Raw genomic sequence first — 461373 nt, forward strand, 5'->3', positions numbered from 1 at the left:
GGAATGCCAATAAGATATTGAACCGCTACTTGTGGGAGCTCAATAAAAAACAAGATTTGGTGCTTGCCCAGATTGACGGAGGAAACCTTCACAATGCTATTGCCCGTGAGGCTTACGCTATTGCCGGAGTACCTTACAGCAAGAAGGAAGATGTAATCGTAGAATTGAATACGCTCGTTCCGCAAATAGAGGGCGAACTCAAGGCTGTAGATCCGAATGTGAAAATGACGGTGTCTTCGACAGATACACCCGCTTTTGTTATCGATAAGGAAACAACCGGCAATTTGCTCAATGCGATTTATGCTTGTCCTCATGGCGTATTGGCGATGAGCCATGAAATACCCGATTTGGTAGAAACTTCTACAAATCTGGCTTCTATAAAAATGAAGGAGGGTAATACAATTGTGATAACAACAAGCCAGAGAAGCTCTACCAACTCTTTGAAAGATGATGCGGGTAATATTGTAAATGCAGTATTTACATTGGCTAAAGCTGAGGTTGTGCATTCAGCAGGATATCCGGGATGGAAGCCAAATCCGGACTCTAAAGTATTGGCGGTAGCTAAGAAGGCATACGAAAGCCTGTATGGTAAAGAACCTGAAATAATGGCTATACATGCCGGATTGGAATGTGGTCTGTTCTTGGAGAAATATCCGCATTTGGATATGATTTCATGTGGTCCGACAATTCGTAACGCGCACTCTCCCGAAGAACAGATAGAAATTCCTTCTGTTGCCAAATGGTGGCCTTTCTTATTGGAAGTGTTGAAGAATATTCCGGCTAAATAATCGCGAAAAGCCGGTTTTAAGAATACGAGTATGGGTGTGTGTAAAAAGTGACTTTGATCGTAAAGATTTACTTTTGACACACGCTCATATCTTTTTTTCTCTTTTTTTTTAAGTAGTCAAGTAACAAATCCAGTTGTATATTGTTTTTATTACTTAGTATTAATTAAATCAATTGAATTATGGATAAAATGAAAATAGATATATGGTCGGATATAGCTTGTCCGCATTGCTATATTGGAAAACGTAGACTCGAAAAAGCTTTGGAGCAATTCCCGCATCGTAAGAATGTAGAACTTGTGTGGCACAGCTATGAATTAGATCCTAGCTTACCCAAAAAGGCCGGAACACAATCCATTTACAGCTATTTTGCCAAGAAGTTTGCTATGTCCGAAGATGAGGCTCGCCGTACGCAGGCCAAAGTGGCGCAGATGGCTAAGGGAGTTGGGTTGGACTATGACTTCGATAATCTCGTTGTGGTTAGTACATCCGATGCTTTGAGATTGGTGAAACTGGCAAAGGTGTCTGGTTTGGGAACTGAGGCCGAAGAAGTTTTGTTTGATGCTTATTTTGTCAAAGGTCAGAATATAAGCGACCCTGCTGTGTTGGTACAGTTAGGTACAAGCATCGGTCTGCCAGAATCTGAAATCTTGGCTATGCTCGATAGTGATAAATATCTTTCGGAGATAAAGAAGGATATAGAATACAGCGAGAATGAGCTTGGATTGGAATATATTCCTTTCTATTTGTTTAATAATAAGCAAGTGGTGCAAGGCTCTATCCCTGTGGAAGACTATCTCAAAGTGCTGAATGAGGCTTATGCCGATTGGGAAGGCAGCGGAGTTTCGTCCGAAAAAGGAGAAGTCATAAGTGGGCAATCGTGCTCGATAGACGGAGTATGCAGCTTATAGAGGTCTGATATATAAAAGAGGCTGTCTTATAGTTTTTACTGTTTTTTGTCATATTGGATATCTTGAACATCTTGAATTGGATATCGGGAGAGGAAAGTGAAGATAATGACAAAGAAGCACTGATGAGAAAAACTATAAGACAGCCTCTTTTCTTGTGATACTAAGACTTTTTGTATAATATTGTCATCGGATAATACTAATTGTTTAACGCACAAATTTTTATATCTATAATTATCTAGTAGAAGAGGCTTAGTTGCCGAATGTAAAAGGTGACAGATAAAAACAATAGAAAAAGTGTTACTTTTGTTACTTTTTAACAATCAGTGAAATTAAAGTTGTTGTATAACAGTCGAATACGAAATAATCAAAAAGTAACACCAAACTTAATAACTGTAACAAATGAAATATAGAGTAGTAGAGCTAGCCAAGATTAATATCTTTTCTTCATTTATGAAGTCCATCGGAGCTTCTGTTGTGCTAGTCTTGTTTCTTATGTTATTTAATAGTTGTCAGGAGGGTAATGACTTTTCGGATAGCGAAGAACTCACACTCTCATTCTCTAATGATACAATTCGTTTCGATACCGTTTTTACAACCTTGGGCTCGGCTACAAAACAGTTTAAGATATATAACAGAAACAATAACTCTCTAACCATACAATCCATCGAATTGGTTAACGCTTCAAAAAGCGGTTTCCGTATGAACATCGACGGCGAAAAAGGAACCAAGCTCACCAATGTGGATATACTGAAAAAAGACAGTTTGTACGGATTTATTGAGGTAACGGTAGATCCCACCAATACAAAGAACCCTGTGCTGATAAGGGATTCGATTCGCCTTGTTGTGAACGGCAACATACAATATGTGCAGTTGGAGGCCGTAGGACAAGATGTATATATCTGGAAAGACAAAGTGGTGACAACCGACTCGGTGATAACAGGTGATAAACCACTGCTTATATACAATTCGCTTACCATAAATAAAGGTGTGACTCTGGATGTACAAAAAGGAACAACTTTCTTCTTGCGGAACAATGCCACTGTAGATATATATGGTAGTATTATAACGCAAGGAACGGCGCAAGAACCGATTGTTTTCAGGGGAAGCCGTTTTGATAATATAGACGGAAATATACCATACGATAATACTCCCGGACAATGGAGCGGGATAACTTTCCATGCCGAGAGTTATGGCAATGTCCTCAATAATGTAATTGTAAAAAATGCAGTGCGGGGAGTGACATTTTCGGCGGCAGATACCCAATACAAGAAAGCTGAATTTACAAATACAATTGTACAGAATACATCAGAGTGTGGCTTGTTGGCAATAAACTGTTATATAGATTTTCAGAATTGCTTGTTTGCCAATTCAAAAGGTGCGGCTGTTTCGTTGATCGGCGGGAAATATAGTTTCTTACATTGCACGCTGGCTAATTATTATAGATGGTCGATGCGTCAAAAGGAGTGTCTGGCTGTCGGGAATGTGTATGAGGGAAAGGCTTACGATTTGGATAAATGCGATTTTATCAACACTATTGTATCCGGCTCAGCTTCGGGTGAACTGTTGCTAAGTGGTGTTAATACAGTCGAGTACAACTATAAATTTCAGAACTGCCTGATTAAAGCGACTGAACAAAAGAATGAGCACTTTGTAAATACTGTGTGGAACGCAGATCCATTGTTTGTAAATATAAACAATAATAAGGATTACTCTTATAATTTCGAACTGCAAGCCACATCACCTGCTATCGGTAAGGCAGACAGATCTTACTCGTTGCTACTTCCTTACGATCTAAAAGGACGTTCGAGACTTGCAGATACCGATCCTGATATTGGCTGCTATGAACGGAGTGAGTAAAAGGCTATTGCTCTTGGTTCTTTTGTGTGCCTTCGTCTTCTTTTTGACGGCGCAGGAAAAATTTCGGGTCATGTTCTACAACGTTGAAAACCTGTACGACACAAAAGATAATCCGGCTACAAATGATGATGAATTCACTCCCGGCGGACAGTTGCATTGGACTAATTATCGCTATTGGCAGAAGTTGCATAACATAAGCAAAGTCATATCTTCGGTAGGGGAGGGGTATCCTCCGGCGATAGTGGGGTTGTGCGAAGTGGAGAACGACTCTGTTCTTTATCATCTTACAAAGCGAACTGCACTACAGAAAGATAAATATGAATACCTGATCACTCGGTCGAAAGACCTGAGAGGTTCAAATGTTGCCCTTCTTTATCAACGTGATCAGATAAAGATACTGAGCCGGAAATCATATACGCCCGATTTGGGGGACTCGGTACGCTCTACCAGAGATATATTGCATGTTACGGGTAAGGTGATCAATGGCAGATTGTTAGATGTTTTTGTTTGTCACTTTCCATCACGGCGTGAAGGTATCCGCAAGACCAGACCGCACCGTATAAAGTGCGCCCAACTGTTGAAACATAAAGTAGACAGTGTCTTGCACCTTCGTAAAGGGGCTAACGTTATCATTATGGGAGACTTTAATGACTACCCGAATGATGTAAGTATGTCCGAAGTGCTCGGAGGAAAAAGGATCGAATCCGATATCTCAGCTAAAGGTTTGTATAACCTTCTTTACGACAGGATTGACAAAAAGGGAGCAGGCTCTTACAAGTATAAGGGTAAATGGGGTTTTATTGATCAAATAGTTGTCAATGGAAACCTGTTAGAAAAAGGAGGAAAGGTATTTGTAAAAGATAAAACCGTACACGTTTTTTCGGCTGAATTCTTGTTAGAGGCAGACAATAAAAAGTATGGTGGACAAAAACCGTTCAGGACCTATTCAGGCTTCAAATATCTTGGTGGATACAGTGATCATTTACCTATTTATATGGATCTGCTTATCAGTCCCTGATTTATTTGTCGTCCAAGGCTTGACTTACGTTGCCGAACACTGCGGCAAGCAGTACTCTTACCTGTTTTAGTCCTTCCTCGTCTATTCCGTCGAGTGCAGCTTCCATGGTGGTGTAAACAGCTTTTCCGGCTTTTTCCTTGATCGACTTGCCTAAATCGGTGAGATAGATAAGGTTGGATCGTCGATCGCTAACCGAAGCATTTCGATACACCAGATTTTGTTTTGTAAGATTATCTAGCAGGCGTGTCATACTAGGCTTATCCTTGAATGTTGAATTACATAACGTCTGTTGTGTAACCCCGTCTTCGCGCCACAGAAAAGCAAGGACAGTCCATTGTTCGGGAGTGATATCCAGTCCTTCTTTTTTGAAGTTCCTGTACATCATCCTGTTTATGGCCATCGATACTTTACCGTTAATAATGGGAAATATCAGGTCCAAATCCTGATCTAAGTTCAATGTTTCCTCGGTCTTCATGCATGTTCGTTTTCTGATTTTCATCACAAAAATAAGATAAGAAGTTGGTAAGTACAACAATTTTTGACAGTTTAGCATTTGTTGTTTTGATAAAAAAGCCTATCTTTGCACCTCATTTGTAAAAATGTATGTTTAATTTATAATTAATTAATTTATGAACAATTACGAAACCGTTTTCATTTTAACTCCCGTTTTGTCTGATGTTCAGATGAAGGAAGCGGTAGAAAAATTCAAGACTCTTTTGGTCAATGAAGGGGCCAAAATAGTAAGTGAAGAAAACTGGGGACTTCGCAAATTGGCTTATCCAATTCAGAAGAAATCAACCGGTTTTTATGCGATGTTAGAGTTCGAAGCTGATCCGTCTGTTATCGCTAAACTTGAAATTAACTTCCGTCGCGACGAGCGTGTGATCCGTTTCTTGACTTTCCGTCAAGATAAGTTCTCTCACGAGTACGCATTGAAGAGAAGAAGTTTAAAATCATCTAAAAAAGAAGAAGTAAAGGAGAATTAAGCTATGGCACAACAATCAGAAATCAGATATTTGACTCCGCCTTCAGTTGATGTGAAGAAAAAGAAATATTGCCGTTTCAAAAAGAATGGTATTAAATACATCGACTACAAAGACCCTGAGTTTTTAAAGAAATTCCTTAACGAACAAGGAAAAATTCTTCCTCGTCGTATTACAGGTACATCATTGAAATTCCAACGTCGTGTTGCACAAGCTGTAAAGAGAGCTCGCCATTTGGCTTTGCTTCCTTACGTAACAGACTTAATGAAATAAATAAGGAGGAGTAAGAAATGCAAGTTATATTAAAAGAAGACATCCTTAACTTAGGATATAAAGATGAAGTCGTAACTGTAAAAGACGGTTATGGACGTAACTACCTTATTCCCCAAGGTAAAGCTGTGATAGCATCAGAGTCTGCAAAGAAAGTATTAGCTGAAAACCTAAGACAACGCGCTCATAAACTTGAGAAAATCAAACAAGATGCTCAGGATTTGGCTGCTAAGTTGGAAGGAATTTCACTTACTATTGGTGCAAAAACAAGTTCTACAGGTACTATCTTCGGTTCTGTAACTAATATTCAAATAGCAGAAGCTCTTGAAAAATTAGGCTACAATGTAGATAGAAAAATTATTCTTATCAAAGAAGCTGTGAAAGAAGTAGGTAGCTACAAAGCTATCGCTAAACTTCACAAAGAAGTTTCTGTAGAAATACCTTTCGAAGTAGTTTCTGAATAATTATCGAAATTATATAGCAGGGAGGCGGTTATTAAAAATAATCGCCTCTTTCGTTTTGTGGTATAGCCTTCTCACGGTAGATTTATAATTTCTATCACTATTTTAGACCTGCATTTCTACACTATTTCTTATAACATCAAATTATTACTGTATTTAAGAATATTATATTAATAGGTGTACTATATTATGGTTTCTGTGATATAGAAGAATTCTATATTGTATAATTTGAGTTTAAAGTGTTGATTTATAGTATTAATACATATCTATGAATATTATAATAGCATGTTGTTTATGATGTTATTTATAAAAATTGTAACTTAGCAAGGATTTGAAAATTAACTTTTCAGGCATTTGCTTGTTTAATTATATAAAATAACAAACGATAATATAAGAATAAGATGAAAATTGGATTCGTTGGATTAGGTAAGATGGGCGGCAAAATGGTAGAACGCCTTTTGAATCATGGACATGAAGTCGTAGTTTATAACCTTACTCAGAAAGAAGTTGATGAGGCAGCCTCTAAGGGTGCTATTCCGGCTACAAGCATAAAGGATTTAGTAAATAAACTGGAAGGACGCAAGCTTGTGTGGCTGATGGTTCCGGCAGGAAAACCTGTGGATGAAAACATTGCAGAACTATTGACGCTACTTAGCCCGAATGATATAATCGTAGACGGAGGAAACAGCTACTGGAGAGAAACTGTAGAGAGAGGAAAGAAAGTAAAAGAAAAAGGAGTTCATTACCTCGACTGTGGTACCAGTGGCGGTGTATGGGGATTACAGAATGGCTACTGTCTAATGTATGGCGGAGACAAAGAGGCTTGTGATTTTGCAGAGCCTATATTTAAAAGTTTAGCTCCCGAAAACGGATATATGCGTTGTGGAGAAAGTGGTGCAGGCCATATGGTGAAAATGGTGCATAATGGCATCGAATATGGTATGATGCAGGCTTATGCCGAAGGCTTTGAGATAATGAAGAACTCACCATACGGGGTAGACTTAGAAAAAGTATCGCGTGTGTGGATGGAAGGTTCAGTCGTTCGTTCATGGTTGCTCGAACTGATCGGTAATGCATTGGAAGGTAACGAAAACCTTGAAGGAATCAAGGATTATGTAGCCGATAGTGGTGAAGGTCGCTGGACAGTACAAACAGCAATGGACTTTGATGTTCCTGCTCATGTTATTACAGCTTCGCTTTTCACTCGTTTCGAGTCACGACAAGAAACTTCGTATGCAATGAAACTTCTTGCTGCCATGCGTAATCAGTTTGGTGGTCACGAAATCAAAAAAGACTAAGCCCCGCACTATCTCCGAGGAAATATTGAAAAGAATATAACGAAATGCTAACTTAAAAACTTCCCTTTTGGGGGAGAATGGAGGGGCTAATGAAATCAAAATCAATACAAGACCAAGCTCTGATTATTTTCGGAGCTTCTGGTGATTTAACATACCGAAAGCTGATACCGGCTATATTTGACTTGCATAAACAAAATTCACTACCCAAGAATTTTGCTGTGCTTGGTGTAGCTCGTAGTCAGTTTACAGACGATACCTTCCGCGATAAGATGAAGGATGGTATCAAGCAGTTTGCATTGGCAAAAGATGCTTTGGATGAAGAAATAGAGCAGTTTTGCCAGAAGTTGCATTATCTGTCAATCAATACAGATGACGGGACAGAATATTCTAAATTGAAGGCACGGCTCGAAGCTCTCGATAAGGAAGAGGGTACAGCAGGTAATTATATATTTTACTTGTCAACGCCACCTTCGCTCTATCCGCTTATACCTAAGTTTTTGGCAGAGCAAGGGTTGAATCAGGAGAATGGTAATTTTAGACGGATTATTATCGAAAAGCCTTTTGGTATTGATCTTAAATCTGCTGTGGAGCTGAATGTTTCGCTTCAGGAAAGTTATGATGAAGATCAGATATATCGTATAGACCATTATCTAGGTAAAGAGACTGTGCAAAATATGTTGGTAACACGTTTTGCGAATGGTATTTACGAGCCTCTTTGGAACCGAAACTATATCAGCCATGTGGAAATAACTGCTGCCGAGAGCATCGGCGTAGAAAACAGAGGTGGCTATTACGATCATTCGGGAGCACTCCGTGATATGGTGCAAAACCACTTATTGCAGTTGCTGGCTTTGGTGGCAATGGAACCGCCAATGTCTATAGACTCTGTTTCGATTCGCAACGAGAAATTGAAAGTTTTTCAGGCTCTACGGCCTATGTCGAACGACGACTTGTTTAAGAATGTTATTCGTGGGCAATACACGGCAGCTAACGTTAAAGGAAAATATGCCAAGGGATACCGTGAGGAAAAGGATGTGGATGCCGATTCCCGTACCGAAACCTATGTGGCTATGAAGCTCTTTATAGACAACTGGCGCTGGGGTGGAGTTCCTTTCTATATACGCACAGGTAAACGTTTGCCGACTCGTGTCTCTGAAGTTGTTATTCACTTCAAACCTGCACCTCAGAAATTATTTCCCGAAAGTGCAGATATGAGTAACGACGAAAATCAATTGGTGATACGTATTCAGCCGGATGAAGGTCTTTTGTTGAAAACAAAGATGAAAGTACCCGGAAGTGGCTATCAGGTTAAGAATGTGAATATGGACTTTCATTATTCACAACTACAGGATACTTATTTGCCTGAGGCTTACGAACGTCTTTTGCTTGATTGTATGGTTGGCGATTCTACGCTGTATATCCGTGGCGATGCTTTAGAGGCTACATGGAAATTTGTACAACCGTTGCTCGACTTCTGGGAGAAGAACCCCGATGCACCCTTGCATGGCTATCCTTCCGGCTCGTGGGGACCAAATTGTGCCGATGAGCTGATTGAGGGTAAAAACCTCACATGGAGATATCCTTGTAAGAACCTGTCTGATGATGGAATATATTGTGAATTATGATAAAAGAAGAGATTAACATTTATTCGGATGCGAAAGCCCTGAGTGAGGGTTTTACGGCATTTTTGCAAAAGTTAATGGATGTATATCCGCGTGTAAACCTTGCATTGTCAGGTGGAACTACCCCAAAAGTGATTTTTGACTATTGGGCAGAAAACTGTAAAGATTCGATCGACTGGCAGCGACTGTTTTTCTTTTGGGGTGACGAACGCTGTGTTCCGCCCGAAAATGTTATGAATAATTATGGAATGACAAAGGATCATTTGTTTGACAAAGTTCCCAAAATTCCGAATAATAACATTTTCCGTATTCATGGCGAGAATGAACCTGAAGAAGAGGCTGAATGGTATAGCAAAATTTTGGAAACAAAAGTTATGCAGCGCCGTAATGCTCCTTGCTTCGAAATCGTAATGCTTGGTTTGGGAGACGATGGACATACTGTTTCTATTTTCCCTGATCAGATATCATTGTGGGATAGTAAAGACTTCTGTGTGATAGGTGAGCATCCTGAAAGCAAAATGAAACGAGTAAGCCTTAGCGGACAGGTAGTGAATAATGCACAGTATGTAGTTTTTCTTGCTACCGGAAAGAACAAAGCCGAGAAGGTAAGAGATATCATTAAAAACAGAGAGCAGTTTCTGGATAAATATCCGGCTGCTAAAGTAAATCCGAAGAAAGGATATCTTTATTGGTTCTTAGATGAGGAAGCAGCAAGTTTGTTATAAACGAAGCATCAAAATATAGATAGTAAGAAGTTATCTCGCATAGAGGTAGCTTCTTTTTTTATATGTTAAAGATGGGTGAGATGGCGTATTGAATAGTCTTATGTTTCTTCTTTTGATTTATATCCGGCTATGAATTCATTGTGTCGCAAAATGAGATTACTTTTTCCAGATAATCCCTGTTGTTCGACAATCGTGGAATTTTGTTCTGACCTCCAAGTTTGCCAATATATTTTAGCCATTCGTTAAAAGTACCTTTCGGTAGGTTTCTTACAATCGGCATATTCAGCGATAAGTTGTATGAACGCTTGGCTTCGTAGTCCGAGTTTACCTTTTTTAGTTCGCTGTCTAATAAACGGGTGAAATCTTCGAGGCTGTTGGGTTCTACGGTAAACTCTATCAGCCACTCATGTGCTCCGTTGTTGTTATCCCCGAAGTAAACGGGGGCGGCTGTATATTCGCTTATTTGTGCGCCTGTGATCTTGCATGCTTCTGCCAGGGCTTTTTCGGCATTGTCTATTATCAGTTCTTCGCCGAAAGCATTGATGAAGTTCTTGGTGCGCCCTGTTATATGGAACAGATAGGGAGTAGTGGACGAAAACTCTATTGTATCGCCTATCATATATCTCCAAAGCCCTCCGTTTGTTGAAATAATTATAGCGTAATTCTGTCTGGTTTCTATTTCATCCAGTGTTAATGTTTTGGGATTTTCTTTGTCCCATTCACTCATTGGGACAAATTCGTAGTAAATGCCGCTATCCAACATTAACAGCATTTCTTTAGAATTATCGGAGAACTGTACCCCAAAGAAACCTTCCGATGCATTATACGTTTCCCAATAGTACATATCGGGCTTTTGTATCAGTTTCTTGTATTGCTCTTCGAATGGAGTAAAGCTCACGCCACCATGAAAGAAAACTTCCAGATTAGGCCATATATCAGTGAGGTCGCGCCCGGTATCTCTCTTTATCTTTTTCAATAAGACGAGTAGCCATGAAGGTACGCCCATAAAAGCCCTCACATCGTTTTTTATAGCATAGTCAGTCAGTGCCTGCAACTTGGTCTCCCAATCGGGTAATAAGGAGATGCTTTCGGGTGTGCGGCTAAGCTTTGCCCAGAAATATAAATTCTTTATAAGGATAGCAGAGATGTCTCCTGTGAAGATGCCGTCACCTATGTTGTTTATTTGCTTGCTGCCGCCTAGTACTAGTGTTTTGCCAAAAAAGAATTTAGCATCCTTATTGGCTTGTGCATAGATAGCAAGCATTTGCTCTCCGCACTTGTAATGCCCTTTGGTGAGTGATTCGTGAGTTACGGGTATATATTTACTCTTATCTTCGGTAGTGCCCGATGACATGGCAAACCAACGTACAGGCTTGTTCCAAAGTACATTTTGTTCTTTATTTACAATGATACGATCCAGATAGGGGCGCAAATCTTCGTAGTGGAAGATTGGAACCTGTTTTCTGAAATCGTCTTTGTTTTTTATAGCCGAAAAATTGAACTGCTGCCCAAAGAATGTTTGCTCACCGTTGCGGAGCAGATATTCCAATATCTTCTCTTGCGTTTCGATAGGTTTGTTGATAAAGCTATCAATCTCTTTGTATCGGTAATCCAGATACTTGTGAGCGATTCGGGTAATCATCCGATTTTACTTATTTTTCGGAGCTTTTCTTCGTCTATAATTTTTATTTTGCGACCATCCAGCGTAATGATATGTTCGTCAACAAACGTTGATAGAGTGCGGATGGCATTCGATGTAGTCATATTTGATAAGTTAGCCAAGTCTTCCCTTGAAAGGTAGATGCTTATTGTAGCACCGTCTTCTTCAAGTCCGTAATTCTCGATAAGGAATATCAACGATTCGGCCAAGCGCCCACGGATATGCTTCTGAGTAAGGTTTACAACCCGCTCGTCTGCTATTCCAAGGTCTATAGCCAATTCTTTTATAAAGAAACTGCCTAATTTAGAATTTGAAGCGACTATCTCGTTGATAAGTTTCATTGGTATGAAACAGATGGTCGAGGGTTCGAAAGCCGAAGCAGCCGTGACATAAGGTTGGTTGGCAAAAAAGGCGCGGTATCCAAAATACTGAGTAGGTCTTATCATTCTGATAATTTGGCTACGTCCGCCAACACCGTCTTTGTATATTTTCACTTTCCCTCTACACAGGCACATCAATTCCATTGGAATTTCTTCTTCCCTGTATATCACTTCATTTTTCTTGAAGTCCATAATTCTCGCATTAGCGGCAATTATAGTTTGTTCTTTGTCATTCAACAGATTCCATATTTCAGGAATACTTTCCGACAAGCTAACAGCATTACTATCTGTCATCATTCAAAACTGATAATGTAAAATATGTTATAAGCAAAGTTAATCAAAAAATATTATAAAACATGTTGCAAAACATCTTTTTAACGCATGCCCCTCTTTTTTATATAATTTTTTTGTACTTGAAAGGTCTTTTGTATACTCAAATATCACGTAATGTGTAGAGTAGGTGGCTTGATATTTTTCTTTTGCTTGGATTTATACTTGCGAAAATGTTTCGTCTGCAAAAAGTAACAAAAGTAACAGGTTTCTGATCTTTTTAAGTGTTACTTTTCGCTTTCCGTTGATGATGGCAAATATTTCTAAGATTAGATAATCTGATATTAAAAAAATAACATCTTCAATTTTATAATTTACAGCTAAGCTCTCTCTTGTTTTGTTAAGTTTTTTGCACTGATATACCTAAATAATTCAGAAAGTATGAATTGTGTAAAAGTTAGTTTGTTAATAAACTATCTAATGTTTTAGTATGTTAAACAAATAAAGTTTTTATATTTCACTTTGAATATTACAATAATAAGACTATTTTTGCACCACCAAAAAATAGAGTGGTGTTTTTACTCCATTTGCATTTCGATTGAAATTTGTAACAATAACTAAATAAACTCGTTAAGATGAATGTATCTCTAACAAATGTAGATAGTGTAAACGCTATATTACAAATAAATGTAACGAAAGAGGATTATCAAGAAAAGCTTGATAACGCACTTAAGACATTCCGAAAAAAAGCTAACATACCGGGATTCCGTCCGGGAACTGTACCTATGGGTATGGTGAAAAAAATGTATGGTAAATCGATTTTGGCAGAAGAAGTAAACAAGCTTGTTGGCGAAAATCTATATAAATATATACAAGACAACAAACTAAATGTATTGGGTGAGCCTCTTCCGAACGAAGAAAAGCAACAACCAATAGATTTCTCACTCGAAGGTGACTATGAATTTTATTTCGACGTGGCTCTTGCTCCGGAAATAAAATTATCATTGACAAAGAAAGATAAAGTAAAATATTATGCTATTGAGGTAGATGAAGAGCTTGTTGATAAACAAATCGCTTCGTACAAAGCTAATTATGGCAAATATGAAAAAATAGAAGAAGGTGCAAAAGAAACAGACCTTATCAGAGGTACAATCTCTGAATTGGAAGATGGTAAGGTAAAAGAAGGTGGCATCTTTGTAGAAGCCGGTATTGTAATGCCTTCGTATATGAAAGACGAAGCAGAGCAAGCTAAATTTGTAGGCGCAAAAGCTGGAGATGTGATTGTATTCAATCCGGGTAAAGCTTACAATGGTAACGAAACAGAAATAGCATCTATGCTTCATATCGAAAAGGATGCAGTAGAAACAATAGCTGCTGAGTTTCAGTTTGCTATCACCGAGATCACTCGTTATCAGGAAGCAGAACTTGACCAAGACTTATTCGATAAAGTTTTTGGTGCAGGCAATGTGACTACCGAAGCTGACTTCAAAGCAAAAGTAAAAGAAACTATCGCAGAGCAGTTTGCACCGGATAGTGACTACAAATTCCTGTTGGATGCGAAAGAACTTCTTGAAAAGAAAACAGGAGATTTGCAATTCCCTGATGCATTCCTTAAAAGATGGCTTATTGCTTCGGGCGAAGAAAGAACTGCTGAATCTGTTGACGCAGATTATCCGAAAATCATAGCAGATCTTAAATTCCACTTGATAAAAGAGCAAATAGCAAAAGATAACGATATCAAGATCGAAAACGAAGATATGAAAATCATTGCTATGCAAGCGGCAAGAGCTCAGTTTGCTCAATATGGAATGATGAATCTTCCTGACGAAATGGTTGAGAATTATGCAAATGATATGTTGAAAAACAAAGACAATGCACGCAACCTGCTCGATCGCGCAATGGAAAATAAGATCATCGACGTATTGAAATCAAAACTTGGACTCGAAGAAACTGTAATCTCGCTTGACGAGTTCCGCAAGTTCTTTGAGAAAGAAGAAGCAGCTGAAGCAGAAACTGAAGCGTAAATGAAAAAAAGATAAAAATAACGGACAGGAAGGATAGTGTTTTCTTTCTGTCCGTTTGTCTTTAACATTATAAATAAGGAAAATACATACATTATTATTCCAGCTTTTCAATTTTTTATTTATAACTTTGTTTATAAGAAATGAGGCTGTGCTATTAGCCTCTTTTTTATGCCTGTACGAGTGGCATGATAATTGTTTATAGTAATAATGGTAAAACATTATTTAATAAAAAAAGAAAATGTTATGAACAATGAATTTAGAAAGTATGCAACGAAGCATCTAGGCTTGAATGGGCTAGCTCTTGATAAATATATCGATATAACAAGCAGTTATATATCACCTACTATTATCGAAGAACGTCAGTTGAATGTTGCTCAGATGGATGTGTTCTCTCGTTTGATGATGGATCGTATTATCTTTTTGGGAACTCAGATCGACGACTATACAGCCAATGTGATACAGGCTCAATTGCTATATCTTGATTCTGCCGATTCGGGCAAAGATATATCTATTTATATAAATTCTCCCGGAGGATCGGTGTATGCAGGATATGGAGTTTATGACACTATGCAGTTTATCAACAGCGATGTGTCTACAATCTGTACAGGTATTGCAGCATCTATGGCAGCAGTATTGCTTGTTGCCGGAGAGAAAGGAAAACGATTTGCGTTGAAGCATTCACGTGTTATGATTCACCAACCGCTGGGAGGTGCTCAGGGACAAGCTTCAGATATCGAGATCACCGCCCGTGAGATTGGTAAGGTGAAAAAAGAACTTTATACTATTATTTCAGACCACTCGGGACAACCATTTGACAAAGTGGCACTAGATTCGGACCGTGACTACTGGATGACTTCGGCTGAGGCTAAAGACTATGGAATGGTAGATGATGTTTTGATGAAAAATAAACAATAATTCAAAAATCAGATTCATTTACTCACAAAAGGATAAATGGCAAAAAAAGATACTAACGGCTATTGCAGTTTCTGTGGCAGAAGTGATAAGGATGTAAATATGCTTATCTCCGGTATGTCGGCTGACATCTGCGATAGCTGTGCTGAACAAGCATATCAGATTGTAAAAGAAAGCGTAGAGGCAAAGAAAACATCTTTGGGTATTGATAAAACTCAATTGCCCGACCCAAAGACGATAAAAGAATACCTTGACGGATATATTATCGGTCAGGAGAATGCCAAGCGCTATCTGTCTGTGGCTGTATATAACCATTACAAACGTATACTACAAGGGAAAGAAGATGATATAGAAATAGAAAAGTCGAATATCATTATGGTTGGCCCTACAGGTACAGGAAAAACATTGTTGGCACGTACCATCGCCAAACTACTGCATGTCCCTTTCGCAATCGTAGACGCAACCGTGCTTACCGAAGCCGGATACGTAGGCGAAGATATAGAAAGCATTCTTACCCGATTGTTGCAAGCCTCAGACTATGATGTGGCAGCAGCAGAAAGAGGGATTGTTTTTATCGATGAAATTGATAAAATAGCCCGTAAGAGCGACAATCCATCAATCACCCGTGATGTTAGCGGTGAGGGTGTGCAACAGGGCTTACTTAAATTGCTGGAAGGTTCGATTGTAAACGTTCCGCCTCAAGGAGGACGTAAGCATCCTGACCAAAAGATGATTGCCGTAGATACCAAAAACATATTATTTGTTTGTGGCGGAGCTTTCGACGGTATCGAAAGGAAGATAGCGCAACGATTAAATACAATGGTTGTGGGTTATGCTTCGTCTAAAAGCAACGCGCAGGTAGACCGTAACAATCTGTTGCAATATGTAGCACCTCAGGATTTGAAGTCTTTCGGATTGATCCCTGAGATTATAGGACGTCTGCCTATTTTGACATATCTTGACGCTCTGGATAGGAGTGCTCTTCGCCGGATACTTACCGAGCCGAAAAACTCTATCATTAAGCAGTATGTCAAATTGTTCAAAATGGATGGCGTTGATCTTACCTTCGAAGATGATGTATATGAGTACATTGTAGATAAGGCAGTGGAATATAAATTGGGAGCAAGAGGATTGAGATCCATAGTCGAAACCATTATGATGGATGCTATGTTTAATATCCCTTCCACAAAGCAGGCTCAACTGCATGTTACTAAAGAGTACGCCGTAGAGCAATTGGAGAACTCACAAGTCGTAAAACTAAGAAATTCATTATAAAGTTTGTTTTTTTGACAAAAAATAGCCTATTTTATATTGGAGAATTAAATTTAGGGGTTTATCTTCGTAATAATTAATAGCCTATTTATATGCCGGATATAGAGGATATATTGACGTGTTCATTGAAAAAGCATTTTGGCTTTGACAATTTTAAAGGTAACCAGAAGGCAATAATACAAAACTTGCTGGATGGAAGAGATACCTTTGTGTTGATGCCTACGGGCGGCGGAAAGTCCCTCTGCTATCAACTACCGGCACTCTTGATGGAGGGAACAGCAGTAATTATTTCTCCCCTGATAGCCCTGATGAAAAATCAGGTGGATGCCATGCGAAATTTTAGTGAAGAGGACGGCGTAGCGCACTTCATGAATTCGTCACTAAACAAAGCTGCGATAGAACAAGTAAAAGGTGATATACTTTCGGGAAAGACAAAACTATTATATGTAGCACCCGAATCTCTTACAAAAGAAGAGAATATAGACTTTCTGCGTCAGATAAAAATATCGTTTTATGCTATCGATGAGGCACATTGTATTTCGGAGTGGGGGCACGACTTCCGTCCTGAATACAGACGTATACGTCCCATTGTAAACGAAATAGGCAAGCATCCTATCATTGCACTTACTGCTACGGCAACACCAAAAGTGCAAATGGATATACAGAAGAACCTTGGAATGGTGGAAGCAGATGTGTTTAAATCATCATTCAACAGGGAAAATCTATATTACGAAGTTCGTTCAAAAACGGATAAAGTAGATAAGGATATAATAAAATACATTAAATCGCAAGGCACAAAGTCTGGAATTATATATTGTTTGAGTAGAAAGAAGGTGGAAGAGTTTGCCGAAATATTACAAACAAATAATATCAATGCACTGCCGTACCATGCCGGACTAGACCCAAGTACACGCTCAGCCAATCAGGATGCATTTCTGATGGAAAAAGTGAATGTAATTGTTGCTACCATTGCATTTGGTATGGGGATCGATAAGCCCGATGTGAGATATGTGATTCACTACGATATGCCAAAGAGCCTTGAAGGATACTACCAGGAAACCGGTAGGGCGGGACGCGATGGCGGTGAAGGAAAATGTATAGCGTTTTATTCATTCAAAGACTTACAGAAACTGGAGAAATTTATGCAGGGTAAGCCCGTTGCTGAACAGGAAATAGGAAAACAGCTACTCCTTGAGACCGCAGCATACGCCGAAACTGCATTATGCCGGAAGAAAGTACTTCTTCATTACTTTGGAGAAGAATATAAAGAGAAAAATTGTGGGAACTGTGACAATTGTGTAAATCCTAAAAAACAAGTGGAAGCTAAAGATTTATTATTGACGGCTATTGAAGCTGTAATTGCATTAAAAGAAAAGTTTAAAACTGATTACGTTATCAATATCTTGAGAGGTAAAGAAACCTCAGAGATAGAAACGTACGGGCATCAGGATTTAGATGTATTTGGATCAGGTGATGATACCGATGATGAAACATGGAACGCCGTTATACGTCAGGCATTAATAGCCGGGTATTTCGATAAGGATATCGAAAATTACGGCTTACTGAGAGTAACCAAAAAAGGAAAAGATTTCTTGAAAAAACCGGCATCGTTCAAGATTACCACAGCAGACGAAGAAGACTTGTCTGATGATGAGAACATGGATGATGTAGTGGTGAAAGGCGGCGGCGGCGGATCGGCAGTAGATCCGGTTTTGTTTTCTATCATGAAAGATCTTCGCAAGAAGATGGCAAAACACAACAATGTTCCCCCATACGTGATATTTCAAGACCCCTCTCTGGAGGCTATGGCTACAATCTACCCGATAACAATGGAGGAATTGCAAAATATTCCGGGGGTAGGAGCAGGTAAAGCAAAGAGATACGGGACAGAGTTTCTTGAAATAATAAAGAAGCACGTTGAAGAAAATGAAATAGAACGACCTGAAGATTTACGTGTAAAAACAGTAGCAAACAAATCGAAACTAAAAGTAGCCATCGTACAGGCTATCGACCGCAAAGTAGCATTAGACGACTTGGCCGAATCGAAAGGAATTGATTTTGCCGAATTGCTGAGCGAAGTAGAAGCTATCGTATTCTCAGGAACAAAAATAAATATAGATTATTTCCTCAGAGAGGTTATAGATGAAGACCATCTCGACGATATATTTGAATATTTTCAAGAAGCAGAATCGGAAGATCTGGAAGCTGCGATCAATGAACTTGGCGAGTATTCTGAAGACGAAATACGCCTTGTCAGGATCAAGTTTATCTCCGATATGGCTAACTAAAGAATGAAGAGAAAAGCAATTTTTCCGGGGACATTCGATCCCTTTACAATAGGACATTATTCATTAGTGAAACGATCTCTCGAATTGGTAGATGAGATCGTTATTGCTATTGGAGTGAATGATACCAAGAAAACTTACTTTCCGCTCGATAAGCGCATAGATATGATCCGTTCTTTGTATACAGAGGACAATCGCATAGAGGTAGGTACTTATGATAGCCTTACTGTGGACTATGCCAAAGAAACAGGATCAAATTTCATAATACGTGGAATCCGTTCTGTAAATGATTTTGAATACGAAAAAACGATTGCCGATATGAACAGGAATATATCGGGAATAGAAACAATCGTACTCTTTACAGAACCGGAACTAACACATATAAGTTCTACTATTGTACGCGAACTGTTGCGATTCGGACACGATGTCAGTCAGTTTATACCCAAAGGTATGAGTCTGGACTGAATAGTGATTAGTTAAAAATCAGATTTAATCAGCGTTAACCGCGATTATCCAAAATGTAATTCTAGTATGAAAAGAGTTCTAATGTCGGTTCTCGGTTTTTTTGTCATTGTTTTGGCCGCCTCTGCTCAGTTTAAGATGAGCGAAGGATCTAAGAAAGTAGCTACAACAATTGCCGTTATTGAGAATATGTATGTAGATAAGGTAGACGACGGCAAATTGGCCGAAGATGCAGTGAAAGCTTTGTTAGAAAAACTAGATCCTCACTCTACATATATCAGTGCCGATGAGGTAAAAGATATGAACGAGCCGCTGGAAGGTAATTTCGATGGTATAGGCATCTCTTTCAATATGCTTACAGATACACTGTATGTTATCGAAGCGCTTCCCGGAGGACCATCCGAGAAGGTAGGTCTTAGGGCAGGAGATAAGATATTGTATGTAGATGATACGCTTATCGCCGGAGTTAAAATGTCTACCAAGGACGTTATGTCTCGTCTTAAAGGGCCGAAAGGAACATCTGTAAACCTAAAAGTACAACGCAAGGGAATAGCTGATTTACTAAGCTTTAAGATTATTCGCGACAAAATTCCTATCTATAGTATCGATGCCACTTACATGGTAGATAAAACGACCGGATATATACGTATTATAAGATTTGGAGCAACCACTACCGAAGAATTCAGAAAAGCGCTTCAGAAGCTTAAAGAAAAGGGTATGGAGAATCTTATTCTCGACCTGGAATATAATGGCGGCGGATACATGGCTCCGGCTACTGAAATAGCTGATGATTTTCTGGATGCAGGCAAGTTGGTTGTATATACCGAAGGCTTACGTCAGCCGAGAAGGGATGAAGTTTCCACAGCTAAAGGCGCATTCGAGAAAGGACGTCTTGTAGTACTTATCAATGAAGGTTCTGCTTCGGCTAGTGAAATCTTGTCAGGAGCCGTACAAGATTGGGATAGAGGTGTGATTGTAGGTCGTCGCAGTTTCGGGAAAGGACTTGTTCAACGACAAATACCGCTTCCTGACGAATCGATGATAAGGCTCACTGTTGCCCGTTATTATACTCCTACTGGACGCTCTATACAAAAACCGTATACAAAGGGAGATATTATGTCATACAATCTGGATGTAATAGAACGCTATAATAAAGGCGAGATGATGCATGCTGATAGTATACATTTCCCTGACTCATTGAAATATACAACTTTGCTGAATCATCGTACGGTATATGGCGGAGGAGGTATCATGCCCGACTATTTCGTGCCTGCCGATACAACTTTTGCATCTGAATATTACCGAAAAATTTGGAATAAAGGCATAACGCTGCGCATAGCTTATAATGAAGTGGATAATCACAGGACTGAGATTTTACAAAAATATCCTACAGCTACTGATTTCTACAAGCAATATCAAGTTTCGGACGAGATTATGAATAAGCTTATAGCAGCAGGAAAAGATGAAAAAGTGGACTTCGATGAGGATGGATATGAGAAGTCGAAAGAAACACTCAAGCGTCAGATAAAAGCATATATAGCACGTGATGTATATGATACGGAGACGATGGTGAGGGTATTCAACGAAGATAGCGAAACCTTTAAGAAAGCATACGAGATTATACGGAATGAGAAAATGTATAACGGATTGCTCAAAGGTAAATAAGAAATAAAATAAAAAAGAGCTGTATTCAAAATGCAGCTCTTTTGATTAATAGGAATAAAAGAATATATACAGCCTTATGATAACGATTAATATTGAAGAACGTCATTTGATAGAAGAGATAATTTCGAAAAACACCATATGCTATGTCGGCATGATAGATAAGGGAGGTTTCCCGTATGTTATCCCTATGAATTTCGGTTATCAAGATGATGTTATTTACCTACATTCGGCACAGGAGGGCAAGAGTATCGAATCGCTTCACATAAACCCGAATGTATGTATTACTTTCTGTGGTGAGTCGTCATTAACTTATCAGAATGAAGAGGTAGCATGTAGTTATCGTATGAAAGGAAGTAGTGTTATTTGCAGGGGTAAGGTCGTATTTGAAGAAGATTACGATAATAAAGTGAAGGCTTTGGATATAATGATGAAGAAATACACAACAAGGGCATTTACTTATTCTAAGCCAGCTGTAAATAACGTAAAGATTTGGAAAGTAGAGATCGATTCTATTTCTTCAAAAGTATTTGGTGTTCCTCATCCAAATTCACGAAACTACAAAGATCAGCTCGAATTTTAGATAAGGTGATTCGTTGCCAGATATTTCCACAATGCGGCGGCGTGCATAGATTGTCTGATCTCATCTTTTTTCAATAGCTCTACCAATTCCTCGATAGATAGCAGATGAACCGAAATGTCTTCGGTATCTTCTAAATGCTGTTCCGATATCTTTTCCACATCAGTAGCCAGAAAACAGTAAGTAGTGTTGGTGTGTGTACCGGGATTTGCTGAAGTGGTCATAAATAACTCCCATTTTCCGTTTCCGTAGCCCGTTTCTTCGAGGAGTTCCCTTCTTGCGGAAATTTCTGCGCTAGGGTCTTCCTCTTCGCATACACCTGCACATAGCTCCGGTGAGGTGCATTGCAGTCCGTGCCTGTATTGGCGTACCATCACAAACTGTTTGTTTTTGGTTATTCCTATGGTGCATACCCAGTCGGGATATTCGTATACATAATAATTTTGAATTTGGTTTCCGTTCGGTAATTCTACATGATCTTTGCGTACGGTAAACCAAGGCTCTTGTGAAAGATATTCACTATTTAATACCTTCCACTTTTTATTATCTGTATCGCTCATTTTTTGCTGTTAATACGTTGTTGGAATTTTTATTTCTCCAGAACCACTACGTTCATCAAGATGTTTTTAAGAGGCTTGTCTTTTTCGTTGGTTCTTACTCTTTGTATTTTATCCACAACGTCCATTCCTTCTATTACCTCGCCGAAAACGGTGTATTCATTGTCCAGAAAAGGAGTGCCACCCCTTGTTTTGTAGTATTCCCGCTGCTCGTCTGTATATGATACCTCAGCCTTTCGGGCTTTGGCTTGCTCATCCGCTTGTTTCAGCCAATCAGCACGCATTGCAGATGCAGATATACTATCGCCGCTCTTTAGTAATGCTTTCAGATCATCAAGGTGTGCCGATTGTATTTCCTTATATATCTTTTGTTTAAAACGTTCGAAACGTTGTTTTTCTATCTCTGATAATTTATCGTCGAAGCATAACTCACCAGTAACAATATAAAACTGAGATGCATCAGAGGCTTTTGTTGGATTTTCGGCATCACCCCATCGTGCAGCTGCCAGTACTCCCCGTTTGTGGTATAGCTGAGGAAACTTTATTTCGGCAGGAATGGTGTCACCCAGCGTTTTTTCTTCTTTCAAAGCTGCAGAATCTGCAATATTCCTTGTTTGAGGGTCTCCACCCTGTATCATAAAATCATTGATAACACGGTGAAACGTGAGGTTCTTATAGAATCCTTCTTTTGCTAGTTTCAGAAAATTATCTCTGTGTCCCGGAGTCTCATTATAGAGCTTAACTTTTATATTGCCATAGCTTGTTTGTATAACGACTATGGGTTCTTTTGGTTTATTATTACACATGGTGAATAAAAAGATTAGACAGGCGATACATATATTTCTCATATCATTTTTCTATATGAAGTCACACAAAGGTAATGTTTTTTGAGCACTTATTTTGAAATAATAGAAGCGTCGAATTCATATTTCAGAATCTTTTTACAATAAGGCTCTAAGTAATGAATAATAATAAATTTGTTTAGATGTGTAAAAATAACTAAATGCTGTTATATCAGTACTTTTAAATTATAATAAAAATCAATTCGTAAAGTTTGACTTTTATAATTTCACAAATTATACTAGATTTGCACTAATATAAACGCAGAAATGGTAAAATATAACAGAATCCTCCTAAAACTGAGCGGTGAATCCCTCATGGGAGAACAGCAATATGGCATAGATGTAAACCGACTGAATGAATATGCCACGCAAATAAAGGCTGTAGCCGATATGGGTGTACAGATAAGTATTGTTATTGGAGGAGGAAATATTTTTCGAGGTCTGAGCGGAGCTTCCGAAGGATTCGACAGGGTAAAAGGAGACCAGATGGGTATGTTGGCTACTGTGATAAACAGTTTGGCTCTTAGTTCGGCTCTTACTGCAATAGGTCAGAAGTCGAGAGTACTTACAGCTATCAGGATGGAACCCATAGGAGAAATCTACAGCAAATGGAAAGCAATAGAGGCTATGGAAAATAGTGAAGTTGTTATCCTTTCTTGCGGAACAGGCAATCCGTTTTTTACGACAGATACCGGTTCTTCACTCAGGGGAATAGAAATAGAAGCCGATGTGATGCTCAAAGGTACACGTGTAGACGGAGTTTATACTGCCGATCCAGAAAAAGACCCTACAGCCGTTAAGTTTGATTCCATCTCTTACGATGAGGTTTACAAACGCGGACTGAAGGTTATGGATATGACTGCGACGGTGATGTGTAAGGAGAATAATTTGCCTATCGTTGTCTTCGATATGGATACTCCGGGCAATTTAGAGAAGCTAATTAAAGGTGAAAAAATAGGTACATATGTACATGCATAACAGAGAGAAAGTAGTAGTTGAAGATCAGTTGTATAATCAGGCTGTATATTTGATTAGAAAAAGAGAAAATCCCGAAAAGGTGAAGATCTTTCTAATCGAACGAGGGCTTAACGAAGAAGATGCTTATATCTTACTCGACCAAATTATACATCAGGTAGATAAAGAACATATGAAAACAGCACGAAGAAATATCTTTATGGGCTGTTTGGTTTGTGCTGTAGGTGCGTTTATTACCATTACTGCACATACCTTGCTTACTTCTTTACTTATTTTGGCAGGGATAGGACAACTTATTATTGGTCTTACCCAGTTGCCGAGTAGAGTGTAAGTAGATTTATTTAATCTTAAAATATTGAAAACAAAAAATATATATTTATGGCAGCAGACCTAAAACAAATCGAACAAAAGGCGGAAGCTAAGATGTCGGCCTCTGTAGAGTTTCTGGACGAAACGTTATCTCGTATTCGTGCCGGAAAAGCCAATCCGCATATTCTTGATGGTATAAAACTTGAGTATTACGGATCAATAACCCCGCTAAGTGGTGTGGCGGCTATCAATACACCTGATGCTAGAACTATCATCGTTCAACCATGGGAAAAACAAATGTTGAAAGAGGTAGAAAAAGCCATCCTGAACTCTGATGTAGGTATCACACCCGATAATAACGGTGAGGTGATACGTCTTTCTATTCCTCCGTTGACAGAAGAGCGTCGTAAACTCTTGGTAAAACAAGCGAAACAGGAAGCCGAGGATGCTAAAGTGAGTGTGCGTAACGCTCGTCGTGATGCAATTGATACGATCAAAAAATCAGTGAAAGAAGGCTTGGCGGAAGACGTAGCCAAAGATGGCGAAAACGAAATGCAAAAGCTTCATGATAAGTATATCAAAAAGATAGACGACCTGTTTGCTCTTAAAGAAAAAGAGATTTTAACTGTATAACGAAATATACCGAAAATAGAATATGCCAATATGCTGATCGCTTTACAGTATCGGCACATTGGCACATTTGCATTTTAAAGGATTGATTGATGAATGGTCTTGTAATAAAAAATACGGGTAGTTGGTATTTGGTTCGTACCGATGACGGTAGCGACGTTGAATGTAAGGTAAAAGGAAACTTTCGTCTTAAAGATATACGTAGCACCAATCCCATTGCTGTAGGAGACAGAGTAACCATTGTACCAAACAATGAGGGCACTGCTCTGATAACGGAGATCGAAGACCGTAAGAATTATATTATACGCCGTTCGTCTAATTTATCCAAGCAATCGCACATTTTGGCCGCTAATATCGATCTGTGTTTTTTGATTGTAACCGTAAATCATCCGGCAACCTCTACTGTTTTTATTGACCGCTTTTTGGCTGCAGCCGAAGCGTATCGTGTGCCGGTAAATCTTATTTTTAATAAGACAGATCTATACGCAGAAGAGGAGATAGAATATATGGATGCTTTGATTAGTCTTTATGATTATATTGACTACCCAAGCATCAAGATATCAGCTTTACATAACACAGGATTAGAAATTTTACAAGAGAGGATAAAGGACAAAACTACCTTGTTTTCGGGTCATTCGGGTGTCGGAAAGTCTACACTTATCAACGCGCTCGTACCTGATGTTCACCTAAAGACGGGTGCAATATCCGGTTATCATGGTAAAGGAATGCATACAACCACTTTTTCGGAAATGATAGAATTGCCACAGGGAGGATTTATTATAGATACTCCCGGTATCAAAGGCTTTGGTACTGTGGATATGGAAAAGAATGAAATATTTCACTTCTTTCCAGAGATATTTAAGGCGTCTAAAGATTGTCGTTACAATAACTGCATTCATATAAATGAACCCGGATGTGCAGTGCGTGATGCTGTAGAAAATCACTATATAAGCGAGAGCCGCTACAAGTCATACATGAGCATGATGCAAGAGGATATTGAAGAAAAATATAGGAAATAGATATGAGGTGGAGGTTTGATCTATCGTCATTCTTGATATTTATTGTTCTCTTTTTTGTAGAAGTTCTTATCGCTAAATTTGTAGATGATGCTTTTATTCGTCCTTATGGAGGTGATATCTTAGTTGTTATATTGATCTATTATTTTGTAAAGTCATTTGTCCGGATAAAGCCCTTGTGTTTAGCTTTGGGTGTGCTCTTTTTCGCTTATATGGTAGAGGTCGGGCAATACTTCAAGATGGTAGAAGTACTGGGACTTCAAGATTATAAAGTAATGAGGATTGTTTTAGGGACATCATTTTCCTGGGGCGATATTTTATGCTATACTGTTGGAGCTATTATCTGTTATCTTATCGACAGAAAAGAAAAATAGATATTCGATAATAACACAAATGACATCTTAACAATCATTCATACAAGAGCTTTTTCAAGAAAATATCAGATAGTGGAGGTAAGTCTTTCGAATTATTTGATAAAAAAAGAGCTTGAGTTTAAATTTGTTATAACTTTGAAAAAAATGTATATTATTTGCGTATGGATGTAGCAGCGCAAGCAACAGATCATCTTATCCTTCTTTTCCAGATACTTTATGTGGTTACGGCTTTGGGTACGATGGTTGTGATTATTTCGGAGAATAGGAACCCCTTGAAAACGATTTCTTGGGTGCTTATTCTATTGTTGCTTCCTTTGGTAGGTCTTATCATATACTATTTCTTCGGCGAAGATAATCGTAAGCAGCGTCTGATATCCCATAAGATGTATAAGAAGCTCAATCGTCGGTCTATTGGTAGGCGAGAGTTGTTGGAAACGCTGAATCCACCTGTAGAGTATAAAGGGTTAGTAAACTTATTGAACCGATTGAAAGGTACACCCTTATATGGTGGTAGTAGCGTTACTTTTTATTCTTCAGGACCCGATAAGTTTGAGGCTTTGTTTGAGGAGCTTGAGAAAGCGGAAAAGCATATACATATCCAATACTATATCTTCTTAGATGATGAGATAGGGTGCAAAACCCGAGATATATTGCTTCGTAAAGCAGCGGATGGCGTTGAAGTGCGTCTTATTTATGATGATGTTGGCTCTTGGAAAGCAAAGCGTAGCTTCTTCAAAGATATGCAAGCCGGAGGCGTTGAAGTTCAACCTTTCTTGAAGGTGGCATTCAAATTTTTGACAAGTAGAGTGAATTATCGGAATCACAGAAAAATTGTAGTTATTGATGGTAAAGTTGGTTTTGTTGGTGGAATGAATGTTGCAGATCGATATATCAACGGTGTGGGAAGTGGAATTTGGCGAGACAGTCATGTCAAGATAGATGGAAAAGCTGTGGCAGGATTACAGACATCTTTTCTTATCGACTGGTATTCGTCTCGTAAAGAATTTCTAGCATCAGATACTTATTATCCTATACTTGATAGTCAGGGAGATAATATGATTCAGCTGGTTACAAGTGGCCCGGTAGGACAATTTAAAGATATACACTTAGGTGTTCTGCAAGCCATTTCTAATGCCAAAGAAAGTGTTTATATACAGACCCCTTATTTTATTCCTACCGACTCATTAATGCAGGTTATACAAATGGCGGCGATGCGTGGAGTGGATGTGCGTTTGATGTTGCCTCGCCATTCCGATACTACATTTGTGCATATTGCATCCATGTCTTTCCTGAAAGAAGTTTTGGATGCCAAAGTAAGTGTCTATTTTTTCGAAGCGGGATTTCTTCACTCCAAGCTAATGACGGTAGACAACTCTCTTACTATAACAGGTTCGGCCAATATGGATATGCGTAGTTTCGAACATAATTTCGAAATTGATGCTTTTATATATAGCGAAGAGACTTGCCGCAAAGCCCAAGAGATATTCTTGAAAGATATGGAGAGCTCAACACAGTTGCTTGTGGAAGAATGGGATCAAAGGTCACGGATTGAAAAATTTAAAGAATCTGTCATGCGCTTGTTCTCTCCATTATTATAATAGTAAAGTTGATACAAGATACAATTTATATAACTATATTATACTCAAGAGTATTGTTGAAATACCTGCCGATCGGAAGGATTGGAGTGTATGATAAATAAAATAGTTAAAAAAATGCTTTTTGCAAATTTCAGGATTAGAGACTTATACGTCAAAAAATGAGAGAAAATCAATGTGTAATCTCTAATTTAAGGACTTTTTTATTTGTTTTAGTTAAAAAAAATATATCTTTGTTGCTTGAACTGATTATTCGTATTGGTTAAAAGATACAATAATTAGGTAAGGTTAAGTATAAAATTGATCATTAACATAAATCTTAATAAAGATTTTTTTTATTAAGTAAACTATATGGGTAAAGTAGCACTCATCACAGGCGTTACAGGACAAGATGGAGCTTATTTGTCAGAATACTTGATAAAAAAGGGCTATACAGTACATGGACTAAAAAGAAGATCTTCCATGTTTAACACAGATCGTATAGACCATTTATATCAAGATCCTCATCTTGAAGATAGAAATATGATTCTTCATTATGGTGATATGACAGATAGTATGAATCTGACACGACTAATTGGCGACGTAAAGCCCGATGAAATATATAATCTTGCGGCAATGAGCCATGTTAAGGTTAGTTTTGATATCCCTGAATATACAGCAAATGCAGACGGAATAGGTACTCTTCGTATATTAGAGGCTGTTCGTCTTCTTAATTTGGTAAATAAAACAAGGATATATCAGGCTTCAACATCCGAGCTTTATGGTTTGGTGCAAGAGATACCTCAAAAAGAAACAACCCCATTTTATCCGAGAAGTCCATATGCTGTCGCTAAAATGTATGCATATTGGATTACGGTTAATTATAGACAGGCTTATGGTATGCATGCCAGCAATGGTATCTTGTTTAATCATGAATCTCCATTAAGAGGTGAAACGTTTGTTACAAGAAAGGTGACACGTGCAGTTGCGCGTATAGTCTTAGGGCTTCAAGATAAGGTTTATATGGGAAATCTTTCCAGTAAACGGGATTGGGGACATGCTAAAGATTATATAAAGGCTATGTATCTTATTCTTCAACAAGATACTGCTGACGATTATGTTATCTCTACAGGCGTCACAACTACTATTCGTGACTTTATCAAAATGTCATTTTTAGAGGTCGGAGTAGATGTTGAGTTTAGAGGTGAAGATGAAAAGGAAGAAGGCTATATAGTAGGTGTTGATGAGAATAAATTCTCTAAAATAGTTGGAGCCGAATATTTAGAAGGCTTTATTAAGAGAATAGGACAATCTGTTGTAGGTGTCGATCCTGCTTATTTTCGTCCGACAGAAGTTGATATTCTTATTGGTGACAATACAAAGGCCAGGACTAAATTAGGCTGGGAGCCTACATACGATCTTAAAGCTTTATGTCAGGATATGGTTGTTCATGATGTTGAGCTGATGAAGAAAGAAGAGTACCTCAAAAATGGAGGATATAGAATTTTGAATTACTTTGAATAAAAGTAAGAAAATATAGATGATAGAAAAGAATGCTAAAATATATGTAGCCGGCCATAGAGGCTTGGTTGGTTCTGCAATTCTTAAAAGTCTTGTAAGCAAAGGATACACAAATTTTGTCTTAAGAACGCATCAAGAATTAGATCTTACAGATCAAAAAGCTGTATCCGAATTTTTTACAAAGGAAAAGCCTGAATATGTTTTTTTAGCGGCGGCTAAAGTAGGAGGTATTATTGCCAATAATACATATCGCGGGCAATTCATTTATGAAAATTTGATGATCCAGAACAATGTAATTCATCAATCATATCTGAATAATGTTAAAAAATTAGTGTTTTTAGGTAGTTCTTGTATTTATCCCAAAGAAGCACCTCAGCCAATGACGGAAGATACACTGTTGACAGGCCCTTTGGAATACACAAATGAACCGTATGCAATAGCTAAAATAGCCGGTTTAAAGATGTGTGAAAGCTATAATATACAGTATGGAACGAATTTTATAGCGGTAATGCCAACAAACCTATATGGTTTGAATGATAATTTTAATCTTGAAACATCGCATGTATTGCCAGCAATTCTAAGAAAAGTACATTTGGGGAAATGCTTAGAAAATAATGCTTGGGATATTATAGAGCAGGACTTGAATGTTAGGCCGATAGAGGGAGTATCTGGAACTTCATCTAAAACAGAAATACTAGAAATACTAGCTAAGTATGGTATAAGAAAAGTTGGAGATGTTGTTCAGGTCGAACTTTGGGGGTCAGGAAAACCGATGAGAGAATTCCTGTGGAGTCAGGAAATGGGAGATGCCACTGTTTTTGTGATGGAGTCTGTAAACTTTTTTGACTTAGTTGATGTTATACATGGAAGGGAGATAAAGAACACACACATTAATATTGGAACTGGTATTGAAATATCTATAAAAGATGTTGCAAACCTTGTAAAAGAAATAGTCGAATTCTCCGGAAGTTTGTGGTTTAATACAGATAAGCCAGATGGAACGATGAGAAAATTATCAGATGTATCAAAACTTAATTCTTTGGGCTGGCAACATCAAGTTGAAATAGAAGATGGCTTGAAGTTGATGTATGCTTGGTATACTGAGTATAATATATTAAATTAAAAAAAAAGAGTGTTTAATTATAATTTAAAAGATTGATTATGAAAAAAGTAAGTTTACTTTTAGTTTTAGTTTTTGCGGCTATGGCTATTTCTGCTCAAGATAGCGGATTTAGTACTAAAGCTGGTCGCAATGCAACTTTTGCGCGTAACGGTTTTTGGGATAACTGGTTCGTAGGAATTGGTGGTGGAGCAACAATGTATCTTAATGATAACGCAAGTGATGCTAAATTCACTAACCGCCTTAACCTAGCTCCAACTGTTTTCGTAGGTAAATGGTATAATCCTTATTTCGGAGCACGTTTGAAATTTAATGGTGGTGGTTACCACACATTTAATCAAGGAGCAACAGTTATGAATCACCCTCATTATTTAGGTGCTAACGTTGACCTATTGTTCAATGTTTCTAACTATTTGGGACATTATAACGAAAATCGCTTCTACAGCTTTATACCTTATGTTGGTATAGGATTTGTTCATGGATTTGACGAAGATTGGAAATCTATCAAGAACAACTCTGCTACATGGAATGCCGGTATTATCAACAATTTCCGTCTGTCTAACAGAGCTTCTCTATTCGTAGAAATAGCTGGAAACATGGTTCAAGAGTCTTTCGACCGTATGGGTGGTGGAGATTTCGAATGGGATGGCATGCTATCTGCATTCGTAGGATTTAACTTCAAAATCGGTAAGAGAAATGACTTCTCTGAAGCATTGTTGATGGATCAAGGTCTTCTTGATGATCTAAACGGTCAAATCAACAAACTGCGTCAAGAAAATGAAGCTTTGAAAAACAGAAAAGTTGAAGCTCCAAAATGTCCAGATTGTCCAAAATGTCCAGAAGTTAAACCAGCTGAGGTTAAAAACTTCGTTTCTAACGTAGTATTCTTCCGTCTTGGTAGTGCAGTTATTGACAAAAACCAAGAAGTTAGCATCTACAACACAGCTAAATATCTACAAGATAATCCTAGCAAAAATGTTAAGATTGTAGGTTATGCTGATAAGAAAACAGGTACAGCTTCTATCAACATGAAACTTTCTGAAAAACGTGCTAAGAATGTTGCTAATGCGTTGATCAACAAATACAACATCAACAGCAACCGCGTTAAAGTTGAATGGAAAGGTGACACAGAACAACCATATGCAGAAAATGCATGGAACCGTGTTGCTATCTTCTTTGCTGAATAATTTCGGCTAACGAAAATATAAGAATAGGAAAGAGTGGAGTATATCTCCACTCTTTTTTTTGTTTCGTATTGATGCAATGCACGATAAAAGAACGATTTTAGATAATGATATGCCTAAGATATGCTGGCTGATTTGATATTGCCATATATTCTCTACCCTAGGCAAGTATAGAGCATTTGTTAAACAGAATCGGTGTGCTAAAATGTGTTATTAAAAGATAAAGCCGGAAGCTACCTAATAACTTCCGGCTTTATTTTTTAGAATTAACTTATTCTTATTTTATCAGATCTTCTTTAATACGAGTTTTCTCTTTATTGCTGAATTTATTTCAGAGAAAAAAGATTTGATTTCGTTGTAGCTCGATTTGTCATACTTTCCTGTAAAAATATCTATATTCTGTATATATATAATTTTACGATCTTCCACCTTGCATTGTGTCTTTAACTTCCCAAACGGAGTTTCTATTGAAATATCTTTAGGCAATGATTCAATAGCGTATGTTTCAGGGATATTGAATGTGATAGAATCAGAGTCAGAATATCCATTTTCTATTACGATATCCTGTTTCCGTGTAGAAGATGTAAATATATTATAATTGCCTTTTCTCAAAGGGCATACAGATGCAAATAATCGCGTTCCGGTTTTATTTACAAAGTCTTCAGCTTCGAAATTTGCAGACAATGTACATGATGGTAGCGACGACCTGTCTTCAGAGACTTCAATTTGTGAAATCTTTACTTTTGGCATATTCACATTCGTATTGATGTAGTTCATCTCTTTTTCTCTGTCTTTAGATGTCATCCAATAAAAAAACTTGTCGTACAAATGCAAATGTTCAGTAAACTGCATTTTGCCTTTTGCCATTCCGTTTTCTGATATATCTATATCTAGCTTTGATACTTGATAATTTTGATCGTCTTTATATTCGGGTAAACGGCACATTTTGCCTCCTTCATTCGTTATAATAAGGCTATTATGACCTGCAATTTTATCATGTATATATCCAAAAGGAAGCTTTTGGCTTGTACATTCCAGCCAGATACTGTCGTTCTTGAAAGGTATCAGCAGAATAACATGGTCAAACTGATTAAAGTTAGGAAAATCAGGTAGTATATCCTTCTCTCTCATACTTACTATGCTGTAATTGGAAGGTATATCAACGGCTTTTAGCATGGCCATCATTAAATTGGTTAAGCCCTTACAGTCGCCAAATCCACTTTTACTTACAGATGTTGCATCGATAGGCTGATAGCCTCCTATGCCCAATTGTATACTGACATATCTTGTGTTATTCTGTAGATATTGATAAAGAATGGCCACCTTTTCTCTATCGTTTTTTGCATTTTTTGTGAGATCTTTGATTTTAATCACAAAATCGGCAGGAAGAATATCTTTCCCGGTTAACAAGCTTGATATCCATTTGCCATGATTTTCCCAGTTAGACAAATTGCCACAGGTTGAATCATAGCAGAAATCATTTGGCATTAATAATACTTTTGGGATAATTTCGAGAAATGGAGGAGCATAAGGTTCCCTGTCGATAGCTTTCATGTTTTCGAGTGATAGCGAATATATATGCTTATTACCGACAGTTTCATCTTTAATATTACAAGAATAATTAGAATAATAGCGAAGATTCATTCCTGTTGGGAGTTCAATCTTATAGCTAGCTTGTTTTAGAGATAACACACTTCCATTGATAGGTATGAAAGGAGGGTAGTATAAAATACCGTTTTTCCATTTTTCCTGATAGGTATACTCTATAGTATAAGGGTATGTAGGGTTCTTATATTCATAGAACATAGAGTAGTCGTCGGTACTCAAATGTTCAGATAAGGAGGAAGATATTAAGTCTTTTTTCCCTATCTTTTTGACTACTGTCCCCGACATATTTTTTATTACGCCCGAGAAATCTTTCAACTCTCTGAATTTATCATACGTTTCGTTGAAATAACCATATTCCTCACCCTGTTCATTTAGGATAGTTATTACCTTACTCACTGACAGTGTTGCATTATTCAAATCAGTTTGACTAAATACTGTAGAATAATTATCTACGATGGCGCATGCGTTCTCTCGCAAACTATCAACCTTTTGTATGACAAATTGCCCATAGGCTTGCGTTTGGGATAGAACAAATAAGAGAACACATGCAAATATATATCTGATATTCATATTAAGATAAGCATTTTAAATAGCAGAGGCCTTTTTCAGAACGATCTGCTCACTGTTTTTAGCTACAATTTTGGCATAAAAGTCTTTTAGTGACTCGTACTCTTCTGGCAAGAACGTTAATTTCTTTAATTGGAATTGATAGTGTAGCTTAATTGCATTTGCGGTCTGAGCCAGACGATATGTCAAAACGATATCATTATCATTTAATACTAATTTTGCAGCCTGAGGCAACTCGTCTACTACATACCCTTCAGGTATTTCTATATCTACAACTTGCAGGTAATTTGTCAAATAATCGAATTCTACAGGATATTCTCTTTTCTCTCTTTGAAAAGGATTTTCGGAAATATGTTTTTCCATCATTGGATTGATATATAAGAAATCATCCCCTAAGCTGGCGTCCGCAACCTGTGTATATTCCATCTTTATAGGAGCTGAAGTATCATCTATAGCCGAAACTGAAAAACTGTCGATCTTACAATTTGTCCTCTTTGCTAATGATTCAATGAAGTCTTCCTTGTTTTTGTGATTATAATAGGATACTTTCATATCATAGGCGGCATTACCTTTTCGGGTATCTGTTATGGTTCCTATATATTTGGAATCATTGAATGTGAATTTTGCTGTTTTTAATACAGAGCCATTCGAAACGTTGCTAAGATTAACCCATCTACCGCCACTCTCACTCATTATACGTGCCTGAGGTACCATACACTTTTCAGGCAGTAAGTTCCAATCTCCATACTTAGCAGACGCATCGGTATAATACATAAGTGAATCTATCTTCAGTGCTGTAATTACATAATTAAATGCAGTTATACTAGGGTGGGATATTGGTAATCTTCCGTTTGTTCTGGTGCTTAGTATAACAGGGAATGCGTCGAATCCTCCTGCTTTAAGAGCATTTATGAGTAAGTAGTTTACATCAGCACTGCTGCCTATTCCTTCTTTAAGAGCATCTTTTAGGTTACCCGGAACGATAGCTCTCTTGTCATTCCATTTCACCCGATATTTAACCATATCCTGTATTTCTTTTGCCCGTTTAAAGGTCATCTCTCCTTTAGCTATTTCTTCTTTAAACAGATCAGCCTTTTTCATGTTGCTTCCAAGAGGACTAGAAAGGATATCTTTATCTATAGACTCCCATGAACTAGATTTATTTTCGGTCATGGAGTAGGGCATCTGTATGCTTTTTAGCTCAAAGGATACTTGTGTTATATAATCATTTATAGTCCACAGATATGCTTCTTTCTTCATTGCCGGAATATTGAAGCCTTCGCTTTTCAATGTTTCTGCATTACATCTTACAGTCGTTGCTTGTAAACGTCCGTAGTCGTCTTTATATCTTATATGGAAAGATTCATTGTCCGGCTCTTTGCTAGACTTTAAGTTGGCATATCCTTGATAGTTGATGTTGTATCGGAAGTATTCCGGAATTTTAGCCTCAAAGTTCACATAAGCAATAGGGATAGACTCTTGGAATCGGAAGTCTCTTAAGTTATAATAGTAGTCGGATACGATTGTATATTTATACTCAATCACAGACCCCACCTTTGCTGCAGGCATAGAAAATTTCTTTACTTTCAATGTGTTGTCAATGTCCTCGTCGGTAATGAATTCCTTCGCAAGTTTTGTTTTTGTGATTTTTCCATCTTCAAGATTATATGTTGTGCCCGATAAGCCATTGATTTGCTCTTTCGTTGATCTATTGGTTTCATAGTATGAGATTTCTTGGTTACACCAATCAAGACCTTCTGTCTTCAAGATTTTTATTTTAACTTGTATGGCGTATTCAAACTGAAATCCATACAGTTCGCTAAAGATAAACCTTAAGTCCCCTTTTTTGAGTAGGATAACTGCCGAGGCTGTTGTGTCCTCCGGATATACGGTCATATTCAGTTCGTCCATAGTTGCATTGCCATACTTAGATTGGGAATGACTTTCCTGAACATGAAATAGAAAAATAAAACATAGCATTATAGCTAATAAGTAAGTTGTCTTCATTGTTTGGTTATTGAGATGTTGATAGATCATAAATTATGTAAATGTATGAAATAAAATATTAATTATGTTAAAAAATGGCTATGTCTTATAATATTTTTTTTGTTTATGGAAAACTGTCTGATATTGTCTCTATATCTATCTTTGCGCAGCACTCATCGAAGTAATCTCTCTGTATATAGCGCAATGGGAGTTGTTGCTTTGAATAAATCATTTTCGCAAATGAAAACTTACATATAAAATAGATCTAAAATAGTCTTAAATGTTAAAAATTTATTTCTTAAATTGATGTTATTCTTTTCACAATAATAATGTTTTTCTATAAAGACAATATTGCAAACTGCACTTGACAAAATGCTGCATTTTGGCTTCTGATGCCATTTGTTTATTGACTTATTGATAAAATATATGAGTCATTTTGTTCTTTTTTGAGAAATAAATAGAGTATCTTTGTAATCTGTAAAAACAAAGTGTGTTAAAATTAAGGATATGAATTCAAGTATATATGATTTTATACCTATTCTGATGCAAATCGCGTTTTCTGCGATATTTGTATTTGCTACGGTATTTATTTCTAAGATGTTAGGTCCAAGTCGTAGGAGTGCACGGAAAAATGCAAATTTTGAGTGTGGTCTCGATCCTATAGGCGATGCTCGTTCTCCGTTCCCTGTTAAATATTTCCTTGTTGCGATCTTGTTTGTTCTTTTCGACATCGAGATCGTTTTTATGTACCCATGGGCTGTAAACTTTAAAGAGCTTAGTTGGGAAGGATTTGGCAAGATGGGAATCTTTATCGGAATTATTGTGGTAGGTTTCTTGTACGAAGCCAAACGTAAGGCTTTGGATTGGGAGAGATAAAAATTAAACAAGTATGAGCAATTCTTCTAATATAAATGTAGTACCTGCTCCGGATGGATATAGAGGGCATGGATTTTTTGCTACAAAATTTGACTACGTCATAGGTTTGGCTCGTGCCAATTCTCTATGGCCTTTGCCATTTGCTACATCCTGTTGCGGGATTGAGTTTATGGCTACAATGGCTGCTACGTACGATATGGGACGTTTTGGGGCAGAGCGTAACAGCTTTTCGCCACGTCAGGCAGATATGTTAATGGTAATGGGGACTATTTCTAAAAAGATGGCTCCTATCCTTCGCCATGTATATGAACAAATGGCAGAACCTAAATGGGTGATTGCAGTCGGTGCATGTGCTTCTTCGGGAGGTATCTTCGATACATATTCGGTTTTGCAAGGTATCGATAAGGTGATTCCGGTAGATGTGTATGTTCCCGGATGCCCTCCACGTCCTGAACAGATATTGGATGGCGTAATGCAATTGCAGGAGTTAGTAAAACATGAATCTATTCTTCGTAGAGGCTCGGAAAGATATCAGGAGCTTCTTGAATCATATAAATTTGAATAATGACTCTCGATACTACAGTTATTGAAAATAAGATGAGCGAGAAATTCGGAACGGAAGTGATGAATTTCAGAATGGAACGGGATATTTTTACTTTCGAAGCTGCTCCCGCGGTAATCAAAGAAGTAATCCGTTTTATGAAAGATGATGAAACTCTGCGTTTCAACTTCTTGACAGACTTATGTGGGGTGCATTATCCTGATAATGACAAGAAGGCTCAGTTTGCTGTTGTTTATTTGCTCCACAACTGGATCGACAATGTACGTGTACGTGTGAAAACGTTTCTTGATGGAGACAGACCGTATGTTGAATCTGTAGTGGACGTTTTTGCCGCAGCCAATTGGATGGAACGCGAGACTTATGATTTTTACGGGGTAATTTTCAAAGGACATCCCAATCTTAAGCGTATACTTAATGATGAGGGGATGGTATCGTTTCCGATGCGTAAAGATTATCCTCTCGAGGATGCTGGGCGTACGGATAAGGATGACCGCTTCTTTGGTAGAACTCCCAATAATTATGAACAAACTAAATAGCAAAGTAAGGAAATGTCAGATCAACTAATAAATCCGGAACATCGCTTTGCGAAAATGATAAAAGAACAAGCCTTTGGGGACGATAAAGAGTTGTCCGTTCTTAACTTCGGGCCAACTCACCCTTCTACTCATGGCGTGTTTCAAAATATATTATTGATGGATGGCGAGCGCATTCTGGATGCTGATACCACTATCGGTTATATTCACCGTGCATTTGAGAAGATTGCAGAACACCGCACTTTCTATCAGATTACAACCCTGACTGATCGTCTTAACTATTGTTCTGCCCCTCTGAATAATATGGCATGGTGGATGACTGTAGAGAAGTCACTTGGCGTAGAAGTTCCTAAACGTGCGCAATATATGCGTGTTATCGTTATGGAGCTGGCACGTATTACAGATCACCTGATATGTAACTCTATCTTGGGGGTCGACCTTGGTGCGTATACTCCTTTCTTGTATGTAATGCAATACAGAGAGTTGGCATACGAGATCTATGAAGAAATCTGCGGTGCGCGTTTGACTACAAATATGGGGCGTATCGGTGGATTCGAAAGAGACTGGAGCGAAGCCGCATGGCGTAAGTTAGATGAGTTTATCGAAGGCTTCCCTAAAGCATGGGATCAGCTCGAGAGACTGTTTATCCGCAACCGTATCTTTATGGATCGTATCGTTGGTGTAGGTGCGATATCAGCCGAAAAGGCAATAAACTATGGGTTTACAGGGCCTAACTTGCGTGCTGCCGGTGTCGATTACGACGTGCGTGTAGCGAATCCATATAGTTCATACCAAGATTTTGATTTTAAAGTACCTGTAGGTTCATCCGGCGATACATACGATCGTTGGTGTGTGCGTGCAGCAGAGATAAAAGAAAGCTTGAGCATAATTCGTCAGGCTCGCGATAATATGCCTGATGGAAGCTTCCATGCAGATGTACCTGACTATTACCTTCCTCCAAAAGAAGAGGTGTATACACAGATGGAGCAGCTTATCCAACACTTCAAGATCGTGATGGGTGAAGTTCCTGTTCCTATAGCTGAAGTATATCATGCCGTAGAAGGTGCTAATGGGGAATTGGGTATTTACCTTATTACCGATGGCTCACGAGCTCCTTTCAGGGTTCACTTCCGCAGACCATGCTTTATTTATTATCAGGCGTTCCCTGAAATGATAAAAGGCGGGATGTTTTCGGATGCTGTTGCCACGCTTTCAAGTATTAATGTTATTGCCGGAGAATTAGATGCATAATCATGTCAATGGAAACTAAAGAATATACACAAGTAATAAATATGTCGGAGAGCCTGATGGCCCGTATCAATGAATTGTTGAGCCATTACCCTGCCGATAAAAAGAAATCTGCTTTACTACCCGTGCTTCATGCCGTACAGGATGCTCATGACAATTGGCTGAGCCTCGAACTGATGGATAAAGTAGCCGAGATATTGGAGATTACACCTATCGAAGTTTATGAAGTAGTAACATTTTATTCGATGTTCAATCAAAAACCGGTAGCTAAATATATGTTTGAGTTTTGCCGTACTGCTTGCTGTGGCTTGCGTGGTGGTGAAAACTTAATGGAATATACCTGTCAGAAACTGGGTGTTAAACCCGGCGAAATAACACCTGACGGGATGTTCAGTGTAGTAGGGGTTGAGTGCCTTGGAGCATGTGGCTACGGTCCTATGCTTCAGTTGGGAGACAACTATCATGAAAATCTTAACAAAGAAAAGATTGATACACTGATCGAAGATTGTAAACAAGGAAAAGTAAACCTATATTAATTGCGATGGCTAGAAAAGTATTATTAGAAAAATTAGATATTCCGGGAATAGCGGAATACGAAGTTTATCGCAAGAATGGCGGGTATGCGTCTGTGGAGAAAGCACTGAAAACTATGACCCCCGATGAGGTTGTAGAAGAAGTAAAAACCTCAGGGGTAAGAGGTCGTGGAGGTGCAGGTTTCCCGATGGGCTTGAAGTGGAGCTTTATTGATAAGAAGTCCGGTAAGCCTCGCCACTTGGTTGTAAATGCCGATGAATCGGAACCGGGTACATTCAAAGACCGCTTCTTGATGCATCATATTCCGCATTTGCTAATCGAAGGTGCTATTGTTTCCAGTTATGCATTAGAGGCTAATTTATCATATATCTATATCCGCGGCGAATATATGTGGATATTCAAGATATTGGAAAAAGCAATTAAGGAAGCTTATGCCAATGGTTGGCTGGGCAAAAATATATTGGGTACAGGCTATAATCTCGACTTGTATGTACATTGCGGAGCAGGAGCATATATTTGCGGAGAAGAAACAGCCTTGATAGAATCACTCGAGGGTAAGCGTGGTAATCCGCGTATCAAACCGCCATTCCCTGCTGTTAGCGGGTTGTGGGGTGAGCCTACAGTGGTGAACAATGTGGAGTCTATTTCTACTGTTTCGTGGATTATAAATAATGGCGGTGCTGAATACGCTAAAATTGGTGTAGGTAAATCTACTGGAACCAAGCTTATGTCAGCTTCGGGTCATATTAAGAATCCGGGTGTATATGAAATAGAATTAGGTTTGACTGTCGATGAATTTTTCAATTCAGACGAATATTGCGGTGGTATGCTAGACGACCGTCCGCTAAAGGCTGTAATACCCGGTGGGTGTTCGGTTCCGATCCTACCTCCTCAATATATATTTAAAACAGCAAATGGTGAAGATCGTTTGATCAGTTATGAATCATTGGCTGACGGTGGTTTCGTTACCGGCTCTTCTCTCGGATCGGGTGGTTTCATCGTGTACAATGATACAGCATGTATCGTTCGTAATACATGGAATTTTTCTCGTTTCTTCCATCACGAAAGCTGTGGGCAATGTTCTCCGTGTCGTGAAGGTACAGGATGGATGGATAAAATCCTTCATCGCATCGAAACAGGACAGGGTAGAGAAGAAGATATCGACCTGCTATGGAGTATACAAAGTAAGATTGAAGGCAATACGATTTGTCCTCTTGGTGATGCGGCATCATGGCCGGTTGCAGCAGCAATACGTCATTTCCGCGAAGAGTTCGAATACCATGTACGCTTCCCTGAAAAGATAAAAAATAGAGATCATTTTGTAGACGAGCCTATGGAAAAAGTTCGTCACCTTTTGAAGTAAAGCAATATGAAAATTACAATAGATGGACATGTTTTAGACGTCGAACCTGGAACCACAGTGTTGCAGGCGGCACGTATGATAGGCGGAGCCAGTGTTCCTCCTACAATGTGCTATTACTCTAAGCTGGAAGACTGCGGTGGCAAATGTCGTTGTTGCTTGGTGGAGATAAACAAAGGCAGTGAAAGAGACCCTCGTCCTATGCCTAAGCTTCAGCCGTCATGCGTAACAGCAGTTCAGGACGGTATGGAAGTGAAAAGCGCTACATCCGAAAGGGCTCTGGAGGCACGAAAGGCTGTAACCGAATTTTTGTTGATCAACCATCCTCTCGACTGTCCGGTATGCGATCAGGCGGGAGAGTGCGATTTGCAGAACCTTGCTTATGGTAATAATAATTTCAAGTCGCGTTATATAGAAGAAAAAAGAACATTCGAACCCGAAAATATAGGCCCATACATACAATTGCATATGAATCGTTGTATTCTTTGCTACCGTTGTGTAAAACTGGCTGATCAATTAACTCCTGAACGTGTTCATGGAGTAGTGGGAAGGGGCGATCATGCTCAGATTTCTACATATATAGAACGTGCGATCGATAACGATTTTTCGGGGAATGTGATCGATGTTTGTCCTGTAGGGGCTCTTACTGATAAAACATTCCGATTCAAGTCTCGTGTTTGGTTCAACAAACCATTCAATGCACACCGTCATTGTACAAAATGTTCCGGAAAAGTAACACTATGGATGTTTGGCGACAAAGTTCAGCGTGTGACAGCCCGTAAAGATGAATGGCACGAAGTTGAAGAATTTATCTGTAACGAATGTCGTTTCGAACATAAGAATGTTGAAGACTGGACTATAGAAGGCCCTCGCAAATTTGAGAAGCCATCTGTAATCAATGTAAACAACTATACAGAGCCGATACATAAGGTTAAGATAAATACAGACGAACTTGTATTGGAAGGTCGTAAAGAAGATCAGAAGAAAATAAGCATGCCTGATTCTCCTTATGATGCAGAGGAGTTGGAAGCTATAAAGAAAACAAAAGAATAAATAAAATAATGGAGATTGCACTTATTTTAGAAAAGTTGATCCTTATCGTTCTTGTGTTTGCTGTCACAATGCTTTTTGCATTGTATTCTACTTATGCAGAACGTAAGGTGGCCGGTTTTTTACAAGATCGTCTCGGCCCGAACCGTGCAGGTATCTTTGGTTTGCTACAGCCTCTTTGCGATGGAGCAAAGTTGTTTGCCAAAGAAGACCTCATGCCAAATACGCCGAATAAGATTCTCTTTGTTGTAGGTCCGGCTGTTGCCATGACAGTCTCTTTGCTTGGGGGGGCGTTGATCCCATGGGCAGAGAAGTTTGAAATACCAGGATATGGAGATGTTAAGCCTTACATCGGAGATGTAAATGTGGCTATTCTATATATTGTAGCTGTATTATCTACAAGCGTATATGGTGTTGTAATCGGAGGATGGGCATCAAATAATAAATATTCCCTGATGGGAAGTATCCGTGCCGGAGCACAGATGATTTCGTATGAAATAGCAATGGGGCTTTCTCTTATTGCGCTGATTATGATGACAGGTTCTTTGAGTCTGGTAGAAATCACTCAGCAGCAAAGTGGCTGGCATGGTATGCAATGGAATGTGATTTATCAGCCATTGACCTTTATTATTTTCCTTGTTTGTTCGTTTGCGGAATGTAACCGTACACCGTTCGACCTTGCAGAGTGTGAGTCGGAGTTGGTTAACGGACACCATGTCGAATATTCTTCGTTGGGAATGGGATTCTATATGTTCTCCGAATATGCGAGCATGTTTTTCTCATCTGCATTCATCTCTGTTCTTTTCTTTGGAGGATACAATTATCCGGGAATAGATTGGGTAACAGAAAACTGGGGTATAAATATAGCTAGTGGTTTGGGTGTTTTATCACTTCTAGCTAAAACCTCATTCTTTATTTTCTTCTATATGTGGGTGCGCTGGACAATACCAAGATTCAGATACGACCAACTGATGAAACTGGGATGGAAAATGCTGTTTCCGTTGGCAATAGTAAATATCATCTTGGTAGGAATTTTTGTCCTGATTTTTAAATGAAAATAAGAAATTAGCGATGTCAATAGAAAAAATATCATTATCAGGAAGAAAGACGGAGGTTGTTGATAAAAACATGACCTTCGCAGAAAAGATATACTTTCCTGCTGTGATAAAAGGGCTTATAATTACAATTAAGCACTTTTTCAAGAAGAAGGCGACTGTTCAGTATCCTGAGCAACAACGCGAATTCAGCCCTGTATATCGTGGACAGCATGTATTGATGCGTGACGATCAGGGGCGTGAACGCTGTACGGCATGCGGGCTGTGTGCCTTGTCTTGCCCGGCAGAAGCAATCACGATGGTGGCTGCTGAGCGTAAAAAAGGAGAAGAACATCTGTACCGTGAAGAAAAATATGCTTCGGAATATGAAATAAATATGCTACGCTGTATATTTTGTGGAATATGCGAAGAGGCTTGTCCGAAAGAAGCTATTTTCTTAACCAAGTCTAAGCTCCTGGTGAAGCCGAAATTAGAACGTGAAGACTTTATCTATGGAAAAGATAAACTCGTGATTTCGGTAGAGGATGCCAAAGCTCGCAAATATGATTAAATAGATATACGAGATAAATAATGATATGATTACAATAATTTTTTATATTCTGGCAACCATAACACTCGGTACGGGACTTCTGACGGTATTGTCTAAGAATCCTATCCATAGTGCAGTGTATATGATTATCTGTTTTTTCTCCATATCGGGGCACTTTTTGCTGCTGAATGCTTTGTTTCTATCGGTTATAAATATTGTGGTTTATGCCGGAGCTATCATGGTGTTATTACTGTTTACTTTGATGCTTATGAACCTGAGTGAAAGCCACGAGCCAAAGAAAAAAGTGATCAGTCGTGTGGCGGCTACAATATCGAGCTGCTTGATGGGAATTGTCCTGTTGGCTGCGCTTCTGAAGGCTACGCCTGTGATAGAAACATACAAAACCGAGGGGTTAGACTATCAGTCGGTAAGTATTATTGGTCAGGTGCTGCTTGACGAGTATTTAGTGCCATTTGAATTTGCTGCTATATTGCTTATAACGGCTATGATCGGGGCAGTACTTATTTCTAAAAAAGAGAAAAAAGCTTAAGCTATGCTGAATAATATATTAGAACAAGTAGGAATTGAGAATTACATCTACCTCTGCATACTATTGTTTTGTGTAGGTGCAATTGGAATATTGTATCGTAGGAGTACGATTGTTATGTTGATGTCGGTAGAATTGATGCTGGCTTCTGCCAATATGTTGTTGGCTGTTTTTTCTGTGTATCATCAGGATACCAGCGGACAAGTGTTTGTGATATTCTCATTGGCCGTAGCTGCGGCAGAGGTGGCTGTCGGATTGGCTATTTTGGTTGCCATCTACAGAAACATAGGCACGATAGATATTGATGAATTGAAAAACTTAAAAGGATAAATTTGGATGGAAACAATATTAGTATTAATACTCTTGCTTAGTCCGTTTATCGGTTTCTCAATCAATTTGCTGGTTGGTAAAAAACTAACGGGGCGCACATTACCCGGAATTATTGCTACCACAGCTGTAATTATAAGTTTTGTAATATCTCTATACCTTTTCATCCAAAATCTTTCTACAGGTCAGGTTTTCAATGTCAACCTGTTTCAATGGATTGCTTTAGGGGAGTTTACAACTGATCTGTCTTTCACGCTCGATCAACTGTCGCTAGTATGGTTGTTGTTTGTGACAGGTATCGGTACGCTGATACACATCTATTCGATGGGGTATATGCACGATGATGAAAATATAGACCGTTATTTCTCATATCTGAACCTATTTATCTTCTTTATGACGATACTTGTTTCGGGAAGCAATCTTCTCGTTATGTTTATCGGTTGGGAAGGTGTAGGTTTGTGTTCTTATCTCCTTATTGGCTTTTGGTCGAGAAATCATAAAAACAACGATGCGGCAAAGAAAGCCTTTGTGATGAATCGTATCGGAGACCTAGGTTTCCTTATCGGTATCTTTACATTGGGATATATGTTCAAAACGGTGGACTATGTTTCGCTAAAAGATCTTGTTACCAGTCCCGACCCATTGTTGGGCGTTGCCACATTGGCATTGTTTATAGGGGCTACAGGTAAAAGTGCACAGATACCGTTATATACATGGTTGCCAGATGCGATGGCAGGTCCTACTCCTGTATCGGCACTGATACATGCTGCAACGATGGTTACAGCGGGTATATTTATGGTGACACGATTGAACTTTATATTCGACTTGACTCCCGATATTCAGACTTTGATTGCTATTGTAGGTGCTGTAACTGCATTATTTGCTGCAACGATAGCTCTTACACAAAATGATATAAAGAAAGTACTTGCATACTCTACCGTATCGCAGCTCGGGCTGATGTTCTTGGCTCTTGGGCTGGGTGCTTACCACGTGGCAGTATTTCATGTGATTACACATGCATTCTTTAAGGCTTGCTTATTCCTTGGCTCGGGTTCAGTTATCCATGCTATGGGAGGCGAACAGGATATGCGCAAGATGGGAGGTCTTAAGAATAAGATGAAGACGACGTATTATACGTTCTTGATCTCTACGTTATCGATTGCAGGTATTCCACCTTTGGCAGGTTTCTTCTCTAAAGATGAGATCATGCTGACAGCTTTCGAGCATAATATTTTCTTATGGATTCTAGCAGCGTTAGCATCTTTGCTTACTGCATTCTATATGTTCCGTTTGCTATATCTTACATTCTTCAAAGAGTTTAGAGGTACAGAAGAACAGAAACATCATTTGCACGAATCGCCAAGCAGTATGACTCTGCCGCTAATCGTACTGGCTTTCTTAGCGTTTTTCGGAGGGCTTATCAGTATTCCTTTCGGAGGACTTAGCTGGTTGAACGGTTACCTAGAGCCAATATTACCGGGTATAACAGGCGAACATGCTCCTGTAGATCAGATGGTGATGACAATGGTAATTTCTACTATCATCGCTATCGTAGGTATTGCATTGGCTTACTTTAAGTATATAAAGAAATCAGAAGTTCCTGCTGAGGACGATGATATTTCGGGAGTTGCTAAAGTATCCTATAACAAATTCTACATTGATGAAATATACGATGCATTATTTGTAAAACCTCTTTATGCTTTAGCCGCATTCTTTGAAAGTGTAGTAGAAAGAGCATTAAAAAATATACTGAAAAGCTTTGGAGGCTTGGTCGAGTTATTGACAGTTCCGGCGCGAAGACTACAGAATGGAAGTCTCGGTTTTTATCTGTTTTTCTTTGTATTGGGATTCAGTGCACTAATCATCTGTTTATTTCTTGTATAAAAATTAAAAAGAAACATGAATATCACTATTATATTAATCATATTATTGGTAGGTGCAATTCTTACTTATTTATCAGGAAATAGATTTGCCTCTAAAGTAGCTATGTTGTTCGGTGTTGCCGCAGCTATTTTTTCGGTAGCATTATGTCTTAAATACGGAGCGGCAGGTGCAAATTTCAGCATAGATTGGATTAGTAAGCCTAATATCTCGTTTTCGTTAAAGGCCGACGGCTTGTCGATGGCTATGATATTAATGACTACGATACTGCTGCCTATAATTATACTGGGTACGCAATCGCGCGAATTTAAGAATGAAAAGATGCTGTATAGCTTAGTCATGTTTATGGTTTTTGCTATGGTAGGTGCATTCTTAAGCAGCAACGCTCTTTTGTATTATGTGTTTTGGGAAATGTCTCTTATCCCGATCTATTTTATCATCGTATTATGGGGTAACGGCGAAATCGTCAAAAGACGTAAGGCTGCGATGACATTCTTCCTCTTTACATTTGCCGGATCATTGTTCATGCTTGCCGCTATTATATACATGTATACAAAAACGGGAAGCTTTCAGCTCGAAGCATTCTATAATGCAAGTCTGAGCCAAACAGAACAAATCTGGATATTCCTGGCATTCTTCCTTGCTTATGCTATTAAGATACCGATTTTCCCTTTCCATACTTGGCAGGCAAATGTGTATCAGAAAGCACCGGCAATAGGTACTATGTTGCTAGCAGGTATTATGTCTAAGATGGGAGCATATAGCGTTATTCGTTGGCAGTTGCCCGTAACTCCTTACGCATCAAACGAGTTCAGAACAATAATCGTGATCCTTTGTATTATTGGAGTTGTATACGGAGCTATTATGGCGCTGCGTCAGGATGATTTGAAAAGATTTTTAGCGTATGCTTCATTGTCTCACGTAGGATTTATTGCGGCGGGCTCTTATGCGTTGACATACGATGGACTAGAAGGAGCTGTGATACTTATACTGGCTCATGGTTTTGGTATTGTGGGTATGTTCTATTCCGCAGATGTAATCCAAACACGTATGCATACATTGACTATAAGTAAGATGGGTGGTATTAAAGAACATGCTCCAAAGTTTTCGGTGGCGTTCTTTATAAGCATCCTTTCTTCTATCGGTATACCGCTTACATTTAACTTTATCGGAGAGTTTACAATAATGTTCGGATTGTATCAGGTAAATCTTTGGTACGCCCTTACAATAGGAACAGCATTGTTCCTTGGTGCTCTCTTTATGTTGAGAATGTATCAGCAGGTAATGTTAGGAGAACCATCCGTGAATCCGTTCAGGGATTTGTCGAAGACCGAAACGGTAGTTTTCGCCTTAATAATAGGAGTACTTATATTTTTCGGGGTGTATGTGAAGCCGCTTACAGACTTGGTGTCTACAAGCCTGACAGAGATAGTAATGTATATTAACAGATAAAAATAGCCAGATATATAATGAGTACATTGATAGCCATCTCAGCATTAGGTATAATCTGCCTTTTATTAGAGATATTCAATTTGAGAAAAATCCTTATACCAGTTACACTTATCGGACTGATTGCTGTATTGGGGTTGACTGTTACCGAGTTTTACTTAGGACAATCTTTCCTTGGTACGGATAAGTACAATATGTTGGTATCAACAGGATTTTCGCAAGGATTCTCTATCCTGTTTATTATTCTTGCTGTACTGATTCTTGCGATGAGTCCCAAGTTTTATCAAGACAGAATAGATAAGATTGCCGACTATGTAGCCTTGAAGGTCTTTCTTGTGGCCGGAGCTGTGGCTATGGTCTCTTTCGGAAACTTCATTATGTTTTTCGTGGGACTTGAGGTATTATCTATTGCCGCTTATATTTTGGCAGCCAGCGACCCGAAGAACTTGCGAAGTAACGAAGCCGGTATGAAGTATTTCATTATGGGTGCTTTTGCGTCCAGCTTTATTCTATTTGGTATTGCTCTCATATATGGTGCATTTGGTTCGTTCGATATAGCTACAGTTGCTATTGCATCTACTGCTCAGGCTGGATCTTTACCTATATGGTTTAGTCTTGGTTTTGTGATGTTGACAGTAGGTCTGATGTTTAAAGCTTCTATCGTACCTTTCCACTTTTGGGCGCCAGATGTTTATGAAGGTTCACCTACACTTTCTACCGCTCTGATGAGTACCTTGGTAAAGGTGGCTGCAATAGGGGCATTGTTTAAGGTAGTAACAATATTGTCTGTTGCAGTAACCCCTGTATATCAGATCGTACTGATCGTCTTGTCTATATTGACAATGACAGTCGGAAACGTAACAGCAATGAAGCAGAAAAACATAAAGCGTATGATGGCCTATTCGGGGATATCACATGCCGGATTTATGATGATGACCTTGCTTGCGATAGGCACATCTGCAAATACTGTATTGTATTATGCCGCAGCTTATAGCTTGGCGGGTATTGCTGCATTCGCTGTAATACTTGGTGTTTGCCGAGGAAAAGACAATGAGGATATGACAAACTTTTTTGGTTTGGTGAAACGTCAGCCGGTGTTGACTGCAATATTTATTTGCGCATTGTTGTCATTAAGTGGAATTCCTGTTTTTGCAGGCTTCTTTGCTAAGTTCTTTGTGTTTGATCAGATGTTACAATCAGGCCACTTAGTTCTTGTTATATTCGGTATTATAAATTCGATTATAGCCGTGTTCTATTATCTGGGAGTAGCAAATATAATGATCACCAAAGAAAGCGAGACAGAAGAGCCTCTACGAGTTCCTTTCGAATATAAAGCTGTAGCTGTAATCGCTATATCTTTGAATCTATTACTTGGAATTTTCCCTTCTGTAATTATGGGTCTGAACTTATAATTAGATAGGATATAAAAAATAGAAAAGAGCAGATCTGATGGTCTGCTCTTTTTTGTATTGATATTTTTCTTGGTTATTCCGCTTTTATTCCTTTCGCTATGAACCTTATGATGCAATAAGCAATATAAATAAATACAAGATACATTATCAATTCTGCATGATGCAGATAGATAACAGCGAATGTAGCCATTAGTATACATGCCGTAAGTGATAGACCTTGCCACAAACGGGTAAGAATATCTAATTTTTGTCCCCATACATTCGGACGGAATACCCAGTTGATAGGTACAACGAAGGCATTCAACAATAGTATCGAGTAAGACATGTATTCATACTTCACATCATTGATGATGCAGAGTATTGCTGTTAAACCTATCATCGCTCCATAATATAACTTTCCATAGTTGGTGGTTGCACTTGTGGGCATGTCTGTGGCCATAAATATAGTGCCGAGTAATAAGCCTCCCAAAGAAAACTGTATTGTATATTCGGTCAGGTTAGACACGGTAAGAAGCAATACAGAGAAAGTGGCTAATAAGGCAAATGGGATATGCCATGAGATTCTTTGCCTAATCAACAAGAACAAACCGCCTAGCACTAAAAAGAATATCGAGTATTCGCCTATCGCTCCCGATGCTTTATAAAATAGTTGGTTTATAAAACTGTCGTTGAATATATTGAGCTCATTTATATTCACTGCAGTCTTGTCGTACCAAATAGTGCGTGAAGCCATCACAGCGGGAAAGAACACAGTCATAAACTCTCGTCCGATCAGCGCAGGATTGAATATGTTACGCCCTAAGCCACCCCAGAGTAATTTTCCGAACAGAACGGCCATGCTTCCTCCGAATGCAACAACATAGAGAGGAGTGAAAGGTGCTATTGTGAATGCAAGCAGAATTCCCGAAATAATGGCTGACCCATCAGAAAGAGATTCCGTGCTTTTGGAAAAGATAATGGAGAATAAAAATTCTGTTAATAATGTACTCCCTACTGCCACCAAGATTACCATGACAGGTACAAACCCGAATGCCAGATACGACATGGCTATACATGGAAGCAATGCTAAAATAACATCAGCCATTACACGGCTGGTACTGTCACTTTTTCTGACAAAGGGTGCAAATATTGTTTTATCTGATTGCATTTGCTAGTTCTTTAAGTTTTACTTTTCCTTCTTTTATGCTTTCTATAAGCGGCACATTACTTGGGCAGATGTATTCGCAAGCTGCGCATTCGATGCAACTGCTGATACTGTATTTCTCAAGATTGAAGTATTTCTTCTTTCTATAGTTTTCTTCAAACTTCATTGGCATCAGCCGCATAGGGCATACGTCGACGCAATAACCGCACGAGATACAATTACTCCGTTTTATTTCTTCTTTCTTTAGGAATAGTATTCCCGATGCTCCTTTGGTTACAGGTATCGACAGGTCTTGTATTGCCTTCCCCATCATCGGGCCTCCCTGTACGATTGTATTACCCGAAGTTTCTATTCCTAGCGATTTTGTGATATGTCGTATCGGTGTTCCTATTTTCACTTCGTAATTGCCATAATTGCTAGATCGCTCACCCGAGATTGTTATTATCCGACTGATAACAGGCTTGTGATTTACTACCGCCTGATAAACAGAGTAGATAGTACCGATATTACTCACTATAATTCCCGCTTCGGCTGGTCGCTTCGATCTTGGTAGTTCAATGCCTGTGGCAGACTTTATTAATTGCAGCTCGCCACCTTGAGGGTACTGATCGGGCAATAATATTGCTTTGTAGCCTTTATGTTCTTCTTGTTGCAGATATGGAGCAAATACTTTTAAAAGTTCTCTATTCTGATGCTCTATACCAATGATAACATTGTCGGCATTAAGTATCTTTTTTATGATATCAATTCCTTTAAATAGCTCTTCGGTACGTTCTGCCATCAGTGAATAATCTGACGTAAGATAAGGTTCGCACTCTGCACCGTTTACAATAAAGGTATGGATCTTATGTTCCCCTACGCTATATTTTATAGCTGTCGGAAATTGAGCGCCACCTTGTCCTACTATACCTGCATCCTTAATTCGCTCTATCAACTCTTCGGGGCTACATTGGTTGTAGTCTTTGTGCGAAATGTCGTTTACTTCCTCGTCCTTATAGTCGTTCTGGATAACGATGGTTTTTACAGAAGAGCCATCTGCAAAAGGATAGTCTTTTGTTTCCAAAATCACGCCCGATACCGGCGCATGTACTTTGGTCGCAAACTTATCCTTTACTTCTCCTATCAATTGATATTTCTTGATTTTATCGCCAACATTGACAACAGGAGTAGGAGCACAGCCTAAATATTCTGCGAGGGGAATGTATAGAAATGGAGCGTCTTCAATAGCCTGAATACTCTTCTTCTTGGTTTTCCCTTTCATCGAAAGTATGTGCATTATCATAGCTTTTGTTATTTTAATTTGAAATAACTATCTGAAATCTTGAGTGTATATAATATTATTATCACTATCGAGCATAAAACCTTTTATGTTGTAATGTTCTGATAGTAGATCAATCTTTTTTAAAAAACCTTCTGCCGATTCGTTAAACAGTGCCGTAGAGATCATATCGCCTATCATACAATTGTCGCTGATAATTCCCACCTGCTTGTTTGCCGACGGAAAACCAGTAATAGGATTTAGTATATGCCCATATTCTTTACCATCTATACTTACAAAAGTTTTGGACTGAGATGATGTAGAATATGCCTGATTTGCAATGTTTAACTTGAATAAAACTTCTTCCGTTTGGGGATGCCTCACCATGACTTGCCATCGTGGGTGCGATTCGTTATTTATTGCCATTATCGTACTGCCTCCGGCATTGATTATCGCATCATTTATACCCAATTCAAGCATTCTTTCAGTCAGACGATCTACTGCATAGGCTTTTATGAACGAACCTGTAATGATTTCCTGCCCTTTTTTTATCTTGACTTTTTTCCCGTTTATCTCTATGTGCCTATAATCAATCAGCTTTTTTACATCTTCTATTTCTTTGATTGAGGGTATTTGCCGTTGCTCATCTTTATAGAATCCCCACAGCCTAATAAGTGGCATAACTGTAATGTCATAAGTCCCATTAAAGAAATCTGAGATTGTAATTGCCTGATTTAGTATATATATAGTTTCCTCATCAACGTCTACAAAGCTGCCGCTGTTCTTATTTATCATGTCGAAATAAGAACCTGCTTGATACGAATTATATTTCTTATCCACATGTTCGAGAATCGCAAATAATTCATCAAATATGCTTTCTTCGTAAAAAGCAGATAGCTTGATTTTTATATGCGAATGGAATAAGAATCGGGTCTGGGCTTTGTATAATAATTCCATTTACAGGTTTACTCTGTTCCTGACGACTCTTCGGGTGTTGCTTTTTCTATAACGGTTTGCTTGACTTCCTCTACCTTTTTTTCTTCCGTCTGATTTTCCTTTTTACTCTCTACAGCTGTTGCTGATTTTTTTGTCTGGGGTGTGGTAGAAGCTTTAGGCTTCACATTTTCTGTTTTTTTCTTTTCAGTCGATACTTTAGCCGGAGCAGTTAAACTCTTTACCTCTTCTTTTACGGGCTGCTCTTCGGTTTTGGGTTCGTCAGCAGGGGGTAAGACGATGGGCTGTTCAACTTCTTTTGTATTCTTTTCTTTTTCCTCTTTGGCTTTTTCTTCAGTATTGGCGGCATTTACCTTATAGCCCCAAATCACTAATAGAACTCCAAATAAAAAAAGGCCGGTTTTTTTCAATATCTGAACAATATTATTCATGCCTTTAACTATTTTATAACTTTATACAAAAATAAATTATTAGTCTGATCTGATAAAAAAGATTAACTATTTATAGCATTTATAATATTAAGCACAGAAAAGAGAAAAAATAGTGTATTTTTGTGACGCTGAAATATTAGTACTATTATGAAAAAAGCTGCAATCTTAACAATTTTCTGTGTCTGTTTTTTATCCGAGATATTTGCTATTTCTCATTCAGACGGTGACGTAAATAAATTGATTTTATCATGTTACTCGTTGAAGAATGAAAAGATAGGACATTTAGCTTCCGATATCAGCAACTTTATTTTTCGCAGGAAAAACGGATATCTTTGGCCGGTAACCAAAATTTTATTTTCGAAAGATAAAGGCGTGTTGAAATTGGATATTACAGCTCTCGATAATGAATGGAACAAAATGTATGAGCCGGGAGAAAAGACTTATGGTTATTTCATTATGACGAATCGTATATTTATTATTTCGTCTAAAGAAAACGAACAAGTGGACTTTTCCGAATATTTTGATCCTGTAGAGGATGGTGATCGTACATTCGGTAGCTCAAATTCGAAGAAAATAATAAAAAATCCCAAGTGGGTTTATATAATAGACGAAAGTTGTACTTTCCCTAAACAATTGCGGGCTGCAAATTTAGAAGCGCTTGGCAGATAAATTAACCTGTTTATAATATTTTGTTCTTTTGTTTCGTTCAAGCAAAAGAATTACCAAACTTATTTTATAGTTCTAATAAACTGAGATAACATGAAATTCAAATTGAGTTTAACCTTTTTCCTTTTTTTATTTTTATATCAAACTGCTAATTCCCAGAATCAGCCACTAAAGGCTTATGGAGCGATACCAACGCAAGATCAGGTCAACTGGCAACAAATGGAATACTATATGTTCACCCATTTTGGCCCTAATACTTTTACGGATGTAGAATGGGGGAATGGAAAAGAAGACCCGAAGGTATTTAATCCTACCCATGTGGATTGTCGTCAATGGGCAGCTACAGCGAAGGCCGCAGGCATGAAAGGTATTATTATCACGGCAAAGCACCACGATGGTTTTTGTTTGTGGCCAAGTAAATATAGTACGCATACAGTAAGAGAAAGCCTTTGGAAAGATGGAAAAGGAGACCTTTTGAAAGAGCTTTCTGAAGCTTGCCGCGAATATGGTTTAAAGTTTGGAGTTTATTTGTCTCCTTGGGATCAAAATCATCCTGCTTATGGAACTCCTGAATATAATCAGGTTTTTGCAAATACATTGAACGAAGTGCTATCGGGATACGGAGAAGTATTTGAGCAATGGTTTGATGGTGCAAACGGAGAAGGAAAAGACGGCAAAAAACAAGTCTATGATTGGAACTTATTTCATAATACAGTATATAGAAATCAACCTCAAGCTGTAATATTCAGTGATGTAGGCCCCGGCTGTCGCTGGATGGGTAATGAGCAAGGTGTTGCAGGTAAGACTAACTGGTCTACACTTAATATCAAGGGCTATGAACCGGGACACGGAGCACCGTCTGTAGATATTTTAAATACAGGAGTGCAAGGTGGTGAAGCATGGGTTCCTGCCGAAACGGATGTTTCTATTCGTCCGGGATGGTTTTATAGTCCGTCTACAGACGATAAGGTAAAGTCGGTAGATAAATTGATGGATATATATTATACTTCAGTCGGACGTAATTCTAACTTGTTGTTGAATGTTCCTCCCGATCGCACAGGGCGTATTAATGCGAATGACTCTATTCGTTTGATGGAGTTTCGTAAAGCAAGAGAGGAATCATTTAGTAAAGATTTGATTGAAGGCGCTGAAATAAAAGCAAGTAATGTGAGAGACAACGCTGCCCAATATTCTGTTGCAAACCTGCTTGACGATAACTATAATACGTATTGGGCTACAGACGATAGTGAATTAAATCCGTCTATTGAAATTGATTTGAAACAAGCGAAGACATTTAACCGTTTGGCATTACAAGAATATATCCCATTGGGGCAAAGAGTGGCATCGTTTAGTGTAAAATATTGGGATAACGGAGTTTGGAAAGATTTGACGGATGCTACAACAATAGGCTATAAACGCATTTTACGCTTCCCTGCGATCTCTACTCAAAAACTGAAAATAAGCTTTACTGCTCTTGCTTGTCCGCTAATCAGCAAAGTAAGTTTGTATAATGCTCCCGAATTATTCTCGGCGACAGAAGTAGTAAATAAAGAAAATAATAAGAGCCTTTCTACATCTAAATGGAAATTAGTATCGCCTGTTGCTGATCTGTCAAAAATTACAGATAATGATGATAATACTATCCTTGAAGTAAAGAAAAAGACTCCATTGGTAATCGACTTGGGTGAAGCTGTGTTAATCAAAGGTTTTACTTATATTCCTTTCAATAAAGTACAATCATCAAATATTCTCAGATATAATTTTTATATCAGTTTAGATGGTAAGAATTGGACACAAGTGAAGAAGAATGCTATTTTCAACAATATAGCCAATAACCCGGTAAAACAAGATGTTACTTTGTTTGCAACGAAATCAGAAAAAGCCCGCTATATAAAATTAGAACCGATAGAGACTGTCGACTCAGGAGATAACTATTTTGTGGCAGGAATAAAACTGTTTTGATTATCTTTACGTTTTAGAAAAACAAGCCGGATAATGAGAAGTATATTATATATAATATTTTGCGCACTGTTTTTTGTTAGCTGTTCGAGTGAAGAGGAAGTGGATGGTGTACTACAGGTAACAAATGTAGACTTGTCTAGCCTCGCCGTGTATGCGGGTTCGGCTACAGGTGGAAAGCAAGTGCAATTTAATGAATTGAGAAGAACTGAGTTGGCAAATTATTTCTTTGAAGGTTCGTATAAATATGATTTATATGATAATATAAGGATTCAATTTGACAATGATAAATTGACTTATGTTGATTCTTTAGGACAAAAAAAAATAGTATCCAGCTATGCTTACGAAAAAGATTCTCTATTTATAAATAAACTTGATACGGTAAACAAGACTTGGCATAAAGTATTTGTGGCTCTTGGTAATGCAGATAACTTATATAGGGTTAAAGCTTTGGTGCGTTATCGTAACGAAAGAGGTAATGATACTATACGTTCGTTTAATCAGGCTGTAAGCTTGGAGAAAACGCTCGAAATGAGAGGGCTTTCTTCACTGAGCGAGATGACTGACCCGAAAGATACTCTTGTATGGTGTAATGCAATTTATCAGTTCAAATGATTCCTAAATCTAATTTGACCGTAAGATGATTTTTTCTAAAAAACGATATATACTTTTTATCTTATCTGCAATTTTGTTGATAGCATGCAGCAACGAAAATAAGACGGATAATATACGATATATTAGTTCGTCTATTACAGACTTTAATATCTATAAAGGTACTGTATCGGGTCCTGATACAGTTCTAACAAAGAAATTTGATCCCGCAACCGTCTTTACTCGTCTCTATGAACAATACCCTACTGATACATATATATTGTTCGATGATGATTTTGTTTATGTAAATCAAGGAGATATAGTCAAAGAGCGCAGCCCGTATCGCTTCCAGAATGATACTTTGTTGTATATTACAACAGGAGGCATAGAGCAATACTATGGAAGTGGTAGTAAAAAAAATCTGAGGATAAGACAGCATTATGTAGGATATAAGAGTACAGATAAGAATATTTCACTATTTGAGGGCATACCGACAGAAAAATTCACTTTAGATGATGCTCTTAAAAGTGCCCACAAAACGAGCCTGCCTGTAGGCGATACGATTATGTGGATTACACGAGTATCACACTTTCAATAGGATATAAGTTATAAAAATATGAAAGGCTTGCACACGCAAGCCTTTTTCGTTGAAAGTGTTTTCAATAAAAATACGTACCTTTGCACAAAATTTAGAGTACAATATACAAATATGGGAAATTTAGTAGCTATAGTTGGACGCCCCAACGTGGGTAAGTCAACCCTGTTTAATCGATTGACAGAAAGTCGCCAGGCTATAGTCGATGAAACTTCGGGTACGACCCGTGACCGCCAATACGGAAAAGTAGAGTGGGGTGGTCAGGATTTTTCGCTTGTGGATACAGGCGGATGGGTTGTGAATTCTGAGGATGTTTTTGAAAATGAAATAAATAAGCAAGTAGCCATTGCTATAGAAGAAGCTGATGTAATTCTGTTTATGGTAGATGTAATGAACGGACTTACAGATTTGGATTCGAGCGTTGCAAACATGCTTCGCCGCTCAAAGAAACCAATCCTTCTTGTCTCCAATAAAGCAGATAATTTTAATTTGCACGCTCAGTCGGCAGAGTTCTATGCTCTCGGCTTAGGTGATCCTATTAATATTTCGGCGATCAACGGTTCAGGTACAGGAGATCTTTTGGATGTGATAATAACCAAGTTTACAAAAAAGGGAGAAGAGGAACATCTCGAAGATATACCACGTATTGCCATTGTTGGGCGACCTAATGCAGGGAAGTCATCTTTGGTAAATGCCTTGATGGATGAGGAGCGTAATATTGTAACCAATATCGCAGGCACAACACGTGATTCGATTTATACACGGTTCGATAAGTTTAATCTGGACTTTTATCTTGTAGATACTGCGGGTATCCGTAAGAAAGGAAAGGTTACCGAAGATTTGGAATACTACTCGGTGATTCGTTCCATAAAAGCGATAGAAAATTCAGACGTTTGTGTTCTGATGCTTGATGCTACGCAAGGGATAGAGAGTCAGGATATGAATATATTTTCTCTTATTCAGAAAAACCGTAAAGGGCTTGTCGTTTGTGTAAACAAATGGGATTTGGTAGAGAATAAGGAACTGGTTGTCATAAAGACTTTCGAAAATGCAATTCGGGAACGATTGGCACCTTTCACTGATTTCCCGATCATCTTTGCTTCGGCTATGACCAAACAACGTATTCTGAAAGTGTTAGAAACAGCTAAAGAAGTTTATGGTCGTAGAAAAACTAAGATTCCAACACATAAGCTGAATGAGATATTACTCCCTATTATAGAGCGCACTCCGCCTCCTGCGAATAAAGGAAAATATATCAAGATAAAGTATATTACGCAGTTACCTAATACACATGTTCCTACGTTTGTGTTCTTTTGTAACCTTCCTCAATGGATAAAAGATCCATACAAACGTTTTCTCGAAAATCGTATTCGTGATAATTGGGATTTGTCGGGTACTCCGATCAATATCATTATCAGAGAGAAATAATATTTATGTATGATAGATAAGCTAAATACAAAAAACTTGCAACTACAAAGATTTCTCTTTGTAGTTGTACTTTTTTGTATTGGTGCTACTATTTACTACTTTAACTACTTATTCCCTCTCCATGCCGACGATTGGGCCTATTCATTCAGAGAGGTACTGGTCGATTATGGTTTTCCTTCCAGCAATGAAAAGATAGCCAGCTTTAAAGATATACTCGAATCTCAGTATGCCCATTATTTCAATTGGGGTGGACGGTCGGTTGTTCACTTCATAGCCCAATTTCTTCTGTGGATAGGTACACCCTTCAATGATATATTAAATACATTAGCTTATGTAATTCTAATCTGCTCAATGTACTGTATTTGCAATAAGGGTAAGTCAACCAACGCCTTTTTGCTGATACTGATCAGTGTATCTGTCTGGTTTCTTGTTCCCCGGTTTACCTCTGATGTGTTTTGGATTACAGGAAGTGCTAACTATCTGTGGGGAACCTTACTCATTATACTATTTATATATCCCTATGTGTCTTACTTTTTTGATGAGCGTACGGATGATAAACTTTATAAAACTGTATTATTTTTTTTCGCAGGAATCATAGCCGGATGGACAAATGAATCTACCGCCTCAGTTGCTATATTATTAATTTTTACTTTTTGTATCTATTATAAGAAAAACTTGAAACTTCCTAAATGGGCAGTCACAGGTTTGATTGGATTATGCCTTGGCTTTGCTCTGATGATTCTCGCACCCGGAAATTATGTTCGTGCGGCACTCGTTGCTAAGCAAAATGTGAGAGGAGAGCAGGGATTATCAATATTTGAAACTCTCTGGTCAAACTTATCGGATATGATGTCTATTCGATATTTGCCCTATATGCTTCCTGTTTCGCTACTCTTTTTATTTTTTTTATTTCTCTTTTTCAAGAGCCGAAAAAATATGGAGAAAGACCAATATAAAAAGGTTTTGTTTGCAGCAGTAGTATTCTTTGTTGCAGGTCAACTTTCTTTCTTTATAATGATTGTATCACCTGTTTTCCCTGCTTGGGCTATGTTCGGGCAGATTGTTTTTATAGTTATCGCCATTGGTATCCTGTATGCGAATATAGAAATAAGGCAGACGTTGTTCCAATATGCGAATTTGATAGCGATAATAGCATTAGTTAGTCTATATGGTATAGATTATTATAGAAAATACCCATCAATGAAGTTAATATCGGATGTCTATCAGGCTCGGGAAGCATCTTTGAAGGAGCAGGTGGCTAATGGAATACAAGATATTGTGTTTACCGACAAGGTTGCTGTTCATAGCAAATTTCACTACGAAGACCTGAGCACAAATCCTGATCAATGGTTGAACAATAAATACGCTTTCTACTATGGTGTAAGGTCGGTAAGAGCCGTAAAGGCAGATTGAGGAGAGAAGACCGGATACCTATCGTTGATATTATTTAATCGTTTATTGTATTAGAGGTTATATAAAAAAGAAAAGGTTGTCATCACGACAACCAATCTTTATTGTTAACCTTAAAATCTAATACTATGAAAAACACATAATATAAACGTAGAATATGTGTAAATAGTTTATTTACACTGTATTAAAAATAGTAAAATAGTTAAATAATTAGTTAATTGGAATGTCAAAGCTTCCTGAAGTCGGCTCTTGTAAAGGATTCTCCACAAATTATATTTCTACAATTTTACCTAATCTGATGTAACAAATATATCCTTTTATGTCGGTGTAGCCCATTTTACGGATCTGATCAGCATAATATTTCACTTGACGGATATATTTTTTGTCTTCCTTTTCGCCGAATTTATAGTCAATAATAATAACCTCCTTACCCTTTATCATTACACGGTCGGGACGAACAAATTTGCCTTTGGGCTGTAATATCTGTATCTCGTTCAATACCTTGTATTCACCGCTATACCACGGGGCGACCAGAGGATTGGAAAGATATTCTTCTAGTAGTCCTGTTATCTTGCTCTTATGAGTAGCAGTCACTTCTCCGGCAATGTGATATTCTTCTACAGCTTTCTGTACGTCGTCAATTGTTTTTACCTTACTCACTATTTCGTGCATCAGAGTGCCGTAGTCTCGCTGTCCGGTGTCGGTGAAAAAGTACTTGTTTTTCAGCAATAGTTTTACTCTTTCGTCATAAGGAATGCTTGATAAGCTATCTACACTGATTTCTTCTACCGATCTGTGTGTAACTTTTTTGATTGGTATATAATTTTCACCTATTTCAAAAGTCGCAGTTTCTTCATCTATGTGTTGAGACAAGTCTGTGTAAGCTTGCTTGCCATTCCCTACAGAGCCGCTGTTTATTGTAGCCCATAGCAAAGACGATATATTATTCACTTCTTCCTTTTTCGGCTTGGGAGCATAAGCTATCAGTTCGTTTTTTGCACGAGTGAAAGCCACGTACAAAACATTGATATTGTCGATGAATGCATGAAGCCGCTCATCAAAATATTCGTAAGCAAAAATGGTGTTTTTTAGCTTTTGTGAATATTTTACAGGAACGAGGTGTAGCCTCTCGAATGGTTCTGTCTGTGGATGACACCACAATATTGTAGTTAGTTTATGATCTATCTCCCAGTTGCAGAAGGGAATCAGTACAACATTAAAACCCAGCCCTTTCGACTTGTGTATTGTCATAATCCGTATCGCATCTTGACCATCCGGAGTGAAAATAGTTTTATTTGTACCCGTCTCGTCCCACCATCTGAGAAATGCATCCAGATCGGAAGAATTACGAACTGTGAAATCGAGTACCATATCTAAAAACGATTGTATATATACCTGCTCATCGTTTTCCATAGCTTCACGAAACAGATTGAAGATCTCTTCCGTCATTTCATACAATGGCAGTTCTCGTATATGGTTTAGCCTGTCCTCTACCTGTTGAGGCAGATCGTCTTTTGCCGAGAAGTATTTGAGCAGCGCCTCTTCGGCATTCATTTGCTTGCTGTATTTGAAATATTCGAAAACAGCCAAGGCCTTTAACGATTTATCCAAAGGATTGTGCAAATGCTTTAGTAGGGCAATTATAAGTTTGATGCTCTTTGAGTTGCTTACAAACAGCGCTTCATCGGATATAATATCATAACGATATTTTGAATCCGGGTGTAGCTTTTTATATTCCAACAAGCAATTTGCTACATCTGCTCCCTCTTTTTTTGTGCGTACCAGTATGGCAATATCTTTGAGGCTGTAACCTCTTTCCTGCAACTGTTCTATCTCGATAGGTAATTGCTCCAATACATAATTCTGCCATATATGCTCGTCAGTATCAATAAACTCTACTCTTACTCGCCCTTCGTTTTTTTTATGGCTTTCGGGTATCTCCTGATACAGTTCGTCGTAAGCTTTTGTTATCCGTGTGAGGAATGGCTTGAGCCTTGCATTATCAATATCTTGCAATGATCTGTTAAATGTATCTTGCAGCAATGCCGAACCAATAGAGAATACTGCATTGTTGAAAGAAATAACATTGCGGGAGCTCCGCCAGTTGGTATCCAGCGTATCATGTTCTATGCCCTCGCTTCGGAAATCGATATCGAGTTGTTCATCCAGAAGTTTCCAGTCTGAGTTTCTCCAACGATAAATACTTTGCTTTACATCACCTACTATGTAGTTTTTGTTTCCGCTGCCAAGGCTATCCTTTACCAGAGGAAGAAAGTTTTGCCACTGCATGCCCGATGTGTCTTGAAACTCGTCGATCATGTAATTATTGATTCGTTGACCAACCTTTTCGTATATAAACGGGGATTCATTGCCCTCTATGATACGGTTTAGCAGTTCGGTCGTATCCGAAATTAGCATGATATTATTCTCTGTTCTATATTCTCGTATTTTTTTGTCTACGTCTCCCAGGATTCCTAATGTGAAGAAGTAACGGTTTATTTCGTATGCTGTCTGATATATCAGTGAGTTATCATAGTGGTTTATGATGTCGCATACACAGATGTTGAGTTCAGGGTATACGCTTTCTATTTTATCCCGTGTTGCTGAACCTGTCGTTTTGGTGTACCAGCCACTAAGGTTATCCGCTAACGTGCGGAACGTATCTGTTGGTTCGGCAATCGTTCCGTTAGCCCATTTCAAGAAATTAATAAACGGAGAGCGGGTTCCTCCTTTAAAATCTTCACCTTTGAGCCCGAAGCGAGACATTATGTTCAATGCCTTTTCTCCGATCTGCTGCGATGCTTTTTCAAAATCCCTGATAATGGTAAACAGCATATCTTTGTAGTCGGTCATCAGCTGCTTATTGCTAATGTCTGTTTGCACCTGATTGCTGTATGCTTTGTAGCTTTCTTTAAATATTTCGGACGATAGGGATTGTATATCGTTGCGGATATTCCAGGTTTCTCCGTTTTCTACTTTTTCTTCCGAAAAACGGATTAACCAATCCAACAATAGTTTATTGTCTGTCTGTTCCAGATCGTACAGCATGGAGTCGATAGCTTCGCCGAGTACCTTGTTTGTATCCAGTTCTACATTGTACCCACCACCTAAGCCGATTTCTCGGGTGAAAGCCCGCATTGTTTGTTGGAAGAACTTGTCGATAGTGCTTACCGAAAAAGACGAATAGTCGTGTAGGATACGCACCAGTATATCCCGAGCCTCTTTTCTTACCTGTTCTTCGTTGTATTTATATTCTTTCGAGAGAAAACTTATATGATCCGATTCCTTCCCTGTGGCGATATTTGCCAACTCTTCTATTATACGGCTTTTCATCTCGTCTGTAGCCTTATTGGTAAAGGTTACAGCGAGTATATGCCTGTATGCAAAGGGGGACGAGAAAAGCAAATTAAGATACTTCTCTGTCAGTCGGTGTGTTTTTCCCGAGCCGGCAGAGGCTTTATATACGTATAAGTTTATTTCATCATCAAATGATGCGTGATTTGACATACCCTTCTTTTTGGAGTAGTTCTAATACTTTGTTACGGAGATCTCCCTGTACAATTATCTCGTGGTCTTTTGCCGATCCGCCAACACCACATTTAACCTTTAAGAATTTACCCAATTCTTCCAGATCTTCGCTTGTTCCTACAAATCCTGTGATCAGAGTCACCGCTTTCCCTTTTCGGTTGCGCTTATCGAGCTGGATGCGTAATTGCTGTTTCTCTTTCGGGAGGGTATCTTGCTCCTCTTCCTTGTCTGTATCATATTTGAAGTCCGGATTTGTGGAATACACAACATTCAGACGGTCTTTCCAATCATTCATATCGATGGTATTTGTTCATTACAAAAATACGGATTATTTCAGGTAGATGTATAAAACTACCACTTATTCATGTGTATTTTCTTTTCGTCATACTTATCTTTTACCGAATGGTTTCCCATCGGGTAGCCTATTGGTATTACTACCAGTGGTAGGACTTGTGCTGGCATATTCGTATGCTTTATCACTGTAGCCATTCTGTCCCGATAGGGGTAAGCGGCAGTCCACACGCCGCCGAGCTCCATCGCTTCGGCAGCCAGAAGAATGTTTTCTGTTGCAGCCGAACAATCGAGATACCAGTACGAAGAACGGATGGTATCTCCACAAACAACAATTGCCATTGGCGCTTGAGATAACATTTTGGCTGTAGGCAGTTCTTCTGCCATTTTATCCAATATAGCCCTGTCATTTATAATCACAAATTCCCACGGACGGGTGTCTTTTCCCGATGGTGCAGACATACCGGCCTTTATTAGTGCCTGAACATCTTCATTCGAAACAGGTCTGTCTTTGATAAAACGGCGTACACTTTTTCTGTTATAGATTGCTGATAAGGTGGCCTCTTTTTTTGTTATTTGCTTTTCATCTTTTTGAGAACAACTCATAAAAGTGATACTACAAATAGTTATAAGACCGAAAAGTATATATTTTTTATTCATATTTGGCAGATGTTTTATTGTTGAAGTATTGCAAAGATATAAATTAATTTTTATGGATTTCAGCGAAAAGAAAAGGCTGAGTAAAAGTAATTACTCAGCCTCTTTTATTCATAAAACGGCTTTATACGATGCCTTGAGCCATTACGGCTTTAGCAACTTTCATAAATCCGGCTATGTTAGCACCTTTTACATAGTTTACATATCCGTCTTTTTCTGTACCGTATTTCACGCAATTTTCGTGGATATTCTGCATAATCCATTTCAGCTTCTTATCAACTTCCTCAGCAGACCAGCTTATGCGCTCCGAGTTTTGTGTCATTTCCAATCCGGATACAGAAACACCTCCGGCGTTTGCCGCTTTACCCGGTGCATAGAGTAGTTTCGCTTGTTGGAATACTTCTATAGCCTCAGGTGTAGATGGCATATTAGCTCCTTCCGATATTGCGATAACACCATTTGCTACGAGTTTTTTTGCATCCTCTCCGTTTATTTCATTCTGTGTTGCCGATGGTAATGCGATATCGCCTTTTTCTCCCCAAGGGCGTGCATTCGGAACATACTTGCAACCGTATGTTTCTGCATATTCGCTGATACGGCCTCTGTAAAGCTCTTTCAACTCTTTTACATACTCCAGTTTTTCGGTTGTTATTCCTTCCGGATCGTAGATGTACCCGTTAGAGTCTGATAATGTAACAGGTATTGCTCCCAGCTCTATCAGTTTTTCGCAAGTATATTGCGCTACATTTCCTGAACCTGAAACAAGACATTTTTTACCTTTTATGTCAATGTTTTTTGTTTTCAACATTTCGAGTAGGAAATATACATTTCCGTAACCTGTAGCCTCCGGGCGAATGAGCGAACCTCCGAATGTAAGCCCTTTACCTGTGAATGTTCCTGTAAATTCACGAGCCAATTTGCGGTACATTCCGAAGAAATAACCTACTTCGCGACCACCTACGCCTATATCTCCTGCCGGGACGTCTGTGTCGGGGCCGATGTTGCGCCAAAGTTCGAGCATAAAAGCCTGACAGAAGCGCATGATTTCTGCGGTAGATTTCCCTTTGGGACTAAAGTCTGAACCTCCCTTTGCTCCTCCCATAGGAAGCGTAGTGAGTGAGTTTTTGAACGTTTGCTCAAAAGCAAGGAACTTCAATATAGACGGATTTACAGAGGCGTGTAAGCGTAAGCCGCCTTTGTATGGGCCTATGGCATTGCAATGTTGTATGCGGTATCCCATGTTGGTATGCGTGTTGCCTTTGTCGTCAACCCACGTTACACGGAAAGAAAAGATACGATCAGGAATGCATAGTCTTTCTATTAAGTTTGCCTTCTCAAATTCAGGGTGTTGATTGTAAATCTCCTCAATGGATTCTAATACTTCCTGAACAGCCTGAAGATACTCAGGTTCGTTCGGAAATCTGCGTTTTAAGTCTTGTAATACTAATTCTACCTTCATTATAAAAAATGGATTTTGATTTATGGATGCCACAAATATATGAAAAAAATGTCTATTTGTTAAAAAATATAACATAAACGTGACAGTTTTTCAAAATAGAAGGATTGAGATAAATAAATTTACCTCATATAATACCGTCTCGAATGTTTTTAATATTGTTTTTTTCTTATTTTTGTGATGAATAATAAATAAGAATATAAAACAATGACATACTTGATCACAGGCGGAGCCGGATTTATAGGCTCGAATTTTGTGAAACGCATGTTGGCGACACATCCCGAAGCAAAACTCGTTATATTTGATGCACTTACATACGCCGGAAATCTTGGAACTCTGGCTGAGGAGTTGAAAGACTCCCGCGTAACATTCGTAAAGGGAGATATCTGTGATAAAAATATTACAGAGAAAGTTTTTTCGGATCATCAGATAGACTATGTTGTCAACTTTGCGGCAGAGAGTCATGTTGATAGAAGTATCGAGAATCCTCAATTATTTTTACAAGTGAATATTCTTGGTACTCAGAATTTGTTGGATACAGCAAGAAAGTTTTGGACTATAGGCAAAGATGAAAATAATTATCCGATTTGGCGCGAAGGGGTAAAATTTTTGCAGGTATCTACAGATGAAGTATATGGATCGTTAGGCGAAGAAGGTTACTTTACAGAAGAAACTCCTTTAGACCCGCGTTCTCCTTATAGTGCAGCAAAAACAGGTGGCGACCTGATTGTAAAAGCTTATGGCGAAACCTATAAGATGCCGATTAATATAACTCGCTGTTCGAATAATTACGGACCATTCCATTTCCCTGAAAAGCTTATTCCTCTGATTATACGCAATATTCTGGCAGGACAACAGCTTCCGGTATACGGCGATGGTAGCAATGTGCGTGATTGGCTATACGTGGACGACCATTGCAAGGCTATCGATATTGTTCTGCACAAAGGCCGTTTAGGTGAAGTGTACAATATAGGAGGGCATAACGAACGAAAAAATATCGAGATCGTTAAACTGGTAATAAAAACAATACACGATATTATGGAGAAGGAGCCTAAGTATCGTGACATATTGAAGAAAAAAGACGTGGCTGCTGATGGAAGTATCGATATAAGTTGGATCAACGACAATCTCATCTCTTTTGTGAAAGACCGTCAGGGACATGACCAACGTTATGCTATTGACCCTGCTAAAATATCGAACGAACTGGGATGGTTGCCTGAGACGACCTTCGATAAAGGTATTGTGAAAACAATATATTGGTATCTCGACAATCAAACTTGGGTTGAAGAAGTTACTTCGGGCGACTATATGAAGTATTACGAACAAATGTACGGAAACAGATAAATATATTTCTGATTAATTATTTATGGAGCGCCTAAAATCTATATTGGCAGATAAAGTGCTTGACCTATCCTCAGGAAACGGGGAAGAAGTGAAGACAAAAATAGAAAAGATACAACGCTTTCGTGATTTCGCGAATGCTTTGAAGTCTTTTATGATCAAATATCCGGCTATAGAAGACGAGTTGATATCTATGGTTGAGAGCGGAGACTTTGACACAAAAGTGGCTTCATCACGTGTAGATACAATTATCCGTCTTGCTGATACCGAAAGGGCGCAAGCCGGTAAGTTTACACCTCAGATTGTTGAGCCGACTAGTGCAGAAGATCAATCACTGTTGGATCAAAACGAAGAGTCAGCGGTAGAAGATAGCTATATTAATCCTGATGATATTCCGATGGAGATATACGAGGGTGAAGAAGAAGCGTTGGTTCAGACTGAAGATGTAGACTTTGAGGAAATCGAATCTATTTCGGAAGAAGTTGAAAAAGGTTACGTTCCTTTTGAAGATGTGAAAAGCGAAGAGCATGTAGATATAGACGGAAGTCGTGAAAGCGAAGAGGACGACATCCTCGATATAAGCGAAGAGGAAAAGGCCGCAAAAAGAAAGCAGACAATCCGCAGAGTTTTGCAAATAGTCGGTATTATTCTTGCTGTCATAGCTTTAATATTTATCATCAAATTCATCATGACCCATTGGCAGACAGTTCTCATTGTTCTTGGAATTGTTGTCGCACTGGGTATATTAATTTTCTGGTTGAAGCGAAAGCGTTGATACCGGATTTATGTAGAATCAATAATTCCTGAAATGGACTATTATAGGCAAACCCAATTAAAAGATTACAATTCATTAAAAACAGAAGCTCAAGCAAAGATTTTTTGCAAGCCCACTACAATCGAAGAGCTTCGCAAGTGTTTATCTGATTACCCGGACGAAAAAAAGCTGATAATAGGTGGCGGTTGCAACCTGTTTTTTACCAAAGACTTTGATGGACTGGTGATTTATCCCCATATCAAAGGGCTTCGTGAAATATCAGACGATGATGACGAAGACGATGATGTGTTTCTGGAAGTCAATGCTTCCGAAAACTGGGATGAACTCGTCGCTTATTGTGTTGAACGTGGTTTCGTGGGGCTCGAAAATCTTTCGCTGATTCCCGGTACAGTAGGTGCAGCACCTATACAAAACATAGGGGCTTATGGGGCTGAAGTAAAAGATGTGATACGTGAAGTTGTTGCAATAGATATGGAAACAGGGAAGATTGTTTCGTTTTCGAACGCGGAATGTGAGTTCGGATATCGTGACAGTATCTTCAAAAGGACAAATAAATATTTGATCGTATCCGTTGTTATCCATCTGAAACGTTCTTTCGTTTACACTCCCAAATATGCAGACCTGAATAAAGAACTGGAGGAAATAGAAGAACCTACAGTTGAGGATGTACGCAATGCTGTTATACGTGTCCGTCAAAGAAAATTACCGGATGAAAGGGTATTGCCAAACGCCGGAAGTTTCTTTAAGAATCCGTATATAACAAAAGAGGCTGCGGATAAGATTTTACTGGAATATCCGACTCTGCCTGTTTTTCCGTATAAAGACGGGTTGGTAAAAACATCAGCCGCATTTCTTATCGATAAAGCAGGATATAAAGGAAAAAGATTAGGCGATGTAGGGACATATCCTAATCAGCCGCTTATTATAGTCAATTATGGCACAACCGATGGAAACGACATCGTCAGTTTTATGAAAGAAGTGCAGGGGGCAGTGAACGATAAATTTGGTATCGAGCTTGAACCCGAAGTTAGAATTTATTAAAAAATTATATTAGCTAAAAACATGGCATCATTTATAATAGAGGGAGGTTGTCGCTTGAGTGGAGAAATTATTCCACAAGGAGCAAAGAATGAAGCGTTACAGGTTATTTGTGCGACATTACTTACCGCAGAGGAAGTTATTATAGAAAATATTCCGGATATTCTGGATGTAAACAACCTGATACGTCTATTGAGCGACATGGGTGTCGAAACCAAAAGGGTGGCAGAAGATACCTGGTCATTCAAGGCCGAAAATGTAAATATAGACTATTTGCAAACACCGGAGTTCTTGAAGAGAAGTGCCTCTTTACGTGGCTCGGTGATGATCATAGGTCCTCTTGTAGCTCGTTTTGGCAGGGCTATTCTGCCTAAGCCGGGAGGAGACAAAATCGGTCGTCGTCGTCTCGATACTCACTTTGTCGGGATACAAAAACTAGGCGCTGAGTTTAATTACAACGATGCAGAACAGATATATAATATATCAGCCGAAAAGCTGAAAGGTACATATATGCTTCTCGATGAGGCTTCTGTTACCGGTACAGCCAATATTGTTATGGCTGCGGTATTAGCCGAAGGAGAAACTACAATCTACAATGCAGCCTGCGAACCATATATACAACAACTTTGCCGTTTGCTTACCAAGATGGGGGCCAAGATAGATGGGCAGGGATCTAACCTATTGCGTATCGAAGGTGTAACATCTTTAGGTGCTGCAAAGCATCGTATATTGCCCGATATGATCGAGATCGGTAGTTTTATAGGTATGGCAGCTATCACAGGATCGGAAGTTACAATAAAAGATGTAGCCTACGATGATTTGGGTATCATCCCCGATACATTCAGCCGTTTGGGTATCCAATTGGAGCGCAGAGGAGATGATATATATATCCCTGCACAGAAAGAATATACTATAGATACATTTATCGACGGGTCGATTCTTACTATTGCCGATGCTCCATGGCCGGGGTTGACTCCCGACCTAATCAGTGTGCTTCTTGTTGTGGCTACTCAGGCTAAGGGGAGTGTCTTAATACATCAGAAAATGTTTGAGAGCCGTTTGTTCTTTGTGGATAAACTTATCGATATGGGAGCACAGATAATACTTTGCGATCCGCACCGTGCAACGGTAATCGGTACAGGAAAACGTCCTATGCGTGCCACAACGATGACTTCACCGGACATCCGTGCCGGTATAGCTTTGCTTATTGCCGCTATGTGTGCCGATGGAAAAAGTACGATACACAATATAGAGCAGATAGACCGTGGATATCAGAACATCGACGTGCGTCTTAATCAGCTGGGTGCTAATATTATGAGATTGGACTAGAATTGATATTAACTTTAAATAATTGATACCTAACTAAACAAGTACACATTCTTTTGTTTCTGAAGGATGGGAAGTGTCTTAATTTTTTTTTACACTATGACAGAAAATGAAAAGTATCTCTATGATCATTTCCTTATTAGTATAAAATCAGGATTTGAATCTTTAGAAGATATTATTACAGAGGCTATTGAAGCTGTAGAAGATGAAGGCTGGGAAAGCGAAATCTCTGAAGAGTGGATTCGGGATATTTTTGGCAAGGAGTATGCGAAAAATGAATCTGAAAGTAAAACATGGCAACGCCCTACTGACACGGATAAGCTGCATACCGTTTTCGATAATCTTTGTAAAGAGAAAATTGTAGCGTTGCACAATGCCGGATATACACAATCTGAAGCTATATATGATGTGCAGGATGTATGGCAAGACCTGGAAGATAATGGGGTAAAACCTATTGGATATTGTTATTATCACGGGCAGGATTTGGAACGTGTAATACAAACCGGAGTGCTAAGTATCGGATTCTATGGAGAAAAAGAGAAGAATGACAAGGAAGCTATATTGATAGGTAACAAAATTGTCGCCCAACTCAAGAATCAGGGCTTTACTGTGGAATGGGATGGCTCTGCATCGAAGCGTATCGAAGTTGTCGACTTTAAATGGCAAAATAGATTCACATCCGATGATGAAGTTGCCGAAAAATGGGGATATGATAGAGTCCTCGATTTGATGGAAGAATAAAGAGAAGCGGCTGTAATGAAAAGGGGTTGTCATCCTTTCCATTACAGCCGCTTAATTCTATACTTTTACTTTGCTCTTTCGTATTGAAGAGGCCATTTTAGATCATCTCCCAAGGATTTTGCAGCATGAAGCGCAAAATAAGGGTCTCTTAATAATTCTCTGCCGATAAAAATAAGATCGGCCTCCTCCTTTTGTAAAATCTCCTCTGCCTGATCGGCTTCAGTAATAAGCCCTACAGCTCCTGTAAGTATTCCTGTCCGACTTTTTATTTCTTTGGCAAAAGGTACTTGATAATTTTTTCCTACAGGTATTTTTACGTGCGGTAGATTACCTCCGGATGATACATCGATAACATCTACTCCTTTATCTTTCAATAACGATGCTAATTGTGTAGACTCTTCCGGATTCCAACCATTGTCTACCCAGTCGGTAGCTGATATCCTTACCCATAACGAGTGGTCTTCATCCAATAATGACCGTACAGCATCCACTATTTTAATCAATAACCGGATTCTATTCTCAAATGTACCACCATATTGATCTTTTCTTTTGTTGGTAAGAGGAGATAAGAACTGATGGATAAGGTATCCATGAGCCGCATGTATCTCTATTATCTTATATCCCGCTATTATCGAACGTTGCGCAGCGAGAGCGAAATCATATATGATTTTTTCTATCTCAACCTCTGTTAATTCTGCCGGAGTATTATCTGTCTCATAAAAAGAGATAGGGGAGGGTGCTACAGTCTGCCAACTATTTTCACCTTCTTTTATTTGCTCTCCACCTTTCCATCCCAATTCGCAGCTTGCTTTACGCCCGGCATGAGCTAATTGTATTCCCGGTATAGAGCTGTTTTCTTCGATTGCTGCTACTATTTCCTTGAGTTTTGATATATGCTCGTCTTTCCATATACCCAAATCTCCATACGAAATTCGACCTTCGGGACAAATGGCAGTTGCTTCCTGTATAACAACTGCTACACCGCCTACGGCTCTACTGGCATAATGGACAAAGTGCCAATCGGTAGCGAAACCGTCATGCGCCGAATATTGACACATGGGAGACATGATAATCCTATTTTTGAGAGTAAGATTACGTATGGATAAATTACTAAATAGCTTAGACATATATTATTTGTTTATTATTCCAGTCCTAATGTTTTTATGCTTAGATCTATTTCTCTCGGATCTCCGGTATGCTTTCCTGCTACATCCGAAAGTTTTACGGCTTTCATGAAGTTCGCATCTTTCTTATGTAGTTTTACATCCGTTAGTTTGATAACGATATTCAACGCTTTAGATCCTACATCGTTCGAAAAGAATGTGCCGATACCATACGTGTCGTGTATACGTCCGGCAACATGATCTTTTATTTCCTTAACTGTATCTAGGTTTAGCGAGTCGCTGAATACTAATGTTTTGGAAGTGGCATCTATGCGGTTTTGTTGATAAAAAGAGATCGCCTTGTCTGCAAAAACAAGAGGATCTCCGCTATCGTGGCGTACTCCGTCAAATAGTTTAGCCTGTTTGAGGCTGAACGAGTTGAAAAAAGAATCGGTAGTGTATGTATCTGTCAATGCAATACCCAGACTGCCGTCGTAGACTTCTACCCACGCTTCCAATCCCTTGATATTTGCCGATCGATAACCGAATATTGCGCCATGAAACATAAACCATTCGTGCGGCATTGTACCAATCGGAATCGTATTGTGTTTCATCGCAAAATATACATTGCTCGTCCCTTTGAAGTACTTTCCCGAATGAGCCTGAAGCGCTCCTATAACTTTATCTTCTACGTCGAAAGAAAAACGCCTGCGAGTACCAAATTCAGAATAATCGGCCTCCATTTCTTTCAGGGCTTTTGCTTTTATGATTGCATTTTCTTCTACATTTTGCGGGGTAGCTCCTGTCATCTGGAAATAAAGCTCGGAGATAATTGCCAGCAGCGGAACTTCCCAAAGTACAGTTCTGTACCAATAGCCCTCTATTACCACGCTTAGGTCTCCTCCTTCTTGAGTGATGGTTACTTCCTCAGGTTTATATCTGAATCCTTCAAGAAAGTCTACAAATACAGGATCGAAGAAATAACATTTGGCCTTTATAAATTTTTTCTCTTCGGCGGTTAATTGCAAGTTAGCCATAGATGCTACTTCTTCTTTCATCCGTTCGGCGAATCCTTCAGGAAATTGAGTCTTCCCTCGGTTCGTGAAAGCATATTTGACGTATGCCCACGGATATAGCTTTTGGATAGCTAGCATGACAGAAAATTTGTACAGATCGTTGTCTGTAAAATGTTTTATTATCATAATTCTGTGGTGGTGTTAAATTGTATAATTGACAAATATACCTTTTTATATAACAAATAAAGAACACCGATGTTGTAGAGTTCTGCAACATCGGCTTATTTTTAGTTTTTCTTGTTTCGGTTTTAAAGAAAAGATATGTTATTCCAGCTTGTGGATAACAAGTCCTGACCGTAGTTTAGGTTCAAACCATGTTGTTTTTGGTGGCATGATGTTGCCCGAGTCGGCAATGTCCATCAGTTGCTTCATGGTGACAGGGTATAAGGCCAATGCCAACTTCATCTCACTGCTATCTACACGTTTTTTCAGTTCGTCCAATCCTCTAATTCCTCCTACGAAATCGATACGCTGATCGGAACGCAAATCCTTTATGCCTAAAATTTCGTCCAATATATACTTCGAAGATATCGTCACATCCAAGACGCCTATAGGGTCGTTGTCGTCGTAAGTATCTTCTTTTGCAGTCAGGCTATAGCATTTGCCGTCAAGATAAATCGAGAAATTATGTAAAGCGGTGGGCTTTTCAATGTCAGAACCTTTTTCTTCTACAATAAAATGTGCTTCCAGTTTTTTGAGAAATTCGGAAACACTCAATCCATTCAGATCTTTTACCAAACGGTTGTAGTCTATTATATTGAGTTGGTTGTCAGGAAAGCAAACAGCCATAAAGTAGTTATACTCTTCGTCTCCCCTATGGTGAGGGTTTAGTCTCGCTTTTTCTGCTCCTACCAATGCTGCTGCTGCCGAGCGATGGTGTCCGTCGGCGATATACAGGTAAGGTATAGTTGCAAATATATCCGTTATTTGTTGTATATCCTCTTGATCTTTTATTACCCAGAAATGATGCCCTACACCGTCTGTTGCTTCAAAGTCATATTCGGCCGGAGTAGATATTGTGTTTGTTATTATTTTATCCAAGTCTTTATTATCAGGATAGGCAAAAAATACAGGTTCTATATTCGCATTGTTCACACGTACATGCTTCATGCGGTCTTCTTCCTTATCTCTGCGTGTGAGTTCGTGCTTTTTTATCTTTCCATTCATGTAATCATCTACATGAGAGCATACTACCAACCCATATTGAGTTTTTCCATTCATGGTTTGCGCATATACATAGTAGTACTCTTCAGTATCTTGCTCCAACCAACCCTTTTCCTGAAACTTGTTGAAATTCTGTACTGCACGTTGATATACATCGGGGTGATGTTCGTCGATTGTTTCTTCAAAATCTATCTCCGGCTTTATGATGCGGTAAAGAGATTTTTCGTTTCCTTCTGCTTCGAGTCGAGCTTCCAGAGAGCTTAAAACGTCGTAGGGGCGTGAGGCAATTTGCTCAACAATACTTTTGGGTGGTCTTATTCCTTTAAACGGTTTTATTAGGGCCATGCTGTTTAAATTGAATGGATTATAAGGTTAAAAATCAATTAAGGCAATGCAATCTTATCTTACTTTTTGCTATATGCAAATATATAAAAACAATAGCTAAAAGTATCATAATATGTAAAAAATACAAATACCCTTGATACAAAAAGCATTTTGCTAGATTCTTGAAATTAAAATCAATAAAAGTCATTCTTAATCACAGTATTTCATATATAATTAGTAATTTTGAAGTCCAAAAATTAATATTGAAGAGTTCTTAATTCCCTAATTTAATATATAAAATGAAGAAATATAATTTTAGTGCAGGGCCATCAATCCTTCCCCAACAAACAATGGAGGAGACAGCAAAAGCTATTCTGGATTTTAATGGTTCTTCTTTTTCTTTAATGGAGGTAAGCCACAGGAGCAAGGATTTTCAGGCTGTAATGGACGAAACAGTTGAACTGTTTAAAGAATTATTAGAAATTCCGTCGGGCTACTCGGTGCTTTTCCTTGGAGGAGGTGCAAGTTTGCAATTTTGCATGGTACCTTTTAATTTACTAGAAAGAAAAGCGGCATATTTGAATACGGGGACGTGGGCAAGTAAAGCTCAGAAAGAAGCTAAACTGTTTGGTGAAGTAGTTGAAGTGGCATCATCTAAGGCTGCTAACTATACTTATATCCCAAAAGATTATACAATTCCTACCGATGCGGATTATTTCCACATCACTACCAATAATACGATTTTCGGAACAGAGATACATACCGATCTCGATTCTCCGGTGCCGTTGGTTGCAGATATGTCGTCAGACATTTTCTCTCGTCCGGTAGATATATCAAAATATGCTTTGATATATGGTGGTGCTCAGAAAAATCTGGCTCCATCGGGAGTGACTTTCGTTATCGTAAAAGATGAAATATTAGGAAAGGTAAATCGCCCTATCCCAACAATGTTGGATTATCGTACGCATATCGAAAACGGTTCGATGTTCAATACACCTCCTGTTGTTCCTGTATACGCTGCAATGCAAACATTGAGATGGTTGAAAGCGAATGGAGGTCTTGATGCAATGTATAAACGCAACAAAGAAAAGGCTGCATTACTATATAACGAAATCGATCGCAGCTCCGTGTTTAAAGGTACATGTCAGGTTGAAGACCGTTCGTTGATGAATGTATGTTTTGTGATGACTTCCGAATATGAAGGAAATGAAGCAGCATTCTTAGAATTTGCGAAAGAACGTGGATTGTGTGAACTAAAAGGACACCGCTCTGTTGGTGGTTTCCGTGCATCTATTTACAATGCTATGCCTATCGAAGGTGTTCAGGCATTGGTAGATGCAATGAAAGAATTTGAAAAGAAAATAGCTAAATAATGAAAGTACTTATTGCTACAGACAAACCATTTGCTGCTGAGGCTGTAACTGGAATCAGAGAAGTTGTAGAGAAAGCCGGATTTGAATTGGTTTTGCTCGAAAAGTACACAGAGAAGAAACAATTGCTAGATGCGGTAGCTGATGTTGATGCTGCAATTATTCGTAGCGATATCTTTGATAAGGAAGTATTGGATGCTGCTAAGAATCTAAAGATTGTTGTACGTGCAGGAGCCGGTTATGATAATATTGATTTGGAAGCCGCTACAGCAAACAATATATGTGTGATGAATACTCCGGGTCAGAATGCAAACGCTGTTGCAGAGTTGGTGTTTGGTCTTGCTGTATATGCCATCCGTAATTTCTTTAAAGGTACGTCGGGAACAGAGCTTCTAGGTAAAAAGCTCGGAATCCATGCTTATGGAAATGTAGGACGCAATGTTGCTCGTATAGCCAAAGGCTTTGGTATGGAAGTTTATGCTTTCGATCCGTTCTTGTCTAAAGAAGCTATCGAAAAAGAAGGCGTAAAAGCTGTTGGTTCTGCTGAAGAATTATACACTACATGTCAGTACGTATCTTTGCATATGCCTGCTACAGAAGAAACTGCTAATTCTATCAACTATGCGTTGATTAGCAAAATGCCTAAAAATGCATTGCTGCTTAATACTGCTCGTAAAGAAGTAGTAGATGAAGCTTCGATAGTGAAGGTAATGGAAGAACGTAAAGATTTCAAATATGTAACAGACGTACTTCCCGGCAATCATGCTGAAATGACAGAAAAATTTGCAGGAAGATATTTCTCTACACCTAAAAAATCGGGTGCGCAAACCGAAGAGGCAAATATCAATGCCGGTATTGCTGCAGCCAATCAAATAGTAGACTTCATTAAGAACGGTAATGAACGTTTCAGAGTAAATGGAAAGTAAGATAACACCTATCTAACTATACTTTTTTTGAAAGGGATACTCGCATAGAGTATCCCTTTCTTATTATTTAGATATATTTGTTTTTACTGAATTTATCTTACTTAAGGAATATAAAACATTTACAGTCATATGTCATTGGCTCTGCTTCGCTCTGCCGAACATTTTTTTCTGAGAGTAGCGAAGGAATATTTATTCCCAAGCCTCAATACTTTCAAGAGAACTAGACTGTAATATTCTTTCAGAGAATGAGGACAAGATATTCTTCATGACAATTATTATCAATATCTTTGCTTTCATGCATATCGTCAGCTGTTCCCGAGAATAAGAGACAACGTCATTTTATAGCGGTAACGATCAAGTTAGTGACAAATCAACAATCTAAGTGGATAGTGAAGTGAAAAATTAGAAAGTATAAAAAATATATAACTAATATGGGAACCTGGGGAGTTGCAATATCATCAAATGATACTTATGCAGACATTTACAGTGAGTTTTTTGATTTATACAATGATGGGCTTGAAGTCGCTGAAATATCAGTAAAACTAATCAGAGAAAACCAAGAAATAATTGATGATCTTGAAGAGAGTAATAATTTTTGGTTTGCATTAGCCAAAGCCCAATGGGAATGTAAGCAACTAGAGAAAGATTTGTTTCTCCGAATAAGAAAAATAATAGAATCAGGCAATGATCTTGAAGTCTGGAGGCGGCTTGAGGCTCCTGAAAAAGAGATTAAGAAGCGAAAGGATATTCTTCAAAGATTTCTTTTAAACCTTCAAGAAGAGCGACCTAAAGCGAAAGCAAGGAAAAAGAAAATAATTCGGCAGCCTGCTTTTGAAAAAGGCGATTGTTTGGTTTTCAAACTCGAAAATGGAAATTACGGAGGAGCAGTTGTCTTGGAAGCAGTCCATGATACAGAATATGGGTACAATCTTATTGCAAGTACAAGGATTAATCAAGAAAATAAGCCTACTAAGAATGATTTCGAAAATGCAGAAATATTAATCATCAACTATGCAGAATGGGATAATAAACCGAATATTCATTGGTATTCACCAGTTCGACACAAAAATATTATAGAATTAGTTGAGAAGATAGGCGTCATGGAAATTTGTCATAAATATAGTATAGATCGAGATTTATATGGGCATATGGGCGATTTTGGTATTTGGTTTATTGGAGTTGCAAATCAACAATTTGAATCAGAGAAAACAAAACTGCGTCCGACTAAAAGGCTAACAATAAAAGAAATGACAAAAAGGAAATGGAAAATAAGGTAAAACACGAAGTGCTAGTCACTAATTAACAATCCTTTCTCCCTGTGTTACTTTTTGAATCGTTGACAGTTAATCCCCGCAATACCCACTACAAGCAACCATGAAACGTTAGGTAAAACGTTAAAAAAACAATTTAGATTTGTCTTAGAATTCTTTTTGTGAAAATATATTTCTCATGACCGCGTGTGTAAAGTTCTGCGAAAAGGAATAAAGACTTGATAATTAGCCTGTCATGTTTCCAGTTTGAGGAAGCAATATTCTAAGCAGAAATGAGTTATATTTGTAAACTGTAACAACTTATTGTAATAACCTGAAAAAAGCTTGAAAAGATCTATATCTTACATATTTAGTATCCTTATTCTTTTATTGTCTGCATATTCTTGTAAACAAGTAAAACTGGAAGATGCAGACCGTAAGTTTGCACAAGGTGAATACTTTGTTGCGGCAGATATGTATCGCAAGATATACCGCAGTATCCCTATAAAGAAGAGAGAGTTGAGAGGGGAAGTCGCTTTGCGTATGGCGGAGAGTTACAGGTTGATAAACAACCCTCTACGAGCGAATGCGGCGTATGCGAATGCTGTTAGATATAAGGTGAACGACAGTACTTTGAATCTGCAATATGCGAGATCGTTGCAGAAGGTGGGAGATTATAAGCAAGCTGCTCGTTACTACGCTGATTTCTTAAAGCTTTTCCCTGATAATAAATTTGCTCTTAACGGGCTGGAAGGTACAAAGGTAGCTCCAGAGTGGAAAGCTAATCCGACATTATATACAGTGAAGAGGATGGATTTGTTTAATTCCAATCGAGGAGAGTTTAGTCCGATGTTGCTTCCTCCCGATTACGATCAGTTGTACTTTACATCTAACCGAGAAGGTGTTATAGGAGATACGATAAGCAATATTACAGGATCTAAGCTCAATGATATATTCATGTCTCGTAAAGACGAGAGTGGAAACTGGATGAAACCTGAACACTTGGATTCACCGATAAATACATCATCAGACGAAGGCACAACATCATTTTCGGCTACAGGCTCGGCAATGTATTTTACACAAACAAAACTCGATTCGGTAAATACTTCCTTTCCATCTATATATGTCTCATACCGTTCGTCGGGGTCATGGGGAAAGGGTACGAAAATAGAAATAAACAAGCGTGATACAACCAGTGTTTATGCCCATCCGGCGATAACTCCCTCGGGTGACTATATTTATTTTGTGTCCGACATGCCTGGAGGCTATGGCGGTAAAGATATTTGGCGGGCAAGTATGGTTGGCGATCTGGTCGAATTTGTTGAGAACTTAGGGCCCGATATCAATACGGCAGGAGACGAAATGTTTCCATATATGCGAAACGACTCTACCCTCTATTTTTCTTCGGACGGACATGTAGGGATGGGTGGTCTGGATATATATAAGGCTGAATATAATAAAAAGTCTAAAGGCTGGAAGGTAGAGAATATGAAGTTCCCTATAAACTCTCAGGCAGATGATTTTGGTATAACGTTCGAAGGAAACAAAGAAAGTGGATTCTTTAGCTCCAACCGTGGTGACGGCAAAGGATTTGATCATATATATTCTTTTGCATATCCGGTAATTACAACTGTAGCTGAAGGATATATTGTGGATACAGACGATGAGTTTGTAACCAATGCCACTATACGTGTGGTAGGACGTGATGGAACGAATATGAGGTTTCCCGGAAAGAACGACGGGACTTACAAAATGGACGTAAAGCAAGGGGTAGACTATGTGTTTCTGGCAAGTGCCAAAGACCATCTGAATACACGTATGTCTCTCAAAACTATAACGATGGAGAAGGATTCGACCTATCTGTTAGATTTTATTCTTACCCCGATCAATAAGCCGGTGGTATTGGAAAATATATTCTATGAGTTCGACAAAGCAACCTTGCTTCCCGAATCAAAAAAAGAATTGGACGGTTTAATCGACTTGCTTAATACCAATCCGAATGTGACAATCGAACTTTCGGCTCATGCCGACAGAAAAGGGTCGGACGAATATAATATCAAACTCTCGCAACGCAGGGCTGAATCAGTGGTCAATTACCTGATAGCGGGAGGAATATCTAAAGATCGATTGACGGCTGTGGGCAAAGGCAAAAGTGAGCCCAAGACGGTTACCAAAGCTATCGTAAAGAGGTATGACTTTTTGAAAGAAGGTGATATACTGAATGAGGAGTTTATTGAAGGGCTCACACCAGAGCAACAGGAAATGGCTGATCAGGTAAACCGCCGGACAGAGTTTAAGGTATTAAGTATTACATATAATCTTGAGTAGTATGTTAAGACTGACTTTATTTATAATATCTGCAATAATCTCTTTTACTGCCATAGAGGCACAGGAGTTGAATGCAAAGCTCACTATAAACAGCAGTAAAGTTCCTGCGGCAAACCAAAACCTGTTTTCGGCAATGGAGAGCTCACTCAATCAGTTGTTGAATGATCAGGTATGGACAAATACCTCGTTCAACAGAAATGAGCGTATTGATTGCTCTGTGAATATTTCGATAAGTGAAATGACTTCGGATAATAGTTTTGTTGCAGAAATGCAGGTTACTTCACGCCGTCCTGTATATAATTCGACATATATAACTACTCTGATCAACTATAGAGATACTAAGTTTGAGTTTAATTATACACCGGGGGAATCTCTCGACTTGAGTAATATTACACTTTCTAATAATTTGGTGGCAGTAATATCCTTTTATGCCTATGTTGTGATAGGGCTTGATTTTGATTCCTTTTCCTTAAATGGTGGTGCTCCGTATTTTGCAAGGGCGATGGAAATAGCTAATATGGCTCAATCATTGAACACAAAAGGGTGGGAGCCTTTCTCCGGCAAAAATGACAACAGGTATGATCTTGCTGTAGCTCTTACCGATGAGAGCTCTAAAGCCTTTCATTCTTTCTGGTACAATTATCATCGCAATGGGTTGGACGAAATGGCAGCCAATGCTTCACGTGGAAGAATACGTATTATAGAAGCAATGGCAGACTTGCAGAAATTGTATGATTCACGTCCTTCTTCTCCATTGTTATTAATTATCGGAGAAACCAAACTGGATGAAATAGTCCGTATCTGTTCTCAGGCTACAGCCGAAGAGAAGCAAGCTGTAAAAAAGCAGATAAACCAGATATTTCCTACGAAGGGTTATCTTATAAATAACCTAAAATAAATGTTTTACAAAACTATGCTAAAAATATATATCTTACTATTCTCTTTTATAATTGCTTGCGTATCCGCTTCGGCTAATATGGCCTCTCCGTGGATAGGTGGCAATCCGATGAGTGAAGCTTATTCGAGCAAGGATATAGATATTCTGCATGAGTCTTTACATGTTCGTATTATTGATTTTTATACAGCTAAGTATACGGTAATCTATACGGTTAAACTAGATAGAGTAGGGAAGCAGATTCCTCTTGTGTTTGATACAATGACTGATGTGTCGGAAGGTGATGGCTTTCGTGTATGGGTAGATGATAAAGAAGTTGCGATATCAAAGATACCTTCTTCATACGAAGATAAGGCGGCTCTTTCGTGGATAGATTCTTTGGATAATCATCTCTTGTACTCGCAGGAGAATGTTCCGAATTTGATCGGACTGAAATATTTTGAAGTTGATCTTTCAGAGGGAGAGCATGCTATCAGGGTGGAGTATACAGTGCGTGCGAATGTGTATGTAGGTAATCCTGTCAGAGAGTTTACTTTGAGGTACAATCTTGCGCCGGCTCGTTTTTGGCGTACATTCGGAGGACTGGATATTGAGATAGATATAACAGGACTGGACGGCACATTCGAAACGAATTTGCCTGCTGAAAAAACGAGTCTTACCGATGCTGTAACACACTTGCATTTTTCGGACATACCATCAGATGAATTTGTTATAACTTACACACCTCAAGTAGGATGGTTTGCTAATATCTTTGTGGCAATTGGGCATTGGTTAGTGCTTGCTTTTATTCTAGTACTCGGTGTTGTACATGTTTATCTTACACTGAGATATCGGATCAGGAAGCCGACGAAACGTTTTTCCCCTGTCGTAATAGTTGGAGGTATTTTAGCACCTATTCTTTATTTGTGTTTATATGTGTGGTCATATTCTTTAATAGATGTGGTGATAGGAGAATATGCTTCGGGAAGGCATGGGTATGTATTCCTTATCTTTTTGCTATATCCTGTTGTTATGCCAATCTATTTGCTACTGATTTGGATGATTGATAAGATGAAGAAGGATAAAATAAAAAAGGATGTCTCTATTTAAGAAACATCCTTCTATCTTCAATCTTGTTTTTCTCATTTGCTAGCCATGTACTTGCCTTGCTGATCGTTGATAGTAGTATTTAATATTGTCAAATACTTTCTATACTGTTTTTCAGACAAAACTGATCTTACATTAGCCAAGTTAAAGAATAGCGCTTTTTCTGCTGCTTCTTTATCATTGTCGATCAGTGCGCTTTTTAGTTTTTCAGTAGAATCATAGAAGATAGCTCTCATATATTCTTTCTGATTGGAAGTTGCATTAACATATTCTGCAACAGTTTCGAATGTTGATTTGTTGTTCAATACCCAAAGAACATCATAATCGTTTTGCGCGTAAGAGCTGGCACCTAATCCAAGCACAGCTACAACTAAAATTAATAACCTTTTCATAACCAATTTTTTAAATAAACAATCTTTACTTTAATAACCTAAACCTATAAGACAAAAAAAGACAGAGAGTACCTGTTATTTATCATGGTACTCTCTGTTTAATTATCTTGTATAGTAATAACCTAAAACTCTTTGCAAAGATAAAATGTATTTATTGAAAAGTAAAATATTTTAACACAAAAATGTCATATTAATGTTCAATGTGATATATATAAAACCTATAAGTGTTCTTTTTGATATATAGATATGGCAAACTTAAATAAAAAAGAGGTTGCTTTTGCCAAACAACCTCTCCCTTAAGATATATCAGTTTATTTATTTATCGTCTGTCTCTGGCCGAATACGAGATAGCAGAGGTACTTTTAGCTTTCTTTGTTTTCGGTGTTTTATAATTGCTCTTTTTTGTGTTTTTTGTATTGCCTGTTTGAATTTGATTGATCGAGTCGTTCACTATCCATAGTTCTTTATCAAACTCCTTCAATTCGCCCTCTATTTTGTTTTGAGCCTCTTTTAATGTCTCTGGAGTCGTATATATCTGGTTGAGGAACTTATTTTCCATATTGGTAGTCTTGTATATTTCTCCTTCATACAAGCGCATACGGAAGTAATCGTCAATGGTTTTATTCATTACGTTGTTCTTGTCCGAAGCCATAATAGGCATACGAGCGGCATAAGGGCGTATGTTTTCGTATGGTATCCAAAACTGAGGTTCTTTTAAGCCTTGATTTGTAGATGTTCCGAAGTCTATACCATCAACGTATTGCTGACGAAACAGTACCGGGCAAATAGCCACTATTTTTACGCCTAGCACAGAATTAGACTGATCGAAGTACCAAGCTTCTTTGATATAATATCCCAAAGCTTCGTTGCTGGGAATGCTAAACTCATCATAAGAATAGGTATTACCGTTTTTTTGATAAGGTATCTCTAATCTCTCGAGTACGTCTCCAAAATTGATTTTCAGATTATCCACAAAAAGGTCAGTGCCATTATTCCAATCATAAGCAACAAGGTTTCCATCGCCCATTAGCTTGAAGATCATTGTATAGAAGTTCATTTGATTGCCAATAGGCTGTACCGGATAATACAGGGCAGCATTCTTTCCCTTTGTAAGGTCTAAAAAACGATACACCTCTCTGATCCATGTAGCATTCGATAAATCCTGTGTCTGTGTGTCGTTCATCATTTCTGCACGCACAGACAATTGGGGTACTTTTGGCCCGTTGTTGTTTTGCTGGGTATTACCCTGTTGTTGCTGTTGTCTTTTGGCTATTCTGTCTCGAAGCGATTCGGGTTGTTCTTGTGCATGCAACACAGAGATAAAGCTCAATCCGCAAATAACGACAGCCAATATTTTATATATCTTATTCATTTTCTTTACTTCTTAGATTTTGCAAATCCTACCTGAGTTCTTACACATCTAAATCCGATATACGAGCGTGGCTGATTTTGGAACTCACCTTCGCGCATGTCTCCTCTGATGTTTCTCCCTATATCTTTCCATGATCCACCTTTTACTACTTTCTTCTTTATAGCATATGGGTCTTCTTTGGCAGCATCGTATTTGTATTGAGGATTCATATCATTCATCATTGCTGTACCCGATTCGGTATAAGCCGTAGAAGTCCATTCGGAAACGTTACCGGCTAAATCATATATACCAAAACGATTTGGTACATAAGACGCTACCCGAGCAGGGATAAGGTTTCCGTCTTTCGTATAGTTCCCTTCTCCGGGCTTGAAGTTTGCCATAAAGCAAGCCTTCTCGTCCATCGTACCTTCTTTATCCCACGGATATTTATTTTCGGTCTTACCATTACGTGCGGCAAACTCCCATTCTCCTTCTGTGGGCAATCGGAAGTTTTCGATCGGACGTCCATTTTTAGGTTGTCCCATTTTGTAGAACATGGTTCTCCATTCACAGAAAGCAGTAGCTTGTTCCCAAGTTACACCTACAACCGGATAATCGTTATACCCCGAGTGAGAAAAATACATCCGCATATATGGCTCATTGTAAGCATTGTTGAAATCATTTACCCAAACAGTAGTATCGGGATAAACGTTTACAATCTTGGTATGTACAAAATCGAATAATGAGCTCAAAGGACGAACTATTGTTTGGTTTACAGGACGTCCTTCTTCATTGATATAAGCAGTATCTTTTGATATCATTACTACTTGATTGACATCTATTGCAATATCTGTATTGAGGGTTCGTTCCTGAGGTATCAAACGGTTTCTACGTTTTGCTGCTTCGGTATAATCGAACCATTCATATTTGAAATTCATCTGACGAGGGTCTAATCCTCTAACTCCTGTTATGGGATGTATAAAAGTTACACTGTTTATTGCCAGCTCCTCTTCTTCCAAGGGACGTTTTGGTATCGGTCTCCTCCAATCGAGGTAAGGTTTTACTGGGTCACCGTATCTGTCTTCTGTGATTTTGAATGCTTCGTTTCCTCCGTAGGCAGGGTCGGCCAGTCGTTCACGGATAATTGAATCGCGTACCCAATATACAAATTGGCGATATTTGGAATTGGTGACTTCTGTCTCGTCCATCCAAAAATTATCTACCGAAACTCCTTTCGGATTGGCTTTTATATCCCATAGGGAATCGTTCTCGGCCGGTCCCATTTCTATAGAACCTCTCGATACCAATACCATTCCGTAAGGTGTAGGTTCGGCCCACGACGATCCCTTTTCGCCAACTACTTCACCGCCGATGCTTGATCCTACCGATTTACCACAAGATGTAAACAGGATGAGTGAAGTTATAATTGCAAAACACAAATGTTTCATATTTCTTTTATGATCTGATTCTGTCAGTCAACTTTTTTATTTATTCTACTTGTAAGTTTGTATACTCGTCTTTTTTATAATTATAATATCCTTATACTTTTGCCCGAATGCCTGTCTTTTCGCTTCTCTAACGGCATACTATAGCGTATAAACAATTCATGGCTTCCATGACTGACCTTCGATATCTCTGATGTTGAAAGGTCGTATGAATAGCCTGCATCTATATTTTTTATTTTCACACCAAGCAAAAATACAAAACCGTCCCCTTTTCTCCAAGATATTCCTCCATTGAACATCTTTTTATATTCGGCTTTAGCTGTAACTTCCAATTGATAGGTGACAGCATCAGATTTAAAGAGAGCAGATGGTTGCAATTCTATCAACGGATTTCCCAGCTTTATATTGTATCCTCCTGTCAGATAATAGATACGAGAAATAAAAGAGGTGGTTTGTTCATCTATATCAAACTTGGGCTGCATCAGGTGCGTTATAGAAGCTCCCAAGTAATAAGTAGGAGTGATCCACGATACACCCACACCCATATCAAACTTCTTTTCACCTATAGCTGTGGTTGGGTTTGTAGGGTCTGTTTCTCCTTCAGATCCGTTTCCTGTTCCTTCTTCTCCGCTTGGTATATTCTGTATTCCGGAAGCGTCGAAGTCTATATTCATCATCCCCCCTTGTAAACCTACTCTCAGGTATCTGTTTTTCTTAAACTTAAACCGATAAGCGTATTGCAGCATAGTGGAGGTATTCGTAAATAATCCGAATTTATCAGTTATAACCATCGCACCCACTCCATGCTCCTTGCCCAGAAAGTTCATAGGCATATTCAATGAAACCAACGATGTTACCGGAGCTCTGTCTATACCTGTCCACTGACGGCGATGTAGCAAAGAGCTTTCTATAACATTTCTTTCTCCAACAAACGCAGGATTATAAAAGTTCTTCATATTCCAATATTGGCTGATCTGGGAATCCCACTGACCATATACAACACCCGAACCTAGAGTGAAAAACAGAAAGAATAATGTTATATAGTTAAGTTTCATTCACAAATGTCAGTGATAATGGAGTGCAAAGTAAGTACATTTTATTTTAATTAACGGCCGAAAGCCTTGTAAATTGTGTGTTTAGCTATAATTTGTATTTTAAATGTTCACTTGGTAAAAATTATTTCAATTCCAAAAAGTAACAAAAGTAACAGTTTTTCGGTATGTTTTTATTGTTACTTTATTTTGATCCAAAATAAGAATACCCTACTAATAGATATTTTTTTCATAAAGGTATAAAAAAACAGGCATGGGTTGATTATGCCTGTTTTATATATATCTTAAACGTATTTATTTTGTTTCACTATCCCATATCAAAGCAAGCTTGAAGTTGTAAGTATTGGGTAGAACAGGAGTATCAGGAGAACCATCTGATGTTTGAATATAAAAGGTAACAGAAGGATTAGTTCCGTTTCCATAGAATATGTCGAAACCTATATACTCGGTATACGGAGTAGCTAAGTCTTTATATGCTTGTACGAAAGGTAAGTTTTTTTGTACTTCATAGATACTCCCATCCGGAGCTTCTTCATTTACAAAGACAGTTGCAGCAATTGTGCCAAATTCATACAATCTCTCATCTATCTCTTTTACGCTTATAGTTGCTTCATAGCGATTGTAAACGTCATTCCATCCCCATTGATTTTTTTCTACCTTAAAGTCTCTTGTTTTAACTTCCGAACCTACATAATATTGTTCGGTAATATCGTCTCCACAACCCGTTAATCCGGTAATGCCAAATACTGTCAAAAGAGAGATAACTAAATACTTGTATAGCCTTGTTCTCATATAATAGTTTTTTTATGATTGTTAAAAATACAAATTCTATTTTAATTAAACAATAAAAGCACCCCTTTTGTTAATATCCGCTAATGGATATTATTTTTTTTAACGCATCATCTTCACTTGTTTCAGATAAGTTGATCCAGTGAATTTCTTTATCTCTCTTGAACCATGTGATTTGTTTGCGAGAATAAATGCGTGTGCTTTGTTTTATCTTTTCGATAGCAAAATCAAGAGACCATTCGCCATCCAGATATTTGAACAACTCTTTATATCCGACCGTATTTAATGCATTGAGGTGTCGTTGTGGATAAAAACGTTCGACTTCTTCTAGTAGCCCCGAAGAAATCATTTCATCTACACGATTGTTTATCCTTTCGTACAATTCGGCTCTGTCGCGTGTCAATCCTATTTTTATAATTTCGAATGGACGTTCTTTTTTTGTTTGTGTTCTGAATGATGAATAAGGCTTGCCCGTCATCAGGCAAACTTCCAAAGCGTGAATCACACGCTTATAATTCTTTAGGTCTACTTCATTATAAAAATTAGGGTCTAGTGTTTTCAGTTGTGCCCGTATCGGTTCCAGTCCTTCTCGTTCGTACAATTCATAGACTTCTTTGCGGAGGCTCTCGTCTATTGTGGGTACATCGTCGATGCCATTGCAGAGAGCATCGATATACATCATAGAACCACCAGTGGCTATAAGTACATCGTGCGATTTATGAAGATCTTCTATTATATTCAGGGCATCACGCTCAAATTCGCTGGCACTATAGTAGTCGGTAACATCAAGCATACCAACAAGGTGATGTAGAACACGTTCTTTTTGAGCTGTAGTCGGCGCAGCTGTGCCGACTTCAAGTCCTTTGAAAAATTGTCGGGAATCGGCTGATATGATAGGCGACTGATAGTGCTCAGCCAAGTTGAGACTTAGTGCTGTTTTCCCCACTCCTGTGGGGCCAAGCAGTACTATCAGGCGTTTCATTAATATTCTTCGTCGCTAGGCAACTGAACATCGTCTAATCCGTCAAAGCCTTCGGCATCCAGTTCGTCCATGTCGTATCCTTCGTCGCCATAGAAAGTCTCACCCGTATCCAACGATGTAGAACTTGCTGCAATTGTTTCGAAGTCAACAAACTGAGTAGGAGGGTTTCCTGTAGATTTAGTGCATACGGCTTGTTCGAGGTTTTTTCCTGTAATGATTTCTCGTAGTTCCATAAAGAATGCACGCTCTGTCATATAATCAAATACGTACATCAATTTTTGTCTTTCATCTTCCAGAAAATCGTTCAGGATAGATTCTTCCATTGTATACGAATCTTCGTCCGAACTTGTATCCATTTCCACAAGGGTGATTTCTTGTTCTTTTTCCCAGTCGTCAGAGCAGATAAAGAATGAAGTCATCTCACCGTCTTTATAATCTACCGACTTAATAATTGCCTGATGCAGATCAAGAAAAGTATTATCTGCATCTATTTGAATCTCACGCTTGAAGTCTTCAACTTCATCTGATAAAAGTAAAAAACGGAATATCATTTTAATTTATGCTTATTTATTTCTGCTTCAAAAATAATAATTTTTTACAACATTTCTGCAAAATAAATGCAGGGATAGGAAAGTAGAATTACTTTATAACTTTCATTCATTTTTTATCAAAACTTTCCGCTTGTCCACTATCCTCGGAATTTCGTTTTCATAATGAGTGACATAGATTAGCGACTTGTTTGAATCACAATACCTTTCAAGGATTTCTTTTACTCTTCTTTTATTAATAATATCCAGTCCATGAAGCGGTTCGTCGAGTATAAGGAGATCGGGATTTTTTACGAACACCCGGGCTAACAATATAAGGCGTTGCTCTCCCGAAGACACGTTCAGAAAAGATACATCTTTGAGATGTTCCACTCTGAAAAGCTTCATCCATTCTAGAGCCACGACCTCTTGTTCTGTGTCGCACTTTCTGTATAAACCGATAGTGTCGAAAAAGCCTGATCCAACAACATCGAGACATCTCACATTCTTTAGATAGTAAAGATGCATCTCGGGAGATATGTATCCAATCCGCTTTTTTATATCCCAGATGCTTTCACCTGTGCCCCTTTTACGGTCAAATAACGTTATGTCATTTGCATAGGCTTGCGGATTATCACCGCATATCAAGCTCAATAGGGTTGATTTGCCCGCCCCATTGGCTCCAAGCAGAGCCCATTTTTCACCTCGTTTGATTTCCCAATCCAGATCTTTTAATATTGTTCGTTGTCCGTATCGGATATGAATGTTTTTTAGAATAGCGGCATTCTCATAAGTCTTGGTCTCTTCATCGTTAGATGTTTGCTTAAGTGTCTCAAGTCCTTCGATACCGACAGAGGGGAATAATGAAGTTACAAACTCCTTATCTTCCTCAAAAGCCATGCGAGACATCGGTTGATGTATCTGTTTGTCTTTAATCGGCAGAATATGGGTAACCATATCCGGTATATCGTTAGGGTTGGATAAGATCAATACAATCTGTAGATTATCGAGTTCGGATAAACGGGTGAGCAGGTCATTCAAAACTTTTCGGGATGACGTATCGAGTCCGATAAACGGGTTGTCGAGTATCAAGATGCGAGGTCTCGATAAAAGAGAGCGCACAATCAAAAATTTGCGAAGCTCACCACTCGATAGAAGATTAACCTCTTTATTCATCAGATCTTCTATTCTGAACCACTCTACCAATGTATTCAACCATATTTGATCGGCATTCTGTACCAAATCTTTTGTTAGAGGTACTTCTTGCTCATCTCCCTTATTCCACCGTTGTTGGTAGTAGCTATTCTGTGTATCAATAATGCTATATATATCCCTGAAAGCAACACTTTTTACAACAGATGATACAGATAGATTTGCCCCTGATTCATCAGCACAAATAAGTTCACCCTCTTTAAGTGCATATTTACCCAATAATATATCTACCAAGAGCGTTTTACCTCCGCCATTTGGACCAATAACCGCCCAGTGTCCGTTTTCTTTAATCATCCAGTTTACGGGATGATTAAATCTTAAACTATCAATGCGAGGAGTTGCTCCTTTTATTTCAATTATAATCTTTTTATCCATAAGTAAGAACTAAGTTACAAAGATAATGAAAGTCGTATGTCGGTGCTTGCAGTATTCCGGAATAAAGAATTAATATCAAGCATTTTATTCAAAAAAGAGAGGGAATTTATCTCATTTTTTACATTTCATAAATCTTTTCTTAAAATATTTCCTATAATATAAGAAATATATTAAATTTGTCAATTGATACAAACAAAATAGGTATTTACCTTAACACCAAGTATATCATTATGAAACTAAGACTTCTACTGTCATTTATGCTTTTAGGGCTATTTGTATTTCCCGTAAAAGCTCAAAATGCAACTAACACATCTACGTCGAATGATCCGGCTGTGCAATTAATCAGTGATGATCGTGTAACAATATTGAGGGGAGATACTCCGGGACAAACTGTAGTATTGTCAAATGCTGCTACCAATAGGAGAAAGTATTTTGGTTGTCCGGACAGTATACCATCACTGTGTGCGCCAGTAAAAGATGCTCCTCCGATAGAGGCGGAGACCAGACCTATCAAAAATCCCGACCCGGTTGTAGCACCTGTGAAAAAAGATCCTTTCTTTTTGCCTAACCCTGTCTTTTTCCGTATAAATAAATATGTGATAGATGCATCCGAATGGTCTAAAATTGAGTTGGCTGTGAATTATTTGAACGAGCATCCCGGTTCGACTGTTGTCGTAACAGGATATGCAGATATGAAAACAGGTACTGCTAAAATAAATATGAAGCTATCGGAACAACGTTCTAATGAAGTGGCAAAAGCTTTGGAAACAAAATATGGTATTGCCAAAAATAGAATATCAGTGAACTGGAAAGGTGATGGATTGCAGCCGTTCGAACTCGAAAACGATAAAAACCGTGCTGTGTTATTCTTGATAAATCCGTAGATAAAATATAAAACATGAAAAATAAGCGAAAACTTAGTTTCCGCTTATTTTTTTATATATTGATCCTGAATAAACCTCAATTGTTTTTCCAACATAGAAACCCGGGTCATCTCGTATCCTGCTTTCTGTGCTTCTATTATCGGTCGTGTATAAATATAGTCGATTTCTAAAGGACGATGAGCATCAAAATCAAGTTTCATACTTGGTGAATACGGTCTCATTTGTTGCGTCATAACCAGCATCTCATCGGCATAAGATTCTGGTATGGTAAATCTTCCTTGTCCTACCTGATTAGCACCACGTATCACGTCGAGCATCATCTCTTTCAATAGCTGTGCAGTTGATGGATGATCCATCAGAATATCTGTTTCTGTATTTAAGACAACGGTCATGCCATTATACGGAATGTTCCAAACAAGCTTCATCCACCGTGCTAATTCAAGTTCCAGAATATTTGATTCTATTCCTGCTCGTTTGAAATCGGAGCACACCTTTTTCAACACTTTAGAATTGCGACAAGAGTAAGATCCTAAATTGAGTTTTCCATAATCAAAATGCCCTATATGCCCGCTCCCGATCTTACTAGAGCAGATAAAAGCCAAGCCACCTGCAATTTGTAGTTCAGGAAAAGCTTCTTGTAGATCAGCTTCCAATCCCAATCCATTTTGTATCAATATTACTACTGTGTCTTGATGTAAGAGGGGAGGGAGCAGCTCTTTTAAGAGGTTGTTGTTTGTTGATTTCAATGCAACCAGAACAACATCACACGCAGGCATGTCTTTCGTATTGCTATAAGCCGGAACATCCGATAAGTGAAAGTTTCCGTTAGTAGAATCAATCTGTAGCCCATGATTCTTTACATAGTCATAATTTGAATGAAACAAGAAGTGTACTTCGTGTCCACAGTGAGCTAAGTTTCCGCCATAATATCCGCCTATAGCTCCGGTTCCTATTACTGCATATTTTAGAGACATATATTACTTTTTTATTATAAAGGTATAATTTTATGCTTCTCCATTTACTGCGATGTCGTATAATTTATTCTTTGTTATATTTACTTTAATAGACCAATAATATTCTCCACCGTCATTTACCGTTATCACAGCATCGTTTAGATAAGCTGTATTTATAAAACGGTCATTTTTATATAGAAAGTTAATCCAAACGATTTTGTCTCCATTTTTATTGATATATCCTACATATTGCCTTAAATAACGATTTAGGTTCTTTGTTATAAAGTCTGAATGGGCAGGTTCTTTTCTCTTTATATACACAATGCTGTCTGTCAATATTTTCTCAGTATATCTTACATCATCTAGTGTTGGGGTGTAACGCTCTTTTTGTTCATCAAAATTATGCCAAGTAGATGATTCTTTATCTATTATCCCACCATGAATAATCTTTCTCTCATTCATATAAATTACTTCAAGGTAGTTTTTATCTGCTAGTATTTGATAATCAAATGTTTTATTTTTTATCTCTGTTTGTTGTGTATTCCTATGAGGAGTACCTAAAAAGCCAATAACAATGATATTACATTCTCCCAAAATTCCGTTATAAAATGATATATCGACTATATTGTCTGCAATACAAATAGTGTCAACGAGTTTTTTTGTTTTGGCTATTATGATATCGTTCTTCTGCGAGTTTAGTCCGGTTTTACTTAACCATTGTATGGTAATATCTTCATTGTTTATTTCTTTAATTACGGTGGGACAACTTCTTGTTGATGGTATGCATCCATGGACGCAAGTGATGCTAAATAAGATTAGAAAATATTTTGTCATAATATTAGGCCTTATATCATGCAATATTACAAAAAAAGCGACTACCTCATGGTAGTCGCTTTCCATATATTTATAAAGATTATTAGTCTTTAAATTTAGCTGATAAGAATTCGCGGTTGAGGCGAGCAATATTGCTAATAGAAATGTTCTTAGGACATTCTACTTCACATGCACCTGTATTGGTACAGTTTCCGAATCCTAGTTCGTCCATTTTAGCCACCATTGCTTTAGCACGGCGAGCACCTTCTACACGTCCTTGAGGAAGAAGTGCCAACTGGCTCACTTTCGCCGAAAGGAAAAGCATAGCCGAACCGTTCTTACAAGCAGCAACACAAGCTCCACATCCGATACAAGAAGCTGAATCCATTGCTTCATCAGCATCTACCTTAGGGATAGGAATAGCATTGGCATCAGGTATACCTCCGGTATTTACACTTACATATCCACCAGCCTGAATGATTTTATCGAAAGCATTACGATCTACCATCAAGTCGCGAATAACAGGGAACCCAGCTGAACGCCATGGCTCGATAGTGATAGTTTCGCCATCTTTAAATTTACGCATGTGCAACTGGCAAGTTGTAATGTCTTCATCCGGTCCGTGTGGATGTCCGTTTACGTAAAGACTACACATACCGCAAATACCTTCACGACAGTCGTGGTCAAATACTACCGGCTCTTTTCCTTGGTTTATAAGATTTTCATTCAGAATATCAAGCATCTCAAGAAATGAACTATCTACTGAAATACCATCAAGTGAATATGTCTCAAAAGCCCCTTTTACTTGTGGGCCTCTTTGACGCCAAACTTTTAATGTTATATTTATTAGTTTTTCCATTGTCGTTTATTTTATGCCTTGTAATTACGTTGTTGTCTTACTATAAACTCATAGTCTAGTGGCTCTTTTACAAGCTCAGGAGCTGAATCTTCGCCCTGATATTTCCAACATGCAACATAAGAGTAATTTTCATCGTCGCGCATCGCTTCCCCTTCAGGAGTTTGGTATTCTTCACGGAAGTGACCACCACACGATTCGTTACGATTCAATCCGTCATAAGCCATTAATAAACCGATTTCGATGAAGTCTGCCAAGCGTAGAGCTTTTTCCAACTCAGTATTCAGGTCATTGGCTTCGCCCGGTATAAGAACATTCGACCAGAATTCTTTTTTAACAGCTTTCAGTTCTTCGATTGCTTTCTCAAGAGATTCTTTTGTACGTGCCATACCTACAAAATCCCACATGATAAGACCCAATTGTTTGTGAATAGAGTCAACAGAACGTTTTCCTTTTATAGCCATCAGTTTAGCTATCTTCTCTTTGATTTCATTTTCTACTTCCGCAAATTCAGGAAGGTCTGTGCTGAAACGAGGTACAGTAATCTGATCGGCAAGATAATTCTGAATAGTATATGGTAATACGAAATAACCATCGGCTAGTCCCTGCATCAATGCTGATGCGCCAAGACGGTTTGCTCCGTGGTCTGAGAAGTTAGCTTCTCCCAGTGCAAACAAACCTTTGATAGAAGTCATCAACTCATAATCAACCCAGATACCACCCATTGTATAGTGTATAGCCGGATAAATCATCATTGGTGTTTCGTATGGGTTTTCGTCAACGATTTTGTCATACATCTGGAACAAGTTACCGTATTTAGCTTCAACTACGTTGCGGCCAAGACGTTTGATAGCATCGCTAAAGTCAAGATATACGGCAAGACCTGTAGATCCTACTCCATATCCTGCATCACATCTTTCTTTGGCTGCACGAGATGCAACGTCGCGTGGTACAAGGTTACCGAAAGCCGGATAACGTCTTTCCAAATAATAGTCTCTGTCTTCTTCTGCAATCTGAGTTGGTTTTAATTTACCTGCACGGATTGCTTCGGCATCTTCTTTTTTCTTTGGTACCCATATACGTCCGTCGTTACGAAGAGATTCTGACATCAATGTCAATTTCGACTGGAACTCTCCATGAACAGGAATACATGTTGGGTGAATTTGAGCATAACAAGGATTTGCGAAGTATGCTCCCTTTTTGTATGCTTGGATAGCTGCCGATCCGTTAGAACCCATTGCGTTGGTAGAAAGGAAAAATGCATTTCCGTATCCACCTGTTGCTATTACTACAGCATGTGCCGCAAAACGTTCTAGTTTACCTGTTACAAGGTTACGTGCAATAATACCACGTGCACGGCCATCGATCATAACAACGTCGACCATTTCGTAACGGGTATAAAGCTTCACGCTTCCCTTTTGCACCTGACGGCTCAGAGCCGAGTATGCACCTAATAACAATTGCTGTCCGGTTTGTCCTTTAGCATAAAAAGTACGAGATACCTGAGCTCCACCGAATGAACGGTTGTCAAGTAAGCCGCCGTATTCGCGAGCAAAAGGAACTCCCTGAGCTACGCATTGGTCGATGATGCTATTCGATACTTCTGCAAGACGATACACATTCGCCTCGCGAGCACGGTAGTCACCACCTTTGATTGTATCATAGAATAGACGGTATACAGAGTCGCCGTCGTTTTGATAATTCTTTGCTGCATTTATACCTCCCTGTGCTGCGATAGAGTGTGCACGGCGAGGAGAGTCCTGGATACAGAAGTTCAGTACATTGAAGCCCATCTCACCAAGTGATGCTGCTGCTGAAGCTCCTGCAAGACCTGTACCCACGATAATAACGTCAAGGCGACGTTTGTTAGCAGGGTTCACCAGTTTCTGGTGGTCTTTATAGTTGGTCCACTTGTCTGCTAATGGCCCATCAGGTATTTTTGAATCTTTTTTTGGATCTAGTATAGTACTCATATCTGTTTTTCTTTTAATCAATTAACAAAAATAATCAGTGCCTAAACAAATGGGCAAAAAGTAGCTCTTGCGTAGAAGTAAATAGTTACAAATGCAAACGCAAGACAAATAATAGTAGCAACTACTTGTCCAATTACTTTCCAGCGATTCATCCATACGCGATTGTTCCATCCGATGGTATGAACAGCACTCCAAAATCCGTGAGATAGGTGAAACCATAATGCTACATACCATACCAAATACGCTACAACAACCCATGCTTGGCTGAAATAGTATTTGATAAAAGCAGCTCCATCTTGTGGAGATACTGTAGCATCGCCTAATTCTACATGATGATGTCCCATTAGTTCGGCAAACATCATTTTATACCAGAACTGGCTGAAATGTAGTACTAGGAATCCAATTACGATTACTCCCAAAACAAACATGTTCTGAGATGCCCATTGCACGTTTTTAGGGCGTACATTTACTGCATAACGATCATTACCGCGAGCTTTGCGATTTTGTAGGGTTAAGATAAGTGCATAAATGAAGTGAACTGCAACAAGTCCTCCTAAGACGGCAGTACCTGCCACAGCATACCAGTTAGCACCAAGAAGGGCACAAATGGTGTTGTAGGCCTCTTCCGAAAACACCGCCGTTACATTCATCGCCGCGTGAAACAGCAAGAATAAGACAAGAGCGATACCTGAGATACTCATGATCAACTTCTTGCCAATAGAAGATTTAAGTAACCAACTCATAAATCAAATCTGTTTTTAGTTATTTAGAATAGTTAATTTTAGATGTATTGATCGTTGACTATGATAGAAAAAAAACATGCGTAATCGCTTTTTTCTATTACCCTGCAAAAGTAGGTTAAATAAAGGTATTTTCAAAGTAAAAGCAAGAGCTTTTTAATCAAAAAGCAAAATCTGTAATTACTATATGAACATATCCGATTTCATTTATTGACCTATATTATACGTATTTAAGGTTGATATAGCATAAAGCTATAAATACACTCTGTTCTTATAAATATAGTCTTTTTATAGAAAGAGCCAAAATCTATGAGTTTTATTCTGTATGGCTCTTGTCGGTATGTTTTTAGTATTGATAACATTCTAAAAAAGCGTATAAAAGAATGGCATGGTAGCTTATTGTAGAATAATTTTATTTGCGAATGTCTTGAAAGCCTTATTCACAGATGAACTATTTCTTTCGTAATTTGTTTTATTTATAGTGATAATGACCTGTTTGGAGACTATAGCATAATTTACGAGATGTAATTCTTGTTAAATTTGTTTAAATAATCTGTATTTTTGCATCTTTCTGGCTTTTTATGCATCTAATAAGTAAATAAGCACAAATAATACCAATAATGAAAACTTCCAGGCCTTTTACAATGTCATACGCATTGATTCCTACTGCTTTATTGTTAACATCAGTAGGCATTCTAAATTTTGATTCGGATAAAGTACTTGGATTCGCTTGTTTTGCTGCCTCTCTTATTCTTCTTGTTGTATCTCTGGTACAAATAGTAAAGGATAAAATCAGAGAGTCGAATCAAAAATTTACATAAATAATTGAGCCAACTCGTAAACTTGTTTGGCTGACTTGTCCCACGAATATTTTTTTATTTGTAGTAAACCCTTTTCTTGTAATTCTTTTCGCAGCGGTTCATCAACCAACAATTGTTCTATCTTTTGAGTAATATCTTCTACATTGTAAGGATCTACGTATAATGCCGCATCTTGGCTTACTTCGCGTAAGGCCGGTATATCCGAGTTGATAACCGGACAGCCGTATGTCATCGATTCCAATGGCGGTAAGCCAAATCCTTCGTACAGAGACGGATATACAGATAATAAAGCATTCTGATACATGGTCTGTAATTTCTCATCGGGTATATAGCCCGGAAGATGTACATTTTCCCCGATTAGCTTTTGTAGATCAGGTGTATTGAAAGCTTTGAACGACATACCTATAATATATAGTTTCACCGACTTGTCTTTTATTTTGTCAAAGGCTTCTACGAGTCGTACGAAGTTTTTGCGGGGGTCCATCGATGATACTGCCAGAATATATCTTTCCGCTTCGGGGTTGCGTGTGAAATTCAATATTTCTTCCCTACTGGGCTTATTATGAAACGGTACGTTGCTATGTACTACATGTATCTTTTCGGAATTTATACCCAAAGTATCTACTATTTCTTTCTTCGAAAATTCACTGACGGTAAGTACTGCATGTGCTTTTTTCCCGATGCGAGGCATCATGTAATGGTAGAAACGGTAATAATTTTTTGAGAACCATTCGGGGTAACGCTCGTGCGATACGTCGTGGATGGTCATGATTTGATTGCTATAATTTAGTGGGCCGCAGCCTGTAAAGCTTATCAGCAATGGGCTGCCAATACGCTTCAGATAGCGAGGTAGGGAGATCTGCTCCCAGAGATGTGTATTCAAAGAACCACATTTCACCACCTTGAAATTGAACTTATAATCCGGATGGATTTCATTCGGTACAGCTACATGAAAATCGACACCCATTTCATGAAGTTTGTTACATATCTCGAAAGCATATCGATGTACGCCTGTTGCTTTTTGTGTCAAGTATCTTCCGTTAACTACAAACATATTATGTCAATTTTTGGGTAACCAATCTTTGTTTTGTTCTACAAATATATTTACTAAACTATCCAGTTGGTGTATCTTATTATTAATATTGGATGAGTTAAGTTCATACTCCGGATTATAAATATTTTCGAGTACTTTGTCTGTCAATGCCGGAGAAAAGTGTGTAACGTCCGAATAGTTATTCAGATCGGTAATTTCATTCATGTTGAAAAAGAACATTAATCGGGCATTGTTGTATGCCTTCAGGGACTGTTGCAGGTGATATATGAAATCGATGAACTGGTCGTAATACCCACTTTCTTTGGTATGATACCAGTATAGAGCCGAGTATGGAGACAAAACAATTGTATATTGAATATCTTTATGATCGTCTATAGCCATATTTTCCAGTAATGAAGCAAGTTTGCTGTGCATGCGTTCCTTCATTCCATCCAGTCGCTGTATCGATACTGTTTGTCCACTTAAGTAAAGATTCTTTACATGATCGGCATTATAATAGTTCAAATAACTGTTGTTCCCTATTTGATCTATTTCTGTTTTCATCACATATTCTACGGGTATCTGTTCTTTACTTTTCAGATATAGAGGTAGTATCAGGTCGATGGGTAAGAAGCGTATGCATGCTTCATATCCATATAGATACTGTAGCTTGTTGATAGGCCTGTCTTCGTATAGGAATCGCGGATAACGGACTTCTTCAAAGCCGAGATTGAACTGAGGAATGTCAAAGTTTATAATGAATGATTTTACACTATCTTTTTTGACTAACGAGTATAGATATTTCATCTCTTCGTTGTTCATTCCTCCGCTTGATAACTTAACAGGTTTAACAGAAGGATTATTCTTTTTGAGGATAGATATATCATAATTCTGTACCATCGATGATCCGAGTACAACAGTATTGTAGTCGTAGTTGCGTGCGAGTCCTCCATTTTGCAGCCATGGACTCAGAAAATAGCGTCCATCTTCATTGACTCTGAACTGGAAAAATGGATCAACAATATAAGTAAGACAGCCCACGCCTAACAGCATTACAATAGAGGCTATTGCAAATACGCTAAGACATTTTTTGAATGAGTTTTTATTCTCTATCTTATTCATAGGCTAGAAGTTGAAATAAATAAACGCACCTACTCTCGAGAAATGAATTACCGACACCGTGAACAGCAAGGCGATAACCATCGCATTTTTTACCGTCGGTTTGAATTCATTGTACTTATCTATACTGTTCTTAGGATATAAAAAGACCAATGTAGTTAAAATAGACAGGATAGCCAATACATATATCACAGCCATAGAGTCGGGATATGTTATGCTCGTGTTGTAAGCCATGTGGGCTATTCCACTGAAGCTGAAACTCTCAGGAGCGAACATATTTTTAAGAACGGTCAGTGCTATGTCGAATGTCGGCGAACGGAATAATACCCATGCCGCATTTACAAACATAAATGTGAAGAATATCCGTATGAGGTTGGGTATTTTCTCCAGATGCTTCATGAATAGCCTCTCAAATATGCGTACGACCCCGTGTGCAATACCCCATACGATGAAAGTCCAAGCTGCGCCATGCCAAACACCACTGACAAAAAATACGACAAACAGGTTGAAGCATGTACGGGCAAGACCTTTGCGATTTCCTCCCAATGGATAATATATCAGTACGGCCAGAGATCGACCTAATGTGATGTGCCACCGTTTCCAAAACTCAGTTATACTTACAGACTTGTATGGAGAATAGAAGTTGACCGGAAGGTTGATGTTCATCATCTTAGCCAATCCGATTGCCATATCGGAATATCCGCTAAAGTCGAAATATATCTGAAACGAATAAGACAGGGCGGTCAGCCATGAGGTCGCAAAACCAAGCTTTTCGGGCGATAGGTATGAGTAAAATACAAAATTGTCGAGCGTATCGGCTATTACAGCTTTCTTGAAAAGACCGATAACAAAGATGAAAAGACCGGCTGAAAAGTTTTTTGCATTGAAAAAGCGATTTTTCTCATCCAAATATTGATGCAGCATATCTTTAAGAAACACTATAGGCCCTGCTACTAACTGAGGAAAGAATACGATAAACAATGTATAATCCCAAAAGTTTGGTACTTTTTCTTCACGTTTTAAGACGCTGATAAGAAAAGCTATTTGTTGGAATGTGAAAAAGCTGATGCCGATAGGCAGCATGATATGTTTTATTACAAACTGCGTGTCGAAGGCATAGTTGATGTTTTCCAGAAAGAAATTGGAATATTTATAATAGCCTAACAGCACAACATTGAATATCACACCTATTGTAAATACTATTTTACGTGTAGGAGGCCTCTCTATATTCTGCACGCCGGTTGCAACAGAGTAGTTGACTATCACAGAAGACATAATCAAAGCTATATACCAGAGATGTTCGAATCCTTGAAAAAATATAGCTCCATAAAATATCAGTGATGCTACGATCAAAAATATTTGCTGGAATCTGCGGCTTACATAACGTGCCATCCCGAAGTATAGCAAGAGTACTAGCGGCAGATAAATAAATACAAAACTGTATGTAGAGAATATCATATATTAAGTATTCTGCTGTTCTATATCTTTATAGGTTTTACCACTATACCAACTTCTCTTCACGAATAACTTACTTAATCCGATCCAAAACTTCATTTTAAACCTGTTCCAACTTTTGTTATTACTTTTTGTTTCGGTGAAGTAATCATCGTTGGCAATGATATTAAAATAACGTTTTTTTTGCTCCATTCCTCCCTTCAGGTACTCAATATGATGCGTAACTGTTTTTGATTTGGGAAAGACATAAAAACGTCCCTCTTTGATGTTTGGTATATAGGGGTATTTGTATTTCACATAACTAGGAACATGCACAGGTGTATTTTCCTTTATCCACAGATAACCTGCGTTTGTATCTCTCAAGAAGTTGGATATATGACATTCGGGAAAAAGTTCAAAATCAAAGATTCCCGAATTTTTGATAATATATTGTGTCTTGATAATTGCAAAATCTGTCGCTAAGGCATAGTATTTGTCATACCAGTCGGCACTGGCCCAAACTGCAAAATCAGATTTGTCCAACATGCTTGTATATTTAGAGATAATACGATCACCATACATCCATGTGTCAGCTTCGAGGATAAGGGTGTATTTGCAGTCCGATGGAATATATTTAATACCTTCCATTAGTAATTGCGAATTGCCTCGCCTGTGTCCTGCGTTCTCTTCCAGTATTACGAGCTTGTCAATGAGCGGTAACGAATCGTGAGTGATTTCATAACTATTGTTCTTGCCATTGCTGACAACAATTGTATAATAATCATTTTCCTTCCATGTATCAGATATGATCCGAAGATTATGTTTCAAATCTTCAATCCTGTCATATACACGTATCAGAATTGCTACTTTCATCTAGTTTTATTTAGTATACCAGGTTTCTAATCCCTTTTTTGTAAAAGTGTATGGTTGTATCTGCGCGTCCAATCTTTGTAAAGCTTTAGCTACGGAAAAACGAGTATTTCCCGGACAATAGAAAAACACATATCCTCCACCTCCGGCCCCCGATATTTTGCCTCCTGTGGCTCCTGCGGATATGGCTGTATTGTATAGTTCTTCGAAAAGTGGAGTGGAAATTCCGTCCGCCATGTCTCGTTTGTAAGTCCATCCCCGATGCAAAACATCTCCTATTTCGTCCAAATTATTTTTCAGAATAGCTTCCTTTATTTCATAAGACTGTTTTTTTATCTGATGCATTGCTTCTATTGACCTTTCTTGATGATCTTTAACATTCTTTTGTTGCTTTTCGATGATATCTCCCGAATTTCTACTCGAGTTGGTGTAGCAAAGCAACAAGTTGTTAGATAGCTCATTGATTATTTCGTTGCGGATGCGTAGAGGATTTACAATCACTTTGTCATCTGCATAGAATTCCATAAAGTTAAACCCTCCGAATGCTGCGGCATACTGATCTTGTTTTCCTCCTGCTTGCTTTAGGTCTATCCGTTCTATCTGATATGCAAGATATGCCAGGTCGTAATCGCCCAAAGGCAAAGAGAGCCATTCGGTATATGCACCCAATATAGCAATGGCTAGGGTAGAGGACGTTCCTAGTCCCGAGCCAAAAGGAACTTCGAGAGCACAGGTCAGTGTAAAAGACAAAGGTTTTTTTATAAAGTCTTTGATTACCCTGTTGTATATGCCTTTCATCAAATCGGCTTTATCGTTGGCGATAGGTAGTTCGATCGCAGAATCGAAAATATATTCCTCATTTGTTTGTGGAATACGGAATACAATTTTGTTGTCGGTGCGAGGTTCAATATTTGCGAATGCATACAGGTTTATAGTTGCATTCAATATACATCCTCCATACAAATCCGAGTATGGAGATACATCGGTTCCTCCACCTGCTAATCCTAATCGGAATGGGGCTTTACTTCTTATTATCATGACTTGATATTTTAAAATATCTTGAGCAGACTATCTGCAAACTTATATAGATTTTTGTAATGTGCGTTAATGTTCTCGTATATTTTATGACCTTCGGGATATTTATCACCCACTAGTATTGTGTACATTCCCAGTTTGTTGCCGAATTCAATGTCTGACATGCTATTGCCTACCATAATTGATTTTTCGAACTCTATTTCGGGGAAATCAGCAAGTGCTTTAAAAGCCATTCCCACATTGGGTTTTCTGTTTATAGAGTCAGATGTCAGATCGGTACAATAATATATTCGATCTATATGTCCGCCTGAAGCTTCTATCTGGGATAGCATATAGCTATGTACTTCTTCCAAGTCGGATACGCTCATCTTGCCACGGCCAACTCCACGCTGATTGGTGACAATGAAAATGCGTTCGAATCTAGAAGATAACATTCTGATAGCCTGTAAAGTTTTGTCCGTAAATACAAATTCTGGTATATTCTTGACATAATCGCTGGGGCGTTCTACATTAATAACGCCATCTCTATCAAGAAATAAATACTTGTATTTGTCTAAATTTTGTTTGTCCATCTTAATTTTACAAGTTCTTAAAATCTTGGTTCGCCTTCGCAAAGTCGGAAGAAATTCCTATGTCGATAAAATAACCTTCTTGCACACAGCCGTAGAATGGAATATCGTTGATGTGCTTTTCCATCACATCTTTTTCGAAAGAAAATTTTTCAGGAAGGTTTAATGTCTGAAATAGGTTTTTGTTTATTACGTATACTCCTCCATTGATTAATCCCTTTGCACAATGCTGTTTCTCGTTAAAACGGATGATGCTTTCCTCTTTATCCAAATCTACAGAACCATAACGGTCAAAATCTGTCATAGGTTTCAATGCTAGGGATGTCATCGCTTTCTTTTCTTTATGAAACTCTGCTAACAGAGTAGTGTCTACATCAAAGAATGTATCTCCGTTGAAGATAAAGGCTTTATCTGTTTCCACTTTGTCGAATGCCAACTTGATTGCCCCGCCTGTTCCTAAGGGTGAATCTTCTACAACATAAGATATCTTGAAAGGGTATGATTTGCCGTCGAGCCACTGTAGTACAACTTCCGATTTATAACCCAATGAAAGAATCAGGTGATCGAATTGCTGATTTTTTGCATAGTCGAACAAGTAACTCAAAAATGGTTTTCCGGCTACTTCGGCCATGCATTTCGGTACATCGCTTACTACCGATTGTAAACGGGTGCCCAGCCCTCCGGCTAATATAATACATTCTTTCATTTTGCTGTTTTTGCTATTACTGCTTCTTTATATCTTATTGCTTATACTTCTTTGCTTCATTTTTATTTTGCTCTTCGCATATAGATTAGGCATATATACGTAATATTTATAGAACATGAAATAGAAGAATATGATGTATAATATGAGATTTAAGTCGATAAGTCCTTTTACATTCAGCGCCAAGGTGTATACAAACATCGATATGGCAACCATATTAACACCCCAGTCTTTTGTTAAGCTAAGTTTTATGATATATAGCTGATATACGAAAAATCCCAGAGTTCCTATTATTCCTGAGAAGAATAGAAGTCGGCTATATCCCACATCGGTACCAAAAAATGTGGCTGTCCCTTGCCCTATAATCAGCTCTGAGAATTTTGTCGGTATCAAAAACATCTGAGATAATCCACTTGAAGACTTTGTTTCTAATCGCCCGTGTACAAAGAGGTTTGTAAACAATTCGAAAGCCCAGTCAGTAAAGCTCGAAAAGTAAAACATTGCAAAAGTATATCCGGCTACCATCAGGAATGCCGCAGCTATGACAAATGTCTTCGCTTGTTTCTTCACTGCCCTGTTGTCCCACAGATACAATACAGCAATAAGAGCAAACCCCACCGCCATACCTACAATCGTTGTACGAGCCATAAACAGACCGATATAAAAAATAAATACGTACAATGTAGCCAGTATAATAAACTCTTTGGTAGTAAGTTTCATTCTCATGAACAGATAGGAAAGTAAGATAAGGGCAATACCACTGATTGCTCCCGCTCCAAAGAACCCGATGCCATATCCCAACAGGCGTTGCCCTCCGGCTTCCTCCATGATTTCTTCAGTGTACTCTCCGCCTTCCATCTGTAAAGATATGAGGAATTCTTTAACAGGATCGCTTATATACATCAAAAATGCGCAAAGAGACTGTAATGCGATGGCTCCGATAATGTATAAGAGAACTGTGTTGAGGGTAGGTTTTTTATGTATCTTAAATATAAGTAACATAATAATATATGCTGTAAAGAACCAGGCAATCCTACTCTTTACATAGTCGAAGCTAAATCCTCCGTCATCGGCTCCATTGTACCATACCGAAGTGTAAAAAATCAGAAATAAAGCAAAAGTGGCAACCATCACATATACAACTTCCCGAAATGGAAAACGATGATAGGCATAGATAGCTAGTCCGATCAAACCCGATAGAGAAATGAAAGATGAGCCTCGTACATCCAAAGCCTGTGGATAAATATAATAGAACGTTACCAATAAAGGAACCAACATTGGTAATACCTGTTTCAATTTAGGCATACACTTTATCTAAATACTAGTTTGTAAATAAGGGACTTTTTATATCTGAGTCTAAAAGTACACTTTGTATAAAAAATAGCCAAATCTCTTGATGTATAATTTCTTTCATCGTACAAAGATGAGGCTTTCATCTTCTTTATTACTTTCAGACCTAAACGAGAATTTGCACACAGACGTAACCATGTAAGCGAAAGAAGCTTCACCAGATAATTTTCGTCACAGAAGTCTTTGTCTTTATTCAATTTGAGTAAGGAAACCATAAATGCTTCACACTTGTCAAGATAGTCGAATGACGATTGTAAAGGAACACATTCTGCTACAGAAGTATAGATATTTATAAAGTCGTCATTGGTAGGCAAGTCCAAATGCTTGCAATGTATTTTAAATACCTTCTTCTTATTCTCTGTTTGCAGTTCTTCGTGCAAAGAGGATACCTGTTGCTTATGCACACGATATAGTAACAAAGGCTCACTCAGATTTCCCAACTTTGTTTTGTACATAGCTTCGGACCACAATGCATAGTCTTCGACATGTAAATACTCCGGCTCAAATTTTAATCCCAATTCGGTAAAGACTCTCTTGCGAATCATTACCGCCGGATGGCATATTCCCGACCGAAAAAGCATATATCCTCGCAACTCCCGATCGTGTGTCGGACTGTGGTTCAGATCTTTTTTACTCGGATTTTCTGATCGGAAGGCATAAAACTGTGTACTTACTATATCATGATCGGTATGCTTCTCCAAAAATGCGACTTCCTTTTCGATGCGAGTAGGCAAGGAGATATCGTCAGCATCCATACGTGCTATATAATCACCTTTGCACAGCAAGATACCTTTGTTCAATGTTTGTATTAATTTCAGATTCTTTTCATTGGTGAAAACACTTATCCGAGAATCTTTTTCTGCCATAGCCTGTAATAAGTCTCCTGTTCTGTCAGTAGAACAGTCATTTATGGCTATAACTTCAAGGTTACGGTATGTTTGATTTAGAATCGAATTGATCGATTCTTCCACATACCTTTCTACATTATAGCAGGGTATTAATACAGAGACTAAAGGTTGGCTCATTTTTTATTTGCTACTATTGTGTTAAAGACAGCGCCATAACTGTCTACCATTTTCTCTATCGTAAAATTTGCAAGATATGATTGTCTTGCACACTCAGACATGCTCTTCTGAATGTTTTCGTCAGATAAAATATATTGTATTTTTTCTTCAAAGATAGAGGCTTTATTCTCTACCGCAAAACCATTTTTCCCGTCCAATACTTCTGTAATACCTCCTACAGCAGATGCAACTACCGGAACTTTGAATGCCAGAGCTTCAAGTATCGACATTGGCAACCCCTCGTAGTTGGATGGTAATATAAAAACATCAGCGTATCTTAAATAAGTAAAAGCAGAATGCATTTCACCCAAACAAAATACATTGGGCGGCAGTCCCTCTATTTCCTCTTTATTGCCAATCCACACAAAGGCATATTGAGGCATTTCATGTGCTATATCCAGAAATAAATCGAATTTCTTTTGTTTCGATATTCGCGAAATACACATGATTGTTTTGGGATAATCTTTTTTTATACTCTCTAACTTTTCCGTCAGAGGATCTTGTTCAATTTTGTTTGTCAGATAGTGATCTGCAACGCCATTATATATCCTTCCTACGTTTTTACAGATATTTTCCTTCATCATCATATCCACATCGTATTGGCTCACCCCAATGATGCGGAATGCTTTGTGCTTCAACAATTTTTCGATAACTAAGAATTTCCGAAAAGCAGTCCTTATCGAATCAAATCCATGTACAGTATATACAATTGTTTTACGACCGAAGACTAATCGTCCGATCGCTCCCATCTTGGAAGAGTGCAGATGCACAACATCGGGTTTGTATTTGATACGGTAATAAAATAATTTCAATAAAAGCATTATATCTTTTATTGAAACCTCTTTACAATGATTGTTTAACTTAATGCGGGTAAAATTATCTCCCAAATTACTCCAGGCTTCGCCATTACCTCCATATAGGAGAAAGAGTTCGTGCTCAGAACTGAATTTTTTTACCAGGTCTGCAACTATAGTCTGGGCGCCGCCATATTCAGAAACCGTAATAACCTGGAAGATTTTCATGTAATTATCTTGTAGAATTGTTTGCTCTAACTGTTATCACCATTGATGCAAAGATAACATTTTTTATATCTTTTGTGTTACATATCTCTGTTTTATGACAATAACAAGACTGTATCACGAAGCTAATGCTAATCTTTTCCACTTGTAATATCCCATTATAGAGACAACGAAAAAGATAAAAAATAAACAGCCCGACATAATATCATGTTGAGCAAAGAGTAAGATGCTTGAAATTAAATTTGCAGGAATTACCAACAGCCATTGTTCTACCCACTTTCGGGAGATCATCCACAGTGCTACAATGTTGAGGGAGGTGGTGAGAGAGTCTCCAATCGTGATATATACGTTATTGGCACTAAACGAAATAAGGATGCCATAAATAAATATGGCTATAAGAGCTACTCCGATTATTATAGGCAGGGTGTAACGTTTGGTAGCGTGAGAGATGATCTCATCTCCTGTTTCTGTATCCCTGTTGCGGAATATCCATATCAGCCAGCCATATATAGATGCCCCCAAAAAATAGATGTATATACCCATACTGGCATATAGCTGCGTACTATAGAATATATAGATATAAAAAGCTGCCATGACGATACTTGCAGCCCACATCCATACATTGGCTTTGTATTCTAAGTAAAGGAAAATAAGACCGATAATGGCTCCAACTATGCTGACCCAATTATTTTCTATAAAATATTCTATCATTGTTGTATATAAAATTGTGGGATGTTTTACTGCATCCCACAAAGTAAATCAAAATATATCAAAACCGATATCTTATCTTGCCCATCACGTTAGCTCCCGCTTGAGGAAATAACCCTTTATAAACTTGTTCTGTTCCATCTGCAAACTTATATGTATCCACCCATGCATTTGCATTATACTTTACATTTGTCAGATTGTTGATAAAAAACTGAAAATCAAATTTCCCTACTTTTTTGGCATCTAAGGTGTACGAAGCAGCAAAGTCAGTAACGAAATAATCTGATAAGCGGTTATCAGGGTTTGACGTATTGTCGTAATACATTCTTCCAACGTACTTGTTGATGAAAGAGAAGCTTATATCTTCTTTTTCGAATGGCTTGAACGTAACCGTAAAGCTGCCGACAGTATTTGGTGAAAATGAAATGTCGGTAGATTTGAATGTTTCTGATATCTGCCCCAAGCTATTCCAGTCTGTTTGATTGTCGTAGTAAGGATAGTAAACAGTGTGATTCTTTATCTTGTTACGGCTCAGGGTCAAGTTTCCGGCTAGCTGTAGCCAATAGTTAGGCGTATAAGACAATGCCAGTTCTATTCCTGTACGATAGCTGTCGGGTACATTTTCTTGCAATTTATAACCAACATCGTTCAATTTTCCGGTTTGCACCAACTGGTCTTTATAATTCATGTAATAAAGATTGGTACTGAAAGCTATTGTCGCATTCGCATACTTGTAACCCAGCTCATAGTCATACAACCTTTCGGAAGCGATAGGGATTCCTCCTTCTTTGAGAGATTCTTTTAGGTCGGCACGCAGAGGCTCTCTGTTGGATATACCTAACGATCCGTAAATCTCGTTATAATCCGCAAAGCGATAAGATACTCCCCCTTTTGGGTTAATAAAACTGTAGTAGTTCTTGCTTGACAGATTTGTAAGATCATCATCGATGCCTTTCATGCGATAGTCTACATAGCGTTCTTGCACTTCTGCGAATATCGACAGATTGGTCATTGGTTTGTATTCTGTTTTCAGGAAAACATTCATATCTTGTTTATCCGCATTATTTCTATACCATTCGTAACCAACAGGTATATTCTGGTTGAACTTTACCCAGAGTAATCGCCCATAATGAGTTCCATCATAATAGCTATACATACTCCCTAAGGTGAAATCAAACTTGTCTTTTTCCCATTTCAGATTTACCCCTCCTACATACAAATGATTCATCATCAGTTTGCGACGTATAAGATCTGATTTTTTGTAAGTAGTACCATCTACAGTCTGATTTTCGAGTCCGAATTCTGAAAATTTACGCCCTGTTTTATAATTTTCGTAATACCCATAGCCATGATTATAACTCAAGTTTACATTCAAAGTCAGTGCATTTGTCAGATAACGGGTATAGATCAGCTGTCCGATATTCGAATAGTAGTTATCTGTTTCGTTATCATAATAGCTTGTATTGCCATTGTCGTCTTTATATTCCCCTGCCGGATTGTATCGCCTGTTTATAGCCAGCATGCTCGGATCAATCCCTTCCCATGTAATGCCGGTATGCTGTATTCCGTTCATATAAATCAGCCGTATCAGTTGCCTGTCGGAGTAGTGAGATAGGGCGGCATAGATATTCTTATGGTCTACCTTTCCATTACGGATATACCCGTCACTCTTTACGTAAGAATATCTTGCGTCTAACGACAATCCGCTTTTCATAATGCCTGTACCTGCTGCTCCCGACAATAATAGTGTATTATATTGTCCGTAGGCTGTAGATATGTCGGCATAGGGTTTGGGTTTTCCTCCCAGTGTTTGCATCGAAATACTTGCCCCGAAAGAGGCCGCACCGTTGGTAGATGTTCCTACTCCGCGTTGCACTTGCATACTTTGCAATGAGTTTGACAAATCCGGCAAATTGACCCAGTATACTTCCTGACTTTCAGGATTATTCAGCGGCATCCCATTCAGAGTGATATTAATACGGTTGGCATCAGTTCCACGAATGCGAAACGAAGTGTTCCCTACAGCCGTTCCACCTTCAGTATACGAGACTACAGATGGGAGGGTTTGCATTATAGCCGGAATGTTTTTTGCGGCGTTGTCTCCTTTTAGTTGTTTTTCGGTCAGACTAGAGTATGCTACCGGAGCATCCTGACCTACACGTGTTGCAGACACAACAACTTCATCTAGTTTTACAACTTTCAAACTATCTGCTTTTTGTTGTGCGAAAATTCCCATTCCATTTATCAATATTATGGAAAGAGAGAGAAAGACCTTTTTCATTTAAAATATAAATTTTGCCAGACATACGTAAATATGTCCTGATGTTAAACAAAAAAGGGGTTTGATAAGATAATTTCCCGAATGTTAAAGATATGCGTGTGCGCAATTGCATATTTCTCTATCCCTCCGCCGGCATTACCCGGATCAGGTTTATGGGTGTGATCTCAGCCCGTTATTTTAAGGCACCCCTAAGATTTCGTTGTCAAAGATAGATATTCTATTTTGATATATAACAAGCAGTCACTTATAAAAGTTTTCTATAACTATTATTCCCGATGTTACAAAACCTCATTTTCATAGTCATATATATAAGATAAAATTATTTAACTTTGTCACTAAATTATTTAATTATGAAATACTATATGAACAAGCTTTGCGTAATCTTATTGACTCTCCTCATTTTAGTCGGATTTTCGTCGTGTGAAACGGATGATTATATATCAAGGACAAATCTCAACTGTGAATTCCAATCATATACTAGTAAAACCGGATTTTTCTCAAGTAATGGAGGAGGCAGTTATACTTTCAATGATTTGCCCGGTCTTGGAAATGGCTCTATAATTGGGATGGAATATCAAGGAACCGAATTGGTTATCACCGGAGATTTGCGCTATGGAGATGTTATTCGTGATTTGTATATCGATGTAGAAGGGATGACTCCTTTTCTTTTTTCGCCAAAGATAGATGTATTGAAGGACTATGAGGTAATGGTATTCGATACAGCTAAAGATCCTGAATTTTATGATTTCATGAATAGCGTTATGCGCAGATTCTACAATCAAGGGGGGATAAATGTTATTGTTGATGGATATCTCACAAATAGAGCAGGTATCCCTATTAATGGTACGAAGATAGAGATATATCTTAAAAGTTATCTTGATGTAAGATTGCGGGAATGATAATATCTGTATCCGACTATCTCTCTGAGATACAACAGATAGATAAAACCAATCTATCGCTAAGAAATAAATATATCTGCCTCAAACAGATACTGGAAAGAAGCTGCAAGGAAATCACTAAAGGTGAATCTTTGCAGTTTCCTTCTTTATTTTCTCGGCTGGTCTTCATATCTCAAAAGTATGATTTGCCTAAGCGTATAGAGTGGCGGTTACATACAATCCGTATAAAGAGTTCTTTTCTGCAAAGAGATGAGGATAATCTGGTTACGCCCAAACAATACGCCGATGCTAAACAAAGCATAGAGTTGTTTTATGCATTTTTGCAAGGAGACCATAGCCTCGAAATACCCGAAGGTGCCGAACAAGAGGATAAGAAAACCTTACCGCTGGATAGACTGCGTGTGCAGGTGCTGGATATAGATAAAGAAAACGAGTTGCTGATCTGTCAACCAGAGACTTTACCTCAAGAAACATTAGCAGTAAAATATAATGTGTCTGCAAATGAGGTATTCAATCCTACTATCGATTGCTTGTGGATTGGCGCCCAACTAAATCTGATAGATGTGAGAAAGGATGGACACGGCTGTTACATTCCTTCCGTATTTGTACTTGAGCCTGACTATTTGATCGATGCTTCGGCAATGGCAGAGTGTTTTCAATCGTATGGTAATTCTCACTTGCATTACTTCCGCAGAAAGTTTGAGCCGAATGCGAATTCTCATTATATACTGTTAGGAAATTTGGCAAACTTCTTTCTCGACGAGCTTATCTATGCCGAAAATCCCCGAACTCTGAAGTTTGAAGATGTGTTTCTAAAATCTTTCCGTCAGATGCCCTTCGAATATGCATCATGCCAAGACATAAAGGACAATCTGGATTTTCGCAACTTCATGTCGAGAGCAGAGAGCCAGTTCAACAATATCCGGCGAGTAATAATAAACGATATGCCCGCAAATGGCTTTGATACTACCCTGTGTACATTAGAGCCTTCCTTCTTTTGCGAGAAATACGGTTTTCAAGGGCGGCTCGACCTGTTGCAACTCTCCGATGAGGAGGATGGCGCAGACCGTATCATAGAATTAAAGTCGGGCAAGCCACCTTATCCCCGTGAAGATGTAACAAAAATTGCTTCGAACCACGAAACGCAGACTGCTATCTATCGGCTCATGATACAAAGTGTATTCAACAAGGATGCACGTCATATCTATCCTACGATCTTATATTCGAGTGCCGACAATGCGGGAGAGAATATCCGTTTTGCAGCCAGATACCAACGCTTGGAGAAAGAGATTATCAATACTCGCAATCTGATTGTGGCTACCGAACACGACTTGTATTCGGGTGATGTGCAAACGGTAGAACAAATTTTCAAAGAGCTCTTCAGTTTAGATAATTATGGCATAGTACCTCAGTTTTTCATAGATAAGCTAAAAGAGCTGGAGGACGTTCTTACTAAATCATCTGCATTAGAAAAGACATACGCCTATCGCTATATTAACTTTGTAGCAAGGGAGCTATACTTGCAAAAAACGGGAGATGAGAATTTTGATACAGCAATGAGTGTCTCTGCCCTGTGGAATACAACTTTCTCTGAGCGCAAAGAAGCCTTAGATCTGATTTCTGATCTCGAGATAGAAGATATAGACGATAGTGGTCGGGATATGGTGATCCGATTCAATCGATTAGCCCCTCAAGATTGTGTGAACTTTCGGGTAGGAGAAATCTGTATCTTATATCCGAAGCAAGATGAGGAAGATACGGTACTCACCAACCAAATACTAAAAGGCACAGTTGTAGAAATATCATCTCATGCTGTAACCCTCCGTTTTAGATACAAGCAGCGAAACAGAGCTTTCTTCTCTCGTTACAGGCTTTGGGCGGTAGAGCACGATAAACTCGATCATGGGTACAATGCCATGTACAAAAGCCTGTTTGCCTTTCTATCTGCACCTACCGACAAGAAGGAACTCTTGCTCGGACTTAAAGAGCCGAACTGTATCTCCCATGAGAACCGTCCCGACAAAGAACTGACTCAACAGGAGAGGGGCGAAAGCGTTATAAACAAAGCCTTGTCGGCTGATGATTACTTCCTTATCGTAGGGCCTCCGGGTACAGGCAAGACGTCCATATTTGCACGGCAACTCATCGAGCGTCTTCATGCAAGAGAAGATAGCAATATCCTTGTTCTGGCATATACCAATCGTGCTGTAGATGAGTTATGTGCTGCTATCTGTCAAGCATTTTCAGAAGATGAATCCGTGTGTGACCGATATATCCGTATAGGTTCGGAGCTATCATGCGGAGAGCCATATCGACATCGACTGTTGCAGAATATCTCATATAAAGCTACAAACCGCAAAGACCTATTACAGGCAATCGCCTCAACTCGGATATTTGTAGGAACATTAGCATCTATAATGGGTAAACCGGAACTATTTGACCTGAAACATTTTGATGTGGCAATTATCGATGAGGCTTCACAAATATTGGAATCTCAGATAATAGGACTGCTTCCTCTGTTTGATAAGTTTATTATGATTGGTGATCACAAGCAGCTGTCTACTATTACATTGCAGGATGAATCCAGATCGAAGGTTGGTAGTAGCATCTTAAATGATATTGAGCTTTACGATTGCCGTGAATCTCTTTTCGAACGGCTGTTCCGTATTTGCCAAAAACAAGGATGGACGCATGCCTATGATACACTTACATATCATGGACGTATGCATCAGGATATTGCAACCCTTGTAAATGCTCACTTCTATGACAATATATTAAAGATCGCAACCGAGAGGCAGCAAGCCGAATTGGATTATCCTTCTTTTGATCCGAATGATCCATATCAGACCATGATATCAAACAAGCGGGTTTGCTTTATCCCTGTCAGAGAGATAGATGATGCAAGTGTATCCGATAAAACGAACGATGCCGAAGCCGAAATTGCTGTCTCCTTGTCAATCGCTTTACTGGATATCTACAAGGCTAATAATCTTCTTTTCGACCCTCAAAGAACGCTTGGTATTATCACTCCATACCGAAATCAGATAGCCCTGATAAGGAAAAAGCTCGAAGAAACAGGTATTGCTGAGTTGTCTGATATTATGATTGATACTGTAGAGCGTTATCAAGGTAGCCAGCGTGATGTAATTATACTTTCTTTCTGCTTCAATAAACCTTACCAACTCAAAAACTTTTGTAGTATGAACCGAGAGGGAACAGTAGATCGTAAACTCAATGTTGCGCTTACCCGTGCACGTGAGCAGCTCTTTCTGATTGGTAACGATTATATACTGCACCAACATCCGATATACAGGAAGATACTACAACATATTACATAAATTCTCTATAAAAAGGTGACAGATGTCATTTTTTTAATTTCAGGTATAAGTAGTTGGTGGCTAGTTTTATATGTTGTGTTTTGAATGCAAAAGGTGACAAAAGTGACACTATTTTATTCCTTTTTTATGTGTAACCTTTTATTTATTTCTGCCTTTCGCTAAAGACCGGAATAATGCGGAACAGTATCCGAATACACCTTCTATATAAGATAAATAGAAAGAGATATGATAATAAAAGAAGCTGTTTGAAGAGCAAAATATAGTTTTACTCTTCAAACAGCTTCTTCGCTATTCCTAGATTGCTTTGCTTATATTAGTGCTTTTCTTTCAATGCTTCGAAGATTAAGCCTGCTATCTCTTCTGCCAACTCAGGATTGTCTTTTATCACTTCTTTTGCTGACTCACGTCCTTGTGCCAGTTTGGTTTCATTGTAGCTGTACCACGAACCGCTTTTCTTGATGATACCAAGTTCTGCACCAAGATCTATGATTTCTCCCGAGCGAGAGATACCCTCACCGTACATGATATCGAATTCAGCCTTGCGGAAAGGAGGTGCAACTTTATTCTTTGCTACCTTCACGCGTGTCTGGCTACCCCTTACCTCATCTCCGTCTTTCAATTGTCCGATACGGCGAATATCAAGGCGTACAGATGCATAGTATTTCAGGGCGTTACCTCCGGTAGTTGTTTCGGGTGAACCGAACATAACACCGATCTTGTCGCGCAACTGGTTGATAAATATACAGATGGTGTTTGTTTTATTGATAGCAGCAGTCAGCTTACGCAATGCCTGTGACATCAAACGAGCCTGCAATCCCATTTTTGAATCACCCATCTCGCCTTCTAGCTCTGCTTTAGGGGTCAGTGCGGCAACCGAGTCGATAACAATGATATCGATAGCCGAAGAACGAATCAATTGCTCTGCTATTTCGAGAGCTTGCTCACCGCTGTCGGGCTGTGATATATATAGGTTTTCGATGTCAACTCCAAGTTTTTCGGCATAAAAACGATCGAAGGCATGTTCAGCATCCACAAAGGCTGCTATACCTCCTGCTTTTTGTGCTTCGGCTATAGCATGTATAGCCAGGGTTGTTTTACCTGACGATTCGGGACCGTATATTTCGATCACCCTGCCGCGAGGATATCCGCCTACACCGAGTGCAGCGTTCAGGGCTATAGAACCTGTAGAAACAACAGCTATCTCATCGATTTTATCATCGCCCATTTTCATTATCGAGCCTTTTCCGTAGCTCTTCTCTATCTTGTCCATTGCAGCTTGCAGAGCTTTCAGCTTCTCTGTGTTTGGGGCTGCTTTTTTTTCTTTTTCTTCTGCCATTATTTCTCTTTGATAATTATATGAAACTTTTATTTATTTAGATCTAATATTTGTTGAGCGTGCTCTTTGGTTTTTATTTCCTTCGGAGTTATTATTTGCTCTATAATGCCCGATTCATTTATCAGGAATGTTGTGCGAAATGTGCCCATGTATTTACGTCCGGCAAGTGTTTTCTCACCCCATACACCGAATTGCTCCACAAGCTTTTTGTTTGTATCGGCAATCAGCGGAAAAGGCAATTGTTGCTTTTCTATAAACTTCTGATGCGATTTTTCGTTGTCGACACTAACGCCCAGTATTTGGTAACCGGCTTTTCTGAGTTGCGAAAAGTTATCCCGCAAACTACAAGCCTCAGCTGTACAGCCCGGGGTATTGTCTTTCGGATAGAAATATAATACAAGCTTACTCCCTTGATAGTCGGATGCTTTTACTTCTTTTCCGTCTTGATCGATTCCTAAAATTTCAGGTATTTTATCTCCAACAGTAAGTGCCATATTTATATTGTTTTATTTTTGTATATAGAATGTCTTTTCGTATTCGCTTTTTTTATCTCTAACATTGTTTCTCAGGTCAATAGCTTCGTTCGATATATCTGTAAACTTAGCCGATGCTTTGTTGTACACTATAGCGTCGGTGTTTGCATCATCGCCCAGTGTTCCCAGATGTTCCAGAGCAATAACCTTGTCTTTTACAGCACTGAGGTATGCCAGTACTGCTAGTTGGTAACTCTCTCCTCCTTTGTATATCGGAGTCTCTTTTACGGTCGTCAGGTATTTATCGATTTCCTCCAGAGTTTCTATTCTGTTTTTAGTGAGGTTAGCATTCGCTTTTTTATCCCATACATCTTGCACCAATTTTTCATATCTGGAGTATGCTGCATCGCTGTAATTGACGGCATCCAGTAATAAATAATTGTAATGCGTTTTCGAGTCTCCTTTGTTTGTCTTTTCTACAACACGTTTTGTTACCGTCTGGGCATTTACAATTGTAACTGATCCCAGCATTGCCACTGCAATGAATAAATACTTTTTCATACTAAGGTGTGTTTTGTTTAGTTTGTATATTAAGATTGAAGGATTATTTCACTTCAAACCATTTGTCATTGGCCGGAGGTATATAATCTTCCATTTTTTTCAGCAAACTGCCAATATTACCATCTATCAACAAAAGATCAAGATATTCATTTTTTAGGAAACCATTTTTGATCATTGTTTTCGACATCGTAATAAGCGGATCATAATATCCGTTGGTGTTCAATACTGCTATTGGTTTTTTGTGTAATGCCAATTGAGCCCAAGTAAGCATTTCAAATAATTCGTCTAAGGTTCCGTATCCTCCCGCTAGAGCGATAACTCCATCGCTGATCTCGTTCATTAAGGCTTTGCGTTGGTGCATTGTTTCTACGATATGAATCTCTGTCAGGTTGGTATGCTCCAACTCCTTGCTTTTCAGAAATTCGGGTATAACACCTATTACTTCTCCACCCTCGCTTAGTGCGCCATTGGCTACATATCCCATAAGTCCTACGTGTGCACCTCCATATACAATGCCGTAGCCTTTTTGTGCGATTGTTTTTCCGAGTAGGGTTGCTTGTTCTGCAAAGATTTTATCTGAACCTGAGGCCGAGCCGCAGAATATTGATATATATTTCATTATTAATTTATAAAATTAAAAATCCAAAGAAATGTATGGATACATACATTCGCTAAAGAGTTTCCAGCAAAGATGTTTTGTCAATGCAATGTTTTCGTTTCGCTTATCTTATCATAGCAAAGATAATAATATTATTAGATAAAAAATGATATGTAAACCTGATGTTGAAAACTATTTTATCAGAGAATTAGATCAAAGACTGGCATTACTTTCTGCTTATTTTGTAAGTTTACATTTTCTATTTATAAATAGGCTTCTGTTATTTTATAAAGAATATTACTAATGTGCATTAAATTAAAAATGAGGATGAAATATATATTAATCACAATTATAGCCGTATTGTCTTTTTCGGCTTGTCAGACCTCCCGTCAGGTGGGAGCCGGTATTTATGGTTGGCACAATGTAGCCGTAACCGAAGATATGGAAATCTATACAGACACCCTCAATCTGAAACAAGACGGAGCAGTATCTTACGCCTACGAAAAACGAATATACACGTCTTCCGAAGTTCGTAAGGCCTATGTGGATAAAATAAGAGGCAGGTATGTGGCGATGAAAAAGCCGGAAAAAGCTGAGAAATGGTACGATTTCAGTTATTGTATTTATTATAGTATGTACGATTGTTCAAACAGACGCTTTAGAGTCTTATCTGTAGAAGATTATGACTCGTCAGGTAAACTGATTCAGAAAACAGTCACATCCAAAAATAAACTGAGATGGCTAGAGGTGAATGCCAAAACTGTGGGTGATTACACTTTCTTCTTTGTTTGCGATTACGGAAAGTGATTTAGATGATTGATAATAGGGTTTTACCGAATGTGGTTTAGCGTCAGTTCGATTCTTTCTCTCTGATACGAACCAGCCTCATTATAATCTTATTGGGATCATCCTTATCTAAGATGGTTAGGACATCGTCTTTTAGCACAAACGTTTCTGTCCTCTGTTTTCCCATTCTATCCGTAACGGTAATGAGATTGTTGTTGATAGTATAAAAACCTAAGCATTCTGTTTTGCTGACAAGACCATTCGTTTTTATTTCCAGATACATAGAATCTCGGTCTATCTTCAACTCCGGAGCTACAATGGTATCTCCGTTTACTATAATGGCAGTGTCACGGTTGTGTTCCATTTCTACAGCCCAACGCCCCTCTAATGTAGGTTGAGTGCTGCATGCCATCAAGATAGTTAAGAATGAAAAACAAAAAAGTAAATGTTTCATCAATATACGGCTTTAGAGGGGTTGAAGGTAGGAAAAAATAATCAGAATCTATATAAAATGATTTTGCATTATAAACTTTCTTAATTCAAAAATCAGGCTTTATTCATTGTGTTTAACTATACTAAAAAAGGAATATACAAGTTATTTAAAGTAAACAAATGCATTTAATTGATTGTTATCATTATAAATATCTTATATTTGTTAATAATAGAATTATATAACACATAAATTACAGCACATTATGAAGGGATTTATTTTAGGTTTAGCTGTAGGTGCACTAGGTGTATATGCAGCATTGAAACTATCCGATGAGGAAACAAGAGAAGAATTGCGCACAAAGTTAAACAACGCTACAGATAAAGCAAAATCTGACTTAGACTATGGGTTGGCTGTAGGTAAAAGCAAGGCTTTACGTGTAGGCGTAAAGGCAAGGCAAGAAGTAAGAAAAGGAAAACAAAAAATAAATGAAGTTACCAGCGAAGTGGCAGGAAAACTGGCGAACGAATTGTCGGAAATAGAAGCAAAGGCTAAAGCAAATGCAGCAAAGGCTTAACTCCGTTTGTTTTATAATATAAAGAAAGAGATAATCGTATGGTTATCTCTTTTTTTGTGTAAACAGCTTTATCTGTTTCTGTAACATGGGGAAATATTTCATATATTTATATTTCGAACAAAAATTGCACAATGAAGAAAATTGCTATCACCGGGGCTGCCGGAAACTTAGGAGGGCTCTTAGCTCAGGAACTTCAACACAAAGAAAATGTACACCTGAATTTGCTGATACACAAAAAAGATGTAGCCGAGAATCTGAAAGGTAAGAACAATGTATCTGTGTTTCGGGTCGATTTGGCAAGCCCCAAAACATTGGGAGACGCATTAGCCGGAGTTGATGTGGTTGTACATTTTGCAGGGGTTTTGTTTAAGGCTAATCCCGAAAAGTTTTTGCCAACTACAAACACTCTATACTTTAAAAACTTACTCGATGCAGCTATACAGCAGAAAGTGAAACGTATAATACTGATTAGTTTTCCTCATGTTGAAGGAGAATGTACTCCCAATAATCCCGCAACAGGGCACTTGGATGGAAATCCAGAATCGATGCATGCCCGTACACGTCTTGAAGAAGAAAAGCTCTTGTTCAGCTATGGTGACAAATACGGTATAGAGGCTGTTTCTCTGCGGGTAGGAATGGTCTACGGCAAGGGGATACTAATGATAGATGCTGCACAGTGGTTTGCTCGACATTGGCTTTTGGGCGTGTGGCGGAAACCTACATATATTCATCTTATTTCGAAAGTGGATTTTGCAAATGCCACTATTGCCGCAGCCTTGAAACCTGATATCAAAGGGATATATCACATAGGTGACGAAGGAGTGCAAACCTTACAGCAATTCTTGGATTATATTACTGCTTATAGCGGGAATCGCAAGCCTTGGCGTATGCCTGTATGGATGATAATGGCTGCAGCAAAAGGGTCGGAACTATTTTCATCTTTGTTTGGCACACAGAGCCCTCTCACCGTAGACTTTGTCAAAATAGGAATGGTTTCATACTATGGTGATACCCGTCGTATGAGAAACGAATTATTGCCCGAGCTGAAATTTAAGACTTATCGGGATGGGATAGAACTGTTTTGACGATTGGTTTATCTGATCTCTTTTCCGAAAGGAACAAGAGCTAAATGTATCAGTTTGAAGTGCTGTTTTCCAAACGGAATACCTATTATTGTGATACAGAGAAGAACACCCCAGAACAAGTGTGTAAGGGCAATCCAGAATCCTCCGATTATGATCCATATAATATTCATCACCAGATTGAGGCAGCCCGGAGCAGAGTCTTTCGATTCAACATGGCTCCCGAATGGCCATATTGCAAGTATTCCCAGCTTGAAAGCTTGTAGTCCGAAGGGAATGCCTATGACGGTCAATAACATAAGAAATCCGGAAATGAAGTATTCGATGGCTATCATAAAGCCTCCGCAAATCAACCATATTATATTCCCTATTGTTTTCATACGTAACTTGTGCTTAAAGGTATTTAAATAAGATAAATAAAATCAGTTGAACAAATATAGCAGGATTTTGTAAAAGCAATAAGAATATTCTGACTTTTTATGGAGCGAATGTCTCGTTAATGGAAAATAATTTGTTTTTTTGTGGTAAACATGGAACGAATGTCTGTTAGATTGATAAGCCTTTTAGGTTTTATTTTTGCTTTCCTATTCTTGGTTAGTTGCAAGCCCTACAATAGCGATGAGGTAAATAACCAGATGATACAAGGGAAATGGCAGCTTGTGGCTGTGGAATCGAAAAAGAATGATTCGGCAAGCCTTGACCTGAATCAGCAAGATGTGTATTTATATTTTAATGGAAATAAGTGTACGCAGGAAATTGTCGGACTTGTAAAGTCGGACTATACCTTTATAATACATAATTTTACACTGATGTTGTATAAAGATTCTGTATTCGATAATAAGCTTGATATATACACTTTAACTGTCGACTCTTTAATCTTTAAGCAAGGAGGAGACAGGTCTCTAAAATATAAAAGAACAGGACTGTAAGTTTGCCTGTTCTTCTATAATTTGTGTATGTATGTTGTAGATGCTTTTTAATCTATCCTTCTGAGGAATCTTCTCATTTCGTATATTATATCGGGTCTGGCATCAGTCCTGAACTTGTTGAAGCTAACGAAAGAATCAAACTCTTTATTCGTAGATGAATCTGTTCTTTTTTTCCAGTCTGTAACCCAAAGGAAAGGTGCTGTGGGTACATAATTTCCAAGTGTATCAACTGCATTGTCTACAAAGTAATAGACAATATCGTCAACGATTTTTACGGGATATTTACCTGTGATTCGTACTCCATCATTATCCGGATCACGGAAATCTATATTTACAGATGTCTTTCCACTTCCTTCATCATTGAACGTATATGTGTTTCCTTTCAGCTTAGCCAGTGTTTCTTTCGAATAAGTAGCGTCGTATACCCCATTAGCCAATAGCTGATAATCATATACTTCCCATTTTCCGAGCAGACTGCTATATTTACCCTTAACATCTACTTTCTCCATATTGGGATGTATATTCGGTGCTTTTTCTATATTTCTCATCGATCTGCCGTCTCTGATCTTATAGCCATCTACCGTAAAGTATTTGAATACCGTAAAAGCCTCCTTGTTTTTATAAAATATAGAGATTGTTTCGGTATTTACAAAAGAAGTATCTCTCCCGTTATGTCGTGTAACATTCATGGTGATCAGACCATCTTTTACATCGTAAGTACCTTTATCTATAAGCTCATCCAGTACATTTGAGTTTTCGAATGTGTAAACGCCTTTCGAGTCTATATAGAACTTGTTTATAAATCCGTCATAATCTACTGATCTGAAATTTGGATATGCCGATTCGGACCCATCTTCTTTGACTTTAATTACTTGTTTCTCCGAGTTATATATTTCCCATGTGCCCAATAAATGATCTTTAGTAAGTTCAGATGCGGGAATTGTTTCTATATTGGTGCCGGGCTTATCAGGAGTATCGCTGTTGCAACTGCTTAATCCTATAATAGTACATATTAAGGGAAAAATGCAAAGTAGTTTTTTCGTCATTATCATTTGGAGAACGTTTTGTATAGTTTATGCCTGTTTGCTGTGCAAAGATATAATAATATCTGCAAATGAATGAAATGTATAGCTTTGTTTTTGCTTTATTTAATTGTATTCTATCGTTTTAGCCTCTATGAATAGATTAAATGTATTTTTTTGTAAATTAGTGCATAGATATGTTAATGTGGTTTTGTCGACTCAAATTTTGCCTCTTTAATATGAGCGGATAAGAAAAATCATAATCGGAAACGTATAGTGTCATTATTCCGTTTTTGATGGATCGTATTTGTAACGACAATTTTTTTGGTGTAAGTTTTTTCGTATTGTTGTTTTGTAGAAATTCAAAATAAGTAATATCGATGCTGTTATTCTCAATCAAATACTTTCCTGTAATATTGAAAAGAATGACTCCGTCCATCGATTCACCTAAATGAAAAGTAGAATCATCCTTGAATATGTATATATAAGGATATTCCGTCTCTGAATATTGCCCCGGCTTGTCTGTTTCTTTTACTTCTACCCATCGTCCGGCAATGTCGCTTTTTGTGTAAGAAACATCTTGTCCAAAAAGGTGAAGAAAAGAGATAGAGAGTAAGCAGAATAGGATAACCTTTTTCATACTAGTTAGGTGTTAAGATATGCGGAAGTGAAACCTTATTTCGCAATATCTGTTATTTCGTCCGAACGGTATATGTGAAGCCCTACAGTATTCTGCTGAGCAACTCTATACATGGCTTCAGCTACATCCTTCGCTTTGATCGGACGATATTTCTTTAATTTGCCTGTAAGAAATATGGAGAATATTTTCATGGCAAAACTTAGTACTCTTTCTCCAAAGCGGAATTCTTTCCTGTTACCTTCCAACAACGATGGTCTGAATATGGATATAGACTGGAACGGCAATTTCCTTAGCTCTTCTTCGCACTTGCCTTTTATGCGTAAATAGAAGTTGCTCGATTCCGGATTAGCTCCAATTGCTGATATTATCGAGAATTGCTTTATGCCATTCACAGCAGCTACCTTTGCAAATTGAAGAGGGTAGGTAAGGTCTACTTTTTTGAATGCTTCTTGGCTTTCGGCTTTTTTGATGGTCGTTCCCAAGCAGCAAAACATATCGTTTCCTTCCATATAATCTTTATACGAGTCTACGTCGTCGAAGTCTACGATATGCTGAACCAGTTTGGGGTGCGATATTTTAGTCTCGCGACGTATAAAACATATCGTTTTATCGTAGATGTCACTATTTAATAGTATTCTCATTAGATGTGACCCCGTCAATCCGGTACTTCCTATCAATATTGCGGTTTTTGCCATCTCTTTATCCTTTTGCTTTTCTGTTTTTATTATTCAAGGTCTACTACAGTAATTCCTGTTCCTCCAAATTGTACATGCTCATCCTGAAAATTTCTCACACCTTGAGCCGTACGGAGATAGTCTCGTATCATCTGTCTTAGTGCTCCCGTTCCCGTTCCGTGCAGTATTCGTATTCGAGAAACCCCTACGAGCACTGCATCGTCTACAAAATACATGACAGCTTGCAGTGCCTCTTCGCCACGCATACCTCTCACATCTATATCTTGCTTAAAGTTTAGTTTCTTCTCTCGGAGATCGTCGCTGGCTGTTACGCTGACTGTAGTACTGCGAGTTTCCCGTTTTACTTGATTTTTGCTTATGTATTCAATCGTTTCGATTTTTACGGTCGATTTGATCATGCCAAATGCAACCGTAGCGCTTCCCTTTTGTATATCAAGGACTTGTCCAATTGAAGTTTGTCCTTTGATGCGTACATTGTCTCCAATAGCGATTATTTGTTCTTTAATCTCTTTGGGTTGTTCACTTTTTTTCTTTTTATTTTTTTCTTTCTCTTTTAACTTCTCTATTTTTTTAGCGATTTTATCATCCGAGAAATTTTTTTCATCTTCTAATGACGATTTGAATTCGTTGAGAGTCAATCGGGCTTGCTTCGTCTTTTCCTTCTCGGCCTGCGATTCTCGAATTGTACGTATAGTATTCTCTATTTTGGCATTGGCCTCAGATAGAACCCGTTCTGCATCAGCCTTAGCCTGACGGAGTATCTCTTTCCGTTGTTTTTCGACACTCAGCAGATCTGTTTCGTATGTTGTGGTAATCTCTTCAAGCCGTTTTTCTTTCTGACGGATGCTTTGGCGTTTAGTTTCCCAATATCGTTTATCTCTGACAATATCTTGGAGGTATTTGTCCATATTGATGTAGTCACTGCCTACTATTTCAGAAGCATCGGCAATTACATCTTCCGGCAAACCTATTTTTCGGGCTATTTCTATTGCAAAAGAACTTCCGGGGTTGCCGATAGATAAAGTGAACAGCGGTTGCATCAGGTGGCGATCGTATAGCATTGCCCCATTGATAACACCTTTATGTTCATTTGCATAATGTTTGAGGTTTTGGTAGTGAGTTGTGATTACACCAAAAGACTCTTTTTCATTAAAGCGTTTAAGCAGGGATTCTGCTATTGCGCCGCCGATTTGTGGTTCGGTTCCCCCTCCAAATTCGTCTATAAGTAAGATTGTTTTTTCATCGCAGTTTCTTACAAAAAACTTCATATTGGTTAGATGCGAACTGTATGTACTCAAATCATTTTCTATAGATTGTTCGTCACCTATATCTATAAATATATTGTTGAATATCCCTACTTTCGAATTTTCTGCTAAAGGTATCGGTATTCCGCATTGTACCATATATTGAAGTAGTCCCACTGTCTTTAGACAAACGGATTTACCTCCTGCATTTGGTCCTGAAATAATGAGAATGCGATTGTCTTCCTCAAGTTCTATATCGAGAGGTACAATTTGCTTATTCTGTTTTCTGTGAGAAATAAATAGCAGAGGGTGCTTCGCTCTATACCATCTTATAATCTGCTTGTCTTCTATGCTTGGTTTTATAGCATCCAGATCGATGGCAAATGTAGCTTTGGCTCTTATAAAATCGATTGTAGCCAGAAATTCGTACGACTGCAATATGTCTGCTACCAGCGGACGAAGTATATCGGTGAATGTTACCAGTATTTTTATTATCTCTCTGCGTTCTTCACTTTCCAGCTCTCTTATGCGGTTGTTGGCTTCTACTACTTCGGCAGGTTCTATAAATACAGTTTTGCCCGAAGCTGACTCATCATGTACAATCCCTTTTATCTTCCGCTTAAATGCCGGTGCTACGGGTATTACAAGACGTCCGTCACGCATAGTGGGAGTTACATCTTTTTCTACAAGTCCCTCGTTCTGAGCCGTGCGTAAAATTGCATTAAGGCTTCGAGATATCCCGCTCGAAACATGTGCTATATCTTTTCGTATGCGGCTTAGCTCAGCGGATGCATTATCCTTTATGCGCCCAAACTTATCCAGAATATTATCAATCTTACTTATTAGCTGGGGAAATATGGCAACTTCTCCTGCCAATGCATACAAGTATGGATAAGGGGTATTTTCTTCCTCCTCCTTTTTTAGGAAAAGAACAATGTCTCGTATTGTTTGTAACGATCTTCGTAAATCAAACAAGGCTGCTTCGTCTATCCATGTGCCTTCTACCCGTATGTTGCGTAGAGCATGCCTCACGTCAAGAAAATAATTAGTAGGGAAGTTGTCTTCTTCGTTTATGATGCGCATAAATTCCTCTGTTTGAGACAACGATTCTGATATATGTGTATAATCAGAAGAGAAGGCCAGATTGGTAACCTTTTCTTCCCCCAGTGGACTTAAGCATTTTGCTATGAGCAGTTGGCGGATTTTGTCAAATCCTATTTTATATTCAAAGTTTTCCGGATAAATCACAGCGCTATTATTAAAATAGAGTGCAAATATAGTGAAATAGATTAACTCATTCTGTATTCAAATTTTATAAAATGGGCTTATTCTTTTTGCAGAATATAAAAATTACTTTACTTTTGTGAAAATTAAAAGGGAGAGCTTTATTACAAACTCCTAGAAGGCTGTGGAATAGTACAAATGCCATCTATGTAAATAAAAAAGAGCTATACATAATTTACTGCTAAATATAAAAAGCCAGTTTTTTTAATAAATTTGTTATAGATTAGTAATAAATTATGCTAATAAGAGTTTCCTTTATATTCTGATCTTTAAAATACTTTATACAATATATTCCAATGCAAGAGAGGAGTGACGAAGGATTTATTGGGCATTTATTATCCTGCAATGACTCTTATCTTTAAACTAACAAGTGTTTTTATCTCATTATCTGCTTGTGAAAGTAGGTTTGGGGTTTTGTCATTGATTACGCTCCTCTTGAGCATTGGTTTATCTTTTTCCTTTTTTTATTAATCAGATGATTTTTATTGCGATGTGGCTTGCGGTGATTGTTGCTCTTGCTTGTGTTGGTGAGGCTTGTTTTCTTGTTAGGGAAAGGTCCTTTTTTATACTCATTCTAAATAAAGTCAGTTTTCCTTCTCTTTTTATATAAAAAATGCCCATCTTTGTGTCTCTAATTAAGTGAAAGATTTTTAGTATGCTTTTATCTGATTTGAACACGGGAGAGAAAGGTGTCATTGTACGCGTAAATGGAAGTGGTGCTTTTCGTAAACGTATTCTCGAAATGGGTTTTATAAAAGGAAAAACCATAAAGGTGATATTAAATGCTCCCCTCAAAGACCCTATTAAATATAAAATAATGGATTATGAGGTTTCGCTCCGAAGAAGCGAAGCTGCTCTAATCGAAGTTATATATCCTGATTCACATAAAGTAAGGGATGAGAATCTGTCGCACTCTGCGACGAACGAATCTTTAGGTTATTATTCCACCACGGAAGATGTGGTAACATCTTTGCGAAAACCGAATTCCGATTCGAAAAAAGTAATAAGGGTCGCATTGGTAGGTAATCCTAATGCCGGAAAAACTTCCCTCTTCAATATTGCTTCCGGAGCTCACGAACATGTAGGTAACTATGGTGGGGTAACCGTCGATTCGAAAGAAGGAAAGTTTAAGCATGGAGGCTATACTTTTAAAGTTGTAGACTTGCCCGGAACTTATTCGCTTTCGGCATATACTCCGGAGGAATTGTTTGTAAGACGACATATTGTAGAAGATAAACCCGATGTGGTTATTAATATTGTTGCTGCTTCCAATCTTGAGAGAAACCTGTATTTGACTACCGAGCTTATCGATATGGAGGTGTCTACGGTGATCGCTCTTAATATGTATGACGAACTATTAGAAACGGGTAGCGAATTTGATTATCAGAGCCTGTCTCAGATGATTGGTATTCCTATTGTTCCTACTGTTGCTAAAACGGGAGTAGGTATAGGTGATCTGTTCGATGCGGTGATACGTGTCTATGAAGAGAAAGAACCTATCGTTAGACGTGTACATATATATTATGGTAATGTTGTAGAAAATGCAATAAGCAAACTTAATATACTTCTAGAAAAAGAAAAAGAAATACCGTTAATTTTCCCTCGCCGTTATATTTCAACAAAATTGTTGGAAAAAGATAAAGATGTAGACGCCTATGTTGGCTCATTGTCAAATGCTGTGGATATCTATGCTCTGAGAGATAGTGAGGTTAAATATATAGAAGATACACTAAAAGAAGATACCGAATCCGTGCTGACGAATGCCCGATATGGTTTTGTGGCAGGGGGCCTGAAACAGACACTTAAAGAAAAGCTTTTCGAGTCGGACGTAACCCGGATGATAGATGCGGTGGTTACCAATAAGTATATTGGATTCCCTGTGTTTTTCTTTTTTATGTGGGTGATGTTTGAATGTACATTCCGTTTGGGTGGATATCCTATGGAGTGGATTGAAAACGGGGTGGCCGTACTCGGTAATTTTATCCGTGGAAATATGGTTGACGGTATGCTTAAAGACTTAGTTGTTGATGGTATTATCGGCGGTGTTGGCGGTGTTATCGTCTTTCTTCCCAATATATTGATCCTGTATGCTTTTATTTCCTTTATGGAAGACTCCGGCTATATGGCTCGGGCAGCTTTTATAATGGATAAGGTGATGCATAAAATGGGATTGCACGGAAAATCTTTTATTCCATTGGTTATGGGATTTGGTTGCAATGTGCCTGCGATACTTGCTACAAGAACTATCGAAAGCCGTAATAGTCGGATGATAACTATGTTGGTTAATCCGTTTATGTCTTGTAGTGCACGATTGCCTGTGTATTTGTTGTTTGTAGGAGTTTTCTTTAAGTCGTATGCAAGCTTTGCCTTGTTTGGTTTGTATTTTACCGGGATTCTATTGGCTGTGATTTCTGCCCGCTTATTTAAGCGTTTTCTTTTCCCGAAGGAAGATACACCATTTGTAATGGAATTACCTCCTTACCGTATGCCTACAATTAAGTCGGTGACTATACATATGTGGGATAAATCTCAGCAGTATTTGCGGAAAATGGGAGGTGTTATTTTGGTTGCATCTATTATCATCTGGTTCTTGGGTTATTTTCCACGAGACAAAGAACGGGAGTTGAAATATGATAATATGATAACTCAGGTTGAGCAGCAAGAAGGGCTGGGTGATGAAGAAAAGAGTGCTCAAATCGAAGAAATAGAAGAGGGTAGAAATACAGAACATCAAGAAGAGTCGTATATTGGTCGTGTAGGTAAAGCTATCGAGCCTGTGATGAGGCCTCTCGGTTTTGATTGGAAGATAAGTGTTAGTCTTCTTTCAGGTATGGCGGCCAAAGAGGTTGTGGTGAGTACCTTAGGTGTACTGTATACGGGTAGCTCTGAAGATCAGGAATCGCTGGAAGTTCGTCTTTTAGCAGATAAGCAAGCAGATGGAAGCACAACATTTACTCCATTGGTAGTTGTCAGTTTGCTGCTTTTTGTGCTGATTTACTTTCCATGTGTCGCAACTATTGCTGCTATAAAAGAAGAATCCGGCTCTTGGAAATGGGGTGTTTTTAGTATTGTTTACACAACTTTACTAGCCTGGCTTATTTCTTTTGTAGTGTATCAAGTTGGATGTTTGTTCTGATTTTCTGATGTTTTCTTTCTTTTTTATTCTATTGTTTCTTATTGTTGTAATTATAATATGTAAAGGGCGGCTTTTGTTGCTCTTTTCTTTTTTTTGAAAAAGTTGTGGTTAAATGTTAAAAATCTGCTTTTTCGAAAGAATAAAGCGCGTGTTTTTTTAGTGTTTTTTTGGTGTATAGCTTCTGGATGGTTTCAATATGTAATGTATTTAACATTTGTGCTACTTGTATATGTTTGTAAATCTGTGTTTAATTATGTTTGTTCTTTCAAAATGACAAAATTTGTATAATTTAATCTAAGATTTGTTTTTTCGTGAAAATTGCCTAATTTTGTATATCAAAAAACAAACTGATGCTAAAAAGTCTGATATTGCATCAAAGTGTTAGCATCGGGATGGGGTTTTAATTTAGAAATTAAAGTAGTGTTTGTATGATGAAAAGAGTGATGTTAATTCTATCCTGCTTATTTATAAGCATAGGATTTATTACAGCCCAAACAACTCGTGTTACCGGTATTGTCTTAGATGATATTGGTGAGCCTGTTGTTGGAGCTTCGGTTGTTGTAAAAGGAACAACTATTGGTACGATAACAGATGTTGATGGAGCTTTTTCTATTAATGTTCCTCAAGGAAGAAATACAATGGTATTTTCTTTAGTTGGTATGCAATCAGTTGAGACTAAAATTTCGCAAAATATGCGAATAACTTTACAGAGTAATGAGCAAGCTTTAGATGAGGTTGTAGTTACAGCTTTCGGTGGCGTTGTCAAAAAAAGTTCGATATCTGGTGCTCAAACATCTATCGGAGGAGATAAGATTGCTCAACTTCCAGTGCAAAGTTTTGACCAAGCGCTATCTGGTAAAATGGCAGGGGTTCAAATATCTATGGCTTCAGGTTTATTAGCCGAAGGTACTAGTATTCGCGTGCGTGGAACAAATTCAGTTTCATTATCATCTCAGCCATTAATAGTAATAGATGGGGTTCCTGTTACTGAAACTACTAACTTGAATGTGTTTAATAGTGGTAATGGTACTCGTTTCAATCCATTAGCTACAGTTAATCCGAATGATATTGAATCTATAGAGGTTTTGAAAGATGCTGCCGCTGCCGCTTTGTATGGGTCAAGAGCTGCTAATGGAGTTTTACTTATAACAACAAAGAAAGGGAAAATAGGGAAACCTCAAGTTGCATATGCTGGTTATGTAGGATGGGCTAAAGCCGCAAAAACACCAGATTTATTAAATGTAAACGATTTTATTACTATCCAAAATGAAAAATCTCAAAATCGTTTTGGACAAGGGGTATTATTCGCAAACAAATCTTACTTGAATGACCCTGATGATAAAAGAAAATATGATGAAACCAATTGGTTAGACGTTATTTTCCGTACCGCTTTTCAACAAAATCATCAATTATCAGTGTCGCATGCAACAGAGAAAACAAACTACTATGCTTCTGCTGACTATACATCGCAAGAGGGTATTGTAATTGGAAATAAGTTGGTTAGAGGAGGTGTTCGCGTTAATGCTGAAGCTCAGGCTACAAATTGGCTAAAGGTTGGTATTTCTACTGCTTATTCTAAAACGGCCAATGATGGAGTTTTGTCTGATGGATATTTAGCCGGTGTAACAATTTCAGGCTATAATGCGCCACCCAATGTGCCGGAGAGATTAAATGGAAATTATTATTTGGCAAGTGGGGCTTTAGGTGCTGGAAATAACTTGTATTCGTATAATGGGTCTAATACTTTTGGAAACAGATTTTATCACCCGTCGGCTACAGCAAGTCTAAATAGAAATAAAAATACATCCGAAAGAGTATTGGCTAATGCTTTTATTGAGATTACTCCAATAAAAGAATTGAAAATAACAAGTAAGATTGGTATTGACTATCTGAATAACTTTGAGGATCAATACAGTCACCCTGATTTGATTGGGCTTGGTTGGAAAGGATCTAATAACGGATTAGTTCAAGATAATATAGTTTGGATTACTCAATGGAATTGGCAAACTTATGCAAACTATAATAAAAAATTCGGGTTGCATTCCCTTGGTTTAACAGCTGGATTAGAATATCAAAAGAGAGCATATAAAGATGTGTATGCTGGTGCTGGTAATTTTGTGTTTAGTACATATAACGAAATTCTAGATGGTTTGTTTACTGATCAATATACGGGAGGAACAAAAAACTCTAGAGGTTTCTCTGGATATTTTGGTCGCACGTCGTACAACTACGATGAACGATATTATGTAGAGGGTTCGCTTCGTATGGATTATTATTCAGGTTTTGGGCTTAATAATAGGAAGGGTATATTTCCTGGAGTTTCTACCGCATGGAGATTATCTAAGGAAAGTTTTATGCAAAATTTGGAATCAAAAATATTTGATGACTTAAAACTGAGAGCTAGTTGGGGACTTGTTGGTAATAGTAATGTAGGACCTTATGCTAGCCGTACATTGTACGCTGGTGGTCAGTATGCCGACTTGAATGGAGTAAGTATGTCTCAAGTGGGTAACCGTGATTTGAAATGGGAAACAGTTAAAAAGTGGGATTTTGGTGTGGATGCATTACTCCTTAATCAACGATTAAATGTATCATTTGACTACTGGATTACAAATATCTCCGATATGTTACTTGATGCTCCTGTCCCTCTATATACAGGTATACCCAATGCGTATATTACAACAAATATTGGAGAAATGACCAATAAAGGTATTGAGTTGCAGATAAACACCACAAATATTCAAACTACTGATTTTCGTTGGACTACTGCGTTTAATTTGACTACAGTTAAGAATAATGTCAAAAAACTTACTTCTTCAGGTAATATTGAGGAGTTACCTTATGTCGTAGCTGAAAATTATCCACTAGGATCATATAAATTGTATAAATGGGCTGGTGTTAATCCTGATAATGGAGAGGCTGGATATTATGACAAAGATGGTAATATAAAATGGTATAATCCAGAGAAAAAAGTATGGACAAATACCGAAGGTGAGACTGTTGGTGCTTTAACCGCAGATGACTATTATCTGTCAGATAAAACGGGTTCTCCTACATGGTATGGTAATATTGATAACTCTTTATTTTATAAAGGTTTGGATGTTTCTTTTGGCTTGCAATTTGCTGGTGGAAATTATGTTTATAATGCAACCGCACAGGGTTTGATGACTAATAATCTTAATAATAATATATCAGAGATTCTAGATAGATGGACTACTCCAGGTCAAAAAACAAATGTGCCTAGATTATATCATGCAGATGCAATTTCAATGAGAATGTCAGATCGTTTCCTAGAAAAAGGTGATTTTTTAAGATTGCGAGATCTTACTTTAGGTTATACATTGCCTTCAGATGTTATCAAAAAGTTAGGCGTTACCTCTTTGAGAATTTATGCTAGAGCAACTAATCTTTTTGTTATTACAGATTATAGCGGATCAGATCCGGAGCTAAGTACTAATAGAAACAGTAACTACAAGGTTGGATACGATAATAGATCTGTACCTTATCCACGTACGTTTACATTAGGATTAAATTTGAACTTTTAATCTTTTAAAATTTTGATTATGAGAAATATATATAAAGCAATATCTGTGTTTATATGTGTAGTGGGGTTAAATTCTTGCCAATATGATGCAGTGAATGATAATCCATACTACATGGGTGAGACTCCCGAGCAAATAATGAGCTCTGCGGAGAAAATTGATGCAGCTGCGATTGGTATGTATGATGCGCTGCAGAATGCAGAATTTTTAGGTGGACGTGCTCAGATTTATGTAGATGTCCGTGGATTAGATGTAAATCCCGTATCATATTTTAATGCTCTGTCTACATACGTTATGACATCAACAGATGGATATGCGTCTGATAATTGGGAAGGGGGATATCGTACTATTTATGAAGCGAATGTATTTTTAGAAGGTATAGAGGCTAATAAAAACTTAGTAGATGAAAGTTTATATTTAAAATATACAGGTGAGGCTAGATTTATACGAGCTATATGTTATTTATACCTTCTTAACTTCTACGGGCAACAATATACTACAGCTGGAGACTTAGGTGTTCCATTGATCACTAAAGCATATGATGGAGGTACAGCTTTTACGGAAAGTCTTAATGTAACAAGATCTACTGTTGCAGATTGTTATAAGTTTATAGTTGATGATCTTAAATACGCTGAAACTAATCTCCCAGGTTCATACGATGATTCATATCAAAATGCTTTTAGGGCTACAAAAGCTGCTGCAAGAGCAATATTATCAAGAGCGTATCTTTATCAGAAAGATTGGGATAATGCAATAACTTATGCTAATAAAGTTATAAGTCCTAGTGATGGTGCTTTATCATACGAATTGGTTAAAGATCAAAAGGCTGATGTATTTACGGCTCTTATAACAGGAAGTAAGGAGATTGTCTTTTTTGTCGCTCATAATAAGGGGGATAACCCAAATACGAATAATTCTCTTGGTCAACATTATGGCCAGCTTGGACGTGCAGATATTCAGGTTAATCCTACGTTTGTGAGTTCTTTTGAAGATACGGATACAAGAAAGACTCAATTATTAGCTCTTGATAAAAATGGTGCATGGTGGAATGAAAAATATCGTGGTTTATCATATGATAATGCTCCAATAATACGATATGCGGAGGTGTTATTAAATAAAGCAGAAGCATTAGTTTATAAATCAAAAACAGTAAATGCTGATGCAATTTCTTTAATAAATGAAATAAGAACTCGTTCTAAAGCATCTGAGGTTAAATCTGCAGACTTTGCTTCATGGACTGAATTGAAGGATTTTATCTTAGCTGAGAGAAGAAGAGAGTTGTGCTTTGAAGGGCATGCAAGTTTTGATTTATTCCGTAGTGAAAAAGGAATCCCTGCAGGTCGAGGTTCGGTATCAACACCTGCGATGAGTTATCCGAATGACTTATTTACTTTACCTATTCCAAATTCAGATATTCAAAAGAATAAAAATTTGGTTCAAAATAAAGGGTATTAGGAATATATATTAGAAAACTCCAAGCTCTTGCTTGGAGTTTTTTTATGTCTTTTAACCTCTCTTTAACGTCATCTTTCTTTTATCTTATGTAACTTTGTTTTCAGAAACGGAGGATAAATATATGTTTCAAGAAATTATTGTTGGTATTATAGGCCTATCTGTTGCCTTCCTTGTATTGTTTAAAATTTACGGATTCTTTTTTTCTAAGAATGAGCAAAAAGGTAGCTGCGGATGTTCGGGATGCGGCTGTAGTACGAAGCAAAAACAAGTAAAATATTGAGGTTTTATTTGGAGTGAAGGATAAATATTCATATATTTGATATAAAGATTTAAGTCGTGTTGGTCGATTGGGAAGCTCATCAATTAAAAAATGACCGAGACAAGCTTTTGATTCTAATGGCGGGCCACACCTTCGGGTTGCTTAGCGCGGTGGATTACAAAGGGATCGAAGCACTCAAATCCTGTTTTACGGAGTTTCGGTATATCCACCAATACGACTTTCTATACAAAAGGAGTTACTTTCATTAAGTAGCTCCTTTTTGCGTTATAAAACGTTCTTTATTTTTATTTCATATTTTCTTTATGGTATAATTTCTTTTGTTATTTCTATTAATTGTATATTTGTAACCGAATAATATTGATTGTTGTTATTTATATCAAACAAAAATGGACACTTTAGAGAAACTGACCGCTGAAAAATTACTTAGTATTAGGGCTATTAAACTGCAACCTTCAAACCCTTTTACATGGGCGTCAGGATGGAAATCACCTATTTATTGTGATAATCGTAAGTTGATATCGTATCCTCGCATACGTACTTTTATTAAAACCGAATTATCTCGTCTTATTCTCGAAAATTTTCAGGAGGCTGATGCTATAGCAGGAGTTGCTACAGGAGCTATCGCACCCGGAGTTTTAGTCGCTGATGCATTAGGCTTACCGTTTGTTTATATACGGGCCACACCTAAAGATCACGGATTGGAAAATCTTATAGAGGGTGAGTTGAAACCAGGGAGTAAGGTTGTGGTCGTAGAGGATCTTATATCTACAGGATCGAGTAGTCTTAAAGCAGTAGAGGCGATTCGTCGCGATAGCTCTGAGGTAATTGGAATGGTTGCTAATTTTACATATGGTTTTCCTGTTGCAACAGAAAATTTCAAAAAAGCTGATGTGAAGCTAATTACTCTTACCGATTACGATGCTGTCCTAAAAGAGGCTTTACGCATAGAATATATCGCCGAGTCTGATCTGGATACATTACAGGAATGGAGAAAGTCTCCGGCAGATTGGAAATAATCCATAATATATAATGGCTGAATTTGTAAGTGAAGTAAAAACTATTCCGCATTCTGATGCGGATATATATACAGTGCTTTCCGATTTGAACAATCTGGAACTGGCTAAAGATAAGATACCACAGAATATGGTCAAAGATTTGTCCTTTGATCAGGATTCGTGTACCGTTACTGTTGATCCGGTCGGAAAAATACGTTTTGTTGTGGTTGAACGTGACCCCAATAAAACAATAAAATTTCAGGCAGAGCAATTACCTTTTGATGTCACAATGTGGATACAACTAAAATCCTCAGCTGATGACGAAACTAAGATGAAGCTCACGATTAAAGCTGATTTGAATCCTTTCTTGAAGCCGATGGTTTCTAAACCATTGCAGGCAGGATTAGATAAGGTAGCCGAAAGCCTTTCTGCTTTACCTTATGCTGATATTTTGAATAAAGGAAGAATAGAGGAATAGCCAATGAAACTTTGGGAAAAAAGCGTTCAAGTAAATAAAGATGTAGAGTCTTATACCGTTGGACGAGACAGGGAGTTGGATGTATATCTTGCTCCTTATGATGTTTTAGGCTCTATGGCTCACATCACCATGTTAGAGTCTGTTGGGTTGTTGACAAAAGAAGAACAGGCTGTTTTAATCAAAGAGCTGAAAGGAATATATAAACAGGCAGTTTCCGGCGAATTCGTAATAGAGGATGGCATCGAAGATGTGCATTCTCAGGTAGAACTTATGCTTACCCGTAAGCTGGGAGATATCGGTAAAAAGATCCATAGTGGTCGTTCCCGTAACGATCAGGTACTGATTGATCTGAAACTTTTTACCCGTGATCAGATTCATTCTCTCGTAAATTCGGTTACGAAACTGATCGATGTCCTTTTGCTGCAAAGTGAGAAATACAAAAACATCCTCATGCCCGGCTATACGCACTTGCAGATAGCTATGCCTTCATCTTTTGGACTATGGTTTGGTTCTTATGCCGAAAGTCTTGTAGATGACCTTCAGTTACTCTTGGCTGCATATCGAATATGCAATCGGAATCCACTCGGATCGGCGGCAGGATATGGATCTTCATTTCCCCTCAATCGTCAGATGACAACCGATTTGTTAGGTTTTGACTCCATGAATTATAACGTTGTTTATGCACAGATGGGACGTGGTAAGATGGAGCGTGTAGTCGCTTTTGCCATAGCTAATATTGCTGCAACATTATCTAAATTGTCGTATGATGCATGCTTATACAACAGTCAGAATTTTGGATTTATTAAATTGCCTGACGAGTATACTACAGGATCGAGCATAATGCCTCACAAGAAGAATCCTGATGTATTTGAACTTACACGGGCAAAATGCAATAAGTTGCAAGGCTTGCCGAACAATATAACGTTAATTACCAATAATCTTCCATCCGGATATTTCAGAGATTTACAAATTATAAAAGAGTTATTTATTCCTTCATTTGAAGAAATGAATGATTGTTTGCAGATGGTTGCGCAAATGATGGGTGAAGTGAAGATAAACGAACATATACTGGATGATCCTAAATATCTTTTGATATTCAGTGTCGAAGAAGTTAACAGACTGGTTCTCGAGGGTGTTCCTTTCCGTGATGCTTATAAGCAAGTTGGACTGGAAATCGAAAAAGGGAATTTTAGTCACAATAAAGAAGTACATCATACGCATGAAGGTAGTATTGGTAACCTGTGCAATGATCGTATTGATATACTCAAGCAGCAGGTTGTAGATCAATTCGAATTTGAGAAAGTGATATCTGCTGAGACAAAATTACTTGGAGAGAATTGAATTCTTTACCAAATAAGTTTTAATGCATAGCTTAATATTTATATATGAAAGAATCTGAAATAATCCTGGCGAGCTTGTCAGGAGAGGATAAGCCCGGGGTTACTGCAGCCTTGACTGCGGTTTTAGCAGATCACAATGCCAATATACTTGATATAGGGCAGGCTAATATACATCATTCTCTTTCTTTGGCAATTATGTTTGAAGCAACGAATGCTGGAGACGTTATAAAAGATTTGCTTTTTAAAGCTACAGAATTGGGCGTTGTTATCCGATTCTCACCCATCAGTAAGGACAATTATACCCGCTGGGTGAATCTTCAGGGAACAAAGAATAGATATATAGTTACAGTTCTGGGACGTGTTTTAGACCCTTCTCATATTTCGGCTGTAGCACAGGTGAGTCAGAAACATAAATTAAATATCGAAAAGATAATACGTCTGACAGGTCGTGTTCCATTGGCTGCTTCGGAGCGTCCAAGCCGTTCATGTATTGAATTGTCAATCAGAGGAACTGTAGATGATGTAGATGCCCTGAAGCATGACTTTATGAAACTTGCGGATGATATGGGTATTGATATCGCTTTTCAGGTAGAAAATATGTATCGCCGTATGCGTCGTTTGGTTTGCTTTGATATGGACTCTACATTGATTCAGACCGAAGTTATAGATGAGCTTGCCGAACGTGCAGGAGTGGGAGATGAAGTGAAAGCTATTACCGAAGCCGCTATGCGAGGAGAAATAGATTTTAGTGAAAGCTTTAAGAAACGTGTTAGTTTGTTGAAAGGTTTGGATGAGTCTGTGATGCAGGATATTGCAGAGAATTTGCCTGTAACGGAAGGGATGACACGCCTTATCCGCATATTGAAGAAGAGCGGATGCAAGCTGGCTATATTATCCGGCGGATTTACTTATTTCGGAAATTACTTGAAAGACAAGTATGGTTTCGACTATGTTTATGCAAATGAATTGGAGATTGAAGACGGTAAATTGACTGGCAATTATGTAGGCGATATAGTGGATGGTAAGCGTAAAGCCGAGTTACTTCGCTTGTTGGCACAAGTAGAAAAGGTTGATATTCGTCAGACTGTAGCAGTAGGAGATGGGGCCAATGACCTTCCTATGCTGAATATTGCAGGACTAGGTATTGCTTTTCATGCTAAACCAAAAGTGAAAGCAAATGCGAAACAATCTTTATCCAATGTAGGTCTCGATGGTATTTTATATTTCTTGGGTTATAGAGATTCTATGCTCGAAGGAGAAAAGTAAACGAATACAAAATATAAATTTAAATAGGCTGTCTTGTAAGGGATGGCCTATTTTTTTTAGTATTAACACGGATGTTCGTGATGTTTTATCTTTATTTGATAAATATGTAATATCCAATTGGTAGAAGTCTGAAAATATATGGAACGTAATTTTTTGCACAGAAAAGATATATAGGAACTTTCTTTCCGTATCAAGTATAACTTTTAGATATTTTGGGATTATAATAATATCTGAAAGGAGTTATACCCAATAACCGCGCTATTCAAAATCCACTTTCACAAGCGGAAATTTAAATCTGTAAGGTCGGTAATAAATAAGGAGACTTACTCGGATATTGGGGGTTACAAATGCCCAGAACACCCTAAATAACTCCTTCCTGATATTCTATCATTTTCCTATCTCTATAAACAGGAAAATATATATTTATGCCACATTATTGGCAAAATTTTACTATTGTGTGTTAGCTACACATCTGTAGCCAATACAAATATAGGCAAATATTTGATATTAACGATAGTAGTTATGTTAAAAATACACGAAGGTGTTAATGAAATGGAAAAATGATAGGCTTATCGTGTTTGTTTCTATTTTTTAAGGTTGTTGTTGATGTAAAAAAGCGATAATTCAGAATGAATTATCGCTTTTAGATATATGTTAATTATTTGTACATCTTGTTTCGTAATGATTTTATATCCTCCGAAGTGATATAATCATCATAATCCATGATCTTGTCGATAATTCCGTTCGGTGTCAATTCTATTACACGATTACAGACAGTTTGTATAAATTCGTGGTCGTGCGACGCCATCAATACATTCCCTTTAAACTGAATGAGTGTATTATTGAAAGCCTGTATCGATTCCAAATCTAAATGGTTGGTAGGTGAGTCGAGAACAAGGCAGTTTGCGCTCTTTAACATCATGCGTGCTATCATACAGCGCATTTTTTCGCCCCCTGAGAGTACTTTTGTGTTTTTTAGTACTTCTTCACCCGAAAATAGCATTCTGCCCAAAAATCCTTTTATATAGATCTCACTTGTATCATCAGAGAATTGTGATAGCCAGTCGATCAGATTCAGATCTTCTTTAAAATAATCACTATTATCCAATGGTAGATAAGCGTTGGTAATAGTTTGTCCCCAGCTGAATGTTCCAGCATCAGGCTTAGCGTACTCATTTATTATCTCAAAGAAAGCAGTCATCGCACGCGGATCTTTCGAAAGGAAGATAACCTTGTCGTCTTTTTCTATATTGAAGCTGACATTGTTGAATAATACTTTCCCTTCTATCGATTTGCTCAGCCCGTTTACCTCCAATATCTTATTTCCGGGCTCACGATCAGGTGTGAAGATGATTCCCGGATACTTGCGAGACGATGGCTTAATTTCTTCAATATTAAGCTTCTCGAGCATCTTCTTACGGCTGGTGGTTTGTTTCGATTTTGCAACATTGGCACTGAATCGACGAATAAATTCTTCCAGTTCTTTTTTCTTTTCTTCAGCTTTTTTATTCTGTTGCTGTTGCTGACGCAAAGCTAATTGGCTCGATTCGTACCAGAAGCTATAGTTACCCGCAAACATAGTTACTTTACCAAAGTCTATATCTACAGTATGTGTACACACAGAGTCTAAGAAGTGACGGTCGTGCGATACAATCAATATTGTATTCTCTGCATTTGCTAGATAGTTTTCCAACCACATTACAGTTTCAATATCAAGGTCGTTGGTCGGCTCATCGAGAAGCAGGTTGTCAGGGTTACCAAACAAGGCACGTGCTAACAAAATACGTACTTTTTGCTTACCGCTCATATCGCCCATCATCTGATAGTGCAAATCCTCGGTTACGCCAAGTCCGCTAAGTAGCATGGCTGCGTCATTCTCTGCATTCCATCCCTCAAGTTCGGCAAATCGTTCTTCAAGCTCCGATGCTCTGATACCATCTGCATCCGAAAAATCTTCTTTGGCATACAGAGTATCTTTTTCTTGCATAATACTCCATAGCGTACTGTGCCCTTGCAGAACGGTGTTCATTACCGTTTGATCATCAAACGCAAAGTGATCTTGAGACAATACAGAGAGACGCTCACCCGGTCCTAAAGAAAATGTTCCGGTTGTAGCATCTTTTTCGCCACTAAGTATTTTGAGAAGTGTAGATTTCCCTGCGCCATTAGCGCCGATTATACCATAGCAATTGCCACTTGTAAATTTAAGATTCACGTCTTGGAAAAGTACTCTTTTTCCAAACTGAATCCCTAGATTAGAAACTGTTATCATTATTATTATTCAATTACAGATTATATACGATATAGGATAATATCTCATTACCCAAATGCGGGCACAAAGGTACAAATTATTGGCTGATAATCAAAGCATACCAACCTTTAGGAATAAAATTATATTATAATTTAGACTAAAGACAGTCTCACTCTTCGTTTACAAAGAAATAGCTTTTACTGCTTGTTTCTTATTTATTATATTCTCACAAAGTTCTGATTGTTACAGAATGTCTTATTTCAGGAACGATTTGAAAAATACGTCTTTGTATTCCATCCCAAGCTTCGATTGTGATTTTATTATCCGATTTGTTATTGATGTATTTTTCGAAGCCATACAGATAAGAAAATTGCGTAAAATAATCGGGTTTTGTAAATTCTTTCGCAATGTCATTATAGTATCCTGCACTCCAGAACATACAGTCGGAAAAGCCTTCCGAGTTGGTAAAGCGAGTGGTTTGATCTCTGAATACCATTGTATCATCTATGAAATAACGATATCCGGCAGACAGGACATCTTTGTTGCGTTCAAACTTTCTGTTGTTTACCTTTTCTATAATGTAGCCCGGACGTATACCGGCAATATAAGCAGGGGAATTAAAATCTACATCTTTGATATGTCCCAGATCATCTGCATCATAATAAATCCCTGTATAATTATATTTGTTTGTTTCTACAATATAATTAGCTTCTCTCTTGTTTTGAGTATACGGAAACTGTTTGAGCATCAAAGGTGTATGAAGCTTCACGTAGTCTTCGAGCGAATACTGAGCAGAAAGATAATCTTTGATATTACAATCCCATATTTGAGTTAGCTTCGAATTATCTATGTATTTACGATCATAGAAGCTAAAGCCATATTCCACTACGTATTGAGCCGAAGAGCCTACTTTAGGATCATTGGAATCAAATATAGGTAGAAGTACCAGTTGATTTTTGTCGCAGTCGTATCTCAACGACATAGGGTTATAATTCGGGTTGTTCAACCCGGTGTATCTGTTGTTGGGCGAGTAGCTGTAATATGCCTGTACTACTATATCCGGATCTGAAGTATCTCTAACCAGACCTTTCGACTGTAATTCTTTTTCTAATAAGGTTGTAATTTGCTTGTCTATAGCCGGCACATTCTTTCCCGCATCATAAAAGTCGTACGTGTGATAATCTGTGAAATCTACATCAGAGTTTGTCTGTACATGTAGCGGTAGCGTAAATATCTGATGATTGGTGTTTTCAAGGCTATAAAAAGAGTATACTTCAGATAATTGTTTTTCGCTTACTGAATTGGTCGCAATACATTTACGCATAAGCGGGTACTCCTTAAAGTAAGTATTCATATTGCGAATTGTAAATTTTACTTCGGGATCATATTTGTTGTCAAACAGCCAGTTTGCGATGGTCTGATTGTCTCTCAGATATGTGGCCTGCCCATTGATCTCCATTATTATATCATCGATTTTTATTCCTGATTTTTCGGCAGGAGAGTTGGGCTCTACTCCCGTAATAACCAATTCTCCATAACCCCAGTTTTGGTTTCTGCTAACTTCGAATGTTATGCCGTAATAGCAGTTTTTTTCATAGTCTTGGGCTTTTGCGTAAAAGGGAGTTATTAATAAAAGAAGAATAATATAAAGTACTTTGTTCATTTTGGGACCAGATTGAAAAATTAGAGCACAAAGATAGAACTAATAGATTAAATGCATGTTATCTCTTGCCGAAAAAAGATAATTCTAAAATTTTCTCTATGCGGGCTAAACTTGTTTTTTGTTATTTTGCCAATTTATCTATAATGGCAAGCATTTGATTGTAATTTTTGTCTATCGATTCTAATAATTTGTATTGTGCACGGGTACGTACTAAATTATGCGTGTCATATTTAACCTTATAATAATTGTCTCCGTCTATGTAATCCATCAGGAAGCGAAGCACTTGTTCGAATGTGATATATTTCGCTGAAAATGCAAGGTTCTCTATTTCGGCTGGAGTAAGAAATACTTTTGTCTCGGATAGGTAGCCTTTGGTGTAACCTTCAAAAATATCCATTTTGAGGTACACATTGTCGAGATTTTCATCATCTTCTTTACCTGCATTTGCATAAGAACGAATAGCGTCACCATAATCATTGAGGCAGATGCTGTTAAGTACTGTATCGAGATCGATTGCACAGAGTACATTTTCTTGTTTATCGAACAAGATATTGCTTATTTTAGTGTCGTTGTGAGTCACACGCATCGGTAGTTCCCCTGTCTCTGCTTTTGTCCAGAAGTCCAACATCTCTTTTCTACGGTTCTCTATCCAACCTATTTCCTGCTGTACCTGCGATTTTCTGCCTACGGGATCTTTAGCCAACACATCATCCCACTGGTTGAAACGTATGCGCATATTATGAAATCCGGGTAGTATATCTGCCAGAGGTTCTTTCATATCAGCCAGCATAGCCTGAAATTTTCCGATGCCTTTCCCTCCCTGTGCTGCCAGCTCAGGCGAATCGGCAAATTGATATGTTATCGTATCTTCTATAAATAAGCAGGCTGCCCAATATTCATTTTCTTCGTCTTTGTAATATAACTTCCCTTCGGTTGTGGGAGTAACGGTAAGTGCTTCACGAAGCGGATCTCCACCTTGTTCTTTTATCTTATGCTTTAGGTGTGTGGTTACCTTATGGATATTTTCCATCATGGATGGAATGTCTTTGAATATGTTTTTATTCTTGCGTTGAAGAATATAATTGGGGCTGTTTCCTTCTGTTTCTACAAAGAAAGTATCGTTGATAAGTCCCTCTCCCATAGGGCGAATTTCTTTTACTGTTCCGTCAAAAGCAAATTTGTAGCCCAAATTTATTAGTGTTTCTTTCATAATGGTAAATGATATAAATAAGGTTGCGCGATTTATCTGTGATACAAAAATAACGAAATCTTCCTAATTCTAAGCTTGCATTGTTTAGAGAAGAATGTAGAAGGACTACAAAAAGTAAAAATCTATAAATAGACTCTAAATAAATACGTAACTTTATACCGCGAAAAAATTATATAATAAATTAAAGGAAATAAATCATGTTTTCAGGAATAGTAGAAGAAGCAGCAACAGTAGTATCGTTACGTAAAGAAGCCGAAAACCTGCACCTTACAATGAAATGTTCATTCACTCACGAATTGAAGATAGACCAGAGTGTGGCGCATAACGGTGTTTGTCTTACAGTGGTAAATCTGGAGGGAGATACATATACAGTGACAGCTATAAAGGAAACATTGGAGCGCTCAAATCTTGGCTTGCTGAAAGTCGGAGATAAAGTAAATCTAGAACGCAGTATGCTGATGAACGGACGTCTCGATGGCCATATTGTACAGGGACATGTAGACCAGACAGCAAAATGTATTGAAATACGTGAAGCAGACGGTAGCTGGTACTTTAAGTTCGAATATGAATTTGACCGGGAAATGGCAAAAAAAGGATATCTTACTGTTGATAAAGGTTCTGTTACTGTTAACGGTGTCAGTCTTACCGTGGTTGATCCTACAAATAATACATTTGAGGTTGCTATTATTCCATATACATACGAGCATACGAACTTCCATCAATTTAAAGTAGGTAGTGTGGTTAATCTCGAATTTGATATTATAGGTAAATACATCAGCCGCATCACTCAACTTTGACCTTATGAAAAAGTACATTACTCTTTCATTCTTTTTATTTTTCTCTGTTTCAATATTGTCTCAAGAAGGGTCAAAGATTTTGCTAGAGAAGAAGTTATCTGAAATGTATAATGCAGATCAGGGTATACGCAAAAGTTTAATAAATATTGATACTCAGTATGCTGGAAGTGATTATTTAAAGGAACGAAAAGATAGTGTACTAACTATAATGAAAAAGGTTGATAAAGAGAATCAACTATTTGTATCCCATTTACTCGATTCGATTGGATGGCCTTCTGACTTGTCTTTTCAGGGTAATATGGCAATATTTCTGGTTATACAGCATTCCGATAGTGCCTATATGAATAAATATGCATATATAGTTGAAGAAGGATATATAAAAGGAAGCATTGTTCCTGACCTCTACGCTATATTTAAAGATCGTATATTGGTGTATGCTAATAAAGCTCAGATTTATGGTTCACAAATCATCAACGGTTATGTATGGCCTATTGAAGACGTGGAAAATGTAGATGATAGAAGGAAGAAAATGAATTTGTCATCTATGGATGAATATTTGAAATCTTTTGGTAGTAATGCTATTACTTGGGATAAGAAAATGACAGTGGAACGTATGCATATAAAAATAATAGGAGACTAAGGTTTATGGATTTCTACGAACTGGTGAAGCATCGCCAAAGTACACGAGCTTTTGATACTACACGTGCAGTAGATAGAGAAATTATAGCCCGCATACTTGATGCCGGACGTTTAGCTCCTTCGGCATGCAATGCGCAGCCGTGGCATTTTATTGTAGTCGACGAACCCGAATTGAAGAACAAGGTGGCCGATGCTGCTTCAGCTCGTCTGTTGGGGATAAATCATTTTACGAAGCAAGCTCCTGTTCATATCGTAGTAGTTGAAGAAAAAGTAAATTTGAGTTCGGGAATTGGTGGTATTGTAAAAGACAAGCATTTTGCATTTCTGGATATCGGTATAGCTACCGCACATATTTGCCTTGCAGCAGAAGCTGAAGGATTGGGAAGTTGTATATTGGGTTGGTTTGCCGAATCGAAAATGAAGAAATTACTCAATATCCCAGACAATAAGAGAGTGGTACTTGACATTATTATCGGTTATCCGGCTCAACCTTTACGAGACAAAAAACGGAAGACTACTGAAGAGGTGATTTCATATAACACATACAAATAGAGTTATTTCACATTTCCTATGGAGAAGAAATATTGGTTTTTTCTTATCATCTTTACCCTGGTAGCAGTTTGGTCGGGGTATCAGCCCTATGAGGCCGGATTATGGTTTTTGGAAGCCGGGATATGCCTTGCGGCAGTCGTTATATTGATGACTACTTTCAAGCGATTTCGCTTTACGGATATGACCTATATTTTTATTCTCATCCATCTTATCATTTTGTTTGTGGGAGCTCATTATTCTTATGCCCGCGTACCGCTGTTCGATTGTGTAAAAGAGGTTTTTGATCAGGACAGGAATAATTACGATAAGGTCGGGCATTTTGCACAAGGCTTTATTCCTGCTATGGTTGCTCGTGAGCTGCTCATACGTTTGGATGTGGTTCGGAAGAAAGGCTGGATTCCATTCTTTGTTACTTGCATTTGTCTAGCAATTAGTGCCTTTTACGAACTGATAGAGTGGTGGACTGCGGTTTTGTCGGGAGACGGAGCAGAAGATTTTCTGGGTACACAAGGGTATGTATGGGATACCCAGTCGGATATGTTTTGTGCTATGATCGGGGCTATTTGTATGCTGATATTCTTTTCAAGATTACAGGATAGGCAAATAAATAAAATGGCTCGTCCTGATTATTCAGAAAAAAATAATTAATCAATATTTTTTAGATATACATCTAACTTGCAATTAAAATAATGAGATTGACACCAAAACAAGAGGGGAACATTATAATGTTCATTGTGATTTGCGTATTTGCAATCAATATCCCTGTCAACAAATATGTATATTCTCATGGATACCTATCTTCGTTTGGCATGACGCTTATGCGTATGTTATTTGGAGCACTTGCTTTTTGGTTTACTTCTTTATTCACTCCAAAAGAAAAGATAGAGAAAAAAGATATGTTGATTCTATTTGTCGGTGGACTTTTTGGTATGGTACTCAATCAGGGGCTTTTTGCTTATGGTCTTAGCCGTACGTCTACTATCGATGCTTCTATAATAACTACAGCAGGACCCTTGTTTGCTATGATTATAGCAGCCATTGTACTAAAAGAACCCGTAACGGCAAAGAAAGTAGGAGGTGTGGTTGTCGGTGCCGCCGGTGCTATATTTTTGGTATATACGAGTCATTTGGGACATCCCGGACAGGAAGCGGATATGATCGGAAACTTGTCGGTGGCGAGTGCTTCTTTTTCGTATGCCTTTTACTTGGTTATAACACGTCCGTTGTCAACTAAATATTCGCCTATCACATTGATGAAATGGATGTTTCTTTACTCAGCGATTGTCTTGTCTCCAATTTTTTATAAAGAAATAACAGAGGCTCCGTTATTTAGTCAAAAGGATATATTACCCTATCTCCTTGTCGGGTTTACACTCGTGGGTGCTACATTTTTCACTTATATGATGATTCCATTGGCTCAACGGCGAATAAGGCCGACCACGATAGCGATGTATAATAATTTACAACCTCTCATCGCCTCCTTTATCGCAATATCGGTGGGAATGGATAAATTTACAATAGATAAACTGATTGCTGGTATCCTTATTTTTATGGGCGTGTATCTGGTAACAGCAAGTAAATCGAAAGCGGATATAGACAAAGTAACTCAAAATATTAATTAAAATATTAGTATGGATTTGGATATATTTAAGAAAACTGGTAAAGTAAAAATAACATGTTTATTGTTGATAGTATTAGGGGTAGTTGTGAGACTATTCTTTTTTGACTATATATACTGTGACTATAAATTCTTTTTGAATGAGTGGGTCGAATATATCAGGAATAATGGATATGCTTATTCACTAAAGGATTCTTTTTATAACTATACGCCGAGTTATATTTACATACTTATATTACTTGCTAAAATTGATGTTTACTCACTTTATAGCATAAAGGTAGTTTCATTACTATTCGATTTTTTAGCTGCTTATTTTATTTCAGCTTTGGTTTATCTGGTAAGTAAAAATAATACGGCCAGATGGATATCGTTTACCCTTGCCACTTTGTTGCCTACAGTTATACTAAATGGAGCACTTTGGTCTCAGTGCGACTCTATTTATTCTTCTTTTGCAATAGGAAGTGTATTCTTCCTGTTGAAACGAAAAAATATTATGTCAATGATATTTCTTGGGATAGCATTCGCCTTTAAGGCTCAGGCTAGTGTCCTTTTGCCATTTTTCTTTATCTATATGATAAGAGGAGGAATTAAATGGTATTACTTCTTTATTATTCCCACTGTGTATGTCTTTTCTTTATTGCCGGCATGGATTATGGGGCGTCCATTAGCGGATTTGATATTAGTATACCAGATGCAATCTAATTTTGATAATGCATTAGTCTCATTTTTTCCGAATATTTATATATGGATAGAGTACTTCATCCCAGCGGATAAGATATATGGCATGCTTTTTACTGCAATATTTGTTTTATCAATGGGTTTTATACTTATGCAGAAAAAATACATATTCACACTGGAATCATGGGTAAAGCTTATCTTCTTAAGTTGCATCATTTGCCCTTTTGTCCTACCTGGAATGCGTGAACGTTATATGTATCTCGGAGATTTAATAGCTGTTGCATATATATGTCTTTACCCGAGAAAAGCATACTTGGCTGTAGGGATACTTTTCGTTTCATTTTATTCTTATATAAGAACGCTTAATTATTTTGGCGTATTTCTTGGAGATAATAATGTTAATCCTTTGAAGGTATTATCTTTTTTTAATCTTATTCCATGGAAAGCTGTATCTCTCTTATATTTAGGTATAATAATGCTGGTTGTGACGGATTTTGTGAAATCGTTGAGAACCAATGTGGTCGAAAAAGAATTCTAGTTGAAAATAAAGAGTAAATTTGTAGATTAATATTATTTGAATGTGATGAAGAAAGTAAGAATCATATTGCTATTTATACTTTTGCCATTGGCCTGTTCTGCTCAATTTTTAGGAGTAGGTGTTCAGTATGCCGATGCCAAAGGAAAAGGAAATGACTTCCAGTTTGCAGCCAACGCCTCTTATCCGGTATGGCATAAAAAGAATCCTTTCAATTCTTTTATATCCAGTGGTATCGATTACACGGGAGGGAGCTCACCTGTTGCAGGACTAAACCTGAAACCTATACAGCTTACTAGTTTTATCAGCGAATCGTTATTCAATAAAAATAAGGTAACAGTTCTTGTGGGATGCGATGCAGGTTATTTGTTTAACTTCAGGCATGGTAAAGATGGAATTGTAATCACTCCGAATGTATATATAGATTATAAATTCTTTTTTGCAAAAGCGGGGTATGACTTTAATGTAACAGGAAACGAACAGCAGTTCTTTGTCCGTGCCGGATTTTGTTTTGGTATGGGTTCTATCAAGTCCTTTGTGAAAACCGAAATATGGTAATATTCGGATAATAATCATATTTTTAGTATCTGTAAATATAGTATAATGAGGAAAGTCTTTTTTGTCTTTTTTATGCTGATGCCTATCATGGCGTTCGCTCAATATCTAGGTGTTGGCGCTCAGTTTGCTCAAAAAGATAGATTGCAGCTTTCAGTAAATAGCTACATTCCTCAGTTTGTATTGAATGATAAATCCGCACCCTTCATATTCGGAATAGGCGGAGGTACAGATTATATTTCTCCTGCTTCGTCATCGGTTTCAGGTTTAAATATAAAGCCTGCTTCATTCTTTGTTATTACAAACAATTATTCTCCATTTACAGCCGCCGTTAAGTTTGATGCGGGTTATAATTTTGGCTTCGGACGTGGTAATGGCATCGTCTTATCGCCTAACCTGTATTTTGACGCTTACATGTGCTATGTTTCGGCAGGTTATGACTACAATACGTTTAATGGCAGAGGTCAATTCTATGTTCGCATTGGAGCCGGGCTGACTTTGGGGCTCTTGAAGTCTCTGGTTAATAGGTGATATATGAGAATCTCATCGCTTAATATCTTATAATAGATAACTCTAAACTTACAACTATTTTTACTAATTTTGCAGATTATTTTATCTCGCATTAATTATCCTTTCAAAGAATGAAAATTGCAGCGTTGGTATCGGGAGGCGTAGATAGCTCTGTGGTTGTACATCAACTTAAAGAACAAGGCTACGATCCTACGATATTTTATATACGAATAGGTATGGAGGACGAACAAGGTTATATTGATTGTCCTGCAGAAGAAGATATAGAAATTACAACATATATTGCTAAAAAATATGGTTGTAAAATGGAAGTGGTATCATTACATGAAGAGTATTGGGAGAATGTAGTGAGCTATACAATAGATGCGGTGAAGCGTGGTCTTACACCCAACCCCGACATGATGTGTAACAAGCTGATCAAATTTGGATGTTTCGAACAAAAATGGGGACACGAGTTTGACAAGATAGCGACAGGTCACTATGCTACAACTACAGAAATAAATAGCAAGACGTGGCTGTCGACAGCTAAGGATCATGTTAAAGATCAGACCTATTTTCTTGGACAAATAGATTACCTACAGGTTTCTAAGCTCATGTTTCCAATAGGTAACTTGCTTAAAAGCGAAGTCAGGGCTATTGCTGCACAGGCAGGACTGCCATCGGCTCAACGTAAGGATAGCCAAGGTATTTGTTTTTTGGGTAAGATCAATTATAATGATTTTATTCGCCGATATCTGGGTGAGCGCAAAGGTAAGATCGTAGAGCTGGAAACAGGTAAAATACTGGGTAAGCATGATGGGTATTGGTATCATACCATAGGGCAACGCAAAGGCTTAGGGCTGAGTGGCGGACCTTGGTTTGTAATCAAGAAAGATACCAAACGAAATATCGTGTATGTTTCTAACGGATACGACCCGGAAACCCAATATGGGAAAGTGGTAAATCTGGCCGGATTTTCTTTTATCACCGAAGATATTTGGGGCGACTTTGAAGGCTCTAAAGATATAACATTCAAGATACGTCATACCCCTGAATTTACCAGGGGTAGGATTGAAAAAATAGGGGACTTATACCGTATATATTCTGATGATAAAGTGCAAGGTATTGCTTCCGGACAGTTTGGTGTGGTGTACGACAGCGACTCTAAACTGTGTATTGGTAGCGGTATGATTGCAAATGATGAAGATTAAATATTTTTTCATATAGTGGCAACGTAGGTTTTATTAGTAAAACTGCCACCTTACACAATTCACAACATAATTCTTTCTACCATGTTCTTTTTTGCTGATTTGACAAACATAGAGGTTGTCGATATAATTGAAGTATTGGGTACAATAGCATTTGCCATCAGTGGTATCCGTTTGGCTTCGGCGAAGCGTTTCGATTGGTTTGGCGCTATTGTCATTGGCTTTGTGACCGCTACCGGAGGAGGAACTCTTCGTGATCTTCTTCTCGATGTTCCCGTATTTTGGATGCAGGCGAGCCGTTATATATGGTGTACGCTTTTTGCTTTTATCATAGTTCTTGGTTTTCGTAAATATCTGGTTCATCTCAATAATACGATATTTTGGTTCGACTGTATCGGTCTCGGGCTATTTGTTGTAGTAGGATACGAGAAGGCTTTGGCGCTCGGTTATCCGATATGGGTATGTGTATCTATGGCTACCATAACCGGTATCGTAGGGGGGATAATACGAGATATTCTTATCAATGAAGTTCCTATCGTATTTACTCAGGAGTTATATGCCGTTGCCTGTATTTTAGGTGGAATATTGTTTAGTGTTCTTTATTATTTCGATATCCAACTGTTAGTGATAGAAGTTTCCACAGCCGTATTTGTAGTGGTGATTCGATTTTTTGCTACCAGATATCATATCAAATTGCCGATACTAAAAGGAGAGGATTAGGTAAGGGATAATTTTTTATACCGCGGTTATACACTTCAGAAATGATATCCATATAGTTTTGGGATGAATATTCTTCATTCAGTAAAATTTAGGAGGTTTGTTCGATAATTTTTATACTTTTGCATAGCAAAAAACAAGATAATAACGATTATATAAATATTTATGGGAAGAGCGTTTGAATACCGCAAAGCGACAAAGCTGAAACGCTGGGGGAATATGGCCCGCGTATTTACTAAGTTGGGAAGACAAATTACTATAGCTGTGAAAGAAGGCGGTCCCGAACCGGATACCAATCCTCGTCTTCGTGTATTGGTACAGCAGGCAAAAAAAGAAAATATGCCTAAAGAGAACGTAGAACGTGCCATCAAAAAAGCTACATCGAAAGATGAGGCTGATTATAAAGAGGTGGTATATGAAGGATACGGACCTTTTGGTATTGCTATAGTAGTAGAAACTGCGACAGACAACCCTACCCGTACGGTGGCTAATGTGCGTAGCTACTTCAATAAGCATAACGGATCTCTTGGTACATCAGGTAGTCTTGAGTTTTTGTTCGACCATAAATGCGTATTTAAGATTGCACCCAAAGAAGGTGTTTCGCTAGAAGACCTAGAGCTCGAATTGATCGATTATGGTGTGGATGAATTAGAACACGATGAAGACGATATTATCCTTTATGGTGAATTCAAATCTTACTCCGAAATTCAAAAATATCTTGAAGAAAACGGCTATGAAATCCATAGTGCCGAATTTGAACGCATTCCGAACGATCTGAAAGAACTAACAAAAGAGCAACAGGAGCAAATCCAGAAGTTGTTGGATAAATTTGAGGACGATGATGATGTTCAGAATGTTTTCCACAATATGAAAGAAGACTTCGAAGAATAAGAAAAAATATATTAAAATAAAAAAAGCTGTAAAATCTTAATTTTACAGCTTTTTTTATTTTAGTAAGGCTTACTATAAAAGTCAAGCACCGAATGGGTATAAATACAATAGTCTATAGGGAACTTTCGTTGGAAAATAGTAGGATTTTTAGCTCCTATTGGTACAAGCATTATATCCGATTTGCCATTTATTTTGATTTTATCCTCTTTAGGTATATTTTCTCTATTATCAAACTTGTGCGAAAAGTAGTATAAATAGGGATATATCCATGCTGTATATTGATCAGGATTGAGTTCTTTATCGTCGGATAGTATTTGTATATCTTTTTTATCTGTTATAGCCTTTTGTAATTCTACAGCATTCAATGGTATATCGTTTAAGCAGAAGATAGCGTCCCATTGAGGATCTACCATTACCCATTTGTCGAAGTCGTTCAAAAAAACTTCCATTACTACATGTCCTGCGCCGGATGGGGTTGTTTCCACGTCTTTTCTCTTTAGTGCTAATGTGCGGGATGGCAGCCCTATGGCGTTCAGACAAGCGGTTGTTACTATCCCGTATTCTACACAACGAAACTGTTGACCTTTCTTTACTTCCTCCAGAATATATAATGCGTCATTTTTTTCGGGAGTATTGTATCCATTGTGTTTCCAAAGCTTATGCACCCATGACGATATATTTCGTACTTTCTCCAAGTCTGTTTTTCCTTTGGCTGCAATGCTATCTATTGGATACTCTTTTTTCAATCGTTCCAAATATGGGTTATTCATTCCACTTTCATAGATGAATTTGAGGTCATTATTTTGTTCTACTGTATCAAAAGTTATCTCATTTGTTTCAATACCGTTTTGAATAATGATAACCAAAGGCTTCATTCCGGCTTTTTCTATATTAAATGTGAACTTGCTATTTTCAGGAATACGTGTTTTTATACTGTCAGTATCTGTATAAAGAGAGAAATCAAGAGGATTAATGTTGATCGGAACTTTGATCGTATCGCTTCTCTGATCCGAAAATGGCATTGATTCATTTGATATTGATCCATTTACAATGAACTTTACTGTTTCAGAATTAGCTTTTATGGTTGTACTACTGTTTGATTGGGCATATAAACAATATGATGCCATGATCATATAACAAATAAATAATGCAATTCTTTTCATAATTTTATTAATTGTGTTTCATATATGACGAAGATGGAATGTAAATAGTTACAAATTATATCAGATATTTTCGTTTAAATTGTTTTTTGCCGAGGTGCGGATATATATTATAACTGTCGCTATCTGTTTCATTTCTCTTTCTCTCAATATATCCGTTTTTCATTTATTGGTTATGATGAATATATAGATTTGTTTGTAGTGACAAAAAGGTGTTCCAAATTTATTTTAATGGGAGAATTTAATTTTTACTTTTCTATCTTTGCATACTATCATTTTAAATTTAAAAATAAATTATGTCATTATATTTGAGTATAATATTACTAATTGTAGTCCTCAATTTTGTATGGACACAATATCTTGCTTACCGTAACAGGAAGCGTATGAGTCCCGAAATTCCTTCTCAGTTGGAGGGGATTTATGATGATGAAGAATATGCAAAGCAACAGGCTTACCAAAAGGAAAATAGTCGTTTTGGGTTATATGGCAGTCTTTTTTCTTTTTCAGTACTTCTCTTAGTACTGGTCTTCGGACTTTTTGGCTGGTTGGATGAATTCCTAAGGCAATTTATTAGTAATGAAATATTATTGACACTTTCTTTCTTTGGAGTGATCTATCTGATCAATGAGATTTTGAGTCTTCCATTCGATTATTATAATACGTTTGTCATCGAAGAACGGTTTGGATTCAATAAGTCTACCAAAACTATTTTCTGGCTCGATCAACTAAAGGGACTTTTGTTAGCAGTTGTTTTGGGAGGAACTATTCTGGCTCTTATTACATGGCTGTATACTGCAATCGGCGAATTGGCGTGGCTCTATGCCTGGGGTGCTATTACTGTGGTCTCTTTGTTTATGACCTTATTTTATTCCAATATAATTGTGCCATTATTTAATAAGCAAACGCCTTTAGGGGAAGGTGAGTTGCGTGATGCAATTGAGGCTTTTGCTCAAAAAGCAGGATTTGCAATTAACAATATCTATGTAATGGATGCTTCTAAGCGTTCGACCAAGGCCAATGCTTACTTTACAGGATTTGGAGCAAAGAAACGTATTGTTTTGTTTGACACGTTAATAAATGATTTAGATAAAGACGAAATTGTAGCTGTACTAGCCCATGAAATAGGGCATTACAAGAAGAAACATACACTGCAAGGTATGTTTATTTCTATTTGTTATACAGGAATCTTGTTGTTTTTACTGTCATTGCTTCTCGACAATAAAGATATTGCAATAGCTTTGGGTGGTCAATCAGCATCGTTTCATCTAGGTCTTATAGCTTTTTCTATTTTCTTTACTCCGGTTTCTTTTGTTATTAATGTGCTTTCGAGTATTCATAGCCGTAAAAATGAGTATCAAGCAGATGGTTATGCAGCCGGATTTGGGTTGGCTGATTCACTTATTAGTGGGCTAAAGAAATTGTCGGTCAAATCATTAAGCAATCTGAATCCCGATTCATTATATGTGTTTTTTAATTATTCGCATCCTACATTATTGCAGCGTATAAAAGCAATGAAAAAATAAGAATCTCATTTAAACCTTTATTATCGGCTTAGATCTTATAATTATACACAATGTTGTATTTAATATAATACACTATGAAACGCATATATATAATTCTTGTTTCTGCTCTTATAAGTATGAGCCTTTATTCTCAACCGGGTAGAGATAGAGACGTAAGGAAAGATTACCCGATGGATCAATACCAAAGAAATATCAGCAGGGATATTTTTGGCTATTTACAATACGAAAATAGTAGGGGAGAAAGAGCTTCGCTAAAAAAGGACGTTTTCGACAACTGGATATATAGTGACAATAGAAATAACGAAGTAAAATACTCTAAAGAATATTGGAATTCTATACTTCAAGATTTTCATCAAAATGATAAAAGGATCTTTCTATGGTTGATAGAAATGTATGCTGATCAGTCAAATTATAAAGAAGAGTACAAAGTCGATATTTTTGGTTATCAGCAATACGAAAACAACAAAGGACAGAGAGCCTCTCTCAAAAAGGATGTTTTTGACGCATGGGTATACAGCGATAGTAGGAATAATGAAATAAAATATTCGAAAGAATATCGCGAAGATATGCTTCGTTACTCTTATTACGATGATATGGACGCTTTTTTTCGGTTCAAAGATATGTGCGGAAACCTGTCAAATTACAAAGAAGAATACAAAATAGATATTTTCGGTTATCAGCAATATCAAAACAATCAGGGAGAAAAAGCATCATTGAAGAAAGATATTTTCGACAGAATGGTTTATGAAGATAATAAAGGAACGAAAATAGAACTTGATGAAAGAGACTGGTCTAGATTATTGAGAAAATATCATTCGGATAAAGAAGTGTTTATGATGTTTATCCAGCGTTATTTGTTCGATAACTGATTGTCCTCTTTCATTTGTGAACATTCTGTAAATTATCTAATCTGTGGTATTTCATTTCTGAAGTATTTGTTGCCGAAATAAGCTTTTATAGTACATTTGCATCTGTCAAATTGAAAATAAAAGTTTGTAAAATTTCAGATAGAAATGAAAGCAGCAATAGTTACAATTGGTGATGAAATTCTCATAGGTCAGATTGTGGATACAAATTCTGCATGGATGGCTCAGAATCTTACACTAGCCGGATTTGAGGTAGAAGAGATGCAGTCGATAGGCGACGATGCTCAGCAAATAAAAGATACGATAAGCGATGTTTTTCAGCGTGTAGATGTCGTATTGATGACAGGAGGTCTTGGACCTACGAAAGATGATATAACGAAGAAAACCCTTTGCGAGTATTTTGATACCACATTAGTTTTTGACGATGCTGTACTGGATAATATAAAGAATGTAATATCTAATTTTACATCCCTAAACGAATTGACTCGCAATCAGGCTTATGTACCTAAAAATTGTACCGTGATACAAAACAGGGTAGGTACAGCTCCTATTACATGGTTCGACTATAAAGATAAAGTGCTCGTTTCTATGCCGGGTGTACCTCACGAAATGAGATATGTAATGGAAAACGAGATACTTCCCCGCCTAAAGAACAAGTACGATATCGAGGCATATATTAAAAGAGTATTTATTGTAAAAGGCTATACTGAATCTGCTTTGGCAATGTACATTGCCGACTTCGAAGATAATCTGCCGCAAGGTTTTGGACTGGCATACCTTCCTTCTTTGGGACTGATGAAGCTTCGCTTGTTCGTCAGGGGAGAACATCGTTTGCTGGAGATGGAGGCAGAGGTTAAGAAACTACAAGCATTACTGGGCGATGCTATTATAGCAGAAGAAGATATTACTCCCGAAAAAATACTCGGAGCAAGGCTTTTCGAAAAAGGGCTTACCTTAGGCACTGCTGAAAGTTGTACAGGTGGAAATATTGCACATATGATTACATCTGTTTCGGGTTCTTCCAATTATTTCAAAGGTTCAGTCGTTTCTTATGCAAATGAGGAAAAAGTAAATGTATTGCATGTTTCTCAAGAAAATATAGATAAATATACAGCTGTAAGTGAAATTGTCGCTGCACAGATGGCAAAGGGTGCACAAAATCTCTTGAATGTAGATTGTGTAATAGCTACTACCGGAATAGCCGGACCCGATGGCGGTACAGAAGAGAATCCTGTGGGTACGGTATGGGTATGTACTGTATACAAAAATAAAAGCATTACAAAAAGGTATCAGTTTGGGAAATATCGAGAATCCAATATTATACGAGCGTCCAATAATGGAATGTTGCAACTGCTCGAAATGATAGATAACGATACATATTAAATTGCACTTCTTTATATATTAATAAGGAAAGAGAAAAAACATTGCCTCTCCAAACATCACGTCTGTAGAGGCAATTTGTAAACACAATCAATATTAAGTTAATCTTAATATTATATTATTGTGGAGACCTTATTTTTTCGATCCTGACATGATACCTGCGTCCGTATCATCATTATTCAATCGTTTGTTGCCTGCTTTGTACTGGCGTCCGAAGTTGAAGTTTATTGTAAAATTTATTACAAATATCTGTTTCAGATTATCGGTATACACCAACGATTTGTTTGGTGTCAGAGCCGAATAATTGCGGCTGCCTTGCGAATAACTTTTTGCAAATGGATTAAACATTCCTCCGGTAAGACTCCATTTTACTTTTTCCAGGCCTAATAGACGGCTTTCGTCTGAATATCCTACCGATACAATATGAAGGCGTTCTCCTCTTTCCATTGTTTCGCCCCAAAAGTTATTCCAGCGTGTATATACATCTCCTGATAAAGACCATTTTTTATAATTGAATGTAGCAGAACCTCGCACCCGCCACGAGCTATACGTATGAGTAAATTCTTCCCCATAGCTTATATATCGGTTGAATCCGGGTGTAACGGATAGTGTGAGATATTCGCCAAAGGGTTTTAATTCGAATGTTGCCTCCGTATTTAATCTATGGAATCCTTTCTGATTGATATTTGTACGAACGAATTTGCCTTCTTCAAAAGTTACTTGTTCCATGATTGGCTTATGATCGTAACTATATCTCATAAAGAATTCTGCCCCGAATATTCCTTTGTTATATCCGCCCGTTAGTGTATGGGTATAATACCATACTGTCTGGAGGTTAGGATTACCCTTTCGGATTTGTAATGAGTCAATATCTTGTTCTACATTGTTCAAGTCCGACAATGAAGGCGAATATCCTGATATGTATCCATTGTATCTGATATATGCATTGTCGTTAATATTATAAGATACACGAACATTTGGGCGGAAGATATATTTTTCGTTATGGTTTTCTCCTTGACTATTATAGTTACGCATTACGCCCAACCCTAACGAATAATTAAACTTATTCTTTTTAAATTGGAACTCTGCATAGCCGTATGTTTCAGCAAAGTTGAGTCCTACATTGGCAGCAACATTTCCTTCGTAACTATTGTTCGTATAACTTTGGGTATGTTTCAGTCCGGCTGATATCTTTCCTGCTTTCAGTGTTTTCTCATATATACCTTCCGCTATTAAGGAGTATTTATCTCCAAGTACTGATGAATATATATCTGTATTCAGTATACTGTTTCTACGTTCCTGATACGAACGTGTAGATTTAGAGTCGATATATGTGCCTACTAAATTGAATATCAAAAGCTGATCGTTCTTTAGGTTTCGTTGGTAATACAAGTCTAACGAAGGAGCATAACTTCTCCATGTCGAATGATCGGAGATTGACAGAGGGTTATTGTTATCGGAAGAGTAGATCATACTGTTTCTGTCTGAAAACTGATTCGGTGTTTTCTGATAATTATTTCTTAATGTTGCGTTAAACATGTATTTGTCCGCTTCATTCAAACTATAATTCAGAGCAACGTTCAGCCTGTCGTCTTTAAATGTTGTTGGTTGCCCTTCTTCTGTGCGAGTCAATGTTTTGTCGGGAAATACAAATGTCTCCTCATTTTCGCGTGTCCATTCTATATTTCTGCGCGACCAATATGCATTAACCCCAAACTCAGACTTCTTATGATTTACTTTAGCCGAAAGAAAATTCTCGCCCCAGCCCAATCCTCCAAATGGGACATTAGCCAGATTCGCCGATACATTTCCTCCCGAATCTCTGCGACGTGTGATATAATCGATAACAGCACCTACATTCCCGTAGCGCATTCCCGGATCGTCATGATATTCGATACGTATTATATCTTCGGGCTGAATAGCTGTAATCTCTGCGATAGTTACTTCTACTCCATTGATGCGAAGCTGTACGGCATCACCACCCGGCAAGCTAATTGTATTATTCAAAGGGTTTATAATAATACGTGATAACTGAAGATTACGTAGTAATGTAATACCGCTATTCGATGCTTTTATCTGTGCATCGGATGGGATAATTACTTTCCTGTCGGGTTTTTGTATAACTGCATTTGCTGTTACTGTTACATCTTTGAGTGCTATATCAGAGGATTTCAACGGTACATTTCCCAGATCTGTGTTTTCAACTGCATTCTTAACAGGAATATACCTTTTCCCATATCCTACAAATGTGGCTGATAATATATAGTCACCTGTGGGGATGTTATTAAACGCAAATAGACCTTTTGTATCTGATGATGCGCCTGCTACAAAACTTGAGTCTTGTTTCAGCAGTGCTATGTTTGCAAATTCTATAATGTCATGAGTATCTGTATCAACTACGGTTCCTGATATATTAATCTGACCTAACAGTGTTGATGAGACGATTATAAATAGTGCGGCTAGTATTATTAATCTTTGTTTCATATTCCTTACATATTGATTTGTTGTATCGAGCTCGTTACTTTTATGACGTAGTTGCCTCGGAAAAGGTTACATGTAAAAATGGATTTTTCTATATATTCTTATCTGAAGATTAAAAAATACGAATGGATTTGTGTTTTAATATTCTGTTTATATGTGTATTATGCTTTGTGTGAAAATATTTTCCTTTGATAGCTAAAGAGCAAGAATGTTTTTTGAAAATTATTTAATGTATCTTTGCTTCTTTAGAAAAAGTGATGACAGAAGCATATTCTACCGATTGTAAAAAGACATTTTCGAAACAAGAGAAGCTTTGTAGTACGAAGGCTATTGAGAACATTTTTGCAAATGGAGATTCTTTTGTGGCTTATCCTCTACGAGTTGTTTATTTATTCACTGATGAGGATAATAAGGAGAATCAGTATGCTTCGGTGATGATAAGTGTGGCTAAGAAAAAGTTTAAACGAGCGGTAAAGCGCAATAGGGTAAAACGTCTGATAAGGGAAGCTTACAGGTTAAATAAATCATCATTGTCGGAACTGTTACAAACTCATAACAAGTGTTTGGATATTGCTTTCTTGTATTTAAAGACAGAATTACCTACGTATGCTGAGATAGAGAAGGCAATGCAAAAGGCTCAACTCTTATTATCCGATAAGATTAGGAAAATAGAACAAACCGAATGAAGAAGCTATTATCCTGGATATTGTTGTTGCCTGTATATTTCTACAAATACAGTATCTCGCCTATGCTACCCCCCTCGTGTCGTTATACACCTACATGTTCGGAATACGCAATTCAGGCAATAAAAAAATACGGACCATTCAAAGGTTTTTGGTTGGCGACAAAGCGTATTGCTCGCTGCAATCCTTGGGGTGGACATGGGTATGATCCAGTTCCTTAAAATAAAAAGAACCCCCTTCGATTTGTCGAGAGAGTTCTTCTTTACTCAAGTGTTATTAAATGTCAAAATTAAATATTGATAGCTTTCTCAGTTTTTATTTTCTGTATTTCCTTTTCAGCTTTCATCTTAGCTTTTAGTTTAGTCTTTTCAGCTTTCTCCTTGGCTTTTGCTATAGCCTTATCTGCTTTTTTCTGAGCATCCTCAGCTCCTTTTTTCGAATCTTTTTCCATTCTTTTTTTAGCGTCGTCTGCGGCTTTTTTAGTATCAGAATCTATTTGCTTTTTTGCCTTTTCTATTTCCTGCTCCATTTTTTTATCTGCATCGGCAGCATCTTTTGCGGCTTTGGTTCTTATACTTTCTATTTTAGCTGCGGTTCTTTCGCTGATAACGATTTTTTCTTGAGCTTTGATAGTTGTGACGGTTGTCATTGCTGTTAATATAAACAGACTGACTATTAATTTTTTCATAATTGTAAGTAATTAAATGTAGTTTACGATTGGTTCAATTAATTAGTTTGTTCTAAATGTTTTCAATATTGTGTAGGATAAATATAATGAAAAAAATACAAATTGAAATTTTTTATGTTTTTATTTAATATTCTGTATGTTGCATTATGTTGTGTTATATTTTTTGCATAAATATATTTGTTTTTTCGGAAACAATGTTTTCTTTTGAGAAAAATATGAATATTATAACATTAAAATACAATGAAAGACTCAATATTGAGAGAGGTCACTCCTCTATCGCAAAGGGACTGTTTCATGATTTTTTCGCGTATAAAACAGCATTTTACATTTCCTATTCATGTCCATGCCGAGTTTGAGCTGAATTTTATAGAAAATGGAGCGGGAGCAAGACGGGTAGTCGGCGATAGTATAGAGGAGATTGACGATTTAGAACTAACCTTAATCACCGGGTCTAGCCTTGAACATGGTTGGCTGGATCATAAATGTCAGTCGAAAGAGATAAAGGAAATAACAATTCAGTTTCATGGCGACCTTCTGAATGAACAGCTTTTGCAGAAAAATCAATTCAGGTCGGTAAAAGAGATGTTTGAGAAAGCCATTTATGGGGTTACCTTTTCGAAGGAGACCATAAAGCAAATAAAAGACAGGCTATATTCTCTTGCTTCGGAACATGAGGGAGCTCATTCTGTTTTAAATCTGTTTGGTATCCTATCCGATTTGTCTTTATCGCCTATGCGCGAATTATCCAGCCGATCGTTTAATGAACATACGCAAAATTATGATAGCAGGCGGATAGAACGTGCTTACAATCATATGTTGGAAAATTATAGTAAAGAAGTCCGGCTTTCCGATGTTGCAAATCTGGTCGGGATGACCGAAGTTGCTTTCAGCCGTTTTATAAAACAGCGTACAGGTCGTAATTTTATCGATTCGTTAAATGACATACGCTTAGGGCATGCTACGCGTATGCTGGTTGATACTACTCATAGTGTTGCTGAGATTAGCATTGTGTGCGGGTTTAACAATCTGTCGAACTTTAATCGTATATTCAAAAAGAAAAAAGGATGTACTCCACGCGAATTTAGAGAAAATTATAAAGAGTCTAAGTTTTTTGTGTGATAATACTTTTTTGTCAATTTATGATATTTTTTTGATTTTGACTTAATGTTTTTTCTATATGTGTCAGCTGAAAAATATTATTATTATCCTTTGTGAATAATCCTTATTTATATAATATGTATCTTATAATTAGATGCTAAAGTAGATTCTGTGCTTGCTAGCGAAAGAGTCTACTTTTTGTTTTTGATAATAAAGTATTACTATGTGATAATATAGTATTTGTTATATTTTATTATCATAAATACATTTGTATTACGCTAAGAAGCAATATGAGAATAAAGCAAATCTAACCGTGTAAAAATATTACTAATCATTATCGAAGCCTTAAATTATGAGAAAAATCCTTTTTTTATTGCTCCTGATATGTATGGTTCCATGTGCTATGTATGCGCAGAACTATCAAATTTCAGGGAAGGTAACAGATGCTAAAGACGGCTCACCGATGCCGGGTGTGACAGTTCAAACACAGACCAAAGTCGGTGTGATGACTGACTTTGACGGAAATTATACTATAAAAGCGAATAAGGGCGATGTCCTTACATATTCTTTTATAGGTATGACGCCCCAATCAGTAAAAGTAGAATCAGATAAACCTATTAATGTTGCCCTTCAGGAAGACAATGTGGCTTTGGAAGAAGTCGTTGTTGTTGGGTATGGTACAATGAAGAAAAGTGACCTGACGGGTTCTGTTAGTAGCTTATCGGCAGACAGGCTTAAAGAGTCCGTTATCACAAACCTCGACCAGGCGCTCCAAGGGCGTGTGGCCGGAGTACAGGTTGCTTCCAACTCGGGAGCACCGGGAGCAGCTACCTCGATACGTATTCGTGGTGCTTCTTCTATTAATTTGACAAATGAACCTCTGTATGTGATTGACGGAGTGCCAATGAGTGGTGCCGGTTCATCTACAGTCGGTTTTTCTTGGTCGGGAGGTTCTAACGGTCAAAACGTAGTAAACCCATTATCAGCTATTGCTCCAAGCGATATCCTATCTATAGATGTATTGAAGGATGCGTCCGCAGCCGCAATTTATGGTTCTGCCGGAGCTAACGGGGTTGTGATCGTTACAACTAAAAGAGGAAACAAAGGGCGTACAAATATTACGTACGATGGAAGTATTTCTCTTCAATCTCCTATCGATAAATTGGATATGATGAACCTACGCCAGTATGGAACTTACCAACAACAGCTTTACAATGAAGGTTTCTTGCCGAATGTTGATCAGGCTTACCTTGATCCTTCTTTGTTGGGCAAAGGTACAAACTGGCAAGATGCCGTAATGGATAATGCATGGATGCAAAACCATAGCCTTTCCCTAAATGGAGGAACAGATAAAACTCAATATCTGGCATCTATAAGTTATACAAATCAAGACGGTATATTACTAAATTCAGATTTTGAGCGATTTACCGGTAGGGTGAACGTTGATAATGAATTTAATAAATATATAAAGGTCGGAGCATCTCTTTCCTATTCACGGACAGATGAATCTATTATCAATAACGATGGTATAAATGGTGTGGTAATGCAAGCTGCATTAATGTCGCCGGCAGTTCCTGTTTATGACTTTGATGGAAATTATGCAGGACCTGAGACCGTAAATGGGTCTTCGATATACAACCCTGTGGCATTGACCAAAGATCAGATCAATACATTGCGCCGCGAGAGGGTTATAGCTAATATTTATGGGCAGTTTACTCTCAATCAATATCTTAATTTTCGTTCAGAAGTCGGTATTGATGGCTCCAATAGTACAAATAAGGGATTCAAGCCAAGTTATGAATATGGTCAGTTGAAGAATACCAATGTAATGATTATGCAAAACGAAGCGCATAGCTTATATTGGAACTGGATGAACTATGCTACATACAATCAGACTTTTGATAAACACAGCATTAACTTAATGGCCGGAACAGAAGCTTCTAAATCATCATGGGAAAGCCTGCAATTACAAAAAGATCAATTGTCTTCAAATGATATTCATGTGATTGGTTCTGATGGTAAGTTTGTGGCAAGTAATGGTACAAAAGATTCTTCAGCAAAAGTTTCTGTTTTTGGACGTGCGAATTATAATTTTGACAATCGTTACTTATTAACCGCAACTTTAAGGGCGGATGGATCTTCTAGATTTGGCGTAAACCGTCGTTGGGGATATTTTCCATCATTTGCTGCAGCATGGCGCATATCTAGTGAAAAATTTATGGAGGAAACACAAAACTGGTTGTCGAATCTGAAATTGAGGTTGGGGTATGGTATGAATGGGAATGATGGATTACCTACATATCGTTATGGATCTACTATGCAAGCTTTTCAAACCGTGTTTGGTACAGCTTATCGTATGTCAAATAATGCTAACCCTGACCTGAAATGGGAAGCTTCGGTACAATATAATGGAGGTATTGATTTGGGATTATTTAATAATCGAGTTAATCTTACTGTAGATACATATTATAAGACTACAAAAGATCTCTTACTTCAACCTTCCGTTTCGCCGGTTCTTGGAGGTTTAGGATGGACTGATATTCAGACTCCATGGATGAATATTGGAAAAGTGGAAAACCGAGGACTTGATATATCATTGAATACACATAATATAGCGGGTAAAGATTTTAATTGGACTTCAGCCTTATCATTCTCTTTAAACCGCAATAAAGTAAAAGAGCTGGATGACTTGGGTACCCCTTCTTATGGAAGATTAGATTGGTATGCTGCATTTCAAAGTGTATCGATGATTTCGGTAGGACAACCTATCGGTGTATTTTATGGATACAAAACCGACGGACTTTATAAAGATGCGGAAGATTTGAGAAATTCTGCGAAGCCCGAAGGTGTAGAGATTCATCGCACTACCGGAGCTTGGGTTGGTGATGTTAAGTTTAAAGATATCAGTGGACCGAATGGTGTTCCTGATGGCATCATTAACGAATATGACCAAACGGTTATTGGAGATCCTAATCCGGACTTTACTTTTGGTTTTTCTAATACGTTTAACTACAAAGATTGGGAACTAGGCATTGGCCTCACCGGATCGGTAGGAGCTGATATCTTGAACTATGTACGTGTAAAAACAGAAGGTGTGATGTCTCAGTGGGACAATCAGTCGACCACAGTACTCAATCGTGCACAATTGGGATACGTTAATGGAAATAAATATGATGTGGCAAATGTAGATAATAGCTATATAATCAATCCGAATGCAACATTACCTCGTTGGAGCGGCAATGATATCAATGGTAACAACCGTATGAGTGATCGTTGGATCGAAGATGGAAGCTATTTGCGCATTCAGAATATATCATTAGCATATAACCTGCCAAAGATTTGGTTGAAGAAGACAGGCATATCTAATTGTAAACTCTATTTCAACGTTCAGAATGTGTATACGTTTACAGGTTATTCAGGTTTAGATCCTGAAATTGGTTCTTACAACCAGCAGGCAGGTCTTTCTAACGTGGATATGGGACGTTATCCATCACCTCGTGTATTTACTTTAGGTGCAAATGTTACTTTCTAATTTTAAAGATAAAAACATGAAGAATATTAAAAATATAATCAAATCAATTTGTCTTTCATCCATTATCCTGGGTGCTACATCTTGTAATGATTTCTTGACTATAGTTCCTGAGTCAGAGCAGGTGCTGGAGACATATTACACATCAGAGTCTGCCGTTAATGCCAACTCTGCCTCTCTGTATGCTGCGTTTGTCTGGCAAGACTTTGGAATGAATTTTATGTGGATGGCAGGAGATGAGCTTGCCGGAGACCTTTATTACACTTACGATCAGGAAGGTCAATTCTATTATATGACTTTCCAGAATGGAAATTCCTTCCTTACTCAGGGCTGGAATGGACTTTACCGTGTAGTTTCGTATTGTAATAATATTATCAATGGGATGCCTGCCGCAGCAAGATCTAATGGAGTTTCAGAAACGGTAATAAATCGTGCTCTTGGCGAGGCTCGTTGTATTCGTGCTATTGCTTATTATTGGTTAACAGAGTACTGGCAAGATGTTCCGATTATAACAAATAATAATATCTCCGGAGGTCTGGTGATCCGCCATAAGCAAGCAAGTGTTTACGAATTTATCCGTCAGGATCTCGAATTCGCTAAAGACAATCTTCCTTCAACTCCATTTCAGACCGGTAGATGCTCAAAATATACAGCTATAGGTATGTTGGCAAAGCTTCATCTAACGATGGCTTCTCACCTTTCTGATGCATCATCATCCGATAATTTTGCCAAAGCTAAATCTTACGCAGCTGAGGTAATTAATGATAGTGGGCTGAAATTATATTCAGACCTTTCTACAATGTTTTATCCAAAAGGAAACAACTCTTCAGAGTCTTTGTTTGCTATACAATGTACAAACGATGGTTATGGATACGGTAACGGACGCAATGTCTCTTTGTCTCGTAATGCACTGATTACTTTAGGTTCATCTTGGGGAGCAGGTAAGGGGCCGACTCTTAGTTTGCAAGAAGCTTTTGATTCGAATGATGCCCGCCGTTATTATACATACATGCGCAATGGTGATAGCTATCCAAATTTGGGTGGCGGTGGATATACTTATCATAATTTTTCGCAAGATGAGTCTACCGAAACATCAAATGGTATGTTGGCACATGTAAGGAAATACGTAATCGGAGCTAATTCCGATTGTGACGGAGTTGCGGGAACATCCAATCAGGACGCAGGTAATAATATTTATTTACTCCGTTTGGCAGATGTATATCTGTGTTATGTTGAGGCATGTATCGGCTCGGGTACATCTACTACTGACGCTTTGGCATTGACCGTATATGATAAGGTACGTGAACGTGCCGGATTTTCTACAAAAGCCACTTCTATAACTTACGATCAGTTGATCAAAGAACGTCGTGTCGAATTTGCTCTTGAAGGTGTCAACTTCCTTGACATTAAACGCATGAGCTATAGGGATATGAATAAGGCTCTTTCTTATTTGAATGGAATGAAGCGTGAGCGTCAATATATTTCTAATGGTAGTTATACATGGCAAGAACGTAATGCCAGCAATGCACATCACGGAGGGTTTACTCCTCTCGATCCGAGCGATGATTCTTCGGGTAAAGGTTCTATATTCTATCTTGATAAAAATGTAGGAACTATAACTATTACAGAAAAAAATCTTGTATTGCCTGTTCCTGCGGAAACAGTAACAAAGACACCAAGTATAACTCAGGAACCGGTTGATTATGCATTTTAACTTTTAAGTAAGACTAGATTATGAAAAAATATATTTTAAATATAGCTATTGTATTACTTGCTCTTGTCTCATTCAATTCGTGCTCGGATGATGACGATAAAGGCGGCTCGGGAGGAGGTACTCCGGTCGTTAGATACATACGCCCATGCGACGCAACTATTTCTGATTCTTTATTGACAAGCGGATATTTGGGTACTCAGATTGCCATTATTGGGGAAAACTTGTCGAAAGTTAATAAGGTTTATTTTAATGATCAGAAAGCCAAGTTAAACCCGAATTTTGTGACGGACAATACTATTATTGTTAATATACCTTCAGGTATTCCTGGAGAGAAGCAAGATTTGATTAAGTTATATACAAATAATGACTCTTGCTATTATACTTTCGAAACAAAAGTTCCTGCACCTGCACCTAAATCCATGACATGTGAATATGTTGATGATGGTAATGTTGCTTATATTCATGGTCTTTATTTTATTCATGAAGACGCTAACCCTTTGACTGTAACTTTTGAAGGAGGATTCCAAGGTGAAGTTGTGAGCCATGATTTAGATAATATAGCAGTAAAAGTTCCTGTAGGTGCTAAGCCCGGACCTATAAAAGTTACATCTGTATATGGTACAACTGAAAGTCCATTCTATTTTAGAGATAATAGAAATATCATTCTAGATTTTGATACAAAGTTTGCTGATGGTGGATATCATCATGGATGGCATGCCGGCTCAGGATATAGTACTGACGGTGGATTAACCGGTTGTGGGCAGTATCTGATATTTACAGGAGAAATGGATGATGACAAATGGGATGATAGCAAATTTGGTTATGAACGCTGGACATATCGTACTACCGATCCTGATTTCTTTGATGCAGGTGCCCTTGATAAATATGTTTTAAAATTTGAGGTAAATATACCTGATGTATGGTCTGCTGCTGCTCTTCAAATTATTTTTACAGGAGCTTCAGATGTTTGGATGAATTGGCAGGAAGGTGGTCCTACCGGTGGTAACCCTAATAATGCTTATTTGTCAAATAGTAATTATCCTCGGGCATTGTGGATTCCATGGGCAGATACAGGCACTTATGTAAGTAATGGTTGGGTTACGGTAACCATACCAATGACAGATTTTAAATATAGCAAAGATGGTACTAACCTGAATAAGGTAAATGCTGCAGGACATTACTCCGGTATTACATTATTTGTTAATGGAGGAGGAGTAACAGGTACACCTTGTAACCCTACATTCCATATTGATAATGTACGTGTTGTTAAAGCTCAATGATAATTGCTAAAATTATAAGAATATGATATTGAATAATATATATGGTAAAGTCGTTTTAGTAATGCTGGTAATTTTTGCAGTTACATTCTCGGCATGTTCTAACGATGATGATAATGGTTCGGGTGCTGTGGTTCTTGAAGCTTTTGGCCCAAGTCCGGCTCTACGTGGTAGCGAGCTTACCTTTATAGGGAAAAACCTTGATAAAGTAACAAGTGTAATTCTTCCCGAAGGTATTGAGGTTACTGATATAGAAGTGGTAAGTAAAGAAAAAATAAAGATTACCATTCCTCAGGATGCTAAAGAAGGCTATGTTAAACTTGTTGTTTCAGGTTTAGAAATAACTACCAAAACGTTGCTTAAATATACAGAGCCTATATCTATTACCAAGTTTGCACCATCACCTGTCAAGGCAGGTCAGACATTGACAATAGAAGGTGATTATCTGAATTTGATTCAGAAAGTAGTCTTTTCTGATAATGTGGAAGTATCTTATAAAGATTTTTTGACATGGGAGCGTAAAAAGATTGAAGTCGTTGTTCCTCGCGAAGCACAGACCGGTATTATTATTTTGGCTGACACAGCTGCTATTCCCGTAGAATTGAAATCAGAAACAGAATTGCAAGTAGTTCTCCCTTCTGTAGAAAAGGTATTGGATCTTACAAATAAAAAACCCGGAGATGTAGTTTCTACAATAGGTCAGAATCTTGATCTGGTAGAGTCAGTACAGCTTCCTGATGGAGCGCCTGTGGCTCATGCAATAAAAGATGACGTATTGGCATTTACTCTGCCTGAAGGTATCACCGATGGCGCTATTGTAATGGTTGCTTACTCGGGCGTGCATGTAGCTATAGCTAATATAGGTGTCGCTGTGCCAACGGATTTGGTGGCTACTCCTGCTACAGGCATAAAGGATGGTAGTGTCATTTCGATCAAAGGGGTTAATATGGATTTGGTTACTACAGCATTATTCCCAGGAGTATCAGAGGCTGTAACACCTACATCGAAGAGTGCAACGGAAATAAAAGTAACTACTCCAACTAATGCCAAAACAGGAGATCTTATTCTAAATACCGCTAGTGGAAAAACTGTATCAGTAAAAATTACTACGTTAAAACCTGAGATATTGTCATACAATCCATCTTCTGTCGCTGCCGGTAATGAATTTACAATAAAAGGTAAGAATCTAGATCTTGTTACATCTGTAACATTCGGAGGAAACAAAGTTGTTGAAGTTACTCCAACATCTTCTACTGACTTGGTGGTAAAAGCCCCGGTAGATGCAGAGACTGGAGAACTGACATTAACAATGAAAAATGGAGAGACTGTAAAGAGCTCCGTTTTGACAGTGACTAAACCAGACTTCTGTTATATAGCTGTTCTTCCGGGTTCAGATGAGGAAATCAAGTCAGGTACTATTTTGAAAGTAGATGTTCAGAATGCTGATAAACTGACCAATGTGCAGGTAAACGGAAATAATACACAGTATATTTTGCAAGGTTCTACTCTTAGTATACTTGTTCCAAGTAATGCTAATGGAAATACAGCATTTAAGCTGATCTCATCTAACGGAGAAGTGACTTATACGATACGTATTATCTCTTCGGGGATAGTAGAAACTGTGATAATGAATGAAACACGTGACCTTGGATCTTGGGCGGGTGAAGGAGCTGGAGGCGCATTCCGTCTGTATAAGGAATCTTTTGATGGAATAAAAGCCGGAGCAATACTTAAATTCTATTTTACAGTTACCGGATATGGACAATTGCAGATTAATAATGCAAACTGGGCAACGTGGGATACACCTGTATTTACTGATACAAGTTTAACATATTATGAGATGGAATTAACTCAACCATTCCTTGACAATATATTAGGAGCTAACGATGGTTGGTCAACTACAGCAATTGTTATTCAAGGGGAGCATCTTGTAATCTCTAAGGTTTCTATTATAACTGGTCGGTAATATTATAAAATAAAGGCTTGCCTAATCTGAATTTATATTAGGCAGGCTTTTTACAAAAATATGTATTATGAAAAAAATAGCACAAAATATTTTTTATATCTTACTGGGGGTTATCCTAATGACTGCCTGTACCGATGTTGATGATCCGGTTATCGGCGATCCGGGTGTTCCCCAATTAGCAAGCAGTACACCTGTTGATGGAACAACAGATTTGCCTGAAGGTGACATAACTATTGTTCTGAATTATGATCAGAATATATTCTGTCCCAAAGCCGGACAGGAAAAGATTACTATAGAGGGAGCTACTATAACGGATGTTTCATTTAAGTTAAGTCAGATAACGATTAAAGCTACCGGATTGGAAAAAGGTAAGACTTACAAACTAGTTGTACCTGCAGGTGTTGTACTTGGACCGACTTATATAGAAGTGCCTGAAACATCTATCAGCTTTACAACGAAGGCCGATCCTGTTATAACAGCTACGCTTTGTAATCCGAATGCTACAGCTCAGGCAAAGAAGGTGTATCAGTTTTTGGTGGAAAGCTATAAACAAAAAGTTATCTCCGGTACGATGGCTAATGTAAATTGGAATGTAGAAGAAGCAGAAGCCGTTCATACTCTTACCGGAAAATACCCGGCATTAAATACTTTCGATTATGTGCATCTGCCATATTCTCCTAGCAACTGGATTGACTATAGCGATATTTCGCCTGTAAAAAACTGGTGGGATGCAGGTGGATTGGTTTCTATTATGTGGCATTGGAATGTTCCTGTATCGGCTAGGTTATGGAATGGTAATGTAGCTATGCCTTCCGATTGGTCGGGCAATGTACAGCTTACTGATGCGTCAGCTCTTGAGGGATTTGCATCAGCGAAGGTTAACGATATTATCCGTGTTGCAATCAAAGACGTGGCATCAGGGGCTCAAGGCTCACTAAAAGGTAGTGACTGGGGACAGATTGCCGATGGTTACGAATATTTTTCTATCAGTGGCGATTATTATGAGATGAAAATAACAGATGCTATCCTAACTAAATTAAAGTCTTCGGGTCTTATCATAAGCGGACATGATTACACTGTAACAGCTGTTTATCTGATACCTGCCGATTCAAATGGAGATTATGCTTTTTACAAAGCTGATACATACTTCGATGCAGCCAAGGCTACAGTTGAAGGAACACGTGAAAATGAAGTCTTTAAGGCCGATCTTGCAAAGGTAGCTACTTCATTGAAACAATTACAATCGGAAGGAATTGCTGTTATCTGGCGTCCGTTCCACGAAGCTGCCGGCGGCTGGTTCTGGTGGGGTAAAGATGCTGATTCTTGCAAAAAGCTCTGGATTGCTATGTTCGACTATTTCAAATCGCAGGGTGTAAACAACCTGATCTGGGTGTGGACAAGCGAGTCTGACGATAGTAGCTGGTATCCGGGCGATGAGTATGTAGATATCATTGGTCGTGATTTATATAGTAAGAATACAAGCGATTGTGTATCTATATACCAATCGGAGTTTGCTCGCTATGGGCATAAGGTGATTGCCCTTTCCGAATGTGGAACAGTTGGTCTTCTATCCGAACAGTGGAGTGCTGGTGCACGTTGGGCGTGGTTTATGCCATGGTATGGAAAAGCTGATAGTGGTAGTAAACATGCTACTGACGAATGGTGGAAAGATGCAATGAAGCAAACTTATGTGATTACTCGTGACCAGGTTCCGAGCATGAAATAATATAAAGAATGAATATTAACTCTCTCCTTGTTTTAGGGCAAGGAGAGTTTTTTTACAAAATATAGAGAGTTATGATTAAGAATTTTTACAAGGCTTACATTCTACTGTTTTTCCTGTTTGTCGGATGTAGCGGAGACAATGCAGATCAAATAATTGCTCAGACTTTTGTAGAGCAGCATGGTCAACTTTCAGTAAAAGGTACTTCATTGGTAGATAAGGACGGCAAGAAAATAGCTCTCAAGGGGGTAAGCTTTGGGTGGCATAATTGGTGGCCACGCTTTTATAATGAGTCTACTGTAGCATGGCTCAAATCGGATTGGAATTGTAATATGGTACGTGCAGCAATCGGGGTTGAACCCGAAGGAGCATACATAACCAACCCTCAAAAAGCGAACGAATGCCTCGATAATGTTGTTGATGCGGCCATAGAAAATGGAATGTATGTTATTATAGACTGGCATAGTCATGGCATAAAGACACGGGAAGCCAAGGAGTTTTTTACAAGGGCTGCCAATAAATACAAAGGCTACCCGAATATAATATACGAAATATTCAATGAGCCGGTAGAAGATTCTTGGGAAACAGTAAAAGCATACTCGGAAGAAATAATTAAAACGATTCGAGCGATAGATACTAAGAACGTAATATTGGTAGGTACACCTCATTGGGATCAGGATATACATTTGGCTGCAGATAATCCAATCGAAGGATATGATAACATCATGTATACACTACACTTCTATGCTGCAACACACAAGCAATATTTACGTGATAGGGCTGATTATGCCATCGGAAAAGGACTTCCTATTTTTGTGTCGGAGTGTGCAGGAATGGAAGCATCGGGTGATGGTACCATAAACAAAACAGAATGGAATAATTGGTTGAACTGGATGAAACAACATCAGATAAGTTGGGTTGCGTGGTCTATCGCAGATAAAAACGAAACATGTTCGATGATTAAAGATTCTACATCTCCTGCTACCGGCTGGAAAGATGCCGATTTGAAAGAATGGGGTAAAATAGTAAAGGCCGCACTACAGTAAAAAGAACAGTGAGTTGTAATTATAGATTAAAAAAGTATTATTCTTTGTATGGATGTCGGTATTCTCCATACTGTCTCTTGAATATTCTTATTTATATGTCTAATAAGCCAATAATGTTTAGTTTGTAGACGCTGTAAAATGCCCAAAAAAGTATTATAATTGATTAAAAAAGTATTTGTAATAAGATGCCGACAATTATAAATTTGTACTATCTATCATTAAATAGAATCATAGCTAAAAGACCATGAAAAAATATACGATATATCTCTTATCCGTAATCACTTTCTTTCTTATTTTATCCTGCAAACAAGCGGTAAAAGAAAATTTCGACCCGACCGTTTCCGAATCATTTTCTGCCGATTGGAAATTTCATGCCGGAGAAGGTGTCGATAGTCTTTGGATGAATGTAGACTACAATGATACTGCATGGCAAGAAGTGTTGTCGTCTAAATCCTTAAAAGATCAAAACATCAAATTGGATAACGGCTTTGGTTGGTATCGTAAAAGAATACAAATGTCGGATGTCTTAGTCAATGCCATAAAGAATAAAGGTGGAATTATGCTTCATCTCGGACGTTTGGCTGCTACCGATGAGGTTTACTTTAATGGTAAGCTTGTAGGTAAAACGGGTCAATTTCCGCAAGACTATAGAGGCTACTTTGACAATGAACGAAACTATTTTGTTCCCGAAGAAGATATTAATCTTACAGGAGAAAATCTGATTGCGATTAAGTTTCATGATGGTTGGAATGTCGGTGGCTTCCTCCAAGGGGCTGCTCTATCGATCTCTACCGCTGAAACAAAAGATAAATTAGCCTTAAATGTTCAGGTGGCGGACTCCGACTATATATTTATGGCTCCTAGTCCTGTTCAGATAAAAGTAAATATCGATAATAAGAACAAATGGGCAGTACAAGGACGATTGTTGGTAACGCTCACAACAGACGATTATCAACCGCTAAAGGCTGACTCTATGAATATAGAAATAGATGGAAAAGCTTCAATATCCAAATCCTTTAGCTTTGATAATCCAAATCCCGGTTTTTATAGATATACCGTTCAGTTCAGACGCAACGACACAATAGCCTGTGAGAAAAAGTTTAATGTCGGCTTTGAACCCGAAAAGATTAACTCGCCTCTCGATGCAAAAGATGATTTTAAAGCATTTTGGGATAACAACTTGAAAGAGCTTGCAAAAGTTGCACCGGATTATAAATTGACACTCGTTCCCGAGTATTCGAAAATAGATTACGATGTCTATTTGGTTGAAATGGGTTCTTTTGGTAATGAGCTGATAAGAGGATATTATGCTAAGCCTAAAAGAGAAGGTAAGCATCCCGTAATTGTAGAATATATGGGATATGGCTCACAACCTTATCCACCAAATCAGTGGTGGGATGGATTTGCATACTTTGTTTTATCGATCAGGGGGCAAGCATTGAATCAACCAACAAATCGTTTTGGAACATGGATTACATACGGGCTCGATAATAAAGATAATTATTATTATCGTGGGGCATTCTTGGATGTAGTCAGGGCACTTGATTTTGTTTGCAGCCGACCAGAGATAGACTCCGAAAAGATTGCTGTAAGAGGTGGTAGCCAAGGTGGAGCACTTTCATTTGTGGCTGCGGCTCTCGACAAACGCGTAAAAGTAGCAGCACCCAGTATTCCTTTCTTATCCGATTATCCTGATTATTTCAAAATAGCCCCTTGGCCTAAAAGCGATTTTGATAATTATATGACAACACATCCCGAGGCTAAATGGGAAGACGTTTATTCACTTCTTACTTATTTTGATATCAAGAATCTGGCTCAGTGGATTGAATGTCCTCTTATTATGGGGATTGGAGTTCAGGATAACGTTTGTCCGCCTCACATAAATTTTGCGGCTTATAATCAGGTAAAATCCGAAAAACGCTGGATGGCATTCCCTGAGTTTGCCCACAGTGTTGGCAAAGAGTATAATGATGCTTCGAAAGCGTTTATCAAAGAAAAATTAAACATAAAATAATAATGAAGAAACTAATTCTTTTTACGATCACAGTTCTAAGTCTTTTTTCTTGTAACAGTAAGAAAAGTACAACCATGTCGGAATCTGCTTTTGTAAAACAAAAAGATGGTCACTTTGTAATAGGCGACAATCCGTATTATTTTATTGGTACAAACTACTGGTATGGCGCAATATTAGGCTCTACAGGAGAAGGAGGAAACCGTGAACGCTTGTTGAAAGAACTCGACTTCATGAAAGAAAATGGCATCAATAACTTACGTGTACTGGTGGGGGCAGATGGTGTTGCCGGACAAGCAGTAAAAGTGAGGCCAACGTTGCAAACAGCACCCGGGGTATACAACGATACTATTTTCGATGGACTAGACTTCTTCATGGCAGAGCTGGGCAAACGCAATATGCATGCTGTTCTCTATCTCAATAATAGCTGGGAATGGAGTGGCGGCTATGGTCAGTATCTCGAATGGGCAGGAAAAGGAAATGTTCCTGAAAAAGGAGTTTATGATTGGCCTGTATTTGTTAAGCATGTGGCACAATATGCCGACTGCGACAGTTGCCATACAATGTTTTTAAATCATGTAAAGCATGTTGTTTCTCGTACAAATAAATATACAGGAAAAAAATATACCGAAGATACAGCCCTTATGTCGTGGCAGGTGGGAAACGAGCCGCGTGTGTTTAGTGACGAAGGTAAACCTGCATTTAAGAAATGGCTCAAAGAAACAACAGCATTGATACGTTCGCTAGACTCTAATCATCTCATATCAATCGGAAACGAAGGACTTATGGGTTCGGAAGGAGATATGAATCTTTATGAAGAGATACATGCAGATCCGAATGTCGATTATCTGACAATACATATTTGGCCTAAAAACTGGAGTTGGATCGATATAACCAAGATTAAAGAATCGGTAGATAAGGCAATTGAGAGAACAGATAAATATATCTCTGAACATCTGGCTATCGCAAAAAAACTGAATAAACCGATGACAATCGAAGAATTTGGCTTTCCTCGCGACAATCATAAATATACACGGGATGATCCTGTTACAGCCCGTGATAGATACTATGCCAATATCTTTGAACACATAGTAACAGCGTCTAAGGATAAAGGAAATATTGCAGGTTGTAATTTCTGGGCATGGGGTGGATTAGGACGTCCGGCTCATGAATTTTGGAAACCGTGGGATGACTATGTAGGAGATCCGGCGCAAGAAGAGCAAGGTTTGAACTCTGTGTTTGATACAGATTCAACAATTAAATTAATAAAAGAATATGCAGATAAGTTAAATACTAAATAGAAGCTAAAACACAAAGAGTAAAGTAATTCTAATAAAACTTAATCAGGTTGAACCCCTTAAAAATCAAGTGATGAGCAACATTTTCAATACACGTCTTAACGCTGTTACAGCAGAATATGAGAATTTAGTTACATTAAAAAATGAACCAATATTACCGGGAAATGGTATTTTCGAACGATATAAAAATCCTGTATTAACAGCCGGTCATGCTCCTGTCTTCTGGCGTTATGACCTCAATCCCCAGACCAACCCTTATTTTATGGAACGTTTTGGAATAAACGGAACATTCAATGCAGGAGCAATCAAGTGGAATGGGAAATATATAATGGCTGTACGTGTCGAAGGCAATGATCGTAAATCGTTCTTTGCAATAGCCGAAAGTCCAAATGGTATAGATAATTTCCGCTTTTGGGATTATCCTATTGCTATGCCTGAAACTGACAACCCTGATACAAATGTTTACGATATGCGCCTTACTGCTCACCAAGATGGATGGGTTTATGGTGTGTTCTGCTCCGAAAGGAAAGACCCGAAAGCGCCAGCCGGAGATTTGTCTTCAGCTGTAGCTGCAGCAGGTATTGCACGTACAAAAGATCTGATCAATTGGGAGCGTCTGCCTGATCTGAAAACAAAGAGTCAGCAACGGAATGTTGTTTTACATCCCGAATTTGTAAACGGAAAATATGCACTTTATACACGCCCTCAAGACGGATTTATCGATGCCGGTAGTGGTGGCGGAATCGGTTGGGCACTGATAGATGATATTACCAATGCAGAGGTGAAAGAAGAAAAGATAATCAATTTCCGTTATTATCATACTATCAAGGAATTGAAAAATGGAGAAGGTCCGCATCCTATAAAAACATCAAAAGGCTGGTTACACCTTGCACATGGAGTGCGTGCCTGTGCTGCGGGATTAAGATATGTATTGTATCTTTACATGACCGACTTGGAGCAGCCCGATAAGTTGATAGCAGAACCTGCAGGACACTTAATGGCTCCGATGGATGAAGAAAGGGTAGGAGACGTGTCTAATGTATTATTTACGAATGGTTGGATAGCGGACGACGATGGTACGGTATATCTGTATTATGCTTCATGCGACACACGTATGCATGTGGCAGTATCTTCTGTAGATCGCTTAGTTGATTACTGTTTCAATACAGCGCCTGATGGTTATCGTTCGGCTACATCGGTACAGACATTGTCGGCTTTGATTAAGAAAAATCTAGAATTAAAATAATAATACTAAATGTTTCGAGGGTATTTTTCACTATCTCTTTGCCATGCCGGATGTAATGGAGAACTTCCGGTTTGTTCGTCGTGACAAAGAGGATAACACTCTGATAGAGTGATCTTACTTTTGAAACAACCTATTATCCACCATGAAAACAACAACAGTTACTTTAAAAGAGAAAATCGGCTACGGATTTGGAGATATGGCCTCTTCCATGTTTTGGAAGATATTCGGCATGTACTCCTTGTTCTTTTACACAGATGTTTTTGGTATAACAGCAGCAGCGGCAGGAACTATGTTTCTGGTTGCTCGCCTGTGGGATTCGGTATTTGACTTATTCGTTGGTATAGCTGCCGACCGTACTAAGACCCGTTGGGGAAGATATCGCCCATATTTACTTTGGTTTGCTGTGCCATTCTCCGTAATGGGAGTGATAACATTCTTTGTTCCCGATTTCGGATCAACAGGGAAACTCGTTTATGCTTATATCACTTATTCCCTGATGATGATTGTATACTCCCTGATAAATGTGCCTTACGCTTCATTATTAGGTGTGATGTCATCCAATCCGCAAGAACGGAATATTCTTTCTTCGTACCGTATGTCGTTTGCTTTTATTGGTAGCTTTATAACCTTTATGTTGTTGCAGCCATTGGTTGATATGTTTGCTAGTCTCGAGGGCAAAGCGGCTGTAGATGTTACGAAAGCGGTAACCGAAACATCGGTAAGTACATCTCCTATTGGTTGGACGTTAGCCGTAGCTTCTATTGGGGTGTTATGTACTATTCTGTTCATTTTTTGTTTCAGATGGACACGAGAACGTGTAGAGCCTGTTAATGAAGATGAAAATACTTCTGTAAAGCAGGATTTGAAAAATCTGTTTCATAATGCACCTTGGTGGATATTGGTAGGCACAGGGCTTGCTGCTTTGTTGTTTAATGCTGTTCGCGATGGTGTAGCCATTTACTATTTTAGAGACTACGTACAGTTTGCATATAAAATGCCGGTTACAGGTTGGGATATGACTACTATTTACTTCCTTGTTGGTCAGGCTGCCAACCTTGTAGGCGTTATTCTAGCCCCTGTTTTATCATCCAAATACGGAAAGAAAAGAACATATATGTTGGCTATGGCGGGAGCCGCAGCGTTAAGTGTAGTCTTCTATTTTATACCTAATGAGTTAGGCTGGATATTATTGCTACAAACATTAATCTCTCTTTGTGCAGGTTATGTTCTACCTCTTCTTTGGAGTATGTTTGCCGATATTGTAGATTATCAGGAACTGAAAACGAACCGTCGTGCTTCGGGGCTTATTTTTTCATCGTCTTCCATGTCCCAAAAATTAGGATGGGCTTTAGGTGCAGCTCTTACCGGATGGATTTTATCCATATTCAAATATAATCCGCATATCGCTCAGCAAAGTATGGATACTATTTTTGGAGAGCGACTGATGATAAGTATCCTTCCTGCTATTTGTTGTATTATTGCTTTCCTTGGAATGATGGCTTATCCCCTTTCTGAAAAGAAAGTAAAAGAAATAACTGCCGAGCTGGATGCTAAACGTGCCCAAAAAGATTGATTTATGAACGGTTTCAAAAACGAACTGGAGAATAATATATTGGCTTTCTGGATCGACAAGATGCAGGATACAAAGCATGGAGGTTTCTACGGACAGATAGATGGTAATAACATATTGCACCCTGAAGCAAATAAGGGTGCTATACTAAATACCCGTATCCTGTGGACTTTCTCTTCTGCATACCGCATATTGAGGAAGAAGGAATACCTCGATATGGCTCAACGGGCTTTCGATTATATTACTGCATATTTTCTTGATAGGGAATACGGAGGAGTATATTGGGAACTCGATTATAAAGGAAATCCTGTAAGTACAAAAAAACAAACCTATGTGCAAGGGTTTATGCTATACGGTTTCTCGGAGTTTTATCGTGCAACAGGAAACAAGCAGGCTCTTGAATTGGCAAAAGAATTCTTCTATCTGATAGAGAAATGTCATGATGATAAATTGGGCGGCTATCTCGAAGCCTATACTCAGGATTGGAAGCCTATCGAAGATATGCGCCTGAGTGATAAGGATGCCAATGAAAAGAAAACAATGAATACACATCTGCACGTTTTGGAACCATATACCAATCTGTGCCGGGTGTGGGATAATGAGCAGCTTAAAGCAGCTCAGAAAAGATTGATTGGTATTTTCACCGAGCGTATATTGAATAAGAAGACAAACCATCTGAATCTCTTTTTCGACGAAGAGTGGAATGTGAAGTCTACAGCCATATCCTACGGACACGATATCGAAGCCTCATGGTTGTTGTTCGAAGCAGCTGATGTATTGGGCGATAGAGGCTTACTCTCCGAAATCAAAAATATATCATTGGAAATAGCGGATGCAGCATCCGAAGGTTTGCAGGCCGAAGGCAGTATGATATACGAAAAGGATGGGAATCACATAGATGGCGATCGTCATTGGTGGGTACAGGCAGAATCTGTAGTAGGATATATGTATGCGTACAAAAACTCTAAAGACATAGCATATAAAGAAAAAGCTGCACGGATATGGAATTATATCCGCAATCAGATCGTCGACCAAGACAATGGCGAATGGTATTGGAGCCGAAAAGAAGACGGAACAATCAATCAAAAAGATGATAAAGCCGGCTTCTGGAAATGCCCGTATCATAATGGGCGTATGTGTATGGAGATGATAGAACATTTCGATTTAAAATAATGCTTAAAATTAAAATATGAAGTTTGGATATTTTGACGATCAGCGTCGGGAATATGTAATTACAAATCCTCAGACGCCATGGCCATGGATCAACTATCTGGGTAATGAAGATTTCTTCTCTTTGATATCAAATACAGCCGGAGGTTACTCTTTTTATAAAGATGCTAAGTTTCGCCGTATTACTCGTTATCGTTACAACAATGTCCCTATGGATAATGGCGGACGCTATTTTTATATCAACGATGGAGGAACTGTTTGGTCGCCGGGGTGGAAGCCTTGCAAGACCCAACTCGATAGATATGAATGCCGCCACGGAATGAGTTATACGACCATTACCGGGGAGAAAAACGGAATAGAAGCAGAAGTACTTTTGTTTGTGCCCCTGAAGACATGGGCGGAAGTTCAGAAGGTGAAGTTGACAAACAAGTCGACAGAAACGAAACGATTCAAACTGTTTTCCTTTGCCGAGTGGTGCTTATGGAATGCTGCTACCGACATGGAAAACTTTCAGCGTAATTTCTCTACAGGAGAAGTAGAAATAGAAGACTCTGTCATTTATCATAAAACAGAATACAAAGAGCGAAGAAACCATTATGCTTACTATAGCGTAAATGCTCCGATACAAGGGTTTGATACCGACAGAGAATCATTTATAGGTTTGTATAATGAGTTTCGTGATCCGCAAGCGGTGATGGCGGGAAAGCCTGTCAATTCTGTGGCTCACGGTTGGTCGCCTATAGCGTCGCATTACCTTGAAATAGAATTAAAACCGGGCGAAACGAAAGAACTGATATTCGTATTGGGCTATGTAGAATACGAAAACCGCGAGGATAAATGGGAATCGAAAGGTGTTATCAATAAGAGCAAAGCAAAGGAGACTATTGCCAAGTTCGATACGGTTGCAAAAGTACAGGCTGCATTTGATGAATTAAAAGCCTATTGGGATAATTTGTTAAGCAGCTATGTGCTAAAGAGCAGTGAAGAAAAATTAGACCGCATGGTCAATATTTGGAACCAATATCAATGTATGGTTACGTTTAATTTTTCTCGTTCCGCATCTTTTTTCGAATCGGGAATCGGGCGAGGCATGGGGTTCCGCGACTCCAATCAGGACTTGGTTGGTTTCGTTCATCAAATTCCCGCACGTGCCCGTCAGCGTATCATCGATATTGCGTCTACACAGTTTAGTGATGGCGGTTGTTATCACCAGTATCAGCCGCTTACCAAGCGAGGGAACAATGATATCGGCGGTGGTTTTAACGACGATCCGATGTGGCTCATTTTCGGAACAGTCGCCTATCTGAAAGAGACGGGAGACTTCTCCATATTAGACGAGGCTGTTCCTTTCGACAATCAGGCGGGAACAGAGAAATCACTGTTTCACCACTTGACTGTTTCATTCAATCACGTGATCGAAAACTTGGGACCTCACTTACTTCCTCTTATCGGGCGTGCCGACTGGAACGATTGTTTGAATCTAAATTGTTTTTCCTGGGATCCGAATGAATCATTCCAGACGACTGAAAACAAAACGGAAGGATCGAAAGCCGAATCATTAATGATCGCCGGACTGTTTATTGTTTGTGGTCAGGACTATGTAACGCTTTGCCGCCAGATAGGAAATAATCAGGAAGCTGACCGTGCACAGGGTTATATCTACTCTATGATCGAAGCCGTTAAGAAACATGGATGGGATGGCGATTGGTATCTTCGTGCCTATGATTATTACGGAAAGAAAATCGGTAGTAATGAAAATAAGGAAGGAAAGATATTTATCGAGTCGCAAGGTTGGTGTGCGATGGCAAAAGTTGGACTGGAAGAAGGCATGGTAGAGAAATCGCTGGATTCTGTCAAAAAATATCTGGATACACCTAATGGTATTGTGTTGAATAATCCGGCGTTTACAGAATATGTAGTCGAATACGGAGAGATTTCGTCTTACCCTGCTGGCTATAAAGAAAATGCAGGTATTTTCTGTCACAATAATCCCTGGATCATGATTGCCGAAACCATCTTGGGACGAGGCGACTATGCATGGGAATATTACCGCAAGATATGCCCTTCTTATACCGAAGAAATATCAGAATTGCATAAAGTAGAGCCTTATGTGTATTCTCAGATGATTGCCGGGAAAGATGCATTCAAGCCGGGTGAAGCTAAGAACTCTTGGTTAACCGGTACGGCAGCATGGAATTATTATGCGATCACGCAATTTATTCTGGGTATCAAGCCGGATTATAATGGATTGGAAATAAATCCTTGTATTCCTTCCGATTGGAAAGGGTTTGAGGTGACACGCAAATTCAGAGATGCAACTTATCTCATCGATATTAAAAATACAGGAGTGAATCGAGGAGTAAAAAGTATAATAGTTAACGGAAAGGTTTTGTCAGGAAACATTATTCCGCTACAGCCTGCCGGTTCGGTGAATAAAATAGAGGTAGTATTAGGTTAATTTTTAGTTTGAATTATAAACTCTTTGTTTCGGAGATCGTGTTTTTTGAGGTATATTTGACATATATTGTCTTATTGAGAACAGAAAATACCTTACCGCTAGAGTAGAAATTGTTTACTGTGAAGTTCAGGATGACAATGTATACGAATAGTTTATTTGTAGAACTTAAATATTTTATATGAGAAAATTAGCAGTATTAGTAGTTGTATTGGGTATCGCCTGCGGCATGTATGCGCAAAAGGGTGATGCAGAGAAAAGAGCAGCCGAGATGGTGTCGAAAATGACATTGGCAGAGAAAATAGGGCAGATGTCTCAGATAACAGTTGATCTGGTTTGTAAAGGTCAGGACACTCCTCCTACCAGCACATTGGAGATAGATGCAGACAAAGTGCGCGAAGCTGTTGTTAAATACCATGTAGGATCTATTCTTAACGCTCCCGGTACACGTGCGCGTACGCCTCAGTGGTGGACTAAAGCTGTAGAGCAGATTCAGGAAGTAGCAACGAAGGAAACCCGTATGAAAATTCCTGTTATATATGGTCTCGACCAGATACACGGAGCTACTTATACGGCAGGTTCTACCATGTTCCCTCAGGAAATAGGTATTGCCGCTACATGGAATCCGGCACATGCCCGTAAGATGGGTGAAATTACAGCTTACGAAACACGTGCAAGTAATGTGCCTTGGAACTTCTCGCCTGTACTGGACTTAGGACTCGATCCACGTTTCCCTCGCCAGTACGAAGGATTTGGAGAAGACCCTTATATCGGTTCGGTTTTCGGATACGAATTGGTGAAAGGATATGAAGGCGATGATAATAATATAGCAAACCCAACAAAGGTGGCTTCATGTATCAAGCACTTTATAGGCTATTCGGCTCCAATTAGTGGAAAAGACCGTACGCCTGCTTATATTCCCGAGAATGTATTACTCGAATATCATGTTCCTGCTTTTAAGGCGGCTATCGATGCCGGTGCACATACTATAATGATCAACTCGGGTATTATAAACAATGTACCTGTACATGCCAGCTATGAGCTGATGACTAAATTGCTGCGTCAGGATTTAGGCTTTCAGGGTATGATTGTTACAGACTGGGAGGATATAAACAAGTTGTATAACCGTGACAAAATGGTTCCTTCTATCAAAGAAGCAATCAAAGCCGGTATTAACGCAGGAATCGACATGTCGATGATTCCTTACAACTATAAAGAATTTTGTGATTTGTTGACAGAGCTTGTCAATGAAGGTCAAGTACCGATGTCACGCATCGATGACGCTGCAACAAGAGTATTGACTGTGAAAATAAAGCTTGGATTGTTTGAAACACCGAATACCTATGCGAAAGATTATCCGGAGTTTAACTCTAAGGCATTCCAACAAGCTTCTTACAATGCAGCAGCAGATGGTATCACATTGCTGAAAAACAACAACAATGTATTGCCATTGAGTAAAGGAGCGAAGATTCTGGTGACAGGTCCTAATGCTGTTAGCAAACGTGCATTGAACGGAGGATGGACATTCTCTTGGCAAGGTGAAAAAATAGACGAGTTTGGTGACTTGTATCATAATATTCTTGATGCGGTACAACAAAAATTCGGTAACGCAAATGTTTCTTATGTTCCGGGTGTGAGCTACACAAAAGAAACAAAATGGGATACAGAGCATAAAGACCGTTTCGATGAGGCTATTGCTGCCGCTAAGAATGTAGACTATATAATATTGTGTTTGGGTGAAAATTCATATTGCGAGAAACCGGGAGATTTGAACGATTTATACCTGAATGACTTACAAACAGAGCTGGCTCAGGAAATGCTGAAAATTGGCAAGAAAGTGATCTTGGTATTGAGCGAAGGACGACCTCGTTTGATCTCTAAGTTCTCATCCAAAGTAGATGGTATAGTACAGACATATTTACCGGGAATTTACGGAGCCGATGCATTGGCCGATATTTTGGCGGGAGATGTAAACCCTTCAGGTAAATTGCCTTATACATATCCGGCATATCCGAATTCATTAGTGCCGTATTTCCATAAATATTCTGATGAGCAAGTAAATACCGATGCTGCATACAATTACGAAGGAGACTATAATTTCGAATATCCGTTCGGGTATGGCTTGAGTTACACAACTTTCGCATATTCAAATATAAAGTTAGATAAGTCTCAATTACCTCTTAATTCGAACGAAGAAGTAACTGTATCTGTAGATGTGAAAAATACAGGTAGCCGTGATGGTAAAGAGGTTGTACAACTTTATACAAGCGACTTGGTGGCATCACTGGTTCCCGACGTGAAAAGATTGCGCCGTTTTGAGAAGGTCGCTTTAAAAGCAGGTGAAACAAAAACTGTAACATTTAAGTTGAAGCTAAACGATCTTTCTTTTATTAATCTCGAAAATAAACGTGTGGTAGAGCCCGGAGATTTTGAATTTCAGGTAGGTTCTTCCTCTAATGATATAAAAGGCAAGGTATTGTTTACTATAAAATGATTGTTTTTCAATATAGGTTGGTTTTTTTAGGTGAGAGATTCCATACTTACCCAGAGTATAGAGTATGGAATTAAATTAAGTATTATTATTTCAACAGTTTTCCGGCCAGCCCGGGAGACTGTTGATTATTAACCTTTACCGTGATGATGAGGTATATCTTCTTTTTCCTATTCGTTTTTATCATTGTTCCCGTGAAAGCTTCTGATACATTGGTTGACAGGCAAGCTACAGAGCGAACAAAAAATTTATATCAGAATTTGAAAGATATACAGAAGAGCGGTAAGGTTCTTTTCGGACATCAGGAAGCTACCAGCTATGGACGTACTTGGGTTGGAGATAAAAATAGAAGTGATGTCAAAGATGTTACAGGTAGTCATCCTGCCGTTATAGGCCTCGATTTTGCCAATGTGACTACCTCCGATTCAGAGCGGTTTGAGAAGGCTAAACATGAGCTCATTACTTCCGTTGTTGATACTTACAACAGGGGAGGTGTTTCCACCTTTGCTTGGCATGCTAGTAATCCCGCTAACGATGGTAGTTTTTATTGGGAGAAAGATCCTATAAAAGTTGTTCCGGACATTCTTCCCGGAGGGAAATTACACGATAAATATAAAAAATACTTACAATCTATTGCTGATGTTGCTTCAGCATTTAAAGATAAAGAGGGAGTGCTTATCCCTGTTATATTTCGTCCGTTTCATGAATATGATGGCGATTGGTTTTGGTGGGGAAAGGGACATTGTACCAAAGATGAATTTATTGCTTTATGGCGGTTTACGATCGACTATTTGCGAAACGATCTAGGAGTACACAACTTCATATATGCATTCTCTCCCGATTGCAAGTTTACAACACAAGAGGAATTCTTAGAATACTATCCGGGTGATGAATATGTGGATATGCTTGGTATGGACAACTATTGGGACTTTCGCCCCGATGGAGGAAACAACCCTCAGCTTGCGGCGCAGAAGCTTAAAATAGTGTCCGATATAGCCGAAAGCAAAGGTAAACTGGCCGCCTTCACCGAGACAGGATTGGAGGGGATACCCCAGTCGGATTGGTTTACAGCAACATTACTGCCTGTCTTGCAAAAGGTAAAGGTTTGCTATGTGCTTGTATGGCGCAATGCCAGTGATATGGCGCATCATTATTATGCACCTACTGTGGGACATCCTGCCGCTAACGATTTTAAGGCGTTCTCTCAGTCTGAAACTATATTGATGGAGAATGATGTGACTGATATATATAATTGAGACAGTTAATCATCTATTAATGATGAGAACCAGAAATGCTATATATTGGACAAAAAAGTGACACGAATAAAATAGCTTAAATCTGTTACTTTTACATACACTTCGCTCCTCTGACCATTAGTTGTTACTTTTTAACAAACTGAAAAATGAATATATAATGAAGAAAACATTTTTATTACTAATGTCTGTAGCTATGGTACTCGTATCATGTAAGCAAAAAGAAACGATAGCAGATATGAAATTGCCTATTGATAAAAATGCCACAAAAGAAACTGTGGAGCTGTACAACCGATTATTCAAATCATTAGATAAGGGTATAATGGTTGGACATCAGGATGCTTTGGCGTATGGTCATGGCTGGTATAAAGAAGCCGGGCGGTCGGACGTGAAAGATGTGACGGGCGATTATCCTGCAGTGATAGGGTGGGAGTTAGGACATGTTGAAATCGGGGCTCAATTTAATCTTGATTCTGTCTACTTTTCGGATATGAAGTACTATATCAAAGAAACCTACGATAGAGGTGGCATAACAACAGCCAGTTGGCATGGAGACAATATTGTAACAGGAAATACCGCTTGGGACTGTGCTCAAGACTCGGTGGTAAGAACGATACTGCCTAATGGCTCTAATCATGCAAAGTACCTCACATGGCTCGATCGTGTTGCAGATTTCTTTCTCGACTTGAAGGATGATAAAGGCACCCTGATTCCCGTTGTGTTCCGTATGTATCATGAACATACAGGAGCATGGTTCTGGTGGGGCAGTAAACAGTGTACGCCCGAGGAGTATAAACAATTGTGGATTATGACTGTAGAGTATCTGCGTGATAAGAAAAACGTACACAATCTTCTTTATGCCTATTCTCCATCAGAAACAAAAAATGAAGCCGAGTATCTTGAGCGTTATCCCGGTGATGAATATGTTGATATAGTGGGTTATGACTGCTATGTGCCGGGTAAAGACAGCGAAGCTGTAGCAAAATACAAAGAAGCGATGGATCTCAATCTTAAGATTGTAACCGGCTATGCAGCTAAGTCTGGTAAAATACCGACTATCGGAGAAACGGGAATGGAATCTATACCGGATTCTATGTATTTTACACAAGCTGTATATCCTGTTATAAACCAATATAAAATAGCATGGGTGTTATTCTGGCGCAATGCATGGGAGAGCGATAAGCCGGAACATTTTTATGCACCATTCAAAGGACATTCGTCTGCAGATGATTTCAGAGAATTTGTGGCTAAACCCAATATTCTGATGAATGCAGATGTAAAATAAAGACTTTCTTATGTATTAATATACTGAAGGATAGAACTCGGGTTCTATCCTTCTTCTTTGTTATATCAAACTGTTTAGGGGCGATAGAGCAGCCAAATTTCTGATGCTTTTTGGAAGCCTTAAAATGTAGCTTTGGTATTTCAATTCTCCCTTAAATGAGCTACCGGATGATAGAACTGAATAGTATAAAAAGGCTAAAGTCCTTTTCATTATTAACATATAAACTGCCAATCCTAAGTTTTTTTAGGCTCGAAAACTTTACCAACCAAACAAAAAGGATTACTTTTGTGGTGCATTTTTAATAAGGATAACTGTTTGAATTTAAGCACCTATAAATAATATTTATGTAAATATAGATAGGCCATTTATAATCTTTTAAGAATCAATAAAATATAACCTATATATTAAACAATTTTATTAATCATGGCTAATCAGAAAGAAAAGCTTTTCTCAAATTTTCCGCCGATATCTACTGAAGAGTGGATGGCAAAAATCGTAGCAGACCTGAAAGGGGCTGATTTTGAGAAAAAACTTGTTTGGAAAACAAACGAAGGGTTCAATGTAAACCCTTTTTACAGAAGTGAGGACCTTGAAGGCCTTAATACGGCTGTATCACTTCCGGGTGAATTTCCTTACGTGCGTGGTACCAAGAAAGATAACGACTGGTATACTCGTCAGGATATTGACGTCCGCGATTTCAAGGCAGCAAACGCAAAAGCTCTTGACGTACTTTACAAAGGTATCACATCTCTAGGATTTCATATCGAAGGAGATGACGTGAACGCCGACAACATCAAGACATTGTTGAAAGACATTCATCCTGAAGCTGTAGAGCTTAACTTTAGTACATGTCATCGCAAATCTTTGGAATTAACTAAGATCTTAGTTGAATACATCAAAGAATCGGGTGCAGATGTGATGAAGTGCTTTGGTTCTGTAAACTACGACCCTTTCAAACCTCTATTGAAAAAGGGACGTAATGCAGACGGATGGGTAGAGAAAGCGGCAGAGATCGTTAAAGCTGCGGCTCCGCTACCTCGTTTCAGAGTGTTGGCTGTTAATGCCTATGCATTGAGTGACGGTGGTGCTTACATCTATCAGGAACTTGGATATGCATTGGCTAACGGTAATCAGTTGATGTCTGCCCTTGTTGAAGGAGGACTAGACCCTACATTGGTTGCTAAGAAGATCAAATTTAACTTTGGTATTGGCGGTAACTATTTTATGGAAATCGCTAAGTTCCGTGCAGCACGCTGGTTATGGGCAGAAATAGTAGAAGCTTACAAACCTATCTGTGCTAACGAATGTCCAAACAAATCTCCTGAAGGAATTTGTCATTGTGCTGCAAAAATATATGTTCATGCACAAACATCTACTTTCAACAAGACTGTTTACGATGCCCACGTGAACTTGCTTCGTACACAAACAGAATCAATGTCGGCTACTATTGCCGGAATTAATTCGTTGACAGTACGTCCTTTCGACGAAACATATAAAACTCCGGATGACTTCTCTGAACGTATTGCACGTAACCAACAACTATTGTTGAAAGAAGAATGTCATTTCGATAAGATAACTGACCCTTCAGCGGGTTCATATTATATCGAGAACCTTACTAAATCTATAGCTGAACAAGCTTGGAAATTGTTCCTCGAAGTAGACGAAAAAGGATTTTATGAAGCATTGAAAGCGGCAACAGTACAAACTGCCGTTAAGACTTCAGCTGATACCCGTTTCAAAGCATTGGCTACTCGCCGTGAAGTATTATTAGGTACTAATCAATATCCTAACTTTACAGAGAAGGCTGAAAGCAAAATTGTAAAAGAAGGTTGTAATTGCGGATGTTCTTCCGAAAAAGGAGAATATATGCCGTTACCTACCAGCCGCTTAGGTACAGCATTCGAAACACTTCGCCTGGCTACAGAGAAACATGGTGCTCCTACAGTATTTATGCTAACAATTGGTAATCTGGGTATGCGTCTTGCACGTGCACAGTTCTCAAGTAACTTCTTTGCTTGTGCCGGATACAAGATTATCGACAATTTAGGTTTCGAAACAGTTGAAGCAGGAATCAAAGCTGCTCGTGAGAAAAAAGCAGATGTTATTGTACTTTGTTCTAGTGACGATGAGTACGCAACATACGCTCCTGAAGCTCATAAGTTGATCGAAGGCAAAGAACATTTTGTTGTTGCCGGAGCTCCTGCATGCATGGAAGATTTGAAAGCACAAGGTATAGAACACTTCATTAATGTGAAGAGCAATGTCCTTGAGACTCTAAAAATGTTCAATGCTAAACTGGGCATCGAATAATATTTTATAATTCGGATAAAAATGGAAACAAAAAAACCAACACTAAAAAACTGGGTGATTGCTACGCGACCATGGTCGTTTCCGGTATCATCTCTTCCTGCTCTTATTGCAATGATGTATACAATACACGTATACCCCGAAAGCTCTGCTAACTGGATATTGGGTGTAATTGCAATCATTGGCGCAGTTGTTTTTCAGGCAGGTGGTAACCTGATCAGTGATTATTACGACTATAAATATGGTGTAGACAGAGAAGGCAAGGTAGGAACAGATATTCTTACCAGCAAGCTGTTTACTCCTAAACAGGTGTTTATTTACGGATGGGCATTTATTGCTTTAGGGATAACACTTGGATTATTTTTGGTTTCGCAAGCAGGTATAGACTTGGTGTGGGTTGGTTTATTTGGTACTATAGGCGCTGTATTTTATTATCGTTTCAAGTTCAAAGCATTGGGAGACCTTCTTATCTTTCTGGTTTATGGACCCTCTATTATGCTGGGGACAGGATATGTAATGCTTGGGCACTTCGACTGGTTGTTGCTTTTTGTTTCTTTCCCTATGGCGTTTATTACTGTCAACGTGTTGCATGCAAATAATACACGTGACATCAGAAGCGACCGTTATGCGGAAATCAAAACATACGCAATGCTGATCGGGATGAAGGCTTCTGTAATACATTATTATCTGTTGACGATATTGGCTTATTTGTCTATTATCGTAATGGTGGTTCTTAATATTTTGCCGATAACGGCTCTTATCACTCTGATAACAGTACCGGTAGCATATAAGAACTGTAAGGCCATGTCGCAGATAACAGAAGATGATGTTACTCCTATTAATGAATTGGACAAAGGAACTGCTCAACTACAATTGATGTTTAGTGCATCATTGTCGTTAGCCCTAATTTTAGCTATCCTGATATGAAAAAACTTGCAGGTGCAATCCTGGTAGCAATAGTCTTTTGGTTTGTAATGTTTTCGCAATGGACAAGCCCGCATATCAATTTCTGGTATGTTATGCTTGCTGCCGCAGGAACACTTACAGCTTTGAGCTTTCTGTTTAGAAAAGACTGGAAAGCCGAGTTCTCATTCAATATAAAAGATGTTGCTTTGGGTGTTGGCTCTGCAATCGTATTATGGGGAGTTTTCTATTTAGGTAATGCAATCTCCGGAATGCTTTTCGATTTTGCTCATCCGCAAGTAAGCGATGTGTATGCCATGAAAGACGGGCAAAGCAAATTGTTTCTTGCATTGGCTCTATTGTTTTGGATAGGTCCTGCCGAAGAAATCTTTTGGCGTGGATATGTTCAACGTTCATTGAGCGAAAGCAAACTCGGAAGTATGAAAGCATATATTATAACAACACTTATCTATGCCTTTGTGCATATATGGGCGTTCAATTTTATGCTTTTTATGGCTGCCTTTATATGTGGGGCTTTTTGGGGATTCATATATATGAAAAACAGAAACTTGCTGACAGTACTTATATCCCATGCTATTTGGGATGTGGCTGTTTTCATTTTATTTCCTATATCGTAAATAATCAAATAAAAAATAAATATGAAACCTAATTTCAAAAACATTGATATCAACAGTTCGGGTTTTGTTGCTACAGACGCTACAAAATGGGCTGCTGATAATGGTATAGAAGCTGACTGGATGACACCCGAACTCATTCCGGTTAAGTCTGTTTATACAAAAGAAGATTTGGAAGGGATGGAGCATCTTAACTATGCTTCAGGTATTCCTCCATTCTTGCGTGGACCATACTCGGGTATGTACGCTATGCGTCCTTGGACAATCCGTCAGTACGCAGGGTTCTCTACTGCTGCTGAGTCGAATGCATTCTATCGTCGTAACTTGGCTTCGGGTCAAAAAGGTCTTTCTGTTGCGTTTGACCTTGCCACACACCGTGGATACGATGCCGACCATCCTCGTGTAGTGGGTGACGTTGGTAAAGCCGGGGTGTCTATTTGCTCGGTAGAAGATATGAAAGTTTTGTTTGAAGGTATTCCATTGAATCAAATGTCAGTATCTATGACAATGAACGGTGCGGTACTTCCTGTTCTTGCATTCTATATCAATGCAGGATTGGAGCAAGGTGCTAAGCTGGAAGAAATGGCTGGTACTATACAAAATGATATCCTTAAAGAATTTATGGTGCGTAATACATATATCTACCCACCGGAATTCTCAATGAAAATTATCGCTGACATCTTCGAATATACATCTCAGAAGATGCCTAAGTTCAACTCAATATCTATCTCGGGTTATCACATGCAGGAAGCGGGAGCTACTGCCGATATCGAATTAGCATATACGCTTGCCGATGGTATGGAATACCTTAAAGCAGGTATCGATGCAGGTATCGACGTAGATGCGTTTGCTCCTCGTTTGTCATTCTTCTGGGCTATTGGTATGAACCACTTTATGGAGATTGCCAAAATGCGTGCCGGACGTCTTTTGTGGGCTAAGATTGTGAAGAGCTTTGGTGCTAAAAATCCGAAGTCTCTCGCATTGCGTACTCACTCTCAGACATCAGGATGGTCGTTGACAGAGCAAGACCCTTTCAATAACGTTGGACGTACTTGTATTGAGGCTATGGCTTCTGCTTTGGGACACACTCAGTCTTTGCACACAAATGCATTGGATGAGGCTATCGCATTACCTACCGACTTCTCTGCTCGTATTGCACGTAATACTCAGATATACATTCAGGAAGAAACTCAAATATGTAAAGAGATCGATCCTTGGGCTGGTTCTTATTATGTGGAAACACTAACAAACGAACTTGTACATAAGGCTTGGGATTTGATCCAGGAAGTTCAAAAACTGGGTGGTATGGCTAAGGCTATCGAAACAGGTCTTCCTAAGATGCGTATCGAAGAAGCTGCTGCTCGTACTCAGGCTAGAATCGACTCAGGTCAACAAGCAATTATTGGTATCAACAAGTATCGTCTCGAAAAAGAAGATCCTATTGATATTCTTGATGTTGACAATACCGAAGTGCGTCGTCAACAGATCGAACGTTTGAACGACTTGAAGTCTAAACGTGACAACGAGGCTGTGAAGAAAGCATTAGCTGCTATCACAGAATGTGTGAAAACGAAGAAAGGTAACCTGTTGGAGCTTGCAGTTGAAGCTGCGCGCTTGCGTGCTACTTTAGGAGAAATCTCCGATGCTTGCGAAGAGATTGTTGGACGTTATAAAGCAGTAATCAGAACTATATCAGGCGTGTATTCATCAGAAAGTAAAAAAGACCCAACGTTCCATGAAGCGAAAACACTTGTGGAAGAATTTGCAAAGAAAGAAGGTCGTCAACCACGTATCATGATTGCCAAGATGGGTCAGGATGGACACGACCGTGGTGCAAAAGTTGTAGCTACAGGTTATGCTGACTGCGGATTCGACGTAGATATGGGACCATTGTTCCAAACTCCGGAAGAAGCTGCCCGTCAGGCTGTAGAAAACGACGTAAATGTACTAGGTGTTTCGTCTCTTGCTGCCGGTCACAAAACTCTTGTGCCTCAGGTAATAGACGAGCTTAAGAAACTTGGTAGAGAAGATATCATCGTTATTGCAGGAGGTGTAATCCCTGCTCAAGACTATGATTTCTTGTATAAATCGGGTGTGGCTGCTATTTTTGGTCCTGGTACATCAGTAACCAAAGCGGCTGTACAGATTCTACATATTTTGTTAGCTGAGTAATTTGGTTTAAAATCAAACCGTAATTATATGAAAGAGCTGCCCGAATAAGGCAGCTCTTTTTTTTGTATCATGTTTCATTCTATTTATCTCATAATAGAGGGTGACTTGAAAGTAACAAGAGTAAAATAGTGTAATAGTCGTCACTTTTTATTGTTTGGTTTTAGTCTCTATAGAAAATAGCGATCTTTTATAGAAGTGATGTATAATGTACATTATATTGCGTTTTGCAGTATATTGATGGTGTGGATAGCTGGAGTGAGCATAAAGAAAATATGATTGTAGAATAGAAATGGCTAGGATTTATAAATAATTTTTATAAATTTGTCTTTCTGTTATGTGTTAATTTGATTCTTTTTATACTTATTTGGTATCTAAAGAATGGATTAATATGTTTTGTTTGTGATTATTTTTGTTGAAAAATGAGATTTGCTATACTTTTATTTATATTTTGTTCGAGTGTAAATTTAATGGCTCAGAATGCTTTAGGTGATAATGGCGAAAGATATAAGATTGCTTATGATTATTTGTTATCAGACTCTAAGACTTCAGAGCGTAACTATATAGTTTCGGATACACTTATGTTTATGGAAAGAAGCCCATTTTGGAAATATTTCCAGAAGAATGGCGAGTCTTCGTTAGACTGCATAACTCGTATTGATAGCATTGATAACACAAATAGATTTACAAAAGAATACTCTTGCGAATTGGTTAAGCTCTTTGGTTCTGCTGAGGAAACACCAAACTTATACTTTTCTAAAATCTCCGACAATGTTTTGTTTGCCGAATATTTTTATCGCTTCGGATTGAATAAGGATTTGACTCAGGCTCCTCCTAAATACAATGGTAGCTATCGCTATCTCTTTATCTTTGGTTCAGATAATAGTATTGCCGATGTTCTAAAACAGGTGGTTGCCTATAAATAAGATATACTTTGCTTTAAGGATCAAAGCTTTTCTATTCCGTTCGGTGTTTTTATTATTTTGTTTGCCTTTACGTTACGGCGTATTTCTTTATTTCTCTCTATTAGTTCCTTATTTTTGTATGGGCGAGAATGATCCAGGTGTACGCAAATGGCTGAATATCTGATTTGTTTAGAACGTATTCCCATGTTAACCAGTCGTTCCCCAAACTCCCTGTCCAATCCACCATATTGCATAGACTCGTTAAAACCATTGATAGCCAGCATGTCTTCTTTCCATCCTGATGAGTTGCAGCCATTCCATGAGGCTTTTGCGGGTGTGATGAAATTCATAAATGAAGCAAAGGTTTTTGACTTTAAGAGTTTAGTATTCTTGAAAGAACTCTTCAAGCCGTGTTGTCTTAGCCATTTAATATCGAATGCGTTTTCGGAGATGATATCTTCATAAGTAATAGCTTTGCTGGTCTCCATCGGTAATTTAGGATATCCGCCTGATAAGAAATATCCTTTTTCGGCATATCTTAAATGAGTCTCAATAAAATCCTTTCGAGGGATACAGTCGTGGTCTGTAAATATAAGGTATTCTGATTCTGAAGCTACTATGGCATCGTTTAGTATTTTGCACTTTCTGAAACCTTCATCTGTGTGCCAGATGTGCTTTATGTTCGGGAAATATTTATTCCTGAATTTATCTATTAATTCTCTGGTGTCTTCACCCGAGCCATCATCTGCAAGGATTAATTCGAATGTATTGTGAGTCTGTAGAGTATATCCCCATAAGGTTTTTTCTAACCATTCGGGATTATTGTAAGTTGATATGACAATCCCTATACTTTGAGGTTTTATATTTCTCATCTTATAATATATAGCCTGTAGATTTTAGTATGACCTTTTTGTGAGACAAAATTACAGTAAAAAAGTATATATCAACTATGATGTAGTAACTAAATGAAATGAGCTTTAAATAAGCCTCCTTGAATACTCAAGGAGGCTGCGCCTGCAGTTTGCTAAATTGTCTGTGTTAATGTCAGGCGTCTGCATATACATAAATTACTTTCGTGTATATTCCTACTCCAAAAAACATTTAGCTTTTTGACTTATTCCAATTTTATCTATACTATAGACATAAAATTGCATATCTTTTTTAAGAGGGAATTATAGTTTTTCTTATTTACTGTGAATAACAAATCTTTTCTTGGTAGGAAAATAGAGAGTTATGCAGTTTTAATAAATTTATGTAAAAGTTTCCCTTATGTTTTAATCTTCAATACCTCGTGTAATTAATAACAAAAGTAACTTTTATTTTTATATTATCAAGTGATTTGATATAAAAAAGAGAAAAATTATACTTGTTTTTAATCATTCTATATTGTGCTATGATTGGTAGTTAGGTGTAGTCTGTGTGTAATTTATATAGGCTAATGTAATTTTTGATTGTAAAATAAAATAGTATGGGAAGGTATTCAATTTGGTTAAAAGCGTTATATTGTTAATAACTAATTAGTATCATGTTTTTTAGTTTTATTTAAAAAAATTATTTTTGCCATCGGAAGATTTTAAATAAAAAATAATAGACGATGACTAAAACACTTCTAATATTTAAAGAGGGAATAGCAAAATCGCAAAAAGTAAGAGAGAGACTTGTGAAAAATATTGATAGGCAAACTGATACAGAGATTACACTGAACTTATCGGATTTGGATTTTGATTTCAATAAAAAAGAGGTGAAAATTTCGCACTATATTAAAGATACAGAATATCCGGATGTCGTTCTTAAATTTAATGATTTTATATCATTAGTTCAGAGCTAATTGAATATCTCTAATATAAGAGGTTAAGATCTTTGGTGTAAAGAACACTTTTAAAAGACTTTCCTCCTTTCCTTTTTATATTATAAGAATTATGTTTAATCATATCAGATATGGTTAGGCATTTTTATTGTCGTTTTTGATTAATCCATTGAAGGTGATTATCGTTAAAAATGATACCCTTATATTCAGGATTCTCTCAAAAAGTTGTAAAAGGTGAAATGATCTCTTATATTTGTATTATAAGAAGTAAAATACTATAAAAAACTGTTATTTTTTAAGGTGATCAGATTTATTATAAATGGCTTATAATAAAGTCTAGTCGATTAAGATAAGAGCTTTTACATTTTCTAGGGATTTTAGATTATCTACTCTGAGATGATTCGTGAAGTAAAAATAGATTCATTTGATGATATCTGTTCATCATTTAGTATTTGGATTATCAAGTATTGTTCGCAGAATTATACTTTTCCATTGTATATGGTTTGGTATAGTGATACGGATGTAGAGGGGCGTCATGCCTTCATGCTTGATAAATCAGGATGTATTTTTGCTGTTACTGATTTAGTGAAGATAAAAGAGACACTACTGAAGAATATAGATAAAATTCAACAACCAAACAATTTGATGAATTGGTTAGCTTGCTTTGGAAATATCATACCCGAGTATGTCGAATCTTATAATGTAGGACAAATAGAAAATAATATACGGGGGAATGATTTCTACGATGAGTCAATAACCCAATTTATAGGCTTTATTAATTTATTTGGAGATTTTGTATACCAGTCGAAAGATAATCTTCTCTATGAAAGAGACTTGAATAATAAGTATATAAGTATGGTATACAAATACTACGATCAATATATTCAATCATCAAATTATATGATCAAAGATCAATATAATCAAAAGGATAAACCTCGATTGGAGATAAATCATCTGGAGTTACTGCATGCTTTTATCAAGATTAGGTATGTTATCGAAGAAAATATTTCAGTCGCCTATTTACAAAACACTGTTCAGCCCTATAATGTCTGATCGAAAGATGAACGACATCCTAAAATCCGCATAACTTTAAGTTGTAATATAAAAATAGATTATAAACTTCTGTTTTCTTTCTATTTAAGTGTTTGTTTGTTAAGGTGTTTTAAAATGTTTATATTCTGAAAATACACAAGGAAATATAGTTAATTAACAAAATAAATTGAACTTTATTCTACTACTTATGGTTATATAACATGTAGTTTTGTAAAGTTTGTGTTAAGGCATGAGAAAGTCCTACGACGTGATGTTGTGGGCTTTTTTTATTTGTACATGTGTGATCGACTCGTATTAATAATGTACAATAATAAGGGATAATCGCTGACTATTTTTTATCTTTATCAACACGAACTAATGTAAATAATAAAAAGGAAGGGTCGTTATTGAAAATGGAATTACGGACAGTAAATGTAACACGCTATATAACTCCTTTACGCGAAGGAGGTTCTTTGCCTGCACTGGCAGAAGGTGACGATGGATTCAAATATGTTGTCAAATTCAGAGGGGCCGGGCATGGTACAAAAATGCTAGTTAGTGAGTTGGTTGGTAGTCTTATTGCTCAAACACTGGGCTTTCGTGTTCCGGAAATAGTCTTTATTAATCTGGATGAGGCTTTTGGACGTACCGAGGGTGATGAAGAGATACAAGACCTCTTGCAGGCTAGTCGTGGTTTAAATATGGGACTGCATTTTTTGTCAGGAGCGTTAACTTTCGATCCCGTAGCTGTGCAGATTGATCGTAAAACAGCCTCTCAGATAGTATGGATGGATGCCCTGTTGACAAATGTAGATCGCACAACCAAAAATACCAATATGCTGATGTGGCACAAAGAACTATGGCTTATCGATCATGGAGCGTCGCTTTATTTTCACCACTCGTGGGTAAACTGGGAGAAGTATGCGCTAAGCCCTTTTACTCAGGTTAAAGATCATGTATTGCTGCCTTATGCTTCAGAGTTGGAGGAGGTTGATAAGGCTTTTAAAGGGATTCTTGTACCGGAGAAAATAGAAGAGATTGTTGCTTTGCTGCCGGATGATTGGTTGCATTGGGGTGAGGAAGGTGAAACTCCCGCAGATATACGTCGGGTATATGTAAACTTCCTGAAGGAGAGATTGGCACATTCAGAAATATTTATAAAAGAAGCACAACATGCCAGGGAAACACTTCTATGAATATGCTGTTATTCGTGTTGTGCCAAGGGTAGAACGCGAAGAGTTTATCAATGTTGGGCTTATTATGTACTGCAAAAGGGCTAAATATATAAAGGCTCGTTATGTGTTAGATGAGCAGAAGTTATGTTTGTTTTCGTCTGAGTTAGATTTAGAATCATTATATATCAATTTAGACGTGTTTGATAAAATATGCTCCGGAACAAAAGCAGGAGGTAAAATTGCATCTTACGAAATATCGGATCGGTACCGTTGGCTTACTGCGGTTCGTAGCACTTCTATACAAACATCTACTTCTCGTTCGGGATTCTCAGACGATTTGGATGATACTTTCGAGAGGTTATACAACGAATTAGTTCTGTGATTGATAAAAGAGTCAGTCCATTTTCTATTCGAATTTATAAAAAACTACATCACCTTTATAGCAATAGAGATGAGGCGATCTGAACAGATGCTATACTGTTGTGTTTAATAATATATATCCAGTCTGAAAAAAGGATAAGATTATATAAAAAGGTTTTGTTTGGTTATATTTGAGGATTGTATTATATTTATGATTAAGTAGTATACAATACTAGAAAATAAAGAAAAACCAATCCTTCTTGTTTACAAAAGAGTAATATATTTATTCTGTAATATACCATTGTAACCTAAAATACGAGTTTATAATACGATGAAAATATCTACATTGTCTATACTTTCAATGTCTCTTTTAATATACACTGCAATGTTGTTCGGCTGTAAGGGAGGGCAGGAAAGCGAAAGAATACAGTTGTTTATTCAATCTGCGGATATCGGTGATTGTAAGCTCAAGGGTTCGATGTCTTATGATTCTCTGAAAGGTGTCTATACGTTAAAGGGAGCAGGAGCTAATATGTGGGGCGGACTAGATGCTTTTCATTTTGCATGGCTTGAGAAAGATGGAGACTTTGTTTTACGGGCAAACATTATGTTCGAAGGGGACGGAGTAAATACTCATCGCAAGATTGGCATACAAGTTCGTGAGACGTTAGATGCCGATTCTCGCTATGCCGATATTGCCGTTCATGGAGATGGGCTTACTTCCTTGCAATACAGGATGGTTAAAGGTGGCGTTACTGAAGAGCTTGTTTCAGCCAATAGAGCTCCTAGTCAAATAGAATTTGAGCGGAAAGGAAATCTTTTTAGGATGAAGACCGGAACAAGTTTAACTCCTCAAATAGCCGATAATGAGATAGAAATACAACTGCCTGCTAAATGTTACATCGGGATATTTATCTGTTCGCATGAAGAAAATATTTTAGAAACAGCATACTTCTCAAATGTTGTATTAGAATAATCCTTTAGCCCCGTTTATTCGTTTACAATATCGCTCAGAAATTCGCCTAACGGATGCATTATCTTATATATTTTAGCGGCGTATTCTGCAAAATCTTCACTCAATAATTGTTCTTTAGATATGGGTTTGTATACATAGAAGCGTTTGAGCTTTAGATATTCTGCTGCAGGATGGTTTTTGTCAAATCCATTTGGAACACGTTGAAGTGTATCCTCGTCACGATATAGATCTCCTATTTCTTGTTTAAAGTTTTTATCGTTCAATATATCACTGAATGTGTCAAAATCTTCATAGATACCACGTCTTATTTTCTTTAGTTGCGTACCATCAAGCATATAATATCCTAAAGAAAGGAATAGTTCGTCAGGATCGATATGCATATAATAGCCCGATGCCTGATCTGCTGTGCGAGCGCGAAAGATAGCACCAAAATGAGTTTTGTATGGTGATTTGTCTTGTGAGAAGCGAACATCTCTATAGATACGGAAAAGACATTTCTTTGGATCGATATGTCCAATTTCAGGATCGAATGTTGCTATTTTTAATGCCATTTCGCCTACCAATAATTCAACATCCTTGCGGGCACGTTCGTACCACGATTTATTTTCAGTAAACCATTCACGATTGTTATTCTTTTTTAATTCCAGAAGGAATTTTAGCGTATCTTCTTTTAGCATAATTTTACTCTTTTGAAGTATAGACATGATGTTCTATCGAAAACGATATTCTAAGTTTTATATCAGATATATCTTTAACTAGCTTATCAGTATAAAGATATTCTAATTTTCAACAAGAGCTTCTCTTTTTAATTGTAAATTTTATATATTTGAAGAAATATACAACACAAACTGAACCAAAACACATACTTAAAATGAAAAAAATAGGAATATCATTTTTCTTACTCACCTTGTTTTGTGCCCATAGCGCACTTTATAGTCAAAATAGTGTACAAGTAGAGATATACCCTCGTCAGAAAGTGATTCTTAGCTACGAAAAATTCGATATGAATGCTTTTCGAAATCAGGTAGCGCAATCAGGTAGCCTTGATTATGTTTATACCGAAGCGGACGGTACGCAAAAACGTATATCGAACCTCCGTAAAGGGCTACCTATAGAGGTGTATGAAGTGCCGCCCTTGCCTGCCGTATATCGTATATTCAAAGAGTTTTATCCCAGTGGAAATTTAAAACGAAAAGGAATATATTTGCCTCATCAGTTTCCTATCGGTAAATGGCTTGAATGTGATGAGCAGGGAAACTGTAGTGTCATCAATTATGATCTATACAGAGGGGCTTTTGGTTATAACAGTTTGCTTAAAACTCTAGAAGATAAAGGCTACATAAATACTCTGGGTGGAGGTGATAACTGGTCTTTTATTGTGTGGTACAATGATAATTCGCATCAGTGGGGAGTTAAGCTGCAAAAAGGTTCTAAGTATAGAATGCTTCAGATTGATGCTAATTCCGGAGATATTCAGAGTGAGGCAGAGCATGAAGTGAGGCCGACCAACACATCAGTTTATGGTGATTATAATGCTTTTGGCGATTATTAATGTAAGGTTATAAAGAAATAAGGAAGGTACTTGAGATCTCAAATACCTTCCTTATTTTATTCCAAACGATGCTTGTTGTTAACTGTTGAAGTGATATAGGAATATAACAGTTTCTTCCAATGCACTTTTAGGAGAATCTTTTATCTCCAATACAACTTTTATCTCAGCTTTGGCAATACCCCTTAAGTTAACTAATGAGTCTAATTTTACTCTTAGGCGAACTTCGTTACCTGCTACTACGGGTTGATTGAATTTTAGTTTTTCAATGCCATAGTTGATAAGCATTTTTATATTATTTACTTCTATGATTTGATCCCATAGATAAGGCAATATCGAAACCATCAGATAACCATGCGCGATAGTGCTTTTAAAAGGGCTTTCTACTTTAGCTCTTTCTACATCTACGTGAATCCATTGGTAGTCTAGTGTAGCTTCTGCGAACAGGTTGATACGTTCTTGTGTAATTTTAAGGTAATCAGAAACACCAAGTTCTTTACCTACATATTGTTCAAAGTCTTGATACGAATTAATGATAACTTTACTCATAAGAATAGTTTATTAACAAACAGTCTATAAAATTATTGATATTAACCGAGATCACCAAATAAATATGGCTTTGGATTAAAAACATGATAATATTTTACTCATATATTCCATCCTAGTAAATAATTTAGTTTAGTTACAAAATTCTTATTTTATAAAGAGTGATATTAAAAAATAATAAGAATAAATATGTAGATTTGCATAACTATGCATTCTGTATAGTGTGTTGATCCAGGTAGTTTGTGTCCAATAAACATTCTAGTATTAAATAAATATATATGCGGGTTTTTATTACAGGAGGTACAGGGTTAATCGGTACGTTATTAGTCAAGGCCTTATTAGTGCAAAATCATAAGATCACGGTTTTGAGCAGAGATGTAGTCAAAGCAAAACAAAAGCTGGGATCAGATGTCGAATATTGTCAATCATTAGATGGACTAGATTCGTTAGATGGTTATGATGTGATTATAAACTTGGCGGGAGAATCTATTGCCGGTAAACGATGGACAGCAAAGCAAAAGGAGCGTATGTGTGATAGTCGCTGGGATACAACCCGTCGTTTAACCGAACTGATCAAATTGAGCAACACTCCTCCTTCTATATTTATTTCAGGATCTGCTGTTGGTTATTACGGACTTCAGGATGACGATGCAATAAATGAAAATTCGGAACCCGGAGAAGGGTTTACTCATTTGCTATGCAAGAAATGGGAGGCTTTGGCAATGGCTGCAGACAACAGACATACGCGCGTATGTATCCTGCGAACAGGTATCGTTTTATCTAAAGACGGGGGAATGTTGCCCAAGCTAGTCCTTCCTTTTAAGTTGGGGCTTGGTGCTGTAATAGCATCCGGAAGCCAGTATATATCATGGATTCATATTCAGGATATGGTTAACGGTATATTGTTCTTGATAGACACTCCCGAAGCAAGAGGAGCTTTTAATTTTACTTCTCCTAATCCGATTACCAATAGACGTTTTGCAAAAGTGCTGTCACGAACTTTATTTCGTCCATGTTTATTTAAAATACCATCATTTGTGATAAAAATGATGATGGGTGAAAGTGCAACATTGCTTATAGATGGGCAACGTGCTATTCCTCAACATTTATTGGATAAACATTACCGTTTTGTCTTCGAACATATTGATGAGGCTTTGGCTGATATATTAGTCAAGAAAATATAACTCGTCAATTGAAGGTAAAAGCAGAGTTGAATACAATTGATCGATAGTTCTTTTTTATCTTTTATAATAATGCCCTTGAATAATGAAACTAACAAAGATTTTTCTGTTTACTATTCTCTTTTCTCTTGCTTTACCATTTTTTGCTCAAAAAGACAAGCCTTTGCGACTTGGAGTAGTGGGTCTGTCTCATGGACATCTATGGGAAGTGTTGTCACGTCTAGATAGAGGTGATTTTCAGGTTGTGGGAGTTGCCGAAAAAAATACGCAGCTATGGAATAATAAAATGTTACGTGCTAAAGTTGATGAAAAGCTTTTCTTTCAGAATTTGGACGAAATGCTTGACAAGACAAAACCGGAAGCCGTAATAGTCTATGAGCCTATATATGATCACCTTCGGGTGGTAGAAGCGTGTGCCCCTAGAGGTATCCATGTGATGGTAGAAAAGCCTCTAGCCACTACTGTACAGCAGGCTAAGCGAATGGCTGAACTAGCACAGAAATATCATATTATGGTTCTTACCAACTATGAAACTACATGGTATCCATCCAATCATAAGGCATATGATATGATCTGTAAAAATGGAGCTGTAGGTAAGATGTCCCGAATAAATGTATATGATGGACATTCCGGGCCTGTAGAGATTGGGTGTGGTCCTGAGTTTTTGGAATGGTTGACTGATCCTATGAAAAATGGGGGAGGAGCTGTTGTAGATTTTGGATGCTATGGCGCAAATCTGAGCACATGGCTTATGGGCGGGAAAAAGCCTGTGAGTGTGTCAGCCGTACTGCAACATCAGAAGCCCGATGTGTACCCAAAAGTGGACGATGATGCTACTATAGTTCTCGAATATCCGGGGGTAACTACCATTATTATGGCTTCGTGGAACTGGCCCTTTGGCCGAAAAGATATGCATATTTATGGAAATAAAGGAGCCCTATATCAGGATAATGCAAAGGATATGCGTTTCTTTTCAGGAAATAAAGAGGCTAAAATGGTTGCAGATGCTTTGCCCGAACCTTACAATGATTCTTTCTATTACCTAAAAGCTGCTGTACGAGGAGATATAGAAGTAAAATCAACAGACTTGTCTTCTTTAGAAAATAACCTGATTGTTGTTGAAATATTGGAGGCAGCTATAAAGAGTAATGCTACGGGTAAGGCCGTTAAGCTTCAGTAAATACGAATTAAATATCATCTGACCTGTTTGGGCTTGTGGCTTGATCGGTTTTGTTAAAATAGAAAGGGACGGATATCAATAAAGTATCTGTCCCTTTAATTATTCTATGTCTCTTCTCTTATTCTGCTTTTCTTATTCTTATCTGAATTGCATTTTCTATAGCCGTTTCGCTGACGAAAATTAGATAACCACCACCACCAGCTCCACTTAACTTCCAGCCTAAAGCGGATGATTTATATTTGTTTAAAACTTCGAGAATATCGTTCGATACCATGTGCGGATACATCACGATTTGAGCTTCGAAGCTTTCTCTAATGGCTTCTCCTAGTTTTTTTATATCTTTTTCTTTTAGTGACTCCCATGCATTCTCAGCAGCATTGCTTAACCTTTTTGCATTCTCAAGTGTAATATTAGTGTTTGATAGGACATCATAATCGTGGTGACGTGGATATAATGGTACAAGCCACAAATGTTTTTCTAGCCACAACAATATCTCATCATCCAATACCTTCTCTATACGCGATGGCCAGAAATCTCCGTCATAATATAGCTTGTTGAGTCCGGGCAGAACGATTCCCAATGAATCCTGTGAGCCACTTACATATTTTGTTCCCGGAGGATTCTCGAAGCAGAATAAGGTTTTAGCGAGTTTTTCTTTATCTCCCGTTGGGATATCTACCTGCCAGAGCTCTATTGCTTTTTTGCGTGAGCTGGTTGACATACCACTCCTGTCGTTGAAGTCATAATCGGGCTCAATAGATATTGTAAGTACAGCCCCCGGATACAGACTGCTTACATTTGGCTGATCAAGCCACCCTCCTGCCAGATCTATCCTATAAGGGATTCTGCATTCTTCTCGCAAAGCCGTTGTAGAGCGAGTTGGTAATCCGGCGTGGGGAATTCGTTTGCTTACGATGTATTCTATATGAAGGTCTTTGCATAGCTGTTCTTTTAAGGCGCTGTGTCCGTCACTGTTAACAAAGAAGATGTCGGGTTTCAGTTCTTTCAGATCTTCAATAAAGTCAAGTATGCCACTTTCTTTATTGATCCAGGCATCTTTTACAAACCGAAGAGACTTTATCATATATAGGCGTTCCTGCTCACTGTTTATGGTTTTTCGGGCTTTTAGTTCATTTACTGTTTTGTCAGAACCTATCCCCACATATAAATCTCCGTAACCGGCAGCTTCTTCAAAAAATGCAACATGGCCGCTATGGAGCATATCGTAGCACCCACTTACAAAAACTTTTTTCATATTTTATATTTTCATGTTCGAATTATAGTATGTAAATATATATCTTTTTCACTAATTATTGATCCTTCTAGGATAGGTGACTATGTCTTTTTTTAACAAATTTCCTCAATAAAGTTTGTTTCATTACTATAATACATTAAATTTGCAGAAGACAAACTGATATTAGCTATTAATGACCTTATATAGAACTTGATTTTCTCTTATAAAAAAACAAAAAATATGTTTTGTATTTTGTCTTTTTTGCAATATTAGTTGCTTTATATAGGCTTTTTATATTCATTATATATTTGCAGCATTATCTTTAATATAAATTTAACGTATAATGCCTGTTTTGAAAAAAAAGCCCAGAGATTGAAAAAAAAAGAGCTGTAAAGCTTTAATATATAATTATGTGTTGCCGGACGTTAGTGTAAGAATAAGAGAATATTTCTCTGTTTTTTACTGAACTGTTATTTTATAAAATATTTTTCAAAAGTTGTATCTTTTAAACATTATGACTTCTATAGTTGTTTTTAGGGTATGCGTTTGTTTATATTTTATTTTGTAGAGGTAGAACATAAACACCGAAGAAATGGGATTATTTGATTTTCTGCGAAAAAAGAAAGAAATAGCACAAATAACGGATAATGATCGACAGCAATTTACTGATGACATGTCTGCAAATGCAAACCTATTAGTCAAACAGTTTAAGGATGATGCTAAGCTTGATTTTACTATCGAAAGTTTGCGTGAAGTTGACCTTATAATAAAGGATAGCATTGTGTTTTATAAAAAGGCTGACTCAGAGACTAAAAGGAAGATGATAATAAAAATTGGAGCCTACGTATTTGAAGTGGCAAGAAAAAAATTTGGAGGACAATACTATTGGTATAATCGTTTAGATCAACCTATATTAGTTACAGGTCAACCCGAATTTGAAATGTCATTCTTAGCGTATGAGAAAGTCAGGGGGTGTTTCGAAAACGGAAAACAGAATGAAATTTCACCTGTTTTTGAAGATTATGCAGTAGGGATAGCAAATAAATCTACCCTGATGATTGTATAGAAAGTCCGATTCCTTAAAATTTAACTATTAACCCACATTTTATAATAACTCATGAAAAGATATTCACCATATATAAAAAAGTATATCAGGGAGATAACTGAAGCCGGATATACTGTCAACGATAGTGGGAGTCATATATCAAAATGCATTGGTTGCTACGAAATATTAATTACAGATCTCACTGTTAAAAGCTTATTTACAAAGATAAAAAAGGTTCTTGTTTGGATAAAGAACAAGGAAACAAGAGTCATAGAGATAGAGAAGCTATATAAGCATGAGCTTCTGCCACTTCCTTTCCATAAAATAGATAGTTTTGTTCAAAATGCGATCGCTGATCTTGGAGTAGAGGATACAGATGTTCGGGCGGTGAAAGAACAGAAGGTAGTTCGTGATCTGGATTTGAATATTCCTATCCCTAAGATTAATGTCAGGGAAATTTCTGTTCGAGATATAAGAGTCTGAGTATAATTTATAAAACATCCTAATTTAGGATGTTTTTTTTATTTGTAAGGACTTTATATTTCCTTCTATATATTCTAATCAATATTCTCTCTTTATACTTAAATTTACACTCGAAAAATAATAAAGAAATAAAATGAAGTATAGTTTCGCGAATGATTACTCTGAAGGATGCCACCCTTCTGTGTTAAATGCTCTTGTAGAAAGCAATCTCGTACAACAATCCGGGTATGGAGATGATGAATATACGCAGCGTGCAACTAAGATGATTGCAGAATTAACACACAAACCGAATGTCGGAGTACATTTGATAGCTGGCGGAACTTTGGCAAATTTAGTCGTTTTATCTTCTATTCTGCGCCCTTTTGAGTCTGTTGTGGCTCCTACAACCGGACATATTTATGTAAATGAAACTGGAGCAATAGAGGCAACCGGGCATAAAGTAGAAGCTGCTCCAACTGTCGATGGAAAGTTGCGTCCACAGGATATCAAACCGTTCTTGAATAAGCTTCGCGGACATCATGTTGTTCGTACAAGAGTTGTTTATATCTCTAATTCTACCGAATTGGGCACTATATATACAAAGCAAGAGTTATCTGACCTTTATTCTTTCTGCAAAGAAAATGATTTGATTTTGTTTATGGATGGCGCTCGTTTGCCTATGGCTTTGGCTGCTGAATCTAATGATATGACTTTAGCTGATATTGCAGCTTTCACTGATGTATTTTATATTGGTGGTACAAAATGTGGAGCTCTGTTAGGAGAGGCAGTTGTTATAACAAACCCTGAGTTGGACAAAGATTTCAAATATCACCTTAAGCAGCGAGGTGCTCTTACTGCAAAGGGTAGGGTGATGGGAGTGCAATTTGATCAACTACTCCAAGGTAACCTGATCTTTGATTTAGCAGCCCACGCAAATAAGATGGCAGCGAAAATGGCAGCTGCATTCAAGGCTTTAGGTTATACTATGCTCATAGACTCTGATACCAATCAAATATTCCCAATATTAACGAATGAAGTGATAAGTCGTCTGCAAAAAGATTATTCCTTTCTTATATGGAGTGTTGTTGATGATAATCATTCTGCAATGAGATTTATTACTTCCTGGGCTACTCCTGAGTCTATTGTAGATGAGTTTATCGAAGATCTGAAGAAGTTATAAACAACAATTTCTAATACTTAAATTCATACTGGTACGTTGAAGTGTTTCCGCACTTATCCGTTGCTGTGAATACTAATTTTTGCATTTGTCCCTTTTTCAGTCTCGAAGAATCGAACTTATAAGAATAGATCGGAGATTTTACATCGTTTTCGAACAATACGAATGCGCCGTTGATTGTGCCTTTGTATGAAGCTATACCGCTGAGGTTGTCCGATAATTTGATTCTTATTGTAGCATGTCTTACCCATCTTTCGGGTTGAATGGGTGTGATTGTAGGGGCTTTGGTGTCGGCATCAATGGTGTATGTGTTTCCAAGTTCTCTTATTCGTCCAGTGATTTTTCCTTCTTTATATGTTCCTCCTATCCAGACTTCATTATTCCCCTTGAGGCGTACAATGCCATATTGAGATTTATTGGATAGGGTGTCTTTCTTTAATTTTATTGTAATGTTGCAATAATCTTGCAAAGGAACATGTGTGTCATTGACTTTGTATAAGTCAGCAAGATGTTTCGCTGAAGGAATTTTTTTTAGCATAAAACACAGGTCATCATACAGGTATTCTTTAGGAATGCTGATGCTGAATGATTCTGTTGAGTAGTTATTTTCCTCGTTCCATGCCATTCGTTGCGAGCAAGTTCTCTTCTGAGGGATTGTTTGCTCCCTCCCTTTTACGCTGAATGAATAGTTTGTTTGATTCCCATACATATCTTCAAGTTCGTAACGGAGATTGTATACTCGCTCTTCTTTTATATCAATATGCCCATTGTTTACTGATTTGTAAAAAGGAAGTTTATTGCCCGGTTCAATGTAAGATTTTTGATAGAAAATTCTCCTTCGGCTCCAATAATCGAAGTCTGTCATACTATTAATCATCCGGGTTTGCTTAAAATCGACATGAGATAAATTAGAAGAAAATATTTCTTTGTCGTCACAAAAAAGTCTGACTTTTTTTACGCCATATATATTTGAAGTACCATCCATTCTGTCATTCGCATAAACTCCAAATCCAATTTTCCCCCATACTTCTGCTGTGTCTTTTAATGTGGTGTAAGCTCCATTCTTTAGCATGGAAATATTTCTGTGGTAAGGATGACGGCTAAAATCTACTGCACCTTTTTCATTTATAGGATATATAGCTATTCCTTTTATTTTAGGCGCTTGTGTGTCTGTTATAGCATCTTTGTAATACTCCAAAGGCTCGATAGCTATTTGATTTGTAGTGTTTCTTATTTCAAAGTGTACGTGTGGTCCTCCTGACGATCCTGTATTTCCGCTATAGGCAACAAGCTCACCTTTTTTTACCGGTATCTCTTCTTTTCCTAATGTAATGTCTATATGGAAGCTTTCACGCTCATATTGTTTGTCTTTTATGTATTTTGATATTTTAGGTGCAAACTTATTGAGGTGTCCGTATACGCTTGTTTGTCCGGTGGAAGGGTAGTCTATATAGAGTGCAAGTCCATAGCCCGATGCCGAAACAGAAATACGCGATACATACCCGTCCTCCATAGCATACACAGGTTTGTTTACGACTCTTTCGGTTTTTAGATCAATGCCGGAATGAAAATGGTTCGGTCTGAGTTCTCCGAAGTTAGCACTGAGGATTAGCGGTATATCAAGTGGAGACCTGTAGGTGTTTTGCGCTACAGAGCTAAATGCATATATAAGGGATAAAAATATTAAAATTTTCTTCATGTGTTTTGTATAAATTCATTACAAAAATAGGAGAATATAGAAACCTTCACAAGTTTTTGTTTGTTAATGGATATTCTTCACTATTTCTTGATCAAATAATATTATTGACTATCAGGAGTCTATCGTTTTGTGTGAAATATTTTAGAAAAAAATAGCCGCAAATATTTGCACATAACCAAAAATGCCTTACCTTTGCATCCGCAATCAAGGGAGAATGATACTGCAAAACAGAGAAGCTCCACAGGATGGCCCATTCGTCTATCGGTTAGGACGCAAGATTTTCATTCTTGAAAGAGGGGTTCGACTCCCCTATGGGCTACTTAATAAGAAATAAAATAACAATATAAGGATTAGTCGATATGGCAAATCATAAATCAGCAGAAAAAAGAATCAGACAAGCAGAAACAAGACGCTTGAGAAACAGATATGTAGCTAGAACAACTCGTAATGCAGTTCGTAAATTCCGTTTACTGACTGATAAAGAAGAGGCTCAAAAGCAATATCCTTCAGTTTGCTCTATGCTTGACAGACTGGCTAAGAAAAATGTGATTCACAAGAATAAAGCAGGAAACTTGAAGTCAAAATTAGCTGCTCACGTTCATTCTCTGTAAATAATACTAATATTCTATTATAGATAGAGGCTAGGCTTTTAATAAGTTTAGCCTTTATTAATTTATAAAAACTTCTATACGTTGGATATAGAAGTTTTTCTTATTTGTGACATAATGTCTTGTTTATTCCTTTTCTTTGTTTTGATACTATATTTTGATTATTAAATATTTACTTTGTTTTTGTTCGGTTTTTATATTTGTTTTTGTGACATAATTGCAGTATGGCCTACTTTTTGCATTTATATTTATAGATGAAATTAGATTCTGTAATAACAGATAAAAATTAATTTAATAAAGGAGGATACAGCAATGAAAAATCAATTAATTAGAAAGTTTGACAGAAGTGGCAGCTTTTTCCCTACATTCTTTAGCAATTATTTGAATGATGATTTATTCAGCTTTGTTGAAGGAAATCTTCCGGCAACAAATATTACTGAAAATGACAAATCATTCAATATTGAATTGTCTATACCTGGATTTAAAAAAGAGGATGTAAGGATAGAGATAGAAAAGGGAGTTCTTAAAATTTCGGCGCAGAGTGAAACACAGAGCGAAGAAAAGGATGAAAACGAAAAAGTTTTACGTCAAGAGTTCAGAGCCTCTTCATTCTCACGTAGTTTTGCAATACCTGAGAACGTTGATGCAGAAAGTATTGAAGCTTCACAAAAAGACGGAGTTTTGCAAATCACTTTACCGAAGTTGAATAAGGCACTAGAAGATAAGGTGAAAAAGATCGAAATTAGATAACTTCGTTTTATCGAAGGGTTTTAATGAAAGAGGTTGCCAAACTTGGCAACCTCTTTTTGTTTTATCTTCTTATTTTCTTTACTTCTTCAACTTTTCTTTTAATATATTCGGTATTTCTGAAGGTTCTTTAGCTACTTGGACACCCGCAGCCTCTAATGCTGCAATTTTCTCGGCAGCAGTGCCCGATCCACTCGATATAATAGCTCCCGCATGTCCCATTTGTTTTCCCGGAGGAGCCGATTGCCCGGCAATAAAGCCAACTACGGGTTTTGTTACATGCTTCTTTATATACTCTGCGGCTTGTTCTTCTGCGTTCCCGCCAATCTCTCCAATCATAACAATGGCATCTGTATCCGGATCGTTTTGAAGCATCTCCAGTAACTCTCGGAAGTATAATCCTACAACAGGGTCTCCTCCCATTCCTATTGCTGAAGATTGTCCCATACCATTTGCAGTTAAATGATATACAACTTCATAGGTTAGGGTTCCACTACGGCTGATAACACCGATATTTCCTTTCTTAAATATTTGTCCGGGTAATATTCCCACCAAGCTTTTTTCAGGAGACATTAGCCCGGGACAATTAGGACCAATAAGCATAGCTCCTTTCATTTGTACAAAACGGTGTGCTTTGACTACATCTAATGTGGGAACACCTTCCGATATGCAGATAATTAGTGCGATGCCTGCATCAGCCGCCTCCATAATAGCATCAGCGGCGAAGCGTGCCGGAACGAATATAATAGATGTATTTGCTTGTGTTGATTTTACAGCATCGGCGACAGTATTGAATACAGGAACGCCAAGGATATCGGTTCCGCCTTTTCCCGGAGTAGTTCCGCCTACAACTTTAGTTCCGTATTCTAACATCTTTTTTGTATGGAAACTACCGTCTCTCCCGGTAATTCCTTGTACGATCAATCGTGTTGATTCATTTATAAGTATACTCATAGTTTTCTTTTTTAGCTTTGATCATTACTTAATATCAGCAATCAGCTTATTCTTTGGAGGCTGCCACTGCCATTCGGGTGGCTTCGCCCATTGTTTCTGCAACCTTAAATCGAGTTCCGATCAACATGTCTCTTCCCTCTTTTTCATTTGTGCCTGTAAGGCGTACAATCACAGGAATATCTGTTTTTAGTTGCTCAAAGGCAGAAAGTAAACCCGACGCAACATCGTCACAGCGAGTTATACCACCAAATATATTAATCAACACAACTTTTACTTTTGGATCTTTCAATAACAGAGTCATAGCATCTATTACCTTGTTGGGGTTGGAGCTTCCCCCAATATCAAGAAAGTTTACAGGTGCACCGCCATATAGTTTTATCATATCCATTGTAGCCATCGCCAGTCCGGCTCCGTTTACCATGCAACCGATCTCTCCATCGAGTCTTACAAAGCTGAATCCTTTCTCTTTGGCTGCAGTTTCTACTTTCTCGTCTTCCGTAGGTTCAAAAAGGCTTAGTATTTCCGGCTGACGGTATAAGGCGTTATCGTCGAATGTCATTTTTGCATCCACAGCCAGTAGTTTTCCATCTTTGGTGGTAACCAGCGGATTAATTTCAGCTAATGATGCATCTTTATCTATGAATAATCTATATAGCTTCTGTAATATAGAAGCCATTTGATTTACTTGATTTAGGTCTTGAAATAAGACAAAGGCAAATTTGCGGGCAAGATAGTCGGGCAGCCCAACCAACGGGTCTATCGCAAATTTATAAATTTTCTCAGGCGTCTTCTCTGCTACTTCTTCAATGTCTACTCCACCTTCGGCACACATCATTAGTATAACGGATTTTGTATTCCGGTCTATTATAAAACTCATATAATATTCCGACGCTATATCTACTGCCTCAGTTACGATGACTTTTGTGACGGGATAACCTTTAATGGTTAGTCCAAGAATATTCTTTGCGTGATCTTTGGCTTCTTCTTTGCTTTTTGCGAGTTTTACTCCTCCGGCTTTGCCCCGACCTCCGGTTAATACTTGTGCTTTTATTACTACGCATTCCTTGTCCAACTCTTCGTATGCAACTGCTGCCTCTCCAGGCTCATAGCATAGTATTTGTTCTTTAACAGGGATACCGTAGGATGAGAATAAATCTTTAGCTTGGTATTCGTGTATCTTCATTGGTATAATTTTTTAGTGTTCACTACTACAAACTACAAAATCTAAAATTAGCAGGAAGTTTTGATAAATGATATATGTTTTCTACTTTTTATAGAGGTATGAACTATAGAAAATATTTATAAGTATTTGTTTTTCTAGCATTAAGAACCGAATATAGGCTTTTATTGAAGAACAATTGTTATAATAAGATAAGGACATATTCTGTCTTCCAAAATATGTCCTTATCTTATATTGATGCTGACTCAGGATGTGATCTGATAGTTTTATTAATAGTCTTTGAGTAACTCTTGCAGCCTTTTTCTGGCAAAAAAGATACGACTCTTTATTGTGCCTAATGGTAGATTCATCTTTTTGGCTATTTCTTCATATTTATAGCCCGATAGATGCATTGTAAAAGGGACCCGATGTTCTTCATTAAATGTATTCAATACCTTATATATTTCTATATATGAATAAGCATCTTCAGGAGAATCCGATGCTGAATTCTGAGCGAGATTTATCCAATATAAATTTTCAGTTTGATCAACGATAGTCTGGTTGCGAAGGGCTTGGCGATAATTGTTCACAAAGATGTTGTGCATAATCGTGAAGACCCATCCTTTAAAGTTGATATTATCGTAATATTTATCAAAGCTGCTCAATACTTTAAGGGTTGCTTCCTGAGTAAGGTCCTTTGCATCTTCTTTATCCGATGTTAATCTAAAAGCAAAGCTTAGCATGTTGCTTTGTAGACTTATCAAGCTCTTTTCCAATGCTTGTTTTTTAGCTTCCATAATTTTATTCTTTTAATTATGAGGAGCTATTATAGTGCGTAAGTAACAACTTTGTGGTTGGTATAACAAAGATATGAATATTATTGAAACAATTGCACTTGCAACTAATATTGTTAGGCTTATTTATTTTATATTATTTTAGGTCGTCTATATATCGTTGTTTTCGAGTTTGTTATTCGTTGCAAAGAGCTTATCTATTATCTATAGATTTATTCTATTTAGTTAGTGAAGATTTACTTGTGATAAGTGTATAATATTTCTTATATTTTTCAAGAATAATAGATAAATATATTGTTAATTAATTAGAAATCATGAACTTTTTCATTCTGCACGTCGTTATAAGAATGTGTAGTTTGTAAAGTTTGTGTTAAGGTACAGGAAGTCTGCGATGTGATTTTGCGGGCTTCTTTTTTTGCGTTTCCTTCGTTAAAGGAAGTCGATAATATCTTTGCTATTCATACTTTCGATACCCCATCTCGCAGCAGCTTTGTCTCCGGCAAGTCCATGTGTGTATACTCCTAGTATTGCAGCATGAGCACTACTATATCCCTTTGCTAATAATCCTGTAATATATCCTGTCAGCACGTCTCCACTACCTCCTTTGGCCATGCCGCTATTTCCTGTAGAATTAAAATAGCAGTTGCCATCGGGTAGGCATATCATCGTGTGTGCTCCTTTCACGATAATTATCGACTTTATGTTGGCTGCATAGCGTCTCACAAGGTTTATCTTTTCTTCCTCATCGTGCCATTCTCCAACCAAACGCTTGAGCTCTCCCGGGTGAGGCGTGAGAATACTGTTTTCGGGGATTCGCTGCTTTATATGGTAATTGTTTGCTAATATATTCAGTGCATCAGCATCTATGACAAAGGGTTGTTTGTATGAAGCGGCCAGTAGTTCTTTGAATGCCTCGCCTGTCTGGTGTTCCTGTCCAAGTCCGCAGCCGATGCCTATTGCCGAATATTTAGATAAATCTTTGGGTACAGAAGAGAAGTAATCTTCATCATCGAGGCTGAGCATTGCCGACGGATAGTTTGCCTGTATTGCAAAGCTCTCACTGTAAGGTATGTGAGTGGTAACTAATCCGCATCCCGAGCGTAGGGCTGCACCTGTCGCTAAGGTGGCTGCACCAGCCATTCCTTTCGATCCGCAAATAAGCAATGCGTGGCCATAAGTACCTTTGTGGCCGAATTTTCCTCGTTTGAGCCTTATGCCTTGTATATAGTCCTCTGTAATATAGTGGTATAGCGATGGGGTATGCTCAATATATTCTCTGCTAAGCTCAATTGGAAGGGTAATTATTTCTCCGCAATACTCTCCGGCTTCAGGCAAAAGCATAGCAAGTTTGGGAAACTCTAGGGTAAGGGTAATATCCGCTTTTATAACCGTCTGATCCGTATTGCCGAATTCGCTCATCATACCCGATGGAAGATCGATAGAAATAACCTGATTGGATAATGAGTTAACTTTTTTGATAATAGATAATAAAGGGTCTTTCAAAGTACCTTTTACACCTGTTCCTAAAAGTGAATCTATAAGGATATGTTTATTGGAAATTCTATTTATATCTGTAACCCTTTCAATATAAGAAGGGAGCCGTTCTAAATTAATTCCGCATTCACTCGTCAGTTGCTCTTTCTCGAACGGAAGATATACCGAACAGTCATAACCTGCATGAAACAAGATACGGGCAACAGCTAGTCCATCGCCGCCGTTATTTCCTTTTCCTATGAGGAATAAGAGGGGAGAGGCTTTACTTATATTGTTGCATATCCATTCAGCAATAGCATTAGAGGCTCTTTCCATCAGGTCGATAGAACTTATCGGTTCATGTTCGATCGTATATCTATCCGTTTCTTTTATCTGAGTGCCTGTTAATATTTTCATGGTCGTTCTATTTAATAATAGACTATCTTATCTTCTGCCGAGTCTGTATATTTCTTCAATAAGGCCTGCATATATTCAGCAGCCTCTTTCAAACCATTTGTTCCGCTATATCCGTTTATCAAAGCCAAGAAATTAGTTGTTTCTACGCTTAGTTTTGTTCTTTCGTGGTCGCTTGTTGGTGTGCCTATGCCACCTAGGGAGTCACGATATACAGGTAACCCTTCTATATTTAATATCCCTTTTCCGATACCTTCGTAAGGTTCGTTTTCTTTGCCTATTCCCAATGTTAAGCTGTCTCCTTGTATTTTATCTGCATCGAATCCACCTATCGAGTAGCCGGTCTTTATCGAAACAAGGTTGATGAGGTCAACCAATGTATCTATCTGGTATAATGGTAAATCGCGCAATATACGACGGCATAAGGCTTCCGCAGACGGACGATAGCGATTGGGGTCTTTGCCGAACTTCTTATATGCCTCTCGGGTGGCTGCAATAGCCGGATTCTTTTTTATATCTTCTATCTCATGATTTGCCTTATATTCTTCCGATAATATGTTGATCTCATCCCACAACTCCTTATTGTATGGAGTGTTTTTTACCTTCGCAAAAATAGCAGCTCCGTGAAAGTCGGGCCAAAGGTTCTTGATCTCTTCCGATATGTTTATTCTTATCATGATACAAAGTTATTTTAGAGTAAAAGGTGACAAAAGTAACAAAAGTAACAGGTGTTTGTATGTTTCTGATCTGTCACCTTTTTCGTTCCACGTATATATAATAGATAAATTGATACACTCAAAGATACACTTTTTCACAGATAAAAGTTCTACCTTTACCACTCGTAAATTATAGTTCATTTTTCATGTCTCATTCTCAAAAAGCCTCAAAGCAGCTTCACCCTGTCATGTTTGCAGGGACGGGCAGCGATGTGGGTAAAAGTATAATCACTGCGGCGTTTTGCCGTATCTTTCTACAGGATGGTTATCGTCCTGCACCTTTCAAAGCGCAAAATATGGCGTTGAATTCCTATGCTACACCCGAAGGGCTGGAGATAGGGCGTGCACAAGCTGTACAGGCCGAAGCTGCCGGCGTACCTTGCCATACGGATATGAATCCTTTGCTGTTGAAGCCGACTACTGACAAGGTTTGTCAAGTTGTGCTTAATGGAAAGCCGGTAGGTAATCAACACGCTTATGAATACTTTAGAGTAGAAGGCAGAGAGCAACTCCGCAAAGAGGTAAATGATGCATTCGACCGTTTGGCACAGCGATACAATCCTGTGGTGATGGAAGGTGCAGGCAGTATTTCGGAGATAAACCTGCGGGCTGTCGATTTGGTAAATATGCCGATGGCTATACATGCCAAAGCCGATGTAATATTGGTGGCGGATATAGATCGGGGTGGTGTTTTCGCTTCTGTCTATGGTTCTATTATGTTGCTCACCGAAGAGGAAAGAAAGCATGTAAAAGGCATCCTTATCAATAAGTTCAGGGGAGATATCCGCTTGTTCGAATCGGGTGTTAAAATGATAGAAGACCTTTGCCAAATACCGGTAATCGGTGTTGTGCCATACTATAAGGATATTTATATAGAAGAGGAAGACTCTGTGATGCTGCAAACAAAGAATCTTCAGGCCACACATGGGAAGGTGAATGTTGCAGTCGTATTGTTAAGGCACTTATCTAATTTTACTGACTTTAATGTATTGGAGCGCGACCCGCGTGTACATCTTTATTATACCAATAATACAGATGAAATAGAAAAGGCAGACATCGTACTCATACCCGGCAGTAAGAGTACTCTTTCCGACTTATACGAGATCCGTCGCAACGGTGTAGCCCAAAGTATTGTAAAAGCCCATAAAAACGGAGCGACAGTAGTCGGTATCTGTGGCGGCTATCAGATAATGGGGCAGGAGGTTTGCGATCCCAATCACGTGGAAAGTAATATAGAACGCTTACCCGGACTAGGTCTACTGCCTATAACAACACAGATGGAAGGCGAAAAAGTAACCCGTCAGGTGAAGTTCTCTTTCTTGAATACCCAATCTGTATGTGAAGGTTACGAAATCCATATGGGAGCAACGACTCCGGTAGAGAATGCAAAAAAAGCTTCTTTAAATAAACTCGAAGATGGCAGAGAAGACGGATATTTTGTAAGTGAGAAATGTTTTGGCACATATATACATGGTATTTTGGACAATGGGGTAGTTATAGATTATCTTTTATCTCCTTATGCCGATAAATTATCCGATACGCCTTTCGATTTCAAGGCGTTTAAAGAAGAACAATACAATAAGTTGGCAGACCATGTTCGTAAGCATGTGGATATGGATTTGGTTTATAAAATAATGACAGATAACAACGGTTTATCATGATCAATGGGCACGGAGACGATATATATAACTACGGGAAGAAGATCGTAAGTAATTTCAGTTCTAATATATATACCCGGCAAGACTTGTCTGTATTGGATGACTATTTGTGTTCTTGTATAACGTCGATACACTCGTATCCCGAGCCGGATGCAATCTCTCTTTCAAGACTGATCGCAGATCAAAACCAAGTAGCTACAAATAATATCTGCATAACAAATGGTGCTACTGAAGCCATTTATATGATAGCTCAGGCTTTTAGAGGAAAACACTCTGCTGTTATTCACCCTACCTTTAGCGAATACGGAGACGCCTGTTTGGTAAATGACCATATTGTCAGTATGGTAAAATCTATAGATGATGTCCCGGAGCAATCAGATGTCGTTTGGCTTTGTAACCCTAACAATCCTACAGGAACGGTTACAGATAAAGAGACGTTGAAAGAATATATCATATCTCATCCTGAGAAATATATTGTTATAGATCAGTCTTATGAATATTTTACAACCAAATCGCTATTTTCTGTATCGGAAGCAATGCAATACAACAATGTGATATTATTACATTCTATGACAAAGCGTTATGCTATTCCCGGACTTCGGTTGGGATATATAACAGCCTGTTCAGAAACATTGGCATTGCTTTCTAAATATTGTATGCCTTGGTCTGTAAACGGATTGGCGATAGAGGCGGGTAAATTCCTATTGGAGAATGGTGCTGATATAATAAAGATTGAAGAATATATTGCAGAAGCAAAACGCTTCCATAAGGCATTATCACAGATAGAAACACTAGAGGTGTATGATACCGATACACATTTTTTCTTATGTCGATTGACTGATAGAAAAGCTTCGGAACTAAAAGAATATTTGATTCAAAAACATGGCATACTAATCCGTGATGCTTCTAATTTTTATGGCTTGGATGAACATTATTTCCGTGTTGCAACACAGTCGCCCGAAGAAAACAATGCGTTTGTAAAAGCGATCAAAGAATGGATATAAAACTCTTGTATACTCTTTTGCCTTTACTGATAGGGTGGACTGCCGACAAATTGTTTGGCGACCCCCGCTGGTTACCGCATCCAGTGGTGGCTATGGGTAATATTATAGGATGGGGCGAAAAGCGACTCAACAAAGGAAATAAACGAATGATGAAAGGAGCTTTATTTTCTATTATTCTGATTTTATTGAGTTTCCTTGTTATTTTCTTTATTATTAAAGGATTGGATTACCTGAGTCCATATTTATCTATACTTTTTTCCTCTGTCGTGGTTTTCTTTTGTCTTGCAGGTAAGACTTTGATAGATGAGGTCAGAAATGTTTTTGTGGCTGTCGACTCTTCGGTTGAAGAAGGACGAAAACAGGTTGCCCGTATCGTCGGACGTGATACTTCTGCTTTATCGCCACAGCAGATACGAACGGCTGCGTTAGAAACATTATCAGAAAATCTTAGTGACGGAGTTATCGCTCCATTATTCTGGTTTATACTTCTGGGTGTACCCGGGATGTTTGCCTATAAGATGGTCAATACGCTAGACTCTATGATTGGATATAAGAGCGATCGGTATAAGCAATTTGGGTGTTGGGCTGCACGGATAGATGATGTTGCAAATTATATTCCTGCACGTTTGACATCTTTACTGATGATAGTCGTAAGTGGAAAAATCTCATTACTATCTTTTGTCCGAAAGTTTGGCTCTCAGCATGCAAGTCCCAACTCCGGCTATCCGGAGGCAGCTTTAGCAGGTATTCTTAATTGTCGCTTTGGTGGATCGAATGTTTATTTCGGACAACTTTTCGAAAAGCCTTATATCGGATATAATGATAAAGAACTGACTTACACAGACCTTAAAATTGCTGTTCGGGTCAATATCCGTACGGAAATATTAATGGTATTTGCGGTATGTGTCGATCTGTTTTTACTGTCGTACTTTTAAATAATTGACCTTTCATCTAAAATATGTTGTTTAGCATAACGATATTATTTATCCGGTCGTAATCAATTGTTTATATTTTATTCTTTAAATATGTGTGCGCACACATATTGTTTGCTAATCTTAAAAGATTAATTTTGCAATCAAGTAATATGTATACAGACATACAGTTTCTATCGAAATATGAATATACGAATTATAGATATAGCCCGCATGGCTAGTGTTTCCACCGGTACGGTCGACAGGGTACTGCACAATAGGGGAAGAGTATCAGAAGAGAAAAGAGCCAAAGTAGAAAAGGTTCTGAAAGAAATAAACTACGAGCCGAATATGGTCGCCCGTTTTCTGGCATCAAAGAAGAGTTACAAGTTTGCTATTCTTGCGCCCACTTATTCTTCCGGCGATTATTGGCAGCTGGTTTGTGAAGGCATCGATAAAGCTACAGATGAATTGAAGAAATTCAATATAAGCACAGAATACTTTCTCTTCAATCAATATGATCGCTTTTCCTTCGTCAATGCTGTTAATTCATTTAAAGAGAAAGAGTTTGACGGCGTGTTAATTGCTACTCTGTTTGGTGACTATGTTATCAAGTTGTCAAAAGAAATGGACGCTAAAGGCATGCCATACATTTATATAGATTCGGGTATATCGGGACAAAAAGACCTATCTTACTTTGGTGGCGATTCATTCGGTACAGGTGTTATTGCTGCTAAACTTTTATTGAACGAGGTAGGAACGGCTGCTGATATCATAATAGCCCATATACGTTTCAGATATAAGGAGATATCTGTACAAATGAAAACCCGTGAAAACGGATTTATGGAATATCTCGAGAATAACAACTTTAGGGGGAATATTCATCATATTGAAATCAATCCCGATGATTATACAAAGACTCTTCTTGAGGTCAAAGATATTATCAATAATAGTCAGGGTTTAGTTGGAGGGATCGTTCTTAATTCACGAATATATGAACTGGTCACCCTCTTGGAAAAGCTTGATGCCAATCAGCAAAATAAGATTAGGTTAGTCGGACATGACGCCATAGAACGAAACATAAAAGGATTGAGGGAAGGGCGTATATCTTTCATCCTTTCGCAGCGTCCCGAGCTGCAAGGATATGATGCTCTGAAAGCAATGGGAAACTATTTCTTATTCAAGCAAGTTCCCGAAAAAGTAAACTATATGCCGATAGATATACTCATAAAAGAAAACGTTGACTATTACAATAATTATAAACTATGAAAAAAAACATATTCAATATCCAAGATAAAGTTGTAGCCATTACGGGAGGCTATGGTATATTAGGCGCACAGATGGCAGAATACTTAGCAGAGCAGGGTGCTAAAGTTGTTATTCTCGGGCGCTCTAAAGAAAAGGGTGAAGCTCTTGCTGAGAAAATAAGACTATCGGGCAATGAGGCGACCTTTTTCGTTTCGGATGTCCTGAACAAAGCCAACCTTGAAGAAAATAGAGAAGCGATAGTGCGCAAGTATGGCAAAATCGATGTGCTGATAAATGCAGCCGGAGGGAATATGCCTGGTGCTACTATTCCACCTGATAAAACAATCTTTGATATCGATGTTAGTGCATTTCGAGATGTAATAGATCTCAATCTCTTTGGTTCGGTATTACCTACTTTGGTTTTTGCAAAGGCGATGGTAGACAATGGTAAAGGGAATATAATCAATATTGCTTCCGAGTCTTCGTTTCGCCCGTTAACCCGTGTAATGGGCTATGGTGTGGCAAAAGCTGCTGTAGCCAATTTTACAAAGTATATGGCCGGAGAGCTGTCTATCAAATTCGGAGATAATTTTCGGGTGAATGCTATTGCTCCGGGCTTCTTCATTACCGAGCAAAACCGTTCGCTATTGCTTAATACTGATGGTTCGTATACCGACCGGGCAAAGTCTATTATAGCACATACACCATTTCGTCGATTTGGAGAATCAGATGAACTGTTAGGCTCTATTCATTATTTGGTAAGCGATGCGTCGGGTTTTGTAAATGGTTCTATTCTAGTTGTAGACGGAGGATTCGATTCATTTACTATTTGATACATCCTGAATGTAAAAAAAAATAATATATGATACTTAGCGAACAAACATGGAGATGGTACGGACCAAATGACCCGGTATCATTGTCGGATATAAAGCAAGCAGGGGCAACAGGTATTGTGACTGCACTGCATCATATCAAGAATGGTGAAGTATGGACAGTGGAAGAAATTCAAAAGCGCAAAGATATAATTGAAAGTACTGGCCTCAAGTGGTCTGTCGTGGAAAGCATCCCTGTGCATGAACATATAAAAACGCGAGAAGGGGACTACCTAAAGTACATTGATAACTATAAAGAAAGTATTCGTAATCTAGCCAAATGCGGCATTACGACTGTGACATACAATTTTATGCCTGTATTGGATTGGACACGTACCGACTTGGCTTATACAATGCCCGACGGTTCGAAGGCGTTACGCTTCGAGCGTGCGGCTTTTATGGCATTCGAATTGTTCATACTCAAACGTCCCGGTGCAGAGCAAGAATACTCATCGGAAGATATTGCTAAAGCGAAAAAACGCTTCGAAGAAATGACGCAGGAGGATAAAAACCTATTAGTTCGTAATATGATTGCCGGACTACCGGGTGCAGAAGAAAGCTTTACCCTTGAAGAGTTTCAAGCGCAGCTCGACCGTTATAGAGATATAGATGCAGAAACGCTAAGGAAAAACCTTATAGACTTTGTAAAAGAGATTGCGCCCGTTGCCGATGAGGCAGGTGTGAAGCTGGCTATCCATCCCGATGATCCGCCTTATCCGATTTTAGGATTACCTCGTATTCTGAGCACGGAATCAGACTTTAATAAATTGGTTGAAGCTGTACCTAACAAGTCGAACGGACTATGCTTTTGCACGGGTTCATTCGGAGTACGAGCCGATAACGACTTGCCTAACATGATCAAACGACTCGGCGACAGAGTCAACTTCGTGCATTTGCGTTCTACTCAGCGTGATGCGGAGGGTAACTTTTATGAGGCAAATCATCTCGAAGGCGATGTGGACATGTATGGCGTTATGAAAGGATTCTTGGAAATACAACAGCAACGTAATATATCTATTCCTTTCCGTCCCGATCACGGGCATCAGATGATTGACGATCTGAACAAGAAAACCAATCCAGGGTATTCCTGTATTGGTCGCCTCAGAGGTTTGGCTGAACTTCGGGGCTTGGAATTGGGAATAGCTAAGACGCTATATCAATAATTATTATAGCTTGTCATTCTGAATGTATCGAACATTCTCTATCGGATATGAGATACTTGACTTCATTCAGAATGACAAGTCCTATCTACTTATAAGTAGTAATATTCTTTACTCCTACAATCTTCTTCTCTTTTATAGAAGTGCAAAATAGGCTTTTTATATCTTCTGCTGTGTATTCATTTGTAGGAGCAAAGTCGGTAGAACTCATATAATCGATTATAGCCTGCCCAAACTGTTTTCCTTCGGGTTTGTCGCTAATAGCTTTCAGATCGCACATACAAACAAGCAATTTTCCTTTACCAACCTGCATTTCGAATATCAATCCAAGTTTGTGGTTACGCTCGATATTGTCAATTACCTGTACCAACGGTTTGTAGTCCTTAGGGGTTCTGTCGAGAATAAGAGGTCTTGAGTTTTTTGATATAATCCACCATTGCCAGTTGCTATGTGTTTCGGTCGGAAACTCCTTGAATAGCGGGTGTGAAGGGTCTGTCAATATAGAGAGTGTTCCCGGAGACACATCCCTTTTCAACCATTCCGAAATATTCTTGAACATGGCGTAATTCCAATAGTCGGGAGTAAATAATCCACCAACAGAAAGCTTTTCTACTTCTTTGTGATCGGGAATATATAATACTTTATTTCCCTGTTGTAGCAAGTCTAAAGCTTGTTTCAGGCTCGAAGTTTCTTTTATATCCGATTTTACAGATACTTCCTTGTCGGGATATACCCATATATCGTATTTATTTACATGAGGGCCTGTTTGTAATGTCAATACGAGTTGAGTTGCCGTATTTATATCTTGAAGAGGTACTTTTATTTTTCCTACTTCGCCTAAATGACCTTGAGAAATATTGATAGGAAATTCTCCTCTGGCTACATTTACATTGCTATGCGCTTTGCTTAGCGTCCATGACAAATTCTTTTTCGAGAGAGCTTCCTTCGAATAGTTGCTTAGTTTTATCTCCGCTGTAAATATCTCGCTATTGCTCCAGCAGTATTTAGACATAATGGAAAGTGGAACTATTTCGTCACAAAAACCGTCGAATTCTTCTGCCGCCATTCCGCCCTTATTATCCATAAAAGCATCCAGTATACCGACATAGGCACTTCCTTGCCCCGGATAATCCTGCAAATCCAGTAATTGGAAACCTCCAAACCCCGGTGTGCGAAGGCACATTTCTATATCAGCCTTGTAGCAGAGGGCAGCAAAACGTGCCGTAGCCTTATGGAAGGCATCAGCCTGATCTTCAAGTCCATTTTCCTGAAGTCGTTTGCGGAATATTTCCATATTGTAAGGATACAGTACTCCGGTATATTTTTTTATCTCGTTATAATCCGGATATACTTGAAATTGACCGTTTTCGTGGCTTATAATCGGTACAGTACAGTTTTCTACAGCTTTTGAGAAAGTGATGGCGGTAGAAGGGTATGTAGCGTTCATATACCCTCCGTCTTTGGCATCGGCAAAAGAGAATGTCGCACGTGTATGAGTTGAGTAATCGTCGGAACCTACCTGTCCGCCAACACGACACGTGACAAAGAAATCTTCACCTTGTTGTTGTCCGGCAGTACCCAGCATATTATTTGCACCAAAAGCATAAAGATGACGTTGGTCGGAAGTGCGGAACTTTGTTACAATGTTACGCATGAGTTCTACATCACCTCCAAGCTCATTGCCTAAAGCCATCATAACGAACGAAGGATTGTTACCATAAGTGGTAAGGATATGCTCACCTTCGTTAATCAAGAATTTGTTGAGGTCGGTGTTTGTCGTGTCCATTGCTCCCCAGTATGGCAGTTCCGCCTGCATGTATATGCCTTCTTCGTTTGCCGCATCAAAAGCTGCTTGCGGAGGTGTCCACGAGTGAAATCTGTAATGGTTTATCCCATATTCTTTGGCGATGCGCATTTGTCTTTTCCATTCTTCTTTATTCATCGGCGGGTAGCCGGTGAGAGGAAATACGCAGGCATCGTGTTTGCCCCGTAGAAATGTTTTTAGAGAATTAATTTCAAACTGTGTTCCTTTTGCTGAAAAGTCTCTGAGACCAAAGTCGATAGTATAACTGTCTTTTATATTCTGACTTTCTATTGCGAAATTAACCTTGTATAGGGCAGGATCAAATTCACTCCACAAAACGTGTTTGTTGCCCACGTTGATATCAAACTTATATGTTTCCAACCCCTCTTTTAGGTCTATGTTGATAACTTGCTCGGGTATAGCAATATTTTGTGCTGTATTCCATAGGTATCCCTGAACCGATATTTCGGCTTTTCCACTTACTGACGATTTGATTTGTGCTACAACTGGTATCGTCTTAGAAGAAACATTTGGATAAACCTGAAGGTCGCTAATGAGAATGCCATCATTGGCTTCGAGTCCGAATTTTCCGATTATGCCATTCCAGTTTGTTTGTGTCGCATCGGTCCAAGCATGCGAGCCATGTATTCCTTGTGGTACAGAAGCAGGGCTGTTGTCTATTACGATAGTCACGGTGTGCTTTCCTGCGGCTAATTTTCCGAGATTGTATATCTGAGGTGATAATATCAGCGAGCTTGTTCCTATGCTGTCTTTGTCTATCCACACCGTAGAGGGTTTTGTTCGCTCCATGATCAGTCGCCATTCTTTCTGAGCTGAACCTGCCGGTATTTCAAGCTCTTTGGTATATTTCATCTTTCCTACATAAGGATTCAACCGGGTAAGCTGCCCTGTGCTAAGGGTATCGCTATTGCGGAGTGCGAGACGGCTTTCATCTACAGTTCCGGGCAGATTTATTTCGCCAAGGTCGCAGTGCCATTTTCCCGAAAGAGAGATAAATTCCCGTTGGTTGAATACTACCTTCTTTTCGGTACATGAGGTTGCCAGTAAGAGACAGATAAAAATTGAAACGATGCAAATGTTTAATCGCATAAGGTTGACGTTAACGAATTAAATTACAGACAAAGATAAACTAAAAAGTGAGATAGAGAATGTATTGTTAAACAGGAATTAATTGTTAAAAAGTAACAAAGGTAACAGCTCTTTTCCTATTTTATTGCTGTTACTTTTCTCCACCCTTTCCATTCTTTTGTCTACTCATCCTATTAGATAAATTATATGAAAAAGCCTAAAAAATGGGATAGATTCATCTCTACTTGTTGTATCTTTGTTTGACTTTATATGGGAGTTAATCTTGTCGTGTTGACTTCTTTAATATCTTTCAGAATGACAGAAGGAAATTCTTTAATATATAATATAATACATACCATAAAAAATGAAAATATATACCCGAGGAGGAGATAAAGGTAAAACCGGAATCTTTGGAGGAAAACGTGTGAGTAAAGATCATCCACGAATTGAAGCCAATGGTACAATCGATGAGCTGAACTCTGTAATAGGTGTTGTTCGGGCTCACTTATCTTCAGATCATGAGTGGCAGCCTATTCTGTTCAAGATACAAACAGAGATAATGGTTGTGATGTCTCAGGTGGCTACACCATCGGATATAAGAGCTACAAACCAAAATGTTCTGGATGAAAATCTGGATAAATTTTGCGAGGAATGTATGGATAAAATGACAGATGAAATGGGACCCAGCGAAACTTTCGTTTTGCCCGGAGGGACAGTTGTTTCAGCAAACTTGCAATTGGCTCGTGCTGTGGCTCGTCGTGCCGAACGTCGCTTGTGGACTCTAAACAAGCAGGATGAAGTTCCCGCAGCTGTTATGCGATTTATTAATCGTTTGTCCGACTTGTTCTTCACAATGGCTCGTTACGAAATGTATAAAGCAGGTGATGTAGAAGAACGCTGGAAAGATTTTTTGTATAAGAGAAAATAAATGGCTAAGCAAATAACCCTTATAACAGGGGGGCAACGTTCAGGTAAAAGCAGCTATGCACAAAAGTTAGCATTGTCTTTGTCTCCTAATCCTGTATATCTGGCAACTTCGCGAATATGGGATGACGAACATCGCCTGCGGATAGAAAGACATAAAGCCGAACGGGCAGATAATTGGATAAATGTAGAAGAAGAGAAATTCTTGAGTGAGCATTCCTTTGACAATAAAGTAGTGCTTATAGATTGCGTTACGCTATGGGCTACGAATTTTTTCTTCGACCTGAATTCGGATGTTGAAGCTGCCCTTACTGCTCTGAAATCTGAATTCAGAAAGCTTGTTGCTCAAGATGCCGTGTTTATTTTTGTTACAAACGAAATAGGCATGGGCGAAATGTCTCAAAACGACTTGCAACGTAAATTTGCCGATTTGCAAGGCTGGCTCAATCAATATCTTGCCGAAAACGCTGATGAGGTTTATCTGATGGTCTCGGGTATTCCCCTGAAAGTGAAGTGATCATAAATTTTGTCGTTATTGTTTTTAATAACATAACATTCTGTCGAATACGACGAATCTTTGAAAACAAGATGTTTTGAGCCAACAGCATAGCAACGAAAAGCGACTGTAAAATTAAAATCTAAAAGAAACTAAATATACAATGCAACAATTTAACATCGAAAAACCGGAAGACGAAGTACGCTCTTACTTACAAGAAAAAATTGATAACCTCACAAAGCCTAAAGGTTCTTTGGGTAAACTCGAAGAGTTGGCTATGCAAATCGGTTGGATACAACAATCTTTGAATCCGAAGTTGACAAATCCTTGTCACATCGTATTTGCAGGAGATCACGGTATTGCAGCAGAAGGTGTGAGCCCATCGCCGCAAGAGGTAACCTATCAGATGATAGCAAATTTTTGGAATGGAGGAGCAGGAATCAACTTTTTGGCACGTCAGCACGGATTCAATCTAAAGGTTGTTGATGCCGGTGTTAATTTCGACTTTAAGCCCGAAGATCCGATTATCCACAAGAAGATTCGAAAAAGCACACGCAACTATCTGCATGAAGCTGCTATGACAAAAGAGGAAATGGAACAAGCCATACAATCGGGAGCTGAATGCGTACAAGCTTGCTTTGATGAGGGTTGTAACGTGATTAGCTTTGGTGAAATGGGGATTACAAATACCTCTTCATCTTCGCTATGGATGACATACCTCACAGGTATCCCTTTGGATCAGTGTATTGGTGCAGGCTGTGATCATACAGGCAATATTATCAACCATAAGTATAAGGTGCTGAAGCAATCGATGGATAATTACAAAGGCGATGCTTCTGTCGAAGATATTATGCGCTATTTCGGTGGTTATGAAATGGTGATGACTGTAGGTGCTATGCTCAAGGCTGCCGAACTGAAAATGATAATTCTTATCGATGGCTTTATTATGACAAACTGTATGTTGGTGGCATCAAAGTTGAATAAGAATGTTCTGCACTATGCTGTCTTCGGACATCAGGGAGATGAGGCCGGACATAAGCTTGTGTTGGAGTATCTGAATGCAAAACCTATTCTTAGTTTAGGACTTAGGCTGGGAGAGGGAACAGGTGCTATTTGCGCATATCCTATCGTCGATTCGGCCGTGCGTATGATAAATGAGATGAATTCATTTAAAGAAATCCAAGTAACGAAGTATTTTTAAAATAGCAACTTGCCTTTCCGAAGGCAACCTCTATAACTGATGAAACAAATAGCAGCAGCACTTGTCTTTTTTACACGCTTACCTTTTTGGCGTATAAAAGCATTTAATGTCCCTGCCGAATATTTTAAGCAAGTGATAAACTACTGGGCTGTAGTAGGCTGGCTTACTGCCGGTATTATGGCGGGAGTGCTGTGGGGTGCTGCTCAGATCTTACCTTATTCCATTGCCATAATTGTGGCTCTTCTTAGCCGCCTGCTCATTACAGGAGCATTGCATGAAGACGGCTTTGCCGATTTCTTCGATGGCTTTGGAGGAGGTACTACCCGCGAACGCATATTGGAGATAATGAAAGATTCGCATATCGGTACTTATGGAGTAATCAGCTTGATATTTTACTTCTTATTCTTTTATTTCTTTTTAGAAAATCTAGGTCTGCATTTGGCTTGTACTGTAATCTTGGTGGGCGATCCGTTATGCAAGCTTATCAGTTCACAAATTACCTTATTCCTTCCTTATGCCCGAAATGCGGAAACGAGTAAATCGAAAACAGTATATAAGAAAATGTCTTTGCGCACCGCTCTTATTTCGGCTTTGTTTGGTTTGCTGCCTTTCGTATTATTATTAAATATTCACTTTTGGGCGGCTATAATATTTCCTATCTTTGTTTTCCTTGGATTGATTTTACTCATGAAAAGAAAGGCACAAGGGTATACCGGAGATTGTTGCGGTGCAATGTTTCTATTATGTGAGTTGTCTTTCTTTCTCGGGATAAGTATTATCCTGAAATTATGCTAGGGAGAATTATTATCTATACGTAAGTTTAAATATGAAAATATATATAGTACGCCACACGGCCGTGGGAGTTAATGGAGTTTGTTACGGACAAACGGATGTGCCGCTAAAAGATACCTTTGAAAGCGAAGCTGAGGTGGTGAAGCAGAAGTTGCAAGATTTGCAGTTTGATGCTGTTTTTTCAAGCCCGCTAAGCAGAGCAAAGCGTCTTGCTGAATATTGTGGTTTTACCGATATTCAATTGTACGACCGCCTGAAAGAATTGCACTTTGGTGATTGGGAGATGAAAGAATGGGATCGCATTGATATGGAAGAATGGGACAAGGACTGGATAAGGACACCCACACCCAATGGTGAGTCTTTCGATCAGATGTATGCACGCGTTGCATCTTTCATCGACGAACTGGTAAAGAAAGATTATTCTTCTGTTGTTGTTTTTGCTCATGGTGGAGTTATCAACTGTTTTAGAGTTTACTTTGGACAAACAGACTTGCAAGGAGCTTTCGACAAGTTGGCAGAATACGGTGAGGTGCTCGAATTTGAATCGAATTGATTAATATTTATCTATATATACGTTCAGAGTCTTGTTTAATGACAAGGCTCTTTTTTTTGCTAAATTGTTTTGTGTTATTCAAAATTATATCTATTTTTATGATATCATTTTAATATCATAATAAATATGGAAACACTCGAGAAAGATTTTAAAGGCACTAAGATTTCAGGCTTCCTAGCCTTATTTATCATTATTGTAGTATTGGCTGCCAGTATATGGTCTTTTAGCCTAGGCTATATTCCTTTAGTGTTTATAGCTGTATTTTTTATTTTCCTATCTTCCCTGGCCATTCTAGGATTTATGATTGTAGAGCCTAACGAAGCCAGAGTCATGGTTTTCTTTGGTAAATATAAAGGGACTATTACCGATAACGGTTTTCTTTGGGTAAATCCTTTTTATAATAAAAAGAAAGTGACACTCAGAGCACGTAATCTCGATGTGCCACCTATAAAGGTGAACGATAAAGTCGGTAATCCTATTATGATCGGCTCTGTGCTGGTTTGGAAAGTAAAAGATACGTATAAGGCGATGTTTGACATAGACACATCTTCTATTACGGGAATTACTGCCGGTTCGGTGAATAACTATATTCAATTTTCGAACAGAATGCAGGCTTACGAGAACTTTGTAAAAATACAAAGCGATGCAGCTTTACGTCAGGTAGCCGGCATGTATGCATACGACAATAATGAAAGCAAAGACGGTGATGTAACATTGCGCTCTGACAATGGTGAAATCAGCGAGAAGCTCGAAGAGGAACTGAATAGTCGTTTGGCGATTGCGGGTATAGAAGTAATAGAAGCACGCATCAATTATCTGGCATATGCCGCCGAGATTGCGAGTGTAATGCTCCGTCGTCAGCAGGCTGATGCGATTATTGCTGCTCGCGAAAAGATAGTGGAAGGTGCCGTCAGTATGGTTCAATTGGCACTAGATAAACTCTTGAAAGAAGGAATTGTAGAATTGGATGAAGAACGCAAGGCTGCAATGGTTAGCAATCTGCTTGTCGTGTTATGTGCAGACGAAGCAGCACAGCCGATTGTAAATGCGGGAACGCTTCATCAATAAATATTTAATTGTGACTAAGAAAGAAAAGGAATCAGCAGTTAAAAGTTTCGTCTTGCGAGTCGATCCCGAGATGATGGAAGCAATAGAAAAATGGGCTGCCGATGAGTTTCGTAGTACTAACGGACAAATTCAATATATACTTGATCAGGCACTGCGAAAGGCAGGACGAATAAAAAAGAAGAAAGAAACACGCATAGACAATAATCATGAATAAGAAAGAGAATGCCGGATATTTATTACCCGGCATTCTTTGTTTTTTTTAACATATTGAAGAAAGTCTTGCGAATACTGTTCTGGAGAGGTTTGTGGAGTTAAATGTCTCTTATTCTGATAGAAAAGATGACCTACTTTCGTTTTATTCCGAAAAATTAGTTTTTATTTGTTTAGATATTGGTAGACATTGTCTATCTTTGCACTGTTTTTACAAAAACTATACAATATACAGATCATTATTATTTAATGATATACGAAAGCAAACTTATGAAAACAAACATTACTACACGTGTTGCCAAGACAGCATGTTTTTCTATTCCGTTTCTGATAATAATATCATTCATCATGTTCTCATGCAAATCATCCGAGTCGGTTCGTGATATAAGAGCTTCCCGAGGAGAGGATGTTGCAGGACGAGGTTTTTCTTACTCCAAAGATAAGCCCAAAGAAGCAATGGTGAAGCCATTATTTATGCAGCAATTGAGAAGAGCAACAATAGAACTTCCATTTCAGAAGGGGTTGGATGTAAGAGGCACAAGGACTGTTTCTGAAGAAGTAACATTTACCAATGCTGAAAATATAACAGAGTCTGTTGACCGAGAAGGTAAAAAAGCAACCAGCCTTAACGAGGTGCAACAACTATCAGAAGTTGTGGTTACGGCTAAATCTCGATTTACGCCTGAGCGCAATGGACGAGTAAAAGTAGATTTTTTAGTAAGAGTGCCTAAAGAACTTCTGTCTGAAAATTTCAGGATGACGTTGTCTCCTAAACTGTTCCACAACGACTCTATTATACCTCTCAAAGAGGTGGTGCTTAAAGGTGAAGCATTTCTCGCCAAGCAAAAGCAGGATTATGCCGAATATGATAACTATATGAAGTCTATTGTAGGAAATGATAAATATGACGACGTATTCTTCGATAGAGCCGGAACAGATAAAGATATCAGAAATCGCCAGAACTTGTATTATGAAGAATACTACCGGGAGTGGAGTAAGCAGATGGAATATGAGAAATGGAAGACAGAGAAAAGTAAGTTTGATGCAGCCGAGCTAGCTAAGCTCAAAGGGTATCGTCAACGCTTTTATAATGAATATGTGCGTAAGGCACGTGAGCAGGTGATCCGCGATATGGCTAATGGTAAAGATACCGTGGGCTTGTTTGCTCAATACATGAAGAAGTTCAATAAGAATGCAAAAGCTCTTGTGTTGGATGATAAGAACTTTGAGGTAAGCTATATGAAGATGCCGGCAAAATTTCGTGAAGCGTACGAAGAAGGGCGTTCGTTGGATGATATAATAAACAATGTACTTACCGAAAGTGACTCTATCGAAATAGCTCAAAACAGATATCTGTTTGAGGCTATTGCCGAAAATGAAATGAAGAAAGAGCGTAAAGGAGAGGTGGCAAAAGAAATGATACCATTTCCTTACGAAGAAGGTGTTCGTTTGGATACAATTATAGATACGGGTCGTGATTTTGTATACCTATATAAGCAAGATCATCCGGTAACAGTGGGACTTAAAAAACTTAGCCTGACAATGAATGGGCGTGTAGATGCTGTGGATAGAAGCCGTTATATGATGGCACCTGGCGATACTATTTCGTATTTTATATCGTCATTGTCGCAGTTGGTAGATACATCACTGATCTATAAAAGAACAAAACTGTATAGGGATGCATACAATCGTTTGACTACCTACGTGAAGTTTCAGCCCGGACAATCTGCTTTTGGTATCAATTATAAGGATAATAAAGCCCAAATAAATAATGTGTTAAATACATACCGTGCATTTACTGAAGATGGTAAGTTTGTTGTCGACAGTATTGTTCTTAGAGTAACTACGGCGCTGGATGGATCATACGACAAAAACTATAAATTAACCGAAAAACGAGCCGATGCGATTAAAGAATACTTTGTTAAGTCGCTGTCCGGCGAAGTGAATGATGTCAACAATGTTATTAAGGTCGAGTTTGGAGGAGAAGACTGGAATACCTTGGCAAACCAGATTCAGCAGCGAAATGATATAATGAATAAAACACAGATTCTTGCACTTCTCGAAGGGGCTATAGATCCTGATGATACAGAAGCCAAGATAAAGAAAGATTTTGCGGACGACTATAAGGTGATTCGAGATTCTATCTATCCGTTGCTCAATAAAGCTACGTTCGAGTTTAATATGCATCGTCCGGGTATGACCGAAGAAACTGCGCTGGATGTTCAGGAAAGACCAAACTATGAAAAAGGATTGAAACTACTGCAAGACAGGGAGTATTGGAAGGCTTTGGAAATTTTGTCCGATTATCCCGATTACAATACGGCATTGTGCTTGATATGTATGGGGTATAATGCCAAGGCTAAAGAAGTATTGGATGGTTTGCCTGAAACAGGAAATACTGAATATTTGAGAACCATACTGTCGATTCGTTCAAATAAGGATAATGAGGCAATCGATCACTTGATGCGTGCCTGCGAGTTAGACCCATCGAAAGTTTATCGTGCACCTCTCGATCCTGAAATTGCCGATCTGATAAGTAAATATAGCTTACAGCGGCGGATAGAGGGCTTATCCACACCGATAGAAGATATTGAAGTAGCGGATGCGAATTAATATAAAGTAAGAAACCCCGATTATAAATTAAACTATAATCGGGGTTTCTTATTAAAAAGATAGAATTTCGATAGTACTGAAAGACATTATTATTAAATTTGTCTCAGTTGATAAAAATACGGTGTGTATTATTGTAAGATGTATACAAATCGTTTTTTTTATTCAACTTTTAATCTAAATATAATATATGGATTACAGAAATCTAACCCCGGAAGAAATAACAAGACTCGAGAGTCAGGGTTGCTTAGCCGATAACTGGAACAATATTTCGGTACATAAAAATTTCAAACCGGACTATGTTAAACATACCAATTTTTCGGGCAAAGTTAAGTTAGGTGTCTTTGAGGATGAATTCACATTGCCGGGAGGGCTGAAAAAGCATTCAGGTCTGAAGCATACTTGCCTCCATAATTGTGAATTGGGTGACAATGTGCTTATCGAAAATGTACAGAATTATATAGCTAACTATCGTATTGGCAGTAATGTGCGCATACAAAACATACATCATCTCTATGTAGAAGGACAATCATCGTTTGGAAATGGAATAGAGGTTTCGGTATTAAACGAAACGGGCGGGCGCGAGGTTATGATCTATGATAAACTGAGTGCTCATTTTGCCTATATTCTTTCTTTCTATCGTCATCGACCTGTATTGATAAAAAAACTTCAGGGTATGGTCGCTGATTATGCCAAAGAACGCACCTCTGATTTTGGATACATAGGCGATAATGTGACGATTGTAAATGCAGGAGCAATAAAAAATGTACACATCGGAGACTATGCCACAATAGAAGGAGCACGACATCTTGAGAACGGAAGTATTAACAGTAACCAGTACGATCCTGTTCATATCGGGTATAGCGTAATGGCGAATGACTTTATTGTTTGTTCGGGTTCACGAGTTGAAGACGGGACGATGCTTACACGCTGCTTTGTAGGGCAATCATGCCAATTGGGACATACCTATTCGGCGAGCGATTCATTATTCTTTAGTAATTGTCAGGGTGAGAATGGTGAAGCCTGTGCTTTATTTGCCGGGCCTTATACGGTGACTCATCACAAGTCTACGCTCTTGATTGCCGGAATGTTTTCTTTTATGAATGCAGGTTCTGGATCTAACCAGAGTAATCACATGTACAAGCTCGGGCCTATCCATCAGGGCATTGTAGAGCGTGGAGGAAAAACAACCAGTAATTCGTATATCCTATGGCCTTCACGCATCGGAGCTTTTTCTCTTATTATGGGACGCCACTATTATAATGCAGATACCTCCAATATGCCGTTCTCTTATCTGATAGAGGATAAAGATGAGTCGGTATTGGTTCCCGGTATTAACTTGCGAAGTGTAGGTACGATTCGTGATGCACAGAAATTTCCGAAAAGAGATAGACGAAAAGATCCTGAAAAACTAGATCAGATAAATTTCAACCTGCTGAGTCCCTATACAATACAGAAAATGTTTAAGGCGATCGAAATATTGGAAGGGCTGAAAGAGACCTGTGGCGAAACATCGGGATCGTACACATATCAGAGTTGCCGTATCAAAGGTACTTCTCTGAAGAGAGGATTGAAATTGTACAATATGGCTATTAATAAGTTTCTTGGGAACTCTATTATTTCACGCTTATCGAAGTGTTCATACACTAGCAATGAGGAAATCAGGGAATGTTTGAAACCTGACACCGAAGTGGGACTGAATGAATGGAGTGATGTGGGAGGTATGCTTGTTCCTCGTTCTGAGATAGATAAGCTTATAGACGATATAGAATCAGATAATATAAAACATGTGAGTGAGATGAATGCTATTTTTGAGCAACTGCATAAAAACTATTACTCACTGGAATGGACTTGGGCATGGGATAAGATACAGCAATATTATAACCTGTCGTTGGATACAGTTACCGCTCAGGATATTATTGATATTGTTAGTCAATGGAAAGAAGCTGTTGTAGAGCTGGATAGAATGATTTATGAGGATGCTAAGAAAGAATTTTCTTTATCTTCTCATACAGGTTTTGGTGTGGATGGAGATAAGCATCAGCAAAAAATAGACTTTGAACAAGTGCGTGGTATTTTTGAAGAAAATCCTTTTGTGGAGACCGTTTTGAAGCATATCGAATCGAAGACCAAATTAGGCAACGAGACTATAAGTAAATTGGAAAAGGTAGTTGGTTAAAATAATTGACATATACATACTAAAAAAGGCTATTCATTCGAATAGCCTTTTTTAGTTAAACTTGTAATTAAATTACAATTATTTCTTTGGTTGTGTACGCTTAGCGTAACGGTTCATAAACTTATCAACACGTCCTGCTGTATCTACAAGTTTTTGTTTTCCTGTATAGAACGGGTGAGAAGAACTTGTGATTTCAAGCTTCACCAATGGATAAGTAACACCATCTATGTCGATAGTTTCTTTAGCATTGATAGTTGAACGTGAAATAAATACCTCATCGTTTGACATATCCTTGAAAGCAACCGGACGATAGTTTGCTGGATGAATATCTTTCTTCATTTTATAGTAGTTTAAATTGTTTCTTCTTTTTCAGCCGACAAAGATAGCTTTTTAATCTTATTAAAGCAAAATATTTCTTTTGAATTTTGTATTGAAAAAATGCCGTAAACTAATAATTTTTGCCTTCTTTTGTTCTAGTAAACATTTTTCAGGTTCATCTTTTACATAAAATAGAGTATTATGCGTAAATATATTTTATTTTCAGCTTTCGCTGTTCTTTCCCTTATTTCTTGCAAACAAAAAACAAATGTGGATAATTCAAATATTGATCCGTCGGATACAACAAATATGAGTGCAGAAACGATCTCAGACGAAACAAGTTTGTACTTGCTGGTGGGTACATATACAACAGGCGAGAGCGAAGGTATTTATGTTTATCAATTTGATACCGTTTCAGGTTTTTCCAAATATAAAAGTGTGGTTAAGGTGACCAATCCATCATACCTTACTATCAATAAAGAAGGTACGCATGTTTATTCTGTCTCCGAAACAGGAGACGCAAAAGCTGCGGCCAATGCTTTCGTTTTCGATAAGAAAGATGGCACTCTAAAACTTCTAAATTCGCAATTGACAGGTGGAGCAGACCCTTGTTATATAGAGCTCGACAAAACCGGCAAGCATGTTGTTACCGCTAATTATTCGGGTGGTAGTATTACAGCCTTTGATATTAACGGTGACGGAACGCTGACTACTGCTTCTCAATTGATTCGTTTTACAGGAAAAGGAACAGATGCAGAGCGTCAGAAAGCTCCTCACCTACATTGTGTACGCTATTCTCCTGATGGAAAATTTCTATTCGCTGATGACTTGGGAACAGATAAAATACATAAATTCGGGATAAATGAAAGTAATGAGGGGAATTATCTCAAAGTAGGAACACCTGCTGCTTTTGATGTAGCAGCCGAATCGGGACCAAGACATCTTGATTTTCATCCGAATGGAAAATATGCATACCTTATTAATGAACTATCGGGCGCTGTTATCGCATTCAACTACGATGCTAACGCCGGTAATCTGACTCAAATTCAAACAATCCAAGCTGATACACTTGGCGCAAAGGGTAGTGCTGATATTCATGTGTCGCCTGACGGCAAATTCCTTTATGCATCCAACCGCCTGAAAGGCGATGGTATCGCAATATTTTCTATAAATCAGGCAGATGGTAAGTTAACCAAAGTTGGCTATCAGGAAACAGGAGTGCATCCACGTAATTTCGTGATTACTCCGAATGGTAAATTCTTATTGGTGGCAAGTCGTGATAATGATGTCATCCAAATATTCCTTATAGATAGAGTTACAGGCCTTTTGGAAAATACATATAAGGATATAGAACTGGATATGCCTGTTTGCCTGAAATTTACTTCTTTCAAGTAAGGTAAGGCTAAAAATATTACTTATCTTTTTATTATTCAGAAGAGAGGAGATGACCGTCTCTTCTCTTTGCTATTTCCAACGATAACGATTAACAGGAATTCGTTTTGATATTTCGTGTCTTATTTTTCTCTACCTTTGCACCTTCAAAAAATAAAATACAGATTCGATGTTAATTGTTGACAGCTTAAAAGTTGAGTTAGGGGATAGAGTATTGTTCGATAATATAAGCTATATCATTAATGATAAAGATAAAATTGCGCTTGTAGGTAAGAATGGGGCAGGGAAGAGTACTATGCTCAAAATTCTGGCAGGTGTCAATACGCACTTCAGAGGGACAATAACCGGGCCTGATGGCGTTACCGTTGGGTATCTTCCTCAGGTAATGAAAATTACCGATGAGCGTACAGTCCGTGAAGAAGCATCTTTAGCATTCTCTTATATCTTCGATCTGCAAGCAAAGATTGAGGATATGAATAAGCAGTTGGAAACACGTACCGACTACGAATCAGATGATTATGCCAAACTGATAGATGACTTTACTCATGCCCACGAACGCTTGGCGATGGTCGAAGATGTCAACTTTGAAGGTGAAGTAGAAAAAGCATTACTCGGTCTGGGTTTTAAGCGTGCCGATCTCGATCGTCCTACCAACGAGTTTAGTGGAGGATGGCGTATGCGTATCGAGCTTGCTAAACTCTTGTTGAGTAATCCCGATGTGATGTTGCTCGATGAGCCTACAAATCACCTTGATATAGAATCTATTGGTTGGCTCGAAGACTTTATAAATACTCAGGCAAAAGCTGTGGTTCTTATTTCCCACGACCGTGCTTTTATCGATGCGGTAACTACACGTACGATTGAGTTAACCATGGGGCGTATTTACGACTATAAGGTAAACTATTCTAAATATGTAGAGCTCAGACAGGAACGTCGCCAACAACAGATACATGCATGGGAGGCTCAACAAAAACAGATAGCCGAGATAGAAGAATTTATAGAACGCTTTAGAGCGCAAGCGGCTAAAGCGGTACTTGTTCAAAGCCGTATCCGTCAATTGGAAAAGATGGAGCGTGTGGAGATAGATGAAGAAGACAAATCGCAAATCCGTATTCGCTTCCAGCCGGCTACACGTTCGGGCAATTATCCGTTGACGGTAGATATGGTAACGAAAAAATATGATGACTATCTGGTTTTTGAAAATGCCAATCTGATGATAGAGCGTGGCGAGAAAATTGCTTTGGCAGGAAAGAACGGAGAAGGAAAATCTACATTTGTAAAATGCGTGATGGGCGAAACATCATACGATGGCAGTATACTTTTAGGACATAATGTACAAGTTGGTTACTTTGCACAGAACCAGGCTGATTTGTTAGATGAAGATCTCACAGTCTTTGAAACTATTGATCGGGTTGCCGAGGGCGATATACGTACTCAAATTCGTAATATTCTGGGAGCTTTTATGTTTAACAGGGACGATTCGGAGAAGAAAGTAAAAGTACTTTCGGGAGGGGAGAGAACACGCTTAGCTATGATAAAGCTGTTGCTTGAGCCTGTAAATCTGCTTATTCTCGATGAGCCTACAAACCACTTGGACTTGAAGACTAAAGAGGTTCTGAAGAATGCCTTGCTAGACTATGATGGAACAGTTATCCTTGTTTCCCACGACCGTGATTTCTTGGATGGGCTGGTGACAAAAGTCTATGAATTTTCGGATAAAAAAGTGCGTGAGCATATCGGAGGAATCAAAGAGTTCTTGGCTAAGAAGAGAGCCTTATCTTCCTAAAAGATTGGCTTCAATATATGTTTTAGTTATCTTTGATTCCTTATTAAAAATCTTAACATAATTAGAAATGAAAAAATTATTATTATCATTACTCACAGTAAGTCTTATTTTAACTTCTTGTGGAGGCACATCTCCTGTTAAATTTAACGATACGATTGTAGAGGCGAATGAGACGATTTCTCATGTAAGCGATTCGTATACAGAGACTCTTTCTGCGGCTATTGCTTCCGGATCTTATGAAAGTATTGCTGCTGCAACAGATAGTGCATTGGTGAAGATAGACGCTGAACTGGATATTGTGAAAGCCTTAGAAGCTCCAAAAGGTGCAGAGGAATTTAAAAATGCTGCTTTGAAAACATACCAAGATCTAAGAGCAATCGTAGAGGCCGGAAGGAAATTTACCACTTTAACAGAAGAATCTTCGGACGAAGAGTTCGATAAAATTTCGGACGAATATGATGCTAAAATGGATGCTTATAATGCGAGTTTTGAGCAGTTAGCAAATACCCAAAAAGCATACGCAAAGGAAGCCGGGTACGAATTGAAATAAGTGTCAAACTAAATACAAAAGCACCTCTGATAAAATAAGTAGATTTATTAAAGAGATTGAGAGGATTAGAAAAATAAAATCAATCCATAATATTGAAAAATTCTTAGGAGAAACAAGAGGATAATAAATGATTTTTTTAAGTTTGTAGAATAAACCTTAAATTCTATAAACTATGGGTATAGGATATTCAAGAAATCCTTTTGGTAGAAAAAAGAGTTCTAGTAAAGCCGCTAATAGTCTATTTAAACTAGGAATTGGCATAATATCTGGTATTTCAAAAGCTCATAAAGCAGCGCAAAAAGAAGCTGAAAAGAGAAAAAAAGCAGAAGAAAGAGAAACTTTAGCTTTGGCTAGAAAATTACTTAGAGAAGATGCGAAGTTTCAAAGAGAAAATGAGATATTTTTGAGAAAAATAGAAAAACAAAAGATAATAGACGAAAAAAGGGAAAAAGACTCTTGGTATATTATGAATGGATATATTAAAAAGCAAATAACATTCTTTACAAAATATATTGCTTTATCAATAATAGATAATGACTTGAAAAAAGAGATTGAAGCTAAGTTGAAATCAGGTGAAAAATATATACACGTGCATCAGACAACCCTTGATGATTTAAAGACAAAATATAAAGAAAAGACTAAAAATACTTAGTTTTTATATTAACTTGAACATAATATCCTTATTTTTTAATCTTTTGCCATTAAGTAGATTTATAAAAGATATTCGTCATTTTTTATAATAGAGGTGCTTTTTTTTATAATGGATTATCTGTTATCTGTATCTTTAGGATTTGCTTGGTAGGTTTGTCTATCTTAAATCGATCGTCGGAACGTTCGCCGACAATCCACACAATATCATTTTCTGAGCAAAGTAGCCAGGCTTCTTCTTTTTCGAATAAACTAAACTTCTGATCGGTGAAATAATCGCTCACCTTTTTCTTGCCCTTCATTCCGAATGGGATAAACCAATCGCCTTGATGCCACCTTCTGAGTGTTAGCGGGAATTTTATTTTATCTTTATCCAGATAGAGAATGTTTTTATTTTTCTCTATTACAAAACCATTATCTACTTGGATCGTTTCGATAGATAGCTGTAATGGATAGTTCATCAAGCAATCTTCTTCCCTTATGAGAAAGCTGTCTACTGAGAGCTTCTCTCTTTTCTTTATTATAAAGTATTCCCTATCCTTAATCAGCTTGTGGGTGTCGGAGTAAAATATCTTCCCGGACTGACTTATTATCGATTCGAAAATTTGTCTTACTGTTGCTGTATTAAAATTGTAAGGAGCAAGCAACTCATAGAGTATCGCTTCCGACTCTAAATATTTAATCAGCGTTCGGATGTTGATGCTATCGTCACTCAACACATCTGTCTTTACCTGTTGGATATAAAAATTATATATATTCTCCACCTGCGATAAATGCTCGCCTGTACGGATAATGGAATCTTTTACCGATGGATTGATAGTCTCCAGTAATGGGATAATATTTAGCCTTATCTTATTACGTGTATACAAGTCCTCATTGTTGGTGCTATCATCTACATATTTCAGTCCCCTGTCTTTCAGATACTCTAAGATGTCTTTTCTGCTGAGGCATAGAAGAGGGCGAATGATGTTATTGTTTTGGGCAGCTATTCCGGTCAACCCTCTAATTCCCGTTCCTCTTATCAGATTTAGCAGTATGGTTTCTACCGAATCGTCACGATGATGTGCGACCGCAATCTTATCAGCCAGATGGATTGTTCTTATTTGTTCAAACCAATTATATCGCAACTCTCTTGCTGCCATTTCTATCGAGATAGAATGAATCTCGGCATAGGCTTCTGTATCAAAATCTACCCTTTCATATTTAAGGTTGTACTTTTGGCATAATTCTTCTACAAAAAAAGCATCACGATTAGATTCTTCTCCCCGAAGATGAAAGTTGCAATGTGCCACCACACACTTATATTTCAACGTGTGCAGGATATCCAGTAGAGCGACAGAGTCGGCTCCACCGCTAACCCCTACAATAACCTTGCTACCGTCTTCTAACAGTTGGTTCTCGTCTATATATTGTTCGACCTGTACTATATTCATAATTAAGTACAAAAGTAATATATCTTTATTTTAATTGTTTGTCGGTAATATTTTAAGATAGGAAAAATAGTGCTTTTCTACTTTTTTTGATAGCAGCTGTATATTCAGCATGTCCGAAGCTTCGGATATGTCTTTTATTGTGCCATCATTGTATAAAATATCGATGCTGTCGTCTACTTCATTATACATATTCGTGTAGATAACATCTGATGAACAGAAATAGGACGCTTCATTTTCTGTAATATTAAATTCACTCATATATCGCTCTATATACTTCTGTATATAGGAGACCGGAAGCTCTTCATTCGTTATTTCTATCTTAAACAATTTTCTGTTTACAAGGCAATCACTCAATTTTGATAATACAACATCATCATGATCAGCCCATACCTTGAGTGCGCTCCAAATGTCATTATCATCTAACTTAACAAAGTGAAGCAGTACTTCGTCCATCTTCTTTTCGAAATAAGCTTTATCTATGTTTTTTTGTAAAAAATATTGCAAAGCAGGAGATGCAAATAAGTTAACTCCATTGTTTGTTAATTCTTTAGCCCGTATGAGAACTTTTATCAACATCTTTTCGGCGGCAACAGCCGTCTTGTGAAGATAAACCTGCCAATACATCAACCGACGCGAGGTCAGAAAGTTTTCGATAGAGTAAATGCCTTTGGCTTCTACTACCAGTTTGTCGTTTTTTACATCAAGCATTTTTATGATACGAGCCGAACCGATATTTCCTTCTGTCACACCCGTAAAAAAGCTATCACGGCGAAGATAGTCGAGGCGATCAACATCGAGCTGCCCGCTAACTAACTGGTGCAGGAATTTTTTTGGATACTCATTCTTGAATATTGATATACATGTGCTTAATTCCCCTTTTAGTTCTTTGTTTAGGTAATTCATAAGGGCCAAAGAAAAATCTTCGTGATGAATACCATTTGTCAGCGTATGTTCCAAAGCATGAGAGAAGGGCCCATGACCCACATCGTGTAGCAATATGCATGCTAATGCTCCATTAGCCTCCTCGTCTGTTATTTCATGCCCCTTTATTCGTAAAACCTTTATTGCCTCATCCATCAGGTACATAGCCCCTATGGAATGGTGTAGTCGTGTGTGTTGTGCTCCGGGATATACAAAAAAAGCTAATCCCATTTGCCTGATACGGTTTAACCGTTGGAGGAGGGGATGCTGAATCAGTTTATATAAAAACAGGCTCGGTATCGTAATAAAACCAAAAACAGGGTCGTTGATTATCTTTTTCTTTATGGCCATGTATATTATGAGATTATATGTATTTATTGATATTTAAACAAAGATACATCATATTTTATAAATATGTTTTTTAATATGTAGCTGTGATAAAAATAAAATTAAACGAAGTTAATATTTAGACTAATAAGTTGTATATGTATATTTTGTGTTTTATATTTGTCTCTTGAGAATGTATTAAGAAAGCAAAATTGAAGATAAAACTAAAAACAAAACTAAAAAAACTACAGCTTAAGATTCAGTATATGCTGGGATTGATAAAGACAGACGGAAATGCAGTTATAAAAGACTATCTCGAAAAAAAACATTGATTCTTTTTTGTGTCAAAATGTTTATTAATTTTGACACAAAAAAATAAAGATGGAAATTCTAGAAACGTTCTTTTTGCCTAGTGCGTGGATTGCACTTCTGACTTTATCCTTTCTGGAAATTGTACTTGGTATAGACAATATTGTATTTTTGTCTATAGTATCAGCTAAGCTTCCTGCCAAAGAGCAGCCCAAAGCCCGTACTGTGGGTCTTATTTTGGCTATGCTTTTTCGTATTGCCTTGCTCTTTTGTATATCGTGGCTGATGAAGCTCACCAAGCCTATTATTAGTTTTGATACACAATGGCTCGATGGGTCTATATCGGGGCAGAGCATCATTATATTAGTAGGAGGGCTTTTCCTATTATACAAAAGTGTGACTGAAATACATCATAAACTAGAAGGCGAAAGTGATTCGGTTACAACCGGGTCAAAAACCAGTTTTTGGGGAGTTATTGCCCAGATCGTGGCACTTGATATTGTTTTTTCTTTTGATAGTGTACTTACTGCTGTTGGACTTGTAAGCTTCAGCGAGTTTGGCTATGTGGGTGCTATGACCATAATGGTAACGGCTGTCGTTTTGGCTGTAATGGTAATGCTGTTATTCTCCGGACCGGTAAGTCGTTTTGTAAATGATCATCCCACTATTCAGATGTTGGGACTTTCGTTTCTGATATTGATAGGGGTTATGCTAATAGTAGAAGCAGCACATTTATCTAGCCTATCTATATTTGGAACAGTGGTGGGTGAAATACCTAAAGGATATATTTATTTTGCCATTGCATTCTCTTTGTTGGTAGAGTTTCTGAATATGAAGCTTCGCAAAAAATCAAAGCCTGTAAAGCTTATTGATTCTGAAATTGTAGAAAAAGAAAAATAATTGAATGTCCTTATATGACAAGAGGCTGCCTCACTTTTGATGAGGCAGCCTCTTGTTTATTTTTGCAGGAACTTTTTACTTTGTAACGGCAGTAAATACAACTACACGGTTCCACTGATCTGTAGGGAATAGTTGTTCTTTATCTCCGCTGGCTTTGGTTGTTATTCTGCTTCTTGAGATACCATACTCTTCTACAAGCACGTTGGCTACAGCCTCAGCACGTTGTTCAGAAAGTCTTTGGTTTATAGCAGCAGTACCTGTGCTCTTGTCGGCATATCCTGTTACTATAACATTTACCTGTGGATTATCCTTCAGATAACGGGCTGCATTGTAAATGTTGATATCTTGATTCTTTTCAAGTTTTGCACTACCAATATGGAATACAACAACAGCATTCATCAATACTTCTGTTTGTTCCTTGATCTCTTTCGTTTTTTCTATTACAATCTGAGGTTCAGGTTTAACGGCCAGCTCTTGTTTTAATCTGCTGATTTCCGAATCTTTGCTTCCTATCTGTCCTCTTAGTTCGTTGATCTTATCGTTCATCGACCTGATTGCAGCAGGGTCTGCTTCATCAACCATCTTAAACCCGCCTTTGGTGAAGTTGTAAGTAAGACCTATAAGAGCGCTTACAATACCATCATATTTTTTGTCGGCTACCACACCATTGAAGTTATCGGGATATAGGTTGCCTATTACCTCAAGGTTAAGGCTTACAGCTTCGCTTATACGGAAGTCTCCTTGAAATCCGACGCGTGGTATAATGCTGTTCGTTCTACCTATGCTTCCCAGTCCTTCGATATTATCTTTTCCAAAGCCATGAGCATAACCGATACCGGCAATACCAATCAGGTTAAAACCTCTCTCCGGGCTATAAGGCATGAATAGATTTGTTAAATTAAGCAAACCATCAACGCTTGTTTGTATGTAGTCCACTTTGTAAGTTCCAGTTTTCGCTTGTTTATTTAACGTATATTCATGATAGTTTTTGGATTGCCATCCACCTACTTGTAGACGCGCTCCGGCTACAGGTGAGAAATATTTTCCTGCCGATATAGCTACATGAGGAGTTATGAGATCTCCAAACTTAGCTTTGCTATGGAATTCGCTTACGGTATAAGATCCTCCGACCTGACCTTGTATAAACCAATGATCCCAAAAAGAAGTTGGGGCATAAGCCTTCTCTTGTGCAAAACTATAGCTTCCTGCTATAATGACGGAAACAATTAATAAAATAATCTTTTTCATTTTTTTGTGTTTTAATTCCAGTCTGTAGTGTAAAAATAGAGCTGGATTGTTTTGAATCATTATGTTATGTAAGTGTTTTTTTACATCGAACCTAAAAAAACTAGCACCAAAGCTAATATAAATATATTGTTGATGCAATAAAAATGATAAAATAAGTAAAAGTAGCGAAGGATGCAATTTATGACTTTTTGGTTATTTATTTTCGAGAATCATTTTTTTTTGATAATTTTAGACATCGAAAAAAACTCATTTTTGTACGTTCTATTAACAAGAACGAATATTTTTATATCAAATTATACTGAATTTTTATTGCAGAAAATAAAATTATATGGCTCACCTTCCTGATTTTATAAGTGATCTGGCAATTATATTAATAACTGCCGGAATAGTTACTATTATATTCAAATGGCTAAAACAACCTGTCGTATTGGGGTACATTGTTGCAGGATTTTTGGCAAGTCTTCACTTCAAAAAATTCATAGAGAAACTCGTTATAGATATATCGGGAGCATCGGATGAAAGTGTAAGATCTATATTCAAAACCCTACCTGAAATATCCGATATGGGTAATGTCGGCATCTGGGCAGAGATCGGCGTAATTTTTCTACTCTTCGCTTTAGGTCTCGAATTTAGTTTCAAAAAACTGATGGACGTTGGGGGTAAAGCTTCTATTGCCACTCTTATCAACTTGGGTTCTATGATAATAATTGGCTATCTCGCGGGGCAGCTATTCATCGTAAATCTCATAGATGATTGGACCCGGATGGATAGCATTTATCTGGGCTGTATGCTCTCTATGTCGTCTACTACTATTATCATCAAGGCCTTTAATGATATGGGGCTGCAAAAGAAAAAGTTTGCAGGAATCGTCTTCGGGATGCTTATTGTTGAGGATATTGCAGCCATCATAATGATGGTTTTGCTTACAACATTTGCGTCGAGCCAGCATATAGAAAGCGGTGAATTGGCAAACAGTGTGGTAAAACTGTTCTTCTTTATGCTTATTTGGTTTATTGTAGGTATTTATATGATACCCACAATACTCAAAAAACTGAAAAAGTATTTGAATGATGAGACCTTGTTAATTGTGGCAATCGGGCTTTGCCTTGGTATGGTTCTTTTTGCTTCTATTGTTGGCTTTTCCGCCGCTTTAGGTGCTTTTATAATGGGATCTATATTGGCAGAGACAATCGAGTCTAAACATATCGAGCACCTCATGGAGCCTTTGAAGAATCTGTTTGGCGCTGTCTTCTTCGTATCTGTGGGTATGATGATCGATCCGGCTATTATTGCCGAATATGGCGTGCTGGTGATAATTCTTACTTTGGTTGTGCTTATCGGACGGATTATTTTTGCAACATTAGGTGTCATGGCTTCGGGTGAGAGCCTGAAAGTGGCGATGCAATCGGGATTCAGTCTCGCACAGATAGGGGAGTTCTCCTTTATCATAGCTACTTTGGGTGTTAGTCTTGGTGTTATTACAGATACACTGTATCCGATCATAGTAGCAGTGTCGGTAATTACAACGTTCACTACTCCGTACTGTATTAAGCTGTCCGATACGGCATACGGCTGGTTGGAAAAGAGGGTTCCCGATAAATTCGCCAAGATTAAAGATGGATATGGCGCATCGGGATACGATACGGTGAATAAGCAAAATGACTGGAAGAAATTACTGAAGAGCATACTCACTTTAGTCGCTGTATATTTCACTATATCTTTGGCTATCTTGTTGGTGTTCCAAAATTTTATCACACCATATATTGTAGAGTACGTTCCCGGAAGTATCTGGGGACAGATTTTAGCAGCGATTATTACACTCACTCTGATGGCTCCATTCTTACGTGCCATTATGATGAAGAAAAATCGCTCCGAAGAGTTCAAAAATCTGTGGAAGGATAACCGACTCAACAGAGGGGCATTGGTTTCGTTGATTGTCTTCCGTATTATTATTTGTATTGTATTAGTGCTAATGGTATTGATTCCTTTATTCCCAAGGCTTACAGTATTGATGGTTATTATTTCATTGGTCGTTGTAACGTTGATTATATTCTCTCAAGGGTTCAAGGCTCAGTCCCGTAGGATCGAGGCACGATTTCTTGAAAATCTAAACCTGAAACAAAAACTAAAAGAGAAAAATGCAGCGATTCTACCAACCGTAGCGAATGACCTGCGTTCGAAGAATATACATATCGCTGAATTTGAAATATCCCAGTCGTTTTCCAATATCGGAAAAACCTTGCGGGAATTAGACTTTAGACAAAAAACAGGTGTAAATATTGTAACCATCGTAAGAGGATGCAATAAGATTAATATACCTGATGGGAACACACGTATATATCCATTTGATAAATTAGTTGTTTCGGGCTCCGATGAGGAAATGCAAAAGCTGTCTCAATACTTGGAGGAAAAGACCGAGCAGGATTTGCTCATGGAGGAAGAAGCCGAATATCATATATGCTTATCCCAATATCTTGTAGAACCCGGATCTCCTCTTATTGATAAATCTATTGTAGATGCCGGTATCCGCGAAAAAACAGAATGTATGGTGATCGGTATCGATAGAGGAGATGAGTCTATTATCAATTTCACTTCCGGCTTTGTGTTCCAAGAAGGCGACGTAATATGGTTGGCGGGTGAGAAAAATAAACTAAATTCGTTTGAGGAAAATATAAAAGCATCATCGATTGCATCCTAAAACTACTATTATATTATTAACCTATAAGTGTAGGTATGATAGAAATACCCGAATCGGCAACGATAAGTTCACAAGCTGAAACCATCCTGACAGGAAAACGAATAGCAAAAGTTATTCAGGCAACCAGCCCGCACAAATTTACATGGTACAATGGCAACCCAGCTTTGTATCGTAATATACTTGTTGGGCGAGAAGTAGAATCAGCAAGAGGGCATGGAGCCTTTGTTGATATTATCTGCGACAAGGATACTTATATTTCGATAAGTGACGGTACAAACCTGAAATATTATACGGCAACCGAGAAGTATCCGGAGAAACATCAGCTCTTGATATTGTTCGAGGATATGGCATGTCTTGCTTTTACAGTATCTATGTATGGAGCCATATATGCCTATAAGGGACAGTTGCAAAATGTATATCATGCCGGAAGTCTGAACAGTATTTCCCCATTGAGCGACGCTTTTGATGAGGCGTATTTTGATTCAATCTTTGCCGGTGTACAAAAAGATATGTCGGTAAAGGCCTTGCTTGGTACTCAACAGCGGATTCCCGGTTTGGGTAATGGTGTTTTACAAGATATCTTTTTCAAAGCCGGAATACATCCCAAACGGAGAATATCTACAATGTCTGATCTCGAAAGAGGAGATCTGTTCCATTCATTGAAGGTTACTTTGCGCAATATGACCGATAAAGGAGGCCGTGATACTGAAAAGGATTTTTATGGTAATTGGGGTAAATATAGAACCCTTTTATCCAAGAAAACATACAAAGAGCCATGCACCATCTGTGGAAGCGATATTGTAAAGGAGGCATATCTGGGTGGCACAATCTACTTTTGTCCGAGTTGTCAGAAAGAGTGAAAACGGTCTGCCTTGTTCTCTAATTGTATTAAAAATACCTTCTTATAATATTTAAATAGATTTAAGATGTCTTGAATCAGTGAGAAAATCCCTTAAATAATTCTTATCTTTGCATCCGAAAATTTTCAGGCATCATGAATCAAAAATATCCATCAGCTTTATTAGAAAATGCAGTAAATGAATTCGCAAAGCTTCCCGGCATAGGGCGTAAAACGGCTTTGAGGTTGATTTTGCATCTGTTGAGACAGGACAATGCTATGGTGGAAGGTTTCGCTCAGGCATTGGTTTCTTTGAAGCATGAAGTAAAGTATTGCAATGTTTGTCATAATATATGTGATGACGATATTTGCCCTATCTGTTTGGATAAGTCTCGTGATGCAGCTACCATCTGTGTTGTAGAGAATATAAAAGAGGTCATGGCTATTGAGAATACAATGCAATTCAAAGGCTTGTATCATGTGTTGGGAGGTATTATATCGCCGATAGATGGAATAGGCCCTTCCGATCTGGAGATAGACAGCCTGGTGGCACGTGTAGCCAAGGGTGATGTGAAAGAAATTATTTTGGCATTAAGTACTACGATGGAAGGCGATACCACCAACTTCTATATCTATAAAAAATTATCATCTTTCGATATAAAGGTTTCTATGATTGCACGGGGGATTTCTATCGGAGATGAAATAGAATATGCCGATGAAGTAACATTGGGACGCTCTATCCTGAACAGGACATTGTTTAATGAGTCATATAAATTGTAAAAATCATAATGGAGAATAAAGAACGAAAGCTATATAAAACATTAATGTTGTTATTCTGGGCGAACATTCTTTTGCTGTTGACTGTTTTAACATTTATATTATTCTCTAAAGGTTTAACTTTTGGTACCGCTACAAATACGAATGTTGTGTTTGAACAATATACAATTCTAATATCGTTGGCCAGTATTCCAATCGCATTGAAACTATTCCATACTCAGTATCGGAGGATCGTAGAGCTGGAGCACAAGAAGTTTCTCGAGAAGTACCTTCCTGCCTATATTCTGCGTATGTTTGTACTAGATGCGGCGGCTATATTGAACATAGCAGGACTGTATCTGTTTAATTCAAAGAACTCTGTGTATATGACAATTATAATTATATTTGCATTGTTTTTTTGTTATCCTAACCGAAAGACCTTAAAAGAAGCTAACGATACTACATCAGAAATAAAAGATTAAATAAAATGGTTATTGCAGTAGACTTTGACGGAACAATCGTCGAACATGAGTATCCCAAAATCGGACGTCCCATTCCTTTTGCAATCGAAACACTTTTGCAGTTGCAGCAAGATGGACATATCCTTATTCTTTGGACAGTGCGAGACGGCAGCCTGTTGCAGGAAGCAGTAGATTATTGTAAAAATAAAGGGTTGCATTTTTATGCAGCTAACAAGAATTACCCCGAGGAGGATTCGTTAACAGCGTCTCGGAAATTAACAGCAGATTTGTTTATTGACGACCGCAATTTGGGAGGACTTCCTGATTGGGGGGTGATATATCATGCGATTAAAGCGATGGAAAGAGGAGAAGTTTCCTTCGAAAATATAATGATGTCTTCGGGAGAAAGCCAAAGAGCGAGGAGAAGAAAGAAGAATTTCTTTATACGCTTGGGTGAAATGTTTGAGAGAGGAAGTTATTAACTACTAAGTCTTTTACAAAATGCTATTGAAAAACAAAGATATCGTTTTGCGAGCCGTAGAACCCGAAGATTTAGAAATCTTATATCGTTGGGAGAATTCTACAGTCTTGTGGTATCATGGCAATACTTTGGCTCCGTATTCTAAGTTGGTGCTGAGGCAGTACATCAATGATTCGTTAGAGATGGATATATATCAAAGCAAACAATTGCGCCTGATGATAGACCTCGTAGAAGAGAAAGTCACTATCGGAACCATTGATCTTTACGATATCGATGCCCACAACCGCAGAGCCGGTATTGGCATCCTCATTGATGATGACTATCGCAGAAGAGGCTTTGCCAAACAAGCTTTGGAATTGATGAGCAACTATGCTTTCGACTTTTTGTACCTTCACCAAATATATGCATATATAGCCCAAAGCAATACCAATAGTATCAGCTTGTTTGAGAAAGCAGGGTATCAATCTGTCGGAATATTGAAAGACTGGTTGCAAAGAGGTGAAGAGTTTGAAGATGTTTACCTTTCTCAGTTGCTTAACGATAAATAAATTATGGAAGAAGATATAAAGAAAGCTTTTGAAGTGCTTGTGTCCGGTGGATTGATTTTGTATCCTACCGATACGATATGGGGAATAGGCTGTGATGCTACCAACGAGGAAGCTGTACATCGTGTATATGAACTGAAGCGAAGGGTTGACAGTAAAGCCCTTATTACTCTGCTCGATAATCCTATCAAGCTCGATTATTATATCGATGAAGTTCCTTCTTTAGCGTGGGATCTGATAGAGCTATCCGAAAAACCATTGACCATAATTTATGATGGAGCACGAAATGTTGCGCCTAATTTGATGGCAGAAGACGGTAGTCTCGCTATCCGTGTCACAAAAGAAAAATTTTCTCAAGAGTTGTGTAAGCGTTTTCGGAAAGCCTTGGTTTCTACATCTGCTAATATCAGCGGGGAGCCTGCTCCGGCTAACTTTGATGATATAAGTGAAGAGATAAAGCTAGGTGTAGATTATATTGTAAAATACAGGCAGGAGGATACAAGTAAATCGAAAGCATCGAGTATCATAAAATTGGGTAAAACCGGAGAAGTGAAAATAATCAGAGAGTAGGAGAGGGCATGATTGTTAGTGAAGACATAATCTTTGAAGGTAAATCTTATGTAGAAGGATTACATAAAAAGTCCTTTGATAATTGTACTTTTTCGAAATGCGATTTCTCGGACTCGAAGCTGATCGCTTGTACTTTTACGGACTGTTCTTTTATGGATTGTAACTTGTCGATGGCGGATCTCAATCAGTCTACTCTGAATAATATCCATTTTAAGAATTGTAAAATGCTTGGTGTGAAATTTAATCATTGCCACGATTTTATTTTTCATGTCGACTTTGAAAATTGCATACTCGATTATGCCTCTTTCGAAAAGCGAAAAATGAGTAAGACTCGTTTTAAGGATACTTCATTAAAGGGAGTCGACTTTGGAGGAGCTGACCTCAAACAATCAAAATTTTTGGAAGCAGATTTAGAAGAAGCAATCTTTTATAATACCAATATTCAAGAAGTGGATTTTACCACTGCGTATAATTACTCAATAGATCTGAGTCAGAATCAGATCAAAAAAGCACGTTTTTCTAAAGATGGATTGGCGGGGTTGCTAAACCAATTTGATATTATTATCGACTAGCTACAAGTCTTTATTCATCACATAGTCTTCCATCAGGAATCCGTTGCCGATGTCAATATTTTCACTTGTGAAAAAATCGAAGCCCATTCGTTTGTAGAAATCAATCGCTTTGTTATATCGGTTTACATTCAGCGAAAGAAGCGTATTGTTATTCTTCAGGGCTAGTTTACTCACCGCATCTATAAACAAGCGGCCTACACCTTTACCTTGAATAGAAGGCAGTACATATATTTTGTGTATTTTGGTTATTGGCGTACCTTTGTAGTTCAGCTCGTATGATAAATAGCCTAAATATTCACCATCTTCCTCGGCTAATAGATAGTGATGATTTAACTCATTCATCTGCTTTTCCAACGAACTCGTACTATACATCATATCCATCATGTAGCTTATCTGCTCTTGCGAAAGAATGTTGCTAAATGTAGCGGGCCAAATAACATTTGATAGTACCTGGATATTATAAATATGGTCTGTAGTAGCTTCTACTATTTGCATTTATATATCAATAAGGTTTTAGTTCTCTAATGAGAAAGATCTACTGCCTATTCTATTGCCATCAGCAAAAATATCTACACGGTATGTTCCCGGCATCAGATATTCTTCTACATTCCAGTACATAGTAACACCCACTTCTTCGCCTCCGTATTCTATAACCCGCTTTATGGAGTAATTGATGTTTCCATTCTCATAAGCGAATGTATTCGCTCTGCTTTTGGTCAATACATCATCATCGGGTTTCATGATGCGTGCATATATAGTACGTTCACCCGGCTCGGCAGTAATATTCTTTGTTATTGTAAAATTGATTATCAGCTGCTCTACTTTATTTATTTTCTTTTGAACTTTTCCCTTGCTGTTTGTAGCTTGCACGCTTATATTTGTTGCATCCAGCTTGGCCGCTTTGGTGACTTTTTCGGTCAAGTCTTGCTTTTGCTGAGTTACCTGATTCAGTGTTTTCGATGTTTCCTGATACTTATTTGTTATCTCCTGCTTTTCTTGTCTTAGCTGAGCATTTGCCCTGTTTAAAGAGTCGATCTGTGCGATGTACGACTTTAATATTTGGCGCAGAGTTGCCAGCTCTTTGTTTAAGCGGGAAATCTCAGCTTTATTTTCAGCTTTCACAGTCTTCAACTCTTCAAGTAACCGTTGAACTTTAGTTTGTTCATTTGTTAGCTTTTGTAGAAGTGAGTCATTTTTTATATTCAATTTAAACCCTTCGTATTGCATCGACAGGCTCTCGTACTCGTCTTCCAGCTGCTGTTTGTTCAGAACACTTTCCTGTTGCAGTTCGTCAATTTGAGTCTTCTGGTTGAATATAAAGTAACTAGCTATGCCTATCCCCAGAATAAGCAGGGCTATTATTCCAATTAATATTTTCGAATTACTCTTTTTTTCTGTATCCATGATGATGTTAAAAATCTGCGACTACAAATATAACGGATTTATACAGATTGAACAAAAGGCATTTAAAAACCTTTCGCTTTTTTTAATAAAATAGGGGTATTTTTGACGAGCAAAATCTTCTTTATTTCAGAATAAGCATGTACATTTGTTAGGCTTTTAGGCGAGATTGTTTAGTATCTGTTTCAGTCTTGTTGCAATATGAAAGAATCAAATTATTAATTAATATATTAAATCAAATTATTATGTCTAAAGTAACAGTAGTAGGTGCCGGAAATGTAGGTGCTACATGTGCAAACGTTCTAGCGTTTAATGAAGTGGCTGATGAAGTAGTGATGCTTGATGTAAAAGAAGGTGTATCGGAAGGTAAAGCTATCGATATGAACCAGACTGTACAGTTGTTGGGATTTGATACACGTGTAAAAGGCGTGACTAACGATTATGCAGCAACAGCTAACTCTGATGTAGTTGTTATTACTTCGGGTATTCCTCGCAAACCGGGTATGACTCGTGAAGAACTAATCGGGGTAAATGCCGGTATTGTGAAGAGTGTAGCAGAAAATATCCTTAAATACTCACCGAATGCTGTTCTTGTTATCATATCCAACCCAATGGATACAATGACATATCTTGCTTCTAAAGTGACAGGTCTTCCTAAATACCGTGTTGTAGGTATGGGTGGTGCATTAGATAGCTCACGTTTCAAATATTACTTAAGCGAAGCATTGGGATGCAATCCGAATGAAGTAGAAGGTATGGTAATAGGTGGACACGGAGATACTACAATGATCCCTGTAACTCGTTTAGCTACATACAAAGGTATTCCTGTAACTGACCTTTTGTCTAAAGAAGCATTGGATAAAGTTGTTGCCGATACGATGGTTGGTGGTGCTACTCTTACCGGATTGCTTGGTACATCGGCATGGTATGCACCGGGTGCTGCCGGAGCTTATGTGGTAGAAGCTATCCTTCACGATCAGAAAAAGGTAGTTACTTGTTGTGTGTCTCTTGAAGGAGAATACGGACAAAATGATATTTGTATTGGTGTGCCTGTAGTTTTAGGTAAAAACGGATGGGAAAAAGTTATCGACCTTAAACTTACAGCAGACGAAAAAGAAAAATTTGAAGCATCAGCAGCAGCTGTTCACAAAACAAATGCTGTTCTGAAAGAAATAAACGCTATCTAACGCTTATTTGCAAAGTTTGACTAAAAGAGGAGGGATGCTTCATGTATGTGAAGTGTCCCTTTATTATTATATTGTAGGGGTATCTTTCTTTGCTAAATTTATCTGATATAATAAGCGCTTTTGTTTGTTAAATTATGGCAGAAAAAGTGACATTAAGATATGTATTGTTAAGTGTTACTTTTGTTACTTTTCGTATACTAGAAATTGTGTGTTGCTTTTTATAGATACTTGCGCTGAAGTATTATTAACAGGGATAGGTAATGTTACTTTTTTTAAATGTTAATTAACTATTCGCTGGCTGATATGCAATAAACGATGGTTATATTTGTAAAATCAACTTAAAATACCATAATCATTAAACTTTAAACCTGTAAAAACTAATGAAAAAACTTACGCCAATCATTTTATTTATGGTGACAATTTTAATGCTTTCATGCGGAGGAAGTGAATCTACAGTTCTCAAGCCATACAATGAAGGTATAAATATTACGCCGTTGCCACTCGAATTGACGCAAAAAGAAGATACTTTTAAGCTTGGAAAAAGTGTTGTGTTTGTAGCAGACAACGCAGATGTGGAAAAAGTAGCTGCTTATTTTGCTGCAAAAATCAAGGCATCTACAGGATACAACTTGAGTATAGAAAAAACTAGACCTGCAACAGATTATATTAATTTGTCTATTGTCGCAGATCTTTCGGTTAACGAAGAAGGTTACTTACTCGACGTTACCGAAAAGGGAATAGATATCCAGGCTAAAACACCACACGGGTTGTTTTATGCGATGCAGACTGTAATGCAGTTGCTTCCTGCCGAAATAGAAAGTCCTACGCTTGTGAAAAATATTGCATGGAAAGTACCCGGAGTAGCAATAAAAGATGAGCCTCGATTCAAGTATAGAGGAATGCATCTCGATGTTTGCCGCCACTTTGTTGATGTAGACTTTATTAAGAAGCAATTGGATGTGTTGGCGATGTTCAAGATCAATACATTTCACTGGCATCTGACAGAAGATCAAGGCTGGCGCATCGAAATAAAGAAATACCCTAAGCTTACAGAGATAGGAGCAAAGAGAACAGAGGGTGAAGGAAACGAATATGGCCCTTATTTCTATACACAAGATCAAGTGAAAGAGGTTGTGGCATACGCTAAAGAGCGCTTTATAGAAGTTATACCCGAAATAGAATTGCCCGGACATGGTGTAGCTGCAATTGCTGCATATCCCGAGTTGTCTTGTACCGGAAAGCCAATCGATGTACGTTGTTTCTGGGGTGTGGCAAACGATGTGTATTGCGCCGGAAACGATTCTGTATTCCAGTTCTTGGAAAATGTGATAGAAGAAGTGATTCCTTTGTTCGAAAGCGAATACTTCCATATTGGTGGAGACGAGTGTCCGAAAGACAGATGGAAAGTATGTCCTAAGTGTCAGGCTCGTATAAAAGAACTTGGTTTGAAGGCGGATAAGACTCACTCTGCTGAAGAGAAACTGCAAAGCTACTTTGTACAACGCATCGAAAAGTTCTTGTTGAAACACAATAAGAAGATGATCGGTTGGGACGAGATACTTGAAGGTGGACTTGCTCCAACAGCTACTGTAATGAGTTGGCGAGGAGAAGAAGGCGGTATTGCTTCTGCAAATATGGGGCATGATGTGATAATGACACCGGGGGCATGGATTTATCTGGATAAATACCAAGGTGATTCTAAAAACCTTCCGGTAACGATAGGCGGCTTTTTGAATTTGGAGAAAGTATATGGATATGAGCCTGTTCCGGGAAAGATAGCCGAAGATAAGAAACATCATATCTTAGGAGCGCAGGCCAATGTGTGGACTGAATATAAGTATAATGGCAATGGTATGGAATATGATATTTATCCGCGTATTATTGCATTGGCTGAACTTAATTGGACTCCGAAAGATAAGAAAAACTATAAAGATTTTGAGCGTCGTATCGATAATCAACGCGTGCGCCTTGATATGCATAATGTCAATTATTATATACCGCTACCTGAGCAAAAGGGTGCACCGTCATGTAACTTTGTAGCATTCACAGATCAGGTTACACTCGAATTTAAAACAACAGAACCTGTAAAAATGGTATATACTACCGATGGCAGCGAGCCCGCATTGACGTCGCAGGTTTATGACAAGCCGTTGACATTTACTGAAAATACAACATTTAAAATACGTTCGGTACTTTTGTCTGATAAGATGAGTGATGTGCGTACTATCACTATCGAAAAGCAATCGTATGCACCGGCTGTAGAGAAGGAAAAGGATGCTAAGCCCGGACTTAAAGCGGAATACTACAAAGGATATACAAGAACAGTGGCAGAATTGGAAGGCAAGGCTGCTGCCGAAACCGAGTATGTACTCGCTCCGCAGAAGTCTAAGCATAGAATACCGAATTATACAGAACCGTATGCCGACGACTATTATTCTACAGTTCTTACCGGATACATGAATATCCCAGAAGATGGTGTTTACTACTTCAGTACAGACTATGAATTGTGGATTGATGGCAAATTATTGATATCTAATGAAAAAGATAACAACGGAACTGCTCGTAGATTTTCACGTAGCGATAAGTCGGTTGCATTGGCCAAAGGTGCGCATGCATTTAAGCTGATTAGACTAGGCGCTATATTTGGAGGATGGCCTACCCAGTGGGAAGATATCTATGTAGGTATCCGTAAGGCAGATCAATCGGAATTTAGTTACATGGATGAGACTTATTTTAAGTAATACACAATAGAGTAACTAGATATATAATGTAAGAGATGTGCCGGTGCTTTCATGTGCCGGCACTTTTTTATGCATATCGTCAGCTCCTATTTGCTAAAAAGATTATATTTGTATGTACCTTACTGATATTGGAGTCTTGTGGGCTAAGTGCTCGGAATAAAATAGGTAATGTTAGAAGAATAGAATAGTACATAAATGACGCAAAAAGAATACAAGAATTTATTCGATGAAGATGATGCTGTAGGGTGGCTGGAGATAGATAAGGTAGTGGAAGGTATCTATGGAGATCAAAAACCTCGGCATTATGCTCCTCCTGTACATTACATGGTGGGCGGGGAAGACCCGTTAGATGGTGTGAGTATATACGATTCGCAAAAAGATATGTTTCATCGCCATTTAGTAAGCTATGGCATGTCAGAACTTTATTATAACGAAGAGGCTGCCGGAGGTGAATTTAGTAAATGGGGATTTGAATTTACATTTCGCCTCAAACCTTTTGCCGAAGATGGTGACGACTCTACTTGGGTGGTCAACCTCATGAATAATCTTGCCCGCTATGTAATAAAGAGCGGTAAGTGGTTTGAAGAATATCATGTTATTCCGGCGAATGGCCCTATTCGTTTGAACTCTACAGCCGAAATAAATATTGTCGGAGTTGCTTTTGTTTCCGATCCTGAATTGGGAAAGATACAAACTCCGCACGGAGAAGTGTCATTCTTGCAAATGGTAGGACTTACTGCAAATGAAATGAATCGGATTACATCGGCAAGCTCGGCTTATGATGAGGTGAAGAAAGTCTTAGCCGAAATGAAGACGACAAATCCTCTGATGGTAACCGACTTGCTTCGGAGATAGATTATAGCGTAGTATCTGAAAGCTTTCTGTCTTGTAAGTGTGTTTACAAAAGGTTTTCCATAATTAATCTTAATAGTACACTAAAAGTGCAAGATAACTGTTCCCGGAGTAAGAGGGAATCACTTTTTTTGGTAATTTTGTATCTCTAAAAAGGAAGCGATATTAAACGGTTTAAGCAAATATTTCTCACTGTATTAGGTATAATAGTTGGACTCGTAACCCTGCTATTTGGACTGTTGAATATGCCTGCTGTGCAGGAATATGCTAAAGGCATTATTGTAGATGAGTTAAAAGCAAAAATCGGAACTGAACTAGGTATCGGTAAATTGCATTTTCAGCCATTCAATACTGTTCAGTTAGACAGTGTTTACTTGTATGATCAGTCTCAGGAGAAAGTGCTGTTGGCCGATAAGATATCAGCCAGTGTCGATCTCATCTCTTTGATGCAAAATAAAATAGTGGTGACCTCTGCATGGCTTTCCGACTTCGAGGTTCACCTTTCTAAAGAGTCTGATGATTCGCCTCTGAATATACAGTATATTATCGATGCTTTTAAACCAAAGGATGATAAGCCCAAATCGAAAATAGAAGTCAAGCTGAATGCTGTAAATATTACGAACGGTCAATTCTATTACGATGTAAAAGATAAGCCTTTAGTTGTTCATCACTTTGACAAAAACCACATAGCTGTATCCGACTTGAATGCAAAGTTGGCGATGAAATCTCTAACTTCGGATTCGTTGAACATTCAAGTCAAAAAGTTTGCACTTAAGGAGAAAAGCGGATTGGATATATCTGATCTTACCTTTCGTATAATTACTCAAGGAAAGAAAGTTTCTATAAGAAATTTTGAGCTCGACCTGCCTTCATCCTCGTTAGAGCTAAGTCGTTGTGAAATAGATCTGACTCCTACCAGTGATACCGCTAAGATAATGGACTACGCCAGTATCGATTGCGTTGTTGCTACTTCTTATATATTACCGAAGGATGTTTCTGCATTAGTACCTATTTTGAAGGACTTTGATGATAAGATTATTATAAGCGGGCAAGTCAAGGGTAAGATTGATGATCTCACTGTATCGGGATTATCTTTAGATTATGGGAAAAAGATGCATTTGATTGCGAATGCAGAAATCAGAGATATGAGAGACCCATTGAAGACATATGTACTAGGTAGTGTTGATGAATTATCGTTAACCCATACTGAATTGTCGAGTATTATTGACAACTTCTCATCAAAAAAGGGGCAACTGCCTGCTCAATTGAAAAAACTTGGGGCAATCTCTTTCAGAGGGGATATTTCGGGCTATCTCGATCAACTTGTCGCTTTTGGTAGTGTAGAAACTGATTTGGGAGTGGTTAAAACAGATGTGCTTTTCGGAGTTAATAATCCGAAGCCAGGCATCGAAACATACGTAAAAGGTAAAGTATATACTACCGATTTCAGTTTGGGAACATTCTTGGATAATAAAGATCTCAATAAGGCTTCTTTAAGCTTAACAGTGGATCTTGAAAAACCCAAAAATGGTAAGCTGAGAGGTAAAGCGGAAGGGATTATTCCAAACTTCGATTATAAAGAATATTCATATAAAAATATAAAGCTTGATGCCGGATATGATGGCTTGCGCATCGATGGTAAGTTAGCGATTGACGACCCGAACGGAAAGCTTGATATAGCGGGTTTGTTTGATCTTACAGATAAGAATATGCCCGAACTCGTTTTCAAGGCAAAGGCGACAGACATCCAATTAGATAAATTGCATTTGGTAAAGAATATGCCTTATTCTTATTTATCGTTTAATATAGATGCCGACTTTGTGGGTAAGGATATAGATAATGCGCAAGGGTATATACGTATCGATTCGGTAGACTTTCTTCGAGAAAATCAAGTTTTCAAGATGGATGAGTTTCTTGTTAAGTCTACAATAGATTCTTTGGGGCATACACTAAGCATAAAATCTGATATCCTTAACGGACATGTTAATGGTGACTACTCTTTCTCTACGATGGCAAATAGTATTTTAGAAACACTACATCCATATTTGCCTGCATTGATAAAAGTAAATGGAAAGAAGGTAGAGAAAAGCGTAGTTAATAATAATTTCACATTCGATTTTGCTATCAATAATACGGAGACACTCAGTTCTGTATTCAAACTACCTGTTACGGTCATAAATCAGGCTAAAATCGTAGGACGGTACGATAATCATTTGGATAAATTTAAAGTGGAAGTTTTCACTCCGGCGATCAAAGCTGCCGGAATGAACATAAAATCAGGGTATATCCTTGCCGAAAATGAGAATTCAGACAATGTTGTCAACACTCGCATAGATGCCTCTATAATTGGGAAAAAAGAAGTGACAAATGAAATTTCTGTAAAATCTACATTAGCCAACAACAAGATAAATACCAATATTTCTCTTCTTAATGATGGTATGCAGAAGGCTAAAGGTGATTTTTCTATTTCCACGTTATTTACCAAAGAAGACAGAAGGCCTTTGATGATTGATATTGAAACACTACCAAGCGAGCTAATGCTGAACAATACGACTTGGAAGATGGAAAAATCTCATATTAAAATACAGGATGGGCATTATGCTGTTAATAATTTTTCGGTATATACAAGTGACAAAAGTCAAGAGATAAAGATAAACGGCAGTTACTCGCCAAGCAGTTCTTCGGATATATTGAAGGTAGAGCTGAAGAAGATCAACTTAGAATATGTATTCCAGACATTAGCAATTGATGTGCTGAGGTTTGGTGGAGCGGCTACAGGTAGTTTGTTTATGTCCAGCATCGAGAACAAGCCATATCTGAATACACGTTTAGATATCACTGATTTTAAGTTTAATGGAACAGAGCTTGGGCGGTTAAATATATTCAGTGAGCTGGATGACGAAACCAACAAAATAATGTTGGATGGGATGATTGTCAGCAAAGAGAATAAGAAAACAAAGGTAGACGGAGAAATAGATCCGATACATCAGGGGCTTTCTATAAATTTTGATGCGGATAGTCTCGATATCAGTTTCCTGAATAGGTATGCAGAGGCTGTTTTTCAGAATATAAGCGGTAGAGGTACAGGTAAAGTCCATTTGTTCGGAGACTTTTCGGATGTTACCGTTGAGGGCAAGGCTTACATTAAGGACGGGAATATAGGGATTAACTTTCTGAATACAAATTATAAGTTTTCGGATACAATCTACATGAAAAAAGATCTTATCTACTTTACCAACATCACTCTCATCGATGAATACAATAATAAATCTTTAGCCAGCGGGAAGGTGGCTCACGACTACTTTAAGGATTTCATGTATTTAGTCGATCTCTCAGCCGATCATTTCCTTGTATATAATGCCACCCAAAAACAAAATCCAATCTTTTATGGAAAGGTATTCGGTAGCGGGAAAGGGACTATTGGTGGTGACGAACGAGCCGTAGATATAGATATTAGCATGAGAACGGAGGACAAGACACTCGTCCGTATGAATTTTATGGAGAATATCATAAATGAATATTCGTTTATCAATTATAAGTCGAAGCAGAAGGCCGACTCTATAACCACTCCAAATATAGCGGAGGTCGCTCCGCCAATACAAGCCAGCTCCGGCATGGAAATAAATATGAATTTTTATATTGATGCCACTCCTAACGCTACAGTAGAAATTCTTATGGATCCTGTGGGCGGTGATGTAATTAGCGGAACAGGTAGTGGTGCGATGCAATTTCAATGGAGTTCAAAATCTGCGCCCCGCTTGTTTGGAACATATACGATAAATAGAGGAAGTTATAATTTTACTTTCCAACGATTGATGGAAAGGCGGTTTACAATAGAGGATGGAAGTACAGTACAATTCAAGGGTGACCCGTTCGAAGCTATTTTGGATGTAACGGCTATCTATAAACTGACAGCTAGTTTAAGAGATCTTGATCAAACTTTAATAGAAACAACCGGGCAGACCACTATTCCGGTAAACTGTGTTCTGGATCTCACAGGGCCGTTGAGACAACCTACCGTGGGGCTTGATATACAATTCCCTGCTGCCGATCCAGAAGTGGCACGGCAGGTGAAGAGTCTTATAAATACTCCTGATATGATCAACTGGCAAGTTGCATATTTGCTGCTCTTGTCTAAGTTTGATAGCCCTAAAGGATCAAATACCCCTTACGAAACTTCAGACTTTGCGGCCGTGGCTTCGGCTACACTGTCGAATCAGTTGACCAAAATTGTCAGCCAGATAGATAGTAGATGGGAGCTCGGAACGAATATACGTTATAGTGATAAAGATTTCACAAGTACAGAAGTAGAACTCATATTGTCTAGTCGTTTGATGAATGACCGGCTATTGATAAATGGTAACTTTGGATATCGCAATGATGTAAATATCAATAACGGCAAAGAAGCCATGATTAGTGATGTTGATATCGAATATTTGCTCAATAATGCCGGAACATGGCGCGTAAAAGCATACAACCACTATAACGAGAAATTCTATTATACCGGAAAAACATCGCAGTCTCAAGGGGTAGGTCTTATATATAAGAAAGACTTTGATAACCTCAGAGACCTGTTTGGATTCCCTACATTAAAGACAAAGTCTGTTCGAGATACGGTTACTCCTATATTACCTGACTCCACAAAAAGAGGTAGTTCGTTGAGCCGATTTATCAGAATGAAAAAATAATGCTAAGTCCTTCACTAATAGATTTTATAAAAGAGCATGAGTGTGATGATATTCATGAGCTTGCTTTATCTGCAAAGCGATATCCAGATATAGATATCCAATTGGCAGTACAGCAGATTTCAGGGCGAAAGATTGCAAAAGAGAAAGTTCCTTCGTGGTATCATATCGATTTCATTTTATATCCGAAGCATATCTCAATGGAACAATGCTCTTCGGAGCAGACCGCCCGATATAAGGCGGGTTTGGTGGAAGGAAATTCTATGATAGACCTTACAGGAGGTTTTGGTGTCGATTTCTCTTTCATAGCTGCAAAATTTAAAGAGGCTATTTATATAGAGCAGCAGGAAGAGCTGGCTGAAGTTGCAAAATATAACTTAGATGTTTTGGGTCTCAAAAATGTTCGAGTAGAAAGTACCGATGGAATAGCATATCTTGAAAAATTACCGCCTGTTGATCTCATATATATCGATCCGGCAAGACGTAGTAGTGAAGGGCGAAAGATATTCCGTATAGAAGATTGTACCCCTAATATAATTGAAATAGAAGATTTATTGGACGCAAAGGGCGAGAGGATAATGATAAAACTATCACCGATGCTTGATATTTCATTAGCTCTAAAGTCTTTGAGGAACGTATCTGATATTTATATTGTAAGCGTAGCAAACGAGTGCAAGGAATTACTTTTTATAAAAGACAGGAATAAGAAAGATCAGCATATTCATTGTGTGAATATACAAAAGGATAAGACTGATATACTGTCATTTCGTAAAGAGGACGAAGATTTAGCTCATGTTAATTATGCTTCATCTGTTGGACAATACCTATACGAGCCCAATGCTTCAATATTGAAAGCGGGGATGTACAAATCCGTAGCGGATATTTACAAATTAGAGAAGTTGAACCCAAGCAGCCATTTATATACGTCTACTGATCTGATCTCTGAATTTCAGGGGCGCAAGTTTGTTGTTGAAACGGTATGCTCTTTCAATAAGAAAGATATAAAACAGCACTTATCTGCTATAAAACAAGCGAATATAACTACACGCAATTTTCCTGTTTCTGTTCAAGAGATCAGAAAAAAGACAAGAATAAGTGAAGGTGGAGATATTTATATATTCGCCACCACACTATCTGATGAGAAAAAAGTCCTTATTATTTGCCGTAAGGTTTGAATATTACAGGCAATTTTCGGCATGATAAGAAGATCGTACGAGTGGACCGCTTTCTACATAAGAAAATCCTTTCTCCAAAGCAATACTCTTTAATCTCTTAAACTCGTCCGGGTGAATATACTCTACTACAGGCAAATGCTTTTTGCTTGGTTGAAGATATTGTCCGATAGTAAGTACAGAGCAGTTTGCCTCCAAAAGATCGTCCATCAGCTGATAGATTTCTTCTCTTGTTTCTCCAAGTCCGACCATCATACCCGATTTTGCCTTTAATCCGTTTTCTGCAATCCGTTTCAATACAGACAGGCTTACATCGTATTTAGCTGCACTTCTCACTTGTGGTGTCAGGCTTCGTACTGTTTCCATGTTATGAGAGATAACATTCGGTGCGGCTTTGCAAACCATATCAATCAACTCGATATTACCTCGGAAATCGGGGATCAGAACCTCCAGAGTTGTATTCGGATTTACTTCCTTCACCTTCGTGATTGTTTCTACCCAGTGCATAGCACCCTGATCTGGCAGATCGTCCCGGTCTACGGATGTGATAACGGCATGTTTCAGATTCATCAATCGGATGGATTCTGCTACATTTTGAGGCTCTTTTGGATTCAATGCCAGAGGCTTTCCGGTTTTTGTGTTACAAAACTTACATGACCTGGTACATATATCGCCCCCGATCATGAACGTGGCCGTTCCTCGTCCCCAACATTCTCCCATATTAGGACATCTTCCGCTCGAGCAAATTGTATGTAGGTTATGTGATTCTACTATATGTTTGGTTTGTGAAAAATTATTATTTCCCCCAAGTTTTATTTTTAACCAATCTGGTTTTTTTACGTGTTCCATTGAATACTTTTCTATTATTGAATAACAAAGATAGGAGATAGATAATAAAACATTAATTTTAAAAGGTTAAAATAAAAACTAGATTATAAGAAATGTAAAAATCCTGACTTGTTTCTAGCAAATCAGGATTTTCTTACAAGCACTTCCTTAATATAATGATACCAGCTCTAAAGGTTTACCGTTTATTTTTGTTCGCTCTATGGTTGCCAGATTGCCATCCGAATCATATTTATATGTTATCAGATCAGAAATGTCAGTCCATTTTTCTTTTCGGATGTCCCATTTCGTGTAATAAACGTTATCTATCTGGTCATTGGTGTTATACTCGAATTGGTATAGTGATAGGGCTACCCATCCAAGGGTTTTGTTCCATTCATAAGATGTGCGTTTTGTTCTGTATCCATTGCAATCATATTCATATACAATTTTGGAGGTAATCTCATTATTCTTATATATTAAAGATTCTCTCTCCTGCGGTTGTCTTTCTTTTAATGTTACCTCAACTTTCTTCTGTGCATATATTCCGATAGATAGAAATGAGATGATTGTTAATGTGATTAGTTTTATTGTTCTCATAATTGTACGCTTTATAGTAAAACATTTTATTTTACTACTATAAAGTCAATTACTGTGCCATTATTTATAATGTGCAGTATACTAGATTCTTATGTTGATTTATGTAAGCCTTGTTGTGTTCATAAACGGACATCATGTATGTTTATAAATAGAAAATCCTGTACTCAATAGTTGAGCACAGGATTTTCTATAATATTGTAGTACTTAATCTATCGAGATCAAGCTTTCTTTTCTTTAGTCCATTTCACGTTGCGCATATCGCCGGTTTCGATGAAAGCTTCGTGGAAAGCAAAACCGTCATATAAGTCAACAGGAGTTTGTCCTTGTTCGCTGCGAGCAAGATATTCTCTTAGCAATGGACGGTATTCCGGATGAACACAGTTTTCGATAATCGCTTCTGCTCTTTCTTTAGGGCATTTACCGCGAAGGTCTGCAATACCATATTCACTGATAATGATTTTTACAGAGTGCTCACTATGATCCTGATGCGATACCATAGGAACAAATGCACTGATTTTTCCATCTTTAGCTACTGATGGAGTTACAAATACAGATACATAAGCACTACGGGTAAAGTCTCCCGAACCACCGATACCATTCATCATTTTAGAGCCTGTAACGTGAGTAGAGTTGATATTACCATATATATCAGCTTCCAGAGCTGTATTGATAGCGATAATACCTAAGCGACGCACGATACCCGGATTGTTAGAAAACTCAGAAGGACGAAGCACAAGTCTTTCTTTGAAGAATTCCAGATTCTTGTATATCTTTTCGATAACAGGGTTACTTACTGTTAACGAACATCCACTTGCAAATTTTACACGTCCGCTTTCCATCAAGCTGATTACTGCATCTTGAATAACCTCTGTGTAAACTTCAAAATCAGGTATTTCTTTGCTTTGACCCATTGCAGCCAATACTGCATTTGCAATATTACCTACACCCGACTGAACAGGAAGGAATGTTTTAGGCATACGGCCTTCAGCCATTTCTTTAACAAAAAAGTTAGCAACGTTTTCTCCGATTTTTGCTGTTATTTCGTCTACAGGGCTAAAGCCACCACCTTCGTTCGGTGTATTTGTTTCTACAACGATTATTTTGCTAGGATCTACTTTTACGCAATCGGTACCCATACGGTCTTTTACAGAATATACCCCGATCTCTCTACGGTGTGGAGGGTTTGGCAACTCTGCAATATCGTGTATACCACGCATTTCTTTCGGATGCCATCTGTTAAGCTCTACAATTACAGTTTTAGCAAGGCGAGCTACAGTAGGAGTGATTCCTACACCGCATGTTGGTACTATTTCACCGTCTTCGGTAATGTCACACGCTTCGATAATAGCAAAATCCACTTGTCCAAAAAAGCCATAACGTATTTCCTGAGCAAGCTGAGAAAGGTGCATATCAAAATATTTAACTTCCCCGCTGTTGATAGCATTTCGCATATCTTTACTAGACTGGTACGGTGTACGGAATTTAACTGCATGAGCACGAGCCAGAGACCCGTCGATAGAATCGCCTGTAGATGCTCCGGTAAACATTCCTATCTTGAATGGATTCCCTTTTGCATGTTCTGCTTCAGCTCTTTTAGCTAACGCTACTGGTACTACCTTAGGACATCCTGCGGCAGTAAATCCGCTAAATCCTACATTGTCATTGTGTTTGATAAGTGCGGCTGCCTCATCAGCAGTCATAAATTTTAAAGCCATGTCTTTTCTAAAAGTATGATTAAATAAATTGTATAAAGTTGATTTTTAACACCTTCTCTTTGGCGCTGCAAAAGTACAAAATTATTAACTGAACAACTAGAGATTAACATTAAAAATTGAAAGATAGCGGTTTATTCCTACTTTTTCTTGTATATGAGTTTTACAGACACCGGAAAATGATCTGAAGGCAAACGTATATCGCATCCATCGAAGGAATATTCCTTCGGGAAATCACCCGTTTTGATGTTGTTTTCACCATCTCTTGGGGTACGATATGTATCGGTTAATACGCCATAGCGTTCTACAGACATGCTTGGGCTTACAAAGATATGATCGATACGGCTACTTGTTAGCAAGTCGGGCTTGAAAGCATTGAATGTTCCGTTCAGTGCATATCTCACTGCTGCACGGTCGTACGAGTCGGTAAGGATTCCCGATGTGCTTAGCAATGTATAGCTTTTGTGTGTTTGATCTACATTGAAGTCGCCGGTTAAAATTACAGGATCATTGCCGCACATTTCTTTTATCTTAGTCAGCACCAGCTTAGCACTTTCTTCACGGGCTATTACTCCTACATGATCCATATGTAGGTTGAAGAACCAGAACTTAAGCTTGCCTTTTGTTTCTTTCAGTTGTACCCATGTACAAATACGTGGAAGTGCAGCATCCCAGCCTTTGTTTGGCTCATCCGTTTTTTCTGCCATCCAGAAATGTCCTGATTTTAATACTTTGTATTTATCTTTTTTGAAAAAGATGGGAGCATATTCACCTTCGGTTTTCCCGTCGTCTCTACCTACACCTACATAGCTGTATTGTGGCAATGCATCGAGCAAATCTATCAGCTGATTGTGTTTTACTTCTTGTGAACCCCAGATGTCGAAATCGTTATAAGCTACAAGATTGGCAATAACAGGACATCGGGTTGCCCATCCGTTTCCTTTGTTGGCATCACCTTGATTGTCATTTCGGATATTATACGTGGCTACATTAAGAGTTTGGGCAAAAATAAAAGAGCATAAGCAAAGGAGTATAACCCCTAAAAGTGTTTTTTTCATATTTTGGACATTTATAGATTGTTTGAGTACAAATTTAACCCATAAAAAGGAAATAACCCGCCGAAGCAGGTTATTTTATATACTATATATCGTAAAAGATATTAAGTTGGGGAAATACAATTTATTGTTGCTGATGCTAGAAACGGGTATCGCCTTTTTATTACACTTCTTTCTCCAATTCTATCAACAAATCACTTTTGCTAGTGGTATCGCCTTTCTTTACCAATACTTTTTTTATGATACCTTTGGTGCTTGCTAAGATTGCATTTTGCATCTTCATGGCCTCCAGTATCAAAAGAGTGTCGCCAACCTTTACCGTATCGCCAGCTTTCACCAATACATCGAGTATCTTACCCGGCATAGGTGCTTTTAGTCGTATCGTAGTAGATTCGCTTAGTAAGTTGGCCAATAGCTTTTTACGCTCCAACGAAAAAGGAGATTCAATCGAAAATACATAACTGACACCATTCACCAGCAATTCATATTCATTCTGGTGTTGAGCTATTACTTCCACAGGATAGGTAAGCCCATTCACTGTCATTACAGTAAAGCCATCAGGCGTGGTTTCTATTCTGAAGTCCAGCTCTTTAGAGTTGTGTGTATATTTCCCATTTTCATCGATAAGGAAATCAAAGGCTTTGTTCGAATTCTTATCTAAAGCTATGATTGGTTTATGTTGTTTATTTTTCATAATCGAAGTATTACATATTATTAATCCTGTTTCTCATAGCCCAAGGGTCTGTTTCTTCTTTCTTTTCTGCAAGTGCCTGGTTTTGTTTCTTAAACTGATTGGCAGAGAATAGTGCTGCAAACAGGTCTTCATCTTTCTCACGATATACGAGTGAGTCTAATTGCTTTTCGATAAAAGATGTATTATAATCACCTTTTTGGAATGTTTTGTTATGCAATACAGCTTTGTCGAACGGTATTGTTGTCTTTATACCCTTTATATGGAATCTATTGAGAGCCTTGATTGTTCTTGCAATGGCGGTATCCCGATCCTTTCCGTGAATAATCAATTTGGCAATCATAGAGTCGAAGAAAGGAGTGACTTCAGAGCCCACTACTACACCTTTATCTATTCTGGTATTGCTTCCTTTTGGCAGACTCATTGCTTTGATGATGCCTGTACAAGGTGAGAAATTAGCTTGCACATCTTCTGCGTTGATACGGCATTCGATAGCCCATCCGTTTAGTTTTACATCGTCTTGCGTAATCGGTAGTTTTTCTCCGTTGGCAATTCGTATTTGCAGTTCAATAAGGTCTAATCCTGTTATCATTTCGGTTACAGGGTGTTCTACTTGCACACGGGTATTCATCTCCATGAAGTAAAAGTTTTTGTCCTTATCCAGCAAAAATTCGACTGTTCCCAAACTTATATATTTAGCCTCTCTTGCAAGTGAAACAGCAGCATCGGTCATCTTTTTCCGCAGCTCATCGTCCAGAGCCGGAGAAGGGGCTTCTTCGAGCAACTTTTGATGTTTGCGTTGTACCGAACATTCTCTTTCTCCCAGGTGGATAATATTACCGTGGGTGTCGGCTACTATTTGTATTTCAATATGTTTCGGATTCTCCAAATACTTTTCTATAAATACAGAAGGGTTGCTGAATGCAGCCAGTGCTTCGGATGAAGCGGACAGATACATTTGTTTGAGGTCTGATTGTTTGCGTACAATGCGCATCCCTCGTCCTCCACCTCCGGCAGAAGCTTTTATGATTACAGGGAAACCAATCGATTTTGAAATTTCGATAGCCTCGTCCAGTGTGCTGACACTGCCGTTGCTACCCCCTAGCATGGGTACATTGCCTTTAGCTGCGATATTCTTTGCAGTGATCTTGTCACCCATATTCTGTATGATACGTGGCGAAGGTCCTATGAAAATAATTCCTTCCTCTGTACAGCGGGTCGCAAACTCTGCATTTTCGGATAGATATCCGTATCCGGGATGGATAGCGTCTATTTTGTTTCTTTTAGCTAATAGCACAAGGCATTCTATATCTAAAAATTCAGGTGTTTCGTTTATCTCCCTATCCGGAAAATTGACGATACGGTCTACCTGAGTCAGATAATATGCATCAGGTTCTTTTACTGTGCGTATACCTACAGATTCTATGCCCATTTTCTTGGCGGTCTGCGCTATTCGGATAGCGATCTCTCCACGGTTGGCAATAAGAATTGATTTTATCTTATTTTTATTTTTCATCAGATACAATTTTAAGTATTACAAAGGTAGGTTACCATGCTTACGCTTAGGACGTAACTCAATTTTGCGTTCAAGGGCTTTAAGGCTCGAAGCAATTTTCTGTTTGGTTACAGCAGGGTCTATCACTTCATCTATATATCCTTTTTCGTCTGCTATATACGGATTTGTAACCTCTTCTCGATATTTGTCGGTAAGTTCTTTTTTCAGTAGAGCCGGATCTTCCGCTTCGTTCAATTCCTTACGGAAGAGAATGGCAATAGCCCCGTCGGGTCCCATCACTGCAATTTCGGCAGTAGGCCATGCAAAACTAAAGTCGCCTCCGATCCCTTTGCTGTTCATCACGATATATGCCCCACCATATGCTTTTCGAAGGATAATTGTTATTTTAGGTACATTGGCAAATGTATAAGCATACAAAAGCTTTGCTCCGTGACGGATAATGCCTTCATGTTCCTGATCGGTTCCCGGAAGGAATCCCGGAACATCCACCAGCGTTACTATTGGTATATTGAAAGCATCGCAAATATTGATGAAACGTGCTCCTTTTACCGAAGAGTGTGTATCAAGTGTCCCTGCCATTACTTTGGGCTGATTGGCTACTATTCCCACAACACGGCCATCGATACGGGCAAAAGCTGTGAATATATTCGCCGCATGGTTTTCCGATATTTCCAAAAAGTCTCCATTGTCTACGATCAATCTCACTACTTCTTTTACATCGTAAGGCTTGTCAGGATCTTCGGGTACGATATTTCGGAGTTGCTCATCATCCCGTGTTGCCGTTTCTGCCGGTTCGGTGAGCGGAGGATTCTCCATATTATTTGATGGGAGGTAGGATAGTAGTTTCTTAACACCTAATATTGTATTTTCGTCGTCGCTATATACAAAGTCCGCTACTCCCGATTTTGAAGCATGTACAGATGCTCCACCCAAATCTTCGGTGGATACTGTTTCGTTGAGTACTTCTTTCACCACGTTAGGGCCGGTAACAAACATATAGCTTGTGTCGGCAGTCATGAATATAAAATCGGTGAGGGCAGGGGAGTATACTGCGCCTCCGGCAGCAGGTCCCATTATTACTGATATTTGAGGTATAACGCCAGAGGAAAGCACATTTCTTTTGAATATACTTGCATATCCATCCAAGCTGCTGATACCTTCCTGTATACGCGCGCCTCCCGAGTCGATAAGTCCCACCATTGGCGAACCAGTTTTGAGAGCCATGTCCTGTATTTTGGCTATTTTAGCGGCATGGGTTGCTCCAAGAGAGCCTCCAAGTACATTAAAGTCTTGGGAATATGCATACACCAAACGTCCGTTAACTTTTCCGAATCCTGTAATCACTCCGTCTCCAAAAGCTTTTACTGTTTTTCCGAATGAGGATGTAGCAGGAGGGGCGTAAGCATCTGTTTCTTCAAATGTATCTTCGTCGAATAGAAGAAGAATGCGTTCGCGTGCAGTTAGTTTGCCTCGCTGATGCTGTTTTTGGTAATATGTGTCGTCATATTGTTTCTTCAAGAGCTCTTGACGAGCAATGAACTGTTCGTATGATTTCTTCATTTTTATGTATTTATTAAGATACTTTTGGTTGGAATAATAAACTCTTAATTCTGTAGAAAATAATGGTATTGTTCATTATTTATTTTGTTTCCTTCGTATTTCATGTTAGTTCAAAACAGTAAATATAATAGAAATATTTTATTTGAATGTTCAACTGCATAAAAATTATCAATTACAGAACCTCTCTTGAGCTGTGGAGGATTGAGTATCTATTGGATACAATGTGAATAGAGTTGTTCTTTATATGTATCTTATTATTAGTTTCTTATATTCTTTTTGAATAATATCTATCAAATTCGAACTCTATTTAAAATATGGTTTGCTTTCATAGATTTTTAAATGTTTTTTCCTTGACTATTCCTTTCTATAAGTGTTTGATGTTTAAACTACTTTGCTCTAAATTATTTAAGTTGTTGTCCGTTCCTTCTATAATTCTGGCTGATATACATAGGTGAAGTTGTACAGAATTTCTTTACTTTTGCAGTGACATTTTATTATTAATTAACTAAACAAAATGAATCAAAAACAAGTAAACAAACAGCAGGCTTATCGCTTTAAAAGATTTTTGCGGAAAGCCTACAGTGCATTCAACAGTATGCACAGGCTTGTTAACATTGGAGTTGTGACAGGGTGTGCACTTACATGTCTTCATGTATCGCTCGCTTCTGCACAAACTACAAGTAACGAGCAACAACAAAAAGTGATGGAGAAAGAGCTCGATGAAGTGATGGTGACGGCATCGCGGGTAGAGATGCCGATCAACCAAACTGCGAAGCTGGTAACAGTAATCACTAAAGAGCAAATAGAGCAGGCGCCCGTCCGGAGTATTCAAGACTTGTTAGTTTACGCCGCTAACATAGATGTGATTCAACGAGGCGGACATGGTGTACAAGCCGATATCTCGATCAGAGGTGGCACATTCGATCAAAACGCAGTACTTCTCAACGGAGTAAATCTCTCCAATCCCCACACAGGACACTACAGTTTCGACATTCCAATCAATCTCTCAGACATCGAACGTATCGAAATCATTCACGGCCCATCAGCCCTAATATATGGAGCCAGTGCATTTTCGGGGGGAATCAATATTATTACAAAGAAAAGTGCAGATTATAAAGCTTATGCCAGTGTAGAGTCGGGCATGCACAAACTGCGAGGCATGGAAGTCCGTGGTGTGGCAAAAGCCGGCATAACAACAAGTAGTTTGTCGGTAGGCTATAACTCTTCTGCGGGTTATATAGCCAATAGCGACTATGATCTGTATAATGTGTTGTGGCAAACACGTTTCAGACTTAACGAATCTAAAATTGATTTACAATTGGGTTATAACGATAAAAAATATGGAGCTAATACTTTCTATTCTGCAAAGTATCCCAATCAGTATGAGCGTACAAGCACATATATGGGGTCTCTGAAAGGAGAGTTTGGTTCTAAATTCAAAATAATTCCCATTGTATATTGGGACAGGCATCACGATCAGTTTGATCTGATCAAGGATACGGACAAGGGGCGCAACTATCACCGGAATGACACCTATGGAGCGAATCTTATCTTTAGCTATGAATCCCGATTGGGGATTACCAGCTTGGGCGGTGAGTTGCGAAAAGAAGATATAATGAGTTCGGTATTAGGCAAACCGATGGTAGAACCTCACCGGAAATATAAAATGTATGATGACCGTACCAATACGAGTGTGGCATTCGAGCATACTTTAAGTATCGAAAAAGTTGTGCTTTCTGCAGGTGTTTTGATGAATCATAACACATTGTTGAGTGGTAAATATAGATTTTACCCCTCGGTGAGCGCTACATATCGCCCTGTAGAAGACTTTAATATATCGTCATCGTGGAGTAAATCGACACGGATGCCTACTTTTACAGATCTTTATTATACAACAGAAACCCACAACGGAAACAGCGGATTGAAACCTGAGAAGTCAGAGTCTCTCGATCTTAACTTCAAATACAATAAATCGTTTTTCTCTGCATATCTGACAGGCTTTCTTCTCTGGGGACGAGATATGATAGACTGGGTGAAGGTGAATGCAACTGACACAAAATGGGCATCGTGGAATCTTACGAAAGTAGATACAAAAGGTGTTGAAATGGGAGTGAAGTTCGGATTGGCAGATGTGTTCCCTGTATTAGGAGAGCAGTCTTCCGTATCTCTTGACTATGCACGTATGCATCAGACCAGCGATGCGCAAAATATGATATCATTGTATAGTTTGAATTACTTGCGCGATAAGTTTACGGCACAGTTTCATCATCAAATTTATAAAGGGCTTTCCGCAGGTTGGTATTTCCGTTTTCAAAAACGGATGGGATTTTATGAAAAGTATGAAAATCTGGTGAAGGTTGGTAATGAGCATTATCCGGCATTCTCTACACTCGACCTAAAGTTTAACTACAAGTATAATGATCTACAGTTGAATTTGAGTATGAATAATTTGTACAATACTCATTATTTTGACAGAGGTAATATTCCTCAACCGGGTTTTTGGTTGATGGGTGGTATTAGTTATACTTTTAGATAGAATTAAATAGGATTGTCTGTTGTCATAAACACAGTGTTTTGTTATATTGAACAGAGTGAAACATCTCTTATGGCAACAGACAGTTCGTTTTACATACCTCAATAATATGAAAACAATTGTTCTTATTTTATTCCTATTGCTTCCATTTCATATTTCAGCCGATAACTTCAAGCTGCAAGCAGGAGACCTTATTTTTCAAGAGTCTTGTTCGGGAGATATGGGTAAAGCAATAAAGGAAGTGACATCGAGCATCGATCAATATCATTTTACTCATGTGGGTATGGTCTATATAGATGAAAATGACAGCATCTATGTAATCGAAGCCACTCATCCCAGAGTTGCTGTTACTCCGTTGCATGAGTATCTCTATCCCGAAAATAATAAAGGCTGCTATCCAGTATCTGTTGTGGGGAGGTTAAAGACAGAATATCAATATTGTATACCCCGGGCAATACAAGAAGGATTTACGCTGGTAGGGAAAGAATATGACGATGGCTTTGTGATGAATAACGATAAATATTATTGTTCCGAATTTATTTATGAGATATTATTAAGAGCAAATAACGGGACTGCGATTTTTCCTCTTAATATTATGACATTCAAATCTCCCGGTTCGGATGTAATAACAGAGGGTTGGAAAGAGTATTTCAATAAACTGAATCTTCCTGTACCTGAAGGAGAGCTTGGTATAAATCCCGGAGCAATGTCACAATCGGATGTAATAGATATTGTTCATTATTATTAAAAAATAGGCTGCTTTACAAAGCAGCCTATTTTCATCTATTTTAGTTTGATATTTATCTCAACTGTGCACCTAACTCGCTTTCTAAAGATTTTTGTATCTTTTGCATGATGCCATCAATCTGTTTGTCGTTTAGTGTTTTTTCATCGTCCTGAATAACGAAGTTTACTGCATAAGACTTTTTGCCTTCGGGTAAATTTTTGCCCTCGTATACGTCAAACAAAGAAACGTTCTTCAACAACTTACGTTCGGCTTTGTATGCTATCTTCTCTATCTGATCGAAAAGGATATTCTTATCTAATAACAGGGCAAGGTCACGTTTTACAGCTGGGAATTTTGATATCTCCGTGTATGTAATGCTGTGTTTCTTGATCTCTTTCATCAGGCTGTCCCAATTCAGTTCGGCATAGAACACTTCTGCATTGATGTCTTGCGATTTCAGCAGTTTCTTGTTAACTATACCCAGTACGCCAAGCGATTTACCTTTCCCCTTGGCTTGTATGTCTAAAGCTGCTGTAAATATTTCGTTCGATGTCTGTACGTATTCATACCTGTTGGTTGCAATACCCAAACGGGCTAATATATTTTCAACATAGGCTTTTAGTTGATATACAGATGTCTTTTCATCGCCTGATGCCCAGCTATTGCTTATGTTATTTCCACTAAGCCACATGCCAAGATGAAACTCTTCGTTATATTCTTTTAAAGTTTCACCCTCCACTTTTTTAGAAGCATCATAGAAATAGCAGTTCCCGAACTCATAGAATTTAATGTCAGGATTCTGATGATTACGGTTGTATGCAATGCTCTCCAAACCTCCGTAAATCAACGTTTGACGCATCACATTAAGGTCGTTGCTGAGCGGATTGATAACCCGTACGCTGTTAGCTACAGGGTATAATTGTGAATCTGAATAATAAGCTTCTTTTGTTAGCGAGTTATTCATTATTTCTTTAAAGCCGCTACCTGTCAATTGCTCGGAGATCAGGTTTTGTAAGTCATAACTTTTATCCGTAGGTGTTTCGTACGAAAGGTTTGACTTCAGGCTGTCGCCTATTTCTATGTTGTTATATCCGTAGACACGTAATATATCTTCGATCACATCTACATCACGCAATACATCTACTCTATAGGTAGGGACAGACAGGCTAAGCGTGTCTTCTGTTTCTTTCTCTATTGTAATCTCTAAACTTTCGAGGATAGATTTTACAGTTTCTTTTTCGATAACTTTTCCTATCAGGCTATTTACTTTATCGTATGAAAGCTCTACTGTAGGATTTGCTACAGGATTAGGATATATATCTTGTATCGGTCCTACTATCTTACCACCCGCAAGTTCCTGTATCAACAACGCAGCACGTTTCAATACATAAATCGTATCGTTCGGATCACAGCCACGTTCGAAGTGGAATGAAGCATCGGTATTTAGTCCATGACGACGTGCCGATTTGCGTATCCATGTAGGGTTGAAGTATGCACATTCGAGGAAAACATCGGTAGTATTTTCTGTAACTCCCGAATCTAATCCGCCAAATACTCCACCGATACACATGCCTTCTTTGTCGTTGCATATCATCAGGTCTCTCTCGCTAAGTGTACGTTCTACTTCATCTAGTGTGACGAACTTAGTTCCTTCCGGTAAGGTTTTTACAATTACTGTTCCTCCCGAGATATGAGCTACATCGAATGCGTGTAATGGATGTCCCAGTTCTTGCAATACATAGTTGGTAACATCTACTACATTATTGATTGGGCGCAAGCCTACAGAAGTAAGCCTGTTCTTAAGCCACTCAGGACTTTCGGCAACTTTTACGTCTTTTATTGTTACGCCTGCATAACGTGGGCAGGCTTCCGTATTTTCTACTTTTACAGGTACACCGCCGTTTGGTTCATCCAGTTGAAAGCTTTCAACTGATGGACTTTTCAGTGACCCTTTTAGTTTGTTTTGTTTCAGATATGCAGCCAGATCACGGGCAACTCCAAAGTGTGAAGCACCGTCTATACGGTTTGGCGTAATATCCACTTCGAGAATATATTCGCTCTGTATGTTGTAATATTCTTTTGCCGGAGTACCTACCTTAGCATCGGCAGGCAATACGATGATTCCCACATGGCTTGTGCCTATTCCTATCTCGTCTTCGGCGCATATCATACCAAGCGACTCCACACCTCTGATTTTAGATCTCTTTATCGTAAAAGACTCATCGCCCGAATATAGTTTTGTTCCTACCAAGGCAACCACCACTTTTTGTCCTGCGGCAACATTTGCCGCTCCGCAAACTATTTGCAGTGGCTCACTTTGCCCAACGTTTACCGTTGTAATGTGCAGGTGGTCTGAGTCTGGATGATCTACACAAGTGAGTACTTCACCTATCACTAAGCCTTCGAGACCTCCTTTTACTGTTTCTACTTCTTCTACACCGCCGGTTTCGAGACCGAGAGATGTCAGGGCATCGGCAGTTTCCTGAGGGGATAAATCGAAGTCAAGATAATCTTTTAACCAGTTGTACGAGATGTTCATATATTAATGTTTTTATTTTTTCGAAAAAGTCCGTCAAAAATACAAAATTTATTTCATTCGGTTGTTAATATAATCTATCGAATCATTTATTTGAGAAGTGGGTTATATCCTGTTTCACGCATTTATTCCTTTATGCGTGATACCAAACAAAGTAATTAAGATTGAATGGATTTTCAAACTTTCTTAATAAATATCAAATAAATGTATTTTGCATTTGTAATATCTTTACCTTCGCTTGACGAATATTAATAAAATATATGGAAATCGCAATCATAGTTCTTTTGATATTATTGAATGGTGTTTTTTCAATGTCCGAAATTGCTGTTATCTCAGCACGTAAATCAAGTCTCAAAACGGAAGCAAAACGAGGCAGTAAATCTGCTCAGACTGCAATAAAATTGTCCGAAAATCCCGATCGTTTTTTATCTACTGTTCAGGTGGGAATTACACTCATCGGTATCCTCACGGGGCTCTATTCGGGTGATGTTTTGGCGGGCGATGTATCGGCATTATTTATCAATCTGGGGCTTTCTACAAACTATGCATATCCGCTTGCTCGGTTTGGGATTGTTATAATAGTTACTTATTTCACAATTGTTCTTGGTGAATTGGTGCCAAAACGTATTGGGATGAGTTCAGCAGAGAAAGTCGCTAAAGCTATAGCTCGCCCGATGCATTATTTGTCTGTCATTGTATCTCCTTTTGTATGGCTGTTATCCAAAAGCTCGGCATTAATATTTCGCATGCTGGGTATTTCTCTGTCCGAGTCTAAAGTTACAGAAGAAGAAATTAAGTCAATGGTAATTGAAGGAGCAGAAGACGGTGAAGTGCAGGATGTGGAAAAAGAAATCGTAGAGCGTGTCTTTAATCTGGGCGATAGGGATTTGGAATCTATTATGACCAATCGGGGAGATATCGTATGGATAGATACGGATATGACAAATGACGAGATCGTGACGCTTATACATAAATACCCCTTTGATAAATATCCTGTAGGAACCAAAGATTTGGATCATGTGCTGGGAGTCGTTTATCTGAAAGATATGTTTGGTAAGATAGAATCTCCAGACTTTGATGTAAAAACTGTTGTACGCCCCGTTCAGTTCTTTTCTGAAAGTATGGAAGTGTACAGTGCACTGGCTGACATGAAGGCTAATCATATATCGTATGCTCTTGTTTGCGACGAATTTGGTGCGGTGAGGGGAATTGTTACACTAAAAGATATTCTGGAAGCATTGGTCGGTACTTTGTTAGATCCGCAGGAAGAGCCGGCGATCGTACAGCGTCAGGATGGAAGTTGCCTCATAGATGGGCAATGCTCATTCTACGATTTTCTTGTTTATTTCAGAATGGGAGATATGTATAACAAATACGACTACAATACAGTAAGTGGCCTGATACTGGATAAGCTGGGGCATATACCGAAGACCGGAGAGATTCTGAAATGGAAAGGTTTTATAATCGAAATTGTAGATATGGATGGTGTTCGTATAGATAAAATACTAGTTAAAAAAAATTAATATATATAATGCTTATACATACGCTATTTAAGTAAAGTAGGAAAGTAATCGAAAATAAACCATAATTTTGTCTTCGCTTAGGCAAAAGTATTATATGGTACTTGTAATTAATTAAGGTTGTTAACGGAGAACAGATATGAAAAAATTAAAGAATGTACTTTTTTACATTATATCGATAGGGTCATTCTCTCTCATATTACTAATTATACTTCAACTTGGTAAAAATAATCTGGAGGTAGGACGTACCATCTCAGAGCAAACAACAGGAGAAACCGCATGGGGCGAATTTGGTAAAAGCTTACTGCATAATATAAGTGTTCCTTTCGCCCTCTTAATGTTGCAGATAATTGTAATAATGCTGGTGGTGAAAATTTTTGGCTGGATCTGTAAAAAGATTGGTCAAACCTCGGTCATTGGCGAAATAGCGGCAGGGATCGTATTAGGTCCATCTTTATTAGGCTTATATTTTCCTGAGATTTCCCAATTTCTGTTTCCTGTATCTTCGCTTGTGAATATCAACCTACTGAGTCAGGTAGGGCTTATACTCTTTATGTTTATTGTGGGTATGGAGTTGAATCTGAATGTGTTGAAGAACAGGGCTCACAGTGCCGTAATCATAAGTCATGCTAGTATAGTTTTCCCATTCACATTGGGCGCATTACTGGCATATTTTATATATGAAGACTTTACCCATGCGCATTCCGGGTTTGTTTCGTTTGCACTCTTCATGGGAATTGCGATGAGTATAACAGCTTTTCCCGTTTTGGCACGTATTGTACACGAGAAGGGAATTAATAAGTCGCCGGTAGGGCCAATGGTTATTACCTGTGCAGCCATAGACGATATCACAGCTTGGTGTTTGCTTGCCGCAGTGATAGCGATAGCCAAAGCCGGAACTTTCACCAGTTCTCTATATGTGATCTTAATGGCTGTGGTATATGTACTTATTATGTTTAAGGTTGTTCGCCCCATCTTAAAAAATATTGCAGATAACCACCATTCGAAAGGGATGTCTAAAACCATAATGGGTGGCTTTATATTGATATTGTTCTTATCGGCATATACTACCGAGGCTATCGGTATTCACGCCTTGTTTGGGGCTTTCCTTACAGGCGTTATAATGCCATCGAATATCCGTTTGCGTAATCTTCTGACCGAAAGGATAGAATATGTAACACTGATAATCCTGTTGCCTCTATTCTTTGTTTTCACAGGGTTGAGAACCGAAATTGGTTTATTAAATACCGGACATCTGTGGCTAGTGTGTTTTATTGTGATTGCGGTTGCCGTAACCGGTAAATTTTTGGGTAGCGCCTTGGCCGCTCGCTTTGTGGGACAAAACTGGAAAGATAGTTTGGTGATAGGCGCATTGATGAATACCAGAGGTTTGATGGAGCTCGTTGTCTTAAACATCGGTCTCGACTTAGGAATATTAACGCCCGAACTATTTGCCATGATGGTGATTATGGCATTAGTTACCACGTTTATGACATCGCCTAGTTTAAATATTTTGGATAAGATATTTAAACGAAATGAAAATTATTCTGAAATATCGGCACAGAAGAAATTTAAAGTATTGGTGCCTTTTTCAAGCCCTCAGACAGGGCGTAAGCTGTTGCTTTTGGCAAGCTGTTTGATAAAGAGAAAACAGTCACAGTCTGATCTGACATTGTTGCACTTGACTGAAGGAAGCCCGATGCATCAATACAATATAGATGAGGAAGAAGATCGTATTTTTGAGCCCGTGAAGGAGGAGGCTCACTCTTTGCAACAGGATGTAAACACAATGTTTGAGGTTACAAACAACTTTCAGAACAGCATTATAAAAATAGCCAACAAAGGAGAATACGACTTCCTTTTGATTGGGAATAAAGGATATACATATTCCGACAGGTTTCTAGGGCGTTTCTCCAATGCTCTGAGTTATGTTCCCGATTATATTTTTTCTATAGTACAGAACAAGATCAGAAAAAAAGGAACGTTCAACGCACCTTTCGATGAACGTACCCGCTCTATTATTTCAAAGACCAATATGCCGGTTGGCATATTTATTGATAGAGGATTAATAACTATCCGTAATATTTTTGTTCCTATATTGGATGAGGATGATATTTTTATGGGTGACTTTATGGAAAGGCTGGCCGAAAACTCATACGTGAGAATAACATTATGGGATCGTGTAGGATTGGCCGAGAACTCGATAGAATTTGTAAAGTCTGTAAAGGCGATAAAAGCTGTAAACCCATACCTATTTCAGCTGTGGAACAACAATATACCCGTAGATAGTGATATATTGATGAAACAAGATTTGATCTTGATTAGTCTCAATAGTTGGAAAGAACTGGATGTGAAAAAACCTAACTTGCTTCGTGATGCTCCTTCTACATTGATAATGACTAATTGAGCATAACCCATACATAGTATTAAAGAATGAACAGTCGCGATATAATAGCTCTTAAAAAAGAAATACTTCAAAACCTGTCAAAAAGACAGTTGAAAGATGTGTTTGAGTCACTGACAAAGTTGGTCGTAAACCTTCAGGATTGGAAAGTGTCTGAAACATTGAGCGAATTGGAGACAAACTACAAATATATGCTTCATTACCTATTTGAAGGTGTTGAAGATACCGAACGGGATAATGTGTATCGTAACCTCCTAAGGTCTCTATATGAGCTGACAGACGATGTTGCCGATGAACTGTTAAATATAGAGTCGACCAATATATTTTATGAAAAGTATCGGATAAACAGATTAAAGACGAATACGCTGCCTGATTATTTGAAGCAGTTGAAGGATATTTCCGATTCTATGTCTATTGTCGATTTACTTGAGGCGGGAGAAGAAAAGAACCAGCGAAAACTTGATTTGGCGGTAAGGCGTGAACGTATAGCTTCCGATTTATTCTCCAAAGTATATGTCTCTCCCCGAGCCGAAGAAAGCGACTATAATGATTATATCTCTTTTCTCGAAAACGAGGTGATGCCTGTAAGAGAAAAGAGCCTGCTTTTGTCCGCTCTGTCTCTAAGCTTGTTTCATCGTTTCGACTATAGAAAAGTGCAGGTGTTGATGTACACATCTTTTTCCGACAATATGCAACTGCGGGTCAGGGCTATTGTAGGTCTTGTGATTCTCATGCAAATGTACGATGTGCGTTGGTCATTGTATCCTGAGCTGCAAAGCCAATTGGATATTATGTCCGAAAATCAGGAATTCCGCAGGGCTGTTCGCCGTGTTGTGATTCAGCTGATTCGTTCGCGCGAGACCGAGCAGATCAGTAAGAAGATCAGGGAGGAGATTCTGCCTGAGATGATGAAATTTAATAATTTGGCGGGTCGCAAACTGAATATGGAAGAGCTGATGGGCGGTGATACAGATTTCTCGGAAAAAAATCCTGAATGGCAAAAGGAACTTGAAGAGTCGGGGCTTGGTAAAAAGCTGCAAGAATATTCTAATTTGCAAATGGAGGGTGCCGATGTGTTTCATTCCACTTTTTCGGGATTAAAGCACTTTTCTTTCTTTTCCGAAATAAGCAATTGGTTCATGCCTTTCGATCCTTCATACTCTGAACTTATGAGCCTGTTTCCCGAAGATAGCGGAAGTAATTTGTTGAAGACCGCCGTTCTCGATTCGGGGCATATGTGCAACTCCGATAAGTATTCTTTCTGTTTGAGCCTGTTACAGATATCTCCTGCGCAACGGGATATGATGATGGGGCGGATGGGTGCCGAATCGGAAGAGATAAAGCAGCTGCAAAAAGAGGCACAAGCAATGAATCCGACTATCGATGATGAGGTTACTTCAAATCAATATATTCAAGACTTGTATCGTTTCTTTAAATTACATCCATATCGCAACAACTTCTTTGATGTCTTCAAGCTGAGTTTGAATTTCTATGACAAGAAATCCATAGCTCCATTGATATCCGATGAAGAAAGTATGAGGAAGATTGCTCAATATTGCTTCGACAAAAACAATTTCAGTGAGGCTTTGGATGTTTTCAATCGCCTGATTGATATTGATAGTCAGAATGATGATATTTGGCAAAAAATAGGGTATTGCAAGCAAATGCTCAACAACCAGGATGGTGCTTTGGCTGCTTACTTGCAGGCAGATGTGCTGAGACCCGATAATTCGTGGATCATAAGACGTATAGCACAGATATACCGAACATTGAAGAAGCCGGATATGTCATTATACTACTATCAGAAGGCAGCAAAACTGAATCCTGATAATGTAAACACCGAACTGAATATAGGACATTGCTATCTGGAGATGAACGATTATGAGCAGGCCTTGAATACGTATTTTAAGGTAGAACTATTAGACTCCAAGGGCACAAAAGCGCAGCGTCCTATTGCGTGGACTGCATTCCTGTTGAGGAAATACGAGTTAGCTCAAAAATATTACAATCAAATTTTAGAAAGAAAACCTACGATACATGATTTCTTAAATGCCGGGCATGTAGACCTTTGTGCCGGTAATATGAAAGAAGCTATCGAGCATTATAAGCAAGCTGTATACAAAGAGAATGACTTCGAGTTGTTTGCAATGTTGTTCGAAGCAGATAGAGAAAGCCTTATGAATCATGGCGTAGAGGCAAAAATATTTCCATTCTTATTTGATCAGATCAAATACGGAGTCGGATAAATAGAAGGTGTTTTTGAATAAAATACATTGTTTAATCGTCATCTATAAAAGCCATATAGCTTAACGTACATTAATTACGATTCTTCTGTAAGCGGTTAAAGTAGGAGTTCCATTGTCAGTTAACTCGAGTATAACATGTATCGTCTTGCCCGACGCATCGGAAGGTATGGCTACTTTGCAGGAGTATGCGTTAGTATTTTCTATATTCACTGAACCTTTGTATGTACTAGGCTCGCTATATACGAACCATTTATAATCTAATCGATCGCCATCGGGATCTGTCGATTCCGAGGCATCAAAAATCAGAGAATCTCCTGCTTTTGCATTTCTATAGATACATTTCAGTGAGTTATCTCCTTCTATCGTTGCTTTAGGGTGATGATTTACCTCAGAATAGTTGCTTGTCGTTGTCCACAGCATACGGGCTGCAAAATTATTCCAGATGTGTTCTTTCCATTTATTTATAGCTCCGATACCCTCTTTGCTGCTTCCATACATATAATAGGGATCGTATTGGGTTTCGTCTTTTCCACTTTTCTCAATGAAATCCATACCGCGTATCCCCATCTGCTTTTCTTTATAGAAACGTCCTCCCCAACCGCCATAGTCGATTTCTTCGGGTACATTCAATCCATTGGCGTACACATAAAAGAAAGAAGGAGAATCACCCTCAGGTGCCCAAATACGATTAGGATAATGACTTCCTAACGGTTTGCGGCTTTGAATGTTTTCCCTGATCCAATTGTCAGAAGGTCCCCAACCGTATACTTGCTTATTGCGGATGTATATAATATTTGGAAATTTTTTGGCTATCCATGCACCTGCATCATCTTGCCCCAGTATATCGTAAATCCGTATTTTATCGGCAAAGGCTTTGAACTCTTTTTTACTCCGTGTATGCTCCACTTTCCATAAAGCTTGTGCTATCGTGTTCATTCCACCCCAGGCGGCAAGCCATACGGGGCGATTGTCATCTCTTTTGTCAACGGCTTTGATAATGAGTTCTGACCCCGGCGAATCTTTCCCATCACCCACGCCGGCCATGTTGGAATATTCTTGTCCTCTTTTTATAATTGATAGAAGGTAATCTATCTCCGGATAGCCTTCCGCATGTATCTTTAAACGGGGTAAAACTTCACCGAAAGATTCGACAAGCTGCTTTATATAAGCGGTTTTATCCGGATCGTCTACCCATACCTGAGAACTGATCAGTCCTTCTATATTGATCATATTGGAGCATACCAACAAATGGATCAGGGATTGGACGTCATCCGGATCGGTACCCCCAAGGTCTGTAGTAACAATTAATCTATGCTTATCGCCAGGATGAATCTGGGCTAAACAATATTCGCCTAATAGAAACAATGCTAAAGAGAAAAAGATTATTCTATTCATGGTATTTGGAGAAAATAATTTTAAACTGTAAATTTAATTTCTAGCTTTGGGTTGCACAAATTGATTTTTGTTTAAAACATGTCATATCCCGAGAAATTAAATACGTTTAATCAAAATAGAGAGAACTTTACTCCTTATGGTTTAACGTGTGAATTATGGACTCCCAGTTTGATGCCAAAACCAGACAGGCATAATGAAATAGAACTAAATTACTTCCCCTCAGGGAATATAACATATCTATTTCAAGACCGTAAAGTAATTGTCCCCTCCAAAAGGTTGGTGCTGTTTTGGGGACTTATTCCTCATCAAATCATAGGTTACGAAGGAGATAAACCCTACTATGTTTGTACAATACCTCTGACACAGTTTTTATTATGGAAATTTCCGCCGTCTTTCATAGATGAGATATTTAAAGGGAAAGTCTTTATTGAGACAAGAAGCCATTTCTCTATTCATGATGAGTTTATGATAAAGAACTGGTTAAGTGACATAAAGGAAAGCAATGGTGTTGAACTTATTTCTTTAGAAATGCATGCACGTTTACTCAGAATGTCAAATAATGTTAGTTCGCATGAGAAGAAATCTTCAAATTTTATACCTGGGCTAAGTTTAATAGAGCGAATCGTTGTTTATATTTCTCAGAATTATTCTCAACCTCTTAATGTGTCGGAAATAGGAAAGGCTGTCGGACTGCATCCGGATTATGCTAATTCTATCTTTAAGAAGGCATTCGGTTGTACGTTGTATGAATATGTGATTCAAGAACGAATTGCCCATGCTCAAAGGAAACTTGTGTTGTCAGATCTAAGTATCACCGAAATTGCATTTGATTGTGGATTCAATTCGATTAGCCGCTTTAATGCAGCATTCTTAAAACTAACAGCATATAGACCGGTCGAATATAGGAAAAGGTACTCTAAGCTAAATATTTAATATAAATTATGCTCTAAGTCTTTTGCTTTATAAAACGGCTGGCTTAAGACTATCGTCTCTCTGTTATGTTGAGAGAAGAGATAAACTTAAGCCAGCTGCTTTTTTCTTTATAATATAATTAGTTTGTTAGAGTAGTTTTCCGCTTAAGAACATCGCTGCAATAGAGAAATAGATAATCAGTCCGGTAACATCTACCAGTGTTGCTACAAACGGAGCCGATGCAGTAGCGGGGTCTAATCCTATTTTTTTTAGCAGGAGGGGGATCATCGATCCGGAGAAAGTTCCCCACAAAACAATGAATATGAGCGAAACAGATACACTCAAAGCAACCCATACCCAATATTCACCATAGTCGTATAAGCCCAGTTCTTGCCATATAAATATTCGGGTAAAACCTATTACACCGAGGATAGAGCCCAAAAGCAGACCTGATAAAATCTCTTTTCTCATCACATACCACCAGTTCTTGAGCTTTAATTCGCCCAGAGCCAATGCACGGATAATAAGACTGGCAGCCTGCGAGCCCGAGTTACCCCCGCTTGAAATGATTAGTGGAACAAACAAGGCCAATACTACGGCTTTCTCTATCTCTTCGTCGAAGTGCCCCATTGCTGATGCTGTGAGCATCTCTCCTAAAAAGAGGACAACTAGCCATCCGGCACGTTTTCTGACCATTTCAGTCAGTGATGTTTTGGTATATGAGAGGTCGAGACCTTCTGTACCCCCAAACTTTTGGAAGTCTTCTGTGCTCTCTTCTTCTGCCACATCCATTACGTCGTCGATGGTAACAATGCCCAGCAGTGTGCCGTTGGTATCCGTTACGGGTAAAGCTACACGGTCGTGGTCGGAGAATATTTTTACGGCAACTTCCTGGTCGTCGTATGCGTTAAGCGAGATTAAACGATTGTCGCTAAGCTCGCCGATGGTCTGGTTAGCAGAAGCCAAAATTATTTCCTTGATGCGGATATCGGCGATAAGCTTCCAATTATCATCTACGATGTATATTACATTCAGTGTTTCGGAGTCTCGCCCGAACTTGCGGATATGGTTTATAGCCTGTTCTACTGTGTAGTATGGTCTTACTGCAACATATTCGGGTGTCATCAGACGTCCGATACTATCTTTTGGGAAGCCCAGTAGTTTGGTGGTGATTTCTCTTTCTTCGTCAGATAGTATCTGCATCAGACGCTGGCTCACTTCACCCGGTAGTTCTTCAAAGAAAGCCGTACGGTCGTCCGGATCAAGATCATTAAGAAGAGATGTTACTACATTGATGTTAACAGCCAATCCTTCGATTATATCTTCTTTTTCGTCGTGAGAAAGGCGTTTGAAAGTATCCTTTGCCAATTCTTGTGGCAACAGGCGGAATAAAATGATCTGATCAGACTTTGGTATGTCGGCAATGATTTCTGCTATCTGAACAGAATCGAGGTTGTTAAGTTCTTGTTTTACGATTTTCCAGCTTTTGTCTTCAATAAGCTGTTGGAGGCGGATTATTATTTCACTCATGATGCAATCTCCTTACTTTATCTCTGTAAGGAAATCACAATAAGACCCTTTACAGAGAGGTTAATACTTTAGTTTTGTTTCTGTAACTCGGATACGGGTCTTCGTCCATGATTCTTAATTTTTAGTGAATACTAGCCCAAATGAGTAGGGGGCGTTAAAACCGCTGCAAAAGTAATACTTTCTTCGAGAACCGCCAAAAAGAACTTTTCTTAAATGGATGCAATACGTAGTGATTAGGTTTTATTATACTTTATTATGTTTTTAGTATTCACCTATTTAGTTTTGTGTGAATAATCAATAGGTTAAAGAATATGATTAGCGGGTGTATAGCAAAAGACTATATTTCTTATATCTTCTTGCCCCCTCAAAGCAAAAAATTGTTATTTTTGTTATTCGCATTTTTGTTTAGATCAATATAAAACTAAAATAAAGAAGAAAGCATGGAAAACAGTGAATTGCTGGCACAGGTAACAGCTAAAGCAAAAACATGGTTGTCGGAAAAATACGATGCCGATACACGAAAAGAAGTTCAGGCATTGTTGGATCAAGAAGATAAAACGGAGCTTATAGAATCTTTTTACAAAGATCTTGAATTTGGAACAGGAGGTCTTCGCGGAATTATGGGTGTGGGTACCAACCGCGTGAATATATATACAATCGGAGGTGCAACACAAGGGCTGGCTAATTATCTATTGAAGGAGTTTTCTTCATTAAAAGAAATAAAAGTAGTGATCGGCCACGATTGTCGTAACAATAGCCGTTTGTATGCTGAAATTTCGGCAGATATTTTTGCTGCAAACGGAATCAAGGCATATCTGTTCGAAGACTTACGACCTACTCCCGAAATTTCGTATGCTATCCGCAAGCTAGGCTGTCAGAGTGGTATAATGATTACAGCTTCTCACAACCCGAAAGTATATAACGGCTATAAGGTATACTGGGAAGACGGTGCTCAGGTTATCCCTCCGCATGATAAGAGCATTATCGCTGAGGTGAACAGAGTGAAAGTGGATCAGATCAAATTTAAAGGCGGTGATAAAAAGCTGATCGAAATACTCGGCAAGGATATGGACAATGCCTATATACAGGACTTGAAAACATTGCTTCTTTCTCCCGATTCGATCAAGCGTCATGCAAATATCGGTATTGTTTATACGCCTCTGCATGGCACAGGATTTACAATTATCCCTAAAGCACTAAAAGAATGCGGGTTTACCAATATTATCAACGTACCTGAGCAGGATGTGTTGAGTGGCGATTTCCCTACAGTGATATCTCCAAACCCTGAAGATCCTGCCGCTATGGCATTGGCTGTGAAAAAAGCAGAAGAAACAAATGCCGAGTTGGTATTTGCTACCGACCCTGATGCTGACCGTTTTGGTGCAGGTATCCGTAACGATAAAGGAGAATTTATCTTGCTCAACGGTAACCAAACAATGCTTATCCTTATCTACTATATAATCACACGCCGTAAGGAATTGGGATTGCTCTCAAAGAAAGACTATACAGTGCGTACAATCGTTACCAGTGCATTGACTCAGGTTGTATCTGAGAAGAATGGCGTGGAGATGTTTGAGTGCTACACCGGCTTTAAATGGATAGCTGCTGTAATGCGTGAACTGGAAGGCAAGCGTAATTATATAGGTGGGGGCGAAGAAAGTTACGGATTCTTGGCCGAAGACTTTGTGCGTGATAAGGATTCTGTTTCTGCTGCCATCTTGTTTGGTGAAATCGCCGCATGGGCAAAAGACAACGGAAAAACATTGTACGAAATGCTTCAGGACATCTATGTGGAATATGGCTTCTCTAAAGAGAAAGGTATTTCGGTAACGAAAGAAGGTAGGAGCGGTGCTGAAGAAATAGAAGCGATGATGAAGAATTTCAGAGAAAATCCGATCAAAGAAATAGCCGGCTCGAAAGTGATATTGATCAAAGACTTTGTGACATTGAAGGCACAAGATTTTAGCATCAATGAAGAATATACTCTCGAGATGCCTACGACTTCGAACGTACTTCAATACTTTACACAGGATAAAACGAAAGTATCAATCCGTCCTTCGGGAACAGAACCGAAGATAAAGTTCTACATTGAAGTGCAGGACAAGCTGAAATCACGTGAAGAATACGATGCCGTGAATGCTGCTACTGAAAAGAAAATAGAACAAGTATGTAAAGATTTGGGTATATAAGAATTGCCCGAAGAATGAATATAAAGCACCTCTAAGTCTATAAATCAGACTTAGAGGTGCTTTTTCGTATATGCGTATGTAGGGACAGTGGCTTGTGGTTGCCCGGATATAAATGGGCAGGAACAAGCCATTGCTCCTACTTCCAAAACACAATTTATTATACTGGATAAAACGAACGATCTCGTATGAAAAATTTCAACATAGAATAGCAAGACCCCTGTTTTCCTTTCAAAATGACCCTTTATCATTTTTGTCCAATTTTATCTATTATAGTAATCAATCATAATTATTGTCTTGTAGTCTTTTATTATGGTGAGGCAACGAAGTATCCCGAATCTTTAAAGACTCGGGATGATAAAAAAGATGATAAAAAATTTATTCCTAGCACTTAATTTATAATAGATATGGCAAAGTACACAGAGCAATTGGTAGAAAGGATAATTTCTTTTATCGAAGAAGATACATATAGTATTTCGGAAATATGTAATGCATTGAATATAAATCGAAAAACATTCTATGAATGGCGGAAAACAAAACCTGAGTTTAACGAGGCTGTTGAAAGAGCGATGGAATGTCGAGATGACAAACTCTTAATGGTGGCACGCAATTCGCTGAAGAAGAAGCTGGAAGGCTACACCCTCACCGAAACCCGTACTGTGTATGTACCCGATAAGAGCAATCCTGAAAAGTTAGTGTTAAAATCCCGGACTGTCAGGCAAAAGGAATATGCTCCGGATACCCATGCTATAAAACTGGTATTGTTACAAAATGAAGCCAAAGAAGAGAAAGAAGCAGAGTATAAGCAAGAACCTGCTTTAACAATTGTGGTGCGCGATCCTACCACAGCAGAGAGTCTAAATCTTTTGCGTGAAAATCTTAGAAATAGTCATTCGGTAGAACAAAAGAAAAAGGAGGAAGCGGTTGTAGACGATCAGCCAATGAAACAGGCAGATAAACCCTTAGCAATAAAGGAAGCTGATACGGAGGTAGAGACTCAGCCAAAGAAAAATTCAAAAGACGTTACCATTCCCAAATTGGACACAGGGCCGTTGCCTCCCGGATACCGTTACAGAGGGTGACGACTGAAAAAGGAGGATATGTGTTACTTTTGTTACTTTTTATAGAAATAGTTGGAGGAATAAGACAAAGCGAGGTGAAAATATAGATTATCTCAATCGATAGAGTCGTCGAACTCCCGTTCCATATCCATCAACTCTTTTTTTATTTGTTCCAGTTTTTGGATAACCTGAATTTTGCGGGCTTCTTCATCTTTTTTCTGTCTTAAGGTCTGGCGTGCACCTTCGAGGGTAAGACCTTTTTCTCTTACTAAATGATAAACGATGGCAATGTTTTCGATGTCGGCTTTTGTGTACTGGCGTGTACCACCTTCCGTTTTCCTTGGTCTGATGATGTCAAACTCACCTTCCCAAAAACGGAGCAGCGATTCGTTCACTTTAAAGTGCGAAGCAACTTCTCTCAGGGAGTAGTACAGGCGGTTACTATTTTCGAAATCGATTTTCATAGCAGCATCAATCCATTACCTGTCCGTGGTTAGCGGCAATTTGTAACATCTTATCATACTCAGCAGGAGAGAGATCCATAAAGTAGTATTTGGCCGGATTGTCGGGCTGACCTTTTACATGTACCTCGTAGTGTAAGTGCGGGCCTGTCGATTTTCCGGTGTTGCCCACTTCTCCGATCAGCTCGCCACGGGTAACCTTTTGTCCCGGGCGTACTTTGTATTCGTTGAGGTGAGCATATAACGTTTCATAGCCATAACCATGACTGATCATAATACATTTACCATATCCCTGCTTCCAGCCTACCTCTATTATTGTACCATCGCCGGTAGCATACACGGGTGTTCCTATATTTGCGGCAAAGTCCATTCCTGCATGAAAGCGGGCTGTACCATAAATAGGGTCGATGCGTGTGCCGTATCCCGAGGCTACTTGTTTCAGGTATCTGTCGGGTACAGGTTGTATGCTTGGTATATGTTTCAGACGATCTTTTTGGCTTTTGGCAAGGCTGAGCACTTCATCAAACGAGTTAGACTGTATATAGATTTGCTTTTCGATGAAGTCCATCTTCTTTGTAGTTTGTATAATCAAATCGGGGCTTTTCAACTCCATCAGGTAATCGTACCTTCCGATACCTCCGACTCCCGAACTTCGGATAGAGGAGGGGATAGGGTCTGCATGGAATATTGCCCTGTAGAGATTGTCGTCTCGTTGCTGTATATCTCCGATCACGTTTATGACTTCGTCCATCCGCTTAGACAAGACTTCGTACTGCGCACGGATCAGTTCATCCTCTTTTTTCTGGGCTTTATCCCAAGGCGTATCGAAGAAATAGGTAACTGCTATCAGACCAACTATACCAACTACAATACCCGATATCAGGTGACGGAAAACCACAATTATCCTATCTTTGCGGCTAGGATAAATTCTGTCATATGTGAGTGTTTGCGGATTGTATCTATAATATACTTTTCGCTTCATTTTATGGTTCCTGTCATTTTTATTTTCGCGAGTTCGACAAAAGTAAAGTTTTTGCGCTATTTTTGCAAATTGATTATAATAAAGAAACAGAAATTAATGTGGCAACATGAAAATGTGAAAATTAGCAAACAGTTAGGAGTGTATCCGATGTCTGCTAATTTGCTAATTTACTAATTTTAAAAATATGATGACTTCTAAAGAAATTCGTGAATCGTTTAAATCCTTCTTTGCATCTAAAGAGCACAAAATTGTACCATCGGCACCGATGGTGATCAAGGGTGACCCTACACTGATGTTTACTAATGCGGGTATGAACCAGTTTAAAGATGTTATTCTGGGTAATGCGCCAATTAAGTATGCACGTGTAGCCGATTCTCAAAAATGCCTTCGAGTAAGTGGGAAGCATAACGATTTGGAAGAGGTAGGGCACGATACTTACCATCACACGATGTTCGAAATGCTTGGAAACTGGTCTTTTGGAGACTATTTCAAAAAAGAGGCGATCGAATGGGCGTGGGAATATCTGACAGAAGTTTTGGCATTAGATAAAAACCGTCTCTATGTTACTGTTTTCGAAGGCAGCCCTTCCGAAGGCTTGTCTCGTGACGATGAAGCAGCAGCCTATTGGGAAAAGTATTTACCTGTAGACCGGATTATCAATGGCAACAAGAAAGATAACTTTTGGGAGATGGGTGACACAGGTCCTTGTGGCCCCTGCTCCGAAATACATATAGATTTGCGTTCTGATGGAGAACGTGCAAAAGTTGACGGCCTGACTTTGGTGAATCAGAGTGACCCTCAGGTTGTAGAAATCTGGAACCTCGTGTTTATGCAATACAACCGTAAAGCCGACAAGTCGCTTGATCCACTTCCTGCTAAAGTGATCGACACAGGGATGGGATTCGAACGTTTGTGTATGGCTGTTCAAGGGAAGACATCGAACTATGATACAGATGTATTCCAGACTATAATAAAGGCTCTTGGGGCTTTGGCTAACACTACATACGGTGACGATACGAAGAAAGACATTGCGATGCGTGTGATAGCCGATCACGTGCGTACTATCGCATTTTCTATAACAGACGGACAGTTGCCATCGAATGCAAAAGCGGGATATGTGATTCGCCGTATTCTTCGCCGTGCCGTTCGTTATGGATATACGTTCCTTGATCAGCACAAGTCGTTTATGTATAAGCTGCTTCCTGCATTGATAGAAACAATGGGAGATGCTTATCCTGAGCTTATCCAACAGCAGACGCTGATTGAAAAAGTAATGAAGGAAGAAGAAGAGTCTTTCTTGCGTACATTAGAGACGGGTATAAAGCTACTCGACAAGCAAATCGCTGATACAAAAGCAAAAGGATTGACAGTCCTAAGCGGTATTGAAGCCTTTACCTTATATGATACATACGGATTTCCTCTCGACCTTACAGAGCTGATTCTGAAAGAGAATGGTATGTCTGTAGATGAAGCCGGCTTCAAGGCAGAGATGCAAAAACAAAAAGACCGTGCCCGCAATGCTGCAGCAGTAGAAACAGAAGACTGGGTAACATTGAAGGATGGTGATACAGAGTTTGTAGGTTATGACTTCACTGAATGTGAAACCGAAATATTACGTTACCGTAAGGTAAAACAAAAGAATAGCGAGTTCTATCAGATTGTACTGAGCCGCACTCCATTCTATGCAGAAATGGGAGGACAGGTAGGTGATAGTGGTTGGTTGGCAACTGATGACGAAACAATGGAAATATCGGATACTAAGCGAGAAAATAATCTGGCAGTACATTTGTCTAATAAGCTTCCTCAAGATCTGACAGCTACATTTATAGCCCGTATCAATCTGAAGAACCGTACTGCAACAGAGTGCAACCATACTGCAACGCACTTGTTGCACGAAGGACTGCGTGAAATACTGGGTAGTCACGTAGAACAAAAGGGGTCGTATGTATCTCCGTCTGTTCTTCGCTTCGACTTCTCTCATTTCCAAAAGTTGACAGACAAGGAGATTCGTGAAGTAGAACGTTATGTGACATCTAAGATCAGAGAGAACATCATCCGTGAGGAAATGCGTCATGTACCTATTGCCGAAGCGAAAGAAATGGGTGCAATGGCTCTATTTGGCGAAAAGTATGGTGAAGATGTGCGTGTAATACGCTTTGGCGATTCAGTAGAACTTTGTGGAGGTACTCATATATCTTCTACAGGACGTATCGGTTCGTTCCGTATTATCAACGAGAGCTCGATTGCTGCCGGTATCCGCCGTATAGAAGCAATTACGGCTGAGGCTTGCGAAGACTACTTTTATGCTCAACAAGATATATTGACAGAGGTGAAATCCCTGTTTAACAATACTCCAAATCTGACTCAGGCTCTTCGTAAATTCTTTGAGGAAAATGCCGAAATGAAAAAGACCGTTGAAGAGTATGTTAAGGAAAAGACCGTTCAGATTAAAGATGCTCTGATAAAGAAAAAGCAGGTTATAAATGGTATTGACTTCTATGTATTGAATGGCCCATTTCCGGGTGAAGTTGTAAAGGATATCGCTTTCCAGATAAAAGGTCAATTCGCAGAAAATACAGCTTTTGTAGGAGCTACCGAATACGAAGGAAAACCATTACTTACTGTGATGCTAAGCGACGACCTAGTAAAGGATCACGGATTGAATGCATCCCAACTGGTGCGTGATGCCGCTAAGCATATTCAAGGTGGAGGTGGAGGTCAACCTCACTTTGCTACAGCCGGTGGTAAAAATACCGAAGGTTTGACAAAGGCTTTGAACGAAATAATGGAAAAGATAAAATAAGGAGATATCCTTTATTCTAATATAGAAAGAGCCGAAAGTTAAATTTTGGCTCTTTTTGTTTCTATTTATCTAAAATCTTATATCTTCGTGGAAATCCTAATACCATAAATGAATATGAGAAAAGCAATGTTAATTGTATCTGCTGCACTTTTCCTTGTGCTGGTACTGGTTTACATATGTACACGTTAAGTTTGTATAGTTGAAAGCTTATTTTTTATCTCTTGGTAACCATTCTTTGGGACTTGACTATATCTGTATTCATATATAGATAGTATATATACTTTTGTGTATAATGAAAAAGATTAGATCCGGATATTGATAATTGAAGACTTGCACAAAAGCGATGATAGGATATAAAACAATAAAATGCTTATTTTTGTGTTTTATATATGATTAATCAGCTGTTGGTTTATACGTGTCACAAAATAATCTAGTACGTACACTATACATAGGATTTGGTGTATTGTTTATCCTCCTTATCACATCGTCATGTTCTAATAAGAAGAACACCGCCTTGACACGTTTTTACCATTCGGTGAATACACGTTATAATATACACTACAATGCTGATATAGCTTACAAAGAAGCGCTCGAAGCAAAAGAGAAGGGGAGGGAAGACAATCTTTCGCAATTGGTCTATATTTTCCCGAAAAGTACGGACTCACTTGGTGCATCATCGGGGAATTTTACAACCACGATAGACAAAACAACTAAAGCAATCAAGCTGCATTCGATAACTGCAAAGCCCAAGCGTGATCCCGATAGGCGAAACGATGCCGAATATCAGGCGTGGCTTCGTCAAAAAGAATATACTCCGTTTATGGATCAGGTATGGTTGTTGCTGGCGAAAGCTGAATTTCAGGACGGGAACTATTTGCAGGCTGTCAGTACGTTCCTGTATATAACCAAGATATACAGTACCAATCCCGAGATTGTAGCTGAGTGTCAGTTGTGGATAGCACGTGCATATACTGAAATGGGATGGATGTATGAAGCCGGAGATATCTTACATAAAATAGAGATAGCAGGAGGAGCCCCCGAAAAGCATAAAGGTTTTTATGCATTGGTGAAAGCCAATTATCTGGTTTGTAATAATGAGTATGATGCTGCCATACCTCAATTGGAGATAGCCATAAAGAGCGAAAAGAATAAGCATCAAAAGACCCGCATGAAATATCTTTTGGGGCAGCTTTATGCTCAGCTGGGAGACAAAGCCAAAGCAGATAAGGCTTTTGCGTCTATTAAGGGTATGAGTACACCTTATAAGTATACATTCAATGCACAACTCAGACAAATAGAGCTGGATGGCTCTCCGGCAAAGACAAAGGCATTATCCATACTGTCGGGCATGTCTAAGAAATCACGTAACAAAGAATATCTCGATCAGATATATACTACTCTGGGAGATATATATCTTGAGAAATCAGATACCTTGAAGGCTGTTGAAAGCTATAAAAAGGGAGCGAAAGAGAGTACCCGTAATGGATACGATAAGGCAATGGCTCAGATAAAACTCGGAGACCTATATTTTCTTAAGCGCAAATTTGTCTTGGCTCAACCTTGTTACTCAGAAGCTTTGCCTCAATTGAATAAATCTCATCACGATTATCCAAAAGTAGCTTTAAGGTCGAGTGTACTAGATGAACTGGTTGTACATGTTAAAGTAGTAGAAGAACAAGATAGTTTGCAATATATAGCTCAACTTCCTGAAGAGGAACGTCTTCACATTATTAAAGATAAGATAGAGCAGCTGAAAAAAGAAGAAGCAAAGAGACAAAAAGAAGAGGATACCCAAAGGCGGATCGAAGAACGGCAGGAGCGCATATCGTCGTGGGATGATATAAATGAACAACTGTTTGACCAATCTAACAAGACGCCAGTAGCCCCCCCTGTTATTACACAGCAAGGTGCAGCTACATTCTATTTCTATAACGAACAAGCAGTAAATCAGGGTAAGATAGCATTTCAACAACAATGGGGAAATCGTAAGCTGGAAGATGATTGGCGCAGACGTAATAAGCGATCTCCAGGGATTTTTGATGAGGTAGATGCCGCGCAAGAAACCGATTCTCTGAATACAGAAGTGCATCGGATAAAGGAGCTTCAAGCTCAGAATGAAGAACTCAACAAACCAAAGAATTCCGTTGATGACGTATACTCCGTTGAGTATTATTTGCAACAATTACCTCTGACTCCCGAAGCTATTACAGAATCAAATGTCCTTATCGAGGATGCCTTGTATAAGATGGGGCTGATATATAAAGATAAGTTGCAAGATATGGATTTGGCTATCGATGCCTTTAATACAAATATACACCGCTTCCCTAATACGCCTAACCTGGAAGAAATTTACTATCAACTGTTCCTTATTTATATGCGTTTGGGAGATAATAATATGATGGCTACATACCGATCTAAACTGATGAATGAGTTTGCATCGGGTAAGTACGCCGGGCCTGTTTCTCAACCCGACTATGAATGGAATTTCCGAAACATGGCTAGCTTGCAGGATTCGCTCTACAACGAAGCCTATAAAGCATATCAACACGCAGATGTGGAAACTGTAAGGCGCAATTATACAGCAATGAATACCAAGTATCCGTTTACTGACCTGATGCCTAATTTTACTTTACTGAATGCATTGACTTATGCTCAAGAACGTGATGCGGGCAATCTGGAAGCGAACTTGACGGATTTAGTGAAGAAATATCCGAAGTCTGATATTACTCCTTTGGCAGGCGAAATACTTGAACGCCTGAAAAGCGGGAAAATATTACTCTCGGATGGTTCTCCCGTTACCGGATTTGACTGGAGTAAGGCTTATCAGGGTGCTGATTCTTTACTTGCTTCTAAAGGGAAAACGTTGCAATACTTCGACACGTTGGATGTGCCTTATGTGTTGATGCTGATGTTTAAACCAAAGACGATAGACCGAAACGAATTACTCTATCAGGTGGCCGACTATAACTTTACCAATTATGTTATTCAGACATTCGACCTGAGCTTCGATACAGATCCTCCGTATGAGGTATTGCAGATGAAAGGATTTAATTCTTTTGCTGCGATAAGGTCATATCTATCGAAAGCATATAGCAAAGAAGGGTTGATACAGCATCTCGATACGGCAATTCTTGTAGTGCCGATATCAACGGATAATTATATTAATGTGCTTCCTCGTCTTGGCTTAGAGCAATATATGGCATACTTTAGAGAGCATTATGCAGAACAATACCCTCAGTTGATAGCTTCATGGAGTGGTGAGAAGCATATAGAATCTGCTCAGCCTGTAGAAATTGCAGAAGCTGTTGAGGCTAAAGAGGAGAGTAAGGCTAAAGAACTTGAAGAACTAGCAAAAGAACCAGTTATTATACCTCAAAGACCTGTCGTGTCTGAAAAGCCTGTACAAAAACAACCTGAAACGAAAGTAAATGATAAACAGATAACAGGGGATGACTTGTTGTCGAAAGATCAATTACAAAAAGCCGGAGAAATAAATAACGTTATAGATGATATATCTAATGTTGTCAGCAATCCTGTTGATGGTATTAAGAGTTTGTTTGACCGATACAAGAATAGGGAAAAACTGACAAAAGAAGAAAAGCAAGAACTCAAGGAAGATGAGAAATTGCGTAAAGAACACGAAAAACAACAAAAAGCAATAGAAAGAATTCGCTTAGATTCTATCAACAAAGTAGAGAAAGCCCGAACAGACTCGATAGCGAATGTAGAAAAAGCACTCGAGGATTCTATTAAGACTGCGAATAAGCAGGTTGAGGAACAAAAACGACTGGAAGAGAAGCAAAAAGAAGATGCAGCCAAAGTTGCTGTGAAGGCTCGTGAAGATGCCCGTAAACAGAAAGAGGCAGACCGTAAGCAAAAGGAACGTGAACAGAAAGAACGCTTGCGTCAGCGCGAAAAAGAACGTAAGGAAAAAGAGAAGGCTAAAGAACAGGAACGCAAACAAAAAGAGCGTGAAGCGGAAGAAAGAAGAAAGCAGCGTTTGAAAGAAAAAAGATGAAAAATGAGCTTTTGGCGTCAAAAACTAAAAAAGGTGTGCTCTGATAGTTGAAATAACAAAAAAAAATCATTAATTTGCCTTATGAATTACTAGAGGCTATGCCTTTCATCCTAAAAACTAACTATATGAACGAGAACCTAAATCCTGAATTGCCAGAAAATAATCTACCAGAGGAAGTTACAAACCAATCTGTTGAAGAGGAAGCGAAAGAGCAATCGGAAACATCTACAGAGACTTCGGTGGCAAAGCAAGTATCTTTGACCAAAGATGAGATAATTGAAAAATTAAAAAACTTGACTGCACAAACTGAAATTCCTTCGAGAGCTGAAGTAGAGTCGCTTAAGCAAGCTTTTTATAAGTTGCGTTCTGCTGCTATAGAAGAGCAAAAGGCCGAATTTATTGAAGCCGGAAACGATGCCGAAGCATTTGTTCCTGCACCTGATCCGAGTGAGGATGTGCTGAAAACTTTCTTGAGTGAATTAAAAGAAAAACGTGCAAGCCAGGCAGCAGCCGAAGAAAATCTTAAAGAAGAAAATTATAATAAAAAACTTCAGATAATAGAGTCAATTAAGAACTTGACCGAAAGTTCTGATGACTTCAATAAGCTGTATAAAGAGTTTAAAGACTTGCAGCAGGGATGGAATGATGTAACCTCGGTTCCTCAGTCGAAAGAGAAAGAATTGTGGAAATCTTATCAAATATATACAGAGAAGTTTTATGATCTGATAAAGATCAACAATGAATTTCGTGATTATGATTTCAAGAAGAATCTTGAACTCAAAAATGCGATTTGCGAATCGGTAGAAAAACTGATAGATGATACTGATTCGGTTTCAGCTTTTCATCAGTTACAGAATTTCCATCAGCAATGGCGCGAGATAGGCCCTGTTGCCAGAGAACTGAGAGAAGAAATCTGGACTCGATTTAAGAATGCTTCTACAGCTATAAATAAAAAATATCAGACTCATTTCGAGTCACTGAAAGGTAGGGAAGAAGAAAATCTGGTTGAAAAGACTGCAATTTGTGAAGCCTTGAAAAACATAGATTATTCTACTTTGACTTCTTTCAAAGAATGGGATGAAAAGAGCAAGGAAGTGATAGAGCTTCAAGCTAAGTGGAAGACAATCGGTTTTGTTCCTAAAAAAGTAAATAATCAGATATTTGAAGAGTTCCGTTCGTTGTGCGATGCATTCTTCGAAAAGAAGAGCGAATTCTTTAAGGGAGTGAGAGGTGAAATGGACGAAAATCTGGACAAGAAACGTGCATTGACAGAACAAGCAAAAGCCCTAAAAGATAGTACAGACTGGAAGTCTACAACAGATAAGTTGATTGCTATACAGAAAGAGTGGAAGACTATAGGGCCTGTGCCTCGCAAATATTCGGATGCTATATGGAAAGAATTTGTAACGGCTTGTGATTATTTCTTTGAACAAAAGAAGAAAAATGAGTCTTCTCAGAAAAGCGAAGAATTGGATAACCTGGCTGCTAAAAAAGAAATAATAGAGAAGATCAAAAATGTTGATCAGTCTTTGGATCCATCTGAACTTATCGCTAAGGTGCGTGAGTTAGCAGACGAATGGCATAAAATCGGTTTTGTTCCATTCAAAGAAAAGGATAAAATTTATAAAGAATTCCATCAGGCTGTTGATGCTCATTATGATCGTCTGAAAGTGGATAAGACAGAACGCCGTTTCGAATCTTTCAAATCGAATATAAAAGACATCTCAAAACAGGATAATCCTAAGAGAGCTTTGTACAGAGAGCGTGATCATTTGATGCATCAGTACAATAAAGTAAAATCAGATCTTCAGACTTATGAAAACAACATGAACTTCCTGTCTATTTCATCTAAAGGGGCAAGCGGACTGTTGAAGGATGTAAATAATAAGATTGAAAAGCTGAAAGAAGAAATGGAGTTGCTTGTTAAGAAAATAGAGGCTCTTGATGAGAACCTGAATGAATTGGAAAAGTAGAATTTATTGAAAATACATATAGAAGAAAGGTTGTCTAATATGGACAACCTTTTTTGTTTTGACAGTGTTCACAATATGTTCGAATGTATTGCTCGAAGTTTTACAATTAATGAAAAAATAACTCTATACAATCAGACTTCATCGATATTGAATGAAATATTAGCAAAGAAATTCTAAAGCATATATATTCTGTGTAAAATATAATTTTTATTTGTACCTCTTCCTTTTTAAATTCCGAAACAAAAAAAATTACTGTAAAGTTTATCACTATATATAATTAACTTGTTAGGATGGCCTATTTGATAATGGGGAAATAAACAGGTCTGAATTCGGAAAAACACCCTATCAACTCATTATAATTTGTTGCCAAGACCCAACCTGTATTCTTAAAATGCAAAAAAATACTTCTTTCTACCATAAACTTATCCGAAAATACTAATTCATTGTTTTTGAAAAAAAATATTCTACTATTAAAATCCGTTGTTTCTGCAATATTATTATTTATTCTCTCAAATACAAAATTGTTTTTGACTCTCTCTATCGTTTTGTTATTTCGACACTCCAATATTGTCCATTTTTTAATATTATCAGGTAAAAAAGTAACATCTTGAACGCTAGTATAAATAATAATTTTATTCTTCCCTAGAGTAAAATCTATTTTATCAATAGGATTATAGAGACTGTCAGCCAAAAATTTATATTGAACATAAGGTTTATGAATAATAATTGGCTTAAAGCACAGATAAACATAGCCTATACAAACCAAGCAGCAAAGAATCAATACAAGAATGCTTTTCTTCATAGCAAAATTTATTTTTTACAATTTCCATTAATTATAATCATTTCACCTTTACTTGGTTGCAAAAGTCTTTATTCTTTTACTGCACTAACCGAACGGATTGCTGGCAATCAGAACCAGATATAGTTGATTTTTTATTCAAAACGCCTAAGAATCATCTAGCTTAAAGAAATTTAAAATCAATCAATTAATTTATGTTGTTTATTTGTATTAAATCTTACTTTGTCCAAAACCAAATAAGCAAGACCAAAGCAATTAAGGTTATTAAAAATAAGTTTAGCAGCTTATGTAGATCATTATCTTGTCTCATCTTTCATTTAGCTATAGCGAATACACTATACAGCAAGAATCTCTTTTTACCTAAAAAATTAATAAGTATAATTTTCAGTAATTGCCATCCGGTTTCGTATACATTAGATAATAATTTCAGGAATTTCCAGATAGTGTGAGTTCACATAAATTCATTCAATAAAAATCCTGTACTATAAAACAAAAGATACAAGAATGATCCTTTCACTCCTGTATTTTTTAACTATTCCTTTTTATATAATTATGAGCTTTATTTGTCTTCAATTTGCTCTATGTCGTTGTTCAGGAGGCAAGATACAATAAAAAAATAGGACAGCCAAATCTTAAATAAAATACTTTTTTTAGTTAAATTGATAAAATCTCAGCCTAAAAAAATAAGGATATTCATCACGAATATCCTTATTAAATATTTGGTATGTTTCAGATTGTATTACTCTACACCTCCTCCAAGCGCCCTGTATAAATTAACAGTTGCCTGAAGCTGTTCGAGCTTATCATTTACCTGGCCAAGTTGTGCTTGCAACAGATTTTGCTCTGCGTTTAGCACCTCTGTATAATTTGCCTCTCCGGCTTTCAGCAAAACTTTAGTATCATCCACCGCAGTAAAGAGGGCTTCCACTTGCTTGGCTCTATCTTCGTTTTTACGTAACGATGATTCGTAAGTATACATTATATCAGAAACCTCTTGTCCTGCTTTTAAGACTGTTTGTTCAAATGTTAACAGTGCTTCTTCCTGTTGAGCTTTAGCCACTTTATATTGTCCTCTCAACTGATTTCCTGCAAAAATAGGTTGAGTTAAGCCTCCTACTATATTAGCTAATATATTGGCTGGTTGAAAAAACTGAGACAATGTATTAGAAGCATAACCTATTGTTGACGTACCCAATGTTAATGAAGGATACAAAGATCGCTGAGCAACATTCCTCATTTCAAATGCATATCTGAATCCCATTTCAGCTTGAATTACATCCGGACGCTTCGCCAACATTTGTGCTGGTATGCCATATTGTAAATGAGAAGGAACAGGTTGATCTTTGATCGCAGTTCTATATACCGGACCTGGTTTGCGACCAACAAGAACAGAAAGAGAATTCTCCAATTTTCTTATTTGGCTCTCAAGTGTAGGCACGCTAACTTGCGTATTATACAACAATGCTTCACTCTGTTTAACACCTGCACGGTTGAGCAATCCAGCCTGCATCATATCGGTCATAGTAGCCGTAGATTCTTTAAGCAAACCTATTGTCTCCTTCGTAATCTTTAGTTGCTCGTCTAAAGCCAATAGGGAATAATAAGTAGTTGCGATATTGGCAACCAATGACGTCTGTATCAAGTTACGATAAGCATGAGTACTAACCAAATTAGCGTACTGAGCTCTCGACTTGCTACTAAGTTTTCCCCAAAGATCGGCTTCCCATTGTACGGCAAAACCCAATCCAAACTGAGTGCCGGTTTCATATCCTAATACTCTCTCTTTTCCGTTTTTAATACTTCCTCGTGTGTGCGTCACCTGACCGGCTAAAGCTATAGTTGGGAAATACGCAGATTTAGCAACCACCAGACCTGCTTCAGCTTGTTGGATTCTGGTATAAGCTATTCTCATATCAAAGTTATTAGCCAATCCTTCATCAATAAGAGCCTGAAGGGCAGGATCTGTAAAATATTCCCTCCACGGGATATTTGCAATCGTAGTAGTATCTGTGGGATTTTCTCCCCTAAACATATCTTGCGAGTCTATTTCAGGAGCTTTATAGTTACTTACTATTCCGCAGGAGGTGAATCCCATTGAGAGTATTACTCCCAACAGAACCACACCTTTTATATATTTTCTCTTCATTGTTATTGGTTTTTATTAATAAACTCATCATTAGAGTTAATCATACCCGATTTACTTATCTTATCCTGTATTGTCTGGAATATAATATATAGGGAAGGAATAACCAGTACCCCAAGCATAGTCCCAATAAACATACCCCCTACAGCACTAATACCGATCGATCTGTTACCTATGGCCCCTGCTCCTGATGCAAACATCAGAGGTAATATACCTGCAATGAAAGCAAAGGAAGTCATCAAGATCGGGCGAAGACGTGCTACAGCTCCGTTTACGGCAGCTTCCACAATACTCATACCTTGCTGACGTCGCTGTAATGCATATTCCACAATAAGGATAGCATTCTTTGCCAGCAGCCCGATTAACATAATCATCGATATTTGGACATATATGTTATTTACAATTCCCCGCGAAAGACCGAATATCATCAAGAATATAAATACTCCGGCAAGACCCACCGGCAAAGAGAATAACACGGCCAATGGTATAATGTAACTTTCGTACAAGGCAGACAGCAATAAATAAACGAATATCAAACAAATGCCAAATATTAATATTGTTTGGCTTCCACTACCAGCCTCCTCTCTAGTCATACCTGAATATTCGAAAGTATATCCATCAGGAAAAATAGTTTTATCTTGAGACCATTCTTCCAATAGACGTAATACGTCACCGGTACTCTTTCCATCAATTAGGTTAGGTATAACGGTCAAGTCGATAGATGAATACATATTAAATCGGCTCAATGTTGGAGGAGCAACAATATCTTCTACATGAAGAAATTCTGTAATTGGAGCCATCTCTCCGGATTTTGTCTTCACAAACAAACCACTCAAATCATCCCATTTTCTTCTATATTCAGGAGATGCTTGCAGTACCACCCTAAATTGTTTTCCATACAAGTTGAACGTTGAAGCATATGAACTACCTACATAAGCCTGCAATGATCCCATTACTTCACTAAGAGTAAGACCGGCAGCTTTTATCTTTGGCAAATCGGCCGATATCTCTTTCTGAGGGAAAGCAGGGTTAAAGTTGGTCATGGCCATAAGGACAACATCATTTCTAGCCCGCAGTTTTTGAAGGATATTTTGAGCAACATCATTAAATTTGTTGATATCACCTCCCGTACGGTCTTGCAATTGCATCTCAACCCCTGCTCCCAAACCAAAACCTTGAAGGGTTGGGGTGGCCACAAAGAAGAAAGTAGCGCCCTTTATCTTGCTTGTCTTTTCTTTTAGGATTGCAGACACTTCGTTTGTTGACAATTTACGGTCATTCCAAGGTTCCATTTTCACGACTAGGGTACCGTAAGAACTGTTCATACCAGCCATAAAGTTAACCCCTGTAATGTTTGTAACACTCTTAACACCTTCTATATCATGGGCTATTTTAACAACTTCGCTAACAACAGAATCTGTTCTCTCCAAAGAAGATCCCGGAGGTAATGTTACAAAGGCAAGAACACCACCACTATCCTCATTAGGCACAAAACCTGTAGGTAACAGCTTCATCAATCCGAATAAAACAACTGACGATACGATGATTATAGCTACTGTAATCCAACGATGTCCTTTTCTTCCAAGGAAGTGAAGACTCTTCTTGTACTTTTGAGTCGCACTGTTGAAAGTCATATTAAAGTAATAATAGAAGCGTTGGATGAAACTTTTGCTCTTATGCTCCTCATCATGTGGCTTCAAAAAGAGAGCACACAAAGCAGGACTTAACGTCAATGCATTGATCGCCGAAATAAGAATTGCAATAGAAAGGGTTAACCCGAACTGCTTAAAGAATATACCTGAAGTCCCTCCAATAAAGCTGACCGGAATAAACACCGCCGACATTACAAGTGTAATGGATATAATCGCAGGTGCAATTTCTTTCAAGGCTGTGATCGTAGCTACTTTCGGATCTTTTTCTCCGGCATCGAGCTGCGCATGTACCGCCTCGACGACGACAATGGCATCATCGACCACAATACCGATAGCCAACACGAGAGCAAACAGTGTCAATAGATTTATAGAGAACCCAAACACCTGTAAGAAAAAGAATGTACCGATAATGGCAACAGGAACAGCTATAGCCGGAATAAGAGTAGATCTTATATCCTGCAAGAATACAAACACGACTATAAACACCAATATAAAGGCTTCAATTAACGTATGGATTACTTTCTCTATAGATGCATCCAAAAACTCACTGGAGTCCATTATATAATTGATCTTAACTCCCGAAGGCAATGTTTTTTCTGCATCATTCAGTACAGCCTTAACATTCTTAATAACCTCCTGTGCATTTGATCCTGCAGTCTGGTTGATCATTATAAATACAGACTGATTTTTGTCTGTTTCTGAAACAACGCTATAGCTCAACGAACCCAGCTCAACTTTAGCAATATCCTTCAATCTCAAAATTTGTCCGTCTTGAGAGCGTAGTATGATATTACCAAATTCTTCTTCGGTTTTCAGTTTTCCTGTATATCTCATGGTATATTGGAACGACTGATCACTATTTTGCCCCAATTCACCCGGTGCTGCTTCTATATTTTGATCTACTAATGCTGCTGAGACCTCTTGTATAGAAATCTTATATGCAGCCATTACGTCAGGCTTTAACCAAACACGCATCGAGTAGTCCCTTGCGCCAAACACACTGGCATTACCAACACCATATACACGCTTTATCTGAGGTAAGATATTGATGTTAGCATAATTCTGAAGGAATTGACCATCATAATCAGGGTTATTTGTGCTCAAAGTCAAACCTAATAGTGTACTATTCTGCTGTTTTGATACAATTACCCCTAGCTGAGTCACCTCTTGCGGAAGCAACGGTGTAGCACGTGCAGCTAAATTTTGTACGTTTACAGATGCAATGTCCGGATTAATTCCTTGCTTAAAGAGTATCTTAATGGTAGCCGTACCATTACTGGCTGACGATGTCATATATGTCATCCCTTCCACACCGTTTATCTGTTCTTCGAGGGGAATAACCACACTATTCAATACCACATCCGCATTTGCACCCGGATAGGTAGCCTGAACCTGTACTGTCGGAGGTGCAATATCCGGATATTGTTCTATTGGCAACGTTGCCAACCCAATAATACCTAATACTACAATGATGACAGAAATAACAGTAGAAAGCACAGGTCTTTCTATAAATGTCTTTAACATTATTTCCTTATTTTATTTATTAAATAAATTATCTATTTCTTGACAATAATTCTAGCACTGTCAGACAATGTTGCAATACCGTCTACTACAACTCGGTCGTTAGGCACAAGCCCGTTTGTAACAACGTATCTTTTGCCATCAGGCGTAGCAGCAACATCTATAAGAGTTTGAACAGCTATAGAATCACTAACAACTTTATAGATGAGCAATTTATTTTGTTTGGTCAATGTAGCTGCCTGCGGTACAACAAGAGCCTTTTCAATGTGTTTAGGAATCAAAAGATTTCCGCTGAAACCACTACGCAAAAGACCTTCTGAATTAGTAAATTCAGCTCTTAGGTTTACAGAGCCGGTAGTTACATTCACCTGACCTGATATCGTTTTAATAACTCCTTTTTCCGGATACATTGTTCCATCAGCCATTCTCAGCGATACCTTAGGCAGATTTTTTATCTTTTCAGCCTGATTTTTTCCCGGCAAGTTAGCTAACAAGGAAACAAGATCTTTTTCATTCAATGAGAAATAAGCAAACACACTTCCTATGCTCGAAACTGTAGTTAAAACATTTGAGTTATTAACCAAGCTTCCCTGACGAAAGGCGATGGTTCCAACAACTCCATCAACAGGGCTTGTCACATTTGTCCAGCCTAATGTTGCGTTAGCATTTGCCAAAGTAGCCTCAGCCTGGTTCTTTGTTGCCAGAGCCACATTGTATGCATTTTGATAAGTTGCCAACTGTGTTGTACTAACAATACCTTTGTCTGCCAATGGTTTAATTCTGTCTACATTCAGTTTCGCTGTTTGCAACTGAGCTTCGGCACTGGCAACTGCAGCCTTCGCTGTTGTTACAGCCTGGATAGCTGAAGGCGAGTTAATCTTAAACAATGCTTGCCCTTTTCTTACTACAGACCCCTCGTCTATATAAATAGCATCAATAAATCCATCTATACGCGGTCTGATCTCGATATCTTCCTGGCCTTTGATAGTAACCGGATATACAGACTCCAGCTCTACACTTTCTTCACTTAGCACGGCTGTTTTATATTCTTGCGGTGCCGTATTAGTCTGCGCAAAAGGATTGGCTCCTCCACCACAAGATGATGTTATAACCATTAGAGCCATTGCTCCAAAAACAATCTGTCTTAAATTCATACCTAATCAATATTTAATTACCTGTTGTTACTTTATTAAATCGTTCTATTTCTTGTAAAAGAATCTGTAATTGAGTTTTCAGTGCTTCACAATCAATATTCTCAAATAATAAGCTTTGCCCTTCCCTTACTTTAGCAATAGCTCTTTCGAAGAGTTCCGAGCCTGATTTGGTCACTTCCACAATCCGGGCTCTGGTATCTGTTGCGCTTTCCCTCCTACTTATAAGGCCTTTCTTTTGAAGATTTCTTAATATAGTAGAAGTAGTCATAGGATCAATACCTGTCTCTTGCGACAGAATAATTTGTGTAGCTTCAGTATTTTCTCTCGACATATGATAGATCGCTCCAAGCAACTCCAATTGTGACCCTGTTAGACCAAATTCACCTAACAGGCGGAGCTTCCCTCTCTGCCAATATTTAGAAACTTTCCAAATTAAATAACCTATATCATCATTGGAATCTTCTAACTTATTACAATTTCCCACCATTCAATAGTTTTTATATTTCGGGACAAAAGTAATAAGCACACTTGTTATAAGCGTACAATGCGACCAAATTAATTTACAATATTAACGTTTTTTAAAAAATAAATAACATTCATTTACAAAAAAAATGCCTTTTCGCTATTATAATTTACGAAAAGGCGCTCCCAGTAAGAGAATACAAAATTTACTATTTTACATTTTCCTTGATATATACATCAAAAATATCACTTCCGGAAGATTCTTCAAATATTGTGAGATCAAAATATTTGACAATGCCAATAAAGTGATTTACTATTTCAGATAATATAAGTTCATATTCGGCCCATACGGTGGTATTAGTAAAGGTATATAGTTCTATTGGTAACCCTTGAGGTCCGGGAGGCAATTGTCTTACCAGCAAAGTGAGGTTCTTATCAATCCTCGGATGGTTGCGTAAATAATATATCCCATACTGAAGAAACAAGTCACTATTTGTTATCCGATACATATTTGATAATAAGCCCTCTCGCTTAGGCATCTTCGAAAATTCCTTTTGTTTAGCTGTGATATAGTCTTTTAGCTCATCAATCTCTTTATACTTCTCCAGCTCATCATCGGTTAGAAATCGTATTGTATTATGTTTTATGTTCAGTGCTCTACGAAAACGTCTTCCTCCCGAATCCTGCATTCCTCTCCAGTTTTGGAACGAATCGGAAATCAAGGCATAAGTAGGTACCGTTGTTATTGTTTTATCAAAATTTCTGATTTTAACGGTTGTAAGATTTATCTCTTCTACATTGCCATCTGCACCATATTTGTTCATCGTAATCCAATCACCGATTTGAACCATATTATTTGTTGTAACCTGAATACTCCCGGCAAATCCCTTTATTGAATCTTGGAATAATAACATCAGAATAGCAGAAGCCGCTCCCATCGCAGCAAAAAATGTAGTAGCCGACTTGCCTGTGAGGATAGAGTAGATAACAACGGCTCCAAAAATAAACAATACAATTTGAACAACCTGGAAATAACTTTTCATAGGTTTATTCTGGAAAGCAGGCTTTTCTTGCAAAACACCACCAAATGACCGAACAATTGACATAATAATCCAGATAACCATGAATACCATATATACATCGGTAGCTTTAAGCATCGGGGTAATCATTGTATGGAAATCATAGAATATCACGGGAATCGTTCCTCTCACAAAAGAATAAGGGCCTATCAGTGCAAGATAATGCGGCAACCTGTTTTCTATTGTATAATTAATAAAAGATAGTTTTGTTATATTGACCGCTCTATGAAAAACAAAAAGCAATATCCTCCTTAATAAGTATTGCAAGCACAATACTATTATTACAACTAATGCAAATAACACAATCAGTTTGGTATATATTATCCCTTGTTCGGGAACGCCCAATCCTATCAAAAAGTCTTGTATCCATAGAGCAATAGTTTTGGTTATCGAACCTGCTTCAGTTTGTATCTCCTTTGAATCCATTTCTATCATTTTATTACCTTATTTGTATTAAAATCAATCTTCATACTTCAAAACACATAAATATATGAAATAATTCGACTTCTTCTAAAACTATTTTCTCTTAAATTTTATAAAACCTCATATTTACAACGAATAAAATTGTTGACTACCTTATTATTCCCTCACTTGACACTTTGACTATCCAGTATATCTAAACTGGCTTCCTTGTTTTCCTTACGCCTAAATCTGACAGATCTCGGAATTTACGCAGTAATAGGCCAAACGCCTCATAGAATGACTATTTGCGATAATAAAACACCGGTTCTCATTTAGAATAGTCTTTAGGGAACATTCGCCATTGGCAGCTTGTTTTTACCAAGTAAAAAACATCATTAAATATCTCTTTACATCATGTTTTCGTTTACGCTCTTTCGATAATAAACTTTTTTCAATATATTGTCATTGGTTATCAGTTATGTCGGTTGGATAAATTTCACTCACAACCAATTCAAACGATAGATATGATAAAAAACTTATTTTACAACAATTCATTGAAATTTAAACAGACTCTTAGCAGAAATGCACTACGAAACATTTGAACCAAGCAATGTCCTTAAATCATTAGTTAAATGTTACTGGACGTTGGAAGTTCCTGCCGAAAACAACGCAGAGAAACAACGAATTGTACCCGATGGCTGTTTGGAAATGGCTTTTATTCTCGGAGACGATATTAGACGTTTTACTTCCGAATGTGAATTTATACTCCAACCTCGTGCAATGGTTCTTGGTCAGATCATAGACCCTTTTTACATTCAACCAACAGGCTATGTAAATACTTTTGCGGTTCGTTTCTATCCTTACGGTTTTGCAAATTTTGTAAAAACGTCTATCAAAGATCTTGCAAATAAGGAAACCCCGATCACTGAGCTTTTTGAAGTAACAAAAGCAAACGAGTTGGAACAAAATATCATTCACGCAACCGACACGCAACAAAGAATTAAGATTGTCGAAACTTTTTTATTGAACAAAATCAACGAGAAAGCCACAATCGACAATATTGTAAAATCAACTATTGATACACTTTTCTTAACAAATGGAAATTCATCGATTAGTACAATCCTCAAAGAAAATTTATCCAAGCGCAGACAATTGGAAAGAAACTTTATGAAGCAAATCGGAATCAGCCCCAAACAATTAGGAAAAGTAATCCGGCTACAAACGGCTCTGAAAATGTTACTCAGCCATAAAACGGAAACACTCACTCAAATCGCTTACGAAAACGAATATTACGACCAGGCACACTTTATCAAAGATTTTAAAGAATTTACAGGAACCAATCCTAAGGAGTTTTTAGAAAACAGACAAAATGTGCTGTCATCCCTTTTCTACAAAAAAGGTTAATGCTGTCGCATTTTTACAATTTTGAAGATTAACGGTATTTTATCTTTGCAATTTCTAATCAATCTAATTTATAAAAATAACAAAAGATAAAAAATTATGCGTAATTTAATTTCAATAGTAGAAATTCCAACAACAGACTTCTCAAGAGCAGTTCATTTTTATCAAACGATCTTAGGCATTACGATCGAAGAAGTCGATATGGACGGAACACAAATGGGGGTTTTGCCGAGTGACGGGGAAACCATAAATGTAGTTTTAGTTAAAGGCGCCGATTACAAACCGACAAGTGATGGAGCGGTTCTTTACTTGAATGCAGGAAATGACCTACAACCAATGCTCGAAAAGGTAAGCAAAAATGGGGGGCAAATCATTGTAGAGAAAACCCAAATCAGTCCTGAAATGGGATTTTTTGCACTGTTTATGGATACAGAAGGAAATAAGTTAGGACTTCATTCAGCACAATAAGCAGATGAAATAGGAAATATAAATTAGGGACTAAGAGTCTGTTTAAATTTCAATGAATTGTTATAAAACAATCTGCTTTTCGGATACTTAAAACAATATTTAAAGGTGGTTTCAGAACGATCAAACAACGTCGGGTAATAGAACGAACTTTTGTCTTGAAATACCGACTATAAAATTATTATTGAATAAAGTTTAAACAGACTCTAAACAAATCTTAACCTTTTTTTAGGTCGGAGGCGAAGTACGCAAACTTATAAAAAATCATTAAGTTATCATTAAGAATTCCATTCCGTTTCTGCATTCAATCAATAATCAGATGGTCTTCTACAAATCTTTTCCGAGAGAATAAAGCAAAGACACAGATAAGATTACACAACAAATGTGAATAGAATATATCGCATCACTATTCTTATTAATCTATAAATAAACTATCTTTGCGCCTGAAAATTACTAATCGAAAAACAATATACTTATGAAACCAACCTTGTACGTACTTGCTGCCGGCATGGGAAGCCGTTATGGCGGATTGAAACAACTTGACGGTCTTGGTCCCAATGGCGAAACCATTATGGACTATTCGATCTACGATGCTCTTAGAGCTGGATTTGGAAAGATAGTTTTTGTTATCAGAAAATCATTTGATAAAGAATTTCGTGAAAAGATTATATCCAAATACGAAAAGCATATACCGGTAGAAGTAGTATATCAGGAATTGGACAACCTACCTGAGGGTTTTACACTACATCCCGACAGACAAAAGCCTTGGGGTACAAATCATGCTGTGATGATGGCTAAGGAGGTTATACATGAACCTTTTGCTGTGATCAACGCTGATGACTTCTATGGACGCGAAAGCTATGAAATACTAGCAAAACAATTAATAGCAATGGCCGGAACTGAAAACCATTATTGCATGGTCGGATACCGTTTAAGCAATACTTTGTCGGAAAGTGGGGCTGTCGCTAGAGGTGTTTGCGAAACAGATAACAATCATTTTCTATCGAGCATCGTAGAACGTACCCACATCGAGCGTAAAGACGGTGTAATTCAGTACAAAGATGCAGAAAACTATTGGTTCGAATTACCTGAAAATGCTCCCGTTTCGATGAATATGTGGGGCTTCACTCCCGACTATTTCGAACATTCTGACAAGTACTTTGTTAAGTTCTTAGAAGCAAATGAAGGAAACCACAAAGCCGAGTACTTTATCCCGCTGTTAGTAGATCATTTGATTTTGAACAAAACAGCAGACGTTAAGGTCTTGGACACTCCATCCAAGTGGTTTGGTGTGACATATGCTGAAGATAGAGATGGAGTAGTAGAAAAGCTTCAAAAGTTAGTAGAAAAGGGTGAGTATCCTACTCCTTTATGGAAATAAACCTAAAAGGTTATTTTATACTATTTTGAAATCTTTTATCACTATTTTTTGTTACTTTTGCATAGTAATCTATAGGTGACAACACGAATTAACGAGATTTGTACACCTTGGATAGCAAAAAGGCATGAATTTCAATAAATATACATTATATAATAATAAATTTAACAACAATGGTAAGTTATAAAGACCTAGGATTAGTAAACACTAAAGAGATGTTTGCAAAAGCTGTAAAAGGAGGATATGCTATCCCTGCTTTCAATGTAAACAACATGGAACAATTGCAGGCTATCGTTCAAGCTGCTGCTGAAACAAAATCTCCGGTAATTGTTCAAGCATCAAAAGGTGCTCGTCAATATGCTAACCCTATTTTATTACGTTATATGCTACAGGGTGCTGTAGAATATGCTAAAAGTCTAGGTTGGGAAAAACCACAAATCGTGCTTCACTTAGACCACGGTGATACTTTCGAAACATGTAAAGACTGTATCGATTCAGGATTCTCTTCTGTAATGATCGACGGTTCTCACCTTCCATACGAAGAAAATATTGCTCTAACCAAGAAAGTTGTAGAATATGCACATCAGTTTGGTGTAACAGTTGAAGGCGAACTTGGAGTATTAGCAGGTGTAGAAGACGAAGTTGTTGCAGAACATCATACTTATACAAGACCTGAAGAAGTAGTAGACTTTGCTACAAGAACAGGTTGCGACTCTTTGGCTATCTCTATCGGTACTTCTCACGGAGCAAACAAATTTACTCCTGAACAATGTACAAGAGATGAGAACGGTCATTTAGTTCCACCTCCATTGCGTTTCGATATCCTTGAAGCTATCGAAAAAGAACTTCCTGGATTCCCTATCGTTCTTCACGGAGCATCTTCAGTTCCTCAAGAAGAAGTAGCAACTATCAACAAATATGGTGGTGCACTTAAAGATGCAATCGGTATCCCAGAAGAACAACTTCGTAGAGCTGCAAAATCAGCTGTTTGCAAAATCAATATCGACTCTGACAGCCGTCTTGCTTTGACTGCTGCTGTTCGTGAAGTATTTGCAACTAAACCTGCTGAATTTGACCCACGCAAATATCTTGGACCAGCTCGCGACAATATGAAGAAACTATACAAACACAAAATTGAAGCTGTGTTAGGTAGTGCAGGAAAAGCTGAATAAAAAGACTTTTATATAATCTGAAAAGGGAGTTACTAATTAGTAGCTCCTTTTTTATTTTATGATTTTTTAATCACAAACACCGAATAGTCTAGATAAATAGACGTATATTTATAGCCTATATAATTTTTATATCATGCAACTAACGAAAGCCGAAGAACAAATAATGCAGATCCTTTGGACAATGGAAGAAGGTACTGTTCAGGATATATTAAAAAAGTTTGACGAAAACAAACCTGCACGTACTACCATAGCTACAATACTCAGCATACTCGAAAACAAAAACTTTGTAGAACATCGTAGCGAAGGTCGCTCAAATATCTATAAAGCAATTGTAACAAAAGATGATTATTCTAAAAAGCAATTGTTTGGCTTCGTTAAGAACTATTTCAACGGCTCTTTTTCCTCCATGGTTTCATTCTTTGCTAAAGAAACCAATCTCAGTATAGAAGAGATGGATAAGCTTCTGAAAGAAACACGTGAAACTCTCGAAGAAAAAGATACTAACCCTGAATAACGATGGAAGCTTTTCTTTTATATATTGTCAAATCGGGTATATGCCTAAGCATATTCCTCATCGTATATATTATCTTCCTCCGCTCTACTACGTTCTATCGGTTCAATAGAATATTCTTAGTATCGGGCTTTATAATGTCATTCATAATACCGGCTATCCGTTATACTTACGATGTATTCGTTCCCGCAGTAATGACAGTGGAAAGAACGATATCAGAAACAGCCTATACCGTCAAATCACAATCGCCGGATATATGGACAATTCTCTTTATCGTATATCTCACAGGCTTCTTTATTGTATCAGGCAGAAATGTTATGGCATACAGAAAGCTTCGCTTGCTTGTAAGAAATGGTACACATGCGAAAAAAGACAATATTAATATAATAGAAAGCAATCATATCAAATCGCCATTTTCCGTCTTAAACTATGTATTACTAAATACTCAGAGCCTTTCCAAAACAGAAAAAGAGCTAATTCTACAGCATGAAATCATGCATATCAATCAGAGACATTGGTTAGACCTCCTGTGCAGCGAGTGTATATTGCTTATACAATGGTTCAATCCTTTATCTTGGTTCTATGTACATCTACTAAAGGAAAACCACGAGTTTCTGGCAGATAAAGCAGTCATAGAATCGGGCGTTTCTCCGGCAATATATCAGGCAGTACTTATCAACCAACGATTTCAGGGGCAGGTATTTTCTTTTACCAGTTCATTCAACGATCACAAACCTATCAACCGGCTAAATATGCTACGTAAAGAAAAAAGCTCGCCTTGGAAACGAATCTCTGCCCTTACTATTGTTCCTGTATTCGGAGTATTTATATGGCTTTCGGCTGTGCCCAATTACATCGTACAACCGATAGAAAATACAATGATACCGATAAAGAAAGAGGGAAGCCCTGACAAGCCTGAGATCCTTGTATTAAGAGCTAAGGACAGTATAAAAGTAGAATTGAAAGAAAAAGTCACCTTTACGAATGCCGAAGAGCTGCAACCTCTATATATTATAGATGGGATAAAGTCGCAAGATGGTATAAAAGATCTTAGCCCTGATGAGATAGAAAGCATATCTGTATTAAAAGACAAAACAGCAACAGACCACTTTGGAAACGACGCTAGAGGAGGTGCTATATTAATAACCACAAAGAAAAAGCGCAACACTCATATATCCGACTCCCTTGTTGTAACAAACAATAATTTGGAAAACAAAAAGGGTACTATATCGATTTTGCCATCGACAAAGAAAAGCGAAAAATCAAATAATTTGCCGGATCAACTATTAATACTAATAGATGGAAAAGAATCTTCGAAAAAAGATATGGACTCACTCGACCCAAACAACATAGAATCAGTGGAAGTGCTTAAGAATAAGGACGCTGCTTCGGCGTATGGAAATAAAAATGTTATAAAAATAACATTGAAAAAGTAATATCCCGATAACCAGTCTACTTTTCCATCCACTTGGGATTATGCTTTCCTATCTCACAAAATATCGGACAGTCTTCATCATGAGCTCCCGGTAAATAACCCGTACTCATAAGAAATTCATTTACAATTTCTCCTCCCGTAAACTTAAATGTCTTCTTGAAAAGCTTCACCCACTCTTCCTTTGTTTTGGGGTGATGCAAATCTAACCAGCCTTTGAAAGAGCCGAACTCTTTTTGCAACAATAGAATCACATTCGCATTGTGTATAGCCGCATCTATTTTCAGTCGGTTTCTTATTATACCTGCATCATTGAGCAATCGGGTTCGCTCTTCATCACCATAGCTTGCCACGGTAGTGATATCAAAGTTATTATAAGCATTCCTGAAGCCGGATTGTTTATTTAGTATCGTTTCCCAACTTAGCCCTGCTTGATTGATTTCAAGTACCAAACGCTCGAAAAGCTCATTGTCATCCTCAATAGGAAAACCATAATGGTTATCATGATACGTCCTATGCTGATCTTTTTCTCCGTGGGCAAGCCCTTTTATATAATCACAATAGCTCATTTTATATTTTCTATAGTTTAGAATTATTTATTCGGACTACAAAATAAGGATTTTCTTTATTAATCTGCTGTACTAGTATTAAATATTGAAATTTCGGTTCTCCATATATATATAAGTGACATATCTTCAAAATCACAAATGCCTAATTATATACAAGTTACGGCAAAAAAGTGACAAAAGTAACACTTTTCAGGATGTTTTCTCCTGTTACCTTTTAATGTATCATCATACGCTCTAATGTACGAATCATAATATGTCAAAGACCCTTTATAATAGACAATTTTAGCATTAAAAAATAAAGATGTTATATTTGTAATACAACTTAAGTAATTAGTAAAAAATTAATGTTGTATTGTAAAAAACTCTGTATTACTCTTTTTACTCTGTGGTAAAAAAATAGATGAGAGCGAATGCGACAAGAATTCCTTTTTTAGAATTTAATGCTTAAATAGAGATGATAGAAATAAAACAAATAAAAGAAGTAACACCGGATATAGTCTCAGCCTTCTCCCGACTGATGCCACAGCTTGCTCCACATTTAAAAGCTCCTCAGATGGAGGACTTAAGCCATATCGTTAATGATAAAAACAAATATATTTTTATCGCCTCCAATACTCAGATAGTGGGAACAATCACCTTAGTAATCGTAAAGATACCATCGGGAACAAGAGCCTGGATAGAAGACGTTATTGTAGACCAAGATGCCAGAGGGCAATCTATTGGCGAAAAGATGCTATTGCACGTTATCGACTTTGCTAAAAAGCTGAATGTAGCAAGTATCAATCTCACTTCGAGCCCAAGCCGTATAGCAGCCAACAAGCTGTACCAGAAATTAGGGTTCAATCTCCGTGAAACAAATGTTTACAGAATAGATGTAGATTAAAGCTAGTTGAGTTAAAAGACAACTATCGTTTGTATTAAACGCCTATATCTTTATATATATTTGTTTTTTATACAAGACATTACCTACCAGCCATGCGACAAAAACAAAAATTAATGCAAAAAGCAAGGATCCAAAATAATCGCCAAATACTGGTTGCAACAGATCGTTATATAAATAAGATTTCGGATTAGTCGTTGCCTCATTGCTGCTGAAATGTATTCCGTCTGCAAGAGTTGCCATAACGCCCGCTAGGACATATATAAACAAAGGATTCACCCCAAACGATTCGAAAAATACCGACCACTTCTTATACCCCTTCACATCGATGATCCATATAAGCAGCGATAAGAAGGTAGCACCCAATCCACATGTAGTCAGAACAAATGTCGGAGACCAGATCTTCTTATTTATAGGACAGCCGTAACTCAACAGAAAGCCAGAAAAGGTAAGTATAGCACCTATAATAAACAGGTGAAACATCCTTTGTTGATTATCTTTTGTTTCCATCAGTATTTTTCCACAATAAAAACCGATCAACACATGACACACAGCAGGGATTGTACTTAAAATACCTTCAGGATCGAGCCCGAACTCTGTGTACATATGATTCAGTCCCAGAATACTCTGATCTGTCACTGCAAGGATATTGTACCCTTCCGTGGCAAAACCGTTTCCGAAAAGTAAAAGCAAGAAATAACCGACCAGACCGACTGCAATTATATACGGTATATACTTATGTTTTAGAAATATTGCTATCAGAGATGTTATGCCATACGTAAGCGCTAAGCGTTGCATCACACCGAGAATACGCAGATGTTCAAAATTGGTGACGGATCTGCTCAACCGTTCCCAAAATCCCAGATTATCGGCAGCTAAACCATGGTATGTACCAAATGAAACACCCAGCCATGATAGACCTAAACCGATAAGAAATATAACGAATGTACGTTTCAGTATTTTTCTTAGGGTGGGCACAGAAAACTCAAAGTTGAATTTCCGTAACGAGATAAAGGTAGAAATACCCATAATGAACATGAAAAACGGAAAGATAAGATCTGTGGGAGTTAATCCATTCCACTCGGCATGTCTCAACGGAGCATATATATGCCCCCATGATCCGGGGTTGTTTACAAGTATCATTCCGGCGATGGTGATACCTCTCAAAACATCGAGAGATAAAAGGCGACTGCTAGCTTTTGCTTCCATTATATAGTTATTTCTAATAGTTTAGATCTAAAACAGCACAAATATAATAAACTAACAGAGCATACGAGCAAAAGTCAATTTATTTTATGAAGAGTGCCCGACTTTTCTTTTTTGTATCTTTTTTCCCTTTGGATATAGAGAAAAATCTTTTATCTAGATCCGTGATCAACACTCAGTATGACAAATACATTAAAAATATACCGAAAGAAAGCAATTTTATATACCTTTGGATAGCATTGATTTGGTTTTACTTAAAATCATTCAAAAATTTATTAACCTAAGCCCAATTCCAAATGAGATTTATTGACAAAACACTATTAATTATACTCTTCACTTTCATTGTATGCTCACACAGCAAGGCACAGTCTGCTGCACCTATAGAACTGAAGGTCATGAGTTTTAATATCTGGCACGGAGGAGGCTCTTCCATTGGCGCAACAGGAAAAGTATTTGTAGAAAGCCAAGCCGATATAATCGGCATTCAGGAATCAACACACAAAGGGAAAAATACAGCGGTTCATCTTGCCGATAGTCTGGGTTGGCATTCATACGTTTTCGAAGGACGAACCATCGTGACAAAATATCCGATTGTAGATACCTCGGCAAACAATCACGGAGTAAAAATAAAGATCAATAAAGACCATTTTGTTTGGATGTTCAATGTTCATCTGATGTATTGCCCTTACGAGCCTTACCAACTGAATGGCATAGAGTATTGTGGCGGCCCAATACTCCACTCTGCGGAAGAAGCTATAGCCTCCGCTATCAAATCGAGAGGGAACACCGTAGACTCAAATATTGCCGATATAATAGAAGTTCGGAAAGAGGGTTATCCGATATTTCTCACAGGCGATTTCAACGAGCCCTCTTATCTCGATTGGACGAAAAAAGCTGCTGATGCAGGACTATGCAAAACTGCAGTTGAGTGGCCTTCTACAAAGGCATTTTCAGAAAAGGGTGGCATGAAAGATTCGTATCGAACATTCTATCCCGATGAAGTAAAAAAGCCGGGGCACACGTGGACAACATTACCCGAAACCTCTGCATATAAAGAAGTCCTCGACCGTATCGATTTTGTCCTTTTCTCGGGTAAAAAAATGAAGTTGAAAAATTCTCAGATTGTAGGAGAAGAAAGCCCTCTGAGTGATATCCGGTTTAAAAATTATCCTTCAGATCATAGAGCAGTATTAAGCACTTTTATCCTTAAATAAGCGGAGTAGCTTGCTTGTTTACAGCCCGATACCTTACAGGTGATACACCCATCATCTTTTTAAAAAGGCGAGAATAGTAATAAGGATCATCAAAACCAACCATGATGGATATCTGATTCACTTTCATTGTGCTATTGATCAAGTAGTAACAAGATCGTTGCACCTTAAGTTGATTGAAATACTCCATCGGAGCAATTCCCATATTCCTGTAAAACAAACGATAAAAATAAGAAACAGAATATCCAAAGTGCCTTGCAATATCAGACAACTTTAGTTTATTTCCTATATTTTGATTCATATAGTGCGTTGCCAGATGTATCAGAGAAGTCCCGTATTTATTTTCTGTTTTAGGGTCTCCGGATCTTTTCACGTATAAAATAGAGGCTAGAAAATAAGCCAATCCAGAATTCGCATATTGTAGTGCACTATCATCATAAGAATCGAGTAAAACATTATAAATATCCTCAAACAATTTGAAACGTTCATCAATACGCAGCGTATTTTCCGAATCCAAAGAAATCACCTGCCCATATACTTTTGAGAACAACTCAGATTTATAACCTTTGAAATGTATCCAGTAAATTGACCATGAATTCAACTCATTCGCACCATAACGATGTGCTTTATTTGCGGGCAATATAACAAACTGATTCTCGCCTACAGCCTGCATCTTTCCATCTAGTTCGATCCATCCGCCACCTTTGGTACAATATATAAGAATATTTTCGGGACATCCCTCGGGTCTGTTTATATAATGATATTTTGCATTCGGAAAATACCCTAACGAATGAAAATACAAATCATTCATCATCGGATTCTTACCCATTCTATCGACAATAAAGTATGGTAGTATTATGCTCCATTGTCCCTGAAATCCATGTTTTATTTGCATCATTTCACCCTGTTTTTAGATATCAAATAAAAATAGCAATAATAATCCATCCTTTTAGCAAAAATAGTCTATCTTTTTTATTCTCCGCATTCACTATTTTTGTTTTAATATCATGAAAAATATACTTTTAGACAAAATAAGTAGTGACTTTTTGCAACCTTAATTATCCATGAATTTTCATTTTCCTGTTGATTAATTATAAACAAAATAAATCACAGAATGAAAGTAGCGTAGCAAAATCTTATGATCAAAGAACTTTAAACAACTATTATATGACTTCTCGTAGAAATTTCATTAAAAAATCAGCCATAGCCGCTGCCGGTTTATACATTTTTCCATCAAATGTTATCAGCGGATTGGGACATAAAGCCCCTAGTGACAAACTTAATATAGTGGGTATAGGTGTAGGTGGAAAAGGACATCCTAACCTTGTAGGAATGAATACTGAAAATATAATAGGTCTTTGCGATGTAGACTGGGCTTATTCTAAAAACTGTTTTAATGACTTCCCGAAAGCCAAGCGTTACAAAGATTGGCGCAAAATGTTTGATGAGATAGGTAAAGAGATTGATGGTGTAATGATATCTACCCCCGACCATACACATGCCATCATAGCAGCAACGGTATTAACGATGAACAAACATGTTTACTGTCAAAAGCCATTAACACACTCAATATACGAAAGCCGTCTGCTAACACGTTTGGCTGCCAAACATAAGGTAGCGACTCAAATGGGAAATCAGGGAAATTCGGGCGATGGAGTACGTCAGGTATGCGAATGGATATGGAACGGAGAAATAGGCGAAGTACGCGAAGTGCATGCCTGGACAGACCGCCCGATATGGCCTCAAGGGTTACAGCGTCCTAAAGAAGTAGTAAAAGTACCTTCGACATTAGATTGGGATAACTTTATAGGGCCTGCTCCTTTCCGCCCTTACAACCCCGTGTATACTCCTTGGAATTGGCGTGGCTGGTGGGATTTCGGCACGGGAGCTTTTGGCGATATGGCTTGCCATGTGCTCGACCCTATCTACCAAGCACTAAAGCTCGGTTATCCGACTAAGATACAGGGTAGTTCTTCCCTTATCAATACCGAATCTCCGCCTCAGAGCGAACAGGTAGAATTTACATTCCCTTCACGAGACAATATGCCTAAAGTAGCAATGCCCGAGGTAAAGGTATATTGGTGTGATGGCGGGCTTTTCCCTCATCGCCCTGATTTGCTCCCCGATGGAACCGATCTTATGAGAGATGGGCTTGGTGGCTGTTTATTTGTTGGCTCGAAAGATACGCTGCTAACTGATTGTGGCGGATTCAATCCTCGCTTGCTATCGGGACGTACACCGAATGTTCCTCAAACCCTTCGACGTGTTCCGGGTGCTACAGGATATTCTGACGGATATCATGAGCAGGATTGGATCAGGGCTTGTAAAGAATCTGCAGACAACAGGGTTGAAACATCGAGCAACTTCGCATATGCCGGGCCATTCAACGAAATGGTCTTACTTGGTGTTCTTGCCATACGGTTACAAAGTCTGAATAAAATTTTGAAATGGGATGGAGAGAAAATGAAGTTTACAAATATAGGAGCAAACGAAGAACTAAGAATTGTCTCAAAAGATAGCTTCCGTGTAGAAGACGGGCATCCACACTTTGAAAGAGAGTATATAACATCAAATGCACAAGCCACCGCTGCTGAATACATAAGACATACATATAGGGATGGATGGGCTTTGCCTGCGATGCCTTAAACTCAGACATAAAGAGTATGTAAAGGATGATTTAATTCGATAATATTCATATCTTTGGTATACTTTTATATTCTTTCGTACAAGAATATTATACGCACGAATCGAGAAACGCCCAGATTATAACTACTTATTTTTAATACCAAACAATATGAAAAATTTGAAGCTTTTATTATTACTCATCTCTTTATGTTTTATAGGATGTAAAGATGGGACAAAACAACCCGAATGGAAAATGGGTATTCAGACATATACATTCCACAAATTCACGCTGATGGAAACGCTCGACAAAACAAAAGATCTGGGTATTCACTATGCCGAAGCATTCTTCTCTCAGGCTTTAGGAAAGAATTTTCCTGATACGGCCTATTTGAACTTTGATTTGTCGGAAGAAACAAAAGCACAACTGAAAAAGGAATTTAAAGACCGGAATATTACCTTATATGCCTTCGGTGTAGCATCGTATGATACGAATGAAGAATGGGAGCGATTTTTCAGTTTCTCGAAAGATATGGGAGTACATACCGTAACATGTGAACCAAAATTAGAACAACTTGACTTTGTTGAACAACTTGCACTCAAATACGATATCGAAGTAGCCATACATAACCATCCTGAACCTTCTATCTATGCAAATCCGGATGTACTTGTAAAAGCCCTCGAAGGACGAAATAAGATAATGGGCGTATGTGCTGATATCGGACATTGGAAAAGAACAGGAAACGACCCTATAGAAGCTCTCAAAAAGTTTGATGGACGAATAAAGGTTGTACACATGAAAGACCTCAACGAAGGAATGGAGGATACAACATGGGGAACAGGAGTATTGCAAGTAAAAGAAGTAATCAATGAACTGAAAAGACAAAACTTCAACGGGCTTATTTCTACCGAGTATGAAAGCTTTGGAGATTCTCAAATAGATGATATCAAGAAAAGTCTGGAATACTTTATGCTGAACTCAAAATAGTAGTGGCAACGCAAAAGAAACAGTAAGGGTAAAAATAAGAAAAGAGCTGTATATTTTAATATACAGCTCTTTTCTTATTTTTGTAGTTGTCTCACAAGGATTCGAACCTTGAACGACTGAACCAAAATCAGTTGTGTTACCATTACACCATGAGACAATACCATTTGCTTCAAAAGCAGTGCAAAAGTAGAAGTTTTTTATTAATAAACAAAGCTTTTCGATATGTTTTTGTTGAATTTCTTATAAAGAAAGACTGCTCTTAATAGATTATTGATACAATAGCATCTCTAACCGTTTCATAGCCAATAAAAAAGAGGCTGTAACAAAATTACAGCCTCTTGCTAAAATATTTTGAATATTTTATCTTCCTTGTTCCAGTCTTAATGTAACTGTAGGCTGGTCGCAAACTTCTGATGGTCCGAAGAACTGAATTGGTCCCGGATATACAAACTCTGTTCCAACAGCCCACTCTTCACGATGTGCAGCAAAATATTGGAATGGTGCTCCATCAAGTTTCACTAAAGCTTTCTGGATTACAGGTTTCATTTCGCCATGACGACGCTCCATATTCATCATCATTGTTACAGGTACACCTCCGGCAATCCATTCGCTAGCAGGCGCTGTTGTGTTACGCACAGAAGACATATAACCAGTCTTGCCTGCAGCGATAAGAGCAGCAGCTGTGTATCCTAACGAATAACAATAATCTGAATCGTAGTTTGAAGGAGTTGCACAACGTCCTTCGTAACCGAAGAAGTGTTCCTGAGCAGCAAACTTACCTTTGTATTTACCGGCAACTTTCATTTCAGCTAGTTTATTACCTACCATTTCAGATAATAGCTTCTCTGTTTCGATCAAAGAAACTTGTACGTTTCCGTGAGGGTCACGATCTAAAGTCAACTGACGAGCTACACCGGAAGGTAAGCTTGCGAATATTTTCGCATTTTCGGCAGACAGGTTCTTTTGGATATATGCAAGCTGATCATCTTTAGGAACAGCATTGAATTCACGTTGATGATGTGCCAAGAAATCATTCAATTCTGAAATAAGACCTTTCATGGCAGGAATAAATTCGATAAGACCTTCAGGGATCAAAACTGTTCCGAAGTTATTACCATCTTCTGCACGTTTAGCTACAACATTTGCTATATCTGTAACGATATCATCCAAAGACAATTTTTGAGCTTCCACCTCTTCTGAGATAATACATACGTTTGGTTGTACCTGAAGAGCACATTCCAATGCGATATGAGAAGCAGAACGTCCCATTAGTTTGATAAAGTGCCAGTATTTGCGAGCAGAGTTACAGTCACGTTGTATATTACCGATAACTTCAGCATATACTTTACAAGCTGTGTCGAAACCGAATGATGTTTCTATCATTTCGTTTTTCAAGTCACCGTCAATTGTTTTCGGACAACCGATTACCTGAACACCTGCATTGATTTCTTTATAGTATTCAGCAAGCACACAAGCATTTGTGTTCGAATCGTCACCACCGATAATAACAAGAGCTTTTATATCTAGTTTTTTCAATATTTCAAGACCTTTGTCAAATTGCTCTTTGCTTTCGAGCTTTGTACGACCAGAACCGATAATATCAAAACCTCCTGTATTACGATATTCATCGATAATGTCGGCTGTAAGTTCTTTATAATCGTGATCAACCAAACCGCCCGGACCCATTAGGAATCCGAAAAGACGACTGCTGACATTCATATTTTTTATACCATCAAAAAGACCGGCGATAACGTTATGACCACCAGGAGCTTGTCCTCCAGAAAGTATAACTCCTACATTGATAGCAGGTAAGCTTACCTTTTCTGAAGTTTCTACAAACTTGATAGTCGGCATCCCATATGTATTAGGGAATAACTTTTTCACCTCTTCCTGATCTGCTACGGATTGAGTAGCTGCTCCTTCCTCAACTTTTACAGAGCCATACAATGCTTTTGGCATTTTAGGGTTATAAGCAGCTCTTGCAATTTGTAACGCACTTTTTTTCATTTGTTTTTATTGATTATATATAGTTTAATATTCTCATTTTTAAGGCACGCAAATTTCGTCATTTTTTTTGATATATGAAAGAGATTAATTGTCATCAAGGAGGATTTTTACGAACCTCTTCTTGTATTTTTACTTATTTTAAATTTTTGATATTTTTTGATGACTTTTTATTACTCTTTTCTACCTTAAAAGTCATTCTATTCGCATAGATATAATCCAGAAGCAATACAACTTTCATTTTGAAAGACAAAACAATCTAAAATAAAAACAAATAGAACACATAAATACTATATTAACTATATTTAACTATATATTTGTAACTTTTTGTCACAAAATACGTCTTATATATAAAGAAACAAAAGTATCTTTGTATAACTAAATAAATAAAGCCATGAACCTAAAAAAATTATTATTATTCGCAGTTCTATTTTTATCATTGAGCATATATGCTAATGATCCGGAAACAGTGATGTTCAGCAATATAGAAACAACTGAAACAGGTTGCGTAAAGGAATTCTTGTTATGTGACAAAAACACCAACGCCCCTTTAACCAAGACGGTTTATAACTATGATGCTACCGGACGTATGCAAGAAAAAGCTACCTACGAATGGGATGGAGCAAAAGGATGGATCGGTGTTCAAAAATATGAATATAGCTACGATAAAAACAATCAGCCAACAGCTCCTACCCTATATAAATGGGACAATAAATCTAGCAATTGGTCAAAAAAATAAAACTCTCCAATAGTCGAAAAAGTGGAAGCCTTGCATAAAATGATGCGAGGCTTTTTTCATTACTTTTCATTTGCTACCTTAACGTAAAAAGATAAAAGTATAAACTTTATAAAAATGACAATAAACGATATTCTCTCTTCTGATACATCATCGTATTTCTGAATAAAAAATGACCTTTTAAAAACTTTTTTGCCTGTTCTATGTTTAAATACTAAAATATAACAGGAGAATGTGACGGTAAGAAAATGAGGAAAACCATTGAAGATTGTACAATCCTAAATTATTAGTACAAAGCCCACAAGACTCAATCGAAGTCTTGGTACAGTAAAAAAAGGAGTCGAATAGAGTATTAAAAGAGAGAGATCATAAACATGGTCTCTTTTCGTTCATATTAATAATGAATAAATACATCAATACTCTGAATGATATACTTTTATAATCAACCACTTAAACAAAATTACCAACCCTAATAACAAAACAATATGGCTCTTGACTTTATTCTTATTACAATCGGAACAGTCCTTGTCATCATCGGGATTATCGGGTGTATTTTACCCGCTTTACCTGGAGTTCCGCTAAATTACATCGCAATTGTTCTGTTACAATTTACGTCCAAAATAAATTTCTCCACAGAATTTCTTGTTGCTTGGGGTATAATTATCATAATCGTCCAACTATTAGATTATTACATTCCTATTTGGGGCACGAAAAAACTGGGAGGAGGTTCGTACGGTGTATGGGGAAGTGCTATAGGGATGGTACTAGGTCTTTTCATCTTCCCTCCCTGGGGTTTTATTGTCCTCCCTTTTGTCTGCGCAGTAATAGGAGAGATATTGGACAATAAAGAGTTCAGTGTCGCGCTGAAGGCGGGCTTTGGTGCTTTTATTGGCTTCTTAGCGGGAATCATAATGAAACTAGTTGTTGCAATTATCCTGTCTTTCTTTTTCTTTAGAGAAGTTGTCAGGTACTTTATCAACAACTAGATATAGGATTCAGGCTATAATCATACAGCTCAACAGTCTATACGTTTATCATCCATAATTATTTACGAACCAAATAAACAGAGCCAGTAATATAAGACCCGCCGTAATAGCCAAAGCTATTTTAGCAACACTATATGGTCTGTCGCCTGTTACACGTCCCGTACGTGCATTCACAAAGAAATGATATAGCTTGTTATTATATGTATAAGACGACATATACACAGGCAACAATATCAACTTGAACTTCACATTGCTAAAGGACATCTTTTTAGAATGTACACGTTGCCTATCACCTCCGATATCCTGATAGATTGCATAGTCAATATCCGACTCCATCTTACTTTTGGCTGCCGCATATCCGGTTTGCATATTTATATTATACTTCTCTGTAATAAAGCCACTAAGAAAGCGATTATCTGCCTCTACCATGTTCATCATATCCCAATTGCTGATCTCGGTCATCACTTGTGTTGTGATAATCTTGGATGCAGGAATCATAACATCGTCGAAGAACAAAGATATATGTCCACTAACATCGCTCCAACGTGTGCGTGTCTCGGTACGACGATTTTTACCGACTCCTACCGTGGTAGTATAATCATCTCCTCGTTCGCCCGTATAATCCGTCTCGGTCTGAGCATCGTAAGTCCAACAAGGGATATAAACACCCTGTTGTCTGCGATCGTACAAAGCCCTTAACTTTAATTTATTGGGAGCAAACCATCGTCTGGATATCCAAACAGACATATAGCTCCCGATCTCATTATCAGAAATCTTGAATGGCAACAAGTACGATGGCTGAACAAGGCGTTCCTCGTAGGCATCCGATACAATCAGCGGTGTTGCACAATAAGGACACTCTACAGACTTCATGCTTTCGTCGAAAGTAGATTCTGCACCGCAAGTACGGCAACTGATTACTTTTGTCGCTTTAGTACTTAGAGTCTCTGCTTGCTCTGCATACGTATCAAAATCAAGCTCCTGGACGTCATCAACCTTTTTACTATTGATGGGAGTATCCATCCCGCAGTAATCGCAGTGAAGAAAATCTGTTCCCGGTTTGTATTTAAGAGCAGCGCCACATTGCGGACATTGATATGTGTCGCTGCCATTCAATGTAATTTGAACGTTATCCGCCATATCCTAATCTTGTTTTGGCAGAGGAGGAGGTGTCATTGTCCAAAGGTCTTGCAAGTCCGGCTGATTTCCTGCCGGAACCCAATCTGCCAATCCGCTTTTCCAAACCAAAGTATCACGGGTCAGAGTATTGCTCTTTGAAAGTTCTATTAATGCGGCCTTATCAAAAGGTCCAGCTTGCTGACCGTTCATTGCCACATAGTAAGAAGCAGCACCCGGAAGTGGTGGCGGCACAGCTTGTCCGGAAGCACTCTGATTAGCTGAATGTGTCTGGTTAGCCATCGATTGTACCATCTGATTGGCCATTGCCATACCCGCACCAAGCCCGACTCCCATACCGGCCGTACCCGAAGGGTTTTCGGCAGCCGTTTCCATAGCCTTTGCAGCCTTCATTTTGGTCAGTTTATCCAAATCTATTTTATCAAGACGGCTAAGTTCGAATATCTCTTTCTTCACCTCATCAGGCATAGAGATATTCTCTATCAGGAATTTGGTTACATCCATACCGTATGCACCAAAGTCATCCTTCATATAGCCGAATATAACTTCCGAAAGTTCATTCAGGTTAGCGGCATACGATTCTATCGGCAAGTTTGACTCTGCTGCGGCATCCGAAAAGCGGGTAACAATAATACTCTTCAGTTGTTCTTTTATATTATCGGTAGTAAAGGTCTGATTCGTTCCAACGATCTCCCTAATAAACACAGGGGCATCGGTTATCTTGAATGAGTACATCCCAAATGCTCTTATTTCGACCATCCCAAAACGATTATCGTTTAAAATTATAGCATTCTTAGTTCCCCATTTCTGGTCTATAAAGTTCTTTGTACTCACAAAATAGACTTCTGCCTTGAACGGACTATTAAATCCATACTTCCACCCTTTCAGCGTGGTGAGTATCGGCAGGTTTTGAGTGTTAAGCGTATAAGTGCCGGGAGTAAAAGTATCAGCGATTTCGCCCTCATTTACAAATACGGCTATCTGCCCTTCGCGAACAATCAGTTTCGCATTGTTTTTTATTTCGTTGTTGTACCTTTCAAAACGGTAAACAATAGTATCTTGCGTATTATCTAAAAATTCGATAATATCTATTAATTCATTTCTTAGCTTATCAAAAAGTCCCATACCCGATATTTTTTGAGTTAATATTCTTTCTTCAAAAATATATTATTTTTATCATTAAAAAGCAGTTTTACAGCTTTTTATTTTCTTTTGTCAAAGTTCGTGCTACGACCTCATATTCAGCATCCAAAGCAATTCACCCAACATAAAAAGTAACAAAAGTAACAGGTATCAGCATATTATTTATTGTCACTTTTTCCCTCTGAAGAAATTACTCTTAAAGGTGACAGCTCCTATATTAGACAATTTTTATATATAAAAATCACAAAGGAAAGATTGCTTTAGGGATATAAGCGATAAAAAGAGATTGCTGTCGTGTTTCTTGTCATGCTGAGTTCGAAGAATCGAGGGAGTAAACAGATAGTGAAGTATCTCTTGTTGATCGAGAGCCTTCGTTACACTCCGGATGATATGCGACAGTAAATGTTTTATATTACACTTAATATATTTTCCCACATTACATTCCAGCTAGATTTTTTAATAATAGAAGTGTAACCTTTTTTATATATGCTGTGTCTTATAATTATAAAGAATAAAAAGATAACTAAAAACACACAGAAGATATGATTAATAAAAATACTATAATAAATTACTTTAAAAACATTGAAGGATTAAGGAATATTCCATTTCTTAATCGAAGAGTTTTCATTCTGCTATTACTTTTAAACTCATTAAATCATATAAAAGCTCAATGTCAGAAAGTTACCACTGAGAATATCAGGTTTGAGAGCGAGGGAATAGCTCTGGTCGGCACGATCTACAGACCTCAACATTCGGATGCTGCGGTAGTTTTAGTACATGGTTCGGGGCAGGAGCATAGAATGAATGAATTTGCATCACTTTTAGCACAAAATGGAATTTCGGTATTAACCTACGATAAGCGAGGAGTAGGAGAATCGGGTGGAACTTATATGGGTCCGGAGGTGGGCACGAATAATGTTGACTCCTGCAATCTTACACTATTAGCTAAAGATGCAAATGCTGCCATAAATACACTTCATGAGCGAAACAAGAACATACCAATTGGGTTAGTTGGCTTTAGTCAGGCAGGATGGATCATTCCTATTGTTGCAAGCAATAATTCATCTGTCGATTTCATGGTGCTGTTTAGTGGTCCTATAATTTCAACACTTGAGCAACTACGATTTCAGTTTTTCACAAATGGTGACCCTGATTTTTGGAATTCCCATACCGAAGCTGAGGCTCGTGAAAGTTTGCATCACAATAGTCGCTTTGATGAGCAGTATAAAATAGAATCTTACAAGTTTATCGACACAGACTCTTACGAAACTCTAAGCAGACTTTCAACTCCGGGGCTTTGGCTTTTTGGGGAGAAGGATATACAAATCCCTGCAAGATTATCAATAGAACGTCTAAATACGCTTAAGGTTGAAGGCAAGCCTTACGAGTACTGCCTATTCTCAACATTGGGACATAATCTTACATTCTCGGACTCCGGTGAGCCTGTTCGCATCGCTATTCATTGGATTAAAAACAGAAAGTATTATATAAAAAATAAATAACAGAAACTGCCCTTTATATTTTTGTACTCTTCTTTGAAGCATTAATAATTTAGTCATCTAACTTACCTGCTTCAATACCTTTAATTAAGTCTCCTAGTCCCTCTGGGAAGCTATTGGTCGATGCTCATCTGAAAGCAGAAACTCAAATGTCAGCAGAAACGGAATAGGTCAGGTTGTAGAGAATGATTTATCTAATGGAACATAACAAAGCCTTTTGGATAAGCATTGTGTAAAGTACAGAGTCCCCTATAAAAGACATACAAGACTTCTAATTTAATCCAACTTAAAGGGGGTATCAGAAATCACGAAAAAGAGTTATCATTTTTTATATTCGGATAGGTTCATTCCTATATTCACCTTGGAAACATTTGGAAAAACAGCTTACAGCCTCACTGCCAGTAATAGTGTACATTATCGGAGCGAGTGAGTATTAACGTAAAGATTAATTAACTGGTGCGACCACCAATAATTATAATTTTATTTTTGATAGGCAAATACATCATCAGTCTCCCGCACTTAACATGTTTTTACGGTGCTCCAATCCCCATTCTACCATTGTGTCTAATACTTTTTTGAATGCTATCCCCGATTCGGTAAATTCATACTCTACAGTTACGGGAATAGTATTATAAACAGTCCGTTTAACCATGCCGTTCATTTCCAGATCACGCAATTCTTTCGAAAGCATTCTGGGCGTAATTTTCGGAATTTCTCTTTCAAGTTCCTTGAAGCGTTTCTTCCCAAAAATCAGAGCAGCCATAATCGGTAGTTTCCATTTTCCCATTAACACATTAATAGTGTCGTTTATTGCTAACATGAATGATTGTGGGCATTCTTTAATACTTTCAAAATCCATCATTTCTAGGTTCATAATAGTTTAATAGTCCAATACTATACTTTTGTATACCAATATACTATAGTATACTACTATAAAAAGAATAGCAAATATACACTAATTTTGTCACACCAAAACTATATCGGTAATATTATCGGAATTTATTTCTTGTATAATCTGCTATTAGTGGTTTTAGTGTGTTATCCTTGCGAGGACAAGTAAATCTGAAATGATATTTTATATGAATAATAAAAAGAAATCAAAAAATGAAAGTAGAAATATGGAGCGATGTGGTATGTCCGTTTTGTTATATTGGTAAAACAAAATTTGAAACGGCACTGAATCAATTCTCAGAAAGAAGCAATATAGAAATAGAATGGAAAAGTTATCAGTTAATGCCTGATTTAACCACACAATTAGATAAAAACATCGATCAGATTTTGGCCGAAACAAAAGGTTTTTCCTTGGAGCAGGCCAAGCAGATGAATGCTCAGGCGGCATTCATGGGCAAGCAGGTAGGATTGGAGTACAATTTTGATAAGGCGATAGTTACTAATACTTTCAGGGCACATCAATTTCTTCATTTTGCAAAGGCTCATGGCAAACAAAACGAAGCGGAAGGACTGATATTCAAGTCCTATTTCACCGATGGAAGAAACGTTGATGATATGGCGACGCTGATAGAATTAGGAGAAAGTATCGGTTTGGATACCAATGCGCTAAAAATTGTTTTGGAAAATGAAACATATGCCAATGATGTAGAATCCGAGATTAACGAAGCAAGGCAAATTGGAATTCGTAGCGTACCTTTTTTTGTATTTAACAGAAAATATGCTGTTTCGGGAGCACAAGATCCACAAGTATTTCTTGAAGTTTTGGAAAAATCTTTTGCCGAATGGCATAAGGATAATCCTTCAGTCACGTTGAAGGTAAGCGATGGTGTTGTTTGTGACCCTCAAGGTAAATCTAATTAACGGTCAACAGAGAACATCTTATCAAAAGGAAAATTTGGCGATTTAGCTAAGACTAATGGAACAAAAAGACTGTAATCTAAAAACAAATAAAGTATGAAAGTAGTTGTTATTGGAGCCACCGGATTTGTGGGAAGCCACATTGTCAATGAATTGACAAGTAGAAATATACAAGTAACCGGTATTTCCCGAAATGAAAAAATATCGGACAAGAACAATCTGAAGTATGTCGCAGCCGATGTTAAAAACGTAGAAGCATTGGCTGAAATTTTAAAACAACATAATGTTGTAGTAAGTGCATTTGGTGGTGGTTGGACAAACCCGAACGTCTATGAAGATTTTATCAATGGTTCAAAAGCCATTCAGCAGGCGGTAAAACAATCGGGCGTTAAGCGTTTTATTACCGTTGGTGGGGCAGGAAGTTTGTATCTGTCGGATGGTACTCAGTTAGTAGACACCTTTCCCCAGGACAATCCTTTTCTTCCGGGAGCTAAGGCTGCGCGCGATTATCTTGATATTCTCAAGGAAGAGAAAGAATTAGATTGGGCATTTTTTAGTCCGGCGATAGATATGCACCAAGGTATAACTATCGGTAGACTGGAAAGTACAGATTAGGAACCGATTATCCGGTAATGGATGACGACGGAAAAAACATACTTTCCGGCGAGGACTTGGCTGTAATAATTGCAGACGAAGTAGAAAATCCAAAGCACCATCAAATGCGATTTACTGCGGCATATTAAAGGTAAATATTAATTATTAAACTAACTATTATGATTTTAGTAACAGGAGCAACAGGGCAGCTTGGAGGAGCTGTGGTAGGAAAACTGCTGAAACACCTACCTACCAACGAATTCGCTATTTTTGCAAGAGACGAGGAAAAGGCCCGGCATTTTGCCGACAAGAGCGTAGAGGTGCGTATTGGAGATTTTGACGATCAGGCTTCGCTCGACAAGGCGATGGAGGGTGTCAGCAAAATATTACTGATTCCCACCATTGCTCCTCATCGTTTGGAGCAAAATAAGAGAGTTGTTGATACTGCTGTAAGAAGCGGAGTAAGACATATCGTGTTTGCTGGAATTTCGCACAGAAACATTGAAACATCCGTTGTGGAAGGGCTCGATGCCCATTTCAAAACAGAAGATTATATTCGCGAGAGCGGACTTACTTATACCTTTCTTCGCAACAACCTTTATATGGATACATTGCCGTTTTATGCGGGCGAAAAGGTATTTGAAACCGGATTTTATCTACCGGCAGGGAGTGGAAAAGTGCCTTTTGCCCTCAGACGGGAAATGGGCGAAGCCGCAGCTAATGTATTGATGCAGAACGGGCATGAAAATAAGATTTATGAAATTGCCGGAAGCGAGATGTATTCCTATAAGGATGTTGCGAATGTTCTATCCAAAGTATCAGGCAGAAAGGTAACTTACACTGCGGCAGAAACGGAAGTTTTCACTCAACAGATGAAAGCTGCGGGTGTCGATGATTTCATTGTTTTCGTAGTGGCAGGATTCAACGTAGATATTAAAAACGGACAATTCGAAATTGTTACTCATGATCTTGAAAAGCTCTTGGGCAGAAAACCTGCTGATCTGGAAGAGGGAATCAAAGAAGTATTTGGCTTCTAGAAGGAGATATTAATTTATAGAATTGGTTTATAAACAAATAAAACAGATAAATAAATGAACTTAGCAGAATCATTAAAATGGCGTTACGCCGTTAAGAAATATGCAGACAAGAAGGTCAGCCAAACAGATTTGACAATTATTCTGGAAGCCACTAATCTTTCGGCTTCGTCGGCCGGGTTGCAACCCTACCGTGTTATTGTAGTGGAGAACCCTGAAATCCGCCGGAAATTGGGTGAAGGTACATTTAATCCTCAAATTACCGAAGCATCGCATTTGTTGGTGTTTGCAGCGATAGAAAACCTTTCGGTGTCTCACATTGATGAGTACATGCAGCGTATGGCATATACACGGGGGCTTCCGGTAGAAGCGTTGGAGCAATTCCGAAATATGCTTGTATCCAATGTCACCGGAAAGAATCAGGAAGAAAATGTTATCTGGGCAACTAAGCAAGCCTATATCGGCTTGGGGACAGCCCTCGTTGCTGCTGCTGAACTTAATGTGGACTCTACTCCTATGGAAGGTTTTGATCAGGTCCGATTTGACGAAGTTTTAGGACTTCGTGAAAAGGGGTTGAGAAGTGTGGTTTTACTTGCATTGGGCTACCGTGATGCGCAAAAAGATCCTTATGTCAATGCTGCAAAGGTCCGCTTGCCTCTAAATGTATTCGCTGAATACGTGAAGTAAAAAATGAGCCATTAAGAAATAAATGTAATTTTTTAATGGCTCATTTCACTAATTGATCAAAATAATACCACTGGTTAAGGCTAAACTTCGGTTACAAATTACCGTTGCTGATTTTCTGTTTTAGTAACACCTCTTTAGAAAGCAAAGTTGATGAGTAGGAAAGAACGCATAAGCCGTTAATCATTTGAAGCCAAAATCCTTCACCAAATTTGGGGACATTTGGATAGGTATCCCACCGAAAAAACACTTGTTTTTTAGCTTTAAAAATAGGGTTATTGGGCTTTTAGCGTTTTACTGAAATTGGTAGATTATAGCTTTTTGCATATAAGACCGTTGTTATTCTAGTACTTTCCACACAAACACGGTTCCGTCTTTGCGGTTGGGAAGTGCTCCCGGACGATCGGCTGCATAAGGCTCAGTAGAGTCGGGAGTCAGTCCTATGAAACGATTGGTTTTCAGAGACAACAACATGCATTGGTTATGCAACATGTCCTGCCATTGAAACAAACTGCCCTTCGATTCTTCTTTCATCAACCGTACGTCGCCCGAAATGCCAATGCCCACTACGGTGAGAAAACCGGTTCCATTTAGAGCTTCGAGAGCAACCTGTCCTTTGTCGCGGTCGTGAACTTTAAATTGAACACCCTTGCCTGTTGCTTCGCTCGAATTTTTTCCTTGCGAGTGCATCATTCCGTGAGGGTTGGCCCACACCAATTGGTCGGTGCCCAAATTGGTCAGCGTAATGATCTTTCCCACAGGAATATTCTCCGAACGGTCGGCCAAGGGCTCCACCAGTTTAAAGTCTTCGAAATCGGCATATCCGCCTTCAACACCAGTTGTATTGTAAGCAAATAAAGCATATCGTGAACCCTGGAATGTTTTAGCTTGATAAGGCAAGCGTACCGAATCACCAATATTGATGAACTCTTCTCCGTCGATGCTGTAACTGAATTGGGAAATGTCTTTTTCGTAATCACCTGTAGCCCTTAAATTTATTTTGTCAACAGCTAACTTTTGCTCAATGGTTTTGTCGGTACATTGGTCGTAAAAGCGAAGGATGAAACCATCTTTCGTTTTTAAAATGCCGAGACTGGCATAAGGGATATTCAAATAAGCCAAACCCGCATAATCACCTTGTTTTAAAGCGGATGCATCCAAAACAGCCGTAGCATACGATTCCGGGCCCACAACTCTCTGGGTCAACGTATTACTTGCCCAAAGAAAATCTTTGGCAGGCAGGGTTCGAAGGCGTAACGAGCCTTTTTTCTTGTTTAATTCCCATTTAGTATTAACAGGGTTGTGGTTCCATTGCCACACCGGTTGAAGTTTTGGCCCCGCAAAATCGTCGCTGCGCAGATACGGAGCCGATGGCGTTGTGGTTGCCGCTACATTGGGTTTTATCCATGTACGTGGCGAACGTCCCAGGTTCCCCGGCAACCCAAAGTAAGGCCATTCTTCCTGCCATGTAAACCTGCATTCCATGATTGTTCACATTGGTGAAAATGTAAAACATGCCGTTGTGGTAACGGATACATGGAGCCCAAACACCCTGACCATAAGCTTCTTTTCCATTTCGAAGGTTAAATTCAGGTCCCAACGACAAAGAATCGAGGGCATAACTCATGAAAGTCCAATTTACGAGGTCTTTCGAATGTAAAACAACCAAACCCGGCATACAATGCATGGTAGTACCTGCAAGGTAAAAATCATCGCCTACCCGGATAATGTCTGGGTCGGAAAACTCGTCATAAAACAAGGGATTGGTATAAGTACCGTTTCGGTTGTCGGCAGTCCACGATTGACCAAATGAGTTGAAACTCAACAGACAAATCGTGACAAACAATATTATTTTAGTCAATTTCATTTTTCTATAATGCTCATAATATATTACTTAATACTAGATCGGCTAATCAACCTTAAACACCACCGATGTAGCATAAGGCATTTCTTTCGGGCAGATAACAGTTAAGCCATCTACTTCTTGTTTCCAACTCAATTTGCCTTTATATCCCAGTAGTTGTACTGATTTTACCGTTTTACCGAAATATTCAGCACCAGTTCCGAGTGATTTGATTTTAACTGAAGAACCTGCTGCAGGTACATTCATGCAGAAAGCATACAGTGAACCGTTTTTGCCGACCGTAAAACGAATATCCTGCGCATCGAATTTAAATTCAGCATGTTTACGCTGTAAAGCACCACCAGGTAATATCTTCAATTTGCCATCCACCATTTCTCCTTCACCTGGTATTTTCCACGCATGGCTTCCATAAACACCTTCTCCGTTGCGCTTCATCCAAATACCAAGTTCCTTGAGCATTTTAATACATTCATCTTCTAATGACCCATCGGGACGGATAGGGATAGAAAGTGCGGCATTTCCGTCGCGGGCTATTGCTTCAATAATATATCGTATCATCATACCGGAATTGTAGGTAAAATTGGGAGCATAAAACCAATCGCCTACGGGAGCTTCTCCAATCCAAGGTTGGTCCGTTTTAATAGGAGCAGGAATTCCAAACTCTTCAGTATTTACTGTCCCGTTTGTTTTATGTCGGAATTTTACAATACTAAAAGTATTTACTTCTCCACGACTTTTAAGTGTACGATTATAATAATCAGCCATTACCAAGGGCATAGCATTGGTTTTAATCCCGGTTCCTGTGCCATTTCCGGTAAAAGGCCCTTGGACAGTTCCATCGGTATATATGAAATCAGGGTCATAATGCTCTACCACATCCATCATGCGTAATGCCCATTGCGTGGTGTACCATTTGGCATATTCAATATGATTGGTGAAAATACCTGCCGGTGGTGCTGACCAACCGGATGCTGCTGCTTTGGTTACGCCTTTATATTCACGCAAATCAATTCCGTAAAGCAAACGGGGATCGTAACCTTCCCACCATTTTCCTTCTCCATCGGCAAGGGTAAGATGCCCATCGTAAGGAACGCCTTTTTTGTCCCCCTCGGTATCGCTACCAAAAGCTGTCTGCCACCACCACCAGGTATATTCGTGATGAAAGGTAACACCGAAACGCATTCCATTGGCACGACAAGCCTTGGCCCATTCGCCAATAAAGTCGCGTTTTGGGCCAATATTAACCGAGTTCCAAGGTTGGTAACGCGAGTCCCACATATCATAATTATCGTGATGCACACCTTGAATCATTAAAAAACGAGCACCCGACTCCTGGTATAATTTGGCAAGAGCAGCCGGATTGAGTTTGGTTGGATTCCATGTTTTCAGTACATCTTTGTAACCCACTTCTGAAGGATGTCCAAACCCTTTCAAATGATTATTGTTGGCTAAATGCCCTTGTTTATAAAGATTTCGGGCATACCAGTCGCCACTCTCGCCAGCCGATTGAGGTCCGAAGTGAACCCATATACCAAATTTTGCCTCGCGCAACCATGCAGGTTCACCCGGGTAATTCTTTTCAATGGATTCCCAGTTTGGTTCAAAAGGACCGGGAGTAACAGGTATGTCGAGCTGTATCTCGGAAAAAGTTCTTGAATCGCCCATAGGTACTGTATCAATTCCAAGTGGTTTTTGAACAGCAGGTATCGGAGGTAGTTTATCCGGCAATGTTGATTTAATGTGTATTTTCGATTCTTGGGCATTGACATTAAACGTTAATGCTCCGACTAAAATCATAATTCCAATCTTTGTTCTCATTATTATTTTAATTAAGTTATATAATTACTGTTTTTATCTTGTTAACGAAGGTCCTACATACGTTTTCTTTAATCCGCCCCAATCAATCACCACCCGTTGAATCATCATCCCCGGGTCGCCGCATGTAAGTGAGAGTGTATGGGTTGACAACGATTTTTTTACAGCAAATCCTGCGATAGTAACCACCCCATTTTGTAGTACACGATCTTTCCACGGATCCGAATACTCTTTATGATCGCTTTGTGATAGAAATACAGGTTTTCCATCAACAGAAATACCGTAGCGGCTACTCTTTCCTTTGTGAAGTGCCCAAAATGGTAAGCTGTAAACGTGTACAGTAACAGAATCGAATGTTACACCAGAAAATTCATATTCCACACGAGTGCCATCAAGCTTTTTAGGGTCTGCTGATTGTTCTATTGCTTCACCTAATTGCAATACATACCAATCGTAAACAATACCATCGATCAAACGAATGGTATGTCCGTTTTTACTTTCTCTATTTTTAATTTGTTTCAAGTCTATCTCCGTGTAATTTTCCAGTTGTTTTCTGCTTTGCTCAAGCTCAATATTAGCCGGATCGTAATGTAGAGTTGCAACAGATTTAATGGTTGTAACCGTAAAATCAGATTTATCTGTTTTGACTTGCTTATTTACTATCACTTGTGAAAAGGAAGCCTGGGATGCTTTAAGTGATTCCAAGGTGGTAGCCTGATTCTGATCAAATATGTTACCGGCCAATACAAAAAGTAGAAAAACTAATTTGACGGATTTCATGATACATTAGATCTAAGAAGATTTATCTGCTCAAAAGTAATCTTATAAACAACGAAGTGCTTCTAAAATTTGAGTATTTCATTCTCAGTTTTAGATATAAATGAACGCTATTGAAAATCTTCTTTTGGTTAACAATGTATGGTAAGATTGGCTTTCAATTGATCAAAACTTAAATGATGAATGGTTTATTTGGTTTATATACAATTAATTATGAATATAAGCAAAGTCAGTTTATTCGTCAGTAGTGTGTGTGTATATTGCTATAGTAAATCCTAAAATTCTGTTGGCGATTTTCCGAATTGTTTTTTAAAAACAACCCCAAAGTAACTACTACTGGAGAAACCGCAAAGTTCACTTACTTCTGTGACGGTATATTTCTGGGTCTTGAGTAATTCTACAGCTTGATTTAGACGAACAACTCTGATCATATCAACCGGCGACTGTCCAGTTAATGATTTTAATTTTTTATATAGAAGTGAAGAACTGACATTCAATGCTGAAGCGAATTCGGCTTTCCCAAAATCGGGATTGCTTAAATTTGAATGAATCACTTCCAAAGCCTTCTTTATAAACTGGTCATTATGCTCGTTTGCAAATATTTGTTGCCCATCTTCGGGTTGGGAAATAAATCTTAAGGCTTTATCCTTGACTATCTCACGGTTTTTGATAATCGACTTTATTTTTTGAGATAATATTTTCATATCAAATGGTTTCGTAATGTAATCATCCGCTCCCAGTACGAGTCCGGTTAATTGGTCTGATTTTTCAGAAAGAGCTGTTAGTAGAATTACCGGAATATGGGAAGTTTCAAATGTAGATTTTATTAGTTTGCACAGATCTAACCCATTCATGTCAGGCATCATAATATCTGAGATGATTAAGTCCGGTGTTTCTTTTTGAATCAAGTTCCATCCTTGAAAACCATTTATCGAAATAGAAATCTTATATTCTTCCTGAAAAGAATATCTTAAAAAATCCCGCAGCTCGTCATTATCTTCAACAATCAATATATGAGTCTTCTTTTTATCTTGTGTTTCTATTTTTGTTAAAGTGGCATCTTCCGAGTTGTTTGGTAAATCTAGCTGTTTTTGATCATTGACTTTTTCTGAATTACGTGGAATCACTACCTCAAATAGCGAACCTTCGCCTTCTTTACTATTAAATACAATATTCCCCTTATGCATGGATACATATTTTTTCACTAATAACAACCCGATTCCTGATCCGATTACTTTGGAGTTGATTACATTGTCTCCTCTGTAAAATTCACGAAACAGTTTCTTCTGATCACTTTCTGAAATTCCTAATCCATAATCTTTTACACTTAATTCCCATTGATTATCCCAACAGATTAGCTTGATGTCAATTTTGCTGTCGGCATGAGAATATTTAATGGCATTTACAATAAGATTATCGATAATTCTTTCAACTTTAATTTCATCAACATCCGAGTAATAAATCTCTGCGTTTTTGGTAAAGGTTAGTTCTATATTTCTTTTATCAGATGAAGCTCTATGCATTTGTATTCTTTGAGAAACAAGTTTTACCAAATCCGTTATTGTAAGAAAGAGCTGTTCTTTCTCCTTGTCTGCTTTTTGGAAATCGAGCAGTTGGCTGGTTATTTGCAATAACTTTTCTGACTGGCTCGATGTTATGTGCAAGAAATGGCGAGATTTTTCACTCAATTCCGGTGCTTTGTTAAGTTCGTCAATCGGTGCCGTAATCAGAGTCAGAGCTGTACGTATATCGTGAGCAGTGTTCGCAAAAAAATTAATTTTATCATTAGCGTGTTGTTGCTTCAGATAATTGATATAATATTTGAAAGATATGTATATGATATACGAAATCAGCGAAAAAATGAGTAAATAAAACCACCATGTAGCCCAAAACGGAGGTGACACATGTATGTTGAGTACACGTTCATCCACAATTTTTGTAAATGAATTATCATACATTCTTATTCTGAGTTGAAACTTGCCACTTGGTATATTTGAATAATTTATGACCTGATTCTTGGATGGGATATTCCATTCTTTGTCAATTCCATCCATTTTCCAAGAAATCTTTGACTCACGAGAGTTGATGGCTATTGGAATAATTTCGAGTGTTATTGAGTTTTGGTTGTGTTTCAAGTAAATATTTTCCTTTTTATCAACAAGGACTCCATCTAATAATTGGGGGTATTCTCTTATCGATTTCCCGGAAATGTACATGTCCTGAATATATATTCGTCCATTTGATGGATTTTGATGCAATGTTTTGGGATTGAAGATATAAGCACCTTTATTAGTACCCCATATCAAGTTCCCATTTTTTAGCTTTAAGCATGCGTTTGCATTGAATGATGAACTTGATAATGAGAGAATAGATGAATATGTATAGATTTTATTATCTGATAAATTGAATCTGCAAAGTCCGTTTTCAGTGCCTAACCAGAGATAGCCATTGTCGTAAATAATGCTGTTCACATAGTTAGAAGGAAGTCCTGATTCGGTAGTAATTTCGTGCACAGTTTTTTTCTTGTAGTTATAACAGATTAATCCACTACCATTTGTCCCAATCCATATATTATCCCCGATTATTATAGCATCCTGCCCGAAGTAATCTCCGAAATGAGTAACTTTACCAGTAATTTTATCCATGCAAATCAAACCGTAGGTGCAAAAAATAAGCATTTTAGCCGCAGAGAAATCTAGAAAGAATCTTACAGGCTGGGGGTCAAACATTCGAGTTCGTCCTTCTTTAGACAGATAACACATTACATCTTGTAGTCCCCCAACCCAGATATTGTTATCCCGGTCTCTATGTATATCATAAATGAATTTTCCATTAGGATTCATATTTTCCCTTTGATAATAATGAATTAGCTGCTTGCCACTGTTTCTATCTAAAATATAATATCCTGAAGCGTATGTTCCTGCCCAGATACGCCCCTGGCTATCTTCGCAAAGAGACAAAAAGACTTGAGCCTGTCCCTTTTTGTTCTGAAAATAGGTATCCCATCTATTTTCAGCCACTCTCCACCGGCTTATTCCGTTATTCGTGGCAAACCAAATGTCACCTTTAGAGTCTTCTAATATTTTATTTACATTGTTGTTTATCAAAGAGTTGTTTTCATTGATGTTATGAGTCAGATGAATAATAGACGAAAAGTCTTGTTCGCAAAAAGACAAGCCGCCACTATAGGTTGCAACCCATATCCTTTTTTGATTATCGCAAAAAACATCATGCACTCCATCGCCATTTATTGAAAAAGGATTATTGTCGTCTTCTTTATCTATTTTCAATACTTTACCCCCATCTTCGGATAATCTCCACAAGCCCTGACCATCAATTCCAATCAATAAAGTTGAATCATAATTTTTTTTGATAGCTAAAATTGGTTGATTAGGAAAATCCTCAATATTAGTTCTTGATAATTTGTTGGTTTTCAAATTAAAACAGAATAAACCATTGGAAAATGTTCCAACCCATAAGCGGTTGGCCTCCTTATCGTAAAAGAGAGTTGTGATATGGATATTGCTTTTTACTCGACAAATGGAGACGCATTTCAATGTATTTTTGTTCAAAACGGAAATCCCCCCTGTTGTCGCAATAAATAGCTCTGAGTCGGCTTTTTGTTCGATAAAGTTCACTATGCTTGATTCAAGATTCACTTTTATCAGTTTACTTTTTTTGTAAACATATAAGCCTTTATTGCTTGAAATCCACAAGTTCTTAGTGTCATCGACTATTATTTTGGTCACATCTATAAAGTTGCTTTCCAGTAATTTCCTCAAATCGACGAATGAATTGAAGCAATCAAATAATTGGTCATACAAAAATATTTGCCCATTGTTTGTGTAAGCGAATAACGCAGAATCTGTATAGGCAAGATTCAATGAAATATAGTTTGCTGTTGCATTTGGAAGCTGATAGGTTTTATAATTCCCGTCAGAGAATCTCACAACTCCTGCTTTGGAAGAAGACCAGATAAATCCATTTATATCCTGACACACGGAATAAGTTTCCCGCATAGAGATATTGTATAGACTGTTTATATTATAGAATTTCAGGTCGTTAGAATATGCGTTAAAAGTTATAATGAATATGCCTATAAATAAGATCTTGCTTTTCATCAGACTATATATTAGAATAGGGTTTATGCTAAATAGTTTTGAAAGATCAATACTTTTAGTTGGAACAAAGGTACAAAATTCTTTTGCTGTTATTTAATTTCAGATGTATTGTATCCTTGACAATGCAGACTTGATAGTTTGCCTGTTGCTGTCTTGGACAAATAAATTAATAGCCCAGAAGAAAAAAATAAATTTAGTAACCTTGATTGTTATTATGTTCATAATTAAACATTTAAAATTAGCAATAATACGTCCGAAGCAATGGTTTACTATTGGTTAGTGGATTAGCCATATTCGTATAGATAATAAAAGAGGGACATAGCCCGAATTGGAGAAATACAGGTTGGGTATTAGCAACAAATTAGAATGAATTGATAGTGTGTTTTTTCGAATTCAGACCTGTTTATTCTCCCATTGTCAAATAGTTAATTCTAAACAAGTTAATTGTGTGTAGTGACAAATTTTACAGTAAATCTTTTTGTTTCGGAATTTAAAAAGGAAGAGGTGCAAATAAAATGTTTTCCTTATTCCTTCTGATTTGTTTTCCCAAGATTCTTATTTTATTCACTTTAGGATAATGAATCTCAAAAATGTACCCTAATTATTCTTTTTTAATAATTAACCGTGATTTTTCTAAGTTTTCCCTATATTAAGATTTTATTAATACACTACAAGTTATTTATAATTAAAAAATAATATAAAAATCATCCATCCAAAGATTAAAATAAAGAAAAGCATATATCTAATTTTATGATGTAAAACTCATTTTTTTAATAAAACTCCACTTAAAATATACGTTGCCGAGCATAAGTTTGATTAAAGATAAATCCCTTTAATAATTATTGTAAGAAAATACTCTTCTCCGCTTGCATGACTATAATCAAAAAGTATGGCTATTATAAAAACAAATATGCTAGAAGCAATAAATGATATACTCGTTATAGTTACAGGATTCTTCATATTATCTGTATCTTATTTATAAGGAACGATTTCCCCTTAATAACCTTATATTTTGCAGTAGGAAGATTCTTTATTCCAATAAATACAAATAATAATATGCTGTAAAACATTAAAATTATTTTGGCTAAAAAAGTTATGCACTGTAATTTTAACATTTACTAAAGAAAATACATATAATTAACACATTGATTGATTTATGTATAATGTTAATATTGCTAAACTAATTTTATATCATTATTAATAGTTGAATATTCTTTAGTATCATATCCTATTATATTTATGTTGAAATATATAATAATTCATACAAAAAAGATGAATAATATCCTTACTGATTTATTCATACTTCTAAATGTTCAATATACAAGTATCTATTCATCTCTCCTGTGTAATGAACTTCCACATAAAAATAATTTGTATAGACTATCCCAAGATGATCTCTGCTATAATATAGAAAATGCCGGAATAAAATTCAATAATAAAGAAGGTGATATTCTAGAAATTTATTTATAAATCAAAACTATCGCTAAATTACAGGACGGTAGTATAGTAAATCAGTTACTTACTATGAACAAAATCTGTAATGCAAACCTCAATTTATAAAAATATGAAAAAATTAAGTGGATTAAAATTTTCTCAAAATGTAGAATTAATGAATGAAAATGAGATGAAAATGATTCTAGGAGGTGGTGATCATACACAAGATCCAGAGCAAGAGTGTCCTGCTGGAACGGAACTTTGTACTTGTGACGGTAAAAATTATGTATGCAAAAATCCAATGTATTGTATTTGTTCCTAAGGATTAATCTTTTTTATCTTTAAGATCTAGAGAGTAGTCCGTAATTAATTTATGGACTATTCTATTTAATTCAGCAAAAATATTTCATAAATTATGCCCTTTCAAATTTTCTCTCGTCTCATCGGATTTGTAATATGTAATACGAAGACTAATAATTAAGAATCTCTAATCCGCTATAAGAATAACCCCTCTCAGTATATTATTCTTTCATCCTAATCTCAAACTCAATATACTCCTTTCCTTTTTTACAATCTCGGTTTTGCCGTATTGTTCCAACAAGCATTTCTACAAATACAAAACCCCATTGAAAAACTATTGTTAATCAATGGGGTTGTATAAATATTCGTGTGCGCACGGCGAGACTCGAACTCGCACATCCTTACGGAAACTACCCCCTCAAAGTAGCGTGTCTACCAATTTCACCACGTGCGCATGCTTTAAAACAAAAAAATGCGACCTTTGTCACATTTGAGCGAAAGACGGGATTCGAACCCGCGACCCCGACCTTGGCAAGGTCGTGCTCTACCAACTGAGCTACTTTCGCAATTGAGACTGCAAATATAGAGGCAATTTTTATTTTTTCAAAATTTATAATGTCTTTTTTCATACAAATTATGCACGAATCATATCATACCCCTTTTCTGTGTTCCTTTTATGTTGGAAAGCATCTTCCGATCTCTTTTAAGTAATTAACTTTTACATTATCTTAGCCAAATACGAACCTGAATGAACTAATACAACTATTATGAGCACGCTGAATGGAACCATAAATCAAAAGGCAAAGCAAGACGAAATAGTCATGCAGAAGTTGAGAAAGAAAATAATCATAGAAATAATCAGGCGGCGTGCAGCTAGCCCTCATAAGGAGTATGAATTGACCGAAATGGAAGAATGTGAACTCGTGTGTATGTATATAATGGGACAAACATCGGTGGATATCAATAAGATATCAGAGTATATAAAGAGAAACTACTATACTCAATAAATTGCAAAGTTAACCTCAAATATTTATTTAGATCCTTTTTATGAGGAGGAAAACCTATTTTATTTTCAGAAAATTCTTTAATATACTTTCGCCTACGCTACCACTTTTTTCGGGATGAAACTGCGTTGCATAAAAATTTTCCTTATGCATCGCCGCACTGAAGGGATGTATATAATCGGTTACAGCAGCTGTATGTTCGCTAATAGCCACATAATAACTGTGAACAAAATACACAAATTGGTTTTCTAAAGAGATATCAAATAAGTTACTCTTCACATTGGAAATTGTGTTCCATCCCATGTGAGGTACTTTATCCTCATGTTTTTGCGGTACAAATCGTTTGACCTCTGTGTCGAATATATTGAGGCAGTCTACATTCCCTTCCTCTGAGCGAGAACACATAAGTTGCATTCCCAAGCAGATTCCTAACACAGGCTGCTTTAAGTCAGGAATCAGTTTGTCCAGCCCTGTTTGTTGTAAATGTTGCATCGTAGAACTGGCTTCACCTACACCGGGAAAAATTACTTTATCTGCTTTTCTTATCAGTTCTTTGTCTCCTGTAACAACAGCTTCGATGCCAAGTCGCTTAAAAGCATGTTCTACCGAGAATATATTTCCTGCGTTGTATTTAATAATTACTATATTCATTGGTTATAGTCCTAAATGAAAGTTATACGGTTTTATACTGTATATCCGTATTTATTTTGCTAACAACGAATCTATTAACGATACCATTTCGTTGAACTCCTCCATTTTGAAAAGCCTAGTCAACATCACAATTTTACCATCCTTGTCTATAATAACATTTCTGGTGATGCCCGCTTCCCTTTCTGCATAGGTTGCAAATATATCCGCTTTAGGATCAAGTCCGATAGGGTAGGTTACACCTGTTGCTTTCGCAAATTTTAGAACTGTTTCTGCGGGTTCTTCTCTATCAATTCCAAATAGAGCGAAATTTGGGTTGTTTTTATGTTTCTGCCAGATATCTTTTTCTATATGTGGCATTTCTTTTCGGCATACACCACACCAGCTGGCCGTAAATTGTAGCATGACAACTTTCCCTTTGAGAGATGACAGTTTGATTGTCTTTCCCGATGGTAAGCTCATCTCAAAGTCAGGAGCTATATCACCAACTTTTACTTTATATTGATAGTCAATATTATCTTGTGAGAATATATTTACGGATGTAAATAATACAAATAAAATAATTGAAAGCTTTTTCATATTTCTTGTTCTCTTAATTCTTTATTTAATAGAAATCGTCTAAACCAAAACGAGAATGGAAGGGATGCAATTGCTCCTAAGGCATCAGCCAAAAAATCGTACCAATCTCCGCTTCTTCCGGGAAAATATTTACTTTGAAGTATCTCAATCAGGCCTCCATATATAATAGGAACTAATAGTGCGAAAAGGATAAGCTTTAGTATAATAATTTTACCTCGTTTATCGTAGATATAATTAAAAGAAGCTACTCCGGCCAGCCCAAAATACATCAAAAAATGAACAATCTTATCTGTGGGGATAAAAAGACAAAAATCGATCTCGGGAACATCTTTTGGAGCGATAAGGCAACATAAATAAAATATAATAATGGCAACTATTGCCGGTGGCCATGTATACCTGAATATTTTTCTTAACATAGAGTTCCACGTTTATGGGGGCTAAAGATAGATAAAATATTAATTAATGGAGTCATTGAATACCTTCATTTCGCAATTTTTACAATCAAAAAAAAGTCTCAGCCTTGTATTGTTGTACACCAGATAAAAAGGCTCTTTATACGGATGTTTTTCATTGCCTTCTTTAGGACACCAGCCTAATGACTGTTTGATGCAATGACGGGTAAACATTAAAGGAACATCATTCTGAACTTGCTTCTCAAAAGCAGGCTGTGTTACCGCAGACTGATGCTGAACATAAAACTGCTTACTCTTCTCATTCATCACATTTCCGAGATATGTAATATTGGAAACAGGAAAGGCATGAGAGGTCTGTTTATGAGGGATAATATCTTGACGATATCTAATCTTTCGAACAGATAGTAGCTTGTCTATGAGTTGCCTTCTCCATTCCGATAGAACAGAGGCCGGAATAAACCAACTGTTTTCGAAGTCAAAGATTACATCGTTCACCTTAAATATTGTATTACCTGTTTTACTCAGATTGTTCCGTATACTTTCAGTTTGATCTTTTTGAGCAGGTTGCTTTTCTTGTTCAAAGTTGATAATTGCATGATTATCATCCTCATCTCTAATTTGAAGAGAAAAGCCAAATGTTGTTTCTTTTATTATTATTGATATCTCTATTTTACGGTCGGCAGACTTTTTTGATAATAATTTCTCAAACTCATGGTCATAGTTTCTATACACATAAGTTCCCTTTTTTAGTTCGGGAATAGTTGCCGGATATATGGTATCTCCTTCTACACGGTTTACATTAATACCTTCGAGTTCTTTCTTGTTGTTGAAAAAACAAAGTCCGTCTCCGTTATGCAACTTTTTGGTACTATTTATCTTGATATATTTTGTTGTAACCTCAGTTATTTTGCCAATCGGTTCACCTACAGACTTTGGAGAGTCCAGCGACCACATATTATTTGTGCGTTCGTGCAAGAAATACTTTGTAAAGCCTCTGTTAAAACTCTTCTCAAGATTTGGCTCAAATGTGTAACTTGATTTTCCCGTCGATGATCTTATATATTCCGGGTGCCTTTCTATAATATGATCGAGTTTGGTACGATAATAAGAAACAACATTCTTTACATACGAAATATCTTTGAGTCGCCCCTCTATTTTTAAAGAACTCACTCCGGCTTCAAGCAGCTCTTCCAAGTTCTCCGATAAATTGAGATCTTTCATCGATAGAAAATGCTTCTTTGCCATGATCTCTTCTCCTTCGGCATCACTCAAAGTATAAGGTAGGCGACAATATTGGGCGCATGCTCCTTTATTCGCGCTTCGTCCTGATAAAGCCTGACTGAGGTAACACTGCCCGCTATAGCATACACATAATGCTCCATGTACAAAAACTTCGAGAGGTGTGGTGACTTGTACTGCTATGTCGTGTATTTCGTCTATTGTCAACTCACGGGGTAGTACTATTTGTTGAAAACCAGCTTTTTCTAAAAACTTTACTTTGTCAGCCCCTCGGTTATCCATCTGTGTACTTGCATGTAGGGCAATAGGAGGGAGGTTGAGCATCGTAATGCCCATGTCTTGAATAATCAGAGCATCTACCCGGGCATTATTGTATAGCTGCCATATCAGAGCTTCTGTCTCTCTCAGTTCATTATCATTCAGTATTGTGTTGAGAGCTACATATACCTTCCCATTGTACAAATGTGCATATTCAGCCAGAGCCTTAATGTCATCGAGTGTATTGCTGGCAGCAGCCCGTGCACTGAACTTTGGAGCACCTATATATACTGCATCCGCTCCATGATTGATTGCCTCGATACCACATTCAAGGTTCTTGGCAGGCGCGAGTAATTCTATTTTTCGTACTTTAAGCAAGTGATTGTCTTCTTTTATGTTTCTGAATAAAAAGTAACAAAAGTAACACGTTTTTTATTGTTTTTGAGTGTTACCTTTTTGTTGTTGAAACTTTCTTATATATAGATAAATCTATCAAGAGTATCTGCCTTTTATTTTTCATTCATCAAATCAAGATCTCCCATATTTTTGATTTGAGTTTTATCGTATGGAGTTTCTTGATAAACGAAGTAGTTAAGCCAATTATTAAATAATAAATTTCCATGTCCCGACCAACGCACTACGGGAGGATTTGCCGGATTGTCGTTTTTGTAATAATTACTTGGAATTTTTATTGGTAGTCCTTTCTCTGCATCTCTTACGTACTCGTTATTCAACGTGTAAGGAGCATATTCTGAATGACCTGTCAGATAGAACTCACGTCCTCCACGTGACATAACGATGCCTACTCCCGAATCATCAGACTCGGACAATATTTTAAGTCCGCCACTATTTAGTATCTCATCTCTTCTTACCGTAGTATGGCGACTGTGTGGAATATAGAATTCATCATCAAAACCTCTGAATAGTGGAAACTTTTTGTCATGTACTACATGCTTGAATACCCCGAACATTTTTTCGGGAAGAATATATTTATTTATGCCATAAAAGTGATACATGGCCGCCTGAGCCGCCCAGCAAATATAGAGTGTAGATGTAACATGCGTACGTGCCCAGTCGAATATTGCAGATATCTCGGGCCAGTATGTCACTTCTTTAAATTCGTAGAGTTCTACCGGGGCTCCGGTAATAATCATCCCGTCATAGAAGTCATCTTTTACGTCGCTAAAACTTTTATAAAACATCTGCAAATGTTCTTCCGATGTATTTTTTGATACATGTGTTTCGAGCATCAAGAAGTCAACTTCTACTTGTAACGGATTGTTCGACAATAGTCTGATCAGATCCGTTTCGGTCATAATCTTTATCGGCATGAGATTTAGTATGAGTACTCTCAAGGGACGGATGTCTTGTTCGTCAGCCCTTAATTGACTCATAACAAATATATTCTCTTTTTTCAGAATCTCTATAGCCGGAAGATTATTTGGGATATTTACTGGCATTGTCGCTAAGTATAAGTGATTGATAAAATAAGCTGTTGTTTTGTTATGTTAAACGAAGCAAAACTCCCTTATTGATAGTGATACGAGAAGCTCCGTTATTTTTACATAACAAAAGGATATGCATTTATAATGCAAAGTTACAAAAATAACAGTAATATTTATTTTCTATCAAAATTTAGAGAGTATTTCACTTCTGAGTAATAATATAATAGAAAAAGTGTGTTGGCTTTTGAATTTAGCTACAAAAAAAGCGCTATCTGTAAAAGATAGCGCTTCTTGATATTATATCGTTGTTATTATCAACCTACTTCGATGATTAAGAATTTAGTTAAACTCCAGAATCTCTTATAGTCTGTAATTTTGATAACTATAGTTCCTTTTGCATCTTTGTCTAAAGTATAACTGTCTTTAGGGTGATCTGACAAGAGTTTTGCTTTCTTGTCATAAACAGGAATACTGTGAGTATCACGAATGTCAATTCTTATGAACTTACTCTTCTCGATGCTTTCTTTCAAAATCTTAGGAGAAGCAAGGAATCCGCCCGAAACAATTTTAGCTTCTTTAAGTTCTTTGCTTGTGCCGAACATATAATAAGCAGTATTCAACTCCTTGTCTTGTTCTTTAATCTTAGATGCTTGTTCCGCAGTCTGAGACGATAATGTTTCTACATTTGAAGTTAATGATTGTACATCTGTTTGCAATAAAGCTATTTGCTCGTCACGCGCTGATAATGATTTTTGAAGTTCCGAAATAGTGTTAGCTCTTTCTACTAACTCAGAATTCAAACGTTCGATAGTTGCTTTCAAGCCAGACATTTGTCCCGAATTGCTTTTTAGCCTTTTATTTAATTTGTCGATATCAGTTTTGTTCTTTTTCAATATTTCATTGATCATTTCAAAATTGTCTTTGATACGTGTTTTTGTATCATTAGACATTTCCCCTTTAGACTTGGATTCGATAGATAAGAATTTTTCAGCTTCTCTTATTTGTCTGAAATTTTCTTCTACATCGTTAATCAAAGTATTCATTTCCTCCAATTCGCTATTACTTTTGCTCGTAACTTGAAGAAGAGAGTCGCGTTGAGCCTGTAAAGCTTTATATTCATCCGAATTTTTTACGTTACATGATGCTAATGCTAATAAGCATAGACATCCAACTACTAATTTTTTCATAAACTAATATTTAAGTTGTTAGATTTCTTTTTCTATTATAGTTTAAAAATTTATTCTTCTTTACCTGCAAGCACTATAACAAATTCTCCTCTGGGTTCGTTCATTGTATAGTGTAATATTAAGTCTTTGATGCTACCTCTTAAGACTTCTTCATATCTTTTGGAGATTTCGCGACACGTTGCCACATATCGTTCTTCCCCCATATATTCTGCTAATTGTGTTAACGTTTTTAATACCCTATGCGGAGATTCGTATAATACAATAGTCCTTGTTTCTTCGGCCAATACCTTCAAGCGGGTCATTCTCCCTTTTTTCTGAGGTAAAAAGCCCTCGAAACAGAATCTGTCGCAAGGAATGCCCGATGCTACAAGGGCCGGAACAAAAGCCGTTGCTCCCGGCAAACACTCTATATCAATACCCGCTGCAACACATTCTCTGACAATCAAAAATCCCGGATCAGAAATTCCCGGAGTACCCGCGTCTGAGACCAGTGCCATATCTTCGCCTGTATTTATACGTTCTACGATATGAGCTACAGCCTTGTGTTCATTAAATTTGTGATACGATTGCATTTTGTTTTGTATCTCGAAATGCTTCAACAAAATACCTGTTGTTCGGGTATCCTCAGCCAGTATAAGAGACACTTCTTTTAATAGTCTGACTGCCCTGAAAGTCATATCTTCTAAATTACCTACTGGGGTAGGTATAACATATAATTTACCCATTTCCTTTCCTACTGTATACAATACATATCGATTCACAAAGATAGAAAAAAAATGAACCGCTAATTAAAAAACGTAAATAATGTCATTTTGTTGTATTATCAGCTCTTTTGTCCCCTTATTTCTTTTATGGTTTTATTAATTTGTATAACTCATCCCATTTTTCGTATAGAGCTTTCATCGATGGGAGTACGATGTTTGCACCCGCATCGGCTAATATTTTGTCAGGCATTGGTCCTGTGTTTACAGCGATCGTAAAGATGCCTGCGGCAACCGCTGCTTCTACTCCTCTCGGTGCATTTTCTACAACGATAGCTTCGTTTGGTTTCAGGTGTCCGGCTTTTTCCAGCCCCATCAGATAAGGCTCGGGGTGCGGCTTGCCATGTTTCACATCAAAGGCTGTTACCATTCGTTCTTTCTTAAATAATCCCGGGAAATTGTGTTCCAGTTTATCTATCAGGGTCGGTTGTCCCGATCCTGTAACCACGGCACAGATCAAACCCTCGTCATGTACTTTTTTAACGAAGTCGTAAGCGTATGGAATCAGGCTTCCGTCATTGTATTCCGAAAACAGCTCGGTCTTACGCTTATATATTACATTTACTTCATCGTTGGTAGCTTCTCTTCCTTTTTCCCTTTTCATCAGGTGGTTTATTGTATGGCTACCCACCATTCCTTCGTATAGGTAGAATTCTTCGGGCGTACTTGGTATATCAAATTCGTCCATTGTTTCTTTCCACGATTTGGCATGCCATTTCATCGAGTCGTACAGAACTCCGTCCATATCGAAAAGGACAGCTTTGAGATCAAATTCTGAATAATTATGTTTGCTTAGATATTCGTTAAAAGTGGTGATCATGATTTTATTTAGTAAAATATGTGCAAAGATACGTTTTATCGATTTAATTACCTATAATGTGTAAATGTCATAACAAAATCAAAAAATAAAACTTTTTATTTGTTTTTCTGAAAAAATAAAATAACTTTGTCAGCCAATAAAGTAAATATTGAATATGAATTTACATAGTATTATTATTAGTTCACTCATTCTGCTCTGGAGAAATTTAGAGTGAGCATTGCTATGTAGTATAAACGATAAAGAAAAAACTAGAGCCTTTCTCACTGTAAAGTAGATGAGAAAGGCTTTTTTTATGTAGAATAATCAGGATTTAATTAAAAACAGTTATGGACAAGTTATTTATTTTTGACACCACATTGAGAGACGGAGAGCAAGTTCCGGGTTGCCAGTTGAACACAATCGAGAAAATTGAAGTAGCCAAAGCCCTCGAAATGCTCGGTGTTGATGTAATCGAAGCTGGTTTTCCTGTTTCCAGTCCTGTAGATTTCAACTCGGTGGTTGAAATATCCAAGGCTGTTACTTGGCCTACAATCTGTGCTCTTACACGTGCTGTGGAAAAAGATATAGAAGTAGCTGCCGAAGCCTTAAAGTATGCCAAGAAAAAACGTATACATACAGGTATTGGAACTTCGGAATATCATATTAAGCATAAATTTAATTCGACACAAGACGAAATTATAGAAAGGGCTGCTGCTGCTGTCAAATATGCGAAGCGTTTTGTAGAAGACGTTGAATTTTATGCCGAAGATGCGGGTCGTACCGACAATGCTTATCTTGCACGTGTGGTACAAGCCGTAATTAATGCAGGAGCTACTGTCGTAAACATTCCCGATACTACAGGGTACTGTTTGCCCACGGAGTATGGCGCTAAGATAAAATATCTGATTGATCATGTGGATATGAAGAATGCAATTCTTTCTACACACTGTCATCAAGACTTGGGTATGGCTACGGCAAACTCTATAATGGGTGTCTTAAATGGAGCCCGTCAGGTAGAAGTGACAATAAACGGTATTGGTGAGCGTGCAGGTAATACGTCTTTGGAAGAGGTTGTTATGGCTATTCATAGTCATAAAGAATTGAAAATTGAGACAAATATCAATACGCAGAAGATATATCCAACCAGTCGCTTGGTTTCTAATCTGATGAATATGCCTGTTCAGCCAAACAAGGCTGTGGTAGGGCGTAATGCCTTTGCTCATTCATCGGGTATTCATCAGGATGGAGTTCTGAAACATCTTTCTACTTATGAGATTATCGACCCTAAAGACGTCGGTATTGATGATAACGCCATCGTTTTAACTGCCAGAAGTGGGCGTGCCGCATTGAAAAATAGACTAAATTTGCTTGGCATAGAAGTCGATGATGATACATTAGCAGAATATTATCAACGCTTTCTTGACTTGGCTGATAGGAAGAAAGATATTACCGATGAGGATATCCTGATCTTAGCCGGTAGAGAAACGGATAAAATGCATCGTATCAAGTTGGATTATCTACAGGTGATTTCAGGGCTAGGAATACGCAATGTGGCAAATGTAGGGCTTGATATTGCCGGCGAAAAATTTGAAGCCTCGGCTTCCGGTAATGGGCCAGTAGATGCTGCCATAAAAGCGATTAAGCAAATCATACGACGTCAGATGGTTATTGAAGAATTTTTGATTCAGGCAATAAACAGAGGCAGCGATGATATCGGAAAAGTACATATGCAGGTAGAGCACGAAGGAGTAAACTATTACGGCTTTTCTGCAAATACTGATATTGTAACCGCTTCGGCGGAGGCGTTTATAAATGCAGTAAACAAATTTGTAAAGTAAAAAAGATACAGACAAAGTCAAAATAGATGGAGCCCCAAAAATACCAATATATAGACAGCTTGAGAGGAATAGCGATTCTTTTGGTTGTACTTGTTCATGTTGGTATAGTTTTGGATAATATGATCGATTATTTTCCGAAAGATAGCCTTTTGTTGTCGATAATAGGGAATGGAGCATATGGCGTGCAGCTATTCCTTATTGTAAGTGCATATACATTGACCATGTCGCATTACAATAGACTGGATGAGCCACACAAAAACCGGAATTTCTTTATTCGTCGTTTTTTCAGGATAGCACCTATGTATTATATAGCTATTATTTATTTTACATTGGATAAGTACCTACAATTCAATTTTGTAAATCCTGATTTTTCGGCAATACCAATTCGGTCTATGTTGAGTAACGTTTTCTTTACCAATGCACTTATCCCTGAGCATACCAATAATTATGTGCCTGGAGGATGGTCGGTATCGGTGGAGTTTTTGTTTTACTTTATGCTACCGTTTATATGCAGTAAAATAAAAACAGTAAATGCTGCTCTACTATTGTTTCTGTCTACTTTGACATTAGCGTTGATTATTGATCCTTTCATCAAGACGAATACAATATATCCATATTTCCATGAATATAATTTCTTTGTTCAACTGCCGGTATTCCCATTAGGGATATTAGCTTATTTCTTTTTAAATAGAGAACAACATGAAATAAAACCTTTTACATGGGTGTACCTCTTGGGAATGATGATTGTATTTTGTTATATATCAGTTCCGAAGCATATTATGTTTAGTCTTGTGTTTGTATTATTACTCATTATTCAGGCTAGATATAGCTTCAAGCTATTCTCTAATCGCTTTCTGGCAGAGGTCGGAAAAGTAAGTTTCAGCATGTATCTTTTGCATTTTGCCGTTGTGTATCTTTTTAATAGATTTGGTTTTTACCGAATTATAGAGGTTACTGATTTTACAACATCGCTTCTTAATTTTCTATTGATGTATATTGTTGTTGCGGGGGTGGCTTTTGCTATATCCAGTATAACATATAGGGTAATTGAAGTGCCGGGGCAAAATCTAGGTAAGAGACTAATTAAAAAATTGTCTTTGGATTCTATTTCTCATACTAAAGCAGTAAATGGAAACTAAAAAATATGGATATATTGACAGCCTTCGCGGAATGGCTATATTGATGGTTATTCTGGTTCATATTCCTTTTCAGAAGGGAGTCGTTCCATTATGTCGTAAATTTACTTCTAACGAATACTTCCGTCGACCAAGTATATTGTCTTATTTAGTTCTAATAATTCTTATCTATTGTTATATTGCTATAAATTATGACTTTTTAGATAGATCTGCAACATTTTACTTTATATTAGCATATTTGTATATATTCACATCGGGCTTATATGCTCGGTTTTTACTCATAAATTTATTGAAGTTCCGGGACAAAACTTGGGACGAAAAATTATTCAAAAGTTGAATCAACAAAAATAAACTTGAAAAATGAAAACTCTATTCGACAAAATCTGGGATGCACATGTGGTTTCATCCGTTGAAAATGGCCCCACACAATTGTATATAGATCGCCATTTTTGTCATGAGGTTACAAGTCCTCAGGCATTTAATGGACTTAGGGCGAGGGGGCTGAAAGTCTACCGTCCCGAAAAAACAACGATAACGGCCGACCATAATACGCCGACTATCAATCAGGATCAGCCAGTAAAAGATCCTATATCGAGAAATCAGCTGGATACATTGTCTAAAAATGCACAGGATTTTGGCATTCAGTTGTTTTATCCTTTGGGACATCAAAAAAATGGAGTAGTACACATTATAGGGCCGGAAAACGGATTTACTCAACCCGGAATGACTATTGTGTGCGGAGATAGCCATACTTCTACACATGGTGCTTTTGGTGCTATTGCATTTGGTATTGGTACCAGCGAAGTAGAAATGGTTTTGGCTACGCAGTGTATTCTTCAGACACGTCCGAAGACAATGCGCATCACATTCAACGGCAAATTGGGTGAAGGTGTTTCAGCTAAAGATTTAGCTCTATATATGATCTCTAAGTTGACTACCGGCGGTGCTACCGGTTATTTCGTAGAGTATGCGGGTGAGGCTATTCGCAACATGTCTATGGAAGAGCGTATGACACTCTGTAACCTAAGTATCGAGATGGGTGCTCGTGGAGGATTGGTTGCTCCCGATGAGACTACTTTCTCTTATGTGAAAGGTCGTGAATTTGCACCTAAAGGAGAAGAGTGGGATAAGGCATTAGCATATTGGAAAACATTAAAGACTGACGACGGTGCGAAATTTGATAAAGAGTTGACATTCGATGCCGCAGATATCAAGCCAATGATTACTTACGGAACTAATCCGGGTATGGGTATGGGTATTGATGAATCGATCCCTACATTGGATGAAATAGATGAGGCCGGACGTATTTCTTTCCAGAAGTCTATGGATTATATGGGATTCAAACCCGGAGAAAAGGTAGAAGGCAAATCAATAGATTATGTATTTCTTGGTAGTTGTACCAATGGACGTATCGAAGATTTCCGTGTATTTGCAAACTTTGTAAAAGGGAAGAAAAAGGCTGATAATGTAATCGCTTGGTTAGTTCCGGGAAGTTGGAAAGTAGAACAACAGATCAAAGATGAAGGACTGTATGATATTCTTAAAGAGGCAGGCTTTGAACTTCGCCAACCGGGTTGTTCGGCATGTCTTGCGATGAACGATGATAAGGTGCCTGCAGGTAAATATGCGGTGTCTACATCAAATCGTAACTTTGAAGGGCGTCAGGGTCCGGGTGCTCGTACTATTCTTGCCGGTCCGCTTGTGGCTGCTGCCGCTGCTGTGACAGGAAAGATTACAGATCCTCGTAACTTCTGATTTGTTAGACTAACCGAGGCAAATGATTCCTTATTAAAAGGATTTCTTTACATCGATTAGACTGATAAGCAACAATAAAAATATTCTTTCATTATACATATAAATAACAATGGAAAAATTTCAAACACTTACATCAACATACGTTCCACTTCCTATTGAGAATGTGGATACAGACCAAATTATACCGGCTCGCTTTTTGAAGGCGACAGATAAAGAAGGTTTTGGTGATAATCTTTTTGCCGATTGGCGTTACAATAAAGACGGAAGTCCCAAAGCCGATTTTGTGCTCAACAATCCTACATATAGCGGAGAGATACTTGTTGCCGGAAAGAATTTCGGTAGCGGTTCCAGTCGCGAGCATGCAGCGTGGGCTGTTGCCGGATATGGATTCAAAGCTGTTGTTTCAAGCTTCTTTGCGGATATTTTTAGAAACAATTCACTAAACAATGGAGTACTTCCCGTTGTGGTTACACCTGAGTTTCTTTCCGAAATATTTGCTTGTGTAAATGCTGATCCAAAAGCCACATTGACAATCAATCTGGAAGAACAAACCATAACAAACAATGTTACGGGGAAAACAGAAAGTTTTGAAATCAACCCTTACAAGAAAGAATGTTTATTGAAGGGACTTGATGATATCGACTATCTGTTATCTAAAAAAGAATTGACAGAAAAGTACGAAACGGAACGTCCTTTATAATTTTATAATAATGTAGTAAGCAGCTATCTGCGATTAGATTATGTCTGTCATCATTGTTGAAATGCTAAATGGTTCTGAATAAGAAGAGATATATCCCCAAATGAAAAAAGGTATTTATATATTCATTTTTATTATGGCTTCTGTGAATATTTATTCTCAGAATATCTTAACTCCTGTATCGTTTGAGCAAGTGACTCTTACCGATAATTTCTGGAACAATAGGATGAGGATCCAAAAAGAAGTATTGGTTCCTGTGGCATTCGAACGGACAGAAATTGCCGTAGAAGATCTTCGACGCACAGCGAATTATCTGAAAGGGATCGAAGGACCTTTACCATCTGATAGCAGATTCAGCACTTCCGACTTGTTTAAGGTTATCGAGGGTGCGGCCTATCTCTTAAAGATGGAGCGTGATCCAAAATTAGAAAAGCAGATAGATGATATCGCAGATATTATAGCTCAGGCTCAACAACCCGACGGCTATTTATACCCTCCTCATATTACGGGGTCTTATAAGGCCGCACCATTGTGGGGTGGCGCAGGAATGGGCGATAAGCCTTATTCGTGGGTAGTGCACAGCCATGAGTTGTACAACATGGGGCATCTATACGAGGCTGCGGCTGCATACTATCAGGCTACCGGCAAAAAGAACCTGCTGGATATTGCGACTAAGAGTGCTAAACATATAAATAAGGTCTTCTTTGAAGGGGATTCGAATTACAATGGAGGTAAGCCTGTTAACCAAGCTCCCGGGCATGAAGAAATAGAAATCGCATTGGTGAAGCTTTATCGTGTGACCGGAGATCCGCTATATCTCAATATGGCGAAAAAGTTTATCGACATACGAGGTGTAACTTATGTGCCCGACGGAAAAGGAACCATGTCGCCCGAATATGCACAGCAGCATGCGCCTGTACGTAAGCAGGATAAAGCAGTAGGACATGCCGTGCGTGCGGTTTATCTTTATTCGGGTATGTCTGATGTAGGTACATTGACGGGAGATACAACTCTCCCGCCTGCTTTGGATAAGATCTGGGGCAATATTGTGGACACACGGATGCATATCACAGGTGGGCTGGGGGCTATACATGGCATTGAAGGCTTTGGCCCTGAATATGAATTGCCAAATAAGGAAGCATATAATGAAACGTGCGCCGCTGTAGGCAATGTATTCTTTAACCATCGTATGTTCCTTCTCGAAAAGGATGGGAAATACATGGATGTTGCCGAAGTGTCACTCTTGAACAATGTTCTAGCGGGAGTAAATCTTGAAGGAAACAAGTTTTTCTATGTTAATCCTCTTGCCTCTGATGGTACGGTCGATCGTTCATATTGGTTTGGAACTGCTTGTTGCCCTACAAATTTGGCGAGGCTTATTCCTCAAATTTCGGGTTTGATGTATGCGCATACCGATAATGAAATTTATTGTTCTTTCTACACCGGAAGTAAAGTAGATTTTGCTCTTACATCCGGAAAAGTAGCACTAGAGCAAAAAACGAATTATCCGTTCGATGAAAGTATCCTATTAACTGTAAATCCCGAAAAGAATGATCAGACATTTTCAATAAAAATGCGAATTCCTACGTGGGTCGGTTCTCAGTTTGTCCCTGGTAAATTGTATAGCTATGTTGATAATAATTCGAAAGCGTGGGAACTATATATAAACGATAAGAAGGTCGGAAATTTATCTTTTAAAAAAGGTGAAGTTTCTCTTGACAAAGGTTTTGTTTCTATCTCCAGAAAATGGAAGAAAGGAGATAAAGTAGAGCTTAAACTACCTATGCCTGTTCGTTATTCACATGCTATAAAGGAAGTGAAAGCAGACAATGACAGGGTAGCTATCTCCAGAGGTCCGTTAGTATATTGTGCAGAGGGTATTGATAATACTGAAGATGTGAACAGGTATTATCTGACTAAAGTTTCAACAGATGCTAAGGTACAGAGAGATGATACAGGAATATTGAAGGGGATAGACCTAATAAAAAATGTTTCGGCAGACTATATAGATGTAAAAGGCAATATTCATCAGACTTCACTGAATCTTATTCCATATTATGCATGGAACAATCGAGGAGTTTCGACAATGAATATTTGGTTTGCTGAGAATCAAAAGAAAGTGCGTGAAAGCGTTGCGATTCTTCCTGTAGCGATAAAAGATATAAAAGCGACTTATACAAACGAAGGCGAAAATGTATTCTCTATTGTTAACGGAAAGCATCCGAAGAGTTCTAAGGATACAGAAATAAATAGATGGACTTCTTGGAACAAAAAGGGGGAAAAGCAAAGCATCGATTTCACTTTCGAGAAGCCTACTGATATAAAAGCCTTTTCGGTTTATTGGTATGAAGACAACGGCGGAGTTCGTTTGCCGGATGTTTGGAACCTGGAGTATAAAGATGATAGTGGTTCTTGGAAGCCATTCCCATTATACAGTACCGATTCATATAGTTTGCTCAAAGATCAATTTAATCTTGTGCATTCTGATGGAGATTCTTTTGTTGTAGAAAGTATCAGATTGAATATAACGCCAAAAGCCGACAGTGCGGTTGGTGTCTTGCAAGTGCGGTTTGATATTAAGTAATTAAGAAAATTAAAGATTACCATGATAGAAATAATGGACACAACCCTGAGAGACGGCGAACAAACATCGAGTGTTTCGTTTTCGGCTCAGGAGAAGATGAGTATAGCTCACTTGTTGCTGGTCGATCTCGGCGTAAATCGTATCGAGGTAGCATCGGCTCGTGTTTCGAATGGTGAGTTTGAAACTGTAAAAAAAATCGCTAATTGGGCTAAATCCGCAGGATATATAGATAATATTGAGATATTAGGATTTATTGATAAAGGGGCTTCGCTCAATTGGATAAAAGACACAGGATGTAAAACTATAAACCTGTTGACAAAAGGTTCGTATAAGCATGTGACCGAACAGCTGCGCAAAACACCCGAACAGCATCTTGATGATATTAAGGCTGAGGTGGAATTGGCTCAAAAGTTGGGTATCACAGTCAATGTATATCTCGAAGATTGGTCTAACGGAATCGTGAAATCTGAAGATTACGTCTATTATATGATGGATGGAATGAAGGATTTGCCGATAAAGCGATTTATGCTTCCCGATACCTTAGGGGTATTGAACCCACATAGCGTATGGCGCTGTTGTCGCCGGATGATAAACCGTTATAGAGACCTTCATTTTGACTTTCATGCTCATAACGACTATGATCTTGCTGTGGCGAATACAATGGTGGCAGCAGAAGTGGGAGTGAGAGGCGTGCATCTGACGATGAATGGACTCGGCGAACGAGCAGGAAATGCTTCCCTGGCCAGTGTGATTGCAGTTTTTCACGACCAATTGAAATTAAAAACTTCAATAAAAGAAGAAAATATAAATAGGGTCAGCCGTGTAGTAGAGTCTTACTCGGGACAGGTAATCTCCGCTAATCAGCCAATTGTCGGAGACAATGTTTTCACACAGTGTGCCGGAATACATGCTGATGGTGATAACAAGAATAACTTGTACTATAACGATTTGTTTCCGGAACGTTTTGGTCGTGTTCGTGAATATGCATTAGGTAAATTGTCTGGTAAGTCTAATATCCGAAAGAATATTGAGGCTTTGGGTATTGAACTCGACGAGGATGATATGACTAAAGTGACAAACCGAGTGATAGAATTAGGTGATAAAAAAGAAATTATTACGCAAGACGATCTGCCATATATCATTTCGGATGTGTTGAAAAACAACGAGAAGGAAAGAAAAATCAAGATATTGTCGTTTGCATTTTTATTGACAAAGGGCTTGCGTCCTACAGCTACGGTAAAAGTAGAAATTGAAGGGCAGGAACACGAATGGACTGCACCGGGGGACGGACAGTATCATGCTTTTTCGAAAGCTTTGTATAAGATATACTCACGTTTGGGTAAGCCTACCCCTACGTTAGTGAACTATGCTGTTTATATACCACCCGGCGGGCGTACCGATGCTTTGGTGCAAACGGTAATTACGTGGGAATTTAATGGTAAGACTTTCAAGACAAGAGGTCTTGATGCCGACCAGACAGAAGCAGCGGTAAAGGCTACCGAAAAGATGCTGAATATGATCGAAGATCTGTAAGTGACTTTTCTGCAAATGAAAGAAGAGCCGTTGAATGGGTTGATATAGCAAAAGGTATCGGGATAATGTGTATTGCTATGGGGCATATTGTTTCAATACCAGATGCTTGTTACAAGATAATATATCTGTTTCATATGCCTCTTTTCTTTATTGCTTTTATCGTATCTTTAATAGATTTGAAATTACGCAGGTACTTTTTTAGGAAAATATAAGAATAAACAGATTCAAAAATAATTACAATTTTAAAATATAGATTGATGAAATTAAACATTGCAGTGCTCCCTGGAGACGGAATAGGGCCTGAAATTATAGAACAGGCATTGAGAGTGACAGAAGTAGTTTGTGAAAAATTTGGTCACGAACTTTCTTATGAATATGGTATTGTTGGAGCTTCGGCAATCGATCAGGTCGGTAATCCATATCCTGATGGAACGCACGAATTGTGTATGGCTTCTGATGCTGTGCTGTTTGGTGCAATCGGAGATCCTAAATATGACAACAACCCTTCAGCAAAAGTACGTCCCGAACAAGGACTTTTGGCTATGCGAAAAAAGTTGGGATTGTATGCTAACCTTCGTCCTGTAAGTACGTTTCCTACACTAGTACATAAATCGCCCCTTCGTTCCGATTTGGTAGACGGTGCTGATTTTATGTGTGTGCGTGAATTAACGGGAGGTATGTATTTTGGTCGCCCACAAGGACGTAGCGAAGACGGAGATACTGCTTATGATACTTGCGTATACACTCGTGAAGAAGTAGAGCGTATACTTCATCTTTCATATAAATATGCTCAGATGCGTCGCAAAAAAGTGACGGTGGTGGATAAAGCGAATGTATTGGCTACTTCTCGTCTATGGAGGCAGGTTGCTCAGGAAATTGAAAAACAATATCCTGATGTGGAAACCGAATATATGTTTGTAGACAATGCTGCTATGCAGATTATTCAATGGCCTAAGCGTTTTGATGTACTTGTTACAGAAAACTTGTTTGGAGATATACTTACCGATGAGGCTTCTGTGATTACCGGATCGTTAGGTATGTTGCCATCGGCATCTATTGGTATTCACACATCTGTGTTTGAACCGATACATGGTTCGTATCCTCAGGCAGCAGGCAAAAATATCGCAAATCCATTAGCCACTATTCTTTCGGCAGCAATGATGTTCGAATATGCATTCGAACTGAAAGAAGAAGGTAAACTGATTCGTGATGCTGTTAATGCATCTATGGATGCAGGAGTAGTAACTGAGGATATTGCATCGAAAGAAGGAAAAGCTTATTCTACATCGCAAGTAGGCGACTGGATTGTAAATTATTTGAAGGGATAAATTTTTTTCTATGATATTGTGAAGAGGCTGTTCGTTGCGTACAGCCTCTTTTCGTCTTTATCTCAATAGTGATATGCCTGATAGGTTACTTTCAATGGGCTCTTTCCATTTAATATTTGCATATTGTAGTCTTCTACAAAATATTACTTTCATAAACATTAGGAAAAAAGATGTAAAATATTTATCTTTGCACCGCTTTTATAAGCCCGTACGTGTGATGGGAATAAGGAAGCAATCCTTAATTTGAGTAACACAATTTAAAATTAAAAGATGAAAACGTTTGAATTAAAAGGAGAAGCCAGAACAGATCTTGGCAAAAAAGCGACAAAAGCATTTCGCAAAGAAGACAAAATCCCTGCTGTAATTTATGGTGGAGATCAAACTGAAGCAATTGCTTTTACTGTTACAAACAGCGATGTTCGCAAACTTGTTTATACTCCTGAGATTTTCCTTGTAAACCTAACAATAGGAAAAGACAGCTATAAAGCTATATTGAAAGATGTACAGGTACACCCGGTAACAGATGCTATCTTGCACCTTGACTTCCTTCATGTATTTGAAGGCAAACCAATTGTAATGGACGTTCCTGTTATTTTGGACGGACTTGCAGAAGGTGTAAAAGCAGGGGGTAAACTTTCGCTTGACTTGCGTAAGATTAAAGTAAAAGCTCTTTACGATAAGATCCCTGAGAAAGTACACGTTGACGTAACAAGCCTTGCTCTTGGAAAATCTATCCAGGTAGGTGAACTACACTTCGAAGGACTTGAACTGTTAAATGCTAAAAATGCCGTTGTTTGTCGCGTTCAATTGACTCGTGCTGCAAGAGGTCTTGCTGCTAAAAACGGCTAATAATAGGATATATTGAATGAAATACTTGATTGCCGGCCTCGGTAATATTGGTAGAGAATACGAATATACCCGCCACAATATAGGATTCAGAGTATTGGACGCTTTAGCTAAAGCGTCCAATATTGTTTTTGCTGACAGGCGTTATGGCTTTGTGTCTGAACTAAAGGTCAAAGGACGTACTCTTATTCTGCTAAAGCCATCTACTTTTATGAATCTTAGCGGAAATGCTGTTCGTTATTGGCTAAACCAAGAAAAGATACCGATTGAGAATCTTTTGGTAGTTGTAGATGATCTTGCTTTGCCTTTTGGTTCTTTACGCCTCAAAGGAAAAGGCAGTAGTGCCGGACATAACGGACTGGGTAATATACAATCTGTACTAGGAACACAAGATTATGCCCGCTTACGGTTTGGTATAGGTAACGAATTTTCTCGGGGTGGTCAAGTTGGCTATGTGCTCGATAATTTCAGTGACGAAGAGGAAAAAGAGCTTCCTGTGAAACTGGAGACCTGTGGCGAAATAATCAAAAGCTTTTGTCTGGCAGGTATCAACAATACCATGAACCAATACAATAATAAATAAAACCAAAGAAGTTAGAAACGAATATCTTTTGTATCTAATATATAACTTTGATAAATGATGTGAAGCCGGTCTTGTTTGCGGACATATTGGCAAAATTCTGATTTTATTATGAAAGAACCTAAAAACGAAGTACGTATAGACAAATGGCTGTGGGCTGTTCGTCTTTTCAAAACTCGTTCTATAGCAATAGAAGCATGTAAAAAAGGACGTATCTCGATCAAAGGAGTTACTATAAAACCCTCTCGATCAATTAAGGTAGGTGATGTGATAGAAGTGCGACGTCCTCCGGTTACTTATTCCTTTGAAGTCCTCAACCTTTCCGAAAACAGAATGGGAGCGAAGCTTGTGCCCGAATTTATGAAAGATGTGACTTCACCATCTCAACTTGAAATATTGGAAATGTCTAAGGTGAGTGGCTTTGTCGATAGAGCTAGAGGAACGGGGCGGCCAACAAAAAAAGACCGTCGGGAGTTAGATCAGTTTACAGAGGATTACTCCTTCTTTGATGATTGGGATTTGGAAGATTAAAAGCAGAAATTATTGTTCGAAACTTATTCCTTGCAGAACACACTCTTATGAAATAGTAATTCATTATACCATCAAAAACTTTCTTATTTATATTTGTTCTTATTTATAATTCTATATCTTTGTTACCATAATTGGTGTTATATATTCGAAGTCTTGGATATATAATGAAAAGGGAATCAGGTGTAAATCCTGAACAGTCGCGCTGCTGTAAGCTTCGCTAAACGTTTATACAAATCCTCAAAGCCACTGTTTTTCATAAACGGGAAGGTCGTATAAAACGGAAGTAAGTCAGAAGACCTGCCAAAAAAATAAATTTCATCTTTCGCGAAAAAAGATAGAAAGCTCAAGAGATTTTTCTCTGATTATAGAAAATTGATTTTGGTTGAAGTATTTATACTATGATCTCTTGCAATGTCATATTTCGGTATCTGCAAATGAGGTTGTATATTTTAAATAAACCTTCTCCTGATCTTATTATATATTCAATAACAATAAAAACTTACAACAATGAAAAAGATATGTCAAAGATGTTCGGCCGCTTTCAGCTGTAGAGAAGATCGCGTAGAATTGTGTAGCTGCCGTAGAGTTTCTTTAGTTTCAGGGGTGCGCGATTATATAAAAGATAACTATAGTGACTGCCTTTGTCCTAAGTGTTTAAGCGAAACAAATACTTACTTTTTTGCCTTTGATGTTAATCCTAAATTCATAAAAGACAAAAAATAAAGTATTTATAAGCAACACCAATACAAGGTAATAGCAAAAACTTATTTTTAATTTACAATTTATTATAAATTTAGTCTTTAATTCGTTTAATTGTATAGGTAAGTTTCCTTAAATTTGATGTTGGAAAACAACGCAGTTTGAATGTTTTCAAATCAAGTATTGAAGTTTGCAATCTCCTGTCACAAATGGAGATAGGAGATTGCAAATCGATATCGAACCGGATAGAAATAATAACTATAATAAATAAAATTAAACATGTTACAAGAGTTTACTTTAGGCGAAGGAAAGGCGATTATCAATTTCACTCTTAAGTTTTGCGACACGAGGCAAAAAATATTAAATAGTTACGGTTTTCATCGGGTTATTGAAGCTTTTATACAAAGATTGAAAAAGAATGATGTCATTATTTACGATTATTATATCAAAGAATTCAAGACTGACGAAGAATTTCAAAAAACACTAATAGAAGCATTCAAGCTACTTACAGTATGTAATCCCGATGAGGTGCAAAATGTACATAACAAGTATGCTATCTTCTTCAACGATAAAGATTTATTTATAGAGCTTATAGAGCTTCTCTATGGCTTCTGGCGCAGAATGGAACGTTATACTATAGTGCATAACAATTCCATCAGCAGCGGGTTGCAAAGTGTACGTTTTTTGCATGCCAACGAGTTGTTCAATGAATTGGTACTTTCTATCTACCGCCGCATTCAAGAAACCGTAATGGGGTATCAGCATCTTGTGTATCGCCAGCTTACCGCAGGTGCAAATGCAGGGTTAACTCTTAGTGACATTACTTGGAACTGCCCAATAGAATACAATGGGTTGACTTCTATTCCATTCATTACTTCTGTTATGTTTAAACCTCCGTTTATTTCGTATACAAAAAGAAATACACGCGACGGCATTTTTCAAGAACATACAACAAATCCGGTAGAAAATATTATTCTGAATGAAGATGACTGGTTCTTATTTCCTGCTAAAGTAGGGAATATGCTGACCTTTGTTTATTTCCACAAGGACTATATGGTTCACGGATTTGCCTTGTCCAATCTTTTTGAACTAGCTAAAGCCGGTGAATATATCGGTAAAAAACCCGATATAATATACGTGTTCGGATATCCTGATGGAATAGAAGAGAAACGTACTTTCTACTATAAGGATAAGAAAAATGATATTCTTATCGGTTACGCTAATCATTGCGACGATATCGACTATTTTGGCTATATGAAAAAAATGCTTCTTACACTTCATAACGTGAAGCAAATGGAGCAAGGGCGATTGCCGCTACACGGAGCTATGGTAAACATATTACTCAAGAATGGTACAGAAGCCAATATCGTTATTATAGGAGATAGTGGTGCCGGAAAATCTGAAAGTTTGGAAGCTTTCCGTACGCTTAATGAGAAATATATACGTCATATGCGTATCGTATTTGATGATATGGGTTACCTCAAAAAAGAAGAAGATGGTACGATTAAGGGGTATGGAACCGAAATCGGAGCATTTGTCCGTATCGATGACCTTGATCCTATGTATGCCTTCCAACAGTTAGAGAGAGGTATCTATTCTAATCCTGACAAAATAAATGCTCGCATTACAATTCCTGCTGCAACTTACGATGTTATCTCTAAAGGATATAAAGTAGATTATATCTTGTATGCGAATAACTATACTGAATCTGCTCAGAAGATTGAGTTTTTTGATAATCTCGACGAAGCGATTAAAATATTCGAAGCCGGAGCCCGCAAAGCAAAAGGTACTACGACCGAAAATGGTTTGGTAACATCTTATTTTGCCAATCCTTTTGGCCCTGTACAAGAAAAGGAGCTTGCAGGCAAGCTGATCAAAGAATTCTTTAATGATATGAATAACAATGGTGTAAAAATAGGAGAGATATACACCTCACTTGCTATTGACGGACATACGAAGGATGGACCTCAATTGGCAGCAGAAGAGTTGTTTACAATGATAAATAATGATTAAGTGGAGTGGAGATGAGTTAAGTATTAGCTCGTCTCTTTCTTCGATAAAATTTGCCTGACTACTCAACGCTTACTTAAACTTTTGATAATGTATGGCGTTAAATATTATAACGGAGAAAAATACAACTAATAATTAGAATAAACCTATGAACAATATGCAACAATCCTTGATGCACGACAATATCAAGATGCTTGGCCACTTGCTCGGAAAAACGATCAATGAGGCGAAAGGACAAGATATGGTCGACCTCATAGAAACAATCCGCAGGCTATCTAAAGCATCACACTCGGGTGATATTGAAGCACATAAATCGTTGGTTAAGACATTGCAAAATCTTAGGGATGAGGAGTTCTTGCCTGTAGCACGTTCTTTCAACCAGTTTCTTAACCTTACAAATACGGCAGAACAATATAATAGTATCTCTCCCCACGCACAAGGGGCTGAGAACCCGGTTAATTTTTCTGCAGTATATGAAAAGCTTAAAGCCGCTAACTATAGCGATAGCGATATAATCAAAGCAATAGAAGATATATCTATCGATTTGGTTTTAACAGCTCACCCTACAGAAATAAATAGACGCTCGTTGATCAATAATCTGAATCAAGTAGATCAATGCCTCAAGCTACTGGATCATGATGATTTGATCGAACATCAGAAAGTACAAATATTGCGCAGGCTCAAACAACTGATCGCTCAATATTGGTATACTGATGAAATTCGTCAGAATCGTCCGACCCCCAACGAAGAAGCAAAATGGGGATACGATGTAGTAGAGAATAGCCTTTGGGCTGCTGTACCAGCTTACATTCGTGAACTAGACGAGCAAATAAGAAATACACTCGCATATCGTATTCCGATCGATGCCCGTCCTATACATTTCTCATCATGGATGGGGGGTGACCGTGACGGGAATCCGAATGTGACAGCCAAAGTTACACATGATGTACTACTTGATAGCCGCCGCCGTGCTGCAACTCTTTTCTTATCAGATATAGAAATACTGGTGAAGGAACTGTCAATGGCAACCTGTACGCTCGAATTCAGAAATTACATAGGAAACTATGAAGTACAAGAGCCGTATCGTGAGCTAATGAAAAAGCTGCGTACACAGCTTCGTAATACTATAGCTTATCTTGATGCCCGTATAGCAGGTAAAAATCCTGAACTAACAGAGGATATTCTCTACTATAATGAGCAATTATGGGAACCTTTGCATGAATCTTATAAGTCGTTAGTGGCTTGCAAGATGGATATTATAGCCGATGATAAGCTATTGGATACTATGCGCAGGGTTAAATGTTTTGGGCTTACTCTTGTACAAATAGATGTTCGTCAGGAAAGTACAATTCATACCGAAACTATTTCAGAAATTACCCGTTATTTAGGATTGGGAGATTATGAAACGTGGTCGGAAGATGAGAAGCAAGCTTTTCTCATCAGAGAGCTAAATTCAAAACGTCCTTTGCTTCCAAAAAATTGGGAGCCAAGTCCTCAAACGAAAGAAGTGCTGCAAACATGCAAAGTTATAGCAGAAACTCCTGAAGGGGTAATACCTACCTACATTATATCGATGACACGTACTCCGTCCGATATATTGGCGGTTTATTTGTTGTTGAAAGAAGCTGAGTGTCCTTATATATTACCCGTAACACCATTGTTTGAAACACTGAATGACCTCAATAATGCCAATGGTATTATGCAGCAATTGTTTAATATTAGTTGGTACAGAGGCGTTATCAAGAGCAAACAAATGATAATGATCGGTTACTCTGACTCAGCCAAAGACGCAGGCTCTATTGCTGCCGGATGGGCACAATACAGTGCACAAGAAGCATTGATCAAGAGCTGTCAAGAAGCGGGAGTATGCTTGACCTTATTCCATGGACGTGGAGGTACTGTCGGACGTGGTGGCGGACCTGCCAAAGTCGCTCTTTTCTCTCAGCCTCCGGGCTCATTAAAGGGTGGTTTGCGTGTAACAGAACAGGGCGAAATGATCCGCTTCAAATTAGGTATACCCGATCTGGCTATAAAAACGCTGGCTTTATATACTGATGCAATCTTAGAAGCTAACTTACTTCCGCCACCTGCACCAAAACAGGAGTGGAGAGATCTTATGAACAAGATGTCGGATATTTCTTGTACTATATATCAAGATACTGTACACAGGAATCCTGACTTTATACCGTATTTTTATCAGGCAACCCCTGAGGCCGAGCTTGCTCGTTTGCCATTAGGTTCGCGACCTGCAAAACGTCGTCCCAATGGTGGCGTTGAAAGTTTGCGTGCCATTCCTTGGATATTTGGATGGACACAAAACAGGTTAATGCTTCCGGCATGGCTTGGAGCGGGAGAGGCCCTTCAGCAAGTTATAGATGAAGGGAATGTCGAGATATTAAAAACCATGTACAAAGATTGGCCTTTCTTCGGAACCAGAATTAATATGTTGGAAATGGTATTTGCCAAAGCAGACCCTCGTATATCGGCATATTATGACGAACGGTTAGTGGAAGACAGGTTGCAAGATTTAGGGAAAAGGCTTAGAGCACAGTTAGAGGGCGCAATAAAATCTACATTGAGAATATCTCAGGATGAATACTTGATGGAGAGCCTACCCGATATAGCAGAGAATATTGCAATGCGAAATATATATACCAATCCGTTGAATCTGTTGCAGGTAGAATTGCTTCATCGTTCGAGACAAGATAGTGAGCATTCTCCCGAACTGGAACTGGCACTGATGATCACAATATCGGGTATTGCCGCCGGAATGCGAAACACAGGATGATAACATTGTGATAAAATATATAGATTGTAAAAGCTCATAAAAATCAAAATATTTTTATTCGTAGAAAATGCTTAATCCATGTTTAAAAATTTGATCTTTATGGGTTTTTACTTTAATTTCGTATAGATAAATAATTATATCATGCAATATAAAATAGTGGCTCCAAAGGCCATAAATTCAACAATAGCACTGCCTGCATCTAAAAGCATAAGCAACAGAGCTCTTATTCTGAACGGTCTTAGCTTAAATGCCTCAACCCTGGAAAATCTTTCCGACTGTGATGATACGCAAGTTATGATAGAAGCCTTCCGTTCAGGCAGCAGCCTGATTGATGTAAAGGCTGCCGGCACATCGATGCGTTTTCTTACTGCACTGTTAGCTATAACACCCGGAGAATGGATAATAACAGGTACAGAGCGTATGCAGGAACGCCCTATTAATATTCTTGTAGAAGCCCTGACCTCATTGGGAGCCCGCATATCATATATTGCCAATATTGGATATCCTCCCCTAAAGATAAAGGGTACGGCACTGGATGGTGGTGACATATATTTGTCGGGAGATGTCAGTTCTCAGTTTATATCGGCACTTCTGATGATTGCCCCTACAATGAGTAAAGGGTTGACAATCCATTTAGAAGGAGATATTATATCCATCCCGTATATAAAAATGACATTGGGAATGATGTCTCAGTTTGGCGTAAAAGCACACTGGGAAGATAAAATAATCCGTATCCATCCACAAGAATACAGGCCCACTCATTATGTAGTAGAGTCTGATTGGTCTGCTGCTTCATATTGGTACGAGATGGCTGCGTTAACAGATAGTGCTCATATAGAACTGAAAGGATTGTTCAAAGAAAGTATGCAAGGAGACTCTAAAGTATCCGAGTTGTTTTTGGACTTAGGTGTTAATACCGAATTCACTGAAAACGGTGTTATATTAACTAAGTCGGACAGAATAACAAAGAAGATGTTCCATAATTTTGTGAATGAGCCCGATTTGGCACAAACCTTTGTTGTAACTTGTTGTATGATGAATATTCCTTTTATGTTTACAGGATTACAAAGCCTAAAGATAAAAGAAACAGACCGCATAGAAGCATTAAAAGCTGAAATGAAAAAGCTGGGATATCTTATTTATGACAGTCAAAACAGTATTCTCGAATGGAATGGTGAGAGATGCGAGCCAGAAACAGAAGCTGTTATCCGTACATACGAAGATCATCGCATGGCGATGGCTTTTGCTCCGGCTGCAATAAAGATCGATCATATCAATATGGCACACCCGAATGTAGTTACTAAGTCATATCCAAATTATTGGAATGACCTGAAAACTGTAGGATTTACGATAGAGGAAAAATAATATATCAATCTAAACGATATCCGAATTGGCGAAGTATGTTATCCCTGCTTCGCCAATCTTTTTCTACCTTAACGAATATTTGCAAGAATACTTTTTTATCAAAAAATCGCTCAATATCTTTCCGTGCCATTGTACCGAGTTTCTTCAAGGCTGCACCTTGATGTCCGATAACAATTCCTTTTTGTGTGTCACGCTCTACAATGATAAGAGCTCTTATATTTATTATATCTTTTTCTTCTTTAAACTCTTCAACAACGACTTCTACCGAATATGGAATTTCCTTTTGGTAATAAAGAAGAATTTTCTCACGAATAATCTCTGTTACAAAGAATCGGGCAGGGCGATCGGTTAATGCATCTTTCTCAAAATAGGGTGGTGATTCGGGGATAAGGTCTATAATCCGTTTCTTGACCACATCTGCGTTAAACTTGTTCAATGCCGAAATCGGATATATTTCCGCATTCGGAAGTAGTTCTTTCCACCGCAAGACCAAGGCTTCCAATTCTTTCTGATTTGTTTGATCTATTTTATTAATCAAAAGCAAAACAGGAGCTTCTACGCCTTGTACTTTCTTTAGAAACTCTTCGTTTTTGTCTATTTTTTCGACAACATCAGTCATATATAGTAAGACATCAGCATCACTTAATGCAGATTCCGAGAAGTTAAGCATCGACTCCTGCAACTTGTAATTGGGACGCAAAACACCCGGAGTATCAGAATAAACAATCTGATATTCATCGGTATTCACTATTCCTAAAATACGATGACGAGTGGTCTGAGCTTTAGAAGTAATAATTGATACTTTTTCACCTACCAACAGGTTCATCAACGTCGATTTACCTACATTGGGGTTGCCTACTATATTTACAAATCCTGATTTATGCATTTTTATTTTTTATGTTTTTAGAATACGGCTGTCGAACTTAGCATTTCGGGTGTCATCCATTTACCTTGTGCTTTCATCACTTGCTCTATGACATCACGGGCAACACCATCTCCGCCATTTTTATGCGAAATATATTGGGCTACACTTTTTATCTCAGGCGCAGCATTTGCGGGGGCTACAGCCAACCCTACAGCCTGCATTACCTGATAGTCTGGCAAGTCGTCGCCTGCATATATTATCTCTTCGGCTTTATAGCCTGTTTTTTCCATATAGTCGTTGAGGTCATTTATCTTAACTCTCGATTTGAGGTAAATATGATTAACTCCCAACCTGTTGAAGCGAAGACGGATATTATCTGTATCGGCACCTGTGATAATGGCTACACTATAGCCGGCTTTTACTGCAAGGTTGATAGCATACCCATCTTTTATATTTACCATCCTTACCGGTGACCCATCTGAAGACAAAGGTATTGAATCGGGAGATAAAACACCATCAACATCAAATATAAATGCTTTTATTTTCTTCAAATCGTAATTTATTGTACTCATTATATATCTTTTTTACCAAACCGATGAATACTTTCGCTCATCAGTTTATAAATTTGTTTTATTTTATCATCATCAATCAGCGACAGGTGCTTCTCCATCACATTTTCATCGAAGCGCACAGCCGGACCTGTTTGGGCTTCTTCGGGAGATAAAGAATGTACCTTCGATGCAGTTTCGTCAATCAACGGCAAGGCGATATCGAACGGCAAGTTTATTTTTGCTAGAACTTGTTTCGATAAGGTGTACATATGATTCGTAAAGTTGCAAGCAAATACTCCTGTAAGGTGGAGATACTTTCGTTCTTCTGTTGATAATTCTACTATTTTCGTTGACAACTGAGATGCAATGCTTTTTAGTTGTACCAATGCTTGATCATCCGAAGCCTCCAGAAATATTGGAATGTCCGCCCAGTCAACTTTTCTATCTTTACTAAATGTTTGAAACGGATATACTACTCCATACTGGGAAGTATATCCTTTAAAGACATTTATAGACATGCTACCGGCTGTATGTGCCCATAAGCCATTATTTGACGGAAGGCTAGCAATCAATCCTTCTAAAACAGAATCTTTTACCGAAAATATATATAAGTCAGCATCGCAGACGGCTAATGATATATCTGTAATAGGTGCAGCATCCACTTTCTTGGCTAAAGCGGAGGCAGAAGCTAATGTTCGACTATAGACTTGTACAATATCAAAAGATTTGCTGTACAGCTCTTTTGCAAATTGTGTCGCAACATTGCCTGCTCCTATCAATACTACTTTCATTAGTTCTTCTTTTTGGCGCTTAATACCATTGCCACTCCCGCAACGATCAATAACCCCGGAACAATAAGATTAGAATAATTATGCATCCAACCAAAGAACGTATCAGCATTAAGCAGTACTCCTATACCTAGGAATATCCAACCTAAAACTCTCTTAGGCTGAGTGAATAAGAACACAATCCCTGCTATAAGCAAAAAAGAACCTACTCCTATTAGTCTGTCAGCATAAGGGATTTTACTTAATACGTCTAACTTGTCCAGCATAAATAAAATACCGAAGATAAGTATGGTTATCCCATACGACAAACGGTCGTTTGACTTGCTATTAGTTGCCATAAGTAGCTATTCTATTATTTGATTTATATTAAAGTTTCCGATATGTACTTTCTCCCATTGTAATTTTTCATCGTCGATAGGGGAGCGCTCTTGTGCTTTATTTCCAAATACTATAACAGAAAGAACCTGCAGCTGTATCGGTATATTAAATAAGCTCTTGATATAGTCATTAGAAGCTTCCTCTTCTTCTGTATATCGCTCTCTGATTTGTATCCAACAACTTCCCAATCCCAAATCTTCCGCTTGTAACTGCATCATAATGGAAGCTATAGACGCATCTTCTATCCACACGTCGCTTGTTAATGGATCTGCCATAACTATAATAGCTAAGGCACAACCTTCTATCGGTTTACTTCCCGATTTTTTGCATAGCGACAGCTTTCTTAGCATTTCTTTATCTTCAACTAATAGAAACTGCCAAGGATTTTTACTCTTTGATGAAGGTGACTTTAGCCCAGCTTTGAGAATAGTCTCTACTTGCTGAGGTTTCAATGGTTCATCTGTAAATTTACGAATACTCCGACGATTTGTTACCAAATCTTGAAAATTATTCATAAGTCAATATGATTTATAAATTCTTATTTTATTAATTGGTTCTACTCTCTGGATATATAAATTAACGGCGAGTCAATTCTTCAACTTCCTTTTCAATCTCACTGACAGATTTTACACCTTCGGTACTGCTTTTTCTAAGGAGTATATTCAGTGTTTGCATGATCAGTTTAATGTCTAAAGCATACGAATAGCCGTTGATATACAGCAAGTCGTATTTTAATTTATCCCTTACCGATGTATTATATTTACCTTGTACTTGTGCCAGACCTGTAAGACCTGTTTTAACCCTATGACGCAAGTTATATTCAGGCATCTCGGCACAGAACTGTTCTACAAAGAATGGTCGTTCTGGGCGTGGGCCTACTATGCTCATATCGCCTATGAGTATATTGTAAATCTGAGGTATTTCATCCAATCTGGTAGCACGCAAGAAGTGGCCAAGTTTAGTTATTCTGCAGTCAACATCTTGAGCTAATACAGGACCCGAGGCAGCTTCTGCATTTTCGACCATTGTCCTAAATTTATATATCTTGAAAACTTTGTTGTCTCGCGTTATGCGTTCTTGTGCATAAAATGCCGATCCCCCGCCTATTTTTAAAGCCAAATAGACAAATATGAATGGAATAGATAAAACAATCAGCCCCAAAATTCCTAAAAAGACATCCGTCAGTCGTTTAAAAAGCTCATTACTCTGTCCCAGCCCTAATTCTCTCACATCTAAAACCGGCGAATCATCTATTTGCAGGAAGTTCGCATTAAATTGGAGTATCTCCGAATTTTTAGGCTGATATAATACAGTACGGTTACGTTCTATGCAATATAAAATAATATGCTGTTTTTGTTCTTCGGAAACATCTTCGGTAATGAACGTTATATCACATTCGTTGATATAGTTATATAAATTAAGATGGTCGGGGGAACAAACATGTTTCAAGTTAGACCATATTCCTTTTGCCTCCAATAATTTGTATGCTAGAGGTTGCGACTTCTCATAGCCAATAACGAGTACCGATTTCCCTTTATTCAGGCGAAAGTGCATTCTATTGGCAAAAAAGTGCCAGAACGTGATTGCTGCAATCTGCATGGCATAGGCAGTAAGAAGAATACTTCGGGGGAATGCAAATTCTCTGGCCAAGAAGCTTATAGCCATTGTGCAAAACAGTAGAGAGACTATAACCAGAAATACCGTGTACCCTATACCCAAAAAAGAAAAATCTTTTGGTTTATCTAATTCAAATATATGGCTTAAGATTAGATAGCAAATACCAATATACGGCCAGATAGCAACAAACGAAAACCAGTTTTCGGAGAAGTTGTCAAGGCTATCTTTAAAAATGTAGAAAGACCAAATTATCGAACCATATACGATGGCTAAATCCAACAAAGGTATTAAAATCTTTAATCCCCTGTATCCAAATATTTTTTCCAAAAATCTATTCATTCAACTGAATATAATAATTTTTAAAGGAAAAAATGCTACTTCTTCTTCGATTTTGCTTTTGTTTTAGTAGCAGGTTTCTCTCCGGTTGCCTTCACTATTTTCATTGCTGCGTCAAAATCTAAATCAGCAGGCACTACACCTTTCGGAATTTTATAGTTTGTTTTTTGATACGCAATATATGGACCATATCGGCCATTTAATATTTGTAAATCTGCGTCCTCAGTAAAAGTCTTTATTATCTTCTCAGCGTCTTTTTGGCGTTTATCTTCAATCAAAGAAATCGCACTATCTAAATCAACACTGTAAGGATCATATCCTTTAGGCAAAGATATAAACTTTCCGTTATGTTTTATATACGGGCCAAATCTTCCTGTACCAACGCTAACATCTTTACCTTCAAACTCACCAACCGAACGAGGTAGCTCGAATAATTTCAAAGCTTCTTCTAGTGTAATAGTTGTGATAGATTGTGTTTTTTGTAATCCTGCAAACTGAGGTTTTTCTTCTTCTTCCTGAACACCAATTTGTACCATTGGCCCGAAACGTCCGATCTTTACAGATACCTGACGTCCCGATTTAGGATCAACACCCAGTATACGTTCTCCTACTTTATGATCTGTTTGAGTATTCGTTGCAGATTCTACAATAGGATGAAATACTTTGTAAAATTTATCTATAAGTTTTGTCCAGTTTTCTTCACCTTCGGCGATCTGGTCAAATTCTTTTTCTATATTGGCAGTAAAATTATAGTCTAATATCCCCGGAAAATATTCGATAAGGAAATCATTTACAACCACTCCTGTATCAGTAGGGATAAGCTTCCCCTTGTCTGTACCTGTGATTTCAGTTTTCTGTGTATCCGATATTTTTTCTTTTTTGAGAGCTAAGATATTATACTGACGCTCTGTTCCTTCTATATTCGACTTCTCTACATACTCACGGTTCTGTATCGTAGAGATAGTTGGTGCATAAGTAGACGGACGACCTATACCAAGCTCTTCCAACTTACGAACAAGAGATGCTTCACTATAGCGACTCGGACGTTGTGTAAATCGTTCTGTGGCTGTCGCCTCTTTCATTTGTAGTGCATCCTGAACTTTTACAGGAGGAAGCAGGCTTGTTTCATTATCTATAATTTCTTCATCAGTACCTTCAAGATATACATGCAAGAACCCGTCAAACTTAATAACCTCTCCAACTGCTGAGAATTTCATGTCTTTCTCATTAGAGATACTAACTGTTACAGTGGTTTTCTCCAATTCTGCATCAGCCATTTGAGATGCAATAGTCCTCTTCCATATCAGTTCGTACAGTTTCTTCTCCTGTGCAGTGCCCGATATTGAGTGCTCATTTATATATGTAGGACGGATGGCCTCATGTGCCTCTTGTGCTCCTTTCGATTTTGTTGAGAAATGGCGAACTTTTGAATATTGCTTTCCATATTCAGATTCAATCTCATTTTTTGTAGTGTTAATTGCCAAACTAGATAAATTGACCGAATCGGTACGCATATAAGTAATTTTTCCCGACTCGTATAATTTCTGAGCAACCATCATTGTCAACGAAACAGGGAATCCTAGTTTACGAGATGCTTCCTGTTGCAAGGTTGAAGTAGTAAAGGGAGCCGCCGGAGATTTTTTCATCGGTCTTGTCTCTACATCTTCAACTTTGAAGCTTGCTTCTTTAAGTTTTTCAAGAAGGTTTAGTGCTTCTTGCTTGGTTTTAAGTCGCTTGCTTAGTTCTGTCTTTATTTCGTACTGAGAGCCATTGTCTTCTTTTGTGAAAATGGCAATCACTCGATAAGATGCTTCCGATTTGAATTGTTGTATTTCTCTTTCACGTTCAACAATCAATCTTACAGCTACCGACTGAACACGTCCGGCTGATAGTGCTGGCTTTACTTTGCGCCATAGTACGGGCGACAATTCGAACCCTACAATGCGGTCAAGAACGCGACGTGCTTGTTGCGCATCTACGAGATTGATGTCTATTGTTCGGGGATTTTCTATTGCATTCAGAATTGCATCTTTCGTAATTTCGTGGAAAGCAATTCTTTTTGTTTTATTCTCTTCAAGCTTTAATGTCTTATACAGATGCCATGATATAGCTTCTCCCTCACGGTCTTCATCGGAAGCAAGCCATACAAGGTCTGCTTCTTTCGCCGCTTTTTTCAGTTCATCGACAACTTTCTTTTTGTCGGAAGGTATCTCATATATGGGAGTATAATTGTTCTCCAGGTCTATGCCTAAATCTTTTTTCTTTAGGTCTCTAATATGTCCGTAACTAGACATAACTTTAAAATCTTTCCCTAAAAATTTCTCGATAGTTTTGGCTTTCGCCGGAGACTCAACAATAACTAAATTTTTCTGCATACAATTAAATCAAGGCTTGTGTTATATTCAAGTATACTAAACGTAGTGTACTCGAATAATACATTCTCTTTTGAACGGCAAAAGTAGTGATTTTGTTTTAAATAGCAGAATAAAAATAATCTTAATGCCGTAATTTATTGATTTTTTGTATTGAAAATCAATAAAAAAGAAGTCATGTATAAATTCTTTAAGCTTTTACCCGGAGTTATCTGAACAATTTAATTGAATAAAATAGGTTTTGATTCTATAGAAAAGTCTGAATAGCCGAACTCTTCAAAATTGTATGTGGATAAAATTCTCTTCACTATATTTATGAATGCGGCGTAATCATATATAATAAAGTCGATATACGAAAAGTGAAAGCCTGTAGCACCGCCTATCGTATTAGCAATACCATAGGATACAGTTTCTTCAACGATCTTGTCTTCTATCTCTCCTCTGAAATTTATTATATCTTCGCGAGGCACATTTATATTTTCGAAGAATGCGAAACCAAATATCACTCCGTCCTGCTTCGCTTCATTAAAACGAGCGGTCTTTTTCCCATAGAAATCATTGAGGATGGAAGAGCAAGAGGTGTATCCCGAAAAAATATCTTCTCGCAAAGTCCAATCACTATTTTCTTTTGGTTCTATACGATATCCGGTATATATTTCGGTTGGGTTATCAAATTTAGGCCAACTGTTTTCTTCTATTGTTTTGTTTATAAAAGACCTTAATTCGGTTATTTTTACAGTTGGCTTTTTAGTTTTCTCATTCACAAACGTGATAGAGCCAATATATTCCATTGTATACAGCTCTCCGATAAACTGATCTAAATATATAAAGAGCATAGAGTAACGTTGGTCTTCGTCAATATCCATCAGTTTGGATGAATATATTTCAATATTCACTTTGGGTTTTTCGTTCTCAATTTCGGGATATATTTCAATATCATTTTCTCCGATTTCTATGCTATACATTGTAAGTGTAGAACCAGCTTTAGCATGTGCAGGCTTGGATGAATAGAAATTCCATTTCTCCCACAGTTCTTGTGGAGCATGTTGTAGCCAGTAATGTAATTGTATCAAGCGAGAGCGATTTCCTTCAGGTGTTAATATTAATTCATACTTTCCCTCATTGTTTATACCCATTTCGAAGTAGATTTTATGGAAAGCGATTTGTAATATGCTGTCGACAAAGTTTAGTAGAGTTTCTCCCTCAACTTTATTATTCATCATTTCTCTTATCTGACTTTCTTCTTCCGAAAAAGAATTCCAGAATTTAGCAACTTTATTTTTAAATGAATTTTGCATGTAGTTAATTTTTTATTGTATAGATTTACTATTTTTTAGTAATGTTATTATATTTACGTAAAAATAGACTGTAAATCAAAGATAGATAATAAAACTTATTATCAAATATTCTTGATAACACTTGGTAACACTAAGTAGTAAAACGGAAACACATCATCAGCTTGCTGTTATCTACTTTTGCTAAACGAAACGAATATAAAATAAAACTATGAAGCCATTTTTACTATTACTCTTACTAAGCATAGCTGTTGTAACCAATGCGCAAGGATATATTCTGAAAGGCATAACAATGAATGAGTCGAACCAAACGGTGGAAGCTGTAACATGCATTCTGAGAAATACAAAAGATAGCCTTTGGCTGAGAACCACGATTACAGATACACAAGGTTCGTTTGAATTCAAGGGTATTCCTAATGGAGAGTATACACTCACTCTACAACACATGACATACGAAAAGGAGGAGCACCCTATTAAGATACAGGATACAAACTTAGAAATTCCGCCATACGTCCTTCTTTCGTTAAATAAAGAACTGACTGAGATAGTGGTAAGCGGCGAGCATCCTATCGTAAAATCGGAAGCGGGAAAACTAATTTATGATGCTCCTTTACTAATTAAGAATAAGGTAGTTTCAAATGCATTCGAAGCTTTACAGAATGTGCCGAGCATTACTGGAGTTGGTGACGATCTCAGCCTGATCGGAACATCAGCCTATACGATTCTGATCAATGGGCAACTCACCAGTATGAGTAAAGAGCAAATAATAAGCATGCTCAAATCAATGCCCGCGTCCCGTATATCCAATATTGAAATCATGTATAGTGCACCACCTCAATACAATGTAAGAGGTGCTGCTATAAATATTGTACTCAAAGATCAGAATGCAGACTTACCAACTTTGCAAGGAGAAGGAAGTGCAGAGTATAAGCAAGCACACTATGCGGGATTTGGTGTAAGAGGAAGCTTGTTATATACCAAACCTTCATATAATATTGATTTCTCTATTGGTGCAGATAAGGCTAAGAACTGGTCTACCAGCGATATGTTTGCAATACATCAGTTTGATGGGCATGCATACGATATTTCCCAGAAAAACTATTCTATGCCCAATCCCGAAAGTTTGAATACCCGGCTTGGACTTGGCTTCAATCTGAAAAATGAGGATAAGATAAAAATAGTATATACCGGTAACTTTGACAAATATGATGCAAGCCATACTTCGCAAACAAAATATCTAAAAGATGGTAATCCATATACAAGCATAGATTCGAAAGACGATGTAGTGGGGAATGATTATCTTCATAATCTAAAAGCGGAATATAACTCTCACAAGAAGCTAAATATAGGGGCTGATTATACCTTTTACAACGATCCCTCAACAACCAAATATTATGACTATGAAGATGGTCAGATATTAAAAACTACCTTTAAAACCAAGACAGCGCAGCGTGTAAACAAAATCCTGTTATTTGCAAATCATACAGTGTCAACCAAAAGCGGCTGGGATTTTAATTATGGAGGTAATTTCTCATTCTCCAAAAACAACAATAGTTATGACTATTATAAGAACCCTGATAACACCGTTGTAGATTCAATAAATGATACCAAACAGAAGGAGTATAATGCATCTGTATTTGCCGGATTCTCTAAGCAGTTTGGTGAAAAGCTATCTGCCCAAGCATCAATATCCGGTAACTATTTTCGTGCGGCGATAAACATTATGGGCGAGAAGAAAACATTGTGGAATGATTTCCAACCATTTGTAAATGCAAACCTTAGTTATACTCATAACCAGCAGCTAATGTATCAATTGTCATTTTCTTCAGACATCAACTATCCTCCATATTGGGCATTAAGCACCGATCGTTTTAAGATCAACGCTTATTCATCGGCAGAGGGTAATCCTGAACTTAAATTCTCAAGAGAGTACAGAACACAACTGAATGTGATCTACAAGCAGAAATATGTTCTTGGGGCTTATTATGAGTACACTCCCGATAGATTCATACAATTGCCATACCAGTCTCAGAGTAGTCTGGAGAATATATTCCAAATGGTAAATCTCGATTACGAAAAGCAATTTGGAATATACCTCGTTGTACCTTTTGCAATAGACAGGGTGTGGGATACCAAGGCAACGATCAACCTTTTCAGACAAGAAGAGAAAGACGATGAGTTCTATGATGTTCCTTACAAGAGAAGTATGTATTCCTTTGTAGCACAGCTGCGTAATACATTCAATATATCTTCCAAACCCAATATTAAGCTCGATGTTTCAGGGTTTTATATGAATGGAGCTCTCCAAGGTATATATGATATCAAGCGCATGTGGGATATAACAGCCGGTGCCAAATGGACATTCTTAAACAACAAAGCCGAACTCATGGCACAGGTTCAGGATATATTTAAAAGCAACGGTGCAACAACAAAGATCGATTATATGACACAGTATAGTACGATGAAGCTACATCCCAATGCTCCGGTATTTAAACTATCATTTACTTATCGGTTCGGTAATTACAAAAAGCCGAAAGTAGATGAAGTGGATACTTCCCGATTTGGAAGATAACAACTCTTCATACCAGACACTATTTTTTATATAAATCCTCAGGGAATATACTATTCCTTGGGGATTTATTATAACCCTACACTCTCGCGAAGGAAATCGATGGCATCGAAGATATCCTCTTTGCTTGCCGTTTGATTGATTTCTATCTTACCCACATCCGAAAGGAAAGTAAAGTTTACTGTATCCGATTCATTTTTCTTATCATGCTTCATGTATTCATATAGCCGCTCATAATGGTCGCAATCGAAATAGAAACCATGATAATTGTCTTTGATAAAATAAATGGTCTTGTACATTTTCTCTTTCGGAAAACCACAGAATCGATGAGAAAGATACAATTCGCAAATGATACCCCATGCAACAGCATAGCCGTGTTGAACGGGCTTGTTTAGTTCGTAAGACATACTCTCGAAAGCGTGCCCGATGGTATGTCCCAGATTGAGGGCTTTGCGTATTCCCTTTTCGAAGGGATCAATTTCCACGATGCGCTCTTTGACCCCAACAGAGTCTACAACCAACTGTTTCAACTTCTCATAGTCAATTTCCTCGGTGTCAAACGACATAGTTGCCAGCCACTCTTTATCACTGTCTATCAATCCATGCTTTATCATCTCTGCATAGCCCGACAAGAAATTCTGATGATCGAGGCTCTTGAAGAAGACTGAATCAATCAGCACTGTTTCGGCAGGAGCAAAAGCTCCTATTTCGTTCTTCAATCCGTTGAAGTTTATCCCTGTTTTCCCTCCTACGGCAGCATCAACAGCACCGAGTAGGGTAGTGGGTATATTGATACACTTAATGCCCCGTTTGAAACTCGCCGCAGCAAACCCTCCGATATCTGTTAGCATTCCACCGCCAAGATTGATAAGTAAAGAGTGTCGGGTAGCTCCATTTTCTGAAAGATACTTCCAGATAGAAGACAATGTTTCTATATTCTTGTTGTCGTCTCCTGCCTTTATTATAATCTTCCCTGCTTTTGCAATCTGTGTATTATCTTTAACCAGAGGATAACACAACCTCTCGGTATTTTCGTCCGTTAGCAAAAACAATTTGTCGAAAGACAATCGGCTTAGGATATCAGACAAATCTCTATTCAGGTCTGTAGACTTTATGACTTTCTGCATTTTATTTATTATTAATTTGTTAACAATAAAAAGGTGACAAAAGTAACAGGTTTGTTATCCCTTTTCATTGTTACCTTTTCTTAGCCCCTTTCAGATTCACCTTTATGTAAATCTCTGATTAAAGAGCTATTATTAAAAAAGTGAAAAAAGTGACACTTTTTTATTTATAGTATCTGTGTAACATTTTGTTTTTTATTCTCCTTCGTTATTTTATAATAAGATAAATTTAGTCAAACTAAATTATTTAAAATAAGCTCCTTCTTCTATTTTATACCCTCTCAATACTTCATCTACCTTCATCGCTTTTTTTCCGGCAAACTGGATCTCTTCCACGCTGATAAGGCTATTGCTACATGTAACATGCAGGTATGTTTTATTATCAGTCAGAATAGTTCCCGGAACTACAGTGTTTGCAGAAGGAATAACTTCCGAACGATATATTTTTACCATTTGAGGTTCTTTTCCCTCACTAAGAAGTTCTGTCCATGCCGTAGGGTAAGGAGACATACCTCGAATTAAATTATGTATTTCTGCCGCCGATTTATTCCAGTTGATGCGGCAAGTCTCTTTAAATATTTTGGGCGCATGTCTCAAGTCTTTTTCATCAGAAAAGAACTGCTGCTGATCTACAGCATCTACACTGCCTTCCAAGATCATATCAACTGTTTTTTGTACAAGCCCGGCTCCGACAACCATCAATTCATCGTGAATTTTACCTGCGTTGTCATTCTCTCCTATCTTGATCTTTTCCTGTAGAATTATCTTACCTGTATCTATCTCATGAGTAAGGAAAAAGGTGGTGACACCTGTTTCTTTATCCCCGTTTATTATAGACCAATTGATAGGCGCAGCACCGCGATATTGCGGTAGTAGTGAGCCATGGAGATTGAATGTTCCCAATCGAGGCATATTCCATACCACCTCGGGCAACATACGAAATGCAACTACAATTTGTAGATCGGCTTCCAACGCCTTTAGTTCACTGAGGAAATTTTCATCTTTCAGCTTTTCGGGTTGTAGTAGAGGTAAATTCTGTTCCAACGCATATTTCTTTACAGCAGAATACTGTATTTTGTATCCTCTGCCGCTTGGTTTGTCGGGCATGGTTATCACCCCCACTATATTATATCCGTTTTCAACGAGTTTTTTCAGGCTTTCTACTGCAAAGTCAGGAGTCCCCATGAAAACGATACGCAAATCTTTCTTATCCATTTATTTTTGATTGTTTAATGCAAATTTAAGTATAAAACGCTATTCCTAAAAGTGCAAAAGCGTAAAGATTGATAAATCAAACAATCTCTACGCTTCGTTTATTTTGATATAGATATTATCAGTATTGATTTTTTCTGTTATTCCTATCTATATTAAAAGGATCTTTCTTGAAAAACAATGCCTTAACAAGCCACATAACCAAAAAAGTAATACAAGCTATAGCGATTGTTGCCCCCGAACGCCATATAATGCCCCACTCGATGGGTTTAATTCCCCAGAGCGCCAAAACAGTCAAAGTAGCACCTGTAAGAATAATTACAGCCGACAGAATACCTATAAACAGTCTCATAAATACCTAATTATTTAAGTTTTACTCTAAAAAGCAAAGATATAAAACTCTAGCAGACTTTATGTATTTATAAATATTATTTAGGAAAAAGCAGTGTCATTCTTCCACAAAGTTCTCAGCTAATACCCCTCTGTATACATCCAAAATGTTAGATTTGGAGATAAATCCCAGATATACATCATTCTGGTCTACCACAGGTAAGTTCCAAGCCTTAGTTTCGTCAAAACTCTTCATTATAGATTCCATAGTCATACCTACAACCACAATAGCCGGAGGTGATGTCATGAAGCGTGATACCTTGAAACGGTTGTATAATTCGGGGCGAAACATAATATTTCGGATATTATCCATAAGAACAATACCCAAGAATCTCTTTTGCTCATCTAAAACAGGAAAGACATTGCGAGATGATTGCGATATAACTCTCACCATATCGCCCAGATACATATCAGGATTCACTGTCTGAAAATTAGATTCTATCAGTTTCTCAATATTCATCAGTGTAAGTACGGCTTTATCCTTATGGTGAGTTATAAGCTCCCCTTTCTTTGCCAGACGCATCGAATAGATACTATGTGGCTCAAAAAACTTGATCACGACATAAGAACAGATAGAAACAATCATCAGAGGCAGTAACAGTTCATATCCACCCGTCAGCTCTGCAATCAGGAATGTTCCCGTCAGAGGTGCATGCATTACTCCTGCCATTACACCTGCCATTCCCATTAATGCGAAATTCTCTTCCGGCAATAACGGAGCAAAGCCTGTTAGTCGTGAGTGATTTATAGTAAAAGAGAATACAAATCCGGCAATACAACCCAAGAACAAAGATGGAGCAAATATCCCCCCTGTTCCTCCTGCACCGTTAGTTGCGCTGGTCGCAAATACTTTCATCAGCAGAACACCCGCAAGAAATAAGACGATAGTCCAACGGGTATCTTTAAATTCAAAGAAAACACTATTGTCCAACAGACCGGTGTAGTTCTTTGTTCCACTGATCAATGCCTCTATTGTATCATAACCTTCTCCGTAAAGAGGAGGCATCAAAAATATTAATATACTTAATATGCTTGCACCAAACGCAAACTTTTGCCAGTATGACATCTTGCGAAATATTCCTTCTGTCCACCCCATAGCACGAGTAAAATAGAGAGAAACCAATCCGCAAAAAATACCCAGCAAAATAACATAAGGAATGCGTTCGAGGGTAAAAGGCTCTGTATAGGCATAATTAAACATTGCCGAAGTCCCCATCGTCAGATATGAAATCGTAGCTGCCGTTACAGATGTTACCAACAACGGAAGCACTGTAAACGTTGTCAGGTCGAGCATCAATACTTCCACCACAAAAACCAATCCCGCAATAGGTGCTTTAAAGATACCCGCAATAGCACCCGCAGCACCACATCCGATCAGCAGCATCAGGTATTTCTGTTCTACCTTAAAGAAACGTCCCAGATTAGACCCTATAGCCGATCCTGTAAGTACAATAGGTGCTTCCGCTCCAACCGATCCCCCAAAACCAATTGTAATAGAACTGGCTACAATGGAGGTATATACGTTATGGAGCTTTATAAAGCTTTTACGCTGAGATATAGCATACAATATTTTTGTAACACCATGGCTGATATCATCTCTCACGATGTAGCGAACAAACATTCCGGCAATTAAAATACCTACTATAGGATATATGAGGTACATATAGTTAGCACCCTCTGTGAGGAAAGGAGAAGTAAGAAGATGTTGTATAAAGTGAATTGCACTTTTAAGGATAAAAGCTGCTAATGCTGTAAATATTCCGATCAGGAAACTTACGAACAAGACCATCTGTTTCTCTTTTACATTTTGGGTCTTCCAGACAAGGAATCTGTTATAAAGTTTTTTGCGTGACATTTAATTTTAGGATTGAACTCCAAAAGTATAAAAAAATGGGTACAGAAATAAATTATTTTCACTCTATAGTGTTAAAACTAAAGAGACCAAACCAAAGTGTTGGTTTAGTCTCTTTTATTTTTCAGCTAGTCAGACTAGTTATTATAAAACTTCCACGCCTGTATGAAGGCTGAGTTGTTTATCTTATTTCTTTTTTCCTTGATTAGCAACAGCATCCATCAGTTTTTTGATTTCTTCAGGATCACCAAGGAAATAATCTTTAACGAGGTTCAAATCATTGTCGAATTCAAAAACGTAAGGTACAGCTGTAGGTAGGTTCAAGCTTACGATATCTTCGTCTGAAATTCCTTTCAGATATTTGATGATACCACGTAAGCTGTTTCCATGTGCTGCAACGATAATTTCATCGTGACACATCAATGATGGGTAGATAACTTCTTGCCAGTATGGAAGGATACGATCTACTGTTTCTTTCAATGCTTCTGTTTCAGGGATATATGCTTTAGGTACGTCTGCGTAACGAGGATCTTGAGAAGCTGAACGAGGGTCTGTTGGCTCTAGTGCAGCAGGTGGAACATCGTAGCTACGTCTCCAAACAAGTACTTGCTCGTCACCGTATTTTTCAGCAGTCTCAGCTTTGTTTAAGCCTTGAAGCATACCGTAATGTTTTTCGTTCAAACGCCATGTTTTTTCAACAGGAATCCAATCCAAGTCCATTTGGTCAAGGATATTGTTCAACGTTTTAACAGCTCTTTTCAGATAAGAAGTATAAGCTAATGTAAATTTGAAACCTTCTTCTTTCAATAGTTTTCCGGCTTTTATAGCTTCTTGTACTCCTTGCTCCGACAAGTCAACGTTTGTCCATCCTGTAAAGCGGTTCTCTTTGTTCCAAACGCTTTCTCCGTGGCGAATTAATACTACTTTTTTCATCTTTATTTACTGTTTTAATTATTATTTTCCAACTACGCAAAGTTAGTTAAATTATAGCGGAATAGCAAGTCGATCTTATCGAATAAATACCCATTCCTTATCATCCGAAAGCTGTGGTGCAAAAGTATATCCTTCGGTATCGAAACCCTTTAGGTGCTCTATATCTTTCAGTTGATTTTGTATAATAAAGCGGGTCATCATACCCCGTGCTTTTTTTGCGTAAACTACTATTTGTTTATATCCTTTATCTGTTTGCTGTTTGAAGATAGGAGTTATGATCTTATGTCCTTTAGGCAAAAGCTTTTTATCTACAGCCTTGGCGTATTCTTTCGAAGCCAGATTGATAAGGACATTGTCGTCAGCTTTCATTTGTTTGGCTATGTACTTACTGATGGTGTCGGACCAAAATGCATACAAATCTTTCCCTTTATCGTTCACTATCGGAATTTGCATTTCGAGACGATATGGTTTAATAAGGTCTAGAGGACGGAGTACGCCATACAGCCCTGAAATATGTAGTAAATGTTTTTGAGCAAAATCGATATCTTCCGCAGAAAATGATTGCGCGTCCAGTCCCTTGTATGCTATTCCATTATAGGCAAATGCTGCCTGTTTTTGTGGCGTTTTGCTTAGAGGATATGCGTGGATGTATTGGTATACATCGTGTGCCAGCTGAGGGTTAATACTCATTAGAGACGCTATTTCTCCGGGAGTAATACCTTCCATCGATTTGTACAATCCTTTAGCTTCTTTCGCGTAGAGTGGGGTGGTTGACTCCTTTATTGGAGCCGGCTTTTCAAAATCCTGCAACTTTGCAGGAGACATTATTATAATCATATTTTTATTTCTTTATAAGTTCGTAATAATGTAAATTTATTGTAGGAACAGATATTGCATTGTTAAAACACTTATACCAAGGTTTTTGTTGCTTATCGAGGAAGAAGACTTCTAATCTTCTTTCTTGCATAGTATATATATGCCCGGAAAGTATCTGACCTAGAGAAGGTAAAGTCTGAATCCGGCAGGATGTCTTTGAGGTCGGATGTCCTTCGAATTTTTTCTCGTCCCATGTATTTCAGAAGGCTTTTTCTATACTTGGCAGGTTTGTTTTCCAAGCAGTACTTTTTGTAAAGGTATATTTTCTCTGATATTTTCACCTTCGTTTCTGCGAGGCATTGCTGTGTGATTTGAAACTCACTGATTCCGATATTAACTAATATTTCGGGAGAGATTGCGAATGTATTATCTCTAGCCATAATCACCTGCATGTAGAAATCCATATCTACCAGCCATATTAGATTCGGGTCGAAAAGATAGCCTTTATTCCTAAATATACATACACTCGGAGCACCCAGCCTATTGCCGGTATATATTATTGTAGCATCATTATGAAGTTCTGAGATAAATTCGCTGCTTGCTATATGGGGCTTCGAATTATTATGGTTGTCCAAGTCGCAACTTGCCGAAAAAGCAATGTCGGCACTTGGATTTTCATCTAACAGGCAGACATACTTTTCTAAGCTGTCCGGAGAAGAAAACCAATCATCATGATGAAGTATCTTGATATATTCTCCTTTTGCTTTTTTTATTCCCTCGTTCCAATTCAGCGGAGAGCCTAAAGGTTTTTCGTTTTTGAAATATTTTATTCGCTCGTCCGAATATTCTTCAACCAGTTTTTGTAATGAGTCATCGGGAGAATCATCTGTGATAACGACCTCGTAATCTGTAAAACGCTGCTCTAAAATAGAGTTGAGGCAACGTCTCAGAAAATCAATATGTTTGTAAGCCGGGATACAGATGCTGACTTTCATTTCTTTATCCTTTTATTGGTAACATATTCGATGGCTTCTCTCAATATTCTGGCTTTTGAAAAATATAAAGTTCCTATATACAAAGCTCCTACAAAAGCTATTTGGCATATCATTAATACAACAGGTTGGGATATCGCAAACCTGAGCATATAGCCACATAGTATACAAATAAATGATATTCCGAAATAAGGCAATAAATCTTTTATTAGTTCAACCAGACTGTAATTTATCAGCTTGTTAGACATAATAGAGGATACAATGTATCTGATAATATAGGTTGCTGAGATACCCGCAATGTAATACAGGTAACTGAGCCCTAAAATAAAAGGGATACATATAGAGCTGAAAATCAATATAGCATGCATAATTGTCAGAATAAGAATCAATCCCGATTTACCTTTTATCCTTAATATATCTCCATTTGTAGTTTCAAGGCCTGCAAATATACCGCCAATGCATAGCAGTTGCAGGATGGGAGCTGCTGAAAGCCATTGTTCTCCCAGTATGTACATAAATGATTGTGCTACCAATATTATGCCCATAAACATCGGGAATATGACAAATGCTTTGATCCTGATAAATTTTCTGAATATATATTTCAATCGGTGGTCATCATCGTATATCGACGATAGGATAGGATAGGAGACGCTGTATATCGATCCGTTTAAGACATCGTTAGCCGAATTGTAATTTCTGTAAGCTAGATTGTATAATCCCCCGATACTTAAGGAGTAGAATTTCCCTAGTATGTTTTGGGGTATGTTTACCATTACAGAATTTATAATACTTCCCAAAACCAATTTCGAGCTAAATGCGAACAGATCTTTGAATGACTCTTTACTAAATGATCCCGATGGTTTCCATCTGCTGAATATCCACAGGCAACAAACTTTAAGGAATGTCCAGAGTACAACCTGGGTAGCTAGTGCCCATACTCCAAAGCCAAAGTAGGCAAGCAATAGTGTTACAGAGTATGATGTAAATACAGAGAATGCATTAATCTTGGTGATCAGCTTGTAATTTATTTCTTTTATCAGTTTGGCATTCTGTACTACAGCAAAAGAGTTAAATAGGAAGGATAGGAATAAATACCTTGACAAGTCTGTCAAAATAGGTTTATCGTAATAGTTGCTGATGAGTGGAGCCAGAAAGAATAGGAGCAGATACAAGAATATACCGATAGATATATTCAGATAGAAGACAGTGGTGTAATCTGCTTGTGTAATATTCTTCTTACGAATAATAGCACTCGAGAAGCCACTTTCGTGTAAGATATTTGCTAATCCTACAAATATGGCAAGTACGCCCATCAGTCCGTAGCCTTCTTTATCTATTAGACGCGCAAGTAATATTCCGGCAACAAATACAAACGCATTTTGGAGTAGCTTATCCAATACACTCCAACTCAGTCCGGATACGGTTTTATCTTTTAATGATTTTTCCTTCATAGACTCCTGTCGAGGAACAGTTTATCTTAATACTTTATTTTGAACGCAAAGCTACTAAAAAAAGCCATATCAATTTAATATCGTATGCGTATAAAAACAAAGAGAGCAGTTCTGAAAACTACTCTCTTCTATATATGATTCTTTAGAATCTCCGATTATTCAGCGTTCAAAGTATAACGTTGGAAACCGACAACAGTAAGTTCTTTATCGTGCGCAGCAAGATATTGAGCTATTGTTAGTTTTGGATTCTTAACGAATTCTTGTTGAAGAAGTGTAAATTCTTTGTAGAATTTATTTAATGCACCTTCTGCAATTTTTTCAATCAAGTTTTCTGGTTTGCCAGCTTCGATTGCTTTTTCTCTTGCGATGCTTAGTTCTCTTTGTTTGATTTCCTCAGATACTTCTTCAGGAACAAGAGCTACAGGGTTCATAGCTGCAATTTGCATAGCTATGTCTTTTGCTACTTGCTCGTCAACGTTTGGTTTGTTGAAACCTACGATAGAAGCTAGTTTGTTACCCGGGTGAACATAAGCAACAACTGTAGGAGCTGTAATTTGTTTGTAAACGCTGAACTCCATTTTTTCGCCTGTAACACCCATTCTGTCTGTTACAAGGTCGGTGATAGCACGACCGCTAACTTCAACAGCTTTCAGTGTGTCAATATCAGCCGGTTTGTTTTCTAATGCAGCATCTAGGATAGATTTAGTCATTCCTACAAAATCAGCATTCATTGCAACGAAGTCTGTTTCACAGTTTACTGCCACGATTGCAGCGAAATCGCCTTGAGTAGCAGCAAGTACACAACCTTCCGAAGCATCACGGTCTTCACGTTTTGCAGCAAAAGCTTGTCCTTTTTTGCGAATTATCTCAACAGCTTTGTCGAAATCTCCTTCAGCCTCGTTCAAAGCATTTTTACAATCCATCATACCAGCACCTGTCATTTTGCGTAGATGTTGGATATCAGCCATAGAAATTGCCATATTCTTTCTCCTTTTATTTTGGTTTATAATTATTCTCTATTGATTTAAAGAAAAAAGACCAAATAAATAATCTCTAAGAAGGCTTTCTTAGAGGCTATTTATTTAGTCTTTATACTATTACTCTTCGTCCTCTTTAGCAAACTTGCTGGCTACAGCCGCATTGATTGCTTCTTGGTCTTCTTTAGTTACAGCTTTTTTAGCACCTGCTTTTGCTTTGCGTTCTCTTCTTGGAGCTCCTTCTTCATCTTGAGCTTCAGCAGCAGCGCTATCTGCTTTTTCGATCTTTCTTTCTTCAAGACCTTCTTTGATTCCTTCGCAAAGGCTTCCTAAGATAAGTTCGATAGATTTTGCAGCATCGTCATTAGCAGGGATTACGAAGTCGATATCTTCAGGGCTAGAATTTGTATCTACCATAGCAAATACAGGTATACCAAGACGATTAGCTTCTCTTACAGCAATGTGTTCTTTCATTACGTCTACCACAAATAAAGCAGATGGAAGACGAGTTAAGTCTTGGATAGAACCCAATGTTTTTTCAAGTTTAGCACGTTGACGAGTTACTTGAAGTCTTTCTCTTTTAGACAAAGTATCGAAAGTACCGTCTTTGATCATCTTGTCGATAGTTGACATTTTCTTAATAGCCTTACGGATAGTAGGGAAGTTTGTCAACATACCTCCTGGCCAGCGCTCTACCACGTATGGCATATTCACTGATTGAGCCAAGTCTGTAACAACTTGTTTTGCTTGTTTTTTTGTAGCAACGAACAATATTTTTTTACCTGATTTAGCTATTTGCTTCAATGCAGCAGCAGCCTCTTCAGTCTTAGCTATTGTCTTATAAAGGTCGATAATGTGGATACCGTTGCGCTCCATAAAGATGTAAGGAGCCATAGCCGGATTCCACTTTCTCTTTAAGTGACCGAAGTGTACACCAGCTTCTAATAATTGGTCGAATTCTAATTTTGCCATTTTTAGTTTTTTTGTTTCGTTTACTTTCTTTTTCTGTTAGCGAATTGTCGGGTAGCTCATATTCAGAAGTCCCGGCAATTTAGATACTAAACGTAATTTTAGAGATGAGGCCGACTCATCATTATATATTAACCAACTTATAACTTTTAAGCGGCATATGCCGGCAAAGTGTAATTGGGTAAGATAATATCCAAATTAACGTTTTGAGAATTGAAATCTTTTTCTTGCTTTCGGTTGTCCCGGTTTTTTACGTTCTACAACGCGTGGGTCACGAGTCATAAATCCTTCAGCTCTAAGAGCAGCCTTATCTTCTGGATTGATCTTAACCAATGCACGAGCGATACCTAGGCGTGCAGCTTCTGCCTGTCCTTTGTATCCGCCACCGTTAAGGTTGATCTTTATGTCGTACTTACCATCTACAGCAAGTTTGCTTAGAGGTTGTTTTACAACATATTGAAGAATAGTTGAAGGGAAGTAATTGTCTAGTTCACGTTTGTTGATCACTATTTTTCCGGTTCCTTCGCTTACGAATACGCGAGCTATAGCAGCTTTACGTCTTCCTATTGCATTTACTACTTCCATTAATAATTATTTAAGAGCGTTAATATCTATTGTTTTTGGTTGTTGAGCATCATGTTTGTGCTCAGTTCCTGCATATACATAAAGGTTCTTAAGAAGGGCAGCACCAAGACGATTCTTAGGTAACATTCCTTTTACTACTTTATGCACTAAGCGGTCAGCTCCTTTTTCCAGCAAAACTGCAGGAGTTGCTTCTCTTTGACCTCCAGGATAACCTGTATATCTCAGATAAACGCGATCGTTCCATTTATTTCCTGTAAGTACAACTTTATCAGCATTGATGATGATTACATTGTCGCCACAGTCAACGTGTGGAGTAAAACTTGGTTTGTACTTCCCTCTCAGAAGTTTTGCCACTTTAGAGGCCATACGCCCTAAGGTTTGGCCTGTTGCGTCAATCACAACCCATTCTTTTTGTACAGTTGCTTTGTTCGCAGAAATGGTCTTATAACTTAAAGTATCCACTTAATTAAAAATTAATTTGGTTAATGACTTTTTTGATTCACACAACTATCATCCGTTCATCGAGCTAAGATATGATAAACGATAATCGTTTGTTAATCAATTTTTTACGTTTTATTTCGTAATAATCGGCTCGCAAAATTACAAATAATCAATCAATTAACAAAAAATAGCATGAGCTTTTTTTGAAGGATATTTCAAAAAAAAGTAAATTTGATTGATTTATAGTCACTTTTGTTCTAAATCTGTCCTTTAAAGGCAGCTTTTGGAGTTTAATTTTATTAGACAGCAACTTCTCCTTTTATATGTGGATGCGGGTCGTACCCTTCAAGCTGGAAATCCTCATATTTGAAATCAAAAATGCTTTTTACCTCAGGATTAATTATCATCTGAGGGAGAGGACGAAAATCTCTGGTGAGCTGTAGTTTTACCTGATCTAAATGATTCGTATAAATATGAGCATCACCTAGTGTGTGAACAAATTCGCCTTCTTGCAATCCTGTTACTTGAGCCATCATCTTTAGTAGTAGGGCATAGGACGCAATATTGAAAGGAACGCCAAGGAATATGTCTGCACTGCGTTGATAGAGTTGTAAGCTTAGTTTGCCATCAGCCACGTAGAACTGAAAAAAAGCATGGCAGGGTGGGAGGTTCATATTCGGCAGATCGGCAACATTCCATGCGCTCACAATAATACGACGCGAGTCGGGGTTGTTCTTTATTGTCTCTACAGTATTGGTTATCTGGTCTATATATCCTCCATTATAGTCGGGCCACGAACGCCACTGGTATCCGTAGATATGTCCAAGGTCTCCGTTTTCGTCAGCCCATTCGTTCCAGATGCGTACCCCGTGATCTTGCAGGTATTTGGCATTGGTATCACCAGCCAAAAACCAAAGCAGCTCGTATATAATTGATTTTAAGTGTAATTTCTTTGTGGTCAGTACCGGGAATCCTTCTGCCAAGTTATATCGGCTCTGATGTCCGAAAACGCTTATTGTACCTGTACCTGTTCTATCTTCTTTGAATGTGCCTTCAGCCAGCACACGTTTCAGTAAGTCGTGATATTGTTTCATTGCAAAATATAGTGATATTAAGTACAAAAATAGTCAAAATATAGAACAAATGGGTATAAGGTGACTTCTTAACTTTCTAAACTATATCTTTACGTTGGCTTTATTGGTGTTGTGTCTTGGCTTTCGATATTCAAGTCCTTGATTACATGGATAAAAAAAGTGAGTCAAAAGTAATTTAGACTTCTGATTGTTAGTCTTAATTCTACAAAACAAAGAGAAATCTAAATTACTTTTGACTCATCCTTCTATTCTTCCCACTCGGCAGTAATAGTCATTTTATCTACAGTAGATGCAGAGAAGTAGCCTAATGCCCCACCTTTGATATTGGAGGTTGGGTTTGTCTTCGAATCTTCAATTCTACTTAATGTATAAAAGAAAGTATAAGCTCCTTTATCAATACATTGAAATTCTACTTCAATCTCATCTCCCTGTTTGATTGGGTCTACGTCATCATCGTTGATGAATACCGGTAAAAACTGATGTATCGGGCTGCCGTCCATAAACTCAGCACTCAGCACCATTTCATTTACATCCGGCAATTGTTTTCCATTGATATATACAAGACACCGGTAGTACTGATTGGTCTCTCCTTTAGGATCGGAGAAGTGAATCATCGGAATAGCATATTTCATTACCGGAACTTTATACATCGACAATGAATCGAGTTTTACTAAAGGTGGAATTTTAGAGGTAGACGTATATTCTTTATCTTCGTAGGTTACTGATAAATTATAACTGCGACCAATCACCCCTTTGATATTCTGTGCAACATACCAGCCTGTATTGTCCTGTTGCAATATCTCCGTGTTTCCTGCATCATCGGAGATTTTTACAATAGCTCCTTTTAAGAAAGGGTAGCCGCTATTATCATTAAAATCGAGCGTATGGCTTACTCTTACTTTAGCCAATTGATCTTGTTTTACAATACCTTCTATTTGTATGCGTGGTGTAACCGAATTAAGATCTACATCTATTTCTTTTTCACAAGAGGTTACTGTAAGCATTACAGCTAAAGCCGAAAGTACTATTATATATTTGTTTTTTATACTTTTCATAATTTTCCTGCTTTTTTAGTTTAAAACTTGAAGTTCCAAGAAACAGATGGAACAAATGTGAATAGTGAATATTGATAAGCAGTTGTCTTGCTCGGATCTTTTGTGTTGGTACGGAATTGAATCATATAAGCATTCTCTCGTCCATAAGCGTTGTATAGACCGAATACCAATTCCGACTGAAATTTAGAGGTCTTCTTTAGCAGACACGTTGCACCTAGATCGAGGCGATGATAATTAGGCATCCTGTAGCCATTTCTCTCTGCATAGTACATCACATCTTTACCATTGACCTGATATTTTCCGCTTGGATAAGTAATCGCATTCCCTGTATAGAATACCCAAGCCGCAGATAACGACCATTTTGGATTGAGTTCGTACATCCCCACAATTGATAAATCATGCGTGCGATCTTGGAATGCATTATACCATCTGTCTTCATTTATGCCGTGAATCTTTTTCTCCGATTTCGAAAGAGTGTATGCTATCCACCCCGTAAGCCTTCCCTGACGCTTCTTCAGCGAAAGTTCTACGCCGTATGCTCTTCCTTTTCCGGATAGCAGCTCTGTTTCTATAACGTCATATCCTTCTATGTCGGCATTGTCCTTAAAGTCGAGCTGATTTCTCATATCTTTGTAATAGCCTTCGATGCTGAATTCGAACATATTATCGTTGAAGTTTCTAAAGTATCCGAGCGACACTTGATCTGCTATCTGTGGCTTTACATTGTTGGAGCTGGATGTCCAACGGTCGAAGGGTGTGCCTTGTGCCGAGTATGACAGTAAGTGCATATTCTGTGTTGTGCGTGCATAAGCAGCTTTTATCGAAGATACTTCATTCAGTTTGTAAGCAGCTGAAAATCGAGGTTCGAGATTTATATATGTTTTTACTACTTTTCCCGATTTGTACCATGTGCTATCTAGTACATTATTATCTTGATCTAGCGTATAATATTGTCCTTTCCCCAACGCCAAGAATGCCGAAGCACGAAGTCCATATACCACCTCCAGATTATCAGTTATCTTGATCTGATTGGATATGTAAGCTGCATTTTCGGATGAATAGCGATGATGCAGATCTACCGAATTTTTTTGCTCCGAGTCCAGATTATAGTTTCCGGGAGCCAAATCATGGTATGTAGAGCTGACACCTAAGCGCCATTGGCTGTTTTTACTTTGCTGAAAGATAAACTCATGCTTTAAACCATAGTCTTTGATTTTAGCTGTTCCATTCAAGTTCATTCCTACTTCCATCCCAAAGTAGTAATCGTATTGATTATAAGATAGTGATGTACGAGAAGTCCATTTGTTATTGAAAGTATGACTCCAGTTAGCTATCAGAAAACTATTTCCCCAGTTCACCTCGGCTGCATCTTTTAATACCATTTTGTCTCGTCCCAAATATCCAGAAATAGATATCTGGTCTTTATCAGACAAGGCGAAGTTCAACTTCATATTCAGGTCATAAAAATACAGGTAAGCATTTTTTGCATCTTCTATTCCCGACATACGTGCCAATGCATCGGCATAGGTGCGTCTTGCCCCTATCAGGAAAGATGATTTCCCTTTTTGTATAGGCCCTTCGGCATTCACATTAGATGAAATAAGCCCGATGCCACCGGCTACATGATATTTCTGGTTGTCACCATTACGTTGTTGAACATCTAAGATTGATGCCAAGCGTTCTCCGTACTGCGCCGGCATAGCTCCTTTATACAGCGTTACATCACGTAATACTTCCGAGTTGAACGTAGAGAAGAAACCCATCAGATGGGATGCATTGTAGAGCGATACATTATCCAGTAAGATAAGGTTCTGATCGGCACTACCCCCGCGTACATAAAACCCTGAACTGCCTTCTCCGGCACCTTGTACTCCGGGCATTAGCTGTATTGATTTTATGATATCACGTTCTCCGAGTAGAACCGGAATCTTATTTATTGTTTGTATCTCCATTTTCTCAATCCCTGTTTGTGGTGCGGATACATTTGCATCGGGACGCTCGGCAGATACAACAACTTCACTCAAACCAATTGTAGTTTGTACAAGTTCGATATCTTTTTTTATATTCTGGTTAAGAGAAATCTTCAAGGTCTTTTTTTCGAAGCCGATATAATCAACCTTTAATGTGTATTCTCCTTTCGGAAGAGTAAGGGCATATTTCCCATTCTCATCTGATGATACACCACTGCCATTTCGGTTTTCTATTATAATTGGAACTCCTATCAGAGTTTCTTTTGTACGAGAGTCAACTACCGTCCCGCTAATTTTATAGGTTTGTGCACTTGTCAAAACCGGAATTATAAATAAATGTAAAAGCCATAGAAATGAAACCCAAGTCTTTTTGGGTAAAAAATTTGCATGTACTAACATAAGTAGGTTTAAATTTTTAAACAAAGTTCAATTTGTTTATATTAATGTATAAGTTTTTATCTATTCAGATCTTAGTGGTTTTAGAAAATAAAACCATTAAAATCTATGTTTATTGTATTCACTCGTTCACAATTTAACAAATGAAGAGTGTCCTTTTTTATAATGCAAAGTTAGACTAGACCATATTAACCAACAAGCTGAAATCGATAAATACATATTTTTTCTCGATGAATTAACTCTAAATGTGCATTAATTATAGTCACTATCCTTCTTCTCGAATATAGCGTGAAAATTCTTGCGATTTTTTTTAACATAATGGTCTCATTTTTTTGTTGTTTATAGTTAAAGGAAGCCCTTTCTCTATCCGCTCATCAGCGATTTTGTCATTTCCTATACCACTAAGACCACTATGCGGGGAGTTTCCACTACTCCTATCTATAATATTTTTATCGTCTTCTGTAATTGGTTCATAATTAGCGATTCCCTTAGGGGTTGCTTTGGCTGATGTTATTATTACATATTTACCTTTTATAATATAAAAAAAATATTTGTCGTGCAGCAATATGTATACTGCCTCGGTTACCTCTTTGTTGACAATATTGATAGAAATCTTCTTATGCGTATCCACAACCTTAGGGTTGTACGAAAATTCGACTCCCGTTTGTTGGGTTATAAGTTTCATCGCTACACCGATTCTCTCATTCTGTAATTTTATGTTTACCATTTTCTGAGAGTGCAAGCTAGCAGTGATAAGGATAAATAATGATATAAATATTATTTTCTTCATTCGACTTTAATTATGATCTTTCCCTATTCGATTGTATAGCCATCGCCTATGTGGTCTACTTTCAGGTTTAATGTAATAGCTACTACATCCAGTATGGTAGACAAATCTTCTTTTGTGAATGTTACTGTAATAGGAAGATCTTGGACACTTTTATCTTTTAGCTCTATCTGTTGCCCGTAGAATGTATTTAGTTGGTTGATGACTTCGCTTAGAGATGTTCCTTTGAACTGGAAATTACCTCTCATTGTTTCCTTATAGAATTTATTGCTTTTAGATAAGTAATATCCGCTTTGACTCATCTTAAGATTTATGCCGGTGTTGTTGTCCGAATAAAACAATACTTCACCTTCGGTAACACTCACATAAACAGAGTCGGGAGTATTTGCTTCAACTGTAAACTTAGTACCGATATCTTTCACATATATATTCCCTGCTTTCACTATTTTGCTTTCTGCTTTTTCCGAATTCATTTCAAAGGAAGCTTTACCTTTTAGATAGATTGTATCTCTTGTGCCATTTTTACTAAAGGAGACTTCACCTTCTATCAAGTTTATTCTTGTGCTGTCAGCAAAAGAATACAACCCTTTCTCAGTAATGGTAGTAATCGGATTGTCTTGTTCTCTGTTGAAGATAAAAAATAGTATCGCTACAGCAGCAGCTGCACCTATTATCCAAGCTAGAGGCTTTCTTTTGTTTCTTTTGTGAGATAGCGTTTTTAGGGAGGTTTTATTTATATGTTCCTCTAGTATTTCAATCGCTTTTTGTACATCGAAGGGAGGGTATTCGCCCGTTCCCATATTTTGATAAAGCGAAGTGAGCTCAAAGAAATATTCTTCATGCTCCTGCGACTCGGCAAGCCACTTCTCCAAGCGTATTCTATCTTGAGGAGATAACTCTCCTGCAAAATATCGTGCTAATAATCTGTCAGTGTCATTCGTTACCATAGTCCAATCAGTTTTATTAAGTAATATAACACGACGACCGAAATAAATTCTTTCAGGTTTTCTCTCAAGAGCTTCAGTGCTTTAGCTATTTGATTTTCTACAGTATTTGGAGAGATTGCCAGTTCTTGAGCAATCTCCTTATAGCTCATCATTTCGAATCGGCTAAGTTCAAATACCTCTCTGCATCGGGGTGGTAATTGTGCTATCGCCATAGTGATTTTATAATTCAGTTCTTTTTCTACAATGCTTTCATATACTTCGTTATGCTCAATCGGTTCGTCTAAGGCTATTTGTTGATTATGCTTCTGTTGCACCTTCATCTGTTTAATTCGGTTCAGACAGATATTATGCACAGCCATATACAGATAAGACTTTATTGACACGCTTATACTCGTATTGAGGCGGTCGTCCCATAGTTTAAAAAATACTTTCTGAACGGCATCTTCTGCCTCGAACTGATCTTTGAGAATACTATAAGCGTATTTGCATAAAGGCTCATACCACCTTTTGAACAGGGTTTCGTGAGTTACTTTATCTGTTAACCTCACTGTCTCTTGAATAAGCTCCACTTTTTTTACATTGCTTTTGATAGGGTCGTTTCGGGTCAATTCTACTTCCCTATATGATATATGACAATTTTGTCCGGGTCTTCCACTATGTGAAAAGCAAATATATTTCTTTTTCTGATAAATACCTGCCTTTTTGTTGTTTGAATAGAATAAGATTATTAACATTGTTTGATATTCAATGCATAACGTTGTATATATCTAACTCACAGAACCAAAAATCTATTTTTGCATTCCGGGTATAAGTTTTCCTATAATTCGTATATTTGTGCTTCATTGTAAAATTGTATAAATAATATATTCGATTATGCCAAGTATCTCGCAACGAGGAATAGATATGCCAAATTCGCCAATCAGAAAATTGGCTCCCTTATCAGACTCTGCAAAGGCTAGAGGTCTAAAAGTTTACCATCTGAATATCGGACAACCCGATCTACCGACACCGGAAGAAGCTCTCGAAGCGATTCGGAATATAGACCGCACGATCTTGGAATATAGTCCCAGCGATGGCTACCGTTCTTATCGTGAAAAGTTGATAGGATATTATGCAAAATATAATATTAATGTATCTCCCGATGATATTATTATTACCACAGGTGGCTCAGAAGCGGTATTGTTCGCTTTCTTGGCTTGTCTCGATCCCGGAGATGAAATCATAGTTCCCGAACCTGCTTATGCCAACTACATGGCGTTCGCAGCATCGGCAGGAGCAGTTATCCGTACTGTGTCTTCTACCATTGATGAGGGGTTTGCACTACCTCCTGTAGAGAAATTCGAAGAGCTTATTAATGAGCGGACTAAGGGTATCCTTATTTGTAACCCGAATAATCCGACAGGCTACCTGTATTCTCGTACAGAAATGAACCAGATAAAACATTTGGTGCAAAAATATGATCTCTATCTGTTTTCAGACGAAGTGTATCGTGACTTTATATATACCAATTCACCTTATGTTTCGGCATGTCACCTTGTTGGAATTGAGGAGAATGTCGTATTGATCGACTCTGTGTCGAAACGGTATAGCGAATGCGGTATCCGCATCGGTGCTTTGATTACCAAGAACAAGGAGCTTCGCAAAACCGTAATGAAGCTGTGTCAAGCTCGTCTTAGTCCGCCTCTTATCGGTCAGATAGCAGCGGAAGCCTCTCTGGATGCTTCTCTGGAATATATACGCGACATATACGAAGAGTATGTAGAGAGACGGAAGTTCTTAATCGACAGGCTAAACCGTATTCCGGGAGTATATTCACCTATACCTATGGGCGCATTCTATACTGTTGCCCGATTGCCGGTCGAAGATTCTGACGACTTTTGCGCATGGTGTTTGTCCGATTTCGAATACGAAGGACAAACTATATTTATGGCTCCCGCTTCCGGTTTTTACACTACACCGGGACTTGGGAAAAATGAAGTACGTATTGCTTATGTACTTAATAAAGAAGATTTAGCGAAGGCGCTTACTGTATTAGAAAAAGCTTTAGAGGCCTATAATTCAAAAGATAAAAAATGAGAAGGAAATTAGTTTTTGCTACCAACAACAGTCATAAGCTCGAAGAAGTAAAAGCAGTTGTTGGAAGCAGTTTTGATATACTCAGCCTAAAAGATATAGGCTGCCACGAAGACATTGAAGAACCGGGAGAAACATTACAGGAAAATGCTCTGATAAAAGCCCGCTACGTAAAAGATAAATATGGCTATGACTGCTTCGGAGATGATACCGGCCTGGAAGTCGAAGCCTTAAACGGTGCTCCGGGAGTATACTCTGCCCGTTATGCGGGAGGAGATCATGACTCGAAGGCAAATATGAAAAAGCTGCTCAAAGAGCTTGATGTTACCACTAACAGGAAAGCGCAGTTCAGAACTGTGATCGCATTGATATTGGATGGTAAAGAATATCTGTTCGAAGGAAAGGTGAAGGGTAGTATTATCACCGAAGAAAGGGGAGATGCGGGATTTGGTTATGATCCTGTTTTTCAGCCTGATGGATACGATCAAACATTTGCCCAATTAGGGTCAGAGGTGAAGAATAACGTAAGTCACAGAGCATTAGCGACAAAGGCTTTATGTGAGTTCTTAAAAAATATTTGAACAATTAGATACTAAGTAGAACTGGCTGAAAGGAAGTAAATAACTTACTCTTCTTTGTCATCCTGAACGAAGCGAAACTTCTCGTGTTTAAAAGATAAAATCCTTTCAGGCAGTTCTATTTATTGCAATTTACTTTTGTGCTTCTTTTTGAACGGTAGCCATAACTCTAAGGAAATTTCCTCCCCATATTTTAGCGATATCTTCATCCGAGTAACCTTTCTCTAAAAGCTTCATCGTAATATTAATCATATCATTGCTGCCATTGCAGCCAATAAGCCCGCCACCGCCGTCAAAGTCGGAAGCAATGCCTACGTGATCTATTCCGGCGACCTTTACGGCATAATCGATATGCTCTATCGCATCAGATAGGGATGCTTTTTTCCGATCTTTATTCACAAAGAGATCTACCAAACATATTTGCACAACTCCTCCGTTCTTGGCTAAAGCTTGCATTTGCTTGTCTGTAAGGTTTCGGTCATGGTAGCATAGTGCTTGTACCGACGAATGAGAAGCGATAATAGGTTGAGTAGAGAGTTTGATAACATCCCAAAAAGTCTTTTCACTCGCATGCGATATGTCAATCATAACTCCCTGTCTATTCATTTCTTTTACTACCTCTTTGCCAAAGGGGCTTAAGCCATTCCATTCACGTGTAGTATCACTCGATGTATCACATATATCATTGTCTTTGGTATGGCAAAGCGTAATATAATTCACCCCCATTTTCTTGAACCGGGCAATATTCTCAATATCTTTCCCTATTCCATAACCATTTTCTATTCCTATGAAAATAGCTTTCTTGCCTGCGTTTTTTATTCTAGCAAGATCATCTGTCGTATAAGCTATTTCGCAGATATCGTTATTTTTCTCTACCTGTAAATGGATACCTTTTATCAATCCGTCTATTTTGTCGACGGCAGCCTGCGATGAAACTTTATCCCGTTTCCCTTGAGCCGTATAAGCAGCAAAGAAAATAGCATCTAGCATGCCTTCTTCCATCTTCGGAATATTCACCTGATTATTTTCTCTTTCTCCGATATCGAATCCTGCTTTTTTGAATTCTAAAGGAGTGTCGCAATGAGTATCAATAGAAAATATATGTTTATGCAGTTCTTTTGCCTTTCGGAAAGTTTCGGCTTCAGAAACTATGAATTTAAAGAATTTCAGCATCGTAGTATCTCCCCCGGCAACATGTCCTTCGGGATGCCATTGTACGCCTATTATTCTTCTGTCGGGATAGGCTTCTATTGCTTCCACGATGCCATCCTGTGCTGTTGCTGCCAATTTGAATCCGGGAGCCACATCTTTTACACCCTGATGATGGAAGCTGTTGACAAATACTTCTGTTTTTCCAAGTATCTTACTCAATTGAGACTCTTCTGCAATAGAGACTTTATGTGTTCCAATTTCCTTAGGCTCACTTTGTTTGTGTTTTACGCTTTTATTCTGATGCTGTGTGGGAATGTCTTGATAAAGTGTTCCTCCAAAAGCAACATTGATCGCCTGCTCTCCTCTACATATCCCTAATACAGGGATGTTGCGGTCTGTCGCTAACTTTAAAAGTACCAAATCGTAAATGTCACGGATAGAATCTATGTCATTCATATCCGGGATCGCCTGCTCTTTATAGTATAGCGGGTTGAAATCTTCACCGCCAGTCATTACTAATCCGTCGAGATCCTTTACAATATCTCTCAGTACTGTTCCTTTTGTCATCACAGGGATAATAAGAGGTCGTCCTCCGGCTTTTGGAATCGCTTCTATATATGTTCCGGGCACGCTCGATCCTCCGTTGCTTGTGCGGCTTGCAGAGACTCCGATCAATGGTTGTTGTTTTGCTCTCAGATCAACAAAGTGCGAATCTGTATATTCATACAATTTTTGCAAATCGGGGACTATCGCCTCTTGCCCTCTTAGCGAAAGGATATTCAGAAACAATAATATAATGAGTATATTATATGTAGTCCTTTTCATTTTTAATCTCTTATTTTTTATTAATCGTTCTAAGTGCCTTCTTGATTATATATTTCGTCTCCTTGGTCGGATTATTGCTTTCCCATTTATTTGTAACTTCAATTACAAAATCGGGACGGGTTTTACTTGCGTCATTCAACCAATTGCCTACGCTATCTTGTACATACTTTTCAGAGTCCGATTTCAACGCTTCTAAAATTGGCAAAGCAATTTCGGGCTGTTGCTTAAGTTTTTCGATATGTTTGCTCCATACCCCATTCGGACGTATAGCTTCTGATGCAAATCTGCGAATATTATGATCTTTGTCTTTAGTCCATGCTAACAGTATCGGTATAGCATTTTCTATATTGCGATCCATATCTTCACGAACCGCCATCCATGCAATCTCTCTTACCCCAAAATTGCCATCGGCGGCAAAACCTTTGATTGCTTCCAATTTATCCGCAAAAGATATTGATTTGTCTAAGCCTATCATATAAGCAGCCCAACAGCGTACATTATCGGATATGTGACTTTTAAGTTCTTTCAACAGCTTCTTATCTGTTTCTTGAAGCGTTTCTCTCAAAAGCCTTTCTCCTATTCTGCGTATCGTTTGCATTGTGCTCGCTTTTTCCAACACTTCAAGGTCTGATAAACAAGCTGTCGCATATTTCTCTGGCAAAACGTTTTTCAAAAGCTCTTTTTGGTCAACAGCCAGCCACTCTGTCAGATTAACAGACTCTATCACACCCAGATTCAGTTGTTGCAATACTTCGGCTGGTATATCTTTTAAGGATTTTGCCCCCTTTCTCTTAACTTCCATATATAAAACAAATTAAATAGAAAAAGTAACAAAAGTAACACTTTTAAGTATATTATTTGTTGTCACTTTTTTCTTTATTCAATAATACTAATAGCCTGTTTAAATTTTCCACGAATTTTCTTCGTTCATTTTTAGTCTCTTTTTATCCGATTTATCCTTTTATTCAACTCCAATAGCCCGCTATTATCGTTTCTCAAAAGAATAAATCATCTTGAAAATAGCTCTAAAAATTGGAACGAGCAAAATTTAATCAGGCTCTAACGATCTTTAATATAAGACAATTTAATAATTAGAAAATCAAGGTTCTGATATCTGTAGTCAAACGTCAGATTACAATGTTATTGCCTATAAATAAAAACAGAGGTTCTCTTTCTACGAAAACCTCTGTTGATTTATTCTTTAATATTGTAGATATGCTAATTAGCTATAAATTTAAACTCAGGAGTAATTTGATATTTCACAAAAGCGGTATCTGATTTTTCCACTTGGTCATCATCGTTGTCGCTATAGGTGAAATTTATAGTCTGAACAATAATCTCTTTACTATTTATCTTTGATGATACTTCGCTGTAATACTCTACCATATCTTCGTAAGCGACAAGCAAATTATCTTGCAGATTTCCGCTTTTATCATAGCTTAACAAATATTCGGTTATTTCACCATCTGTTATCACTAGGACGGTTAATATTTTGCCATTCTCATTCGCCAGTAAAATGCGCCCCATCGATAAATCTTCGGCACTGTAACCTTCTAAACCTTTAACGTTGAACAACTGTAAATCGGTATACTCTTTTTCGGTCAGTCTGGCGATATCCGTCAGATCCATGCTATCGGCCTTATTGCTTAACTGGGTTTCTGAAAGCTCAACATTTAATGTATCCAACTGAGCTTGCTTATTTTCAGATTGTTTATTCTGACAGGATACGATTGTGACCAAAAATATAAAACTGAAAAGATAAATCTTTTTCATTTTAGTAGCTAGAATGTGATTGTAAATTAACTAAGTTCAAATAGATAACAATTCTTTGATGCAATTGTTTAAACTTTCTTCCCATTTAGGGATAGTAAGGTTGAATGTAGATTTTATCTTGGTTTTGTCCAGTACACTATATTTAGGCCTTGTGGCTTTTACCGGATATTGTTCGGTCGTTATAGGGTTCACCTTGCATGTGTTGATACCCGCTTCTTTGTGGATTGCTAATGTGAAATCGTACCAGGTAGTAGCCCCCTCATTCGAGTAATGGTATATACCGGGTTTAAATCCGTTGGCTTCACTGAAATCAAGTATTTTTACAATTGTTTTGGCCAGATCTGTTCCATAGGTAGGTGTTCCTCTCTGGTCGGCTACAACGTTTAGTGTTTCGTGCTCTTTGCCTAATTTTATCATTGTCTTCACAAAGTTGTTCCCAAAAATGGAATACAACCATGCTGTTCGTATAATAATACTATCAGCACAAGCTTTCAATAATTCAGCTTCGCCTTCTTGCTTCGATTTACCATATACAGACTGAGGATTTACCGTATCAGTCTCAACATAAGGTTTGTTTGCTGTTCCATCATACACATAGTCTGTGGATATATGTATAACTTTAGCATTGTTGTTTGTTGCTGCCAGCCCTAAATTGGCAACAGCATCACGGTTGATTTTATAACATAAATCTACATCATCCTCTGCTTTGTCCACAGCTGTATAAGCTGCACAGTTGATAATATACTTTATATTATTTTCTTTTATAAAGGAATCTACAGCCTTAAGATCAGTGATGTCTAACTCTGCTACATCTGTAAAGAAGAAACGGAAGTTGTTTTCATGATTAGCCGATATTCGTCTTATCTCATTTCCCAACTGTCCGTTAGATCCTGTAACAAGAATATTTTTCTGAACGAGTTCGAACAGAAAAATATTCTTCGCTGTTTCATCTTGATCGTCGGCTTGTTTATTTCCTGAAAAAAAAGCCATTTTGATTTATTTTTTTAAATGCAGCTAACCAATTGTTGCTTGCCTGTTGCTGATACCTGTGGTGCTATTTTCTTTACAAGACCTTGTAAAACATTACCCGGTCCAAGTTCCACAAATTCAACAGCTCCATCTGCAACCATATGTTCTACAGATTGAGTCCATTTTACAGGTGCTGTTAATTGTGCTATCAAATTGTCCTTTATAACGGCAGGATCTGTTTCTCCTACTGTAGACACATTCTGATATACAGGACATGTAGGAACTGTGATAATTGTATTGTTTATAGCTTCCGACAATTTTACTTTTGCAGGCTCCATCAATGGAGAGTGGAATGCTCCTCCTACTTTCAGCTTAAGAGCTCTTTTTGCTCCGGCAGCAAGTAACAATTCGCATGCAGCATCAATACCTGCATTAGAACCTGATATTACCACCTGTCCGGGACAGTTATAATTAGCCGGTACAACTACTTCGTTCTTGATAGATGCACATATTTCTTCTACTTTAGCGTCTGGCAATCCTAACACTGCTGCCATTGTAGAAGGATTCATTTCGCATGCTTCCTGCATAGCAAGAGCACGTTTATAAACAAGATTTAAACCATCTTCGAAAGACATGGCTCCGGCAGCAACCAAAGCAGAGAACTCTCCTAAAGAGTGACCCGCAACCATATCTGGCTTAAATTCATCGCCAATTGTTTTAGCCAATATTACCGAATGGAGGAAAATAGCGGGTTGAGTAACTTTAGTCTGACGGAGATCTTCGTCAGTACCGTTAAACATTAAATCTGTTATGCGGAAACCTAAAATCTCATTCGCTTTTTCGAACATTTCTTTAGCAACAGGAGATGTTTCGTAAAGGTCTTTACCCATTCCTACAAACTGAGCTCCTTGCCCTGGGAATACAAATGCTTTCATTTTCAATATTTATAATTTATATAAGCAATTCAATTCAGGGTGCAAAATTAGTAAAAAAATGAAATATAAGACACTGATAATGCACAAATAAAAAAAGTATGAGTTAAAAAGACATACTTTACTTCTTAATTCACTTATCAATACTATTATTTTGGATTGATGTAGATGATGCTTTTACTGCCTCTTACAAAGGTTATAGAATTACTAAAAAAGAAAGGCTAATGATCATATTCTATCATTAGCCTCTCATATATAATTGCAATTATTACTCTGCGCTTTCTTCTTCGTTTACCGGAGCTATCAGTTTGTAACCTTTACCATGGATATTGATGATCTCAATACTTGGGTCAGGTTTCAATAGCTTACGCAATTTAGTGATGTAAACATCCATGCTACGAGCGTTGAAGTAGTTATCGTCCACCCAAATTTGCTTTAGGGCATGATTTCTTTCCAGAATGTCGTTGGCATGAGCACACAATAGAGCAAGAAGTTCTGCTTCTTTAGTTGTAAGTTTAGTGCTTTCTCCATTGATCGTCAAAATTTGTTTTTGAGTATCAAAGTTCATATTACCAAACTGATAAAGCTGTTGTTCTTTACTTCTTTTACCTTTCACACGACGGAAGATTGCTTCGATACGAAGAACAAGTTCCTCCATGCTGAATGGTTTCGTGATATAATCGTCTGCTCCGGCTTTGAATCCTTCCAGAATATCATCTTTCATATTTTTGGCTGTCAAGAATATGATAGGTATTTCTGTATTGATTGCTCTGATCTCTTTCACAAGAGTGATACCGTCTTTTTTAGGCATCATAACATCCAATATACACAAATCATACTTTTCTTTAACAAAGCCTTTGTATCCAACCTCACCATCGGTGTAGAGGTCTGTGTCGTACCCTTTGGCCTGAAGATATTCTCTTAGCAACATACCAAGATTTTCATCATCTTCACATAAAAACAGTTTCAATTTTTCTTCCATAACTTACTTATTTACAGTTTATTTTGCTTAACTAACTTTTACTCTTCATTATAGGCAGGCAAATTATAAATTTGGTGCCCTTCCCCAGCTCACTCTCGGCTTTTATTGTTCCTTTATGATCCTCTATTATTTTTTTTACATATGCAAGTCCTAGTCCAAAACCTTTGACATCATGTCTGTTACCTGTCGATACCCGATAAAACCGTTCGAATATTTTCTTTACATATTCCTTTTTTATTCCGATACCATTGTCCTCTACTGCGATGTACAATTTATTATTGCTGTTCCACGTTCGAATCATCAGTTGCAAAGGAACATCTTCTTTTCTGTACTTCACGGCATTATCGAGCAGATTGAACAACACATTTGTAATGTGCATCTTGTCTGCTTCGATTGCAGATTCGGTAGCTTCTAAATCGATATCGAGATTTCCTCCAAATTTTTCAACTTTGATCTGAAATGTGTTTGCAACCCCTACCACAATGTCATTGGCATCCAGTTCCTTGAGTTTTAGTGTAGCTCTTTGTTTTTCGAATAGCGACATCTGAAGAACTTTTTCTACCTGAAAACTCAATCGTTCCGTTTCGTCGTTTATTACCCCGGATATATGTTTAAATACCTCGGGTGATTTTGTAATAGCCCCGTCTTTTAACATCTGGGCGGCTAAAGATATAGTCGATACCGGTGTTTTCAATTCGTGGGTCATATTGTTCATAAAGTCATTCTTCATTTCCGATAAACGCTTTTGTCGGAATGTAATGTATATTATTATTATAAATGTAACCAACAAGATAAAAGTAAATATTATGGCCGGATACAAGAATGATACCTCGCTTGATAGATAGTGTCCTTTATCGGGAAAGTAAACTTTCAGATAGGTGACTTTATTTGGCGGATCATTCGGAAATAGTACTTGTTGATATGCATATTTCTTGTCTCTATCCAGAAAACGAGGTTGCCTATAAACCGGCTTATCATTTTTATCTACAACTTCGTACTGGAAAAGTAACTCTATATTATTGTTTTTTAATTCATTCTTTATCTTAGTCTCCAGATCTTTAAAGTTTATCCTTTCTTCTATAGGCACATCACTTGCCGATTTGAAAATCCTGTTCAAGACATCATTCATGATATCTTTTTCATATAAGTATCTCTTTATCTGCTCTTCTTGTAGGTCGAAGAATGTTTTTGAGATCGCATTTGTGCCGCTTTTAGGCGACTGGAATACCTGTTTAGGCGGTGTTGTTTGTACCGTAGTCACATTGTGTTCCATATAAATGACTGTACCGTCGGGCGCTGTCATCTTTGTTCTTTGCTGCTGTGTAACAGTTTCTTCCTGTGGCTGATTTCTTAATGCCATAGAGCGATTGTAAGCCGCTGCATCCTTCTTCTGTGTTTCAATGAACGCTTCATCCAGATATTTTTTTGTTTGATCGAGTTCCAAATTTCTTGAAATTTGAGCCAAACTACGGTTTACCGCTTCATTAAACTGATCGCTCCTCAATCTTATTGATTCGCGTAAATAGGTTATTTGTAAATACAACAGACCAAAGAATGCTACAGCCATTATTGCTGCGAGTATCCAAATTGTCGATTTTTTCATTTTCTCTTAATATCCTCAGTCTTCTCTAGTCAATTAAATAATGCGATAATTATCAAACATTAACCTTTTGCACTGAACAACTATTTAACAATTGAGCGTAAGATATTGTTTAACATTTGAGGAAATAAACTTATATGATTTTTTTTTCTTATGCAAACTTATCAATATTTTTTATTGTACAAGTGTAAATTTTAAACTTATTCCAAAATTACTGTTGGTTGTTGGATAAGATGAGGCTGAAATCAACGGTTTATTTAAAATCCTGTCATAGAATGCCCTTAGGGTGAGCGCACGGCTCAAAGTATAGTCGGCTGATATCTTTAATGTAAAAACTGTAACCCCACTGGTAGCTTGGGTAAAATATTCTTCTATTTTTCTCAACAAGGCTTCTGATGATTTATAAGATACCTCTGTCTTTATATTCAGGTCGTTGTTGAAATTCTTAGGCGTTCTGGATGTTAATCCTATTACCCTATTAAATTCATTGATACGGTAACCGAATCCCAATATAAATTCTTTTTCGAGATATTCGATGATCTGATAAGACGACATGTTCAGCGTAAGTGTACGACCACTATTGTACTGAGCGTTGATATTCATGTTGTTATTCAGTATCCCTTCGGCTCCTATCAGCGGTCTGAACAATTCCGTAATACCTACTGATGATATATTGTATGGAGATGATGGGATAGGGTTACCTCCGAGTACATCACGTATATACCCCAAGTCATCGCCTCCGCCTATGGCTTGTTGCCAGCCAGAGAATGAGCTGTAACTTCCTACCTGATAAAAACAGCTGTAGGAATGACTCAACCTCAACGATCTGAACTTAGATTTAATAAGAGGTATATTGCTTAATCCATCGTAGGTTATGTTCCAGTTTGGGAGTATAGACCATATAGATGGGAATGCCGACATGGAAATATTATTTACATCACGCCCTGTATAAGCTGCTATAAAAGCAGGAATAAGTACGTCTCCCGAGTTTGGGTTGACCGTTGCGGCATTTCCGCTTGCTAAACCATCGGGTAAGGTTACATTATTGTACTGTTTTTGTAGCCTGTTTTTAACTATTTCCTTATAAGCTAAGAATTTGTCGAATGTATCGGATTGATAGTCATTTTTTGAGTTGCTGCCTCTAAGAGTTGTTTTTAGAGCAATAGTAGTCATAGAGAAGTTTCCGCCCAGTGTGCGTGGCATCCCTTTCGACATATATTGAATTTCGGTTCTCTTATTATTTTCGTAATTGGCATTAAGCTCTATTTTGAGGTTCTTGATAGGTTCTATCTGAGCTCTTAGTTCCAACTTTTCGGCACTATTATATACCGCAGGCGAGATATTCATAGTGTCCATCACCAACCAATCTCTACTCAACGATTTGTTGATGAACTTTTCTCCTCCTTCGAGACCGAATGCAAAACCCAGCCCCGGAACAAGCCCGTACTCATTTGTATCTTTCTGTCCAAACATATCTCCAATAGTTGGGATAAATCCGGAAAGATGTGTTTCTCTTCGTTTCGAGTAATTAATATTCAGAGTTCGTAATGACATTAAACCTCTGGCGGAATAGTCTATTATATCAGTAAGTAGCTGCGAGCTACTCGGATCATTGATCTTACTCTCGACGCTGATCAGGATATTTGCAGAGTCTTTATTCGTTATTAATATTGTATTTGTATCTGTCTTTTTGAATTTTACAGAATACGGTTTACCGTCTAGCTTTGCTGATACCTGTATATTTTTTGTATTCAGTCCGTGCCTTAGAGTGTATGTTGTATCTTTTCGCAATGTAATATCCTGAGTAAAGCGCCTTCTTTCAGGCTGTCTCTTTTCTTGCTGTCTTTGAGTTGGAGACTGTCTTCTCCTCGAATCGAATCGATCGTTTACTTTTTTGAGGAATCCCCATTTATTGTATAGAGAAACCATGTCGATGCGATTGGTAAAGTCTAGGGTTACATTATTACTTATCGTATTTCCTACCTCTATTCCTTCTACTTGTGCTCCTCGGTCCCATTGATAGCCACTTGTGTAGCTGGCATTGGATGTCAGCCAGTCGGTAGCCGGAATGTTCTTGAATGGCAATTGATAAGTTACTCTAGCTATCTGGCGATAGGATAGGGGGCTGCCTAAGTTTCTGATACTGTGCATGACGGAATCTTTCCAGATTTCATAGTCGTTCCTGTTCAGTTTCTTATTTACCTGTAAGTATGGTTCTTCTATTTCGGCTCTGGTTCCCGATTGGAATGAGAATTTCAGATTTTTTGTAAAATCCCAATTGATATTAAAATCTCTGTCCCACAAGAAAGACTGACTCCACGACAAGAACTCATTATTATTACTTCCGCCCAATGAGTAACTTTCTATGTCACGTAAAAGCGTCTCGCTATAATAACGGGTAATCCTTGAATTGAGGGCAATATTACTTGGCAGGTAGTTGAACCCGAGCGATTTGGCATACTTAGCCGCGCCGGATTTACTTTTTGTATTCTTGAAAGGCTCCCACGTTTTTACTATCGGGCTATAATTATATCCAAAAGTCAGGTTGTAATTTTTAGTAACATCGTAGACTGTACTTGGATTTTTAATCTCAGTCTGATTAAATGAATATCCGATATTGAAATTGGCCGGATCGTAAGGCATTGGTGTCTTACTTTGTATATTCACTTTTATATTGTTGAGGCTTATACTCTTTGTGGTAGACTTTTCTTGAGCAAGACTTTTTATCGAGTCTTTTTCGGCTTTAGTTTCTACCAAGCTGAATGATTCTTTCAACGTTACATCCTGATCGAACGGATCGTATTTAGGCGTTGTCGTCTGATTCGAGTATGAATAATACAGCGGCAAACTAACCTTTGCCTTTTCGGGTAAAAACCTTCCCAAATCTATGTTTGCGGCTATGCTGTATGTATGATAGTCATCTTGTCGTCTTTCCATCAGGCTTTGATCCAGAGCACCGAATCCGGCCGTTTCCTTCCGTCCCGAAACACTTATGTTTCCCAGATCCGAAAGAGCAACATTAAGGCTACCCTGAGCCGCCCATCCTCCTTCTTCGTCGAAATCGGTCAGGCGAAGCTCGTTGATCCACACTTCACCCGATTTGGTTAGTCTGGAATTGTTGCGGACACCGATCATGATTACGTAAACATCAGATAAAGACGGATTACCCATTACACTTACTTTATTGTTTGGCTTATCAGGGTCATACTCATGGTATAGGGTTGTATAAGAAACCGTTGAGCCCGACTTTCTTTTTTCTCTGTTTCTGTTCAGTTTTATATTTTTCAGTAACTCGAGAGGGAAATCAAACATATTATCTTTAGGCCATACCACAGCCCTGTCTCCGTTTCCATAATTACCTTCGGGTGTTATTGTTAAAGGTATTTCATATTCATAGTAATTGTTCTTGTAGTCAGAACCTAAACGCATAAATACAGATATGTCTCCATTTGCCAACTCAGTTCTATTTATAAGATTTTCGGCATGTGTAAATAATTGTATGCGCTTATAGCGTCTCAGGTCGTAAGATGTATTCTTGTATATGGCTCGTGCATCTTCCGGATCGAGATTTGTCACGCGCATCGATAGCGATTGCTCATTTTCTTTGGTCAATTGTGTTTGGTCAGGATCTAAGGATCTGCTTAACCCCGGAGGCAATACATAATTTACGGGTTTTCTTTCAGAGTTTTCTTCGATATTTACTGTCGAAATATCAATAGATCCATTTCCCATCTTAGCCCCACTTGTTAAGTCCTGATCGTAAACACGCCAATCACCTCTTACAAGCTGTAAGGTTCCGAATCGCAGCACTGTTTGTTGTTCAAAGTCAGTCAGAAACATTCTCATGAAACGGATGCTTTTGAAATCGTTGATATTTCCAATTCGTTTTCCTTGGCGAATTGGAATTTTGAACTGATACCATCTTACCTTTTCTTCTTTTCCGTTTCGGAGCGGGACAGTAACCTCTCGTTCGTCTACAATATAGTTGCGACCGACATTCATGCTATCCGGCTTCAGTGATACCCGATATTGGTAATACGATTCATTTTCATTCAGCGTGTAATCCTGATCTATATCTTCTACATCGGGAACTCCACGTGCTGCGGTAGAATACCTTTCGCCACTCTGATCTGTAGGTTTCGAATTTCCTTCCGTACCGTTATAGTATTTGTAGCGGTCGAGTATCCCTTTTCGCTCGCGGTCGTAGTCTGAGCCACGATAGAAATGGTATAAGTCTCTCGAAGGAGTATTGAGTGGAGAGAAAGGATCGTTTACCATTTCATCAAGCGTGCTTTGAGGTAACTTTGTTCTCAGATTGTCTAAGAAATCCTTATATACGCCGTATGTTTTTTCTTCCTCTTGATTCAATCCATTTAGCCCGACATCCTGTTTTTCGCGGGCAATAGCTCCCAAATTATCATCGAATGCATATACTGTAGATTGGCGCGTAGGTACTTTTCCCCACACAGTTTTTGTATATGCTGTAGGATCATCATTGACTGGTAGTCCGTTTTCGTAAAACTTTTTCCCATCTTTCAAAACATCTTCCGATATTTCTCCCAGATTGAAATAAAGGTCTCCTCCTTTGTGCGAGCTTGAAAAATCTTTTACAAATGGATCCATTAGCCAGAATTCAATATATTCGATATTTGATGCTTCGAAGTCACGCACATCCATTTTACGTGTAATGCCCGCCCAGCGATCTCGTGGATTTAATAATTTCCCATCCGAATCTATTTTTTCTCCATCCAGATTGTAAGGTCCCCTTTCGTTAGGGTAGTACGATAAGTTTAATGTTGGTATTGTTGCCGATTCTGTTTGTCTGATATCCCGGTTCGGATATATTTCGGTGACACCAATTTCCCTGACATAGTGATCTGATAAAGAGTCACTATTTATATAACTTGGTGTAAGCGACGACCCTTTGCGTGTAAATAGCGGATCGATGGTAAACCAAGATAACATGGCTCTGTTTTTTGCATATTGGATACTATCCGAAGGTTTATTCCCTGATATAGTAGGAGGATAAACATATTTAGGTAGTTCCTTCGGTGTTGACGCAAGATTCCATGCATAAGGGCTTTTGAGTTCGATGCGTGATTGCGATGACTCAAAATCATCGAGATAAGAGAATCCTCCCGTATCTTTATTTTGGTAATGTCCCGGTATCATGTGCGCAAACTCACCCATAAAACTGATTTGAGAAGGCTGTGTTGCATTCACAAACGGTATCTTGTCAATCAGGTTGGTGAGCCACATCGACTCGGTTTTATATGACGTATTCAATCCCCATAAGGTATTATTGACAGATTCTTCGCCAATAACTGTTTTAGTGGTAAGGGGTTTTTCGTATAGATGCATAATTGTACCGCCGATGTTGAAATTCTTTGAGATATCGTAGCTCAGATTCAGCCCCATCATTGTTTTTCGCTGCATACCTAACGATCGTTCCTCTAACGAAGCCTGTATATTGGCATCGGAATCTATCAGGTTCTGATTTATGATAGTGACTATACCTGATGTGTAGTCAACTATATAGTCTGTTCCTTCGGTGAGGAGCATACCATTGGCTGTAAGTTTAACTGATCCTTGTGGTATGTTTGTCGACATCAGGTCAATTTCAGCTTTACTGTTCGATGATCCTCTGAATGAACCGTATATCTTGAATTTGTTTTTTTCTGCGATTTGTCTGGCTACGGTCAATGTCGAGTCATATAATTGCTGGTAAACATACTTTTCTGCAATAATAGGACTGCCTATTTTATTCGCCAGATGCTTTCCGAATGGTTCAACCACAGGGAATATAATTCGTCCGTTCTGAGACTGGACGGTATATCCTTCAAGATAGTCGAAAATACCATCGCCTTTTGTTCCGTCTTTTTGGGTAACTTCTTTATTCTGAGAGTTCAATCTGTCTAGGTTCATCACCTTTATCAGAAGTTGATTTTTAATGTTTCCCTCAGGCAGATAGTTTATGTATGTACCTAAAGTGTCTGATTGATAGGCTATGTTTAATCTAAAACGGTCTTGTTGTATATTGCTTGCGCCAAGGGAATAAATGTTTTTCATCATCAAATCCCATGTATATGAACGTGGAGACAGAGAGATGGGCTTTAATAACTTTACAAACAAAGCACCTGATTTGGGGTTGCTTGATTCATAATTGGCAGATATATCCGTTGATAGTTCTCCTACTTGATATGTAGTTCCATTTACTGTATACTGGTAAGCTACTGCAAGTACTTCGTCAGCTTGTAGTGCAGAGTTTAGAGATAAGTACCCTAGTTGAGCGTTGTATGTATATTCCGAAGAACTAAGCATTCGCGCACTTTCTATTTTCTCATAATCGAGTCCGCTTTCTATATAACCATTAAACTCGCTGGTTACTTGCGAAATATCCCTTGCCCTGGTATGTGCTGTGGCCATCGTACCATATAGGTTATTAGCTGCATTATATGGTGTCTTTACAGAGCCTGTCCCTATCCATTTTGGATTTTTAATATTGTCACGCTCTGCAATATCGGCAAAGGCAACAATATTTCTCGACTGCATAAAGTCGCTTCTCCTATTCGTAACCCACACTTCTATTTTAGTGATTGATACAGGTGAGTTGATATAAGGGATTTTACTCATCGCATTATCGTAATTATCACGGAAATAGTATCCCAAGAAGAAGTGTCTGTTTTCGTCGTATTGATCAGCCTTAAAAGAGAATTCGGTTGTTTGTATTCCTCCCTTTGTATTCACTGTCTGCGACTGAGACTCCTGTTGAGAGATAACTGTATTTATCCGTAGTTTTCCGAACTGAAGTTCTGCGTTGATACCGAATAAGGCCGTTCCTCCGTTGATGAGCGAGTTTGTTGTACTCATGCTTACGTTTCCGGCCTCTATCTTCTTTATTATTTCGTCTTCTTTTCCATCGTACCCCAATTTCAGCTTTTTAGAGTCGAAATCAAATAAGGCTTTGGTGTCATAATTCATGCCGAAGTTGATCTTATCACCAACTGAGGCTGTAACGTTCATCTGGATATCTTCTTTGAACTGAAAGGTAGTGTGACTTCGGTTGCGTTCCGAGAGGGTAGGGTTGTCTGTACTACTTCGCTTAAAGCCCATTGTAGTTTCAACATATCCTTGAGTTCTCACCTTTACTCCACCGGGTCCAAAAAGCCGCTCTGCCGGACCTAAGTTTAGTTTTATGTCTTTCAGAGAAAACTCATCTTTTTCATCCTTCTTGTCGTATGCTTCTGCATTTTTAGATCTGAAATATCTACTCATGGATTGTTTGAGGGTGTAATCCATATACTCGTCAGAACTTAAAGAAAAAGGAGTGGATATTTCTTGGTCTCCGATTTTTGTACGGAAAATATACAGTCCGCTGGCAGGGTCATATTCTACAGACTTCTTTAGGTTGTCGGGGTCTTTGAGGTCTGCCGGAGGATTGACGTTGAGGTCTTTATAAGTTTCTATCTGTGTTTTCTTTACCGGAAAGAGAGGTACAGTATCATTTGTTTCTAGCAAAGAGCTTTCTTTTTGGGCAATATCGATTTCCTTTTTTCCGTAAATACCGGAAAATAAACTGATCGAGCTTACTAAAAGCGTGATAAAAAACAAATATTTTGTAAGTTTCTTCTTCAATCCGACAAGGTAAATATAAATAGAGTGAATGATCAGAGCATTTTTAGTGCCGTCTTTATTATTTGCTCAACAGTATTGTCCGGTTTGTCTTTCAATATTTTGGATACTGCTTTTTGCGAAGCCTGCTGAGGAAAACCTAACATTACCAGTGCTGCGATGGCTTCTTCTCCCGCCTGACTTGTTTTTGCAAACATCTCTACAGACTCAATTCCACTGACCTTGATTTTATCTTTCAGGTCAACAATTACACGTTGGGCGGTCTTAGTGCCTATACCCTTCACGGTTTTTAGTATATCCGAATTGCCGGAGGCTATTACGTTTGTTAATTCCTGCACAGTCATCGACGATAGAATCATACGACCCGTGCTTGCTCCTATGCCCGAGACACTTATCAATAAGATGAATAGTTCACGTTCTTGTTTTTCGGAGAAACCATATAGCTGGTAGGCGTCTTCTCTTATTGCCTCATATATGTATAATTTGGCACTCTTTTGTCCTGAGATACTGGTATATGTATTTAAGCTTATGTTAATAAAATAACCTATACCATGTGTTTCGAGTGTAGCGGAAGTAGGGGTCAGTTCAGCAATATCCCCTTTTATATAATCTATCATAATCGGTTCGTAAATTTTACTAATTTATAACGTGTAAATATTAAAAAAAGTATATTTCAAGACGATTTAGAGGTTGTTTAACTTTCGTTTTATGTAGCATACGTATGATAAATTAAGGATATTTGCTATCAAATCCAAATTCTTATATCACGCCTCTTTGCGTATGCCATTAAATAATAATCTAAAAATGAAAAATCAAATACTCTATCTTTCTTGTTCGTGTTTGCCATTCAGGCTTCTTATTTAATGGGCAAAGGTAAGATTTTTGTGTTACTTTTTGTACCTTTGTATGTTTCCATTGAATTATTTAATTTAAAACTATAACGATAAATAGAGTCCTAAATCAAGCAAATCATTTATGTATCGGTAAAGTTGATAATGGAAGTTAAATAAAGAGATAATTGATAACCTCAAATATTTGAATTATATGAAAAAAAAGTGTTTTTTCGTTTTATTATTAACAATAGCTATGACTACAATTCAAGCTCAAAACCCGTTTTTCTCGGCGTATAAAACGCCTTACGATACCCCGACGTTCAATAAAATCAAGAACGAGCATTACGAACCTGCTATAGAAAAAGGAATAGCAGAGCATCAGGCTGAAATAAACAAGATCGTAATGATCAGGGCCGTTCCTACTTTCGAGAATACAATCGTTCCTTTGGAAGAGTCCGGAAAGCTGTTAAGTAGAGTAACATCAGTGTTCTTTAATCTACTCAGCTCCGAGAGCAATGATGAGATGATGGAAATAGCACAGCGTATTCAACCAAAACTTTCGGAACATTCCAATTCTATAACATTGAATGAAGGTTTGTTTCAAAAAGTGAAGGCTGTTTATGATAAACGTCTGGAATCGAACCTTACACCCGAGCAAATCCGTTTGGTAGAAAAGACATACCGTGGCTTTGAAAATAGCGGGGCAACACTCGTAGGAAAAGATAGAGATACATATAAAGAGCTTTCTACAAAGCTGAGCCAATTGACTTTAGATTTTGGACAGAATTCTTTGAAAGAAAGTAATAAATTTGAGATGCTTCTGACAGATGAGGCTGATTTGGCAGGATTGCCTCAGATGGTGAAAGATGCTGCGGCAGCTAAAGCAAAGGCTAAAGGAAAAGAAGGGTATATGTTTGACCTTTCTGCGCCTAGCTATATTGCATTTATGAAATATTCTACTCGCCGTGACCTTCGTCAGAAACTATATATGGCATACAATACAAAATGTGTAGCCGGTGGAGAGTTCGACAATCAGGAGAATGTAAAAGAAATAGCTAAAACCAGAATGCAAATAGCGAATCTTTTGGGCTATCCGGATTATGCTACTTATACATTACGGAACAAGATGGCAAAAGATAAGGAGCATGTTTACGGCTTGTTGGATGACTTATTTAGCGCTTATGCACAGGCGGCTCGTGAAGATGTGAAGATGGTAGAAGGCTTTGCTGTAGGAATGGAAGGAAAAGCAATAGACCTGCAACCTTGGGACTGGTCTTTCTATTCAGAAAAACTTAAAGATGCTAAATATAGTGTAAGCGATGAATTGGTACGTCCTTACTTTGAATTGGAAAATGTAAAGAAAGGTGTTTTTGGCCTGGCTACAGATCTGTATGGAATCACATTTAAAAAGAATACTAAAATACAGGTTTATCATCCCGAAGTAGAAGCATTTGATGTGTTAGACGAAAATGGTAATTTTTTGGCTGTTCTGTATACAGACTTTCATCCACGTGAAGGAAAACGCCAAGGAGCATGGATGTCTGAGTTTAAAGGGCAGTATGTAGAAAAAGGAAAAGACTCTCGTCCGTTTGTTACTATTGTGATGAACTTTACACGTCCAACAGAGACTGAGCCTGCTTTGCTTACTTTCGACGAGGTAGAAACATTCCTTCATGAGTTTGGACATGCCTTGCATGGTATGCTAACTAAATGTACTTACGAAACACTCTCAGGTACAAATGTTTTACATGATTTTGTAGAGCTGCCTTCTCAGATAATGGAAAACTGGTTAACAGAAAAGGAATATCTAGATAAGTTTGCTGTTCATTACAAAACAGGAGAAAAAATACCTGCTGATCTTGTAAAGAAACTTGTAGATGCCGCCAATTATAATGCAGGATATCTCTGCTATCGTCAATTATCATTCGGATACCTTGATATGGCATGGCATACTTTAGAGCAACCATATACAGGTGATGTGATCTCATTTGAGCGTAAGGCAATGGACAAAACAGCCTTGTTGCCAGTAGTAGAAGGCACTAATATGTCTACATCATTCAGCCATATATTTGCCGGAGGATATGCTGCCGGATATTATGGTTATAAATGGGCGGAGGTATTGGATGCAGATGCTTTTGCATTGTTCAAACAAACGGGTATTTTCAACAAAGATACAGCTCGTTCGTTCCGTGAAAACATTTTAGAGAAAGGGAATACCGAAGAACCAATGACTTTGTATGTTAAATTCAGAGGGCAAGAACCTACTGTAAATGCATTGCTGGAAAGAAACGGTATAAAGAAATAAAGTCGGAGAAAATATTATAAAAAGAGTCGTCGGGGTTTTCCGATGACTCTTTTTTTATGGAAGGGTTAAATCTTATTGCATCAATAAAAAAGGAGTTGTCATCGAAAGAGACAACTCCAATTATAGACTTAATGTATTACAAACTTTCTGAGTTTTTTATTTAAGTAGTTTTATTTTAACCTTAATGTGTTAATCGATATGCTTTATTCAATATTTTGCTGTTTAATAATGTTTTATGTTTAAAGCTTCCAGTAAATAAGGCTGGTGCGTATAGCACTGGTTGAACTTAATCCCTGTCTTAATGTCCAGTTCGATAAATCCGGTCTAAGCATACTGATAATAACCTTATCTCCTGCATCAAATGTTCCTCCTAGTGTTACGCTATAACTATAATCTTGTTGGTTAGTTGGTAGCCCTAAAACTACTACGTCGATTTCAGCGGCATCTATAAGGGTAGATTTGTCGTTTTTTTGAAGATATATATAGAATGGTAAACGATTCTGAGTGGTTGTTCCAATTCGGCCGTAAAGTCGTAGAGAGAACGCGTAGCTTCCCGATTCATTTATTGTGATATCGCCGAATGGAAGTTGGTTGGCCTGAGCATGGTCTCCATTTACACTATTATAGGTTGTGCTGATAGTAATATCGCTGGTTAAGTTTTTTAGGTTTATGCCTATCATGCCGTCACCGATTTTTATATTACTACAAGTCTGACCTAAAAAGTCGATAGAAGGTATGGTTGCTGCTGTTGGAGATGATGCTATCGGTGTCCCAAATATTCGGTACATAACTTCTCCTCCTCCGTAGGCAAGTTTACCTCCAATTCGTTCTATCGATAGTCCATTATCTATTGATGTTGCGGCAGTTCCTGAGTATGATCCTCCATTTCCTCCTAAATAAGGTACTTTTAGTATTCCTTCGAAAGGAACATTTGCCGTATAGGTATTAGGTGTCATTTGAGAACTACTGCATATTAAGGATGTGATTTGAGGTTGTATAACCGGACTGTCGTCTATTTTTCTCCATTCTGTCCCTGTCCAGATATGTACTCCAATAACAAAGTCGCCGGTATTTGTTAAATTAAATACTGTCATTCCTACATGTTTCTTCTTTAACTCTGCTTTGTTGTTTGTGTATTCAGTTTGTTCAGAGCTTGTAGAGGTATTCCAATACATAGGGTATAACTCATTTTTGTTTGTAAGTAGTACACGAGGCAGAACTACACCTTTGTCTGATGTTTGGTTTTGACTTTTGGCCGCAAACTCCTTTAGGTCTAAAATAGAACCTCCCTCCGGTGAGACGTTCGAACCTATTGTTACTTGTCCCGTAGCATTACTTGTGATCATAAAGCAAGCAAAGGTCATACATAGGTAAGCGAAACTTTTTGCTTTCCTTGTTTTTGTCTTTTCCTTTAATCCGTTAAGGTGAATTAAAAAGTAATTAAGTAAATTGTTTGTTGTCATAAATGTAAAAGTTAATTGTTTGTGTATTTAAGTCTGAAATTCCTGACATTTCAATATAATAATATGTTTGTGTGTATGGTGTGCCCAAAATGCTTTGTGCAAACAAATTACAAAATAGATAAAAGAGTAATATTTTATTATCTATTAGTGTTAAAGACTATAGTTTGATTTTCTCTGGGTATTAATTTTGTAAAATTTCCTTATATCGAACGGTTTAAATTTTGTTTTATAAAGTTTGTTATGTTAAATGAGTTCGTGTCAAAGTTTGTTTGCAAATGTAATGTTTATTTTTTATAAATACAATATTCAATTTTAATAAAAGAATATTGATTGTTGTTGAACAAGTCTTCCATCTTTTTTGGAAAGGGATTTTGTTATTGTGCTGAATGAGAGAGAATCATCACTTAAAGAGGAAGTATTCCAAGTTTGGATATATGATATAATAAAAAAAGAAACTGTTTATTTAACAGTTTCTTTTCCAGGGTGGAAGACGGGGCTTGAACCCGCGACCTTCGGAACCACAATCCGACGCTCTAACCAACTGAGCTACAACCACCGTTTTGCAATTGCGGTGCAAATATATGCATTTTTCTTGTATTAGCAAGGGGTATGATGAAAAATCTTAATCTTTTTTATTTAGACTCTTCGCTTATAAAATCTATGTTCTTTTAATACAGATATTTCGAAATGAAAGTGTATTTTTGTCGACTTATATAAGAGTTTGATTAATGAATGTTTTGAAGAACTACGCATTTACGATCTTTTTGCTTCTCGGTATTCTGATTGGTGGTATTTGCGGTATTATTTTTGGAGAAGGGGCTAGTGTTGTAAAGCCTGTGGGGGATATTTTTCTCAATTTGATGTTTGTGCTCATCGTGCCGCTTGTTTTCTTTAGTGTAGCATCATCTATTTACAACATGCGCGACTCTAATATGGTCGGTAAAGTGATAGGAAGCATTGTTTTTGTATTTCTTTTTACCGGAGTTGTGGCCGCCGCCGTATCCTATCTTTTTACCCTCTTATATAATCCTCTAGGAGGAGTTAATCAGTCGGAATTTTTACTAGGGCTGCCCCAACAAACAGTAAAACAATTGACTTCTGCCGAAATATTTGTGAATGTCTTTACTGTTTCTGACTTTCAGCAGCTATTTACAAAAGCGAATTTGCTGCCTCTTATTATATTCTCTATCTTCTTTGGCTTGGCTACCTCTTTTTCGGGTACGAAAGGAAAAATAGTGGCAGACTTTTTAAATGCTTCCACTCATGTAATTATGAAAATGATGGATATAATAATGAAAGCGGCTCCTATCGGACTAGGCTGTTACTTTGCCGATACGGTTGGGAATCTGGGCGGACAGATACTGAATGGGTATATGCATGTTTTCATTCTTTTCCTCATCCTTACAGGAATTAGTTTTTTCGGGCTCAACTCTATATATGTGTTTTGGGCGGGAGGCAAAAAAGGCTTTGTTTCGTTTTGGCAGAATATATTGACTCCATCGCTTACGGCGATTGCCACATCTTCCAGTGCGGCATGTATTCCTGTTAATATAGAAGCTTCTAAGCGGATGGGTATTCCCTCGCGTATTGCCGAAACAGTGATTCCGTTAGGTACAAACATGCACAAGGACGGTTCTATCATAGGTGGTGTTCTGAAAATTATATTTCTATTTACTATTTTCGGGCAAGAGATAACATCTTCTTCGAATATGTTTATGATTATAGGTGTTGCCGTACTATCTGCTGCCGTTGTAGGAGCTATCCCAAGCGGAGGTATGACGGGCGAGTTGTTGATTTGTTCTATCTTTGGATTTTCACCTCAGTTTGCTGCTACATTGATGATTATAAGTACTATAATTGATGTTCCGGCTACACTGCTCAACTCTACGGGTAATGTGGTTTGTGCAATGATGGTAACCCGTTTGGCGGAGGGAAAGGATTGGGTAAAGAAACAGTTTATCGATGCATCATAAATTTATCTCTTAATAATATAGGGTGTTTACATCCGAAATAAAAAAGTGACATCAAAAAACAGATACGAATCTGTTACTTTTGTTACTTTTTTGTTTTTATTCTTTGGCATGAGTTTTGTATTTATTTGCAATCAGTCGTGATCATTGTGAATTATCTTTTTTTACCTTATTATATTAACTAAGGTAAAATCGTACACTATACCGTATAGATTTTTTCATTATATTTGTCCTCAATTTTTTAAGCAGGTTATTTTACATTATGAGTAAACAATTTTCAGAATATAATCGATTTAACTTATCTGATGTCAACAAAGAGATATTAGAAAAATGGGATAAAGAAGGCATATTCCAAAAGAGCTTGGAAATACGCACCGGAGCGCCATCATTTGTTTTCTATGAAGGACCTCCGTCGGCTAATGGTATGCCCGGTATTCACCATGTTATGGCTAGATCGGTTAAGGATATTTTCTGCCGTTACAAGACTATGAAAGGTTTTCTTGTAAACCGTAAGGCAGGATGGGATACTCATGGCTTGCCTGTGGAGCTTGCTGTAGAAAAGAAACTGGGTATAACCAAAGAAGATATCGGCAAGAAAATAACAGTAGAAGAATATAACGATGCCTGTCGCAAAGAGGTAATGAAATATACCGGGGAATGGGAGAACCTTACCCGCATAATGGGATATTGGGTAGATATGAACGACCCTTATATCACATACGATAATCGTTATATAGAAACACTTTGGTTCTTACTGAAAGAACTATATAACAAAGGCTACCTTTATAAAGGTTATACAATACAACCATATTCGCCGGCCGCCGGAACAGGACTTAGTACACACGAACTGAATATGCCGGGTGCATATCGTGATGTGAAAGATACAACCTGTGTAGCACAGTTTAAGATAAAATCTCCGAAGGCTGAAATGTCTCAGTTTGGAGAGGCTTTCTTTTTAGCTTGGACGACAACCCCTTGGACTCTTCCGTCCAATACGGCACTAGCTGTAGGACCCGAGATAACCTATGTAGCGGTACAATCTTACAATCCGTATACAGGAAATAAGATAACTACTGTAATGGCACAGTCTCTTTTGTTCAGCATGTTCAATGAGAAAGCTAAAGACATAGCTCTTGAAGATTATAAGATAGGAGATAAGCTTATACCTTATAAGATTGTAGGAGAATGGAAAGGTAAAGACTTGGCCGGAATGGAATACGAACAACTGATTCCATGGGTTAATCCGGGAGAAGGTGCATTTAAAGTTCTTGCAGGCGACTTCGTAACCACAGAAGATGGTACAGGGATTGTACATATAGCTCCTACATTTGGTGCAGATGATTCCCGTGTAGCAAAAGCAAATAATGTACCTGCATTACTTCTGTTGGACAAAGACGAGAATCAACGTCCGATGGTAGACCTCACCGGTAAGTATTTTAACTTAGAGGATTTAGATCCTAGCTTTGTTAGTGATAATGTAAATGTTGAGCTATATAAGGAATATGCCGGTCGTTATGTAAAAAACGAATACGACGACACGCTTCCTACAGATGCAACAACTTTAGATATCGATCTTTGTGTGATGTTGAAACAACAAAATCGCGCATTCAAAATAGAACGTCATGTGCACAACTATCCGCACTGTTGGCGTACCGACAAACCGGTATTGTATTATCCGCTGGATAGTTGGTTTATACGTACCACTGCTTGTCGCGAACGTTTGATAGAACTCAATAAGACAATAAACTGGAAGCCGGAATCGACAGGTACAGGCCGTTTTGGAAAATGGCTCGAAAACCTGCAGGACTGGAATCTCAGCCGTAGCCGCTATTGGGGAACGCCTCTTCCTATATGGAGAACAGAGGATGGAAAAGAAGAAAAATGCATCGGTTCGATGAAAGAGCTTTATGCCGAAATGCAAAAAGCCGTAGATGCCGGTGTGATGAAAGAAATACCTTGGACAGGTTTCGAAGTCGGAAATCTGGATAAGGCAAACTATGAGAAAATAGATCTTCACCGTCCGTATGTTGATGATATAATACTTGTATCCGATTCGGGACAAGCAATGACACGCGAGAAAGATTTGATCGACGTTTGGTTCGATTCGGGGGCAATGCCTTTTGCTCAGGTATTTTATCCAAATATCAGCGAACATGAATTTTCAAAAGTATATCCGGCTGATTTTATAGCTGAGGGTGTAGATCAGACCCGTGGATGGTTCTTTACTCTACATGCTATATCTACAATGTTTAAGGACAGCATATCGTTTAAAAATGTTGTTTCCAACGGACTTGTATTGGATAAGAACGGACAAAAGATGTCGAAACGCTTAGGTAATGCTATCGATCCTTTTGAGACAATAGATAAGTATGGTTCAGACCCATTGCGCTGGTACATGATAACCAATGCATCGCCTTGGGATAACCTTAAGTTCGATATAGAGGGAGTAGAAGAGGTGCGCCGTAAGTTTTTCGGAACACTTTATAATACTTATTCATTCTTTGCTTTGTATGCAAACGTGGATAACTTCTCCTTTAAGGAAGACTTGATACCTGTTTCGGAAAGACCAGAGATTGATCGTTGGGTAATATCATTGTTGAATACGCTAGTCAAGGATGTGGATGAGTATTATAATACATACGAACCAACAAAGGCCGGACGTGCTATCTCTGATTTCGTAAATGATAATCTCAGCAACTGGTATGTACGCCTCAATAGAAAGCGTTTCTGGGGAGGAGAGATGACAAAAGATAAATTATCTGCATATCAGACCTTATATACATGTTTGGAGACAATAGCCAAACTTATGGCTCCGATATCTCCATTCTATGCCGATAAACTTTTCTGTGATTTGATTGTTGTAACAGAGCATGAAAAAGTAGCGTCGGTACACCTTTCGAATTTCCCTACTTATGATCCATTAGTAGTAGATAAGAATTTGGAAGAACGTATGCAAATAGCACAAGATATATCATCCGCTGTTTTAGCTTTGCGCCGTAAGACCAATATCAAGGTACGTCAGCCATTGACACAGATTATGATACCGGTGTTGAATGATCAGCAAGGAAAAGATTTGGATGCTGTGCGCGAACTGATATTGAATGAAGTAAACGTCAAAGAGCTTAAGCATGTAGATAATGCTGCCGGTATCTTGGTGAAGAAAGTAAAACCCGATTTCAAAAAACTTGGGCCTCGTTATGGTAAGATCATGAAACAGCTTGCCGCAGAAGTTCAGGGGATGAGTCAGGAAGCTATCGCTACATTCGAAAAAGAAGAAAAATATACATTCGATATTGATGGACAAACAGCTACTATAGAATTGGCTGACGTGGAAATCATATCTGAAGATATACCGGGATGGTTGGTTGCTAATGCAGGAAAACTGACTGTTGCACTTGATGTGACAATAACAGACGATCTGAGAAAAGAAGGTATAGCCCGCGAGCTGGTAAACCGTATACAAAATATACGTAAATCCAGTGGACTGGAAATAACTGACAGAATAAATATAAAATTGACAGACTTGGAGCAGATAAGAGAAACTGTCTCGGAATATAATAATTACATAGCGTCACAGGTACTTGCTGACAAAATAGAACTGTTGGAGTCTGTAGATGGGCAAAATATTGATATGGATGATTATATTTTACAGATATCTGTTGAAAAAGTCTGAAAATGTATTATCTTTAAGTAAAATAAGAAACAGGAATTATAAAACTAACGGTTATGGCAGAAAAAACAAGATATTCTGATGAGGAATTAAATGAATTCCGCGATATTATTCTTGAGAAGCTAAATAAAGCTAAAGGAGAATATGAAGAGTTGAGAGCGGCTATAACAAATGCCGATGGGAATGATGTTACTGACACTTCACCGACATTCAAAGTCCTGGAAGAAGGTGCATCTACGTTGTCGAAAGAAGAAGCCGGCCGTTTGGCTCAACGCCAGATGAAGTTTATCCAAAATCTTCAATCGGCTCTTATTCGTATCGAAAATAAGACATACGGCGTTTGTCGCGAAACAGGTAAATTGATACCGAAAGAAAGATTGCGTGCTGTTCCTCATGCTACATTAAGTATTGAGGCTAAGAACAGCGGAGTAAAATAAGTAGTAATTAAATAAAAAAAGCATAGAAGAAAGGAAGAAAAAGCAAGGGTGAATTATGCCTGTTTTTTCTTCGTTTTCTTTACAGGAATCGGCTGATATATGGAGAAAAAGAATCAAGGACTGATAGCAATCCTAGTAATCGTACTCGTTCTTGTGATAGATCAAGCATCTAAAATTTGGGTGAAGACCCATATGTCTCTTTTTGAGAGTATTGAAATAACAAGCTGGTTCAAGATATATTTTGTAGAAAATAACGGAATGGCTTTTGGGATGGAATTCATCGGAAAGATGTTCCTTTCCATATTCCGTATCGTAGCTATCGGTTTTATTGGCTATTATTTATACAAGCTGATTAACGGGAGATATAAGACAGGATATATCATCTGTATATCGCTTATATTAGCCGGAGCATTTGGTAATATCATAGACAGTGTATTCTACGGCGAAATATTTTCAGCTAGCTACTCTGGGCATGTGGCGTCCTTTGTTTCTTTGGGAGACGGATATTCTAGCTGGCTGCATGGTAAGGTTGTAGACATGTTGTACTTCCCATTGATCGAAAGCACTTTCCCTTCATGGGTTCCTGTATGGGGCGGACAACCATTTGTTTTCTTCAGTGCTATATTCAATATAGCTGATTCAGCTATTACTGTTGGTATTTTTATCCTTCTTCTTTTCTATCGTAAGACTCTTGCGCTATCTTTAGAAAAAAACGGCAAAGCATAATTATGCAACGATCTGTTATTTATATCATTATTTCTATTCTTATTCTGTTTAGCTCTTGCGGAAGAAGACCGGGATATGTAATCTCTCCCGATAAGATGACAGATGTCTTATACGATATAAGGCTAGCCCAATCTATTTTCAATGACGATCCTCAATTCAGGTCTGATGACATGAAAGATGCGTTAGTGGCGGGAGTGCTCAAAAAGCATAATATAACTCAAGCCGAACTAGATACATCTCTTTTGTGGTACTCGGATAATATACAATATTACGCAGCAATAAATGATACTGTAGCCGCACGCCTCAAGTTTAGAAATGAATCGCTTCTAAATTCTAGATCTGCGATGCTGAGCAGGGGGGCTCAGAGTAATTTGATAATACCTCCATTTTACTATCTGAATAGTTATACTCCAACTCTTTCTTTCAATATAGATACATTGAAGATGAAGAGTATAAAGAATATATCCGATTTTCACCTAAAGTTTGATATACAAGGATTGAGCGCTAAGCAAAAAGCTGAGGCTGCAATTTATTTCAATTATAAGGACACCTTAGTTAAAACAAGGATTCCTATCGAAAGTAATAGTCATTATTCAATAAGTAAACCTTCGTTACCTGATAGCTTACTGAACGGCATATCAGGGTATATACACCTTAAAAATAATACGAGTAGTGGAAATGTCTTGATACATAATATAAGCTATATAGATTCTGTAGCTGTTGTAAGACATAAAGACGGTCTTTCTACAAGGCAACCGAACAGATCAACAGATAATATCCGTAAGGAAAGTCTAGGTCGTCCGGAGCCTAATTAAAAAATCGAAATTCCTATACCTTCAAAGTTTTGAAATGAAACGCTATTATTCGCATTATACCTTTATATATCCGAATATATATCTGAAAAATTATATTATAGAGGTAAATGATAAAGGGCAGATAACTAATGCTTTCTCATTTAGGAGTGAGGTCGAAAAAACAGAGTTTTATTCGGGATTACTACTCTTCTATCCAGTGGGTGTAGAGGTGAATTTGCAAGATCGACTTAAAAGGGATTTATTTATCAACCCCAATAAGTCGTTGGTGTTTTCTTACGAGAAATATAATATAACACATATAGAGGACTTAACATCTTATATCTATTAATTTGTAAATAGTATTCATGAATAATAATGACTTTTCTATCACACTTATCATATCAACATATAATTGGCCAGAAGCTCTTAAAATTATATTGCTTAGTGTCATCAATCAAACATATTTACCAATAGAAGTAATCGTAGCGGATGATGGTTCAAGAGATGATACAAGAGAACTAATAGAAGAGATGCAGAAGTCTTTCCCATGCAAACTTATTCATGTATGGCAAGAAGATAATGGCTTCAGGGTGTCTGAAATAAGGAATAAAGCTATAGTGAAAGCTGCGGGTGATTATATTGTTCAAATAGATGGAGATATTATTCTAGAAAAACACTTTATAGAAGATCATTATTTATTTGCTCAAAAGAGTTTTTTCACACAAGGAAGTCGAGTGAAGTTATCGCCAAAGTCTAGCTCGGAGATATTAAGGAATGGCACGGTGGATATTCCTTTTTCATGGTCTTCATTCTTTCAACCCAATAGATTAAGGTTAAGATTCTTGCAAAACTATTTTCGATTCATATATAAAGTAAATCATCCTTACCTTGTTCGGGGGTGTAATATCGCTTTTTGGAAAGAGGATTTGCTAAGGGTAAACGGATATAACGAAGATATTATTGGTTGGGGATATGAAGATAATGAGTTAGGAGCACGACTTATTTTTGCCGGAATAAAAAGACAATTCTTAAAGATGGGAGCAGTAGGATATCACCTTGATCATCCTATCAATAGTAGAGACAAAGTCAATCAGAATCACAAAACTTTCTTAGAAACTATTAATAGTGAAGGAACCTATTGCCAAAATGGGTTAGATAAATATTAATAAATATTTTTTTTTCTGTAACTGATTAGTAGCTTGTTATGTATGGTGAAGAACCCGGATGCTTTTTTGTGAAATTATCCCAAAATCTCTTCCTGTAGTATAACGTCCGTTTAAGACAATCTTCTACATCAAAGTTTCTGTTTTGGGCATATTCTTTAATAAATAAGAAAATCATATCATCGCTACCCCATAATCGCCTGAAGTTAAAACAAGCCGTATCCATAGTGATAGGTTTATCAAACTCCATTCTATTAAGGTCTACCAGATAAAAGGTATAATCGTCTCCCTCCTTTTTATATAAGACATTCCCAGAAGAGTAGTCTAAATGGAGTATTTGCTGTTCATGCAGGTCGGCTGTATACCTTGCAAACTGCTTTATCAGTTCTTCCTTTTCTGAGAGGAATGATGTTTTTAGTTCACGCATTGTGCCATCAAAAGACTCATGCTTTGATATATAGAAGCTGTTTTTAAGCAACCCAAATTTAGTCTCTTTTATATACGCTATCGGGTCGGGAGTATGAAGCCCTTTTTCCTTTAGCTTAAAGGCATATTCGTATGAGCGTCGAGCTTTAGACTTTCTAAATGTCCTGTATACTATCTGATTGATAAAAATAGGCTTTTTAAAGAACTTCACGTTTACCTTAAACCCATCTACATCAAATAGTTTTATAATATTCCGAGCAGCATATAGTGTTTCACCTTCATAAGCAAAAGAGGCAGAAAGATTTTCTACAAAACCTTCCAGATATTTATATTCGGGATTAATAACAATTTCTACCATCTTAAAACTCAGAAGTGAAATGGAATTTTATATCCTTGAAATCTTGTTGAGCCATCATCAATACATAGTTAGAGTCTGCAAGAAAGACATCTCGTCCTTCTTTATCTACTGCCATATATTGAGCCTTACGCTTTTTAAAGTCAGCTAGTTGTTCCTTGTTGTCACTTTCTATCCAACAAGCTTTATACAAGTTGATTGCTTCCCATCTACACTGAGCACCATATTCATGCAATAGGCGATATTGGATTACTTCAAATTGCAGCTGCCCAACAGTTCCTATAATTTTGCGTCCGTTAAATTGGTTTGTAAACAACTGTGCTACACCCTCGTCCATCAATTGGTCTATTCCCTTCTGAAGTTGTTTCGACTTCATCGGGTCAGCATTTTCGATATACTTGAACATTTCAGGAGAGAAGCTAGGTAAACCTTTGAAGTGTAAATCTTCTCCCGATGTGAGTGTATCCCCGATCTTAAAATTCCCGGTATCAGGCAGACCTACAATGTCACCCGCAAAAGCTTCATCTACAGTTTCTTTCTTTTGAGCCATGAAGGCTGTAGGAGAGGAAAACTTCATCGAACGGTTCAATCGCATATGTTTATAGTTTACATTCCGTTCAAACTTTCCTGAACATATCTTAACAAAGGCAATACATGAACGGTGATTAGGGTCCATATTGGCATGTATCTTGAATATGAATCCCGTAAAAGCCTGTTCGTCAGGTTTTACTTCACGCTCGATTGCCTCTACAGGACGTGGAGACGGTGCAATCTTTACAAAACAATCCAAGAGCTCCTTTACCCCGAAATTATTGAGAGCCGATCCAAAGAATACAGGGGCAATTTGTCCTTTGAGGTATGTATCCATATCCAGTTCGGGATATACTCCGTCAATCAACTCGATGTCATCTCTCAGCTTTGCCGCCAAGGGTACTCCAATGTATGTTTCTAGCTCAGGGCTATTTATATCTTTAAAACCTATAGATTCCGTAACAGTTTGTTTACTTGGAGTGTATAGGTCTAATTTTTCCTGATATATATTATAAACTCCTTTGAAACGTTGTCCGCTGTCGATTGGCCAACTCAAAGGACGAACCCCGATTTGTAATTCGGCTTCCAGTTCGTCTAGTAATTCAAAAGGATCTCTACCTTCTCTATCCATCTTGTTGACGAATATCATGACAGGAGTATGGCGCATACGGCAGACCTCCATCAGCTTGCGTGTTTGTGCTTCAACTCCTTTCGCTGAATCGACAACAATGATCACACTGTCCACTGCAGTCAGGGTACGATAAGTGTCTTCGGCAAAATCCTGGTGACCGGGAGTATCGAGTATGTTGATCTTATAACCATCGTATTCGAATCCCATAACGGAGGTGGCAACAGAAATACCACGTTGCTTTTCTATCTCCATCCAGTCCGATGTAGCAGTTTTCTTTATCTTATTTGACTTTACTGCTCCGGCAACATGTATTGCCCCTCCAAATAGTAATAACTTTTCAGTAAGGGTTGTTTTACCCGCATCGGGGTGACTTATAATAGCAAAAGTGCGTCTTTTTTGTATTTCTTTCTTAAGTTCGCTCATTGATTTTTCCGTAATAAGTTGCAAAAGTACTAAAAAAAGCGGATATAATATGCCTATCCCAGCAAGCAATAGAGAACTGTATGTTAGTTAAAAAAGTGACAAAATATAAATGTTCTGTTAAATATTAGTAAACAATGATATAGCTAATAAAAAGTGACAAAAGTAACACCTTTTCGATCTGTTTTTATTGTCACCTTTTCTCTGTTACAAAAAGTGTCTGTATTTTATTTTTTGTAACTATAACTGTCTTTATATAAGATAATTTTATCGAAATCATTTGTATCATAGTTTGTCTTTCTACTGTTATTTAGTGTTATCACTATTTTTTCTTTCTAAGCTATTGTTTACATTTGCTTTATCGATAATGAATTCATGTATGAAGTTCAGATTTAAATCCATAGCGATCGTCATTTTTAGTTTGTTAATTCTGGTTTGCTCTTATCAGGCTTATTGGTTGGTCAATTTCTATAACCAGCAATATGAGAAGTTAGAAACAGTAATAAACAATACGGCAGAAAGCAGTTCCTTCAAAGAGTTGGCAATCAGAATGTCTACCATATCTGCCCAGGATGCTGAAGAGGAAGAAGCAGAAAATGGTATTCCTGCTTCTGTAGAAACAAAGACTTATAACTCCGGCAAAGGTAAGACAACCATTAGTATGAGTTTCTCCAAAGAACGAGGAGGCGAAAAAAGTAGCTCTGATTCTATTTACGCAGACTTGCAAGAGGTAACGATACAAATCAAGAAAGGACTTTTGTCTGCTATTGGAGAAATAACCCCACTCGACTTAGTACGTTTGGATAGTATTATGAGTGCCGATTTGTCTGCACAAGGATTCGATATACCTCATGTTATCCAGTGTAGAACATCTATTGGAGATACCTTGGTGACTCAAATACCTAAAGGAACTTTCGATTTTAAGAATAGTAAGGAATATGTTTTAGAAGGTCTCAAAACCCAGATACATACTTATTATTTGTATATGGATAATCCTAAGTGGTATATCTTTAAAGGTATGTGGGGGTTGACCTCCGTTTCTGTATTGATGGTTATTTTACTAATTGTGACTTTTATATATTTACTTAAAATCATATTAAGACAAAAAACAATAGATGAAATAAAAACAGACTTTGTAAATAATATGACACATGAGCTTAAAACCCCGATATCAGTTACTTACGCGGCTGTAGATTCCCTCCAAAACTTTGGATTTGGCGATGACCCTATAAAAAGAAAAGAATATCTTGATATTTCACGTGAGCAGTTAATGTATCTGAATAGCCTTGTGGAACAGATACTAACGATGTCGGTAGAAGAGCGGAAAAACCTCAAACTGAATTTGGAAAATATAGAAGTGGGCAGCATATTTGAAAGCCAGAAAAATAAGTTTTTGCTGAACACTGTAAAACCAACCTCATTTGTAATAGATATACAACCTGAAGGATTGAGTATTGAAGCCGATCGATTGCACTTTGGTAATCTAGTAAGTAATCTGATTGAAAACGCAATCAAATATTCCAACGATTCGGTAGAGATTCGGTTGTCGGCACGTAAGTCGGGAAACAAAATTGTTTTATCTGTATGTGATAACGGAATCGGTATTCCGGACGGGTCTTTGGATAAGATATTTGATAAGTTTTACCGTGTTCATACAGGTAATGTTCACGATGTTAAAGGATATGGCTTAGGGCTTTTTTATGTAAAGACGATTGTTGTTAAGCATGGCTGGAATATTAAAGCAAAAAGTGTGGAAGGTAAAGGAACCTGTTTCGAAATAATGATAGGATGAATAAGATAAATGTATTGTTAGTAGAGGACGAACCGGCCTTGTCTATGATCGTTAAAGATGCTTTAGAGAAAAAGGAGTTTGTTGTTGATATAGCAGTTAATGGGGAAAAAGGACTCGAGCTTTTTCATCGGTTGAAGCCCGATATTGTCGTGGCAGACATAATGATGCCAAAAATGGATGGTTTCACAATGGCTCAGCTGATACGTAAAAGTGACAAGAAAACCCCGATCTTATTCTTAAGTGCTAAGTCGAGGACGGACGATGTGGTTCAGGGGTTTGAAATAGGAGGAAACGATTACTTGAAGAAGCCCTTCGGAATGGATGAGCTCATTGTGCGTATCAAGGCTTTGCTAAACAGAGCGCAAACGGAGATCCCTCAAGATAAAATATATGAGATAGGAAAATATACATTCGATCCTTTGATGCAGAAATTGGTTCACTCTCAACGTACTGAAATCCTCTCTCACCGTGAAGCTGCTATATTGGAACGTCTTTGTTCTAATCAGAATAATATCGTAGAGAATAAAGCTGTACTGATTGAGCTTTGGGGCGATGATAGTTTCTTTAATACACGCAGTCTGCATGTGTTTATCGTAAAGCTGCGTAAGAAGTTAGCTTTAGACCCTACAATTCAAATTATAAATATTCGGGGAATAGGCTATAAAATGATTTTCTGATTACACCGGCAGATAGTTTCTATTTCTCAAACTTCTCTTTTATGTCTTCATATTTTTTTTCTCCTACATAACGCTCACGAGGAACAAAATGCGTGGAGAATATGCTCTTCGAGTCTTCATAATCAACATAATTTATTCCTGCCAGATCGGATACAGAATAAATAAAGTCTGCTGACGAATAAACTCTGTTTTTGTCAAAGACAAGATCTTTCCTGAATTTTCTGTATGACGGCGATAGCCATACAAGAAAAGGGACTTCGCTCATCGTTGGTGATACTTTTTCATAAGCATGACCTGCAAAATCTCTGTAATCGTACATTTCCTCTCCGTGGTCGGATAAGTAGATCATGGCTGCATCTTGATGCTGTAATTTTTTTAGAGAACCGATAATGCTGTTTACTATATAGTCGTTGTAGAGAACAGAGTTGTCGTAAGCATCTATTGCTTTTTTTGCTTTTTCGTCTCTGTATGGAGCATCTTTCACCAAGCCGTCTTTTTGGTTGTTGAAGAAGATGTATTCTTTGGGATATCTGAATTCATAGGCCATGTGATTCCCTATGAGATGTATGATAATCAATTTATCTTTTTTGTCATTCTTCTCCAGTATTTTATTTAATATGGGAAGGACAATATCATCGTGTTGCCTGTAAGATGCCAGATTATATCTTTTTTTCGCAAGCGATAGCAGTATGTCGTAGCTTGCCCGCATTTCGTCATTAAATCTCTGATTGCTTATAAGGTATGTTTCGTATCCCGCACGGTTGAATAATTCGTACATAGATGGTTTCTCTGTGAAGTATTCCGAATGATCTACTTCGTTCATCGATAATAAAGAACGAACCACCGGAATTGTATGCACATGTGGAGCTACTACATCATTATATACAACAAGGCTGTCTCCGTATTGTGACAACAAGGGATTTGTATTTCTTGGATAGCCGTAGAGAGACATGTGATGTTTGTTCAGTGATTCGCCAATCACTAATACCATGATTTGAGGGATAGAGTCCTTATGGTTAGTTTTTACTTCATAATCTAAGCTTTGACGTGCTTGTATCTCTTTTACCTCATGGGTTGTACGGATCTTATAGCTGATAAATGTTCTGTAGAAATTGATGAAATATACAGACCGTGATACCCTGCCTATGCCAACAATGGCTATTATTGTTATTATACTCAATATAAACAGCGTTTTATATTCTTTTATTTTGAGCTTTCTGAACGATCGCATTTTACAGATCATCACGATAGGTATCGCAGCATATACTACAACTCCGGCTATAACCCACATGCTCAGATAATGCGCTATAAATTCTTTACTCTCTTCGGGATTGGTTTCGAATAGACTGGTCACACTGTTTTGCTCAAGCATAACGTGTGCAAACAGTAAGTATGCCAGATAGATTGATCCCGGAATAATCGAGATAGCCAACATGATGGAGTATATGATCTTTTCAGATCTGGAACTGATAAATAGCGATAAGATCCAGATAGCAGCAAAGAATAAACCACAGACCAAGAAAACAGCAACTTTGTCTAAAAAAGTAAAATTTTGAGCTAAAGGGCACAGTATAGGCAGTAGGAGTAGGATATAAAATAAGAAAAAGAATTGTATTTTCTTTTTCTTTAATATGCTGTATATTTCGTTCATTGGTTACATCACAAGTGTTAATAATTTATCGTCAGTAAATCTGCCTTAGTTTAAATAATACGGATTTAGAGTCGACAAATATAGTATTTTATTCTTACTTTTGATATTGTTTAATATCACTCAAAACATAATTTTGCAGTATGAGTAAACGAACCACCAGAAAATCGAAGAATAAAGTTTCACGAAACAATTATCTATTAACCAAACCCGTATATCTTGGCGATAAGGATATTCCGATGTCTATTGAACTCGTTCAATATGATACGACACGTCTGGAGGTTAGGAATATTCAATTGCAAGAATCTATTAAGGATAAGATAGATACAACGAAGGTAAATTGGATAAAGATAATAGGGATATCTGATGCTAATACTGTATATAGAATTTGTAAAGAGCTTGGACTACACGGTTTTGATATTAAGGACCTTCTAGGAAACAGACAAGTTGTAAAGGCCGTTGGGTATGAAAATATCTCATTTGTTCTGATGTCTCTCTTTTATCAGGTAAAAGATACTACAGATATTGACGATATGCAGATTGGGTTTATTCTTGGAAAGAACTTTGTTGTTAGTTTTCAGGAGGCAGCAATCCCTGTTTTTGATGATGTAAAAAGAAATATAGAAGAGAATAATGTTGTAGTGCGTCAGAAAGGAGCTGACTTCCTTCTATACATTTTGATGAGCGCCGTGAATCAGGCGAATGTGAATACTGTAATGGATATTGAAGACAGGCTGGCTGATGTAGAAGATCATTTGATAGAAGGCAAAGGGTCTATCGATATTCTGCGTTTGATGCACGAATGCCGGGTCGATTATATGCATATAAAGCGTACCATAACTTCTCTGCGCGAAGAATTTGTCAACCTCTTGCATAACACCAACAAATTGATAGAAGAGGAAAATATTGTTTATTATAATGACTTTGATGATCGTATGCGCTCTATCTTGGGCAACTTGGCATCTTTCCATGAGTCGCTGACTTCCCTTCTGGACTTGTATTATAATAACAATAACCTAAAGATGAATGATATTATAAAACGATTGACGATAGTGTCTACCATATTTATTCCAATGACATTTATGGTAGGTGTTTGGGGTATGAATTTCAAGCTGATGCCCGAAATGGATTGGAAATATGGTTATCTCGGAGCTTGGATAACTCTTATATTGATTGCGGTTCTTTCTTACCTTTGGATAAGAAGACAGAAATGGTTTTAAGAAAAATAAAGGAAATTAAGTATGAAAAAGAGTATTGTTAAGTTGTTCTTTATGGCGTTTCTAGTGTGTTTTTCGGTACAGTCATTGCTCTCTGCACAGCTACAAGTCGTAAAACCAACAGAGGATATAAAATCATTGTTTGATAAAGGACTTTATCAAGAGGTGGTAGAACAATATGCCGCTCAGCCACGCAGCCTTTCGGCCGATAACCTTGCTTATGTAGCAGAGGCTTATTTTTACTTGGACGATCTGATCAATGCGTCGCGATATATAGATTTATCTGTACAGAAGAGTGCAAAATGTGCCCGGGCTTATTATGTGAAAGGATTAGTTCAGAATGCAAATGGCAGTGCAGATGATGCAAAAGGTAGTTTTGAAAAGGCTATCGCTATTTCTCCTGATTTTGCAGATGCATACGTCGGATTAGGTGATGTATTTGTTGCAAAGGAAGATACTGATAAAGCTTTGGAAAACTATAAGAAGGCTACATCATTTAATCCTCCGTCTGAGAAAGCGTTCTACATGATAGGAGTAATATATGCAAGCCGAGACGATCTGTCTGATGCATTGAATGTATTTTATAATGCCAAAGACAAAATTAAGAAGGATGAGGAATTGTTGGTTACAGTTCTTTATAATATAGCACGGATAGAATATGATTTTGGTAGATATACCAAAGCTGCAGAAGCCTATGAGGAATTAGTCGGCTATCTTCCTGACGATTATTATTCGTATGAAAAGCTGGTTCAGTGTTATGTTAAGCTTGGGGAGTACAACAAGGCGGCTGCATCTAAGACTAAGCTATATAATGCATATAAAGAAGGCCAGTTGGCTTCGACTACCATCTCTGATAATTTTTGTATAGATCAGTTTAAAGTTGGTTCTTTTGATGTATATGCATATGAGCGTTATGAAGAGAGCTCATCTCAGCCTTTCGTTAAAAATATATTCTATGTGATGAATGACTCGGGAGAAGTGGACTCTTCTATTTTCGTTGAATATACACCATCTCTTGATAATCAGTCAGGAGGGGAATACAAAGTTTCTAAAATAAAAGGAGTAACACGTTATACTTACGGACGTGCTTTTTCTAAGGGCGTGGAATATACCTCTCTACGTTCATATATAGAGGATGCCATTTCGGGGAAAGAAGTTCCTGTAAGTTCTAACTAATTGCTTTTTCCAGAGCTTGCCAAAGGGTATCTTTCGGTAGAGGGGCAGTGACCTCGATCCGTTCTTTTGAAACAGGATGTAGGAAAGATACTTTACGTGCATGAAGGCTGATGCCTCCATCCGGGTTAGACCTGTCGAAGCCGTATTTCAGATCACCTTTTATAGGGCATCCCATTTTAGACAGTTGTACACGTATCTGGTGATGGCGGCCTGTTTCAAGGTCAACTTCAAGTAAATTATATCTGTCGGATCGTGCTATCAACTTATAGTGCAGTATGGCTAGCTTCGAATTTGGCTTTTCCACATCGTAAGCATACGATTTGTTTTGTTTTTCATTTCTAACCAGATAGTTACTGAGTGTGCCTTCAGCTTCTTTTGGCATGTTTTTTACTATTGCCCAGTAGGTTTTGTCTATCTGTTTGTTTTTGAACATTTCATTCAAACGGCTAAGGGCTTTACTTGTCTTCGCAAAGATAACAATGCCGCTTACCGGCCTGTCGAGACGGTGTGTTACCCCGCAAAATACATTTCCGGGTTTGTTGTATTTCTCCTTTAGATACTCTTTTACAATTTCTGAAAGTGGCTTATCTCCGGTTTTGTCTCCTTGTACAATCTCAGATACTGTTTTATTGATGATAATGATATGGTTGTCTTCGTATAATACAGTCATTTTTCTCGATACCTTTGTTATATTTCGATCTAAATAAAGAAAGGGCAAAGGTAAGAACTTTTCATCGTTTTTGTATCTATTGTCATCTTTATCCCGTGCTGCTCTATTATGGTTCACTTAATTGGATTCTTACCTCGTTGTTTTACGATTGGTTTATAAAGACTATTATTCTATAAATTTTCTATAATTATACATTTGATCTTGTCTGATTTGGTATAAAAATATATCTTTGTTGAATGATTGTTCAATTATGGTATCAGAAGAATTAATATTAGAAAGAACATTCGAGCTGTTGCTCTTGAAAGGTTTTGATGCTGTGTCAATATCTGATATACAGCAAGCGACGGGTCTGTCCAGAGGTCTTCTGTATCATTATTACAAGAATAAAGAGGATCTGTTTATACAGGTTACTGAGAAGTATTTTATAAGAATATTTGATTTTGAAGTTGAACGCACGGCAAATTACACAGTTTTCGAATTTGTTGATTTTATATGTAAGCGTTTTAAGAAGATCGCCAGAATAGTCTCTGATATTGTTGGCGAAGCATCTAAGAATACAAATGTGTCGATGCTCAACTATCATTTTCTTTTCTATCAAGTGATGCAACGTGATGCCATATTTAGAAATAAATATCAGGCTACAATCGAAAAAGAAAAAATCGGGTGGGAGAGTGCGCTGAGAAATAGTGTATCGAAGAAAGAGATAAAGCAGGATACAGATATTGAAGTTTCAGCGATGCAATTGTTCACCCTGACTGATGGTATTTGGTTTCAAAGTATTTTCAGTACAGATGGAAATTCGATCGTTCAGAATCTGGAAAAGGCTTTATTACATTATATTTTTTTATTGAAGTAGTATTATTTTTTTTAATATATTGAACGTTTGTTCAGTTAGTGTATAGTATTATGGGATGGATTTATTTATTATTAGCGAGTTTGTTTGAGGTTGGGTTTACATTTTGCATATCAAAAGCAAAAGAGGCAATTGCTCCTCATTCCTATTACTGGTATATTGGTTTTGGTATTTGTCTTGCTTTGGGTATGTATTTGTTGATAAAAGCTGTTCAAACAATACCAATGGGTACAGCTTATGCTATATTTACAGGCATTGGTGCAGTTGGTACTGTATTGTTAGGTATTTTGGTATTTAAAGAGCCTTCTAGCTTTTGGCGGTTATTCTTTATTTTTACGCTTGTCTGTTCAATTATTGGATTGAAAGTAGTATCGAATTAAGACTGATATTTTTGTTTTGAAGTAAAGCGAATCAGCTTTCGTGCCTGAATACGATTTGATATGAAAAATATCACCTGTTTTTTTAATATTTTTCAGCCGACTTTATTTAGTCTATAGATTCTGATAATGAGGCTAAAAAGCTCAATAATTAGGCTGGTTGCAGCTTGCAGGGCTCTATGAATTGTGAAAATATTATCAAATTAGTTCCTATAATTTTTGGAGAATATAAATTATGTACTATCTTTGCACACGCAAAACGGTTAAGGTGCCATAGCTCAGTTGGTAGAGCAAAGGACTGAAAATCCTTGTGTCCCCGGTTCGATTCCTGGTGGCACCACTTAGTAAAAAGCTGTAATTCATTGAATTATGGCTTTTTCGTTTAATATAACTTCCCTATCTTTTATATACGGAAATACACTGTTTTACATAGGTTGTGTAAACCGATGTGTAAACCATGAGTGCGACAATTGATGTGATTTGTTATAAATCTAAAGTGTTGAAAAACAATGAGAATCCTTTGATGTTAAGAGTGACGAAAGATCGGAAAAGGCGATATTTAAGCCTTGGAATTTCAATCAGTTCAGAGTATTGGGATTTTACTAAAAACAAGCCGAAACGGAACTGTCCCAATAAAGAGCAAATATTAACCCTTATTTCAGAGAGAACAAAAGAATACAGAGAGCAAATAATTGAATATAAAAGTACAAATAAGGAGTTTACCGCTAAATCATTAATCGATAAAGTACATAATCCTATAATCAAGAAAACAGTAAAAGAAGCATTTGAAGACCAGATAGAGCGGTTATTCAAAGAAAAACGGCGTGGATATGCCTTATCTCATTTACAAGTCTTAAATTCATTATTAGAGTATAATACGCATCTTGATATTTATTTTTCGGATATGGATGTTTCTTGGCTGAAGAAGTATGAAACTTGGTTACGAAGCAACAATATATCAACAAACACGATAGGCATCCGATTTAGGACTTTGAGAGCCGTTTACAATGCAGCGATTAAAGAGAACATTGCCAAAGCGGAACACTATCCATTTAAGGAATATAATGTTTCTAAACTAAAGCAGGAAACTGTAAAGCGTTCTATTTCAAAAGGTAATATTATTTCTGTTATAAATTACCCTTATGATGGTAATAACATATATGAAATGCTTGCTATTGAATTATTTACATTCTCTTATTTAATGGCAGGGATAAATTTTGTTGATATGGCTTATTTAACCAGAGATAATATAATTGAGGATAGATTAATATACTTCCGAAGAAAGACAAATAAGTTGATAAAAACGCCATTACAGGATAAAGCAATGGAGATTATCAATAAATATTCTAATTCCGAGAATCCTTATCTATTTCCGATTTTAAACAGTTTCCATAAAACAGAGCAACAAAAAGCAAATCGAGTTCATAAGGTAATAGGTAAAGTCAATAAACGGTTAAAAGACATTGGAAAAGAGCTAAACATACCTATTGATTTAACAACCTATGTTGCACGCCATAGCTTTGCCACTGTTTTAAAACGCAGTGGAGTAAATACTTCTATTATCTCTGAATCATTGGGGCATAGTTCAGAGAAAGTTACTCAAATCTATTTAGATAGTTTTGAAAATAGTCAGATTGATGAGGCGATGAAGAATTTATTGTAAATTTAATGGGGCAGATTATCCAGCCCCATTAAATTAATTTTCAATTATATATTTTCTAATTTCAAACTGAAATAATTTAGGTTGCGTGTTAACATATTCCCAAAATTCGGGTTTGCTGATAATATTACCATACTCATTTAGAGCAATATTATGAATTTGATCATCTAAAATTAATTTAGAAATACTGCTTATACTCAATCCCAATTTACAGTAATTTATAATAATTATATCAGTTGTGCCATAGACATAACTATTATATTCCTCCTCTGATATTACTTCTAAATCATAGAGCATAAAAATCATTTTATTGAGTTTAAAACTGACAAAATCCTCTTCTATTTTTAATTTAACTAAGGCTAAATTTATTAATTCAATTTCACTCTTATTCTCTAAGTTCACATATACATTTTGAGAATGATCATAAGATTGAGATTCTCGATTGACTTCTCCAAAGGAATGTCCTACATATAATAGTATTCCTTTATTTTCTTTTATTCTATACAAAAAGTTATTATAGAACCACTTAATTTTGTCGGAAATAGAATACCTTATGATATTTGTAATAAAATTGGTGTAAAAATTTCGGGTATCTTCATGATGCAACCTTTTTATAGCTTTATCACTTTTTTTATCGTTATTATCTTTGCTCATAAGTTCTAAAACGAAAAAAAAGTAGATTTTATCTAACAAAGTATAGTTCTGATTTACAAGGTCTCTTTTGTATATAATAAGTTTGGCATTTATTTTTTTTGCTAATTCTTTTTGACCATCAAATGTCATCTTCTCATCATAAAATTCATATATTTGATTTTCTACTATATGCGATAAGACGTGTTCATCGGAATCTTGAAATGGGTTAATTAAACTATTAATTAATATATTATTTTGTAGATAGATATCCTTATCCTCGTCTTTATGTTCATTTTTTTTATCATTATATTCCTTTAAATTAGGATTAGTAACTTCATCAGGGAAAGTTCTTTTTCTTAATAATTTAATCTTATTAATCATAGACTCATAACCTGAGTTGTATTCTTTATTTTCAAGAAAAAATATATGAGGAATGAGTTTTGACAAATTATTTTGATTGAAAACATAGTTTAGACGATTAACCCTTCCAATTAGATTAGTTAATTCTTTACCATAAAGACTACGGGTATTTGTTATAAATAAGCGATCAATAGGCAGATTAATACCTTCAAGAATGACACTATTAGCTATTAAATATTTGAGTGTAGGTGTATTCTTAAAACAATATTCTAAGAATTCTTTTATTAGATCAGGTATTTTCCCATGTATGAACAACACACCTTTGTCTAAAATTTGTGTTACATAGAACAATTCATGAACTTCTGATTTAAGAATATTGATAATTTCTCGCAAACTAGCATCTTGCTCTATTTGTGGTAATTTATTATATAATTCTTTTGCTAATATTTCAACGAGTTTAGGTCTATATGTATATATAAAATTTTTCTTTAAAGAATGATTTATAATACATTCAAAATAACCTTGTTCTACAGAGATCGGATATAAAACATCAATATACTTGTCATATATGGATAATTCATTACTGTTAGATAATACATATATTTCGTATGATTTTATATTAAAATTGATAGAGTATTGTTCGATTTGAGAGTCTCCAATTGCTAGATTTCTACTATCCTCTATAAGTGGAGATAAATATATTATTTTAAGTTCTGGATTTAATAGTTTTGCAGACTCTATCAAACGAGCCAATATCAAACTTCGATTATCTCTATCTAATAAATTGTGAGCTTCATCTATGAATAGTATATCAAAGACCAGTTTTTTCCTTCTTATTAAACTCGAAGCTCTTTCTTGAGTTAGTATCCCCAAAATATCTGATTCACCATTATACATCTCATCATGAAGAATAAATTTATAGTTAAGATTCCTTTCTTTTAGGCTTTTATATGTTTGAACTAATAAGGATTTGCTTGGAACAATAACCCCTACTTTGTGGTATTGATCGTTGTATTTATGTAAATACTCTTGTATTATCTCACTTTTACCAAATGAAGTTGGGGCAATATAACTAATCTCTTTTGCTGGATTGTTTATGATATTTGTTCTTTGATTATTTTGTTCTAGTGTTTCAATATACAGACTCATTGGATTTTTAAAAAAAGCCTCAATTGCTGATTCTTGAATATTGTCTAATATAGATTCATTTATAAGCTTATTTTCTCTAATCCATTTAACGATTGGATAAAATCCAAATTGAGATGAAAAGTCTAGGAGAGGTTCATAATTATCTTGATTTAAACTGTATTTAAGTATTATGTAATATGCAATATCCAGATATGACAAAGTCTTCTTATCTTTATTATAGTAATGAATGAAGAGTAAAGATATTGATAGAATATATTCTTGTTCTTTTAGAGACATTACTTCATTTAAAGTTAATTTTTTAAATATATTTCTAAATAAATTGATATCTCTAAGCCTTGTCAAATTTTTCATACTAATATTAAGTTTATAAAGTCTTGGAACGATTTACTATTGATACATATGATAATCATTTTTCTATATCCAAATCTTTGACATAATGTTTGAAGTTTTATCTCTAGATCTTCCTTATTAATTGGATTCCAGTCATTTCCAAGATATAATGTGGAGCAAGGAATAACATTAAATTTTTTGATGTCTTGAAATATTTCATTTTCAAATTCTTCTGAATATTGTCGAATAACAGAAACAATACTTTGATTAGTATTTACATCTTGATGCCTCATGTGATTGTAAGCATTATTCCATGGATTATTAGGTATTTTTGTTTCAAGTTTACTTTTTAAGTCATTATATGCTTCTAAAATCTTTGATTCATGTTTTTCATTAACAATACCAGAAGATTTACTTTCAACAATCCAATGTTCTCCATTTAATAAATAATATCCATCAAATCCTTTCTTTACAGACCGCTCTTCTAAATTTAAGAAAAGAAATTCTTGTGAGAAAGATAAATAATTGAGATGAATATGAATAATGAACTCTGCAATAGCTCCCTTTTTCCCTTCATCATTTTTTCCATTTAGAAAATTATATAATCTACGTTTGAAGAAATCTAGTGAATATTGAGTATATCGACCTCCACAAATCTCAGTAATACTGGAAATTATTAAATTTTGAAATTCTTCATCAATTTCGTTTATATCTAAATAATGAAATATGAGTGAATCTGATTGATTTTCTATTTGTAAATTATACATAATGATTTTTTAAGAAATTCAAAAATGAAACACTAAGTGTATGTGTAATTTTTTCAAGAAGTTATATTTTGTAAACATATACACTAATTATTTATTATAAGTTAATAATATCCTCCAAATTTAACAATAATTTACAGCCAACGATCTATTTCACTAATTTAAATTCCTTTTATCAATAATGAAGGCCGTTTTTTATTAAAGCAGTCTTATTTTTATCTTTACCAAAAGTTTAAATTTACTTCTATGTCCGAAAAGTCTATATTCTATATCCAATCCTTTTTTCTAAAAGAGACAGAGTCCTTATTAAAACAATACTATGATTTTGACTCCTCTATGCTAATAGATGAAATCAAACATACAGTTGAAACTAGCGGAGTAAATTATATAACTTTCAATAATGGTATTCCTACAACCGACTATTTAAAAACATTTTATGAAAATCAGAAGATGTATTTTACAAACTCTGAATACCCATATAAAGACATTTCAGACCAATACCCCCAATATTTTATTTTCGAAGGAGAAGATAAAGAAAGGATAAAAAACGACTACTTTGTCTACCTATGTTTAGAATACATGGGATATATATACTACAAACAAGTAAATAAATTATTCGACAAATCAATCCTTATTGAATTTCTCAATCTGGAATATGAATCTGTTCTTCATAATGCCATCTATCCAGAAATACTTTCGTTGTACAAAATGATTCTTGAATCAAAAAAATATAAACACAGAGGGGATAAAATAACAATTACTTATAAACAAGATAAAATAGATATTAATACTTGTGCTTGGTTTTTGGATGACATGGAACAATACTTCAAAGACCGTTTTCCAGAACTCACATTAGATAAAATCAATGAATTACTTCCTACACCTAAGAAAGCAGGGAGAAAGTCTTCAAATCCATATGTAATGATTCTGATATGGGGAACATATCAACTCCTATACAACCATCACTCACAGTTTAAAGATTCGAAAGTAAAAATCAGCAATGAGATATGTGAGTTTATTCTTAGATATTTAGACCATCTAAATATAGAAAATGAATATACAGTCAATGATATTAGGGATAACCTTAAGGATATGATAAAACGGAACTATATACCAAAATGGAATTTACCTTGGCGTAATGTATTTTCCGATATTAAAGAAAAACAGCCTGAATCAGAATTAGGAAAGCTTAATCAACCTCTAACAAGATATAATATATCCAATCTATAATAAGATAGTTAATCACGTAATTTACAGTCTTCTATAATTTAGGGAGTAATTGACCTTCATTTCGGGTTTAATTACTCCTTTCTCATGCTTTGTCCTCTCCATACTTTTGTTTCAAACAATAACCCATAAAATAGAAACATTATGAATGCAAAGAGAAACAACAACGAAGTAAACAATCAACTAGCTTTTGAAAAATTCTGCAAATTATCACAAAAAGAATATTACATCAATGTTGAACTTAAATCAAAATTAAGAGATACAGCCTCTTTCTGGATTACAGCAACCAAAGAAAATGAAGAAACAGAAGAAATACGCTTATTTCTTAATCAAGAAATTTTAGACTTAGTTTTGAATTATTTAGAATCTGGCATACTAGGAGATATTTCAAAAATTAATCCAAATGATTTAGAATCTTTCAATAAAAAAGATATTGACTTTAAAATAAAACTATTCCAAACGGAAAAAAATAAGGGAAAGAAAGTTACATGGTCTTACTCTGTGTTATCGAAATTTTCTTCAATTTACTACAAACAAGGCGTTATAGTTTTTCATCCGTATCCACGCAAAAATAACCCTGTAAATACAGCAACCCCCAAAACAAAACAAAAAACCATCACAATGTCAAGAGAAGCTCTGCTAGAGATAGAAATAAACAACCTTAGTTTTGGTTCTAGCTACTCCCTACAGGTGCTTTCGGAGTACTATGCCTTAGTTTCTAGCAGAAAAGACGAAAAACAGATTGAAAACAATAGTATTACAGACAATAAAGAAGTGAAAAAACAAGAAAAATGTAAACGAAAAGCTTCCCTATCACTACCTAAATTACAAAGTAAGTCTAAACACCAAGTTTTGATTAATTAATGACTAAGGGAGTAATTGACCTTGATTTTGGATTTAATTACTCCTTTCTCATGCTTTACATACCCCATACATTTGTACTGTCAAACGGTTGCGCAACTTACTGACAAATTAATATAGTAATAATCTCTTAAAAATTAATTATGAAAAAGAGAAATACAAATTTGAAAGAAGCTAAAGGAGACATGTACAGTTTTGTATCGCATACATGGAATCCAATTAAGGGAAAATGTGAACATGGTTGTGCATATTGCTACATGAACCGTTTGGGAGAAAAGGCAAAACCAGTAAGATTAGACGAAAAACTATTAAATGATGATTTGGGAACAAGCAACTTTATTTTTGTTGTAACAGGAACAGATATGTTTGCTAGTAATATTCCATCGGAATGGATTACTAAAACCCTTGACTATTGCGACAAATTCGATAATAAATATCTATTCCAATCAAAAAATCCTCGCAGATTCCTTGAATTTATTGAACACCCTGTATTTAAGAAATCAGTTATTTGCACAACGATCGAATCAAACAGGGATTATCCAGAAGTTATGAATAATGCACCTAAGATTGAAGAAAGGGTTTCAGCAATGGAAGAAATCGGAGCTAAAGGATTTGAGACTTATGTAACTATTGAGCCTATTATGGATTTTGACCAAGAAGAACTTGTTGAGCTTATTAAAAGATGCAAGCCAACACAAGTAAACATTGGCGCAAGAACAGGAAGAAAAATAGAAATACCAGAACCAACCAGAAAACAAATTGTAAACCTTATCAAAGAATTAGAAAAATTTACCACCGTGGAAGAAAAAAAGAATTTAGCTAGATTAACCAATATGGAAAGAATTATGGAAAAAGAATTAACGCAAATCAAACAACAACAAGTAACATCAAGTGAAATGAAAGTACAAATTATGAGAGAAACAGAAGATGGAAGTTATATCCCGAATAAGAGCAGAAGAAGATTTGCCTTAATAAAAGAAAATCGCCCAATACAGGAGAAAAATGTATGCTATTTCCTTCAAAAAATTCATGCTGGAAATTACAACAAAATACTACCGATTATAACTATTGAGGCAATGAAGTTGGTTGACAAATGCAATATAGTGGACTTTGAAGGCAACTCAATAGAAAAGGACAATGCTTCTGACTATCTGGTCATTCTTGATGGACAACATCGCATCAAAGCTTTCAGTATGGTGAACGCTACCTATAAAGGGACTGACAGAGAAATAGTAATACCGAATGTTCATATTGAAGATGAAATTGAGAATGTCAGGGAATATCTTGTTAACATCAATACAGCAGGACACGATTGGTCAAAAGCAGATAAGGCTTGTGTGTCTGCAATTAATTCTCAAAACAAATGTGTTCAGAAGACAGATGAGCTTATAAGGAAAGGCTTTAACGCAAGTGCAGCCACTCATCTATGTATGGGAAAGAGACTATCTCCTTCTGAACAGAAGGAATTGCTAATATCAGGAAATGTAAATTTCATCACTAGTGAGGATGAAGATAAACTAACCCAAAGAGCAGATGGATATTACACAATAGGAATGTGTATAAAAGATATGAATATAAAAGTACTAACAAAAAGATACTATGTGATAGGATTTATCCACTTCGCAGAATCCAGAACGGATGCAGAAGCTCTAACAGCTTTAGGAAAACTCTCTATCGATGACTTTAGAGAGACAAAAGATGAAGGATTGTTTATGAACAGGCTAAGAGATGCCCTTATAGCCTAAGGTCAACCAGAAAGGAGCTATCCGTCTATGTGCGGATAGTTTTCTCCTTTGCTAACATTTGCATAAAGATCTTATGCCCTTATTTATAATTAAGAGCATAGTTGATTCCATCTAATTAGTAAACATATACTGCAATAATGATTCTGTTTAGGGACAGATACCAACTCGACAAGGGGAATTTTCGTATAAGAGGATGATATTTTGAATAATAAGGGAACGGGGAAAAATAGTTTCGGGGTGGTACAGAAGAAATTTTTACCCGTATTCCCCACATTAAATATTTTATGTTAATTTGCACATCTAATAAAAATATTACGATGAAAAGAGTGCCCATACCCATTAAACATAAGCAATACCTATCTGATGCTTTAAAAAATGAAGGTTATCCGAATATTCCTAGAAATACCATACTAAAAAAGACATTGCCTGGTCTGGGTGCTACCTATGGCGAAATAAATGCAAAGAGACATTCTATCATCATAGAACCGAACGTTCCTGTAATTACAGGTAAAACAAAAGATAAGCCTGAGTTACTTGGAGTCTATGAAGGTGTAACAAAATCCAAAATAGAGAAATACCTCAAAAACAGGGAAATTAAATACAAGAAATTAATTACTACACCTGAAAGTTACCATTTAATAAAAGAGGTCTGTTTAAATAGAAATGTAAAAATAGATTACTATAAAGATTTCTTTTGCCTATTCGATGAATGCGAAAAATTGATTCAGGATGTTGATTATAGGAATAATATAACACAGCCGATAAATGATTTTTTCTTGTTTGAAAATAAGGCTTTTGTTTCTGCAACAGCACTAGATATGATTCATCCCGAATTTGAGAATCAAAATTTTCAGATTTTGGAAGTTGAGCCAACTTTTGGTTATAAAAAAGATTTAGAGCTTATTATTACTAATACATATGAAGTTGCTGTTTATAACAAACTAATGGACTTAAAAGACAGTGCACATATTTGTATTTTTCTTAATAAGACCGATAGTATCGATAAACTGATAAATACACTAGGGATCGAAAAACAATCAAAGATATTTTGTTCTGAAAAGAGTGTACAAAAGCTAAAGAAGAAAGAATACAATATTGCTTCTGACAGTATTGAATTACCTTTGGCTAAATATAACTTCTTTACTTGCCGTTTCTTTTCCGCTGTCGATATTACTTTAAAGTATAAGCCAGATATTATTATTCTGACTAATCTGAAAGATGCGAATCATACAATGATAGACCCATTTACCGAAGCGATTCAAATTTATGGACGTTTTAGGGATAAACATTTTCGAGGTGAAATTCCATTTAATTCACTTACTCATATAACAAATATCAATACTCACTTTAAGGTAAAAACAGGAAGTGATATAGACCGAGTAATAGAGATAGGCAAGGGTTATTATGATGAATTAAAACAAGATTTGGAAAAAGCAACTGACGATATAACAAAAGAAGCTATAACTAAACATATACAATCTACACCATATACAGAACTGTTAGATCAAAACGGAAATATTAATTATTTTTCTCAGGATAATTTATATAATGAGGAACGGGTAAAAGGCTATTATTCAAATCCTGAATTATTGATACAGGCTTATAAAGACACAGAACATTTTAATGTGACTGAAATTGTAAATAATTCTGCGTTTACTTTCGATACGGATTATTTCCAAATGAAGAGTATGCCAACAAAAGAAAAGAGAAAGCATATTGTTATGTCATTGGAAGAGCTTCTTAAACAAAGAGAAATTAATCCTGATTTTGACATTAAAACTCCTAAAGAGTTAATTAAACAAGTTGAAATTACGTCTACCGAAAGAGGTGAGTTTATAGTAGAGTGTTTTGATTATCTAGGTAAAGAGAGAATAGAGGAAATTGGCTATACAAGTCCTAAAAAGTTAGGAGAAGCCCTAATAAAAACTAAGTCTGAGCGAAAAGTTATAGATTTATTCCATGTAATACAGGATGAAATACGGAAAACTCATGGCATTGGAATCGAACTTACAAAAAATGAAGCTAAGGAACTTATTTCAGATATCTATAAAGACAATGGTATAGAGCTGAAAGTAATACAGGATACAATAAAGCTTTTTTGTAAAGTCAGTGAGAATAATTCGAAAACTCCTTCTACATATACAATTAAAGGGTTTAAATCTGAATTGGATATGTATTCCTTATAACATAACCTATGATAGTATGAACAGATTAATATTGATTGGCAATGGCTTTGATCTTGCACATGGTATGAAAACAAACTATAAGGATTTTATTGAACATCTATGGTTTGGTATTTATAAAGATTTAGAAAATGAAGCAAGGAAGGGTGCTGTCAGATACACTTCTGAATCTCGCATTTTTAGAGATAGTAATAATTTAGTTGAAATAACATATTCGAATATCGGGTATAATGAACTCAATGGATATATGCGTATAAGAACTAAGAACTACGTTTTTGATATAAATATTCCAAAAGATGGTATCTCTGTAAGTCTTGATTCTAAATACATTAAAGATATAATTGCGGGAGTAACAAAAATAGGATGTGAGTTTACAAACAGTTTTTTCAAAATTATAACAAATAATTATACTCGAAAAAATTGGTCTGACATAGAAGCTGATTATTATAAAGAATTATTAGCCAATAGGAATTCTGAGGACAATATAAAAAATCTGAATAAAGACTTTGATCAAATTAAAAAAATGCTAAAAACTTATTTAGCATCATTAGACAAACCTCATAAACTAGATAAGATTGAAGAGTTAATATACTCTCCAATAAGAATAAAAGATATAAAAATAGATTCATTGGGTAATTTCAAAAAGCAATTAACTAAACATGTTCAGTTTTTATCAAAAGAACAAGATGTTAAAAATTGGTTTAACAAAATGATACTTGATTATGATCCGCTAGCTATAATTAATCGCATTAATGATACTTTTTCAGTGCAGATTGCCGAAATACTTCTAGAAAGAGAAGAAACCACTGAATCTAATGCATTTTTCCGACCATCCAATGTTTTGCTATTAAACTTTAACTACACAGAAACAGATACATTATATATTGATAGAAAGGAAGCAAGAGAGCGAGATTTTCCTCTTGATGATATTTTAGTAAATCGAAACTCTATACATGGAACAATATCGCCAGATGACAATCATATGATATTCGGGTATGGAGACGAAGAAGCCGATGAATATAAAGAGTTGGAAAAATCTGAGACACTAGGATTATTGGATAATGTAAAATCTATCAACTACCTAAAAACATCTAATTACAGAGATCTGGAAAGATTTATTGAGTCAGATTCTTATCAGATATTCATTATGGGAATGTCATGTGGTATGGCAGACAGAACCATACTTCGCAAATTATTTCAACATGAAAATTGTATTTCTATAAAGCCATTTTTCTACGAAAAGATGAATGATGAAAAAGAAATTGAATGGGATAATTACACTGAATTAGTCCAAAATATATCCCGTTGCTTTAGTGATAAAGATTTACTCCGCAGTACTGTTGTAAATAAAGTTGAGTGTTCAAAACTCCCGCAATATAATGATTGATATTTATAAAGACAATGACACAGAACTGAAAATGATATAGAATTATGTTTTTTTTGTGAAGTCCGTGAGAGTTATTAAAAACTCTATCTACATTTACAATTAAAGAGTTTGGATTAGAATTAGATACTGATTTTTATAACATAACCCCAATATACATTATGAAAAATAATATTCTTCAATCAAATAACACATTTATATTGCCAGACCAAAACAAAAATAACAAGATTACCGATAATGATATAAAAAAGAATCAGTTAAGAATAACAGTGGCATGTAAGAAATACTTTCCAGATTATAATGATATACTAATATTCGAGCATAATAAAGAAATATATAATGTCAAGTTTACGAATAAGAATGCTCCAGATAAAGATAGAAGCCATATTTTAAAATTAGGCAGCACCCTAATGAATAAATTGAATATAAACACTAATTCTAGTGTGAAAATTACAATACTAGGAAACAAACGATATAAAATTGAGCTGATTTGAATACCTCTCTATTCAAATTTAAATTCGGGATAAAACCTGTTCGGGGGCATATAGAAGAAATTTTTATAAAAAATCTCCAACTATAACATGCTTGCGCTAAAAGAACCTTATCTATAAAAATAACCCTCCCCCTTAAATGAAAAGTAACTTTATATACATATGGAGTCCTTTAGTACCCCTTATGACCCCCGCAAAGTTCGATAAGAAAAAGAATGCTTTAAAAACGCACAACGGTACTGTAAAAAACAATCGGATTCCCAAGAAAAAATCTATTTCCCTGAAAACTGATTTATTAAAGTTCAATATGTAACTTCTTGATTAGATTTTAAATCAGATTATTTTACCGATAAAGCAGAATAAAAATAAAATACAACTATTTCAAAAATTATCAATCCAACTATTTGTAACTGAAATGCTTTTATCTAACTTTGTCGCAACTCCTATTTATCGAAGGGTCGATATTGGAGGGACTTATTAGTGAAAGCATAAAAGCATTA

Annotated in this window: 379 protein-coding genes, 6 tRNA genes and 2 riboswitches (1 of these 387 running past the window's edge); of the genes, 225 read left to right on the forward strand and 160 right to left on the reverse strand. The window is 37.7% G+C overall.

Annotated features, from left to right (window positions below; all coding sequences use genetic code 11):
• The 4 genes from QOX35_RS04015 to QOX35_RS04030 all read left to right on the forward strand — a co-directional run.
• Window positions 1-788 carry the 3' portion of an aminoacyl-histidine dipeptidase gene (locus tag QOX35_RS04015; RefSeq protein ID WP_283685880.1) on the forward strand. 670 nt of this gene lie to the left of the window's left edge, so the window shows 788 of its 1458 coding nt (coding positions 671-1458); the start codon falls outside the window, past its left edge; the stop codon is at window positions 786-788.
• A 179-nt stretch (window positions 789-967) separates the two neighbouring features.
• On the forward strand, window positions 968-1696 hold the full coding sequence (locus tag QOX35_RS04020) for a DsbA family oxidoreductase (RefSeq protein WP_283685881.1): 729 nt from the start codon (window positions 968-970) through the stop codon (window positions 1694-1696).
• A gap of 399 nt (window positions 1697-2095) precedes the next feature.
• Complete coding sequence (locus QOX35_RS04025; protein WP_283685882.1) at window positions 2096-3553, forward strand: right-handed parallel beta-helix repeat-containing protein; 1458 nt, start codon at window positions 2096-2098, stop codon at window positions 3551-3553.
• Window positions 3554-3623: 70 nt separating this feature from the next.
• A complete protein-coding gene (locus tag QOX35_RS04030) occupies window positions 3624-4571 on the forward strand; it encodes an endonuclease/exonuclease/phosphatase family protein (RefSeq protein ID WP_283685883.1) in 948 nt (315 codons plus the stop codon).
• A 1-nt stretch (window position 4572) separates the two neighbouring features.
• On the opposite strand, the gene QOX35_RS04035 is transcribed toward QOX35_RS04030, so the two are convergent.
• Window positions 4573-5046: a MarR family winged helix-turn-helix transcriptional regulator gene (locus tag QOX35_RS04035; RefSeq protein WP_135104813.1), complete on the reverse strand. Its 474-nt coding sequence runs from the start codon at window positions 5044-5046 to the stop codon at window positions 4573-4575.
• Window positions 5047-5200: 154 nt separating this feature from the next.
• Between QOX35_RS04035 and rpsF the strand changes: the two genes are divergently transcribed.
• The 6 genes from rpsF to pgl all read left to right on the forward strand — a co-directional run bounded on the left by rpsF (window position 5201) and on the right by pgl (window position 9930).
• A complete protein-coding gene (gene rpsF / locus QOX35_RS04040) occupies window positions 5201-5557 on the forward strand; it encodes a 30S ribosomal protein S6 (protein WP_006843294.1) in 357 nt (118 codons plus the stop codon).
• 3 nt (window positions 5558-5560) lie between these two features.
• On the forward strand, window positions 5561-5827 hold the full coding sequence (gene rpsR, locus QOX35_RS04045; RefSeq protein ID WP_006798740.1) for a 30S ribosomal protein S18: 267 nt from the start codon (window positions 5561-5563) through the stop codon (window positions 5825-5827).
• Between the two features lie 17 nt (window positions 5828-5844).
• Window positions 5845-6288 carry a 50S ribosomal protein L9 gene (gene rplI / locus QOX35_RS04050; RefSeq protein ID WP_135104814.1) on the forward strand — a complete coding sequence of 148 codons (444 nt, stop codon included), beginning with the start codon at window positions 5845-5847 and terminating at the stop codon, window positions 6286-6288.
• A gap of 398 nt (window positions 6289-6686) precedes the next feature.
• Window positions 6687-7583 carry a phosphogluconate dehydrogenase (NAD(+)-dependent, decarboxylating) gene (gnd, locus tag QOX35_RS04055; RefSeq protein ID WP_283685884.1) on the forward strand — a complete coding sequence of 299 codons (897 nt, stop codon included), beginning with the start codon at window positions 6687-6689 and terminating at the stop codon, window positions 7581-7583.
• 89 nt (window positions 7584-7672) lie between these two features.
• Entirely contained in the window at window positions 7673-9208 is a 1536-nt protein-coding gene (zwf, locus tag QOX35_RS04060; RefSeq protein ID WP_283685885.1) for a glucose-6-phosphate dehydrogenase, read from the forward strand.
• Window positions 9205-9930, forward strand: a complete 726-nt coding sequence (gene pgl / locus QOX35_RS04065) for a 6-phosphogluconolactonase (protein WP_283685886.1) — start codon at window positions 9205-9207, stop codon at window positions 9928-9930. Before zwf ends, pgl begins: the two co-directional genes overlap by 4 nt.
• A gap of 127 nt (window positions 9931-10057) precedes the next feature.
• On the opposite strand, the gene QOX35_RS04070 is transcribed toward pgl, so the two are convergent.
• Window positions 10058-11572, reverse strand: a complete 1515-nt coding sequence (locus tag QOX35_RS04070; RefSeq protein WP_283685887.1) for a GH3 auxin-responsive promoter family protein — start codon at window positions 11570-11572, stop codon at window positions 10058-10060.
• Entirely contained in the window at window positions 11569-12264 is a 696-nt protein-coding gene (locus QOX35_RS04075) for a Crp/Fnr family transcriptional regulator (protein ID WP_135105280.1), read from the reverse strand. The genes QOX35_RS04070 and QOX35_RS04075 overlap by 4 nt, the downstream gene beginning before the upstream one ends.
• Window positions 12265-12875: 611 nt before the next feature.
• Between QOX35_RS04075 and tig the strand changes: the two genes are divergently transcribed.
• The 7 genes from tig to QOX35_RS04110 all read left to right on the forward strand — a co-directional run bounded on the left by tig (window position 12876) and on the right by QOX35_RS04110 (window position 21440).
• Window positions 12876-14264, forward strand: a complete 1389-nt coding sequence (tig, locus tag QOX35_RS04080) for a trigger factor (RefSeq protein ID WP_283685888.1) — start codon at window positions 12876-12878, stop codon at window positions 14262-14264.
• 243 nt (window positions 14265-14507) lie between these two features.
• Entirely contained in the window at window positions 14508-15179 is a 672-nt protein-coding gene (clpP, locus tag QOX35_RS04085; RefSeq protein ID WP_006843285.1) for an ATP-dependent Clp endopeptidase proteolytic subunit ClpP, read from the forward strand.
• Between the two features lie 36 nt (window positions 15180-15215).
• Complete coding sequence (gene clpX, locus QOX35_RS04090) at window positions 15216-16451, forward strand: ATP-dependent Clp protease ATP-binding subunit ClpX (protein ID WP_135104820.1); 1236 nt, start codon at window positions 15216-15218, stop codon at window positions 16449-16451.
• Window positions 16452-16540: 89 nt separating this feature from the next.
• The gene (recQ, locus tag QOX35_RS04095) at window positions 16541-18736 is read left to right on the forward strand and encodes a DNA helicase RecQ (protein ID WP_283685889.1); all 2196 of its coding nucleotides are present in this window, start codon (window positions 16541-16543) and stop codon (window positions 18734-18736) included.
• A 3-nt stretch (window positions 18737-18739) separates the two neighbouring features.
• Window positions 18740-19198 carry a pantetheine-phosphate adenylyltransferase gene (coaD, locus tag QOX35_RS04100; protein WP_283685890.1) on the forward strand — a complete coding sequence of 153 codons (459 nt, stop codon included), beginning with the start codon at window positions 18740-18742 and terminating at the stop codon, window positions 19196-19198.
• A 66-nt stretch (window positions 19199-19264) separates the two neighbouring features.
• Complete coding sequence (locus tag QOX35_RS04105; RefSeq protein ID WP_135104823.1) at window positions 19265-20860, forward strand: S41 family peptidase; 1596 nt, start codon at window positions 19265-19267, stop codon at window positions 20858-20860.
• Between the two features lie 76 nt (window positions 20861-20936).
• A complete protein-coding gene (locus QOX35_RS04110; protein WP_135104824.1) occupies window positions 20937-21440 on the forward strand; it encodes a pyridoxamine 5'-phosphate oxidase family protein in 504 nt (167 codons plus the stop codon).
• Here QOX35_RS04110 and QOX35_RS04115 read toward each other — a convergent pair.
• Complete coding sequence (locus QOX35_RS04115) at window positions 21437-21997, reverse strand: NUDIX hydrolase (RefSeq protein ID WP_283685891.1); 561 nt, start codon at window positions 21995-21997, stop codon at window positions 21437-21439. The genes QOX35_RS04110 and QOX35_RS04115 overlap by 4 nt on opposite strands.
• 29 nt (window positions 21998-22026) lie before the next feature.
• Window positions 22027-22842, reverse strand: coding sequence for a peptidylprolyl isomerase (locus QOX35_RS04120; RefSeq protein WP_283685892.1), 816 nt, complete (start codon window positions 22840-22842; stop codon window positions 22027-22029).
• Window positions 22843-23103: 261 nt separating this feature from the next.
• Here QOX35_RS04120 and pyrH point away from each other — a divergent pair, with 261 nt between their 5' ends.
• The 9 genes from pyrH (at window position 23104) to QOX35_RS04165 (ending at window position 31542) form a co-directional block, all read left to right on the forward strand.
• Window positions 23104-23814, forward strand: coding sequence for a UMP kinase (gene pyrH / locus QOX35_RS04125; protein WP_135104827.1), 711 nt, complete (start codon window positions 23104-23106; stop codon window positions 23812-23814).
• Window positions 23801-24142 (forward strand): hypothetical protein, encoded by a 342-nt coding sequence (locus QOX35_RS04130; protein WP_006843275.1) that lies wholly within the window; start codon window positions 23801-23803, stop codon window positions 24140-24142. The genes pyrH and QOX35_RS04130 overlap by 14 nt, the downstream gene beginning before the upstream one ends.
• A gap of 47 nt (window positions 24143-24189) precedes the next feature.
• Entirely contained in the window at window positions 24190-24753 is a 564-nt protein-coding gene (gene frr, locus QOX35_RS04135) for a ribosome recycling factor (protein ID WP_135104828.1), read from the forward strand.
• A gap of 89 nt (window positions 24754-24842) precedes the next feature.
• A complete protein-coding gene (gene rsgA, locus QOX35_RS04140; protein WP_283685893.1) occupies window positions 24843-25769 on the forward strand; it encodes a ribosome small subunit-dependent GTPase A in 927 nt (308 codons plus the stop codon).
• A gap of 2 nt (window positions 25770-25771) precedes the next feature.
• A complete protein-coding gene (locus QOX35_RS04145) occupies window positions 25772-26140 on the forward strand; it encodes a ribosomal maturation YjgA family protein (protein ID WP_283685894.1) in 369 nt (122 codons plus the stop codon).
• Window positions 26141-26301: 161 nt separating this feature from the next.
• Window positions 26302-27738 carry a cardiolipin synthase gene (gene cls / locus QOX35_RS04150; RefSeq protein WP_283685895.1) on the forward strand — a complete coding sequence of 479 codons (1437 nt, stop codon included), beginning with the start codon at window positions 26302-26304 and terminating at the stop codon, window positions 27736-27738.
• 348 nt (window positions 27739-28086) lie between these two features.
• A complete protein-coding gene (gmd, locus tag QOX35_RS04155) occupies window positions 28087-29238 on the forward strand; it encodes a GDP-mannose 4,6-dehydratase (protein ID WP_283685896.1) in 1152 nt (383 codons plus the stop codon).
• 19 nt (window positions 29239-29257) lie between these two features.
• The gene (locus QOX35_RS04160) at window positions 29258-30358 is read left to right on the forward strand and encodes a GDP-L-fucose synthase family protein (protein ID WP_185146737.1); all 1101 of its coding nucleotides are present in this window, start codon (window positions 29258-29260) and stop codon (window positions 30356-30358) included.
• Window positions 30359-30396: 38 nt separating this feature from the next.
• Window positions 30397-31542: an OmpA family protein gene (locus tag QOX35_RS04165; RefSeq protein ID WP_283685897.1), complete on the forward strand. Its 1146-nt coding sequence runs from the start codon at window positions 30397-30399 to the stop codon at window positions 31540-31542.
• Between the two features lie 282 nt (window positions 31543-31824).
• On the opposite strand, the gene QOX35_RS04170 is transcribed toward QOX35_RS04165, so the two are convergent.
• Together QOX35_RS04170 and QOX35_RS04175 are read right to left on the reverse strand one after the other, a co-directional pair.
• Complete coding sequence (locus tag QOX35_RS04170; protein WP_283685898.1) at window positions 31825-33717, reverse strand: DUF3858 domain-containing protein; 1893 nt, start codon at window positions 33715-33717, stop codon at window positions 31825-31827.
• 15 nt (window positions 33718-33732) lie between these two features.
• Window positions 33733-35721, reverse strand: a complete 1989-nt coding sequence (locus QOX35_RS04175) for a DUF3858 domain-containing protein (RefSeq protein ID WP_283685899.1) — start codon at window positions 35719-35721, stop codon at window positions 33733-33735.
• Window positions 35722-36207: 486 nt separating this feature from the next.
• On the opposite strand from QOX35_RS04175, the gene QOX35_RS04180 reads away from it, so the two are divergent.
• The 14 genes from QOX35_RS04180 to QOX35_RS04245 are packed head-to-tail and all read left to right on the forward strand — an operon-like array spanning window position 36208 to window position 49063.
• Window positions 36208-36576: an NADH-quinone oxidoreductase subunit A gene (locus QOX35_RS04180; RefSeq protein WP_135104837.1), complete on the forward strand. Its 369-nt coding sequence runs from the start codon at window positions 36208-36210 to the stop codon at window positions 36574-36576.
• A 13-nt stretch (window positions 36577-36589) separates the two neighbouring features.
• Window positions 36590-37141: an NADH-quinone oxidoreductase subunit B gene (locus QOX35_RS04185; protein WP_006843264.1), complete on the forward strand. Its 552-nt coding sequence runs from the start codon at window positions 36590-36592 to the stop codon at window positions 37139-37141.
• Complete coding sequence (locus tag QOX35_RS04190; protein WP_283685900.1) at window positions 37141-37674, forward strand: NADH-quinone oxidoreductase subunit C; 534 nt, start codon at window positions 37141-37143, stop codon at window positions 37672-37674. The genes QOX35_RS04185 and QOX35_RS04190 overlap by 1 nt, the downstream gene beginning before the upstream one ends.
• Window positions 37675-37686: 12 nt before the next feature.
• Window positions 37687-38922, forward strand: coding sequence for an NADH dehydrogenase (quinone) subunit D (gene nuoD / locus QOX35_RS04195; RefSeq protein WP_006843262.1), 1236 nt, complete (start codon window positions 37687-37689; stop codon window positions 38920-38922).
• A gap of 8 nt (window positions 38923-38930) precedes the next feature.
• Entirely contained in the window at window positions 38931-39455 is a 525-nt protein-coding gene (locus QOX35_RS04200; RefSeq protein WP_252638618.1) for an NADH-quinone oxidoreductase subunit NuoE family protein, read from the forward strand.
• A gap of 5 nt (window positions 39456-39460) precedes the next feature.
• A complete protein-coding gene (nuoF, locus tag QOX35_RS04205) occupies window positions 39461-40816 on the forward strand; it encodes an NADH-quinone oxidoreductase subunit NuoF (protein WP_135104840.1) in 1356 nt (451 codons plus the stop codon).
• Between the two features lie 6 nt (window positions 40817-40822).
• Window positions 40823-41866, forward strand: coding sequence for an NADH-quinone oxidoreductase subunit G (locus QOX35_RS04210; protein ID WP_283685901.1), 1044 nt, complete (start codon window positions 40823-40825; stop codon window positions 41864-41866).
• 8 nt (window positions 41867-41874) lie between these two features.
• Window positions 41875-42918: an NADH-quinone oxidoreductase subunit NuoH gene (gene nuoH, locus QOX35_RS04215; RefSeq protein ID WP_283685902.1), complete on the forward strand. Its 1044-nt coding sequence runs from the start codon at window positions 41875-41877 to the stop codon at window positions 42916-42918.
• Between the two features lie 16 nt (window positions 42919-42934).
• Window positions 42935-43468: a NuoI/complex I 23 kDa subunit family protein gene (locus tag QOX35_RS04220; RefSeq protein WP_006843257.1), complete on the forward strand. Its 534-nt coding sequence runs from the start codon at window positions 42935-42937 to the stop codon at window positions 43466-43468.
• Window positions 43469-43493: 25 nt separating this feature from the next.
• The gene (locus QOX35_RS04225) at window positions 43494-43997 is read left to right on the forward strand and encodes an NADH-quinone oxidoreductase subunit J family protein (protein ID WP_135104843.1); all 504 of its coding nucleotides are present in this window, start codon (window positions 43494-43496) and stop codon (window positions 43995-43997) included.
• A 3-nt stretch (window positions 43998-44000) separates the two neighbouring features.
• Window positions 44001-44324, forward strand: coding sequence for an NADH-quinone oxidoreductase subunit NuoK (gene nuoK / locus QOX35_RS04230; protein ID WP_283685903.1), 324 nt, complete (start codon window positions 44001-44003; stop codon window positions 44322-44324).
• 6 nt (window positions 44325-44330) lie between these two features.
• The gene (gene nuoL / locus QOX35_RS04235) at window positions 44331-46205 is read left to right on the forward strand and encodes an NADH-quinone oxidoreductase subunit L (protein ID WP_283685904.1); all 1875 of its coding nucleotides are present in this window, start codon (window positions 44331-44333) and stop codon (window positions 46203-46205) included.
• 15 nt (window positions 46206-46220) lie between these two features.
• Window positions 46221-47654 (forward strand): complex I subunit 4 family protein, encoded by a 1434-nt coding sequence (locus QOX35_RS04240; RefSeq protein ID WP_283685905.1) that lies wholly within the window; start codon window positions 46221-46223, stop codon window positions 47652-47654.
• Between the two features lie 17 nt (window positions 47655-47671).
• Complete coding sequence (locus QOX35_RS04245) at window positions 47672-49063, forward strand: NADH-quinone oxidoreductase subunit N (protein WP_135104847.1); 1392 nt, start codon at window positions 47672-47674, stop codon at window positions 49061-49063.
• Between the two features lie 73 nt (window positions 49064-49136).
• Here the strand turns inward: QOX35_RS04245 and QOX35_RS04250 are convergent, their stop codons facing one another.
• From QOX35_RS04250 to QOX35_RS04265, 4 genes are read right to left on the reverse strand one after another with little or no spacing between them, the layout of a single operon-like run.
• Window positions 49137-50210: an RnfABCDGE type electron transport complex subunit D gene (locus tag QOX35_RS04250; protein WP_283685906.1), complete on the reverse strand. Its 1074-nt coding sequence runs from the start codon at window positions 50208-50210 to the stop codon at window positions 49137-49139.
• Window positions 50197-51489 (reverse strand): electron transport complex subunit RsxC, encoded by a 1293-nt coding sequence (rsxC, locus tag QOX35_RS04255; protein WP_283685907.1) that lies wholly within the window; start codon window positions 51487-51489, stop codon window positions 50197-50199. The genes QOX35_RS04250 and rsxC overlap by 14 nt, the downstream gene beginning before the upstream one ends.
• A gap of 27 nt (window positions 51490-51516) precedes the next feature.
• Window positions 51517-52422, reverse strand: coding sequence for an FAD:protein FMN transferase (locus QOX35_RS04260; RefSeq protein ID WP_283685908.1), 906 nt, complete (start codon window positions 52420-52422; stop codon window positions 51517-51519).
• 8 nt (window positions 52423-52430) lie between these two features.
• On the reverse strand, window positions 52431-52850 hold the full coding sequence (locus QOX35_RS04265) for a hypothetical protein (protein WP_283685909.1): 420 nt from the start codon (window positions 52848-52850) through the stop codon (window positions 52431-52433).
• A gap of 147 nt (window positions 52851-52997) precedes the next feature.
• Here QOX35_RS04265 and QOX35_RS04270 point away from each other — a divergent pair, with 147 nt between their 5' ends.
• From QOX35_RS04270 to QOX35_RS04295, 6 genes are all read left to right on the forward strand, one after another.
• Window positions 52998-53519, forward strand: coding sequence for a hypothetical protein (locus QOX35_RS04270; protein ID WP_283685910.1), 522 nt, complete (start codon window positions 52998-53000; stop codon window positions 53517-53519).
• Window positions 53520-53609: 90 nt separating this feature from the next.
• Complete coding sequence (locus QOX35_RS04275) at window positions 53610-55478, forward strand: alpha-L-fucosidase (protein WP_283685911.1); 1869 nt, start codon at window positions 53610-53612, stop codon at window positions 55476-55478.
• Between the two features lie 33 nt (window positions 55479-55511).
• Window positions 55512-56090 carry a hypothetical protein gene (locus QOX35_RS04280; protein ID WP_283685912.1) on the forward strand — a complete coding sequence of 193 codons (579 nt, stop codon included), beginning with the start codon at window positions 55512-55514 and terminating at the stop codon, window positions 56088-56090.
• A gap of 25 nt (window positions 56091-56115) precedes the next feature.
• The gene (locus tag QOX35_RS04285) at window positions 56116-56664 is read left to right on the forward strand and encodes a hypothetical protein (RefSeq protein WP_283685913.1); all 549 of its coding nucleotides are present in this window, start codon (window positions 56116-56118) and stop codon (window positions 56662-56664) included.
• A 111-nt stretch (window positions 56665-56775) separates the two neighbouring features.
• Window positions 56776-58089: a ribosome biogenesis GTPase Der gene (der, locus tag QOX35_RS04290; protein WP_135104856.1), complete on the forward strand. Its 1314-nt coding sequence runs from the start codon at window positions 56776-56778 to the stop codon at window positions 58087-58089.
• Between the two features lie 9 nt (window positions 58090-58098).
• A complete protein-coding gene (locus tag QOX35_RS04295) occupies window positions 58099-59502 on the forward strand; it encodes a DUF3329 domain-containing protein (RefSeq protein WP_283685914.1) in 1404 nt (467 codons plus the stop codon).
• Window positions 59503-59769: 267 nt separating this feature from the next.
• Here QOX35_RS04295 and QOX35_RS04300 read toward each other — a convergent pair whose 3' ends face one another.
• The 4 genes from QOX35_RS04300 to QOX35_RS04315 form a co-directional block, all read right to left on the reverse strand.
• Window positions 59770-63006 (reverse strand): UvrD-helicase domain-containing protein, encoded by a 3237-nt coding sequence (locus QOX35_RS04300; protein ID WP_283685915.1) that lies wholly within the window; start codon window positions 63004-63006, stop codon window positions 59770-59772.
• A complete protein-coding gene (locus QOX35_RS04305; RefSeq protein WP_185146739.1) occupies window positions 62984-63328 on the reverse strand; it encodes a translation initiation factor in 345 nt (114 codons plus the stop codon). Before QOX35_RS04305 ends, QOX35_RS04300 begins: the two co-directional genes overlap by 23 nt.
• Before the next feature lie 50 nt (window positions 63329-63378).
• Window positions 63379-63978, reverse strand: coding sequence for a nitroreductase family protein (locus QOX35_RS04310; protein ID WP_283685916.1), 600 nt, complete (start codon window positions 63976-63978; stop codon window positions 63379-63381).
• A gap of 121 nt (window positions 63979-64099) precedes the next feature.
• Window positions 64100-65434 carry an NADP-specific glutamate dehydrogenase gene (locus tag QOX35_RS04315; protein ID WP_135104861.1) on the reverse strand — a complete coding sequence of 445 codons (1335 nt, stop codon included), beginning with the start codon at window positions 65432-65434 and terminating at the stop codon, window positions 64100-64102.
• Window positions 65435-65638: 204 nt separating this feature from the next.
• On the opposite strand from QOX35_RS04315, the gene rfbB reads away from it, so the two are divergent.
• The 5 genes from rfbB to QOX35_RS04340 all read left to right on the forward strand — a co-directional run bounded on the left by rfbB (window position 65639) and on the right by QOX35_RS04340 (window position 70652).
• Window positions 65639-66775 (forward strand): dTDP-glucose 4,6-dehydratase, encoded by a 1137-nt coding sequence (gene rfbB, locus QOX35_RS04320; protein ID WP_283685917.1) that lies wholly within the window; start codon window positions 65639-65641, stop codon window positions 66773-66775.
• Window positions 66776-66797: 22 nt separating this feature from the next.
• Window positions 66798-67547, forward strand: a complete 750-nt coding sequence (locus QOX35_RS04325; protein ID WP_283685918.1) for a hypothetical protein — start codon at window positions 66798-66800, stop codon at window positions 67545-67547.
• A 33-nt stretch (window positions 67548-67580) separates the two neighbouring features.
• The gene (gene murB / locus QOX35_RS04330; protein WP_283685919.1) at window positions 67581-68588 is read left to right on the forward strand and encodes a UDP-N-acetylmuramate dehydrogenase; all 1008 of its coding nucleotides are present in this window, start codon (window positions 67581-67583) and stop codon (window positions 68586-68588) included.
• Between the two features lie 21 nt (window positions 68589-68609).
• A complete protein-coding gene (gene murA, locus QOX35_RS04335; protein WP_135104865.1) occupies window positions 68610-69914 on the forward strand; it encodes a UDP-N-acetylglucosamine 1-carboxyvinyltransferase in 1305 nt (434 codons plus the stop codon).
• Window positions 69915-70010: 96 nt separating this feature from the next.
• Window positions 70011-70652 carry a DUF6891 domain-containing protein gene (locus QOX35_RS04340; protein ID WP_252638651.1) on the forward strand — a complete coding sequence of 214 codons (642 nt, stop codon included), beginning with the start codon at window positions 70011-70013 and terminating at the stop codon, window positions 70650-70652.
• A 65-nt stretch (window positions 70653-70717) separates the two neighbouring features.
• On the opposite strand, the gene QOX35_RS04345 is transcribed toward QOX35_RS04340, so the two are convergent.
• The 3 genes from QOX35_RS04345 to QOX35_RS04355 all read right to left on the reverse strand — a co-directional run bounded on the left by QOX35_RS04345 (window position 70718) and on the right by QOX35_RS04355 (window position 74340).
• On the reverse strand, window positions 70718-71779 hold the full coding sequence (locus QOX35_RS04345) for an NADH:flavin oxidoreductase/NADH oxidase (protein ID WP_283685920.1): 1062 nt from the start codon (window positions 71777-71779) through the stop codon (window positions 70718-70720).
• A 14-nt stretch (window positions 71780-71793) separates the two neighbouring features.
• Entirely contained in the window at window positions 71794-72957 is a 1164-nt protein-coding gene (gene pncB / locus QOX35_RS04350; protein ID WP_135104868.1) for a nicotinate phosphoribosyltransferase, read from the reverse strand.
• Between the two features lie 138 nt (window positions 72958-73095).
• Window positions 73096-74340 (reverse strand): DUF1015 domain-containing protein, encoded by a 1245-nt coding sequence (locus QOX35_RS04355; protein WP_283685921.1) that lies wholly within the window; start codon window positions 74338-74340, stop codon window positions 73096-73098.
• A gap of 278 nt (window positions 74341-74618) precedes the next feature.
• Between QOX35_RS04355 and serC the strand changes: the two genes are divergently transcribed.
• The 6 genes from serC to QOX35_RS04385 all read left to right on the forward strand — a co-directional run bounded on the left by serC (window position 74619) and on the right by QOX35_RS04385 (window position 82177).
• The gene (gene serC, locus QOX35_RS04360) at window positions 74619-75692 is read left to right on the forward strand and encodes a 3-phosphoserine/phosphohydroxythreonine transaminase (protein WP_135104870.1); all 1074 of its coding nucleotides are present in this window, start codon (window positions 74619-74621) and stop codon (window positions 75690-75692) included.
• On the forward strand, window positions 75692-76615 hold the full coding sequence (locus tag QOX35_RS04365) for an NAD(P)-dependent oxidoreductase (RefSeq protein ID WP_283685922.1): 924 nt from the start codon (window positions 75692-75694) through the stop codon (window positions 76613-76615). Before serC ends, QOX35_RS04365 begins: the two co-directional genes overlap by 1 nt.
• A gap of 431 nt (window positions 76616-77046) precedes the next feature.
• Window positions 77047-77892 carry a hypothetical protein gene (locus QOX35_RS04370; protein WP_283685923.1) on the forward strand — a complete coding sequence of 282 codons (846 nt, stop codon included), beginning with the start codon at window positions 77047-77049 and terminating at the stop codon, window positions 77890-77892.
• Window positions 77893-78210: 318 nt separating this feature from the next.
• Window positions 78211-80193 carry a PorE family type IX secretion system protein gene (gene porE / locus QOX35_RS04375; protein WP_283685924.1) on the forward strand — a complete coding sequence of 661 codons (1983 nt, stop codon included), beginning with the start codon at window positions 78211-78213 and terminating at the stop codon, window positions 80191-80193.
• Window position 80194: 1 nt separating this feature from the next.
• Complete coding sequence (gene porD, locus QOX35_RS04380; RefSeq protein ID WP_283685925.1) at window positions 80195-81091, forward strand: type IX secretion system protein PorD; 897 nt, start codon at window positions 80195-80197, stop codon at window positions 81089-81091.
• Window positions 81092-81106: 15 nt separating this feature from the next.
• A complete protein-coding gene (locus QOX35_RS04385) occupies window positions 81107-82177 on the forward strand; it encodes a hypothetical protein (protein WP_283685926.1) in 1071 nt (356 codons plus the stop codon).
• Window positions 82178-82209: 32 nt separating this feature from the next.
• Here QOX35_RS04385 and QOX35_RS04390 read toward each other — a convergent pair whose 3' ends face one another.
• The 8 genes from QOX35_RS04390 to QOX35_RS04425 form a co-directional block, all read right to left on the reverse strand.
• Window positions 82210-82566, reverse strand: a complete 357-nt coding sequence (locus tag QOX35_RS04390) for a hypothetical protein (RefSeq protein ID WP_135104876.1) — start codon at window positions 82564-82566, stop codon at window positions 82210-82212.
• A 319-nt stretch (window positions 82567-82885) separates the two neighbouring features.
• Window positions 82886-83938 (reverse strand): type IX secretion system ring subunit PorN/GldN, encoded by a 1053-nt coding sequence (gene porN / locus QOX35_RS04395; RefSeq protein WP_283685927.1) that lies wholly within the window; start codon window positions 83936-83938, stop codon window positions 82886-82888.
• Window positions 83939-83943: 5 nt separating this feature from the next.
• Window positions 83944-85365 carry a T9SS ring complex lipoprotein PorK/GldK gene (gene porK, locus QOX35_RS04400; RefSeq protein ID WP_283685928.1) on the reverse strand — a complete coding sequence of 474 codons (1422 nt, stop codon included), beginning with the start codon at window positions 85363-85365 and terminating at the stop codon, window positions 83944-83946.
• An 80-nt stretch (window positions 85366-85445) separates the two neighbouring features.
• The gene (locus QOX35_RS04405; protein ID WP_283685929.1) at window positions 85446-86417 is read right to left on the reverse strand and encodes a PorP/SprF family type IX secretion system membrane protein; all 972 of its coding nucleotides are present in this window, start codon (window positions 86415-86417) and stop codon (window positions 85446-85448) included.
• Between the two features lie 291 nt (window positions 86418-86708).
• A complete protein-coding gene (locus tag QOX35_RS04410; RefSeq protein ID WP_283685930.1) occupies window positions 86709-87206 on the reverse strand; it encodes a hypothetical protein in 498 nt (165 codons plus the stop codon).
• 70 nt (window positions 87207-87276) lie between these two features.
• Complete coding sequence (miaA, locus tag QOX35_RS04415; RefSeq protein ID WP_283685931.1) at window positions 87277-88185, reverse strand: tRNA (adenosine(37)-N6)-dimethylallyltransferase MiaA; 909 nt, start codon at window positions 88183-88185, stop codon at window positions 87277-87279.
• Window positions 88185-88736, reverse strand: coding sequence for an IS1096 element passenger TnpR family protein (locus tag QOX35_RS04420; RefSeq protein ID WP_252636998.1), 552 nt, complete (start codon window positions 88734-88736; stop codon window positions 88185-88187). Before QOX35_RS04420 ends, miaA begins: the two co-directional genes overlap by 1 nt.
• 102 nt (window positions 88737-88838) lie before the next feature.
• The gene (locus tag QOX35_RS04425; protein WP_283685932.1) at window positions 88839-90299 is read right to left on the reverse strand and encodes an ATP-binding cassette domain-containing protein; all 1461 of its coding nucleotides are present in this window, start codon (window positions 90297-90299) and stop codon (window positions 88839-88841) included.
• A gap of 230 nt (window positions 90300-90529) precedes the next feature.
• Here QOX35_RS04425 and QOX35_RS04430 point away from each other — a divergent pair, with 230 nt between their 5' ends.
• Window positions 90530-91183, forward strand: a complete 654-nt coding sequence (locus QOX35_RS04430) for an OmpA family protein (protein ID WP_283685933.1) — start codon at window positions 90530-90532, stop codon at window positions 91181-91183.
• Window positions 91184-91227: 44 nt separating this feature from the next.
• Here QOX35_RS04430 and QOX35_RS04435 read toward each other — a convergent pair whose 3' ends face one another.
• The 5 genes from QOX35_RS04435 to QOX35_RS04455 form a co-directional block, all read right to left on the reverse strand.
• Window positions 91228-92157 (reverse strand): putative 2-dehydropantoate 2-reductase, encoded by a 930-nt coding sequence (locus tag QOX35_RS04435; RefSeq protein ID WP_283685934.1) that lies wholly within the window; start codon window positions 92155-92157, stop codon window positions 91228-91230.
• 30 nt (window positions 92158-92187) lie between these two features.
• Window positions 92188-92970, reverse strand: coding sequence for a hypothetical protein (locus QOX35_RS04440; protein ID WP_283685935.1), 783 nt, complete (start codon window positions 92968-92970; stop codon window positions 92188-92190).
• A gap of 82 nt (window positions 92971-93052) precedes the next feature.
• Entirely contained in the window at window positions 93053-93808 is a 756-nt protein-coding gene (locus QOX35_RS04445; protein ID WP_135104886.1) for a succinate dehydrogenase/fumarate reductase iron-sulfur subunit, read from the reverse strand.
• Between the two features lie 11 nt (window positions 93809-93819).
• Window positions 93820-95778 (reverse strand): fumarate reductase/succinate dehydrogenase flavoprotein subunit, encoded by a 1959-nt coding sequence (locus QOX35_RS04450; protein WP_283685936.1) that lies wholly within the window; start codon window positions 95776-95778, stop codon window positions 93820-93822.
• Between the two features lie 41 nt (window positions 95779-95819).
• A complete protein-coding gene (locus tag QOX35_RS04455; protein ID WP_283685937.1) occupies window positions 95820-96521 on the reverse strand; it encodes a succinate dehydrogenase cytochrome b subunit in 702 nt (233 codons plus the stop codon).
• Window positions 96522-97138: 617 nt separating this feature from the next.
• Here QOX35_RS04455 and QOX35_RS04460 point away from each other — a divergent pair.
• The gene (locus QOX35_RS04460; RefSeq protein ID WP_006843210.1) at window positions 97139-97339 is read left to right on the forward strand and encodes a hypothetical protein; all 201 of its coding nucleotides are present in this window, start codon (window positions 97139-97141) and stop codon (window positions 97337-97339) included.
• Here the strand turns inward: QOX35_RS04460 and QOX35_RS04465 are convergent.
• The 12 genes from QOX35_RS04465 to QOX35_RS04520 all read right to left on the reverse strand — a co-directional run bounded on the left by QOX35_RS04465 (window position 97332) and on the right by QOX35_RS04520 (window position 110524).
• The gene (locus QOX35_RS04465; RefSeq protein ID WP_283685938.1) at window positions 97332-98393 is read right to left on the reverse strand and encodes a glycosyltransferase family 4 protein; all 1062 of its coding nucleotides are present in this window, start codon (window positions 98391-98393) and stop codon (window positions 97332-97334) included. The two genes, QOX35_RS04460 and QOX35_RS04465, sit on opposite strands and share 8 nt — an antisense overlap.
• 6 nt (window positions 98394-98399) lie before the next feature.
• Window positions 98400-99494, reverse strand: a complete 1095-nt coding sequence (locus QOX35_RS04470) for a hypothetical protein (RefSeq protein WP_283685939.1) — start codon at window positions 99492-99494, stop codon at window positions 98400-98402.
• A gap of 3 nt (window positions 99495-99497) precedes the next feature.
• Window positions 99498-100949: an MBOAT family O-acyltransferase gene (locus tag QOX35_RS04475; protein WP_283685940.1), complete on the reverse strand. Its 1452-nt coding sequence runs from the start codon at window positions 100947-100949 to the stop codon at window positions 99498-99500.
• A 3-nt stretch (window positions 100950-100952) separates the two neighbouring features.
• Window positions 100953-101798: a glycosyltransferase family protein gene (locus QOX35_RS04480; protein WP_283685941.1), complete on the reverse strand. Its 846-nt coding sequence runs from the start codon at window positions 101796-101798 to the stop codon at window positions 100953-100955.
• A gap of 6 nt (window positions 101799-101804) precedes the next feature.
• A complete protein-coding gene (locus tag QOX35_RS04485) occupies window positions 101805-102833 on the reverse strand; it encodes a GHMP family kinase ATP-binding protein (protein ID WP_283685942.1) in 1029 nt (342 codons plus the stop codon).
• Between the two features lie 11 nt (window positions 102834-102844).
• Entirely contained in the window at window positions 102845-103402 is a 558-nt protein-coding gene (locus QOX35_RS04490) for a D-glycero-alpha-D-manno-heptose-1,7-bisphosphate 7-phosphatase (RefSeq protein ID WP_283685943.1), read from the reverse strand.
• A gap of 7 nt (window positions 103403-103409) precedes the next feature.
• Window positions 103410-104105: a nucleotidyltransferase family protein gene (locus QOX35_RS04495; protein ID WP_283685944.1), complete on the reverse strand. Its 696-nt coding sequence runs from the start codon at window positions 104103-104105 to the stop codon at window positions 103410-103412.
• A 27-nt stretch (window positions 104106-104132) separates the two neighbouring features.
• Window positions 104133-105407 carry a hypothetical protein gene (locus tag QOX35_RS04500; protein WP_283685945.1) on the reverse strand — a complete coding sequence of 425 codons (1275 nt, stop codon included), beginning with the start codon at window positions 105405-105407 and terminating at the stop codon, window positions 104133-104135.
• Between the two features lie 5 nt (window positions 105408-105412).
• Window positions 105413-106477 (reverse strand): glycosyltransferase family 2 protein, encoded by a 1065-nt coding sequence (locus tag QOX35_RS04505; RefSeq protein WP_283685946.1) that lies wholly within the window; start codon window positions 106475-106477, stop codon window positions 105413-105415.
• The gene (locus tag QOX35_RS04510) at window positions 106474-107538 is read right to left on the reverse strand and encodes a glycosyltransferase (protein ID WP_283685947.1); all 1065 of its coding nucleotides are present in this window, start codon (window positions 107536-107538) and stop codon (window positions 106474-106476) included. Before QOX35_RS04510 ends, QOX35_RS04505 begins: the two co-directional genes overlap by 4 nt.
• A 114-nt stretch (window positions 107539-107652) precedes the next feature.
• The gene (gene pnuC / locus QOX35_RS04515) at window positions 107653-108246 is read right to left on the reverse strand and encodes a nicotinamide riboside transporter PnuC (protein WP_283685948.1); all 594 of its coding nucleotides are present in this window, start codon (window positions 108244-108246) and stop codon (window positions 107653-107655) included.
• Window positions 108247-108304: 58 nt separating this feature from the next.
• Window positions 108305-110524 (reverse strand): TonB-dependent receptor, encoded by a 2220-nt coding sequence (locus QOX35_RS04520; RefSeq protein WP_283685949.1) that lies wholly within the window; start codon window positions 110522-110524, stop codon window positions 108305-108307.
• A gap of 104 nt (window positions 110525-110628) precedes the next feature.
• A riboswitch (TPP riboswitch) is annotated at window positions 110629-110724 on the reverse strand.
• 150 nt (window positions 110725-110874) lie between these two features.
• Between QOX35_RS04520 and QOX35_RS04525 the strand changes: the two genes are divergently transcribed.
• On the forward strand, window positions 110875-111423 hold the full coding sequence (locus QOX35_RS04525) for a hypothetical protein (RefSeq protein WP_135104900.1): 549 nt from the start codon (window positions 110875-110877) through the stop codon (window positions 111421-111423).
• A complete protein-coding gene (locus QOX35_RS04530) occupies window positions 111420-114761 on the forward strand; it encodes an ATP-dependent helicase (protein WP_283685950.1) in 3342 nt (1113 codons plus the stop codon). The genes QOX35_RS04525 and QOX35_RS04530 overlap by 4 nt, the downstream gene beginning before the upstream one ends.
• A 313-nt stretch (window positions 114762-115074) precedes the next feature.
• On the opposite strand, the gene recA is transcribed toward QOX35_RS04530, so the two are convergent.
• Genes recA through QOX35_RS04550 form a run of 4 tightly spaced genes read right to left on the reverse strand, consistent with a single transcriptional unit; the run spans window position 115075 to window position 117750 of the window.
• Window positions 115075-116097, reverse strand: a complete 1023-nt coding sequence (recA, locus tag QOX35_RS04535; RefSeq protein WP_135104902.1) for a recombinase RecA — start codon at window positions 116095-116097, stop codon at window positions 115075-115077.
• A gap of 29 nt (window positions 116098-116126) precedes the next feature.
• Window positions 116127-116591 carry a thioredoxin-dependent thiol peroxidase gene (bcp, locus tag QOX35_RS04540; RefSeq protein WP_283685951.1) on the reverse strand — a complete coding sequence of 155 codons (465 nt, stop codon included), beginning with the start codon at window positions 116589-116591 and terminating at the stop codon, window positions 116127-116129.
• A 12-nt stretch (window positions 116592-116603) separates the two neighbouring features.
• Window positions 116604-117131 carry a hypothetical protein gene (locus QOX35_RS04545; protein ID WP_283685952.1) on the reverse strand — a complete coding sequence of 176 codons (528 nt, stop codon included), beginning with the start codon at window positions 117129-117131 and terminating at the stop codon, window positions 116604-116606.
• Between the two features lie 43 nt (window positions 117132-117174).
• The gene (locus tag QOX35_RS04550; protein WP_272040719.1) at window positions 117175-117750 is read right to left on the reverse strand and encodes an LOG family protein; all 576 of its coding nucleotides are present in this window, start codon (window positions 117748-117750) and stop codon (window positions 117175-117177) included.
• 306 nt (window positions 117751-118056) lie between these two features.
• Between QOX35_RS04550 and QOX35_RS04555 the strand changes: the two genes are divergently transcribed.
• Complete coding sequence (locus QOX35_RS04555) at window positions 118057-118536, forward strand: surface-adhesin E family protein (protein WP_283685953.1); 480 nt, start codon at window positions 118057-118059, stop codon at window positions 118534-118536.
• Between the two features lie 43 nt (window positions 118537-118579).
• Here QOX35_RS04555 and QOX35_RS04560 read toward each other — a convergent pair whose 3' ends face one another.
• Window positions 118580-118969: a hypothetical protein gene (locus QOX35_RS04560; RefSeq protein WP_283685954.1), complete on the reverse strand. Its 390-nt coding sequence runs from the start codon at window positions 118967-118969 to the stop codon at window positions 118580-118582.
• Between the two features lie 241 nt (window positions 118970-119210).
• Between QOX35_RS04560 and QOX35_RS04565 the strand changes: the two genes are divergently transcribed.
• Together QOX35_RS04565 and QOX35_RS04570 are read left to right on the forward strand one after the other, a co-directional pair.
• Entirely contained in the window at window positions 119211-119522 is a 312-nt protein-coding gene (locus QOX35_RS04565; protein ID WP_283685955.1) for a hypothetical protein, read from the forward strand.
• A gap of 131 nt (window positions 119523-119653) precedes the next feature.
• Window positions 119654-120607 carry an NAD-dependent epimerase/dehydratase family protein gene (locus QOX35_RS04570; RefSeq protein ID WP_283685956.1) on the forward strand — a complete coding sequence of 318 codons (954 nt, stop codon included), beginning with the start codon at window positions 119654-119656 and terminating at the stop codon, window positions 120605-120607.
• 8 nt (window positions 120608-120615) lie between these two features.
• Here QOX35_RS04570 and QOX35_RS04575 read toward each other — a convergent pair whose 3' ends face one another.
• Window positions 120616-120984, reverse strand: coding sequence for a YccF domain-containing protein (locus QOX35_RS04575; protein ID WP_283685957.1), 369 nt, complete (start codon window positions 120982-120984; stop codon window positions 120616-120618).
• Between the two features lie 159 nt (window positions 120985-121143).
• Between QOX35_RS04575 and QOX35_RS04580 the strand changes: the two genes are divergently transcribed.
• Complete coding sequence (locus tag QOX35_RS04580) at window positions 121144-121533, forward strand: lipocalin family protein (RefSeq protein ID WP_283685958.1); 390 nt, start codon at window positions 121144-121146, stop codon at window positions 121531-121533.
• 47 nt (window positions 121534-121580) lie between these two features.
• Here QOX35_RS04580 and QOX35_RS04585 read toward each other — a convergent pair whose 3' ends face one another.
• The 4 genes from QOX35_RS04585 to QOX35_RS04600 form a co-directional block, all read right to left on the reverse strand.
• Window positions 121581-122585, reverse strand: a complete 1005-nt coding sequence (locus QOX35_RS04585) for a hypothetical protein (RefSeq protein ID WP_283685959.1) — start codon at window positions 122583-122585, stop codon at window positions 121581-121583.
• Window positions 122586-122739: 154 nt separating this feature from the next.
• On the reverse strand, window positions 122740-123195 hold the full coding sequence (locus tag QOX35_RS04590) for a lipocalin family protein (protein WP_283685960.1): 456 nt from the start codon (window positions 123193-123195) through the stop codon (window positions 122740-122742).
• Between the two features lie 35 nt (window positions 123196-123230).
• A complete protein-coding gene (locus tag QOX35_RS04595; RefSeq protein WP_283685961.1) occupies window positions 123231-123890 on the reverse strand; it encodes an oxidoreductase in 660 nt (219 codons plus the stop codon).
• Between the two features lie 29 nt (window positions 123891-123919).
• Window positions 123920-126382, reverse strand: a complete 2463-nt coding sequence (locus QOX35_RS04600) for an endonuclease MutS2 (protein ID WP_283685962.1) — start codon at window positions 126380-126382, stop codon at window positions 123920-123922.
• 691 nt (window positions 126383-127073) lie between these two features.
• Here QOX35_RS04600 and feoB point away from each other — a divergent pair.
• The 7 genes from feoB (at window position 127074) to serB (ending at window position 138910) form a co-directional block, all read left to right on the forward strand.
• Window positions 127074-129554, forward strand: coding sequence for a ferrous iron transport protein B (gene feoB / locus QOX35_RS04605; RefSeq protein WP_283685963.1), 2481 nt, complete (start codon window positions 127074-127076; stop codon window positions 129552-129554).
• 428 nt (window positions 129555-129982) lie between these two features.
• Window positions 129983-133099, forward strand: coding sequence for a SusC/RagA family TonB-linked outer membrane protein (locus QOX35_RS04610; protein ID WP_283685964.1), 3117 nt, complete (start codon window positions 129983-129985; stop codon window positions 133097-133099).
• 18 nt (window positions 133100-133117) lie between these two features.
• Window positions 133118-134551 (forward strand): RagB/SusD family nutrient uptake outer membrane protein, encoded by a 1434-nt coding sequence (locus tag QOX35_RS04615; protein WP_283685965.1) that lies wholly within the window; start codon window positions 133118-133120, stop codon window positions 134549-134551.
• 666 nt (window positions 134552-135217) lie between these two features.
• Window positions 135218-135847, forward strand: coding sequence for an orotate phosphoribosyltransferase (pyrE, locus tag QOX35_RS04620; protein ID WP_006843174.1), 630 nt, complete (start codon window positions 135218-135220; stop codon window positions 135845-135847).
• 13 nt (window positions 135848-135860) lie between these two features.
• Window positions 135861-136304 carry an SRPBCC family protein gene (locus tag QOX35_RS04625; RefSeq protein WP_135104921.1) on the forward strand — a complete coding sequence of 148 codons (444 nt, stop codon included), beginning with the start codon at window positions 135861-135863 and terminating at the stop codon, window positions 136302-136304.
• Between the two features lie 3 nt (window positions 136305-136307).
• Window positions 136308-137645 (forward strand): argininosuccinate lyase, encoded by a 1338-nt coding sequence (gene argH, locus QOX35_RS04630; RefSeq protein ID WP_283685966.1) that lies wholly within the window; start codon window positions 136308-136310, stop codon window positions 137643-137645.
• A 44-nt stretch (window positions 137646-137689) separates the two neighbouring features.
• Window positions 137690-138910 (forward strand): phosphoserine phosphatase SerB, encoded by a 1221-nt coding sequence (gene serB / locus QOX35_RS04635; protein ID WP_283685967.1) that lies wholly within the window; start codon window positions 137690-137692, stop codon window positions 138908-138910.
• Window positions 138911-139568: 658 nt separating this feature from the next.
• Here serB and QOX35_RS04640 read toward each other — a convergent pair.
• From QOX35_RS04640 to QOX35_RS04650, 3 genes are all read right to left on the reverse strand, one after another.
• Entirely contained in the window at window positions 139569-141182 is a 1614-nt protein-coding gene (locus QOX35_RS04640) for an ABC-F family ATP-binding cassette domain-containing protein (protein WP_135104924.1), read from the reverse strand.
• Between the two features lie 205 nt (window positions 141183-141387).
• Window positions 141388-142824, reverse strand: coding sequence for a PDZ domain-containing protein (locus QOX35_RS04645; protein WP_135104925.1), 1437 nt, complete (start codon window positions 142822-142824; stop codon window positions 141388-141390).
• A 121-nt stretch (window positions 142825-142945) separates the two neighbouring features.
• Window positions 142946-144034 carry a phosphotransferase enzyme family protein gene (locus tag QOX35_RS04650; RefSeq protein ID WP_283685968.1) on the reverse strand — a complete coding sequence of 363 codons (1089 nt, stop codon included), beginning with the start codon at window positions 144032-144034 and terminating at the stop codon, window positions 142946-142948.
• Between the two features lie 197 nt (window positions 144035-144231).
• On the opposite strand from QOX35_RS04650, the gene QOX35_RS04655 reads away from it, so the two are divergent.
• The 11 genes from QOX35_RS04655 to QOX35_RS04705 all read left to right on the forward strand — a co-directional run bounded on the left by QOX35_RS04655 (window position 144232) and on the right by QOX35_RS04705 (window position 152731).
• Entirely contained in the window at window positions 144232-144831 is a 600-nt protein-coding gene (locus tag QOX35_RS04655) for a riboflavin synthase (protein ID WP_283685969.1), read from the forward strand.
• Between the two features lie 4 nt (window positions 144832-144835).
• On the forward strand, window positions 144836-145471 hold the full coding sequence (locus QOX35_RS04660; RefSeq protein ID WP_283685970.1) for a DUF6624 domain-containing protein: 636 nt from the start codon (window positions 144836-144838) through the stop codon (window positions 145469-145471).
• Between the two features lie 5 nt (window positions 145472-145476).
• Window positions 145477-146022: a nitroreductase family protein gene (locus QOX35_RS04665; RefSeq protein ID WP_283685971.1), complete on the forward strand. Its 546-nt coding sequence runs from the start codon at window positions 145477-145479 to the stop codon at window positions 146020-146022.
• Window positions 146023-146040: 18 nt separating this feature from the next.
• Window positions 146041-146670 carry a DUF2238 domain-containing protein gene (locus tag QOX35_RS04670; RefSeq protein ID WP_283685972.1) on the forward strand — a complete coding sequence of 210 codons (630 nt, stop codon included), beginning with the start codon at window positions 146041-146043 and terminating at the stop codon, window positions 146668-146670.
• Window positions 146671-146711: 41 nt separating this feature from the next.
• Window positions 146712-147644, forward strand: coding sequence for a DMT family transporter (locus QOX35_RS04675; protein ID WP_283685973.1), 933 nt, complete (start codon window positions 146712-146714; stop codon window positions 147642-147644).
• A gap of 9 nt (window positions 147645-147653) precedes the next feature.
• On the forward strand, window positions 147654-148856 hold the full coding sequence (locus QOX35_RS04680; protein ID WP_283685974.1) for a putative hexosyltransferase: 1203 nt from the start codon (window positions 147654-147656) through the stop codon (window positions 148854-148856).
• A gap of 45 nt (window positions 148857-148901) precedes the next feature.
• Window positions 148902-149411: a hypothetical protein gene (locus QOX35_RS04685; RefSeq protein ID WP_283685975.1), complete on the forward strand. Its 510-nt coding sequence runs from the start codon at window positions 148902-148904 to the stop codon at window positions 149409-149411.
• A gap of 45 nt (window positions 149412-149456) precedes the next feature.
• Window positions 149457-149939: a hypothetical protein gene (locus tag QOX35_RS04690; RefSeq protein ID WP_283685976.1), complete on the forward strand. Its 483-nt coding sequence runs from the start codon at window positions 149457-149459 to the stop codon at window positions 149937-149939.
• A gap of 110 nt (window positions 149940-150049) precedes the next feature.
• Window positions 150050-151126 (forward strand): tRNA 2-thiouridine(34) synthase MnmA, encoded by a 1077-nt coding sequence (mnmA, locus tag QOX35_RS04695; protein ID WP_283685977.1) that lies wholly within the window; start codon window positions 150050-150052, stop codon window positions 151124-151126.
• Between the two features lie 81 nt (window positions 151127-151207).
• Window positions 151208-151843, forward strand: a complete 636-nt coding sequence (locus QOX35_RS04700) for a trimeric intracellular cation channel family protein (RefSeq protein WP_135104934.1) — start codon at window positions 151208-151210, stop codon at window positions 151841-151843.
• 162 nt (window positions 151844-152005) lie between these two features.
• Window positions 152006-152731, forward strand: a complete 726-nt coding sequence (locus QOX35_RS04705) for a YebC/PmpR family DNA-binding transcriptional regulator (protein WP_135104935.1) — start codon at window positions 152006-152008, stop codon at window positions 152729-152731.
• Between the two features lie 59 nt (window positions 152732-152790).
• Here QOX35_RS04705 and QOX35_RS04710 read toward each other — a convergent pair whose 3' ends face one another.
• Window positions 152791-153894: a transglutaminase-like domain-containing protein gene (locus tag QOX35_RS04710; protein WP_283685978.1), complete on the reverse strand. Its 1104-nt coding sequence runs from the start codon at window positions 153892-153894 to the stop codon at window positions 152791-152793.
• Between the two features lie 293 nt (window positions 153895-154187).
• Here QOX35_RS04710 and QOX35_RS04715 point away from each other — a divergent pair, with 293 nt between their 5' ends.
• From QOX35_RS04715 to QOX35_RS04725, 3 genes are all read left to right on the forward strand, one after another.
• Window positions 154188-155414, forward strand: coding sequence for a M48 family metallopeptidase (locus QOX35_RS04715; protein ID WP_283685979.1), 1227 nt, complete (start codon window positions 154188-154190; stop codon window positions 155412-155414).
• A 74-nt stretch (window positions 155415-155488) separates the two neighbouring features.
• On the forward strand, window positions 155489-156283 hold the full coding sequence (locus QOX35_RS04720) for a hypothetical protein (protein ID WP_283685980.1): 795 nt from the start codon (window positions 155489-155491) through the stop codon (window positions 156281-156283).
• A 144-nt stretch (window positions 156284-156427) separates the two neighbouring features.
• Complete coding sequence (locus QOX35_RS04725) at window positions 156428-157663, forward strand: CinA family nicotinamide mononucleotide deamidase-related protein (RefSeq protein ID WP_283685981.1); 1236 nt, start codon at window positions 156428-156430, stop codon at window positions 157661-157663.
• Between the two features lie 129 nt (window positions 157664-157792).
• Here QOX35_RS04725 and QOX35_RS04730 read toward each other — a convergent pair whose 3' ends face one another.
• On the reverse strand, window positions 157793-160144 hold the full coding sequence (locus QOX35_RS04730; protein WP_283685982.1) for a TonB-dependent receptor: 2352 nt from the start codon (window positions 160142-160144) through the stop codon (window positions 157793-157795).
• Between the two features lie 254 nt (window positions 160145-160398).
• On the opposite strand from QOX35_RS04730, the gene rnpA reads away from it, so the two are divergent.
• Both rnpA and yidD read left to right on the forward strand, forming a co-directional pair.
• Window positions 160399-160827, forward strand: coding sequence for a ribonuclease P protein component (gene rnpA, locus QOX35_RS04735; RefSeq protein WP_283685983.1), 429 nt, complete (start codon window positions 160399-160401; stop codon window positions 160825-160827).
• On the forward strand, window positions 160824-161045 hold the full coding sequence (gene yidD, locus QOX35_RS04740; protein ID WP_006843153.1) for a membrane protein insertion efficiency factor YidD: 222 nt from the start codon (window positions 160824-160826) through the stop codon (window positions 161043-161045). Before rnpA ends, yidD begins: the two co-directional genes overlap by 4 nt.
• Window positions 161046-161113: 68 nt before the next feature.
• Here yidD and QOX35_RS04745 read toward each other — a convergent pair whose 3' ends face one another.
• A complete protein-coding gene (locus tag QOX35_RS04745; protein ID WP_135104943.1) occupies window positions 161114-161512 on the reverse strand; it encodes a hypothetical protein in 399 nt (132 codons plus the stop codon).
• Between the two features lie 240 nt (window positions 161513-161752).
• On the opposite strand from QOX35_RS04745, the gene QOX35_RS04750 reads away from it, so the two are divergent.
• From QOX35_RS04750 to QOX35_RS04850, 21 genes are all read left to right on the forward strand, one after another.
• Window positions 161753-162631, forward strand: a complete 879-nt coding sequence (locus QOX35_RS04750; RefSeq protein ID WP_135104944.1) for an AraC family transcriptional regulator — start codon at window positions 161753-161755, stop codon at window positions 162629-162631.
• 331 nt (window positions 162632-162962) lie between these two features.
• Window positions 162963-166142: a SusC/RagA family TonB-linked outer membrane protein gene (locus QOX35_RS04755; protein ID WP_283685984.1), complete on the forward strand. Its 3180-nt coding sequence runs from the start codon at window positions 162963-162965 to the stop codon at window positions 166140-166142.
• Between the two features lie 16 nt (window positions 166143-166158).
• Window positions 166159-167853 (forward strand): RagB/SusD family nutrient uptake outer membrane protein, encoded by a 1695-nt coding sequence (locus QOX35_RS04760; RefSeq protein WP_283685985.1) that lies wholly within the window; start codon window positions 166159-166161, stop codon window positions 167851-167853.
• 20 nt (window positions 167854-167873) lie between these two features.
• The gene (locus tag QOX35_RS04765) at window positions 167874-169133 is read left to right on the forward strand and encodes a glycan-binding surface protein (RefSeq protein ID WP_283685986.1); all 1260 of its coding nucleotides are present in this window, start codon (window positions 167874-167876) and stop codon (window positions 169131-169133) included.
• Window positions 169134-169155: 22 nt separating this feature from the next.
• Complete coding sequence (locus tag QOX35_RS04770) at window positions 169156-171096, forward strand: IPT/TIG domain-containing protein (RefSeq protein ID WP_283685987.1); 1941 nt, start codon at window positions 169156-169158, stop codon at window positions 171094-171096.
• Between the two features lie 67 nt (window positions 171097-171163).
• On the forward strand, window positions 171164-172822 hold the full coding sequence (locus QOX35_RS04775) for a glycosyl hydrolase (RefSeq protein ID WP_283685988.1): 1659 nt from the start codon (window positions 171164-171166) through the stop codon (window positions 172820-172822).
• 71 nt (window positions 172823-172893) lie between these two features.
• The gene (locus tag QOX35_RS04780; RefSeq protein WP_283685989.1) at window positions 172894-173865 is read left to right on the forward strand and encodes a glycoside hydrolase family 5 protein; all 972 of its coding nucleotides are present in this window, start codon (window positions 172894-172896) and stop codon (window positions 173863-173865) included.
• A 244-nt stretch (window positions 173866-174109) separates the two neighbouring features.
• Window positions 174110-175879 (forward strand): acetylxylan esterase, encoded by a 1770-nt coding sequence (locus QOX35_RS04785; protein WP_283685990.1) that lies wholly within the window; start codon window positions 174110-174112, stop codon window positions 175877-175879.
• A gap of 2 nt (window positions 175880-175881) precedes the next feature.
• Window positions 175882-177177 carry a glycoside hydrolase 5 family protein gene (locus QOX35_RS04790; protein ID WP_283685991.1) on the forward strand — a complete coding sequence of 432 codons (1296 nt, stop codon included), beginning with the start codon at window positions 175882-175884 and terminating at the stop codon, window positions 177175-177177.
• A gap of 70 nt (window positions 177178-177247) precedes the next feature.
• Entirely contained in the window at window positions 177248-178420 is a 1173-nt protein-coding gene (locus tag QOX35_RS04795; protein WP_283685992.1) for a glycoside hydrolase family 130 protein, read from the forward strand.
• A 142-nt stretch (window positions 178421-178562) separates the two neighbouring features.
• Window positions 178563-179993, forward strand: a complete 1431-nt coding sequence (locus QOX35_RS04800; RefSeq protein ID WP_252636894.1) for an MFS transporter — start codon at window positions 178563-178565, stop codon at window positions 179991-179993.
• 3 nt (window positions 179994-179996) lie between these two features.
• Complete coding sequence (locus QOX35_RS04805; protein WP_283685993.1) at window positions 179997-181163, forward strand: AGE family epimerase/isomerase; 1167 nt, start codon at window positions 179997-179999, stop codon at window positions 181161-181163.
• A 16-nt stretch (window positions 181164-181179) separates the two neighbouring features.
• Window positions 181180-183618 carry a glycoside hydrolase family 94 protein gene (locus tag QOX35_RS04810; RefSeq protein ID WP_283685994.1) on the forward strand — a complete coding sequence of 813 codons (2439 nt, stop codon included), beginning with the start codon at window positions 181180-181182 and terminating at the stop codon, window positions 183616-183618.
• Between the two features lie 178 nt (window positions 183619-183796).
• Window positions 183797-186109 (forward strand): glycoside hydrolase family 3 N-terminal domain-containing protein, encoded by a 2313-nt coding sequence (locus QOX35_RS04815; protein ID WP_283685995.1) that lies wholly within the window; start codon window positions 183797-183799, stop codon window positions 186107-186109.
• 143 nt (window positions 186110-186252) lie between these two features.
• A complete protein-coding gene (locus QOX35_RS04820) occupies window positions 186253-187362 on the forward strand; it encodes a glycoside hydrolase family 26 protein (RefSeq protein WP_283685996.1) in 1110 nt (369 codons plus the stop codon).
• A 157-nt stretch (window positions 187363-187519) separates the two neighbouring features.
• Window positions 187520-188644 (forward strand): glycosyl hydrolase, encoded by a 1125-nt coding sequence (locus QOX35_RS04825; RefSeq protein WP_283685997.1) that lies wholly within the window; start codon window positions 187520-187522, stop codon window positions 188642-188644.
• Between the two features lie 423 nt (window positions 188645-189067).
• Complete coding sequence (gene mutA, locus QOX35_RS04830; RefSeq protein WP_283685998.1) at window positions 189068-190954, forward strand: methylmalonyl-CoA mutase small subunit; 1887 nt, start codon at window positions 189068-189070, stop codon at window positions 190952-190954.
• Between the two features lie 21 nt (window positions 190955-190975).
• On the forward strand, window positions 190976-191878 hold the full coding sequence (locus QOX35_RS04835; protein WP_135104960.1) for a prenyltransferase: 903 nt from the start codon (window positions 190976-190978) through the stop codon (window positions 191876-191878).
• Complete coding sequence (locus QOX35_RS04840; protein ID WP_006843133.1) at window positions 191875-192492, forward strand: CPBP family intramembrane glutamic endopeptidase; 618 nt, start codon at window positions 191875-191877, stop codon at window positions 192490-192492. Before QOX35_RS04835 ends, QOX35_RS04840 begins: the two co-directional genes overlap by 4 nt.
• Before the next feature lie 21 nt (window positions 192493-192513).
• Window positions 192514-194661, forward strand: coding sequence for a methylmalonyl-CoA mutase (gene scpA, locus QOX35_RS04845; RefSeq protein ID WP_135104961.1), 2148 nt, complete (start codon window positions 192514-192516; stop codon window positions 194659-194661).
• A gap of 467 nt (window positions 194662-195128) precedes the next feature.
• Window positions 195129-195584 (forward strand): hypothetical protein, encoded by a 456-nt coding sequence (locus QOX35_RS04850; RefSeq protein WP_283685999.1) that lies wholly within the window; start codon window positions 195129-195131, stop codon window positions 195582-195584.
• Window positions 195585-195604: 20 nt separating this feature from the next.
• Here the strand turns inward: QOX35_RS04850 and QOX35_RS04855 are convergent, their stop codons facing one another.
• Window positions 195605-196435 (reverse strand): glycosyltransferase family 2 protein, encoded by an 831-nt coding sequence (locus tag QOX35_RS04855; protein ID WP_283686000.1) that lies wholly within the window; start codon window positions 196433-196435, stop codon window positions 195605-195607.
• Window positions 196436-197157: 722 nt separating this feature from the next.
• Between QOX35_RS04855 and QOX35_RS04860 the strand changes: the two genes are divergently transcribed.
• The 5 genes from QOX35_RS04860 to QOX35_RS04880 all read left to right on the forward strand — a co-directional run bounded on the left by QOX35_RS04860 (window position 197158) and on the right by QOX35_RS04880 (window position 200913).
• Window positions 197158-197391, forward strand: coding sequence for a hypothetical protein (locus QOX35_RS04860; protein WP_252636875.1), 234 nt, complete (start codon window positions 197158-197160; stop codon window positions 197389-197391).
• Between the two features lie 375 nt (window positions 197392-197766).
• A complete protein-coding gene (locus QOX35_RS04865) occupies window positions 197767-198423 on the forward strand; it encodes a hypothetical protein (protein WP_283686001.1) in 657 nt (218 codons plus the stop codon).
• A gap of 392 nt (window positions 198424-198815) precedes the next feature.
• Window positions 198816-199598: a HipA family kinase gene (locus QOX35_RS04870; protein WP_283686002.1), complete on the forward strand. Its 783-nt coding sequence runs from the start codon at window positions 198816-198818 to the stop codon at window positions 199596-199598.
• Entirely contained in the window at window positions 199576-199959 is a 384-nt protein-coding gene (locus tag QOX35_RS04875) for a DUF3037 domain-containing protein (RefSeq protein WP_283686003.1), read from the forward strand. The genes QOX35_RS04870 and QOX35_RS04875 overlap by 23 nt, the downstream gene beginning before the upstream one ends.
• Window positions 199960-200268: 309 nt before the next feature.
• Window positions 200269-200913: a hypothetical protein gene (locus QOX35_RS04880; RefSeq protein WP_283686004.1), complete on the forward strand. Its 645-nt coding sequence runs from the start codon at window positions 200269-200271 to the stop codon at window positions 200911-200913.
• A gap of 14 nt (window positions 200914-200927) precedes the next feature.
• Here the strand turns inward: QOX35_RS04880 and QOX35_RS04885 are convergent, their stop codons facing one another.
• On the reverse strand, window positions 200928-201590 hold the full coding sequence (locus QOX35_RS04885) for a DUF2461 domain-containing protein (protein ID WP_283686005.1): 663 nt from the start codon (window positions 201588-201590) through the stop codon (window positions 200928-200930).
• A gap of 194 nt (window positions 201591-201784) precedes the next feature.
• Between QOX35_RS04885 and QOX35_RS04890 the strand changes: the two genes are divergently transcribed.
• A complete protein-coding gene (locus QOX35_RS04890; RefSeq protein ID WP_283686006.1) occupies window positions 201785-202465 on the forward strand; it encodes a hypothetical protein in 681 nt (226 codons plus the stop codon).
• A gap of 78 nt (window positions 202466-202543) precedes the next feature.
• Here QOX35_RS04890 and QOX35_RS04895 read toward each other — a convergent pair whose 3' ends face one another.
• Entirely contained in the window at window positions 202544-203011 is a 468-nt protein-coding gene (locus QOX35_RS04895) for a MaoC family dehydratase (protein WP_006843122.1), read from the reverse strand.
• A gap of 275 nt (window positions 203012-203286) precedes the next feature.
• Here QOX35_RS04895 and QOX35_RS04900 point away from each other — a divergent pair, with 275 nt between their 5' ends.
• Window positions 203287-204192: a TIGR01777 family oxidoreductase gene (locus QOX35_RS04900; RefSeq protein WP_283686007.1), complete on the forward strand. Its 906-nt coding sequence runs from the start codon at window positions 203287-203289 to the stop codon at window positions 204190-204192.
• Between the two features lie 82 nt (window positions 204193-204274).
• On the forward strand, window positions 204275-205369 hold the full coding sequence (locus QOX35_RS04905; protein WP_283686008.1) for a Gfo/Idh/MocA family protein: 1095 nt from the start codon (window positions 204275-204277) through the stop codon (window positions 205367-205369).
• Between the two features lie 118 nt (window positions 205370-205487).
• Here the strand turns inward: QOX35_RS04905 and QOX35_RS04910 are convergent, their stop codons facing one another.
• Window positions 205488-206624 (reverse strand): adenylyltransferase/cytidyltransferase family protein, encoded by a 1137-nt coding sequence (locus QOX35_RS04910; protein ID WP_283686009.1) that lies wholly within the window; start codon window positions 206622-206624, stop codon window positions 205488-205490.
• A 571-nt stretch (window positions 206625-207195) separates the two neighbouring features.
• Between QOX35_RS04910 and QOX35_RS04915 the strand changes: the two genes are divergently transcribed.
• The 3 genes from QOX35_RS04915 to QOX35_RS04925 all read left to right on the forward strand — a co-directional run bounded on the left by QOX35_RS04915 (window position 207196) and on the right by QOX35_RS04925 (window position 209290).
• Entirely contained in the window at window positions 207196-207669 is a 474-nt protein-coding gene (locus tag QOX35_RS04915; protein WP_283686010.1) for a hypothetical protein, read from the forward strand.
• A gap of 51 nt (window positions 207670-207720) precedes the next feature.
• On the forward strand, window positions 207721-208131 hold the full coding sequence (locus QOX35_RS04920; RefSeq protein ID WP_283686011.1) for a hypothetical protein: 411 nt from the start codon (window positions 207721-207723) through the stop codon (window positions 208129-208131).
• Window positions 208132-208264: 133 nt separating this feature from the next.
• The gene (locus QOX35_RS04925) at window positions 208265-209290 is read left to right on the forward strand and encodes a threonine aldolase family protein (protein WP_283686012.1); all 1026 of its coding nucleotides are present in this window, start codon (window positions 208265-208267) and stop codon (window positions 209288-209290) included.
• 10 nt (window positions 209291-209300) lie between these two features.
• Here the strand turns inward: QOX35_RS04925 and QOX35_RS04930 are convergent, their stop codons facing one another.
• On the reverse strand, window positions 209301-210986 hold the full coding sequence (locus QOX35_RS04930; RefSeq protein ID WP_283686013.1) for a M23 family metallopeptidase: 1686 nt from the start codon (window positions 210984-210986) through the stop codon (window positions 209301-209303).
• A 247-nt stretch (window positions 210987-211233) separates the two neighbouring features.
• Between QOX35_RS04930 and QOX35_RS04935 the strand changes: the two genes are divergently transcribed.
• From QOX35_RS04935 to QOX35_RS04945, 3 genes are all read left to right on the forward strand, one after another.
• Window positions 211234-211305: transfer RNA gene (locus tag QOX35_RS04935), tRNA-Glu, on the forward strand.
• Window positions 211306-211345: 40 nt separating this feature from the next.
• Window positions 211346-211597: a 30S ribosomal protein S20 gene (gene rpsT, locus QOX35_RS04940; protein WP_006843113.1), complete on the forward strand. Its 252-nt coding sequence runs from the start codon at window positions 211346-211348 to the stop codon at window positions 211595-211597.
• Window positions 211598-211906: 309 nt separating this feature from the next.
• A complete protein-coding gene (locus tag QOX35_RS04945; protein ID WP_135104978.1) occupies window positions 211907-212344 on the forward strand; it encodes an Hsp20/alpha crystallin family protein in 438 nt (145 codons plus the stop codon).
• A 78-nt stretch (window positions 212345-212422) separates the two neighbouring features.
• On the opposite strand, the gene sucD is transcribed toward QOX35_RS04945, so the two are convergent.
• From sucD to QOX35_RS04970, 5 genes are all read right to left on the reverse strand, one after another.
• On the reverse strand, window positions 212423-213295 hold the full coding sequence (sucD, locus tag QOX35_RS04950; RefSeq protein WP_283686014.1) for a succinate--CoA ligase subunit alpha: 873 nt from the start codon (window positions 213293-213295) through the stop codon (window positions 212423-212425).
• 46 nt (window positions 213296-213341) lie between these two features.
• On the reverse strand, window positions 213342-214478 hold the full coding sequence (sucC, locus tag QOX35_RS04955) for an ADP-forming succinate--CoA ligase subunit beta (protein WP_283686015.1): 1137 nt from the start codon (window positions 214476-214478) through the stop codon (window positions 213342-213344).
• Window positions 214479-214744: 266 nt separating this feature from the next.
• Complete coding sequence (locus QOX35_RS04960) at window positions 214745-215251, reverse strand: RNA polymerase sigma factor (protein WP_135104981.1); 507 nt, start codon at window positions 215249-215251, stop codon at window positions 214745-214747.
• A 426-nt stretch (window positions 215252-215677) separates the two neighbouring features.
• Entirely contained in the window at window positions 215678-217138 is a 1461-nt protein-coding gene (locus QOX35_RS04965; protein WP_283686016.1) for an NAD(P)H-hydrate dehydratase, read from the reverse strand.
• An 11-nt stretch (window positions 217139-217149) separates the two neighbouring features.
• Complete coding sequence (locus QOX35_RS04970; RefSeq protein WP_283686017.1) at window positions 217150-217812, reverse strand: B3/B4 domain-containing protein; 663 nt, start codon at window positions 217810-217812, stop codon at window positions 217150-217152.
• Between the two features lie 185 nt (window positions 217813-217997).
• Here QOX35_RS04970 and QOX35_RS04975 point away from each other — a divergent pair, with 185 nt between their 5' ends.
• The 6 genes from QOX35_RS04975 to uxuA all read left to right on the forward strand — a co-directional run bounded on the left by QOX35_RS04975 (window position 217998) and on the right by uxuA (window position 224707).
• Window positions 217998-219512, forward strand: a complete 1515-nt coding sequence (locus tag QOX35_RS04975) for a cobyric acid synthase (RefSeq protein WP_283686018.1) — start codon at window positions 217998-218000, stop codon at window positions 219510-219512.
• The gene (locus tag QOX35_RS04980; protein ID WP_283686019.1) at window positions 219509-220513 is read left to right on the forward strand and encodes a threonine-phosphate decarboxylase; all 1005 of its coding nucleotides are present in this window, start codon (window positions 219509-219511) and stop codon (window positions 220511-220513) included. Before QOX35_RS04975 ends, QOX35_RS04980 begins: the two co-directional genes overlap by 4 nt.
• Window positions 220504-221448, forward strand: coding sequence for an adenosylcobinamide-phosphate synthase CbiB (gene cbiB, locus QOX35_RS04985; RefSeq protein WP_283686020.1), 945 nt, complete (start codon window positions 220504-220506; stop codon window positions 221446-221448). The genes QOX35_RS04980 and cbiB overlap by 10 nt, the downstream gene beginning before the upstream one ends.
• A 180-nt stretch (window positions 221449-221628) precedes the next feature.
• Window positions 221629-222693 carry a LacI family DNA-binding transcriptional regulator gene (locus QOX35_RS04990; RefSeq protein WP_283686021.1) on the forward strand — a complete coding sequence of 355 codons (1065 nt, stop codon included), beginning with the start codon at window positions 221629-221631 and terminating at the stop codon, window positions 222691-222693.
• Window positions 222690-223505 carry an SDR family oxidoreductase gene (locus QOX35_RS04995; protein WP_283686022.1) on the forward strand — a complete coding sequence of 272 codons (816 nt, stop codon included), beginning with the start codon at window positions 222690-222692 and terminating at the stop codon, window positions 223503-223505. Before QOX35_RS04990 ends, QOX35_RS04995 begins: the two co-directional genes overlap by 4 nt.
• A gap of 29 nt (window positions 223506-223534) precedes the next feature.
• Window positions 223535-224707: a mannonate dehydratase gene (gene uxuA / locus QOX35_RS05000; RefSeq protein WP_283686023.1), complete on the forward strand. Its 1173-nt coding sequence runs from the start codon at window positions 223535-223537 to the stop codon at window positions 224705-224707.
• A gap of 85 nt (window positions 224708-224792) precedes the next feature.
• On the opposite strand, the gene QOX35_RS05005 is transcribed toward uxuA, so the two are convergent.
• Window positions 224793-227618 carry a DUF8487 domain-containing protein gene (locus QOX35_RS05005; RefSeq protein ID WP_283686024.1) on the reverse strand — a complete coding sequence of 942 codons (2826 nt, stop codon included), beginning with the start codon at window positions 227616-227618 and terminating at the stop codon, window positions 224793-224795.
• Window positions 227619-227961: 343 nt separating this feature from the next.
• On the opposite strand from QOX35_RS05005, the gene QOX35_RS05010 reads away from it, so the two are divergent.
• The 9 genes from QOX35_RS05010 to QOX35_RS05050 all read left to right on the forward strand — a co-directional run bounded on the left by QOX35_RS05010 (window position 227962) and on the right by QOX35_RS05050 (window position 237630).
• Window positions 227962-228525 carry a cob(I)yrinic acid a,c-diamide adenosyltransferase gene (locus QOX35_RS05010; protein WP_135104991.1) on the forward strand — a complete coding sequence of 188 codons (564 nt, stop codon included), beginning with the start codon at window positions 227962-227964 and terminating at the stop codon, window positions 228523-228525.
• The gene (locus QOX35_RS05015; RefSeq protein ID WP_283686025.1) at window positions 228526-229038 is read left to right on the forward strand and encodes a bifunctional adenosylcobinamide kinase/adenosylcobinamide-phosphate guanylyltransferase; all 513 of its coding nucleotides are present in this window, start codon (window positions 228526-228528) and stop codon (window positions 229036-229038) included.
• A 142-nt stretch (window positions 229039-229180) separates the two neighbouring features.
• Window positions 229181-230218, forward strand: coding sequence for a nicotinate-nucleotide--dimethylbenzimidazole phosphoribosyltransferase (gene cobT / locus QOX35_RS05020; protein WP_006843097.1), 1038 nt, complete (start codon window positions 229181-229183; stop codon window positions 230216-230218).
• A 39-nt stretch (window positions 230219-230257) separates the two neighbouring features.
• Window positions 230258-231013 (forward strand): adenosylcobinamide-GDP ribazoletransferase, encoded by a 756-nt coding sequence (gene cobS, locus QOX35_RS05025; RefSeq protein ID WP_283686026.1) that lies wholly within the window; start codon window positions 230258-230260, stop codon window positions 231011-231013.
• A 31-nt stretch (window positions 231014-231044) separates the two neighbouring features.
• Window positions 231045-231563: an alpha-ribazole phosphatase gene (gene cobC, locus QOX35_RS05030; RefSeq protein WP_283686027.1), complete on the forward strand. Its 519-nt coding sequence runs from the start codon at window positions 231045-231047 to the stop codon at window positions 231561-231563.
• A 126-nt stretch (window positions 231564-231689) separates the two neighbouring features.
• Window positions 231690-232631 carry an SPFH domain-containing protein gene (locus tag QOX35_RS05035; protein WP_135104996.1) on the forward strand — a complete coding sequence of 314 codons (942 nt, stop codon included), beginning with the start codon at window positions 231690-231692 and terminating at the stop codon, window positions 232629-232631.
• Window positions 232609-232845, forward strand: a complete 237-nt coding sequence (locus QOX35_RS05040; RefSeq protein WP_283686028.1) for a type II toxin-antitoxin system antitoxin — start codon at window positions 232609-232611, stop codon at window positions 232843-232845. Before QOX35_RS05035 ends, QOX35_RS05040 begins: the two co-directional genes overlap by 23 nt.
• A 266-nt stretch (window positions 232846-233111) precedes the next feature.
• Window positions 233112-235454 carry a hypothetical protein gene (locus QOX35_RS05045; protein ID WP_283686029.1) on the forward strand — a complete coding sequence of 781 codons (2343 nt, stop codon included), beginning with the start codon at window positions 233112-233114 and terminating at the stop codon, window positions 235452-235454.
• 187 nt (window positions 235455-235641) lie between these two features.
• The gene (locus QOX35_RS05050) at window positions 235642-237630 is read left to right on the forward strand and encodes a DUF4954 family protein (RefSeq protein WP_283686030.1); all 1989 of its coding nucleotides are present in this window, start codon (window positions 235642-235644) and stop codon (window positions 237628-237630) included.
• 78 nt (window positions 237631-237708) lie between these two features.
• Here the strand turns inward: QOX35_RS05050 and QOX35_RS05055 are convergent, their stop codons facing one another.
• Entirely contained in the window at window positions 237709-237969 is a 261-nt protein-coding gene (locus QOX35_RS05055; protein WP_006843090.1) for a type B 50S ribosomal protein L31, read from the reverse strand.
• 180 nt (window positions 237970-238149) lie between these two features.
• On the opposite strand from QOX35_RS05055, the gene QOX35_RS05060 reads away from it, so the two are divergent.
• The 4 genes from QOX35_RS05060 to QOX35_RS05075 all read left to right on the forward strand — a co-directional run bounded on the left by QOX35_RS05060 (window position 238150) and on the right by QOX35_RS05075 (window position 242328).
• Complete coding sequence (locus tag QOX35_RS05060; RefSeq protein ID WP_283686031.1) at window positions 238150-239343, forward strand: lactonase family protein; 1194 nt, start codon at window positions 238150-238152, stop codon at window positions 239341-239343.
• Window positions 239344-239509: 166 nt separating this feature from the next.
• Window positions 239510-241126: an ABC-F family ATP-binding cassette domain-containing protein gene (locus tag QOX35_RS05065; RefSeq protein WP_006843088.1), complete on the forward strand. Its 1617-nt coding sequence runs from the start codon at window positions 239510-239512 to the stop codon at window positions 241124-241126.
• A 67-nt stretch (window positions 241127-241193) separates the two neighbouring features.
• The gene (locus QOX35_RS05070; RefSeq protein WP_283686032.1) at window positions 241194-241676 is read left to right on the forward strand and encodes a hypothetical protein; all 483 of its coding nucleotides are present in this window, start codon (window positions 241194-241196) and stop codon (window positions 241674-241676) included.
• A 172-nt stretch (window positions 241677-241848) separates the two neighbouring features.
• Window positions 241849-242328, forward strand: a complete 480-nt coding sequence (locus QOX35_RS05075) for a hypothetical protein (protein ID WP_283686033.1) — start codon at window positions 241849-241851, stop codon at window positions 242326-242328.
• Window positions 242329-242431: 103 nt separating this feature from the next.
• On the opposite strand, the gene tilS is transcribed toward QOX35_RS05075, so the two are convergent.
• Together tilS and QOX35_RS05085 are read right to left on the reverse strand one after the other, a co-directional pair.
• Window positions 242432-243757: a tRNA lysidine(34) synthetase TilS gene (tilS, locus tag QOX35_RS05080; RefSeq protein WP_283686034.1), complete on the reverse strand. Its 1326-nt coding sequence runs from the start codon at window positions 243755-243757 to the stop codon at window positions 242432-242434.
• Window positions 243758-243787: 30 nt separating this feature from the next.
• Window positions 243788-245029 (reverse strand): HD domain-containing protein, encoded by a 1242-nt coding sequence (locus tag QOX35_RS05085; protein WP_283686035.1) that lies wholly within the window; start codon window positions 245027-245029, stop codon window positions 243788-243790.
• Window positions 245030-245386: 357 nt separating this feature from the next.
• Between QOX35_RS05085 and QOX35_RS05090 the strand changes: the two genes are divergently transcribed.
• Entirely contained in the window at window positions 245387-246214 is an 828-nt protein-coding gene (locus tag QOX35_RS05090; protein ID WP_283686036.1) for a TerC family protein, read from the forward strand.
• Window positions 246215-246289: 75 nt separating this feature from the next.
• Here the strand turns inward: QOX35_RS05090 and QOX35_RS05095 are convergent, their stop codons facing one another.
• Window positions 246290-247462 (reverse strand): OmpA family protein, encoded by a 1173-nt coding sequence (locus QOX35_RS05095; protein ID WP_283686037.1) that lies wholly within the window; start codon window positions 247460-247462, stop codon window positions 246290-246292.
• A gap of 328 nt (window positions 247463-247790) precedes the next feature.
• Between QOX35_RS05095 and QOX35_RS05100 the strand changes: the two genes are divergently transcribed.
• The 8 genes from QOX35_RS05100 (at window position 247791) to QOX35_RS05135 (ending at window position 254383) form a co-directional block, all read left to right on the forward strand.
• Window positions 247791-250160 carry a monovalent cation:proton antiporter family protein gene (locus QOX35_RS05100; RefSeq protein WP_283686038.1) on the forward strand — a complete coding sequence of 790 codons (2370 nt, stop codon included), beginning with the start codon at window positions 247791-247793 and terminating at the stop codon, window positions 250158-250160.
• A gap of 35 nt (window positions 250161-250195) precedes the next feature.
• Window positions 250196-251020, forward strand: a complete 825-nt coding sequence (locus QOX35_RS05105; protein ID WP_283686039.1) for an endonuclease VIII — start codon at window positions 250196-250198, stop codon at window positions 251018-251020.
• A 134-nt stretch (window positions 251021-251154) separates the two neighbouring features.
• A complete protein-coding gene (gene recR / locus QOX35_RS05110) occupies window positions 251155-251778 on the forward strand; it encodes a recombination mediator RecR (protein WP_283686040.1) in 624 nt (207 codons plus the stop codon).
• An 8-nt stretch (window positions 251779-251786) separates the two neighbouring features.
• Entirely contained in the window at window positions 251787-252236 is a 450-nt protein-coding gene (locus tag QOX35_RS05115; RefSeq protein WP_283686041.1) for a hypothetical protein, read from the forward strand.
• Between the two features lie 5 nt (window positions 252237-252241).
• Window positions 252242-252697, forward strand: a complete 456-nt coding sequence (locus QOX35_RS05120; protein ID WP_135105011.1) for a BT0820 family HAD-type phosphatase — start codon at window positions 252242-252244, stop codon at window positions 252695-252697.
• 19 nt (window positions 252698-252716) lie between these two features.
• Window positions 252717-253244, forward strand: coding sequence for a GNAT family N-acetyltransferase (locus QOX35_RS05125; protein WP_283686042.1), 528 nt, complete (start codon window positions 252717-252719; stop codon window positions 253242-253244).
• Between the two features lie 3 nt (window positions 253245-253247).
• Complete coding sequence (locus QOX35_RS05130; RefSeq protein WP_283686043.1) at window positions 253248-253811, forward strand: L-threonylcarbamoyladenylate synthase; 564 nt, start codon at window positions 253248-253250, stop codon at window positions 253809-253811.
• An 8-nt stretch (window positions 253812-253819) separates the two neighbouring features.
• Window positions 253820-254383 (forward strand): pentapeptide repeat-containing protein, encoded by a 564-nt coding sequence (locus QOX35_RS05135; protein WP_283686044.1) that lies wholly within the window; start codon window positions 253820-253822, stop codon window positions 254381-254383.
• Here QOX35_RS05135 and QOX35_RS05140 read toward each other — a convergent pair whose 3' ends face one another.
• Together QOX35_RS05140 and QOX35_RS05145 are read right to left on the reverse strand one after the other, a co-directional pair.
• Window positions 254384-254878: a GNAT family N-acetyltransferase gene (locus QOX35_RS05140; RefSeq protein ID WP_283686045.1), complete on the reverse strand. Its 495-nt coding sequence runs from the start codon at window positions 254876-254878 to the stop codon at window positions 254384-254386.
• A gap of 18 nt (window positions 254879-254896) precedes the next feature.
• The gene (locus QOX35_RS05145) at window positions 254897-255787 is read right to left on the reverse strand and encodes a DUF8429 coiled-coil domain-containing protein (protein WP_135105016.1); all 891 of its coding nucleotides are present in this window, start codon (window positions 255785-255787) and stop codon (window positions 254897-254899) included.
• 242 nt (window positions 255788-256029) lie between these two features.
• On the opposite strand from QOX35_RS05145, the gene mdh reads away from it, so the two are divergent.
• From mdh to QOX35_RS05170, 5 genes are all read left to right on the forward strand, one after another.
• Entirely contained in the window at window positions 256030-256971 is a 942-nt protein-coding gene (gene mdh / locus QOX35_RS05150; protein ID WP_283686046.1) for a malate dehydrogenase, read from the forward strand.
• A gap of 380 nt (window positions 256972-257351) precedes the next feature.
• A complete protein-coding gene (locus tag QOX35_RS05155; RefSeq protein ID WP_283686047.1) occupies window positions 257352-259712 on the forward strand; it encodes a family 20 glycosylhydrolase in 2361 nt (786 codons plus the stop codon).
• Between the two features lie 195 nt (window positions 259713-259907).
• Window positions 259908-260567, forward strand: coding sequence for a suppressor of fused domain protein (locus QOX35_RS05160; RefSeq protein WP_283686048.1), 660 nt, complete (start codon window positions 259908-259910; stop codon window positions 260565-260567).
• 179 nt (window positions 260568-260746) lie between these two features.
• Complete coding sequence (locus QOX35_RS05165; RefSeq protein ID WP_502846757.1) at window positions 260747-265252, forward strand: translocation/assembly module TamB domain-containing protein; 4506 nt, start codon at window positions 260747-260749, stop codon at window positions 265250-265252.
• A complete protein-coding gene (locus QOX35_RS05170) occupies window positions 265252-266424 on the forward strand; it encodes a THUMP-like domain-containing protein (protein ID WP_283686050.1) in 1173 nt (390 codons plus the stop codon). The genes QOX35_RS05165 and QOX35_RS05170 overlap by 1 nt, the downstream gene beginning before the upstream one ends.
• A 3-nt stretch (window positions 266425-266427) precedes the next feature.
• On the opposite strand, the gene lipA is transcribed toward QOX35_RS05170, so the two are convergent.
• From lipA to QOX35_RS05205, 7 genes are all read right to left on the reverse strand, one after another.
• Window positions 266428-267270, reverse strand: a complete 843-nt coding sequence (gene lipA, locus QOX35_RS05175) for a lipoyl synthase (protein ID WP_283686051.1) — start codon at window positions 267268-267270, stop codon at window positions 266428-266430.
• Window positions 267271-267417: 147 nt separating this feature from the next.
• Window positions 267418-267846, reverse strand: a complete 429-nt coding sequence (locus tag QOX35_RS05180; RefSeq protein WP_135105023.1) for a hypothetical protein — start codon at window positions 267844-267846, stop codon at window positions 267418-267420.
• Window positions 267847-268064: 218 nt separating this feature from the next.
• Window positions 268065-269561, reverse strand: a complete 1497-nt coding sequence (locus tag QOX35_RS05185) for a butyryl-CoA:acetate CoA transferase (RefSeq protein WP_283686052.1) — start codon at window positions 269559-269561, stop codon at window positions 268065-268067.
• A 137-nt stretch (window positions 269562-269698) separates the two neighbouring features.
• Window positions 269699-270616: an endonuclease/exonuclease/phosphatase family protein gene (locus QOX35_RS05190; protein ID WP_135105025.1), complete on the reverse strand. Its 918-nt coding sequence runs from the start codon at window positions 270614-270616 to the stop codon at window positions 269699-269701.
• Between the two features lie 160 nt (window positions 270617-270776).
• Window positions 270777-271307, reverse strand: a complete 531-nt coding sequence (locus QOX35_RS05195; protein ID WP_283686053.1) for an acyl-CoA carboxylase biotin carboxyl carrier protein subunit — start codon at window positions 271305-271307, stop codon at window positions 270777-270779.
• Between the two features lie 10 nt (window positions 271308-271317).
• Window positions 271318-272820 (reverse strand): acetyl-CoA carboxylase biotin carboxylase subunit, encoded by a 1503-nt coding sequence (locus QOX35_RS05200; RefSeq protein ID WP_135105027.1) that lies wholly within the window; start codon window positions 272818-272820, stop codon window positions 271318-271320.
• Between the two features lie 18 nt (window positions 272821-272838).
• Window positions 272839-274380, reverse strand: coding sequence for an acyl-CoA carboxylase subunit beta (locus QOX35_RS05205; protein WP_135105028.1), 1542 nt, complete (start codon window positions 274378-274380; stop codon window positions 272839-272841).
• Between the two features lie 514 nt (window positions 274381-274894).
• Here QOX35_RS05205 and QOX35_RS05210 point away from each other — a divergent pair.
• Complete coding sequence (locus QOX35_RS05210) at window positions 274895-276916, forward strand: TonB-dependent receptor plug domain-containing protein (protein WP_283686054.1); 2022 nt, start codon at window positions 274895-274897, stop codon at window positions 276914-276916.
• 106 nt (window positions 276917-277022) lie between these two features.
• Entirely contained in the window at window positions 277023-277661 is a 639-nt protein-coding gene (locus QOX35_RS05215) for a YiiX/YebB-like N1pC/P60 family cysteine hydrolase (RefSeq protein WP_283686055.1), read from the forward strand.
• A gap of 52 nt (window positions 277662-277713) precedes the next feature.
• Here QOX35_RS05215 and pheT read toward each other — a convergent pair whose 3' ends face one another.
• Complete coding sequence (pheT, locus tag QOX35_RS05220) at window positions 277714-280179, reverse strand: phenylalanine--tRNA ligase subunit beta (RefSeq protein WP_283686056.1); 2466 nt, start codon at window positions 280177-280179, stop codon at window positions 277714-277716.
• 257 nt (window positions 280180-280436) lie between these two features.
• Here pheT and QOX35_RS05225 point away from each other — a divergent pair, with 257 nt between their 5' ends.
• The 3 genes from QOX35_RS05225 to QOX35_RS05235 all read left to right on the forward strand — a co-directional run bounded on the left by QOX35_RS05225 (window position 280437) and on the right by QOX35_RS05235 (window position 286346).
• On the forward strand, window positions 280437-281699 hold the full coding sequence (locus QOX35_RS05225) for a hemolysin family protein (RefSeq protein WP_283686057.1): 1263 nt from the start codon (window positions 280437-280439) through the stop codon (window positions 281697-281699).
• A 136-nt stretch (window positions 281700-281835) separates the two neighbouring features.
• Entirely contained in the window at window positions 281836-284103 is a 2268-nt protein-coding gene (locus tag QOX35_RS05230) for a cation:proton antiporter domain-containing protein (RefSeq protein WP_283686058.1), read from the forward strand.
• Window positions 284104-284129: 26 nt separating this feature from the next.
• Window positions 284130-286346 (forward strand): tetratricopeptide repeat protein, encoded by a 2217-nt coding sequence (locus QOX35_RS05235; protein ID WP_283686059.1) that lies wholly within the window; start codon window positions 284130-284132, stop codon window positions 286344-286346.
• Window positions 286347-286406: 60 nt separating this feature from the next.
• Here QOX35_RS05235 and QOX35_RS05240 read toward each other — a convergent pair whose 3' ends face one another.
• Window positions 286407-287741 (reverse strand): nucleoside hydrolase-like domain-containing protein, encoded by a 1335-nt coding sequence (locus QOX35_RS05240; RefSeq protein ID WP_283686060.1) that lies wholly within the window; start codon window positions 287739-287741, stop codon window positions 286407-286409.
• 78 nt (window positions 287742-287819) lie between these two features.
• Here QOX35_RS05240 and QOX35_RS05245 point away from each other — a divergent pair, with 78 nt between their 5' ends.
• Window positions 287820-288674: a helix-turn-helix domain-containing protein gene (locus QOX35_RS05245; protein ID WP_283686061.1), complete on the forward strand. Its 855-nt coding sequence runs from the start codon at window positions 287820-287822 to the stop codon at window positions 288672-288674.
• A gap of 126 nt (window positions 288675-288800) precedes the next feature.
• On the opposite strand, the gene mgtE is transcribed toward QOX35_RS05245, so the two are convergent.
• Window positions 288801-290183 (reverse strand): magnesium transporter, encoded by a 1383-nt coding sequence (mgtE, locus tag QOX35_RS05250; RefSeq protein WP_283686062.1) that lies wholly within the window; start codon window positions 290181-290183, stop codon window positions 288801-288803.
• Between the two features lie 440 nt (window positions 290184-290623).
• Between mgtE and QOX35_RS05255 the strand changes: the two genes are divergently transcribed.
• Together QOX35_RS05255 and QOX35_RS05260 are read left to right on the forward strand one after the other, a co-directional pair.
• Complete coding sequence (locus QOX35_RS05255; RefSeq protein ID WP_283686063.1) at window positions 290624-292372, forward strand: phospho-sugar mutase; 1749 nt, start codon at window positions 290624-290626, stop codon at window positions 292370-292372.
• A 404-nt stretch (window positions 292373-292776) separates the two neighbouring features.
• The gene (locus QOX35_RS05260) at window positions 292777-293451 is read left to right on the forward strand and encodes a bacteriophage terminase small subunit (protein ID WP_283686064.1); all 675 of its coding nucleotides are present in this window, start codon (window positions 292777-292779) and stop codon (window positions 293449-293451) included.
• 92 nt (window positions 293452-293543) lie between these two features.
• On the opposite strand, the gene QOX35_RS05265 is transcribed toward QOX35_RS05260, so the two are convergent.
• Together QOX35_RS05265 and QOX35_RS05270 are read right to left on the reverse strand one after the other, a co-directional pair.
• Window positions 293544-293894, reverse strand: coding sequence for a MerR family transcriptional regulator (locus tag QOX35_RS05265; RefSeq protein WP_283686065.1), 351 nt, complete (start codon window positions 293892-293894; stop codon window positions 293544-293546).
• 7 nt (window positions 293895-293901) lie between these two features.
• On the reverse strand, window positions 293902-294873 hold the full coding sequence (locus tag QOX35_RS05270; RefSeq protein WP_252636758.1) for a M23 family metallopeptidase: 972 nt from the start codon (window positions 294871-294873) through the stop codon (window positions 293902-293904).
• A gap of 184 nt (window positions 294874-295057) precedes the next feature.
• Here QOX35_RS05270 and alaS point away from each other — a divergent pair, with 184 nt between their 5' ends.
• The 3 genes from alaS (at window position 295058) to QOX35_RS05285 (ending at window position 303667) form a co-directional block, all read left to right on the forward strand.
• Complete coding sequence (gene alaS / locus QOX35_RS05275) at window positions 295058-297676, forward strand: alanine--tRNA ligase (RefSeq protein WP_283686066.1); 2619 nt, start codon at window positions 295058-295060, stop codon at window positions 297674-297676.
• A 415-nt stretch (window positions 297677-298091) separates the two neighbouring features.
• Window positions 298092-301694, forward strand: a complete 3603-nt coding sequence (porW, locus tag QOX35_RS05280) for a type IX secretion system periplasmic lipoprotein PorW/SprE (RefSeq protein ID WP_283686067.1) — start codon at window positions 298092-298094, stop codon at window positions 301692-301694.
• Between the two features lie 125 nt (window positions 301695-301819).
• Window positions 301820-303667, forward strand: a complete 1848-nt coding sequence (locus tag QOX35_RS05285) for a DUF349 domain-containing protein (RefSeq protein ID WP_283686068.1) — start codon at window positions 301820-301822, stop codon at window positions 303665-303667.
• Window positions 303668-303962: 295 nt separating this feature from the next.
• On the opposite strand, the gene QOX35_RS05290 is transcribed toward QOX35_RS05285, so the two are convergent.
• From QOX35_RS05290 to QOX35_RS05315, 6 genes are all read right to left on the reverse strand, one after another.
• A complete protein-coding gene (locus QOX35_RS05290) occupies window positions 303963-304469 on the reverse strand; it encodes a hypothetical protein (RefSeq protein WP_283686069.1) in 507 nt (168 codons plus the stop codon).
• A gap of 736 nt (window positions 304470-305205) precedes the next feature.
• Window positions 305206-306612, reverse strand: a complete 1407-nt coding sequence (locus QOX35_RS05295) for an efflux transporter outer membrane subunit (RefSeq protein ID WP_135105067.1) — start codon at window positions 306610-306612, stop codon at window positions 305206-305208.
• Window positions 306613-306614: 2 nt separating this feature from the next.
• Window positions 306615-309785 (reverse strand): efflux RND transporter permease subunit, encoded by a 3171-nt coding sequence (locus tag QOX35_RS05300; protein WP_283686070.1) that lies wholly within the window; start codon window positions 309783-309785, stop codon window positions 306615-306617.
• 32 nt (window positions 309786-309817) lie between these two features.
• Window positions 309818-310936 (reverse strand): efflux RND transporter periplasmic adaptor subunit, encoded by a 1119-nt coding sequence (locus QOX35_RS05305; RefSeq protein ID WP_283686071.1) that lies wholly within the window; start codon window positions 310934-310936, stop codon window positions 309818-309820.
• Between the two features lie 13 nt (window positions 310937-310949).
• Window positions 310950-311423 (reverse strand): MarR family winged helix-turn-helix transcriptional regulator, encoded by a 474-nt coding sequence (locus QOX35_RS05310; protein WP_135105064.1) that lies wholly within the window; start codon window positions 311421-311423, stop codon window positions 310950-310952.
• Between the two features lie 184 nt (window positions 311424-311607).
• On the reverse strand, window positions 311608-312903 hold the full coding sequence (locus QOX35_RS05315; RefSeq protein ID WP_283686072.1) for a mechanosensitive ion channel family protein: 1296 nt from the start codon (window positions 312901-312903) through the stop codon (window positions 311608-311610).
• Window positions 312904-313461: 558 nt separating this feature from the next.
• Between QOX35_RS05315 and QOX35_RS05320 the strand changes: the two genes are divergently transcribed.
• The 6 genes from QOX35_RS05320 to QOX35_RS05345 all read left to right on the forward strand — a co-directional run bounded on the left by QOX35_RS05320 (window position 313462) and on the right by QOX35_RS05345 (window position 319242).
• A complete protein-coding gene (locus QOX35_RS05320) occupies window positions 313462-314283 on the forward strand; it encodes an AraC family transcriptional regulator (RefSeq protein WP_283686073.1) in 822 nt (273 codons plus the stop codon).
• Between the two features lie 96 nt (window positions 314284-314379).
• A complete protein-coding gene (locus QOX35_RS05325) occupies window positions 314380-314748 on the forward strand; it encodes a VOC family protein (RefSeq protein WP_283686074.1) in 369 nt (122 codons plus the stop codon).
• Between the two features lie 472 nt (window positions 314749-315220).
• Entirely contained in the window at window positions 315221-316126 is a 906-nt protein-coding gene (locus QOX35_RS05330) for a sugar phosphate nucleotidyltransferase (RefSeq protein ID WP_283686075.1), read from the forward strand.
• Window positions 316127-316296: 170 nt separating this feature from the next.
• Window positions 316297-317295, forward strand: a complete 999-nt coding sequence (locus QOX35_RS05335) for a class II fructose-bisphosphate aldolase (RefSeq protein WP_135105059.1) — start codon at window positions 316297-316299, stop codon at window positions 317293-317295.
• 133 nt (window positions 317296-317428) lie between these two features.
• Window positions 317429-317809 carry a BlaI/MecI/CopY family transcriptional regulator gene (locus tag QOX35_RS05340; RefSeq protein WP_283686076.1) on the forward strand — a complete coding sequence of 127 codons (381 nt, stop codon included), beginning with the start codon at window positions 317429-317431 and terminating at the stop codon, window positions 317807-317809.
• A gap of 2 nt (window positions 317810-317811) precedes the next feature.
• Complete coding sequence (locus QOX35_RS05345; RefSeq protein WP_283686077.1) at window positions 317812-319242, forward strand: M56 family metallopeptidase; 1431 nt, start codon at window positions 317812-317814, stop codon at window positions 319240-319242.
• A 16-nt stretch (window positions 319243-319258) separates the two neighbouring features.
• Here the strand turns inward: QOX35_RS05345 and QOX35_RS05350 are convergent, their stop codons facing one another.
• The gene (locus tag QOX35_RS05350) at window positions 319259-319807 is read right to left on the reverse strand and encodes a DNA-3-methyladenine glycosylase I (RefSeq protein ID WP_283686078.1); all 549 of its coding nucleotides are present in this window, start codon (window positions 319805-319807) and stop codon (window positions 319259-319261) included.
• Window positions 319808-320261: 454 nt separating this feature from the next.
• Here QOX35_RS05350 and QOX35_RS05355 point away from each other — a divergent pair, with 454 nt between their 5' ends.
• Window positions 320262-320690: a GNAT family N-acetyltransferase gene (locus QOX35_RS05355; protein WP_283686079.1), complete on the forward strand. Its 429-nt coding sequence runs from the start codon at window positions 320262-320264 to the stop codon at window positions 320688-320690.
• A 42-nt stretch (window positions 320691-320732) separates the two neighbouring features.
• On the opposite strand, the gene QOX35_RS05360 is transcribed toward QOX35_RS05355, so the two are convergent.
• A complete protein-coding gene (locus tag QOX35_RS05360) occupies window positions 320733-321896 on the reverse strand; it encodes an acyltransferase family protein (RefSeq protein ID WP_283686080.1) in 1164 nt (387 codons plus the stop codon).
• Between the two features lie 293 nt (window positions 321897-322189).
• Between QOX35_RS05360 and QOX35_RS05365 the strand changes: the two genes are divergently transcribed.
• Window positions 322190-323107: an endonuclease/exonuclease/phosphatase family protein gene (locus QOX35_RS05365; RefSeq protein ID WP_283686081.1), complete on the forward strand. Its 918-nt coding sequence runs from the start codon at window positions 322190-322192 to the stop codon at window positions 323105-323107.
• Here the strand turns inward: QOX35_RS05365 and QOX35_RS05370 are convergent.
• Window positions 323100-324002 carry an AraC family transcriptional regulator gene (locus QOX35_RS05370; RefSeq protein ID WP_283686082.1) on the reverse strand — a complete coding sequence of 301 codons (903 nt, stop codon included), beginning with the start codon at window positions 324000-324002 and terminating at the stop codon, window positions 323100-323102. The genes QOX35_RS05365 and QOX35_RS05370 overlap by 8 nt on opposite strands.
• A 269-nt stretch (window positions 324003-324271) precedes the next feature.
• Here QOX35_RS05370 and QOX35_RS05375 point away from each other — a divergent pair, with 269 nt between their 5' ends.
• Both QOX35_RS05375 and QOX35_RS05380 read left to right on the forward strand, forming a co-directional pair.
• Window positions 324272-325750 (forward strand): glycoside 3-dehydrogenase, encoded by a 1479-nt coding sequence (locus QOX35_RS05375; RefSeq protein ID WP_283686083.1) that lies wholly within the window; start codon window positions 324272-324274, stop codon window positions 325748-325750.
• A 148-nt stretch (window positions 325751-325898) separates the two neighbouring features.
• The gene (locus tag QOX35_RS05380; RefSeq protein ID WP_283686084.1) at window positions 325899-326714 is read left to right on the forward strand and encodes a sugar phosphate isomerase/epimerase family protein; all 816 of its coding nucleotides are present in this window, start codon (window positions 325899-325901) and stop codon (window positions 326712-326714) included.
• Between the two features lie 86 nt (window positions 326715-326800).
• Here QOX35_RS05380 and QOX35_RS05385 read toward each other — a convergent pair.
• A tRNA-Gln gene (locus QOX35_RS05385) sits at window positions 326801-326871 on the reverse strand.
• 203 nt (window positions 326872-327074) lie between these two features.
• Window positions 327075-328721 (reverse strand): diphosphate--fructose-6-phosphate 1-phosphotransferase, encoded by a 1647-nt coding sequence (locus tag QOX35_RS05390; RefSeq protein ID WP_135105050.1) that lies wholly within the window; start codon window positions 328719-328721, stop codon window positions 327075-327077.
• A 391-nt stretch (window positions 328722-329112) separates the two neighbouring features.
• On the opposite strand from QOX35_RS05390, the gene QOX35_RS05395 reads away from it, so the two are divergent.
• Window positions 329113-329457: a DUF3836 domain-containing protein gene (locus tag QOX35_RS05395; protein ID WP_006843041.1), complete on the forward strand. Its 345-nt coding sequence runs from the start codon at window positions 329113-329115 to the stop codon at window positions 329455-329457.
• A gap of 482 nt (window positions 329458-329939) precedes the next feature.
• Window positions 329940-330440, forward strand: coding sequence for a DUF456 domain-containing protein (locus QOX35_RS05400; RefSeq protein ID WP_283686085.1), 501 nt, complete (start codon window positions 329940-329942; stop codon window positions 330438-330440).
• A 48-nt stretch (window positions 330441-330488) separates the two neighbouring features.
• On the opposite strand, the gene QOX35_RS05405 is transcribed toward QOX35_RS05400, so the two are convergent.
• Both QOX35_RS05405 and QOX35_RS05410 read right to left on the reverse strand, forming a co-directional pair.
• Window positions 330489-331580, reverse strand: coding sequence for a TFIIB-type zinc ribbon-containing protein (locus QOX35_RS05405; protein WP_283686086.1), 1092 nt, complete (start codon window positions 331578-331580; stop codon window positions 330489-330491).
• 3 nt (window positions 331581-331583) lie between these two features.
• Complete coding sequence (locus QOX35_RS05410) at window positions 331584-332702, reverse strand: SPFH domain-containing protein (RefSeq protein WP_283686087.1); 1119 nt, start codon at window positions 332700-332702, stop codon at window positions 331584-331586.
• 560 nt (window positions 332703-333262) lie between these two features.
• Between QOX35_RS05410 and QOX35_RS05415 the strand changes: the two genes are divergently transcribed.
• Window positions 333263-334222 carry an alpha/beta hydrolase family protein gene (locus QOX35_RS05415; protein WP_283686088.1) on the forward strand — a complete coding sequence of 320 codons (960 nt, stop codon included), beginning with the start codon at window positions 333263-333265 and terminating at the stop codon, window positions 334220-334222.
• A 502-nt stretch (window positions 334223-334724) separates the two neighbouring features.
• On the opposite strand, the gene QOX35_RS05420 is transcribed toward QOX35_RS05415, so the two are convergent.
• Complete coding sequence (locus tag QOX35_RS05420; RefSeq protein ID WP_283686089.1) at window positions 334725-335093, reverse strand: winged helix-turn-helix transcriptional regulator; 369 nt, start codon at window positions 335091-335093, stop codon at window positions 334725-334727.
• A gap of 230 nt (window positions 335094-335323) precedes the next feature.
• Between QOX35_RS05420 and QOX35_RS05425 the strand changes: the two genes are divergently transcribed.
• The 4 genes from QOX35_RS05425 to QOX35_RS05440 all read left to right on the forward strand — a co-directional run bounded on the left by QOX35_RS05425 (window position 335324) and on the right by QOX35_RS05440 (window position 338343).
• Window positions 335324-336031, forward strand: coding sequence for a DsbA family oxidoreductase (locus QOX35_RS05425; protein WP_283686090.1), 708 nt, complete (start codon window positions 335324-335326; stop codon window positions 336029-336031).
• A 93-nt stretch (window positions 336032-336124) separates the two neighbouring features.
• A complete protein-coding gene (locus QOX35_RS05430; protein ID WP_283686091.1) occupies window positions 336125-336643 on the forward strand; it encodes an NAD(P)-dependent oxidoreductase in 519 nt (172 codons plus the stop codon).
• A gap of 158 nt (window positions 336644-336801) precedes the next feature.
• Window positions 336802-337659: an SDR family oxidoreductase gene (locus QOX35_RS05435; RefSeq protein WP_283686092.1), complete on the forward strand. Its 858-nt coding sequence runs from the start codon at window positions 336802-336804 to the stop codon at window positions 337657-337659.
• Between the two features lie 54 nt (window positions 337660-337713).
• Window positions 337714-338343, forward strand: coding sequence for an NAD(P)H-dependent oxidoreductase (locus QOX35_RS05440; protein ID WP_283686093.1), 630 nt, complete (start codon window positions 337714-337716; stop codon window positions 338341-338343).
• Between the two features lie 336 nt (window positions 338344-338679).
• On the opposite strand, the gene QOX35_RS05445 is transcribed toward QOX35_RS05440, so the two are convergent.
• The 5 genes from QOX35_RS05445 to QOX35_RS05465 all read right to left on the reverse strand — a co-directional run bounded on the left by QOX35_RS05445 (window position 338680) and on the right by QOX35_RS05465 (window position 346917).
• A complete protein-coding gene (locus tag QOX35_RS05445) occupies window positions 338680-339660 on the reverse strand; it encodes a beta-xylosidase family glycoside hydrolase (RefSeq protein ID WP_283686185.1) in 981 nt (326 codons plus the stop codon).
• Window positions 339632-340207 (reverse strand): family 43 glycosylhydrolase, encoded by a 576-nt coding sequence (locus QOX35_RS16470; RefSeq protein WP_283686094.1) that lies wholly within the window; start codon window positions 340205-340207, stop codon window positions 339632-339634. Before QOX35_RS16470 ends, QOX35_RS05445 begins: the two co-directional genes overlap by 29 nt.
• A gap of 42 nt (window positions 340208-340249) precedes the next feature.
• Complete coding sequence (locus QOX35_RS05455) at window positions 340250-342022, reverse strand: alpha-L-fucosidase (RefSeq protein WP_283686095.1); 1773 nt, start codon at window positions 342020-342022, stop codon at window positions 340250-340252.
• Window positions 342023-342055: 33 nt separating this feature from the next.
• Window positions 342056-342799 (reverse strand): hypothetical protein, encoded by a 744-nt coding sequence (locus tag QOX35_RS05460; protein ID WP_283686096.1) that lies wholly within the window; start codon window positions 342797-342799, stop codon window positions 342056-342058.
• A 272-nt stretch (window positions 342800-343071) separates the two neighbouring features.
• Window positions 343072-346917, reverse strand: coding sequence for a hybrid sensor histidine kinase/response regulator transcription factor (locus QOX35_RS05465; RefSeq protein ID WP_283686097.1), 3846 nt, complete (start codon window positions 346915-346917; stop codon window positions 343072-343074).
• A 1564-nt stretch (window positions 346918-348481) separates the two neighbouring features.
• On the opposite strand from QOX35_RS05465, the gene QOX35_RS05470 reads away from it, so the two are divergent.
• Window positions 348482-348673, forward strand: a complete 192-nt coding sequence (locus QOX35_RS05470; RefSeq protein ID WP_283686098.1) for a TIGR04149 family rSAM-modified RiPP — start codon at window positions 348482-348484, stop codon at window positions 348671-348673.
• Window positions 348674-349021: 348 nt separating this feature from the next.
• Here the strand turns inward: QOX35_RS05470 and QOX35_RS05475 are convergent.
• Window positions 349022-349105: transfer RNA gene (locus tag QOX35_RS05475), tRNA-Leu, on the reverse strand.
• Window positions 349106-349144: 39 nt separating this feature from the next.
• Window positions 349145-349217, reverse strand: a tRNA-Gly gene (locus tag QOX35_RS05480).
• A gap of 201 nt (window positions 349218-349418) precedes the next feature.
• On the opposite strand from QOX35_RS05480, the gene QOX35_RS05485 reads away from it, so the two are divergent.
• Window positions 349419-349658 (forward strand): hypothetical protein, encoded by a 240-nt coding sequence (locus QOX35_RS05485; RefSeq protein ID WP_283686099.1) that lies wholly within the window; start codon window positions 349419-349421, stop codon window positions 349656-349658.
• Between the two features lie 54 nt (window positions 349659-349712).
• On the opposite strand, the gene hisH is transcribed toward QOX35_RS05485, so the two are convergent.
• The 8 genes from hisH to QOX35_RS05525 form a co-directional block, all read right to left on the reverse strand.
• Complete coding sequence (gene hisH, locus QOX35_RS05490; RefSeq protein ID WP_283686100.1) at window positions 349713-350306, reverse strand: imidazole glycerol phosphate synthase subunit HisH; 594 nt, start codon at window positions 350304-350306, stop codon at window positions 349713-349715.
• 51 nt (window positions 350307-350357) lie between these two features.
• Window positions 350358-350882 carry a TlpA family protein disulfide reductase gene (locus tag QOX35_RS05495; protein WP_283686101.1) on the reverse strand — a complete coding sequence of 175 codons (525 nt, stop codon included), beginning with the start codon at window positions 350880-350882 and terminating at the stop codon, window positions 350358-350360.
• A complete protein-coding gene (locus QOX35_RS05500; RefSeq protein WP_252638870.1) occupies window positions 350879-351298 on the reverse strand; it encodes a VanZ family protein in 420 nt (139 codons plus the stop codon). The genes QOX35_RS05495 and QOX35_RS05500 overlap by 4 nt, the downstream gene beginning before the upstream one ends.
• A 39-nt stretch (window positions 351299-351337) precedes the next feature.
• Entirely contained in the window at window positions 351338-353170 is a 1833-nt protein-coding gene (locus QOX35_RS05505) for a peptidase U32 family protein (RefSeq protein ID WP_283686102.1), read from the reverse strand.
• A gap of 131 nt (window positions 353171-353301) precedes the next feature.
• The gene (metA, locus tag QOX35_RS05510; protein ID WP_283686103.1) at window positions 353302-354252 is read right to left on the reverse strand and encodes a homoserine O-acetyltransferase MetA; all 951 of its coding nucleotides are present in this window, start codon (window positions 354250-354252) and stop codon (window positions 353302-353304) included.
• A 299-nt stretch (window positions 354253-354551) separates the two neighbouring features.
• Window positions 354552-355424, reverse strand: a complete 873-nt coding sequence (locus tag QOX35_RS05515) for a Cbp1 family collagen-binding glycoprotein adhesin (RefSeq protein WP_006843001.1) — start codon at window positions 355422-355424, stop codon at window positions 354552-354554.
• Window positions 355425-355474: 50 nt separating this feature from the next.
• On the reverse strand, window positions 355475-356149 hold the full coding sequence (rsmI, locus tag QOX35_RS05520; protein WP_283686104.1) for a 16S rRNA (cytidine(1402)-2'-O)-methyltransferase: 675 nt from the start codon (window positions 356147-356149) through the stop codon (window positions 355475-355477).
• A 124-nt stretch (window positions 356150-356273) separates the two neighbouring features.
• Window positions 356274-357005: an inorganic diphosphatase gene (locus tag QOX35_RS05525; RefSeq protein ID WP_283686105.1), complete on the reverse strand. Its 732-nt coding sequence runs from the start codon at window positions 357003-357005 to the stop codon at window positions 356274-356276.
• A gap of 326 nt (window positions 357006-357331) precedes the next feature.
• Here QOX35_RS05525 and QOX35_RS05530 point away from each other — a divergent pair, with 326 nt between their 5' ends.
• The 14 genes from QOX35_RS05530 (at window position 357332) to QOX35_RS05595 (ending at window position 376674) form a co-directional block, all read left to right on the forward strand.
• The gene (locus tag QOX35_RS05530) at window positions 357332-358822 is read left to right on the forward strand and encodes a 2-isopropylmalate synthase (protein WP_006842998.1); all 1491 of its coding nucleotides are present in this window, start codon (window positions 357332-357334) and stop codon (window positions 358820-358822) included.
• A gap of 26 nt (window positions 358823-358848) precedes the next feature.
• Complete coding sequence (locus QOX35_RS05535; protein WP_283686106.1) at window positions 358849-359961, forward strand: acyltransferase family protein; 1113 nt, start codon at window positions 358849-358851, stop codon at window positions 359959-359961.
• Between the two features lie 357 nt (window positions 359962-360318).
• Complete coding sequence (gene leuC / locus QOX35_RS05540) at window positions 360319-361713, forward strand: 3-isopropylmalate dehydratase large subunit (protein ID WP_283686107.1); 1395 nt, start codon at window positions 360319-360321, stop codon at window positions 361711-361713.
• Window positions 361714-361822: 109 nt separating this feature from the next.
• A complete protein-coding gene (leuD, locus tag QOX35_RS05545) occupies window positions 361823-362413 on the forward strand; it encodes a 3-isopropylmalate dehydratase small subunit (protein WP_135105079.1) in 591 nt (196 codons plus the stop codon).
• Between the two features lie 100 nt (window positions 362414-362513).
• Complete coding sequence (locus QOX35_RS05550; protein WP_283686108.1) at window positions 362514-364994, forward strand: glycoside hydrolase family 127 protein; 2481 nt, start codon at window positions 362514-362516, stop codon at window positions 364992-364994.
• A gap of 21 nt (window positions 364995-365015) precedes the next feature.
• Window positions 365016-366527, forward strand: coding sequence for a hydroxymethylglutaryl-CoA lyase-like TIM-barrel protein (locus QOX35_RS05555; protein ID WP_283686109.1), 1512 nt, complete (start codon window positions 365016-365018; stop codon window positions 366525-366527).
• Between the two features lie 257 nt (window positions 366528-366784).
• Entirely contained in the window at window positions 366785-367855 is a 1071-nt protein-coding gene (leuB, locus tag QOX35_RS05560; protein WP_135105082.1) for a 3-isopropylmalate dehydrogenase, read from the forward strand.
• 270 nt (window positions 367856-368125) lie between these two features.
• Window positions 368126-368704 (forward strand): 50S ribosomal protein L25/general stress protein Ctc, encoded by a 579-nt coding sequence (locus QOX35_RS05565; RefSeq protein ID WP_135105083.1) that lies wholly within the window; start codon window positions 368126-368128, stop codon window positions 368702-368704.
• Between the two features lie 16 nt (window positions 368705-368720).
• Window positions 368721-369284 carry an aminoacyl-tRNA hydrolase gene (gene pth / locus QOX35_RS05570; RefSeq protein ID WP_135105084.1) on the forward strand — a complete coding sequence of 188 codons (564 nt, stop codon included), beginning with the start codon at window positions 368721-368723 and terminating at the stop codon, window positions 369282-369284.
• Between the two features lie 108 nt (window positions 369285-369392).
• Window positions 369393-369812 carry an RNA-binding S4 domain-containing protein gene (locus tag QOX35_RS05575; protein WP_283686110.1) on the forward strand — a complete coding sequence of 140 codons (420 nt, stop codon included), beginning with the start codon at window positions 369393-369395 and terminating at the stop codon, window positions 369810-369812.
• A gap of 115 nt (window positions 369813-369927) precedes the next feature.
• Window positions 369928-370131, forward strand: a riboswitch (cobalamin riboswitch).
• Window positions 370132-370319: 188 nt separating this feature from the next.
• Entirely contained in the window at window positions 370320-370535 is a 216-nt protein-coding gene (locus tag QOX35_RS05580; RefSeq protein WP_135105086.1) for a cysteine-rich CWC family protein, read from the forward strand.
• Window positions 370536-370790: 255 nt separating this feature from the next.
• Window positions 370791-372524 (forward strand): phosphoenolpyruvate carboxykinase (ATP), encoded by a 1734-nt coding sequence (locus QOX35_RS05585; protein ID WP_252638893.1) that lies wholly within the window; start codon window positions 370791-370793, stop codon window positions 372522-372524.
• Window positions 372525-372678: 154 nt separating this feature from the next.
• Entirely contained in the window at window positions 372679-375309 is a 2631-nt protein-coding gene (gene ppc / locus QOX35_RS05590; protein WP_283686111.1) for a phosphoenolpyruvate carboxylase, read from the forward strand.
• A 141-nt stretch (window positions 375310-375450) separates the two neighbouring features.
• A complete protein-coding gene (locus QOX35_RS05595; RefSeq protein ID WP_283686112.1) occupies window positions 375451-376674 on the forward strand; it encodes a 3-phosphoshikimate 1-carboxyvinyltransferase in 1224 nt (407 codons plus the stop codon).
• A gap of 4 nt (window positions 376675-376678) precedes the next feature.
• On the opposite strand, the gene era is transcribed toward QOX35_RS05595, so the two are convergent.
• The 8 genes from era to QOX35_RS05635 all read right to left on the reverse strand — a co-directional run bounded on the left by era (window position 376679) and on the right by QOX35_RS05635 (window position 384879).
• Window positions 376679-377560 carry a GTPase Era gene (gene era, locus QOX35_RS05600; RefSeq protein WP_283686113.1) on the reverse strand — a complete coding sequence of 294 codons (882 nt, stop codon included), beginning with the start codon at window positions 377558-377560 and terminating at the stop codon, window positions 376679-376681.
• A 17-nt stretch (window positions 377561-377577) separates the two neighbouring features.
• Window positions 377578-378111: a KdsC family phosphatase gene (locus QOX35_RS05605; RefSeq protein WP_135105090.1), complete on the reverse strand. Its 534-nt coding sequence runs from the start codon at window positions 378109-378111 to the stop codon at window positions 377578-377580.
• Complete coding sequence (locus tag QOX35_RS05610; RefSeq protein ID WP_283686114.1) at window positions 378111-378881, reverse strand: Rossmann-like and DUF2520 domain-containing protein; 771 nt, start codon at window positions 378879-378881, stop codon at window positions 378111-378113. The genes QOX35_RS05605 and QOX35_RS05610 overlap by 1 nt, the downstream gene beginning before the upstream one ends.
• A complete protein-coding gene (locus tag QOX35_RS05615) occupies window positions 378881-379216 on the reverse strand; it encodes a LiaF transmembrane domain-containing protein (RefSeq protein WP_135105092.1) in 336 nt (111 codons plus the stop codon). Before QOX35_RS05615 ends, QOX35_RS05610 begins: the two co-directional genes overlap by 1 nt.
• A 6-nt stretch (window positions 379217-379222) precedes the next feature.
• On the reverse strand, window positions 379223-379771 hold the full coding sequence (locus tag QOX35_RS05620) for a nitroreductase family protein (protein WP_283686115.1): 549 nt from the start codon (window positions 379769-379771) through the stop codon (window positions 379223-379225).
• Window positions 379772-379832: 61 nt separating this feature from the next.
• Window positions 379833-381212, reverse strand: coding sequence for a sugar transferase (locus QOX35_RS05625; RefSeq protein WP_283686116.1), 1380 nt, complete (start codon window positions 381210-381212; stop codon window positions 379833-379835).
• A gap of 35 nt (window positions 381213-381247) precedes the next feature.
• Window positions 381248-383584, reverse strand: a complete 2337-nt coding sequence (topA, locus tag QOX35_RS05630) for a type I DNA topoisomerase (RefSeq protein ID WP_283686117.1) — start codon at window positions 383582-383584, stop codon at window positions 381248-381250.
• Window positions 383585-383802: 218 nt separating this feature from the next.
• Entirely contained in the window at window positions 383803-384879 is a 1077-nt protein-coding gene (locus QOX35_RS05635) for a hypothetical protein (protein WP_283686118.1), read from the reverse strand.
• A gap of 208 nt (window positions 384880-385087) precedes the next feature.
• Here QOX35_RS05635 and QOX35_RS05640 point away from each other — a divergent pair, with 208 nt between their 5' ends.
• A complete protein-coding gene (locus QOX35_RS05640; protein ID WP_283686119.1) occupies window positions 385088-387448 on the forward strand; it encodes an outer membrane beta-barrel family protein in 2361 nt (786 codons plus the stop codon).
• 68 nt (window positions 387449-387516) lie between these two features.
• Here QOX35_RS05640 and aroB read toward each other — a convergent pair whose 3' ends face one another.
• From aroB to QOX35_RS05730, 18 genes are all read right to left on the reverse strand, one after another.
• On the reverse strand, window positions 387517-388572 hold the full coding sequence (gene aroB / locus QOX35_RS05645; RefSeq protein ID WP_283686120.1) for a 3-dehydroquinate synthase: 1056 nt from the start codon (window positions 388570-388572) through the stop codon (window positions 387517-387519).
• A gap of 240 nt (window positions 388573-388812) precedes the next feature.
• On the reverse strand, window positions 388813-389784 hold the full coding sequence (fmt, locus tag QOX35_RS05650; RefSeq protein ID WP_283686121.1) for a methionyl-tRNA formyltransferase: 972 nt from the start codon (window positions 389782-389784) through the stop codon (window positions 388813-388815).
• Window positions 389785-389902: 118 nt separating this feature from the next.
• A complete protein-coding gene (locus QOX35_RS05655) occupies window positions 389903-390133 on the reverse strand; it encodes a hypothetical protein (RefSeq protein WP_252638911.1) in 231 nt (76 codons plus the stop codon).
• A gap of 96 nt (window positions 390134-390229) precedes the next feature.
• Window positions 390230-392026, reverse strand: a complete 1797-nt coding sequence (locus QOX35_RS05660) for a chloride channel protein (protein ID WP_283686122.1) — start codon at window positions 392024-392026, stop codon at window positions 390230-390232.
• Window positions 392027-392209: 183 nt separating this feature from the next.
• Window positions 392210-392956: a 2,3-diphosphoglycerate-dependent phosphoglycerate mutase gene (gene gpmA, locus QOX35_RS05665; protein ID WP_006842966.1), complete on the reverse strand. Its 747-nt coding sequence runs from the start codon at window positions 392954-392956 to the stop codon at window positions 392210-392212.
• A 75-nt stretch (window positions 392957-393031) separates the two neighbouring features.
• On the reverse strand, window positions 393032-393793 hold the full coding sequence (gene yaaA, locus QOX35_RS05670; RefSeq protein ID WP_283686123.1) for a peroxide stress protein YaaA: 762 nt from the start codon (window positions 393791-393793) through the stop codon (window positions 393032-393034).
• Window positions 393794-393885: 92 nt separating this feature from the next.
• Entirely contained in the window at window positions 393886-394767 is an 882-nt protein-coding gene (locus tag QOX35_RS05675; RefSeq protein ID WP_283686124.1) for a glycosyltransferase family 2 protein, read from the reverse strand.
• Window positions 394764-396215 (reverse strand): lipopolysaccharide biosynthesis protein, encoded by a 1452-nt coding sequence (locus QOX35_RS05680; protein ID WP_283686125.1) that lies wholly within the window; start codon window positions 396213-396215, stop codon window positions 394764-394766. Before QOX35_RS05680 ends, QOX35_RS05675 begins: the two co-directional genes overlap by 4 nt.
• Window positions 396216-396370: 155 nt before the next feature.
• A complete protein-coding gene (tsf, locus tag QOX35_RS05685; RefSeq protein WP_135105105.1) occupies window positions 396371-397195 on the reverse strand; it encodes a translation elongation factor Ts in 825 nt (274 codons plus the stop codon).
• A gap of 117 nt (window positions 397196-397312) precedes the next feature.
• The gene (rpsB, locus tag QOX35_RS05690; RefSeq protein ID WP_006842961.1) at window positions 397313-398164 is read right to left on the reverse strand and encodes a 30S ribosomal protein S2; all 852 of its coding nucleotides are present in this window, start codon (window positions 398162-398164) and stop codon (window positions 397313-397315) included.
• Window positions 398165-398359: 195 nt separating this feature from the next.
• On the reverse strand, window positions 398360-398746 hold the full coding sequence (rpsI, locus tag QOX35_RS05695) for a 30S ribosomal protein S9 (protein WP_006842960.1): 387 nt from the start codon (window positions 398744-398746) through the stop codon (window positions 398360-398362).
• A gap of 6 nt (window positions 398747-398752) precedes the next feature.
• Window positions 398753-399208 (reverse strand): 50S ribosomal protein L13, encoded by a 456-nt coding sequence (rplM, locus tag QOX35_RS05700; protein ID WP_006842959.1) that lies wholly within the window; start codon window positions 399206-399208, stop codon window positions 398753-398755.
• Between the two features lie 278 nt (window positions 399209-399486).
• Entirely contained in the window at window positions 399487-400281 is a 795-nt protein-coding gene (locus QOX35_RS05705; protein ID WP_283686126.1) for a thymidylate synthase, read from the reverse strand.
• Window positions 400282-400526: 245 nt separating this feature from the next.
• Window positions 400527-401336, reverse strand: a complete 810-nt coding sequence (locus QOX35_RS05710; protein ID WP_283686127.1) for a DUF4249 domain-containing protein — start codon at window positions 401334-401336, stop codon at window positions 400527-400529.
• Window positions 401337-401356: 20 nt separating this feature from the next.
• On the reverse strand, window positions 401357-403624 hold the full coding sequence (locus QOX35_RS05715) for a TonB-dependent receptor (RefSeq protein ID WP_283686128.1): 2268 nt from the start codon (window positions 403622-403624) through the stop codon (window positions 401357-401359).
• Window positions 403625-404012: 388 nt separating this feature from the next.
• A complete protein-coding gene (locus tag QOX35_RS05720; RefSeq protein ID WP_283686129.1) occupies window positions 404013-404492 on the reverse strand; it encodes an STN domain-containing protein in 480 nt (159 codons plus the stop codon).
• Window positions 404493-404515: 23 nt separating this feature from the next.
• The gene (locus tag QOX35_RS05725) at window positions 404516-405436 is read right to left on the reverse strand and encodes a FecR domain-containing protein (protein ID WP_283686130.1); all 921 of its coding nucleotides are present in this window, start codon (window positions 405434-405436) and stop codon (window positions 404516-404518) included.
• A complete protein-coding gene (locus QOX35_RS05730) occupies window positions 405430-406170 on the reverse strand; it encodes an RNA polymerase sigma-70 factor (RefSeq protein WP_283686131.1) in 741 nt (246 codons plus the stop codon). The genes QOX35_RS05725 and QOX35_RS05730 overlap by 7 nt, the downstream gene beginning before the upstream one ends.
• Before the next feature lie 139 nt (window positions 406171-406309).
• Between QOX35_RS05730 and QOX35_RS05735 the strand changes: the two genes are divergently transcribed.
• Together QOX35_RS05735 and QOX35_RS05740 are read left to right on the forward strand one after the other, a co-directional pair.
• Window positions 406310-407512: a pyridoxal phosphate-dependent aminotransferase gene (locus QOX35_RS05735; protein ID WP_006842951.1), complete on the forward strand. Its 1203-nt coding sequence runs from the start codon at window positions 406310-406312 to the stop codon at window positions 407510-407512.
• Entirely contained in the window at window positions 407509-408090 is a 582-nt protein-coding gene (locus tag QOX35_RS05740) for a non-canonical purine NTP diphosphatase (RefSeq protein WP_283686132.1), read from the forward strand. The genes QOX35_RS05735 and QOX35_RS05740 overlap by 4 nt, the downstream gene beginning before the upstream one ends.
• A 129-nt stretch (window positions 408091-408219) precedes the next feature.
• On the opposite strand, the gene QOX35_RS05745 is transcribed toward QOX35_RS05740, so the two are convergent.
• The 9 genes from QOX35_RS05745 to ruvA form a co-directional block, all read right to left on the reverse strand.
• Entirely contained in the window at window positions 408220-410064 is a 1845-nt protein-coding gene (locus tag QOX35_RS05745) for a membrane dipeptidase (protein ID WP_283686133.1), read from the reverse strand.
• A gap of 10 nt (window positions 410065-410074) precedes the next feature.
• Entirely contained in the window at window positions 410075-410866 is a 792-nt protein-coding gene (locus QOX35_RS05750; protein ID WP_283686134.1) for a DNA alkylation repair protein, read from the reverse strand.
• Window positions 410867-411282: 416 nt separating this feature from the next.
• Window positions 411283-411837, reverse strand: coding sequence for a hypothetical protein (locus QOX35_RS05755; RefSeq protein WP_135105115.1), 555 nt, complete (start codon window positions 411835-411837; stop codon window positions 411283-411285).
• 36 nt (window positions 411838-411873) lie between these two features.
• Complete coding sequence (rfbD, locus tag QOX35_RS05760) at window positions 411874-412827, reverse strand: dTDP-4-dehydrorhamnose reductase (protein WP_283686135.1); 954 nt, start codon at window positions 412825-412827, stop codon at window positions 411874-411876.
• Between the two features lie 14 nt (window positions 412828-412841).
• Window positions 412842-413741 carry an ACP S-malonyltransferase gene (gene fabD / locus QOX35_RS05765; protein WP_252638950.1) on the reverse strand — a complete coding sequence of 300 codons (900 nt, stop codon included), beginning with the start codon at window positions 413739-413741 and terminating at the stop codon, window positions 412842-412844.
• A gap of 265 nt (window positions 413742-414006) precedes the next feature.
• Window positions 414007-414720: a response regulator transcription factor RprY gene (gene rprY / locus QOX35_RS05770; protein ID WP_006842944.1), complete on the reverse strand. Its 714-nt coding sequence runs from the start codon at window positions 414718-414720 to the stop codon at window positions 414007-414009.
• Window positions 414721-414751: 31 nt separating this feature from the next.
• A complete protein-coding gene (locus tag QOX35_RS05775; RefSeq protein WP_252638951.1) occupies window positions 414752-416323 on the reverse strand; it encodes a sensor histidine kinase in 1572 nt (523 codons plus the stop codon).
• A 171-nt stretch (window positions 416324-416494) separates the two neighbouring features.
• Window positions 416495-423955, reverse strand: coding sequence for a T9SS outer membrane translocon Sov/SprA (gene sov, locus QOX35_RS05780; RefSeq protein ID WP_283686136.1), 7461 nt, complete (start codon window positions 423953-423955; stop codon window positions 416495-416497).
• Between the two features lie 32 nt (window positions 423956-423987).
• Complete coding sequence (gene ruvA, locus QOX35_RS05785; RefSeq protein WP_283686137.1) at window positions 423988-424569, reverse strand: Holliday junction branch migration protein RuvA; 582 nt, start codon at window positions 424567-424569, stop codon at window positions 423988-423990.
• A 427-nt stretch (window positions 424570-424996) separates the two neighbouring features.
• Here ruvA and QOX35_RS05790 point away from each other — a divergent pair, with 427 nt between their 5' ends.
• Entirely contained in the window at window positions 424997-427090 is a 2094-nt protein-coding gene (locus QOX35_RS05790; protein WP_283686138.1) for a M3 family metallopeptidase, read from the forward strand.
• 239 nt (window positions 427091-427329) lie between these two features.
• On the opposite strand, the gene QOX35_RS05795 is transcribed toward QOX35_RS05790, so the two are convergent.
• Both QOX35_RS05795 and QOX35_RS05800 read right to left on the reverse strand, forming a co-directional pair.
• Window positions 427330-428553: a phage tail-like protein gene (locus tag QOX35_RS05795; RefSeq protein ID WP_283686139.1), complete on the reverse strand. Its 1224-nt coding sequence runs from the start codon at window positions 428551-428553 to the stop codon at window positions 427330-427332.
• A 481-nt stretch (window positions 428554-429034) separates the two neighbouring features.
• Window positions 429035-429110: transfer RNA gene (locus QOX35_RS05800), tRNA-His, on the reverse strand.
• 171 nt (window positions 429111-429281) lie between these two features.
• Here QOX35_RS05800 and QOX35_RS05805 point away from each other — a divergent pair.
• The 7 genes from QOX35_RS05805 (at window position 429282) to QOX35_RS05835 (ending at window position 437316) form a co-directional block, all read left to right on the forward strand.
• Window positions 429282-430526 (forward strand): dicarboxylate/amino acid:cation symporter, encoded by a 1245-nt coding sequence (locus QOX35_RS05805; protein ID WP_135105123.1) that lies wholly within the window; start codon window positions 429282-429284, stop codon window positions 430524-430526.
• A gap of 259 nt (window positions 430527-430785) precedes the next feature.
• Window positions 430786-434196 (forward strand): isoleucine--tRNA ligase, encoded by a 3411-nt coding sequence (ileS, locus tag QOX35_RS05810; protein WP_283686140.1) that lies wholly within the window; start codon window positions 430786-430788, stop codon window positions 434194-434196.
• 53 nt (window positions 434197-434249) lie between these two features.
• The gene (locus QOX35_RS05815) at window positions 434250-434630 is read left to right on the forward strand and encodes a TraR/DksA family transcriptional regulator (RefSeq protein WP_006842933.1); all 381 of its coding nucleotides are present in this window, start codon (window positions 434250-434252) and stop codon (window positions 434628-434630) included.
• Between the two features lie 99 nt (window positions 434631-434729).
• On the forward strand, window positions 434730-435356 hold the full coding sequence (locus QOX35_RS05820; protein WP_006842932.1) for a lipoprotein signal peptidase: 627 nt from the start codon (window positions 434730-434732) through the stop codon (window positions 435354-435356).
• 2 nt (window positions 435357-435358) lie between these two features.
• Entirely contained in the window at window positions 435359-436171 is an 813-nt protein-coding gene (locus tag QOX35_RS05825; RefSeq protein WP_283686141.1) for a DUF4296 domain-containing protein, read from the forward strand.
• Window positions 436172-436205: 34 nt separating this feature from the next.
• Window positions 436206-436499: a hypothetical protein gene (locus QOX35_RS05830; RefSeq protein ID WP_283686142.1), complete on the forward strand. Its 294-nt coding sequence runs from the start codon at window positions 436206-436208 to the stop codon at window positions 436497-436499.
• Window positions 436500-436515: 16 nt separating this feature from the next.
• On the forward strand, window positions 436516-437316 hold the full coding sequence (locus tag QOX35_RS05835; RefSeq protein ID WP_283686143.1) for a glycosyltransferase family 2 protein: 801 nt from the start codon (window positions 436516-436518) through the stop codon (window positions 437314-437316).
• A gap of 25 nt (window positions 437317-437341) precedes the next feature.
• On the opposite strand, the gene QOX35_RS05840 is transcribed toward QOX35_RS05835, so the two are convergent.
• Together QOX35_RS05840 and QOX35_RS05845 are read right to left on the reverse strand one after the other, a co-directional pair.
• On the reverse strand, window positions 437342-438097 hold the full coding sequence (locus tag QOX35_RS05840) for a lipopolysaccharide kinase InaA family protein (RefSeq protein WP_283686144.1): 756 nt from the start codon (window positions 438095-438097) through the stop codon (window positions 437342-437344).
• 1 nt (window position 438098) lies between these two features.
• Window positions 438099-439679 carry a peptide chain release factor 3 gene (locus QOX35_RS05845; protein ID WP_283686145.1) on the reverse strand — a complete coding sequence of 527 codons (1581 nt, stop codon included), beginning with the start codon at window positions 439677-439679 and terminating at the stop codon, window positions 438099-438101.
• Between the two features lie 376 nt (window positions 439680-440055).
• Here QOX35_RS05845 and QOX35_RS05850 point away from each other — a divergent pair, with 376 nt between their 5' ends.
• Both QOX35_RS05850 and QOX35_RS05855 read left to right on the forward strand, forming a co-directional pair.
• A complete protein-coding gene (locus QOX35_RS05850; protein ID WP_283686146.1) occupies window positions 440056-441468 on the forward strand; it encodes a sensor histidine kinase in 1413 nt (470 codons plus the stop codon).
• Window positions 441465-442145 carry a response regulator transcription factor gene (locus QOX35_RS05855; protein WP_283686147.1) on the forward strand — a complete coding sequence of 227 codons (681 nt, stop codon included), beginning with the start codon at window positions 441465-441467 and terminating at the stop codon, window positions 442143-442145. Before QOX35_RS05850 ends, QOX35_RS05855 begins: the two co-directional genes overlap by 4 nt.
• A gap of 19 nt (window positions 442146-442164) precedes the next feature.
• On the opposite strand, the gene QOX35_RS05860 is transcribed toward QOX35_RS05855, so the two are convergent.
• The gene (locus QOX35_RS05860; protein WP_283686148.1) at window positions 442165-443796 is read right to left on the reverse strand and encodes a sulfatase-like hydrolase/transferase; all 1632 of its coding nucleotides are present in this window, start codon (window positions 443794-443796) and stop codon (window positions 442165-442167) included.
• 140 nt (window positions 443797-443936) lie between these two features.
• On the opposite strand from QOX35_RS05860, the gene corA reads away from it, so the two are divergent.
• Both corA and QOX35_RS05870 read left to right on the forward strand, forming a co-directional pair.
• Complete coding sequence (gene corA / locus QOX35_RS05865; RefSeq protein WP_283686149.1) at window positions 443937-445013, forward strand: magnesium/cobalt transporter CorA; 1077 nt, start codon at window positions 443937-443939, stop codon at window positions 445011-445013.
• 21 nt (window positions 445014-445034) lie between these two features.
• The gene (locus QOX35_RS05870) at window positions 445035-446186 is read left to right on the forward strand and encodes a tetratricopeptide repeat protein (RefSeq protein WP_283686150.1); all 1152 of its coding nucleotides are present in this window, start codon (window positions 445035-445037) and stop codon (window positions 446184-446186) included.
• On the opposite strand, the gene QOX35_RS05875 is transcribed toward QOX35_RS05870, so the two are convergent.
• Window positions 446179-446856, reverse strand: a complete 678-nt coding sequence (locus tag QOX35_RS05875) for an RluA family pseudouridine synthase (protein WP_283686186.1) — start codon at window positions 446854-446856, stop codon at window positions 446179-446181. The two genes, QOX35_RS05870 and QOX35_RS05875, sit on opposite strands and share 8 nt — an antisense overlap.
• 250 nt (window positions 446857-447106) lie before the next feature.
• Here QOX35_RS05875 and QOX35_RS05880 point away from each other — a divergent pair, with 250 nt between their 5' ends.
• The 4 genes from QOX35_RS05880 (at window position 447107) to QOX35_RS05895 (ending at window position 449749) form a co-directional block, all read left to right on the forward strand.
• Window positions 447107-447712 (forward strand): TetR/AcrR family transcriptional regulator, encoded by a 606-nt coding sequence (locus QOX35_RS05880; protein WP_283686151.1) that lies wholly within the window; start codon window positions 447107-447109, stop codon window positions 447710-447712.
• 50 nt (window positions 447713-447762) lie between these two features.
• Window positions 447763-448089, forward strand: a complete 327-nt coding sequence (locus QOX35_RS05885; protein WP_135105136.1) for a DMT family transporter — start codon at window positions 447763-447765, stop codon at window positions 448087-448089.
• 264 nt (window positions 448090-448353) lie between these two features.
• Window positions 448354-448426: transfer RNA gene (locus QOX35_RS05890), tRNA-Phe, on the forward strand.
• A 117-nt stretch (window positions 448427-448543) separates the two neighbouring features.
• Window positions 448544-449749, forward strand: a complete 1206-nt coding sequence (locus QOX35_RS05895; RefSeq protein WP_283686152.1) for a site-specific integrase — start codon at window positions 448544-448546, stop codon at window positions 449747-449749.
• A gap of 33 nt (window positions 449750-449782) precedes the next feature.
• Here the strand turns inward: QOX35_RS05895 and QOX35_RS05900 are convergent, their stop codons facing one another.
• The gene (locus tag QOX35_RS05900) at window positions 449783-452239 is read right to left on the reverse strand and encodes a DEAD/DEAH box helicase (RefSeq protein ID WP_283686153.1); all 2457 of its coding nucleotides are present in this window, start codon (window positions 452237-452239) and stop codon (window positions 449783-449785) included.
• Complete coding sequence (locus tag QOX35_RS05905) at window positions 452236-452985, reverse strand: hypothetical protein (RefSeq protein ID WP_283686154.1); 750 nt, start codon at window positions 452983-452985, stop codon at window positions 452236-452238. Before QOX35_RS05905 ends, QOX35_RS05900 begins: the two co-directional genes overlap by 4 nt.
• 243 nt (window positions 452986-453228) lie before the next feature.
• On the opposite strand from QOX35_RS05905, the gene QOX35_RS05910 reads away from it, so the two are divergent.
• The 6 genes from QOX35_RS05910 (at window position 453229) to QOX35_RS05935 (ending at window position 460876) form a co-directional block, all read left to right on the forward strand.
• Window positions 453229-454212, forward strand: a complete 984-nt coding sequence (locus tag QOX35_RS05910) for a hypothetical protein (RefSeq protein WP_283686155.1) — start codon at window positions 453229-453231, stop codon at window positions 454210-454212.
• 141 nt (window positions 454213-454353) lie between these two features.
• A complete protein-coding gene (locus QOX35_RS05915) occupies window positions 454354-455073 on the forward strand; it encodes a hypothetical protein (RefSeq protein WP_283686156.1) in 720 nt (239 codons plus the stop codon).
• A 140-nt stretch (window positions 455074-455213) separates the two neighbouring features.
• Window positions 455214-456815 (forward strand): hypothetical protein, encoded by a 1602-nt coding sequence (locus tag QOX35_RS16440; RefSeq protein ID WP_349630693.1) that lies wholly within the window; start codon window positions 455214-455216, stop codon window positions 456813-456815.
• A 284-nt stretch (window positions 456816-457099) separates the two neighbouring features.
• Complete coding sequence (locus QOX35_RS05925) at window positions 457100-459001, forward strand: hypothetical protein (protein WP_283686157.1); 1902 nt, start codon at window positions 457100-457102, stop codon at window positions 458999-459001.
• 16 nt (window positions 459002-459017) lie between these two features.
• Window positions 459018-460385, forward strand: coding sequence for an AbiH family protein (locus tag QOX35_RS05930; protein WP_283686158.1), 1368 nt, complete (start codon window positions 459018-459020; stop codon window positions 460383-460385).
• Between the two features lie 158 nt (window positions 460386-460543).
• Entirely contained in the window at window positions 460544-460876 is a 333-nt protein-coding gene (locus QOX35_RS05935) for a hypothetical protein (protein WP_283686159.1), read from the forward strand.
• Window positions 460877-461373: the final 497 nt, after the last annotated feature.

The sequence above is a fragment of the Dysgonomonas sp. Marseille-Q5470 genome (assembly GCF_951230145.1).
Taxonomy (GTDB): domain Bacteria; phylum Bacteroidota; class Bacteroidia; order Bacteroidales; family Dysgonomonadaceae; genus Dysgonomonas.

Excerpts from the sequence above, each read along its gene's own strand:
- QOX35_RS04020 (WP_283685881.1), top strand. The coding sequence starts at position 968 with ATGGATAAAATGAAAATAGATATATGGTCGGATATAGCTTGTCCGCAT.
- QOX35_RS05820 (WP_006842932.1), top strand. The coding sequence starts at position 434,730 with ATGGAGAAAAAGAATCAAGGACTGATAGCAATCCTAGTAATCGTACTC.
- QOX35_RS05465 (WP_283686097.1), bottom strand. The coding sequence starts at position 346,917 with ATGAAAAGCAAGATCTTATTTATAGGCATATTCATTATAACTTTTAAC.
- QOX35_RS05085 (WP_283686035.1), bottom strand. The coding sequence starts at position 245,029 with ATGGCCATAAAGAAAAAGATAATCAACGACCCTGTTTTTGGTTTTATT.
- QOX35_RS04795 (WP_283685992.1), top strand. The coding sequence starts at position 177,248 with ATGAGCAACATTTTCAATACACGTCTTAACGCTGTTACAGCAGAATAT.
- pgl (WP_283685886.1), top strand. The coding sequence starts at position 9,205 with ATGATAAAAGAAGAGATTAACATTTATTCGGATGCGAAAGCCCTGAGT.
- QOX35_RS04785 (WP_283685990.1), top strand. The coding sequence starts at position 174,110 with ATGAAAAAATATACGATATATCTCTTATCCGTAATCACTTTCTTTCTT.
- QOX35_RS05500 (WP_252638870.1), bottom strand. The coding sequence starts at position 351,298 with ATGTTAAGAAAAATATTCAGGTATACATGGCCACCGGCAATAGTTGCC.
- QOX35_RS05875 (WP_283686186.1), bottom strand. The coding sequence starts at position 446,856 with ATGACTGTATTATACGAAGACAACCATATCATTATCATCAATAAAACA.
- fabD (WP_252638950.1), bottom strand. The coding sequence starts at position 413,741 with ATGAAAGCATTTGTATTCCCAGGGCAAGGAGCTCAGTTTGTAGGAATG.
- QOX35_RS05240 (WP_283686060.1), bottom strand. The coding sequence starts at position 287,741 with ATGAATAGAATAATCTTTTTCTCTTTAGCATTGTTTCTATTAGGCGAA.
- QOX35_RS05555 (WP_283686109.1), top strand. The coding sequence starts at position 365,016 with ATGATAGAAATAATGGACACAACCCTGAGAGACGGCGAACAAACATCG.
- QOX35_RS04770 (WP_283685987.1), top strand. The coding sequence starts at position 169,156 with ATGATATTGAATAATATATATGGTAAAGTCGTTTTAGTAATGCTGGTA.
- QOX35_RS05735 (WP_006842951.1), top strand. The coding sequence starts at position 406,310 with ATGCCAAGTATCTCGCAACGAGGAATAGATATGCCAAATTCGCCAATC.
- QOX35_RS05580 (WP_135105086.1), top strand. The coding sequence starts at position 370,320 with ATGAAAAAGATATGTCAAAGATGTTCGGCCGCTTTCAGCTGTAGAGAA.
- QOX35_RS05855 (WP_283686147.1), top strand. The coding sequence starts at position 441,465 with ATGAATAAGATAAATGTATTGTTAGTAGAGGACGAACCGGCCTTGTCT.
- QOX35_RS05245 (WP_283686061.1), top strand. The coding sequence starts at position 287,820 with ATGTCATATCCCGAGAAATTAAATACGTTTAATCAAAATAGAGAGAAC.
- QOX35_RS04310 (WP_283685916.1), bottom strand. The coding sequence starts at position 63,978 with ATGAATAAAAAATATATACTTTTCGGTCTTATAACTATTTGTAGTATC.
- QOX35_RS04300 (WP_283685915.1), bottom strand. The coding sequence starts at position 63,006 with ATGTCAAATCACGCATCATTTGATGATGAAATAAACTTATACGTATAT.
- QOX35_RS04340 (WP_252638651.1), top strand. The coding sequence starts at position 70,011 with ATGACAGAAAATGAAAAGTATCTCTATGATCATTTCCTTATTAGTATA.
- QOX35_RS04665 (WP_283685971.1), top strand. The coding sequence starts at position 145,477 with ATGGATTTCTACGAACTGGTGAAGCATCGCCAAAGTACACGAGCTTTT.
- gmd (WP_283685896.1), top strand. The coding sequence starts at position 28,087 with ATGGGTAAAGTAGCACTCATCACAGGCGTTACAGGACAAGATGGAGCT.
- QOX35_RS04615 (WP_283685965.1), top strand. The coding sequence starts at position 133,118 with ATGAGAAATATATATAAAGCAATATCTGTGTTTATATGTGTAGTGGGG.
- QOX35_RS05900 (WP_283686153.1), bottom strand. The coding sequence starts at position 452,239 with ATGAAAAATTTGACAAGGCTTAGAGATATCAATTTATTTAGAAATATA.
- QOX35_RS05325 (WP_283686074.1), top strand. The coding sequence starts at position 314,380 with ATGCGTAATTTAATTTCAATAGTAGAAATTCCAACAACAGACTTCTCA.
- QOX35_RS04435 (WP_283685934.1), bottom strand. The coding sequence starts at position 92,157 with ATGTCTCTAAAATATGCAGTAATAGGAACCGGAGCTATAGGCGGATAT.
- QOX35_RS05130 (WP_283686043.1), top strand. The coding sequence starts at position 253,248 with ATGGAAGAAGATATAAAGAAAGCTTTTGAAGTGCTTGTGTCCGGTGGA.
- QOX35_RS05625 (WP_283686116.1), bottom strand. The coding sequence starts at position 381,212 with ATGAATAGATTTTTGGAAAAAATATTTGGATACAGGGGATTAAAGATT.
- rfbB (WP_283685917.1), top strand. The coding sequence starts at position 65,639 with ATGACATACTTGATCACAGGCGGAGCCGGATTTATAGGCTCGAATTTT.
- QOX35_RS05395 (WP_006843041.1), top strand. The coding sequence starts at position 329,113 with ATGAACCTAAAAAAATTATTATTATTCGCAGTTCTATTTTTATCATTG.
- QOX35_RS04240 (WP_283685905.1), top strand. The coding sequence starts at position 46,221 with ATGAATATCACTATTATATTAATCATATTATTGGTAGGTGCAATTCTT.
- QOX35_RS04570 (WP_283685956.1), top strand. The coding sequence starts at position 119,654 with ATGAAGAAAATTGCTATCACCGGGGCTGCCGGAAACTTAGGAGGGCTC.
- QOX35_RS05440 (WP_283686093.1), top strand. The coding sequence starts at position 337,714 with ATGAACTTAGCAGAATCATTAAAATGGCGTTACGCCGTTAAGAAATAT.
- nuoD (WP_006843262.1), top strand. The coding sequence starts at position 37,687 with ATGTCAGATCAACTAATAAATCCGGAACATCGCTTTGCGAAAATGATA.
- QOX35_RS04865 (WP_283686001.1), top strand. The coding sequence starts at position 197,767 with ATGATTCGTGAAGTAAAAATAGATTCATTTGATGATATCTGTTCATCA.
- QOX35_RS05390 (WP_135105050.1), bottom strand. The coding sequence starts at position 328,721 with ATGAAAAAAAGTGCGTTACAAATTGCAAGAGCTGCTTATAACCCTAAA.
- QOX35_RS04945 (WP_135104978.1), top strand. The coding sequence starts at position 211,907 with ATGAAAAATCAATTAATTAGAAAGTTTGACAGAAGTGGCAGCTTTTTC.
- QOX35_RS05365 (WP_283686081.1), top strand. The coding sequence starts at position 322,190 with ATGAGATTTATTGACAAAACACTATTAATTATACTCTTCACTTTCATT.
- QOX35_RS05720 (WP_283686129.1), bottom strand. The coding sequence starts at position 404,492 with ATGAAGAAAATAATATTTATATCATTATTTATCCTTATCACTGCTAGC.
- QOX35_RS05910 (WP_283686155.1), top strand. The coding sequence starts at position 453,229 with ATGTCCGAAAAGTCTATATTCTATATCCAATCCTTTTTTCTAAAAGAG.
- QOX35_RS05300 (WP_283686070.1), bottom strand. The coding sequence starts at position 309,785 with ATGTTAAAGACATTTATAGAAAGACCTGTGCTTTCTACTGTTATTTCT.
- QOX35_RS04920 (WP_283686011.1), top strand. The coding sequence starts at position 207,721 with ATGAAAAGATATTCACCATATATAAAAAAGTATATCAGGGAGATAACT.
- QOX35_RS04385 (WP_283685926.1), top strand. The coding sequence starts at position 81,107 with ATGCTAAAAATATATATCTTACTATTCTCTTTTATAATTGCTTGCGTA.
- QOX35_RS04410 (WP_283685930.1), bottom strand. The coding sequence starts at position 87,206 with ATGAGAACAAGGCTATACAAGTATTTAGTTATCTCTCTTTTGACAGTA.
- QOX35_RS05260 (WP_283686064.1), top strand. The coding sequence starts at position 292,777 with ATGGCAAAGTACACAGAGCAATTGGTAGAAAGGATAATTTCTTTTATC.
- QOX35_RS05170 (WP_283686050.1), top strand. The coding sequence starts at position 265,252 with ATGCTAAGTCCTTCACTAATAGATTTTATAAAAGAGCATGAGTGTGAT.
- QOX35_RS16470 (WP_283686094.1), bottom strand. The coding sequence starts at position 340,207 with ATGAAATTGACTAAAATAATATTGTTTGTCACGATTTGTCTGTTGAGT.
- QOX35_RS04295 (WP_283685914.1), top strand. The coding sequence starts at position 58,099 with ATGATAGATAAGCTAAATACAAAAAACTTGCAACTACAAAGATTTCTC.
- QOX35_RS04550 (WP_272040719.1), bottom strand. The coding sequence starts at position 117,750 with ATGAAATATATATCAATATTCTGCGGCTCGGCCTCAGGTTCAGATAAA.
- QOX35_RS04210 (WP_283685901.1), top strand. The coding sequence starts at position 40,823 with ATGAAAATTACAATAGATGGACATGTTTTAGACGTCGAACCTGGAACC.
- QOX35_RS05340 (WP_283686076.1), top strand. The coding sequence starts at position 317,429 with ATGCAACTAACGAAAGCCGAAGAACAAATAATGCAGATCCTTTGGACA.
- QOX35_RS04895 (WP_006843122.1), bottom strand. The coding sequence starts at position 203,011 with ATGAGTAAAGTTATCATTAATTCGTATCAAGACTTTGAACAATATGTA.
- QOX35_RS05745 (WP_283686133.1), bottom strand. The coding sequence starts at position 410,064 with ATGAAAAGGACTACATATAATATACTCATTATATTATTGTTTCTGAAT.
- QOX35_RS04555 (WP_283685953.1), top strand. The coding sequence starts at position 118,057 with ATGAAATATATATTAATCACAATTATAGCCGTATTGTCTTTTTCGGCT.
- QOX35_RS05925 (WP_283686157.1), top strand. The coding sequence starts at position 457,100 with ATGTTAATTTGCACATCTAATAAAAATATTACGATGAAAAGAGTGCCC.
- rpsT (WP_006843113.1), top strand. The coding sequence starts at position 211,346 with ATGGCAAATCATAAATCAGCAGAAAAAAGAATCAGACAAGCAGAAACA.
- QOX35_RS04455 (WP_283685937.1), bottom strand. The coding sequence starts at position 96,521 with ATGAGTTGGTTACTTAAATCTTCTATTGGCAAGAAGTTGATCATGAGT.
- QOX35_RS04715 (WP_283685979.1), top strand. The coding sequence starts at position 154,188 with ATGTCATTATATTTGAGTATAATATTACTAATTGTAGTCCTCAATTTT.
- QOX35_RS04185 (WP_006843264.1), top strand. The coding sequence starts at position 36,590 with ATGAGCAATTCTTCTAATATAAATGTAGTACCTGCTCCGGATGGATAT.
- QOX35_RS05415 (WP_283686088.1), top strand. The coding sequence starts at position 333,263 with ATGATTAATAAAAATACTATAATAAATTACTTTAAAAACATTGAAGGA.
- serB (WP_283685967.1), top strand. The coding sequence starts at position 137,690 with ATGAAAGAATCTGAAATAATCCTGGCGAGCTTGTCAGGAGAGGATAAG.
- QOX35_RS05225 (WP_283686057.1), top strand. The coding sequence starts at position 280,437 with ATGGAAATCGCAATCATAGTTCTTTTGATATTATTGAATGGTGTTTTT.
- QOX35_RS04970 (WP_283686017.1), bottom strand. The coding sequence starts at position 217,812 with ATGATAAGAATAAACATATCGGAAGAGATCAAGAACCTTTGGCCCGAC.
- fmt (WP_283686121.1), bottom strand. The coding sequence starts at position 389,784 with ATGGATAAGAAAGATTTGCGTATCGTTTTCATGGGGACTCCTGACTTT.
- QOX35_RS04650 (WP_283685968.1), bottom strand. The coding sequence starts at position 144,034 with ATGAAAGAAACACTAATAAATTTGGGCTACAAATTTGCTTTTGACGGA.
- rpsI (WP_006842960.1), bottom strand. The coding sequence starts at position 398,746 with ATGGAAGTAGTAAATGCAATAGGAAGACGTAAAGCTGCTATAGCTCGC.
- rsmI (WP_283686104.1), bottom strand. The coding sequence starts at position 356,149 with ATGGGTAAATTATATGTTATACCTACCCCAGTAGGTAATTTAGAAGAT.
- QOX35_RS04355 (WP_283685921.1), bottom strand. The coding sequence starts at position 74,340 with ATGGCCCTAATAAAACCGTTTAAAGGAATAAGACCACCCAAAAGTATT.
- porD (WP_283685925.1), top strand. The coding sequence starts at position 80,195 with ATGTTAAGACTGACTTTATTTATAATATCTGCAATAATCTCTTTTACT.
- QOX35_RS04465 (WP_283685938.1), bottom strand. The coding sequence starts at position 98,393 with ATGTTTGTAGTTAACGGAAGATACTTGACACAAAAAGCAACAGGCGTA.
- QOX35_RS04575 (WP_283685957.1), bottom strand. The coding sequence starts at position 120,984 with ATGAAAACAATAGGGAATATAATATGGTTGATTTGCGGAGGCTTTATG.
- QOX35_RS04790 (WP_283685991.1), top strand. The coding sequence starts at position 175,882 with ATGAAGAAACTAATTCTTTTTACGATCACAGTTCTAAGTCTTTTTTCT.
- QOX35_RS05380 (WP_283686084.1), top strand. The coding sequence starts at position 325,899 with ATGAAAAATTTGAAGCTTTTATTATTACTCATCTCTTTATGTTTTATA.
- QOX35_RS05930 (WP_283686158.1), top strand. The coding sequence starts at position 459,018 with ATGAACAGATTAATATTGATTGGCAATGGCTTTGATCTTGCACATGGT.
- QOX35_RS05750 (WP_283686134.1), bottom strand. The coding sequence starts at position 410,866 with ATGGAAGTTAAGAGAAAGGGGGCAAAATCCTTAAAAGATATACCAGCC.
- QOX35_RS04035 (WP_135104813.1), bottom strand. The coding sequence starts at position 5,046 with ATGAAGACCGAGGAAACATTGAACTTAGATCAGGATTTGGACCTGATA.
- QOX35_RS05295 (WP_135105067.1), bottom strand. The coding sequence starts at position 306,612 with ATGAAGAGAAAATATATAAAAGGTGTGGTTCTGTTGGGAGTAATACTC.
- QOX35_RS04705 (WP_135104935.1), top strand. The coding sequence starts at position 152,006 with ATGGGAAGAGCGTTTGAATACCGCAAAGCGACAAAGCTGAAACGCTGG.
- QOX35_RS04025 (WP_283685882.1), top strand. The coding sequence starts at position 2,096 with ATGAAATATAGAGTAGTAGAGCTAGCCAAGATTAATATCTTTTCTTCA.
- QOX35_RS05065 (WP_006843088.1), top strand. The coding sequence starts at position 239,510 with ATGTTAATTGTTGACAGCTTAAAAGTTGAGTTAGGGGATAGAGTATTG.
- lipA (WP_283686051.1), bottom strand. The coding sequence starts at position 267,270 with ATGGAACACGTAAAAAAACCAGATTGGTTAAAAATAAAACTTGGGGGA.
- QOX35_RS05585 (WP_252638893.1), top strand. The coding sequence starts at position 370,791 with ATGTTACAAGAGTTTACTTTAGGCGAAGGAAAGGCGATTATCAATTTC.
- QOX35_RS04910 (WP_283686009.1), bottom strand. The coding sequence starts at position 206,624 with ATGAAAAAAGTTTTTGTAAGTGGGTGCTACGATATGCTCCATAGCGGC.
- QOX35_RS04280 (WP_283685912.1), top strand. The coding sequence starts at position 55,512 with ATGAGAAGTATATTATATATAATATTTTGCGCACTGTTTTTTGTTAGC.
- QOX35_RS05015 (WP_283686025.1), top strand. The coding sequence starts at position 228,526 with ATGGCTAAGCAAATAACCCTTATAACAGGGGGGCAACGTTCAGGTAAA.
- clpP (WP_006843285.1), top strand. The coding sequence starts at position 14,508 with ATGAACAATGAATTTAGAAAGTATGCAACGAAGCATCTAGGCTTGAAT.
- QOX35_RS04110 (WP_135104824.1), top strand. The coding sequence starts at position 20,937 with ATGATAACGATTAATATTGAAGAACGTCATTTGATAGAAGAGATAATT.
- QOX35_RS04930 (WP_283686013.1), bottom strand. The coding sequence starts at position 210,986 with ATGAAGAAAATTTTAATATTTTTATCCCTTATATATGCATTTAGCTCT.
- QOX35_RS04345 (WP_283685920.1), bottom strand. The coding sequence starts at position 71,779 with ATGTCTAAGCTATTTAGTAATTTATCCATACGTAATCTTACTCTCAAA.
- QOX35_RS04225 (WP_135104843.1), top strand. The coding sequence starts at position 43,494 with ATGATTACAATAATTTTTTATATTCTGGCAACCATAACACTCGGTACG.
- QOX35_RS05755 (WP_135105115.1), bottom strand. The coding sequence starts at position 411,837 with ATGAAAAAGATTTATCTTTTCAGTTTTATATTTTTGGTCACAATCGTA.
- frr (WP_135104828.1), top strand. The coding sequence starts at position 24,190 with ATGGCAGCAGACCTAAAACAAATCGAACAAAAGGCGGAAGCTAAGATG.
- QOX35_RS04975 (WP_283686018.1), top strand. The coding sequence starts at position 217,998 with ATGTCTCATTCTCAAAAAGCCTCAAAGCAGCTTCACCCTGTCATGTTT.
- QOX35_RS05055 (WP_006843090.1), bottom strand. The coding sequence starts at position 237,969 with ATGAAGAAAGATATTCATCCAGCAAACTATCGTCCGGTTGCTTTCAAG.
- QOX35_RS05100 (WP_283686038.1), top strand. The coding sequence starts at position 247,791 with ATGGCTCACCTTCCTGATTTTATAAGTGATCTGGCAATTATATTAATA.
- alaS (WP_283686066.1), top strand. The coding sequence starts at position 295,058 with ATGATGACTTCTAAAGAAATTCGTGAATCGTTTAAATCCTTCTTTGCA.
- QOX35_RS05775 (WP_252638951.1), bottom strand. The coding sequence starts at position 416,323 with ATGAAAAAATCGACAATTTGGATACTCGCAGCAATAATGGCTGTAGCA.
- QOX35_RS05840 (WP_283686144.1), bottom strand. The coding sequence starts at position 438,097 with ATGGTAGAAATTGTTATTAATCCCGAATATAAATATCTGGAAGGTTTT.
- QOX35_RS04640 (WP_135104924.1), bottom strand. The coding sequence starts at position 141,182 with ATGATAACAGTTTCTAATCTAGGGATTCAGTTTGGAAAAAGAGTACTT.
- pth (WP_135105084.1), top strand. The coding sequence starts at position 368,721 with ATGAAATACTTGATTGCCGGCCTCGGTAATATTGGTAGAGAATACGAA.
- QOX35_RS05550 (WP_283686108.1), top strand. The coding sequence starts at position 362,514 with ATGAAAAAAGGTATTTATATATTCATTTTTATTATGGCTTCTGTGAAT.
- QOX35_RS04145 (WP_283685894.1), top strand. The coding sequence starts at position 25,772 with ATGAGGTGGAGGTTTGATCTATCGTCATTCTTGATATTTATTGTTCTC.
- QOX35_RS05830 (WP_283686142.1), top strand. The coding sequence starts at position 436,206 with ATGAAACGCTATTATTCGCATTATACCTTTATATATCCGAATATATAT.
- pyrH (WP_135104827.1), top strand. The coding sequence starts at position 23,104 with ATGGTAAAATATAACAGAATCCTCCTAAAACTGAGCGGTGAATCCCTC.
- QOX35_RS05790 (WP_283686138.1), top strand. The coding sequence starts at position 424,997 with ATGAAAAAAAAGTGTTTTTTCGTTTTATTATTAACAATAGCTATGACT.
- QOX35_RS05210 (WP_283686054.1), top strand. The coding sequence starts at position 274,895 with ATGAATCAAAAACAAGTAAACAAACAGCAGGCTTATCGCTTTAAAAGA.
- QOX35_RS05355 (WP_283686079.1), top strand. The coding sequence starts at position 320,262 with ATGATAGAAATAAAACAAATAAAAGAAGTAACACCGGATATAGTCTCA.
- QOX35_RS04850 (WP_283685999.1), top strand. The coding sequence starts at position 195,129 with ATGGCTCAGAATGCTTTAGGTGATAATGGCGAAAGATATAAGATTGCT.
- QOX35_RS04525 (WP_135104900.1), top strand. The coding sequence starts at position 110,875 with ATGAAATACTATATGAACAAGCTTTGCGTAATCTTATTGACTCTCCTC.
- QOX35_RS04660 (WP_283685970.1), top strand. The coding sequence starts at position 144,836 with ATGAAAAAGTACATTACTCTTTCATTCTTTTTATTTTTCTCTGTTTCA.
- QOX35_RS04315 (WP_135104861.1), bottom strand. The coding sequence starts at position 65,434 with ATGAAGGTAGAATTAGTATTACAAGACTTAAAACGCAGATTTCCGAAC.
- QOX35_RS04625 (WP_135104921.1), top strand. The coding sequence starts at position 135,861 with ATGGCTGAATTTGTAAGTGAAGTAAAAACTATTCCGCATTCTGATGCG.
- QOX35_RS05730 (WP_283686131.1), bottom strand. The coding sequence starts at position 406,170 with ATGTTAATAATCTTATTCTATTCAAACAACAAAAAGGCAGGTATTTAT.
- QOX35_RS05895 (WP_283686152.1), top strand. The coding sequence starts at position 448,544 with ATGAGTGCGACAATTGATGTGATTTGTTATAAATCTAAAGTGTTGAAA.
- QOX35_RS04075 (WP_135105280.1), bottom strand. The coding sequence starts at position 12,264 with ATGACAGATAGTAATGCTGTTAGCTTGTCGGAAAGTATTCCTGAAATA.
- QOX35_RS05535 (WP_283686106.1), top strand. The coding sequence starts at position 358,849 with ATGGAGCCCCAAAAATACCAATATATAGACAGCTTGAGAGGAATAGCG.
- cobS (WP_283686026.1), top strand. The coding sequence starts at position 230,258 with ATGAAACAAATAGCAGCAGCACTTGTCTTTTTTACACGCTTACCTTTT.
- QOX35_RS04765 (WP_283685986.1), top strand. The coding sequence starts at position 167,874 with ATGAAAAAATATATTTTAAATATAGCTATTGTATTACTTGCTCTTGTC.
- rpsR (WP_006798740.1), top strand. The coding sequence starts at position 5,561 with ATGGCACAACAATCAGAAATCAGATATTTGACTCCGCCTTCAGTTGAT.
- QOX35_RS04670 (WP_283685972.1), top strand. The coding sequence starts at position 146,041 with ATGGAGAAGAAATATTGGTTTTTTCTTATCATCTTTACCCTGGTAGCA.
- QOX35_RS05470 (WP_283686098.1), top strand. The coding sequence starts at position 348,482 with ATGAAAAAATTAAGTGGATTAAAATTTTCTCAAAATGTAGAATTAATG.
- ileS (WP_283686140.1), top strand. The coding sequence starts at position 430,786 with ATGAGTAAACAATTTTCAGAATATAATCGATTTAACTTATCTGATGTC.
- QOX35_RS04590 (WP_283685960.1), bottom strand. The coding sequence starts at position 123,195 with ATGAAAAAGGTTATCCTATTCTGCTTACTCTCTATCTCTTTTCTTCAC.
- murA (WP_135104865.1), top strand. The coding sequence starts at position 68,610 with ATGGCATCATTTATAATAGAGGGAGGTTGTCGCTTGAGTGGAGAAATT.
- der (WP_135104856.1), top strand. The coding sequence starts at position 56,776 with ATGGGAAATTTAGTAGCTATAGTTGGACGCCCCAACGTGGGTAAGTCA.
- mdh (WP_283686046.1), top strand. The coding sequence starts at position 256,030 with ATGTCTAAAGTAACAGTAGTAGGTGCCGGAAATGTAGGTGCTACATGT.
- aroB (WP_283686120.1), bottom strand. The coding sequence starts at position 388,572 with ATGCAGAAAGTCATAAAGTCTACAGACCTGAATAGAGATTTGTCTGAT.
- QOX35_RS05115 (WP_283686041.1), top strand. The coding sequence starts at position 251,787 with ATGGAGAATAAAGAACGAAAGCTATATAAAACATTAATGTTGTTATTC.
- QOX35_RS05405 (WP_283686086.1), bottom strand. The coding sequence starts at position 331,580 with ATGGCGGATAACGTTCAAATTACATTGAATGGCAGCGACACATATCAA.
- QOX35_RS05680 (WP_283686125.1), bottom strand. The coding sequence starts at position 396,215 with ATGAAGGAAAAATCATTAAAAGATAAAACCGTATCCGGACTGAGTTGG.
- QOX35_RS04870 (WP_283686002.1), top strand. The coding sequence starts at position 198,816 with ATGGAATTACGGACAGTAAATGTAACACGCTATATAACTCCTTTACGC.
- QOX35_RS05620 (WP_283686115.1), bottom strand. The coding sequence starts at position 379,771 with ATGAATAATTTTCAAGATTTGGTAACAAATCGTCGGAGTATTCGTAAA.
- QOX35_RS05725 (WP_283686130.1), bottom strand. The coding sequence starts at position 405,436 with ATGGTAACGAATGACACTGACAGATTATTAGCACGATATTTTGCAGGA.
- QOX35_RS04800 (WP_252636894.1), top strand. The coding sequence starts at position 178,563 with ATGAAAACAACAACAGTTACTTTAAAAGAGAAAATCGGCTACGGATTT.
- pheT (WP_283686056.1), bottom strand. The coding sequence starts at position 280,179 with ATGAACATCTCGTACAACTGGTTAAAAGATTATCTTGACTTCGATTTA.
- QOX35_RS05825 (WP_283686141.1), top strand. The coding sequence starts at position 435,359 with ATGCAACGATCTGTTATTTATATCATTATTTCTATTCTTATTCTGTTT.
- QOX35_RS04690 (WP_283685976.1), top strand. The coding sequence starts at position 149,457 with ATGAGGAAAGTCTTTTTTGTCTTTTTTATGCTGATGCCTATCATGGCG.
- serC (WP_135104870.1), top strand. The coding sequence starts at position 74,619 with ATGAAGAAATATAATTTTAGTGCAGGGCCATCAATCCTTCCCCAACAA.
- QOX35_RS04580 (WP_283685958.1), top strand. The coding sequence starts at position 121,144 with ATGTCTGTTAGATTGATAAGCCTTTTAGGTTTTATTTTTGCTTTCCTA.
- rfbD (WP_283686135.1), bottom strand. The coding sequence starts at position 412,827 with ATGGCTTTTTTTTCAGGAAATAAACAAGCCGACGATCAAGATGAAACA.
- QOX35_RS04915 (WP_283686010.1), top strand. The coding sequence starts at position 207,196 with ATGGGATTATTTGATTTTCTGCGAAAAAAGAAAGAAATAGCACAAATA.
- QOX35_RS04175 (WP_283685899.1), bottom strand. The coding sequence starts at position 35,721 with ATGAAGACAACTTACTTATTAGCTATAATGCTATGTTTTATTTTTCTA.
- gpmA (WP_006842966.1), bottom strand. The coding sequence starts at position 392,956 with ATGAAAAAAGTAGTATTAATTCGCCACGGAGAAAGCGTTTGGAACAAA.
- QOX35_RS05485 (WP_283686099.1), top strand. The coding sequence starts at position 349,419 with ATGAGCACGCTGAATGGAACCATAAATCAAAAGGCAAAGCAAGACGAA.
- QOX35_RS04505 (WP_283685946.1), bottom strand. The coding sequence starts at position 106,477 with ATGAGCCAACCTTTAGTCTCTGTATTAATACCCTGCTATAATGTAGAA.
- miaA (WP_283685931.1), bottom strand. The coding sequence starts at position 88,185 with ATGAAACGCCTGATAGTACTGCTTGGCCCCACAGGAGTGGGGAAAACA.
- QOX35_RS05370 (WP_283686082.1), bottom strand. The coding sequence starts at position 324,002 with ATGATGCAAATAAAACATGGATTTCAGGGACAATGGAGCATAATACTA.
- QOX35_RS05425 (WP_283686090.1), top strand. The coding sequence starts at position 335,324 with ATGAAAGTAGAAATATGGAGCGATGTGGTATGTCCGTTTTGTTATATT.
- sucC (WP_283686015.1), bottom strand. The coding sequence starts at position 214,478 with ATGAAGATACACGAATACCAAGCTAAAGATTTATTCTCATCCTACGGT.
- tig (WP_283685888.1), top strand. The coding sequence starts at position 12,876 with ATGAATGTATCTCTAACAAATGTAGATAGTGTAAACGCTATATTACAA.
- QOX35_RS05935 (WP_283686159.1), top strand. The coding sequence starts at position 460,544 with ATGAAAAATAATATTCTTCAATCAAATAACACATTTATATTGCCAGAC.
- QOX35_RS04880 (WP_283686004.1), top strand. The coding sequence starts at position 200,269 with ATGAAAATATCTACATTGTCTATACTTTCAATGTCTCTTTTAATATAC.
- QOX35_RS04680 (WP_283685974.1), top strand. The coding sequence starts at position 147,654 with ATGGATTTGGATATATTTAAGAAAACTGGTAAAGTAAAAATAACATGT.
- QOX35_RS04165 (WP_283685897.1), top strand. The coding sequence starts at position 30,397 with ATGAAAAAAGTAAGTTTACTTTTAGTTTTAGTTTTTGCGGCTATGGCT.
- cobT (WP_006843097.1), top strand. The coding sequence starts at position 229,181 with ATGCAACAATTTAACATCGAAAAACCGGAAGACGAAGTACGCTCTTAC.
- QOX35_RS04900 (WP_283686007.1), top strand. The coding sequence starts at position 203,287 with ATGCGGGTTTTTATTACAGGAGGTACAGGGTTAATCGGTACGTTATTA.
- mutA (WP_283685998.1), top strand. The coding sequence starts at position 189,068 with ATGGCTAATCAGAAAGAAAAGCTTTTCTCAAATTTTCCGCCGATATCT.
- QOX35_RS04905 (WP_283686008.1), top strand. The coding sequence starts at position 204,275 with ATGAAACTAACAAAGATTTTTCTGTTTACTATTCTCTTTTCTCTTGCT.
- QOX35_RS04120 (WP_283685892.1), bottom strand. The coding sequence starts at position 22,842 with ATGAGAAATATATGTATCGCCTGTCTAATCTTTTTATTCACCATGTGT.
- uxuA (WP_283686023.1), top strand. The coding sequence starts at position 223,535 with ATGATACTTAGCGAACAAACATGGAGATGGTACGGACCAAATGACCCG.
- QOX35_RS04805 (WP_283685993.1), top strand. The coding sequence starts at position 179,997 with ATGAACGGTTTCAAAAACGAACTGGAGAATAATATATTGGCTTTCTGG.
- QOX35_RS05850 (WP_283686146.1), top strand. The coding sequence starts at position 440,056 with ATGAAGTTCAGATTTAAATCCATAGCGATCGTCATTTTTAGTTTGTTA.
- QOX35_RS04370 (WP_283685923.1), top strand. The coding sequence starts at position 77,047 with ATGGGAACCTGGGGAGTTGCAATATCATCAAATGATACTTATGCAGAC.
- QOX35_RS05885 (WP_135105136.1), top strand. The coding sequence starts at position 447,763 with ATGGGATGGATTTATTTATTATTAGCGAGTTTGTTTGAGGTTGGGTTT.
- QOX35_RS05125 (WP_283686042.1), top strand. The coding sequence starts at position 252,717 with ATGCTATTGAAAAACAAAGATATCGTTTTGCGAGCCGTAGAACCCGAA.
- cobC (WP_283686027.1), top strand. The coding sequence starts at position 231,045 with ATGAAAATATATATAGTACGCCACACGGCCGTGGGAGTTAATGGAGTT.
- mnmA (WP_283685977.1), top strand. The coding sequence starts at position 150,050 with ATGAAAATTGCAGCGTTGGTATCGGGAGGCGTAGATAGCTCTGTGGTT.
- QOX35_RS04840 (WP_006843133.1), top strand. The coding sequence starts at position 191,875 with ATGAAAAAACTTGCAGGTGCAATCCTGGTAGCAATAGTCTTTTGGTTT.
- QOX35_RS05515 (WP_006843001.1), bottom strand. The coding sequence starts at position 355,424 with ATGAAAAAATTAGTAGTTGGATGTCTATGCTTATTAGCATTAGCATCA.
- QOX35_RS05305 (WP_283686071.1), bottom strand. The coding sequence starts at position 310,936 with ATGAATTTAAGACAGATTGTTTTTGGAGCAATGGCTCTAATGGTTATA.
- rpsF (WP_006843294.1), top strand. The coding sequence starts at position 5,201 with ATGAACAATTACGAAACCGTTTTCATTTTAACTCCCGTTTTGTCTGAT.
- QOX35_RS04645 (WP_135104925.1), bottom strand. The coding sequence starts at position 142,824 with ATGAACAAAGTACTTTATATTATTCTTCTTTTATTAATAACTCCCTTT.
- QOX35_RS04285 (WP_283685913.1), top strand. The coding sequence starts at position 56,116 with ATGATTTTTTCTAAAAAACGATATATACTTTTTATCTTATCTGCAATT.
- QOX35_RS04495 (WP_283685944.1), bottom strand. The coding sequence starts at position 104,105 with ATGAAAGAATGTATTATATTAGCCGGAGGGCTGGGCACCCGTTTACAA.
- tsf (WP_135105105.1), bottom strand. The coding sequence starts at position 397,195 with ATGGCAATTTCTATGGCTGATATCCAACATCTACGCAAAATGACAGGT.
- QOX35_RS05350 (WP_283686078.1), bottom strand. The coding sequence starts at position 319,807 with ATGAGCTATTGTGATTATATAAAAGGGCTTGCCCACGGAGAAAAAGAT.
- QOX35_RS04980 (WP_283686019.1), top strand. The coding sequence starts at position 219,509 with ATGATCAATGGGCACGGAGACGATATATATAACTACGGGAAGAAGATC.
- cls (WP_283685895.1), top strand. The coding sequence starts at position 26,302 with ATGGATGTAGCAGCGCAAGCAACAGATCATCTTATCCTTCTTTTCCAG.
- ppc (WP_283686111.1), top strand. The coding sequence starts at position 372,679 with ATGCAACAATCCTTGATGCACGACAATATCAAGATGCTTGGCCACTTG.
- QOX35_RS05010 (WP_135104991.1), top strand. The coding sequence starts at position 227,962 with ATGAAAATATATACCCGAGGAGGAGATAAAGGTAAAACCGGAATCTTT.
- QOX35_RS05040 (WP_283686028.1), top strand. The coding sequence starts at position 232,609 with ATGCGGGAACGCTTCATCAATAAATATTTAATTGTGACTAAGAAAGAA.
- QOX35_RS05860 (WP_283686148.1), bottom strand. The coding sequence starts at position 443,796 with ATGAACGAAATATACAGCATATTAAAGAAAAAGAAAATACAATTCTTT.
- QOX35_RS04170 (WP_283685898.1), bottom strand. The coding sequence starts at position 33,717 with ATGAATATCAGATATATATTTGCATGTGTTCTCTTATTTGTTCTATCC.
- QOX35_RS04425 (WP_283685932.1), bottom strand. The coding sequence starts at position 90,299 with ATGGATAAAAAGATTATAATTGAAATAAAAGGAGCAACTCCTCGCATT.
- QOX35_RS04875 (WP_283686003.1), top strand. The coding sequence starts at position 199,576 with ATGCCAGGGAAACACTTCTATGAATATGCTGTTATTCGTGTTGTGCCA.
- QOX35_RS04440 (WP_283685935.1), bottom strand. The coding sequence starts at position 92,970 with ATGACAAAATATTTTCTAATCTTATTTAGCATCACTTGCGTCCATGGA.
- QOX35_RS05105 (WP_283686039.1), top strand. The coding sequence starts at position 250,196 with ATGATAGAAATACCCGAATCGGCAACGATAAGTTCACAAGCTGAAACC.
- ruvA (WP_283686137.1), bottom strand. The coding sequence starts at position 424,569 with ATGATAGATTATATAAAAGGGGATATTGCTGAACTGACCCCTACTTCC.
- QOX35_RS05120 (WP_135105011.1), top strand. The coding sequence starts at position 252,242 with ATGGTTATTGCAGTAGACTTTGACGGAACAATCGTCGAACATGAGTAT.
- yaaA (WP_283686123.1), bottom strand. The coding sequence starts at position 393,793 with ATGATTATAATAATGTCTCCTGCAAAGTTGCAGGATTTTGAAAAGCCG.
- QOX35_RS05795 (WP_283686139.1), bottom strand. The coding sequence starts at position 428,553 with ATGACAACAAACAATTTACTTAATTACTTTTTAATTCACCTTAACGGA.
- QOX35_RS05050 (WP_283686030.1), top strand. The coding sequence starts at position 235,642 with ATGGATTACAGAAATCTAACCCCGGAAGAAATAACAAGACTCGAGAGT.
- QOX35_RS04115 (WP_283685891.1), bottom strand. The coding sequence starts at position 21,997 with ATGAGCGATACAGATAATAAAAAGTGGAAGGTATTAAATAGTGAATAT.
- QOX35_RS05205 (WP_135105028.1), bottom strand. The coding sequence starts at position 274,380 with ATGAAGAAATCATACGAACAGTTCATTGCTCGTCAAGAGCTCTTGAAG.
- QOX35_RS04365 (WP_283685922.1), top strand. The coding sequence starts at position 75,692 with ATGAAAGTACTTATTGCTACAGACAAACCATTTGCTGCTGAGGCTGTA.
- QOX35_RS05060 (WP_283686031.1), top strand. The coding sequence starts at position 238,150 with ATGCGTAAATATATTTTATTTTCAGCTTTCGCTGTTCTTTCCCTTATT.
- QOX35_RS05215 (WP_283686055.1), top strand. The coding sequence starts at position 277,023 with ATGAAAACAATTGTTCTTATTTTATTCCTATTGCTTCCATTTCATATT.
- QOX35_RS04530 (WP_283685950.1), top strand. The coding sequence starts at position 111,420 with ATGATAATATCTGTATCCGACTATCTCTCTGAGATACAACAGATAGAT.
- QOX35_RS05805 (WP_135105123.1), top strand. The coding sequence starts at position 429,282 with ATGAATGTTTTGAAGAACTACGCATTTACGATCTTTTTGCTTCTCGGT.
- QOX35_RS04520 (WP_283685949.1), bottom strand. The coding sequence starts at position 110,524 with ATGAAAAAGGTCTTTCTCTCTCTTTCCATAATATTGATAAATGGAATG.
- QOX35_RS04700 (WP_135104934.1), top strand. The coding sequence starts at position 151,208 with ATGTTCTTTTTTGCTGATTTGACAAACATAGAGGTTGTCGATATAATT.
- QOX35_RS04475 (WP_283685940.1), bottom strand. The coding sequence starts at position 100,949 with ATGATATTCTCTACATACAGTTTTGTATTTATTTATCTGCCGCTAGTA.
- QOX35_RS04260 (WP_283685908.1), bottom strand. The coding sequence starts at position 52,422 with ATGGAATTATTATACAAAGCCCAGACCCGATTCTTATTCCATTCGCAT.
- rplI (WP_135104814.1), top strand. The coding sequence starts at position 5,845 with ATGCAAGTTATATTAAAAGAAGACATCCTTAACTTAGGATATAAAGAT.
- rnpA (WP_283685983.1), top strand. The coding sequence starts at position 160,399 with ATGACAGAAGCATATTCTACCGATTGTAAAAAGACATTTTCGAAACAA.
- QOX35_RS04775 (WP_283685988.1), top strand. The coding sequence starts at position 171,164 with ATGAAAAAAATAGCACAAAATATTTTTTATATCTTACTGGGGGTTATC.
- QOX35_RS04755 (WP_283685984.1), top strand. The coding sequence starts at position 162,963 with ATGAGAAAAATCCTTTTTTTATTGCTCCTGATATGTATGGTTCCATGT.
- QOX35_RS05675 (WP_283686124.1), bottom strand. The coding sequence starts at position 394,767 with ATGAAAGTCAGCATCTGTATCCCGGCTTACAAACATATTGATTTTCTG.
- QOX35_RS04485 (WP_283685942.1), bottom strand. The coding sequence starts at position 102,833 with ATGATAATAAGAAGTAAAGCCCCATTCCGATTAGGATTAGCAGGTGGA.
- QOX35_RS05565 (WP_135105083.1), top strand. The coding sequence starts at position 368,126 with ATGAAAACGTTTGAATTAAAAGGAGAAGCCAGAACAGATCTTGGCAAA.
- QOX35_RS04420 (WP_252636998.1), bottom strand. The coding sequence starts at position 88,736 with ATGATATTCCGTTTTTTACTTTTATCAGATGAAGTTGAAGACTTCAAG.
- QOX35_RS05160 (WP_283686048.1), top strand. The coding sequence starts at position 259,908 with ATGACGCAAAAAGAATACAAGAATTTATTCGATGAAGATGATGCTGTA.
- metA (WP_283686103.1), bottom strand. The coding sequence starts at position 354,252 with ATGCCAGTAAATATCCCAAATAATCTTCCGGCTATAGAGATTCTGAAA.
- QOX35_RS05710 (WP_283686127.1), bottom strand. The coding sequence starts at position 401,336 with ATGAAAAGTATAAAAAACAAATATATAATAGTACTTTCGGCTTTAGCT.
- QOX35_RS05495 (WP_283686101.1), bottom strand. The coding sequence starts at position 350,882 with ATGAAAAAGCTTTCAATTATTTTATTTGTATTATTTACATCCGTAAAT.
- QOX35_RS05200 (WP_135105027.1), bottom strand. The coding sequence starts at position 272,820 with ATGAAAAATAAAAATAAGATAAAATCAATTCTTATTGCCAACCGTGGA.
- QOX35_RS05420 (WP_283686089.1), bottom strand. The coding sequence starts at position 335,093 with ATGAACCTAGAAATGATGGATTTTGAAAGTATTAAAGAATGCCCACAA.
- tilS (WP_283686034.1), bottom strand. The coding sequence starts at position 243,757 with ATGAATATAGTACAGGTCGAACAATATATAGACGAGAACCAACTGTTA.
- QOX35_RS04180 (WP_135104837.1), top strand. The coding sequence starts at position 36,208 with ATGAATTCAAGTATATATGATTTTATACCTATTCTGATGCAAATCGCG.
- QOX35_RS04445 (WP_135104886.1), bottom strand. The coding sequence starts at position 93,808 with ATGGAAAAACTAATAAATATAACATTAAAAGTTTGGCGTCAAAGAGGC.
- clpX (WP_135104820.1), top strand. The coding sequence starts at position 15,216 with ATGGCAAAAAAAGATACTAACGGCTATTGCAGTTTCTGTGGCAGAAGT.
- QOX35_RS16440 (WP_349630693.1), top strand. The coding sequence starts at position 455,214 with ATGAAAAAGAGAAATACAAATTTGAAAGAAGCTAAAGGAGACATGTAC.
- QOX35_RS04545 (WP_283685952.1), bottom strand. The coding sequence starts at position 117,131 with ATGAAAAAGTATTTATTCATTGCAGTGGCAATGCTGGGATCAGTTACA.
- QOX35_RS04450 (WP_283685936.1), bottom strand. The coding sequence starts at position 95,778 with ATGAGTACTATACTAGATCCAAAAAAAGATTCAAAAATACCTGATGGG.
- QOX35_RS04565 (WP_283685955.1), top strand. The coding sequence starts at position 119,211 with ATGAAGGGATTTATTTTAGGTTTAGCTGTAGGTGCACTAGGTGTATAT.
- QOX35_RS05460 (WP_283686096.1), bottom strand. The coding sequence starts at position 342,799 with ATGAAATCCGTCAAATTAGTTTTTCTACTTTTTGTATTGGCCGGTAAC.
- QOX35_RS04860 (WP_252636875.1), top strand. The coding sequence starts at position 197,158 with ATGACTAAAACACTTCTAATATTTAAAGAGGGAATAGCAAAATCGCAA.
- QOX35_RS04200 (WP_252638618.1), top strand. The coding sequence starts at position 38,931 with ATGGAAACTAAAGAATATACACAAGTAATAAATATGTCGGAGAGCCTG.
- QOX35_RS04815 (WP_283685995.1), top strand. The coding sequence starts at position 183,797 with ATGAGAAAATTAGCAGTATTAGTAGTTGTATTGGGTATCGCCTGCGGC.
- rprY (WP_006842944.1), bottom strand. The coding sequence starts at position 414,720 with ATGGAAGAAAAATTGAAACTGTTTTTATGTGAAGATGATGAAAATCTT.
- QOX35_RS05455 (WP_283686095.1), bottom strand. The coding sequence starts at position 342,022 with ATGAGAACAAAGATTGGAATTATGATTTTAGTCGGAGCATTAACGTTT.
- QOX35_RS04070 (WP_283685887.1), bottom strand. The coding sequence starts at position 11,572 with ATGATTACCCGAATCGCTCACAAGTATCTGGATTACCGATACAAAGAG.
- QOX35_RS05230 (WP_283686058.1), top strand. The coding sequence starts at position 281,836 with ATGAAAAAATTAAAGAATGTACTTTTTTACATTATATCGATAGGGTCA.
- QOX35_RS04780 (WP_283685989.1), top strand. The coding sequence starts at position 172,894 with ATGATTAAGAATTTTTACAAGGCTTACATTCTACTGTTTTTCCTGTTT.
- QOX35_RS04470 (WP_283685939.1), bottom strand. The coding sequence starts at position 99,494 with ATGAATAAGATAGAGAATAAAAACTCATTCAAAAAATGTCTTAGCGTA.
- leuD (WP_135105079.1), top strand. The coding sequence starts at position 361,823 with ATGGAAAAATTTCAAACACTTACATCAACATACGTTCCACTTCCTATT.
- rsgA (WP_283685893.1), top strand. The coding sequence starts at position 24,843 with ATGAATGGTCTTGTAATAAAAAATACGGGTAGTTGGTATTTGGTTCGT.
- QOX35_RS05880 (WP_283686151.1), top strand. The coding sequence starts at position 447,107 with ATGGTATCAGAAGAATTAATATTAGAAAGAACATTCGAGCTGTTGCTC.
- recQ (WP_283685889.1), top strand. The coding sequence starts at position 16,541 with ATGCCGGATATAGAGGATATATTGACGTGTTCATTGAAAAAGCATTTT.
- hisH (WP_283686100.1), bottom strand. The coding sequence starts at position 350,306 with ATGAATATAGTAATTATTAAATACAACGCAGGAAATATATTCTCGGTA.
- QOX35_RS05090 (WP_283686036.1), top strand. The coding sequence starts at position 245,387 with ATGGAAATTCTAGAAACGTTCTTTTTGCCTAGTGCGTGGATTGCACTT.
- QOX35_RS05345 (WP_283686077.1), top strand. The coding sequence starts at position 317,812 with ATGGAAGCTTTTCTTTTATATATTGTCAAATCGGGTATATGCCTAAGC.
- QOX35_RS05255 (WP_283686063.1), top strand. The coding sequence starts at position 290,624 with ATGGAAAACAGTGAATTGCTGGCACAGGTAACAGCTAAAGCAAAAACA.
- QOX35_RS05360 (WP_283686080.1), bottom strand. The coding sequence starts at position 321,896 with ATGGAAGCAAAAGCTAGCAGTCGCCTTTTATCTCTCGATGTTTTGAGA.
- nuoF (WP_135104840.1), top strand. The coding sequence starts at position 39,461 with ATGGCTAGAAAAGTATTATTAGAAAAATTAGATATTCCGGGAATAGCG.
- QOX35_RS05075 (WP_283686033.1), top strand. The coding sequence starts at position 241,849 with ATGGGTATAGGATATTCAAGAAATCCTTTTGGTAGAAAAAAGAGTTCT.
- QOX35_RS04405 (WP_283685929.1), bottom strand. The coding sequence starts at position 86,417 with ATGAAACTTAACTATATAACATTATTCTTTCTGTTTTTCACTCTAGGT.
- QOX35_RS04960 (WP_135104981.1), bottom strand. The coding sequence starts at position 215,251 with ATGGAAGCTAAAAAACAAGCATTGGAAAAGAGCTTGATAAGTCTACAA.
- QOX35_RS05605 (WP_135105090.1), bottom strand. The coding sequence starts at position 378,111 with ATGAGTACAATAAATTACGATTTGAAGAAAATAAAAGCATTTATATTT.
- QOX35_RS04610 (WP_283685964.1), top strand. The coding sequence starts at position 129,983 with ATGATGAAAAGAGTGATGTTAATTCTATCCTGCTTATTTATAAGCATA.
- QOX35_RS05845 (WP_283686145.1), bottom strand. The coding sequence starts at position 439,679 with ATGAGCGAACTTAAGAAAGAAATACAAAAAAGACGCACTTTTGCTATT.
- QOX35_RS04810 (WP_283685994.1), top strand. The coding sequence starts at position 181,180 with ATGAAGTTTGGATATTTTGACGATCAGCGTCGGGAATATGTAATTACA.
- QOX35_RS04995 (WP_283686022.1), top strand. The coding sequence starts at position 222,690 with ATGAAAAAAAACATATTCAATATCCAAGATAAAGTTGTAGCCATTACG.
- nuoH (WP_283685902.1), top strand. The coding sequence starts at position 41,875 with ATGGAGATTGCACTTATTTTAGAAAAGTTGATCCTTATCGTTCTTGTG.
- QOX35_RS05595 (WP_283686112.1), top strand. The coding sequence starts at position 375,451 with ATGCAATATAAAATAGTGGCTCCAAAGGCCATAAATTCAACAATAGCA.
- QOX35_RS05285 (WP_283686068.1), top strand. The coding sequence starts at position 301,820 with ATGAACGAGAACCTAAATCCTGAATTGCCAGAAAATAATCTACCAGAG.
- QOX35_RS05310 (WP_135105064.1), bottom strand. The coding sequence starts at position 311,423 with ATGGTGGGAAATTGTAATAAGTTAGAAGATTCCAATGATGATATAGGT.
- porK (WP_283685928.1), bottom strand. The coding sequence starts at position 85,365 with ATGAAACATTTGTGTTTTGCAATTATAACTTCACTCATCCTGTTTACA.
- sucD (WP_283686014.1), bottom strand. The coding sequence starts at position 213,295 with ATGAGTATACTTATAAATGAATCAACACGATTGATCGTACAAGGAATT.
- QOX35_RS05740 (WP_283686132.1), top strand. The coding sequence starts at position 407,509 with ATGAGAAGGAAATTAGTTTTTGCTACCAACAACAGTCATAAGCTCGAA.
- QOX35_RS04270 (WP_283685910.1), top strand. The coding sequence starts at position 52,998 with ATGAAAAAAGCTGCAATCTTAACAATTTTCTGTGTCTGTTTTTTATCC.
- QOX35_RS04510 (WP_283685947.1), bottom strand. The coding sequence starts at position 107,538 with ATGAAAATCTTCCAGGTTATTACGGTTTCTGAATATGGCGGCGCCCAG.
- QOX35_RS05155 (WP_283686047.1), top strand. The coding sequence starts at position 257,352 with ATGAAAAAACTTACGCCAATCATTTTATTTATGGTGACAATTTTAATG.
- QOX35_RS04220 (WP_006843257.1), top strand. The coding sequence starts at position 42,935 with ATGTCAATAGAAAAAATATCATTATCAGGAAGAAAGACGGAGGTTGTT.
- leuC (WP_283686107.1), top strand. The coding sequence starts at position 360,319 with ATGAAAACTCTATTCGACAAAATCTGGGATGCACATGTGGTTTCATCC.
- QOX35_RS05095 (WP_283686037.1), bottom strand. The coding sequence starts at position 247,462 with ATGAAAAAGATTATTTTATTAATTGTTTCCGTCATTATAGCAGGAAGC.
- QOX35_RS05145 (WP_135105016.1), bottom strand. The coding sequence starts at position 255,787 with ATGGATACAGAAAAAAAGAGTAATTCGAAAATATTAATTGGAATAATA.
- QOX35_RS04990 (WP_283686021.1), top strand. The coding sequence starts at position 221,629 with ATGAATATACGAATTATAGATATAGCCCGCATGGCTAGTGTTTCCACC.
- QOX35_RS04325 (WP_283685918.1), top strand. The coding sequence starts at position 66,798 with ATGGAGCGCCTAAAATCTATATTGGCAGATAAAGTGCTTGACCTATCC.
- QOX35_RS05135 (WP_283686044.1), top strand. The coding sequence starts at position 253,820 with ATGATTGTTAGTGAAGACATAATCTTTGAAGGTAAATCTTATGTAGAA.
- QOX35_RS04965 (WP_283686016.1), bottom strand. The coding sequence starts at position 217,138 with ATGAAAATATTAACAGGCACTCAGATAAAAGAAACGGATAGATATACG.
- era (WP_283686113.1), bottom strand. The coding sequence starts at position 377,560 with ATGCATAAATCAGGATTTGTAAATATAGTAGGCAACCCCAATGTAGGT.
- pncB (WP_135104868.1), bottom strand. The coding sequence starts at position 72,957 with ATGATAATAAAACATTTTACAGACAACGATCTGTACAAATTTTCTGTC.
- QOX35_RS04560 (WP_283685954.1), bottom strand. The coding sequence starts at position 118,969 with ATGAAACATTTACTTTTTTGTTTTTCATTCTTAACTATCTTGATGGCA.
- feoB (WP_283685963.1), top strand. The coding sequence starts at position 127,074 with ATGCTTTTATCTGATTTGAACACGGGAGAGAAAGGTGTCATTGTACGC.
- QOX35_RS05435 (WP_283686092.1), top strand. The coding sequence starts at position 336,802 with ATGATTTTAGTAACAGGAGCAACAGGGCAGCTTGGAGGAGCTGTGGTA.
- pyrE (WP_006843174.1), top strand. The coding sequence starts at position 135,218 with ATGGACACTTTAGAGAAACTGACCGCTGAAAAATTACTTAGTATTAGG.
- QOX35_RS04835 (WP_135104960.1), top strand. The coding sequence starts at position 190,976 with ATGGAAACAAAAAAACCAACACTAAAAAACTGGGTGATTGCTACGCGA.
- QOX35_RS04250 (WP_283685906.1), bottom strand. The coding sequence starts at position 50,210 with ATGCAATCAGATAAAACAATATTTGCACCCTTTGTCAGAAAAAGTGAC.
- QOX35_RS04855 (WP_283686000.1), bottom strand. The coding sequence starts at position 196,435 with ATGAGAAATATAAAACCTCAAAGTATAGGGATTGTCATATCAACTTAC.
- QOX35_RS04675 (WP_283685973.1), top strand. The coding sequence starts at position 146,712 with ATGAGATTGACACCAAAACAAGAGGGGAACATTATAATGTTCATTGTG.
- QOX35_RS05315 (WP_283686072.1), bottom strand. The coding sequence starts at position 312,903 with ATGGATTCAAAGGAGATACAAACTGAAGCAGGTTCGATAACCAAAACT.
- QOX35_RS04820 (WP_283685996.1), top strand. The coding sequence starts at position 186,253 with ATGATGAGGTATATCTTCTTTTTCCTATTCGTTTTTATCATTGTTCCC.
- QOX35_RS05190 (WP_135105025.1), bottom strand. The coding sequence starts at position 270,616 with ATGAAAAAAACACTTTTAGGGGTTATACTCCTTTGCTTATGCTCTTTT.
- QOX35_RS04460 (WP_006843210.1), top strand. The coding sequence starts at position 97,139 with ATGAAAACTTCCAGGCCTTTTACAATGTCATACGCATTGATTCCTACT.
- QOX35_RS04760 (WP_283685985.1), top strand. The coding sequence starts at position 166,159 with ATGAAGAATATTAAAAATATAATCAAATCAATTTGTCTTTCATCCATT.
- QOX35_RS04710 (WP_283685978.1), bottom strand. The coding sequence starts at position 153,894 with ATGAAAAGAATTGCATTATTTATTTGTTATATGATCATGGCATCATAT.
- QOX35_RS04190 (WP_283685900.1), top strand. The coding sequence starts at position 37,141 with ATGACTCTCGATACTACAGTTATTGAAAATAAGATGAGCGAGAAATTC.
- pnuC (WP_283685948.1), bottom strand. The coding sequence starts at position 108,246 with ATGATAGAATATTTTATAGAAAATAATTGGGTCAGCATAGTTGGAGCC.
- QOX35_RS05270 (WP_252636758.1), bottom strand. The coding sequence starts at position 294,873 with ATGAAGCGAAAAGTATATTATAGATACAATCCGCAAACACTCACATAT.
- QOX35_RS05180 (WP_135105023.1), bottom strand. The coding sequence starts at position 267,846 with ATGAGAACAATAAAACTAATCACATTAACAATCATCTCATTTCTATCT.
- QOX35_RS05070 (WP_283686032.1), top strand. The coding sequence starts at position 241,194 with ATGAAAAAATTATTATTATCATTACTCACAGTAAGTCTTATTTTAACT.
- yidD (WP_006843153.1), top strand. The coding sequence starts at position 160,824 with ATGAAGAAGCTATTATCCTGGATATTGTTGTTGCCTGTATATTTCTAC.
- mgtE (WP_283686062.1), bottom strand. The coding sequence starts at position 290,183 with ATGAGTGAAATAATAATCCGCCTCCAACAGCTTATTGAAGACAAAAGC.
- QOX35_RS05330 (WP_283686075.1), top strand. The coding sequence starts at position 315,221 with ATGAAACCAACCTTGTACGTACTTGCTGCCGGCATGGGAAGCCGTTAT.
- QOX35_RS05005 (WP_283686024.1), bottom strand. The coding sequence starts at position 227,618 with ATGCGATTAAACATTTGCATCGTTTCAATTTTTATCTGTCTCTTACTG.
- cbiB (WP_283686020.1), top strand. The coding sequence starts at position 220,504 with ATGGATATAAAACTCTTGTATACTCTTTTGCCTTTACTGATAGGGTGG.
- QOX35_RS05290 (WP_283686069.1), bottom strand. The coding sequence starts at position 304,469 with ATGAAGAAAAGCATTCTTGTATTGATTCTTTGCTGCTTGGTTTGTATA.
- QOX35_RS05705 (WP_283686126.1), bottom strand. The coding sequence starts at position 400,281 with ATGAAACAATATCACGACTTACTGAAACGTGTGCTGGCTGAAGGCACA.
- QOX35_RS05905 (WP_283686154.1), bottom strand. The coding sequence starts at position 452,985 with ATGTATAATTTACAAATAGAAAATCAATCAGATTCACTCATATTTCAT.
- QOX35_RS04275 (WP_283685911.1), top strand. The coding sequence starts at position 53,610 with ATGAAATTCAAATTGAGTTTAACCTTTTTCCTTTTTTTATTTTTATAT.
- rsxC (WP_283685907.1), bottom strand. The coding sequence starts at position 51,489 with ATGATAATGCACATACTTTCGATGAAAGGGAAAACCAAGAAGAAGAGT.
- QOX35_RS05635 (WP_283686118.1), bottom strand. The coding sequence starts at position 384,879 with ATGCAAAATTCATTTAAAAATAAAGTTGCTAAATTCTGGAATTCTTTT.
- QOX35_RS04030 (WP_283685883.1), top strand. The coding sequence starts at position 3,624 with ATGTTCTACAACGTTGAAAACCTGTACGACACAAAAGATAATCCGGCT.
- QOX35_RS04595 (WP_283685961.1), bottom strand. The coding sequence starts at position 123,890 with ATGGCAAAAACCGCAATATTGATAGGAAGTACCGGATTGACGGGGTCA.
- gnd (WP_283685884.1), top strand. The coding sequence starts at position 6,687 with ATGAAAATTGGATTCGTTGGATTAGGTAAGATGGGCGGCAAAATGGTA.
- QOX35_RS05530 (WP_006842998.1), top strand. The coding sequence starts at position 357,332 with ATGGACAAGTTATTTATTTTTGACACCACATTGAGAGACGGAGAGCAA.
- QOX35_RS04130 (WP_006843275.1), top strand. The coding sequence starts at position 23,801 with ATGTACATGCATAACAGAGAGAAAGTAGTAGTTGAAGATCAGTTGTAT.
- QOX35_RS04730 (WP_283685982.1), bottom strand. The coding sequence starts at position 160,144 with ATGAAACAAAGATTAATAATACTAGCCGCACTATTTATAATCGTCTCA.
- QOX35_RS04925 (WP_283686012.1), top strand. The coding sequence starts at position 208,265 with ATGAAGTATAGTTTCGCGAATGATTACTCTGAAGGATGCCACCCTTCT.
- recR (WP_283686040.1), top strand. The coding sequence starts at position 251,155 with ATGAATCAAAAATATCCATCAGCTTTATTAGAAAATGCAGTAAATGAA.
- QOX35_RS05870 (WP_283686150.1), top strand. The coding sequence starts at position 445,035 with ATGAAAAAGAGTATTGTTAAGTTGTTCTTTATGGCGTTTCTAGTGTGT.
- QOX35_RS05045 (WP_283686029.1), top strand. The coding sequence starts at position 233,112 with ATGAAAACAAACATTACTACACGTGTTGCCAAGACAGCATGTTTTTCT.
- QOX35_RS04725 (WP_283685981.1), top strand. The coding sequence starts at position 156,428 with ATGAAAGCAGCAATAGTTACAATTGGTGATGAAATTCTCATAGGTCAG.
- QOX35_RS05655 (WP_252638911.1), bottom strand. The coding sequence starts at position 390,133 with ATGAGACTGTTTATAGGTATTCTGTCGGCTGTAATTATTCTTACAGGT.
- argH (WP_283685966.1), top strand. The coding sequence starts at position 136,308 with ATGAAACTTTGGGAAAAAAGCGTTCAAGTAAATAAAGATGTAGAGTCT.
- QOX35_RS04750 (WP_135104944.1), top strand. The coding sequence starts at position 161,753 with ATGAAAGACTCAATATTGAGAGAGGTCACTCCTCTATCGCAAAGGGAC.
- bcp (WP_283685951.1), bottom strand. The coding sequence starts at position 116,591 with ATGGCACTTACTGTTGGAGATAAAATACCTGAAATTTTAGGAATCGAT.
- QOX35_RS04890 (WP_283686006.1), top strand. The coding sequence starts at position 201,785 with ATGAAAAAAATAGGAATATCATTTTTCTTACTCACCTTGTTTTGTGCC.
- QOX35_RS04480 (WP_283685941.1), bottom strand. The coding sequence starts at position 101,798 with ATGAAAGTAGCAATTCTGATACGTGTATATGACAGGATTGAAGATTTG.
- QOX35_RS05815 (WP_006842933.1), top strand. The coding sequence starts at position 434,250 with ATGGCAGAAAAAACAAGATATTCTGATGAGGAATTAAATGAATTCCGC.
- recA (WP_135104902.1), bottom strand. The coding sequence starts at position 116,097 with ATGGCAGAAGAAAAAGAAAAAAAAGCAGCCCCAAACACAGAGAAGCTG.
- QOX35_RS05915 (WP_283686156.1), top strand. The coding sequence starts at position 454,354 with ATGAATGCAAAGAGAAACAACAACGAAGTAAACAATCAACTAGCTTTT.
- QOX35_RS04430 (WP_283685933.1), top strand. The coding sequence starts at position 90,530 with ATGAAACTAAGACTTCTACTGTCATTTATGCTTTTAGGGCTATTTGTA.
- QOX35_RS04500 (WP_283685945.1), bottom strand. The coding sequence starts at position 105,407 with ATGCCTAAATTGAAACAGGTATTACCAATGTTGGTTCCTTTATTGGTA.
- QOX35_RS04685 (WP_283685975.1), top strand. The coding sequence starts at position 148,902 with ATGAAGAAAGTAAGAATCATATTGCTATTTATACTTTTGCCATTGGCC.
- porN (WP_283685927.1), bottom strand. The coding sequence starts at position 83,938 with ATGAATAAGATATATAAAATATTGGCTGTCGTTATTTGCGGATTGAGC.
- QOX35_RS04720 (WP_283685980.1), top strand. The coding sequence starts at position 155,489 with ATGAAACGCATATATATAATTCTTGTTTCTGCTCTTATAAGTATGAGC.
- QOX35_RS05265 (WP_283686065.1), bottom strand. The coding sequence starts at position 293,894 with ATGAAAATCGATTTCGAAAATAGTAACCGCCTGTACTACTCCCTGAGA.
- QOX35_RS05610 (WP_283686114.1), bottom strand. The coding sequence starts at position 378,881 with ATGAAAGTAGTATTGATAGGAGCAGGCAATGTTGCGACACAATTTGCA.
- QOX35_RS04745 (WP_135104943.1), bottom strand. The coding sequence starts at position 161,512 with ATGAAAAAATTAATAGTCAGTCTGTTTATATTAACAGCAATGACAACC.
- QOX35_RS05575 (WP_283686110.1), top strand. The coding sequence starts at position 369,393 with ATGAAAGAACCTAAAAACGAAGTACGTATAGACAAATGGCTGTGGGCT.
- corA (WP_283686149.1), top strand. The coding sequence starts at position 443,937 with ATGAGTAAACGAACCACCAGAAAATCGAAGAATAAAGTTTCACGAAAC.
- QOX35_RS04885 (WP_283686005.1), bottom strand. The coding sequence starts at position 201,590 with ATGCTAAAAGAAGATACGCTAAAATTCCTTCTGGAATTAAAAAAGAAT.
- QOX35_RS04825 (WP_283685997.1), top strand. The coding sequence starts at position 187,520 with ATGAAGAAAACATTTTTATTACTAATGTCTGTAGCTATGGTACTCGTA.
- QOX35_RS04390 (WP_135104876.1), bottom strand. The coding sequence starts at position 82,566 with ATGAAAAGGTTATTAATTTTAGTTGTAGCTGTGCTTGGATTAGGTGCC.
- QOX35_RS05430 (WP_283686091.1), top strand. The coding sequence starts at position 336,125 with ATGAAAGTAGTTGTTATTGGAGCCACCGGATTTGTGGGAAGCCACATT.
- rpsB (WP_006842961.1), bottom strand. The coding sequence starts at position 398,164 with ATGGCAAAATTAGAATTCGACCAATTATTAGAAGCTGGTGTACACTTC.
- QOX35_RS05375 (WP_283686083.1), top strand. The coding sequence starts at position 324,272 with ATGACTTCTCGTAGAAATTTCATTAAAAAATCAGCCATAGCCGCTGCC.
- QOX35_RS05235 (WP_283686059.1), top strand. The coding sequence starts at position 284,130 with ATGAACAGTCGCGATATAATAGCTCTTAAAAAAGAAATACTTCAAAAC.
- murB (WP_283685919.1), top strand. The coding sequence starts at position 67,581 with ATGGACTATTATAGGCAAACCCAATTAAAAGATTACAATTCATTAAAA.
- topA (WP_283686117.1), bottom strand. The coding sequence starts at position 383,584 with ATGCAGAAAAATTTAGTTATTGTTGAGTCTCCGGCGAAAGCCAAAACT.
- QOX35_RS04105 (WP_135104823.1), top strand. The coding sequence starts at position 19,265 with ATGAAAAGAGTTCTAATGTCGGTTCTCGGTTTTTTTGTCATTGTTTTG.
- QOX35_RS05660 (WP_283686122.1), bottom strand. The coding sequence starts at position 392,026 with ATGTCACGCAAAAAACTTTATAACAGATTCCTTGTCTGGAAGACCCAA.
- QOX35_RS05185 (WP_283686052.1), bottom strand. The coding sequence starts at position 269,561 with ATGGCTTTAAAATTTATGACTGCTGATGAGGCAGCCGCACTTATCAAA.
- QOX35_RS04490 (WP_283685943.1), bottom strand. The coding sequence starts at position 103,402 with ATGGACAAACAAAATTTAGACAAATACAAGTATTTATTTCTTGATAGA.
- QOX35_RS05525 (WP_283686105.1), bottom strand. The coding sequence starts at position 357,005 with ATGATCACCACTTTTAACGAATATCTAAGCAAACATAATTATTCAGAA.
- zwf (WP_283685885.1), top strand. The coding sequence starts at position 7,673 with ATGAAATCAAAATCAATACAAGACCAAGCTCTGATTATTTTCGGAGCT.
- scpA (WP_135104961.1), top strand. The coding sequence starts at position 192,514 with ATGAAACCTAATTTCAAAAACATTGATATCAACAGTTCGGGTTTTGTT.
- leuB (WP_135105082.1), top strand. The coding sequence starts at position 366,785 with ATGAAATTAAACATTGCAGTGCTCCCTGGAGACGGAATAGGGCCTGAA.
- QOX35_RS05615 (WP_135105092.1), bottom strand. The coding sequence starts at position 379,216 with ATGGCAACTAATAGCAAGTCAAACGACCGTTTGTCGTATGGGATAACC.
- nuoL (WP_283685904.1), top strand. The coding sequence starts at position 44,331 with ATGGAAACAATATTAGTATTAATACTCTTGCTTAGTCCGTTTATCGGT.
- QOX35_RS04245 (WP_135104847.1), top strand. The coding sequence starts at position 47,672 with ATGAGTACATTGATAGCCATCTCAGCATTAGGTATAATCTGCCTTTTA.
- QOX35_RS05335 (WP_135105059.1), top strand. The coding sequence starts at position 316,297 with ATGGTAAGTTATAAAGACCTAGGATTAGTAAACACTAAAGAGATGTTT.
- coaD (WP_283685890.1), top strand. The coding sequence starts at position 18,740 with ATGAAGAGAAAAGCAATTTTTCCGGGGACATTCGATCCCTTTACAATA.
- QOX35_RS05400 (WP_283686085.1), top strand. The coding sequence starts at position 329,940 with ATGGCTCTTGACTTTATTCTTATTACAATCGGAACAGTCCTTGTCATC.
- nuoK (WP_283685903.1), top strand. The coding sequence starts at position 44,001 with ATGCTGAATAATATATTAGAACAAGTAGGAATTGAGAATTACATCTAC.
- QOX35_RS05835 (WP_283686143.1), top strand. The coding sequence starts at position 436,516 with ATGAATAATAATGACTTTTCTATCACACTTATCATATCAACATATAAT.
- QOX35_RS04585 (WP_283685959.1), bottom strand. The coding sequence starts at position 122,585 with ATGATAATGACGAAAAAACTACTTTGCATTTTTCCCTTAATATGTACT.
- QOX35_RS05410 (WP_283686087.1), bottom strand. The coding sequence starts at position 332,702 with ATGGGACTTTTTGATAAGCTAAGAAATGAATTAATAGATATTATCGAA.
- QOX35_RS05195 (WP_283686053.1), bottom strand. The coding sequence starts at position 271,307 with ATGAAAAATAAACAACATAAACCAATCATAGCTTTAGATAAGAATTCG.
- QOX35_RS04265 (WP_283685909.1), bottom strand. The coding sequence starts at position 52,850 with ATGAATAATATTGTTCAGATATTGAAAAAAACCGGCCTTTTTTTATTT.
- QOX35_RS05035 (WP_135104996.1), top strand. The coding sequence starts at position 231,690 with ATGGAAACACTCGAGAAAGATTTTAAAGGCACTAAGATTTCAGGCTTC.
- QOX35_RS05640 (WP_283686119.1), top strand. The coding sequence starts at position 385,088 with ATGAAGCCATTTTTACTATTACTCTTACTAAGCATAGCTGTTGTAACC.
- QOX35_RS04655 (WP_283685969.1), top strand. The coding sequence starts at position 144,232 with ATGTTTTCAGGAATAGTAGAAGAAGCAGCAACAGTAGTATCGTTACGT.
- QOX35_RS05320 (WP_283686073.1), top strand. The coding sequence starts at position 313,462 with ATGCACTACGAAACATTTGAACCAAGCAATGTCCTTAAATCATTAGTT.
- QOX35_RS05140 (WP_283686045.1), bottom strand. The coding sequence starts at position 254,878 with ATGCAAATAGTAGAAGCTACTACAGACCATATTTATAATATCCAGGTA.